This is a genomic window from Leisingera sp. M658, from assembly GCF_025144145.1.
Lineage (GTDB): Bacteria > Pseudomonadota > Alphaproteobacteria > Rhodobacterales > Rhodobacteraceae > Leisingera.
Window position 1 is genome coordinate 3,744,300 of sequence record NZ_CP083546.1, and the last position, 455,773, is coordinate 4,200,072.

Here is a 455,773-nt window from a genome sequence, read left to right on the forward strand (position 1 = left end):
GGCTGATCGACAAGAAGCAGCCCGACCTTCCCGAGGTCGATCCGCCAGACGCCCTGACCTTGGAAACGGCACCAAAGGCCAACGTCGACCGCTATGACAACCTGAGACAGGCTGGGGAGAAGCGCCATGCGTCATGACCCTGCAGGCGCCTCGATTGTGATCATGCTGCGCAACCTTAAGCTGCATGGTATGGCGCAGGCCGTTGATGATCTGATCGCCCAGAGCGCGCCAGCGTTCGAGGCCGCAACGCCGATGTTGTCCCAGTTGCTCAAGGCCGAGGTGGCAGAGCGAGAAGTGCGCTCCATTGCCTATCACACAAAGGTGGCGCGCTTCCCGTCCTACAAGGACCTCGCGGGCTTTGACTTCAAATCCTGTGAGATTAATGAAGCCACCGTCAGGCAGTTGCACCGTGGCGCGTTCATGGAAAACGCCGAGAATGTTGTCCTGATCGGCGGACCGGGCACCGGCAAAAGCCACATCGCAACGGCCATCGGCGTCCAGGCCATCGAGCATCACAGGTGCAAAGTGCGCTTCTACTCGACCGTGGAACTCGTCAACGCGCTGGAGCAGGAAAAGGCGCTCGGAAAGGCCGGCAGAATGGCCGAGATGCTCACCAAGATTGACTTGGTCATCCTCGACGAGCTCGGCTACCTGCCGTTCAGCTCATCCGGCGGCGCGTTGCTGTTCCACCTCCTGAGCAAACTCTACGAGCGCACCAGCGTGATCATCACCACAAACCTCAGCTTCTCGGAATGGGCCCAGGTCTTCGGCGACGCAAAGATGACAACCGCGCTCCTCGACCGGCTCACTCACCGCTGCCACATTCTGGAAACCGGCAACGACAGCTACCGCTTCAAGGCGAGCGCCGAGGCTGCCAAGAAGACAAGAAAGGAGTCCGCTACATTGACCAGGTCATGAGCAAAGTCGCATACTGAGGGTGGGTCAAATCTCGGTGAAAATACCGGGTCACTTCTCAGCGGAAATCAACACGGTGAGGTTTCGCTGCAACCCTGCTGCCGTATCGCCGCAAGTCGGCTCTGAGCCCTCAGCCGCCATTGCCCACGGCAGTTGACCTCGCTGACGCAGCGTGTCGGTCACAGCCCGAAGCGGTCATAGACTTGGTGTGACGCGGCAAGGATGCTGCCGGTGCAAAATTTTCGGGCCATCTCACCGAAAGCGGCCACTCACCGAACCCGGCGAGCTACTGCCAATGCTGCGGACCGCTTCAGGGGGCGCGATGCGCAGGAAGCCGCCGCTGCAAAGTTGCGAACCGTCTTCGCCCTTCGGAACCAGGTCGGCCCAGAACAGACCTTGACGCTAAGCCAAGACGCCGCATCGCAGCGACACCAAAGCGGCCACTCATGCAGACCGCAGCACTGAGTGTATCCACAGGTCCACAGGTCAATCATATCGGCGCGCGGGCAACTTTCCGTCATCCATTGGCTATGAAACCTGGCCCGAAGATCTGAGAGCCTCCATCTTCGTTCAAGTTCAAGTTTTGTCTTGACCAATCGAGCCAACGCCTCTTCAATTCCTTCGAAAGAGGGCCATCTGAAGTATGCATCCAATACTCAATTACCAGGCGAAAGCCCTTTTCCTATTTCTTTCCGCCTTCGCCGTGACACCGGCGATCGCGGAAGACGATGCGTGGGTTGTGAGCGCAGAACAAGCGTCCTGTATCTTGGAGCACTCAACCGCTTACACCGCTTCCGGTTCACCGGTCATAATTATTCATGTTCCATCTTGCCCAAACCCCGATCCCTTTGCAGGCGCAACCGGCAGTAAGAGCAACTATGGCGGCGTCGGCAAGATCCGAAGCACAGGGGAAAACACGCGTCTGGACGACGTGATCACGTTCACCGCTGAGCAATTCAAATGCCTTACGGTTGATGGTGTCCGAGTTGAGGACGGGATCGCATACATACCCAAGAGCGGCACATGTGGTCGATAAGGCGCGTAGCGGACGTAACCACCATCCTTGCCAACGTGACCGTCGCCGCCTCACTCTCGATCGCGGTGATGTCTTACCTCCAGCAGATCAAACAGACAAAGCGAGATACTTCTGTCAGTATGATCACGTCGTTCAACTCCGGCGACATGCTTGCCATTCAACGGCGCCTGTCGATTGAGTTTGCCAAGCTCAAACTTGGGCAACTCAAAGGGGTAGCGGTGAAGCGGGACACCATCGGAGCAATCGTTGAGAAAATGGTTGCGACCAGTGCGGAACCAGCAGAAACGCAGCAGGACATTATCACCTTGGTCGGCAACCTCGATGACATTGCGGTTTGTGTAGCAGCCGAGACTTGTGATAGAACTGTGGTCGAAGCGAGCTTGGGGGAGACCGCATCAAGGTATGCATGTCTTCTCTTGCCCTATACAGCAGGACTCGGGCAGGAACTACTCCTTGAAGGATTGGGAGACAGTCTCCGGCAGTTTATCGACTACGAGACCAACTGCTGAGGAATGGCATCATCCACTGATGCAATTCTTAAGGGCCAGGTCGATAATCCTCGGATCGAATTCCGAACCCCACTCCCACTCAAAGATCGTTGCCTTCGCATTCATTGCTCGGCTGTCAGCCGCTGGCGACATCGTCACCTTTGTTGCAGAAGGCAGGCTCTCCAGAGCTTGACGCGGGACGACTGCGCTGACGAATACCTTGGTCCCGTCAAACATATCACGTAAAGTCTGAGCATGGCCTATAGGGAATAACTTATCCCCTACTTTAAGCTTGGCACCTTCGAAAACCTCAGAAATGTCATCATCGGGGAAACAGAAATCGTCGGAGCAAGGCTCTCCTGCGTCGTTGGCCTTCGAAAACGTGCGCGCGAGGAGAAAGCTCTCCTTGTAGCAAAATGCCCAAAGACCATCGATCTCTCCACGTTCACCTGTCCTGGCCATCAAGCCGGAAGCCAACTGGTCGAGTCGCCAAGGATGGTCGGTGTCAGCTGTCGTAACGATACGAAGATCACGTGCTTCTTGATCCGACGGCTCGAATTTAGCACCAGGAGCGAGAGCGGCGATCTTAGCATATACTTCGGGGCTTACGCCCATTTCCAACAGAAAGTTAACGAATAACCCAATTTCAACCTGCTCTTGCAAACGGTCTTCGCCGGTTAAATTTGTTTCAGCAATGCTATCGAGGATCTCGGCACCATTCAGCCGATCAAATGAAAGCTGGCCAGCGAACTCATAGTTGAAGGTTTTCAAACCCGCCAATCTTTGCGTACCTCCAAGAAACGCGATTGCGCAGGCATCCGTGCAAATGCCCCCCTCCTTCGGTTCATACCAATTATCGTAGTAAGGAGCAGACGTGCCAACCATCGTCTCTATCCCAGCATCGCGGATTAGCCGAGCCAGTTCCATGGCCGCTGGGACGTTTCCACCGGTAGAGTTGAACATGATTGGCCATGCCTCACCCTTCTCCACGAACTCAGTAAATTTCACTGGTGTTTCCGCAGTGATCTCACCTTCTGCAACAGTCCACGCGCACCCGTGGTAGCAATTTCCGCCGTTGCTAACAGATTTGAAGGTCATTCCCTCAGCTTGGGCGATTACCCCCGGCGAGAACCAAAGAAATGCGGCAAGAAAAAACCGAACGCTCATACGCAGTTACCCAGGACAATTTGATTAAGATTAGAATCCATATCAGCAGGAAGCTTGGACGCGACGAATTGCCCCCAAAAATTGACACCCGGAACATACGCGTGCCCCGGCCAGAAATAGAGATGGTTCGATCCGGGAACCGCCCTGAACTCCGCCGCCGACATGGTGAAGTCAAAATTCACGTGGAATCCGCTTTCTGGCTCTGACAGGATGCGATTGAACGCAAGTTTCAATGGTTGTGCTTGCCCGCTTGGATATATCAACTCGCTTTCGAAGGTGCTCAGTCTGGGAAAGAAATAGTCGTCGGGTGTTCCCTGCGCATACTCGTTCGTCAATCGCTGAGACCCGCCGTCAGAAGCATTCATGATCTGAACGTGGACTCGACCTGTCTCGCGACCGAGGCAAAAGAAACGAACTGCTTTCCGCTCGTCTACGGATTGGGACTCGATCATCAGGCCAGAAGCAAGCGGAAGTATGTCCCAAGGCTTCATCGCCCTTGGGTCGTCCACAACCCGCAGTTCAGCCGCCTGTTCTTCCGTCATGTAGGCAAATTCGCCGGGAGAAGCATTGGCAGCGAATGAAAAGACCTCGGTGGATACGTCCATCTCAACAAGATACGAGATGAGCTCCCCAACGACATATTGGTCTCTCAATCTTTGGGCGCCACTGAACGCAGCTCGGTCTGCGTTCGCAAGTATGTCTTCGTCAAAAAATTGATGAAATCCGAGTTCCTGCGATCCGCCGAGTGCGCGGACCCGACCGCCTAAGAAGGCGTATGCACATGCGGAAAGACACTTCCCAGGCTCCGTCTTCGACACGTGGCTGCCGTATTGCGGGTCAGCGACCGTATCTCCAATTCTTACGCGGACTGAGTGGGCACGAAATAGCCGTCCTAAGTCCAGTGCTGCCGCAAGGTCATCTCCACCATCCGAGTTGATAACAATGGTTGGACCACCTTCACCACCAGACGGCTCGCCGAAGGCCTCTCGGAATGCCGCGGGCGTATCACTCGTGATATCGCCTTCTGCCGCAAACCAAGTGCAGCCGGCACACACGCCTCCAACGGTCGCTTCTCTAAAGGTCATCGGTTCAGCAGAGAGTTGGGTAACCGAGACTGCTAAAACAACGGCTATGGAGATAAAAAATCTTTGAGCGATCACAATCACCTCAAAAAAACGCTGCAGCACATACCGTGCATCTGAACTCACTCTGCCTTTCCAATGCAACAACCTTGCTTCGTTGAGGTCAATATCTGAATCACTCCTCTTAAAATTCAGGCTCCTCCAACCAATCAACGATGAATGTCCACTTCCGCGCCGAGAAACTTGCCGCTTAGCGAACGCAGCGAAGGTCGGCTCTCCGCCCGACCTGCATGTGCTGGCCCACCAGGCTGGTCGCCAGGCCTGGGGCCGCTTTGGGCTGCCTGCGGTCAGCTGTGACAGCGACGGTAACCGTCCAGGCCGGTGATGACTCCGCTGTGCCGCCGCAAGGCCGCTCCGAGCCCATTGCCGCCGTTGGTCACCTGGTTGCCCCTCGCGTGACCGACGTCGAGACCATTGAAACGTCCTTGTCCGGCAATAACGGTGCCGAATTCGTCTCTGATCTTGACCAGTTATCAAGCGGCCACCTGGTGGTGACCTGGGAGCACAACAAAGGAATTTACTCTCAAACCCTTTCGGCTCCGCCATCTGTTCAAGACACCATTCTCAGCAATGAGGATGATCTGTTCTCCGGTAGCGCGGCTGGGGAAACCATTTTGGGGCTTGAAGGGGCTGACACCATTGAAGGTGCCGGCGGAGATGACAGGATAGAAGGCGGTGTAGGAAATGACACGCTAACTGGCGGCAGCGGGGCAGACACATTCGTGTTCGGTGCCGCCACCGGTACAGACTTAATCACCGACTTTGAAGCCGGAACCGATCTGATCGAAATCAGCTCCGCCGGACTGCCAGAGGGAGTTGGCTTTACGGATCTTGTACTGACTGATCTGAGTGGCGACCTGCAGGTTAGCTTTGCGGATCCGGCTGCAGGGTCTATCATCCTGACTGGCTTGAGCAGCGCAAATTTTGCAGAGGAAGATGTCATCTTCGTTTGACTCAATTGACAAAAAACTAAACAGACCCTCCTGGCAATTGCCAGGAGGGTCTACCTTATCTACAAAGCTGGTTTGGTTCACCAAACCCAGTCCGCTCTGAGTAAGGTGCTGGCAAATTTCTCCAGCTTCCAGGCTATCGCGCTTAAGGTGAATTCCGGAGATCTTCCTGCTGCCACCATCGGCCACTCAATCCAGGTGAGGAAAAGGCATGAAGGTCTGCCATGCGGAATTAAGAAAAGCTTTGTGAAGACTGGTTCCGGCGCAAAGCTGCCGCTTCTGGTTGTCCATCTTGCACGCGCGGCGAACAGCGGCTTCGTCCCGCTGTGTGTGAATTCACTAGGTCCAACATCTCGCAATCGCAGCGAACGGCAAGAACGGCGGGTTGCAACGCAGCACAAGACCTCGGCTGATTGCGTCAATCCGCCGAGTTTGCAAAGGGCGCTTCCTGCGCTCCGCTGCCGCTCCTGACTGTCCGTGCTGCGGCTGCAGCGAACGGCAGCAACGTCCGCATCCCTTCCGTTCGATGATGATTGGTGGCTGCACCTGCGGCGAAGGTCTGCTCCTTTCATCGCTCGTGCAGCATGGGATCGCCGCCCGGCTGGCAGACCCCAAGACTTTACAAACGTCGCTGTCTGCGCTTCGCCGCCACTGGTGCTGACCGCAGCATTGCCGTCAATGTGTGTGAGCGGTTGATTGGCTGCTTTGGATGAGAGGCACAGTTAGTTTCGCACTTGCGGCCCCCTTGAGGCTGCTCCAAAGCAGCCGGGGCAGCCCCAGCTGATGTCTCACAGGCCACAACCTGGTTCCACTGCATCCCAATACTGGTTCACGGGCAAACTTCGGGCGCGCTGCTCAATCTCTGGCAGGTTCACCGGCTGGAAATCCCAAACGTCGACGCCAATATTGACGCTGTTGCGCGTACCCTGCCAGTTATTGTGGACGTGGCCGAACAATTGGAGCGCTTTGCGGCGGGCGCCCGGGAAGGTGATCATTGGGTAATGGCATAGGAACACTCTCCGGCCATCAACCAGAATCTCAGCCATGTCCCTGACGCTGTCCCATTGCAGCCTTCGAACCCAGGGACGGTCATGGTTCCCCGTGATCAGGTGCTTTTTGCCCGGGATCTGCTCGAATAATTGGCGCAGTCTTTCCCGTTCCTGGTTGGTGACCTTCCCAACGGCAAAGTCGCCCAGAATCCAAAAGTCATCATCGGGCTGCACGCGCGCCCGGTACCGCTCAAGGATGTGCGCATCCATTTCTTCAGCACTGGCATAAGGCCGGTTGCAGAAACGAATGGCGTTCTCATGGCCAAAGTGCGGGTCCGCGGTAAACCAGACAGCCATGTGATCCCCTCGTTCTCAGCGCAGTACTGCCTGCCTGTTCTGGAAAGGCTGCCGTTTTCCGCCGCGAGACTCAAGGAATAAGTTAGCCACTTCAAGTGCTTGTCAGAATTTCCCGTTTTCGCAAAGTCGGCGCACCATGGGGCTGTGGCTCCTTTCCAAGGCTGCTCGCTTGCCGCGATTTCAGCTTCGCCATTATCCTCAACGTGTGCCGCGGCAGGAGTTGCTGATACACTTGAACCCTGTTCCAGGATCGAATTTTGCTTCCACCCTTCTTAGCTGGAACCGGCTGAAGCGAAGATCTGGCACATAGTTTTTCCGTCGCTGGAATAGAAGTGAGCCCAGCCTATTTGAGGCCGTGTTGAAGCCCCGGCGTCCAGGCAAATGGCCCGGTAGTTATCAATCCCGTCCATCTCGGCCATGGCCTCTACCCGCGGGTTCAAATCCTCTCGCACGGCCGGTGTGTGTCCATGGACAACGATTGTTGCCCCCTTGAAATAACCCCCTTCGCCATAGTCCCAGCCATCTGCGAAACATAAGAACTTGTGACGGATTCCGGCCCAGTGGCTATCAGAGAGAGGCCGGTGCCGGTCTAGATGTCTTTCCGGAGAGGCATCCGGATCCAAACCGGCATGAACCATGAGAAGATCGCCGATCCTCACATGCGATGGTGCGGAATGGATCGCGCGAATGAATGCCTCCGGAATGGAAGAGGCAATGCGCTCCCTGACATCCGAAAATGGCTCTGGAGCCATGTCCGGGGCGATTTCCGCCAGCAGTGACCGGCCGCCATTGGCCAGCCAGAGATGATGATCACCGCCGTTCAGAACATTGAGGAGCGCCAGCTCATGGTTGCCTGGCAAAATGAGCTTTTCGTCTGCGCCTGCCAGGCTTCCCGCTTCTAGTGCCAAGCGGATGGCGCGCAAGCTCTCAGGGCCGCGGTCAATCAGGTCACCGAGAAAGACCAGCACCCGCTTCTCAGCAGTTCTGTCTATTACGCGAATTGCCTCAAGGATCGCTGCAAGCTGGTCCGCTCTCCCATGCACATCTCCGATGGCAAAAAGCTCGATACCTTGCGGAAGGGTGCCGGGCAGAGGGCGCTGCGGAAGGCTGAAATTTCGGGTCTGTGGCATGTTCCATCACGGTGGTTGATTGTTGTTTTTTGGGGGGCGGAGAGGAATGACCTGAGATGTTTTCCAGGCATGGTCCTAGCGGCGCTTAGGGGGAACTATTCCATCCTCCAATTTCACCCTGAAGCACCCGGCAACGGGACCAGGCACAGCTCCTCCAGCGGAAGCTCTTCTGGACCGTGCTTTTCAAGGGGAAAGCCGACGGAGACATTGCGCACGGGGGTGCTTCCGACCTGGGCCGCCAGCCGACGGTGAGAGTGCCCGAAGTACCATCCGTCAATCCAGTGCTGATCGAACAGAGGCGTGAGGTCAGAGTGAAACGCCGGGGTGAGGTCGTCGATCTGACCGGCGGCGTCGGGATGGGGGCCGTGGTGCGTGACTACGAAGCTGCGGCCGTTTGGGACCCAATGAGGTTCTGCAAGTCGATCCTCCAGCCATTGCCGCTGGGCCTTGTGTAAGGACAAGATATCCTCTGGTGTTATGGCAGCTTGCTGCGGGCGCCCAAGCAGTTCGAACGGTGAGAGCGGGCCAGTTTCCAGCCGTTTGGAAATCTGCACATAGTCGTTCATGTTTCGGAGCGCCACGCTCATGGCATTTTGGACATCGCCGAGCAGTGCAAAATCCGTCCATAGGGTCGTGCAGAGATACCGATCATCACCATGGCGCACCTCGCGCTGTTGCGCGAAGTGGACTCCGGCCGCTTCTGCCAGTTTTTCCAGCTCATCATCAGCGTTCAGAAAACCCATGTAGTAATCGTGATTGCCTGGGAAAATGATCGTTCTAGACGGATCCATGAAGCGGCTCAGGTATGCAAAAACCGCATGCCAATTTGAGAATGGGGTGTTTGCCAAGTCTCCGGCAATGATCAAGGCATCGAGTTCAGCCCATTGCAAGCTGCTATCCAGGCCGTGCGACTCAAAGGGCTCCTTGCCGATATTTCTATAGCTGTCCAAGTGGAGGTCTGCGAGCACCGCAACCTTGCCCGTTTGGTACGGAATTTCAATCGGTGTGCTGGACGTGTTCATGTGACGGTGTTTCCGCACTGCCTGGCTTTCCCGAATAGCCATGAAACGGGCCCAGAATCGTAAATCCAGAAGCTGACTAGCACAGGCATCGCAGGCGGTTCTCAACTATACGGCTTAAGTTGCAGATGCGCACGAAAGCTTCCGAGCGCCCACTATTCGTGCATGATTCCGTTAGTGGAGTCTAGTCGGTTGTTTTAAAATGATTTTTCGCAAATTTGGCGATGACACCTGAACCAGAGACCGCAGCGGAAAGCTGCAAAAGCAAACCCATGCGTTGAGCTTGAACTCAACCGTGATTGAAGAAGCAGTTAATGTCTGAACTGTCTCCAACTAACGGGATATGCACACACTTCGCTCAATGGATACTAAAGCTAATGGCGTTAGATCAGCTGATTAGATTGTCGCCTTGGCAGGGTGCGCCTGCCGCCCAAGGTTGTCCGGCATCGATCAGAGGATCAGTTTTTCGCAAATTGTGTTCGGGAGGAATTTGAGCGGTGTCAGGAAAGCAGCCGCCGCGACAGCTGCGGTGAGTGCTCTGCAGTTTTGATCAAGCCTCCGGCCAGCGGCAAGAGGCGGCGTTACAGATCGGGGGCCTTTTTCATGTTTGTCGAGCTGGACCGTTACACCCTGACTCAATATTTTCAACAACTTAGCCAAAGTGTAACGCTGTAACGCCCGTAACGGCGGGGGAGAGTGTATATCTCACACTCTCTCCGGCTGGGTATCTCTTGCTCTCTCTTTATATATATATAACTATTTATGTGTTACATACATAGATAGATAGATAAACCTTCGCCTTTTCAATGACTTGACCCCGTAACGGACCCGTAACGCCACCCGTAACGCTGTTACACGCTTGATTTATATAGGTTTTTCCAGGCCTCCCTCTGCCGACTTCCGGCGAAAGTGGCCCTAAATTTGGCTCTCCGATGCACGGCGGTCAGAGAAACAAGGAAATTAATGCAATAATTTCAGGGGTGTAACAGAATTTCAAGCTAATCGAACCAGGATGCCCCGTCGAGAGGAGGCGGAGGTGACATCTGGGGCGCAGGGGCGACTGAAGCACTGGCAGCAGATCAAGCTGCAGGAAGGTGCTTTTCGCTTTTCGCTTTTCGCTCTGATGGCGCAACGAACGGTTCGGAGGCCACCTTTGAGTTCGGGTCCGGGATGAGGAGCCTGAACGGCGACCGGACTTACAAGGGAGGTGAACTAAGAAGTTTTCGGCAGTCAGTACCCCAAAGTATCTTTGTCAGGAGTAAGGTATACCGCGCGAGGATACTTTAGAAAACTTCCTTCCCATCGGCTGGACGCCCTATTGGCTCCGGGTTTCCCAAAACAGGAAATCTCCAAATGATCGATTGGCAATGTTCTGCGCCAGGGGCGTGAAGCCCTTCGCGCGCGCCGAAGCTTTGCCGCGGGCCCGGTTCGGGCCAATCGTCTCCCGAGAATTCACTATGCAGCAGTTGAGGGGCGGGCTTTGAAAAGGCGCGATACAAATATGGCTTCGGGACGCAGGCCATATCGAGGTGTACGGGCGCGCGATCTACAGGATTTCGGCAGCCACCCAGACCGGGGCAGATGCTCTGCTGGCGAAATTCAGGCGGGACAAACAAGGCGCTGACTACAGCCTCCCGTGGCTCATCGAGGAGCATCGAGGAGCATCGAGGCTGCACAATCTACGTCGGAAGTTCCCTGAAGATTGCAGATCAGCTAAGATAACATCTGCAGCAAACGAGTAAAGCGACCTATGCCCTTCACCTTCGCCGCTGGTGTCCGGAAGAGGACCATGTGCTGAGGGTGGAGCTCCAGGCGCCAGCGTACGACGTGCCGAACACGGTGGTTCAGGATGCCGAAGACGCCCTCTGGGGGTTGCTCCCGGCCTCGCCTGGGGCGCCGCGGTGCCAAGTAGGGCTGAAAGCCACCCTTCGGCCGGAATTTCCCTGACATGCCGGGAGGGCAGCGCTGGTCAGGCAAATCATCCTTTCCCCTGACATTTTCTTCAACCGCCTCTATTTTGGGGGCAGGGAGATCCGGATGACACGTTTCGAAGCTTTGCTGGAACAGCGTCGGCAACTGCATCTGAAGGCGGCAATAGCCGCCTGGCAGACGATTCATGCGCAGTTGGCCGGTAAAGGGATCGAGCACGAACTGTTCGGATCCCTCGCGAAGGGGGATTTCCGCGAGCACTCGGACATCGACCTGATGATCCTGGGCAAACTGACTTGGGAGGAGCGCGCAATGGTCCGCAGGATCGCAGAAGACACCGCTTCAAACGCCCAGGTTGCGCTGGACCTGTTCTTTGCAGAGGACTTCAACGAAAAGAAGATATTGGCTCTTCTAGAGCATTGAGACCTGCTTTCCTGCACTGCTGCCGGTGACTAAGACGACCCAAGGCATCGCTCGTGAAACGCGGAGGGGAGGATATCTGGCGCTTGAACTGTTCAGTACTGGTATCCTGCCGGTGCAGCGGACTGCGGCCGCCGTCTCGGAGTAAACGCGGTTTCATAGCGGGTCATGAAAATTCGCAAATCTCCCTCTAGGTAATACTTTTTCCGTCAAAGAGGCTCCCGCATAACTCGCGTGCGCAGCTATGTCCTCGCCTCAATCAGCTGGTTCTCAGAGCGCACGAAGAGTTTTCCCCAAAATTGCCACCAAAGGGGCCGTCTTCTACCCCTTAAGGCATCCAGGCATCCTCGCTCCTGCTTTAGTATGATCTGCACAGGGACACCCCATCCCGTCTCGAAGATCGAAACTAGAAAAACGCCTCGGAGTTACATCGAGCAGGCGAGCAGGAGACTATTGCCGTGACCCGCGACTACAAAATTGCTTTTTCGCAAAAAGCACTCGCCAATGAAGAAAAGCGGTCCGCAGGCCGGGACCCAGGAAGCTGGCCGCGAGAGATCCTGCCAATCGCGTTGGCCTCTACATCAGTCATGTCAACCGCTGAACTCGCCGCTTGGGCCCAGATTGGCAAGAACAGCATCTCGCGGCTGACCGCGCATTTCGGCATTAAGGAGTTAACTGGCAATGCGAAGAGCCATCGTTTCTCCGTGCATGAGGTTATGCGGAAGATCATAGGTATAGCACCGCGCACAGCCGACGAAATGCAGGCGCTTCTGAAACCTCTGCAGAAAGCCTCCTGGGTGTCTGGCATTACCGGCATGAGCACTTCTGCGATCAATGCAGCAATCTGCGAAAACCGCTTGCTGCTCCCGGCACCGCTCGAGCTCACACGCGCCGGGTTTGGCCAAGCCGCGCCGCGGGGGCGCCGCTGGATCCCAGCTCAGCTGGATGCCTATCTTCTCGGCGCGCCGGTCCCGTTCCTGCCGCAGGAGGCGCTCCCGGACAGCTCCAAGAGCCCTCCGCCCACGGAGCCCGGTAACGTATTTGCCGCGATTTGCACCGGTAATGCCCGGGCCTCCCGGCATCGCCAGCTGTAACGGGCAGCCGTAAATTTCCGGCGTTTGGAAATTTACGACCAAACGTTACCGCTCTCCCGACAACGCCGAATCCCCCCTGTAACGCCAGTATCTTGCGGAAACCACCATGGCCGAAGACCCCCCCACCCCCCTGACCATGCAAGACGCCGTCTCCCATGCCGAAGAACATGGCACGCCGAGCCAGAAGCAGGACATCCGCAAAGCGAAGGCTGCATTTTCCATACATGGATTCGAGGGTCCCAGTTTTAGCAACTTCCCGGCCGATCTCTCCACCTACGAGAAAACCATCACCAAGCTCAGCGGCAGCATGCCATGCCTGCAGGCCCTGGTTCACGCAGCGGGGATTTCGGACGAAAGCTACAAGCAGTTTCAACGTGCGGGGCGCCGCCTCATCGAAGCTGTCACGGGAGTTAAAGCTGCCAAACTGGAACGGAAGGCCCGCAACGACGAGTGGGCAGATATTCAGAACCAGATCGCGCTGCTCGTGAAAGCGGGTTTCGTAATGCCTCAGCACAGCATTGCGTTGACAGCACTGATCGATATCTGCCGTGCGGCGGAAATCACGCCCAAAACCCTGACCGCCGAACAGGTGCAGGCCTGGTTATCCAATGCACCTGCTGCGAAGCGCAAGGCACTGAGAAAGGGACTGAAGGCTCTGGATACACTGCAGGGGATCGGCCGGTTGCGTCCCCTGTTGCCTCCCTGCCTTGTGACCCCGGAATCAAAACCATCTGGCCGCCTCCGCACGCTACCAGGTCCGCTGCAGCAAGCCATTAATGCGTGGCTCGATATTGCGGCACGTGAACAAGTTGAAGACCCGCGCTACGAACACCTGGCAGAGCCGCTGTCGGCCCCGTCGCGTGCCGCTTACAGCGCGGCCGTCTCGCTCTATGTGCAAACTCTCTTCAAGCTGGAGCCTGACCTCTTATCCGAGACGGCTCTGAACCGCCTTTTCTCAGAAAAAAACATAGATGCCGTCCTGTCCGCCTGGGGCCAAAATGAAGCACTTAAAGCAAGGACACTTGCAGGATATGCCGCAAACATCGCCGCGCTTCTCCAGCGGAATGGCCTGCCCGATGCAGGCACTTATGTTGCCGGACTAAGCAAGGTTTTGCCGCATCTGGTTGAGGGGCGGGCCGCGGGCAAGGTTATGAGCCCCCGGGTTAAACGGTGGTGTGAAGCGCTTCTGCGGGACCCGAAGAAAACAACCCTCTTTCAGATTCAGCATCTCGAGTATTATCGCCGCGCGCTTGAAGCACTTGCAGCCGCGAAGCAGAACAGTCTTGACCTGCTTCACCTCTCGAACCCCGAAGTACTGGCTGCTCTGCCTGATGCAAAAAGGTACGCTGTCAAAAAAACGCTGCGCACCGTACGGATGTTTGGCCTGATGGCAGCTTATTCCGCTGTCGCACTCGAGGGGGCGCCATTCCGCCGCCAAAACATGCTCACGATGCGGCACTCCGGCCCTCGGAAAACGATGCACCTGCATCTCATCGGCCGGGCACCTCATGTAGTGATCAAATTTCCGAACGAAGAACTTAAAAATGGCAAATATCTTTCGGAACGCGGAGAGGAACTCGAGGCAATCACGATCGAGAAGCGCGGACCGGGTGATCACGCCGTGGATATCATCACGTTTTATCTGCGCGAAATCCGCCCTCTTTTCCCTGAAGCGGACAAAACACATGCGTTTTTTCCACCGCTCAAGGCTGCCGCTTCACCCGACGCCGGGTTTATCTCGGCCACGTTCTACCTCTGGCTCAGCGAGGCGTCCGCAGAGATCGGCCTGCCGATGAACTCCCATAACTTCCGCCATGGCTACTGCTCGATCGACATCAACGATGGCCGCCGGTCCATCGAGGATCTCGCCAAGCTCCTTGGCGATACTGTCGCAGTCGTGCAGCGCAATTATGCCTGGATTAATGCAAAGAAATCGGTGCTGAACGTGCAGAAGGACACGGCGCGGCGGCGCACGGAAATCCTGAAAGCGCGCGGGGTGACCGAATGAACCGGCATCGGATCCTCGATAAGCCCGTTTGGCAGCACTTCCTGCACATCGAAGGCCTCCACGCTATACCACTGCTTTCGCTGATCGCAGCCGATCAGGTCTGGGAACAGGTTGCCGTATCCGGCACTGTACGGCCGGCTCCCTCAGATTATGCCATGTGGGCAAAAATGATGGCGGACAATGATCCGGCCGCATGGCTCGAACACCTCGCGAAGGCCTTTGCTGTAATCTTGCCTTCTGAAACCGCCAACGTCTCCCGAGCGATCTGTCTGTTGCCGGCGCCATCCTCCGCGCCCGCTCCGGCGGCAACGGCAATGAAGTCGACGGTCGTGCAACGGGATCCCTGCGAATACCGAGCCAATGCGCGGGCACGATACGTTTCGATTAATCCGTGGGAGCTGCCGGATGCCTGGCAGGAAATCCTGCGGCGTGCCTCACAAGGATTACCGGGGCATAGAGCGGCGGTCCCGTCTCAGGGCATTCTGCAGCGTATGTGTCAAAAATTATGCCAGCTTGCTTGGTCGGCACAAGAGGCTGGTTTGAACCCGGCTCTCTCCTCTGAGGTTGTTGACCATTATCTCGCCGGCCTTGAAACCCGGCTCCGCTTGCGAGCGCATGGTATCCGGTGGGCCACGATGCGGGCAACGGCGGAGGAGCTTCACCGCTTCGCCCGCTACAGCGGCATTGTTTCCGAAGAAGATACCGCGTACCTGCTTAAACGCCTGACGCGCTATTCACTCTACGAGAAAGGGCAGGATGCCCTGAAATTCCAGGCGCTTCTCGACGCCGGCAACACGACCCTACGCGTCTTGGACAAGGCTGACGCGCTCTTGTTGCGTGCTTCCCTGGAAACACGGGCAGACCGCCGCCATTTGCTCCGCAACGCAGGTGCGATCCTCGGCATTTTCAGCATCGTGCCGCTCCGGAATGCAGACGCGATACTAACCTTGAACGATACGCTGGTCTGGGAATCCGGCACCTGGGTCATTGATACCGGAATCTCGAAAACCCAGCGGCGCAACACAGACCGTCTCGTCGTCGCTCTTGAGCCGGAATTCGGACGGTACATCGACGTCGTGGTGCAGGGTGACCATGATGCACGGCACCTTCCCGAATTACGCAACCAAGCGATGAAGACCGGCGGCCCCCTTTTCGTGCGCGAGCGCGGGAAATGCACAAGCCCGACATACATCCCCCGGCTCTTCAAGACCTTCGCGGGAACATCCCTTACGACAGCGAGGACGATGCTCCACACCGACCAAGCTATCAGCCGTGGAGAAGCCGGAACGCGCGATACAATGGCCATGGCGCATCAGACATCCCCACAGACTGCACTGAGATACCAGGCGAAAAGGGTACGGCAAGCCGCTATCCAGCGCGTTCAATATGCAGCCGCCAACAGGCGGTCAGAACTGCTGACTGACGATCTTCTGAAGCAGATCCGCAGCCTTGAAACGGCACAAGAGGTTCAAAAATGAAGATTTCGGACATCTACACCGCAGTTTCCAGCGGGTGCTTCCTAGGCGGAGATGAAGCGTTTTTGGCTCAGGTCGCAATCGAACTGCTTGCGCAAGTAGAAGGCGTACCGGTCCCGGCCTTGGACATGTCAGCACCTGCCTTTGCGCTTGCCTACCCTTTTGAAACGCCTGCACAGCTTTGCTTCTGGCATGGTGCATCGCACTATCAGGCTTGGCGAAGGACGATTTTGGATGCCCAGATGCGGGCTGTCCCCGGGAATACTGACGGGGCGTCCTGGAGCTCGCTTGCACGGGCGGAACGCTTGTTTTGCAAATCATCCGGTGCCAGGTTTTATGATCTGCCCCTGTACTTGCCCGCCACAATGCAGCCAGAAGATGTGACCGATGCGGTGATCAGAGCAACATATGAGGGGCTGGATAACATTAAGCGCCCCCGGTTTAGAGCGGGAGTGAACGCATTCAGGCACCTCTTTGACAATGACGCGGTCTTGCAGACAGGGCTGCTTCCTCTGATCAAGCCGCAACCGCTGCCGGGCCTTCGCGATCACCGGGCTTTGGTTCCGATGGCTCCAGACATTGAAAGGGCACGTTCTGAGCTGTTCGAAAGAAGCACGCGCTGCACGCTCGACTACGTCCACCGCCTTGCCATAGCAGGCGGCAGTCTTAACGGGGAAACCGATACTCTGGAAGATCTGCGCAAAGCCCTCGCCAGCCTGCCCAATCCCAATGACGTCGGGGTGCCTGAAATCACTGACCATTGCCTTCATAACTATATCAACACAGTGATGTGCCGAATCGGCGGGCGGGACTACCGGCTGACCGAGGTTGAGCAAGCTTGGAAAAATCTCCGCAAGGCAGCACGAGAGGCGGGTTGCGAGACCAGTTTTTTGTGGGCTCTATCAAAACCGGCGAGCCAGCAGGGCATTGCCCCATGGCGGCTGACAACAGCGTGGGTCCGGCAGCTCATCGCCGGGTACAAGATAGACTCGATGCCTGCCCAATGCCGCCGCGGCTGCGAGCAGTTCGACGGCTTTCGCAGTGTAGTTCCTCCAGCTCTCTTGCCCCTAGAACCCCTGAGCATTCGCCGCAGCCCCCCGCAGAAACCGAAGGCCCCAAAGCCAATAGATCCGGTTCGTTCAGCTTGGACTGCTGTGTACCGGAACCTAAAAAATGACAGCAGGAGTTCTGAAGGACCAAGCCCTCTTTGGTATTTAAAGTCTGAAGCGATCAAAGCCGGTCTCCCTCCTTCTGGTATCACTCAACATTGGCTGGAAACGATCCGCGAAACTTGCCCTCTAGACCGGCTCCACCCCTTGAATGCAGGTGTTTCGACGCTTCGCTGCATACCAGGCTTCGAACATATCTCGCCACTGCGGAAACGGAGAGAACGGCACGGTGGGCTTCCTGCACGTATCGAAGACGAGTTACGGACTACACTTGCCGAAATGGGAGTTGCAGCGTCGACGGGCCGAAAAATGCTGCTGGCCGCTGGGGTCCTCACAGAGGCCCTGGGAGCAGATGACACGATGCCTCTACGTGGCCTGGTGTTCACGAAACTGGAAAGCGTGGACTGGAGCGCCCCTGAGAAACAGATCACAGAGTACATGGGCAAGATCATTTCGCTCCGGGAATTTCTTGCGCTTCCTTGGACACCGGCCTGGAAAGAGCTGCAAAGTCTCGTTGTCGGTGCCGGCGTGGGATTCAAGGAGAACCCGGTGCCTAAGGTGCTAGGGTGGAAACCGGGAGTGGATCCGCAAGATATCAGCCTTGAGTGGGCCCAGAAATTGGACAGGGAGCTCCGCTCAACGATCAGCCGTCCACCGCATGGGCGCGCTGACCTTGCAAGGACATTGGCCAGGCATTTGGCTGCATTCGATCGGCTACATGCAATTCCTTCCATTGCCGAGTCAGCGCTGATGCCAAAGTTGCTTGGAGCGATCAGATGACTCGCTAGTTTTGGAGATTGGCAAGCGTTGCATCAGCCCCCCTGATTTGAGGTCTGCCCGTAACACCGCCTCCGTTCTAGATTAGTACCAAACGCCAACATGGGGGTCAGTATCCACACTTTACACAGCCTCGGCCCAAAGCTGCCTTTATGTCGAAATAGCGATGTGCTGCGCCGCGGTCTGTTAAACCGGATTTTCGCTGCGCGGCCAAAACTTCCGCAGCCTGACTTCCACTACAATTGAAACTCGAGCTTTCTCTTTATCTTTGAGTTAAGGCGCGAGTTTTGAGGGATAATCCCTTCGTATTGAAGCCTCTCCAATAGGAGCCCTGCAGATACATCGTTCTGCTTTGCAAATGCTCGAAAACTGTCTTCGCTGATAGCATGATGACTTATTGAAAAGCTGTTGCGAAAGGCGTTGACCACCCGGCTTGTAACTAGAAACTCGGCAGCGAAGTTGTCGGCTTCCTGTTCAATATCAACGTCCAAGGTTTGGTCTGCATTATTCTGATCATGATCAATAAAAACAGCACGCTTGCTATGTTCCAGAATATGGCAGGCCTCATGGAAGAACGAAAACCACATTCTTTCTTCAGATTTCATTCTGTCGCTCACTGCAATGACGGCCTTGTCTTTGCTTGCCCAATATGCACATCCCCTTAACCCGGTCTTGGGTACAGAGGGAACGAATGCAATTGCTACGCCAACTTCCGCGCAGTCATCTACTAGAGACTTCGAGGACTTTCGGAACGGGCTCTTGGTCATATCCCTGGCTTTCGTGAGCGCGGTTCGAAATCCAGAAGCAGAATGCGGCGCGGTTTCGATTTCGTTGGCAATCAGTTCGCCGCATCGAAGCCAAACAGCGACGTTATATGGATCGATTTTCGCGTGTTCTTGTTGTTTAAAGCGCGAAAGACTGAGCCGTTCGTTCCAATGTGCCTCCCACGCTGGAACACTGCTGACACCAAAAGCGCGCAAGATGGCATCGACAAGCAAGCCGTTGCTCGGCTTGTTTTCTAACAGTCTCAGACGAAGCATCTCATTAATGTTGAATTTTTTGGCCCAAGCAACAGTGACCTCATCTTTGGCCGCAGCTTGGTCCTTTGCACGAGCTTGGGAAAGTTGGTACTTAGTCTGCAGATTAAGCCAAAAACTTGCACTATCTCCCAGAGCTTTCTCAAACTGCAAAGCAGTGTCTGGAGTGATAGAAGCAGTTCCTGAAATGATCTCGCTGATTGTTTTGGTCGGTCTACCGGTCCGCCGCGCGAAATCAACTATTTTTATTCCTCGTTCTTCGAGAAACATCTTCAAATATTCGCCCGGTGCCTTGGGGGCAAAATCTGGCTGAAATTGGTTTGAATGCGTCGCCATCAGACTCTTCCTCCCACAGAAATGATGTTGACTCGATCTACGTCGGCTAGGTCAGCAGAGGTTACCGCCGGAACAAGAAGTAATTGCCCATTGCCCACTCGTCCAACCGAGTAGTGTGCAGGTCGATATCCTTTCCTTTTTCTTCTTAGAATTGGCGGCGAAGTGCTCAAGTCGGCTAGTGTGGGAGCTGCATCCAGAAAATGCAGAAGATCCATCACGCGCCCCCCTGTGTCGACCCCGAAAGACTTTATCAGCCTACGGCTAGAATTGCAGAGCTGACAAAGCTCATCCGTAGCAAAACCAATCTGCATTCCCGCCTCGCGTAGTGTGGAGCGTCTTGGGCGGCTCCTTTTCATAACCTATCCCGTTATCGGAACCCCCACTAGTTGTCAACAAATTTTGCGTAACTAGAAGGGTTATGAAAAACATTGACGCGAATCTCAATTCCATGTTCTTCATAACCCTAAGGGTGGTGCAAACCATCTCTTTGATGATGGCAAAAGAAGGAATTCAGCCAATGAACAAGCATACAGGTAAGATGACGTTCCGGGTTCGGATCGCCGATGAAAACCTCAACTTCAAAGATCATGCCTTCGACGATCCCAAAGTGCTGGGGCGTCAGTTGATCGAAGCTGCCGGTGGTCACCCGGTCGACGAGCATGTGGCCATCGCGATCCTGCCCAATGGCGACTTCGAAGACATCCGGCTCGACGAAAGCTATGACCTGCGCGGTCGGGGTGTCGAGAAGGTGCTGGTGGCCCGTTCGGATCGGAGCTTCAAGTTCAAGATCGACGACGCCGATCTCGAATGGCCCCGGGCTTGCATCAGTGGCTTCGTGCTGCGCAAGCTGGCCAAATTGCCGCCCAACTACAACCTGTGGCAAGAGATCCCGGGACAGCATGACAAAAAGATCACCGATACGGATGTTATCAATCTGGCCGATGCCGGTGTTGAGCGGTTCGTGTCGCTGATCGATCAGACGACGGAAGGGGATGCCCTTCCGTCAAAAGATCAGACCTATCTTTCCGGTCATGGTTACGAGTTCGAAGTGGTGACAGAGGGTGTCAACACGGGGATCGTCCTGAAGGGCCTGCCGCTGCCGGACGGCAAGTACGAACACACGGCGGCAGATGTTCTGATCCTGCTTCCCAGGGGATATCCGGACTGCCCGCCCGACATGTTCTACGTCGCGCCGAAGTTGACTTTGGCAGGCACCGGGCAAGTGCCAAAGGCCTGTACCGTTGAGCACCGCTTCGGTGGTCGCGTATGGCAGCGGTGGTCACGCCACAACAACGCCTGGCGGCCAGGGATCGATGGTCTTCAGACTATGGTCGCACGCGTTCAAACTGCGTTGGCGGAGGCCCAAGCCTAATGCGTGCTTCGGACCTCATCCTTTTGGGCCCGCACAGGTCGCAAATCCGGTCCCTGCTGACGGCAGGAGCCGGGTCGGAGCGCTCCGCCTACATGCTCTTTGGTATCGCCGATATCGAAGCCGATCCTTGGACAAATCAACCGCGGCGGCGTCTGGTGTCACATCGTTTCCACGCAATCGGCGATGACGATCTAATATCAGCATCAGCGCGGCATGTTACTTGGCAGACCGATGGCTTCATGCGGCTCCTGAACGAGGCTAAGGCGAACGGCCTCATTCCTGCCCTCGTTCATACTCATCCCAAGGGTCATGCCAAATTCTCCGAGCAGGACAACCGCAACGAAGCCGAGCTTGCACGCACCGCTGCTCTGAAAGGGATGCCAGGGTTGATCAGTGTGGTCATCGCCGGAAACGGCGATATCGCTGCACGCATCTGGGCGCAGGCGGACAAGGCCGAGGGCCTCGGTCGGATCCTGCATGTCGGTCCGCGCCTGCAAATCTCGGGCCTGAAGGGAACGCCGGCAGATTTTCTGGATCGCCAAGTCCGGCTCTTCGGGAAGGAAGCCACACGTCAACTTTCTGGCTTCCGATGTGGGGTTGCCGGGGGCGGCGCGACCGGAAGCGCCCTTTTGCCCCTGCTGTTGCGGCTTGGAGTTCAGGAGGCCGTCCAATTCGACAAGGACATCATAGACGAGACAAATCTCAACCGCCTTCATGGTGGGCGGCGCTCAGATGTCGATGCGAAGTTGCCGAAGACCGCCATTCACACGCGAACCGTCGAGGATTCGGGCCTCGGCATGACGTTGGTGAGTGTGGATGCCTGGGCCGGACACCCAGCAACTTGGGATGCGCTCAAAGCCTGCGATGTGATTTTTTGTTGCACAGATGACCACGCCGGGCGGTTGTTTCTAAATCGCTTCGCGCGGTTCTATGGCATCCCCGTTATCGATGTTGGGCTTGCGATGCAGCGGCGGACGGGCGCAGCATATGATCTCTTCGCCCGCGTCTCGACACTGGTGCCGGGGCACCCTTGCCTTCTGTGCGGCGGTTACCTCGATCCGCGGCGCGCGCGCGAGGAATCCATGAGACGCAATGACCCTGACGCTTATGATCGGCTTAAAGAAGAAGCTTACGTGTTGGGCGAAGGCGATCCTTCCCCGGCTGTGGTCACCTTTACGACCGAGGCGGCGACGATGGCAGTGAACGAGTGGCTCGCTGGCGTGACTGGTCTTGCAGGAGAAGCCGGTATGCTTCCAACCCGCATTCGGCGCTTTCACGCCAGAGACGAACGAAGGCCCTTCGTAGAACCCAGACCGGACTGCCCGTGTTGCAATCAGGCAGCGACTCTCGGCCGAGGGGATGTGTACCCGTTTCTGGACATGGTAACCTGACATGAAAAGTATTATTTCACGCCTCCTGCGACAGCTATGCCTCTTGCGTTTTGATTTTCTTACGACACGCGTTTCAAGCTTGCCGGACCGGTCGAAAATGAAGGCAGATAGGCTCACCCTCGTTGAAAGTGGCGGTATCAAGAAATGGGCGTGCCTTACGTGTCCGGGTGGCTGCGGGGAAGTCATCAATCTTTCGCTTAACCCCAACCAGCGACCACGGTGGCGAATCTCAGAAGACTTCTGGTTGCGGCCTACAATTCATCCGTCGGTCCATCAAAAGAACGAATGCGGATGCCACTTCTGGATCAAGAACGGGCAGACCACATGGTGTCGGGGAGGACGGCCATCCAAACCATCGAAAGGCGAAATCGATACATGCTACCGTGGCAAGTGAAAAGCTGTCGAAGGTCCGCTTTGGGTTCGTGTGGAAAAATGTTCTGCAAGCGCAGCTAACTGCCGCAATTCCGCCCAAGCGAGCGAAGCCGTTGCCCCTACTTACAGGCCGAACTCGACCTTGGGCTGCAAGTAGCCTCGTGCGTATTCAGAAACCATGGCGGGAAGAAAGGGCGGCAATGGGTTCATTCCAGCCCTTGCCACCGCACTGTCCAACTAACGTCAATTGGCAGCGGCATATGGAGGAATCACCCTTGGATTGTTTCATGTGCGCTTCTACTTTTCGCTGAGAAACAGTGCGATTGAGGTGAAGTATGGATTGGATGTGGACTTGGAGCGGTGAATGCTTCGGCTACCGAGACGGTTATGAACTGTGGACGCACGACGGCAAACATGTCGGCAAGTTCTGCGGTGATGACGTCTACGGTCGAGATGGAAGGTATCTTGGAGAGGTGATGAACCAAAATCGACTCATAACAAACTATGCGAAGTCGGGCTGGGTGAAGGCTCCGTTCGCCCCGTATGCCCGCCGTGCAGGTTACGCCAAGTATGCGAACTGCGCCGGGTATGCGATGTATGCCGGTCATCAGGATTTCCCCAAGCCGGATACTTTCAGTTGAGGAGACTAACCACAACTTGATGTGTTGTGCGTAAGAGGCAAGGCTTCCTTGTTCTCATCGCCTGGCAACAGTGGCGCCTGAGTCTACCAAAGCCCAATGACGGCCTCACCGATGGCGTCTGTTCCTGCAACATCTTCTATACCGGGGAGAGTGCAGTTGGCCCAAAGTCGGCTGCCCCCTCACGCCGGTGACTACCGCCCGAATCATTCAACGCGGGTTTCTATCAGAAAGGATCGTTTCCCTTCTCTCGCTGACGCTTTGACGGTAATTGGAAGGTGGTAGCGACCCCGATGGCCACGCAAGAGAAAGTGCGTCCCCAGTACGTCCCCATGTACATGTCCGGTTTTCGCAACAGATCTTCACTTTGCGAAAACTTCAAACATTTCAATGATTTGAAGTGGTGCCCGGGGGCGGAATCGAACCACCGACACGAGGATTTTCAATCCACTGCTCTACCCCTGAGCTACCCGGGCACGGGAAGGCTGTTCGCCTTGGGTGGGGGCCTTCTATGCCGGGCGCGCGGCGGTGTCCAGAGGGTTTTGCAAAGAAAAACACTAATGGCGGGTTTGCTGCGGATTTTTTTCCGGCGCCTGCGCGCGGCCAGCTTCTTCCAGAGCGTTTTCAATGTCTTCCAGGTCCTGGCTGGGCACTGAATAGGCACCGGTCAGCCATTTCCCGAGGTCGATATCAGCACAGCGCTTGCAACAGAAAGGCCGGTGTGTCTTTTGCGTTTCCCCGCCGCAGATCGGGCAGCTCATTTCAGCACCTCATTCAGGGCAATGCGACCGCGCTTTCGCTGCAACTCAAAATGGCCGAGGTTGGTCCAGCCAGCCAGAACCGTTTCTTCGGAATCGGCCCGGAAGGCGGCCCGCAGCGCGGTTTCAAAGCCGCGCCGGTCCTTCTTGGGCATCGGGGCCAGGTCCAGGATGATCTGGCCGCCCAGACCGCGCACCCGCAAGGCCCGGGGCAGGACTTTGGCCGCCGCCATATTGGCCTTAACCCCCGACGCAAGCGAAGTATCCGAGCCGGTGTTCACATCCACCGCCACCAGGGCGCGGGTCGGCTCGATGAACAGGAAGGCGCCGCCCGGCAGCGGCTCGCGGATACCCTGTGCAATGTCCAGCGCATCCAGTACGCCCAGGCGTTCGAACCCGCCGGGTTCGCGCTCAACATCAGCAGGCTCCACCCAGTCCCGCCAGGCCAGCAGATGGGGGGTGTCACCTTCGGCCAATACCTCCGGCTCGGAACCTTCATCCTGCATTACCTGCGCCGCCAGCGCCGCCATGGCAGCAACGTCTTCGGCGATCTCTTCGCTGTCCGCGCCGGCGCAGGCAGAGCGCAGGATCAGGCCGTAACCCGACTCGCCCATTTCCTCATGTGCAATCTCCAGCAGCCGGTCGCGCTCGTCCTCGTCGCGGATGCTGCGCGAGATGTTCAGACCCGGTGCCTCCGGCGTGACAATGGCATAGCGGCTCTTGCACAGCAGCTTCTGTGTTACCGGAATGGCCTTGCCCGGTTCGGCATAGCCGGAGACCTGCACCAGGATCATCTGGCCAGGTGCCAGTCCTTTGACCTGGCGCAGGAAGGCCGGGCCGTCAGGCGTGGTCAGGAACATGCCGCCCTGCCCCTTGACCGGCCGGTCGGCGCGGGCGCGGTAGATGGTGCCGGGCGCGGGGGCGTCGCTTTCGGCCAGGAAGTCCTCCAGTTTGCCGTCCACCATCAGTGCTGCGGCTTCACGGTCCTGGATGTGGTCGAGAATGATGGTGCGGCCCTTCATGCGGCGGCCTCCTGGTACAGCGGCAGCCCGGCGGCGCGCAAAAGATTGGCAGTCTCGGACAACGGCAACCCGACAATCCCGGTGAAGGAGCCGCTGATCCATGGAATGAAGGCTCCCGCTGGTCCCTGGATGGCATAAGCGCCGGCCTTGCCTTTCCAGTCGCCTGTGGCGAGATACGCGTTCAACTCCTCGTCGGAGAGGTTTTTCATCTTCACTTGGCTGACCACGTCCTTCTCCCAGACATGGCCGCCGCGGCGCACAGCAACGGCGGTGATCACCCGGTGGCGGCGGCCTGACAGGGCCAGCAGAAATTCTGCCGCCTCGCCCGCATCGCGCGGTTTGCCCAGGATGCGGCGGCCAAGCGCCACGGTGGTGTCCGCACAGAGCACAACGTCCTCAGCCCCGGCGGGGACGGCTTGGGTTTTTTCCCGTGTCACCCGGGTGCAATAGGCGCGCGGCAGCTCGCCCTTCTGCGGTGTTTCGTCAATTTCCGGCGGGCGCACCTCGTCCGGATGCACGCCAAGCTGCGCCAGCAATTGCAGCCGCCTAGGGCTGCCCGATCCCAGGATAAATGCCATGCCGTGGCCCTCTTACCTCTTTGCGCCTGTCATAAGGCGAATTCCCTCAGCGGGAAAGCAGGCCGGGTCTTTTCCTCTTGCCCGAAATATCCCCGCCGGAGGCAGCGGCCCCCAGGGCCGCTTCAAAACAAAAGCCCGGCAGAATGCCGGGCCTTGATATTTCTTCCAAATCAACAGCTTACTTAAAGCGATAGTTGATCCGGCCCTTGGTCAGGTCATAGGGGGTCATTTCCACCTGGACCTTGTCGCCTGCCAGAACACGGATGCGGTTTTTGCGCATCTTGCCTGCCGTATGCGCGATGATCTCATGGCCGTTCTCAAGCTCGACCCGAAACGTCGCGTTAGGCAGGAGTTCCTTCACGACACCGGGAAATTCGAGCGTATCTTCCTTGGCCATGTTGTCTCCATCATTGGGTTAGCCCGCAAACTGCGGGACGTGCGCCTAAATGGGGTCATTTTTCCAATATTTCAAGGGCTCAATCAGCAAAGAGCGGCCTTTGTGACCGATTTCACCCGCGGCATTTGTTCTTCCCAATGCAGCCGGTTCAGCACCCCGCCAGCTGCCCGCACATGGGCGATGGCCTCCAGGTCGGCCTCGCCGTAGGTCCAGCCCGGCTGGTTCAGTGTGCCCTCGGCCAGAACGCCAGTGCCGGGGAAGCCCTTGTCCGGCGGGCCGAAAATGCCGCCGGTACCGGTGTTCAGGTCCACCGCTTCGGACCACTCGTTGGTGCCGACGATGGATGCCATGGCGGTCACGCATTGGTTTTCCAGCGCCCGCGACATGGCACCGATGCGCACCCGCCAGTATCCGGCCAGCGCCTCGGTGCAGGAAGGAACGAGAATCACATCTGATTCCGCCAGCGCACGCCCCAGCAGCGGGAATTCGCTGTCATAGCAGATCAGCACCCCGATTCTGCCCAGCGCGGTATCGAAAATCTTGAGCGGCCCGCCTCCCATGATGCCCCAGTCCTCGCGCTCGAACCGGGTCATGATCTGCTTGTCCTGATGATCCCGTTTGCCTGCGGGCGTGTAAAGCTCTGCCCGGTTCACCGGCCGGGTGAGCCCGCTGTTCACCGGCGCGGAGGCGCCCAGGATATGCACCCCGTGTTCGGCGGCGAGCCGCAGATGCAGCGCGGCAGCATCCTCCATCTTTTCCGACACCGAATGGATCGACTGCTCCAGATCGGCGGCAACCGCCGCGCCGTCCAGCGTTGACAGCTCCATCGCGCCGTATTCAGGGAATACCAGCAAATCGGCGCCGTTTCCGGCAGCCTCTGCCACCCAGGCGGCCAGCTTATCCTCATACTGTGCCCAGCTGTCGAGCCAGTCGAGCGGATAGGCGGCGGTGGCGATTTTCATGCGGTCTCTCCGGCGGGCGGCAGCCGCATCCCGGTGCGGCCTTGCGGCAGGATTGCCCTGCAAAGGCGCCCGGCGCAAGACGGGGCGGTATACAGATTGCAGTTGCCGCCGGACCGATCCGCAATAATAGTTCGAAAAGGATGCGCATTTTTGCAACGAAAACAGCTGCATCCAGCGTTCCGTCTTGGTGTTACGCGGCAATTTGGCCATTCTCGGGCGCAGACACTCATTTGTTGATTTGAAAAAGGACCACTCCCTTGGCGACCAAACTTGATGACAGGAATCTGAAAGGCGTCATTGCCGATCTTCCCAAAAAAGGCTTCCGCACCAAATTCTGGCGCGAATACCGGGCCGGCGCCTGCAAGGGCAGTGGCGTGGGCAAGTATATGGATCTGCTGGAGAAAATGGGGGTGCCGCCGTCGGGCGATCCGTCCAAGGCAGATCTGGACCAGATGCCTGACATCGTGCAGGCGTTCAGCATGCTTGCCAATGCGATGCTGAAGGCACGCGGCAAATGCGGCAAGCTGCAATCGCACAGCAGGGACCTGTGCCTGGCCTATGCCAAGCTGATCGAAAAGCGAGAGGATGCGGCAGCAGAGCTGGCCCGCAATGCGGACAAGATCAAGCAAAAGCAGATGGTGCAGCAGCTGAAGGTCGAGAAGGAAAATGAAGAAACCGACAAGCATCTGGAAAAGCTCAAGAAGGAGCATGAAGAGACCCGCAAGCTGATCCTTAAGGAGATCAAGGCAGCTGAGGTGCGCGGCAAGAAGATCGAAGCCGCTTGCCTGGATATTTCCAAGGATGTGAACGCCGCGCTGGACAAACTGGAAGCGATCAAGAAGGCTTGGAAGGGCGCCTATAACAAGGAAGGCGCCGACCGCCCCAAGATCGAAACTCAGGCCGGCAAGGGCATCCGCGATCTGACCAAAGCCTACAAGATCGATGCGCACGCCAAGAACGTGAAAGGCGCCCTGCCCAAACTGTTCAAGGAACTGGCGGAGAACTACAAGCAGTTCAAACAGGAAGACTACAACAAGAAGGAATATGTTGCGGCCGGCAAGGCAGTCACAGCAGCCAAGCGCACCTTCGACGATGCCCGCGATTCCGTGAAGCTGTACGCAACTCAGCAGAAGATCGCACAGGAAGAAGTGCAGGCAGCGCGGCCAGAAGGCGTCTGAAGCAGCGCAAAGCAGCGTAAACAGGCGCCCGCGCGGGCGCCTGCCCCCTTTACAGATCCCGGATCCAGAACTGCAGCGGCTTGCTGGTTTCCCCGGGCTGATCCACGTCCTTCCAGAAAAAATGCGCGATGGCACCCTCAAGCGGGGCATAGCCGCGCTTGCGCCAAAACGGGTCCAGCGGCGCGTAATCCGCAGGCCGCAACGGGTGGTCCGCCGGGCGCTGCACGCTGCAAAAGGCGGTCTTGCTGAACCCATGCTTGCGGGCATGGGATTCGCGCGCATCAAAGAAACCGTGGCCGACCCCAGACCCGCGGCATTCCGGCAGCAGCACGGATTCGGCGCAGTAGAAGACGCCGTTCAGATCAATGCCCGTGCCCTCAAACGCCGCCGCGAAATCATCCGCATGATCGCTCAGCGGTGCGCCGGTGGAGGCCCCGACCAGGGTTTCACCGTCAAAAGCTCCGACCACCACGGCGCGGGGGCTGTCACGGTAGTTTTGCAGGTATTCCCGCTCATATGCCAAGTCGCCATCATAGAGATACGGCCAGGCGCGGAAGACTTTGATGCGCAGGTGTGCCACATCGTCCAGCGCGGCCTCCAGCGCCACACCGGTTGTTGCTTCGACCCGGATGGTCATCCGGCAGAGACCTGGGCGGTCCAGTCCGCGAGGTTGTAATAGGTGGTGACGCGGGAAATCTTGCCGTCTTTCAGCTCAAAGAACGAGCCGCCCGGCAGCCGGTAGGTCTGGCCCTTGGCTTCCGGCAGGCCTTCGTCGGTCACCAGATAGGTGCCATTCACAATGAACTCCGCCGCCGCGCGGGTGCCGTCGCCGTTGGAAAAGATCACCATATCGGTCAGCTCTTCCTTATAGCAGCGGCTCATGTGAGCGCAGAATTCTGCGAATTTATCTTTGCCTATCCGGATTTTGCCCTCGTTCACATGGTGGGCGATCTGGCCGTCCAGGCAGTCCAGCATGGCGCCGGTGTCGCCGGCGTTGAAGGCTGCGAAATAGCGCGCGATGGTATCGGTCATGTTCTCTCCGTCGGTTCACCCCAGCGGCTCTTCAAGTGCTGGATGATTTGGTCCCGTGATTGCCGGTAGACATCTAGCTTGGCTGCGCGTGTCTCGCCGAGCCCGGTAGGGTCCATAATCGGCCAATATTCGACATCGAGGTGAAAAAAACGGGTAAGTTCCAGCGCCCGGCGCTGGCTGGCCGGCGACAGCGCCACCACCAGATCAAAGGACGACAGGTCATCGCCCCAGCGTTCCATCTCGTCAAACGAGCGCGACCGGTGGCGCGACAGCTCGACATCGATTTCCTGGCAGACCGCGATGGCGAAACCGTCGATCTCCATGTCGTTCTTGACACCAGCGGACTGCACATAGGTGCCGGTGCCATAGAATTTCTTCATGATGCCCTCGGCCATCGGAGAGCGGACCGAATTGTGGTCGCAACAGAACAGAATGGACTGCGGCAGCTCCTCCACCCGTCAGCCTCCGAAATGCAAGACGCAGATCAAGGTGAACAGGCGTCTGGCGGTGTCGGTGTCGACTTCGGCCTTGCCTTCCAGCCGCTCCTGCAGAACCCGGCTGCCTTCGTTGTGGATGCCGCGCCGCGCCATGTCGATGGTCTCGATCTGACTGGGCGGCATGGTTTTCACCGCGCTGAAGTAGCTTTCGCAGATTTGATAGTAGTCCTTGACCACCTGACGGAACGGCGACAGCGACAGGTGGAACTCTGCTGCTTTCTCGCCAGTTTCGGTGTTGATATCGAAGACCAGCCGCTTGTCACGGATCGCCAGGCCCAGATGATACGGTCCCTCCGGCAGATCGCGGTCCTCTCGGGACGGCAGAGCAAAGCTGTTCTGTTCGATCAGGTCGTAAATCGCCACCTTGCGCTCCTGCTCAATCTCAGGCGTCGGAGGCGGCAGGTTGCAGTCGTCAAGTTCGATATGGCTGATGCGGCTCATGGGTCTTTGTCTCTAATATGCGCTGAGGCGTCCGGCCATGACTATCGCACCGGCGTGCCTGGGGCAATGCAGCAGCAGGCGTCAATGATATGCCGGTTTGCGGCAGTGCTTGACAGGCCACGCCTGCACGAACAGCTTGCCAGCAACAGGAGACAGGATGATGACAGGGCTTGATCAGTTTTCCCTCAAAGGCCAGCGCGCGCTGGTGACCGGCTCCACAGACGGGTTGGGGTTTGCCGCTGCCCGCCTTCTGTCTGAAGCCGGGGCCGAGGTTTGGGTGAACGGACGCAATGAAAAGAGGGTGGCAGAGGCCTTGAGCCAGATGCCTGGAAAGGCCCGCGCATTGGTTCTGGATGTGGCTGATGAGGGATCTGCAACCGCGGCATTCGAAGGCATCGCTGGTGAAGGCGGTCTCGACATTCTGGTCAATAATGTGGGGCAGCGGGACCGGCGCAGCCTAGCGGAATTCACGCGATCCGATCTGCAAGCGCTATGGGATGTTGATCTGATCGCCCCGTTCCGCCTTGCGCAATTGGCCGCCGCCCAAATGGCACCAAAGGGGTATGGCCGCATCATCAACATATCCTCGATTGCCGGCCTCATCGCGCAATCCGGGGATGCGGCCTATACAACAGCCAAAGCCGGTATCAACGGCATGACCAAGGCACTGGCGGCGGAGCTTGGCCCCAAAGGCATCACAGTGAATGCCATTGCCCCGGGTTTCTTCAAAACCAGCCCCAACATGTCCGCGGCCGCTGATCCGGAAATTGCAGTGAAATTGAAAATCGCCACCTCGCTCGGCCGCTGGGGCGAGCCTGAGGAACTGGCGCCCGCCATCCTGTTCCTCGCCTCCCCTGCCGCGTCCTACATCACCGGGCAGGTGCTGGCTGTGGATGGCGGCTATACCGCGCACTATTGAGTGCTGCGTCATTTTTCCGGGAAAAATGACTTGCGGCCTCCGGCGGGGATATTTGTGGCCAGATGAAGCAACGGATCATTAACCAAACTTGGCGACCCTAGTCTCGCGGTACAGGCGGGGACGCCGATGACCGCGCCAGGTGAAGCGCCCCGGCGGGCCCGGGGCGCGGATCCCTTTCATCTGGCGGAAAATATCCCGGGGTGAATGCGCGGCTCGCGCAGAGGGGCAGCGCCCCTGCTCCGCTTACTTGTTCAGCGCATCCAGCCGGGCGGTGACGGAAAGACTGTGCGCCTGCAGGCTTTCACTGTGAGCCAGAATTTCTGCCGCCGGGCCAATTGCCCTCAGCGCGTCCGATGTCATCTGGCTAAGGGTCGTGCGCTTGAGGAAGTCCAGAACTGACAATCCGGAGGAAAACCGGGCCGAACGCGCCGTCGGCAGCACATGGTTCGGGCCGCCGACGTAGTCGCCAATGGCTTCGGGCGTGTATTGACCCAGGAAGATGGCGCCTGCGTGGATGGTTTTTTCACTCAAGGCCACCGGATCGGCGACACACAACTCCAGATGTTCCGGTGCAATGCGGTTGGACAGCGCCGCCGCCTCATCCAGGTCCCGCACTGTTATCACCGCACCGAAATCCCGCCAGGAGGGGCCGGCAATTGCGCGGCGTTCCAGCGTTTCCAGACGCTTGTCCACCGCCGCTGCCACAGCCAAGCCAAATCCTTCGTCATCGGTGATCAGAATTGACTGGGCGCTTTCGTCATGCTCGGATTGGCTCATCAGATCCAGCGCGATCCAGTCAGGGTTGTTGTTCTTATCCGCAATCACCAGGATTTCAGACGGCCCGGCGATCATGTCGATGCCGACCTTGCCGAACACCCGCCGCTTGGCAGCTGCAACAAAGGCATTGCCCGGGCCGGTGATCTTATCGACCGGAGCGATAGTTTCAGTGCCATAGGCCAGCGCCGCCACCGCCTGTGCGCCACCAACCCGGTAGATTTCATCCACCTCTGCAATCTTTGCGGCCAGCAGCACCAGCGGGTTGATCTGCCCGTCCGGGGTTGGAACCGTGACCGCCAGCCGCTGCACGCCTGCAACCTTGGCCGGGATCGCGTTCATCAGCACCGAAGACGGGTAGGAGGCCAGCCCGCCCGGAACATAAAGCCCAGCTGCCGAGACTGCCGACCAGCGCCAGCCCAGCGTTGCGCCGGCCTCGTCAGTCCACTGCGCATCTTCCGGCATCTGGCGCATGTGATAGGCGCGGATGCGGTCGGCCGCCAGTTCCAGCGCCTGACGCTCTTCAGCAGAAACCGTGGCGATGGCCGCCTCCACCTCTGCATCGGCAATCCGCAGTTGCGCAGGCTCCAGCTCCATCCGATCAAACTTCGCTGTCAGCTCCACCAGCGCCGTATCGCCGCGGTCGCGCACGTCAGCGATGATCCTGGCCACGACAGCGTCCACATCCGGGCTATCCTCGCGCTTGGCGCCCAAAAGCACGGCGAAGGATTGTTCGAAATCGGAATCGGCGGTGTTCAGAAACTGCGGCATCGGGATCTCCTTTGGTCCTCGCATAGCTTTATGCCGGAGCGGCCTCAAGAACTATGGCGCAGAGCGGTGCAATTGGACGCAAGGACGGGGCGCTGCCCCTCTTGGCCGTATGGCCAATTCACCCCTGGGTATTTGCAACCAGAAAGAAGCAGCTGCAGTCAGAGAAGGGATTTTCGCATCGGGATGCAGGCTGTGCCGCAGCCCCCCTGAGCGGCATCAATTCTTTGCCAGCCATTGCTGCTGTAAAAGCCCAGCGCTGTTCGGGTCGCGTTCAGCCGCCCTTCGCTATGCCCTGCCCTGCGCAGTTCCGTTTCAAGATGCCTCAGCATACCAGACCCGGAGCCTTGCCCAACAGCGTCAGGGGAAACATAAAGCAAGGAGACCGTCCCATCCGGGCCCAAGCCGCCGACCGCCGCGGCCCCGCCGCCCCGTTCTGCCAGCCAGTAGCGACCCGGCCCATCAATCCAGTTGCGGATCTGTGCAGGCGACTTGTTTGCAGTCCAATCGGCTATCTTTCCAGCGTCGCCGCCGTGATCGGCCTGGCACAGATCGCGGATCGACGCGATGAGCACCTGGCTCATGGCAAATACATCAAAGACCGTGGCAGGGCGGATCACCAGCTCCGCTGCGGGGCGGGCAAAAGCCTGGGAAATGCCGCGCTTGTTCTGCACGGGTCAATCGCCATGATCCGGCGCGTGACCCGACGGTGCGCGGTAAGGCCGGGTGACATCCCGCAGCGACACCTCCAGCGCCTCGACCGCCAAGCGCACCGCGCCGTCGCCGGCCAGGGTCAGCAATACATGGCCGGCAGCGTCCTCATCCGGCTTGAAATCAACCGAGAGCAGCGACAGGACTAGGTCCTTGTCCTTGCGGTCCACGCCCTGCGACGAAACCGCCAGCACATTGTCCACCACCAGCAGCGACTGCACCCGCTCAAATGCCCGGCCACGGCGTTCCGCTGCTTCGCGGTCTTCCCAGCGGAAACGGTTCACCAGCAGGGCAAAGCGGCGCTCGGAGGCGCGCCAGCTCATTTCGGTGACCGGAAACACCGCATCCTGCACCAGCGTGGACAGGATCTTGAGATCCTCCTCCTCCAGTGCGCCCAGATTCAGAGGCGCCTCGCGGCCGTCTTCAAAGCTTGCATCCGCCATCACTCTTCCCTGATCCGTTCGATTTTGGCGCCGACGCCAGACAGTTTGCGCACCACATGCTCATAGCCACGGTCCAAGTGGTAGACCCGGCTTACCTTGGTTTCGCCTTCCGCCGCCAGGCCGGCAAGAATCAGCGAGACCGAGGCGCGCAGGTCGGTTGCCATCACCGGAGCGCCTTTCAGCATTTCAACGCCAGTCACGGTTGCATGGCCGCCGTGCACTTCGATCTGAGCCCCCATACGGGTGAGTTCCGGGGCATGCATAAAGCGGTTCTCAAAGATCTTTTCTTCCAGAACAGACGTGCCTTCAGCAGTACACATCAGTGCCATCATCTGTGCTTGCAAGTCGGTCGGAAAGCCCGGGAAAGGCTCGGTCACCACATCCACGGCCCGCAGCCGGCCGTTCTTGCGGCTGACGGTCAGGCTGTTTTTACCCTCGGTGATCTCGATGCCGGCCGTCTCCAGTTTGCTGCAGAAGCTTTCCAGCAGGCTGCGGCGGCCGCCCAGAAGTTCCACCTCGCCGCCGCAAATCGCGGGCGCCAGCATATAGGTGCCCAGCTCGATCCGGTCGGTTACCACCTGATGAGTCGCCCCATGCAGGCGGTCGACGCCTTGAATGGTGATGTCGGGGGTACCGTCACCGTCGATCTGCGCGCCCATTTTCCGCAGGCAATCGGCCAGATCGACGATCTCCGGCTCGCGGGCGGCGTTCTTGATGACGGTGGTGCCCTTTGCCAGGGTGGCTGCCATCATGATGTTCTCGGTTGCCCCGACCGAGGCAAAGCTCAGCTCTATCACAGCGCCTTTCAGCCCCCCCGGGGCCTTGGCGTGCAGATAGCCGTCCTTTAGTTCAATCTCGGCGCCCAGCGCCTCAAGACCCTGGATGTGCAGATCCATCGGCCGGGCGCCGATTGCACAGCCGCCTGGCAGCGACACCACCGCCTGCCCCAGCCGCGCCAGCATCGGACCCAGCACCAGGTTGGAGGCGCGCATTTTCCGCACGATGTCATAGTCAGCCACATGGCTGGTCAGGTCATGGCTCGACAATGCCAGCACCTGGCCGTCCTGCAGGCTGGACACTTCGGCGCCCAGTGACTGCAAGAGCAGTGTCATTGTCTTGATATCGCTCAATCGCGGTGCATTGGTCAGCGTCAGCGGTTCCTCGCTCAGGAGCGTCGCAGGCATCAGGGTGAGGCAGGCGTTTTTGGCCCCTGCGATTGGAATCTGCCCGTTCAGCGGGCCGTTGCCAGTTACCAGAATCGAATCCATCTGCCCTTACTCTCCGTTTTTGTCCGTATCCTGGTCCGGCTTTTCCGCCCGCGCCTTGGCCTGAGCCTTGCGCCGGGCCATGTTTGCCTTGAGCGCTGCCTTCAGCCGGTCTTCGCGCGATGCCGCTGACCTGTCGTTTTTCGGTGTTTTCTTTTCCGCCATAAGACTTCTGTAACTGAGTGGGAAAAAACCGTCCAGAATGCTCTTGCGCCCCTCAGCGTTTATGCCTAAAAGCCCCCTCACCGGCGCTGCTGTAGCTCAGAGGTAGAGCACTCCCTTGGTAAGGGAGAGGTCGAGAGTTCAATTCTCTCCAGCAGCACCATCTTTCAAAAATTGAATGTTTTCAGAATACTGACCAGATAGCGCCGGTTATTCGGCAGCCTGCTGCAGTAAGACGAGCGCTGCAAACACGCAAATTCACCGTGAGCTTAGGGGTTTTCATATCCTCAGACTCGCAGCCTGCCTGTCCTGCCACCCTTGAATGCAATTTGCCCTGTGCAGCGGATACTGAAGCTGGCGTATGGGATTCGCTGCTATCCCAAGCCCCGGCCGGAGGGCGGCACGGCTCGGTGGTGCACCGGCGATTCGCAACAGGCTCGTAAGGCCACAGATAAAAATCGATCTGCTTTTTTGCTGCATCTGACCCGGCAAATGCAGCAAATCAGGGGTTTTGGCACATAATTTAACGCTGCCGAAATGAATCCCATCAAGTGTTTTCCATCAGGCGCCACCCAGCTGGCACCGTTCACGGCTGCTCCCAGGCTGCCGGCAGACTCAAATGTTGATGGGAACTACGCTGCAATGACTCGACTGTTCAAATTCTGGGCGAATATGCCATTGGGCCGCAAACTGCCGCTGTCTATCGCCGCCCCCACGATAATTCTGACCCTCGCCTCTGGCATTTTCTTTGCCTGGGAGGCCGGACAAGCACTGAAGGCCAACCGGGAAGCCGCATATGCGACGCTGCTGGAAGAGCGCAAAGAAGCATTGGAGAACTGGGTGGCCGACCTGCGCTCGCAGACCCGGACACTGGTTGCCAGTAAAGCAGTTGAAACTGCATTGCGGGATTTTTCCAACGGTTTCTATTCTCTGGGCGATGACCCCAGCGGACATCTGCGCGCCGCCTATGCAGACGGCAACCCCAACCCTGCAGGCGAACGCTACAAACTGCTTGATGCCAAAGACAAATCCGCCTGGTCCATCCGGCACAAGATGAATCACACTGGGTTTGTCACCTTTCTGGAGGAACAAGGCTTCCTGGACGCCTACCTTTTGGATGTGCAGGGCAACATGGTCTATGCGGTGCAAAAGAACGATGATTTTGCACTGAATTACCTGGATGGACCGTATCGGGACAGCGGGCTGGGCGTGGCATACCGCGCCGCGCTGGAGCTGGAGCGCGGCCAGGTGTTCCTGTCGGAAATGGCTGCCTACAAAGCCGATGGCGGCCGTCCGGCAATGTTCATCTCTGCTCCGATCCTGAAGAAAGGCGCAATGATGGGGGCGCTGGTGCTGCGCGTCCCGGTTGAAGACATTTCAGAGCTTCTGTCCCATTCCAGTCTGCTGGGGGAATCCGGCCAGGCCTATCTGGTGCGCGGCGATGGCGTGGCACTGACTGCTTCGGACCGCGGCAACGGGCATCAGGCATTGTCGGATCTGCCCGGTTTGCCTCAGATTACGGCGGCACTTGGCGGCGGGAAAAGCAGTTTTTCGGGCACTCCGGGTCTGGCGGGCCAACCCGTCGAAGCCATGGCTGCGGGCGTCGCCCTCGAAGACCGGACCTGGGGCATTGTCCTGGAAGTTGACAGCGCAGAGGCGCTGGCGGCCCAAAACAGTTTATCCAACGCCGCCATGCTGCAGGCCGTTGGCGTGGCACTGGCTGTGGCACTCCTGTCTTGGGTGGCAGCCCGCAGCATTGCCCGCAAGGTTTCGGCCCTGTCCGACAGTGTCGAACACATCGCAGCCAAGGATTACAATCACCCGGTCGCGGGTCATGGCACCGGCGATGAATTCGGCAATATTGCCGGCATCCTCGAAGGTTTCAAAACTGACTTGCAAAATGCCCGGACGGCAGAAGAGGAACGGGCTGAATTGCAACGCCAGCAGGATCTCGTGGTTGGCGAACTGCGCAATGGCCTGAAGCATCTGGCAAACGGGGACTTTTCGAACCCGATAACAGAACCCTTCCCCGAAGCGTACAAAGGCCTGCGCCTCGACTTCAACCAGACAGCTGACACTTTGAACAATACGGTGCGCGAAGTGGTGGAAGCCACCACCAGCATCCGCAATGGCACCTCGGAAATCAGCCAAGCCTCGGATGATCTGTCGCAGCGCACCGAAAGCCAGGCCGCCACGCTGGAGCAGACCGCTGCAGCGCTGGACCAAATGACCGCCAGCGTCAAGGCTGCTGCCGATGGCGCACGCCGGGTGGAAACCGCCATGAACGAGGCCCGGGACGAAGCCGAAGCCAGCGGTGAAGTAGTGCGGAACGCGGTTTCTGCGATGAACGGGATCGAAGCATCGGCCTCCCATATTTCGCAAATCATCGGGGTGATCGACGATATCGCCTTTCAGACCAATCTGCTGGCGCTGAATGCAGGCGTCGAGGCGGCGCGCGCAGGCGATGCCGGTCGCGGCTTTGCCGTTGTCGCCTCTGAAGTGCGGGCCCTGGCACAGCGGTCCTCGGATGCGGCCATGGAAATCAAGGCGCTGATTTCCAATTCCGGTGACCAAGTGGCTAAGGGCGTGGATCTGGTCGGCAAGGCCGGCGAGGCGCTGAACAGCATCGTCTCCCAGGTCACCCATATCTCGGGGCTTGTCTCGGGAATTGCCGAGGGCGCAGCGGAGCAATCCACCGGCATTGGTGAAATCAACACTGGCGTGATGCAACTGGACCAAGTGACCCAGCAGAACGCGGCGATGGTGGAGCAGATGACAGCAGCAGGCCAACTGCTGAACGGCGACGCCTCCAAGCTGGCCGGACTGGTGGGCAATTTCAATGTCGGAATGGACACGCCTTCGGCCCGCCAGGTGCCGGAACCAGTCCAGCCATCCGCTCATGGCTCTGGCTGGGATGATTTGCCAGAGACGCATTCCGCCATTCCGGCCACGGACGGCTCGGCCGCCTTGGCAAAATGGCAGGACTTCTGATCCTGTCTGGAACGGGGCACATTGAGGCAAGGACAACAGCCTGACTGCAAAACCCGTTGCGCAACGGCCCGCTGCGGCCGCTGCGATGGCCGCCGCAGCGCCGCTCAGCCTGCACCGGTGTTGTGAAAACCCTATTTTCAGACTTTAAGAGGACATTGGGGCTGAACCGAACACTTGGCATACATTCAGGACACGGATGCCAGCTGTGCGTCGTGCAAATGCAAAGGTGGCAAGATGGCCGTGTCTAAACTTCCTGCTCGCTGGCTGCGCGCCTTCAGCAACCGGACATACCTGCCCGCCCTGCTTGCCTTGGCGGTAGTCTGTGCAGCGGGGTTTTATGCTGAGCAGCAAAACGCCACAATCCACCACCAGTCTGAACGTGCCAGGGTCCAGCAAGAGGCAGGGATGCTCAAGTCCCGGCTGGAAGGCCAAGTCAATGGCGACTATCAGCGGCTGCGCGGGCTGGCCGCGATGCTGGCCACCGAACCGGACATGGAGCAGGCGCGGTTCAGCCGGATGGCCGCACAGGTGCTCGAGGGAAAGACCGCCATCCGGCACATCGCTGCAGCACCCGGCCTGGTGGTCTCGCTGGTTTACCCGGTGAAAGGGAACGAGCCCGTCATTGGGCTGGACTATAATCAGAATGCCGCGCAGCGGGCGGCGGCGCACCGGGTGCGTGATAGCGGTGACATGGTGCTGGCCGGGCCGGTAAACCTGGTACAGGGCGGCTCCGGGTTCATCTACCGGCTGCCGATTTTCACCGGGTCAGGGACTGACCGGCAGTTCTGGGGCATTCTCTCGGCTGTGGTCGCCACCGGCACTCTTTATACAGAGACCGGGATCAACGGAAACAAGGGCGGCCTGGAAATAGCGCTGACAGGCCAGGACGGGACGGGCCCCTCTGGCCGCCAGTTTTTCGGCGTGCCGGAGATGCTGACCGGAGATCCCGTTCTGCTGGACATAAACCTGCCAGTTGGCTCCTGGAAACTGGCCGCCCGCCCCGAGGGCGGCTGGCAAAGCGTTCCTGGCAACCTGTGGAAGCTGAGACTGGGTCTGCTGGCGGCGGCGGCACTGGTCGTTTTCCCAACGTTTCTGGCAGGCAGGCTGTCTGCTGCACGGCAAACCGTGATCGGCAAGCTGCGGCACAGGGAGGCGGAACTGGAGGCAGTCTCGCGGCGGTTGGAAATTGCAGTCAAAACATCCCGGGTTGGCATTTGGGAATGCGACTCGGAGAAGCAGGAAGTGAGCTGGGACAGCCGCATGCATGAACTCTACAGCGTACCCGTGCAGCACGGGCCGCCGGAGGGGGCCGAATGGATGGCCATGCTGCATCCCGGCGACCGGGACCGGGTGGCCAAGGCACTGCAGTCCGCAGAGCGGAACAAGACACATTTTGCCTCGGATTTCCGGATTGTTCTGGAAGATGGCACCTTCAAGCATATCCGGGCGCTGGCCAGCCCGTTTACAGATGCGCAAGGCCGCGACTGGATGATTGGCGTGAACTGGAATGTATCGGAGGATGTCCATCTGCGCGAAGAACTGATCCGCGCGAACCAGACACTGTCCGAGCGGAACAGCGAACTGAAACACGGCAAACGCGCATTGGAAGACGCCCACGCCGAATTGCAAAAACAACAGGCGGAACTGCACCGTCTGTCGCTGGTCGCAAAACACGCGTCCGACAGTATTATCCTGACCGATGCAGAGCGGCAGATCCTCTGGGTCAACGAGGCCTTCACCCGCGTCACAGGCTATGCCGCCAGCGAGGCGATTGGCCGGACACCTTCAGAATTGCTGGACGGCCCGGATACCGATCTTGGCGTGATCCGGGAAATGAACCGCCACAAGGACCTTGGCATCCGCTATCACAACGAAGTGCTCACCTACACCAAGTCAGGGGAAGAAGCCTGGTTCGACACCAATATCGTCCCGGTGACCGGCGAGGATGGCGCAGTCGACCTGATTATCGGCATTGAACGCGACATAACTCATAGCAAATTGCGTGAACGGGAACTGGCCGAGGCCAAGGTTGCGGCTGAACAGGCTGATCGGGCCAAATCCGAGTTCCTGGCCAACATGAGCCATGAAATCCGCACTCCGATGAACGGTATCATCGGCATGGCTGATTTGCTGGCAGAGGCGGAGCTTTCGCAGGATGAACAGCAAAATGTGGAAACCATCCGCAGTTCGGCCCAGGCACTGCTGAAGATCATCAATGACATCCTTGACCTGTCGCGGCTGGAAGCAGGGAAATTCTCTATAACCGAAGAGGACTTCGATCTGCGCGACTGTATTGGCAGTGCGGCGGGGCTGTTCCGCCCGAAAGCGCTGGAAAAAGGCCTGTCGCTGCAGGTCTCTTACGCGGATGGGCTGGCGGAACGGCTGCACGGAGATGACGGGCGGTTGCGGCAGATTCTGGTTAATCTGATCGGCAATGCTGTCAAGTTCACGCCGCAAGGCAGAATTGACGTCCGCGTCTCCCATGCCGACGGCGCACCTTGCCGCCTGATCGCCGAAGTTGAGGACAGCGGGATCGGAATTTCCGCTTCCCAAGCGCGCCATATCTTTGACCGTTTCACCCAAGCAGACGCGGCAACGACAAAGGAGTTTGGCGGAACCGGGCTGGGGCTTACCATTTCCAGCATGCTGGCCAAGCGGATGGGCGGCAGTATTTCCGTTAAATCAGATCCCGGCCAAGGCTCTTGCTTCCGCCTGGAGCTGCAGATGGCGCCAGCCAAGCAAGCGCGCCCCCCGGCCGCGGAGATTTCACTGGACACAGCACCTCAGATCAGACCTTGCAAAGTTCTGCTGGCTGAAGACAACCAGACCAACAGGCTGCTGATCCGCAAATTCCTGCGCGGTCAGCCGGTGGAGTTGGCTGAAGCCGGCAATGGCCGCGTGGCAGTTAACATGTTCAAGGAACAGCAGCCGGATATTATCCTGATGGATATGTCGATGCCCGAGTTGGACGGCATTGCGGCCACCCGGGAAATCCGCAACCTGCCCTTTCCCCAGCCAGTAATCATTGCCCTGACCGCAAACGCGTTTTCCAGCGACCGGCAAGCCTGCCTGGATGCGGGCATGGATCACTTTTTGGCCAAGCCGGTCAAAAAGGCAGTCCTGCTGCACACTTTGGCATCATTTCTGACAGATACTGGCGCCCTTGAGCAGCAGCCCAGAGCAAGAGCCTGAGGTCTCAACCCAATCCCATTGACTGCGCCAGCACATCAAGCCGAACAGGAACTAGACAGCCATTCCGATCAGGGCCACGCCGCAGGCCATCAACACCGCAGAACCAAGCCGCCGCATCCAGTATCCTTCTTTGAGGAAGAAAAATCCGATCAGCGCAGCAAAGATCACAGAAGTTTCCCGCAGCGCAGAAACAGCACCCAGCGGGGCAAAGTTCTTGGCATAAAGCACCAGCCCGTAGGCCGTCATAGATACCAGCCCTCCGGTAATCCCCAGGATCCATGTCCGCCTGGGCAAAGCCGCCAGCGTGCGGCGCTTGCGCACGGCGATGAACCCGGCAATGAAAATGTGCAGAAATGCACCCCAGGCCCAGTAGCTGAGTGTGTTACCGGACAAACGCACGCCGATACCGTCGACCAATGAATAAATCGAAATGCAAAAACCGGTCCCCGCGGCAAAACCAAGAGCCGCGCGCCCAACCCCCGAGCGCAGCGCCTTCCAGCTGCTGAGCTGGATGCCAAGGGCAATCACCCCAATGCCTCCCCAGGCCTGCAATGGCAAAACCTCGCCGACAAAGATCATCGCCCATATGCCGACAAGCGCCGGCACGATACCCCTGGCAATCGGGTATACGACGCTGAGGTCACCGTGCTGATAGGCGCGGCCAAGCATGTAGTAGTAGCCGAAATGAACCACCGTTGAGAGCAGGATATAGACAAAGCTTTCAGCAGAAGGCAGCGGCAGGACTGTGATCATCACGGCACTGGGGATCACTTGGCCAAAGGCAACCAGCCCAAGTGTGGTGGTGCGGTCCGCAGCCGTTTTCACAATGGCGTTCCACACAGCATGCAACAGCGCTGCCGACAAGATGATAGCGATGATAAAAAGGGTCATGTTCTGGACAGGTCTTTAGGCAGGCGGCTGGGTTTCAAGCGTCACTCGGCGTCTTCCGGCAGCATTTCATTGATCAGCCGGGTCTCCAGCAGCTGGCCATTCTGGTACAGAACCGGATAGGCTACCGCCGCAATGTGGCTGTTGAACTCACGCAAGGCACGCAGCGTTTCCAAATGGATGTCGGAGGTGTCAAAGCTTTCCCGGGCACCATTTTGCAACCGTTTCAGGTGGCGTTTCCGGCTGTCGTGCTCCATCCGCTTCAATTCGGTTTTTTCCAGACTCAGCAACCGCGCACTTTCCAAGTCATCAGAAATCAGCACATTGGAGGCCAGCTGCATATTGGCCAGAATTGCCTCATGCATCCGGGTGATCTCCATCCAGCCTTCCCTGGAAAAGCTCAGATTCCTTTTGTTCAAATCACCCGCCAGGACTGTCAGACGACGGGCCACCACATCGCCAGCGGTTTCCAGCCGGATCGCGTATTCCATCAGGCTGCGGGCCGTCTTCAATTGATCTTTGTCAAAGCCATCCTCGGGGATCGCAGCCACATATTTCCGGACACCGGAGAGACCAGCGTTGACCTCGGCGTCCATCGACTGAACGGTCTTGATTTTCTCCTTGCCACCCGATTGGTACAATTCCAGTACCGGGCGGAACATGGCATTGACCTGGTCAGACATCCGCAGCAGTTCGCGTTTAAGGTTCGAAACAGACACAGCAGCTGAGCCATAGCTGCCCTGCTCCAGCGCACTGACAGGCCGCCCTGGATGGTTCATCTCTGTCTGCGCGGGTTCGGGGAACAGCCGGGCAAAGATATCTCCCAACTGTGTGCAAACCGGCAGCGCGAGAACCAGCAGTGACGCATTGAAGGCCAGATGCGCGTTGACCAGCATCTGGCCGCCTTGCGGATCCCCCAACACCCCCTGACGCAGCGCCAGATTGGCACCGAACAGGCAGATCACCGCCCAGGTGCCGCGCAAAACAAGGTTGGCATAAGGAATGCGGCGGGCCCGCAGATCCATTCCGCGGCTCAGCCAGACGGGAATGAAGGCAGAACCGAAATTCGCCCCCAATACCAGTGAAAGGCCAGCGGCAAAGGGGATCGCTCCGATCTGCACCAGCGTCACGCACATCAGGATAGCGGCAACTGACGAATGCATCACAAAAGCCAGCGCGCCACCGACCAGAAACGCCGTTATGTAATCCCGAGCCAGATAGCCCGCAACCGCCGGCAGAAAGGCGCTGTCGCGGATCGGATCCATCGCTTCGCGCAGAAACCGCAACGAAATCAGGATGAAGGCGACCCCCATCAAGATCCTGCCCAGCTGCCGCGCCTTCTTTGCCTCGGTTTTGACGAACAGATACCCGCCGGCCGCCAGCAGCACCGGCACCAGCCAATCGAGATCAAAGGAGAGGATCTGAATGATCAGCGCCGAGCCCAGATCGCCGCCCAGCACGATGGCCAGCCCAGTGGGAAAGGCCAGATAGCCGCTGGCCGCAAACCCGGAGGTGAGCAGCGCCACGGCAGCCGAACTTTGCAGTACGATCGCCAGCATCAGCCCCATCAGGCCCGCCTGCAGATGGCTTTGCCGTCCGGTCAGCAGCCGCTGGAACGAGGCGCCATAGCTGCGCTCGATCCCGGTGCGCACCATCCGCACCGCATAAAGAAGCAGCATCGTGGCTCCCGCCAGACTGATCAAAAAAGTCAAAATCGCCATGTCAGTTCCTGTTTGCGGCCTGTAGCCGGGGTGTATCTGCCCCAGTCGCAATCAATGCAACCTTACCCCGTTCTTGAGGCCGCTGCTTCGGGCATTTCCAGCGGCCGCCCATCAGGCCGCCTGCTTTCCAGGCTGCCGCAGGGGCAGAGACAGCTGTTCGTCAGTCATCTTTGCCACCCGGAGCAACGTCCACTTTCACCCCCCAGCCTGCCAGCGCTGCAGAGAGTTTCTTGTCAGGTCTGCGGTCAGTAAACAGCAGGCTGATCTTGCGCGGAGAGGGTCCGCAATGCGGCGCAGTTTCCGTAAACTTGGGATGGGCCATGGCCAGGGCCACCTGCTCTGTGCAATCGGCAACCACCCCTGCCAGCTGCGCTTCGGCCGCACTGTGATAGAGCACGCCCTGTTTGGCAGAAAATGCATCTGCAGACAGTATTGCCAGATCCAGCGCAAACCGCCGGACTTGCTGCTCAGCCACAAAACCAAAGGTGCCGCGCTCATTGCTTTGCAATTCGCCCCCCAGCAAATGCACCCTGTTGCCATTGTGGTTTGCCAGTGCCTGCGCAGCTCCGATAGAATTGGTGACCACGATCAGCCCGGTCTTCTGCCGCAGTTCCTCGGCAACAAATGCGGTAGTAGAGCCGACATCCAGAAACAGCGCCATGCCATCACGGGCATGTGCAGCGATCCGGGCCGCGATCCGGGCTTTTTCCTTTTGGTTCTCAGAAATCCGCCGGGCGAAGCTGGTAGCGCTTTGCGGCCCTGCCAGAAAGGCTCCGCCATGCACCCGTTGCACGGCTCCAGCCTTGTTTAGCGCCTTGATGGTGCGGCGCACAGTTTCCTCGGAAACATCCAGCATTTTTGCAAGCTCCGCACTGCGGGCTGATCCGCCCAAACGCCGCAAAGCGTCCACCAGCTCCAATTCGCGGTGAGAAAGAGAAAGTGAGTCCGACAAGAGTGAGCCTGTTCGCGTTTAACTGCCTGGCGCCATAAGGCATGGCTTTTTTCCGGCTTACAAGGTCAACCCACATTTTCCCACAAATTTCTGGGTCTTTCCACTTTTTGCCGGGCATTCTCCGGCAAACGGGCACCTTCGCGTCCAGCCCCCAGCCGCTCCCGCCCCTTTCCAGCCAGCCAGAGGCAGGCCCGAAAGCGTTGGGCATGGCGCCGTGCTGGTGCACGGCGCGGGCAGCGCCCCGCAGGGGCGCTGCCGGGCCCAAGGCCCGTGCCGGGGCGTCTTTGATGCACCTGCGGGGCGCGGGAGCCTTGCCCTTGCCGCAATAGAGAACCGCCGCGGCTGATGGGCCGCGGCGGTTTGTGGTCTCACTCCTGCAAAGGCTTACAGGTTCGGATACAGCGGGAACCTGGCGCAGAGATCTGCGACCTTGGCGCGCACCGCGGCTTCCACATCGGCATTGCCGTCTTCACCGTTGGCGGCCAGGCCGTCGATCACCTCGATGATCAGGTCGGCGATCTGGCGGAACTCGCCCTCGCCGAAGCCGCGGGTGGTGCCTGCGGGGGTGCCCAGACGCAAACCGCTCGTCACGGTGGGCTTTTCCGGGTCGAACGGGATGCCGTTCTTGTTGGTGGTGATATGGGCGCGGCCCAGCGCCTTGTCGGCGATATTGCCGGTCACACCTTTGGGGCGCAGGTCGACCAGCATCACATGGGTGTCGGTGCCGCCGGTGACGATGTCCAGGCCGCCTTTGATCAGCTGGTCCGCCAGCGCCGCGGCGTTGGCGCGCACCTGCTTTTGGTAGGTCTTGAACTCCGGCTTCAGCGCCTCGCCAAAGGCCGCCGCCTTGCCTGCGATCACATGCATCAGCGGGCCGCCCTGGATGCCGGGGAAAATCGCCGAGTTCACTTTCTTGGCAATCGCCTCGTCATTGGTCACGATCATGCCGCCGCGGGGGCCGCGCAGGGTCTTGTGGGTGGTGGTGGTGGCCACATGCGCATGCGGGAACGGCGAGGGGTGCTCACCGGCGGCGATCAGGCCCGCGATATGGGCCATGTCGACCATGAAATAGGCGCCGACGCTGTCTGCGATTTCGCGGAACCGGGCAAAGTCGATCTGGCGCGGAATGGCGGAACCGCCGGCGATGATCAGCTTTGGCTGGTGCTCGGTGGCCAGCGCCTGGATCTGGTCGTAGTCGATCAGGTTGTCGCTTTCGCGCACGCCGTAATGCACCGCGTTGAACCACTTGCCGGACTGGTTCGGACGCGCGCCATGGGTCAGGTGGCCGCCGGAGGCCAGATCCATGCCCAGGATGGTGTCGCCGGGCTGGATCAGCGCCTGGAACACGCCCTGGTTCGCCTGGCTGCCGGAGTTCGGCTGCACATTGGCAAACTCACAGCCGAACAGCGCCTTGGCGCGGTCGATGGCCAGGTTTTCAGCGACGTCGACATACTGGCAGCCGCCGTAATAGCGGCGACCCGGATAGCCTTCGGCGTATTTATTGGTCAGCACAGAGCCTTGCGCTTCCATCACCGCCGCCGAGACGATGTTCTCAGACGCGATCAGCTCGATCTCGTCGCGCTGGCGGCCCAGCTCGGCGGTGATCGACGCATAAAGCTCAGGATCGCGCTCGGAGAGGGGTTGGGTGAAAAAGAGATCTTTGGACATTCGGGGCTCCTGTCTATCCTGTCCAGCCAAGCCCCGCGGCGACACAGTTCATTGACTGCATCAGCGGAACCGGCACTGTTGAAGGCTTCTCGGCGCGCTCTTCCCGCAGGAGACGCACCTGGGTTTTGTGAATTTCGCGCAGCATGGTCTCAACCCGGCCAAAGCGGGTGCGCAAGCGCGGGAAGCGGTCAGCGAGGCTGCTGTCACCCGTCAGGAATAGAATTGCCTCGCGGGCCAGTTGGTATTCCTTGCGGATGGTGCCAAAGATACGCTCGCGGATTTCCGCGTCCTGCACTAGTGTAGCATAATCCGAAGCAATCTCCATATCGCTTTGCAGAAGGGTCTTTTCGACCTCATCCACCACCAGGCGGAACAGTGGCGAGTTACGGAACATGTCCTGCAGAACCCCATCACCGCGCGCGCCGCGGAACTTGCGGAAGCTGGCCACCGCCGAGCCGAAGCCGTACCAGCCAGTGATCATGTGGCGGTTTTGCGACCAGGCAAAGACCCAAGGGATGGCGCGCAGATCATCCAGTGAGCCCGCGCCGAAGCGACGGGCGGGACGCGAGCCGATCTTGAGCATGGCAAGCTCTTCTACCGGGCTGGCCTGCTGGAAGTAGTCCAGGAAGCCGGGCGCATTCAGCAGATTGGAATAGGCTGCCTGCGACATGCCGGCGAGGGCCTCGAACGCGTCGTCATGCTCTGGACACACCGGAGGCGTATCTTCCTGCAGCGAGTGGCGCAGGACCGAGGACGCCATCAGCTCCAGCTGGTGCAGCGCGGTGCCGCGATTGGCGTATTTGGAGCTGACCACCTCGCCCTGTTCGGTGATCCGCATCTGGCCTGCGATGGTGCCCGCGGGCTGGGCGGCAATCGCACGTTCGGCAGGGGCGCCGCCGCGGGAGACCGACCCGCCGCGGCCGTGGAAAAAGACCGGCTTCATCCGGTGCGCCGCCAGGGTACGGGTGATCAGGCGCTGCGCCTTCTCCAGCTCCCAGGTGGAGCAAAGGAAACCGCCGTCCTTATTGCTATCCGAATAGCCCAGCATCACCTCGATCCGGTTGTCGCCGGATTTCAGCGAACGGCGGGCAAAAGGCACGTTCAGCAGCCCGTTCAGAATGCCGGGCGCGGCACGCAGGTCGCCGATGGTCTCAAACAGCGGCACAACTTTCAGCGCGGCCTTTTCGGCGCCAAAGCCTGCGTAACGCGCCAGCAGATAGACGCCGAGCAGGTCGTCTGTAGAGCGGGTCATCGACAGGATAAACGGCCCCATCGCATGCGGGTCTTCGCCGGCACCGGCATCGCGCATCAGCCGCAGCAGTTTCAGCAGCTCGCCGCTTTGCGGGCTCAATTCATCCGGCATCATATAGGGCAGCGAAGCACTGCCCAGCTCAGAGCGGAGGCGCGCCGACCATTCGGCGCTGCCGAATTCCGGCACCTGGCCGGAGCGCGACCAGATTTCAGTCAGCGTTTCAGTGGTCACGGTAGAGTTTTGGCGGATGTCCAGGGTCACTGTGCGAAAGCCAAAGACATCGGCCTGCCAGCGGATCGGACGCACGTAGCGGGCCGCCAGCCGGTTGGCGCCGATTTCCTCCAGCGCTTCCTCAACCCGGGTGAGATCGCTGACGAAATCACCCAGATGCGCATAGGCACCGGTCTCCTCGGCGGCGGTGGCCTTGATACGGGCATGAATAGCTGTCAGCGCCTGGCGAAAGACTTCGCCAGGATTGCGGGCCGCAAGGCCGGCAGCGCCCGGCGCCGCTTCGATGATAATTGCCAGCCGGCTGGAGGCGCTGTCAGGCAACGCAAACACGGCGGCCGAGATCGAGATCCGTTCAGCAGCGGTGGTCAGCGCCTTCTGGTAGCGCTTGAGAATGGCTGCACGGTTCGCCGTGAGCGCTGCCGCCGTGGCATCCACCGTCACATTCGGGTTGCCGTCGCGGTCGCCGCCGATCCAGGAATGGAATTTAAGACAGGGCGCATCGGCGCTGTCGCCCAGATGCGGCTCGGCAGCGGCCAGATAGCGTTCAAAGAGTTGCGGCACCGCCTCATACAGGCTGTCGCGGAAGAACTGCAGCCCCCATTGAATTTCATCCTGCAAGCTGGGCCGGTCGCGGCGCAGCTCGCCTGTCATCCACAGCAGGTCGATTTCCGAGCGCAGATCCTCCAGCAGGCCGGCGCGTTCACGCGGAGTCCAGCGCTTGGCCTCCAGCGACACCAGCCCCCGGTAGATGCGGCGGTGAATCTCCAGAATTGTGACCCGCTTGGCTTCGGTCGGATGCGCGGTCAGGGTCGGACCGATCGAGAACTGGCTCGCCACTTCCTGCAACCGTTCGGGCGTTGCCAGCTCGCCGGCCAGATCAAGGGCGCGGGCAAAGCTGCCTTCGACCACCTCCGGGCCATCCTGGGTTTCGGCCATACGGCGGTCGCGCATGGCGGCGTTTTCCTCGACGATCTTCAGCAGCTGGAACCAGATGTTGAACGCCTGCATATAGGCGGTCGCGTGCTGGCCATCGGACAGATCCCAGGCAGGCTCGCCGGTGGCCCGTTCTGCCACCTCAGGCGCGCGCTGGCGCAGCACGTCCAGCCAAAGGGCGTGCAATTCGGTGCGGAGCTCGGCGGCATAACCCGCGCCGGAGTACTCCGCGTGGGCGGTTTCAGCAGGATCTCCCATCACATCACCCGGTCCCGTGGTTCGCGCCCTGCAAAGAAATCAGTCAGGTTGTCGAGCACACGGAAGCCCATCGCCTCGCGCGCCTCGCGGGTGGCGCTGCCCAAGTGCGGCAGCATCACCAGGTTGTCGCAGCCCATCAGATCCGGGTTAATGCGCGGTTCGCCATCAAACACATCCAGCCCGGCACCGCCGATGGTTTCGAACCACAGGGCGCGGGACAGGGCCAGCTCGTCGATAATCTCGCCGCGGGCCGTATTGATAAGGAAGGCATCCGGCTTCATCAGGTTCAGCATCCGGGTGTTGATCAAATGCCGGTTTGCAGCGCCGCCGGGGCAGTGCAGCGAGACAAAGTCGCACTGCGGCATCAGCTCTTCCAGGCTGCTGGCCTGAGTAGCGTTATAGCGGGCCAGAACATCCGGCGACACGCGGGAGCGGTTCTGCACCACGATCTTCATGCCAAAGCCATGATGCGCGCGGCGGGCCATTTCCTGGCCGATACGGCCAAAGCCGACGATGCCCAGCGTCTTGCCGGAAACCTTGGTGCCGACCAGATGGGTCGGACGCCAGCCGGTCCATTCACCGGCACGCACTTCACGCTCACCTTCACTTGCGCGGCGGGCAACCATCAAAAGCAGCGTCATGGCGATGTCGGCGGTACATTCGCTAAGAACATCGGGGGTGTTGGTCACAGTCATCCCGTGGCTTGCCGCACTGAGCATATCAATATGAGAGTAGCCAACACCGTAGTTGGCGAGGATCCGTGCCTGGGGCTTAGTGATATCAAACGCACTGGCCGGAATCTTGTCGGTCACCGTCGGCAGTACAGCGTCATAGGATCTCATTGCGTCGCGCAGTTGCGCTTCGCTCAATGGCTTGTCGCCAGTGTTCAGCACAGCATCAAAGGCTTCAGAAAGCTGCGCCTCAACTGCGGCGGGCCAGCGGCGGGTCACCAGAACCTTGGGCTTTGCCATGACTTCATCTCCCTGTCGTGCTTATGCTTTATTAATGCGCCCCACCCCTGCCATTGCCCCAGGCCAGGGGTGGAGCGTCGCACCTGACCCAAAGCCGGATCAGGCGGCGTTCTTTTTCATCACGCTTGCGATGGTTTCGCCGATCACGGCGGGGTTTTCGGCAACGGTCACGCCGGCCGCCGACAGGATCTCCACCTTCTCGGAAGCGCTCTCGCCGAAGGCCGAGATGATCGCGCCCGCATGGCCCATGGTGCGGCCCTTGGGAGCGGTCAGACCCGCGACATAGGCCACAACCGGCTTGGTCACATGGTTCTTGATGTAATCCGCCGCTTCCGCTTCCTGCGGGCCGCCGATTTCACCGATCATCGCGATGACCTCGGTTTCCGGATCCTTCTCGAACCATTCCAGGATGTCCTTGAAGGAGGAGCCGTTGATCGGGTCGCCGCCGATGCCGACCGAGGTCGAGATGCCCAGGCCCAGCTCTTTCAGCTGCGCTGCGGCCTCATACCCCAAGGTGCCCGAGCGGCCGATGATGCCCACGGTGCCCGGCAGGTAGATGTGGCCCGGCATGATGCCCAGCAGCGCCTTGCCCGGCGAGATAGTGCCGGCGCAGTTCGGCCCCGTCAGGATCATCCGCTTGTCCTTGGGATAGCGGTACATGTAGCGCTTCACGCGGATCATGTCCTGGGCCGGGATGCCGTCAGTGATGCAGACGCAGTAGTTGATGCCCGCATCCGCCGCTTCCATGATGGAGTCGGCTGCAAACGGCGGCGGCACAAACACCAAGGAGGCATTGGCGCCAGTGGCCTCAACCGCTTCTTTCACAGTGTTGAAGACCGGCACACCCTCGACGGTCTCGCCGCCCTTGCCCGGCACCACGCCACCAACGACGTTGGTGCCGTATTCGATCATGTCCTTGGTGTGGAACCGCGCGATTTTGCCGGTGATGCCCTGAACGATGACTTTGCTTTCGCGATCGAGAAGGATGCTCATTTAACTGCCCTCACACGAGTGTTTTGATCAAGGTCGTTTTTCCACGCGCCGACGGCCCGCTCAGCGGCTTCCATCAGCGAGGTTGCGCGGATCAGCGGCAGGCCGGACTGTGCCAGGATTTTCTGGCCTTCCTCCACGTTGGTGCCCGCAAGGCGGACCACCACCGGCACGTCAACCTCAACTTCGCGCAGCGCCTGAACAACGCCTTCGGCCACCCAGTCACAGCGGTTGATGCCGGCGAAGATGTTGACCAGAACCGCCTGCACATTGCTGTCGGACATCACCAGACGGAACGCCTTGGCCACCCGTTCCGGTGTCGCACCGCCGCCGATGTCCAGGAAGTTGGCAGGCTCGCCGCCGGCCAGCTTGATGGTGTCCATGGTCGCCATCGCCAGGCCAGCGCCGTTGACGATGCAACCGATGTTGCCCTCAAGGCCGACATAAGACAGGCCGCGGTCGGCGGCGCGGCTTTCTCGCGGATCTTCCTGGCTCTTGTCGCGCAGCTCGGCGATCTGCGGGTGACGGAACAGGGCGTTGTCGTCAAAGGTCATCTTGGCGTCCAGCGCGATGACCCGGTTGTCCGAGGTGACCACCAGCGGGTTGATCTCAACCATGGTGGCGTCCAGTTCGGAGAACGCCTGGTAGCAGCCCTTGAGGGTGCGCACCATCTGCTGCGTCATTGCCGGCTCAATGCCCAGGGCAAACGCAATCTCACGCGCCTGGAAGTCCTGCAGGCCCACCGCCGGTTCAACGGTCGAGCGCACGATGGACTCGGGGCGCTCGGCGGAGATCTCCTCAATCTCCATACCGCCTTCGGACGAGGCAACGATCATCACCCGCTGGCTGGAACGGTCCAGCACAAAGCCCAGATAGATCTCGCGGGCAATCGGCACCGCACCTTCGACATAGACACGGTAGATGCCTTTGCCCTCGGGGCCGGTCTGGTGGGTCACCAGCTTCTTGCCGAACAGGTTCTCGGTTGCCTCATAAATCTCGGCTTCCGAGTTGCACAGCTTGACTCCGCCCGCCTTGCCGCGGCCGCCGGCGTGAACCTGAGCCTTGACGATCCATCTGTCGCCGCCCAGTTCCCGCGCGCGGTAGGCCGCTTGCTCGGGGCTGTAGGCCAGTGCGCCGGGCGGAACCGTCACGCCGAAGTTGCTCAGAACTTCCTTGGCCTGGTATTCGTGGATATCCATGGTCCTCTCCTCCTCATGGATGCGGAAATCTATTACTCAGCGGGCTCAAGAGCTGCTGTGTAATGCTGGTCGAGAAGGGCGTTGATCGCCTCTATGTCGACGCCTGCGCCCATGTCGTTCATCGCCTTACCGAAGCGGTTGACGATGTCAGTGATGGCCGCAGGGGTGATCTGGTTCAGGATGCCGATGCGGACCTGGACCGGCTCCGACAGGGTCGGCCAGATGCCAAATCCCACGGCGCGGCAGTTGCCCACCAGCTCTTTTTCGCGCCCTGCCAGATCGCCGGGCAGGTTCAGCACGATAAGGCTGGTCATGTTGCTGGTCACATCGCAGCCCATGGCGGTCACGGCATCGCGCAGCGCTTTCTCGTGGAAGGCATAGTCGCGGGCCTTCTGGGCACGGCCGTGCTGCAGGGTGATGCGCAGCGCCTCATGGAAGGCGGCAACGGCATAGCCCGAATGGGTGCGGTGGTAAGTGCCGGCACCAACGTCGCTACCGTCCACGATGCCCCAGTGGCGGGCTTCCAGGATCGGGTTGTGGACATAGGAATGGCAGCCGTTCTCGCGCACGGTCTGGATGTAGCGGTCAGTGAAAGACACCGGCGCATAGGTCAGCGGCAGGCAGAGCACGCCTTTCTGCGGGCAGGACGCCCAGCCGGCAACGCCCGGGTAATCGTCGATCGAGAAATCCTCGATGCCCAGCGAGGACACCGCGTCGATCAGGCCCATTACGCCGTGCTTCTCACAAGCGTCCGAGAAGCCTTTGAGGTCGTTGATACGGCCCGAGCCAGTTTCCCAATGCGCCATGAAGGCCCACTTAGGCTTCTTCTCAGCCAGCACCTGCTCCACCAGCTTGCCAGAGACCGACTCGCCGTGCGGCACGTCGACCACGGTGACGGAGGCCGGCTGCGGGTTCATCGCATCTGCGGCCAGTTCCTCGCGGGTGGCGGCTTTCATGCGGATGGTCATCGCGTCAATGCCGGAGAAGGTACCGTTCTGGAAAGCAACTACGGTATCGCCCGGCAGGATTGCGTTCAGCATGCAATCAAGGCCCGAGAAACCGGTGCCGCCAACGCCGTAGGTGTAGGTGTTGGCGGTGCCCCAAAGGTCGCGCAGCATTTGCTTGCACTCGATCATGCCGCGCAGCACATCCGCCTGCATGTGATCGGCCAAGCCGGTGTTGGCAAAGGCCTGCAGCACGCGGGGGTCGGTATTGCCCGGGCCAGGGCCTGCGGCCAGGGTTTCCGGGATTTCCAGGCTGGGGAAGATCGTGGGTTCTGTCATCGGGTCAAACCTCTGTTGGTGTCCGTTTGCCGATGTGCCGGAGGTCACGGGCCTTCATCACGGTGGTCTTCACTGCGGGAAGGTTTGTTTCCTGTCGTGCAACATCTGTTAATCCAAGGAAACCCTAGGTCGACAAAACCCGCAACATTCCTATATCCTGCTTTTGGGTATCTAATAGGATAGTATAAAACCTACCCAAACCGGTAAAAATACCGTTGCATACCGAAACTGACCCTACCCATTCAGGTAGTTTTTAACAAAAGGGCACCAAATGGCTCCTATAAGCGACAAAGTTTCCCCGATTTCGGTCATGCTTGCTGACGCAAATCCGCTGGTGCTGTCGGCGATGTCCGAGATCTTCGACAAGGACCCGCGATTCTCGTTGGTCGCGACCTCCGCCACCGCCGAAGGCTTCCTTGGAACAGTGATGCGGGTGCCGGTCCAGGTCGGGATTATCGACTGGAACCTGCCGGCACTTGGCGGTGCCAAGCTGATCGAGGTGCTGCGCGAGCAAGCCAACGCGCCGCGGCTGGTGGTCTACGCCGACGAAAGCGGCGACGTGCCCCGCAAGGCGATGAGTGCGGGCGCGGCCGGCTTTGCGCCGCGCTCCAGCGCCGTCGAAGACGTGCTGGACACCTGCCTCGCCGTCGCCGAGGGCAAGATGGTCTTCCCCTTCCTCGACGTGCGCGGTCTGCAGGCCGATCCGATCGAGCAGCTGTCCCGCCGCGAACGCACCATGCTGGAGGCACTGTCGAAAGGGCTGACCAACAAGGAGCTCAGCAAGGAGCTGGAAATCTCCACCAACACGGTGAAGTTCCACCTCTCGAACCTTTACGAAAAACTCTCGGTCAAGAACCGCGCCCAGGCGATTGCGTTCTACTACGCCAACCGCGCCGCCAAGGGTGATTTCCACTTCGAACAATGACCCCGGCGTGCCGCCTTCGCGCGAGTGTGCACGCGCACGTACGCGAGAGCGCGACGCGCGGGCGCACACTCGCGCGAATGTATTTAAATGAAATCTTTTTTCTTGACAGGAAACACCCTGATGGGGAATGCCTAGAGAGGAGAGGACGAAAACCCGTCACGAATGAGGAGCAAACCCATGTCATTCCACACCATTGAACAAGCCCCCGGCCGCCTGAACCGCAGCGAATTGGCGATCCCAGGATCTCAGCCGCAAATGTTTGAAAAAGCGGCGAAATCTGACGTAGACGTGATCTTCCTGGATCTCGAAGACGCGGTTGCGCCGGACGAAAAAGAGCAGGCCCGCAAGAATATCATCGAGGGGCTGAACGACATCGATTGGGGCAACAAATCCATGTCGGTGCGAATCAACGGCCTCGACACCCACTACATGTACCGCGATGTGGTCGATGTTGTTGAACAGGCAGGTGAACGTCTTGACCTGATCATGGTTCCGAAAGTCGGCACCGCAGCCGATGTTTACGCCGTCGACATGCTGGTCACTCAGATCGAAGACGCCAAGGGCCTGAAGAAGCGGATCGGCTTTGAGCACATCATCGAGACCGCGCTCGGCATGCAGAATGTGAGTGAAATTGCCGCAGCTTCCAAGCGTAATGAATCGCTGCATTTCGGCGTTGCCGACTATGCCGCCTCGACCCGCGCCCGCACCACCATCATCGGCGGTGTGAACCCCGATTACTCGGTGCTGACCGACCCCGCCGCAGACGGCTCCCGCGACGTGCACTGGGGCGATATGTGGCACTATGCGCTGGCCCGCATGGTGGTTGCTGCGCGCGCCAACGGTCTGCGCCCGATCGACGGCCCGTTCGGTGATTTCCAGGATCCGGAAGGCTACAAGGCCGCCGCCAAACGCGCAGCGGTTCTGGGTTGCGAAGGCAAATGGGCGATCCACCCCAGCCAGATCGAACTGGCCAACGAGGTGATGTCGCCGTCGGATGCGGAGATCACCAAAGCGCACCGCATTCTGGAAGCCATGGCCGAAGCCGAAGCCGCCGGAAAAGGCGCGGTGTCGCTTGATGGCCGCCTGATTGACTATGCTTCGATCCGTCAGGCAGAAGTGCTGGTGGAAAAAGCCAAGCAGATCGCCGGCAACTAAACCGCCGTTCTGTTTCAAGATCTTACGCCGCCCCGGTTTTGGCCGGGGCGGCTAAGCGCCGCTATGCCAGGGAGATGCAGATGACCGGATTGCTGACCACCGCCAAGGCCCTGTTTCAGGCCGCCGTAGACCGGGCCAACCCGGCACAAGCCCTGCGTGCCCAGCTGGCGTCTACGCCATTAGCTCCGCTGCCAGAAGGCGGCAGCAACGTGCTGCTGGCAGTGGGCAAAGCCGCCGTCCCGATGATGCGCGAAGCGCTGAAGCTGATCCCCGGCACCGCCCAAGCCCTGGCCATCACAAACCCCGAAAATTACACCGAAATTCCTGGCGCCACAGTGATCTGCGGCGCCCATCCGGTACCGGATGAAAACAGCGCCGCCGCAGGTCAGGCTGCCATAGAAATGGCTCACTCCCTGGGCTCCGATGACCGGCTGATTGCGCTGATCTCCGGCGGCGGCTCCGCGCTGATGGTGGCCCCCGCCCCCGGCCTCTCGCTGGCCGACAAGTCGGCAGTGAACAAACTGCTGCTCGCCTCCGGGCTGGAAATCAACGAGATGAACCTGATCCGTCAACAGTTGTCGGACACCAAGGGCGGCGGCCTGCTGCGTCATGCCGCACCAGCCCAAGTGCAGGCCTTCATCCTGTCGGACGTAATCGGCGACGACCTGCGTGCCATTGCCTCCGGCCCAACCGTGGCCCCCATCGGCACACGCGCTCAGGCGCGGGAAATCATGCAGCGGGCGGAACTCTGGGACAGCGCGCCTGAAGCGGTCAGAAACCACCTCAGTGCCGCTGAGGGGGCCAAGGACGCCCCGCCTCCGGCCACCAACACCCTGATCGGCTCCAACCGCCACAGCCTCAAGGCGATAATGGCGGCAGCCGCTGAAGACTGGAACCCCAAGCTGGTCTCGCACCGGCTGGTTGGCGATGTGTCAATGGCCGCTGAAACGGTCGTTGCGGCTGCGGAGGCCGCCCCCGAGGACAAACCTGCCGCATTGATCTTCGGCGGCGAAACCACTGTTCAGCTCCGCGGCAAAGGCCTTGGCGGGCGCAACCAGGAATTGGCCCTGCGCGTCGCCAAACTGGGTGCTGACCGGCTGAATGGCGATTGGCTGTTCCTCTCCGGCGGCACTGACGGGCGTGATGGCCCTACAGACGCAGCTGGCGGCATCGCCACCCCCGCCACCTGGGCCGCAATCAAGGCTGCCGGTCATGACCCGGACGCTCTGCTTGCCGACAATGACAGCTTTGCCGCTCTCAAGGCTGCGGACGCATTGCTGATCACCGGCGGCACCGGCACTAATGTGGCCGATGTGCAAATCTTCCTTAGACGGCCGGATTGATCAAGCAGCCAGCCATTCACCTTTGCAAAATACTCCCGCCGGAGGCTCCCGAAAGTGCAACACGCGCTGCGCTCAAGCTGACGCGCGCGCCTCGCCCCACTCGGCAAGGTCATTGACCAGCATCAGCGCCACGCGCCGGAACACCTGGCGCAGCCGCTCTACATGCGGCCCTTCCAAGGACAGGTCCGCCAGCGCCTGATCCATGCACTGGAGCCAGTTCTCGGCGTCCTTTTCAGTGATGGGCACATGGGCGTGCATCAGTTTCACGTCCATGTGGCCGTGTTTTTCTTCGTAATACCGGCGGCCGCCCATGAAACCAGACAGAAAATTAAACTGCTCCATCCGGGCATGGTCCATCCCATGCCCGCGCTTGTGCAGCTTGACGATCCGGGCGCCGGTTTCCGTTTCCTCGACAATATCGTAGAACCGCTCGACCAGCGCGCGGATCACCTCTTCGCCGCCGATCTGGTCAATCAACTTCTGAACCATGTAACCTCCGTGCACCGAACCGGCCGGCCTCAGGATTGAGGCCGGGTTTTCTTGGGGTCGTAATGGGCAAAGGGTACGATCTTGGCGGGCAGGCGTTTTTGATGTCCATCAAGTTTACCGATTTCCACCTCTGTTCCCACCTCTGAACAGGATACGTCCACCCGCGCCAGCGCGATGTTCTTGCCCAGCAGCGGCGACCGCATTGCAGAGGTCACCTCGCCAATTTGCGCGCGGCCAATGCGGACACAGTCGCCATGCGCCACGTCAATTGCCGAATCGATATCCAGCCCCACCAGCTTGCACGCTGGCGTGGTCTTGCGCCGGATCAGCGCGTCCCGGCCGATAAAATCATCCTCTTTCGATTTCAGCGGCACGGTAAAGCCGATGCCCGCCTCAAACGGGTCGGTCTGATCGCTGAAGTCATAACCCGCGAAAATCAGCCCGGCCTCGATCCGCACCATATCCAGCGCCTCCAGCCCCATCGGGCGGATGCCGTGGTCCTGTCCGGCATCCCAAACCGCGTCGAAGACATCGCTGGCGTGTTTCGGATGACAGAAGATTTCATAGCCCAGTTCGCCCGTGTAGCCAGTCCGCGAGACCACAACCGGGACACCATGCTCACCGCCGATGCGAGCGGGGGTGAAACGGAACCAGCCCAGTTCTTCCAGCGTCGGGTTATGCGGCATTGTCCAGATGATCTTCTTCAGCAAGTCCCGGCTCTCGGGGCCTTGCACGGCGATATTATGCTGCATGTCGGTGGATGAGCGGATCAGAACGTTCAGTCCCAGCTTCTCTGCCTGTTCGCGGATCCACTCTCCGCCATAGTCCGAGCCGCCGATCCAGCGGAAATTATCCTTGCCTAGACGGAACACGGTTCCGTCGTCGATCATGCCGCCATGCGGGTAGCACATCGCGGTATAGACCACCTGTCCTACTGCCAGTTTCTTGATGTTGCGGGTAAAGATATACTGGCACAGCGCCTCTGCATCCGGCCCGTGGATCTCAAACTTGCGTAAGGGCGTCAGATCCAGCAGCACACATTTCTCGCGGCAGGCCCAGTATTCCTCCAGCGGTCCGGATTCAGCATAGCAATTGGCCAGCCAATAGCCGTTATACTCAATGAAATTGCGGGTCTTTTTGCTGAGGCGGTCGTGGAAACCGGTTTCCTTGGTCATCTTGGGCTCCGATTCAGGGGTCGCGCGGAACGCAATCGCCCGCTTGAAGGTCTCTTGGCCGCTGTATGTGCGGACGTGAATATCGGTGGGGTTCCAGCCATTGGCGGCACTGGTGTCATCCGGGCAGGCCGAGGAGACACAGATCAGATCGGTCAGCGCCTTGAGCAGCACATAGTCGCCGGGCCGGGTCCAGGGCTCGTCAGCATGCATCACACCGTGCTCATCCAGGCCGGTGTTGAAGAAGAAGTTGATCGCCATCCAGCCCGCGCGCGGCGTCACCCCGTGCTGGGCCAGAACCCCGTTAAAATTGTCAGAACAGTTCGCATGGCCGGGATAGCCGATGTCGTCATAGTATTTCGCCGCACAAGCCAGGGCAAAGGCATCGTGACGGCCAACCGTATCCTGCACCACTTCGACGAGCGGCAGCATCTCCTGATCGTAATACTTCGCGTGCAGGCCTGGCATCGGATAGGCATGGCCCATCAGCGTCCGGGTTGTGGTCACATCCAGCGCATGCTCGATCCCCTTGTCCAGCTTGCGGGCCGCAAAACACTGAAAATCAGTACATTGGCGCCCATCAACATCAAGCACCTGGATGTAGTCGCCAGCCTTCACAAAATAGGCTTCGGCTGTCGCGCTTTTCACCCGCAGGTCCAGCACCGGATCAGCCAGCGGATCGGGCAGTTCAAACCGCGCCACTTGCTTGATCACCGCCCGCTTGACCATGGCTGTCAGCGGCGTTGCCGTATCCTGCTGTTCAAAGTCCATGATGCCGCCCGGTGCGGCGATGATCACTACACCGTCTCGCTGCGCGGTAAAGCTCTCCCCGGTCTTTGCAGGCGTCGCCGCATCAAACAGCCGCACCGCACCGCCCTGCGCCAAGTCGATACCGCGTGTTTCCATCCCCAGACGCAAGCCGCGCAAGGACTGGTCCGAGGAGGTCAGCAGCGCCTTCAAACCTCTGGCATCACTGTTGGCTGCCGCGCCGATGATGCCCGCATCAATGCGCCCTTTGTCGTCAGCCGCGACGATCTCGCAAGGCTGGCCGCCCTCGTCATTGGTCACCGTCACCGTATCGCCGGTTTCCACCCGGATCAGGATCGCACCGCAACCTTCGACGACGTAACGCTCGGTCCCCTTGGGCAGCGAAAACACCGACGGCTGATACAGTCCGGACGGCTTGGGCGGCCCTTTGACAACTTCAGGGAAGCTCATGTCATTCATCGCGCATCTCCTGTTGGACACCGGCCAAAAATTGCACAGCCGGAATATTTATTTATTGAAAAGAATATTCCGTTCCCCCACTCTAATCAACAAACATGTTGATTTTCTGCAGTAAAATGGCAGATGCCCGGGATGCGTCATTTTCCTGGGGGTGAATGCCGCAAACAAAAGGATAAGCCCGATGCACTCGTTGCTTCTTGGCCTGGCCGCGGCCCTTGCCTGGGGGCTTCATGATTTTTGCGTGCGCTTTGTATCGCAAAGAACCGGTATCCTGCCAGCCATGCTGACCGTGTTTTTGACCGGAGCGATTCTAATTGCGGCAGCGGCTTGGACCTTAGGGGACTGGCAGGAACTGACCCCGTCCGCAGCCCGGCTGGCCGGCCTTTCTGGCGCCATCTATGCTCTTGGGTCTTACGCGCTCTACCGTGCCTTTGCATTGGGGCCGGTTAAGCTGGTGGCCCCGTTGATCGGTGCTTACCCCGTATTGTCACTTGCCATGGCCATGCTGCAGGGCCAGCCGGTCGGCCCCGGCCACTGGGCTGCGATCGCCGCGGTGGTTGGCGGCGTCGGCTGCATTGCCGTCTTCTCAACCGAAGACGACGGCAGCCCGGTCAACCTGCGGGCCGCGGCCTGGGGCCTTGCGGGGGCCATCGGGTTTGCCCTGACCTTTGCGATCGGCCAAGCCGCCACCCAAGCCGGCGCCGAATTGCCGGTGCTCATCGTGACCCGCTTGGCTGCCATACTGATCGTTCTGGGGCTTGCACTTATTGCCCGGATGGTTCAGCTGCCCTGCCGCAAAATACTGCCTCTGCTCTGCCTGATGGGTGCGTTGGATGCCTTTGCACTTGGCTTGGTGATCTACTCCGGCTCCTTGCCCCGGCCGGAATTCGCCTCAGTCAGCGCCTCGCTTTTCGGGTTGGTCACCGTAGTGCTCGCCTGGCTTTTGCTTCGCGAAAGCATGAACCGCGCACAGTGGATCAGCGTCGCCGTCACATTTGGCGGGATCGCCGGCCTGGGTTTTTAACGCCCGGCGCTTTTTCATCTTTTCAAAAATACTCCCGCCGGAGGCGTCCGGCGGGAGCAGGTGATCTCAGTCCGTGCTGTTGTGCGGCGCGCCTCAGGCGGTCAGGCCTTCGGGCTCTTTCAGACCGTTGGCGCGGCAGCAGGCGGTGACGGTGTTCGCGAGCAGGCAGGCAATCGTCATCGGACCGACGCCGCCCGGAACCGGGGTGATGGCGCCGGCACGCTCGGACGCAGAAGCGAAGTCGACGTCGCCGACCAGCTTCATCTTGCCTTCCCCTTTTTCGGGCGCATCAATCCGGTTGATGCCCACGTCAATCACGGTGGCGCCTTCCTTGATCCAGTCGCCCGGCACCATTTCCGGGCGGCCCACGGCGGCCACAACGATGTCGGCGCGCCGCACCACCTCGGGCAGGTCCTTGGTGCGCGAATGCGCGATGGTCACGGTGCAGCTGTCGCCCAAGAGAAGCTGCGCCATCGGCTTGCCGACGATGTTGGAGCGGCCAATGACAACCGCATCCATGCCCGACAGCGAGCCGTGGTGCTCGCGCAGCATCATCAGGCAGCCCAAGGGCGTGCAGGGCACCATCGATTTCTGGCCGGTGCCCAGAAGGCCGACGTTGGAGATGTGGAACCCGTCGACGTCCTTTTCCGGCGCGATCGAGTTGATCACCAGGTCTTCGTTCATGTGCTTGGGCAGCGGCAGCTGCACCAGGATGCCATGCACCGAAGCGTCGTTGTTCAGCTGCTCGACCACGGCCAGCAGGTCCGCTTCCGAGGTGTCCGCATCCAGCTTGTGCTCATAGGAGTTCATGCCGGCCTCAACGGTCTGCTTGCCCTTGGAGCGCACATAGACCTGGCTTGCCGGGTCTTCGCCGACCAGTACCACGGCGAGACCGGGGGTGATGCCGTTTTCCTCTTTCAGCCGCGCCACATGCTCGGCCACCTGGCCGCGCACCTTGGCCGCAAAGGCCTTGCCGTCAATCAGAGTTGCTGCCATTTGATCTCTTCCTCTTTGCCGCAGGCGCGGGCCTCCGCCCGGATGCCTGCCCTATTCCTCTTTAGCGGTCGCGATGCCCGAGCCGCAGGTGCCCTGCTCAGCATCACTCCTCACGGATCACCCGCGCCTCGCGGGCAATCGACCACTCCACCAGCTGCCGCCACAGGCGCTCAGCCAGATCGGGGTCCAGCCCCTGGGCCTCAGCCGCGGCGCGGGCATTCAGCACCACTTCTTCAACCCGCTCCGGGATCCGCGCCGGCCAGCCGTTTGCCTGCTTCAGCGCGATCGCCCGGTCGATGTATCCAGCCCGCACGGCCAGCAGCGCCACCAGCTCCCGGTCCAGATGGTCGATCTGAAGCCGGAGGCTGGCCATATCGCTGCAGGCATCTGGCGGGGTGCGTGTGCTCATGTCTTAAAACTCTCACGGCCCGGGATGGGTCCCGGGCCGTGAGTGCCGCATATCGCCGTTTAGAACAAGCCTTCGATCTGGCCGTCGTCATTCAGGCGGATGGTTTCCGAGGCCGGTTTGCGCGGCAGGCCCGGCATCGTCATGATCTCGCCGCAGACCGCCACGATGAAGCCGGCACCGGCCGACAGGCGGACTTCACGCACCGGCACCGAATGGCCGGTGGGCGCACCGCGCAACGACGGGTCGGTCGAGAAGGAATACTGGGTCTTCGCCATGCAGACCGGCAGATTGCCGTAGCCTGCGTCTTCCCATTCCTTCAGCTGGTTGCGGATCTTGTTGTCGGCCAGCACCTCGTCGGCGCGGTAGATGCGCTTGGCGATGGTGTCGATCTTGTCGAACAGCGACATCTCGTCCGGGTAGATCGGCGCAAAGTTGGCCTGACCCGCATCGACGATCTCAACCACTTTCTCGGCCAGCGGCGCGGAGCCTTCCGAGCCCAGCTCCCAGTGGCGCGACAGCACCGCCTCGACGCCATGGGTGGCGGCGTAGGCTTTGACGGCGTCGACTTCGGCATCGGTGTCGGTGACAAAGTGGTTGATCGCGACGACAACCGGCACACCAAAGGATTTGATGTTCTCGATGTGGCGGCCGAGGTTGGCGCAGCCGTTGTTCACAGCCTCGACGTTCTCAGCACCCAGGTCAGCCTTGGCGACGCCGCCGTTCATCTTCATCGCGCGCACGGTGGCAACCAGCACAACCGCGGACGGTGCGATGCCTGCCTTGCGGCATTTGATGTTCATGAACTTCTCGGCACCCAGATCAGCACCAAAGCCTGCCTCGGTCACCACATAGTCGGCGACTTTCAGCGCGGTCTTGGTGGCAATAACCGAGTTGCAGCCGTGGGCGATATTGGCAAACGGGCCGCCGTGCACAAACGCCGGGTTGTTTTCCAGGGTCTGCACCAGATTCGGCTGCATCGCGTCCTTCAGCAGCACGGTCATCGCGCCTTCGGCCTTGATGTCGCGGCAGTAGACCGGGGTCTTGTCGCGGCGGTAGGCCACGATGATGTCGCCCAGGCGCTTTTCCAGGTCCTTCAGATCATTCGCGAGGCACAGGATCGCCATCACTTCGGAGGCCACGGTGATGTCAAAACCGGCTTCGCGCGGGAAGCCGTTGGAGACGCCGCCCAGGGACGCGGTGATGGTGCGCAGGGCGCGGTCGTTCATGTCCACAACCCGGCGCCAGGCGACGCGGCGGGTGTCGATGTCGCATTCATTGCCCCAGTAGATGTGGTTGTCGATCATCGCCGACAGCAGCGAGTGCGCCGAGGTGATGGCGTGGAAGTCGCCGGTGAAGTGGAGGTTCATTTCCTCCATCGGCACCACTTGCGCGTAACCGCCGCCTGCAGCGCCGCCCTTCATGCCGAAGTTCGGACCCAAGGACGCCTCGCGGATACAGATCATCGCGTTCTTGCCGATCCGGTTCAGCCCGTCGCCCAGACCCACGGTGGTGGTGGTCTTGCCTTCGCCCGCCGGTGTCGGGTTGATCGCGGTCACCAGGATCAGCTTGCCGTCTTCCTTGGACTGAACCGAGTTGATGAACGACTGGGACACCTTTGCCTTGTCGTGGCCGTAGGGCAGCAGATCGCCGCTGGAAATCCCGATCTTCGCACCAATCTCCTGGATCGGCTTCTTCTGCGCTTCACGCGCAATCTCGATGTCACTCTTGTAGCTCATGGCTCTCTCCCTTTTGCCGTCTCGTCTGGCTGAAACCCCGTGGCACGTGCCCTGGCGAGATGCTCTATATTCCTATTAATTAAATTATTTTCCTGAACGTCAACACATTCCTGACTACATTCGCCTGAAAAACAGGGCCTTTTCAGCGCATCGGGCGCCGATCGGAAACAGGCGGAATTTCACCCGGGGTGAAGACGGCGCATATGCGGCAAGTGCTGCCGCAAACAAAAAGGGCCCGGGCAATGCCCGGGCCGTGCAGGGTCCGGCCCGAAGGCCAGACGGGGGAATCACTGCCGGGTCAGATATCCAGCGTGTTGTCCTTTTCCCAGCGGGAGAAGTGGTTCACGAAGGAGTTCCACTCCTGCTGCTTCATCTTCAGATAGGCTGCCGAGAACTCCTCGCCCATCATCGCTTTCAGGCCGTCGTCCTTGTCGTAGAACCGCAGTGCATCCAGCATGTTGAGCGGCAGTTTCGGCGCGTCGGTGATGGTGTGGCCTTCGGCGTACATGTCGATGTCATGGCGCGGGCCGGGATCGGCCTTGGCCCGAATGCCTGAGAGGCCGGCGGCAATGATCACCGCCTGCAGCAGGTAGGGGTTCACCGCGCCATCGGGCAGGCGCAGCTCAAACCGGCCGGGACCGGGCACACGCACCATGTGGGTCCGGTTGTTGCCGGTCCAGGTGACAGTGTTCGGCGCCCAGGTGGCACCCGACATGGTACGCGGCGCGTTGATGCGCTTGTAGGAGTTCACCGTCGGATTGGTGATCGCCGCCAGCGCCGAGGCGTGCTTCATGATGCCGCCCAGGAACCAGCCGCCCTGTTCGGACAGACCCAGTTCCGCAATATCGCCAGCGCCCTTGTCAGCGGCAAAGACATTGGTGCGCGAATCCGCGCCCGGCGCGTCCCAGACCGAGATATGCGCATGACAGCCGTTGCCGGTAAGGCCTTCAACGGGCTTCGGCATGAACGTCGCGCGGAAGCCGTGCTTTTCCGCCACCGATTTTGCCATGAACTTGAAGAAGCTGTGCTTGTCAGCGGTCGCCAGGGCATCATCGAAATCCCAGTTCATTTCCCACTGGCCGTTGGCGTCCTCATGGTCGTTCTGATAGGCGCCCCAGCCCAGTTCCAGCATGTAATCGCTGATTTCGCGGATCACGTCCAATCGGCGCATCATCGCCTGCTGGTCATAGCAGGGTTTTTCGGCATTATCGAAGGGGTCCGAGATTTCCTCGCCGTCGGGGGTCAGCAGGAAAAACTCGGCCTCGATGCCGGTTTTCACATGCAGGCCTTCATCCGCGGCTTCCTTGATCAGGCGGCGCAGCACGTTGCGCGGCGCCTGGGCGACGTCTTCGCCCTCCATCACGCAATTGCCTGGAACCCAGGCGATTTCCTTGTTCCAAGGCAGCTGGATCACCGCGTCGGGATCCGGCACTGCCAGCATGTCGGGATGCGCCGGTGTCAGGTCAAGCCAAGTGGCAAAACCAGCAAATCCCGCGCCGTCTTCCTGCATATCCGCGATCGCCCGTGCCGGCACCAGTTTGGCGCGCTGGCCACCGAACAAGTCGGTGAAGGAGATCATGAAATACTTAACGCCTTTTTCTTTTGCGAAAGCAGCCAGATCTGTTGTCATGGTCCCACTCCCTTTCCCTGTTGAACGTATTTTGAAAAAGGCGCGGCCATTGCCCGGCCGCGCCTGCCAATCATCAGAACCCTGCTTTGCCAGGGTACCAGTCGGTACCGGCCAGCGGCACACGCGCCATGGCGGCGGCCTCCATTGTCAGGGCGCACAGATCCTCGGGCTCGAGGTTGTGCAAATGGTTGTGGCCGCAAGCCCGCGCAATGGTCTGCGCTTCCAGCGTCATTACCTTAAGATAGTTGCGCAGACGGCGGCCGGCTTCAACCGGGTCAACGCGCTTCATCAGTTCGGGATCCTGAGTGGTGATACCCGCCGGGTCCATACCTTCGTGCCAGTCATCATAGGCGCCGGTGGTGGTGCCCAGCTTCTGGTATTCGCTTTCCCATTTCGGATCATTGTCGCCCAATGCGATCAGCGCTGCAGTGCCGATGGCCACCGCGTCAGCGCCCAGCGCCATCGCCTTGGCCACATCTGCGCCGGAGCGGATGCCACCGGAGACGACCAGCTGCACTTCGCGGTGCACACCCAGATCCTGCAGCGCCTGTACGGCCGGGCGGATACAGGCCAGCGTCGGCAGGCCGACATGTTCGATAAAGACGTCCTGGGTCGCAGCGGTGCCGCCTTGCATCCCGTCCAAAACCACCACGTCTGCGCCGGCCTTAACCGCCAGCGCGGTGTCGTAATAGGGCCGGGTGCCGCCAACCTTGATATAAATCGGCACCTGCCAGTCGGTGATTTCACGCAGTTCCAGGATCTTGATTTCCAGATCGTCCGGGCCGGTCCAATCCGGGTGGCGGCAGGCAGAACGCTGGTCGATACCTTTCGGCAAGGTACGCATATGCGCGACCCGGTCCGAGATTTTCTGACCCAGCAGCATACCGCCGCCGCCGGGTTTGGCGCCCTGGCCGACCACAATCTCAATCGCATCAGCCTTGCGCAAATCATCCGGGTTCATGCCGTAGCGGGACGGCAGATACTGATAGACCAGCTTGCTGGAATGACCACGCTCTTCCGGGGTCATGCCGCCGTCGCCGGTGGTGGTCGAGGTGCCTGCAGCGGATGCACCGCGGCCCAGGGCCTCCTTGGCGGGGCCTGACAGCGCGCCAAAGCTCATGCCCGCGATGGTGACCGGGATATCCAGTTCAATCGGTTTCTTGGCAAAACGGGTGCCAAGCGTCACCTTGGTTTCGCATTTCTCACGGTAGCCCTCCAGCGGATAGCGCGAAACCGAGGCGCCGAGGAAAAGCAGGTCATCGAAATGCGGCACCTTGCGCTTGGCGCCGCCGCCGCGGATGTCATAGATCCCGGTCGCCGCAGCGCGGCGGATTTCAGCGTTGATCGGGTTGGTGAAGGTCGCCGACTGGATCGGCTCGGTGCGGGGGATTTTAGTATCCTGATCTGACATAGCCTTAAATCCTTAGTACGCTTGCGCGTTGTCGACATCGAAGTTGTAAAGCTGACGGGCAGACCCGTAACGCTTGAACTCCTCCGGCTTGGCATCGGCGCCAGCGCGCGCCAGCAGATCCTTGAGGATCGCGATATGCTCGGGGCGCATTTCCTTCTCGATACAGTCAGCGCCCAGGCTTTTGACCGAGCCGCGCACAAAGAACCGCGCCTCATAGCAGCTGTCGCCCAGCGCGTCGCCGGCATCGCCCAGCACCACCAGGTTACCCGCCTGCGCCATGAAGGCGCACATGTGGCCGATATTTCCATGCACGACGATGTCGATGCCCTTCATCGATATCCCGCAGCGCGAGGAGGCGTTGCCCTTGATCACCAGCAACCCGCCATGGCCGGTTGCACCGGCATACTGGCTGGCGTCGCCTTCGACGATCACGGTGCCGGACATCATGTTTTCAGCGACACCGGGACCAACCGAGCCTTCGACCTTGACAGTCGCCTGCTGGTTCATGCCGGCGCAATAGTAACCGGTGGACCCTTTGACAGTGACTTCAATCGGCGAATTCAGACCCACGGCAATTGCATGGCTGCCCTTGGCATTCACAATTTCCCAGGCGGTTTTGTTGGTGCCGCCATTCTGTTCCTGCAAGGTCGAGTTCAGACCACGCAGGCCATTTGCTTCAAGATCATATGTCTGCATCTTAATGGTTCCAGAAGTAAACGGTTGCGGGTTCGGGCTCCCAGACGCGGGCGTCTTCAATGCCCGGCAGATTCACCAGCGCGCGGTATTCGCTGCCGAACGCCACATACTGGTCGGTCTCCGCCATCACGGCCGGTTTGCAGGCGATCGGGTCGCGGACCACGCCAAAGCCGTCCTTGGTGCCCACCACGAAATTGAAGAAACCATCCAGATCTTCCAGGGTGCCTTCCAGCGCTTCCCCCAGAGTGGCGCCGTTCTGCATCTTCCAAGTCAGATAAGCGGCACCGACTTCGGTGTCGTTCTGGCTTTCGATCCGCACCCCGTCCCGGCGCAGCTTGCGGCGCAGGGAGTTGTGGTTGGACAGCGAGCCATTGTGCACCAGGCACTGGTCTGAGCCGGTCGAGAACGGGTGTGCGCCCTCGGTGGTCACTGCAGATTCCGTGGCCATACGGGTGTGGCCGATGCCGTGGCTGCCGCCCATGCCGCGCACGTCGAAACGCTCGGCGACTTTTTCCGGCAGACCCACTTCCTTGTAGATCTCGATGGTGTCGCCTGCGCTCATGACACGCAAGCCGGGGCGCAGTTCGGCCAGCGCGCTGCGGGCCTCTTCGGCCTTGCCCGCGGGCACATCCAGCACCGCGTGGGTATCGATCACCCGGATCGAAACATCGGTGCTCAGCGCCTCAGCCAGCGCACCGTCCAGCCCGTCAAAGGCGTCCTCCGGCGCATCGGACTGAACGGTGAGCTTGGTGCGCCCGTCCGCCTCGGATCCGTAGATTGCAATGCCCGCACTGTCCGGACCGCGGTCCGTCATGGTGATGAGCATATCGGTGAGCATATCGCCTAATTTCGGCTCAAGTGATTTGTCTTTTAGAAAAAGACCGACAATCCCGCACATGGGTAAGCCTCCTGCTTTTCATCTCGAATCAACGCTAGCAGTTTGCGATCTGCCATTCAACTCTTGTGAAACTTTTTTTCCTAAGAAGGTGAGGTAGGACGCGCCAATCTGGCGCGTCCCTGAAGGGGCAGAGTTAGTATTTTTCAAGCAAGGAGTTTATTTTATCCTTATCTCCCATTTGCTTGGCTTTCTCCAAATGGGCGCCCTCACGCACAAACTGTATCCGGTGCCAGGCAATCCAGAAGACTACCCCTAAGACCACCATCAACCCTTCTGATCCCTGGAAGGGGTAGACCGCCCCTACCTCAGCCAGGTCCACTGCCCAGCTGTCATAACCGATCGTAGACATTTCAATTCTCCTTATTCAGCTGGAACACTGCCACCGTTCAGCGCTGCTTTGTCAGCGGCGATGATTTCGGCCTTGGCTTCTTCGTAGGCATGATGTTCGGCGTAATCGAGACCTTGCAGTTCGACCTCAACCGGGATGCGCAGCACACCTGCGGCGGCCTGCATCTTGGCAATCAGGAAACCCGGCAGCCAGCCCAGAACACCAAACATGATCACCGCGCCAATGGTCTGACCAACCGGGTTCACGGTTGCATACCCCTCATACGGCGAGCTCGGCGCACCCCACAGTAAGAACCCTGCAAGGATCAGTCCGACAATGCCGGAATACCCGTGTACGGCAACCGCACCAACAGCGTCATCCAGCTTAAATCTGCGCTCGACCCAGTAGTGCAGCTTGTAGACGATCACGACACCAACGGCGCCAACAAGCATCGCCTGGATCGGGTGATACAAATCATTGCCCGCAGAGGCGGTAATGATCCCGGCCAGACCGCCGGAGAAGGTCCAGAACGCATCGCCTTTGGACACCACATAGGCCGCCATCAGACCGCCTGACAGCGACATCAGGAAGTTGAAGGTGATCGCAGACAACGAAGTCGGTGCCAGATAGATATTGGTTGCGGTCCAAGTGTCGCCAGTCAGCAAGCCACCAATGCCTTCAGGTGAGATTACCGGAATGTTGCAGGCCGCATAAAAGCCCCAGAACCCGGAATAGATCAGGAAGATACCAATGGTCAGCATCCAGGGATTATGCGGCGGGATATCGCGCGGCGTGCCGTCAGCGGCAAACTTGCCCAGGCGCGGGCCAAGAACCATGATCACACCCAGCGCGTAACCGCCGGCAATCGCGTGGATCACACCCGATGCATAGGCATCGTGATAGCCGAGGTACTTCACCATCCAGCCTTCGGCATGCCAGCCCCAGGCCGCGTCGATGATCCAGAACACCGAGCCGATCATCACCGCATGCACCCACAACGCGGATGACCGGATCCGTTCGATTACAGCGCCCGATACAATCGACGCAGCAGTCCAGGAAAACAGCAGAAACGCTGCCCAGAACACACCAGTGATCCGGTCGGACAGGTTGGTGGCCATATTCTGCGACCACGGCAAGTTTGCCGCGGCGGCCTCGTGGTTCAGGCCTCCGAAGAACGGGAAGTTCGGGAATGCCCAGTAAATCCACCAGCCGAAGAAGAAGAATGTCACCGTGACCAAGGGAATGATCATGATGTTCTTCATCAGCGTGTGCATATGGTTGCGGTGGCGGCTGGCGCCGACCTCATACATACAAAAGCCTACGTGTATGAGGAACATGAAGACAACGGTCACCCAGTAGTAGAACTCGGTGAACACCGTTGTTAACGCGTTCAGATTTCCATCCAATGTTTTGCCCTCCTGTTGGCAGTTCACCCGGGCACTTTTTGCCTCTTGGGAATATTATTTTCATTTATTATTGTGTCTCAGGAGGTCAGGCTGTCAATAATCATGTGAAAGTTTGTTCACCCTCAGAAAAGCTCAAGCTGCCATGCAAGCGCCTTTGCTGCGCTCCTGCCAGCTGCCTAAAGCCTACCCTCTCAAGGGCTTAAGGCGTTCTGCCTTCATCCCCCTCACAGCAGTCTCCCAGGCCCTGGGCATTAGGCAAATGCGTGGCGCAATCGTGGATTTGCGACAGAATCAAGCGAATCTCCGGCACCGGAAGGGGGCGATTCTCCCCTGGAACAGGGCACTCCGCAGCCGTCTCCACCACAAGCAGCCTGCCGAAAAGACCATTTCGGGCCAATCCTTGCCGCAAACCCGTTCGGAATCGGCCTTTTAAGCAAAATCTTTTTCCTGTTAGGAATAATCGTTGACACAGCGCCCCCTCTTTTGGCTAACTGGACCGGACCAATGGAACCAAATCGAGAAATTTGGTCCACCACTATCAGGGAGACATAGACGATGGCCATTATCTGGCGGACTTCAGCACTGGCTCAGCGGCACAAGGAAATCGGCGGCGAGCTGGAAGATTGGAACGGCATGGGAACCGCCTGGTTCTATGACCATACCCCTGAACGCGCTAAAGCCGACTATGAAGCGGTCCGCACCAAGGCCGGCCTTATGGACGTATCAGGCTTGAAAAAAGTCCACGTCGTGGGTGAGCACGCAGCACAGGTCATCGACCGGGTCACCACCCGCAACGTCGAAAAGATCATGCCCGGCCGCTCGACCTATGCCTCAATCTTGAACGATCAGGGCAAGTTTGTCGACGATTGCATCATCTACCGCCTGTCAGTGAACAGCTGGATGGTTGTGCATGGCACCGGAACCGGCATGGAACAGCTGAACGCGGTTGCCGCAGGCAAGAATTGCTCGGTGATCTTCGATGACAATCTGCACGATATGTCGCTGCAGGGCCCTGTCGCCGTTGATTTCCTGGCCGAATATGTCCCAGGCATCCGCGATCTGGCCTATTTCGGCATCATCCAGACCAAGCTGTTCGGCTGCCCGGTGATGATCTCCCGCACCGGCTATACCGGCGAACGCGGCTACGAGATATTTTGCCAGTCCAAAGACGCGGTTCACCTGTGGGACAGCATCCTTAAAGAGGGCAAAGGCCTGGGCATCGTCCCGGTCCAGTTCTCGACGCTCGACCTGCTGCGCACCGAAAGCTATCTGCTGTTTTACCCGGGCGACAATTCCGAGACCTATCCGTTCGATGATGAAACCTGCGGCGACACCCTGTGGGAGCTGGGTCTGGAATTCACCGTATCCCCCGGCAAGACCGGTTTCATCGGCGCCGAGAACCACTATGCCGCTGAAGGCAAGGAACGGTTCAAGATCTACGGCGTCGTGCTGACAGGCACCACCCCGGCGGATGAGGGCGCGGACCTTCTGCAAAATGGCGAAAAGGTCGGCGTGGTCACCTACGGCATGTATTCCGAGGTCAACAAGCATAACGTGGGCATCGCGCGGATGCCGGTGGCCTGCGCCAAGCCGGGCACCGAGCTGACAGTCCGCAATGGCGATGGCACCGAGATTGCCGCCACCGCCGAAGAAATGCCCTTCTACGACAAGGACAAATCGATCCGCACCGCAAAGGGCTGAGCCGGATCCGGGGCGCCCCTTCTCAGGGGGCGCCCGCTTTCGTTCACCCGGACTGCAGGAAAAGCGACCCACATGTCTAAAACCGAATTCCCCCCCTCCATCAACAGCCGCCCTGTCTATGGCGAGCTTGAAGCCCGCCCGGGCAGCGGCCACCTGATGATTGCCGACGCGGCAGGTGCCGAGGCAATCCTTGAATTGGCCAAATTCGTCGACCCTGGTTTCTGGGCCAAAGCCCATATCATCTATATCCCCAAGGGAACCGGCACCAAATTCACCAGCCAGCTGGAAGCGATTGGTGCGGGCCAGTATTATGCGGGTCCCTCCTATGAGGCCGCGCAAAGCCGCATCCGCCGCGCGCTGCAGGACTGCCACATGGGCACCCAAGTTTACCTGACCGGCACCGAAAGCCTGATGGGCCAGGCCATGGCCGAGGCCACCGCAGCCGGCATCCCGCATACCGCGATCCAGACCGAACACCGCGGCTCCACCGCACGGCGCATGCAGTGCGTCCATTGCAAAGGCATCACCGAGGACGTCACCACCGACCCGTTTGAATGCAGTCACTGCGGCCTCAGCCTGTTCGTGCGCGATCACTACTCGCGCCGCCTGGCGGCCTTTCAGGGGGTGCGGGTGGATGCCGAGGATCCAGGCAACATCCCCGAAAAAGTGGAGCTGTTCAAATGAGTGCTGGCACCGCAAAACTGAATGTCACCGTGGCCGAAGTCAAACCGGTCAATGATCTTGTCACCCGATTCAAATTTGTCCGCACCGGCGGCGGCGACCTGCCCACCTTCTCGGGCGGGGCGCATACCGTGGTGGAAATGCAGGACGGCGGTATCACCCGGCTCAACGCCTATTCCCTGATGTCCAACCCCGCCGACCGCGGCGCCTACACAATCTCGGTCCGCCGCGATGACGCAGGGCGGGGCGGCTCCAAATTCATGCACTCTCAGGTGAAAGAGGGCATGGAAATGGTGATCTCCAACCCGGTGAACCTGTTCTCGCTGGACCTGCGCGCCAAGAAGCATCTGATGCTGGCCGGCGGCATCGGCATCACACCCTTCATGGCCCAGATGCATCAGCTGGCAATGATGGGCGGCCAGTTTGAGCTGCACTACTCCGTGCGCAACGCTTCGCTTGGCACCTACGCCGAGGACTTGGCGGCAAAATATCCGGGCAAGGTGCACATCTATCACGACGACCAGGGCGAGGCGATCAACCTTACGACCCTGCTCGCCACCCAGCCGCTGGGCACCCATGTTTATGTCTGCGGCCCCAAGGGCATGATCAACTGGGTACACGGCACCGCATCGGAAATGGGCTGGCCGCGCGAGGCGGTGCACTCCGAGGAATTCCTGGCCCCCGCCTCCGGTAAACCGTTTGAGGTCAAGCTGGCGGTCTCTGGCAAGGTGATTCAGGTCGGCGAGCACCAATCGCTGCTGGAAGCGATTGAGGCCGCGGGCGTCGACGCCCCCTATCTCTGCCGCGGCGGCGCCTGCGGGCAGTGCGAAACCAATGTCGTCGGCTACGACGGCAAGTTCCTGCACTACGATCACTGGCTCGACGACGAACAAAAGGCGGGCGGCAAACACATCATGCCCTGCGTGTCGCGCTTTGAAGGCAAGACACTGGTTCTGGACCGCTGAGGGAGAAAAAGATGACCATTCAATTCAACGACGAAACCTTCTACGGCGATTTCACCTTCAAGAACTCGGACTGGGCGATCAAGCGCTTCCCCTTTCCGTTCCACGAAGACAGCTACATGTATTCCGTGAACATGGAGCCGCATAAGTCTTACCGGCCCGGCTCGGTTTTCGAACGCACCTTCGATGTGGACGAGCATTATGTCTCGGAAATGAAGGACCGCGCCCGGGTGCTGGCCAATGACCCGCTGCGCTGCCAGTCGCTGCCGCATATGACCCTGGCCGGCTGGGACCTGGTTGAGCTGATCATGGAGGCCAAGGCGGCTGAATACCCCGATCTGTTCGAACTGCACAAGGACGGCAACCGCTGGCGCTGGGTCAACAAACCGCTGGGCATCGACGACACGTTCACGTTCCTGGATGAAAGCACCCTGCCCTACGGGCCGATGGAATACATCACCCGCCAGACCCAGGGCGATTTTGCAGTGCTGGACCAGCGCGACGACAACCTGTGGATGGATGCTGGCATGGTCACCACCCAGGCGGACTGGAGCCTGGATTTCGACATCGGCATGAACTTCTTTGAGTGGCATGCCCCGGTGCCCAAGGCAAATGAAATGGGCATCTTCGTGCGCGCATTGAAGTTCCTCCTCAACATCCAGCAGGGCCAGCCGGCCCGCCGCCTGAACTGGACCATGACCGTCAATCCGCTCTTGGACACCAGCCCTGAGAATTATCACAAATGGGGCACCATGAAGCAGGAACTGACAAAAGAAAACATCGGCGAGAAGCAGCACCTTAGGGTCGAACTGCAGACCTTCTTCCGCCTGCCCCGCTCCAATGCGCTGGTGTTCCCGATCCGCTGCTATCTGATCCGGTTTGAAGATCTGGTAACGGTGCCGAAATGGGCACGCCGCCTGCACCGCGTCATCCGCGACCTGCCGGAGGAGCTGGCCACCTACAAAGGCTTTATCGACAACCGCCCGCTGATGGTGGAGTACCTGTCGCAGTTTGATGACGGCAGCCCGACCTCGGACGGTATCTGGGCAGACGACTGATTCTGAACCAACCCGGCGGGCCGTCCCTACCCCCTGTCATTCAGGCCCGCCCCACTGACTGCCGCCGCCTCTGGCCCGGCAGTTTCTTTTTGCCCGGAGATAAGCGGCGTTGCACTCCCGCCCCCGCACCAGACAGCAGGCTTCGCCTGCCCCCTGTGCAGCGTTGGGCCGGGCAGCGCGCTTCGCGCGCTGCGGGCTGTTTCGGCAACATCAGCCCCATAACGCAACCGCGCCGCGCAATGCGCGGCGCCACGCCCAACTGTGCAGGGGCATCTTCAGATGTTCCGCAGCAGGCGGGAGCGCTCCGGCTGCGGCTCAGCTCGATTGCGGATACGAAATGATCGACAGATAGCGCGCGGGCAGCTTGATCAGCTGTTCCGGCCCATGCGGCGCGTCGGCATCAAAAAACAGCGTGTCTCCAGGCTTCAACGGAAAAACCTTGTCGCCATGCCGGTAATCCACCTCACCTTCCAGCATATAAAGCAATTCAACGCCATCATGCTGGAAGGTCGGGAAGACATCCGACTCTTCGGTCAGGGAAATCATGTAAGGCTCCACCAAAACACCCGAGGCATTGGCGCCCAGATGCCCCAGCAGCTGATACTGATGGCCCGCCCGCGTTCCGGCACGCTCGGTCTCGACGCCTTCGCCCGACCTGGTATGCACCGCTTCGCGGGTTTCCTCGAAACGGCGGAAGAAAGATGTGATCGGAACGCTCAGCGCGTTGGCCAGCAATTGCAGCGTGGTCAGCGACGGGGATGTATTGCCGTTCTCGATCTTTGACAGCATTCCGATCGACAGCCCGGTCAGCGTGGCCAGATCGGCCACAGTGATCCCCTGCTGGCGCCGGAACGACCGGACCTCGCGGCCAATCGCCACTTCCAGAACTTTTTCCGCGCCGTCGCGGACCCGATGCGGATCTTGAGAAAGGTTATTTGCCACTGCGTCGCTATCGTCTTTGGGTTTAGCCACTGTGTTATCTTCCTTATGGACGGCCTCTGACAAGCGCGCAGCGGGCGATACGCAAAAACTTTTCCGGACGCAAGAAACCACGCGAAAATTATTTTACTGGCATTACCACTTTTTCCCAAGCCCTCACCGTCACAGGAAAGAAAATTGTTGCTGTGCAACCCAGCTGAACAATAACGCTGACAAGGAAACCCGGACCATCCGGCCCGGGCATTCAATCGCCAGCTTTCCGGATCTCCCAATCTTCAGTCATCCAGCAGCAGCAAACAGGCGCCAAGAACCTTGCGCGTGCCGTCAAACACCACTGATTTTTCGCCGCGCCAGCGGCTGGCATGGCGATGGCCGACCGGCCATCCGGAGGTCAGGCTGCGCAGGGTTTCACCGGTCTCCGCTGCGATCCGACCCACCCGGGTTTTCAGATTGGCATGAAAAGTATCCCGGTGCAGTGCTTCCATCCGCAGATGAAACAGAGATGACCGGCTGCGCGGCGCGATCTGCATGGCGTCCACCTGCTCTTCCGCTCCGGCCCAGATCGCCAATGCACGGGCTTGCAGCCGTTCGGCCTTATTCAATGCACCTGCCCGGAACTGCAGCACCGCCAGATTTGCGGCTGACGCAGCCCGGCGCAAATCATCTGCCGCAAAGGCAACCCGCGCCACAAAATCCGCCAAGCGGAACAGCTGCACCGCCTTGCGCGGGCGGTCACGTCCAGCCTCAGCCAGCGCCCTCTCCATCAGCCGCTCCCAGATCAGATCGGCGCGGGACCATCCCGCTTCGCGCGCGACCCGCATTTCCGCGTCAGGCTTAAAGCCCCAGATACGCGGCCCGGACGTGTTCATTGCCGTGAAGCTCATCTGCTGGCCCCTCCATTGCTGCATTTCCCGTTTCCAGAACATAGGCGTAGTCGGCCAATTCCAACGCCAGTTCGGCGTTCTGCTCAACCAGCACCACCGACAATCCGTTGGCGTTGATCTCCTCCACGATCCGGGCGATTTCCTCGACAATCACCGGTGCCAATCCCATCGAAGGCTCATCCATCAGCAAAAGCCGCGGCTTGGACATCAGTGCGCGGCCAATCGCCAGCATCTGCTGCTCACCCCCGGACATTGTCTTTGCCATTTGGGTGCGCCGCTCGCGCAGGCGCGGGAAGCGGCTGAAGACATCTTCCAGATCCTCCTCCACTCCATCCGTATCCTTGCGCAAAAACGCCCCGGTGCGCAGGTTTTCCTCCACTGTCATATCGGGGAAGATCCGCCGCCCCTCCGGCACATGGGCGATGCCGTGTGCCACCACCTTATGCGCAGGCAGATGGTCGATCCGCTTGCCCTCAAACGTGATCTCGCCCGAAGTGATCGGCATCATCCCCGACATCGCCCGCAGCGTGGTAGTCTTGCCCGCCCCGTTGCCGCCGATGATGGTGACGATCTTGCCCTCCGGCACCGCAACCGAGATGTTCCGGATCGCGTTGATCTTGCCGTAGTTGACAGCAATGTTCTTCATCTCAAGCAACATGGCGTGCGCCTCCCAAATAGGCCTCGATCACCGCCGGATGGTTGCGGATCTCCTGCGGGCCGCCTTCGGCCAGAAACTTGCCAAAACTCATGCAGGTGATGTTGTCGCACAGCCCCATGATCGCCTGCATGTCATGTTCAACGATCAGGATGGTGATCCCGTCCGCCTTCAGCCGTTCCATCAGATCCATCATCTGCCGGGTCTCTTCCGGGTTCATGCCGGTGAACGGCTCGTCCAGCAGGATCACATCCGGATGGCTGGCATAGGCCACCGCCATGCCCAGCGCCCGCTGGTGACCATGACTCAAGTCGCCCGCGCGCTCGTGCATCACATGATCCAGGCCGAAGAACTCCAGCGCTTCCTTGGCACGCGCCTCAGCACCGCTGCGGTCCTCGTGGTCCCAGCCGATGATCGCGGCAAAGATATTGGGGCGGAACGGCATATGGGTGCCGACCAGCGCATTCTCCAGCACCGTGAGTTCAGCAAACAGCGTCGAGTGCTGAAACGTCCGCACCACCCCGCGCCGCGCAACCTCGTGCATTTGCAGGCCGGAGATATCTTCACCACGCAGCAGCACCTGGCCTTCGGTGGGCTTATAAAACCCCGAGATCATGTTGAAGGTCGTGGTCTTCCCTGCCCCGTTCGGGCCGATCAGCCCGTGGATGGTACCGTGTTCCACCTTGAACGACAGGCTGTCCACCGCTGTCAGGCCGCCAAACCGCATGGTCAGGTCTTTGACCTCAAGAAAATCAGTCATTCTGCCGGCCTCCGTTCCGCCGCGCCGCCCGCGGCACGTCTTTGGGTGAATTTCTGCACGATGCTTTCCAGCCCGCTGGGCAGGAACAGGATCGACAGGATCATGATGGCGCCATAGATCAGCGGCCGCATCTGCTCGAGGCCCAGCTCACGCAGCACAACCTCGTTGATCACCGTCAGCACCACGCAGCCCAGGATCGGTCCGTAGAATGTCGCGGTACCGCCGACAATCGCCCAGGTCAGCACATAGACCATCAGATCAATATCAAAGGCGTTGGGATTGATGGTGCCAATGTAATGCGCCAGCAGCGCACCCGAGATGCCGGCAAAGCCCGAGGCGATGGCAAAGGCCAGCGTCCGGTAGGCCCGCACATTCACGCCCGAGGCCTGCGCCAGCTTGTCTTGCCAATGCACCGCATGGAAGGTCAGACCAACCGGCGATTTCTCAATCCGCCACAAGATCCACAGGCAGACCGCCACAATGACGCCTGCAAAGTAGTAATAGGACGTCGGTTCAAAGAAATCGAACTGGTAGAACCCGACCGAGAAATCCGGCATCGGGTCGATCCCCTTGATCCCTTTGGCGCCGCCAAACGGGTCCCGGAACCGTTTCCACAGCAGGCGGATGATTTCACCCGCTGCAAACGATCCGATCAGGAAGTAAAACCCCTTCATCCGGAACAGCGGGAAGGACAGCAGCACCGCAATCAGCGCCGCAATCACCCCGCCCAGCAGCATCGAAACCGGCACATAAACACCCAGCTTCTTGGTCAGCAGGGCTGAGGAGTAGGCCCCAACCCCCATGATCACCACATGCCCCAGCGACCATTCGCCGGTCAGCGTCAGCAGCCGGTAGCTGGCCACCAGCAGCACATTGATGGTCAGGAACACCAGGATTTCCTGCTGCGAAAAGCTAAGGCCATGCGGCAGGGCAATCAAAGCGGCCAGCGCCGCGATCCATATCAGGAACTTAGGCACGGTCCGCACTCCCAAACAATCCGGTGGGCTTCACGATCAGCACAACCAGCATCAGCGACAGACCAACGATGTCAGCCAGCACACCATCATAGAAAGTGGTCACAAACGTATGCACCAGCGCATAAGCGACCGAGGCGACGATGGCGCCTTCCAGCGAGCCGACCCCGCCGACGATGATGACGATAAAGGCGGTAACGATCACCGAATGGCCCATATGCGGGTTGACCGAAACCAGCGGCGCGGTCAGCGCGCCTGCGATCCCGGCCAGACCGGCGCCGATGAACATGGCAATCCGCGCGGTCATGGTGATTGATATCCCCTGCAGCGCCGCGGCTTCAGGATCCTGGGCTGATGCGCGCAGTGCCCAGCCGAACTTGGTCCGCTTCAAAAAGTACCATAGCGCCGACAGCAGCACGATTGCGGCAATGATCACATAGAGCCGCGCCACCGGCAGCCGCACCTTGTCACTGAACACGATGACCTCTTGGGTTACCGGTGGAATATGCACCATCCGCACGCCGAACCCCATCACCGCCAGCGCCTGCAGGATCATCAGAAACCCGATTGAGGCGACCAGCCCGCCCAAGGGATTGTCCTTCAACGGCCGGAACAGCGCCTTTTCCATCAACAGGCCCAGACAGCCCACAAACAACAGGCCAATGGCAACTGCGATAAAGAACGGCACGTGCAGCTCTGCATAGAGCGCCACAATCGCATAAGCGCCCGCCATGAACAGTTCGCCATGGGCAAAATTGATCACCCCCATGACGCCAAAAATCAGCACAAGCCCCACCGCAACAAGGGAAATATAGCTCGCAGCATACACGGCGTTCAGGCCGGTCTGCGCCAGAAGGTCCAGCATTGGATTGTCTCTTTAATCAGTCGGTCTGCGGCGCGAGGATCTGCCCCCCGCCGCGGGATTGCCTGCCTGAAAGATCAGCTGCGCTGATCCCACATCTGGTCATAGGCCTGCATATGCTTGATCAGCAGATCGCCATGTTTTGCGTACCAATCCGGGATCGAACGGAATTCCTTGATCCGGGCCTTGCCGCTCTCAATCGCCACCACAGGCCAGTCGCCAACCAGCGCGTTGTCGATGCCGAACAGCTCGGTGCCCCACCACTCCGCATCGCCAAAGGCATGCTTGCCCTTGCCCTCTTTCATCGCAGCCGCCACCGCATCCGGGCTGGCCGATCCTGCCTTCTCCGCTGCTGCCTTCCACAGATCCATGATCGAGGCATACTCCCAGCTCACAGCCCCCCATTGGCCCGGATGGCGGGTGTTGAACTCCTCATAGAACCCATTCGGATCGGTAAAGTTTATGTTGTCGCCATTCAGCGCCGGATCATCGAAATCCGGGAACTGGAAGACAAACCCTTCCATGAACTCTTCCGAGGTCTTGGCGATCATCTGGTCATAGAAATCCGCAGTGCAGGAAATGATCTGCCCCTTGAACCCTTGCTGGAACAGCTGCTCGGCAATCGGATGCACGTAATCACTGTAGCAGGTATCCAGGCAGACAATATCCGGGTTCTTGCTGATCAAACGGGTGACAACCGGCGCAAAATCGGTGGTGGCAGGGTCAAACAGCAGCGGATCATCCAGCATTTCAATGCCCGCGGCCTCAAACGCCGCCAGATAGGTCGCAACCGAGGGCAGGCCAAGCGCATCATCCTGCGCGCACATCACCGCGGTTTTCAGATCCGGCTTGTTCTCGGCCAGCCACTCCACCCCGGTCACATTGTAAATCGGGTGCACCTCAGCCGGTGCAATCAGCGTGTTGGAATCGGGTGACAAATCCGATGGCAGCAGGGTCGAGAACAGCATCCCGGTCTTGTCCGCCACCGGCTGCACACCGGGCCAGGTGTCGCCGCCCAGCATCATGATAAAGCTGACACCATCCTCGCGGATCAGCTTGGTGGCCCCGGTGCGCGCCTTGGCCGGGTCGTATTCGTTGTCATAAGACACAAACTCGACGTTATAGCTGCCATCGCCCAGCTTGATGCCGCCCGCGGCATTCACCCGCTCAGCCCAAATCTGGCAGCCGTCCAAGCCGGGTTTGCCCCAGGCTGCCACAGCTCCGGTCAGCGGTGCCAGGAAACCGATCTTGATGGTGCTGCCTGCGGCCAAGGACGCGGTCGGCAGGCCGGCACTCATCGCGGTAACCGCCGTCGACTTAAGGAACGTCCTCCGGGTCAGCCCCGATTTCACGATCTTGGAAATCATTTTCTTCTCCCATGTTGGACCCGCCTGTTTTTGCGGCGGTGTTTTCAGCAGGATGCGGCCGCTGTCTTCGGCGCCCGTTGATTTCAGCTCAACACGGCTGAACCAATTGGGGTAAATTGGCCCCATCCTGGACCAAGGCTAGCAGCGAGTTGGTTCACCGCAAAGAAATTTTCTTTCATACAGCGAACCAAAAAGGCACCAATACAAGACCATTCACTCGGATATACGGCAAAACATATCCTGAAAACGACATAAAAACATGACCTTGCAGCACATGTTATTCAAACACGTCTTCAACCAATTTAAGAACCAATTTTTTCAACTTTCTTGCCGCCGGGGCCAAGAATCGTTAGCCTTAAGACCAATCCCAGCTGTGTCAGACGGTTGCATTGAGGCCGCCAAAACGGGTAACTGCACATCTGTCACAGCGATCAGGCGCAGGGGATTCCCCCGCCCATCCGGCCCGGAAAAAACAGACCATGAGCTCAGCGGAAGACACCACCTCGCAAATCCTGACCACCCATTCGGTTGGCGCCACGGTGCAAGTCGTGATCGACACTCTGTTTGCACGTATCAAGGCGGGCACCTACCCGGTGGACACCCGGCTGCCGTCAGAACGCACCCTGGCCTCCGAGCTGGGCGTTGCCCGCAATACTGTGCGCGAAGCACTGGACGTTCTGGCCAGCCAGGACGTGATCCATCGCCGCCCCGGGTCCGGCAGCTTTGTCAAATTCCGCTCTGATCCCAAACCCGAAACCACTTATTCGTCACTGGCCAAAGAAGTTTCGCCGCTGGACCATTTGGTGGTGCGCGGCATTCTGGAACCGGAACTGGTGCGCCTTGCAGTGATCAACATGACCCCGCGGCAGATCGAGGAGCTGGACCAGATCCTCTCGCGCGTCGAAGCGGTCCGCACTGATCCGGGGGAATTCATCGAGGCTGAGGAAGATCTCTACCGCAAGATTGCCGAGGGTACCGGCAACCCGCTGCTGCACTCCTGCTACGAGCTGACAATCGAGGCCTGCCGCCTGTCCTACCGTACTGCGCTGCGCCGCCGCCATCTGACGCCGCAACGGATGCAAGAATACCAGAAACGCTACAACACGCTGTTCAACGCCATCGCCTCACGCGATGTGGAATCCGCGGTTGAATTCATCAAGCTGCACCTGATCGACGAGCAGAAGCTGCTGCTGCAGGAAGTCTAAACCCGGCCGGTCTTCCGCCCGCTCAGCCCTTCACTGCGCGTGAGCTGACCTCGCTGCCCGGCGCACCGCTTTCCAGCCGCTGGTGCCACAGCTGCCCCAATGCCGCCATTTCGGATTTCAGCAAGGCGGAATGCTGCGCCAGCCAGTCGGGGATCGACTTAAACCCGGCAATCCGCGCCTTGCCTTCCTGAATGGTCACGACAGGCCAATCGCCAACCAAGGCATTGGAAATACCGAAAATATCCTCGCCCCACCATTCCGCATGGCCAAACGCGTGGGTGACATGCCCCAGCTGTTTCATCGCGGCCAGCACCGATGGAGGTTCGACGGAACCGGCCTTCTCCACCGCGCTGTGCCAGATGTCAAGGATCGCCACATACTCCCAGCTGACCGCCGACCAGCTGCCTGGGAAACGGCGGTTGTATTCCTCAAAAAACACATGCGGGCGGTTAAAGAAAAACGCCTTTTCCCGCAGCAGCGGATCGTCAAAATCCGGAAACTGGAAAACCACGCCCTCCATGAATTCGGGCGACGTCCGTTCCACCAGCTGATCATAGCCATCCATGGTGCAGCTGATAATCTGCCCCTTGAACCCTTTGGCATAGGCATATTCGGTCATCGCATGCACCATGGGCGCATAAGACGAGCACCAGCACAGGATATCGGCGCCGCTCTCCAGCATCGGGTCGACCACCGGCCCCGGATCGCTGGAACCCGGATCATACTGCACCTCGCGCAGGATCGTTTTGCCTGCCGCCTTGAACGCCGCGCGGTAGACCGCCTGTGACGGCATCCCCAGCAGATCCGCCTGGCTGCATAAGGCCACGGTTTTCAAACCCGGTTTATTTTCCGCCAGCCAGGCTACGCCGGTCACATTCTGGATCGGGTGCGCTTCGCTGGGCGCGATCAGATAGGGCGTATCGGGCGACAAATCGGAGGGCAGCAGCGTCGAGGTCAGCACCTTGTTGCGCATCAGAAAATCGCGCACCGGCGCAAAGGTATCGCCGCCCAGCATCAGCATAAGCTTCACCTTATGCTTCTGTACCAGTTCCACCGCGCCCTCCAGCGAACGTTCCGGGTCATATCCGCAATCGTAGGAATGGATGCGGATCGGGTAGCGGCGGCCGCCAATCAGCACCCCGCCAGCCTTGTTCAGCCCGTCTTCCCAGATCCGGCAGCCGTTCAGCCCTGGCAGCCCCCAGCTCTCCACCCGACCCGAAAGCGGGCCGAGAAAGCCGATATTCACTGATTCTGTCATTCCCACCGACAGCCGCGGCAGCGCCGCGCGGGCCGTCAGCTGGTGTACAAAACTGGTCGTCTTCATGGCTTGAATCCTAACAACAATTCACTGCTTCGCCAGTCCCATCAGAGAAAAAACATATTCCCTCCGTGAAAATATGTTGACTCGGCAGTGCAATTTTGGACCTAATTGGATCAGACCAAAAGAACCAAACTACAATATTGGTCCGTACCAATGGGAGAGCCACATGACAAAGAAACGTATCGCCATCATCGGAGCCGGCCCCTCCGGCCTGGCCCAGCTGCGCGCATTCCAGTCCGCCGCCAACAAGGGCGAAGAAATCCCGGAGATCGTCTGCTTTGAAAAGCAGGACAACTGGGGCGGGCTGTGGAACTACACTTGGCGCACCGGCCTGGATGATAACGGCGAACCGGTGCATTGCTCGATGTACCGCTACCTGTGGTCCAACGGGCCAAAGGAAGGCCTGGAATTTGCCGACTATTCCTTTGAGGAGCATTTCGGCAAACAAATCGCATCCTACCCGCCGCGCGCTGTACTGTTCGACTACATCAAAGGCCGGGTGGAAAAAGCCGACGTGCGCAAGTGGATCCGCTTCAACTCGCCGATCCGCTGGGTCGAATACAATGAGGACGCGGGCAATTTCACCGTCACCGTACACGACCACGCCAAGGACAGCACCTACAAGGAAGACTTCGATCACGTTATCTGCGCATCGGGCCATTTTTCGACCCCGAATGTGCCGTTCTATCCGGGTTTTGACACCTTCAACGGCCGCGTACTGCACGCCCACGACTTCCGCGACGCGCGCGAGTTCAAGGGCAAGGACATCCTGATCCTCGGCGCCTCTTACTCGGCCGAGGACATCGGCTCGCAGTGCTGGAAATACGGCGCCAAATCGATCACAACTTCCTACCGCTCTGCCCCGATGGGCTTCAAATGGCCGGACAACTGGGACGAGGTTCCGGCCCTGGAGTCAGTCAACGGCAACACCGCAACCTTCGCGGACGGCACCCAAAAGGAAGTTGACGCGATCATCCTTTGCACCGGCTACAAGCATTTCTTCAGCTTCCTGCCGGACGATCTGCGCTTGAAAACTGCCAACCGCCTTGCCTCGGCTGGCCTCTATAAGGGCGTGGTTTTTGCCCATAACCCCAAGATGTTCTATCTGGGCATGCAGGATCAATGGTTCACTTTCAACATGTTCGACGCCCAGGCCTGGTGGGTCCGCGATGCGATCATGGGCAAGATCGAAATTCCCGCGGACAAGGCAACCCTGCTGGCCGACGTGAAGGAGCGTGAAGCGCGCGAAGAAGCCTCGGATGACGTTAAATACGCGATCAAATACCAGGGCGACTATGTGCTGGAGCTGATCGAAGAGACAGACTACCCGACCTTCGACGTGGCCGGCGCATGCCAGGCGTTCTATGAATGGAAGGGGCACAAGGCCGAAGACATCATGGCTTTCCGCAACCATTCCTACAAATCGGTCATCACCGGCACCATGGCGCCGGTCCACCACACCCCGTGGAAGGACGCCTTGGACGACTCGCTGGAAGCCTACCTGCAGAACTAGGATCTGCTTGCTTTGGCAGATCCGCCTGCGCCGTTTTCCTTCCTGGGCGGCGCAGGCACCTTTCGCCGCTGTGCGAATCCCTCTTCGCAAGCTAATATCCACCTTATGCAGCGCGATAATACCATGACACTTGGCTTCCTGATTTTCCCGGGCTTTCCAATGGCCTGCCTGACCTCGGCTATCGAGCCTTTGCGGGCGGCGAATGAAATTGCCGGCACTGAAACTTTTCACTGGAAACTGGTCTCGGAAACCGGCGCCAGCGTGAACGCCTCTGCCAATGTGGCCTTTCAGCCTGACTGCGCCCTGGATCAGGCCGATGACATCGACACGCTGTTTTTATTGTCCAGTCCGCAAGGCAAGTTCGAAGACCCCAAAGGCTCCAACGGCAAGCTCCGCCACCTGGCCCGCCACGGCACCACCATGGGTGCGGTCTCGGGCGGAGTGTTCCCGCTCGCGCGTTCCGGCCTGCTCGACGGGCACAGCTGCTCGGTCCACTGGTGCTACAAGGCCGCCTTCAGCGCCGAATTCCCATCGCTTGCCACCGTCGACGACGTAATCGTTCTGGACCGCCGCCGCTTTACCGCCAGCGGTGCTGCGGCAATGTTCGACCTCTCGCTCAAACTGATCGAGCAGACCATGGGCGACGCGGTGATGACCGAGGTTGCCTGCTGGTTCCAGCACCCGATGGTCCGGGCCGAGGGCGTGCGTCAGAAGATCCCCGCCTTTAAGACCGACAGCACCGCCGACAGCCTGCCGCCGCCAGTGGCCAAGGCAGTGGAGCTTTTTGCCGACAATCTGGAGCATCCGGTGTCGATCCGCGACGCCGCCAGCGAAATCGGCGTCTCCCCGCGGCAGTTAGAACGCAGCTTCAAATCCGCCACCGGGCAAAGCCCCGCAATCTATTACCGTACACTGCGGATGAACGCGGCCCGACAGCTGGTAATGTACTCCCGGGATTCCATTACCTCGATCGCCAATGCAGTTGGCTATGCTACATCCTCGACCCTATCGCAGCATTACCGCGACAGTTTTGGCGTCACTCCGCAAGAGGAGCGTCGCAAGGTGAACCTGTTCCGGGTCCAGGACAACCGCCCAATTCCTTCAGCCTAGCGGCCCCCTAAACAGCAGAGGCGTTGGCCATGGCGTTTCATTCGAGCAACACAGAAGCTTGTCGCACATTCAATGCTAGTTACATTGGCATCCCTCAGAATAACCCCTGCACACCACCTGGATCCAGTTGTACCGCGTGCGGCTGAGCGGCCATTTCCAAGGGCTCGTCCAATGCGGGTTCAGCAAGAACCTCTCCGGGTAAAACCGGTTGGGCTGCCAGTTCGACACCCAGCCCCAATGGCAAAGGAAGACCACCCAATCCCAGATCAAGATCCAGCACGATCCCATTTTCGGGAACCACATTTACATCAAAACTGCTGGAAGACGTCTCGACCTCTCCATCCGGTGCTTGCAGCGTAGTTTCGACATTGATCGTAGCGGCCCCCAAGTCACCGGAGGCCGGCGCGATTGTCAATTGTGACAAATCCCAGCCCGTGACGTCCAGCTCCCCTCCGGCAGGGATGCCCGCATTCCCATCCGAACTGATCACCCAATTGTCCGGAACATCGGTCAATTTGACCGAAAGCAATGCGGACGTTCCGGTGTCGATGTCCACGATGAACCCAGCATCATCATCATCTTCGATGGTACCGGCCGGGCTGGGCGTCACCAGGCTGAAATCTGTCTCTCCAGGCCCGCGCCACTCCAGTGTCATCTCTGCGTCGCCATTCAGGTCGAGGTGATGAATGACGATTTCATGCTCACCTGCGCCCATGTTGCAGGCCCCGATCTGCACGGTGGCAAGCCCCTCAACCGCATTGATAACCACAGGATCCCCATCGATCCACATAACAACGGTATCACCGCTGGTCAGCCGAAACTCATAGTTGCCCGGATCATCAACTTGGATACGACCGGTGACCCGGGTTGCAAACACATCGGCTGATGCTGCATCAAAAAACGAAAACGGGGTGCTCGGGAAATCAATGGTCTCTGTATAGAAATCCCCTAGCGGATCACTGCCAAAATCGACACCCAGGATACCTAGCACCCCATCCGCAACTGCGATCTGTTCCACATGGAAACTGGTGCTCACTGTCACAGCAGCCGGCGGGACAGCAACATCCCCGACCGTCAGGCTGAAGGTCTCGCTGCTGCTCAGCCCGCCGGGATCCGTCGCCGTCACCGTCACCGGGACCGTGGGCTCCGCCTCATGGTCCAGGCTGATGCCGTCCTTCAGCTTCAGCACCCCGCCGGTGACCTCAAACCGCGCATCATCCACCGTATAGGTCAGCGCATCGCCCTCCGGATCGCTGGCCGAGACCGCGCCGACCGCCGCCCCCGCCGCGTTTTCCGCAACCGTAGTATTGTCCAGCACTGGCGCGCCCGGGGCCTCGTTCACATCCCCGACCGTCAGGCTGAAGGTCTCGCTGCTGCTCAGCCCGCCGGGGTCCGTCGCCGTGACCGTCACCGTGACCGAAGGCTCCGCCTCATGATCCAGGCTGATGCCGTCCTTCAGCTTCAGCACCCCGCCGGTGACCTCAAACCGCGCATCATCCACCGTATAGGTCAGCGCATCGCCCTCCGGATCGCTGGCCGAGACCGCGCCGACCGCCGCCCCCGCCGCGTTTTCCGCAACCGTAGTATTGTCCAGCACTGGCGCGCCCGGGGCCTCGTTCACATCCCCGACCGTCAGGCTGAAGGTCTCGCTGCTGCTCAGCCCGCCGGGGTCCGTCGCCGTGACCGTCACCGTGACCGAAGGCTCCGCCTCATGATCCAGGCTGATGCCGTCCTTCAGCTTCAGCACCCCGCCGGTGACCTCAAACCGCGCATCATCCACCGTATAGGTCAGCGCATCGCCCTCCGGATCGCTGGCCGAGACCGCGCCGACCGCCGCCCCCGCCGCGTTTTCCGCAACCGTAGTATTGTCCAGCACTGGCGCGCCCGGGGCCTCGTTCACATCCCCGACCGTCAGGCTGAAGGTCTCGCTGCTGCTCAGCCCGCCGGGGTCCGTCGCCGTGACCGTCACCGTGACCGAAGGCTCCGCCTCATGATCCAGGCTGATGCCGTCCTTCAGCTTCAGCACCCCGCCGGTGACCTCAAACCGCGCATCATCCACCGTATAGGTCAGCGCATCGCCCTCCGGATCGCTGGCCGAGACCGCGCCGACCGCCGCCCCCGCCGCGTTTTCCGCAACCGTAGTATTGTCCAGCACTGGCGCGCCCGGGGCCTCGTTCACATCCCCGACCGTCAGGCTGAAGGTCTCGCTGCTGCTCAGCCCGCCGGGGTCCGTCGCCGTGACCGTCACCGTGACCGAAGGCTCCGCCTCATGATCCAGGCTGATGCCGTCCTTCAGCTTCAGCACCCCGCCGGTGACCTCAAACCGCGCATCATCCACCGTATAGGTCAGCGCATCGCCCTCCGGATCGCTGGCCGAGACCGCGCCGACCGCCGCCCCCGCCGCGTTTTCCGCAACCGTAGTATTGTCCAGCACTGGCGCGCCCGGGGCCTCGTTCACATCCCCGACCGTCAGGCTGAAGGTCTCGCTGCTGCTCAGCCCGCCGGGGTCCGTCGCCGTGACCGTCACCGTGACCGAAGGCTCCGCCTCATGATCCAGGCTGATGCCGTCCTTCAGCTTCAGCACCCCGCCGGTGACCTCAAACCGCGCATCATCCACCGTATAGGTCAGCGCATCGCCCTCCGGATCGCTGGCCGAGACCGCGCCGACCGCCGCCCCCGCCGCGTTTTCCGCAACCGTAGTATTGTCCAGCACTGGCGCGCCCGGGGCCTCGTTCACATCCCCGACCGTCAGGCTGAAGGTCTCGCTGCTGCTCAGCCCGCCGGGGTCCGTCGCCGTGACCGTCACCGTGACCGAAGGCTCCGCCTCATGATCCAGGCTGATGCCGTCCTTCAGCTTCAGCACCCCGCCGGTGACCTCAAACCGCGCATCATCCACCGTATAGGTCAGCGCATCGCCCTCCGGATCGCTGGCCGAGACCGCGCCGACCGCCGCCCCCGCCGCGTTTTCCGCAACCGTAGTATTGTCCAGCACTGGCGCGCCCGGGGCCTCGTTCACATCCCCGACCGTCAGGCTGAAGGTCTCGCTGCTGCTCAGCCCGCCGGGGTCCGTCGCCGTGACCGTCACCGTGACCGTGGGCTCCGCCTCATGGTCCAGGCTGATGCCGTCCTTCAGCTTCAGCACCCCGCCGGTGACCTCAAACCGCGCATCATCCACCGTATAGGTCAGCGCATCGCCCTCCGGATCGCTGGCCGAGACCGCGCCGACCGCCGCCCCCGCCGCGTTTTCCGCAACCGTAGTATTGTCCAGCACTGGCGCGCCCGGGGCCTCGTTCACATCCCCGACCGTCAGGCTGAAGGTCTCGCTGCTGCTCAGCCCGCCGGGGTCCGTCGCCGTGACCGTCACCGTGACCGAAGGCTCCGCCTCATGATCCAGGCTGATGCCGTCCTTCAGCTTCAGCACCCCGCCGGTGACCTCAAACCGCGCATCATCCACCGTATAGGTCAGCGCATCGCCCTCCGGATCGCTGGCCGAGACCGCGCCGACCGCCGCCCCCGCCGCGTTTTCCGCAACCGTAGTATTGTCCAGCACTGGCGCGCCCGGGGCCTCGTTCACATCCCCGACCGTCAGGCTGAAGGTCTCGCTGCTGCTCAGCCCGCCGGGGTCCGTCGCCGTGACCGTCACCGTGACCGAAGGCTCCGCCTCATGATCCAGGCTGATGCCGTCCTTCAGCTTCAGCACCCCGCCGGTGACCTCAAACCGCGCATCATCCACCGTATAGGTCAGCGCATCGCCCTCCGGATCGCTGGCCGAAACCGCGCCGACCGCCGCCCCCGCCGCGTTTTCCGCAACCGTAGTATTGTCCAGCACTGGCGCGCCCGGGGCCTCGTTCACATCCCCGACCGTCAGGCTGAAGGTCTCGCTGCTGCTCAGCCCGCCGGGGTCCGTCGCCGTGACCGTCACCGTGACCGAAGGCTCCGCCTCATGATCCAGGCTGATGCCGTCCTTCAGCTTCAGCACCCCGCCGGTGACCTCAAACCGCGCATCATCCACCGTATAGGTCAGCGCATCGCCCTCCGGATCGCTGGCCGAGACCGCGCCGACCGCCGCCCCCGCCGCGTTTTCCGCAACCGTAGTATTGTCCAGCACTGGCGCGCCCGGGGCCGTGTTGACAGAAGGATCGCTGGGATCCGGATCCGTTGGTGTCGGGTCAACTGGGTCAGGATCCGCTGGTGTCGGGTCAACTGGGTCAGGATCCGTGGGCGTCGGGTCCACTGGGTCCGGATCCGTTGGTGTCGGGTCCACAGGGTCAGGATCCGTAGGCGTCGGGTCCACTGGGTCAGGATCCGTTGGTGTCGGGTCCACAGGGTCAGGATCCGTAGGCGTCGGGTCCACTGGGTCAGGATCCGTTGGTGTCGGGTCCACTGGGTCAGGATCCGTAGGCGTCGGGTCCACTGGGTCAGGATCCGTTGGTGTCGGGTCAACTGGGTCAGGATCCGCTGGTGTCGGGTCAACTGGGTCAGGATCCGTTGGCGTCGGGTCCACAGGGTCCGGATCCGTAGGCGTCGGGTTCACTGGGTCAGGATCCGTTGGCGTCGGGTCAATTGGGTCAGGATCCGTTGGCGTCGGATCCACTGGGTCCGGATCCGTTGGTGTCGGGTCCACAGGGTCAGGATCCGTTGGTGTCGGGTCAACTGGGTCAGGATCCGTTGGTGTTGGGTCCACAGGGTCAGGATCCGTAGGCGTCGGGTCCACTGGGTCAGGATCCGTTGGTGTCGGGTCCACTGGGTCCGGATCCGTAGGCGTCGGGTCAACTGGGTCAGGATCCGTTGGTGACGGGTCAACTGGGTCCGGATCCTGCGGTGTGCCAGGCTTACCGGTTCGACCTCCGGCAGGAGGCACAGGAGAAAACAAGGCCTGTGGCCCGGCATCACTGCTTTGAAAGGCGCCAGCTTTGGCGGGCGGTTCGGCAATTGATGCTGGCAATGCGGCTTGCTGTAACTCCGGCGTTGCCGTCGTATCCCCTCCACGAATGGCAGAAGGCGCGGCGGGCAGCCGTCCTTGATCCGGCAAAGCTAAGGAAGGATCTTCTAAACCGTCGGCTTCAGCTGGCTTTTGCGCAGCACGGCCTGGCTGACTGCCGGTTTTTTGCGGCAGAACATCCCAGTCATCGCCCTGGGCTTTGTCCATTCCAGGGTAGTCCATAGTACCGCGATGCAAAAGAGACTGACGCTCTCCATTATCGGTGCCATCCCCTTCACCGAACTTTGGCGCCGTATTTGCCGCTTTCGTACGCAATTCACGCTCTGTTTCCTGAACCCGGACCCCAATCGGCTCAGCACTGAAATTTCCGGCACCTCCTGTGCCAAACGGATTATCCGCAGCCATCTAAAACTCCCCGGCAGAACATTACCATTTCACTCAACAAATATCCCGGGCAGCGGCCTGCAACGTCCGGCACCCTGACGCTTTCCAGTATGTTAATACCACTCAGCTCCACCATAAGGCGAATGATCCATCTTTAAATTTGCACCTAAATTGTAGCCGCCCTTGCTCAGCCGTTTACGCGGGATAAAGAGAAGATCCGCAATATTCAATCTATAGTAGTGTTTGTGTTTAAGGGGTAATTATGTCGGGGACAGGCCAGTCCAGCACTGCCGCCTTGCGGCCGGGTGTTTTGAAACTCGATCCCGATTCGATTCTTTCAGCGATCATCATCAATCTTCTGACGCTCGCCTTACCTGTTGCGATGCTTCTGGTTTTCGGCCGGGTCATTCCCAATCAATCTTATGACACTCTGTTCGGGATTTTTCTGGCCCTGATTGCCGTCTTGCTGATCGACTTTGTGCTGAAGGCTGCGCGCGCCCATTACGTGCTGGAAACCGCACGGCATGAAGGGGAACGGGCAGGCGAAACCTTGTCCGATGCCCTGTTTGAAGGCGCTCCCGGCGCGTTGGAGCAGATGGGGCAGGAAGCCGCTGTTGAACGTCTGATGGGGGTGCTGGGCCTGCGCCACGCTGTGAAAGAGCAGATCGTCAAAATGTCGGTAGATCTGGTGTTTTCCGTACTTTTCCTGCTGGTTATTGCCGCAATGGGCGGCTGGCTGGTGGCGGCTCCGCTCACCGTGATAGCCGGGCTGCTGCTGACGGTTGCCCTGCTGCGGCCGCCCTACCGGACAGCTTCGCAGCTGCAGCGGGAATACGACAAACGCAGGCTGTCATTCCTGCAGGAGATCCTGCAGCGGGCACAGCTGATCAAGCTGCTTGGCCTGGAGCATCAGATGCTGCGCCGGTATGAGCTGCTTCATGCCAGTGCCTCTGCGTCCGGGGAAAAAATCATCCGGGTGAGCAACGCCGGACAGGCTGCAGCCAGTGCCGGCTCCCAGATCGCTACAGTCCTGACCTGCGCCCTGGGAGGGCTGCTTGCCATACAAGGCAGCCTGTCAGTTGCAGAACTGGCTGCCAGCATGCTGCTGACCGGACGTGCCGTGCAGCCGGTCATCCAGCTGACATTTCTAAGTGCCGTCAAGGATGACGACAGGGCACGAACCTCCGGGCTGGCCAAGGTGGCTGCAGTGAAGAAAGCCGCCGCAGCGCCGGTGCGTGTCCCGGTGACCGGGGCGATCACCGTGAAAGGTTTATCTCTGGACCGGCCCGGGAAAAACGGCAGCTGGTTCCGCAATATCAGTTTTTCGGCGGCACCCGGGCAGCTGATTGCCATTGAAGGCGGTGTCCAGTGCTGCTCGGGGGCGTTCCTGCGGATCCTTGCCGGCGAAGTCCCGGCCAGCAGCGGAACGGTTTATCTGGACGGGCCCGGATATCTTGACCCGGATGCCGCCAACTCCCCGCCAGGCCTGGTGTTCGAGCCGCGGCAGCCTGCGCTGACAGATGGCGAAATTCTGGAGAACCTCACCCTCTTCGACCCCCAGCGGCACACCAAAGCCCTGCAGGCCGCAGCCTTGAAACTTGGTGTCAGCAGCCAGCTCGCCCAGCTTCCCAACGGGGTGCACAGCCAAGTTGCGCGCAATGGCCAAGGCGCCGGCAGCCCGGGGTTTTTCAGGCGCCTGGCCCTGGCAAGAACATTTGCGCAGCAACCCGCAATTCTGTTGCTTGAAGATCCCTTTGCCGACTTGGACTCGGACGGGGTGCGGGCACTCGAAGCGCTGCTGCTGTCCTTGCAAGGCAAGACAACCTGTGTGTTGACCCGGGCCGCCCCGGCAATTCTGGATGCTGCCAATACGACCATCCGGCTCAGCTCTGAAACCGCTGCATCCAGCGGCACGCGATGACCCGGCAAGGCGGAGATCTGATATGAACAGTATCAACACCGGCTTTGGGCAGCTGGACGGCACCCGGGTGCAGGGGCCGCACAGCAGTGTTCTTAAGTGGGCGGCAAGCAGGCAGCTGCAGGCAGAACCGGCGCGTGCCGCAGAACTGCTAGCGGCCTTGCTGCGGTTTGGCGGCTGGGACGCGATGGAGGCACAGGTGCGCGCGGCACTGCCGCACGGGCGCAGCAGTTTTGACGGCTGGGATTTATGCGACGCGCTGATTGCCTTGCGGGTGCCGTACCTGCGCCAGGATGGCCGTGCCGCGCAAGGTCCGGCAGAATCGGGGATCAGCCTTTACATCCGCCGGGAAGGCAGCTTTCGCCTGGCCAGCCCTGCGTCAGGGCGGGCAATGGCAGGCCCGGATGAAACCCGGCTGTCTTTGCTTCCGGCGTCGGATGCCAGCCGCCGGCCGGCAGCGCAAAGCACTGCGGCGCTCCTCAAGGGGCTGCAAGACCATGTCTGGTCGCTGCTGTTTGCCTCTTCTGCCATCAACCTGGCCGGACTGCTGACCCCGATTTTTGTCGTTCTGGTCTACAACCGCGCAATTCCGGCGGGCGCACCGGGGGTAATCACTGTGCTGGCCGCCGGGCTTTTTCTGGCCCTCGCTACAGAGCTTGCCATCCGCCGGATCCGCAGCCGCGCCCTGGTCAGCCTGGCAGCACAGCTGGAACACCGGCTGAGCCTTGCATTGCTGGAAAAACTGATGGTCTTCCCAAGCGCCTTGCAGCAGCAATCGGCCTCGCAACAGCAGCGGGCCCGGCTCAAGCAGTTCGAGACCGTCAGGGATGCACTGGTGGGTCCGCTGATGCAGGTCGCCCTCGACGCTCCATTTGTGGTGATTTTCGGCGCGCTCCTGTTCTATATTGCGCCGCCTGTCGGTTTCGCGGCCCTGGCTGCGGCGCTTGCACAAGTGGCGTTCCTTGCTGCTTTTGCACCGCATTTGCGCCGTCAGGAAGTGATTGCAAACGATGCCGCACGCGATTGGCGGAAGCTGTGCGAAACCGTCGTCAGCCAGCGCTGGCATTTGCGGCGTCTGCATAGCGCCAAACCCTGGAGGCAACGCTTCCACGCCTCCCTTGCCAATGCGCTGAACGCGTCCATGCGGCAGCAGTTCCTGATCGAGCTTTCAGCCCATGCCTCCCAGTTTCTCATCCTGCTGGCCGGGGTGGCCGGCGGGCTGCTGGCAACCAGAATGGCGATCCAGGGAGAGCTGACCATTGGCGGCTTCGTCGCAATTCTGGTGATGATTTGGCGGTTCCTGTCCCCGGTCCAGTCTCTGGCCCGGGCGACGGGCCAGGCGCTGGCCGTCCGGCAAAGCTTGCGGGACATCGACAAGGTTCTGGCCCAGCCAGAGGAAATGCGCCGCGAAGTGGCCCCCCGCACCGCACCGCCGGTGGCAGCACCGGTGGTGGTGGAACAGGCTGCTCTGCGGTTCGGCGGCAGCGGCGACCTGGCCCTGGCCGGCGCAAGCCTGAGCTTGCACAGCGGCACCATAACCGTTCTGTCCGGCGCCAATATGTCAGGCAAGACCCTGCTGGCGGAAATCTTGCCAGGATTGCACCAGCTTGCGGCCGGACGGGTTCTGTTCAACGGCACCGACCAGCGGCAGATTCCGGTGGACGACCTTCGCGGCGCAATCGCCTTTGCGCCTCAAGAACCAGCCTTCGTCTATGGCACGATCTGGCAGAATTTTGAACTTGCCCTGCCGGGCGCGTCGCAGCGGGAGGTTCTCGACGTCCTGGATGAAGCAGGGGTCCGCAGCGAAATCGAAGCCCTGCCGGACGGCATGAACACCCGCCTGACAGTCGAAGCCAGCGGCCGCCTGCCGCAAGAACTGCTTCAAGGCATGTCGCTTGCCCGTGCCCTGCTGCAAGCCGGACCGATCCGTATCTTCGATCAGCCCTGCGAAGGGCTGGACCCCGAACATGCCAAACGGATCCGCGCCGCCATTGCCCGGCGGCGGGCAAGCAGCACCACGCTGCTGATTTCAAACCGGCCCGGGGATCTTGCTCTGGGGGACAGTTTCACAGTGCTGCACCGCGGGCGAACGGTGCTGAACGGCAAGGGCCGCAAAGGGCGCGACAAGGCCAGCGCGTTTTTGAACGGCTCCCTGACCGGCGGATAGAGGCAAGGAGAGAGTGATGGAGCAGGAAACAACAGCCCTTTGGACCCCCAGCCTGGACGAGGCCAAGAAACGAGGGCTGAATGTGATCCACAAACCGGTCACCGGAACATCCCGCCGGGTGGCGCGCATTCTGTTTGCGGCGCTGGCGGCTGCAACGGCCTGGGGCTGGTACGCGGAACTGCCGGAACTGACCTATGCCAAAGGCCGGCTGGTGCCGTCGTCAAACCCGCGCCCGGTCGAGCATCCCGACGGCGGCGTCCTGGACGAAATCCTGGTGCGGGAGGGACGTTTTGTCGAGGCGGGCACCCCCGTGGCCCGGCTGTCCGCCAACCTGCTGACAGAAGAACAGGGCCGGCTCAATGTCCGTGAAGCTGCCCTGTCACGCGACACCGCCCGTTTGCAGTCTGTTATTTCGGTGATCAGCGGCACACTTTCCGGCAGTGCCGCCCGCGGCCAGCTGGAACCGGGCCACAGGCTGCTGGCCCAGCTGGATGCGTTTGAGGCCAGCCGTGCCCGCCACCGGGCCAGGATTTCAGAGCTGGAGCGGGCGCTCGAAATCCGCCAGCAGATCCTGGGAAACGCCCGCCGCCGCGAAGAAACCTTTGCGATCGAGCAATCCGCCGCCCTTGCGCTGCATGGCAAGGGGCTGCTCAGCACCACCGCGATGAGCCGGCTGAGCGCGCAGCAGCTTGAGATCGAAGGCGACCGGCTGCGGGCCTTTGCGGCACTGGCGGATGGTGAACGCAACCTGCACGAAGCCCGCCGCCAGGAACAGGAATTCGTGGCAGGTATCAAGGACACGCTGATGTCTGAACTGGAAACAGAAGAAGAAGAGCTTGCCTTGGTTTTACAGGCCTCGGCTGACAATGCCGCCCGGCAGCAGCGGCTGACCATCCTGTCCTCGGTGCCCGGGATTGTGCAAAAGCTGCATTTCAGCGGACCCGGCGAAGTTGTGGCCCCCGGGGAACCCATCGCCGAGATCCTGCCGACCCAGGACAGGCTGATTGCCGAGGTTGAGATCCAGCCTCAGGACATTGGCCACGTTGCAATTGGCGATCCGGTGGAGCTGAAATCCACCACGTTTGATGCCAGGCAATACGGCGTGCAGGCGGGTGAAGTCTTTGAAATATCGCCGAACTCCCGCCTGAACGAGCGTAATGAGGCGTATTTTGACGTCCGGATCGCGCTTATTGATGAAACCGCCGATGCAGAGAATCTAAGCAGCCGCCTGTCCGCCGGCATGGAAGTGAACGCCGCCATCCGGACCGGCGAGCGCACGGTTCTGGACTACATCCTGTCCCCAATCGCCGACCCGATCAGCCGCGCCTTTCACGAACGCTGAGCGGCGGCCGCCGTTGCCCCGGCCGGTGCGCCAAACAGCACAAAGGCAGCCGCCCGTTGCGGACGGCTGCCTTGTTCTGACTTGCCTCGTTCAGATCACCGATCTTGCGGCTGCCATCAGCGCATGATGCAGCGAGGCTGCAGAGGAGCGCGGGCCGATGATCGAATATTGCTGCCCCGGAACATGGCACAGCAGGAAGACGCCGAGATGCTCCATCGAGGTGCGCACCGCACTCCCCGCTTTTGCGCCGCGGATATCAGCATTGCACAGCCGCTCCAGCACATCAGAACAGCGCGCGCCTTCCAGGTCGAAGCGGCACCAGCCGTCGGTCTGCTCCACCACGGTACCGGCCTCGCCGACGGCCAGTTTCAGCTCACCCGCCAGCAGCTCGTGGCTGTCATGCGGGGCTGAGACCATCCACAGATCCGGCCCCATCCACCAGGCAGAGAACACACCGGTTTCAGCCCAGCCGGCCGGATCTGGCAACGCAGCACCCAAATATGCCGCAGCCGCAGATTTCACCGCCTCCTCCTGCCCCTGGCGCGCCGCCAGGGAGGCCAGCGCCCGGTCCGTGACCTCGTGGATCAACAGGCCGGTGAAGTTATCCGCCCGCGGCTCATACCCGCCCAGCGGAGAGATGGCTTTCAGGCCATGATTATCGAACTTACCCACGAAGACGCTCCCCTTCCGGATCCACAAAATGCGCGCTGACAACTTCGACCCGGGTTTCGCGGCCCTCCAGCGGGTTGACCGCGCGGATCACCTCGCCTTTGCGCGCGTCGCCGCGCTTCAGGAAACCGATCCCGATCGAACATCCCAGCACCGGCGAATAAGCGGCAGAGGTGATATAACCCTGATCGGTGGCAGCACTAACTTCGCCATCAGCGTTCATCAAATGCGACCCGGCCGGCACCGGATCGGCGGCATTCACCGGCTTGAAACCGACCAGCTTCAGCGCATCTTCCCGGTTCATGCCTTCGCGCTCGCTCAAGGTATTGCCGATACAGTCCTTCTTCTTGCTGACCATCCGTCCCATGCCAAGGTTCAGCGCCGAAGTCGTCCCGTTCAGCTCGTTACCGGCAGCATGACCCTTCTCGATCCGCATCACGCCCAGCGCCTCGGTGCCATAAGGAACCGCGCCGAACTCCTCGCCCGCTTCCATCAGCTTGCGGATCATCGCATCGCCGTACCGGGTCGGAACCGCGATCTCATAGGCCAGCTCGCCCGAAAACGAGATCCGGAACAGCCGCGCCCGGCAGCCGCCCGCCACGGTGACTTCCCCGCAGCCCATAAAGGGAAACGCCTCGTTCGAGAGGTCAAATTCGGGGTCCACGACCTTTTGCAGCAGCTTGCGGGCATTCGGACCGGCCACCGCGAACTGCGCCCAGGCCTCGGTGGTCGAGATCAGCTGCACATCCATGTCCGGGAACAGGCACTGGCGCGCAAATTCCATGTTGCGGTAGACCAGAACTGCGTTAGCGGTGGTGGTGGTGACCACGAAATGATCCTCGGCAAAGCGCGCGGCGGTGCCGTCATCGCAGGCAATGCCGTCCTCGCGCAGCATCAGCCCGTAGCGGACCTTGCCCACCGGCAGCTTGGCGAACGCATTGGCATACATCTTGTTCAGGAACGCCGCCGCATCCTTGCCCTGGACATCGATCTTGCCCAGCGTGGTCACATCGCAGATGCCGACCGAGTTGCGGGTCTGCAGCACCTCGCGGTCCACCGACTGGCGCCAATGGGTTTCACCCGCCTTGGGGAACCACTGGGCGCGCAGCCACTGGCCGACCTCGACAAATTCCGCGCCCTGCTCCTCCGCCCATTTGTGGCTGGGGGTCTTGCGGGTGGGGCGGAATTCCTCGCCGACCGAGCGGCCTGCCATCACGCCAAAGGACACCGGCGTATAGGGCGGGCGGAACATGGTGGTGCCGACCTCGGGGATCTGCTTGCCCGCAAGCTCCGCCATGATCGCCAGGCCGCCCATGTTGGAGGTCTTGCCCTGATCGGTCGCCATACCAAGGGTGGTGTAGCGCTTCAGATGCTCGACCGAGCGGAAGTTTTCCTGATGCGCCAGCTTCACGTCTTTGACGGTAACGTCGTTCTGCTGGTCCAGCCAGGCGCGGCCCTTGCCTTCCTTGACATACCAGAAGGGGGTCACGTTGATGGGCGCATCCTCGGCCTCGGGCAGATCTGCCGGTTTGGCCTCGATCCCCAGTTCCGACAGCGCAACCACGGCGCCCTCGGCACCGGCGCGCAGCGCGGCAGCGGTGGAGAAATCGCCGTTTGCAGCACCGGCCACAGACATGTTTTGCGGCAGTGTCCCCGCGGGGACAAAGGCGGCAATGTCTTCACGCCAGGCCGGGCGGCCGCGCTGGTGGCAGGTCAGATGCACGTTCGGGTTCCAGCCGCCGGAGACCGCCAGCGCGCCGCAAGGCACGTCGCGGGTGGTTCCATTGGCCAAACGCAGCTGCACCATTTCCAGGCCCAGCCGGCCTTTGGTATCGACCACCTGCGCACCGGCAAACAGCTCGGCGCCGTCAACCTTGGGCGCATCGGCGCGGGTGTCGATCACCGCGGCCACATTCACGCCTTTGGCGATCAGGTCCGCGGCAGTGCGGTGGCCGTCGTCATTGTTGGTGAAGACCGCAACACTTTGATCCGGCGTCACCGCCCAGCGGTTGGCATAAGCACGCACGGCCCCCGCCAGCATCACGCCCGGACGGTCGTTGTTTTCAAACGCGATGGGGCGTTCGGTGGCACCCGCCGCCAGCATCGCCCGCTTGGAGTAGATCCGCCACAGGATCTGCCGCGGCTTGCCCGCTTCCGGCGCCAGCACGTGGTCCGAAACCCGCTCAACCGCGCCATAGATACCGTGATCGAAGGCACCGATGATGGTGGTACGCGGCATCACCCGCACATTGTCCATCGCGGCCAGTTCAGCCTGCACCTGCGCCACCCAGGCAGCGCCGGTCAGATCACCAATGCCAAAGCTTTCGGCATTCAGCCGCCCGCCCAGCAGGAAATCCTCGTCGGCAATGATCACCTGCGCCCCGGCCCGGCCAGCGGTCAACGCCGCCATCAGGCCGGTAGGGCCGGAGCCGATCACCAGCAGGTCGCAATGCAGGAAACCCTTGTCATGAGCGTCCGGATCGTCCTCAAAGCTAATGCTTCCCAGACCCGCGGCCTTGCGGATGATGGGTTCGTACAGCTTCTCCCAGAACGCAGCCGGCCACATGAAGGTTTTGTAGTAAAACCCAGCCGTCAGGAAGTTCGAAAACCTGTCGTTGATCGCCATGAAGTCATGCTGCAAGGACGGCCAGCGGTTCTGCGAGTTTGCTTCCAGCCCCTCGTACAGCTCAGCTGTGGTGGCGCGGGTGTTCGGCTCCTGCCGCCCGCCGCTGCGCAGCTCAACCAGCGCGTTGGGCTCTTCGGATCCCGCTGTCAGCACGCCCCGCGGACGATGGTATTTGAACGAGCGGCCCATCAGCCGCACGCCGTTTGCCAGCAGGGCCGAGGCCAGCGTGTCGCCCTCAAACCCTTTGTAGCGTTTACCGTCAAAAGAGAAGGTCAGCGTCTTGCTGCCCTTGATCAGCCCGCCGTCCAGACGGTTCACTTGGCTACCCTTGCGGGCACCGGTGCTGCCGTCGGCCTGAAAGGCCACGCGGCCTGCGTTCATTACTGCATCAGTCATTTGCTGCGCCCCCTTGCCCGGGCCACATCGCGGGCCAGCTCAACGTTCAGGATTTCATGGGTCACGGTGTTGCGGGTCACCACCAGCCAGGAGCGGTCGCCCTGCTCGTGGAACCACAGCTCGCGGTGCTCGCCCGCCGGATTGTCGCGCAGATACAGGTAATCGTGAAACTGGTCCGCCGCGTCTTCGGCCTGCCAGTCAGGCCGGTCGATCAGGCTGGCGTCGCCCAGATAGGTGAATTCCTGCGAGTCGCGCGGCCCGAGGATCGGATGGGTAATAATCATCGTCTGGTCCTTTCCTCAGTGCAGGTTCGGCTGGGCGCCCTGGCCCTTTTCATCAATCATGCAGCCGCGGCGGAACCGGTCGAGCCGGTATTCCGCGGCCACCTTGTGCGGCGTGTCCGTTGCCAGCAGATGCGCGTAACACCAGCCCGAGGCCGGGGTCGCCTTGAACCCGCCGTAGCACCAGCCGCCGTTGAAATAGAGCCCGTCCACATGGGTCTTGTCGATGTAAGGAGAGCCGTCCATCGACATATCCATGATGCCGCCCCAGCTGCGCAGCATCCGCACCCGGCCTAAGCTGGGGATCAGCGCCATGCCGCCTTCCATCACGTCCTCGACAACCGGCAGGTTACCGCGCTGCGCATAGGAATTGTACATGTCCAGATCGCCACCAAAGACCAATCCGCCCTTGTCGGACTGGCTGCAGTAAAAATGACCCGCGCCAAAGGTGATGACCCCGTCCAGCACCGGCTTCAGCCCTTCAGAGACAAAGGCCTGCAGCACGTGGCTTTCGATCGGCAGGCGCATGCCCGCCTTCTCCATCACCCGGCTCGACGACCCGGCGACGCAGCTTGCCACCTTGTTGGCGCCGATGAAGCCCTTGGAGGTTTCCACACCCAGGCACTTACCGTTCTCGATCTTGAAGCCGGTGACTTCGCAGTTCTGGATGATGTCCACCCCGCGCAGATCCGCCCCGCGGGCATAGCCCCAGGCCACCGCATCGTGGCGCACAGTGCCGCCGCGGCGGTGCAACAGGCCGCCCTTGATCGGGAAACGTGCGTTGTTGAAGTTCAGGAACGGGTACATCGCCCGCACACCGTCTACATCCAGCAGCTCCGCGTCTGATCCGTTCAGGATCATCGCATTGCCCCGGCGCCGCGCCGCATCGCGCTGTGCGTCCGAGTGCACAAGGTTCAGAATGCCGCGCTGGCTGACCATGGCGTTGTAGTTGAAGTCCTGCTCTAGCCCTTCCCACAGCTTCAGCGACAGCTCATAAAACGGCTCATTGCCGTCCAGCAGGTAGTTGGAGCGGATGATGGTGGTGTTACGGCCCACATTGCCGCCGCCGATCCAGCCCTTCTCAATCACCGCAACATTGGTTAGCCCATGGTTCTTGGCGAGGTAATAGGCCGTCGCCAGCCCGTGGCCGCCGCCGCCGATGATCACCACATCGTAGCTTTTTTTGGGTTCCGGATCGCGCCAGGTCGGGCGCCATCCCTTGTGGCCCGTCAGGGCCTCCTTGATTACTTTCAGGCCGGAGTACCGCATGATGTCCTCATCAACTGTCCCCGACAGATTTGTTGAGAAATGCGGCAATTCACAGTGTGATTTCGGACATCAGCGGCGCCATATGCGTCAGAAACAGAATATCGCCAATGCGGCTGCAGCATTCCCTCCGCAATGAGAAATGTACCAGCATTTATTTAACTATCTGAAACTAAATAATATATTTGAAATTCAGCAGATCAGCGTCACGATTCCAGAATACGCGCGGTTTGCGTCACCCATCCCGGTATCCGCGCCAAATGCGTCAGAAGCGACTCACTCAGACAGGTCGATCTCATCCAGTTCGTTCAGCAGGTCCAACAGCGCCTCATAGCGGTCCTCACCCATCTTCTGACGGGTCCGGTTCATCAGCGCGAGGCTCGCCTCAATGTTGCCTGCGATGACCTTCTCCCCCTCCGGTGCGATCTGCACCACCTGGCGGCGGCGGTCTTCCTTGTCGCGCTCCCGGGTAATCAGCTGCTTTTCCTCAAGTTTCTGCAAGATCCGCGTCAGGCTGGGCAGCAGCAGGCAGGCCAGCTCGGCAATCTGGGTCGGATCAATCGGCCCGCTTTCCTGCACCACCCGCAGGACACGCCATTGCTGTTCGGTCAGACCGGCGCCGCTCAGCAGCGCACGGATCGGTCCCATCACACGCTCCCGCGCCCTGAGAAGGGCAATCGGCAGCGAACGGTCGGTAGAGGGCATCATCCTGGTCATGCCCGATTATCACCCCGCTTCCGGCTAAACGCAATTGCCGCTTGGGTTTCTTATGCTTGACTCACGGCAGCGCATTTGATACACATGTTAAGTAATTCAGAAAAGGTAGCTGACATGCCGCACATCACGCTGGACTACTCGGCCAACATGGAGGCGCGCACCGATATCGCCGCCCTGTGCACCCACCTGCGGCAGGCTGCAGCGGCCACCGGCGTGTTCCCTCTGGCGGGCCTCCGGGTGCGGGCCTTTGCGGCCAATCATGTCTCAATCGCCGATGGTGATCCGCAGCATGGATACATCGACATCTCCATCCGGCTGCGGGCCGGCCGCGATCTGGAAACCCGCAAACGCGCCGCCCAGACGGTGTTTGACGCGGCCCGCACCTTCCTCGAACCGGCGATGCAGCAGCATTCCATCGCGCTGTCGCTGGAGATGCGCAATATCGACCCTGAGCTTTCCCCAAAATGCGGCACCATCCGCGACCACATGCAAAAGGCGGACCAGTGATGAGCGATCTGACCTCCAACATCGAAACGCTGAACGGCCATCTGGCCCGCTACCGCGAGGCCGGAATTCAGAACCTGATCGGTGGTGAAAGCCGCCCCGCAATTTCTGGCGCCAGTTTTGAAACAACCTCACCGGTGGATGAAAGCCTGATCTGCTCCGTCGCCAAAGGCGGTGCCGAGGATATTGATGCAGCCGCAAAAGCCGCCAAGGAGGCTTTCCCGGCTTGGCGCGACATGCCGGCGCTTGAGCGCAAGAAGATCCTGCACCGCATCGCCGATCTGATTGTCGAACGCGCCGGGGAAATCGCGCTCTGCGAATGCTGGGACACCGGCCAAGCCTTGCGCTTCATGTCCAAGGCAGCGCTGCGCGGCGCCGAGAACTTCCGATTTTTCGCCGACAAGGCCACCGCCGCCCGCGACGGCCAGCAGCTGCAATCGCCGACGCTGATGAATGTCACCACCCGCGTGCCGATCGGCCCGGTGGGCGTGATCACCCCCTGGAACACGCCCTTCATGCTGTCGACCTGGAAGATCGCCCCGGCCTTGGCGGCCGGCTGTACAGTGGTCCATAAACCGGCCGAATTCTCCCCCCTCACCGCCCGCATCCTGGCCGAAATCGCCCATGAGGCCGGCCTGCCGCCGGGCGTCTGGAACTTGGTCAACGGCTTTGGCGAAGACGCCGGCAAGGCGCTCACCGAACACAAGGACATCAAAGCCATTGCCTTTGTCGGTGAATCCAAAACCGGCTCGATGATTATGAAACAGGGTGCCGACACCCTCAAACGGGTGCATTTCGAACTGGGCGGCAAGAACCCGGTGGTGGTCTTTGACGATGCCGACCTCGACCGCGCGCTGGATGCCGCGATCTTCATGATCTACTCGCTGAACGGCGAGCGCTGCACCTCTTCCTCGCGCCTTTTGGTGCAGGACAGCATCGCCGATGATTTTGAATCCAAGCTGATTGAGCGCGTCAACAACATCAAAGTCGGCCACCCGCTGGATCCCGCCACCGAAGTCGGCCCGCTGATCCACAAGGTGCATTTCGACAAGGTGACCTCCTATTTCGAGACCGCCAAACAGGACGGCGCCACTATCGCCGCAGGCGGCACCCGCGCCGGAGACAAGGGCTGGTTCGTCCGCCCCACCCTGTTCACGGGGGCCACCAACGACATGACCATCGCGCAGGAGGAGATCTTTGGTCCGGTCCTCACCGCGATCCGATTCAAAGACGAAGATGAGGCTCTGACACTGGCCAATGATACTCAATACGGGCTCACCGGCTATGTCTGGACCAACGACCTGACCCGCGCCCTGCGCTTCACCAATCAGCTGGAGGCGGGGATGATCTGGGTGAACTCGGAAAACGTGCGCCACCTGCCAACCCCCTTTGGCGGCGTCAAATCCAGCGGCATCGGCCGCGACGGCGGCGACTGGAGTTTCGAGTTCTACATGGAACAAAAACACATCGGCTTTGCCCTCGGCCACCACAAGATCCCGCGCCTCGGCGCCTGACCCGTACTTCTTTCTGGTCTCAAATACCCCGGGGAGCGCGAGGGGCCGGCCCCTCGCTCCCGCCCGCAACTGCAAGTGAAAGGTTCAAACCATGCCCGTCCCCGCCCCGAACCTCTATCCGCCCTTCAACATCGTGCGGCTGTCCCATGTGGAATATGCCGTGACCGACCTCGCCGCCTCCCGCGCCTTCTATGTGGACACGCTCGGCCTGCAGGTAACGCATGAGGACGACAGCCGCATCTACCTGCGTGCGATGGAAGAACGCGGCCACCACTGCATCGTGCTGGTCAAGGCAGACACGGCCTCCGTAGGCGTTTTGGGCTTCAAGCTCTATGACGAACCAGACCTGGAAAAAGCAGCCGAATTCTTCGCCTCCAAGGATCTGCCGGTTGAGTGGGTGGACCGCCCCCATATGGGCCGCACTTTACGTACCCGCGATCCTTGGGGCATCCCGCTGGAGTTCTATGTGAAAATGGACCGGCTGGACCCGATACATCAGAAATACAAGCTCTATAACGGGGTGAAACCGCTGCGCATCGACCATTTCAACATGTTCTCAGCGGATGTGGACGCCTCGGTCGCCTTCTATAACGAGATCGGCTTCCGCGTGACTGAGTTCACCGAGGATGACGACAGCGGCAAGATCTGGGCCGCCTGGATGCACCGCAAGGGCGGCGTGCATGACGTCGCCTTCACCAATGGCCTCGGCCCCCGCCTGCACCACACCGCCTTCTGGGTGCCGAACCCTTTGAACATCATCGACCTGCTCGATTTAATGTCGACCACCGGCTATGTGGACAACATTGAGCGCGGCCCGGGCCGCCACGGCATCTCCAACGCCTTCTTCCTCTATGTGCGCGACCCCGACGGCCACCGGATTGAAATTTACTGCTCCGACTACCAGACTGTCGACCCTGATCTGAAGCCGATCAAATGGTCGCTCACCGACCCGCAGCGCCAGACCCTCTGGGGCGCCCCGGCACCGCGCAGCTGGTTTGAGGAAGGCTCGGTGTTTGAAGGCACCACCCCCAAGCCAAGCGCCTTGAATGCCCAGCCGATTATTGCCCCCTGATGAAAAGGATCGCGCCCGGCCCCTAGCCGGGTACACTCCCATAAGAACAAGGTAAGAAAAATGAAATGGGATGACTTCTCCGAATGGGGCCGCAGGGTGGCCGACTGGACGCAGGACTACCACCTGACCGTCGGCGACCGTCCGGTGCGGGCCCAAACCGAACCCGGCCAAGTGCTGAACGCCCTGCCCCAAACCCCGCCCGAGGATGGCGAAGGGATGGAGGCGATCTTTCGCGATTTTGAAGATATCGTGATGCCCGGCATCACCCATTGGCAGCACCCGCGCTTCTTTGCCTATTTCACCTCCAACGCAGCAGCGCCTTCAGTGCTGGCGGAATTCCTCACCTCCGCCATCGCACCGCAATGCATGCTGTGGCAAACCTCGCCCGCGGCGACCGAGATGGAAACCCGGATGATGGGCTGGCTGCGCCAGGCACTGGACCTGCCGGACCAGTTTCAAGGCGTCATTCAGGACTCCGCCTCCTCCGCCACCCTTGCTGCGGTGCTGACCATGCGGGAAAAGGCGCTGAACTGGCAGGGCAACAGCCAAGGCCTGTTCGGACAGAAATCCCTGCGCATCTACTGCTCGTCCGAGGTCCACACCTCCATCGACCGCGCCATCTGGGTCGCAGGCATCGGCCAGCAGAACCTGATCCGGGTGCCGATCAAAGGCGACTGGCGTGGCGTGGACCCGGACGCACTGGAGGCCGCAATTCAGGCCGACCTCGCCGCAGGCCGCCAGCCCGCGGGCGTCATCCTCTGCGTGGGCGGCACCGGCGTTGGCGCCACCGACCCGGTGGACCAAGTGCTTGACGTCGCCGAAAAATACGGCCTCTACACCCATGTGGATGCGGCTTGGGCCGGCTCTGCGATGATCTGCCCGGAATACCGCCACTACTGGCCCGGCGTTGAACGCGCCGACAGTATCGTCTTCAACCCGCACAAATGGCTCGGCGTGCAGTTCGACTGCTCCGCGCATTTCCTGAAGAACCCCGACGACCTAGTGCAAACCCTCGCCATCAGTCCGGAATACCTCAAGACCCACGGCCACGACGGCATCATCAACTATTCCGAATGGTCGGTGCCGCTGGGCCGCCGCTTCCGCGCGCTGAAAATCTGGTTCCTGATCCGCACCTACGGACTTGAAGGATTGCGCCAGCGGCTGCGCAATCACATCAACTGGTCCAACCAACTGCACGAAAAGCTCAAGTCAGAGCCTGATTTTCAGATCACCACCCCGCCGATGTGGTCGCTTTGGTCGTTCCGCTATGCGCCCGAAGGAGCGACGGACCTCGACGATCTGAACCTGCGGCTGGTGAACGCGATCAACGACGATGGCCGCATCTACCTGACCCAGACCCGCCTCGACGGTAAGCTGGTGATCCGCTTCCAGGCGGGCCAGTTTGAGACCACCGAAGCAGACGTGATGATGGGTTTTGACGTCATCACCGAAATCGCAAGGAACCTGCCATGACGCGCTTTGCCACCTACACCGCCGATGGCGAGGTTTTCTATGGCGCGGTGACAGACGCCGGCATGATCGCCCTGTCGCCGCAGTTCCCGAGCTGGCCCGCCCTGCGGGACGTCATAGCCGCCGAAGGTTTGCCCGCGCTGGCAAAGGCCGCCGCAGGCAAACCCGTCACCCACACGGACTTCGCTTTTGAAATCCCGATCCCCAACCCGGAAAAGATCATCTGCGTCGGCGTCAACTTCCCGGACCGCAACGCGGAGTACAAGGACGGCTCATCCCAGCCCAAACACATGTCCCTGTTCCCCCGCTTCCCGCGCTCCTTTACCGGCGCGGATCGCCCCCTGATCCGCCCGCCGGAAAACCACACGCTGGATTACGAGGGCGAAGTTGCCGTGGTAATCGGCAAACCAGGCCGCCGGATCAAGCCTGAGGATGCCTACGATCACGTTGCGGCTCTAACACTGGCGAATGAGGGCACGATCCGCGACTGGGTACGCCATGCCAAGTTCAACGTCACACAAGGCAAGAACTGGGACAATTCCGGATCCATCGGGCCGTGGCTAGTGCCTTTCACCGACGCCGCCCAGCTGGACGGTGCCCGCATTGTCACCCGCGTAAACGGCGAGGTCCGCCAGGACGACACACTCAGCCGGATGATGTTCCCGATCCGCGAGGAGATCGCTTATATCTCCACCTTCACCACCCTGCAGCCGGGTGACGTGATCATCACCGGCACCCCCACTGGCGCCGGCGCCCGTTTTGATCCGCCGAAATACCTGTTCCCCGGCGATGTGGTCGAGGTTGAGGTCGAAGGCATCGGCATTCTGCGCAACACTATTGAGGATGAGACATGACGCCGGAGCAGCACCAGAAAGCCGCCAACCGTCTGTTCAAAGCCGAGCAAACCGGCCAGCAATGCGGCCTGCTCTCATTGGCCTATCCCGGCATGACGCTGGATGATGCCTATGCGGTGCAACAGGCTCTAATACAGCAGAAACTGGCGTCCGGGCGCAGGAAAATCGGTTGGAAAATCGGCCTTACCAGCCGCGCGATGCAGCAGGCGCTGAACATCACCACGCCGGACAGCGGTGTGCTCTTGGACGATATGCTCTTTGCAAATGGCGCCACAGTGCCAGCCGGCCGCTTCATCCAGCCGCGGATCGAGGCGGAGATCGCCTTTGTCATGGAATCTCCCCTCGCAGGCGCCGATTGTACCCGCGAGGACGTTCTGGCCGCAACGGACTATGTGGCACCCTCGCTGGAAATCCTCGACACCCGCATCCTGCGGGCTGACCCGGAGACCGGTCAGGCGCGCATCATCACCGACACTATCAGCGACAACGCCGCCAATGCCGGAGTGGTGCTGGGCGCGGAGCGCCACGCAGCAGACGCTCACGATCTTCGCTGGGCCGGCGCCATCATCGCCCGCAATGGCACCGTTGAGGAAACCGGCCTCGGCGCGGGCGTTCTGAATGATCCTGTCACCTCGGTCCTCTGGCTGGCGCGCCGGATGGCGGAATATGGACAACAGATCGAAGCCGGGGATATCGTGCTCTCGGGCTCATTCATCCGCCCCATCGAATGCCCGCCGGGCACGGAAATCACCGCAGATTTCGGCCCCTTCGGTTCCGTATCCATCAACTTCGCCTGACAGGAGGACCCCATGCCCGCGCCCAAGAACCCCTTCAAACAGGCTCTATCACAGGGCAAACGCCAGATCGGCTGCTGGATGAGCTTTGCCGACGGCCAGATCGCCGAGATCATGGGCACCTGCGGCTTTGACTGGCTGGTGATCGACGGCGAACATGCGCCCAACGACATCCGCTCGATCCGCGACCAACTGATGGCGCTGGTGGCCTCGCCCAGCCATCCCGTGGTGCGGGTGCCAATTGGCGAGACCTGGATGATTAAGCAAGTGCTGGATGCCGGCGCGCAAACGGTGCTGGTGCCGATTGTCGAAAGCGCCGATCAGGCCCGCGAGCTGGTCCGTGCCTGCCGCTACCCGCCCCGGGGACTGCGCGGTGTCGGTGCCACGGCAGCGCGGGCAACCATGTTTGGTTCGGTCAGCGAGTACATCCAGACTGCCGACCAGGAAATCTGCTTGCTGGTTCAGGTGGAAAACCGCGCTGGGATTGAGGCGCTGGACGAGATCCTGCTGATCGAGGGCATCGATGGCGTTTTCATTGGCCCGGCGGATTTGTCCACTGACATGGGCCATCAGGGCAATTCAGCCCATCCCGAAGTGCGCGCGGTGATTGCCAATGCCATCCAGCGGATCAAGGCCGCAGGCCTGGCGCCTGGCATCCTCGGCACCACGGATGAAGCCACTCAGTCCTACGCAGACATGGGGGCACAATTTCTGGCCGTCGGCATCGACGTGATGGTGCTTGCCCGCAATGCCCGCGATCTGGCCGCACGCTGGAAGGCAGAGTAACACAGCCCCTCAGACCTTCAAAAGCGAAGCTCTCCCGCGCCCGCCCGCCGCCCTGGCAAAGCCAGAGCACCGGCAGCGGCCTTGGGCGTGGCACCGCGCCATACGCGGTGCCACGCCCAACGGGAGGAAGGCATTTTCAATGTCTGACGACGGGCGGGAGCATCTCCTGTGCCGCCATCGCAGCACCCGGGTCAGCGCAGCACCATATCCTCGGGCCAGTTTAGCGTGGTGTCCAACCGGATAGTCCGGCTCTGCCCCGCCTCAAGCTCCATGTCCCAGGCCAGGATGCCGCGCTGCTTCTCGACGTTTTCTGCCGTAGGCTGCGGTTTCGCACTCCACTCGATCTCCAGATCATCCTGCTGCGAATAGGGCACCCGGTCCAGAACACGCAAAGGCCAGTCCTGCCCTGTCAGGTTCTCCACCATGATCTCGACCTTCTGCACCTGTGCGTTGCTGCGCGAGATCAGCCCCTGTTCCCCCTCGCTCTGCCGCAGCACATCGCGGCGCAGCTGCAAGCCTTCGATCGGGCCGAATCCCGCCTTCATCTCCGCTCCCGGTGCCAGCCCGGCAAAATTCTCGACAGTGATCAGCTTGCCGTCAACGAAACGCGGCACCTCATCCGAGGCCAGCAGCTGCTCGCCGAAACTGTTGGTGAACTTCACCACCCGGTAAGCGGTTTCATCCCGCGAAGGAACCGCCACCGCGGTCAATTCAGCCGCAGCAGACAGGCTATCCATTTCCAGCCGGAGCAAGTCCGCGCCGGAAGCAATCGAAAGCGGCAGCTCAAACCTGTAGGTCGCAGCCGCACCGCCCAGGTCAACTCCCCATCCGCCACGGGCATCCTGCGCAAAGGCTGGCGCCTCAAGCGCCGGCTCGGCAAATGCAGACATTTCCGCCACGTCCAGACCAAGTGATTTCCGAGCGCGGGGTGGCTCTGGTTCTTCAATCCGGCGCAGCCACGGGTTCAAAGCCGACGGGCTGCCCTGACCAAATGGCACCGCAGTTGACAGGGTCAATGCCACATCCTGCCAGTTCTCGCCGGTATCCTGCACCAGCGTAACCGCGCGTTTCAGGGTAACCTCAGCCGCATCCCCAGTGCTGAGATGCATTTCATAAGACGGCTGCCAGCCGATATTACCGCCTCCGGCGGTGAAATAGCTAAGCCTTACCGTGCCTTCGCCCGCCTGTTCTGCCTCAACGTCCACCGCAATGTACAGCCGGTCCCTGTCCTCCCGCGCGATGGCCGCCAGCGCCGCGCGGGCCGCTGCCAGGTCTTCGTCCAGTGCTTCCAGACGCAGCTCAATCCGGCGTGCCCCGGCTTCAGCTTCCACCGCTGTCTGGCTCGCCTTGCCGGCCTCCCGGGAGATCATCCGCGCAATTTCACTCAAAGCCGATGCATCCGCCTGAGCCAGGCCCTCATTGCCGCCAAGCTGCTGCAGGAACCCGATTGATGCCTCTGCTGCCCGTACTCCGGCGCGGGCGCCCGCAGCCTCATCCCGGACCGAAGCAACCTGAGCCTCCAGATCGCGGATCCGTGCTTCGGCGGCCTCGACCTCCGGGTCGTCCGCATCCCGCGGCGGCACGTAGTCCTCGCGCAACAAAGTGGCGATGCGGCGGGCGCCGGTGATTTCAACCTGCAGGGTCTCCAGCAGCGCCGACTTTGGCACATTCTGCAGGATCAGCCGGTGCCGCCCTTCAGGCAGCGCGACTGCAGCGTGCCGGGTCACCTCGGCCAGGCCGGGATAAAGGGTCACTTCGGACACCCGGCTGCTGACAGAAATGGTATCGGCCGCTACAGCGGATGCGGCAGCCTGAACAAAGGAACAAACGGCAAAAGCCATCAAGGAAAATCTCATTGGCATCTCTCAATCAATCAAGATGGCGGGCCGGAACTGCCCGCCTGATGCCAAGCCTATCCTTCAGTCTGCGGCGTGGCCAGCACGCTCAGGCACCATGCGCGGCGGCCTGCTGCGGCTGCGACGGGCCAAAGCGCAGCTCCAGTTCATCTGTGTCGATCCCCAGATCCTCGCAGGAGGAGATCGCCGCCAGGCTCAACGCGTCATAGACCCACAGATCCCCGCCACGCATCCGCAAACAGATACCCTTGCGGCGCAGGCCCCGGCACAGGGTGAACCAGTCGCCGGAGGCGGCGAAATCCGCCGCCAGCTGCTGCCGCAACTCTGCCGCGGATGCGCAATTCAGCTTGGGCTGCGGCGGAACAGCCGCCATGGCGCCAAAAGGCAGAGTTGCGGAAACGGGGGCGGAGCGGCTGAAATCCTGCAGTGCGATCATGGCTTTGGTCCTTAGGTCTGCTGTTGTTCCTGTCTCCCTCAACCTACCGGAGCGGCCTGCCGCCGGGCAGCCGTGCAAAAGAAAAGGGGCCGCCTCTTGCGAAGCAGCCCCCTCACCAAAAGGATATAAGGCTTAGCCTTTTTTCAGAACCTCACGGCCCAGGAGCTCGGCAATCTGCACCGCGTTCAGGGCCGCGCCCTTGCGCAGGTTGTCCGACACGCACCACAGGTTCAGGCCGTTCTCGATGGTCGAGTCCTGACGGATCCGGCTGATGAAAGTGGCGAAATCGCCCACACATTCGATCGGGGTCACGTAGCCGCCGGCTTCCCGCTTGTCGATCACCATGACGCCCGGCGCCTCGCGCAGGATGTCGCGGGCCTCGTCCTCGTCCAGGAACTCCTCGAACTCGATGTTCACAGCTTCCGAGTGGCCGACAAACACCGGCACGCGGACGCAGGTTGCGGTGACCTTAATCGCCGGATCGACGATTTTCTTGGTCTCCACCACCATCTTCCACTCTTCTTTGGTGGTGCCGTCTTCCATGAACACGTCGATCTGCGGGATGACGTTAAAGGCAATCTGCTTCTGGAACTTGTTCGGCGGCACATCAGAGGTCGGATTATAGATCGATTTGGTCTGGTCCCACAGCTCGTCGGCGCCCTCTTTGCCGGCACCGGATACCGACTGATAGGTCGAGACGACAACGCGCTTGATCTTGGCGCGGTCATGCAGCGGCTTCAGCGCCACAACCATCTGCGCGGTCGAGCAGTTGGGGTTGGCGATGATGTTTTTCTTGGCGTAACCGTGAATCGCTTCCGGATTCACCTCGGGCACGATCAGCGGAATCTCCGGATCGTAGCGGTAAAGCGACGAGTTATCGATCACAGTGCAGCCTGCGGCCGCTGCCTTGGGCGCGTAGTCCTTGGTCGCGGCGGACCCCACGGCGAACAGCGCCATGTCCCAGCCGGTGAAATCAAAGGTGTCCAGATCCTGGGTCTTCAGTGTCTTATCGCCAAAGCTGACTTCAGTGCCGAGAGATTTGCGGCTGGCCAGCACAGCGATCTCATCCACAGGGAACTGGCGCTCGGCCAGGATGTTCAGCATTTCGCGGCCCACGTTGCCAGTGGCGCCAACGACGACGATGCGGTAACCCATTTGTCTGTTTCTCCAGTAATACCCGGCCCCATGGCCGGCGCCGGAGTGATAATCCCTCTGGGGGCAAGTTTAAAGTCCCGGATCAGTCCATGCTGTCCCGGCTGAACAGATAAATTGCGCAACCCAACGCCAGACAGACCAAAAAGAAGGCGAAAATCCCCATATAGGGCAAAGATGGGTCCGCTCCGGCCATTTCCACATGGATACGGCCAGTGGCAAACTGCATGATTCCCGCGCCGCCGATGCCGAACAGGTTGAGCAGGGTAACGCCCCGCCCCGCCAGATGCGGCGGCACAAAGGCCCGGCCATGCGCCATGATTACCGGGAAAGAGGCGCCAAAGAACCCGACCACCGCCATCATCGCAACGGGCACCCAGACCGGCGCGCCCGCCGCCAGGATCAGCCCGCCCAGTGCAGCACAGCTTAAAACATTGCCGCCCAGGATTACCCATTTGCGGCTGCCCAGCACCCGGTCCAGCGGCCCATAGGCAAAGGTGCCGGCAATCATTGCCGCCCCCATCACCAGTGTCGCCAGCCCCACAGCTTGGGTGCTGAGCCCGTAAAGGTCATTCAGATACGGCCCGATCCACAGCCCCCGCAGCGCGCCGGAGGGCGCATAGGACACCAGCATCAGCGGAAAAATCGCCCACATCACCGGCATCTTCAGCAGATCCAGCACCGATCCCTTGTGCTCGCCATCCGGCTTTTCCGGGTCTGAAACGGTCAGGAAAATTCCCGCCGCCACCGCCACGGAAACCACTGCCAGTCCCGCCAGCGTCTCCCGCCAGCCGAACAGGTCCACCGCCAGCGCCGTCGGGTAAGAGGCCACCAGATTGCCGGCCGATCCCACCCCCAGCATCAGCGCCGCCAGGGTTGCAAAGCGTGCAGGCGGGTACTGGCGCGCAAAGATGTAATATGAGGCCATAAGCACCGGCGAACAGCCGATACCGATCAGAAACATCGCGATACTGACATGCAAGGGGCCGGTGGCCGCGGCAAACAGCGCCGCTCCGCCGCCACCGCCCAAAAGCAGCAGCAGCGCCGCGGTCCGGCGCGGCCCTGCCTGGTCCAGCGCCCAGCCCACCGGCAGCTGCATAACGGCAAAGGACAGGAACCACATGCCCGAGGCAAAGGCGAGATCATCCGGCGCCGCCCCGATATCCTGTGCCAGCACGCTGGACAGCACCGCCAGGAACGCACGGAAAAACTGGCTCAGTACATAAGCCAGGCACAATAAGACCAATCCTGCCTGCATTTCCCGTCCCCCGGTTTGCCGTTTCCGCGGCACAGCTTGCATGTTTGGCCCCGGCACACAATTCGTTTAGGTAGGAACAGCAGGTCACTGGCACGGGATACTGGGGCGGGAACGGAATGACGACAGACACTTTCTATTCCGGCCTGGCAAGCACCCGGTCTTTCGACAGCCTTGCCGCGCCAGAGGCCTTTGTGCCGCTGCCGCCGGACTGGCACCTGTGCTGCACCGATATCGTGAACTCCACCGGGCTGGCGGCTGCAGGCCGCTACAAAACGGTCAACATGATCGGCGCCGCGGTGATCGCCGCCATGCGCAACGCGCTTGAGGGCGAGGCCTTCCCCTATGTTTTCGGCGGTGACGGCGCCTCCTTTGCGGTGCCGCCGCGGCACAAGGACACCGCCAAACAGGTGCTGGCAGGTCTGCGCAGCTGGACCGAAGCGGAATTCGGTGTCAGCCTGCGGGCTGCGATGCTGCCGATGGGCTGGATCCGTGCCGAGGGGCTGGACGTCCGGATTGCCCGCTATGCCGTGTCGGAACACGCGGATTTCGCCATGTTCAACGGCGGCGGCCTGGCCTGGGCCGAGGCGCAGATGAAGGCCGGCGCCTTCGAAGTGCCCGCCGCCCCGCACGCCGCCCCCCCGGACCTCAACGGCCTGTCCTGCCGCTGGAGCAACACTCCGGCGCGCAATGGCATTATCCTGTCGGTGGTTGCCCAGCCCGCGCCGGGTACCAGCCCGCGGGCCTTTGCCCGGCTCTCGGCAGAATTATTGGATCTGGCCTCCGAACTTGCGGAAGACGGCCACCCGGTGCCCGATTCCGGTCCCAAACTGCGCTTTCCACCCTCCGGCCTGGCTTTGGAAGCCCAGGCGTCCCGCGGTAAATTGCCGGTGATTTTGCGGAAGTTTTATCTTTTCTCACACAGCCTCTTTGCCGGGCTGATCTTCGCCTTGAAACGCCCCGTGGGCGCCTTTGACCCGGTGCATTACCTGTCGGTTCTCAAAGCCCATTCCGATTTTCGCAAATTTGATGACGGGCTGAAGATGACACTGGATTGCACGCCGGCCATCAGCACCCGGATCCGCGACCGCCTGCAACAGGCCGCCGGGGCGGGGCTGGTGCATTTCGGCCTGCACGAACAGGACGCCGCCATGGTCACCTGCATCGTGCCCTCGCCGGTTGAGGACGACCACGTCCACTTTGTCGATGGGGCCGGCGGCGGCTATACGCAAGCAGCCGCCAATCTGGCGGCTGCTTTTGGTGGCGGCAAAAATCCGGGATGACGTCAGACAGGCGCAAACGCGCCCGTCTTGGGATCATAACATTCCAGCCCGCCCTCGCCGATATCGGTCCACAGGCCATGCAGGCTCAGCTGTCCGGCCTTCACCGACGATTCGATAAAGGGAAAGGTCATCAGGTTTTCCAATGAGGCAACAACAGCTTGGCGCTCGAACTGGCGCGCTTGCAGGTCTGGATCCTCAATACCTGCGACGCCTTCGAACTTGGGCTTCAGAATATCCATCCAGCGGCCGACAAAACTGGTCTTCTCTTCCAGCTGCGGCGCGTTGCCTTTGCACATGTCGATACAGCCCTGCACGCCGCCGCACTGTGAATGGCCCAGCACGATCAGATGCGACACCTTCAGCGCGGTCACTGCATATTCCACTGCAGCCGAGGTGCCGTGGTGATCGCCATCCGGTGCAAACGGCGGCACCAGATTGGCAATATTGCGGTGAATAAAGAACTCGCCCTGGTCGGCACCGAAGATCGACGTCACATGCACCCGGCTGTCACAGCAGGAAATCACCATGGCCCGCGGACGCTGGCCTTCGGTCGCCAGGCGGCGGTACCAGCCCTGGTTTTCCTCATATGATGTGGCCTTCCAGCCGTGATAGCGGGTCACCAGATAACTGGGGAGAGGTTTGGCAAAGTCCATTGTCGAATCCTCCGATCGTTGCACGTTGCCGGACGTGTTACCCTGCATTGTCCGCAAATTCGAGCGATTTGAGCCGCCCTTCAGAAACCTTTTGAAAACTTGTGGGCTTCAAATTGGCAGTTGTGCCGTGGGGGCACATAGAATTTGGGTGAATGTGGTGGCCAATATACTAACAGTAATACGTTCTGAAACAGTGCGCTTGGATCCGGACAAACTCTCCGCGCTGTATGAGCAGCTTGGAGAAACCGGCGCCGAAGATGTGGTGTGCCGGGCGGTCGAAGAAATGGCTGTCCGCCTGACGCATTGCGAGCGTCTGTGGCGGCAGAATGACATGATCAACCTGCGCAAAAGTGCGCGGTCGCTGATTGCGATTGCCGATCAGATCGGCATGACAGCGCTGGCAACCATTGCCAGGGATGCGACGGTGGCCATTGATTCCGGGGACGCTCCGGCGGTTGCCGCGATCCTGTTCCGGCTGATGCGGGTGGGCGAACGCTCACTGACCGCGGTCTGGGATCAGCAGGACATGACGATCTGATACTTCCGCGGCCGGCAGGGCTTGCAGGCGGCGCTGCGGCGGCTACTCTGGTGCATCCTTATTGATCCGCTACCGGAGTATGCCCATGCCGCCCGTCTTTGCCGCGTCCAGCCCGGACACCTGTCCAGTGCATGTTATCGCAAGCGACACTTTTGACAGCTGGCTTTCAGGCCAGCCGCAGCGCGTTCAGGCTTGGGTTTCGGCACAGGGTTTTACCGGCACATGCGGTCAGGCCGTCACGGTGCCAGGCGCAGATGGCAAGGTTGAGATGGCCCTGGCCGGCTTTGGCAGCGCCGCCCAGCGCGCGCGCCGCCGTTTCGTGCTGGCCGAGGCTGCCGCGAAACTGCCCGGCGGGACGTACCGGATCGCTTCCGGCCTGCCGGAAGAAGCTGCTGCCACCGAAACGCTGGGCTGGCTGCTGACCGCCTACCGCTTTGACCGGTATAAGAAAAGCGCGGCACAGACCGCTTCACTGGTTGCGCCGGAAGGCCTGAATGCAGGCGCCGTAGAATCACTGGCTGCCGCCGAATTCCTGACCCGCGACCTGATCAATACGCCTGCCTCTGACATGGGCCCGCAAGAGCTTCAGGCAGCCGCCGAAGCCCTGGCCGGGGAGTTCGGCGCCAGCTGTTCTGTGATCACCGGCGCGGATCTGCTGGACCAGAATTTCCCGCTGATCCACACCGTGGGCCGCGCCTCGGACCGCGCGCCGCGGCTGATCGATATCGGTTGGGGCACGTCCGGCCCCCGGCTCACCCTGGTGGGCAAGGGCGTCTGTTTCGACACCGGCGGGCTGAACCTCAAACCCGGCAGCAGCATGGCACTGATGAAAAAGGACATGGGCGGCGCAGCCAATGTGCTGGGGCTGGCGCGGATGATCATGGCCGCCGGACTGCCACTGCAGTTGCGGGTGCTTATTCCAGCAGTGGAAAATGCCGTGTCCGGCTCTGCCTTCCGCCCCGGCGATGTGCTGATGTCCCGCAAGGGGCTGACGATTGAGAACAACAACACCGACGCCGAGGGCCGCCTGGTGCTGGCCGACGCACTGGCGCTCGCAGCCGAGGACACGCCGGATCTGCTGATCTCCATGGCCACCCTCACAGGGGCTGCCCGCGTGGCCGTCGGCCCGGACCTTTCCCCCTTCTATACCGGCAATGATGCAGATGCCGCCGCGCTGGCAGCCAGTGCGGCACGCACTGCCGATCCGGTCTGGCGGATGCCATTCCATGACCCTTACGAGGCCATGATCGAACCCGGCATCGCCGATCTGGACAATGCGCCGTCTGGCGGTTTTGCAGGCTCGATCACCGCCGCGCTGTTCCTGCGCCGTTTCGCCGGAGACACCCGATATATGCATTTCGACATCTACGGCTGGACCCCCAGCGCCGCCCCCGGGCAGCCCAAGGGCGGTGCCCTGCAGGGCGCCCGGGCGCTGTTTGCCGCCCTGCCGGACATGCTGGAGCTTTAGCAGCATGACCGACCGCCGCCGTACTCCCATGAACTCCCGCATCGCCGCCGTGCATCTGGCGGATGTTCCCGCCGGCCTGGAACCCGTGGAGGGGACCGCCGCCCGCATCGGCGTTCCGGTTGCAGACCTGTTGCGCACACCGGACGGCACCCGCGACCGCCAGCTTGTCTATGGCGAGCCGGTGACCGTCTACGAGGACCGGCAGGGCTGGTCATTCCTGCAAGCGGCCAAGGATTCCTACGTCGGATATGTGCCCGGCACTGCCCTCACGGCGCCGTTTGAAGCCACCCATTGGGTCAGCGCCCCGGCGACCCACAGCTATTCGGCGGATGACTTCAAATCGCCGGAGACGCAGGCGCTTAGCCACGGCAGCCGGGTGCAGGTCCTGGGCGGCGCAGGGCGGTTTCTTGAAACCGACTTGGGATTCATCCCCGCCTGCCACCTGTTGCCGCTGGGCGCCCATGCTGCTGATCCGGTGGCGGTGGCAGAATTATTTCTCGGCACGCCCTACCTCTGGGGCGGCAACAGCCGGTTCGGCATCGACTGCTCCGGCCTGGTGCAGGCGGCTCTGCTGGCCTGCGGCACGGCCTGCCCCGGCGACAGCAATATGCAGGAAGCAGAGTTGGGCGAACCCGCCCCTGATACAGACTACCAGCGCGGCGATCTGCTGTTCTGGAAGGGCCATGTCGCCATGGTCCGGGACGCGGAAACCCTGATCCACGCCAATGCCCACGATATGGCGGTGGCGATCGAAGCGATCGGCACGGCGATCAAACGTATTCAAGCCCAGGGCGACGGCCCGGTCACCGGACACAAACGGCTGGCGTAATCCGCATCAGCCGCCCCAAGCGGCAATAATCTTGCAAGATTATTGACCGGAAGATTTGAATTTTCCGGTCCCCGCGCGTCTGCAGCCCTCCCGTTAGTCCACGGACCGGATCAGCTTGCGTTCCAGCACCCGCAGAACGGTTTTCAGATCCCCCCCGCGCTTCAGAATATGCCCGTCCATGCCGACCACCGAATACTGCCCTTGCCGCACCCGCAGCTTGGGGCGCTTTTCGATCCGGTAAAGCGGGTGCTCTGCCGTGCGCCGGAAAACGGAGAAAACTGCCAGGTCGCGCAGGGAGGCAATGCCGTAATCGCGCCACTCCCCCGCGGCAACCATCCGCCCGTAGAGGGATAGAATGACCGACAATTCCCGCCGGTCGAACGCGACTTGCTGAGGGTAGGGAGATCCGGGAAAAGGCTGCACCTGATCAAAGCTCATAGATTAAAGGTTGCGCCGTTTCCGGGGCAAATCAAGGTTTATCCCCTTCGAATTTTCGTGTGATGCAGAAGGCGCACAGGCTCTGCCTCCTGTTTTCAGCCCGCTCCGGCCTGCCTCAGGCCGCCACCAGACCGCCGCAGCTAAGGCCCAGAATCTGCTCCAGCGCGCGCGCTCCAGGCGCCGTCAGCACCAGCCCGCGCTTGTGCCGGTGGCGTTTGACCCAGCCGCTGTCCAGTGCGTGATCCAGGATCAGCCGCCCCATCGGCCCCGCCACATGCAGCTTGCGCTCGGTCCAGTCCAGACAGGGCCGGGCAAAGGGCTGGCGGCCCGGTTTCTCAGGCAGAACAACCCCAAGTTTCAGCCATTCCCCGGCCGGAACAGCGCGAAAGGCGCCGTGTTCCTCGCGCAGCATCCCGCGGTCCAGAAGCGCGCGGGTCATCGCCACAGCCAAAGGCCCGGCCAAATGGTCATAGCAGCTGCGCACTTGTGCCAGATCCCCCGCCTTGCGCCGCTGCGCGCGGTGCAGGCTGTCCGCAGGCGCAATCGCCGCCAGCTGCTCCAGCGCATGGGCCACCTCCGGCCCTGCCAGCCGGTGATAGACACAGCGGCCGCGTTTTTCGGCCACCACCAGCCCGGCATCCTGCAACAGCCGCAAATGCGCCGAAGCGGTTTGCGGCGTCACCCCCGCAGCGGCAGCCAGTTCCTTGTTGGTATAGGCGCGCCCCTCCATCAGCTCGCACAGCATCTGCGTGCGGCTGGCGTCGCTGATGGCCTGGCCCAGAATGTCGAAACGCGGTGTGATCATGCTCTTACCCTAAGCGGTTCCCGCAGGCAGGCCCAAGCAAAACCCTTCGCTGCGCATCGAACTATCCGGCCCGTCACGCAAACGACCCATGACAGAACCAGCCCGGCGACAGCGCGCCGCCATGGGCAAAGAACAGCCACAGCCGTTCACCGCTGCGGGTCGCAACCACCCAGTAATCGCGCACGCCGCTGCGCCAGTTCGGATCCTCCAGCCACCATTCCGGGGCTATCCGCTCGGGGCCTTCTGCCGCCGCCGGCTCCCAGTCGCGCCCCCGCCAGCGGAAACGCTCCGGCACCTCAGGCCGCTCTGGCGCATGAACGAGTTCGGGCCGCCAGATCAGCAGCGGGCGCGGACGGGGCGGGCGCGGCCAGTCCCCGGCGGCAGGCTCAGACCAGGCTGCGGCCTGCACGGTGAAGGTCTTTTCCGGAATATGGCTCTCTGCCGGGTGGCAGCGGGTGATGGCCTCCAGCCCCAGCCGCGCGCCCAGACGCCCGATCAGATCTTCCAGCGCCGCGCCATCCTCCTGCCGCGCCTGCACCGCAGCACCCGCCTGCATATGGCCCGCGGGGGTGCGGGCGTGGATCGCTTCGGCCTGCAGCACCTCCAGCCGCAGCATATCGATGCCATAGCCCGCATCAATCTGTTCCAGCTTCATCTCCAGCAGCGGGCGGATGCGGTCCGGCGCGCGGCTGGCACGGGCCAGGCCCAGGGTCACGGCCTCCATTTCCTGGTCGCAGCGGTGCGCCTCCAGACGCAGCACCCGCGCGCCCTTGCCGCGCGCCTCCAGCCGGGCGCAGAGCCTGGGCAGCATCCGGTCAATGCCTGCCAGCAGATCTTCCATCAGCCCGATCGGCTCCGGCAGGGTCAGCCGCACCGCAAAGTGATCCGGGCTGCGCGCGGGCGAGACCGGCTCCGGCGCGCTGCCCATCGCCTGATCCAGCCGCAAGACCAGCCCGCGCCCGAACCGGCGCGCCAGGCCGGCCCGCGGCTGCCCCAGCAGATCGCCAATCCGGCGAAGCCCCAGCCGGTTCAGCTGCGCCACCGTGGCAGTGTCCAGCCGCAGCGCCGCCACCGGCAGCGGCCCAAGCGCGCCGTAAGCCTGCCCAGGCCCGGCAATCCGCCCCATCTGCGGCGGCGGCGCCTGCAGCTGCGGCGCCGCGCCGCCGCGGGTCCAGTGACGGCGCTTGGCGCTGTGCCCCGGCGTGCGTTTCTGCGCCCGGGCCCGGGTCGCGCGGGCCTCCTGATCGATGGCATCGCCCGAGCGGTCCGGCACGGCGTCCTCCCCCGCATAACGCGCCAGCGCCCAAGCCGCGCCCAGGGTATCCGCCAGCCCCATCTGCACGCTGAGGCCCATCTCCGCGCAATCGCGCCCCGCCGTCTCCATCAGCACCGCCTCGCTGCCGAACAGATGCGCGCAGCCGGTAAGGTCAAGGATCAGCCCGTCCTCCCCGGCTTCTGCCACCCAGGGGCTGAACTTCCCGGCCCAGCGCCTGAGGGCGGCCAGGAACGCCGCCTCAGCCGACCGGTTGCGCGGCCGCACCACCAGCGCCGCACACATCGCATGGGCATCGCGCAACGGCTGGCCCGGCTGCAAACCTTGTGCCGAAGCCGCCGTGTTTAACGCGGAAATAACCTGGGTGTTGGACACTTCTTCGGCAACGGCCAGCGGCCCGACAATGCCGCCGCGCTCTGCCCGCATGATACGTTCGGCGCCAAGGCGCGGAAACCAAAGCGATAAGATGCGGCGATGGGGCATGGGCAGATCGGGCAACAGGGGCCGGCGGGCGGCAGATTACAGGAGTTCCACAGCATATGTTCTTATTTTGTTCATGTCATGCGATTCGGCCGATCCGCCCGGGGGCCGCGCAATGACCATCCGCCTGTTCAAAACCATGGCCTTCATGGTCATTCTTGCGGCTCTTGCCATTGGCACCACCGCCCCGGTCACAGCCAGGGACGGCACCAGCAAGCACGTGACACGCAGAATGGCCCTGATGACCTCGCAAAAGGCCGCGATGGATGTGCTGACCAGCATGATGGCCGGGCGCACATATTTTGACCGGGACAGGGCCCGCGCGGCCCGGCGGCAGCTGATCAGATCCACCGGCACCATCCGCAAGCATTTCAAGAAGCCGCAGCTGGATCCGCGCTCTCATGCGCGGCCCTTGATCTGGCACGCCTGGAAGGATTTCAAAACCCGTGCAGACACCGCCGAAACGGCAGCCAGGAACCTCAGCACCCGGTCCCTGCCCGCCCTGCGCCGCACCCTGCCCAGCCTGATGCAAAGCTGTCTCAGCTGCCACGAGACCTACCGCAACACGCCCAACAACTTCACCACGCACTGAGGATGATCCGCAGGCATTAACCGGCACGCTCTGACCGGCACGCCCGCAGCCGTCAGGTGCCGAACCGCGCCATAAAGGTCTCGATCGCGCCGGCGATTACCCGCTCGCGTTCGGCCTCGGTAAAATGCTCGTCGATATTGAACAGGAAACGCAGGAAAATATCCGCCTTGCACAGCTCAATGAATTGCGCGGCAGCCAGGTCCGCATCCGGAATTGCCAGCTCGCCCCGCTCTGCGGCGATCTTCAGGTAATCGCGAATCTGCCCGTGCAAAACCATCGGGCCGCTTTCATAGAACATCGGCCCCAGCTCAGGGAAACGGTCGGCCTCGGCCACAAAGATGCGGAACAGCTGCAGGCTCAGACCACCTATCAGAACCGCGTGAACATGCTCCGCCGCCACCCGCAGCACCTCGCGCGGGCCGCAACTGCCCGCCGCCAGATCAAGCGACGCTTCAGACTGCTGCACGCAGACCGAACGCACCACTTCCATAAACAGCACCCGCTTGTCTGGGAAATAACTGTACAGCGTTGCCTTGGACACGCCCGCCGCCTTGGCAATGTTGTCAACACTCGCGCCCTCAAATCCGTCAGCCAGGAACACCTCGCGGGCCCCTGCCAGGACCTGATCAAATTTCCGGCCTGTACGCAGGACGCTGGCTTGCTGATTCATGCGGGTTCCTTTGGCTGCCTGCGGGTCTGGACCTAGTGTAGCCTCTGCTGCCGCATAGCAACAGCATAAGCCGCACCGTCTTGCGCTCCCTCGCGGAACCGTTATATTTAGAATCATTCTAAACTAAGGGGCAGCAGATGCGTTTTTTCACTCAGCGCAAGCGGTTTGCGGAGCTGACCGGGCAGGAGATCCTCGCCCTTGCGATCTCTTCCGAGGAGGATGATGCGCGTATCTACCGCGGCTATGCAGAGCGCCTGCGCGCAGAATTTCCGGCAACCGCGGCGATGTTCGACGGCATGGCCGCCGAGGAAGACGAACACCGCGCCCAGCTGATTACCCTGCACCAGGCCCGGTTCGGGCCCGCAATTCCGCTGATCCGGCGCGAGCATGTGGCGGGCTACTATGCCCGCCGCCCTATCTGGCTGATGGAAAACCTCAGCCTGGACCGCATCCGCGGCGAGGCCCGCGCGATGGAGCGCGACGCCGAACGCTTCTACACCGCTGCCGCCGCCCGCACCCGGGATGCTGCCACCCGCAGGCTGCTGGGTGATCTGGCCGCAGCTGAGGCCAGCCATCAGGCACGCGCAGGCGAATTGCAAGACACGCATCTGGACACGGATACGCGCCAGGACGAGGACCGTGCCGCCCACCGCCAGTTCGTGCTGACCTGGGTGCAGCCGGGGCTGGCCGGGCTGATGGACGGTTCGGTCTCCACCCTGGCGCCGATTTTTGCCACCGCCTTTGCCACCCAGGACACCTGGACCACATTTCTGGTCGGCATGGCGGCCTCGGTCGGGGCCGGCATCTCGATGGGCTTCACCGAGGCGGCTTCCGACGACGGAGAACTCTCTGGCCGCGGCTCGCCGCTGAAACGCGGGCTGACCTCCGGCATCATGACCACCGTGGGCGGCCTCGGCCACGCCCTGCCTTATCTGATCCCGGACTTCTGGACCGCCACCACGCTGGCGCTGCTGATCGTGTTTGTGGAGCTTTGGGCCATCGCCTGGATCCAGAACCGTTTCATGCAAACCTCGTTCTGGCGCGCCACCATGCAGGTCGTGCTGGGCGGCGCCCTGGTGCTGGGCGCCGGTATGCTGATCGGCAGTGGCTGAGTTCCGCAGAGGAAGCACTCCCGCCCGCTCCGGAGCAGCCAAAGGCTGCCCCTCCCCGGTTGGGCCCGGCAGCGCTGACGCGCTGCGGGTGCGCCTTTGGTTACACCGGGCTTCTCAGGGTCAAGGTCGGCAAAGCCGCCGCCCGCTAGCGCGGTCTAACATTGAGGGTGTCATGGCCAGTCTCACAATTGACTTGGTGCTCTTTTGGCACACCTGCCCTTAAAGCGCGTCTCAGCAGAACCGCATGCCCCGTGCGCAGCACGGGGCCACGCCCAACTGCGAAAGGCATTCCGAAGGATGCCCATGAGCAGGCGGGAGCACACCCCTTTTGCCAAAAACAGCCTTTGCCAATTGGTCAGCTCTTGTTACCAATCCCCATGGCCGAGATCTTCTTCCGCACCCTGCCCTTCTTTGCAATCATCGGCCTCGGCTACTGGGCCGGGCGCAGCCGCTTCTTTACTGAGGAAGCCACCGCCTACCTCACCCGCTTTGTCTTCTACTTCCCGCTTTCGGCCATGATCTTCGGCTTTGCCGCCAATCTCTCCTTTGCCGAGGTCTTTGACCCCGCTTTGATCCTCGGCTATCTGGCGGGCACCCTGGCGGTCTACCTGCTGGTGACAGCCGTGGCCGTGTTCCGCGGGCTGGACATGCCCACCGCGGCGGTTGAGGCGCAATGCGCGGCGATCGGCAATGTCGGCTTTCTCGGCCTGCCGATGATGGCGATCCTGTTCGGGCCGGCCTCGGTGGCGCCGATGATGGTGGTGCTGAGCGTCGATCTGGTGGTGTTTTCCTCGCTGATCGTCATCCTGATCAACACGGGCCGCGGCCAGGGGTTTGGATTGGCAACGCTGAAACTGGTGGGGCTTGGCCTGCTGAAGAACCCGATGATCCTATCCATTGTTGCGGGCCTCGCCTGGTCAGCCTCCGAGCTGCCGATCCCGGCGCCGGCAAACGACTTCCTCACAATCCTCGGCGGCGCTGCCACCCCCGGAGCCCTCTTTGCCATCGGCGCCTCGCTCGCCTCGAAATCGGCGGAACGGGTGCAGATCTCCGGCTGGCTCAGCTTTGCCAAGCTGGTGCTGCACCCGGCCTGCGTCGCCATCGCTGTGCTGTGGCTGATCCCCGCCGCGCCGTTTTCTGCTGCCGTCGCCATCGCTGCCGCATCGCTGCCGGTCGCGGGTAATGTCTACATGCTGGCGCAGCATTACGGTGTGGCGCCGCACCGGGCCTCCGCCGCTATCCTGATCTCGACCGTGCTGTCGATCATCACCGTGCCTGCGGTGATCGCCTGGGTGTCCTGACGCCGCTCTATAGGCGAATCACGTAATCCTTGCGGGTGGTCTCGATCACTTCCCAGGTGCCGCTGAAACCGGGGCGCAGGATGAAACTGTCGCCTGCCGCCAGCGGATACTCAGCGCCGTCGTCGCTGGTGATCACCGACCGCCCCTGCAGGATCCGGCAGTATTCCCATTCGTCATAAGAAATCCGCCACTTGCCCGGAGTCGATTGCCAGATGCCGCAGTAAAGCCCGTCCCGCTCCTCTGCATTCCAGGTGGTGAACACCGGGTCGCCCGCAACCACCTTGGCCGGATCCGGGCGTTCGGTTTCCGGTTCGGCGGCGCTGGTGGTCAGTCTTTGAAAATCGCTCATATCTCTGTCGCTCCCTGTTTTCCGGCCGCAGACTGTTCCGGCATTCCGGCCCGGTGTCCAGCGCCCGCTCCGCCAATTCCCCGCGCAACCGCCGCTCTCACCCCGCTCTGTTTGCGAAATCGCAAGCCTTCTGCCGCAAAAACGGGCATTGCTGCCGCCCGCCCGCTGGACGCCGGCACAATCTGCGGATAGCGATAGGGCTAACAGATTTAAGGAGCCTCACCGATGGAAACCGTTTCCGAGAACCGTGCCTTTGGCGGCACCCAGGGCGTCTACAAACACGCCAGCAGCGCCACCGGCGGCGACATGACATTCGGCCTGTTCCTGCCGGAAGAGGCCAAAGACGGCCCGGTGCCGGTGCTGTGGTATCTGTCTGGTCTCACCTGCACCCACGAGAACGCGATGTCCAAGGCGGGCGCCCAGGCCTGGTGCGCCGAGCAGGGCATCGCCATCGTCTTCCCTGACACCAGCCCCCGCGGCGAAAGCGTGGCGGACGATGACGCCTATGACCTGGGCCAGGGCGCGGGTTTCTATGTGAACGCCACGCAACAGCCCTGGGCGCCGCATTTCCGCATGTGGGACTATGTGGCAGAGGAACTGCCCGCACTCTTGGGCGAAAAATTTGCCATCGACCTCAGCCGTCAGGCGATCACCGGTCACTCTATGGGCGGCCACGGCGCGCTGACGCTGGCGATGAACCTGCCGGGCCGCTACAAATCGGTCTCCGCCTTTGCGCCGATCTGCAACCCCACCGCATCGGATTGGGGCCGCAAGCAGCTGGCCGCTTATCTGGGCGAAGACGAATCCGTCTGGGCCAAACACGACGCCGCCCGTCTGATGCAGGAGAAAGGCTTTGACGGCCCGATCCTGATCGACACCGGCACCTCTGACCAGTTCATCGACCTCCTGAAGCCCGAGGCGCTGGCCCACGCGGTGGCCGAACGCCGCCAGCAGGCCACCCTGCGGATGCAGCCGGGCTATGACCACAGCTATTTCTTCGTGTCCACCTTCATGGAGGAGCATGTCTCCTTCCATGCCGACGCGCTGTACCAGAACTAAAAGACAAAGGACGCGGCCATGAGTGAAGACTTTGATTATGACCTGATCATCATCGGCTCCGGCCCCTCGGGCCGCTCCGCTGCCATTCAGGCAGGCAAGCTGCACCGCCGGGTGCTGGTGATCGACCGCAAGGACCGGCTGGGGGGCGTGTCGGTGCACACTGGCACCATCCCGTCGAAAACCCTGCGCGAAACCGTGCTGAACCTCTCGGGCTGGCGCGAACGCAGCTTCTATGGCCGTTCCTACCGGGTGAAGGATGACATCCTTGCCGAGGATCTGAAGGCGCGCCTGCACAAGACCCTGGATCACGAGGTTGACGTGCTGGAACACCAGTTCAACCGCAACCATGTGGACACGCTGATGGGGCTGGCGAAATTCATCGGCCCGAACGAGGTCGAGGTCGCCACCGAAGCCGGCGAAACCACCCGGCTCACGGCAGAGAAATTTCTGATCTCCACCGGCACCCGCACCTACCGCCCGGATTACGTGCCGTTCAATGGCCGCACCGTGGTGGACGGCGATGATTTCCTTGAGATGGCGGATATCCCGCGCTCGCTGGTGGTGATTGGCGCCGGCGTGATCGGGGTGGAATATGCCACCATGTTCTCGGCGCTTGATGTGCGCGTCACCCTGATTGAGCCGCGCGAGAGCTTCCTTGATTTCATCGACAAGACCCTGATCCAGGAATTCACCCATCAGATCCGTGAAAACGGCGTTGATCTGCGGCTCGGCTCCGCGGTGGAAACCATCGAAGACGCAGGCGAGCATGTCGAAGTGACCCTGGCCAACGGCCGCCATGTGCGGGCTGAAATGCTGCTGTTTGCGGCCGGGCGCCTGGGCGCCACGGCCTCGCTGAATCTCGAGGCGACCGGGCTGAAGACCGACCACCGCGGCCGCCTCAGTGTTGACCGCAAGACTTACCAGACCGAAGTGCCCCACATCTATGCCGCCGGCGATGTGATCGGCCATCCGTCGCTCGCCTCCACCTCGCTGCAGCAGGGCCGGGTTGCCGCCTGCCATGCGCTCGACACGCCTACCATGCCCGAAAGCCCCTGGTACCCCTATGGCATCTACTCGGTGCCGGAAATGTCCACCTGCGGCATGTCCGAGGAAGAGCTGCAGGAGCGCGGCATTCCTTACGAGGTCGGCGTCGCCCGCTTCCGCGAAACCTCGCGCGGGCATATCATGGGGCTGGAGCACGGCATGCTGAAAATGCTGCTGTCGCTGAAAACCCGCCGGGTGCTGGGCGTCCAGATCGTTGGCGAAGGCGCAACCGAACTGATCCACATCGGCCAGGCGGTGATGAACCTGCAAGGCACGGTGGACTACTTTGTGCAGAACACCTTCAACTACCCGACCCTTGCCGAGGCGTACAAAATCGCCGGCCTCGACGCCTTCAACCGGATGCCGATTCCGGAGGAGTTCAAGGTGAAGAAGCACGCCCGCAAGGCTAAGGCCAAACCCGCCCCCAAGACAGAGACAGCCCCTGAGCCCGAGAAGAAGGCAGCCGAGTGACCGCCCTCTACATCGACGCCGACGCCTGCCCGGTCAAACAAGAGGCCGAGCGGGTCGCCACCCGCCACGGGCTGCGCATGTTCGTAGTCTCCAACGGCGGGCTGCGCCCCTCGCAGAATCCGCTGGTGGAAAATGTGATCGTGTCTGAGGGCGCCGATGTCGCCGACATGTGGATCGCAGACCGCTGCGGCCCTGGCGATGTGGTGGTAACGGGCGACATCCCCCTTGCCGCCAAATGCATCGAAGCAGGCGCACGCGTGCTGCGCCACAACGGCGAGCGGTTTACCGAGGCCAATATCGGCCAGCAACTGGCAATGCGCGACCTGATGGCTGACCTGCGCGCTGCCAATCCGCTGGGGGCAGGCGGCAGCGGCAAGGGCTTTACCAAGGCCGACCGCTCGCGGTTCCTGGATGCGCTGGAACGCGAGCTAAGGGCAGCAAAACAGGCCTGATTCCGGGTCAAGGATCTGCGGGAGCAGGCCGCCGAAGACCCGGACAGGCGCGTTCAGGGGCAGGAAACAGGAGGGCAACGGCATGAGCGCAGACATAAAGATCAGCGTCCCCGGCCTGTTCGCCGCCGCCGGTGCCGGCGTTGCATTCTCGGTCATCGACATGATCTTCAAGTTCCTGTCGGGCGACTACCCGCTTTATGAAATGGTGCTGTTCCGCTCCGTCATCGCGGTGGCGGTAATGCTTGCCATCATCGTACCGCTGGAGGGCGGCTACCACCTCTTGCGCACCCACCAGCCGAAACTGCACCTTGCGCGCTGCCTGGTGGTGTTCTTTGCCAATATCTGCTTTTTCACCGGCCTCACCCTGCTGCCGCTGGCAGAGGCAGTAGCGATTGCCTTTGCCACGCCATTGATCGTCACCGCCCTGTCGGCGCTGTTTCTGGGCGAACGTCCCGGCCCCTGGCGCTGGGGCGCAGTGTTTGCCGGCTTCCTGGGCGTGCTGATCATCATGCGCCCCGGCGCCGGCAGCTTCCAGGCCGCTGCCATCCTTCCCTTTCTGGGCGCCTGCGGCTATGCCACGCTGCACGTGCTGACCCGCCGCGCCGGCAGCAGCGAAGCCGGCGCCACGCTCGCATTTTATCCGATGATGGGCTTTCTGATCCTCAGCGCCCTGGGTGGTCTTGCCTTTGGCGACGGCCGTTTCTCTACCGGCGACAGCCCGGCCTTCGACTTCATCCTGCGCGCCTGGATCTGGCCCGCGCCGCAGGACTGGCCTTATCTGATCGGCGTCGGCATTGCAGGCTCTGCGGGCGGCTATCTGGTCAGCCAGGCCTACCGCATGAACGAGGCCGCGCTGGCCGCACCGTTTGAGTACATCGCCATGCCGATGTCGGTCCTATGGGGCGTGCTGATCTTCAACGAATGGCCCGACCTGCCGGTCTGGCTCGGCAGCGCCCTGATCATCGCCTCCGGCCTGGTCTCCGTCTGGCGCGAGACCCGCCGCAACCGCCCCGCGCCGCGTCCCCGCCCGCGCGCAGAAGGATAAGCCACATGCCCATTGACGCCGTCGTCTTCGACATTGGCCGCGTGCTGATCGAGTGGGAGCCGGAACGCTTCTACGACAGCCGCATCGGCACGGACCGCCGCCGCCAGCTGTTTGCCCAGGTGCCGCTGCATGAAATGAACCTGAATGTCGACCGCGGCCACCCCTTCCGAGAGAGTGTTTACGCGCTAGCAGAGCAGCACCCGGAGTGGTCTGAGGAAATCCGCTGGTGGCACGGCTGCTGGCTACAGATGGTCCCGCGGGCCATCCCCCATTCTGTCCGCCTGATGCAGGGCCTGCAGGCCACAGGCACGCCTGTTTTCGCCCTCAGCAACTTCGGCGCCGAGACCTTTGAGCTGGCCTGCGGTTCCTATCCGTTCTTGCGTAGCTTTGACCGCACATTTGTCTCTGCCCATTTGAAATGCATCAAGCCAGAGGCGGAAATCTATGCCATTCTCGAACGTGATACAGGGGTAGCGCCGGACCGGCTGCTGTTCACCGACGACCGCCTAGAGAACATCGAGGCCGCCACAATACGCGGCTGGCAGACCCATCTGTTCACAACCCCCGCCCTCCTGGCGGCGCGGCTGGTGCAGGCAAAGCTGCTAACAGAACATGAGGCCGCCTGAGACGGCACACGATAAAGGAAGACAGGCACATGAGCATCCCATTCATCGGGTTTGACGAGGGCGAAGCGCTGCTCGATTGGATCAGTTTCACGGACGCGCTGGCTGCCAGCCACGATTTGCCCAAGGCCGGGATCGGCGATACATTCCTCTACCGCGATCCTGACACGCTGCTCAGCCGCTCCGCCTGGATTGACGGCATGGGCCTGGCAGTGAAGACAGCCAACGTCTTCCCGGGCAACCCCGGCGCAGGCAAGCCGATGATCAACGGTTCCGTCTGCCTCTACTCGGACGCGGACGGCACGCTTGAGGCGCTGGTCGACTTCCACCTGGTCACCAAGTGGAAGACCGCGGGCGACAGCCTGCTCGGTGCCCTGCGGCTGGCCAACCCCGCCGCCCGCGAAGTGCTGATCGTCGGCGCCGGCACCGTCGGCGGCTCCCTGATCGAAGCCTTCGGCGCCGGCTTCCCGCAGGCGCAGATCCGGGTCTGGAACCGCACCGGTTCCAAGGCCGGGAACCTCTGTGCCAAATACCCCGGCACCCTCCACGCGCCGGAGCTGGAAACCGCCGTCAGGGCGGCGGATATCATCGTCACCTGCACCATGTCCTCCGAGCCGGTGATCAAGGGCGAATGGCTCAGCCCCGGCCAGCACCTCAACCTGATCGGCGCCTACCGCCCCGACATGCGCGAAGCAGACGACGAGGCCCTGAGGCGCGCGCAGATCTTTTGCGACAGTTTCGATACCACCCTGGACCACATCGGCGAATTCAAGATCCCGCTGGCTGCCGGCACCATCCAGCGCAGCGACGTGCTGGCGGACTTCTATGCCCTCAGCCGGTTCCAGGCCTATGACCCGGATCGGATCACGCTGTTCAAGAACGGCGGCGGTGCCCATCTGGACCTGATGACCAGCCACCACATCCTGCAGAAATGGAAGGCCAAGGCATGATCTGGCTGCTGGTCCTTGTTGTTCTGCTGATCGCCGCCGCGCCTTTCCTGCGCGAACGCCTGCGCAAGCCGATGAACAGCCAGGCCCGGCAATCCGCCCCCGGCGCCTTCGCGCAGCTCTCCGGCGGGCTGACACACTACCGCTGGTCCGGTCCCTTGCGCGGGCCGGTTGCGGTCTGCGTGCACGGCCTCACCACACCGTCGTTTGTCTGGGACGGCGTCGCCCGGGGACTGGCCGCCATGGGCTACCGGGTGCTGAGCTATGACCTCTACGGGCGCGGCTACTCGGACCGCCCGGAAGGGCTGCAGGACAGCCGTTTCTTCACCACCCAGCTGGAACAGCTGCTGCAGGATCAGGAGGTCGGCGATGATTTCACCCTGATCGGCTATTCCATGGGCGGCGCCATCGCCACCGCATTTGCCGCCGCTCACCCCACCCGCCTGCGCGAGCTGATCCTGCTGGCGCCGGCCGGCTTCGGCAGCAGCCAGGGGCGCCTTACCCGGATGATCCGGCATGTGCCGCTGATGGGCAGCTGGCTGATGCACGCGCTCTACCCGGCCCTGCACATCCGCAGCACCGAGGCCGAGCGCAACCTGCCAACCTCGGTGCCCGGCATCACCGACCTGCAGCAACGCGAGCTGGGCTTTCAGGGCTTCATCCCCGCCGTGCTCACCGCCCTGCGCGGCATCCTGAACGAAGATTTCACCGATGAGCTGCGCGGCCTGCACAAGGCCGGTGTGCCGGCGCTGGTGATCTGGGGCCAGGACGACGCAGTGATCCCGCCAAACTCCGCCGGCCGCCTGGCCGAACGCGCCCGCTCGGTCCGCCAGGAGGAAATCCCGGGCGCGGGCCACGGCCTGCCTTACACCCACTCGGACGAGGTGCTGCAGATCATCGCCGAAAACCACCGCCGCGGCCTGATGTGACACCCGCGGATAGGCCCCTTTTGCTTCATCTTTGCAGAAATACTCCGGGGTCCGGGGCTGGCCCCGGTCCGGCAGCCGGCATCACAGCAAACCGCCGGCGTTACCCCGCCGCCACCGCAGTCCGCAGCGGACGTTCCTTCACCGGCAGATGCACAATCGCGCTGAACGCCCCGACACCGACACCGATCCACCACACAAAGGTGTAATCGCCATAAGCGTCATACATCCGCCCGCCCAGCCAGACGCCCAGGAAGCTGCCCAGCTGGTGGCTGAAAAACACGATCCCGTAAAGCGTGCCCATATAACGCAGCCCGTAGATATGCGCGACCAGGCCTGAGGTCAGCGGCACCGTCGCCAGCCACATGGACCCCATCGCAACCGAGAAGATGATCACGCTCATGGGGGTGATCGGGAACATGATGAATGCCGCCGCCGCAATCGTCCGCCCGGTGTAAATCGCCGCCAGCAGGTATTTCTTGGAATACCGCTTGCCCAGATAGCCCGCCAGCAGCGTGCCGCCCACATTGGCCGCCCCGATCAATGAGATCGCAGCCGCCCCCAGCGCAGAGGTGGTGGTAATGCCCAATGAGTGCAGCGCCCCGCCCGGCAGGATCGGTCCGCACATCTCGGTCACGAACGCCGGGAAATGCGCTGTGACAAAAGCCAGCTGATAGCCGCAGCTGAAAAAGCCGAGGAAGATCAGCGTGTAAGACGGGTCCTTGAAAGCCTTCACCAGGATCGCGCCCATGCTCTCTTCCAGCTCTGCCTTGCCGGCGGTCTCCGGCGCCCGCATCAGCGGCAGCAAGGCAATCAGCGCCAGCACCACACCCGCAAACACCAGAAAAATCGTCTGCCAGGGCAGAAAGCCCAGCATCCACTCCGCCGTGGGTGCACCGAAAATCTGCCCCGCGGACCCTGCTGCGGTGACAATCGCCAGCGACATCGAGCGGTTCTCGTCGGAACTCGCCCGCCCGACAACCGCCAGCACCACGCCAAAACCGGTGCCCGCAATGCCAAAGCCCACCAGCCATTCATAGCTTTGCATTTCAAACGGCGTCGTCGCCCAGGAGCTCAGCACCAGCCCGGCCGCATAGACAATTGCCCCCATGACGATCGCCTTGCGGTCGCCGACCTTCTCGGCGATGGCGCCGAATATCGGCTGGCCGATGCCCCAGGCCAGGTTCTGAATGGCAATCGCCAATGAGAACTCCGAGCGCAGCCAGCCGAACTCCTCAGCAATCGGGATCTGGAACACCCCGAACGAGGCCCGCACCGCAAAGCTCACCATGATGATAATGCAGCCGACGATCAGAACGGGGGTAAACAGCGGCGCGGGACGGTCCATGGGGTCTCTCCTGACAGGCCGCGCAACCCTCGGGGAAATTTGCCTCACGGTCAAATCAGGAATATTGCGCACATCATTAAGAATTATTGATGTGAAGCCGGCACTTCCCGGCCGCCATCCAATCCTGCACTCTTCCTGCACCTGGGTCACTGCGGCGCTTCCCATCCCCAGCGCCCCGCGCTATCCCTGTCCCATGACCCATCTGACCACGCTGTACCGGCAGAAGATCGACGCGGGCGAATTGAAGCCCGATCCGGCCCAGGAGGCCGTGCTTCCCCATTTCGACCGCATCGCCGAAGGGCTGATGGCGCCGCCGGTGAAACGCGGTTTCTTCCGCAAGGCGGAATATGAACCGGTCCAGGGGCTCTACCTCTGGGGCGGGGTGGGCCGCGGCAAGTCGATGCTGATGGATCTGTTTGTCGACAGCCTGGAGGACATCCCCGCCCGCCGGGTGCACTTCCACGCCTTCATGCAGGAAATCCACACCCAATTGCACGAAGCCCGCCAAAGCGGGGTGGAGGATGCGCTGGCCCCGGTGGCCAAGGCGGTTGCGGACTCGGTGCGCCTGCTGGCCTTTGACGAGATGCAGATCACCGACATCACCGACGCGATGATCGTGGGACGCCTGTTCGAGGCGCTGTTTGCCGCCGGCGTCACCGTGATCACAACTTCCAACCGGGTGCCGGACGACCTGTATAAAAACGGGCTGAACCGGCAGCTGTTCCTGCCCTTCATTGATCTCATCAAGGTTCAGATGCACGTGCATGAGATGGTCAGCCCGACCGATTACCGCCAGCACCGTCTGACCGGTGCCCAGGTCTATTTCGCCCCCGTCGATACCGAGGCCCGCGCGCAGATCCGCGCCATCTGGACCGATCTTTCCGGTGGCCCGGCGCAGCCGCTGACGCTGGAGGTGAAGGGCCGCGAAGTGACCTTGCCCGCCTTCCGCAACGGGGTCGCGCGCGCCGCCTTCTATGATCTGTGCGGCAAGATGCTGGGTCCCGGCGACTATCTCGCCATCGCCGAAGAGGTGAAGGTGCTGGTGCTGGAGGACATCCCCCGTCTCTCCCGTAACAACTTCAACGAGGCCCGGCGCTTTGTGACCCTGATTGATGCCCTGTACGAGGCCAAGGTGCGGCTGATCTGCTCGGCGGCGGCGCAGCCTGAAATGCTTTATGTCGAGGGCGAAGGCACCTTTGAGTTCGAACGCACAGCCTCGCGCCTGCGCGAAATGCAGGACAAGGATTGGGGAGCCGCCACCCTATGATTGTCCGCGATACGCCCAGCCGCTGGGAGATTTTTCTGATCCTGAACGGGTCGGTGGTGCCGCGCATCCTGCCCAATATCATCGGCGCCGCGCTTTGGGCGCTCTTGGTGCTGGTGCTGGACCGCTACATTGTTGCGATGCCGCAGATTTCCATCGGCGCCATGGGGGTGTTCGGCCTGTCGCTGTCGCTGTTCCTCAGCTTTCGCAACAACGCCGCCTATGACCGCTGGTGGGAGGCGCGCAAGATCTGGGGCCGCATGGTCTCGGACGTGCGCAGCCTGGCGCAGGAGCTGCGGATCTTTGCCGGCCAAGGCCCGGATGAGGATTACATCCTGACCCGCATTCTGGCCTTTCACCACCTGCACCGCGCCCAGCTGCGCGGCGATGAGGTGGCCGAAACGGTCCACCGCTGGGTCGGCGGTGAAGACGCCGATCAGCTCATGAAAACGGAAAACAGCCCGAACGCCGCCCTCAGGGACATCGCCACCCGCCTGCGCGGCATGGCCGAGGCGGGCCGTATCGACGGGTTCGGCCAGCGCGCCCTGGCTGAACGTCTGGCCGCCTTTCCAACTGCGCAGGCCGGCAACGAGCGGCTGCTGACCACGCCCTTGCCTTTCGTCTATTCGCTGCTGGTCTGGCGCACCACGTATCTGTACTGCCTGCTGCTGCCCTTTGCCCTTCTGGACAGTGCAGGCTGGTTCGAACCGCTGGTGGCGGCGGTGGTGGCTTATGTGTTCTTCGGCCTGGCCGAGGTCACCCATGAGCTGGAACACCCGTTCCGCAAACAGGCCAACTCAGTTCCGCTCAGCGCGATGTGCCGGGTGATGGAAATCTCGGTCTGCAATGCGCTGGGGCGCGACGTGCCGCCCAAGCTGGAACCCGTGGACTACGTTCTGGACTAGTGGCTGAACGGGTCTGGGGGCGCTGCCCCCTCGGCCTCACGGTCTCACCCCCGGGGTATTGAAACCAGAAAGAAGCAGGAGGCGCGCCGCGCCAGCGGCGCCCGGCCCAACGGAGTGAGATCGCCAGATCGAAGCCGGGCGGGAGAACCTCCCCCCGCCGAAGCCTCCAGCCTCAGCCGTTTTCGCGCAGGATGTGGCCCGCCAGATACAGCGAACCGCAGATCAGTACCCGCGCCTGCGGGTCCTTGGCGGTGATCGCCTGCAGCGCCGCCAGGGTGCTCTCCGCGGTGCCGGCCTCCATGCCAACCGATTGGGCTGCGGCTTCGGTCTCTTCGGCGCTCAGCGTGTTGATCTCATCCGGGATCGAAATCGCCGTCAGGCTGGCAACGTGCGGCGCCAGGGGAGCCATGTAGCCGCTCACGTCTTTGGTGTTCAGCATGCCGCAGATGAGGTGCGTGGGGCGTTCCGGCAGTTTCGCCAGGACATCCGCCAATGCAATACCCGCCGCAGCATTGTGGCCGCCGTCCAGCCACAGCTCTGCCTCCGGCGCCGCCTCGATCAGCGGACCGGTTTTCAGCCGCTGCATCCGCGCAGGCCATTCGGCGTTCACCATCGCCGCCTCGCAGGCGGCCTCATCCGCGCCCAGATGGCGCAGCGCCGCCAGCGCAGCACCGGCGTTCTGGACCTGGTGTGCCCCCAGCAATGCCGGCAGCGGCAGGTCCAGCAGGCCGGTTTCATCCTGGAACACCAGCCGCCCGTGTTCCTGATGCACATGCCACTGCTGGCCATAGGCAATCACCGGCGCGCCAAGACGGGCGGCGGTGGCCTCGATCACTTCCATCGCCTCGTCGGGCTGCGGGCCAACCACCACCGGCACGCCGCGCTTGATGATCCCGGCCTTCTCGGTAGCGATCTTGGTCAGCGTGTCGCCCAGGAACTGCTCATGGTCGATCGAGATCGGGGTGATCACGCTGATCACGGGCTTATCTATCACATTGGTTGCATCCAGGCGCCCGCCCAGGCCCACCTCCAGCAGCGTGCAGTCCGCCGGGGTGCGGGAAAACGCCAGCAGCCCCGCCACGGTGGTGATCTCGAAATAGGTGATGTTCTCGCCGCCGTTCGCGCCGTAGCATTCGTCCAGCACCTCAGTCAGATACTGTTCCGATATCAGCTCCCCCGCCAACCGGATCCGCTCATGGAACCGCGCCAGATGCGGCGAAGTATAGGCGTGCGCGCTCTTGCCCATGCCTTCCAGCCCGGCGCGGATCATCGCCTGGGTCGACCCCTTGCCATTGGTGCCGGCCAGATGGATCACCGGTGGCAGCTTGTCCTGCGGGTTGTCCAATGCGTCCAGCAGCCGCCAGACCCGGTCCAGCGTCAGGTCGATGATCTTGGGGTGCAGCGCCATCATGCGGGCGAGAATCGCGTCGGAGGTCTGGGTCATCAGCCTGGTCCTGTCAGATCGGATAGTCTTGCGTGGCAAAAAACAGCGCCCGCCCTGGTAAGGACGGGCGCGGCCCGGCCGGACAGCCGGGCAGGTCAATATAGACCGGTTTATTCGGCAGCTTCTTCGCTGACTGCGGCCTCGGCTGGCGCATTTGCGGCCTTGGCGGGGTCTTCCTCTTCCGGCGAGGGCAGATCACCCACCACCTGCGGCGGCAGGCCCATCAGCATCCGGACGATGGTGATCAGCTCACCGCGCATCTCGGTGCGCGAGGTCACCCGGTCCAGCATACCGTGGTCCAGCAGGTACTCGGCGCGCTGGAACCCCTCGGGCAGCTTTTCGCGGATCGTCTGCTCGATCACCCGCGGCCCGGCAAAGCAGATCAGCGCGTTCGGTTCGGAAATATGCACGTCGCCCAGCATCGCATAAGACGCCGTCACCCCGCCGGTGGTCGGATGGGTCAGAACCACGATATAGGGCAGGCCCGCCTCTTTCAGCATCTGCACCGCCACGGTGGTGCGCGGCATCTGCATCAGCGACAGGATGCCTTCCTGCATCCGCGCACCGCCAGCGGCGGAAAACAGCACCAGCGGGCGGCCCAGCTTCACCGCTTCTTCAGCCGCGGCAATGATCGCATTGCCCACATACATCCCCATCGAGCCGCCCATGTAGGAAAAGTCCTGCGCGGCGGCGATGATCGGAGTGCGGCCGATTTCACCGGCGGCCACCAGCATGGCGTCTTTCTCGCCGGTCTTTTTCTGCGCTGCCTTGATCCGGTCGGGGTATTTCTTCTGATCCTTGAACTTCAGGGGATCGGCCAGCGGTTCCGGCACCGCAACCTCGGTGAACACACCGCCGTCAAACAGCGCGGTGAACCGGTCGCGCGGCGTGATATGCATGTGATGGCCGCAGCTGGTGCAGACATTCTGATTGTCGCTCAGCTCGCGGTGAAACAGCATGGTGCCGCATTCATCGCATTTCTGCCAAAGGTTCTCGGGCACTTCACGGCGCGAAAAGATCGAGTTGATCTTGGGTCGTACGTAGTTGGTGATCCAGTTCATATTGCTTGCCTCTCCGGGGGCGCGGTTTGCCCCCCAGATAAGGCGCCTTGGCCGCAATTGCAATCAGCGGCGTATGGCAAGCCGTGCGCAAAGCCAGCTGACCAGCATCAGCGCAAAGTCCACCGCCATCCACGGGCGCAGCGCCTGAACATCGGCCATCTCGAAGGGGATCAGATACAGCGCCAGCCCGTTCAGGCTGGTCGGCGAGGCAAACAGCAGCAAAGCAGTAACGTTGTTGAAGAAATGCACCGCCATCGCCGGCCCCAGGGTACCGGCCCGCGCTGTCAGATCCGCCATCAGCACCCCGAACAATCCGGCCCAGACCGTGATCAGCAGCGCATTCTCCCCAGCCTCGGCAGGCAGATAATGCCCTAGCGCAAACAGCGCCGACGGCCCCAACAGCCACACCGCCGGGCTGCGGAACCGCGCCGCCAGCGCCTGCTGGATATAACCGCGGAACAGGATCTCCTCTGCGGAGGTCTGCACCAGCACCGCAGCAATGGACAACGGCAGAATGCCCAGCCAGGTCCAGACCGGCAGGTTCGGGGTCATCGCCGGCCCCATACTGTAGGGCGGCAGCAGCATGATCAGCACGCTTAAGCCCAGCAGATACAGGCTGACCTTTCCGAACTGCCAGACCAGCGGCACCAGATGCCCCGTGACGGTGGCAAAGCTGCGCTGGTGGAACAGCCGCGCCGCCATGGCTACGCCCAGCGAAAGAAAGGCAAAGCTGCCCAGAAGCACCAGCATAGCGCCGGGTGTGCTGCCGTCACCCAGCCCCTGCAGCCAGGCACCGGGGAACAGGCCCGCCACCATCACCTGCAGCGCCGCGGTCATCGCAAAGCTGACCGCCGCCACCAGCACCAGCCCCAAAAGCAGCCGCCACAGTGCGGGCTGCAGCCGGGCAAAGCGCACCAAGGCCTCATGCGCCCTGTAACTGTGCCCGTCGCTGTACCGGTTTCTGTGCCTGTGCTGCATGTGTCCTCCGGCTGGAATGGCGGCAAATTGCACCAACGTTATGCATTGCTGCAACGCCATGGCAAGGCAGACAGCCCGGCGCACGGTTCACACTTGCCGCACAGCAGCCCGGCCCGTAGTAAAATTGTCAAAAACAAGACTGGCAGGGATAGCAGTGACCAGAATAAGCAACGGGAAACCCGTGTCTTTTTCGCTCCCCGGCGGAAAGGCGCCAAGACTGCGCAGGGCTGCAGCCGCAGCCGCGCTGGCCGGCCTGGCCCTGGCAGGATGCAGCCCCGCCCCCACAGGCATGTCCTTTGCCGCCCGCGTATCCGGCCCGGCGCCGCGCCTCAGCGGCCAGGTGATGTCCTTTGCCGGCGGCGGCGTGCTGCTGGCTGCCCCGGAAACCTTTTGCTTTGACCGGCGCAGCAGCACGGCGGATGACAGCGGCGGTTTTGCCTTGATTGCCCATTGCAGCCGGCTGGACCGGAACCGCTGGTTCGGCTCCCGTAATGCGGCCGTGCTGACTGCCTCGATCGGTCCGGCACAACAAGACGCCGCAGCCCCGCAAGCGGCTGATATCGTGGCCATGTTCCCCGGCGCCACGCTGCTGGAAACCCGCGACGACCAGTTGCTGCCGCTGGTCCGGCTGGAATTCCCCGAAGCCGTCGCCGAAGGGGCCAGCCCGGTCCACTGGCGCGGCGCCTTTGTGCTCGACCGGCATCTGGTCGCCCTGGCGCTTTACGCGCCGGAGGGCAGCCGCGCCCTGGGCCGTCAGGGAGCTGCGCTGCTGAACGAAGTGACCCACCGCTCGCTGGAAGCCTCCACCCTGCCGGATCTTGAGGAAGCCGGCGCGGTGCTGCCCAAAGGCCCCCGGCAGTCCCTGCGCCCCCTGGCACGGCCCGCAGCGGCAGCCGCCGGCGCCCCGGAAACCGGCGCCACGCCTGCCCTGCGTAAAAAACGCGGGCTTGGCCAGCGGATTGCCGGTTTATTTCAATAGCCGCCAGCGGTTACACTGGCGCCAGCGCCCGCCGCGTTACCGCACGGGCCGGACTCCGCAATACGGCGCAACAGGCAAGAGAGAGCACGATGGGCAGGATCATGGACCGGCTGCTGCACCTGCGCAGCCTGCGCCGCTGGCGCGCAGCCGCAGAAGAGTCGGCCCGCGCGCCGCTGTCTGAACTGCGCCGCCAGCGCAATCAGGCCCGCCAGCTGCGCACCCATCTGGACCGGCTGATCCACACCGCCGACGGCCGCCTGGCGCTGCCGCAGATCGGCTCCTCCTTCTTTCCGCGTCCGCATGGCACCGATTGGTCCTGGCGTCCGGAGCTGTGGCGCGGGCCGCTGCCCGAATGCGGGCTGTCCTCCGTTCCCGCCAAGGCCCGGCTCGGCGATGAGGCGCAGCTGTTTCACGATTGCGCCTTCTCCGAACTGACCCTGCGCCAGCTGCGCAACACCCGCGAAGAAGACCTCGCCCCCTTCGGTCTGCGCATGGATGTGTTCCAATTCGATGGATCGTTCCTGTCGCTGGTGATCGACCTGCCGCCCGCTGCTGCCAACGGCATGACCCGGCAGCATCTGCTGCGGATCGACAGCATTATCGAATCCGAAAAACCGATCGAGATTTTTGCCCGGCTCAACATCCAGCACGGTCCCAATACCGAACAGATCGTGCGCGAGCTGCCGCAGGAGCAAAAGAACATCGTGGTGGAGTTCGATCTGGCCTATTCCAAGCTGAACGAGAAGCGGATCGAAAAGATCTGGCTTGATCTGATATTTGAAGCGCCGGATATGAACCAGGTGATCCTGCGCGACCTGACCTTCTCGCGCCACCGCCGCGCGGCGATCTGAGGAACCTGAGCCATGAGCGACCTGTCACTGACCAAAATCCGCTTCCGCAACGGCATCTGGGAGGGCCGGATCAGCAACGCCCCCGCCAGCGGCGCAAGGCCCGAGATTTCCGTGATGTTCCAGGATCAGCCGGTGGCCGATGCAAAACTGAACGAAGGCCAGGCAGGCGGCGAATGGCTGATCTCAGTACCGGTCCCCGCCGAGGCATTGGCCGACGGGGTGCAGACTTTCGTGATATTCGATGCCGCCGGCGGCACCCGTCTGGGCGATTTCACCCTGATCGCCGGGGAGGCGGTGGCGGACGATCTGCGCGCCGAGGTCGAACTGCTGCGCGCAGAACTCGACATGCTGAAACGCGCCTTCCGCCGCCACTGCCTGGAAACCACCTGAGCGGCGGTTACACCAATGTCTGGAAATGCTCTGCCAGCACCTGCATCAGCTTGGCGTGCGGGATCGGGCCATAGCTGCAGCGCGCAACGCCTGCCTGCCGCGCGGTTTCCAGCGTGATGCCGCGCATCATCGTGTTGACCGGCAGGCTGCAGCCCTCGCAGACTTGTGCAATCAGGTCCGGATCGGTCAGGCCCGGGATGAAATACCCATTGCCGCCGGCCTCGGCATAAGCCGCGCCGCGCTCCAGCGTCTCCGCCATCAGGCCCGCATGTTTTGACGTATCTTTTTCCTTCAAAAACAAATCTGTACGCGCATTGACGAAGATATCCGCATTGGCTGCCCGTACTGCGGCGACCCGCCGGGCTTGCTCCTCGATGCCGTAAAGATCCGCAGTGCCGACCACCTGATCCTCGAAGTTCAGCCCCACCGCACCGGTTTCGGCCAGCCGTTTCACATTGGCGGTCAGCTGTTCCGGCGCACGGGCATAGCCGCCCTCAAAATCAATCGTCACCGGCAAATCCGTGGCGGCGATGATGCGTTCAGCGTTGCCCAGAACAAACTCCAGCGGGATCTGCTCGCCATCGGCAAAGCCCTGCGCCACGGCCACCGGATAGCTGCCGGTCGCCAAGGCCGCGGCCCCCGCCCCGGCAATCGCCTTGGCGCTGCCAGCATCCCAGATGTTATACAGCACCACCGGGTTGCCCGGCTGGTGCAGCGCCGCAAAGGCGCGTGCGCGGTCGGAATATGTCATGCAGAAATCCTCTGTTTGTAGCTTGTCTCAATCTCGATCAGCCGCTGTTTGCGCCACAAGCCGCCGCCATAACCGGTCAGCGATCCATCCGCCGACAGCACCCGGTGGCAGGGTACGACCAGCGCCAGCTGGTTGGATCCATTGGCCCGCGCCACCGCGCGGGTGGCCGAAGCCCGGCCCAGCTCGCGCGCGATCTGCGAATAACTGCGGGTTTCACCCGCCGGAATGGTCAGCAGATAGCGCCAGACCTCGCGTTCAAATCCGGTGCCATGCAGGGCCAGCGGGGTTTGGAAATCCGCCCCCTCGCCCGCAAAGAACCGCTGCAGCTCATCGGCGATCTGCTGTGTCGGCGCCGGCCGCCCAAAGCCGATCCCGCCGGGCTGCGCCTTTTGCAGCTTGGCCACTTCCCGCGGCAGCGCCTTGCGGTCGGCAAATTCCAGCAGATGCAGCTGGTGCCGGCAGCTGATCGCAATCATCGCGCCCAGCGGCGTGTCGATCCAGTCGGCGAGCAACAGCGCGTCCTTGCGGAAGGCGCCCGGCGCTATCCCGACCAGCTTGGCAAAGGCCGCGCGAAAGGCGCTGGCGCTTTCAAACCCGGCATCAATCTGCGCCGCAATCACCGGCTCGCCGGCCTTTAGCGCGGTGAACCCCTCGCGCAGGCGGCGCTGGCGGGCCATTTCCAGAAAGGTCATGCCGAAATGCCGTTTGAACGCCCGCCGAACGGTGGACGCATCCAGACCCATCCGTGCCAGATCGCCCTCGCCCCAGCGATAGGCGGGCCGTTCTTCCAGCCGGGCCAGCAGGTCCTGCACCACCGGGTCATCGCCGGCAGCGGCGGCCAGCGGCTTGCAGCGCTTGCAGGCCCGGAACCCCGCCTCAATGCATTGGCCGGGGCTGGCGTAAAACCGGCAGTTCTCGAATTTGGGATTGCGCGCCGGACAGGTCAGGCGGCAGAAAATGCCGGTGGAGGTCACACCGACATAGGCGCGCCCCTCATAGGCGTCATCACGGGTGATCAGCGCTTGGTACAGCGTCGGGGAATCAGGCAGGTCAAACATCATGGGGCGAACATAGCCCAGCCCATGCAATCAATGCGCCGGAGATCGGGCGTTGATATTCACTTTGACGCGACAAATGCGTTGTGCCGGGTTGGGTGTTGCCCATTCAGCGTACGCCGGTTTCACCTGATCATCAGGTTTTCACAACATACTCTCCCCTGATCGATCACCCATTGCACAAGACGCGGGCAAGCTGTGCGGCTGCCCGCATCTCACCCGGAGACCGGCCCCGATAAAAAGGGGGTCGTTCAGGAATTCCTGTCCGAGCAGGCCCCGCAGGGTCTGTCCATTCTCTGCCCGGCGGCGCCGCCATCCCTTTTACCGGCAGCCCCAGACATCAGCAGATCAGCCACCGGCAGTTCCGGCGGCACAGCAGACATGAAAAAGGCCGCCCAACCGGACGGCCCCTTTGTGCTGCAATATGGCCAAGCCTTACTTCGGTCCCAGGGCAACCAGCCCCTTCAGAATGTCGATGGCATAGGCCAGCTGGTAATCCTCTTCGCGCAGCTCGGCGGCCTTCTCGGCCTTTTCGCGGTCGGCTTCGATCTGGCGGATCTCATCCTCGCTCAGGCTGTCATTGTTCAGACTGCCGCGCAGATCGGCCTCCGAGCGCGAGCGGCGGGCAGGCGAGTCGTTCTCCTCCTCAGCCGCAGCGGTTCGGCGGGGCTGCTGCACCACAATATCAGGGCTGACGCCCAGCGCCTGGATCGACCGGCCCGACGGCGTGTAATAGCGCGCAGTGGTCAGACGCATCGCACCCTCGCCTTTCAGCGGCATCACCGTCTGCACCGATCCCTTGCCGAAAGACTTGGTGCCGATGACGATAGCGCGGCGGTGATCCTGCAGCGCACCGGCCACAATTTCCGAGGCCGAGGCCGAACCGCCATTGATCAGCACCACAATCGGCTTGCCATCCGCCAGATCGCCCGGCGTTGCGTTGAACCGCTCGCCGTCCTCTGGGTCGCGGCCGCGGGTCGAGACGATCTCACCAGATTCCAGGAAACTGTCTGCCACCTTGATCGCCTGGGTCAGCAGCCCGCCGGGATTGTTGCGCAGGTCCAGAACGATGCCGTTCACATTGTCCTTGCCGCCCGCATCCTCGATCTGCTTTTTCAGCCCGGACACCAGGTTGGTTGTGGTTTGATCGTTGAAGGTGGTGATCCGCATCACCACGGTATCGCCCTCAACACGGCTGCGTACCGCCGTCAGCTTGATGGTGTCGCGGATGATCGAGACATCAAACGGTTCGGACTCGCCTTCGCGCACCACGGTGATCACAATCTCGGACCCCACCGGTCCGCGCATCAGGGTGACCGCATCGTCCAGCGACAGGCCCAGCACGCTTTCGCCATCCACATGGGTGATGAAATCGCCTGATTCCATGCCGGCCTCGTCCGCCGGGGTACCGTCGATCGGCGAGACAACTTTGACAAAGCCCTCTTCCTGGGTGACTTCGATCCCAAGGCCGCCGAATTCGCCGCGGGTCTGCACCCGCATGCTGGCCGCATCATCCGGCGACAGATAGCTGGAATGCGGATCCAGCGACGTCAGCATGCCGCCGATGGCCGCCTCAATCAGCTCTTTCTCGTCAACTTCCTCGACATATTGGGCGCGGATGCGCTCGAAGATGTCGCCGAACAGATCCAGCTGCTCATAGACATTTGCCTCGCGCGTGCCTTCCTGCGCCAGTAAAGGACCCGCCACATAGGTTGTTGCCACGATCCCTGCCAGCGTGCCGCCAATGGCCGCCATCGCAAATTTTCTCATCAAGCCTTCATCCACCTTTTCCAGTGCGGAACCATGTTTCCGGGTCCACCGGGCTGTTGTCCATTCTCACTTCTATATAGAGCGTTTCTGTCCGGTCAGTTCCACCCCCTTCACCGCTAAGTGACAGAATTGCGTCCGGCTTGGGGTTTTCTCCGCTCATCAATCCCACCGGCGTGCCCTCGGGGATCACTTGCCCCGCCTCGCCGAACACCTCGGCCAGGCCGGAGAGCACAAACAGCGTCTCCGGCTGCGGTTCCAGAATCACCACATTGCCCAGATCCAGCAGCGGCCCGCGATAGCGGATGGTGGCCGCCGTTGGCGCCGTGACCAGCGCCCGGGGACGCGCCGCGATCAACAGACCGGGCCGGGCAATGCCCGCCGCATCGCGTTCGCCGTAGCCGCGCAGCAGCAGCCCTTCGACCGGCAGCGGCAGGGTGCCGCGCAGCTCTGTGATGTCGGCGCTGGTCCCGGCGATGTCACCGCCGGCAATCTCGGCCAGCCCGTCGGCAAAGCCCGACAGGGTTTCAGTCGAAGAGATCAGGATCGCGGTGCGCACCGGGTCGGCAGTGAAACGGCGCGGCAGCGTGGTGCGGTCGGCAATGGCAGTGGACAGCTGCACCCGCGCGGATTGCACGCCTGCCAGCCCCTCCTCCAGCGTCCTGGCCGCATTCTGCTGCAGCAGCCGCAGGCTTTGCACCTCGTCCAGATCCATCTTCAGCGACTGCGCCCTGGCGTGCAGGGCCGGGGTCACTTCAGCCAGCATCATCGCTGAGCGCGCCGCGCCCAAAGGCCCCGAAGGATGCACCATCAGAACCGGAGGCGGCGAGGTTTCAATGGTCTGGATAATCCCCAGCAGCCCCGAGACCTCCTCTTGCCGCGCCGCCAGCTGCGCACTCAGCTGCGCCTCGCGCCGCGCCACCCGGCGCAAGCCGTCGCGCATCGCCGCCAGCCCGGCCTCAAACGCCTGCACGGTTGCGGTCAGCGCCTTCACCCGGTCACGGGAGCTGCCGGCCTCCTGCAATTGCACCGAAGCCCCCTCCAGCTGCGCCGCCGCCGTGCGTGCGGCCCCGGCGGGGTCCGCCGCAACCTGCAGCGGCGCGGCCAGCAGCGCCAGCAGCAAAAGACCCGCCCGCAAGGTCATGACAGCAGGCTCTCCCCGGTCATTTCTGCCGGTTTCTCCAGCCCCATCAGCTCCAGAATAGTCGGCGCCAGGTCCGCCAGCCGGCCATCCCGGAGTGTGGCGCCTTCCGGCCCGCCGACCAGCGCCACCGGCACCAGGTTCAGCGTATGCGCGGTATGGGCACCGCCGGTTTCCGGATCGACCATCACCTCGCAATTGCCGTGATCTGCGGTAACAATCATCGCGCCGCCCGCCTTTTCCAGCGCTTCCACCACCTGCGCCAACCCGCGGTCCACCGCTTCACAGGCCAGCATCGCCGCCTTCAGATCGCCGGTATGGCCGACCATGTCGGGGTTGGCATAGTTGGTCACAATCAGGTCATAGCCCGCAGCAATTGCCTCAACAAACTTCTCCGTCACCTCGGGGGCCGACATCTCCGGCTGCAAATCATAGGTCGCCACATTGGGCGACTTCGGCATGAACCGCTCCTCGCCCTCTTCCGGGTCTTCCTTGCCGCCATTCAGGAAGAAGGTCACATGCGGATATTTCTCGGTCTCCGCCAGCCGGAACTGCCGCTTGCCCTGTTTGGCCACCCAGGCGCCCAGCGTGTTCACAATCGCCGCCTTGGGATAACAGGTGGTCATGTAATCGCTGTGGCTGTCGGAATACTCCACCATGCCCAGCAGGCCCGCCAGTTTGGGGCGCTCGCCTGCATCAAATTCAGCAAACCCCGGTTCGCCAATCGCGCGCAGAATCTCGCGTGCGCGGTCAGCCCGGAAGTTCAGGCAAAAGACCCCGTCGCCGTCCTTCACCCCCTGATAGCCGTCCAGCACGGTGGCGGCGATGAACTCATCCGTTTCCGACTGATTATAGGCATGATCCACCGCGCCGTGGGCATTCATTCCCGGCCGCCCCTTGGCGTGGATCATCGCATCATAGGCCTCGCTGACGCGGCCCCAGCGGTTGTCGCGGTCCATCGCGAAATAGCGCCCGGTGACGGTGGCAATGCGCGCGCCTTCGGGCAGCCTCTCCTCCAGCCGGCGGAAATGGCGAAAGGCCGATTTCGGCGCCACATCGCGCCCGTCGGTGATTGCATGCAGCCAGACCGGCACGCCCGCGTCCGTCACCGCCTTCACCGCCGCCAGAATGTGGTTGATATGCCCATGCACGCCGCCGTCCGAGACCAGCCCCATCAGATGCGCCGCGCCGCCGCTGTCCTTCAGCTGCCGGATAAACGCCTGCAAAGCGCCGTTTTCAAAGAAGCTGCCATCTTCAATGGCCAGGTCGATCTGCCCCAGATCCATCGCCACCACCCGGCCCGCGCCGATATTGGTGTGGCCCACTTCTGAATTGCCCATCTGCCCGGTCGGCAGCCCCACATCCGGCCCATGGGTGATCAGCCGGGCGGCAGGTCCCTTGGCCAGGATCGCATCAAAGGTTGGCGTTTGCGCCAGATAAGGCGCGTTTGCCTTGCCGGGTTCGCCGCTGCCCCAGCCGTCAAGAATGCACAGGACAACGGGTTTGGGTGCGGTCATGGGGTAGCTCCGGGGCAAGGCTGTGTTCGCAAGCCTTCTAACGCCTCGCCGCGCCGGGGTGAACCGGCATTCCTGCCACAGTTGGCGTTATCAGCGCGCAGGCCGGTGCAAAGCCCGCCAATCCGCTTCATCTTTCCCCAAATACTCAATCCCCCGGCCCGCCACCCGCGCCGCCGCCCGCGTTCTGCGGTGTCAGCAGATGCCGGATCAGCGCCACCGGATGGGCCCGCAAGGACAGCCGCATGGCGACGTAATCCTCCACCACTTCCTCGCCCAGGCCCATCTGCGGCAGATCCGCCTCCGGCTCGTAAATCCCCTCGCCCTCCAGCTCGCGGGCAAACAGCGGCAGCGGCTTGCGGGCGGCGATCGCCTTGGCCGCCCACAAGGCCTCACGCCGGTTCAACCCGAGGGCAGCAAAGGCATCGGCTTCAGCCAGCCGCTCGATCACCGGCGGCGGGGTGCCTGCCTTGCGCCAGACGTCCTCCACCTCTGTATAGCCATTGCCGCGCGCCGCAGTCAGCCAGGCGGCGTCCTCATCGCGCAGACCTTTCACCTGCCGGAACCCCAGCCGCAGCGCCAGGCCGCCATGGCCGTCGGGCTCCATCACATTGTCCCAATAGGAATTATTGATGCAGACCGGGCGCACGTCTACGCCATGTTCGCGGGCGTCGCGAACAATCTGCGCGGGCGCATAAAACCCCATCGGCTGCGCATTCAGCAGCGCACAGGCAAAGATGCCGGGATGGTGGCATTTGATCCAGGCAGAGGCATAAACCAAGAGCGCAAAAGACGCCGCATGGCTTTCCGGAAACCCGTAGGAGCCGAAGCCCTCGATCTGGGAAAAGCAGCGCTCGGAGAACTCTGTATCATAGCCGTTCCTGGCCATGCCACGCAAAAACAGGCTGCGGAATTCGCTGACGTTGCCGTGTTTCTTGAAGGTCGCGAGCGACCGCCGCAGCCGGTCGGCCTGCTCGGGCGTGAAGCCCGCGCCGACAATGGCGATCTGCATCGCCTGCTCCTGAAATAAGGGCACGCCAAGGGTCTTACCCAGCACCTCGCCCAGCGCGTCCGAGGGGAAATGCACCGGCTCCTCGCCATTGCGGCGGCGGATATAGGGGTGCACCATATCGCCCTGGATCGGGCCGGGGCGGACGATGGCAACCTCGATCACCAGATCATAGAAATGGCGCGGCTTCATCCGCGGCAGAAAATTCATCTGCGCCCGGCTTTCGACCTGAAAGACGCCAATGCTGTCGGCCCGGCACAGCATGTTGTAGACCGCCGGATCCTCGGGCGGCAGGGTGGCCAGGCTGTAATCCAGCTGGTGGTGCTGCTGCAGCAGATCAAACGCCTTGCGGATACAGGTCAGCATGCCCAAGGACAGCACATCGACCTTGAGGATACCAAGCGTGTCGATGTCATCCTTGTCCCAGCAGATGACTGTGCGCCCCTCCATGGTGGCATTCTCGATCGGCACCAGCTCGTCCAGCCGGCCTTGGGTGATGATAAAGCCGCCCACATGTTGCGACAGGTGGCGCGGGAAGCCGATGATCTGCTCCACCATCTGCATCGTCAGCTGCAGGCGGCGGCTGCCGGGGTCCAGCCCGATCTCGCGCATCCGCTCGGCCTCCACCCCCTTGGCGCTGAAAAACCCCCACAGCTGCGAGGACAGGGCCGAAATGGTGTCCTCGGTCAGGCCCATGGCACGGCCCACCTCGCGGATGGCGCGCTTGCCGCGGTAGTGGATCACCGTGGCACACAGCCCTGCGCGGTGGCGGCCGTAGCGTTCATAAATCCACTGGATCACCTCCTCGCGCCGCTCGTGCTCGAAATCGACGTCGATGTCGGGCGGCTCGTCGCGGGCCTCGGAGACGAAACGCTCGAACACCATGGTGCCGAGTTCGGGGCTGACCGAGGTCACGCCGAGACAGTAGCAGACCACCGAATTCGCCGCCGAGCCGCGCCCCTGGCACAGGATCCCGCGGGAGCGGGCAAAGGCGACGATGTCGCGCACCGTCAGGAAGTAGGGATCATATTTCAGCTTGCCGATCAGGGCCAGTTCATGCTCCAGCAGGCTGCGCACCTTGTCCGGCGCGCCGCCCGGATAGCGCCATTGCAGGCCCTCCTCGGCCAGCCGCCGCAGGCGTTGCGGCGGGGGCTCACTGCCGCGCCCTTCATCCGGGTAGTCATAGCGCAGCTCATCCAGGGAGAAATTCAGCCGCTCCGCCAGCCGGGCGGCATTCTCCACAGCGTCTTCATACCCGCGGAACAGACGGCGCATTTCCGCCTCTGACCGCAGGCGCTGCTCACCATTGGCCATGGCGGCACGGCCCAGGGTCTCTACCTTGCAGCGCAGGCGGATGGCGCTGAGGACATCGCCCAGGCGGCGGCGGCTGCCGTGGTGCATCTTTGGCGCGGCACTGGCGAGCGGCGGCAGGTTCAGATGCCGGGCGAGATCCGCGAGCTGCGCAAACCGTGTTTGGTCGCCGCCGTCATAGGCAGGCGTCATCAGCAGATGCATGCGGCCGGCAAAGCGGCGCGTCAGCCCGTCCATATGCGGCCCCCATCCGCCCGCACCGCTGAGGCCATGTTCCTCCTGCGGCAACAGGAGAAGGTGGAGACCCTCCGCGAATTCCAGCAGGTCAGCGATATGCAGGAGACAGCTGCCTTTCTCCACTCTGAGCCGCCCGGTGGAGATCAGCTGTGTCAGACTGCCCCAGCCCGCGCGGTTCACCGGCAGCGCGATCACCTCTGGCGCATCACTGAAGATAAGCCGCGCCGCCGGGATCAGCCGTGGCGCATCGCAGATAGGGAAAGAAAGCGGCGGCGCGATGCCCTCGGGGGGCGGCGGGCCGATGGGCGTGTTCTGCCGGTTCCAGTCCTGCCGCTCGCGCACCTGGCGGGCAATGCCGCGGCATTCGGCATGGGCGCGCACGATGCCCGCCACCGAGTTTTCGTCGGCAATGGCAACCGCCGCGATCCCCAGCTCCAGCGCGCGGGTCACATATTCCTCAGGGTGGGAGGCCCCGGTGAGGAAGGTGAAGTTGGAAAGGCAGGCAAATTCGGCAAACATGACCTGCATGATATTCCTGTTTTGTTCTCATGTGGAGTCCTGCCGCAACGCCAGCCGCAGACGCCGCCCGCGCCGCGCGCTGCGCGGCGCTTGGCCCAACCGCCGCAGGGCATTTTCAATGCCCGCACGACGGGCGGGAGCGCTTTGTTTCAGGCCACTGCGGGATGCGCAAGATCCGGGTCGATTGCGGCGAGGCGGTCCGGGCATGGTGGTGTCAGCAAAAGGAGAAAACCCATGATCAGGATCACCGCCCTGCCCACAGAGATTGTCCGCGCGCTGCAGGAGGGCGGCGCCGATGCCCACGGCCAAGCGCCGGAGCGCGCGGTGTCCGGCGGCGGCAGCAACCCCTGCCGCCACTGCCTGCAATACATCCCCGATGGTAAAGACATGCTGATCCTGGCCCACCGCCCCTTTCCCGAAGCACAGCCCTATGCCGAAACAGGGCCGATTTTCCTGTGCGCCGATCATTGCGAACGGCACGAAGGCGAAGATATGCCGGAGATGTTGACGGGCTCCCCGGATTACCTGATCAAAGGCTACAGCGCCGATCACCGGATTGTTTACGGCACCGGCATTGTCATCCCGCAGGCCGAGATGAGGCGGCAGACGGAAGCGATCTTTGCGGACGAGCGGGTCAGCTACATCCACGTCCGGTCATCACGCAACAACTGCTACCAGGCGCGGATCGACCGGGGGGTAAAGGGGAAAGTGCCAACCCTCACGTTGACCTCGGAACACTAAGGGCGGCGTCTGCCTGGGCAGGCGCGAACGTGCCTGTCTGTTTTGCCGGAGGCAAACCTGCGGATTGACGGGCCGGCAAGCGCGGCCCGGCTTGCCGGCCGCGCGGAACAGATGTTCCAACCTGCCGGACAGACTATCCCGCTCTGGCTGACTTTGTCAGCGACAGGAAAACATCCTCCAAGTCTGCCTCTTCGGTCTTCACATCACGGATCGAAATACCGGCAGCATGGACCGCGGCCAGCACGTCCTCGGCGCTGGTCAGGCGGCTGCGGTAGCGCAGCACCACGGCGCCGTCTTCGCGCAAACAGGCCTCGATCCCCTCGCCCTGCGGCATGACCGTGGCGGGCACCGCCGGATGCACCACCATGGTCTTGGCATCAAGCCGCCCCAGCAGGCTGGATTTGCTGTCCCGCGCCACCACCTCGCCCTGGTTGATAATGGCGATCTCGTCGCACATCTCCTCGGCTTCCTCCAGGTAGTGGGTGGTGAGGATGATGGTCATGCCTTGCGCGTTCAGCTTGCGGATGTTCTGCCACAGCATCTGGCGCAGCTCGATATCGACACCCGCAGTGGGTTCATCCAGCACCAGCACCGACGGGCGGTGAACCAGCGCCTTGCCCAGCAGCAAGCGCCGCCGCATGCCGCCAGAGAGGGTCCGGGCATAAGCCCCGGCCTTGTCCGTGAGGCCGATCATCCGCAGGATTTCGTCGCTGTGGCGTTCGGATTTGGGCACACCGTAAAGACCCGCCTGCACCTCCAGCGCGCCGCGCGGGGTGAAGAAAGGATCAAGGTTCAGCTCCTGCGGCATGACACCGATGGCAGCCCGGCTCTGGCGCGGGTTTTCGTCCTGGTCAAAGCCCCAGATCGACACCTGCCCGCTGGTCTTGCGCACCAGCCCTGCCAGGATATTGATCAGAGTGGATTTACCGGCGCCATTCGGCCCCAATAGCCCAAAGACCGAACCGCGCGGCACCGTGAGATCGACACCCTTCAGCGCGTGTTTCCCGGGCTGGCCTTTGTGCCCTTTGTAAATTTTGCGCAAAGCTTTGATACGGATTGCATCGCTTGTCATCGCCGCTCTTGCCCCCGGTTTTTCCTTGGCTCATAAAAGCGCCTAGCCGAAAAGTGAAAGGACTGCCAGCCATGAGCACCGCCACGCCCCCTGAAGCGCCGGAAACCAGGATCGTGAACAGCCGCAAGGTGGCCTGCGACGGCAGCGAGGGCGCACTGGGGCATCCGCGGGTCTATTTGCAGATCCCCGAGGCCGAGGGTTTCGTAGAATGCCCCTATTGCGACTGCAAGTATATCTATGAGGATGCAGCCAAGGCGGCGGAGTGATCCAACGCGGCCCAGCCCAGGCCTGCAGCGGCTGGGAACCGGAAAATTCAAATTTTCCGGCCAAATTTCTTCGAAGAAATTTGCCAGCGCCCGGTATGGTCCCGCAGGGCTGAAGCAAACGGATGGTGCACATGGCACAGCTTCTGATCGTCTACCACTCACGCACCGGCGGCAGCCGCCGGATGGCGGAGGTGGCGGCGGAGGCGGCACGCGGTGAGGTTTCCACGGTTCTGAAGCGGGCCGAAGAGGCCGGGCCGGAGGATCTGCTGGCGGCGGATGGCTACATCTTCTGCGCGCCGGAAAACCTGGCGGCGCTGTCGGGCCAGATGAAAGAGTTTTTCGACCGCTGCTATTATCCGGTGCTGGGGCAGCTCAGCGGACGGCCCTATGCGCAGATGGTCTGTGCCGGCTCGGATGGGGAGAACGCCGCCCGCCAATGCGCCCGGATTGCCACCGGCTGGCGATTAAAACAGGTGCAGGAGCCGCTGATCATCTGCACCCATGCGCAGACGCCTGAGGCCATTCTGGCGCCAAAAGTGATCCCGGAGGAACAGCTGGACGCCTGCCGCGAGCTGGGATTGGCACTGGGTGCTGGGCTGGCGATGGGGGTGTTTTGAGCTAGAGGCACCGGCCTGTGGTTGCGGTCGCCAGCGTGACCGTAATCAGCCGTAGATCCGGGGATCCTGCAAATAGACCGCATCAAAGATTGCAAACGCGGTAGCGGCCACTTCGGTCCCAGCAACACTTTCGCGATCAAATGCACTGTCGGCCAGATCACTGTTTGCGGAGGCGCGGGCATCAGCGTCTATGACCATTACTCCTGGACCATCCTCGTTCTCAAAATGCAACAAGGAAACTGCAACGCGATCAGCGGGAGACGCGCCCTCCCCCCAAGGTCCAATGATCAAGTCATAATTGGCCGGGTGACGATCCAACCCAGCACCAGCGGTCCACTGCACATGAAAGCTGGCGATGGTGCTTTCCGGAGTATGAACAAATCCCCAGACCAAACGGGTTTCGCTACCGCAACAGCTGCAAACCCCGCTGTTTTGATCAAGCGGTTCCACTTCGTAATCGTTTTTTCCAGCGGTATCCTGCATAACACCCGTCTACCTTTGGCGGAGCTGCGCGTCCAGTTTCTCTATTACGCACGGCTCTGCCCGCGCCCCAAACTCCAATTGCCCTTCCTGCCCGGATCACCGATAACCGGGAAACTGAACACGAACGGATTTTCCAGGGAGCGCGGCGCACATGAGCGGCACACAATTCGGCAAGGGCTGCCATCTCCATCTGATCGACGGCTCGGCTTTCATCTTCCGCGCCTATCACGCGCTGCCGCCGCTGACGCGGAAATCCGACGGGCTGCCGATTGGGGCAGTGGCCGGCTTCTGCAACATGCTGCAGCGCTATGTGGAGGGCAACACAGGCCCCGATGCGCCGACCCATGTGGCGGTGATCTTTGACCATTCCGGCAAGTCGTTCCGCAACGAGATGTACGACCTTTACAAGGCCAACCGTCCGCCCGCGCCTGAGGACTTGCGCCCGCAGTTCCCGCTGACCCGCGAGGCGACCCGCGCCTTCAACATCGCCTGCAAGGAAGTTGAAGGGTTCGAGGCCGACGATATCATCGCCACCCTGGCGCATCAGGCGCGCGATGCCGGCGGGCGCTGTACCATCATTTCATCCGACAAGGACCTGATGCAGCTGGTCGGCGGCGGTGTTGAAATGCTGGACGCGATGAAGAACAAGCGGATCGACAGCGACGGCGTGCATGAGAAATTCGGTGTCGGCCCCGACCGGGTGGTGGATGTGCAGGCGCTGGCGGGTGACAGCGTTGATAACGTGCCGGGCGCGCCGGGGATCGGAATCAAGACCGCGGCCCTGCTGATCAATGAATTCGGCGATCTGACCAGCCTTCTGGACCGGGCTGAGGAGATCAAACAGCCCAAGCGCCGCCAGACCCTGATCGAACACCGCGCGCAGATTGAACTGTCCAAACGGCTGGTGCAGCTGGATTGCAATATGGCGCTGGATTTCTCGCTGGAGGATCTGGAAGTGATGGTGCCGGATGCCGAGACCCTGCTGACCTTCCTGTCGGAGATGGAGTTCCGCACCCTGACCAAGCGCCTTGCCGATCAGCTGGGCATGGATGCGCCTGCCATTCCCGAAGCGGCCGCCGCTGCGGCTGAGGTCACAGCACCCGAAGCAGTGCCGTTCGACAAAGACAAATACGAATGCGTCCGCGAGGCGGAAGCCTTGCAGGTCTGGGTGGACCGCATCCGCCGGCGCGGCTGGGTGGCGGTGGATACCGAGACCACCGGGCTGGATGAAATGGTCGTCGATCTGGTCGGCATTTCGCTGTGCGTGGAGCCGGGCGAGGCCTGCTATATTCCGCTGGCGCATAAGGCCGGGGGCGACGATCTGTTTGGCGGCGAGGGGTTGTCCGACGGGCAGATGCCGCTGAACGACGCTGTCGCAATGCTGAAGGACGTGCTGGAAGATCCGGCGATCCTGAAGATCGGCCAGAACATGAAATACGACGCTAAGATCCTGCACCGCTACGGGGTGGATGTGGCGCCGATTGATGACACTATGCTGATGTCTTATGCGCTGCATGCCGGGATGCACGGGCATGGCATGGATGCGCTGTCGGAACGCTACCTGGACCACACGCCGATCCCGATCAAGCCGCTGCTGGGCAGTGGCAAATCGGCAATCACCTTTGACCGGGTGCCGATTGATGATGCGGTGCCTTATGCCGCCGAAGACGCAGATATCACCCTGCGCCTGTGGCAGGCGTTCAAGCCGCAGCTGCATCAGGAGCGGGTGACCACGGTTTACGAGACGCTGGAACGGCCCTTGGTGCCGGTGCTGGCGGATATGGAACGCAACGGCATCAAGGTGGACCGCGATACGCTGAGCCGGATGTCCAATGCCTTTGCCCAGAAGATGGCTGGCTTGGAGGCCGAGATCCACGAGCTGGCGGGCCGCAGCTTCAACGTCGGCTCCCCCAAACAGCTGGGGGAGATCCTGTTTGACGAAATGTCGCTGCCCGGCGGCAAGAAGGGCAAGACAGGCGCCTATGCCACCGGTGCGGATATCCTGGAGGATCTGGCGACCGAGCATGATCTGCCCGCGCGGGTGCTGGACTGGCGGCAGCTCAGCAAACTGAAATCGACCTACACGGATGCGCTGCAGGACCATATCAACGCAGATACCGGCCGGGTGCATACATCTTATGCGCAGACCGGGGCCAGCACCGGGCGGATGGCCTCGACCGATCCGAACCTGCAGAATATCCCTGTACGCACCGAGGAAGGCCGCCGCATCCGCGAAGCCTTTGTGGCGGACGAGGGCAATGTGCTGCTGTCACTGGATTACAGCCAGATTGAGCTGCGTATTTTGGCGCATATGGCCGGGATCGACGCGCTGAAGGCGGCCTTTGCCGAAGGGCAGGATATTCACGCGATGACTGCGTCGGAGATGTTTGAGGTGCCGCTGGACCAGATGACACCGGAGATCCGCCGTCAGGCCAAGGCGATCAACTTTGGTGTGATCTACGGCATCTCCGGCTTTGGCCTTGCGCGTAATCTGCGCATTCCGCGCAAGGACGCGCAGGGGTTCATCGACCGGTATTTCGAGCGTTTCCCGGGCATCCGCAAATACATGGATCAGACGGTGGAGTTCGCCAAGGAGCATGGCTATGTGCAGACCTTGTTCGGGCGCAAGATCCACACCGCGGAGATCAACGCCAAGGGGCCCAAAGCAGGCTTTGCCAAACGCGCCGCGATCAACGCCCCGATCCAGGGGACTGCTGCCGACGTGATCCGCCGGGCGATGGTCCGGATGCCTGCGGCGATTGCCCATCTGCCCGCGCGGATGCTGCTGCAGGTGCACGATGAACTGCTGTTCGAAGTGCCGGAAGCGGCAGTGGAGGAGACCATCGCAGCCGCCCGCCAGGTGATGGAGACTGCCGCCGATCCGGCGGTGCATCTGGACGTAAAGCTGGTGGTAGACGCAGGCCGAGGCCAGAACTGGGCCGAGGCGCACTAAGCCAGTTATCTTGAGGCGGCCCTCGCGCGGCAGGCGGGGCACTCCCGCCCGGCTTCGATCTGGCGATCTCATCCCATTGGGCCAAGCGCCGCTGGCGCGGCGCGGCGATTGCCGCACTCTCTCCACTCCGGGTCAAGGGAGCCGCAAGGCTCCGCGCGTTCAGCGCGGCTTGCCCTTGACGCGGGCTTCACAGAAAACAATCGGAAACACCCCTCAAGGGCAGGCCTGCCCTTAGGGGCTTCCTAGCGGAACCTCTGCGCCGCGCCAGCGGCGCCACGCCCAACGGCTGCTGCAGCATCGCAGATGCAGCTTGCAGCGGGCGGGAGTTTTCCCTTGCCCGGCCTCAGCCGTCGGCCGGTTTTTTGACCAGTTTTGCCACCAGCCGCCGCACCAGCGGTGCGGCCGTGAAGGCGACGGCAAACGCAATCGGCCAGCTGACCGACCAGGCCTGCATCCAGGCCTGCATAAACCCCGCACCAATCCCCAGAGCTTTCCAGGTCGCCACACCGGTCACAATGAAGGACATCAGCCCCGACAGGATCAGGCTGAACAGCAGAGGGGCAAAACGGGCGGGCAGCATCGGCGGGGTCCTTCCTGTGATCCTGCCGCCCTTATGCAGGCCGCCGCATCATATTTCAATTCACGAATGTAACAGCCCGCCTGCGGCGGCTTAACGCATCCAGCCAAGGCTGTCTTCGGTGCGCCGGGTCGAGGGCGTGTATTCGGCACTGACCCAGCCGTCATAACCGCTGGCGTCGATGGCGGCAAACAGCGCCGGGAAATCGACCGGACCGGTGCCTGGCTCGCAGCGTCCGGGTGCTGCACCGATCTGCACATGCACGGCGCGGGAGCCGAACATCTCCCAGACCTTGGCCGCATCGCCGTGGATCAGCTGGGCATGGTAGGCATCATACTGCAAACCGACATTGGGGCGGTCCACCGCCTCCAGCACCTCCATCGCCAGGTTGTAGTCGTCCAGGAAGTAACCGGGCTGGTCGCCGCTGTTCAAAGGTTCGATTGTGAACTGCTGCTCCGGCGCGCGGCCGGCGGCCCATTGCAGGTTCTCAACAAAGGTCCGCTGCGCCTCTGCACCCTTGGTATAGCCCGCCATCACATGGATCTTGCCAGCCTTCAGTACCTCGGCGTAGCGCAGCACCCTGCGGATGTCGCGCTGGAACCGGTCGACGCCCTCTGGGATGGCCGCATATCCGGGCGTGCCGCCGGTGTAATTCGGCGGCGGCGCGTTGATCAGCAGCAGCTCCAGCCCGTTGGCCAGCAGGGCGCGCTGGGTTTCCTTGGCGGCAAGCTCATAGGGGTAAAGGATTTCCACCGCTTCGAACCCCGCCGCCGCTGCGGCCTGGAACCGGTCGGGATAGGGCAGCTCGGCAAACAGCATCGAGATGTTGGCTGCGAATCTGGGCATCGGGTTTCTCCTGGCTTCACGGTGGTTTATCCCGCGCAAATCCATGAGGCCAAGAGATAGAAAACGACGCATTGTCGCTTTCCCGCAATAGCTGAGGCCGCGATTCGGCTGCAGCTTCAGGAAACCGGCATGTTTCCGCCGGAAATCCGAAGGATAGCACCCATGACGATGCGCCGCGAGCGCCTTACCGCAGGTCTTTCTGCGCCGCTGCCGGCAACTGGGTTTGGCGGCAATGCCCTGGCAGCAGCCGCGATGATCACCTAGTCAGCAGGCCTTCCAGCGGCTGAAATACTGCTGCTGATTTTCGGCCTGGTGCCGGTGATGTTGAGCCAGCTGTTGCGGCTGTCCTCGGTTGACCGGCTGGGGGTAATTGCCGCCCAGATCAAGCGGCCCAAGCCGGCAGAGCCGGTGGGCGGCAGCCGGGTTTAGCTCTACCGCGATTATCTACGTTGGCCTATCGCGTCAGTGGCGGGTGCGTACTGCCTCCACCCGGACGAACGCTCACCGCATTAATCGGATACGCACCTTTTGGTTGCAGGTTTAGTCCGCTTCCAGCTCCACCGAAGGGATCAGCGGGAAAAACTCCCCGCCGGACCAGACCCCGAACCAGCCGTCGTGGTGCTCGCCCAGCTCCGCCAGCCGGTAGAAGCTTTTGCGGTCGATCAGCGCCTCCAGCCCGGCCCGCATCATAACGTACGGAGACGGCTCGCCGGTTTCGCCATCGCGTTCGGCCCGGACCGGATTCTCCGCCCCCGCCGCGGCAGTGTCGCCGATATTGGTGGTGAAGGTGATCAGCTGATCACGCCCCGCGCCTTCAACATCGAAATCCACCGCCACGAATGGTGCGTCCTCGACGGTGATTCCAACCTTTTCCACCGGGGTCACAAGGTAGTATTTGCCATCCTCCAGTTTGAGGATAGAGGCGAACAGCTTGACCAGTTCGAACCGGGTGAACGGCGTGCCGAGGTAATGCCAGCTGCCGTCACGGGCAATGCGGATGTCCAGATCCCCGCTGAACGGCGGGTTCCACAGGTGGACCGGCGGCAGCCCCCCGCGCTTCCTGGCTTCCTTGCCGGCCGCTTTGGCCGCCGCGGCAAGGCCTTCGGCATCGGGTGTCACAGCTTTTTGTCCGCTCATTGCTTTTGCCATTTCCAGTCAGCACGATAGAGTAACAGCATATATCCGGGAAACGAGGAATGTCATGCCTGAAACGGACGATCTGCTGGCCGGCATCGAGGCGCTGGAAGCCAAGCTGCAACAGGCGCGCGCGTCAATCACCAAGCGCTTTATCGGGCAGGAACGGGTGGTGGACCTGACGCTGTCGGTGCTCTTGTGCGGCGGCCACGGGCTGCTGATCGGCCTGCCCGGCCTTGGAAAAACCCGGCTGGTGGAGACGCTCAGCACGGTGATGGGGCTGGATGGCAGCCGGATCCAGTTCACCCCGGACCTGATGCCGGCGGATATTCTTGGCTCCGAGGTGCTGGACACGGCAGAGGACGGCCACCGCTCGTTCCGGTTTGTGCCGGGGCCGGTGTTCTGCCAGCTCTTGATGGCGGATGAGATCAACCGCGCCAGCCCGCGCACCCAGTCGGCGCTGCTGCAGGCGATGCAGGAGCGGATGGTGACGGTGGCGGGCGAGGACCGGCCCTTGGGCGCGCCGTTCCATGTGCTGGCGACCCAGAACCCGATTGAGCAGGAGGGCACCTATCCGCTGCCCGAGGCGCAGCTGGACCGGTTCCTGTTGCAGATCGACGTGAATTACCCGGACCGTGCGACCGAGCGGGATATTCTGCTGGCCACCACCGGCGCCGATGAGGCCGAGGCTTATCAGGTGTTTACGGCAGCGGAGCTGATCGGCGCGCAGACCCTGTTGCGGCGGATGCCGGTGGGGGAATCGGTGGTCGAGATGATCCTGGATCTGGTGCGCGCCTTCCGCCCCGAAGAACCCGGCGTGTCCGACCATGTGGCGCAGACCGTGGCCTGGGGGCCGGGTCCGCGGGCGGCGCAGGCGCTGATGCTGGCGGTCCGGGCACGGGCGCTGCTGCAGGGGCGGCTGGCGCCCAATACCGAGGACGTGCTGGACATGGCGCAGCCGGTGCTGAGCCACCGGATGCAGTTGAACTTTGCGGCGCGGGCGCGCGGTGACAGCCTGGCGGCCCTGATTGCCGAAACCGCCGCTGATCTGGCCCGCACCGGTGCCGCCGCGTGACCAGAGAAACCGCCTCCGTTCCGGCCTCTGGGGCAGCAGCAGGGCTGCGGCACCGGGCCGAGGCCGCGGCCAGCGCCCTGCCGCCCTTGCTGGTGCAGGCGCGGCATTTGGCCGGGTCTGTCCTGATGGGGGAGCATGGCCGCCGCCGCGCGGGCACGGGGGATGATTTCTGGCAGTACCGGCCTGCGCAAGCGGGCGACAGCCGCCGGATGATCGACCACCGGCGTTCGGCCCGCGGCGACATCCAGTTTGTGCGCGAGCGGGAGTGGCAGATTTCCCAGACGGTGCATCTGTGGGTGGATACCGGCGCCTCAATGCGCTTTGCCTCCACGCCAAAGCTGCCGCAGAAGGCAGACCGCGCCAGGTTGCTGGCGCTGGCGGCCTCGGTGCTGATGGTGCAGGGCGGCGAGCGGGTTGGCCTGACCGGCGGCACCCTGCCGCCCCGGCGCGGCAATGTGCAGATCTTGCGGCTGGCCGAGGCGCTCTCGGACGACGCGGAACAGGATTACGCGCCGCCGAACGACCGCGCCCTGATCCCGCATGCCCGCGCATTGTTCATTTCGGATTTCCTGGGGCCGTCCGAACCGATGGAGCAGGCGCTGTCCAAGGCTGCGGCACGCGGCGTGCGCGGGGTGCTGTTGCAGGTTCTGGACCCGGCAGAGGAGGCCTTTCCGTTCTCCGGGCGCACGGTGTTTGAAAGCATCAAAGGCGGTGTCACACATGAAACATTGAAGGCCTCGGCGCTGCAGGAGCGCTATCTGGACCGGCTGGCCGAGCGCCGCAGCGTGCTGGAGCGCCTGTGCCGCGAGGCCGGCTGGCGGTTCGGCCAGCATCACACCGGCGATACGGCGCAAAATGCGCTGATGTGGCTTTACCACGCATTGGAGCGGACCGCGCCATGACCATGATTGCAGGCATCGGTTTTACCGCGCCCTGGCTTTTGCTGGGGCTCTTGGCTTTGCCGGTGCTGTGGCTGCTGTTGCGTGCGATACCGCCCGCCCCCAAGCGCCAGCCGTTTCCGGCGGTGACGCTGCTGCTGGGCCTCAAGGACGACGAGAGCCTGTCGGACCGCACCCCTTGGTGGCTCTTGCTGCTGCGGACACTGGCGGTGGCGGCGGCGATCATCGGGCTGGCGGGACCGGTTCTCAATCCCGCAACCGAAGAGGCAGGCGGCCGCGGGCCGCTGCTGATCGTGATGGATGCCAGCTGGGGCGGAGCTGCGGGCTGGAAACAGACCAGCGCCCAGGCCGCGGCGCAGCTGGAGGAGGCGGGCCGCGCCGGACGCCCGGTGGCCGTCCTGCGGCTGAGCGCGCCGGAACCCTTGCAGTTCCGCGCTGCCAGCGACTGGCAGCGGCAATTGGCCGGGCTGGCGCCGCTGCCCTGGCAGCCGGGGCCGGATCAGCTGCAGCAGGCCGTGGCCGCGATTGCCGCGGCAGAGGGCGGATTTGACACCGTCTGGTTCAGCGACGGGCTGGCGTATCCGGACCGCGGCAGAGTGATCGAAGCCCTGAGCCGCCGTGGTGATATCGAAGTTTTTGAGCAGCCGCTGCCGGTGCTGGGGCTGCAGCCCGCCAGCTATTCCGGCGGGGCGATCGAACTGACGGTGCAGCGCAGCCGCGCCGGGCCTGCACAGGAGGTTTCGGTGGTCGCGCAGGGCAAAGACCCCGGCGGCACCGCGCGCAGCCTGGCGGTGCTGCCGCTGCGGTTTGCGGATGGCGCCCGCAGCGCCACGGCTGAGCTGTCGCTGCCGGCCGAGCTGCGCGCGCGGCTGTCGCGGTTCGAAATCCGCGATGTGAAATCCGCAGGCGCAGTGGCGCTGACCGATGACAGCCTGCGGCGGCGCGAGGTGGCGCTGGTCTCCTCTGAAAGCGCCGATGAGGCGTTGGCGCTGCTGTCGCCGCTGCATTACCTGCGCCAGGCGCTGGCGCCTTCTGCCGAACTGCTGGAAGGCGCGCTGGCGGATCTGCTGCCTGCCAACCCGGATGTGATCGTGCTGGCGGATGTGGCGCGGCTGGCGCCCGCACAGGAAGAGGCGGTGATCACATGGGTGGAAAACGGCGGCCTCCTGTTGCGCTTTGCCGGGCCAAGGCTGGCCGCCAGCGACACCGCGCGCAGCGGCGAGGAACCCCTGATGCCGGTGCGGTTGCGCATTGGCGGCCGCAGCATTGGCGGCGCGATGAGCTGGGGCGAGCCCAAGACACTGGCACCCTTTGCCGAGGCCTCGCCCTTCTACGGGCTGGAGGTGCCGGGCGAGGTCTCGATCAGCTCGCAGGTGGTGGCACAGCCCGATCCGCAGCTGGCGGACCGGGTGATTGCCGAACTGGGCGACGGCACGCCGCTGGTCACCCGCAAGACGCTGGGCCAGGGTCAGGTGGTGCTGTTTCACGTGACTGCCAATGCAGAGTGGAGCAGCCTGCCGCTGTCCGGCCTGTTTGTTTCGATGCTGGAGCGGCTGGCGGTGTCTTCCTCTGCCGCCGCACCTACGGCTGCGGACCTGGAGGGCACCACCTGGACCCCGGTTGAAGTGCTGGACGGCTTTGGCCGGCTGGCGGCGGCGGAAACGCTGCCCGGCGTCAAAGGCCCGGATCTGGTGGCCGCACCCGCCGGGCCGGAGCTGCGCCCCGGCGTCTATGATGGCGGGCGCCGGATGCTGGCCCGCAATGTGCTGCGCCCAGAGGATGAGCTGCAGGCCGCGCGCTGGCCTGCCTCGGTTGCGGTCAGCAGCTATGACGCGCCGCAGGAGCTGCCGCTGGGCGGCGCGCTGCTGACGCTGGCGCTGGGGCTCTTGGCACTGGATGTGCTGGGTACGCTGGCACTCTCCGGCCTGCTGGGCGGTGCCCGGACTGCAGCTCTGGCAGCTGCGCTGGGGCTGGCGGCATGGGCCGCGCCGCAGGAGCTGCAGGCGCAGAACGTAGCGGCGCCTGAAGATTTCAGAGCGGCGGAGCTGGCCTCGGAACTAGTGCTGGCGCATGTGCTGACCGGCGACCGGGAGGTGGACCGCATCGCAGCGGCCGGCCTGCGCGGATTGTCCGAGACGCTGTTCTTCCGCACCTCGGTTGAGCCTGCCGCCCCGGCGGGTGTCGATCTGGAGCGCGATGAGCTGGCGTTTTATCCGCTTCTGTACTGGCCGGTCACGCGGGATCAACCGCTGCCCTCGTCCCAGGCTTACGGCAAGCTGAACGCATACTTGCGGGCGGGCGGCATGATCCTGTTCGACACCCGGGATGCGGATCTGGCGGTCTCTGGCGCCACCAGCCCGGCGGCGCGGCGGCTCCAGCAGATTGCGCTGCCGCTGGACGTGCCGCCGCTGGAAGTGCTGCCGGAGGACCATGTGCTGACCCGTGCCTTTTACCTGCTGCAGGCCTTTCCCGGCCGCCACAGCCGCGGCCCGGTCTGGGTCGAGGCCGCACCGCCGGATGCCGAACAGGCCGAGGGCATTCCGTTCCGCAACCTCAACGACGGGGTGACGCCGGTGGTGATCGGCGGCAACGACTGGGCGGCGGCCTGGGCGGTGGACGGCAACGGGCGGCCCTTGCTGCCGGTCGGACGCGGCTATGCCGGCGAGCGGCAGCGCGAACTGGCGTTCCGGTTCGGCGTCAACCTGGTGATGCATGTGCTGACCGGCAATTACAAATCCGACCAGGTGCACGTGCCCGCACTGCTGGACCGGCTGGGGCAATAGGGGAACCCGATGACACAGACGATCCTGTTTGACCCGCTGGTGCCATGGCCGGTGATCTGGGCTGCGGGTGCCATAACCCTGGCGGCGCTGGTGCTGGGCCTGTGGAGGGGCCTGTCAGGCTGGGCGCTGCGGGCGCTGGCGGCGCTTGTACTGCTGGCCGCGCTGGCAGGCCCGGTGCATCAGAGCGAGGATCGCGCCCCTTTAAGCGACATCGTGATTGTGGCCGAGGATCAGACTGCCAGCCAGCAGCTGCGCAGCCGCCCGGAACAGATGGCGCGGGCACGGACCCAGCTGAAGGCAGCATTGGCGGCCCGGGCAGGCACTGAGGTGCGCTGGGTCACCGTTCCGGACAGTGAAGGCGACGCGGGCACACGGCTGATGGCGGCAGTGGCCGGGGCACTGGCGGATGAGCCACGGGCGCGGGTGGCCGGCATCATTGCCCTGTCCGACGGGCAGGTGCATGACGCGGATCAGGTGCTGAACCTGCCTGCGCCGATGCATTTGCTGCTGACGGGCCGAAAAGACGATTGGGACCGCCGCCTGATCGTGAAAAACGCCCCCGGCTTTGCGATCATCGGCGAGCCGGTGAAGCTGACGCTGCGGATCGAGGATCAGGGTGCGGTGCCGGTTCAGGGTGGCTTTGCGGATCTGAACATTTCAGTCGGCGGCGACGCGCCGCAGCGTTTCACCCTGCCAATCGGCGTCGATTTCGAGCTGCCGATGGTGCTGCAGCACGGCGGGCGCAATGTAATCAGGTTCAGCGTGCCGGAAGAGCCGGGCGAGCTGACGGCGCGCAACAACCAGGCCTTGGTGCAGATCAACGGGGTGCGCGACCGGCTGCGGGTGCTGCTGGTCTCGGGCGAACCGCACGCGGGCGGGCGCACCTGGCGCAACCTGTTGAAATCCGACAGCGCCGTGGATCTGGTGCATTTCACCATCCTGCGCCCGCCGGAAAAACAGGATGGCGTGCCGGTGGAGGAGCTGTCGCTAATCGCCTTCCCGACGCGCGAGCTGTTCCTGGAGAAAATCGACGATTTCGACCTGATCATCTTTGACCGCTATAAGCGGCGCGGCATTCTGCCAGCGGTCTATCTGGACAATGTGGCCAATTACGCGATGGGCGGCGGCGCGGTGCTGGTGGCCGCCGGCCCCGATTTTGCCAGCGCCGACAGCATCTACCGCTCGCCGCTGTCGCTGATCCTTCCCGCCGAACCCTCGGCGCGGGTGCTGGAAGAGGCCTACCGCCCGGAAGTGACGGATCTGGGCAAGCAGCATCCGGTGACCTCGGGACTGGAGGGGGCTGCGGACTGGGGCCGCTGGCTGCGCCAGGTTGAGCTGCGCCGCCCCGAGGGCCATGTACTGATGAACGGCGCGGGCGAACGCCCCCTTCTGGTGCTGAACCGGGTGGGCGAGGGGCGGGTGGCGCTGCTGGCCTCGGACCATGCCTGGCTGTGGAGCCGCGGCTATGAAGGCGGCGGGCCGCAGCTGGAACTGCTGCGCCGTCTCGCCCATTGGATGATGAAAGAACCGGAACTGGAGGAAGAAGCACTGTGGGCTGAGGCCTCGGGCCAGCGGATGCGTATCCTGCGCCGCACGCTTGCCGGTCAGGCAGGGCCGGTGACGGTGACCAACCCGGATGGCTCCACCGTGGAGCTGGCGCTGCGCCAGACTGCGCCGGGACAGTGGGAGGCCCGTTATGAAGGCCCGGAAGCGGGGCTGTACCGGCTGGAAGAAGGCGGCGAGACGGCAGTGGCCGGGCTGGGGCCCGCGGCACCGAAAGAATTCGAGGAAACCATTGCCACCGACGAAGTTCTGGCGCCGGTTCTGGAACCTTTGCGCGGCGGTGTGCTGCGGCTGGAGGAGGGTATGCCGTCCTTACGCAACGTGCGGGCCGGGCGCCCGGCGGCGGGACGCGGCTGGATCGGACTTACGCCGCGCGCGGCTTATGAGACTCTCTCGGTCAGCCAAGGACCGCTGCTGCCCGGCTGGCTGGCGCTGGTTATGGCGTCTTTCTTTATCGTCGCGGGCTGGCTGCGGGAAGGGCGGCGGTAGGCGGTTTCAACCGGTTTCACAACGGGCGGGGTCCTCCCGCCCACCGCAGGTTTCCTGCCGGACCCCCGCGAAAGTTGGGCCATGCGCCGCGCCAAAGGCGCGGCGCGGGTCGCTTCGGGCGCAGCCCGAAGCGAAACACCTCTGCCCGGCAGTGCCCCGCGTCGATTGACGCCACCCGCATTAGTCAATCCGCAGGTCAACCCGGTCAGACCGGCCTGCACCATCGACAATCACCAGCGAAGAAAAACCAGGGCCGGGGCTGGGCAGGGAGAACTCGCGCCGACGCTGTCCCGTCAGCACCGGCAGGCCGTTTGCCATCACCAGAAACGGCGCGGTGCCGCCGCGGAGTTTCAGTGTCAGGTCCGCACCTTCCAGCATCAGCCGGGCGCCTTCGGGCGGGAAGATCAGTTCCGGCGCATCTTCGGGTTCCGAGAAGGCGGCATCGCGGGGGCGGAAGCGCTGCAGGGGCGGCGGCAATTCGGCCGAGCTGACGATCAGCGTGGCGGGTGGCGGCGGCGGCAGCGGGTCGAGGGCGGGTTTCAGGCGGCCAAATGCTTCAAACAGCACCGGCGCTGCAAGGTCACCGCCAAAGATACCGGGGACAGGCGTGCCGTCGGCACGGCCCATCCAGACGCCGATCACGTGGTGCCCGTCCCAGCCGATCGCCCAGGCATCGCGGTGGCCATAAGAGGTGCCGGTCTTATAGGCGATGGTGCCGCGGCGCACACCTGCAGGCACCGGCAGCCCGCGCAGGATGTCTGCGACTTGCCAGGCAGCCTCGGGCGAGGTCAGGTGGCCTGCGGGTGTGCGCGTTTCGCCCTGCAGCATGCGCAAGGCCGGTCCCTGCCCGCCTGATGCCAGCCCGGCGTAAAGCTGTACCATGTCTTGCAGGCTGATGCCCAGCCCGCCCAGCGACAGCGCCAGGCCGGGGGCGCCGCCGGGCAGCTCCGGCTTGGCGCCGCCAGCGCGCAAGGATGCCAGCACGCGCGCCGGTCCCAGCTCCTGCGTCAGCTTCACCACTGGGATGTTGAGCGATAGCTGCAGCGCTTTACGCACCCTTATGTCGCCGCGGAACTCACCATCGAAATTCTGCGGCGCGTAGCCTGCGAAGTTGACGGGACCGTCGTGGATCAGGGTTTCCGGATGCGCCAGCCCCTGATCGAAGGCGAGGCCGTAAATCAGCGGCTTCAGGGTCGAACCGGGGGAGCGGATCGCCTGTGTCATGTCGACAAAGCCGCGCCTTTGCGCATCGGAATAGCCGGGAGAACCAACCAGCGCCAGCACTTCGCCGGTCTGGTGGTCCGCGGCGATCAGCGCAGCGGAGAGACTCGGGGTGGTGCTGCGGGCGGCCTCTGCCAGCAACTGCTGCATCCGGGATTGCACCGCGCTGTCGATGGTCAGCCTGATCTGCCGCTTACCAGGGTGCTGTGCCTTAACCCGGTCCGCCAAATGCGGTGCCAGCCGCGGGAAGGCCGCCATTTGGTGCGGCAGCGGAGTGCGGCGGGCGGCCTCGGCCTGTTCTTCGCTCAGGAGGCCCTGGCGCTGCATCCGGGCGAGCACCCGGTCGCGGGCCTCGCTGGCGGCCTCTGGGAAACGGTCCGGGCGGCGGCGTTCGGGGGATTGCGGCAGGGCGACCAGCAGCGCCGCTTCTGCCGGGGTGAGGCGCTTGGGTTCTTTACCGAACCAGCTGTAGGCTGCCGCGCGGATACCCTCTGCCGCGCCGCCATAGGGAGCGTGGGTCAGGTAGAGGGTGAGGATCCCGTCCTTGCTGAGGCGGCGTTCCAGCGCCAGCGCCACCCGCATCTGGCGCAGCTTGCCGGCCCAGCGGCCGGTGGTGCCGTCCTCCAGCAGGCGCGCCACCTGCATGGTCAGGGTAGAGCCGCCGGAGACCGCGCGGCCATTCCAAAGCGCCTGACCTGCTGCGCGCAGCAAGGCAATAGGGTCGACACCGGCGTGGGAGCGGAAGCGCTTGTCCTCGTAGCGCAGCAGCATGCCGAGGAAGCGCGGGTCGACGTCCGCGGGCTGGACAGCGAGACGCCAGAGGCCTGTGCCGACTGGGTAGGCGCGCAAAAGCTTGCCGTTTCGGCCGAGCACCTCGGTGGAGGTTTCGGCGAGAGTGAGGGGGAGGTTTGTGTTGTCAATCCAAGCGTCGAAGCTGCGCCACGCCGTGAAGGCAGCCACAAGCAGGACCGCTAAAGTAGCGGTGTACAATTTCCATCTTTTGCCTGGCCGAAGGCCGGGCAGCGCCCGTCCCGCCCCGTGGGGGGCGGGACGGGCGCTGCCCTCAGTTCTTTTCCACCAGCGCTTCACCTGACTTCCACACGGCCTGCCGCCGTGCGGGCGCGATAAGCGGGGCGGTACATGTCCTCGACCGAGGCTGCCGGGTGATGGAACACGCCGGGCGTCACCGCGCGGGCGATATAGGCCAGTGTCACCGGCGCGGCATCGCGCATATTCACAGCCGCCAGAAAGCGGTCGCTGCGGAATTCGGTGTGTTCGGCCCCGGCCGGGTTCAGCCAGTCCAGATCGCGCAGGTCGCCAGAGCGCAAGAGGTTCGGATTGTCGATCTCGAACCCGGCAGGCAATGGATCGTTGATCATCAGCCTCGCACCGGTCTTCTCATGCGGTTTCACCCGCAGGACGGTGAGAAAACGCGCGCCTGTAGTGACAGACTGCACGTCCAGCGGCTGGCCCTCTAGCGTGTAGTAGCTGCGTTCGATGGTGTAGCCGAAGCCGCCCGCGGCCGGCGGGACCTGTGGCACGCCAAGCGTGGTGAGGGTGATCTCCGCAGTCCGCCCGCTGGCGGCAGTCAGCGCCAGCTCCGGCGTGTTTTGCCCGTCTGCAGCCTGCACAAATGGCCCCTGAACGGGCTGACCGTTGACCAGCAGGCCGGAATCCTCGGGGGTCCGGGTCAGCGCGTGGGCGGCCATCAGGGTCCAGGCAGACTCTTGCGTGGAGCGATGGCCGCTGGCGTTGGCAAGCCGTGACGACAGGCTGACGCGGTCCACAGCCTCGGACCCGGCCTCGGCGGCAAGGGCCAGAACGCCAGCGGTATCGCGCAAGGCGGAGCCAAAGTCGGCGCGCCAGAGGCGGCTGTCCTTTTGCCCTTCAGACCCGATCATCTGCGCGGCGCGGGTGAACATCCGGTCCGCGCGGCGCTGGTCGCCATAGGCTGCAAGGGCCGCGCCCAATTGGGCGGCAGCAAGCGGGGTGGCAAAGGCCTCACCCTTCACATCGGCGTAATAGCGCAGGTCGCCCATCCGGGCCGCACCCTCGCGCGCCAGAACATGGAGGGCATAGGCAATCTCCTCGCCGCCGGTGTCGAAGTCGGGGGCGTAGTTGATGCGGTTGCGCAGGTTGTCCATCGCCTGAGCGAAGGCCTGTTGCGGCACGGCGTAGCCTTGCGATCGCGCGCGGCTGAGGAAGTCGCTGGCATAGGCGTCCAGCCAGAACTCACCGCTGTCGGCGCGCCAGAGGCCAAAGGCGCCGCTGGAGGCCTGGCGGGTCAGCACCTTGCGGATGGCGGCGTTGATGCGCGCGTCCACCGCCGGGCCATCACCCAGCCCTGCCGCCTGCGCCACGCTGCTGAGGTAGAGGAGCGGCAGTGCCTTGGAGGTCACCTGTTCGGTGCAGCCATAGGGGTACTGGTCCAGCTCTGCCAGCAGGCCCGGCACGTCGAATTTGGCCAACGGGCCAGAGGAGATGGCGGCACGGGCGGTGCCGGGGAGGAGGCCGGTGAAGACGTCCTTGCTGAACAGGAAAGTATCACCGCCTGCGAGCGTGAAGCGGCGGGTTTCAGAGACCACCGGATCATTGGCACGGACCGGCAGACGCAGGTTTTGACGCAGCTCCTGCCCATCCGGGGTGGTGAGGGTAAGGGTGAGTTCGTGGTCGCCAACGGTTTCTGCCGTCACCGGCAATTCCAGCACTGTCTTGCCCTGTTCCGCCAAGGTGACGGAGGCGGGCAGGCTGCCCAGCGTCAGACCGCCTGCGGTGCTGGCGGTCAGCGCCATGTCTCCGGCGGGGCCGTCGGCATGGACGATCTCGATCCTTGCGCGGCTTTCATCGCCGGGCGCCAGAAAGCGCGGCAGCGAGGCGGTGACCACCACCGGGTTGCGCACCAGCATGTCGGCCTCGGCCTGACCGACAGCGCGGCCGGACCAGGCGACGGCCATCAGCCGCACGGTGCCATTGAAGGCGGGCAGGGTCAGTGGAAACTCCGCTGCGCCATTGGCGTCCACTTTCAACGGGCCGGAGAACAGGGCCACCAGGTCCTGCGTGGGCGGCGGCGATTGCATCTTGAGGCCGCTGTCAGAATCACCGCCGGAGCGGATGCGGCCCATGGCGCCGTTGCCGGGGTCGATGAGGCGGCCATAGATGTCGCGCAGCTCCATCCCCAGCCTGCGCTGGCCATAATAATGCGCGCTGGGATCGGGACTGGTGAAGCCGGTGAGGTTGAGGATGCCAAGGTCCACGGCGGCGACGGTGAGCCAGACTTCATCGCCCTCTGCCGCGCCCTCCACGCGGAGTTTCGCCACTTGCGTGCCGCGCGGGCGGGCCACGCCGGGGACGTCAATCGTCACCTCCAGCTGCTGACCGGGCTGGGTGACGCCTGCGTGGGCCAGCCCTAGGGCGCGCAGCGGGGTGCGGCCCCGGTCGCCTGCAACAGGCTGGATTATGGTGGCGGTCACATAGGCGCCGCTGCCCCAGTCCTGTGTCACCTGCAGCGGGATCACGGTTTCGCCGGCGGGGACTTCGACAGCCATGCGGTGGATCAGGTGGTTCGATACCACCGAGACCAGCGCGGTGCCTGCCGCTTGCGGCACGATGCGCAGGCGGGCGGTGTCGCCGGGTGCATAGCTTTTGCGGTCCAGCGACAGCTCCAGCCTGGCGGGCGTCCCGGTGCTGCCTTCGGGGGCATACCAGCCGGCGTAGAAATCATAAGCAGCAGAGGCATAGGCGCCGTCGAGCCGTTCCACCACCAGTTCATAGCGGCCCCAGTCAACGGGCTGCGACAGCGGCAGGGGATCGCTGCCCAGCTGCGCCTCGCCCGTGGCGATGCGGGTGCGGCGCGTTATAGGCTCCCAGTTCCAGTTGCCGTAAAGCTGATACCACTGATAGCGGGTCTCGACCCGGTTCAGGGTCCATTTGACACGCATCGGCTTCGGCGTCAGGTCCGGCGACAGGGCGATGAGTTCAAAGCCTGCCTCGGAGCCTTCTGCCGCAACCTCGTCAAACTGCGGCTTTATGCCGAGGACCGGACCGGCGGGGCGGACAGGGATGTCCACTGAGCGTTCGACCGGGCGGGCGGCGCCATCGGCGACGCGGGTGGTGAGAGTGGCCAGAAGCGGCTTGCCTTCTGCCGGGGCGGCAGCGGGCAGGTTTACAGCGAAGGCCGCGCTGCCATCCGCGCCGGTTTCCTGGCCGCCGAAAAATCCGGTCTGGGCAGAGGAGGCCGTATCATAGCGGCCAAAGCGGAAACCCGGCCATTGATCCAGGGTATTAGCGGCAGTGAGGCGGATGTCTCCTTCCACCATCAACCCGGCACCCGGCGCGCCGAACAGGTAGTCTGCTTGCAGTGCAATCTGCGCTGCACTGCCGGGCTGGAGGGTGTCTGCATTGGTGACCTCTTGCGCAAAGTCGATGCGTTCTGGCAGGAAATCCTCGACCAGGATCTGGCGGCTGGCGAGCGCGGGGGAGTTGAGGTCGCTTTTGATTTCGATCCGCCAGGTGCCGCGCGGGGCGGCGGGGCCGGTGGGCAGGGCAAAGACATGGCCGCCCTGATGGCCTGCGGCGGAGGTCTGGCGGGTGTATTCCACCCCGTCAGGGCGCAGCAGGATTGCGGTGAGCGGCAGGCCCGCGATCGCCTGCGCCCTGTCGTCACGCGCCAATGCGGTCACATGCACGGTTTCGCCCGCACGGTAGGCGCCGCGGGTGGTGGCGAGGAAGACATCCACCGGCCCCGGCGCGGGCCGGCCGGCCACGCCGCGGTCTGACAGATCAAAAGCGGCATCGTTCAGGGGCAGAAAGGTGAAATCGCCCTCCCCCGCCCGGGCAGTGATCAGCGCCGGTGACGCGCCGCCGGTACCGCGCGTCAGGCCAGGCCTAAAACGGACATAGCCGCTGGCGTCGCTTGTTTCAGATGCCAGAACCTCATTGGCGCTGGAGATCAAACTGATCTCGGCACCGGCCTGCGGTTTGGCGTCCGCCAGGCCCTGCACCTGCACATGCAGGCCATCGCTGCCGGACATGGTGCTGAGACCCAGGGTGGTCAGCACAAACCATTGCGTGGCACCGGCGTCGTCATAAGGGTCGGCGCCCGGCACCCGTGCGGTGAGGGCGTACAGACCCGGTGTCTTTTGCCCAGTCAGGGCATCTTCCAGCGGCAGGCGGCTGGTCATCGCCTGATTGAGCGCAGTGTCCACCTCGGCGCTGCCCTGCCAGATCTCTTCGGCGATATCGGAGGCGAAATGCTTGTCCTCCCACTGGGAAAGCGGCTTGGCAAAATACCCCTCCTGCAGGGTGCGCAGCACGTTGCGGCTGCTGACCCGGCGCAGGCGCAGGTCCAGTTCCGTCAGGTTCACGGTTTCCACCGGCAGCGCCGCAGCAGCGCCCGCGGGCAGAACATAGGCGCGGCCCGGGAAGCGGACCTTGGGCGCGCGGTCGCGCACGTAATGGGTCAGCTCCACATCTTTATAGAGCTGCTCGCCGCTGGCCGCCGGCAACCCGCGGCGCAGGGTCAGCTGGTAGCGTTTGCCGTGCTCCACCCCGTCAAAACACAGCTGCCGGCCGGATGCGGTGACTGCCAGACTGCTGCCGGCCAAGCGCACATAGTTTTCGTAATCGGTTCCGGCCTGTTCCAGATCTTCGGAGAATTCAGCGCAGATACGGGGGGCTGCACTTTCGCTTTCGACCGTGGAGCCAGTCACGCGAAAACCGTATTTCCGGATCGCATAGTGGATCATCTCGGCATTCGCCTTAAGCGGGATGATGTTGTCAGCCAGGCGCAGCAGCGGCAGCATCTCGCGGCCGCGGCCAAGTGCCTCCACCGCTTCGGCGGCCTGACGCAGGGCCTGCGCCTGATCTGCCGGTGCCGCTGCCCGTAAGTAGCCATTGAGGGCCGCCAAGTAAGCCTCCTGCCGGAAACGGCGCTGCTGGGAACGGTTGCCGGAGTCTTTGGCAGCCCGCAGCAAATAGGCCGAGAAACGGGTCCAATCCTGAGCAGAGTCAGTCAGCACCACGGCCTGCCCCATCCAGCGCAACGCCGCAAGCGGCTCTGCGGCACGAAACAGCGAACGGGCCGCCGAAACCGCCTTGGCGGCGTCCTCTGTGGTCAGCGGATAGGCCAGGCCCAGCGACTGGGCAAACCCGGCCGCGCGCGGCAACTCCAGGTCCGGGATTGCGTCCAGCCGGCCTGCCCGCATGGCGGCCTCTGCCTGAAGCCCGCCGGTTGCCGGCTGTTTTAGAGCCGAAAAGGCGCCCTCATAGGTACTGGGCTGAGTCAGCGCGGATTTTGGAAAACAGGCATTTGCCTTTTGGTTGAACACAAAACCGGCGCAATCCGTCTGGGCAGAACACGCCCGCGCGCAGGACTCGACATCCGTGTCGAACAGCGGCTGCAGGTCCGAGCCGAAGAAATCGGTGTTGGCAAAAGCCTTGTACCGGAAACCGGGAACCTCCGGCCCGGCCCAGGCAGCGGGCAGAAACGCAATAAAAGCAATAATATACAGTAGAACCGAAGCAAACAGACGCGGCATGGCACCCTCCAATACTTGGCGCAGGCTGGCACGGGCTTAACGTCATAGCAAGATTCACCCGCGTAACACGTAAGGGCAGCCCTGCTGTCTCTGGCGTGCGGAATTGCCGCGCGCTGTTCGTGTTAATGTATTGCCGGAGTTCGCAGGGATGCCCCTTGCCGACAAATTAGCGGAAGAAAGACGGGCCCGGCTGGCCGCCGAGCGGCTGCTTGAGCTGAAGCAGGCGGAGCTATCTGCTGCCAACCGCAAGCTGGGCCGCCATGCGCTGGCATTGACCAAGCAGATCGGCCAGACCCAGGCCGAAGTGGCCACCGTGCGCGATGAAAACGCCAAGGTGAAATCCGACCTCGATACAGCGCATGAAAAGGTTGAGACTGCAGAGCGGCGGCTGTGGCATTCGATCCAGGCGTTTCAGGACGGATTTGCCTTTTTTGATTCTGATGGCAGTCTGATCGGGGCGAACACCGCCTACCTCAATATCTTCGACGGGCTGGAAGAGGTCTCGCCCGGTATCTCCTATGTGCGGATCCTGCAGCTTCTGACCGACGAAGGGCTGATCAATACCGGCGAGCTGGGCACCGATGCCTGGCGCGAAATGATGAGTGAGCGCTGGCTTTCCCCTTCGCCCGATCCGGTGGTGATTCAGCTGTGGGATGAGCGGTATTTGCGGCTGATCGATCAGCGCGGCCACGGCGGCGATGTGGTGACGCTGGCGCTCGATATCACTTCGACCGTGCAGTATGAAAAGGACCTGCGCGGCGCCCGCGCCCGCGCCGAAGCGGCAAACCGGGCAAAATCCGCCTTCCTTGCCAATATGAGCCATGAGATCCGCACCCCGATGAACGGGGTGGTGGGCATGGCAGAGCTGCTGAGCGATACCGAGCTGGACGAGGAACAGCGGCTTTATGCCAACACCATCAAAAACTCGGGCGAAGCGCTGCTGGTCATCATCAATGACGTGCTCGACTATTCCAAGATCGAAGCCGACAAGCTGGAGCTGCATCCAGAACCCTTTGACCTGGAACGCAGCCTGCACGAGGTGGTGATGCTGCTGCAGCCCACCGCGCGGGACAAGGGGCTGACGCTGCTGGTGGATTACGACCTGTTCCTGCCAACCCGCTTTACCGGCGATCCAGGCCGGATCCGGCAGGTGCTGACCAATCTGGCCGGCAATGCGGTGAAGTTCACCAAGGAGGGCCATGTGACCCTGCGGGTGACCGGTGTTTCGTCGCCTGATGACAAGCAATGCGCGGTGCATATTTCGATCGAGGACACCGGTATCGGCATCCCGGAAGAGAAGATTGAGCATATTTTCGGCGAATTCAACCAGGTCGAAGATGAGCGCAACCGCAAGTTTGAAGGCACCGGGCTGGGGCTGGCGATCTCCAAGCGGCTGATCGAATTGATGGGCGGCGAGATCTGGGTCGACAGCGAAGAAGGCAAAGGCTCCTGTTTCGGCTTCCGTTTGCCGCTGCCCCTTGAAGGATCCGCTGAGCGGGCCTTGCCGAAGCTGCCAAGCGCGCTGCGCCATGTGCTGCTGGCGGATGATGCGCCGCTTAACCGCGAGATCCTGCAAAAGCATCTGCTGATGCTGGGCATTCAGGTTACCACGGCCGAAACCGCGCCTGGCGCGCTTGCTGCGATGCACGGCAATATTGATCTGGTCATCAGCGGCCACAACCTGCCCGGGCTGGATGGCGTGCAGCTGGCAAGGGATCTGAAATCCGGATCCTGGCGCGGGGTGCCGGTGCTAATGCTGAATTCCGGCCCGCATGGTGCCAATGATCCGGAAATCCGCCAGCTGGCGGACGGGGTGCTGCAAACCCCGGCGCCGCGGGACGATCTTTTCAACCAGCTGGCCAAGCTGGGCGCCGGTGCTGCCGGGCCCGGCTGCGAGGCTCCGCTGCAGGACCCGCTGACGGCAGACAGGGCGATGGCACCGCAAGCAGGTCTTGAGGCACAGCAGACCGGACCATCCGCCGGCCCGCCGCCGGACCCGGAAATCCGCCGGATGCGGGTGCTGGCAGCAGAGGACAACAAGACCAATCAGCTGGTGTTCAGCAAAATGGTGAAAGAGTTGAACATAGAGCTCAAGTTTGCCGGCAACGGGCTGGAGGCGGTCGAAGCCTACCAGGCGTTCCGCCCGGATCTGATTTTCATGGATATATCGATGCCAATGATGGACGGCAAGGAAGCCACCGCCAGGATCCGCAGTATCGAGGCGGACACCGGCGGCCATATCCCGATTGTGGCCTTGACCGCACATGCGATGGCAGGCGATTCAGATGGTATCCTTGCGGCCGGCCTGGACCACTACCTGACCAAGCCGTTGCGCAAGGCGCTGATCCACGAAAAGATCCGCGCCTGTGCGCCTGACGGGACACAGGCCTTGGATCAGGACGGCCCGCCGGCCCCGGCTGCCGCCCAAGCACTCTGAGCTGACAGGTCTCCCCCGCCGCCGCCACGCCATGGCGGTCAATCTTTGAACCAAACTGTTCTCAGGGTGCGCCAGGGCTTCTGCTCTTGGCCCAGTGCTGAGCTGTGTCCCTGTTGCCGGGTGCCGCCAGGATCCGGCTTTTCCGGGTCTTCTCCCATCCGTTTGCAGCGTACGCCTTTTCCATCACCCTGCCGGTGTTTAACAACGGCGAAACTCTCCCGCGCCCGCAGGCGCACCGGCTGCGCCGGCACCGCCCTTGTGCGGCCTTGGGCGTGGCAGCGCGCAGAGCGCGCTGCCACGCCCAACCGTGAAGGTGCATTCTTTGAATGTGCCGGAGCGGGCGGGAGCCTTTCTCCTGCCTCAGGCGCTGCGCAAAAAAACAGGTTTGCCGGGGTCCGACATTGCCGGCTGAAACACGTAGCCGCCAGCATCAAATTCTTTGAGGCTCTCCGCATCTGTCAGCCGGTTCTGGATAATGAACCGCGCCATCGCGCCGCGGGCGCGCTTGGCGTAGAAACTCACCACCTTGGGGGTGCCGTTCTTGTCTTCCATGAACACCGGAGTGACGATACGCGGTTTCAGCGCTGCTAAATCCACTGCTCCGAAATACTCCTGGCTGGCACAATTGACCAGCACGCTGTCATTTACCGCATCCGCCTGCGCATTCAGTGCCGCGGAAATCCGGCTGCCCCAGAATTCATAGAGGTTTTTCCCGCGCGCATTTTTCAGACGCGATCCCATTTCCAGCCGGTAGGGCTGCATCGCGTCCAAGGGACGCAGCACACCATAAAGACCTGACAGGATGCGGAAATGCTCCTGCGCCCAGGCCATTTCATCAGCATCAAGCGAGGACGCCTCCAGGCCCTGGTAGGTATCGCCGGCGAAGGCCAGCGCCGCCGGGCGGGTGGCCGCGGTTGCCGGATCCGCAGTAAACTCTTGAAACCGTGCGTGATTCAGCTTGGCCAGATCTTCGCTGATATGCATCAGCTTCATCAGATCCGCCACGGATTGTCCGCGGGCCACCTCTGCCAGCTCTACCGCGTCGTCATGCAGCGCGGGCCAGGTCATGTCCTGATCCCGCTCCGCCCAGTCCAGCTTCTTGGCCGGAGAGGTCACTACCAGCATATCTGCCCCTTTGAATTCTTGGCCCGGCTGCCAGGCCCGGGTTCCTTGGCGCGACCCTAGCCCGCGCCGCGCAGGACGTCCAGAAACGCCGCTGCGAAACGTTCGGCGCGGCGCTCTCCTAACAGTCTTGTGATCCCCGCCTCATCACCGGCGCGCAACTGCGCCACTTTCGCAAGCAGCGACGCGGAACAGCTGAGCGGTTTCATGGTGCCGCAGTCCCCGCGGGCAAGCTGTGCCTGCACTTCCAGCAGCGAGTCGTAAACCGAACCGGACCCGCTCCCGGCCAGCCTGCGCCTTGCGGGATGCAGCTGCTCAGCGGCGCCGGTGATCACGCTCAGGAAATCATCGCCATAGCGCTCCAGCTTCTTGGCGCCGACGCCGTTCACACGCGCCATCTGGTCCAGCGTTTCCGGGCGGGTCTCGGCCATCTCGATCAGGGTGCGGTCGGGAAAGATCACATAGGCCGGCACTTTCTGCGCCTCGGCCAGGGCGCGGCGTTTGGCCTTCAGCGCCGACAGCAGCGGCGCGTCTTCTTCCGAAACCAGTGCCTTCACTGCGGGGCGGCGTTCAGCCGCTTTGATGGTGTCGCGGCGCAGTTCGATCGACTGCTCGCCGCGCAGGATCGGCAGGGCGGATTCCGTGAAGCGGAGCGCGCCGTGGCGTTCCGGATCGGGGCGCAGCAGGTCGTGGCCCATCATCTGCCGGAACACCGCCTGCCACTGGCGCTTGCCGAATTCCTTGCCGCAGCCATAGACCGACAGCTGATCATGGCGCTTGGCCCGGATCCGCTCGTTGGCAGCGCCCAATAGGATGTCGATCAGATGGCCCGAACCGAACCATTCCTCGGTCCTGAGCACCGCTGACAGCGCCTTCCTGACCACAGTGGTGCCGTCGAACACATCGGCGGGCGTGTCGCAGAGGTCGCAATTGCCGCAGGGGTTTGACTCCTCGCCGAAATAGGCCAGCAGCTTCTGGCGGCGGCAGCGCAGCGCCTCGGCCAGACCAAGCAACGCATTCAGCCGGGCATGGTCCGCGGCGCGGCGTTCCGGCGGGGCCAACCCCTCGTCCACCTGGGTACGGCGCAGGCGGATGTCGTCGGGGCCGAACAGGGTCAGGGTTTCGGCAGGCGCCCCGTCGCGGCCCGCGCGGCCGATTTCCTGATAATAGGCCTCGATGCTTTTGGGCAGGTCAGCGTGGGCAACCCAGCGGATGTCCGGCTTGTCGATCCCCATGCCAAAGGCCACGGTAGCAACCACGATCAAGCCGTCCTCGCGGGCAAAGCGGGTCTCAACAATGCGGCGGTCCTCGGCGTCCATGCCGCCATGGTAGAAACAGGCGGAGTGGCCACCTTCGCGCAGGGCTGCAGACAGTGCTTCGGTCTTGGCGCGGGTGCCGCAATAGACGATGCCGGACTGGCCCTTACGGGCGGCGGCAAATTCCAGAATCTGGCGGCGCGGGCTGTCCTTAGCACCAAAGGCCAGGTGAATATTGGGCCGGTCAAAGCCGCGCAGGAAGCTGCGGGGAGCCTCGCCGTCAAACAGTTTCTGGACAATCTCTTCCTGGGTTTCCTGATCCGCGGTGGCCGTAAAGGCGGCTAGCGGCACATCCAGGGCGCGGCGCAATTCGCCGATGCGCAAATAGTCGGGGCGGAAGTCATGGCCCCATTGGCTGACGCAGTGCGCCTCATCCACCGCAATCATGCTGACGCCGATCCGGCGCAGCATCCCCATCGCGGCCCCTGAGGCGAGCCGTTCCGGCGCCATATAGAGGAGTTTCAGGCGGCCGGCCTCGATCGCCTCCCACACCGCTTCGGTTTCTTCCTCGGTGTTGCCGGAGGTGAGCGCGCCGGCGGTCACACCCGCCTCTTGCAGCGCACGGACCTGATCCCGCATCAGCGCAATCAGCGGCGAGATCACCACAGTGACTCCGTCGCGCAGCAGCGCAGGCAGTTGGAAGCATAGGGATTTGCCGCCGCCGGTGGGCATGATTGCCAGCACGTTTTCACCCGCGGTCACGGCGTCGACGATTTCCTCCTGGCCGGGTCGGAAGGCGTCAAAGCCGAAGATCTCACGGAGGATCGGGGACGCGCCTGTCTGGGCTGGCGCGGCTAACTCTGCCGGGGATGCCGGGGCTGTCATGGGGGCGATGGGCCTCAATGTGGTGGTCTGCTCTTGTTGGCAGGCACAATCCCACAGGAGGTATCAGCCGGCAAGGGCTGCCGCGCAAAAGCCCGGCGAAAGCCGCCGGGCCGCAGATGTTCAGATCAGTAAAAGGCCGAGACGTTGTTCACCAGAATGATGCGCAGTGCATAGACGCCAATCAGTACAGCCAGCGGCGCCAGGTCGATGCCGCCCATGTTCGGCATAATCCGGCGCACCGGAGCATAGAGCGGCTCAAGAATCCGGTTCAGCATGTACCAGATCTGGGCCACCAGCTGCTGGTGCAGGTTCAGCACCTGGAAGTTGATCAGCCAGCTCATGATCACATGGGCAATGATGAAGAACCAGACAATGTCCAGGATCAGCATCAGGATTTGGAACAGCGAGACCATCTGTAATTCCCTTTTTCGAACAGCCACACAGGTAAGCAGACGCGGCGAAATGCGCAAGGCTTCCGCGAGGTTGCGGTTGACGCGCTGTAAACGGGTGGCATCACGGGCACAAGCGAAACAGGAGGCCTTGCATATGTACCCGATATTCCGCCTGATCAAGGATACCGTTCTGGCCAGCCGGATGCCGCGGCTGGCGATCACCGGGCTGCATGTCTCGCACCACATCTGCTGGCCCTGGGACCTGGATATGTGGATGGAGCTGAACAACGGCCGCACCATGACACTGTATGACCTGGGCCGCACCATGCTGGCGCAGCGGGCGGGGCTGATCGGTGCGCTGAAGAAAAACCGCTGGGGGCTGACGGTGGCAGGGTCTTCGGTGCGCTATCGCCGCCGCATCCGCGGCTTTGAGAAATTCGAGATGCGCAGCCGCGCGGCGGGCTGGGATGACAAGTTCATCTATGTCGAACAGTCCATGTGGAAGAAAAACGGCGACTGCGCCAGCCATGTGATGCTGCGCACCGCAGTCACGGACCGCAAGGGCATCGTACCGCCCGCCAAGGTGCTGGCGGCATTGGGGCAGGACGCTGAAAACTCACCCGAATTGCCCGGCTGGATCAAGGATTGGTGCCAAGCGGATGGCGGCCGGCCCTGGCCGCCGATGCAGGACGGGCTTGCCTAGGCCCCTGCCCGCCTGCCATACCTGAAGGCAACGATAAAAAGAGGCCGGGCATGCAGCAGGTATCCACGCGCAAGCGGATCTGGGGATGGTGGTTCTTTGACTGGGCCAGCCAGCCGTATCAGACGCTGCTGGTGACGTTTATTTTCAGCCCGTTCTTTGCCGCTGTGGCCGCGGATTACTTTATGACCCAGGGGTTGGCGGGCGAGGCTGCCAAGGCGCAGGCGCAGACTGTCTGGTCGCTGTGCCTGACCGTGACCGGTCTGATCATCGCCTTTGGCGCGCCGTTTCTGGGTGCGCTGGCCGATATCACCGGGCGCCGCCTGCCCTGGATCATGTTGTTTTCACTGATGTATCTGATCGGTGCCTGGGGGCTGTGGTACATGGACCCTGCGGGAAGCAACCTGTGGTGGATGCTGGTCAGCTTTGGTTTTGGCTTCATCGGCGCCGAATTTGCGCTGATCTTTGTCAATGCGCAGCTGCCGACGCTTGCCAGCCGCGAGGACGTTGGGGCGGTCTCTGGCTCCGGCTTTGCATTCGGCTATCTTGGCGGGGTGATTGCGCTGTTCATCATGCTTTTGCTGTTTGTCGAGCAAAGCTCGGGCAAGACGCTGATCGGCCTTAGCCCGGCGCTGGGATTGGATGCCGAGGCCAAGGAAGGCACCCGCGCCGTCGGCCCTTTTACCGCCGTCTGGTTTGCTGTTTTCATGATCCCCTATTTCCTGTGGGTGCAGGACCGCGGCGCCACCGGGCGCAAGGCCAGCCTTGGCAAAGCCTGGCAAATGGTGGTCAAGCTGGTTGTCAGCCTGCGCCACCGGCTGAGCCTGGCAACCTATCTTGGCTCGTCGATGTTTTACCGCGACGCGCTGAACGGGCTATACGGTTTTGGCGGTGTCTACGCCAAGCTGGTGCTGGGCTGGGAGATCACCCAGATCGGCATTTTCGGCATTGTCGCCGCCTTTGCCGCCACTGTCTTTAGCTGGCTGGGCGGCAAGGCGGACCGGCGGCTGGGCCCGAAGCCGGTGATCATCACCTCAATCCTGGTGCTGGCCTTTGTCTGCCTGATCATCGTCAATATGTCGCGAAGCCAGATTTTCGGCATAACGCTGGCAGAAGACTCTACCCTGCCTGACACGGTGTTTTTCGGCTGCGGCATGCTGATCGGTGGCTTTGGCGGTATCTTGCAAGCCGCCAGCCGCAGCCTGATGGTACGCCACACCAGCCCTGCGGACGCGACCGAAAGTTTTGGCCTTTATGGCCTGTCGGGACGCGCCACGGCCTTTCTGGCGCCGGCGCTGATCGGCCTGGCCACCACGGTAACCGGCAGCGCCCGGCTGGGGATCACCCCCGTGATTGGGCTGTTTCTGATCGGATTGGTACTGTTGTTCTGGGTTCAAGGAGAAGGAGATCAGGTTTGAAACTGTTTCTTGCCATATGTTTAGCGGTTGCGGGCTTATGCAGCCCGGCAAGTGCGCAAACCCCGGCCAAGGCCCTGTTCGGAGCCAAGCCAAGCGCCTCGCAGCAGCGCCCCGCGCCGTTCGGCTCCTACGCCAAGGGCTGCGTTGCCGGCGCCGCCCAACTGCCCGAAACCGGCCCGACCTGGCAGGCGATGCGCCTTAGCCGCAACCGCAACTGGGGGCACCCGGCGGCAATTGATTTTGTCCAGGACCTGAGCCGCGTGGCCGCCAAACAGCGCGGCTGGAAGGGGCTGTATATCGGCGACATCAGCCAGCCGCGCGGCGGGCCGATGCTGTCGGGCCACCGCAGCCATCAGATCGGTCTCGATATCGACATCTGGATGCGGCCGCCGGACCGGCTGAACCTCAGCCGCGGTGCGCGGGAAAACATCTCCTCAATCTCGATGCGCCGGGCCAAGGGCGCCTATGTAAACTCCAGCTGGACCCGTGCCCATCATGAAATCCTGAAAGCCGCAGCGCAGGATAAACGGGTGGCGCGGATCTTTGTCTTTCCCGGCGCCAAGGTGCAGATGTGCAAGGACGCAAAGGGCGACCGCCGCTGGCTGCGCAAGATCCGGCCCTGGTGGGGGCATCACTATCACTTCCACGTGCGGCTGGCCTGTCCGCGCGGCGCGCGCGGCTGCGTTGATCAGGCGGCCCCGCCCAAGGGCGACGGCTGCGCCGATGCCCAGCGCTGGGTCAATGACATCCTGAACCCGCCGCCGCCGAAACCGGTTGACCCCAACGCGCCAAAGCCTAAACCGAGACGCGATTACACCCTTTCGGACCTGCCCAAGCAATGCGCCGCCGTTCTGCAATCAAACTGATCCTGGCCTTCACTGCTGCTGCCGGCCTGGCAGCAGCGGCCTATGCGGCAAACCGCCCCGCTGCTGCGGCAGCAGGCAAGGCGCAGCACCTCAGCAGCTATACTTGGAAACTGAACCAACGCTGGTTCGGCGGGTTCTCGGCGCTCAAGCTCAGTGACGGCGGCAAGTCCATGACCGTGCTCAGCGACCGCGCGACATTGGTGACAACCCGGATCCAGCGCAGCCAGGGTCTGATTTCCGGCATCACGGCCCGGCGCGCGCATGAACTGCGGGCCTCTACCGGCAAAACGCTCCGGGGCTTTGCCGGCGACAGCGAAGGGCTGGCGGTGGCGGCGGACGGCAGCCGCTATATCTCCTTTGAAGGTGCCGCACGGGTGGCGCGGTACCATAGCCCCGAAGGCCGCGCCACGGTGCTGCCGCGCCCCAAGGCCTTTCGCGGCCTGCCGCCTAACAAATCGCTGGAAACCCTGGCCATTGATGCCCGCGGGCGGCTGTATACCTTGCCCGAACGCGCCTTGGACAAACACGGGCAGATCCCGGTCTGGCGCTGGAACGGCCGCCGCTGGTCGCGCCCCTTCAGCCTGCCGCCCGAGGGTGGTTTTCTGCCGGTGGATGCCGATTTCGGCCCTGATGGGCGGTTCTATCTCCTGGAGCGCGACTTTACCCTGTTTGGTTTCCGCAGCCGGTTGCGCCGCTGGGACATCACCGCCGCAGGGCCCGCGAACGAGGCGATCCTGCTGCAGACCCGCGCCCGCACCCATGACAATCTGGAAGGGCTGTCAGTTTGGGCGGATGGAACCGGGCGCCTGCGCGCCACGATGGTGTCGGACGACAATTTCCTGCCCTTTCAACGCACCGAAATAGTAGAATACGCGCTGCCCCGCTGACCACCAGTCCCCGCGCCGCGCCAGCGGCGCCGGGCCCAACCGGGCGGCGCATTTCCTGAAATGCGCCCGAACGGGCGGGAGCCGCTGCCCTGCAGGATGCTTGCAGCAGCAGGACGTCCGGTTTAAAGGGCCAGTCTTCTGCCGTGGCAGTCATGATGCCCGCGGCCTTGAAAAATGGATCCGGCCCATGACCCGCTCACATATTCCCGGCATCGCTGCCATGGCCGCCGTCGTTGTGGCGTCCAACATCCTGGTGCAATTCCTGTTCGGCCAATGGCTGACCTGGGGCGCCTTCACCTATCCCATCGCTTTCCTGGTCACTGATGTGATGAACCGGATCTATGGCACCGCAGCTGCCCGCAAGGTGGTGCTGGCCGGTTTCCTTGCCGGGGTCATCTGCTCGCTGATCGGCACTCAAATCATGCTGCAGGGCGACGGCTTCACCTATCCGGCCGTGACGCTGCGGATTGCACTTGGCTCCGGCCTTGCCTTCCTCACCGCCCAGCTGTTGGACGTTGCTGTCTTTTCCGCCCTGCGGACAGGCAAATGGTGGCGCGCACCGCTGGCGTCCACGCTGGCCGGCTCTTCGGTGGACACAGCAATCTTCTTCACCATCGCCTTCTCAGGCGCGCTTGCCTGGCTCGAGCCGGGCAACGATGTCGCCTGGGCCGCAGAGGTGCTGCCGCTGCTGGGCATCGGCCCTATGGCCCCCCTGTGGGTCTCGCTTGCCACGGCCGATTGGCTGGTGAAACTGACGCTTGCTTTGGCCGCCCTTGTGCCCTTCCGCATCATCGTGCGTAAACTGACCGCAAAGACCACATGATTTTGTTTTGACATTAACCGAATCTATGGCAGGCTGGAATCACACGAAACATTCAGAAAGGAGGTGCCCATTGTCTAGAGAAGCTATGGAGAGCAGTGCCGGAACAGTTCAGAAGGTGTGCGGCCGAGGCAGCCCTTGGCGCGTATAGACCCCTGAATTGGTGCTGACCTAACCGGTGCACCTCCTATCATCTCGAAGGGCTGTTCCCGCGTGTGGGAACAGCCCTTTTCGATTACTGACTGAGCCATGATCCACGTTAACGCGCAAATCACCCTGCAGGATTGGGAACTCACCGAGAGCTTTGTCCGCGCCTCGGGCCCCGGCGGGCAGAATGTGAACAAAGTGGCCACCGCGGTGGAACTGCGGTTCGAGGCCGAACGCTCGCCTGCGCTGACGCCCGCGGTCAAAAACCGGCTGAGACGGCTGGCCGGGCGCCGCTGGACCAAGGAAGGCGCGATCATCCTGCAATGCGACGAGACCCGGTCGCAGCAGCGCAACCGCGAAATCGTGCGCGAGCGGCTGGCCGAGCTGGTGCGCAAGGCGCTGGTGGCGCCCAAGCGGCGCATTGCCACCAAACCCACCCGCGGCTCGGTCAAGCGGCGGCTTGAGGCCAAGAAACAGCGCGGCGGATTGAAGGCGACGCGCGGTAAAATCGACCCGGATTGATCCGGCGGATTGCACCCGCCGCCCGCTCCGCCCATGCTGCTGGCAAAACAGCAGGGAGGATCAGAATATGCGGCTGGACGGGAAAACCGCCATCGTGACCGGCGGCGCCTCGGGCTTTGGCGCCGGGATTGCGCGCAAGTTCCTGGCTGAGGGCGCCCGGGTGATGATTGCAGACATCAATGGTGCTGCGGCAGCGGAAATGGCCGCAGAGCTGGGCAGCAACGCCACCGCGTGGACGGTGGATGTCTCCGACGGCGCCTCGGTCAATGCCATGGCAGAGGCCGCTTTGGAGGCCTTTGGTCAGTTGGACATCCTGGTCAACAATGCCGGCGTCACCCATCTGCCTGCGCCGCTGGAGGATGTCACCGAGAACGACTTCGACCGGGTGCTAGGCATCAACGTCAAATCCGTCTACCTGACAGCCCGCGCCCTGGTGCCGCATATGAAGGCGCGCCAGACCGGCGCGATCCTGAATGTCGCCTCCACCGCCGGTGTCTCGCCGCGCCCCAGCCTCAACTGGTACAATGCCTCCAAGGGCTGGATGATCACCGCCACCAAGACCATGGCGGTTGAGCTGGCGCCCCATGGCGTGCGGGTAAATGCGATCAACCCGGTGGCCGGAGAAACGCCGCTGCTGAAAACCTTCATGGGCGAAGACACACCGGAAATGCGCGCCAAGTTTCTGTCCACCATCCCGATTGGCCGGTTTTCCACTCCCGAGGACATGGGCAACGCAGCCTGTTACTTGTGTTCGGACGAGGCTAGCATGGTGACCGGAGTGGCGATGGAAGTGGACGGGGGACGCTGCATATGAAGACTGTGAACTTGGCCGGAAAACTCAGCCAATTCTCCACCCATTGGGACCCGCATGTGGTGGCGGATTACAATGGCAACGACGTGATGGTGGTGAAGTTTCAGGGGGAATTTCCGTTCCACCATCATCCGGATACCGATGATTTCTTCCTGGTTCTGGAAGGTGAAATGGTGATGGATATCGAAGGCCAGCAGCCGCAGACCGTCCGCGCAGGTGAGCTGTTCGTGGTGCCCAAAGGCATCAGTCACCGCCCCCGTGCCGAACGGGAATGCAAGGTGCTGCTGATCGAACCCAAGGGCGAACCGAATTCAGGCGATCCGGCGACGGCAGCGCCCAAGCCGCGGATCTGACGCCGCGCTTTCATCTTTTCCGGGCTCCGCCCGTTCGGCCTTGAAACCCTCCCCCGGAGGGTTTCAATGACAGGCCTCCCCCCCGCCGGAGGCAGCGCGCCCCAGCGCGCTTCATGCAAGAAGGACTTCTCACCATGCTCCCCGGCCCTCGAAATCTGATCACCGATGTCCCCGGCATCCTGGTTGGCAACGCGCAGGATGCGGCGCTGAAATCCGGTACCACAGTTCTAACGGCTGACAAGCCCTTCACCGCATCGTTGCATGTGATGGGCGGCGCACCGGGAACACGGGAAACCGACCTGCTGGCGCCGGACAAATCGGTGGCAAAGATCGACGCGCTGGTGCTGTCCGGCGGCTCTGCCTTTGGTCTTGATGCCTGTTCCGGCGTGATGGATGCGCTGCACAGTCAGGGCCGCGGTTTTCCGGTTGGCCCGGCGCGGGTGCCGTTGGTGCCGGGCGCGATCCTGTTTGATCTGCTGAACGGCGGCGGCAAGGCATGGGATGAAAATCCCTACCGCGCCCTGGGCCGGGCGGCGTTTGAAGCCGCGGCAGATACCTTTGACCTTGGTACTTTTGGTGCGGGCACCGGCGCGCTGACCGCGATGGTCAAGGGCGGGCTGGGGTCGGCCTCGCTGGTGCTGGACAGCGGCGTGACCGTCGGTGCGCTGGTGGCCGCCAACCCGCTGGGCGCCGTCACCACGCCGGGTGAGCGGCATTTCTGGGCGGCGCCATTTGAAATCGGGGATGAATTCGGCGGTTTGGGCCCGGATCCCTCCGCCGGCCTGGGCCGCAGTCCGGAAAGCCGCAAACTGGCCGCCATGCAGAAGCTGGGCGGCACCCCGATGCCGCAAGAGCGCGCCAATACCACCATCGCCATCGTCGCCACGGATGCCGCACTCAGCAAGGCGCAGTGCCAGCGCCTGGCTACTGCCGCCCATGACGGCATCGGACGCGCAATTATCCCTGCCCATGCCCCCGGCGACGGCGATCTGGTCTTTGCCGCAAGCACCGGCGCCCTGGAAAACCCGGATGCGAACCTTGGGCCGGTCTGCCATGCCGCAGCGCTGTGCCTTAGCCGTGCCATTGCCCGTGCTGTCTCACACGCCCGGCCAGAACCCGGCGATCTGCTGCCCTGCTGGGCGGCGCCATAAAGGTCCGCAACTTCCTGCCATGACTTTGATGCGCGTCAAACTGCCGGTTGACACCGCCGGCTATTGGATCATGAGTCACACCTGCCAACTCAAAACCGGAGCAAGCAATATGAAACCTCTCGTTACAGCCGCCATTTTCGGCCTCCTCGCCGCCCCTGCCTTTGCCGAAGGCGACCCGGCCAAGGGGGAGAAGGGGTTTAACAAATGCAAATCCTGCCACATGGTTGTCTCGGACGACGGCGATGTGATCGTGAAGGGCGGCAAGACCGGTCCGAACCTGTGGGGCCTGGCAGGCCGCACTGCCGGCAGCACCGAAGACTTCAAATACAGCAAGGACTTGATTGCGGCGGGCGAAGCCGGACTGGTCTGGGACGAAGCGAAATTCGTCGGCTACACCACCGATCCCAAGAAATTCCTGCAGGCCGAAACCGGCAACGCCAAAGCCAAGTCAAAAATGTCCTTCCGCCTGAAGAAGGGCGGCGAGGATATCTTTGCTTTCCTGGCCAGCCACGGCCCGGCGCCGGCTGAAGAACCCGCCGCGGAAGAAAACGCAGAAGCCGCTTCCGAGTAAGGCCGAATTTTCCGGCAGCACGGCCACAAAGCCGCGGCATTTTCGCCGCGGCTTTTCGCGTAATTGCTTTCGTAACCCGCAGAGGTTAGCGGTAGGAGCCAGGCCATCGCAGTTGCGGCAGGCCGCGCCAGAAAAAACCGTCACGGACACAGCATGAGCCACATGATCCCCGCCTGGGTGAACGGCGATTTGACACCTGTTGACAAGCTCGCCGCGCATGAGCGCGGGCTGAAACACAAGGCGGTCTCCGTTTTTGTGGTGAAAGGCGTGGAAATCCTGATGCAGCGCCGGGCGATGGGGAAATACCACACCCCCGGCCTCTGGGCGAACACCTGCTGCACCCATCCGATGTGGGACGAGCAGCCCTCGGCCTGTGCCGTGCGGCGGATGCAGGAGGAGCTGGGCCTGACCGGCCTCTACCCTGAGTTCCGCCATCACCTGGAATACCGCGCCGATGTCGGCAATGGCCTGGTCGAGCATGAAGCCGTGGATGTGTTCCTGGCCCATGCCCACCGCCCCTTGAACATCACCCCAAACCCGGACGAAGTGATGGAGACCCGCTGGGTCGATTACCATGACCTTCTGGCCGAAGTCAGCCGCCACCCGGAACGGTTCACGCCCTGGCTGAAAATCTATCTGCACAATTATGCCGATGTGATCTTTGGCCCCGACCTGATCATCGGTCGCCGGCGCTGACCTTTTACCCTTTCTGCCAGCTTGCTCCCCGTCGCGCGCCGTGGTTATCTGCCCGCGCAATTAGGGAGTATGCTTATCATGTCCATCCTCATCACGGGCGGCGGCATTGCAGGGCTGACGCTGGGGCTGACGCTGCATCAGATCGGGGTTCCGTTTCAGATTTATGAGGCAGTCAGCGGCCTGAAACCGCTGGGTGTTGGCATCAACCTGCAGCCCAACGCGGTGCGGGAGCTGTTCGATTTGGGGCTGGAGGCGGAACTGGACGCAATTGGTGTCCGGACCCGGCAGCTGGGATTTTACAGCAAGCTCGGCAAAACGATCTGGGAGGAGCCGCGTGGTACCCGCGCCGGCTATGCCTGGCCGCAGTATTCGGTGCACCGTGGCGCGCTGCAGATGATGCTCTACCGCACGCTGGTGGAGCGCGCGGGGACGGGCTGCTTTAAGACCGGCACACGGGCGGCAGGGATTGACAATGCGGCGGAGGGTGCTGCGCTGCTGCTGGCGGACGGGCGGCGGGTCGAGGGATCGCTGGTTGTCGCAGCAGACGGCATCCATTCCGCCCTGCGCGCACAGATGGCGCCGGATGAGGGCGCGCCAATCTGGAACGGCCGTATCCTGTGGCGGGCCACCGCCCGCGCGCCTGCCTTCAAGGGCGGCGCGGCGATGGCGATGATCGGCAATGATCATCTGCGGCTGGTGGCCTACCCGATCTCGGCGCCTGATGCCAAGGACCGCGTCACCATGAACTGGATCGCCGAGAAGAGATTTGATCCCTCCACCCACTGGCGCCGGGAAGACTGGAACCGGCCCGCGGATATCACTGAGTTCCTGCCAGATTTCGCAGGCTGGCGGTTTGATTGGATTGACGTGCCCGCCCTGATCCGCGGTGCCGGGACGGTCTATGAATACCCAATGGTGGACCGCAACCCGCTGGAGCGCTGGACGATCGGCAACGTGACTCTGATGGGTGACGCTGCCCATCCGACCTATCCGGTAGGATCGAATGGCGCCAGCCAGGCCATTGTGGACGCGCGGGTGATCGGCGCGCAACTGCTGGAGCACGGGGTCACATCCGCCGCGCTTGAGGCCTACGAGGCAGAAGTGCGCCCAGTAACGACGGCAGTGGGTCTCGCCAACCGCGCAGGCGGCGGGCCGGACGGGGTTCTGCAGCGGGTCGAGGACCTCTGCGGCGGCGACTTCGCAGACATTGGCAAAGTGATCCCGCAGGCGGAACTGGCCGCCCATGCCGCCAAATACAAGATGATTGCGGGCTTCTCCATCGAGGAGCTGAACGCCCGCCCGCCAACCATCCCGGCAGGCGCCCGCATCAGCTGAGGCACGCCGCGGCCAGCCGCGGGTCAAGGGCGGCACAGCCGCCGTGCCGCAGGCACGGTTTTGCCAGGGCTCCGCCCGTTCGCAAGCGAAACGCTCCCCCGGAGCGTTTCCGGGCAGCTTGCTCACCCTTGAGGGGCGTTGTTGCAAAACTCCCTCTTGAGGCCTGACTACCCCTTTCCCCTCTGAACTTAGGCGACGCGGACGATCTCGGCGGTGCCGAGTGCATTGAAGCGATTGATGAGGGCGATGCGGATGTGGATTTCAGCGGTTTGGCTACCAGGGTCTCTTGCGGCGATGCGTTCGCCGAATGCCTTCAAGCAGCGCATCTTTGCCTCGACCCGGCTCCGGGCGTGGTATCCTGTCCAGCGTTTCCAGAAGGCCCGGCCGTAGTGCCGGGTGGCGCGCAAGGTTTCGTTTCTGACCTGTGCCGCCGGGCAGTTTTCTTTCCACGGCTGGCCATTCTTGCGGATAGGGATAATCGGGACGGCCCACGCTTGATGATGGCGGAGTGGCAACGGCGCGTGTCATAGGCCCCGTCTGCAGTCACGCTGCCGATCTCTTCGTCCTTCGGACTCTGGTCGCGCAGTTCCGGCAGGACCGGGCTGTCCACTGCCCGGCAGTGGTTTGCGCAGCATAACCACGAGAGGGGCCGTCGCGGCTGGGGGTGAATTCCCTCTCGTCAGATTTGCTTTGCAAATCGCCTGCCGGACAAGGGACAGCACGGATGTCAGACGTGGCAGCATCCATCGCAAGATGCACCTTGCGCCCCTCTCATTGATTGCTCTGCAATCAACTGCCGGGCAGCGATTGGCGTCGCCCCTGAACGCCGTGCTTGCGGGCCTGCCACTCACCATCGCCAAGGAACTTGATCCCGGTGCTGTCCGTTGCCCGGCAGGGCATTGCATAGCAATGTCCCGAGAGGGGACGCAGGTTCAACGGACCATCGGCGCGGCGATACGGGATCTGGACGGCCAGCGTTCTATGGGCTTACGCGGCCCCACTGGGGCCACGGTCCCATCTCACTCTGCCGGCGGCACAGTGTAGAGAAATCGGGAACGGGCCAGTCCACAGGTGCAAAAGGCTGGCGACCATCCCGGCGGTCTGCCGGAGTGGCAACTTGAACAGAACCTTGATCGACAGGCAGAACTGGATCGCCGAGTTCGAGAAGACTGGTGGACGCCCCGGTCGCCCTTCATGCGGCGCGAGCCAGGTCATCTCTTTGTCCAACCGGATCAGAAGCGACCCGCGCTTCCTGAGCGCATCGTTGTAGCTGGACCAATTCGTCGTGCGGTAGCGGGCAGGTGCGGGCTTGCTCATCTAACCCGTCTAACCGCATGGATTCGTGATGTGAATCCTTAGCGGTCAGAGTTCTGCAACAATGCCCCCTTGAGGCGCGGATGGCCGCAATCACCCTGGAATGGGCGCGTTTAAGGGCAATTCTGACCTTAAACCGCTTCTCAGCAAAGGGAAGGCGCCGCGCAAAGCGCGGCGCTACGCCCAACTGTGAGGCACATTCGCAGAATGTGGCGGAACAGGCGGGAGCGCCCTGCCCTGCCTTGCCCGCCTAACGTCAAACCCCGATCACCGCCTGAACCGCGCGCTGCCAGCGCGCATAAGCCGCCTGCCGCACCGCGGGCTGCATCAGCGGTGAAAACTGGCGGTCGAGCTTCCAGGTATCGGCGAACCCCGTCTGATCCGGGTAGATCCCCGCCCGCATCCCCGCCAGCCAGGCGGCGCCAAGTGCTGTGGTTTCCTGCATCACCGGGCGGTCGACGGCGGCGCCCAGGATGTCCGACAGGCTCTGCATCGTCCAGTCGCTGGCGCTCATGCCGCCATCGACGCGCAGGGTCACGGTGTGGTGTCTGTCGTCCTCCCAGTCGGCGCGCATCGCCTCATAGAGATCGCGGGTCTGATAGGCGACGCTTTGCAGCGCGGCGCGGGCAAATTCCGCCGGGCCGGAGTTGCGGCTGAGGCCGAACATGCCGCCGCGGCACTCCGGCTCCCAATAAGGCGCGCCAAGGCCGGTGAAGGCGGGCACCAGGATCACGTCCTGTCCCGGATCGGCCCGCAGCGCCAGCTCGCCCGACTGCGACGCTTCCTCGATGATCCCCAGCCCGTCGCGCAGCCATTGCACCGCCGCGCCGGCGATGAAGATCGAGCCTTCCAGCGCATAGGTCGGCTTGCCGTCCAGCTGATAGGCGATGGTGGTCAGCATCCGGTTCTTTGACACCACCGGCTCATCCCCGGTGTTCAAGAGCGCAAAGCAGCCCGTCCCGTAGGTGGATTTCATCATTCCCGGCTGGAAGCAGGCCTGGCCGATGGTGGCCGCCTGCTGGTCGCCCGCCACCCCCAGGATCGGGACCGGGCCGCCCAGGATTTCCGGATCGGTGGTGCCGAAATCTGCCGCGCTGTCCTTGACCTCCGGCAGCATCTGCTGCGGCACATCCAGCAGATCGCTGATGGTGCGGCTCCAGCGGCCCTTGCGGATGTCATACATCAGCGTCCGCGCGGCGTTGGTGGCGTCGGTGACGTGGGAGGCACCGCCAGTCAGCCGCCAGATCAGGAAGGTATCCACCGTGCCGAACAGCAGATCGCCCGCCGCCGCCCGCTCGCGCGCGCCGGGCACCATGTCGAGAATCCACTTCACCTTGGTGCCGGAGAAATAGGGATCGAGCAGCAGCCCGGTGCGGTCAGAGACCATCTCAGCCTGGCCATCCTGGCGCAGCTGCTCGCAAATAGATGCGGTGCGGCGGTCCTGCCAGACAATGGCGTTGTGAATGGCATTGCCGCTGGATTTGTCCCAGACCACGGTGGTTTCGCGTTGGTTGGTGATGCCAATGCCCGCAATATCCGCGGCAGACACATCCAGCTCCGCCATCACCTTGCGGCAGACCGTGACGGTGGTCTCCCAGATCTCTTCCGGGTCATGCTCCACCCAGCCCGCCTGCGGGTAGTGCTGGGTGAACTCCTGCTGTGCGGTGCCCGCGACCTGCATTCCCGCATCAAACAGGATTGCCCGGGTCGACGTGGTGCCCTGATCAATTGCCAGAATATAGGTCATCGGCTGCCCTCCAGTCTCCTCTGACCGGGGAGCATAAACGCAAAAGTGTTACCGCTGCCAGCCCCTACTAAAGATTTAGTTGAGGAACTTCGATATTATCGATCAGCCGGACGCCATCCATCCAGGCGGCGGCCAGCAGACGGGCAGGAAGTGTGGGGCTATCCAGCGCCTCTAGCGTTTCGGCACATCGCAGGTCGAAGTATTCCACGTCGCCGAATCCCGCCTCCGCCAGTGTCTGGCGCGCAGCAGTCTCCAGCGGCGCCCAAGGTTCGCCCGCTGAAGCTTTGGCAGCCGCCTCCCGCATCGCGGCATTCAGCGCTGCCGCCTTGGCAAGCCTGTCCTTTGGCAGCAGCAGATTACGTGAGGACATGGCGAGGCCCGACGCCTCGCGCACGGTCTCGCAGCCGATGACCTCGATCGGGATATCCAGATCGCGGGCCATCCGGGTGACAACCATCAGCTGCTGGTAATCCTTCTGGCCGAAAAACGCCTTATCCGCGCTGGTTTGCAGAAACAGCTTGGCCACAACCGTTGCTACCCCGTCGAAATGGCCGGGACGGAAGGGGCCTTCCATCACGTCCGTAATGCTGCCGGCAACAGAAACATTGGTGGCGTAACCCTGCGGATAGATCTGGTCCGGATCCGGGACATAGATCAGATCCACCCCCAGATGTGCGAGCTTTTGCGCGTCGTCAGCTTCAGTCCGGGGGTAATTCTCCAGGTCTTCCGGCTTGTTGAACTGCTTGGGGTTCACGAAGATGGTCACGATCACCCGGTCGCAGGACTGTTTGGCCGCTGCGGCCAGTGACAGATGGCCCGCGTGCAGCGCGCCCATGGTCGGCACCAGGCCGATGGTTTCGTCGGCACGGCGCCATGCGGTTGTCTTGGCGCGCAGATCAGACAAGCGGCGCAGGATCGGTGCGGTCATGTCGGCAGTCATCCTTTGGAGGGCGCCTGATCGGCAAACACATGCTCAGCCGCCGGGAAGGAGCGGGCACGGACCTCGGCGGCGTATTCGGCAATACCAGCCTCGGCCAGCGGGCCAAGGTCGGCGTAGCGTTTCACGAATTTCGGTTTGAAGGCGGTGAAAAAGCCCAGCATGTCATCAACCACCAGGATCTGCCCGTCGCAGCCGGCACTGGCACCGATACCGATGGTGGGAATCGCCACCTCGGCGGTGATTGTGTCGGCCAGTTTCTGCGGTACCTTTTCCAGCACCACCGAAAACGCGCCGGCCTCGGCCACCGCGCGGGCATCGGCCAGCACGGCGTCGGCTTGCGTATCACGGCCCTGCACCTTGTAGCCGCCCAGAGTATTGATCGACTGCGGCGTAAGACCAATGTGCGCCATCACCGGAATGCCGCGCTTGACCAGAAAGCGGATGGTTTCGGCCATCCCGACGCCGCCCTCCAGCTTGACCGCGGCGCAGCCGGTCTCGGCCATCAGCCAGGCGGCATTGCGAAATGCCTGTTGCGGGCTTTCCTCATAAGACCCGAAGGGCATGTCGATCACCAGCATCGCCTGTTCCAGACCACGCGCCACCGCCTGGCCGTGCAGGATCATCATCTCCATCGTCACGCCCAGGGTGGAGGTCAGCCCGTGCAGCACCATGCCAACGCTGTCGCCGACCAGCACAAAATCGCAATGGGCGTCCATCAACCGCGCCATCGGCGTGGTATAGGCTGTCAGGCTGACCAAAGGGGTGCCGCCTTTGCGGGCCCGGATGTCTTCGGCGTTGGGCGCCTGTTTCTTGGCTGTTGCGCTCATGGCTTCCTGTCCGCAGTTCGAATAGCGCCCGGATTACCAATTAACGCCGCGTGCTTCCAGTGCGCGAAATGCCGCCCGGTCTTGATTACGCTTGGGAAACAAGGAAACTCGTTTCCAATAGGCGCCCAAACAGGCCCGAATTTTGCACACAGGGAGTTTTCCGATGGCCTTCAGATCCTACGTTTTCGCCGCCAGTTCCGCGCTGGCCTTGATGGCGGGCGCCGCCTGGGCCAAGGACAGCGTCACCATCGGCCTGCAGCTGGAACCACCGCATCTGGACCCGACAAGCGCCGCCGCACAGGCCATCGATTCGGTGGTTTACAGCAACATTTTCGAAGGGCTGACCCGGTTCATGGGCGATGGATCTGTGGTGCCGGGGTTGGCGGAAAGCTGGGAAATTTCCGGGGACGGCACCGTTTACACCTTCAAGCTGCGCGAAGGCGTCATCTTTCACGACGGCAGCACGATGGATGCGGAGGACGTGAAGTTCTCGCTCGACCGCGCCCGCGCCGAAGACAGCACCAACGCACAGAAAGCGCTGTTTGAGGGGATCGTGTCGGTAGATGCGGTGAACCCGCAAACCGTCAAAGTCACTCTGGACGCGCCGAACGGCAGTTTCCTGTTCAATCTGGCCTGGGGCGATGCGGTGATTGTGGCACCGGAGAGCATCGAGGATATCAAGACCAGCCCGGTCGGCACCGGCGCCTATACCTTTCAGGAATGGGTGCAGGGCGACCGGATCAGCCTGGCGCGCAATCCGGAGTATTGGGGCGAACAGCCCGCGCTGGCCTCGGCCACCTTTAAATTCATCTCCGATCCCACCGCCGCCTTTGCCGCGATGATGGCCGAGGATATCGACGCCTTTGACAACTTCCCGGCGCCGGAGAACCTGCCGCAATTCGAGGCTGATTCGCGGTTCCAGGTGCTGGTGGGATCGACCGAGGGCGAGACAATCCTGTCCACCAATAACAAACAGCCGCCGTTCGACGACGCGCGCGTGCGCCAGGCTGTGGCCTATGCCATCGACCGGCAGTCCATCATCGACGGCGCGATGTTCGGCTATGGCACCCCCATCGGCACCCATTTTGCACCGCATAACCCGGCCTACAAGGATCTGACCGGCGCGTCTTCCTTTGATCCTGAGAGGGCCAAGGCGCTGCTGGCAGAGGCTGGTCTGCCTGACGGGTTTGAGACCACATTGCACCTGCCGCCGCCCTCTTATGCCCGCCGCGGCGGTGAAATTGTTGCGGCGCAGCTGGCCCAGGTGGGGATCAAGGCGGAGATCATCAACGTGGAATGGGCGCAGTGGCTGGAATCTGTCTTTCGCGGCAAAAGCTTTGGCCTGTCGATCATCAGCCATACCGAGCCGATGGACATCGGCATCTATGCACGGCCCGAGTACTACTTCCAGTATGACAGCAAGCCATTCCAGGAGCTTATGGCGACGCTGAACGCCACCACCGATCCGGACGCCCGCACCGCGCTGCTGCAACAGGCGCAGGAGATTATCGCGGCGGATTACGTCAACGGTTACCTGTTCCAGCTGGCCAAGCTGGGGGTGGCCAAGGCCGGATTGCAGGGGCTGTGGGAGAACGCGCCCACCGCCGCCATCGACCTCAGCGCACTCAGCTGGGCTGACTAGTCCAGGCTTGCAACCGATCGCCCGGCCGGCAGGCCGGGCAGCGCCCGAACCGCCCCTACGGGGCGGGCGATGCCCTTACCGCATTACAGCCCCCGTCTAGCCCGCAAGTAAGCCACCCCCTCCCGGATCACCTGCCGGACCTCCCCGCCCCGCGGTTGGTCGCGCAGCGTGGTGAACCAATGCTCCGGCGGGTTTCGGCCCAGACGGTTGCCGTTGAACTCCAGCCCGCGCAGCACATCTTCGCCCCCCGCGGGCAGCCTCTCGGGCACCTCATACCCGTTCAGCGTGGCCCAGACCCCGGTCCAGAGCCGCCCGACCGACCATGGATTATAGCCGCCGCCGCCCAGCACCAGCAATCGCGGCGCCATCCCCATCAACGCCCGCACCACCGCCCAATGCGCATTGTTCGACAGATCCAGATGCGGCAGCGGATCCTCTGTCACAGCATCCGCCCCGCATTGCAGCACGATGGCATCCGGCGCAAAACCTTCCACCGCGGACAGAATCAGCACGTCTCGGATATGGGCCATCTCATCATCGTTGAAGCCGCGCGGCACTGGCAGGTTCAGGGCCGAGCCGCCCGCATCCTCCGTCAGCGCGCCGGTCTTGGGCCAGAGGTTCTCCTCATGCACCGAGATCATCAGCGCGTCCCTGTCGCCGGTAAAGCCATGCTCTACTCCGTCGGAATGATGCGCGTCGATGTCCACATAGGCGATCCGCCGGGCGCCGTGATGGCGCAGTGACAGCATCGCCAGCACTGGATCGTTCAGATAGCAAAAGCCGTTGGCGCGGTCCGGCATCCCGTGGTGGGTGCCGCCCGCCGGGTTGTAGACGATGCCGCCCCCTGCCAGCAGCTCCCCCGCCAGGATCGACCCGCCCGCGGCAGTGGCCGGGCGGCGGAACATCTCCGGAAACACCGGGTTGGAAATGCTGCCCAAATGGTGCCGCACCCGAACGTCTTCGCTTACAGACTGCGCCGCCTCTGCCGCTTGCAGCGCCGCGACGTATTCGGGCGTGTGCCAAGCGGTCAGCGCTGCCGGTTTCGCCCGGGGCGAATTCACATAGGCCTGATCCGGCAGCCAGCCCAGCACCCGAGACAGATCCATCACAGTTGAGACCCTTGGCACCCGCAGCGGATGCGTGCCGCCATAAGACGATCCGCGATAGATTTCCGATCCAATGAACAGGGGGCGCGTCAGCATAAGGCAGTGATAGCCGGTTTCCGCCCGCTGCCAAAGCACATCGCACCGGGGCGGGCAGCCGCTTGCCCGGCGCGGCGCGCTTGTTCCGGTCAGACCCTGTACAACTTCTTGACGTTGCGCGTTTTTATGCTCTGCCGCTCGTTTCTCTTCGCTGCCCACTGGACCGAACCGCCCGGCGCTCCTAACGTGGCGGGCATGTTGCGTTACGCCCTGAAACGCCTGTTGTCGCTGATTGCCAGCCTGGCCGTGGCCTCGCTGGTGATTTTTCTTGTGGTGGAGGTGGCGCCGGGTGATCCGGCCTCCTTCATGCTGGGGGTCAATGCGCAGGCCGACACCGTCGCCGCACTGCAGGCGGAGCTGGGGCTGGATCAGGGCAAGCTGGCCCGTTACCTTAGCTGGGCCGCCGGCATGCTGGGCGGCGATTTCGGCACCTCCTACACTTACCGCACGCCAGTTGCCGGGATGATTGCCGACCGGCTGTGGGTGTCGCTGCCGCTGGCGCTTTATGCGCTGACGCTCTCCACGCTCATCGCCTTTCCGGCCGGCATCTACGCCGCCGCCCGCCGCGGCAAGCCCGGGGACATGGCCGTGATCGGGGCTACCCAGCTGGGGGTCGCCGTGCCGAACTTCTGGTTTGCGATGATGCTCGTGCTGATCTTTGCCATCAACCTGCGCTGGTTCGGAGCCGGCGGCTTTCCGGGCTGGGATGCCGGGCTTTGGGCAGGTGTCCATGCGCTTACCCTGCCTGCGATTGCACTGGCGCTGCCGCAGGCTGCGATCCTGACGCGGGTGATGCGCTCGGCGCTGCTCGACATCCTGGGCGAGGATTTCATGCGCACTGCCCGCGCCAAGGGGCTCTCGCGCCGCCAGGCCCTGTGGCGGCATGGGGTCAGGAATGCCCTGATCCCGGTGCTGACCATCATCGGCTTGCAGTTTTCATTCCTGCTGGCGGGCGCCATCATCATTGAGCAGGTGTTCTACCTGCCCGGCCTCGGGCGGCTGGTGTTCCAGGCGATTTCCTCGCGCGATCTGATCGTGGTGGAGTCGGTGGTGATGCTACTGGTCTTTGCCGTCATTACGGTGAATTTCCTGGTCGATCTCGCCTATGCGCTGGTCGACCCGCGCCTCAGGAGCCGGACATGACCCGCAACCTGATCCTTGGCGGCGTACTCTCCTCGCTGGTGCTGCTGACGGCGCTGGTGTCGTTTCTGTGGACGCCGTTCGACCACGCGGCAATGAACATCCCTGCCAAGCTGCAAACGCCGAATGCGCAGCACTGGCTGGGCACCGATCATTTCGGGCGCGACCTGATGTCGATGATCATGGTCGGCGCCCGCACCTCCATCGCCGTGGCGCTGGTGGCTGTCGGCATTGGTATGGGCGCGGGTGTGCCGCTGGGGCTGGCCGCCGCCGCGTGCAACGGGTCGTGGCTGGATGAGGGGATCATGCGCGGCAACGATCTGGTCTTTGCCTTTCCCTCGCTGGTGATCGCCATCCTGATTACTGCCGTCCTGGGTGCCGGGGCCGTCAACGCAATTATCGCCATCGGCATCTTCAACATCCCTGTCTTTGCCCGCATCACCCGCGGCGCAGCTTTGTCCCTGTGGGAGCGCGAGTTCATCCTGGCCGCACGGGTGGCAGGCAAGGGCGCGGCACGGATCTCGGCTGAGCATATCCTGCCCAATGTGATGAACCTGCTGATCGTGCAGGGCACCATCCAGTTCTCGCTGGGTATCCTGGCGGAAGCGGGTCTCAGCTATGTCGGCCTCGGCGCCCAGCCGCCCACCCCTAGCTGGGGCCGGATGCTGGCCGACGCTCAGACAATGGTCAGCTTTGCCCCGCATCTGGCGCTGGTGCCGGGCATGGCCATCATCCTGACCGTGCTGGGGCTGAACCTGCTGGGCGACGGGTTGCGCGATTTCCTGGACCCGAAACTAAGGGTGGCACGCGCATGACGCTACTGGATGTCACCAGCCTGTCGGTCAGGATCGGCGCTTTTCAGGTGCTGAAGGATGTCTGTTTCCACATCGAGCCGGGCGAGATCGTGGCGGTCACCGGTGAAAGCGGGTCGGGCAAGTCTATGACCGCACTCGCCATCCTGCAGCTGCTGCCGGACCTTGCGGAGGCCAAGGGGTACATAACGCTGAGCGGTACCCAGTTGCTGGAGCAGTCCGAGACGCAAATGTGCGCCCTGCGAGGCCAGTCCATTGGCATGGTGTTCCAGGAGCCGATGACCGCGCTGAACCCAGTCAAGACCATCGGTGCGCAGGTGATGGAGACGATCCTGATCCATAAAGCGATGCCCCGCATGCAGGCCGAAGCCCGCGCCCGCGAGGTGCTGGAGCGGGTTGGCCTGCCGGCGGACCGTTTCCCCCTGTCGCGCTATCCGCATGAGCTGTCGGGTGGCCAGCGCCAGCGGGTGGTGATCGCAATGGCCATCGCTTTGCGCCCCAAGCTGCTGATCGCGGATGAGCCGACCACCGCGCTGGATGTCACTACCCAGGCGCAGATTCTGGAGCTGCTGAAGGATCTGGTTCAGGACTATGGCATGGGGTTGATGATCATCAGCCATGACCTGGCCGTCGTCGCTGACCTGGCCGACCGGATCGTCGTCATGCGGAACGGCGGAGTGGTGGAAACCGGTCACACCACCTGGCTTTTGCGCAACATGCGGCATCCCTATACGCGGATGCTGTTTGAAGCCTCCAGCCATCAGGTGGCGCTGCCGGACCCGCCCGCCCCCGCGCCGCTGCTGGAGGTCAGGAATGCGGTCCGCGACTACAGAACCCCGCGCGAATCGCTGTTTTCCAAACCCGGCACATTCCGCGCCGTGAACAATGTCTCCTTTACCCTGAACCGCGGTGAACGGCTGGGCCTGGTGGGTGAGTCGGGGTGCGGTAAATCGACCCTGACACGGGCTATTCTGGGGCTGGAACCGTTGCAGGACGGGGAGATCCGCCTCGATGGAAAGCGTGTTGCGACACACCTCAACCCGGCGATTCGACGCAAAGTCCAAGTTGTGTTCCAGGACCCCTATGGCAGCTTCAACCCGCGTCACCGGGTGGAGCGGCTGATCACCGAACCTTTCCATTTGCTGCCCGATCCACCAAGCGGGGCGGCGCGCGCCGGGCTTATTTCCGAAACCCTTTCTGCTGTCGGGCTAAACCCTGAAGATGCCGGCAAATACATCCACCAGTTCTCCGGCGGCCAGCGCCAGCGTATTGCGATTGCCCGCGCATTGATCACCCGTCCAGAGCTGATCATCTTTGACGAGGCGGTCTCCGCTCTCGACGTCTCGGTCCGGGCCCGGATCCTTGATCTGCTGGCGGAGCTGTGCGAGGCCTATGCCCTCACCTATCTGTTCATCAGCCATGACCTGAGCGTGGTGCGGACGATCACCGACCGCTGCCTGGTGATGCAAAAAGGCGAGATCGTCGAACAGGGTGCAACCGAGGCCATGTTCAGCAATCCGCAGCACCCCTATACCCGGCAGCTGATTGCCGCCGCGCCGGTTCTTCCCGATCTGAATTCGGGGGCTGCATGACCCTGTCTCTAGCGCTGATCATGCCGCGGGAGCAGGCCTTGCTGGCCGCAGCGATGGCGCCCTATTTCAAGGAGACAGCGCCGCACGCTGCGATCGATCCTACCGGGCGTGCAGGCCAGATGCTGCACCGCAAGGATGTGACCGCCTTCTGGCTGCGCAACGACAGCGCCCGCATCGGTTTTGCCATCGTGCTGAACCTGCCCGATGACCGGCGCGAATTGTCTGAGTTCTGCATTCTGCCGCAGCACCGCCGCCAGGGCTGGGGCCAGGAAGCCGCTTGCCTTATCCTGCAGGAGTTTCCGGGGCGCTGGCGCATGGGATTGTCGAAATCCTCACGCCAGGCTGTGGCGTTCTGGGGCACATGCCTCAGCCTCCTGCCCGGCATCCGGGACTTGCGCGAGGGCGCGCCCTTCACCGGACATCAGATCAAAAGCTACACATTCGACGTTGCAGGAGCCCATAATGACTGACGCCTCCCCTCTCTGGTTCGATCCCGCGCTGTGCCTCATTGGCAGCGCTTGGATTCCTGCCGCCAGCGGCGGAACCCTGCCGTTGATGAACCCCTCGGACGGCAGCGAAATCTGCCGGATCCCCCGCGGCGGTGCAGCGGATATAGAGGCTGCGGTGCAGGCCGCAGATGCTGCCTTGGAGGGGGAATGGGGCGCGATGACAGCGCTGGAGCGCGGCCGCATCCTGACCCGGATCGGACAGCTGGTGCTGAAGCGGGTGGAGCAACTGGCCGCACTGGAAGCGATGGACGTGGGCAAGCCGCTGACCCAGGCGCGGGCCGATGCGCTGGCGCTGGCGCGCTACTGCGAATTCTACGGCGGCGCAGCGGACAAGGTGATGGGAGAGACCATCCCTTATCTGGACGGTTTCACCGTCTATACGCTGCGCGAACCGCATGGGGTGACGGGGCATATCGTGCCCTGGAATTACCCGATGCAGATCATCGGGCGTTCGGTGGGTGCGGCGCTGGCAATGGGCAATGCCTGCGTGCTGAAACCGGCCGAAGAAGCCTGCCTGACGGCACTGGCTTTTGCCCGTATCGCGGTCGAGGCCGGGCTGCCCGCCGGGGCGCTGAATGTGGTGCCGGGTCTGGGAGGGGAAGCCGGCGCGGCACTGGCAGGGCATCCAAATGTGCAGCATATTTCCTTTACCGGCTCGGTGCGCACGGGCGCTCTGGTGCAGCAGGCCGCAGGCGCCAATGTGGTTCCGGTGACGCTGGAGCTGGGCGGCAAGTCTCCGCAGCTTGTGTTCGACGATGCGGATCTGGACGCCGCATTGCCGTTTCTTGTGAATGCAGGCATCCAGAATGCAGGCCAGACCTGTTCGGCCTCCTCGCGTATTCTGGTGCAGCGCGGGGTCTACGGCGAGGTGAAGGCGCGGATGGCAGATGCCTACCGTGACCTGAAGGCGGGGCCGGCAAAGGACGACCTGCAGCTGGGACCGCTGATCTCTGCCCGGCAAAAACAGATTGTCGAAAGCTATCTGGAGCAGGGCGCGAACCTGCCGGTTGCTGCCCATGGCGCCATTTCCCCGCAGGCGCCGGAAACGGGCGCCTATGTCCGGCCCACTCTGTTTGCCGACGTGCCGCCGGATCATGTGCTGGCGCGCGAGGAGGTGTTCGGCCCGGTGCAGGTGCTGATCCCGTTTGAGACCGAAGAAGACGCCGTGCGGATTGCCAACAGCACCGATTACGGTCTGGTGGCCAGCGTCTGGACCCGAGACGGCGCACGGCAGATGCGGCTGGCAAAGCGTCTTCGGGCCGGGCAGGTGTTCCTTAACAATTACGGCGCCGGCGGCGGGGTTGAGCTGCCCTTTGGCGGTGTCGGGAAATCCGGCCATGGGCGGGAAAAGGGGTTTGAAGCGCTCTATGGGTTCTCGCAGCTCAAGACCGTGGCCGCCCATCACGGTTAGGTCCCGCTGCCGCAAGAAGTTTTGCGCCGTGCGTTGCACAATGCCCGGCAGGCCGCGCCTCCAGCGCGGCGTGCCGGGCCCAAGGGGCGCCCTTGCTTTTCAAAGCAGGGGCAACGCGCGGGAGCCAGCCCGTTCTTTGCAGCGCAGGAAGAGAGTTAAACAACAACGTCCAGCCGTTCCTGAGAACCGACTCCGAATACTTGCTTGTAGCGCGCAATCTCCTTTGCAGGCCCCATTGCCTTTTCCGGATTGTCCGACAGTTTCACGGTCGGCCGGCCATTGGCGGCAACCGCCTTGCAGACCAGCGAAAACGGCGCCAGCGCGTTATCCTTCACCAGCCCGCGGAAGTCGTTGGTCAGCAGCGTGCCCCAGCCAAAGGACACTTTGGTGCGGTCCGAGAACTGCGCGTGCAGGTCCTGGATCTGCTGCACGTCGAGCCCGTCGGAAAAGATCACCCGCTTCTCCGCCGGGTCCTCGCCGCGGTCCTGCCACCAATTGATCGCAACTTCCGCGCCCTTGGCCGGATCGCCGCTGTCGATACGGATGCCGGTCCAGCCGGCCAGCCAATCGGGCGCACGGTCCAGGAAGCCTTGGGTGCCGTAGGTGTCGGGCAGGATGATGCGCAGGTTTCCCTCGTGCTCGTCATGCCAGTCGGACAGAACGTCATAGGGCGCTTGGGCCAGCTTCGCGTCATCTTCAGCCAGCGCGGAATAGACCATCGGCAGCTCATGGGCATTGGTGCCGATCGCCTCCACTTCGCGGCGCATCGCGATGAGACAGTTGGAGGTGCCGGTGAATTTGCCGCCCAGCCCCTCGTGCATCGCCTGCACGCACCAGTCCTGCCACAGGAACGAGTGCCGCCGCCGGGTGCCGAAATCGGCGATGGTCAGCCCGTCCACGTCCCGCAGGCGATCGATCTTTTCCCAAACCTTGGTCATGGCGCGGGCATAAAGCACCTGCAATTCAAACCGGCCCATGCTGTTGATTACCGCACGGCTGCGCAGCTCCATCAGCACCGCCAGCGCTGGGATTTCCCACAGCATCACTTCGTGCCATTTGCCCTCGAAGGTCAGCTCATACTGATCGCCCCTGCGTTCCAGATGATAGGGCGGCAGGCGCAGGCCCTCGAACCATTCCATGAAGTCAGGGCGGAACATCTGCCGCTTGCCGTAAAAGGTATTGCCGCGCAGCCAAGTGCTTTCACCGCGGCTGAGCGACAGCGAGCGGATATGGTCGAGCTGTTCGCGCAGCTCGCCCTCGTCGATCAGCCGGGCCAGCGGCACCTGCGCGGAACGGTTGATCAGCGAGAAGGCCACCGTCGTGTCCGGCTTGTTGCGGAACACCGACTGGCACATCAGAAGCTTGTAAAAATCCGTATCAATCAGCGACCGGACAATCGGATCGATTTTCCATTTGTGATTGTAGACGCGGGTTGCAATATCCACCGGCAGCCTCGTGCATAAGGGTCACTGATTGATAGAATAGCGCGCCTGCGGGAGCAAGGAAATCAACCCGCGCGGCGGGCTTGTGCTTGCGGTGCCAATTGGCCCAGCACCTCCAAAAGCACACCCCGGTTGATCGGCTTGCTCATAAAGTTATCCATGCCGGCATCCAGGCAGGCCTTGCGGTCAGACTCAAAGGCATTGGCGGTCAGGGCCACAATGGCCGGCTGCGGGCGGGCCCTGGCCCGGATCATCCGGGTGGCCTCCAGCCCATCCATTTCCGGCATCGACATATCCATCAGAATGATATCGGGCGCAAAATCTTCAAAACGCGCCACTGCCTCGCGGCCATCCTTGGCAAAGGCCAGCTCCACCGGGGCGGATTGCAGGAATTTTTCAATCAGCACCCGGTTCACCGCGTTGTCCTCGGCCACCAGAACCCGCAGGCCGTCCAGTGCCGGGGAGCTGTCCGGATAGGCCGGTGCCGCGGGCGCCTTTGCAGGTTCCGGCTGAGGCGTTTGCAACCGCAGCCGCACCGTAAAACAGGACCCCAAGCCCGGTTCCGACGTGACCGTGATACTGCCGTCCATCGCTTCCGCAATGCGGCGGGATATGGCCAGCCCAAGCCCGGTGCCGCCAAAACGGCGGCTGATTGCAGCATCCGCTTGGGAAAAACGCTCAAACACCTTGCCAAGCTTTTCCGCGGCGATGCCAATTCCGGTATCTGCAACCGAGAACACCAGGTCGCGGCCTGTCCCTGACGCCGCCGGTTCGGCATCCAGTGTCACCAGCACCCGGCCCTGATCCGTGAACTTGATCGCATTACCGGTGAGGTTCATCAGAACCTGCCGGATCCGCCGGTCATCCCCCCGCAGCAGGCTGGGCACACGACCGGTGATTTTCAGTACCAGCTCCAACTCTTTGGCGTCTGCCTGGGCCTGCAGCAGGCGGATGGTTTCCTCAAAACAGGCGTGCGGATCGAAATTGACCTGGCTGAGGTTAAGCTCCTCGGCATCCATTTGCGAAAAATCGAGCACATCATTGATCAGCGCCAGCAGGGTATCCGCCGAACTGAGGATGGTGTCTGTGTAAAGGGTTTGTTCTTCATCCATGCTGCTTTCGCGCAGCAACTGGGCCATGCCGATCACACCATTCATCGGTGTCCGGATTTCGTGGCTCATCGTGGCCAGAAAATCAGCCTTGGCCCGGGCGCCTTCCTCGGCGGCGATACGGGCCTGTTCCAGTTGCTGGGCATGTTCCTTGGAGGCGGTGATGTCCCGCTCCACCGCGATCAGGGTCTCCAGTTCGCCGGCTGCGTTCAGCATCGGCACCTGGCTGGTCTCGATCCAGACCCGCCGGCCGTCCTTGCAGCGATTGCGGATTTCCACCCGCAGAGGACGCGCATGGAGAACACTGTCTTGCAGCTGGCGGATAGTCTCGGCGTCCGTCTCGCCGCTGTTCAGCAGATCGCCGGGCAACTGACCCAGCGCCTCGTCAAAGCTGTAACCGGTGATGCGGGTGAAACTGTCGTTCACCCAGGTGATGCGCCCGTCGCGGTCCATCAGCATAACACTGTCATTGGCGCTTTCAGCAACCAGCGCCAGGCGCTTGGCCTCCATCTTCTGGTCGGAAAGCCGGACATAGGCGGCTTCCAGTTCCTCCTGCTGGAGCGCCTGTGCCAGCAAAGCGCCGCGGGTCCGGCTGAAATTGCGCCTGACATAGCTCAGAAACCAGAAAAAGGAGGCAAAAAGAACTGCCAGCCCTGCCAGATGAAGGAAATACGCAGGTGCCAGAACCGGGGTTTCAACGATCTCCACGGCCAGAAAGGCAACCGGCAGTGCCGCATAGGTGACAAGTCTGGTTATGACTGCAAGCGGATGATACGGCAGCACCAGCCCGGCATTGATCGCCATCCCGGTAAGCAGACCGATTGTAAAAAGCGGCTCATTATGGGCGTGCGGCACCAATCCCGGCATTTCGACCCAGAACGGGGCTGACGCGGCCGCGCCGAGCGCCAAGGCGTGCAAAAAGGCGGTCAGCGCCGTCAGCAGCCGCAGCCACCCTTCGCTCATCCCGCGGCGGACCAGATGATCCGCCTGGCGCAGCAGAAGGCAGTCCGCAACATCCCCGGCAAGCGCAAGCGCAAAAGCCAGCAGCGAATAGAGCGGCGGCACAACCAGCCCAAGAACGGCAAAAGCAAAAAGCATGAACAACAGGCGGGCCCGGAACGCGCGGACACGGCCGCGGCAATAGCGCAACAACAGCTCAAGCGAGCCGTATCGTTTACTAAAGTTGGCCAGCGGTCCGTTGCCGGTCCAGTCCGAAGTGTCCATCAATCAGCCTTGGCATCTGTCGGGGTGCCCGCACAGCATAGCAACGCCTTTGTTAATATTTCGCGCCATTCTCCTTAAGATTGCAGGTTTATATTTTTGCTCTCCATTCCCTCCAGCGCCGCCTGCAGCGATCCGTCCAGATCAATGGCGCGGCAGGCTGCCAGCTCAACCGTTACGGAAAAGCCAAGCCGCGCCGCATCCAGGGCAGTGAAGGCAACACAGAAATCAGTGGCCAGTCCAGCCAGGGTCAGCGCAGTGATGCCGCGGCTGCGCAAATAGCCTTCCAGCCCGGTGGGGGTGGAGTGATCGTTCTCAAAGAACCCCGAATAGCTGTCAATTCCTGGCCGGAAGCCCTTGCGGATGATCAGGTCGCCATCGGTGCGCAAACCCTTGTGAAATGCGGCCCCATCGCTGCCCTGCACGCAGTGATCCGGCCACAAAACCTGGGTGCCATAAGGCATTTCGGCCGTGTCAAACGAATCCTTTCCCGGATGCGAAGACGCAAAGGAGGTATGCCCCGCCGGGTGCCAGTCCTGGGTCAGGATCACCGCATCGAACCGGTCCATCATGGCGTTTATGGGGGCCACCACCTCATCCCCGCCGGGCACGGCCAGGGCGCCCCCAGGGCAGAAATCATTCTGTACATCCACGACAATCAGAGCCTGGGTCATCGGCAATTCCTTTGCTGGGCACACAATATGTAGCGGCGGCAATGGATCTTGGAAACTCCCGCTGACCAGTCGCATACCGGTGCAGCAATTAACATGCATCCAAAGCCCTTATTTTACTGGCTCAGCGGGGGTGGCTCTTTCTCTTGAATTACCCGCGCCATGGTTCTAAGGGCGGGGTATGTACACAATTGCTGCCCTCTATCACTTCACCCGTTTCCCCGATCCCGCCGCGATCCGTCCGGCGCTGCTGGAGCTTTGCCAGGCGCAAGGCGTCAAAGGCTCGCTGCTGCTGGCGCAGGAGGGGATCAATGGCACCATCGCCGGACCGCGCGCAGGTATCGATGCGGTGCTGTCCCATATCAAGGGCTTGCCCGGCTGCGCGGATCTGGACTGGAAAGAAGCCACCGCCGCTGAGCCGCCCTTTGGCAGGATGAAGGTGCGGCTGAAGAAAGAGATCGTGACGATGGGCCAGCCGGACGTGGATCCGCTGGCATCTGTTGGCCATTACGTTGAGCCGGAGGAATGGAACGATCTGATCCGGCAGGACGATGTTGTCCTGATCGACACCCGCAACGATTACGAAGTGGCGATCGGCACATTTGAAGGCGCGATTGATCCCATGACCGAGTCGTTCCGCGACTTTCCGGCCTGGTGGGAAAAGAACAAAGAGCGCTTTCACAACAAGCGGGTTGCGATGTTCTGCACCGGCGGCATCCGTTGCGAGAAGTCGACCAATTACCTGCTGGGTCAAGGGGTGGAGGATGTCTATCACCTGAAGGGCGGCATTCTGCGCTATCTGGAGGAAATGCCTGCGGATAACAGCACCTGGGAAGGTGAATGTTTTGTCTTCGACAACCGGGTATCTGTTGGCCACGGGCTGGTGGAAGGCCCGCACGAGCTGTGCCACGGCTGCCGCCGCCCGATCCTGCCCGAGGACAAGGCGCGCCCCGGGTTTGAGCAGGGCGTCACCTGCCATCAGTGCATCGATCAGACCTCGGAAGAAGACAAGGCGCGGTTCCGTGAGCGGCAGAAGCAGATGATGCTCGCCCGCAAACGCGGCGCGGATCATCTGGGCAGCATCCCCCTGTAAACCGCCAGCCAACTGACACCAAAAAGGCCGCTGCCCATCGAGGCAGCGGCCTTTATTGTTGTTTGCGGGGGCTGGCAGCGTCAGTCGCTGCTCAGGCCCAGATAGCTGCGGGTGCTGGCCAGCAGGCCTGCGCCATGGGCCGGGGCCAGCAGACCGGCATGATCTTCGCCTTCGGCAGCACTCATGTCGGGCAGCTGGTGGGCGATGCCCTTGTGACAGCTGATACAGGTCTTTTCGCCGGTGAACAGGAAGCGTTCATGGGCATCCGCCGCCCGTTTGGACTGGCGGGTGATATCCATCGATTCGTCCGAGTGGCAGTTGCGGCACTCCAGCGAGTCATTCGCTTCAAGCCTCGCCCATTCGTGCTGCGCCAGTTCCAGCCGGTGCTCCAGGAATTTCTCGCGCGTGTTGATGGTGCCGAAGATCTTGCCCCAGACCTCCTTGGAGGCCTGCATCTTGCGGGCAATCTTGTTGGACCATTGATGCGGCACGTGGCAGTCTGGGCAGGACGCCCGCACGCCGGAGCGGTTGGAGTAGTGGATCGTCGGCTTCAGCTCCTCAAACACGTTGTCGCGCATCTCGTGGCAGCTGGTGCAGAAGGCCTCGGTGTTGGTGACCTCAAGCGCGGTGTTGAAACCGCCCCAGAAGATGATCCCCATCACAAAACCGCCCATGGTCAGGAAGCCAAGCGAGAAGAAGGCGCTGGGGCGGGTGATGATCCACCACAGACGTTTTAAGAATCCCCACATCAGTCAGACCCGCCCTGTTTCGAGTGCACGTAGTCCAGCACCTGGTCGACATCGACAAACTCGTTTTCAACCAGCGGCCGGGCATTGGTCTGCACCACGTGGCACTGAGTGCAGAAATAGCGCCGCGGGCTGACCGCGGCGAGGGTCTGGCCCTCGCGGTTCATGAAGTGGGTGACCGAGATCATCGGCGCCTGGCTGACCTCCACCGCGGTGCGGCTGTGGCAGGTCAGGCATTTGTTGGAATTGAGATCCACCTGATAATTGTCAGTCTTATGCGGGATCAGCGGCGGCTGGTCCGGGTAGTTGCGCACCTGGCGGATGTCGGTGTTGACGATGCCGGGGATCTGGGTGGCTTCGCCCTCTTCCGCCAGCGGCGCATTGTTGCGCAGCGTCGCGACCTGGTTCTGGGCAAAAGCTGGTGAAGCCATAAAGACCGGGGCCAGCAGGATCGGAGCGGCCAGGATGGCGAGACGGAGATGTTTCATGACGGGCCTCACACTGCTTCGATACGGACTGCGCATTTCTTATAGTCCGTCTGTTTCGAGATCGGATCGGTGGCATCCAGCGTGACCTTGTTGATCAGCCGGCGCGCATCGAACCAGGGCACAAACACCAGACCTTTGGGCGGCTTGTTACGGCCGCGGGTCTCTACGCGGGTACGGATTTCACCGCGCCGCGAGATGATCCGCACCTCGGTGCCGCGCCGGAACCCTTGGGCCGAAGCATCGTCCGGGTGCATGTAGCACAGCGCGTCGGGGACTGCCTGATACAGCTCTGGCACCCGCTGGGTCATTGAGCCGGAGTGCCAGTGTTCCAGCACGCGGCCAGTGGCCAGCCATATCGGGTATTCTTCATCCGGGCTTTCTGCCGGCGGCTCGTAAGGCAGCGCAAAGATCACCGCTTTGCCGTCGGGCTTGCCATAGAACTCGTAGTCCGAGCCCGGGGTCACATAGGGGTCCGAGCCTTCCTTGAAGCGCCAGCGGGTTTCCTTGCCGTCGACCACTGGCCAGCGCAGCCCGCGTTCCTCGTGGTAGCGGTCAAAAGGCGCCAGATCGTGGCCGTGGCCGCGGCCAAACTCTGCATATTCCTCGAACAGGCCCTTTTGGAGATAGAACCCAAAGTCTTCGGATTCGTGGTTGCCGTACTCTTTGGCTTTCTCGGTCAGTTCAAACTGGTCAACCTTGCCGTTGGCAAACAGCACGTCGAACAGGGTCTTGCCTTTATACTCCGGGTTGGCGTCCAGCAGCTCGGCCGGCCAGACCTCGTCGGTGGTGAAGCGTTTGGAGAATTCCGCCAGCTGCCACAGGTCGGACTTGGATTCACCCGGTGCATTGACCAGCTGGTACCAGAACTGGGTGCGGCGCTCGGCGTTGCCGTATGCGCCTTCTTTCTCAACCCACATCGCGGCGGGCAGGATCAAATCGGCAGCTTCTGCGGTCACCGTCGGATAGGCGTCCGACACGACGATAAAGTTGTCGGGGTTGCGGTAGCCCGGCAGCCCTTCCTCCATCATGTTCGGCGCGGCCTGCATATTGTTGTTCACCTGCACCCAGTAGCAGTTGATCTTGCCGTCCTTCAGGTCGCGGTTCTGTTTGACCGCGTGGGAGCCGATCCAGCCGGGCACGGTGCCGTCGGGCAGTTTCCAGATCTTTTCCGCAAAGGCACGGTGTTCGGGGTTCTTCACCACCAGATCCGCAGGCAGACGGTGCGAGAAGGTGCCCACCTCGCGCGCGGTGCCGCAGGCCGACGGCTGGCCGGTCAGCGAGAACGGCGAGTTGCCGGGGGTGGAGATTTTGCCGGTCAGCAGGTGGATGTTGTAAAGCAGGTTGTTGGTCCAGACACCGCGGGTGTGCTGGTTGACGCCCATCGTCCACAGCGACATGACCTTGGTGTCGGGATCGGCATAAAGCTTGGCGATTTTCTCCAGGGTCTCGGCCGGAACGCCGGACATTTCCTCGGCTTTTTCCAGCGTGTATTCGGAAACGAATTCGGCGAACTCCTCAAACGACATCGGCTCAGAGCCGCCTGCCTTGTCGTTGTTCTCGGCGGCCTGCTCCAGCGGGTGTTCAGGGCGCAGGCCATAGCCGATGTCCTGATTGCCGCGGCGGAAGTTGACGTGTTTGCCGACAAAGTCCTTATGCACCGCATCATTCTGGATGATGTAGTTGGCGATGTAGTTCAGGATCACCATGTCGGTTTGCGGGGTGAACACTGCCGGGATATCGGCCAGATCAAAGCTGCGGTGAGTAAAGGTCGACAGAACCGCCACCTTCACATGCGGGTGGCTGAACCGGCGGTCGGTGATGCGGGTCCACAGGATCGGGTGCATCTCCGCCATGTTCGAGCCCCACAGCACGAATGCGTCGGCGTTCTCGAAGTCGTCATAGCAGCCCATCGGCTCGTCGATGCCGAAGGTGCGCATGAAGCCGCCCACAGCAGAGGCCATGCAGTGGCGCGCGTTGGGGTCGATGTTGTTGGACCGAAAGCCCGCCTTCATCAGCTTGGAGGCCGCATAGCCTTCCCACACTGTCCACTGGCCGGAGCCGAACATGCCGATGCCCTCGGGGCCTTTCTCAGCCAGGGTCTTCTTCCATTTCTCGGCCATGATATCAAAGGCCTCATCCCAGCTGACCGGGGTGAATTCGCCCTCTTTGTCATATTCGCCGTTGGTCTTGCGCAGCAGCGGCTGGGTCAGACGGTCGGCGCCGTACATGATCTTGGACAGGAAGTAGCCCTTGACGCAGTTCAGGCCGCGGTTGACCTCGGCCTGGGTATCGCCATGGGTGGCAACCACGCGGCCGGCCTTGGTGGCAACCATGATCGAGCAGCCGGTGCCGCAGAAACGGCAGGCCGCCTTGGACCATTTCAGCTCGGTTACATTGGCGTCGGTGACAAGGTTCTGCGCGGCGGCGGGGATCGGCAGCCCGGCAGCAAGCGCTGCGGCTGCGGCGGCCTGCGCCTTGATGGCGTCGCGGCGGGTCAGGCCAGTCTTGGGGCCGGTCATTGGGGGACTCCTTCTTCAATGGCGAGGTCCTGCGCATCGCAGGTTTGATGAAAGACAAGCGCCGCGCTGGCGACGCCGTCGAGAAGCTGAATTCTGGCCAAGGCATCGCCAATGGCCCGGTCGCTGTTCGCCTCAAACAGGACGACGATCTTGCCCGAGGGATCGGCTTGCGAAATCTCGGCGCCTGCCATGGATTTGATGTTGGCCAGAACATCCTCCATCTGCGCCGGATTGCTGCGCACCAGCAGGCTGGAAATATGGATCTCTTCTGTCACGCGGGCGTCCTTTGCTGGCGGGGGTCGCAGAGTGCGATGGCATTGTTGGGACAGGTGGACAGGCAGGCACCGCAGCCGGTGCAGGCGCCGGCGTCCACCTGGATTGCACCGACCGGACGGACCGACAGGTCCATCCGGAGGGCACGAGGATCGCAAATGTCGGTGCACAGCTGGCAGGCGATTCCGGCGGCATTCAGGCAGCTGCTGGTGATCTCCACCGTCACCGGCCAGGGCGCTGGCTGTGCCAGATCGAACACCGCCTGCGGGCAGGCTTCGGCACAGGCGCCGCAAAAGGTGCATTCGCCACCGTGGAAACTGATCCGCGGGCGGCTGCGGCTGTCGAATTCGATGATCCCTTGCGGGCAAGCCTCAACACAGGCATTGCAGCCGGTGCACTGCGCCTGCACCCGGGCCTCATCCGTCCAGGGCGGACGGAATTCCGGCTCCGGGCGGGCCACTTTCCCGGTCAGGAAGGCGCGCCGCGAGGGGGCTGTGCTGGCATGTGCTGGCATTGGCCTGGCCTCTTACCCGGCGGGCGGTCCCAGGAAGATCTGGGAGATCCAGATGATCAGGCCGTATCCGCCGACCAGTCCCACCGCCAGTACCGGCGCCAGAACCACGGCGAGGAACAGGAAGGTGTTCCGCTCTTCGGCTTTGCTTGGCTGTTCGGACATTTTTTTGTCCTCCTTGGCTCGTACAAATGTAGCGCAGCAAGCCGGCCGGAAAAGGCCGCATCTGATTCCGGTTTTCTGAACAGTGCCGCGTCGCTGGCAGGAGAATGCGCAGGACGGCTGTTCTGCACTTTGATCTGAATCATTTCCCGGGCGGTAGATTTGGCAAAACCAAACATTCAAACAATCGAAATTAACGATATCAATGCGCCCATAGCGCTTCCAACCGCGAATATCGCCAACCTATTTAGAACACGCCCATATCTCGGGAACTGCTTGGGAAGTACCGCCAGCCAGCCTCGTGCCGCTTGGCCAGTAAAAGCGCACTGAATTTGATCATCACCCTTGCGATGCCATTCGGCCGCAATTACCGGGGCTGGCAATACGCCTGCCGCGACGTGGCGGGGAAGCCCTCGCAGCAGCGCTTACGCGCAAACCATTGGGCCAATCGCGCAAACTTATGGGGATCGCGCACGAATATGCGCGATCCTACAGCCCGATCAGAAATCCAGGTTTTCGACGCTAAGCGCGTTCTTTTGGATAAACTCGCGACGGGGTTCGACAACATCGCCCATCAGCTTAGTGAACAGATCATCCGCCTCGATCATATCGTCGACCCGCACTTGCAGCAGTGTCCGGGCGTCCGGGTCCAGTGTCGTCTCCCACAGCTGGTCCGGGTTCATCTCGCCCAGGCCTTTGTAGCGCTGCAGCGAGAGACCCTTTTCGCCTTCATCAAGGATCGCCTTCAAAAGATCCAGCGGTCCGTGAATAATCTGGCTGCGATCGCGGCGGATCAGCTGGGAGGAGGTGCCGTAGACTTCCTGCAGGCTTTGGGTGAAGCTGCCGGTTTTGCGTGCCTCGCCGGAGCGCAGCATCGGACCGTCCAGGGTACGCACTTCCTCGACGCCGCGCAGGATGCGGGCCAGGCGGATGCCGTGATCCTGGGTGATCCGGCCCTGCCAGCCGCGCTCATATTCCAGGGCAATGGCGTCCAGCCGCGCCGCAACCTTGTCGGCCACGCCCTGCAGGTTGGAATCCACCGCACCGGGCACAAAGGCACCGGCCACGGCAGCTTGCTCCAGGATGTGGCGCGGGTAATGGGTCGGGAAGGCATCCAGCACACGCTTAAGCTGGCGCGCCTCGTCGACCACGCGGGTAAGGTCGGCACCGGCAATCTCGGAGCCGTTACCGAGTTTCAGCAACGCGCCGTCGACACCTTGGTTGATCAGATAATCATCCAGCGCTGCCTGATCCTTGAGGTAAACCTCGGATTTGCCGCGCGCGACCTTATACAATGGCGGCTGCGCAATGTAGAGATAGCCGCCCTCGATCAGCTCCGGCATCTGCCGGTAGAAGAAGGTCAGGAGCAACGTCCGGATATGGGCGCCGTCCACGTCCGCATCGGTCATGATGACAATCTTGTGGTAGCGCAGCTTATCAATCTTAAATTCGTCCCGGCCAATACCGGTGCCCAAAGCCATCACCAGGTTGCCGATCTCCTGGCTTCCCAGCATCCGGTCAAAGCGTGCGCGTTCAACGTTCAGGATCTTGCCGCGCAGGGGCAGGATTGCCTGGGTCCTCCGGTCCCGGCCCGTCTGGGCGGAACCGCCGGCCGAGTCCCCCTCGACCAGGAAGACTTCGGTTTTGGACGGGTCTTTTTCAGAGCAATCCTTCAGCTTGCCAGCCAGGTAATTCACGTCCATCGCAGTTTTGCGGCGGGTCAGTTCGCGCGCTTTGCGGGCAGCCTCGCGGGCCAAAGCGGCCTCGACAATTTTGCCAACGATTTGCTTGGCCTGGCCGGGATTTTCCTCAAACCATTCTGCCAGTTTTTCCCCGACCAGGCTTTCGACCACCGGGCGCACCTCGGATGACACCAGCTTGTCCTTGGTCTGGCTGGAGAATTTCGGATCCGGCACTTTCACCGACAAAACGCAGGTCAGCCCTTCGCGGGCGTCATCACCAGTAAAGGAGATCTTTTCCTTTTTCGCAATGCCCGAAATCTGCGCATAGTTGTTGATCGTCCGGGTCAGCGCGCCGCGGAAGCCTGCAACATGGGTGCCGCCATCGCGCTGCGGGATGTTGTTGGTAAAGGGCAGCACAGTTTCGTGATAGCTGTCATTCCACCACATGGCGATTTCGACAACGATTTCATCCTTTTCACCGATGATATAAACCGGAGTTTCCATCACGGGCGTCTTGTGGCGGTCCAGGTATTTGACGAATTCCTTGACGCCGCCGTCATAGTACAACTCCACTTCCAGCCGTTCCGCCGGGCGTTCGTCGATCAGGATGATGCGCACGCCGGAGTTCAGAAAAGCCAGTTCCCGCAAGCGCTTTTCCAGCGTTTCAAAGACATATTCGAGGTTGGAAAACGTATCCGTCGAGGCCATGAAGCGCACTTCGGTGCCGGTCCGGTCGCCGCAATCGCCGACCACCTCCAGATGCCTGGCGGTATCACCGCGCTCAAACCGGGCAATGTGTTCTTTGCCGTCGCGCCAAACGCGCAATTCCAGCCAGTCAGACAGCGCGTTCACCACCGAAACACCCACACCGTGCAGGCCGCCGGAGACCTTGTAGGAGTTGCTGTCGAACTTACCGCCGGCGTGCAGCTGGGTCATGATGACCTCGGCCGCGGATACGCCTTCTTCCTCGTGGATACCCACCGGAATGCCGCGGCCGTTGTCGCTGACGGATACGCTGGAATCGGCGTGGATTTTCACCGTCACGTGGTCCGCGTGGCCTGCCAGCGCCTCGTCGATGCCGTTGTCCACGACCTCATACACCATGTGGTGCAGGCCCGAGCCATCGTCGGTGTCCCCGATATACATGCCGGGGCGTTTTCGAACCGCCTCCAACCCTTTGAGAACCTTGATGGAATCCGCGCCATATTCTGCGGGGGCCTGCTCGTTTCCGGACATTCACATCTTCCTGTCTTTGCTTCAGGATTTTATACGGAGTCTGGCCGGGATTGTCACGCGCAAGCCCCCTTTTTTCAGGGCTGTACCAGACGATTATGCAGCCAAGGCGCCAAGCTCCGACGCGGTGTTCAGCCAGGCTGCGCGCTCATCCGCACTTGACCCTTGCAATGCGCCGAAATGGCAGGTCTCTACCGGATCAATCCCCACGAAATTCAAAATCTGCCGCTCCACCTGAACATGCGCTGCATTGCCATAGAACTGCTCCATCAAGTCAGGCGGCGTGTCCGATGCCACCAGCACCCGGCCAGACTTTCCGGCCAAAAGCGGTTTCGGCAGGCCATCGGTCACAATGCGCGGGTCAAACGTGCGGCCGGGAAGCAGGATACGGTCAAACAACCCCTTCAGTTTCCCCGGCATCCCGCCCCACCACAGCGGAAAGGCAACGACCACATGCTCTGCCCATTCAAAGTCCGCAAGCACTGCTTCGATCTGCGGCTCCAGCCTCTTTGCTCCGGAAAACCCGGCCTGGCCAAAGTCTGCGTCGAACTCCAGCTGCGACAGCTTGTGCAGGCGCACATCGTGCCCCGCAGCTTGCGCCGCAGTTGCGTAGGCTTCGCATAGCGCCTGTGTAAAAGTGTTCTCAGCCGGGTGGCCGTTCAAGATCAATATTTTTCGGGCAGACATGTCATTCTCCATGAGTTAAGTTGACCACGGTCACTTTATTGAGATAAAAATGACCGCGGTCAATTATAAAAGTGACCGCGGTCAATAACGAACCCGTGAGGATGAGGCATGACACGTGCTCCACAAAAGCGGCGGCTGGAAACCCGCGCAAAACTGCTCAGCACCGCAACCGTCATTGTCCAGAAACAGGGCTATAGCGGTTTGCGAGTTGAAGATGTGGTTGCCCGGGCCGGCGTTGCAAAGGGCACCCTGTTTTCCCATTTCAAGGACAAGGACGGGCTGCTGGCCGTCCTGATCGGAGAGGAAGTGACACGGCTGCTTGACGGGATGGAAACCGCAGGCGCCCCCTCGGATGTCGCGGAGCTGACCGCCCGTCTTGCACCGCATCTTGATTACGTTGCCCAGGACCGGGTGATCTTCGATCTGCTGCTGCGCTATTCAGGCACCACTGCGGATGAGCCGGACGAAGTTGTCACTGCAAGCTTCACCCGGCAGGTCGCCTTGCTGACAGGCTGGCTGCAGGACATGCAGGCCACGGGCGGGGTCCGCCGGAACCAGCCGCCGGAATTGCTGGCGGAAGGCATCCAGGCGTTTCTGAACCATGTGCTCGGCTTATGGTTCTGCATTGAGCATGAGACTGAAGCGCACCCGGCCCAGACGCTGGAACCTTACTTGCAGGCCTGGTTGCAACCATCCGCCTAAAGGAACGGGATCGCAATCCCCACACAGATCAGCAGCCCGCCGGACACCAGGTTGATGCGCCGCAGGATCCGGGGCGAGGCAACCGCCCGCCGGACCCGGTGCACCATCCCTGCCAACGCAAGGTTCCCTGCCAGCGGAACCGCAAAAGACAGCACCACAATGGCGGCAACGTCCTGCCAGGTTGTACCTGACAGATCAAAGAAACCAGGCAGAACGCCCATATAGAACAGGATTGCCTTGGGATTGCCCAGGATCACGGCAATTCCCGCCATGAACCCGGCCCAGACGCCGGGCCGGGTGAGGGCGCGGCTTTCCTGAACCGCTTCGCCCGCGTGGCGGATCAGCAGCCCCCCCATGCCGAGGAACATCAGGCAGGCCAGCCAGCGCAACAGGGTCATGATGCCGGTGAATTCGGAAACCACCCAGGACATGCCGCCCACCGCCACCAGCGGCCACAGAATATCGCCGCAGGCAACCCCCAGCGCCAGCGGCCAGGCCGCCGGAAACCCGCCGGAAACCGAACGCGCCATCAACGCCAGCCAGACCGGGCCGGGCGTCAGGAACAAGATCAGCAGCGCCCCTGCATAAAGCGACAGATCCCAAGCGGTGACAGTCATTTCTGCGTCACCTCTGACCCGCTGCCGCTGTCAGTGACTTCCAGTATCTGCGCCCGGCCTGCCAGCTCGCCAAACAGCTCCGGCCCGGTGCCCGTCATCCAGGCCTGGGTTCCCAGGGTGCAGATCTCGTCATAAAGGACCGCACGGCGGCCAGCGTCCAGATGCGCGGCAACCTCATCCAGAAGCAGGATCGGCGGCGCGCCCTCGCGCTGCGAAAGTGCCCGTGCGTTGGCCAGGATCAGCGACACCAGCAGCGCTTTCTGCTCACCGGTCGAACAGTCCTTGGCCGGGATGCCCTTAGCCTGGTAGGTGCCGATCAAATCGGTTCTGTGCGGCCCGACAAGGGTCCGGCCCGCCGCCAGATCCCGGAACCGGCTTTCCTCCAGCGCCTCTTTGAAATCCGCCTCAGTGGACGGCATGCTGCCTTCGGATTGCAGCAGCTCCAGCTCAGCCGCGGGGAATACGGTTCCGGCTTCGGCCTGGGCAATCTGCAGCAATTCCACCGCTTGCACGCGCGCCGCATGGATCCGGTGCCCGGAGGCGGCCATCCGCTCTTCCAGCACCCTGTACCATGCGGCATCGCGCACCTGCTCCTTCAACAACCGGTTGCGTTCGCGCATCGCCTTTTCATAGGCCAGCGAGGCCTCGGCATGGGCGGGTTCAAAGCTCAGCGCGATCCGGTCGAGAAAGCGGCGGCGGCCTTCTGCCGCTTCAATCCACAACCGGTCCATCGCCGGGATCAGCCAGACCACCCGCGCCACCTGGCCCAGCGCGATCTGGCTGGCGGGCTTATTGTCGATCTTCACCTGCCGGGCATTGCCGCCTTCGGACCAGGTTTCCACCTCATAGGCCTGCGAGGGTGCCCGCAGCTCACCCTTCAGTTTCCACCCCAGCGCTTCGGGCTGGCGTGCCATCTCTGCCGCACTGGCCCGGCGCAGGCCCCGGCCGGGCGAAAACAGCGACACGGCTTCCAGGATATTGGTCTTGCCCGCACCGTTATTGCCGTGGATGGCTACCGGACGCCCGTCCAAACGCAATTCCGCCCGCAAATGCGAGCGGAAATGGGACAAGGTCAGGGCAGTCAGGGCCAGCACGCGGCGCGCTCCCGTTTCATCTTTCCAAAAATACTCGCGTCCCGCCGCCCGGCAGGGGAGACAGCGCCGTCAGGCGCTTCAGACACGCATCGGCATCACGACGTAAACAGCGCTTTGATCGCTGCCTTCGCGCATCAGGGTCGGATCGCCGGAGGAGTTGAACATGAACACAGCGTTTTCGCGGTCCACCTGGTTGGCAATTTCCAGCAAGTACTTGGCGTTAAACCCGATTTCCAGGCGTTCGTCGTTATATGCCACCGCCAGCTCTTCTTCTGCAGCACCGCTGTCAGGCGCATTGACCGACAGGATCAAGCGATCCTCTTCCAGCTGCAGCTTCACCGCACGAGAGCGTTCGGAGGAAACAGTGGCAACCCGGTCAACGGCCTGGGCGAACTCGGAGGCATCCACTTCCAGACGGCGGGTGTTGCCGGCCGGGATCACCCGGGTGTAGTCCGGGAAGGTGCCGTCGATCACTTTGGAAGTCAGGGTGATGTTCGGGGTGGCAAAGCGCACCTTGGTTTCCGAGACCGACACCGCGATGTCCATATCATCGTCATCCAGCAGTTTGCGCAGCTCACCCACGGTCTTGCGCGGCACGATCACACCCGGCATGTCCTCGGCGCCCAGCGGCAGCTCGGCGTCGATGCGCGCCAGACGGTGGCCGTCGGTGGCCACAGCACGCAGAACCTTGCCGCCTTCGGCACTGTTGGAGACATGCAGATAGACACCGTTCAGATAGTACCGGGTCTCCTCGGTCGAGATTGCAAATTTCGACTTGTCGAACAGGCGGCGCAGCACCGCGGCCTTGGCCGCAAAATTCGAGTGGTATTCCGACGATGCCATCACCGGGAAATCCTCGCGCGGCAGGGTCGCCAGCGAGAAGTTGGAGCGGCCGGCCTCAACGGTCAGGCGCCCGGTTGCGGCGTCGGCGCTTAGTGTGACCAGCGCGCCGTCAGGCAGCTTGCGGACAATCTCGTGCAGAGTGGTGGCGGCAACGGTGGTGGCCCCGGCGCGTTCCACCTGGGCGGGGGCCTTGTCGACCACCTCGATATCCAGATCGGTGGCGCGGAACTGGACGCTGTCGCCTTCGGCTTCGATCAGCACATTCGCCAGAATCGGAATGGTGTTGCGGCGCTCGACCACCGACTGTGCCTGAGCCACAGCCTTGAGAAGCGTGCCGCGTTCGATGCTGATCTTCATGTCCCAAATCCTCTCCGTCTGGCCCCGTGTCACTGGCCGGGACAAGCAACCTACCTGTTTACCCCTGCCGTACAAGGCTTTTGTGGATTTCTCCAAGGGATTCCCGGCGGGGTCAAGAGGCGGTGGGCAGCTGGGCCGCGAAACCGGAGGAAACGTTGCAGCAGAACACGGAATTGTCCCCGCGGGGACAGAGCTGCAAAACCCAGGCTTGTCCCCGTGGGGACACCTACGGAAAACGCCCCGGCGCTTGGACCGGGGCGTAATACGGAACAGGTTAAACCTTTGGAGAGGCGGCTTAGGCCTTCACCCGTTCCGATTTCGGATCATACATCGGCTTCAGCGAAACCTCGGCCTTCACTTTCACGCCGCAGACGTCGATCTCGTAGGTGGAGGCCAGCACATCAGCAGCCTTTTCGCCTTCGCACGGCACATAGCCCATGCCGATGGCAGCACCCAGGGTATGACCGTAGTTGCCGGAACTGAGGTAGCCCACGTATTTGCCGTCACGGATGATCGGCTCGTTGTGGAACAGCAGCGGCTCGGCATCCGTCAGTTTGAACTGAACCATGCGGTTCCTGGGGCCGGTTTCCTTACGCTCCAGCACCGCGGCTTTGCCGATGAAGTCGTCCTTGTCGGTCTTCACCGCAAAGCCGAGGCCTGCGTCGATCACATTGTCCTCGCAAGTGATGTCGTGGCCGAAGTGGCGGAAGCCCTTCTCGATCCGGCAGCTGTCCATCATGTGCATGCCGCAGAGCTTAAGCCCCATGTCCTGACCCGCCTCGTGCAGCGTTTCGAACGCGTGGCCCGCCATGTCGGCGCCGACATAGATCTCCCAGCCGAGTTCACCCACATAGGTCACGCGGTGCACACGGGCGAGGCCCATTCCCAGTTCGATCTCCTGCGCGGTACCAAAGGGGTTCACCTCGTTCGAGAAATCGTTCGGCGAGACTTTCTGCAGCAGCTTGCGGGCGTTCGGGCCCATCACTGCCAGCACGCCCTCGCCTGCGGTCACATCGGTGATCACCACCCGGTGGTCGCCCACGTGGCGCATCATCCAGGTCTGGTCGGCCAGACGGGTCACCGCCGGGGTCACCACCAGATAGGCAGTTTCCGACAGGCGGGTGACGGTCACATCGGCCTCAATCCCGCCGCGGGTGTTCAGGAACTGGGTATAGACGATCTTGCCCGCGGGAACCGACAGGTTGGCGCCGCAGATGTAGTTCAGGAAGGTTTCGGCATCCGGGCCTTCGACGCGGATCTTGCCAAAGGAGGACATGTCGTACATGCCGACATTTTCGCGGACTGCACTGTGTTCAGCGGCCGAATTCTCAAACCAGTTCTGGCGTTTCCAGCTGTACTGGTATTCGCGTTCCTGGCCCTCATTGGCAAACCAGTTGGCGCGTTCCCAGCCGCCGATTTCACCCATCACCGCGCCCTGCTCCAGCAGGTGGTGGTGGAACGGGGTGCGGCGCACGCCGCGGGCGGTGGCCTTTTGACGGTAGGGGTAGTGGTCGGCGTAGAGGAGACCCAGCGTCTCCTTGGAGCGCTCATAAAGGTAGTGCTTGTTACCCTGGAACGGCTGCATGCGGGAGATGTCCACGTCGCCAAGGTCGAACGGTTTCTGGCCGTCTTCCATCCATTGCGCCAGCGCCATGCCAGCGCCGCCCGCCGACTGAATACCGATTGAGTTGAAACCTGCGGCGACCCAGAAATTGTCCATCTCGGGCGCCAGGCCCAGGTGATAGGCATCATCCGGAGTGAAGGATTCCGGACCGTTAAAGAAGGTGTGGATACCGGCCTCAGCCAGCATTGGCATCCGGTTGCAAGCGGCTTCCAGAATAGGTTCGAAGTGGTCGAAGTCCTCAGGCAGCTGGTCGAATTCGAACGTGTCGGGGATGCCGTTCATCGCCCAGGGTTTGGCGTTCGGCTCAAACGCGCCGAGCAGGATTTTACCCGCGTCTTCCTTGTAGTAGGCACATTCGTCCGGAACGCGCAGCACCGGCATCTGGGTCAGGCCGGTGATGCCTTCGGTCACGATGTAGAAATGCTCGCAAGCATGCAGCGGCACGTTGACGCCCGCCATGCGGCCAACCTCGTGGCCCCACATGCCGGCGCAGTTCACCACCATGTCCGCCTCGATGTGGCCCTGGGACTGGCCATCATCGCTGGCCCAATCGACGCCGGTTACACGGCGGCCGTCTTTGGAGATGCCAGTAACCTTGATCCGTTCCTTGACCAGCGCGCCGCGCTGGCGGGCGCCTTTGGCCAGGGCCAGCGCAATGTTTGCCGGGTCGCCCTGCCCGTCTTTCGGCAGCCAGACACCGGCAGTCACATCGCCGACATTCAGGTGCTCGTAGCGGGTTTTCACTTCCTCAGGCGAGATTTCCTCGACCTCAACGCCGAATGCCCGCGCCATGGCGGCCTGGCGGAAGATCTCTTCCTTGCGTTCTTCGGTCAGCGCAACCGTGATCGAGCCGCAGCGCTTAAAGCCGGTCGCGACACCGGTTTCTTCTTCCAGCGCGCCATAAAGCTCCTGACTGTATTTGGCGAGCTTGGTCATGTTGGCAGTGGCGCGCAGCTGGGCGATCAGCCCCGCGGCGTGCCAGGTGGTGCCGGAGGTCAGCTGTTTGCGCTCCAGCAGCACCACATCCTTCCAGCCCAGTTTGGTCAGGTGATAAGCCACCGAGCAGCCGATCACGCCGCCGCCGATAATGACCACGCGGGCCTTGTTGGGAAGATCGCTCATATCATCGCTCCACAGTCCAGTGTTTGCGTCTGATTACCACGGAAAGGCGGCGTAAAATGCATCAAAAACGCCAAGCTTCCCCGGCTATTCTCCGGCTTTGAGGATATCTCCGGAACCGTCTTCCCCCAGCCGGCGGCGCTTGCGCAGGGTAAAGGGGGTGATGCCGAAGAAGCTTTTGTAAAGCGAGGAAAAGCCATTCGGGAAACCGCAGGCAAGGCCGATCTCCCGCACGCTCATGGTTGTGTTCAGCAAAAGGTTATTGGCCTTGGACAGCCGCATTTCCCGGTAAAACCCGTTGGGCGTGGTGCCCAGGAAGGTCTTGAACTTGCGCTCCAGCGACCGGGTGGAGATGCCCAGCTCATCCACGATTTCGCTGATCGGCACCGGTTCTTCGATATTGCCCTGCATGATGCGGATGCAATGATCCAAGTCGCTGTCGCCGGTGATCGTCGGCTTGGCGCCGGCAAAGGGCTGCAGCGAGGAGAAATCGCGCACCTGTTCGTGCAGCATGATGTTGGCAACGGTCATCTGCGCCGCGGCCGAGGTCAGCCGCCCAACCAGCGCCAGCACGATATCGACCGTAGACCCCATGCCGGCACAGGTCACCACCAGCCCGTCTTCGCTGGCCAGGGCATGGCTGGAATCGTTCAGCCCCATACGTTCGCGCAACAGGGCGGAGTTTTCCCAATGCGTCGTCAGCCGGCCGGCCGCGCCGCCCTGATCGCGGATGTAGCGGGCTGCGGCTTCGGCCAGCAGATAGACCTTACTGCCGCGGCAGGTGTAGCTGGAGATCACCCGGCCCAGGCTGAGGCCGGGATGATCCGGGTCCGAATTGCCAAGGAAGAAGGCAAAATCCGCAGCAGGCTTAACCGCGAAGGGTTCGGTGTCCACGCTAAGGCCCGCCTTGCAGCCGACGCGCCCGCCCTGCAGGGACCGCACAGTCCAATTGAACGGCGGCTGCGCCAGCACCCGGTTGGCGATCCGCAGCACTTCGACCACAGCCGACATCTCAGTCAGCACAAATCCCTCGCTGACGATGATATCGATACTCCAGACCCGGGCCGGATCCGCGGTTTTGAGTTTTTCCTGCGTTGCCATGCTGATCCCCCTGTCAGACGATGTCAGACGATCCGATGCCCGGCCGCGCGTAAGCAGCGGGCCAGTTCGGCGATGTGGTCCGGGCCGACCTCGCAGCAGCCGCCGACGATGGTGGCACCTTGCGCAACCCAACCCATTGCAAATTCCGCATAGGCCACTGGCCCCAGATCCTGGCGCTGCTCCAGCGCATCCACGGTAGGGGCGTCCTTCAGGAAATCCTCGGATATCCGGGTGAAACCGTTGGCATAGGCCCCGTAAGGCTTGCCGAATGTTTTTACGGTCTCCAATCCCTCGCCGATGACCTCGGGCCGGGAACAGTTGAGCAGAACCGCATCGGGCTGGAATTCCTCAACCAGCGGGGCCAGCGCGGCAAGCGGCTCCCCCGAGCGCAGCAAGGTGCCGTCTTCGTCGGAAACAGAGGCCGCCAGCCAGACCGGTTTGTCCGTAGCCGCACAGCCCAGCAACGCGCCTTTGGCATGTTCCAGCGAGGCGACGGTTTCGATCAGGAACAGATCCGCCTGCGGGCCGAGTAATTCGACAAGTTCTGCGTAGACAGGTTTCGCCTCATCAGGCGGCGGGCAAATGTCAGGCCGGTAAGATGCGATCAACGGGCCAAGCGCTGCCGCGACACGGCCCGTTCCATGGGCGTCCCGCGCTGCAGCGGCTTGAGCGGCGGCTTTGTTCAGAAGCTCTTCGAAGTGGTCTTCCAGACCTGCGCGCTGCAACCGGTCACGCAGAACCGCATAGGTGTTTGTTGTGGCAACCGTGGCGCCTGCGGCAAAGTAATCGGCATGAATGCCGCCGACCACCCCGGGCCGGTCAACCATCACCGCGGTGGACCACAAAGGGGTTGCGCGGTCGCCGGACCGTTTGACAACCTCCTGCCCGATCGAGCCATCCAGAAGCGTGATCTCAGCCATAACAAACAGTCCTTTGTGCGGGTTGCCTTGCGCCGCCAGGATACAGGAAACGATCCGGCGGCGCAGGCTGTCTTTTATAGGGGCATCAGCCCGGACCTATGCGGCCCGGGCTGATGCGGGTTGATCAGGCGCGCAGGCGCTCGTTTGCCGGATCCCACAGCGGTTCATCTTTTTGAACCACGGCCCGGCATTTCTGCCCGTAGATCTCAACCTCCAGCTCGGTGCCCGGCACGGCCAGTTCACTGCGCACCATGCCCAGCGCGATGGAGGCGCCCACACGGTAGCCCCAGTCTCCGCTCGTGGTCTCGCCCACGATCTCGCCATCCTTGGAGATGCAGGACATGTAAGGCGCATCTGCATCGCCGGCCTCGACGATCATGGTGACAAAGGACTTTTTCACGCCCTGCTGCTTTTCGCTTTGGATTGCGGCCTTGCCCGGGAAATCCTGCGGCTTGTCGAGTTTGACAAAACGCTCCAGCCCGCCTTCAAGCAGCGAGTAATCGGTGCTGAGGTCACCCTTCCAGGTGCGATAGCCCTTCTCGATCCGCAAGGAGTTCAGCGCATACATGCCGAACGGCTTGGCGCCGCCTTCGATCAGCGCCGCATAGATCCCGGCCTGATGCGCGTTGGCGCAATGCACTTCCCAGCCGAGTTCGCCGGCATAAGACACCCGCGCCAGGAAGGCAGGTTTGCCCGCGACCGTGGCTTCCTGATGGGTCAGCCAGCCCAGCGACAGGTCGGCGTCAGAGATGCCCGCAAACAGCTCCCGCGACTTCGGACCGGTGACAATCATCGTCGCGAATTCGGTGGTGCGGTCGGTCAGGGTCAGGCCAGCGGGCAGCGCCTTGCGCAGGATCTCAAAGTCGTGCCACTGGGCCGAACCTGCGGTGATCATGGTAAAGTGGTCTTCGCCATGACGAATACAGGACATCTCGGTCAGGATCCGGCCGCGGTCGTCCGAGACATAGACCAGGTTCATCCGGCCCACTTTCGGCAGGCCGCCGGTGACCAGTCCGCGCAGGAATTCCGCGGCGCCTTCGCCATCCAGATTGAAGCGCGAGAAACCCGGCAGATCCAGAACACCGACGCCGTCGCGGACCGCTTCGCATTCTTCCTTGATGCGCTGCTGCCACGGGCCGGAGCGGCCCCAGGTGTGGGTGGCTTCCTCTGAGGTGTCGTCACCATCCTTGGCGAACCAGTTGGCACGTTCCCAGCCATTGTAGGCACCCATCTGGCCACCCAGTTCCTTGATCTTGGCGTGTACCTGGCTGACCTTCTTACCGCGCGCGGCCGGCCATTCGTGCTGCGGGAAGTGCATGGCGTATTCATTGCCGTAGACTTCCATGCCTTTCTGATCACAGTAGTCCTGATCCGTGTAGTCGGTGTAGCGGCGCGGATCGACCGCCCACATGTCCCACTCGGTCCCACCATCGACGATCCATTCCGCCAGCACCTTACCGGCGCCGCCGCCCTGGGCGATGCCGAAGGTAAAGACGCAAGCCTCGAACGCGTTGTCGACACCCGGCATCGGGCCGATCAGCGGCAGACCATCGGGGGCATAGGGGATCGGGCCGTTGATCACGCTGGAGACGCCGGAGGATGCCATCAGCGGCACGCGTTCCATGGCGTCGGTCACGATATCCTCGATCCGGTCCAGATCATCCGACCACAGCTGGAACGAGAAGTCGTCCGGCATCTGATCGTCTTCGGTCATCCAGTGGCCTTTGCAGTTCGGCTCATAGGGGCCAAGATTGTAGCCGTTCTTTTCCTGGCGCAGGTAATAGGACACGTCCACGTCGCGGATCAGCGGCAGCTTCTTGCCATGCTCCTTGCTCCAGGCTTCCACCTCAGGGATCTGCTCGGTCAGCAGATACTGGTGCGACATCACCATCATTGGCACGGTACGGCCGCCGTAAGGCTTGAACCACTCACCGATACGCTGTGCGTAATAGCCAGCGGCATTCACCACATAGTCACATGCGATGTCGCCCTTTTCGGTGTGCACGATCCAGGTCTTGTCTTCCTGTTGCGTGACACCGGTCGCCGGGCAGAAGCGAATGATCTTTTGCCCCATGTCGCGGGCACCCTTGGCCAGTGCCTGGGTCAGCTGCGCCGGATCAATGTCGCCATCAGACGGGTCCCACAGGACGCCTTCCAGGTCGTGGGTTTCCAGGAACGGGTAGTTCTCCTTGGCCTGTTCCGGGGTCCACATCTCCATCTCGATGCCCTGATAACGGCCCATCGAACAGGCGCGTTCAAATTCCTGCATCCGCTCTTTATTGTGCGCCAGACGGATCGAGCCGGTCTGGTGGTAGTTCATCGGATAATCGACCTCTGCCCCGAGGCGTGAATACAGCTCTGTCGAATAGCGCTGCATGTTCATGATCGACCAGGACGTCGAAAACGTCGGCACATTGCCAGCCGCGTGCCAGGTCGAACCGGCGGTCAGCTCGTTCTTCTCCAAAAGCACACAATCGGTCCAGCCTTTCTTGGCCAGATGATAAAGCGACGAGGCGCCAATGACGCCGCCGCCGATGATGACCACGCGGGCCTTGGTTGGAAAATCAGACATGTTCGCTCCCTAATCTCAGTCCTTCTGCGGCACGCCGTCCGCAATCTCGTAGTAGTCGCCCTTGGAGGCGGCAAAGATGTGCTTTTCGACGCTGAGACCGGTGTTCCCGTCGACAGCGCCCAAAGCGAAACTGGTGGTATCTTCGTCATGCGCCTTCCAGAACAGGAAGGAGCCGCAGCGCCGGCAGCTGCCGCGCTTGGCCGCTGCGCTGGCTACAAACCAGCTGACCCGACCGGTGATATTGAGGTCTTCGTCGCGCACATAGGCCGAAGACCAGATGCCGCCCGACTGCTTGCGGCACTGGCTGCAATGGCACATGGACGCGCCTTTGGGCTGCGCTGCGGTATCAAAGCGGATATCTCCGCAGAGGCAGGATCCTTTGATCATCGAGGCCTCCTAATACACCGGCGGTGCAATCACCCAGACGGCCACTGCGGGTTCGTCATAGGGATTCGACCACTGATAAGGTTCATGCTTGATCCGGAAACTGTCGCCCGGACCAACGGTGAAGCTGCGGCCCCCGATCAGCAAATCCAGCTTGCCCGAGATCACATAGCCAACCTCTTGTGTCGGCCGGTGGGCCGGCGTCTGCATTCGCGACTGCGGGCGGAAGGTGGAATGCACCATCTCGAAATCGTCAGTCAGATCGGGCGACAGCAGCTCTTCGATCAGCCCTTCCTCGCCCGAGCCCATCGGGCGGCGCGAGCCTGCGCGAACAATATAGCCATGCTCATCCGCCGGCGCGCCGGTATGGGCAAACAGCATAGACATCGGAACGCCCAGGGCCTCGGCAATCTGGCGCAGGTCGGAAATCGAAGGTTCGGACATGTCCCGCTCAACCTGGCTGAGCCAGCCAACTGAGCGGTTCAGCATCGCCGCGATATCCGACAGCGTCAGCCCGCGCGCCTTGCGCAGAGCCCGGATATCCGCCCCCAGTGTCGCCGCTGCCAGGGTTTGATCGTTCACCGGCTCTCTCCCCGTTCGTGAAAAAATGCTCTCGTTTTTCACGATGCCTTGAGATCGTGAAATTTCCAAGCTTTTTTTCACGAACTAGCCGCGAACCAAGAAAAAACCCAGCGCCTTCAGGCACCGGGCTGCTTCTTTCTGGGTGAAAATACCCTGGGGTGAGGCCGCAAGGCCGAGGGGCAAAGCCCCTGCAAGGGCGAATCAGCTGCGGCTGAAGACCTGCCGCAGGATTACTGCCAACTGCTCAGCATCTTCCTCAGTAAAGGCGTTGGGCTGGTCGCTGTCGATATCAAAAACCCCGATCAGCCCGCCTGCGGCATTCCAAACCGGCAAAACCAGTTCCGACCGGGTGGAAGAAGCGCAGGCGATATGGCCGGGAAAGGCATCCACATCCGCCACCAGCTGCACCACTCCGGTGCGTGCTGCCGCGCCGCAAACGCCGCGGGAGAACGGGATTTGCAAACAGCCGTGCCCGCCCTGGTATGGGCCGATTTTCAGCAATTCCGGTGCAACGGCGCGGTAAAAGCCGGTCCAGTCGAACCGGTCGTCGGCGTGATGCACTTCGCAGGCGACAGTGGCCATCAGCGCAACCTCATCCGTTTCGCCTGCGGTCAGCGACGCGATGGTTTTGGTAAGGGTTCCGAAATCAGCCTGCATGCCTGCCTCTCCTTCAACGCATTGAGGGGGCTGTCTGCCCCCTCTTGACCTGACGGTCAATTCACCCCCGAGAGTATTTTTCAAAGGTGAATGTCACACCCGCTCAATTGCAATCGCCGTGCCTTCGCCGCCGCCGATGCAGATTGCCGCCACGCCGCGCTTAAGGCCGCGTTTTTCCAGCGCGTTCAAAAGCGTGACCATGATCCGGGCACCGGACGCCCCGATCGGGTGGCCCAGCGCACAGGCGCCGCCGTTCACGTTCATCTTATCGCGGCTGATGCCCATTTCATGCATAAAGGCCATCGGCACCACAGCAAAGGCTTCGTTCACTTCCCACAGATCGACGTCTTCAACCTGCCATCCAATATTTTTCAGCAGCTTTTGCGCAGCGGGAACCGGCGCGGTCGTGAACAAGCCCGGTGCCTGCGCATGGCTGGTGTGGCCCAGGATTCGGGCGCGGACCTTCAAGCCATGTGCCTCGGCAGCTTCTGAAGACGCCAGCACCAACGCTGCAGCGCCATCGGAAATAGAGGATGCATTGGCTGCTGTCACAGTGCCATCCTTGCGGAAAGCAGGTTTCAGCGCCGGGATCTTCTCCGGGCGCGCAGACTTTGGCTGCTCATCCGTGTCCGTTACCACGCTTCCCTTGCGGGACGTCACCGTAACGGAAGCGATTTCCCCGTCAAACGCACCGCTTTCCTGGGCTTCCAGCGCGTTGGCCAGCGACTTCAGTGCGTATTCGTCCTGAGCTTCGCGGGTGAACTGGAATTTTTCAGCGCAATCCTCGGCAAAGGTGCCCATCAGGCGGCCCTTGTCATAGGCATCTTCCAGCCCGTCGAGGAACATATGGTCAATCACCTGGCCATGTCCGATACGGGCGCCGCCGCGCATTTTGGGCAGCACATACGGCGCGTTGGTCATGCTCTCCATGCCGCCGGCAATCATCGTATCCGCGTGGCCCAGCGCGATCTGGTCAAAGGCGATCATCGCCGCCTTCATGCCAGAGCCGCACATTTTGTTAAGGGTCGTGGCCGGCACCTCATCGCCCAGGCCCGCGGCGAATCCGGCCTGACGCGCCGGCGCCTGGCCCTGGCCCGCAGGCAGGACGCAGCCCATCAGCACCTCATCGACAGTGGCAGCACCGGCGCCTTCGAGGGCCGCCCGGATAGCCGCACCGCCCAGTTCCGAAGCCGTCACCCCGTCATACATGCCCTGGAACCCGCCCATCGGCGTCCGGGCCGCTCCGGCGATAACAACATCTTTCATGCAATTTTCCTCCAATCGTCAAAATAATACCTACAGAATAGTAAGCTTTGCGGTCTAGAGTGCTGACAAATGACGTTACATCCCGGGGGATCAAAATGAGCCTGACGACCACCATGACGGACGATGCACAGATCGTTAAAGTCAATGCCGAACGCATTGATGCCGCCATGGCCATCCAGTTCAAGGAGGACATGCGCACGGAAACAGAATCCGGTGCGGACCGTGTCATCCTGGACCTTTCCGAAGTGCAGTTTATTGATTCAAGCGGGCTTGGCGCGATCGTCGCCGCGATGAAGCAGCTTGGCGGCACCCGGAAACTGGATCTCGCCGGGCTGACCCCCATGGTCGAAAAAGTGTTCCGGCTGACCCGCATGGACACGATCTTTGACCTTTATGGTTCCCTTGGCGACGCAATCGCTCCGGCTGGCGCAAACTCCTGAAAACCAATGCGCTGTCAGTGCAAAGCGAGAAATCGATGGTAAAAACTTTTGCCTGCTCGTTCACGGCTACGAACCTGAATGCCCGTTCAGGCATCTCATCGGTTGTAGACCAGCTTCGGTCCCTAGGGATCCCGGGTGCCCGTGTGGATGAGGTGCAAATCGCTCTGACCGAGGCTGTGAACAACGTAGTCGAGCACGCCTATAAAAGTGCTTACCCAGGAGACGTGCGGATCCGGGCTGAGCTTTATCCTGAACGTTTGTGGATCAGCATCCAGGACGCCGGTGTTCCTTTTGCTAAGGGAGAATTGCCGGAGGGCAAACCTGCTGATATCAGCGTTCCGGTTGAAAGCATGCCCGAAGGCGGGTTCGGATGGTTTTTGATCCGCGAATTGGCAAGCCAAGTCCAATATGAGCGTTCGGAGGGAAACAACAATCTATCGCTCTGCTTCGAAATCAAAGTGACCAGCCCCTCGGCCGAAGTCTGAACAGCCCCAGGTTTGCAGAGGCACGGCTGCGGGTTTGCTGCATTTTAACGCTTTGCCATAATCGCGCCGCAATCCCGGCCCACCTCAGCCCGATAGGTATGCGACTTTTAAACTGTAGCTGAAATGAGCTTCCCCCGGTACCGCGTGTTCTAGCCCCCACCAGTGCGCGGCACCGGGGATACTTCCATTGGCCCGCTTTCCTGACCCAGGGTGACGTTCCGTTCCTTCAGTACCGCTGAAGATTTAAGTTGCCTTCCCGCCGTGTGCGCATAGCCTATGCAAGGTGACGGCAGGAGCAGGGAAATGCGCGACTTTCATCTTCCGGGGCGATCAGCCGTCTTTGCCCAAAACGGCCTGTGCGCGACCTCGCATCCTCTAGCTGCCAGCGTCGCCGTCGATATCTTGAAACGCGGCGGCAATGCAATGGATGCGGCTCTGGCAGGGGCGGTCTTACTGGGGATTTGCGAGCCGCAAATGACAGGCATCGGCGGGGATTGCTTTGTTCTATATTCCCGCCCGGGACAGGGCATCCAGGCGCTGAACGGATCAGGCCGCGCCCCTGCCGGGGCCAGCGCTGCTGCGCTTCGGGCACAAGGGCTGGAAACCGTTCCGCTGGGCAGCCCCGAGGCGGTGACGATCCCTTGTGCGATTGACGCGTTCTGCCGTCTGGCCGAAAGCGAAGGACGGCTTGGGATTGATGCGCTGCTGCAACCGGCAATCCACTATGCCGAAGAGGGCGTTCCCGTGGCGCCGCGCACGGCGTTCGACTGGATCAACAGCGCAGCGGCATTGCAAGGCGCGGCGCGGCACCACTACCTGAAAGACGGCCAGCCGTTCATCAGCGGCGATGTGTTCCGCACACCTGGGCAGGCCGAAGTGCTGCGCCGCATCGCTAAAAACGGGCGGGAGGCCTTTTATTCCGGGGACGTGGCCGAAGATATGGTGGCCGCGCTGACGGCGCTTGGAGGCGTTCACACTCTGGCGGATTTTGCCGCTGCCAGCAGTTTTGCAACACAGCCGGTTGACGGCCAGTACAATGGCCTGGGCCTGACCGAGCATCCACCCAATGGTCAGGGTGCAACTGCGATTTTGCTGCTGAACATACTCAAGCATTTTGAAATTTCTAACATGGATCCGTTTGGCGCTGAACGTGCGCATATCGAGGCGGAGGCCGCCAAGCTTGCCTATGATGCGCGCAACCGGTTCCTGGCCGATCCAGATCACACCACCCGGCTGGCGCATATGCTGGCACCCGAAACGGCTGCCCGGCTTGCCGCGCTGATCGACCCCAAGCACGCCCTGCCGGCAGCGCAGCCGCTAACCGAGGCGGTGCACAAAGACACGGTCTATACTACTGTGGTGGACAAGGACCGCATGGCGGTCTCACTGATCTATTCTATCTTCCACGGTTTCGGCTCGGGCATTGCGTCTGAACAATTCGGTATTCTGCTGCAGAACCGCGGCGCCGGCTTTACCCTGGAAGCGGGTCATCCGAATGAATTCGGACCGGGAAAACAGCCGATGCATACGATCATCCCCGCCATGCTGCAGCAAGACGGAGAAGTAATCATGCCCTTTGGCGTGATGGGCGGCGGTTATCAGCCGACCGGCCACGCCCGGCTGGTCTCCAACCTCGTTGATTTTGGCATGGACCTGCAATCAGCTGTCGATGCCCCCCGCTGCTTTGCCGATAACGGAGTGCTGAAAATCGAGCGCGGCTATGCGGCTGAGGTTCGCCGGAAGCTTGCGGATATGGGGCATCGCGTGGTGGTGCCGGACACGCCGCTGGGCGGCGCGCAGGCGATCCGGATCCATGCCTCGGGCGTGCTGGAAGGCGCCAGTGATCCGCGCAAAGACGGCTGCGCGCTGGGGTATTGATGAAGGGGAGTTCCGGCCGGCCGGAAACAGCGGAATTCAGTTCAGCTGATAGTGCAACGCATAGGCGCCGCCATCGAAATTCCCAAACATTTCAGGGACATCCGGGTGGCCAATAGGCTCCCCGGAATAGTCCGCCACCAGGTTTTGCTCAGAGACGTAGGCGACATAATAGCTTTGGTCGTTTTCCGCCAGCAGGTGGTAGAACGGCTGGTCCTTTACCGGGCGGCTGTCTTCCGGGATCGCCTCATACCATTCGTCGGTATTGGAGAACTCGGGATCAACATCAAAGACCACCCCGCGGAAGGGGTGCTTCCGGTGGCGGACGACCTGCCCGAGGTTGTATTTTGCGCGTGTTCTCATCATGGTCATGTTCGCCCCCGTACATTGTAAATAGCGCGCGCGCCAAGCAATTGTCCAACTCTTGACGCAAATTTTCAGGGAAACAGACTGTGAACCTCGCTTTGACAGTACTCGAAATCACCGCCCCGGTGTTCCTTCCGGCCATGGCCGGGTTCACATGGGTGAAACTCTGGTTCGAGTGCCGCACGCAGTTTGTCACCCGGTTGACGATGACCCTGGCGGTGCCTGCCTGATCTTCACCGAACTGATGAAAACGGAGCTGGACAAGGCGGCGCCCGGGGCCTTTTTCCTGGCCGCCTTGGCGGGCCATGCAGTGCTGGAGGGCATAGGCGGAATTGCCTGCCGCACAGCGCACCTGGGCCGCCGCACCTATCTGGCGCCTTTCATCCTCGGCAATACCGGTAAACTGGGGCTCCCGCTACCGATGTTTGCCTTCGGCGAGGCCGGATTGGGCTATGCCGTTGTCATGCTTGCTGTTTCAGCCACCCTGTCCTCCACCTATGGGATCTATCTGGCGGCGGGCCGCAATGCCGGCAGCAAAGCTATCCGGGAACTAATGGTTTGGACAACGCTTCCGGGCGGGCTGTTCCTGTGGCAGGAATTGGGAACACCGCGCTTCCTGACCAATGCGCTGGAATAGACCGGGCAGAAAAGTTTGAAGCCGATTCCAGCGCTGTGGCCGGGCTTGTGCTGGTCTCAACCCTGATGTCAACGGCATTGCTGCCACTGCTGCTGACCCAGTTTCTGTAATTGTGATTTCCTCACCTGCCGCAATCCGCTAAACTTGCCGCAAAATAACCCAAATCAAAAATGGGCAGAGGCAATGAGCAGAATAATCAGCGCCCTCGTTCTCCTCATGGCGGTAGCGTCTTGCGGAGGCGGGCACAAAGCGCCGCCGCGCAATCTGGATAATGCGTGCAGCATCATTCAGCAGCGGCCCGAATACCTGAAAGCCTTCCGCGCGTCCCAGCGCCGCTGGGGTGTCCCGGTGCATGTGCAGATGGCAACGATCTATCACGAAAGCCGGTTCCGCGGCGATGCCCGCACGCCGCACCAGTACCTGCTGGGAGTGATCCCGGTCGGGCGGCAATCCAGTGCTTACGGTTACAGCCAGGCACTGGACGGCACTTGGGACGATTACCGGCGCGATACCGGCCGGCGGCGGGCCAAGCGCGACCGGATCAGCGATGCGGCCGATTTCATGGGCTGGTACATGCGCAAGAGCCGCGAAAAGAACGGTATCCAGCTGTATGACGCGCGCAATCAATACCTCGCCTACCACGAGGGGCATTATGGCTACTCACGCGGCAGCTACCGGTCCAAACCGTGGCTGCAGCGTGTTGCAGGACAGGTCGAATCCCGCGCCCAGACTTATCAAGCCCAGCTCGCGACCTGCCGTAAGTTCCGCTGAGATCCAAAAGGGGCTTTCTTTGTGAAAGCCTCTCAACCGTTGGGCCTGATATTGCGATTGTTCCCTAACCGTTGAATTCACGCGGAGCCGCACCGGGCGCCAGCCCGGTGCCGGGCCCAAGGCCGCCAGGCTGTTCTGGCAAGGCCGGAGCAGCCGCGGGCGCGGGAGCCGCAACCCTACCGGGATCTGCCGCTGGTGGTGAACAAGCTGGAGGACAGTTTTTGACCGGTTTCCATTGCACCCAGAATCACAGTTGTCTGGCCGCCTGCACCGTCGTGAATGACCCATTTGCGCAGTTCTACCGGGGCGCCGGTGAACATCATTTCGATACTGCCATAGTCCGGGTGTTCCGGGTCCTGTGCCCGCACAATAGTAGAGGTGCCGTCAAAACTGTGCCCCACCACCATATTTGCACGCCCTAAATTCACGTTGCGGTCCAGGATGATTGACAGCGGAGTCCGCTTGAGCGGGTAGGTCTCAGGCGGCTGGTTTGATTTGGGATCGTGGATCACCACCGCCCCGCCGCCGGCAACCACGGTACCGCCGCCCTTGCCGTCATACTCAAACCGCATCCGGCCCGGGCGGTGCATGTAAAGCTTGCCCGTCGACAGGCTGCCGTCGTCATTGATCTGGGTGAAGGGGGAGGCTGCGGTGGAAATCCCGTTCAAATAACGGGAAATCTCATTGAGGCTAAGCTGCTCAGCCGCCCAAGCGGCCGGCGCAGCAAGGGTCAGCGCAAAGGCGAGTGCAATCCGTTTCATGGCCTCAACATAGGCACGCTGCTGCAAAAGTGAAGATGCCGGATCCCTACGGACCCGGCATCGGCAGATTTTCGTCAGCTCATTGTTCGGGAACCAGAATTTCCCGCTTGCCCACGTGGTTGGCAGCCGACACGACGCCCTCGTCCTCCATCTGTTCAACCAGCCGCGCTGCTTTGTTATAGCCGATCGCCAATTTTCGCTGGATGTAGGAGGTGGAGCATTTGCGATCCTTGACCACGATCGCAACTGCAGTGTCGTACAAAGCGTCCTCTGTATCAGTATTGCCGCCGGTGTTCAGTCCCAGAACTGCATCAATGTTATCAGCCTTGTCGTCAGCCGGACCATCCAAAACGCTGCCGACATAGTCCGGCGGGCCGAATTGCTTGAGGTGGTTGACCACTTCCTCGACCTCTTCGTCCGAACAGAACGGCCCGTGGCATCGGGTGATCTTGGCGCCGCCGGCCATGTACAGCATATCCCCCATACCCAAGAGCTGTTCAGCGCCCATTTCACCCAGAATGGTGCGGCTGTCGATCTTAGAGGTGACCTGGAAGGAAATCCGGGTCGGGAAGTTTGCCTTGATGGTGCCGGTGATCACGTCAACCGAGGGGCGCTGTGTTGCCATGATAAGATGGATGCCCGAAGCCCGCGCCATCTGCGCCAGACGCTGGATGCAGGCTTCGATCTCTTTGCCGGCGACCATCATCAGGTCTGCCATCTCGTCAACAATCACAACGATATAGGGCAGGACAACGGGTTGAAACTCTTCGGTCTCGAACACCGGCTCGCCGGTGTCGTCGTCGAAACCCGTCTGCACGGTTCGCGAGAACATCTCGCCCTTGGCCAGCGCTTCCTTCACGCGGCCATTGTAGCCGGCGATGTTGCGCACACCCATCTTGGACATCTTGCGGTAGCGGTCCTCCATCTCGCCCACCACCCACTTCAGCGCCACAACGGCCTTCTTCGGGTCGGTCACAACAGGCGAAAGCAGATGCGGGATGCCGTCATAAACGGAAAGCTCCAGCATTTTGGGATCAATCATGATCAGGCGGCATTCAGCCGGCGTCAGCTTATACAGCAGCGACAGGATCATGGTGTTGATCGCCACCGACTTACCGGAACCCGTGGTGCCGGCAATCAGCAGGTGGGGCATTTTGGCGAGGTTCGCGACCATGGAATCGCCGCCGATATCCTTGCCCAATGCCAGTGGCAGCGCGTGGTTGCCGTCGCCGAAATCCCGCGACGACAGGATCTCGCGCAGGACCACTTTTTCGCGTTTCTCATTCGGCAGTTCGATACCGATCACTGTACGCCCCGGCACGGTTGAGACCCGTGCCGAAAGCGCCGACATCGAGCGGGCGATGTCGTCAGAAAGGCCAATCACCCGAGATGCCTTGAGGCCCGGTGCCGGTTCCAGCTCATACATGGTGACAACGGGACCGGGACGGACCGAGGTGATCTCTCCCTTGACGCCATAGTCATCCAGAACGGCCTCCAGCATCCGCGCATTTTCTTCCAGCGCTTCGTCGCTCAGGTGGTGACGCTCGATGCCGGTCGGGTTGGTCAGCAGGCTTAGCGGCGGCAATTCAAAATCGCTGCTGCTGGCATCGAACGCCAGATTGGGCTGCGCTTCGGCCTTGGCACGCGCCGAGGGCTGTACGGTTTTGCGTGCCGGCTGTTCGACCACTGCCTTGCGCGGCTCGGCCACGGGCAGATCAACGGTCAGACGCGGTCCCGGCACCGGGCGCGGTTCGGGCGCGGAGGAAACTGGCGCAGGCGGTTCCGCAGCATCCGGCAGATCCTCGGACGGGACGTAGTCCGGAGCTATCATACTGTGATCCGAAGCGGCCTTTGCAATCTCATCTTCGTCCCGCAGGTCAGCATACGATGCTTCCGAACCAAAGGCGTCTTTTGCGGAAGCCTGCCAGGAAAGCGAGGGATCTTCCGGCAGCGGCGGCATCGTTGCAAGCGCAGCGGTCAGAGGTGGCTCAGGCGGCAGGCCGTCCTGGTCCATGGCAGGGTTGTAGATCAGCGGTGCGGGACGCTGGCCGCGGCCTTTGGTCAGCGGCAAGGCCGGATCCTGCTCCGGCGGCACATCTGCTGCCCGGCGAATGCGCACGGCATTGGCGATTTTCTGGGAAATCCGGTCTTCACCGCCTTCGCCATCAGCCGGAAATTCAGCCGCGTCCTCGTCCTGCATGTCAGCCGCATAGGCGCTGTCCGCCTCCGGCGCAGGTGCAACACGGCGGATCAGGCCGGGCACACGCGACAGCAAACCGCCTTTGGCAGGCGCTTCCGGCTCTTCCTGCTGGCTGTCCGCAATGTATGCGTCTTCTGCATAATCCTCGAACATCTCCGGCTCAGCGTCAGCAGCGTCATAGGCAGATTCTTCCGCTTGTTCCGCCCGCGCCTTACGGTAGGTCATTGCGGCCTGCAGCCCGCTGGACGCCCCGCGCCCCAGCAATGCGGCCACGGCGCCATAGCCCAGGATCAGGCCGATCATCACTTTGTGCAGGCCCTTCTTCACCTCGGGCCAGGTGAAGCCAAGCACCGCGCAGCCAAGCGCCAGCATTCCCGCGGCACTCAGCAGCGACATGATTTTCACCATGAAATGCAGGCCTACAGGCAGCAGCGCCAGCAATGCGCCCAGGAAGGTGTAACCAACCATGCCGCCAAGGCCGAAGTCATAATTCTGCTGCCAGGTGGAGCTGGCGTTCAGGGTTTCCATGTGCAGCGCCACCACCAGCAGCCACGGCACCGACAAAAGCAGCGGCCAGACCACCCGGTCCTCGCCCTTGTGCAGCACAAACCGCAGACCCCAGGCTGACAGGAACAACGGCACGGCCCAGCTGGCCTTGCCGAACAAGGTAATCAGGATGAAAGAGACAGAAGCGCCGGGACGGCCCAGCCAGTTCTGCACTGGCGCGTCCGTGGACACGGTCCAGTTCGGATCGTCCGGCGTATACGACCCCAGCATGGCGGCAACCATCAGCCCCACGAGGATCAATGCAATCCCAATCAGTTCCTTGCCGCGCTTTTCAATAGCCGCCTGCATATTGCTGTCGAGCAGCGGATCGCGGCTGCGGGTTTGAAATGCCATGCCTACCTCAGTTCCGTTTCTTTTGCCCGTGCCCGCTGTTACCCGCAAGGTCACGAACCTGTCCGTTTATTGGTCTTGGCTGCGCGGCCCCAAGCCAGGGGCCGCGCAGCAGAATTTCAGTACAGGCAGCCGCGCAGTGTGCTTAGCGCCCTGCGGGTGTCCTCGGCGGGGGCGACCAGCGCCACCCGGATATATGTCTCGCCCGGGTTCTGTCCCGGCGCGCCTTGCGCCAGATAGGCGCCTGGCAGCACCCGCACGCCGGTCTCCTGCCACAGCTTCAGTGCGGCCTGCTCGCCATTCTCTACCGGAAGCCAAAGGAAGAAGCCCGCTTCGGGCGCCATGTATCCATTGAGGCCGGCAAAGACCTCGTCAGCTATTGTGTATTTTTCCTGGTAGAGCGCGCGGTTCTCCGCCACATGCGCCTCATCCGCCCAGACCCTGGCCGCGGCCGCCTGCAACGGGGCCGGCAGCGGAGCCCCGGAATAGGCGCGCAGCTGTTTGACCCGTTTGATGGTCTCGGGACCGCCAGCAATCAGTCCGGAACGCAGCCCCGGAAGGTTTGAGCGTTTCGACAGGGAGTTAAACAAAACCACACGCTCGGGATCAGCGCCCAGCTCCTGGGCGACGGTCAATGCGCCGACGGGGGCTGCGTCGCGGTAGATCTCGGAATAGCATTCATCTGCGAAGATGCGGAAATCATATTTCTCGGCCAGCTGGATCAGCCGGGTCCAGTAGCCGCGCGACGCGACAGCACCCTGGGGATTGGCGGGCGAACAGATATAGGCCGCAACGGTACGGTTCAGCACGTCCTCGGGCAGGTTCCCGTAGTCCGGCAGATGGCCGGTGGCCGTTGTTGCGGGTACAAATACCGGCTCTGCCGCCACCGAAATCGTAGCCACCATATAGACCTGGTAGAAGGGGTTCGGGATCAGCACCACCGGCTTTTGCCCGTTCTTCTTCTCAGGACACAGCGCCATGGTGGCGTTGTAAAGTCCTTCGCGGGTGCCGTTCAGTGCCATGACTTGCGTTTCAGGGTCCGCGGTTACGCCGTAACGGCGGGCAATCCAATCCGCGATGGCACCGCGCAATTCTGGCGTGCCATCATTGTTAGGATACTGGTTAAACCCGGCGGCGTTTTCAGTGATGACATCGGTGACCCAGGCCGGAAACGCATGTTTCGGCTCGCCAATGCTCATATGCACCACATCCCCGCCAGGGGTGTGATGGTCCAAAAGCGCCCGCAGGCGCGGAAACGCATAGGCTGGCAGGTTTGAAAACCGCTCAGGAAAATCCATATCTAATGCCTCGGTCACAGGATCATTGGCGCCCCGTTTGCGCCTCAGGTTACAGGTGGCGGGCGGGTGCGTCCACCCGGTGAAGTGCCCGCTGGGCCGAATGTGGCTTTCAGGCCAAGGCCATTTCAATCGCGGCACCGGTGCGCAGCAAGGCTTCCTCGCAGTCCGGCAGGCCGAGCACCTGAAGGCCGCAGCTGGGTGTGCCGGTGGGCAGCGAAAGCGCGCACAGCCCCATCAGGTTTCCGATCCGCGTGTTGCGCAGTGCCAGCAGGTTGGACTGCACGTAATAGTCATGATCGCTTTGCAGCCGTTGCAGATTTGGCGGCAAAATTGGCGAAACGGGGCTGAGCACCGCATCAAACCCGGCCACTGTCTGGTCCCAAGCCATCCTGCACTGCTCCAGCTTGGCCCAGGCCGCGACATAGTCCGGACCGCTGAACTGCGCACCGGTTCGGAAGCGCTCAAGTATTTCCGCATACATCAGATCCGGCGTTGCCTCGATCACGTCTTTCCACAAGCCGTAGGCTTCGGTGGTGTAGAGAATCGGGCTCAGCGCCATGGCCTCTTCCAGCTCTGGAACCTCCAGCGGCACGATTTTTGCGCCGGCGTCTTTCAGGCGCTGCAGCGTATCACGATGGGCGGCAGAAACCTTTGGATCCAAATCGTTTTGCGCCACATTTTGCAAATCGGCAAACCGGCACCCTTTCAGCGATCCGGGATTGCGCAGATCCGGTCCCGCCGTTCCCTCCAGCAGCCCTAACAGCAGCCCGGCATCCTCCACCGAGCGGGCCAGCGGACCGATGGTATCGAATTTCAGGCACAGCGGCACCACGCCTTCCAAAGTAATCCGGCCTGAGGTGGTTTTGAGCCCTACCAGATCGTTCCAGGCAGACGGAATACGGACCGAACCGCCCGTATCAGAGCCGATCCCGGCTGCGGCCAGACCAAAGGCAACTGACGCAGCCGCACCGGAAGACGATCCGCCTGGCGCGGCCTCCTGATCATTGACGCAAGGCGGTGTTTCCTTGATCGGGTTGAAGCCAAGGCCAGAGAACGCCAGTTCGCTCATATGGGTTTTGCCCAGGCAGACCGCCCCCAAGAGTGTTGCGTTGCGCAGAACCGCTGCATCCTGTTCCGGCACCCGGCCCTTCAGCAGATCCGAACCGGATTCGGTTGCGGTGCCTGCGCTGTCAAACAGATCCTTCCAACTGACCGGCACCCCGTCCAGCGGCGACCGGCGCAGGCCCAGATCCGCACGTGCCTGCGCAGCCTCGGCTTCGGCCAGGGCGCGATCATGGGTCACTTGGGTATAGATCCGGTCCTTCAGCGGATGGGCATCTATGGCGTTCAGATAACAGCGGGTCAGCGCCGCCGGACCGATTTCACCCGCCTCAATCCCCCGTCCCAAAGCGGCGGCGGTCATTGTCAGCCAATCTTGCATCAGCCCGTCTCCCCAAATGCAGTTGATGCAAACGGTAGCGGCAGTAAGACACAGGCACAATCCCGCGCTTCCCGGATGGACAATCCCGCCAGCAGGCGCATATTGCGGGGCATGAAAAATGCCTCTGATATCCTGATCGTGGGCGGCGGGCTGAACGGCCCCGCGCTGGCCCTGGCCCTCGCGCAGACCGGCCACAGCGTCACTGTGGTTGATGCGCTGACCCCGGACAAGCTTGCTGATGAGAGCTTTGACGGGCGCGGTTACGCGCTGGCGCTGGCTTCGCAGCGGCTGCTGCAGCAGACCGGCGTCTGGCAGCATGTCGGGGACAACGCGCAAGCAATGCTGGAGATCAAGGTGACAGACGGTCATGCGGGCCACGGCCCGTCACCGTTTTTCATCCATTTCGACCATGCCGAGCTGGAAGAAGGCCCGATGGGCTATATGGTTGAGGACCGTTTCCTGCGCCGGGCCTTTCTGCTGGCAATGGAGGACGCGCCGGGCATCACCCTGGTGTCCGGGCGCACCGTGGTTGCACAAGCACCGGACCAAAGCGGTGTCACGGTCACCCTGGACGATGGCGGCGAGCTGCGCGGTCAGGTTCTGGTCGGCTCGGACGGGCGCCGCAGCGGCACCGCGCAACGGGCGGGCATCAAGCGCACCGGCTGGGACTATGGCCAGACAGCCCTGGTCTGCGCCATTGACCACGAAAAACCGCATCACGGCATCGCGCATCAGTTCTTTATGCCGCCCGGGCCGCTGGCGATCCTGCCGCTGCCGGGCAACCGCTCCTCCATCGTGTGGAGCGAGCGGACGGAGACCGCCAAGGCCATCCACGCGTTGAATGACGCCGAATACATTCAGGCGCTGCGGCCGCGCTTTGGTGATTTCCTCGGAGAGATTTCCCTGGCAGGCAAACGCTTCACTTACCCGCTGAACCTGACCATCGCCAACAGCTTTATCGGCGACCGCATGGCGCTGGTGGGGGATGCGGCGCATGGGATGCACCCGATTGCCGGTCAAGGACTGAATGCAGGCCTACGCGATGTCGGAGCAATGGCCGAAGTGATCACCGAGGCCACACGGCGCGGTGAAGACATCGGCTCCTCCCTGGTGATGGAGCGTTACCAGCAATGGCGCCGATTCGACACAGCCTCGCTGGCTGCAGCCACGGATGTGTTCAACCGGCTGTTTTCCAACGACAACCCGCTGCTGCGTCTGGGACGGGATATTGGCATGGGCTTGGCAGGAGCGATACCTGGCCTGCGCCGCAATTTCGTGCGCGAGGCTGCAGGCCTGACCGGCGACTTGCCCAAGTTGCTGAAAGGGCAGCCAATCTAAAGCATGGGCGCTGCCTTTGTGCAGTGTCAGTCCAGCGCGCGTGCCTCATCTGCCAGCATCACCGGGATGCCATTGCGGATTGGAAAAGCCAGGTTGGCAGCACGCGAAATCAGTTCTTGAGCCGCGGCATCATATTCCAGCACCGCCTGCGTCAGCGGGCAGACCAGCGCTTCCAGCATCCGGCGGTCAAAGGCAGGTGCCTGTGTCTCGGTCATTGCAGGGTTTCCTCCTGAGAGCCGCCGCGCAGGGCGAATTCAATCAAAGTGACAAGCGTTTCCCGCCTTGTGACAAGGCAGGGCGCTTCGAGCAAGGCCTGTTTCTCTTCGGTGTCGAATTCCAAGAGCATGGCCAGAGAATTGATCAGCAACTCGTCGTCCGCGTCTTTCAATGCCTCCCAATCGGTTGACAGGCTCCGGGAAGAAAAGAACCGCTCCAGCAGATCCAGGAAAGACGACCGGTCGAGGGTATCGTCCGCCTCGGAACGGCCAAGGTCCCGGTCAAATCCTGTCCAGCTGACATCACAGCGCTGATAGGGGGTAAAACCGTTGGCTTCACGGGTAATCCTGAACCTGGAGACGCCCGAAAGCGTGACCAGGTACCGTCCGTCTTCTGTCTCGGAAAACTGTGTGACGCGCCCGGCACATCCAATCGCGTGCAGCTCCTCCCCGGTTCCGTGCGGACCCGGACAGGGCTGCACCATGCCTATCAGACGCTGCCGCGTCTTGAGCGTATCTTCGAGCATCTGCAGGTAGCGCGGCTCAAAAATGTGCAACGGCAAACGTGACCGGGGCAGCAAAAGCGCCCCGGGCAATGGGAACACGGCAATCGTGTCCGGCAGATCAGCAGGCTGGATCATGGGACAGAGTGTAGTGCTGCCCTGGTCTTAGGCAAATATCATTGAGCTAAGTTTCCGGCGCCCGTTGAGAACCACCGGGTCGTTGGGTTTCAGCGCATCAAAGATGGTGAAGAGCTGCACCTTGGCGGCGCCCTCGTTCCACTCGCGGTCGCGGCGGAAAAGCTCCAGCAATTCGTCTACTGCGGCTTCTGCATCTCCAGCCGCATGCAGCGCCTGCGCCAGGTCGAAACGCGCCTGCAAGTCATCCGGGCTGGCGTCCACCGCAGCCCGCAATTCCCCCACCGGGCCAGCATTCTCGGCCTGCCGCGCCAGGGCGATCTGCGCATGAGCGGCTTCAATCTCGGCTGCATCCGCAATCTCGGCGGGTGCGCCATTCAAAACGGCCTCCGCCTGATCCAGATCGCCAAGCGCGATATGCGCGCGTGCCAGTCCGCCATAAGCCGCGGCGTTCTTGTCATCTTCGCCCAGAATGGCAGCAAAAGTCTGCGCTGCATCCGCCACGGCACCCTCAGTCAGCATCAGCTCGGCTGCTTCCAGCGCCTCGCCCAGACCGCCGTCGGCTGACCCGCCCCCCGCCTCGATGGCCTTGTTCACAAAAGCCTCGATCTCCGATGCCGGCAGTGCGCCCTGGAACATGTCCACCGGACGTCCCTCCACAAAGGCGACCACAGTGGGGATCGACTGCAGCGGCAGCCCCTGTTGCGCCAGTGCCTGTGCCAGGCGCTGGTTTTCGTCCACGTTGATCTTGGCCATGGTGGCGGCGCCTTTGGCCTTGGTGACAGCCGCCTCCAGCATCGGCCCCAAGGTTTTGCACGGACCGCACCAAGGCGCCCAGAAGTCCACGATCACCGGCGCCTGCATCGACGCTTCGACAACGTCCTGCATGAAAGTGGCTTCGGTCACGTCTTTGATCAGATCACCCGCCGGTGCGGTGCTGCCAAGAATTTCGGTCATCAGATTGTTCTCCGCTTGGAACTTGCCCCCTATATGGAATCCTAAGCGCCGGAAACCAAGAGAGGAGTTTGCCGATGGCCAGCCGCAGGTTCGATCTCTTTGCGTTATCTGAAAAGATGATGCGTATGGATGACGCCGCTTGGGCGCGGCACGCCAACCCCTGGAGCGTTGTGAGCCGAATGGCCGTTCTTCCTCTGATGACACTCGCCATCTGGTCCCGGGTATGGCTGGGCTGGACTGCGGTCCTGCCCGTTTCGCTGGTGCTGGCGTGGACCTGGTGGAACCCGCGCGCCTTTGGCCGGCCTGCCAGCACCGGCACCTGGGCGTCCCGCGGCACATTTGGCGAGTGGGTGCTCCTGAACCGGGCGCAGGTTCCCATACCGCACCATCATCTGAGTTGGGCAAAGGGCCTGGCGTGGGCGTCGGGCATTGGAGCGATCCCTTGGATCTATGGTCTTTGGATCTTGGATCCTGGTTACATCCTTGGCGGTCTGACGCTGATGATTGGCGGTAAGCTGTGGTTTGTGGACCGGATGGTCTGGCTGTACCAGGACATGCAGGACAGACACCCGAATACGCCCGCTGGCTGCGCTGAGCGGCAGTGTTCCCGTCCCCGTCAGCGCGCCCTGGCTGCGCCAGAGCCCTTACGGCGTTGGGCCGGGCGCCGCGCTGACGCGCGGCGGAACCGCACTGCGCGGCAGCGCCGTGCCATGCCCAACGGAGGAGAAACATCCTGCGGATGTTGCGGATCAGGCGGGAGCGCTCCGCCTGCTGTCACAGATCAAAGGTTGCAAATACCGGCGCATGATCGCTGGGCTTTTCCCAGCCGCGGGCACCCCGCAGGATCCGGCTGGAATGGGCCGCGTTTTTAATGTCCGGCGTCGCCCAAACGTGGTCGAGACGGCGCCCTTTGTCGGCGGCATCCCAGTCCTTGGCCCGGTAGCTCCACCAGCTGTACAGGCGGCCGTCGGGGATATCGTTCCGGGTCACATCGGACCATCCGCCCGCATCCATCACGTCTGCGAAATGCTCCACCTCAATGGGCGTATGGCTGACGACCTTCAACAGCTTCTTGTGGTCCCAGACATCATCCTCGCGCGGGGCGATATTGAGATCCCCGACCAAGATCGATTTTTCCGGTTTATCGGCTTGGAACCAGTCGCGCATCTCCGTGAGATAATCGAGCTTCTGGCCGAATTTCTCGTTCTTTTCCCGGTCCGGCACATCACCGCCCGCCGGTACATAGAAGTTGTGGATCACCACTCCGTTTTCCAGCCGTCCGGCCACATGGCGGGCATGGCCAAGGCTGGCGAAATCCTGGTCCCCTGCATCCTCAATCGGCAGGCGCGACAGGATTGCCACCCCGTTGTAGCCTTTCTGGCCGCGTGCAACCATGTGGCCGTAGCCCAGAGCCGCGAAGCCGTCCAACGGGATCTTGTCCACCGGACTTTTGCACTCTTGCAGGCAAAGCACATCCGGCCCCTCCTCCTGCAACAGCTTCTGCACAATCGGTTCGCGCAGACGGACCGAGTTGATATTCCAAGTGGCAAGAGTAAATGGCATCGCGCGCCTCATCGTGAAATCCGGGTTCCGGCGCGATACTGCCTGTCCGGGCCGGGAAGGACCAGAGATGAATTGGCCTGCGGGTTCAAACAATCCAGACAAAAAAAGGCCGGGCATCACGCCCGGCCAAGTCCAACAGGGAGGTGCATACCGTGACCCGGATATGCGCGGGATAGGGTCTGTTTTAAAGATGAACCTCAGGTTCTTCTTTGATCTGGCTCAACGCCGGTTACATCACGCGACCAGCCGGTAACCGCCGGATTCCGTCACCAACAGGCGTGCATTCGACGGATCGGGCTCAATTTTCTGCCGCAGACGGTAGATATGGGTTTCCAGCGTATGCGTGGTCACACCTGCATTGTATCCCCACACCTCATGCAGAAGAACATCCCGCGGCACCACACCATCGCTGGAGCGATAGAGAAACTTGAGGATGTTGGTTTCTTTCTCGGTCAGCCGGATTTTACGCTCATCCTCCGCGATCAAAAGCTTCATCGACGGTTTAAAGGTGTAAGGGCCAAGCGCAAAGACTGCGTCCTCGGATTGTTCATGCTGACGCAGCTGCGCCCGGATCCGGGCCAGCAGCACCGGGAACTTGAAGGGTTTAGAAACATAGTCATTGGCACCGGCATCCAGACCCAGAATAGTGTCTGCATCGCTGTCGTGGCCTGTCAGCATCAAGACTGGCGCCTTCACTCCCTGCTTGCGCAGCAGGCGGCACAGTTCGCGCCCGTCCGTATCCGGCAGGCCCACGTCCAGAATAATCAGATCATACAGGGCTTCCTTGGCGCGCTCCATCGCGCCTTGACCGTTCTCCGCCTCGAATACATCGAAGTCCTCGGTCATCACCAGCTGCTCGCTCAAGGCCTCTCGCAGGTCTTCATCATCATCAACCAGCAGAATTTTCTTCAGTTGCGCCATCGGCTCGCCCTCCTGTTCACATGACAACACATGCGCATCCCTTGCGCCCACGGCAAGATTTGCTGCAATACTCTCACGCCGACGTGTCCATGGCAGGGAAAATGTTTCACATCCGTTGCAATTGGGCGTAAAGACAGCGAGCCTTTGTTACAAAATAACACCGGAATCCCCGTATGAGCCTGATGCCCACTATAATCGAACTGCTGGCCCGTGCCCGGGTCGATCTGCGCATGGGCCTGCCGGTGGTATTGAGCGATGGAAAGAGTGCCGCGCTGGCAATTGCTGTGGAACCGCTGACAGAAACACGTCTGGCAGACATGCGTGCCTTGGGCGCTCTGACTTTGGCCTTGACGGCCCGGCGGGCGGAAACACTGAAGGCCCGGGTGTATGACGCGGACACCGCCCGCATTATTGTTCCCGGTACTGAGGGGTTGAAGTGGATCCAGTCGCTGGCCGACCCGGCCGATGATCTGAACACACCGATGAAGGGTCCGCTTTCCAGCCGGCGCGGCGGCAGCGCAGACCTGCACCGGCTGGCAATTGCACTGGTGAAATCCGCGCGCCTGCTGCCAGCTGCTGCTCTTGCGCCCATCAGCGATCCGTCCGGGTTTGCCGCGGCCCACGGCCTTACCGCCATTTCGCGTACAGCCGCAGAACCCTTGCTGAGTGAAAGCTCCCCCCTGCATCCGGTTGCGGCCGCCCGCCTGCCAATGAATGCCGCCGAAGCCGGCAGGCTTCATATCTTCCGCCCGGAGGATGGCGCCGAGGAGCATTATGCTGTGGAAGTCGGCCGCCCCAACAGATCCAAGCCTGTTCTGGCCCGGCTGCATTCGGCCTGCTTCACCGGCGACGTTCTGGGTTCGCTGAAATGCGATTGCGGCCCGCAGCTGCAGGGCGCACTGGCGCAGATGGGCGCGGAAGGTGCGGGTGTCCTTCTGTACCTGAATCAGGAGGGCCGCGGGATCGGCCTTGCCAATAAAATGCGGGCTTATTCGCTGCAAGACCAGGGCTTTGATACAGTGGAGGCCAATCACCGTCTGGGGTTTGAGGATGATGAGCGCGACTTCCGCCTGGGCGCCTCTATTCTGCAAGAATTGGGCTTCTCCCAAGTGCGGCTGCTGACCAACAACCCGAACAAGATTGCGATGATGGAAAAAACCGGCGTGCATGTGGCGGAACGGGTGGCGCTGAAAGTGGGTGAAAACGCCCACAACCAGCATTACCTGGCGACCAAGGCCCAGAAATCCGGGCACATGCTGTGACATCACCCGCCGATCTGGTCCTGACCCCCCGCGGCCTGCGTTTTCTGGGGCGGGTGCTGCCGTGCACAATCGGCAAAGGCGGGCTGTCCCGGAACAAACGCGAAGGGGATGGTGCGACTCCCGTCGGCGTGCATCGCATTGCAGGCATGTTTTACCGCCCCGACAGGCTGTGCCGCCCTGCCTCCTGGGCCAAGCCCATTGGTCCGCAGGATCTATGGTCGGACGACTCGGGAGATGCAAATTACAACCTCCATGTGCGGGCGCCGTACCCGTTCAGTCACGAACGACTGCGGCGCAGCGATCCGCTTTATGATCTCGTATTGATCACCGATTGGAACTGGCCAGCCGCAACTCCGGGAAGCGGTTCTGCGATCTTCCTTCATCAATGGAGGAGGCCTGGATACCCCACTGAAGGCTGCATCGCCTTCTCACGCGCGGATCTCCATTGGCTTGCTGACCGGGTTCAACCTGGATCCCGGGTTATCGTCCCGCCTCTGGCACGCCCTTGACGCAACCAAGACTTTTCAAAAAGTCTTGGCAAAAGTTTTGCCCAAAACTTTTGTGCCTCAATAGGTGCGGGCGCCGAAAATGGCAGAACCGACGCGAACATGGGTAGCGCCAAGGGCTATGGCTTTCTCGAAATCGCCGCTCATTCCCATCGACAGGCCCTTAAGCCCGTTGCGCTCAGCAATCTTTGCCAGCAGCGCGAAATGCAGGCTGGCCTCTTCTTCCACCGGCGGGATGCACATCACCCCCTTTAGAGGCAGATCAAGCTGGCGGCAATCTGCGATGAAAGCATCTGCATCGGACGGCATCACGCCTGCCTTTTGCTCCTCCTCGCCGGTATTCACTTGAATGAACAATTCCGGGCATTTGCCCAACTCCTGCGCCAGCCTGGCCAGCGTATTGGCCAGTTTGGGCCGGTCAACTGAATGGATGCTGTCAAACAGCTCCATCGCCTGGCGGGTTTTGTTGGTCTGCAGCGGGCCGATCAAATGCAAGTCGATACCGTCAAACTGCTCCGCAAATCCCGGCCATTTTCCAGCTGCTTCCTGCACCTTGTTTTCACCGAAACAGCGATGGCCTTCCTGCAGCACCGCCTCGACCCGCGCGTCCGGCTGCACTTTGGAAACCGCAATCAGCTGCACACTGCCCGGCGCTCGGCCAGCATGATCTTCAGCTTTGGCAATTCGGGATCTGATTTCTTCAAGCGGCATGGGTCCGGCCTCATAGCTGTTTGGCCGCAAAAAACACTGTTTGAACGCAAATGTTAAGAGGCAAAAGAAAAGGGCAGGTCCCCGAAGGAACCCGCCCCGAATTCACGCTAAGCGTGCTTCAGCTTAGAAGCTGAAGTACAGGCCTGCCTGAACGGTGGTGTTGTCGGAGGACGATTCAACCGCACCCGCTTCGAACGACACGCCGCCACCCAGATCGTAGGAGTAGTTGATGCCGAAGGCGGTGCCGTCGGTGCCGCCAACGCCGGTGCCTGCCGGGTTGTCTTCGCTGCTCACGAAGGCAACCAGAGTGGAGGCTGCGCCCAGCTCAACGTTACCAGCCAGGGTGATTTTGTCGACGTCTTGTGCAACGCCGCCAACAGTCACTGCGTCCATGTTGTTGCCGTATGCAAGACGAACACCGAACTGACCCAGATCGCCTGCAACGGTGAAGACCAGTTTGTCTTCGGTTGCGACGTTGGAGTCCTGGTAGCCCAGAGCGGCAGTCCAGTCACCGAAGGTGTAGGCAACGTGCACAGCGGTACGCTCGGTGCCCTCGGTCACAGCTGCCGGAGCTGCGCCAGTGGTGGTGTCGTTGGCTTTCGAGTAGGACAGGTGGCCCGAGAAGCCGCCGACAGAGTACAGAGCTTCGATACCGTTACGGCCGGCTGCTGCGGAGGTGTAAGTGTCCCAGTCAAAGCCGTTACCTGCAACGTTGGTCACCAGCGAGTTGAAGCCAGCGCCGTCGATGCCGATACCAACCGAACGGGTTTCCAGATAGAAGCCCGGCATGTTGTCGATCGCACCCCAGATGTTGCCGACGTTCACACGCAGGCCGCCGTAGGCAACGTGGAACTGAGCGCCGTTGAACACGCCGGTGCCGGGTGCGCCGTCACGGTTTTCGAACTGGGCACGGGCACGTGCGCCAACGGTCACGCCGCCGTCGGTTTCGGTCGACGCGTCGAAGGTGAAACGCAGACGGCTGGTGATGTTGGTTTCATCACGAACGGTGTCAAGAACGCCGTCGCCGTCGCTGTCAACGCGCAGACGATCATTGCCTTCGTTATAGTCCAGGCCAAAACGGCCATAGCCGGAGATTTTGACTTCGGCCGCGGCCATGCCTGCGGTGGCGATCAGCGCGGTGGTCGCGAAGAGAACCTTTTTCATGTTTTTCCCTCGGTTTTCTAATCTTAAGCCCAAACCGGGGAATCCGGCGTGGGTATGCCAAGGGGTTTCGCTCTTTCGCCCCCGTTTTGGCAAGTGTTGGGAAAGTCGGGCGAAACGATGCGGTCCGGGATGGTGCAGCTATGCCACAGTCTGCCTCGCTACAGCACCGGATGGACGGCAAGCGCGCAGGTTTACAGGCTTCTGCACCATCGACCTCTCACCCCGGAGGCGTATCGCACGATGGGAGGGCCCTCTATATAGGGCAAAGCACTTGCTCCGCCCGCGCCGCTTGCGCTAGGTGTTCGGCCAGAAATTGGCTCCGGGAGCGGTTATGACCAGAACAAAGACTCTGCAGGCAACTTTGGCCGGCGCAATATGCCTCAGTCTAGCTGCGTGCGGCGGCAACAAGGACCGCAGCCAGGATGGCACCCTGCTGGGCAAGGACCGGTTGGCGGTTGATGAAATTGGGGCACAAAGCAATCCGTCCTCGATCTGGGATGTGTTCCGCGGCGAGCCGGACCAGAACGTGCAGGTCAACCGCTACCTGTGGGCGGCCAGCCTGGACGTGCTGAACTTCCTGCCCGTGCAATCGGTTGATCCCTTCACCGGTGTTATCATCACGGGCTATGGCACCCCGCCTGGCGGCGGCCGCACCTACCGGGCCACCGTTCACATCAAGGACCCGGCCCTGGACGCGCGTTCCTTGAACGTGGCGCTGCAATCCAAGGGCGGCCCGGTCAGCGCCAGCACGTCCCGCGCTGTTGAGGACGCGATTCTTTCCCGCGCACGGCAGTTGCGGATCGCGGATAAAAAACTCTGACCCGCTGCGCTCTGGAAACACCAGCCAAACCCCATTATCAGAAGCGCCGGGCCACTTGCCCGGCGTTTTCATGCAAAGGACCGCTCTGATGTCGCGTTACTCCGCCACGGAAATCGAAGCTAAATGGCAGGAAGCCTGGGACAAGGCCGGGATTTTCCAAGCCAAGCGCACCGGCGGCAAGCCGAAGTACTATGTGCTGGAGATGTTCCCCTACCCGTCGGGCAAACTGCACATGGGCCATGTGCGCAACTATACGATGGGCGATGTGATCGCGCGCTACAAGCTGTCCACCGGCCATAACGTGCTGCATCCGATGGGGTTTGACGCCTTTGGCATGCCGGCCGAAAATGCCGCGATGGCCTCGGGCGGACACCCCAAGGACTGGACCTATTCCAACATCGACACCATGGTCGAGCAGATGAAACCGCTGGGCCTGTCGCTGGATTGGTCGCGCATGTTTGCGACCTGCGATCCGGAATATTACGGCCAGCAGCAAGCGCTGTTCCTGGATTTCCTGAAAAAGGGCCTGGTCTACCGCAAGAACGCCGTGGTGAACTGGGATCCCATCGACATGACCGTGCTGGCCAACGAGCAGGTCGAGAACGGCCGCGGCTGGCGCTCCGGCGCGCTGGTGAAGCGGCGCGAGCTGACCCAGTGGTTCTTTAAAATCTCCGATTTCTCCGAAGAGCTGCTGTCGGCACTGGACGGCTTGGAGAACTGGCCGGCCAAAGTCCGCCTGATGCAGGAAAACTGGATCGGCAAATCGCGGGGGTTGCAGTTCTCGTTCGACCGCACCGACGGCGGCGAACCGATTGAGGTCTACACCACCCGTCCCGACACGCTGATGGGCGCGTCTTTTGTCGGCATTTCGCCCGACCATCCGATTGCCAAGGCGCTGGAAGCCGAATCGGAAGAGGTCGCGGCGTTTGTCGCTGAATGCCGCAAGGGCGGCACCACCGAGGAAGCCATCGAGACGGCGGAAAAGCTGGGCTATGACACCGGCATCCGCGTAAAGCACCCGCTGAACCCGGAGTGGGAGCTGCCGGTCTGGATCGCCAACTTCATCCTGATGGATTACGGAACCGGCGCGATCTTTGCTTGCCCGGCGCATGACCAGCGCGACCTGGACTTTTGCCGCAAATATGATCTGCCGGTCAGCGACACCTTCTTTGCGCTGGACAATGATTCTCCGGTTGCGGGCGAAGCCTTTGTGCCGCCGAAGACCGAAAAGGTCCGCTGGGTTGATCACTTTGCCGGGCTTACGGAAGCCACCGGCGAAGAAGCCATCAACGCCACCGTCGATTTTGCCGAGAAAGCCGGCTGGGGCAAGGGCGTCACCAAATTCCGTCTGCGTGACTGGGGTCTGTCGCGCCAGCGCTACTGGGGCTGCCCGATTCCGGTGGTCCATTGCGAAGACTGCGGCGTGGTGCCGGAGAAGAAAGAAAACCTGCCGATCGCTCTGCCCTATGACGAAGACGGCAAACCCATCGACTTCTCGGTTCCCGGCAACCCGCTGGACCGCCACCCCAACTGGCGCAACTGTGCCTGCCCGTCTTGCGGAAAGCCGGCCCAGCGCGAAACCGACACCATGGACACGTTCGTCGATTCGTCCTGGTACTTCGCCCGTTTCACCGCACCGCGCGCCGAAACCCCGACCGATCTGGCCGAGGCTGAATACTGGATGAACGTCGACCAGTACATCGGCGGCATCGAGCACGCGATTTTGCACCTGCTCTATTCGCGCTTCTTTGCCCGCGCGATGCAGATTTGCGGCCACCTGCCTGAAAAATCCATTGAGCCGTTTGATGCTCTGTTCACGCAAGGCATGGTGACCCACGCGATCTACAAGACCACCGGCGGCAATCACCGCCCGGTTTACCACTACCCTGAAGAAGTGGAGCTGCGCGACGGCAAGGGCTTCCTGAAGGACGGCACCGAGGTAGAAATTATCCCCTCTGCCAAGATGTCCAAGTCCAAGAACAATGTTGTGGACCCGCTTCACATCATCTCGTCCTTTGGCGCCGATACCGCACGTTGGTTCGTGCTGTCCGATTCTCCGCCCGAACGCGACGTAGAATGGACCGCAGCCGGGGCCGAGGCTTCCTATAAACACCTGAACCGGGTCTGGAACATGTGCGACCGGATCGGAGAAATGGACCCGGAAGCGGCGGGCGAAGGCGACGAGGATCTGCTGCGCGAGATGCATAAGGCAATCCGCGACGTGACCCTGGGTGTGGATTCCTTTGGGTTCAACGCCGCAATTGCCAAGCTTTACGCCTTTACCAACACGCTTGCCAAATCCAAGGCCGGCGCATCAGTGCAGAAGCAGGCGATCATGACCCTGGCCCAGCTGATGTCCCCGATGACCCCGCACCTGGCCGAGGACATCTGGAACCATCAGGGCGGCGAAGGCCTGTGCGCCACCGCGCCCTGGCCGGTTGCAGACGACGCCATGCTGGTCGAGGACACCGTCACCCTGCCGATCCAGATCAACGGCAAGCGCCGCGGCGAGATTGAGGTCGCCAAGGATCTGGACAAGGCAGAGGTTGAAAAACTGGCGCTGGCACACGAAGCTGTGCAGAAGGCGCTGAATGGCAGCGCTCCGAAGAAGGTGATCGTGGTGCCGGGCCGGATTGTGAATGTCGTTGCTTAACCGCAGAACCCTGCTGCTGGCCCTGCCCGTGGTGGCAGCGGCCTGCGGCTTTACCCCGGTGTACGCCCCTGGCGGCACCGGAACCGCGCTGTTGGGGCAGATCGAGGTTCAATCCCCTGAAAAGATCAAGGATGCCAGCGGTACAGACGCCTATTTCCTGGTTCAGAATCTGGAGCAGCGTTTGGGCCGCGGCGGCAGCGCTGCCTATAAACTTGACCTGACGCTCAGCACCCAGGAAGAAGGCCAGGCGATCACTGCAGGCAATGAGATCACCCGCTATTCGGTGATCGGCAGTGCTGGCTTTTCTCTGACCCGCTTGTCGGATGGCAAGATCGCCTCCAGCGGCACCGTGCGGAATTTCACCGGCTACTCCGCAACCGGCTCCACCGTGGAGACGCTGGCAGGTGAACGTGACGCGCATGAACGGCTGATGGTCATTCTGGCCGATCAGATCACCGCACAGATTCTGGCAACTGCGGATCTATCCGCACCGGTGGAATGAAGCTCTCTCCGCGCGAAGCGGATGGCTATTTCGCCAAGCCTGATCCCGGCAAGACCGGCATTCTGATCTATGGCGCAGACGCAATGCGCGTGTCGCTGAAGCGGCAGCAGGTGCTGGCGGCCCTGCTTGGCCCCGGTGCCGAAGAGGAAATGCGTCTGACCCGCCTGCCCGGCAGCGACCTGCGCAAGGATCCAGCACAGCTGCTGGATGCCGTGAAGGCGGTGGGGTTCTTTCCCGGTGTCCGGGCGGTTTTTGTCGAAGGCGCCAATGACACCGCCACCCCTGCGATTGCGACAGCGTTGGAAGACTGGCAGCCAGGGGATGCGCAGATTGTGGTCACAGCCGGGCAGCTCAAGGCCACCTCGAAACTGCGGAAGGCGTTTGAAGGCCACCGAAATGCCTATTCGGTGGGAATATACGACGACCCGCCCTCGCGCGCCGAGATCGAGCGGATCCTGGGGGGGGCTGGTATCCGCGACGTTCCCGGCGACAGCATGTCAGCGCTAACGGATATCGCTAATGATATCGGCCCTGGCGACTTCTCCCGCATGATCGAGAAGCTGGCGCTTTATAAACACGCTGACAGCAGCCCGCTGTCACTGGAGGATATCGGCGCCGTTGCCCCGCAATCGACCGAGGCCGCGCTGGACGATGTTCTGAATGTGGTGGCCGAAGCCCGAAGCGCCGAAATCGGCCCGCTGATCCGCCGCCTTCAAGCACAAGGCACCAACGCAGTCACCCTCTGCATCGGGGCAACCCGGCATTTCCGTACGCTTTACACAATTGCAGCGGCTCCCGGCGGCCCTGCCCAGGGGATTGGCCAGCTACGCCCGCCGCTATACGGCAAACGCCGCGACCGGATGCTGCGCCAGGCACAGAACTGGGGCGCAAACCGGCTGGAGACCGCGCTGACGATCATTACCGATACCGACCTGGCGTTGCGTTCCGCCGGCCAGACCGCACCGGCGCTGGCGCTGATGGAGCGCGCCCTGATCCGGCTGGCCATGCTGGGCCGCGCCCGCTGATCCGGTAATGCCTCTCCTAGCTTGATCCCCCCTGCTGTGCCGCCCATCTTAGGGACACACAACAGGAGAGAGACGATGTACACCGTCACCGGCATTCCGCTCACCCGCACGTTCCGGGTGCTTTGGGCGCTTGAAGAGCTTGAGCAGCCCTATGAGCTTAAACAGCACGGCCCCCGCAGCCCGGAAGTTCAGGCGCTGAATGTCTCGGGCAAGGTGCCAGTGCTGCAGGCCGAAGGCGAGGCCATCAGCGATTCAACTGCCATTCTCACTTACCTCGCTGACAAGCACGGCGCCCTGACCGCACCCTCTGGCACGATAGCCCGTGCCAAGCAGGATGCGATGACGCATCTCCTGCTGGACGAAGTGGATGCTGTGCTGTGGGCAGCGGCCCGCCACAGCTTCATCTTGCCCGAAGAGCAGCGGGTGCCGGAAGTGAAGGGCAGCCTGAAGTGGGAATTCTCCCATAATCTGGCGCGGCTTGAAGGCAGGATGGGCGCGGAGTTCCTGATGGGTACGGAATTCACCATCGCTGACATCATCTGCACCCATTGCCTGAATTGGGCCCATAGCGCCAAATTCCCGATCGAAGGCGAAAAGCTGCTGGATTATGGAAAACGGATGCGGAAACGCGACGCCTATCAGCGGGTTGCCGCACTCGCCAAGTAGTCTGCGGCTGCCCGGCCCGCCCAGCGCCCGGTGGCCAGGCACGCTGTCAGCAGATAACCGCCCGTCGGCGCCTCCCAATCCAGCATTTCCCCGGCGCAGAACGTGCCGGGGATTTGTTTCAGCATCAGGCCGTCATCCATCGCGTCCCGCCGCACGCCGCCAGCGGTGGAAATCGCCTCATCCATCGGCCGCAGGCCTGCATGTTTGACTGGCAGCGCCTTGATTAACCCGGCCAGGGCCTGGGTACCCTGTGGCAAAGGCCGTCCGAATTCCTGCAATACTGCTGCCCGTGCATCGCCCAGCTTCAGCACCTTTCGCAGATGGTTTGAAACGCTCGCCTTGCCGCGCGGGCGGGACAGGCGGCGTGCTATTTCCGCCGTATCCAGGTCCGGAAGAAGATCCATCTGCAATGTCTCTCCCTCCCGTACCGCGGCACAGACGGAATAGACGCCACCGCCTTCCAGCCCGCGCTTCGATATCACGGCTTCCCCGCGTGAAGACGAAGGGCCGGCGTGCAATGCAATACCCTTAAGCGGTTGCCCGAACTGCGGCGCCATGTGATCGGACCAATCCACCAGAAGCCCTGCATTGGCAGGTTTGAATGGTGCAATCTCCACAGCTTTTCCATCCAGCAGAGGGACCCAGCCCCCGTCCGACCCAAGCCGCGCCCAGCTGGCGCCGCCCAGAGCCAAAACCACCGCCCTGGCTTCAATCCGCTTCGGCCCATCCGGCGTTTCAAATACAAGCCCGGTGCCCTCCCAGCCACCCCAGCGCCAGCGCGTGCGGATCTGTGCGCCGAAACCATCAAAGCGTGCCAGCCAGGCGCGCAGCAGCGGAGAGGCTTTCATGACCGTCGGGAACACCCGGCCAGTCGAGCCGGTGAACAGCTCGCTCCCCAGTCCTTGTGCCCAATCCTGAACCGCCTGTGCATCAAAGACGCGGATCATTGGCGCCAGCCAGTCTGCGGCCTCTCCATAGCGGGTGATCAACTGGTCAAACGGTTCGTCCTTGGTCAGATTCAATCCGGACTTGCCCGCCATCAGGAGCTTGCGCGCCACCGACGGCTTGGCCTCTGCCACCAGAACGCGATACCCGGCGCGGCCCAGTTCCTCGGCGGCCATCAGCCCTGCAGGCCCGGCGCCGATCACCACTGCATCCCAAGTTTCCATCATGCCATCCCCTTGCCAACGCCCGTTTCCAGCGCCCGGCGCCAGCGCTTTTTTTCGCTGCATCGAGCCAAGGCCCGTGTGTTTCCGTTCCAATCTGCCCGCTTTGCGGCCGGCCATTTCCGAGCGCTCAACATTGCATCAGCCCTGGGTGAACAGCTGATAACCCGGGTGGGCAACGGCGCGCAGACTGGTAATCGGGGCGTCGCCGATCCAGGTTGTGCGTTCCATGACAAACAGCGCGTCCCCGATCGCACTCTGGAGAATTTCACTGTCGTCCTTGGTTCCGGGGCGGGCATAAAGGCGCAAATCGCACCTGCTGTAGGGGCGGTTGCGGACAAGCCATTCGTTTGCGCTTTCGCGTGTCAGGTCCACCGTATTTATTTCCGGCACAGTCTCCAGGCAGATCCAGCGGTCCTCAAAGATATAGGGGCGGCTGTCGGCCAGATGCAAAGCTTCAACCCGCAGCATCGGCCGGGCTTCATGCAGGCCGAAATTTGCCATTATGGCCGGGCTGGAAGGCTGCACCGACTGCCGCACCAGCTGATAGCGGTACACGCAGCCTTTCTGTTCGACCTCAAGCCTGGTGATCGGGATGTTCAGGGTTGCCCGTGTCACAGGATCGCGCTGCACCATTGTGCCGCCCTTGCGGCGCCGTTCCACCAGCCCGCTTTGAGCCAGATCCCGCATGGCCCGGTGAACGGTGGACCGGGCGCAGCCGAACCGTACGGCGAATTCCTCATCCCGCGGCAGCTTATCCCCTGGCCCATAGGTGGAGTTCAGGATCATCTCCCGGATGCTGTCCCGGATGGTTACCCAGGAATGCCGTGGCTTGTCCGTCAATATTCATCCCCCAGTTCAAACGGGAAAATGTTTGCCGCCGCTCCATATTGCATTCTGCGCAGAAAGGCGAACTTGAACCGCGCAACTGTGATTGACAAGAATATGTAGCTACATATTAATGTAAAGCGCCTACAAAACACAATAAAGTCTGCGCTGCCGGCATCCGCCCATCGCAGATGCACCGACAGACGGAGGAATGGACACATGGAAAGACGCGCGTTTTTGAGAACCGGCGCTTTGGGTGCGGCGGCAACGGCGCTGGCCAGCCCCGCCATTGCCCAGGGCAAAATGCAATGGAAGATGGTAACCGCCTGGCCGAAGAACCTGCCTGGACCCGGTGTGGCGGCACAGATGCTGGCTGACCGGATCACCACCCTTTCAGGCGGCCGGATCGAGGTTAAGCTGTTTGCCGCGGGTGAGCTGGTGCCGGGCCGCGGCGTGTTTGACGCGGTTTCTGAAGGCACCGCCGAGCTGTATCACGCCGTGCCGGCCTATTGGGGATCGAAATCCAAGGGTATCCTGCTGTTCGGTTCGCAGCCGTTTGGCCTGCGCGCAGATGAGCAGTTCGGCTGGATGTACCACGGCGGCGGCCAGGCGCTGTATGACGAGATGTACGGCCGCTTTGGCATCAAGCCGTTCCTGTGCGGCAACTCCGGCCCGCAGTGGGGCGGCTGGTTCAAGACCGAGATCAACTCTGCCGAGGACCTGAAGGGTCTCAAGTTCCGCACCACCGGACTGGCCTCGGAAATGGCATCGAAACTTGGCATGGCGGCTGAGGCCACCAGCGGTCCGGCGATGTTCCAGGGCCTGCAGACCGGCGCGCTGGATGCCGGTGAATTCATTGGCCCCTGGACCGACAGCGCGCTCGGCTACTACCAAGTGGCCAAGAACTACTATTGGCCGGGTGTGGGCGAGCCTTCCTCTGCCGAGGAATGCGGAGTCAATGCCGCGGCTTTCGGGAACCTGCCGGAAGACCTGCAGCAGGTTGTTTCGCTGGCCTGCGAAAGCCTCTACAATCCGGTTTGGACGGAATACACCACCAAACACGCCCTGGCGCTGAAGAAGATGGTCGAAGAAGATGGCGTGCAGGTGAAGATGTTCCCCGAGGATGTGATCGCCGCAATGGGCGCCGCTGCCAAGGAGGTGATCACCGACTTGCAGGAGGACGACGATGAGCTGGTGCGCCGCATTACCGAAAGCTTCCTTGGCTACCGCGACAGCATCGGCAGCTATATGACCTATGCCGATAACGGCCAGATGAACGCCCGTGCCTCGGTAATGGGTTACTGACGGGCAGCAACGGCAGCCGGCGCCCGGAACGGCGGGCGCCGGCTTTTTGATGGGGAGAGAGCGGAATGCGGCGGGTTGCAAATGCGCTGGACGGGATCAACCGGGGGCTGGCGAATGTGGTGCGCTGGCTGGCGTTGATCATGGTGCTGACACAGTTTGCGATCGTGGTCGGCCGCTATGTGTTCGGAGTGAACTCCATCGCCGCACAGGAAAGCGTCCTCTATATGCACGCAACCCTGTTCATGCTCGCCGCGGGCTACACGCTGCTTGTCGACAAGCATGTGCGGGTTGATGTGTTTTACGCCGGCCTCAGCCCCCGGTCGCAGCACCGCATCGACATCTTCGGCCACCTGTTCCTGCTGCTGCCATCAATGGCCGCGCTTTTATACTGGTCCTGGCCGTCGGTACGCAATTCCTGGGCAATTTTCGAAGGCCCGATTGCGGTTGGCGGCATCGAAGCCGTGTTCCTGCTGAAGTCACTGATTCCAGCCTTTTGCGTGCTGGTTATGCTGCAATCTGCTGCCCTGCTGATCCGCCTGTTTTCCGAAAGTGACGCCCAATGACCGCATACCTTGACCTGATCATGTTCGCAGCCCTGATGGCGGCGATCCTCATTGGGTTTCCGGTGGCCTTTTCCATCGCCGGCGTTGCGATCATCTTTGCCTGTCTCGGGTGGATACTGGGGGTGATGGACATCTCGCTGCTGGGCGCGCTTGGCCAACGGGTTTTCGGCCTGCTGAGCAACCAGGTGCTGATCGCCATTCCGCTGTTCGTTCTGATGGGGGCGATCCTGGAGAAAAGCCGAATTGCCGAAGATCTGCTGGACACCATGGGACGGCTGTTCGGCCAGTTGAAAGGCGGGCTGGGCATCTCGGTTGTGCTGGTGGGAGCGCTGCTGGCGGCCTCGACAGGCATTGTCGGCGCCACGGTTGTGGCCATGGGCATGATCGCCCTGCCAGCGATGCTTCGCGCCGGGTACGATGCCCGGGTGGCGTCAGGTATTGTCTGCACAGCGGGCACGCTGGGCCAGATCATTCCGCCATCGACGCTGCTAATCATTCTCGCCGACGTGATGTCAAACGCCTATCAGCAGGCCCAGTACGAGCAGGGAAAATTCTCTGTCGAGGCGCTGTCCGTGGGCCAGTTTTTTGCGGCCGCGCTGGTGCCCGGGCTGGTGCTGGTGGTGCTGTATCTTCTTTATATCCTGGTCAGAGGCATGCTGCGGCCTCAGGACATGCCCTCCGCCCCAGCGGAGCTGGCCCGCCCTGGCGGACGCCAGATCATGCGTGCCGTAGTGCCGCCGATCCTGCTGATTTTCGCCGTGCTCGGTGCCATCCTGGGCGGTGTCGCCACCCCGACCGAGGCCGCATCGGTGGGCGGCATCGGTGCCTTGCTGATGGCGGGAGCGCGTGCAGGGGGACCCTCCCGGCTGATCCTGTCCGGTGCCGCTGCGCTGATCCTGCTGGGGATACTGTCAGGGATTCATCCGGTCCGTCTGCAACGCAGCGACCTCAGCGGGGCCGACCTCGCAGCGGGGCTGTTCTACGCGCTTCTGGCCGCGGTCGCAGCCATTGCCGTTTTGGCCGCCCTGCGCAGCGGTTTGAAGAAACGCATCCTGCACGATGCGGTAACTTCGACCACAACCATGACCGCAATGATCTTTGCCACCATCCTGGCCGCAGGCATGTTCTCGCTGGTGTTCATCGGCCTGGGCGGCGAGGAGCGGGTGGCGCATATCCTTGGCAACATGCCCGGCGGTCCGTCCGGTGCGCTGCTGTTCTGCATGCTGTTCATCTTCGTGCTCGGCTTCTTCCTCGATTTCGTCGAGATCTCTGTCATCGTGCTGCCGCTGGTGACGCCCGCCCTGATCATCATGGGGCACGATCCGGTCTGGCTGGGCATTTTGATCGCGATCAACCTGCAGACCAGCTTTTTGACGCCGCCATTCGGCTTTTCGCTGTTCTACCTGCGCGGCGCCGCGCCAAAGGAGGTCACCACCCGCCAAATCTACCAAGGCGTCGTGCCGTTCATTGGCCTGCAGGCGCTTGGGGTGCTGCTGGTCTGGCTGATACCCGGCCTCGCAACCTGGCTGCCATCTGCAATTTTCTGACGCTGGGCGCCTTGGTGGCGGGCGCCTGGAACACAGCGCAAGGCTAGGTCGTTTCCAGCCCCAGAAACGCCGGGCTCTCCCGCAACTGCGCACCGGCAATATGCTGAAATTCCAAAGTGGTGTATGGGCGCCGCCACAACCATTCGCGGTTTGCCACGGCCCGCAAATCCGGGTCCGGCGGTGTTTCGTCTGTGAAGGCAAGAAAATGCAGGTCGAACCCGAATTCCGCAACATTTTGCACCGACAACAGCTTCATATCCGCATGCGCCGAAACTTCGGCGGCGATATCCCCGGTCCGCAAAGTGATCTGCCCGATATGCGCCCCGCCGCCCAGCGGCAGTGCTGCATTTCCTGCTCCGTCGGGGCGGTTGCCGAGAAAATCATGCTGCAGCAGCTCAACCGCAAAACCTTCGGGATCATGCAGATGCGCCATATACCCGATATCACGGAACTGATGCGGGGCAGAGACCTCCACTCCTTTCTGCCGCAGGTATTCGCAGGCGATGTCCAGATCGGGCAGACAAATCCCGATCTTCCAGTACCGCTCGTCCCGCCTGTGCGGAACCTGGGCACCGCCGGGCAGAAGGATCAGGTCTGCATCCTGTCCTGCGTACCCCGCGCGCCAGACCTCGCCTTCGGCCTGGACGTCCATGCCGAACACATCCGCATAGAACCCGGCGAGGCGTTCAGGACTCCTTACCTGCAGCCGCAGGCCGGACAGCCGTTTCACCGGCACATCCTCAGGATCCCGGCTGCGATCTCTGGCTGAGCCTCGAGAGAATGCGCCAGCAGGTCCTGCGCAGTATCCATCAGCGCGTCCGGTTCCACGATCCGGTCGACCAGCCCATAGTTGCAAGCCTCCTGCGCGGTGATTTTCTGCCCGGCTGCCAGGATCATCTTGGTGCGCGCAGGTCCGATCAGCGCCGCCATCCGCCCAGCGTCCGAGGGCTGCGGCAAGTATCCAAGTTTCATCACCGGGTAAAAAAACCTGGCCGAAGGCACTGCAATCCGGATGTCGCAGGCCAGCACCATGCCATTGGCACCGCCAGCCAAGGTGCCATTCAGCGCCGCCACTTTCAGGCAGGGAATTGAAGCCACAGCATTGGACAACCGCTCCCACACCGGCGAGGTCGCCAGGCCTGTCCGCGCCTCGTCCAGGTCAGCACCCGCGCTGAACACCTTGCCGGTTCCGGTCAGGATCAACCCGCGGGCCTCCTGCGCGCGTTCGGCGATTTCAGCCAGCTCTGTCAGCATCGCTTCGGTCAGCGAATTGGCTTTGTCAGGGCGATTGACGGTGAGGGTCCACAGCCCGTTCTGCGCGATCTCCAGATCGATCATACCAGGCCAACCCGCTGACGGATGCTGTCCTCGCGCAGGGAAACTTCCTGGCCGATGCAATCGTCCGCCTCATCCGTGCACATCCACATCAGCGTCCGCGCGGGCCATTCGGCAGGGATATGGTCTTCCCATTCAAGCTCGCTCACCGGGTTAATGCCGCTGGTCTTGATTTCACGCTGCATCTGGGTTGCGACCGTGCCCGGCGACAGCCCCATGGCGCGGATACCATTGGCACGTTCTTCCAAATCCAGTGCGCTGGTGAGCATCGCGGCGCCCGCTTTAGACGAACAATACGCGCTCCACCCCTCCAGCGCATGATGCGCCGCGCCCGAACTGACGGTGATAATAGTGCCTCCGCCCGCGGGCTTCATCAGCGGCAGGGCGGCGCGTATCCCGTTGAACACTCCGGTCAGGTTGATATCAATCAGCTTGCTCCACTCGCCGGGCTGGGCATCCGCCAACCGGGCAATAGGCTCAATCACCCCGGCGTTGTTGATAAGAATGTCCAGGCTGCCGAAGTGCTGATGGGCCTTGGCCAGCGCGCCCTCCACCGATGCGTAGTCTGATACATCGCAAGTAAAGGTCAGCACATTTCCGCCGATCTCCTCCGCCAGCTCCCGCAGCGCCTCTCCGCTCCTTGCCAGCAAGGCCAAATTGGCCCCTGCGGCAGCAAAAACCCGGGCCGTATCCGCGCCGATCCCGCGGCTGGCCCCTGTAATTGCAACTGTTTTTCCATTGAAATCCATCGGCCGTCCCTCCAAGTGGCTGCTGACCCATGTGGTAAAGCGGTTAGGGGGAACGGTCCAGCCCAAGGCCCCCTTGACGGCACCGCCCGCCGGGCCGACGATGATTTCAATTATCTCACTGAGAAAGGTTCTCTTATGTCCGTTAATTTTGCACGCAGCGGCGTTGCAGCGGTAATTTTTGTTGTTTCCGCCCAGAGTGCCCTGGCCGATCTGAGTGCCCAGGACGTCTGGGCTGACTGGAAAGCGTATCTGACCAGCACCGGTTACACGGTTTCCGGCACTGAAGCTGTTTCGGGCAGCACCCTGACTGTCTCCGATGTCTCGATGGTCATGCCGATCCCGGATGAGGACGGCTCCGGCACGGTGAGCTTGCCGGAAATCCAGTTTGTGGAAAACGGCGATGGCACCGTCAACGTGCTGCTGCCTGCGGAATTCCCGATGGGTTTTGATTTCACCGCTGAAGGTGAGAGCTTTTCGGGCAAATTGATCTATGCCCATGACGGCACCCCGATGAAAGTGTCGGGCGACGCCGAAAGCATGAGCTATGATTACAGCTCGTCCAATGTCACCATGACGCTGGATAGTCTGACTGCGGACGGCGAGGCCGTGCCGGCGGACGTGGCGAAAATTCAGATCGTCATGAACGACGTCGCTACCAAGACCGATATGAAAATCGCTGGCGCGCGCAACTATGACCAGACGCTGACTGCTTCCAGCCTGAGCTATGACATGGGCTTTAACGATCCCGAAAGCAACGGCACAGGCTCTTTCAAAGGCGCCCTGCAGGGCCTGAACTTTACCGGCACCAGCACCGTTCCCGCTGATCTGGAAAGCCCCGATATGACAGCGCTGCTGGCAGCCGGATTTGCCTTTGACGGCATCTTCACTTTTGACAGCGGCAATGGTTCCGTCTCCGGTGTGGACGGCAGCGAAAACTTCGCCATGGAAAGCAACTCCCAGGGCGGCTCGATCGCGGTGGCGATGGACAAGCAGCATCTGATCTATGATGTGTCCCAGACCGGCACCAATGTGAATATCTCCGGTTCCGAGATCCCCTTCCCGCTGGCGCTCAGCATGGCGGAGACCGGTTTCAAACTGATGATGCCGCTCGCCAAATCCGACGAAGAGCAGGACTTTGCCCTGGGCATTACCCTGCGCGACTTTGCGGTTCCGGATATGCTGTGGGGCATGGTCGACCCGACCGGCCAGCTGCCGCATGATCCAGCCACCGTGGTGCTGGACCTTGCCGGCAAGGGCAAGGTGCTGTTCGATCTGTTTGACCCGGAAGCCATGGAATCGGTGGAATCCGGCGAAGAACAGCCGGGCGAACTGAACGCGCTGACCGTGAAACAGCTGCAAGTCACCGCAGCAGGCGCCGAGCTGACCGGCACTGGCGACTTTACCTTCAACAACGAAGACCTCGTCAGCTTTGACGGCATGCCTGCCCCCTCGGGTGAAGCTGACCTCAAACTGACCGGTGCCAACACCCTGATCGACAAGCTGATCGGGATGGGCCTTATGTCCGACAGCGACGCCATGGGCGCGCGGATGATGATGGGCATGCTGGCCGTGCCGGGCGAGGGCGAAGACACACTGACCTCGAAGATTGCGATCTCCGAGGACGGCCAGATCCACGCCAATGGCCAGCGCATCAAATAACCGTCAAATCCCTGACAGGTTTTACAAAGGGGCTGCTATGTGCGGCCCCTTTTTTGCTGCCCGCCCTTGCGGCAAGCCGCCTCACTGGATAGCTCTGGAAGGGAGCAGAACAGAAGGTGCCCATGACCCAGTCCCCCGAAGCGCTTTGCCACGCCCTGATTGATGCCGCCCGCAAGTCCGGCGCGGATGCCGCCGATGCCATGGCCGCGGAAGGCAGTTCCCTCAGCATTGAAGTGCGGGAAGGCAAGCTGGAGCATGCGGAACGCTCTGAGGGCACTGACCTGGGCTTGCGGGTATTCGTCGGCAAACGGCAGGCGCTGGTTTCATCATCGGATATGCGCCCGGAGACCATCGCAGCAATGGCCGAACGAGCGGTTGCCATGGCCAAGGAAGCACCTGAGGACCCATATGCAGGCCTAGCTGATCCGTCGCAGCTGGCCAAAAACTGGAACCTGGCAGAGCTGGAACTGGAAGACCCCCGCGGCGAGCCGGAGCCTGCTGCCCTGCAGTCTGACGCGCTGGCTGCCGAGACCGCCTGCCAGGAAATCGACGGCATTACTCAGGTGCAGTCCTCAGCTGCAGGTTATGGCCGCCACGTTGTGCATATGGCCGCAACAAATGGGTTTTCCGGCGGCTACCAGCGTACCGGGCGTTCCCTATCCTGCACCGGGATTGCAGGCAGCGGAACAGGTATGGAGCGTGACTACGACGGGGATTCCCGCACTTTTCAGGCCGATTTGCGCAGCGCTCAGGACATTGGCCGCACTGCCGGTGAACGCGCGGTAGCCCGGCTGGGAGCCCGAAAGCCCAAGACCGGCAGCTTTCCGGTGCTGTTTGACGAGCGCATCTCTTCCTCTCTGATCGGCCACTTGCTGTCTGCTGCCAATGGGGCGGCGATTGCCCGCGGCTCCTCTTGGCTGAAGGGGTCATTAGGTGAGCAGGTTTTGCCCGAAACCCTGTCCATTCTTGAGGACCCGCACCGCCCGCGTATTTCCGGCTCCCGCCCGTTTGATGGCGAGGGTCTGCCGACCCGCAAGCGCACTGTCGTTGCCAACGGCGTGCTGACCGGCTGGACGCTGGACCTCGCCTCGGCCCGAAAACTGGGCCTTGAAAGCACTGGCAACGCCGCCCGCGGCATCGGCGGCGTGCCCTCTCCCGCGACCTGGAATCTTGCGTTGACTGAAGGAGAAGCCAGTCGCGAGGATCTCGTCGCGCAGATGGGCACCGGTCTCTTGGTGACGTCGATGATCGGCTCCACTATCAACCCCAACAACGGCGACTATTCCCGCGGAGCCTCGGGATACTGGGTGGAAAACGGCGAGATCGCGTATCCGGTCAACGAATGCACCATCGCGGGCAATCTGCTTGATATGCTGCGGCGGATCGTTCCCGCCAATGACGCGCGCCGGCACCTGTCGACCGTGGTCCCGTCACTGCTGATCGAAGGAATGACCCTTGCCGGCAACTGACCTTTCCCTGCTTGTGAAAGCGGCGGAACAGGCCGGCGATATTGCGTGCCGTTTTTCCGGTCCCGAAGCCAAACGCTGGGACAAGCCGGGCGGCGCTGGTCCCGTGACCGAAGCCGACCTGGCCGTCAATGCTATGCTCGAAGACATGCTGCAGCAGGCGCGGCCCGGCTATGGCTGGCTGTCGGAAGAAACCGAAGACAATGACGTGCGGCTGTTGCGCGAAAAGGTCTTCATCATTGACCCCATCGACGGCACCCGCAGCTTTGCCGAAGGGTCCCGCACCTGGGCGCATTCCTTTGCCGTCGCTGACCACGGCAAGGTGACCGCCGCCGTGATCTACCTGCCGCAGCGGGAGCTGATGTACACTGCCGCCAAGGGCCAGGGGGCGGATTGCAATGGCAACCCGATCCAAGTGTCCCCCGCCACAGAACTTTCCAGTTCTGAAGTGCTGGCCGCCAAACCCAACCTGCAGGCCCATCACTGGCTGGGCGGCACCCCGCCTGAGTTCATCCGCAGCTACCGGCCCTCGCTTGCCTACCGGCTGGCCAAGGTCGCAGACGGCCGCTTCGGCGCCATGCTGACGCTGCGCCCCAGTTGGGAATGGGACATAGCGGCGGGCGATCTGCTGATACGCGAGGCTGGTGGCATTCTTACCGATCAAACCGGCCGCCCCTTGTGCTTCAACAATCCGCATCCGCGCCTGAACGGAGTGGTTGCCGGAAATCCGGCCCTTCAGAATTCGCTGCTGACGGCGCTGGACCCGAATGCGCCTGGCATCGCTGGACATTAAACCGGACTGGCTTTAAGCGGCAGCAGCAGCGCTATCGTCATACCCAAATTTTTCACAGACAAGCCCGCATGTTGCAGGTACCTTGGGCCGGAAATTTCAGATCGAGCCAGATGCAACGGCGAACCGCAGCACCCAACCGCACTTCCGTTCTGCAGCCCCGCCCCAAAGGAGAGCTGTTGTGGGTGCACGCAACCACCCCTGAACGCTATCAAGCGCTTTGCGATATCGGCCGCCGCCTCAAATCCCTGCGCCCAGACTTGTCGGTGCTGGCAAGCTGGGAACCCGGACTGCGGCTGACCGGTACAGTTGGCTGCGATATTCCGATTGGCCCGCTGCCTGAAGACACCTTGGCCGAGGCCCGCGGGTTTTTGAACCATTGGCGTCCCGACGCTTGCATCTGGACCGGTCCGCCAGCACGGCGGGTGCTGCTTCGGCAAATGCGCGAGCGCAGTACCGGGTTACTGCTGGCGGATCTTCTGGAGGATGAAATGCCCAACCGCACCAGCCGCTGGCTGCCGGACCAGCGGCGGCGGCTGCTGGACGGGCTGACCTGCATCCTGACCCCGTCCAAATCCGTGCAGGCCCGGCTGACCCGGATCGGACTGCCAGCGGAACGGGTGCAACTGGCCGGCAAGCTGCGGGTGTCTGCAATTCCGCCCGGTTGCAATGACGAAGAGCTTTCTGCCATGCAACAGACCCTTGGCAGCCGGCCGGTCTGGCTCGCCGCCCATACCAAGCTCAGCGAACTGCCCCTTATCCTGGACGCGCATCGCGCCGCATTGCGGCTGCTGCACCGGCTGCTGCTGGTGGTCGCGCTGGAAGACGGCGCGGATCTTGCAGCAGCCCGCCGCCAGCTGCAGAACAGCGGGCTGTATTTTGCCGATTGGGAAGACGGCGGTGAACCCGAGGACCTGACCCAGGTGCTGTTGGCGGGCAGCGAAGATTTGGGATTGTGGTACCGCCTGTCTCCAGCCGCGCTGATCGCCAGCAGCCTGGATCCTATGGCGCAGGGCCAGTCGCCTTTGGACGCCGCAGCCTTAGGCTCGGCACTGCTGCACGGACCGGGTATCCACGCGCATCGGGACCTTTATGAAAGACTGGCCGCGGCGGGCGCTGCCCAGCCGGTGCTGACCCAATCGGAACTGACCGATGCTGTCATTGCGCTATCTGCTCCGGACAAGGCCGCCGAAATGGCGCTGGCCGGCTGGCAGAGCGTCACCGAAAGCGCCGCCACCGCCGACATGTTACTGGAAAAGGTCCAGACCCTGCTGGACCAGCGCGAGGATACCGATGCGGGCACCTGAATTCTGGCACAAACCGCCGGGGGATTTTGATCTTCGGGCAGCATTGCTAGCGCCGCTTGGCTGGGTCTATGCGCGCGCTACCGCTTCCCGGGTCGCCAGAGGCAACCCGGTGCGTGCCGGTGTCCCGGTGATCTGCGTTGGCAATCTGAATGCTGGCGGCACCGGCAAGACGCCCACTGTAATCTGGTTGCTGGAAACGCTGCGCAATCAGGGGCATGAACCGCATGTTGTGACCCGCGGCTATGGCGGCACGATGGAGGGGCCAGTGCAAGTCTTGCCTGGCCGGCACAAGGCCGCGCAGACGGGGGATGAACCGCTTCTTCTGGCCGCCTTTGCCGAAGTTTGGGTTGCCAAGGACCGCGCCGCCGGCGTAGGCGCCGCAACAGACGCAGGGGCAACCGTCATCGTGCTGGATGACGGATTTCAGAACCCCGCGGTGGCCAAGGACCTGTCATTGATCGTGGTGGACGCGCAGCAGGGCTTCGGCAATGGTCGCTGCCTGCCGGCAGGCCCATTACGGGAGCCGGTTGCCATTGGCCTGAAACGGGCTGACGCGGTGCTCTCGCTTGGGCCTGGGGAGGCCCAGAAGAAATTTGCCACGGCCTGGGGAAGCCATCTGCAGGGCTTGCCGCATTTCACTGGTGCGCTGGAGCCATTGCAAACCGGGATGCCCTGGAACGGCACACGCGTTCTGGCTTTTGCCGGCATCGGCCACCCGCAGAAATTTTTCAACACCCTGCGCAGCCTTGGCGCCGATATCGTCCGCGCCGAAGCGCTTGACGATCACCAGCCGCTTTCACCGGCGCTGATGAACCGGCTGGAGAACGAATCCAAACTGCTGAACGCCCAGCTTGTCACGACAGAAAAAGACGCCGTCCGCCTGCCGGACAGCTTCCGCTCCAAGGTCATTACCCTGCCTGTGCGGCTGCAGGTTGCAGGAGATGATGGGTTAAAAGAACTGTTGAAGAAGGCAGCGCCTGCACCCTGACCCCCAGCGCAATCCGAAGCCGCCGGGAGCGCGCCTGCCCGGTTTGCTCTGCCCTGAAAAGCCCAGGCACACGGCCCGGGCTTAAAGTTTTTCTGCTGGGAGAGCTTAGCCTTCCAGCTCTGCGTCCAACAGCGTCTTGAACTCTGTATAAGACTGATTGGAAATCTTTTCACCATTCAGGATGAACGACGGCGTTGCCTCGATGCCGTGCTCAGTGGCGTTTTCCTGATACCAGGCCACCAGGGTTTGCGCTTTCTCGCCATCTTGCAGGCAGGTTTCCAGCTGCTCATTTTCGATCCCCGCCAGGCGGCCGATCTTGCGCAGCTCATCGACAATCTCGGTTGCGCCGCCGGCCCGCGTCCATTCGGACTGGCCCTTATAGATCAGATCGGAAATACCAAAGAACTTATCCGGTCCGCTGCAGCGCGCAATCATCGAGGCCCACAGCCCGTAGCGGTCGAAATAGACCTCGCGGTAGATAAACTTGACCTTACCGGTATCGATGTAGTCGGCCTTCAGCTTCTTGAAGGTTTCATTGTGAAAGCTGGCGCAATGCGGGCAAGTGTAAGAGGCGTATTCGATCAGCGTGACCGGCGCGTCCTCGGCCCCCAACGTCATCTCGGCGATTGTTGAGATGTCCACTTCGGCCTCCTGCGCAACAGCGGCGCCAACCAGCGGGTTCTGCGGCAGATTGTTCTGGGTGTTGAATCCCGACAGGGCATAACCGCCCGCAACAACCGCAACCGCGGCAAAGACACCAGACATCAGACGGGTCATTTGAACCCCTTTCCTTGCGTTTTCTGTTTTGTCAGCACGTTCTGCCCCAGGCGTTCCAGGGCGGCGCGCAGATCATCGTTTTCCACACCGGCAGCCGCCTGGCTGGCAGCCGCAGTATCCTGCGGGTCGGGCTGCCGGGGCGCTTGCACTTTGGGGGCATATTTGAATTCCACGCGGCCGTCGGAAAATCCCGTCGGTGCCGTTTGCGTGATCCGTACCTTGGAGATGGCATTGAAGCCATAAACCGCGTTCACCCGCTCACGCAGGCGTTCTTTTTGCATTTCAAGCATTGGTGCATTGGCTCCGGTCGTCAGCACCGTCAGCGTTGCCCCAAAGGAACCGCGCCCGTAGCCCACGTTCACCGGACGCGCCATGCCAGCGATATCCGGACCGGCGATCTCTTCCCAGTGGGTCAGCAGCCGCGACACCGCAAAACCACGGCTTTCCCCCGCCTTGCGGATCTGCTCGTTAAGGAGCTTGGAGGTTCGTGCGAACCCGCGTGTGGTACTGCGCCTGAATGCCATGATCTAGCTTTTGCGTGACTGCCTGCCCTATTGTAAAGAGCCGGAATGCAGGCGCCAGCCAAACCGCGAGCCAAGGAATAACGAATGCGTGACTTGATCAGTAATTCCGCCGCGATGAGCGGAGACCTGCTTGCGTGGTATGATGTCCATGCCCGCGGGATGCCCTGGCGGGTGGGTCCCGCAGAGCGTGCGGCAGGCAACCGCCCCGATCCATACACGGTTTGGCTCAGCGAAGTGATGCTGCAGCAGACCACGGTGGCCGCGGTGCGGGACTATTTCCTTCGCTTCACCAGCCTTTGGCCTACCGTATCCGATCTTGCCGCGGCGGAGGACGCCGAGGTCATGGCCGAATGGGCCGGCCTTGGCTACTATGCCCGCGCCCGCAACCTTCTGAAGTGCGCCCGTTCGGTCGCAGGCGGTTCCGGTGGAGAGTTCCCGGACAATTACGATGACCTGCTAAAGCTGCCTGGTATCGGCCCCTACACCGCCGCCGCCATCGCCTCGATTGCGTTTAACCGCCCAGAGACCGTTCTGGATGGTAATGTGGAGCGGGTGATGGCCAGGCTGCACGACATTCACGACCCGCTTCCCGGTGTGAAACCTGTACTGAAAGAACGTGCTGCGGAACTGACCCCGTCTCAGCGGCCCGGTGACTACGCCCAGGCGGTGATGGACTTGGGCGCCACCATCTGCACGCCCCGTAACCCTGCCTGCGGCATCTGTCCCTGGCGCAATCCCTGTGCTGCGCGGGCTGCGGGCACTGCGGCTGAGCTGCCGAAAAAGGTGCCGAAAAAACCAAAACCCACCCGGAGCGGTATCGTTTACCTGGCGAAATCCGCCGACGGCACATGGCTGCTGGAACGGCGGCCAGACAAGGGGCTGCTGGGCGGCATGCTTGGCTGGCCCGGTTCGGAGTGGAGTAACGCCCCGGGTCCGAACCCGCCTTTTGAAGCGGATTGGCAAGAGCAGGATGGGGAAGTGCGCCACACTTTCACTCATTTCCATCTGATCCTTCGGGTGATGACGGCCGAATTGCCAGCAGGTTATAACCAGAATACAGCGCAGGAACTGATACCACACCACGACTTCCGCCCCTCCAGCCTGCCCACAGTAATGCGCAAGGCTTTCGATCTTTATCAAGGCCTCTAAAGAAGCCGGCGCCGCTCTTGGGTTTTCAGATGTTAGGGCATAGTGTCAGCGCAAACGCGCGCTGATTGATTTGGGAGACACAGGCATGATCGCCCCCGAAACCCTTGCCCGCTGGCAAAGCGCCCTGCCGTTCTGGATGTCCTTTTTGCTGTTGCCGCTGGTTTGGGTCGCCGCTCTTTGCGGCGGTTGGACACTGATCCTGCCGCCGCTGGTAACCTGGCATCTGTTTGCGATGCTGGACGGGGCATTCGGGCTTAACCTGGAGAACGCCGACCCGGAAACGCCGGACAGAGACCTCACTTGCTACAAGGCGCTGACCGCTGCTTGGGTGCCCCTGCAATTCGTCACGCTGTTCGGATTGATCTGGTACGTCAGCGGTGCCGATCATCTGAGTGCATTCGGCAAGTTCGCTGTTTTCTTTGGGGTCGGCGTCGTGACCGGCGCCGTGGGTATCACCTACAGTCACGAGCTGATGCACCAGTCCAGCCGGGTTGAGCGCTGGCTGGGGGATATCCTGCTGGCTATGGTGATGTACTCGCATTTCCGGTCAGAGCACCTGCTGGTGCATCACCGCTATGTCGGCACTCCGCGCGACCCGGTGACAGCCCGCTATAACGAGGGGTTCCACCGGTTCTACCCGCGTGTGTTGCGGCAATGCTGGCATTCCGCATTCCGCGCTGAACGGGAGAAGCTGGCGAAGAAGAACCGCAACTGGACCGACCGTTCGAACCCGTTCTTCCGCTATTGGGCGCTGCAGGCCGCGATGCTGCTGCTGGCGATGCTGCTGGGCGGGCTGACCGGGGTGCTCTTGTTTCTGGTGCAGGCCGGGGTCGCCATCTGGCAGCTGGAGGTGGTCAACTATGTCGAGCATTACGGGCTGACCCGCAAACACTTGGGCGATGGCAAATACGAACCCGTGCAGCCACGCCACTCGTGGAATGCGGCGCATAAGGCGTCGAACTGGCTGCTGATCAACCTGCAACGCCATTCGGATCATCACTACAAACCAAACCGCCGCTTTCCGCTGTTGCAGAACTATACTGAAGCCGACGCGCCGCAGCTGCCTTATGGCTACCCGGTGATGACCGTCGCTGCGATGATCCCGCCCTTGTGGCGCCGGGTAATGAACCCGCGGGTGCGGCGCTGGCGGCAGACGTATTACCCCGAGATCACCGATTGGCACGCCTACAACAAAGCGCAGAATCCTGTGCCCCGATAGCCTTACGTCCAGGCTAGAACCGTCATCGGCTGATCCAGCCCGCGCACCTCTTGATCCGGATGCCGGGCGTTGCCGTCCAGCAGGTCCAGGCCGGCCTGCTCCGCCCTCACCTGCGCGGCCAGCGTTTCGCTGATCACAATCCCGGCCTGCAGCTTGCGGGTCAGGTTCTCCAGCCGGGCGGCGATGTTCACTGTCATGCCCAGCACCGCAAACTCCAGCCGGTTGGAGCCGATATCGCCCAGCAGTGCTTCGCCATAGTGAATTCCGATCCCGGCGCGGATTTCCGCCTTACCCTGACGGGCGCGCTCCCTGTTCCATGCGATCAGCGACCCGCGCATGGAATGGGCACAGGCCAGGGCATTGGTGGCATCCTGCCGGCCGGCAACCGGCGTTCCAAATGTCGCCATCAGGCCGTCGCCTAAGTATTTGTCCAGCGTCCCGTGATGGCGGAACACCTCCCCCTCCATCCGGCCGTGGAATTCCCGCAAGAGGTCAATCACCATTCGCGGGTCCATCCCCGAAGACAGTCTGGTAAAGCCAACGATATCGATGAACAGCACCGCCACATTTTCGCTGCGCACCTGTTTCAGCGGCTCGTCGTTCTGCGACAGCTGATCCACCACATTGGGCGAGAAATAGCGCGACAGATTGGCCCGCTCCCGCTCCAGGCTGGCGTTGCTCCTCAGCAGCGCGTTGAACCGGCGCACCGAAAAGCCCAGCGTCACCGCCACCAGCACAAAGACCACGGCCTCCTGCACCCGCAGCTGGATCACAAAACTGTTTGGGTCAAAAAACTCCGCCAGCTCCGGGGCAAAGCCAAGCGTCGCGGCCACAGCTTCCGAAAGTCCGGGAACCGGAGTGGCAAACCACCAGGCCAGCGCCAGCGCGCTGAGCCACATCGTCGCCGTCCATGTGCCGATCGCAATCACTGTGCGCCAGGAATAAGCCATGGTGCCTGCGGCCAAGATGACAAAGAAATACTGAAAGTTATCAAACCGGTACTGCATAGCCACCGGTATTTCGCGGGCGTCAAACGGGTTGGGCATGACCAGACCGATGGTCATGATGAGAAGATCAAGGAAGATCAGAAACAGCTCCAGCCGTGACCTGCCCACTTTTCCCACCCGGCTGATGAACCAGCCGTTGAGGCACAAAAGCGCAAGGATCCCATGATAGTAGAGGATCTCCCAGGCCGGGTTCAGGAAGATGATGAAGACTGCGATAATGGGCAGTGCGATCCAGCGGGCCCGTACTGCCAGCTGCAGCCCCCGCTGTTTATGCGCATCCAGGGCCGCTTCGGCAAATCTGTTTTCCGCAGTTGAGATTTTCCGGCCGCCGGTTCCAGGTTCCTGGACAGCTCCGGTTCCGGAGATAAGTGCGGTATCGGTCATGGGCTTTCCCCTCTTCCCGCTGGCTGCCGCAGCGTCAGTATTGCAGATAGTTGCGCTGTTCTGATCAGGGAATAGCGCATCACAGCGCAGAAACTAAAAAACCCCGCCTGATGCAGGCGGGGCAAGGTGTGCGCCTGCGCATTATGCACAGGCGCCTGCAATAGGTTTTCACGTTCACAAAAGCCCCGGGCCTCAGTTCTGCATCTCAGCCCGGATCTGCTGGCGCAGCACGTCGATCGGCACTGTCTTGCCCTCGCGCTTGAAACACCAGTAGGTCCAGCCGTTGCAGGACGGCGCGTTTTCCAGATGAGCGCCCACCTGATGAATCGAACCTTTGATGTTGTCGCCAATCAAAGTGCCATCGGCGCGCACTTTGGCCTTGTGGCGGCGGTTCATCGAATACAGCTCCTCGCCCGGGCGCAGCATGCCGCGCTCCACCAGCTGGCCAAAGGGCACCCGCGGTGCTGCGCGTTTGCTGGCGGACACTTCCAGGGCCTCGCGGTCGAACTTGCGCACAGCCTTGATGCGTTTCTCCGCCACCTTGCGATAGGCTTCCTCGCGTTCGATGCCGATGAACTCGCGCCCGAGCATCTTGGCCACAGCGCCGGTAGTGCCAGTGCCAAAGAACGGATCCAGCACCACATCGCCCGGGTTTGTCGAGCCGACCAGGATCCGGTGCAACAGCGATTCCGGCTTTTGCGTCGGATGCGCCTTGTCGCCGTTTTCGTCTTTCAGCCGCTCATGTCCGGTGCAAATCGGCAGCACCCAGTCGCTGCGCATCTGAATGCCCTCGTTCAGCGCCTTCAGCGCTTCGTAGTTGAAGGTGTATTTCGCGCCTTCCGACTTGGACGCCCAGATCATGGTCTCATGCGCGTTGGTGAACCGCTTGCCGCGGAAGTTCGGCATCGGGTTCGACTTGCGCCAGACCACATCGTTCAGCACCCAATAGCCTGCGTCCTGCAGCGCCGATCCGACACGGAAAATATTGTGGTAGGAACCGATCACCCAGATAGACCCGTTCGGCTTCAGCACCCGGCGCGCCGCCTTGAGCCACTCGCGGGTGAACTGGTCATAGACCGCAAAACTGGAAAACTGGTCCCAGTGATCATCCACGGCATCGACTTTGGAATTGTCGGGACGGTGCAGCTGGCCTTTCAGCTGCAGGTTATACGGCGGATCCGCAAAGATCAGATCGACCGAGTTGGCCGGAAGACTGTTCATCGCCTCGATGCAATCGCCGCCCATAATCGTGTTTAAAGGGAGCGCTGCCGCGCCCTTTGTCATAGTTTTGTTCATTGCTCTGCCTCATACCCGCGGCGCATTTTTGCGCTCATTAGGTTGTCCACAGGATGAGTCATCGCGGATTCGAGGTCAATTTGTTTATTAGAACAACACCCTACGGTTCACTCTTGATACAAGATGTTGTGTACGGGTTTGAATGACCGCCGATGATGTGGGGTCACACCTAATTCAACTAGCGCCTCGCGGTGCTGTTTCGAGGGGTAGCCTGCGTTTTTCTCCCAGCCATATCCAGGAAACTGTTGCGCCAAATCCACCATGACCCTGTCACGCACCAGTTTGGCAATAATCGACGCCGCCGCGATGGAGACTGATTTGGCATCTCCTTTGACCACAGCTTCCGACGTCAAAGCCAATCCTTTGGGTATCAGGTTGCCATCTATCAGCAGATAGTCCGGTGCCGGATCCAGGGCTGCTACCGCGCGCTCCATCGCCAGATGCGAGGCACGTAAAATATTCAGGGAATCAATCTCTTCGACTGAGGCGTGGGCAACGGACACCTGACCAGCGGCCAGAATTTTTCCTTCCAGCGCTTCGCGTTTTTTCAAGCTCAGTTTCTTGGAATCGTTGAGCCCCTCGGGAATAGCAGAGATGTCCAGCACCACCGCTGCGGCAGTGACCGGCCCGGCCAGCGGGCCGCGGCCCACCTCGTCCACTCCGGCTATTCTCAGGTACCCTTTGACAAGGGCGGCATCTTCCAGGCTGTAATCAGGTTTTGTCATGCCAGTGAGAAAGCCAATTCGAGCCGGAATTTCAACCCGCACAAAAAAGAGGGGGCCGAAGCCCCCCAAGTTGCTGCTGCCCGAAAGCGGAATATCGTTAGCGGTTGACCATCCGGAAGCCATGCTGCTTCAGACAGCGGGGTTTGTAGCCGGTGCGGTTGCGTTTGCCGTTCCAGAAGGTCACCTTGCAAGCCCGCGGCAATTTCTGCGTGTACCCGTAATTGCGGTCGAGACAGCCTTTGCCGGCCAGCGGATAGTTGCGGCTGTAGCGCGGAAAATAGCGGACACACTGTGCCGGCAAGTCATAACGGTGCACCCGCGGCGGCAGCGGTTTCACATGCCCGCCATGGCGGTTGTGCGAGTTATGCCTGTGGCCGCCATGCCCATGGCCACGCGGCGGGTTGTAAGTCCGGGTTACTGCGTGATCGTCGTCTTTCCTGGCATCATTAATGGCCGCACCAAGAATCCCAAGCAGGGCCATGCCGGCAATAAATTTGGCGACATCCTCGTCTGCGCGGGCAGGCGCTGCCGAGAAACCGGTAATGGCAATAGAAGCTGCCACGATCATGGCAATGAATTTGCGGTGCGGCTTGGAACCATATGTCTGGGCCATTTCGGGACCTTTCTTTTGATTGTCGGATGCGCAGCCTGTGCGCTTGGATGTCTCCAACCTGGCCCCACCCCCTTCAGACAGGCAATATCGGCCGCTTGTTATTGGATATCAGCAGTCTCAACCCCCTGCGGTTATTGAATTTCAAGGCCCGCCGCCGCAGGATGCCCATATGAAACAGAACCTCCTGATCCCCGCACTTGCGGCTGCCCTTCTGGCGCTATCGCTGCCAGCCCAGGCGGCAGATTGCTATGCCGACTACAAGGCCAAGCAAGACAATCCGCTGCGCCTGCACTACGGCGTGATCCAGCTCTCCGGCGCCTGCAAGAAAAAATCCGCCCGGCGCGAGGTCCAGGCCCGTATTGCACCCGGCGGCTGGAAGCTTTTGAATGTCCTGTCCGTCTTCGGCCCCGAAGGCCTGCAACAAAGGAAGGCCAATGCCGGATCCTACTATCTCCGTTTCTGAGGCCCGCGCGGCTGGCAGCAGGGTGATCGCGCTCGGCATTGCAGCGATTGTTGCGCTTCTGGTGATTGCCGGCACGGTTCTCTTGCTGACCCTGCCCGATGCCAATGCCTTTAACGCGCGGGTTGAGCAGCTGTTTGTCGAAAACGATCTGACAACCCAGGCCGAGATCAAGCTGCTGGAAATCCTGGCCCAGTCCGGCACTGCCTTTGCCGACACGCTGACCAGTTACCGGATGGTGATTTTTGTCCTGCTGCTGTTTGCCACTGCGATGATGGTGGCTGCATTGACGGTGCTTGGCATGCTGGTGATGCTCAACCGCCGCATGGCGCAGATCGAACGCTCCGGCATCCAGGTGAATGAACTTCTGATCAGCCGCGATGAAAACACTGTCTACCTGAACAACATGGGGTTCAAACTGACGCCCGCAGCGATGGAAACTCTGGCGGTTCTGGCGGAGGCCCGGCTCGACGATGACGTGCTGTCAGGCGCCGAAATCGAAGCAGTGATTTCCGGCCGCATCTCCGCCGACTGCGAGGAAGCCGCCGGCGCCACCCGGATAAAACGCCTGCGGGACACGCTGGGCAACCAGATGGTGAGTGAACTGCTTGTCAAAAACATCGCCAAGCGCGGTTATGTGCTGGCCATCAGCAGAGACGTGATCCGTATGGTCTGACCTGTCTGGCTCCGCTTTGCTCAACATCATGTGTTCAACTCTGGATTTTCCGCCCCCAGACCCCACATAGTCCAGAACCGGCCCACGCCGGCCGGTCCTGGTTTTCAGCACATTTCCGGCGCAACGGACAAGGACCTCAGGGATGGATGCACAGGTACACGCACCGCATCGGGGCTACGGCATTGTTATCGAGCCGCTTCAAGGCTTGGTCACGGCCCGGCGCAATGGCACCGTTCTGGCGCAAAGCTCCCGCGCCAAGGTGATGTATGAAACCCGGCTTCCCCCAGCGATCTATTTTCCCTCGGAAGACGTGACAGCACAGCTATCGCCTAACACCCCCTTGCAAACCTTCTGCCCCTTCAAAGGCACGGCCAGTTACCGCGACATGCTGTTAACTGGCGGCGGCATACAGAACGCTGTCTGGTCTTACGACGAGGCAATGCCGGAGGCAGCGGCCATATCCGGCCATATTGGCTTTATGCCTGGCGCAGAGGCCGAATTCGACCTGGGCAGCAACAGCGTGGAAATGCCGGACTACGGCAATATCTCCGGCCCGGTGATCGACTGGCTGCTGCGGGACGCCGCCCTGGTTCCGACCCCCGAAGACCTGACGGCCGCTCTGGCAGAAAAATTCGTCGAGCAAGGCATCTATTTGTCCCGCATGTCCGTCATGGCATGGTCGCTGCACCCGCTGATCGCGGGCAAGAACTACATCTGGCAAAAGAAAACCGGCGAGGTCACCACCTACGCGCCGTCTTACGAAATCCACGACCACCCAGCCTATCAGAACAGCCCGCTGCGCCACGTCTCCAACGGCATGGGCGGTGTGCGCCACCGGCTCGGCTGTTGCCGGTCCGCAGATGCGTTTCCGATCCTTGAAGACCTGCGCAAGGAGGGGGCCACCGACTATGTCGCCATGCCGTTGCGCTTTTCCGACGGGCGCATCAATGTGCTGACCCTCACCAGTGATCACCCGAACGGCTTTTCCACGGCTAACCTGGGGCTGATCTTCGAATGCTCCGATGTGATTGCCCGCTACTATGAAATCTTCATGCAGCGCGAAAACGCGCAGTCGCTGCTGGAAACCTATGTTGGCAAGCGCACCGGCGCCCGGGTACTGGGTGGCGAGATCCGCCGCGGCGACGGAGATGAAATCGACGCCGCCATCATGTTCTGCGACCTGCGCGGCTCCACCCGGCTGGAGGAACAGCTGGGCCGCCAGGACTATATCGCGCTTCTGAACCAGTTCTTCGAGACTGCCTCGACCATCGTGCATGAGCACGGCGGCGAAGTGCTGAAATTCATCGGCGATGCTGTGCTGGCGGTGTTCCCGGCCGGCAGCGATCCTGAAAGGGCCCGCAGGCAGGCCCTGAACAGCGCCCGCACCATCGTGGCCCGGTTGGAGGAAATCGCCCAGGAAGAAGACGGCCACCGCTGCGAAGCCGCCATCGGCATCGCCTACGGGCGCGTGACTTACGGCAACGTCGGCTCGCGTGAAAGGCTGGACTTCACGGTGATCGGCCAGGCCGCCAATATCGCCGCCCGGCTGGGCGACTACGGCAAGACGGTCAACCATCCGGTCATTGTCAGCCAGGACATTCTGAGCGATCCATCACAAGGCGTTTCGCTGGGTGCGGTCACCCTTCATAACGTGTCCCAGCCAGTCACCTGTTTTGCTGTCCCGGCCAAGATTGAACCGTAAGCGCCTCGGCGCTCCCCTACGCTGCGCGGCTTGACGCGGGCCAGAAATTCCAAGGCACGAGGTCATCGATACGGCTTCTGGGATGACCGTCGAGCAACGCGCGCAACGTGCCGGAAAGGCAGTAGACCGGATCGACGACGCACATTTTGCAGTTCGCGATCAAGCTGGTGAGCAATTGACCTGCCAGTGAACTTTCATCCAGAGCAAGGGTCGAGAGGCTGAGCGCTTCATCATCGCGCTTCCCGGGGAAGCCTTTCCTAGGCTCTGGCCTCATTGAGTTTCAAAGCCAGTAGATAACGAGGGCTGCAAGCGCGATTGCTGACAGGAAGACTTTTGGGCATCTGTCGTATCGTGTTGCAACCCGCCGCCAGTCCTTCAGCCTGCCGAACATAATCTCAATGCGGTTGCGCCGCTTGTACCGGCGCTTGTCGTATCTGATGGCTTTCTTGCGCTGCTTTCGACCGGGGATGCAGGCGCGTATCCCTTTGTCTTTCAACGCTTCTCTAAACCAATCGGCATCATACCCGCGATCTCCGAGAAGCCATTGGACGTCAGGCAGGCCACTTAGCAGCGCCTTTGCACCGGTGTAATCACTGACCTGTCCGGCGGTCACGAACAGGTTCAGTGGACGCCCCTGGCTGTCACAGATTGCGTGCAGCTTAGTGTTCATGCCGCCCTTAGTGCGCCCGATCAGGCGCCCACGCCCCCCTTTTTAACCCCAAGACTGGAGGCCGTACGGTGTGCTTTCAGGTAAGTTGCGTCCATTGCCCGGCAGGGCATCACGAGGTGATGTCCCGAGAGGGGATCATCACGGTCTTTTCCTCACCGTGATCAGCAGCCAGACCGGCCATCATCTGGGCAAAGATGCCTTTGTCGCTCCACCGCTTCCAACGGTTGTACAAAGTCTTGTGCGGGCCGTAATCTTTGGGAGCATCACGCCAGCGCAAGCCATTGCGATTGATGAAGATAATTCCGCTCAGAACACGCCGGTCATCAACACGCGGCTTACCGTGGGACTTCGGAAAATAAGGCTCAAGACGGGCCATCTGCGCGTCCGTCTGCCAGAAAAGATCAGACATATCACCGCTCATTTTTCGAACCGTGAATCACACCACCCACCGGAAATCAATGGGTCCTGACCCTAAGAAGTACAAGAGCAAGAATTGGTCGTCTTACAATGACAGCTTGAAGCAGCGCGGATCGTTGTCAATTTGGTTTGATCCGGAGATGGTTTGGACGCCGCCGCCAAACGGCAAGCGAGGTCGGCAACAGCAATTCAGTGATGCCGCCATTCAGACGTGTCTGACGTTGAAGATCCTGCTTGGCATGCCGCTTCGGCAGACAACTGGGTTCGTCCAGAGCCTGTTGCGATTGGTCGGCCTGGACTGGACCGCGCCGGGCTTCAGCACCTTATGCCGCCGCCAGAGAACACTGAATGTGGGCCTGTCATATCGAGGCTCCAAAGGTCCATTGCACCTCCTTATCGACAGCACAGGTATCAAGGCCGAAGGTGAAGGCGAGTGGAGTGCGGAGGATCAGAAAACAGTCCGGGGGACTGTTTTCCCGACAAACGCGCAAGCATGGCGGCCCCAAACGCCGCATCTGGCGAAAAATACATATTGGAATTGACGAAGAAACACTGGAGGTTCGGATGGTCGAGGTCACCAGCAGCAACGTCGGAGATGCTCCCATGCTGCCAGAACTTCTGAACCAAATCCCGCCCGACCAGGACATCGGCAGCGTCACAGCTGATGGGGCATATGACACGCGTAAATGCCACGAGGCGATTGCCGCCAGAGGTGCCAATGCCGTGATCCCTCCGCGCAAGAATGCCAAGCCCTGGAACCCGGCGAACGCCGGAGCGATTGCCCGAAACGAAGCGGTCAGTGCGCAGCCATATCTGGGCCGCACCTTGTGGCGACGTTGGAGCGGATACCACCGCCAAAGCCGCGTCGAAACGAAGATGCATTGCATGAAACTACTTGGCCAATCGCTGGTGGCGAGGGACTTTGATCGGCAGGTTGCAGAAATCCACGTCCGCATCGCCATCCTCAACCGCTACACGGCTCTTGGCATACCCGTCACTGAGCCTGTAGGCTGAGTCCGTATGGGGTATAAGGGGAAGAGCGTCCTTCGCCTGATTTGTGCAACAAAGCCATTGACAGCCGGTGTGCATAAAATCCGGCTTCCGTGCATTCTTATGCCTCATTGGCAATTGATTTTCTTGGCGACCCCGGCAGGATTCGAACCTGCAACCTGCCCCTTAGGAGGGGGCTGCTCTATCCAGTTGAGCCACGGGGCCGCGCTTGTTTATGCGATAACAAATCCCTCCTGCGATCACAATGGTAAGCGATGCATCTGCCCCCCTCGATGGCATCCAAACGCGCTCAACTACCCTGTGATATGTAAGCCTCCAATCCACAGCAGGAGGGGAACATGCCGAAACATAAGGTATGGAGGTTCACCATTGAAACATCTCCTTCAGGCAAGAATACCTGGCCCATCGACCTGAAACGGGAAGCAATTCGGCGCTTCGGCGCGCTGCAAAACGGCAAGGCTTGGTCCGAAGACCTAGGTTACGATTTCGAGCTGAAGCATGATCGGCGGACCTGGCTAATCGAGGTCATACCCAGCCAAGGCGATCGGTGCCAGTTCGAGATGGGAGTGTCCGAGGTTCGCGCCGCACGGGAGGCAGCCAGGCCTAAAGCCGGTCAGCGTTATGTCGTGATCTATGTCGCCAACCCTGCGACTTTGAGAGCAACACGGGTCGACATTTTGCCAAACCCTATGAGCGATGAACCCGAATTGGGCGGTGACAGAGATCGAGCGAAGTGTTGAAATTCTGCTCTTGCCGGTTTTTTGCGGTTGCGGTGCTGCAACATCAGAGGCGGTTTCCCGCCTTGCGTGCCTGCGCCGTGTTTGTGCCGTGAGCGCGACGTCAGACCGCAATGGGCCAAGAACGCTCGTGCAGTGCGCTTGAGCCGATGGATCGCTTTGGCCGAGGCTGTTTCGTATTAGTGCTGCGCGCCAATATAGAGACCATAGGGTGCGTCAGCTAGAAGCCTCTGCCGGGGTCAGTTGCAACACTTGCTCACAATGGGATGGGCGGGGCCGATTGCCTGTTTGCCGCGCGCAGTTTCCATTGTGCAGCAACCGATGTCTGCGCTAACGTTGCACACAGCAATAAAAAGAGGCTCAGGAACGTGACCACGGACAGCAAGCGCCCTCTCACCCTCCGCGATGTATCCGAAGCAACCGGTGTATCCGAAATGACCGTAAGCCGCGTACTGCGCAATCGCGGCGATGTGTCGGAAAAGACCCGCACCAAGGTGCTGAGTGCCGCCAAAGAACTGGGCTACGTGCCCAACAAGATCGCCGGCGCGCTGGCTTCGAACCGGGTGAACCTGGTGGCGGTGATCATCCCCTCGTTGTCGAACATGGTGTTCCCCGAGGTGCTGACCGGCGTCAACAAGGTGCTGGAGAATACCGAGCTGCAGCCGGTGGTCGGCGTCACCGACTATCAGCCCGAGAAAGAGGAAAAGGTGCTTTATGAAATGCTCTCTTGGCGCCCCTCCGGTGTGATAATTGCAGGATTGGAACATACCGAGGCCGCCCGCGCCATGCTGAACAGCGCCGGTATCCCGGTGGTGGAGATCATGGATACCGACGGCAAGCCGGTGGATGCGATGGTCGGCATTTCCCACCGTCGCGCGGGCCGCGAAATGGCCAAGGCGATCCTTAAGGCCGGATACCGGCATATTGGCTTCATGGGCACCAAGATGCCGCTTGATCACCGGGCGCGAAAGCGGTTCGAAGGTTTCACCGAGGCGCTGGCCAAGGAAGGCGTGGAGATCGAAGACCGCGAGTTTTACTCAGGCGGTTCGGCGCTGGCCAAGGGGCGCGAGATGACTGAAGCCATGCTGGAGCGCTCACCGGAATTGGATTTTCTCTATTTCTCCAATGATATGATCGGCGCGGGCGGGTTGCTGTATTTGCTCGATCAGGGCATTGATGTGCCGGGCCAGATTGGCCTGGCTGGTTTCAACGGGGTGGAGCTGCTGCAGGGGCTGCCCCGCAAGCTGGCCACTATGGACGCCTGCCGCCTGGACATCGGACGCAAAGCGGCTGAGATCATTGCGGCACAGCTGGACGATCCGGACACAGAGATCGATAAGCATGTCACGCTGACCCCGACCATTTCCTATGGCGACACGCTGAAACGGCGCTGATGGCGCTGCAACGGCTGGACAATCAAAGCGCGCGGCGGCTGTTCCTGGACCGCCATGCCTTGCTGGAGCAGCCTGCTGGCCCTGCCAAGGGTGCGGACTTGCTGGCGCTGATCCAGCGTTTGGGGTTTGTGCAGCTCGACAGCATCAACACGGTGGCGCGCGCCCATGACGTGATCCTCTATTCACGCCGCCCGGGTTATCGGGCCAAACATCTGAAGCAGCTCTACGAGCGGGACCGCGGGCTGTTTGAACATTGGACCCATGACGCCGCGATGATCCCGATGGGGTTCTACCCCCATTGGCATCTGAGGTTTCAGCGTGACACCGAGTTGCTGCGCAATCGCTGGCGCAACTGGCAGCGCGACGGGTTTGAGGCGCAGTTCGAAACCGTCCTGAACCATGTGCGGGATCACGGCCCAGTCAGTTCTTCTGACCTTGGCAAGGATGAAAAGAAGGGTTCCGGCGGCTGGTGGGACTGGCATCCGTCCAAAACCGCGTTGGAATATCTCTGGCGTTCCGGCGCGCTGACTGTGGTGGGGCGCGAAGGTTTTCAGAAACGCTATGACCTGACCGAGAGAGTGATTGAGGAGCATCTCTGCCCAGGCGCCCAGCCCTGCGATGAGGAGGCCACAGTCAGCTGGCTTTGCTCCGCTGCGATGGACCGGCTGGGCTTTGCCACTTCCGGCGAGCTCGCAGCGTTCTGGGACACGGCTTCTCCGGCGGAAGCCAAGCTATGGTGCGCCGAACAGCTGCGCCAAGGAGAGCTGGAAGAGATCGAGATCCAGCAGGCTGACGGCAAGCTGCGCAAAGTGTTCGCCCGTCCGGGCACCGTGGAGACCACTGCGGAATTGGGTCCGGCACCAGGCCGGATGCGGGTGCTCAGCCCCTTTGACCCAGCCCTGCGCGACCGCAAGCGGGCGGAACGGCTGTTCGGTTTCCATTACCGGATTGAGGTCTTCACCCCCGCACCCAAGCGCCAGTACGGCTATTACGTCTTTCCGCTGCTGGAGGGCACACGCCTGGTCGGCCGCATCGATATGAAGGCGGACCGGGACGCGGGCGTCTTGCGCGTCACCGCCGTATGGCCTGAACGGGATGTGAAATGGTCGCTGCCCCGCACAAAGCGGCTGGAGGCAGAACTGGACCGGGTTGCGCGCTTTGCCGGCCTCAGCAGAGTGAGTTTCGCTGACGGCTGGTTGCGCTGAGGAATTACTCGGGCCGTAGCTGGGCCTCGATTACTTGGCGGTAATCCTCCGGCGCGGGTATTGCAGTAAAGCTCTCCGGAGCAATGAAAACGCAAACAAACTTGCCTTCAAAGCACAGCACCCCATCCTGCCGCGCTTTCACCCGGAAAGTCACCGACTTTCCACCCAGTGCCGAAGGCCAGACCTCGCATTTCAACCGGTGCCGCGGGGTGACCGGCGACCGGAAATCGATGCTCATATGCACGAACGGCGTACCGGTGCCGCGGTCCAGCTCCATCTGATACCAGCCATCGCCGCCCAGGTGATGCTCCCACCAGGCGTCAATCGCCTCCAGCGCGAAAACTGGCAGCCGCCCGGTATAGGCAATCCGGGCCGGGTCGCAATCGCCCCAGCCCACGCGGATTTCATGCTCGAAACTCGACTGCTGCCCTGTACTGTTCTGCGCCATCACACTAGCCCCGTCATTGCATCAGCATCAGCGGCAGCAGCGTGATGATCGGGAAGGCAACCAGGATGACCACCCGGATAAGATCAGAGGCAACAAAGAACATCACCGCCTTGTAAGTGTCGATCATCTTGGTCTTACGGTCCATTGCGCTGATGATGAACAGGTTCATGCCCACTGGCGGGGTGATCAGGCCAACCTCGACCACGATCAGTACCAGGATCCCGAACCAGATGGCGACATATTCCGCCTCGATCCGGTTCACCCGGCCTTCGGTCACCCGGATGCCCAGCTCTTTCATCTGCTCGCGGGTCAGCTCCGCTCCGGCCGCAATGGCGTCCTTGATCGAGGCGAGCATCTCGGCCCCCATCCCCTCAGGCACTCCAGCCTTCAGCACCTCCATCGCTGCATCCGCCTGCATCGCTGGCAACGACAGCAGACCGAAATCCATCGCCGAGATTACTGGAAAGAAGATCGGGATTGTCAGCAGGATCATCGACAGCGAATCCATCAGGCAGCCGAAGACCAAGTAGAATCCCAGGATCAGTGCCAGCACCATCCAAGGGCTAAGACCCTGGCTCACAACATAATCCGCCAGTTCCTGCGGTACTTTTGTGAGTGCCAGGAAACCATTGTAAAAACCAGCACCCAGCACGATGAAGAAGATCATCGCGGTGGACCGTGCGGTCACCAGGAAACTGTCAGCCAGCGTTTCGCGGTTCAGCCCGCCATTGGTCCAGGCGATAAAGCCGGTGCCAAATGCGCCCACGGCTGCGCCCTCGGTCGGAGTGAACCAGCCCAGGTAGATACCGCCCACCACCAGGCCGAACACCAGAAGCACCGGCCAGACATGTATCAGCGCGGCAAAACGCTCGCGCATCGGCACTGGCGGGCGGGTGCCTGCACTTTCCGGGAACAGCCGCACATAGACCGAGATTGCAATTACATAACCCAAAGCCGCCAGCAGGCCCGGAATGAAGGCGGATAGGAACAGCTTGGCGATGTTCTGCTCGGTCAGGATCGCATAGATGACCAGCACAACAGAAGGCGGGATCAGGATACCCAGCGTGCCGCCCGCCGCCAGCGTCGCGGTCGAAAATCCGCCGGCATAGCCGTATTGCTTCAGCTCCGGCAGTGCCACACGGCCCATGGTGGCAGCGGTGGCCAAGGACGAACCGCAGATCGCACCAAAGCCTGCGCAGGCGCCGATGGCCGCCATCGCAACCCCGCCTTTGCGGTGGCCCAGGAACCCTTCAGCTGCCTTGAACAACGCGGTGGACATGCCGCCGAGCGTCGCGAAATGCCCCATCAGCAGGAACATCGGCACAATGGTCAGCGAATAAGAGGAAAAGGTCGAATAGGTCTCGCTTTTCAGCCGCCCGAACGCCACTTGCGTGCCGTCCGTGACCCAGATCAGCCCGCCAAGGCCGACTAGAAACATCGAGAGCCCGATCGGAACCCGCAGAAAGATCAGCAGCATCAGAACCGGGAAGGAGGCGATGCCAATTTCAAGAGCCGTCACTGTTCGCCCTCCACGCCGTCCCAAATCAGGATCCGGCCGGTAAAAAATTCGATGGTGCGGATTGCACCCATATAGAGGCCCACAATCGCGGCGACGACAGCCGCCACCATGCTGATGCCGTAGGCCCACCAGACCGGAAACTCGAGCAGGAAGGAGGTCTCGCCATTGGAGAATTTACTCGTAAGCCCAGCCCCCAGCCGCCAGGCGATAAGAATCAGCACCGCGGCAAAGACAATTTCGGTCACCATCCGCAAAAACCGGTTCACTCCGCGTGGAAACGTATTGGCCACCACATCAACCGAGGCATGTCCCGCGGTGATCTGGCACAGCGGCATAAAGGCGAAGATGGCAAAGGCCACACCGGCCTCGACCAGTTCAAAATCGCCGTTGACCGGCCCGACCCAGCCGGTCATCCACTTTGAGAACCCCGGCGCAATCCGCTCCATCAAATCGCCATGGAAGACGCCGTTGAGCAAACGCCCAGCGATCGAAACACATGTCAGAATGATCAGAAGAGTGAGGACCGCACCGCCCAGGTAGGCCATGGATTTGGCCAGCCGCATCATGAGCTTGTGCATCGTTCAGTTGCCTTATTCCGGTATGCAAAGGGCCGCAGTGCAAATGCCGTGCGGCCCTTCACTTTTATCAATCAAAACGCCTTACTGATACTGCGGCGTGTATTTCTCGATCAGCCCGCTGGCTTCTTCGATCAGCGCGGTACCGTCGAGGCCTTTTTCGGCCATGTCGGCGATCCACTTATCGTAGATCGGCTGCGAGCGTTCACGCCAAACAGCAGTTTGTTCTTCGTCCAGGGTGATCACAGTGTTGCCCAGATCCAGCGCCATCTCGCGCGAGGGACCATCCGAATCCGCCTGGGTGCCGCCAGCAAAAACCGAGAATTCCAGGCCAGAGTTATCGTCGATCGCCTTCTTCAGGTCATCCGGCAGGCTCTCATACTTGTCTTTGTTCATCGCCAGAACAAAGGTCAGCGTATACAGTGCCTTGCCAGTGAACTCAGTGTGGTTCTCCACCAGCTCCGGGACCTTCAGCGCCGCCGTCACTTCCCACGGAATGGTGGTGCCGTCGATCACGCCCTTGGACAGACCTTCCGGAATCGCCGGAACTGGCATTCCCACCGGGGTTGCACCCAGCTCAGTCAGCAATGCGTTGACTGACCTGCCACCGCCGCGGATCTTCATACCTTCCAGATCTTCAGGCGTTTCCACCGGATCGGCGGTGTGGATCAAGCCGGGTCCATGCACCCAGGTGCCCAGAATGTGGACATCCTTGAACTCGGTGTCCTTCATGTGCTTGTCGAACATTTCCCAATAGGCGTGCGACACGGCGCGCGCATTGGTCATCATGAACGGCAGCTCGAACACTTCGGTCGACGGGTAGCGGCCCGGGGTATAGCCTACCACGGTCCAGACAATATCCGCCACGCCATCAATGGCCTGGTCCATCAGCTCAGGCGGCTTACCCCCCAGCTGCATCGACGGGAAGCGATCAACCTTGATGCGCCCGCCCGAGGATTCCTCGACGTTGTCCGCCCAAACATCCAGGATCAGTTTCGGCACGTTTGCCTGTGCCGGCAGGAACTGGTGCAGTTTCAGGGTCACCTCCTGGGCAAATGCCGGCATTGCGCCGAACATTGCCAAGGCCGCTGCCCCCGCTGCCCCCAATAGCTTTCTCCGAGTAGTCATGTCTGTCCTCCCTTAGACCAAATCATTTGCGGGGTCCGCCGCTCTCGCAACATTACTGCGGCAGATGTCAGAATTCTTTCCGTTTCCGCCACCAAGACCCCGCGCAGGGTTCGTTTTACGAACCAGTTGCCCCCCTGCTATTAGGTGCATTTGTAACTATCAACAGCGGATCATGCATTTTCCACTCATGAAATCTGCCTGCGCTTCCTGATCTCAGACAAGTTTCACAGCCGATATGTTACAAAGCCCCCTGCACTCACATTAAAATTGATACATATTAAGATGGCCGCATGGCAACAAAAATCATGGCTTTGCGCGCCTTGCGTCATTCCGCAGCAGCCAGCGTCAAGTCGACCGGTGGCAGCCCATCAACCCCGCCGCGCATCCGGTCGCCTGCCTGAACGGCTCCAACACCGGCCGGCGTTCCAGTCAGAATCACATCTCCGGGCCGCAAGTGATAATAGCCGGACAGATGGCAGATAATCTCCTCAACGGACCAGATCATTTCCTCCAGCGCGGCGTCCTGCCGGATCTCCCCGTTTACCTCCAGCCAAATGCGCCGGCCAGACGGGTTGCCCCAATCTGCTGCCCGGGTCAGCGGTGCCAACACCGTCCCGTTCTCCAGATCCTTGCCCAGATCCCAGGGGCGTTGTTTCTGCCGCTCACGGATCTGCAGATCGCGCCGGGTCATATCCAGCGCACATCCATAGCCAAAGACAGCAGCCCTCGCCTCTTCGGCGGATGCTCGGAACACCGGCGCGCCAATCGCCACAGACAGCTCCATCTCATAGTGGAAGTTTTCAGTTCCAGGCGGATAGGGCACAGCCGCGCCCGTCAGCACCGCATTGACCGCCGTCTTGGTGAAATAGAATGGCGCCTCGCGGTCCACTTCGTTGCCCATTTCGGCAGCATGAGCCGCGTAATTGCGCCCAACGCAGAAAATCCGCCCGACCGGGTATCCAGACGGTTCTCCGGCAACCGGAATCACCGGTGCTTCCTGCAATTTGAACAGAATCTCACCCATCATAGAATCCTTCATACCTCGGCAGATTCAGGCTGCCTCGCCAAGTCAGAGCCGCAATCCAACAGCCTGTAAACCCCGCTTTCGGCTTGAATGGTTTGAATGCCCTGCACACGGCCGTCCAGCACAATCCTGATCTTCTTTTCCGATGAATACTGCTTGCGCGTCGCGCGTTTGATGCAGAGCCTCCCCCAATGAAGTGGTCCGCGCATATTTTTGGGAAAGCTGAGGACCATAGATGGCCAAAGGAGACCGAAGCCCGAAGAGATTGACGTGAAGTTGCGGCAGGTTGAAGTCCTGATGGGGCAAGGCATGCCCCGGATTGATGCAATCAGACAGATCGGCCTGACTGAACAAACTTATTACCGCTGGAAGAAGTACGGTGGAATGGGCGCAGAGAAGCTTAAGGAACTGAAGCGGCTTCAGAAGGAGGACGAGCGCTTTCGCAGGGCGGTATCGGACCTGAAAATGGACAAATTGATTCTGTCCGAGGCCGCAAAGGGAGCGAAGAGCGTGCCGGAAACGGTCTGGTGACGTTTCAGCCCTGAATGGGCGGAGCCCCTAAGCCCCTCACCCCGCCGTACTTGCATTGATCTTGTGCGCAGCCAAATGAAAGTTTCCGAGCGTCGCGTTTGCCGCGTCCTGGGCCAGCTCCGATCCACACAGGGACAAGAGCCGGTTGGTCGGGTTGACGAAAACCGTCTGGTTGCGGACATGATCAAGTTAACACGTCAGTATGAAGATACGGCTACGCCGCAGTTCCCGGTGGACGTATGCCCAATCTGGCTGAAAGCCGCAGTACGTCTCGTATCTTGCGCATCCGCTGCCCGGCAGGCGCATACGCGCTTGCTGCCGAGAGGGGGCAACCTCTTCATCGCGCTCCCTCTGGTCCCAAAAGAACCGCAAGGTAGCGGGCTGCTGATCGCCTCGCAGCAACACACCTGAGAGGTCGCCGGATGTCATTGGACATGGGTGGCCGGATCACACCGGATTACGCAGGCAAGGCATTCCAACTTGGAATGACAGCAGTAGGCAATCTCATTGGTTTTGGCGGCGCGTTCGCGGATAAATGCACCCAGAGCTTACTCCAAGGAGGCCGCATGGACCGCGCCCAGATCGTGCATAAGAATTTCCTGGACAGGGTTAAGGCCGCAGACTTCCCCGCAGGTGCGGCGCCCGCAGGACCGCTTGCCGTATCAGAGGCAGTTGGCACCTTCCGTGCACAGGTGTTGAGCCGGGCGCTGGACTTGACCAGCCGGGCGATGCAAAAAGCGGGAGAGGGGTTTTACACAATCGGATCCTCGGGGCATGAGGGGATGGCGGCGGTGGCGCGGGCGCTGCGCCCGACCGACATGGCCTTCTTGCATTACCGTGATGCAGCGTTTCAGATTGCCCGGGCGGATCAGGTTCCGGGGCAACGGATTGCCTGGGATATGCTTTTGTCCTTTGCCTGTTCCAGCGAAGACCCAACCTCAGGCGGCCGGCACAAGGTTCTGGGCTCCAAGACACTGATGATCCCGCCGCAAACGTCTACCATTGCCTCGCATCTGCCCAAGGCAGTGGGAGCGGCTTACTCCGTCGGTGCAGCCAAGCGGCACCAGCCAGAGCATCAGGTGCTGCCGGAAGACGCCATTGTCATGTGCTCTTTCGGGGATGCTTCGGCCAACCATTCGACCGCGCAAGGGGCAATCAACACCGCGGGCTGGAGTTCGGTGCAATCGACGCCGCTACCTTTGCTGTTTGTCTGCGAGGACAACGGTATCGGCATTTCCGTAAAAACGCCGAAGGGCTGGATCGAGGCCTCGATGGCGCAGCGGCCGGGCATCAAGTATTTCAAGGCAGACGGGCTGGATATCTATAACGCCTTTGCAGTGGCGCAAGAGGCAGCAGAGTATGTGCGGACCCGCAAGAAGCCGGCCTTCCTGCATCTGCGCACCGTGCGGCTGTACGGCCATGCCGGGGCGGATGTTCCGACCACTTACCTCAGCAAGACCGAGGTTGAGGCGGATGAAGCCAATGATCCGCTGCTTCATTCGGTGCGGCTGCTGAATGAAGCCGGGGCGCTGCAGCCCAAGGAAGCGCTGAAGATTTACACGGACACTTGCGCGCGGGTGGAGCGAATCCGGGCAGAGGCGGTGACACGGCCGCATCTGAAGACGGCAGAAGATGTGGCTGCCAGCCTGATTCCGCCAACGCGGAACTGTACGCCCACCAATGGCCCGCGTTTAGAGGAGCGGACGGCGGCGTTCGGCAGCGACATGCGGGCGATGGAGGAGCCGCAACCGATGTCGCGGCTGATCAACTGGGCGCTGACCGATTTGATGCTGGAGCATGGCGAGATCGTCATGATGGGCGAGGATGTAGGCCGCAAGGGCGGTGTCTACGGCGTGTCTCAGAAATTGCAGCAGCGGTTCGGACCGGACCGGGTCATCGACACCCTGCTGGATGAGCAGTCGATCCTGGGACTGGCGATTGGTATGGGGCACAATGGGTTTGTGCCCATCCCGGAAATCCAGTTCCTTGCCTATCTGCACAATGCCGAGGACCAGCTGCGCGGCGAAGCGGCGACTTTGCCTTTCTTCTCAAACGGGCAATTCACCAACCCGATGGTGCTGCGGATTGCAGGCCTTGGCTATCAGAAGGGTTTTGGCGGGCACTTCCACAATGACAACTCTCTGGCGGTGCTGCGGGATATTCCTGGAATTGTGATTGCCTGTCCCTCAGATGGGGCTGAGGCTGCAATGATGATGCGCGAGGCGGTGCGGCTGGCGCGCGAGGAGCAGCGGGTGGTGGTTTTTGTGGAACCGATTGCGCTGTATCCGATGCGGGACCTGCATGAGGCGAAGGATGGCGGCTGGATGCGGACTTACCCCTCGCCGGACCGGCGGATCGCTTTGGGCGAAGCGGGTGTGCATGGGGAAGGCACCGATCTGGCCATCGTGACCTATGGCAATGGAAGGTATCTTTCGGCCCAGGCGCAGGCGGAACTGGCGGCCCAGGGAGTGGACGCGCGGATTGTGGATCTGCGCTGGCTGGCACCGTTGCCGGAGGCGGCGCTGTTGGAAGCGGTAAAAGATTGCAGGCATGTGCTGGTCGTCGATGAATGCCGCATCACCGGCAGTCTGTCAGAGGCGTTGATGGCACTGTTTGCGGAACAAGGCGATGCCCCAACGGCGCGGGTGGCGGCCAGTGATTGTTTCATTGCCACAGGACCGGCCTATGGTGCCACGCTGCCGTCGAAGGAGAGTATTGTTGCAGCTGCTTTGAAGCTGGCAGGAGGCAAGTCATGACTCGCACGGCTGTTCTGATCTGCCCGGGACGGGGCACTTACAACAAGGCGGAACTGGGGTACCTGCACCGTCACCATGCGGACAAGGCGGCGCTGTTCGCCGGATTTGATGCGCAGCGAAAGGACGCCGGGCAGGAGGAAGTCACGGCGTTGGACGGGGCAACCCGGTTTTCGGTGTCAAAGTACTCCCGCGGGGATATTGCATCGCCATTGATCTATGCCTCAACCCTGGCGGATGCGCAGTCGCTGGCGGATGACATTGAAATTGTCGCGGTTACCGGCAATTCCATGGGCTGGTACACCGCGCTGGCGGCAGCCGGAGCGCTAAGCGCGGCAGATGGGTTCAAGGTGGTGAACACCATGGGCACGCTGATGCAGCAGCAACTGATCGGCGGCCAGCTGGTCTATCCCTTTGCAGGTCCGGATTGGCAGGATAACCCGCGCCGCAAGACCGAGCTGCTGGACTTGGCGGCAGAGATCAATGCGCGCGAGGAGCATGATCTGGGGCTGTCGATTGACTTGGGCGGAATGCTGGTGCTGGCCGGGAATGAGGCCGGGTTGACAGCGTTTGAGGCGGCGGTGCCAGTGCTGGACGACCGCTTCCCCATGCGGCTGGCCAACCATGCCGCGTTCCATACAGCGCTGCAAGCACCGGTGGCAGCAGAGGGGCGCAAGCGGCTGAGTGCCGAGATGTTCTCTCAGCCGGATGTACCGCTGATCGATGGCCGCGGGCAGATCTGGTGGCCGGGTGCCACGGATAAACAGGCGCTGTGGGATTACACGCTTGGGCGTCAGGTGGTGGAGACCTATGACTTCACCCGCGCGGTGCAGAATGCAGCTTATGAGTTTGCGCCGGACCTGTTCATCGTGACCGGCCCCGGCACCACACTGGGCGGCGCCGTGGCCCAATCCCTGGCACAAATCAGTTGGAAAGGGGTGATTGGAAAGGCGGGTTTTAAAGCGCGGCAGGCGGAGGATCCGCTGTTGATCTCCATGGGGGAAGACGCACAGCGGTCATCGGTAAGCGGCTGATCCAGAAGTATCCCGCGTCTTTTGCCTGTATCAAAGATGCAGGCAAAACAGCCTTGGCGTATCGTCTGCAAAGATCGCCTGACCCGCTTTAACATGACGGCCAAGGGCATCCGCTGCCCGGCAGTTGATTGCGCAGCAATCAATGAGTGTGGATCATCACCATCTTTACTCTGCTCCAATCCGGCCCAAGGATTTCCTGGCGGCCCAAACCTGTCGTTATTGCGATCAGAATAATTGTCTCTAAAAACGGGTTTTCACTCCCGGCACATGCCTCGAAAAATGCCCCCGCTCTGCTGTGTTCAGATATCTTACCCTGCCTTGCGGCTCCTTCAGTTTCTCGATCCGCTTCATGGGATTTTGTTCCAAACACCCATACTCCCGAACAGTAACTTTGAGGGCTTGATGGAGCCCCGACCAGTAGCGATTCACAGTCGCGTTCGAAACACCGCCTTCGCTCCTGCCAGTACCTCCCCAGCGTTGATTTCCGCTTCGATCTGCCTGACCCAAGCTTCAGCATCACTTTTGCGGTAAAGTAAGCCGGCTACTGCTCGTAACCCTTGCGGCGAATCTGAGCTTGCCAGCGAATACTTTTAGCACTTTGGCCCCTTTGAACAGACGCCAGCCCCACCGCTCCGTTGGCAATGTTGGTTGTCATCCGGTTCAGGGAGTTTTCGGGGAGATTTGCACTGTTTTTGCACCAAAAACCGCGCCACTTTCGTAGCTTTCGCTTACCAAGGTGGCAGGTGCTTGTCTTTTTGGTGAAAGAAGTGGTGAGCCGTGTTGGGTTCGAACCAACGACCTACTGATTAAAAGTCAGTTGCTCTACCAACTGAGCTAACGGCCCACTTCTTCGTTGCTGTCTAAGCGTTTTCTCCAAGAGGATCAAGCACTTATTTCGCTTCGGAACTGCCTGGCAGCCTGTGTCATGCTGTCCCGATAGGCGGCGTATCTAGGGCCAGTGCGGCGGGGGGTCAACCCCTTTTTTCAACTTTTCTCACCGAAGACTGGATTCATCTGCAGCGCAGGTCTATATGCCCGGAATGAACACCCAAGCAGATACCGCACTCCCCTTCATGAAGATGCACGGGCTGGGCAATGACTTCGTTGTTGTCGACGCGCGCGGGCAGGACATTGCCATTACTCCGGCTATGGCCAAAGGAATCGCCCACCGCCAGTTCGGCGTGGGATTTGATCAGCTGACGGTCATCTCGAATGGTCCCGGAGACGCGCATCTCACCTTCTACAATGCCGACGGCTCCACCTCAGGCGCCTGCGGCAATGCCACACGCTGCGTGGCGCGCCACCTGATTCTGGAAAGCGGCAAGCCCGGGCTGCATCTGACTACGGATCGCGGCGACCTTTATGCACGCGATGCCGGCGATGGCCTTACGTCGGTCAATATGGGGCATCCGCAGCTTGATTGGCAGGACATACCGCTGGCCGAAGACGCGGACACGCTGGAACTGCCTATCGAAGGCGGCCCAACCGCAACCGGCATGGGCAACCCGCATTGCACATTCTTTGTCGAGGATGCCGGGATCATTCCGCTGGAAGAATTCGGCCCCCGCTACGAACATCACCCGCTGTACCCCCAGCGCACCAATGTGCAAGTCGCCCAGGTGACTGGCCCCGACCGCATCCGCATGCGCGTGTGGGAGCGCGGTGTGGGGGTGACACTGGCCTCTGGCTCCTCTTCCTGCGCCACAGCCGTTGCTGCGGCCCGCCGCGGGCTGACAGGGCGCAAGGTGCAGGTTGATCTCGATGGCGGCACTCTATGGATCAACTGGGCCGAGGACGGTGTCTGGATGACTGGCCCGACCATGCATGTGTTCGACGGCAGCTTCACACGCGAGTTTCTGGAGACACTGAAATGAGCGCACCCAAGTTCACCACCCTTGGCTGCCGCCTCAACGCCTATGAGACCGAGGCGATGAAGGAATTGAGCCAGCAGGCGGGCCTTGAGAATGCTGTGGTCGTCAATACTTGCGCGGTGACTGCAGAGGCGGTGCGCAAGGCACGCCAGGAAATCCGCAAGCTGCGCCGGGAGCACCCGGAGGCGCCCATCATCGTGACCGGCTGCGCCGCCCAGACCGAGCCGGAAACCTTTGCCGCGATGGAAGAAGTCACCCGCGTCATCGGCAACACCGAGAAGATGCAGGCCGAGACATGGCAGCAGATCGCCAAGGGCCCGGACTTCATCGGCACCACAGAAAAGGTGCAGGTCGACGACATCATGTCGGTGACTGAAACCGCAGGCCATCTGATCGACGGCTTCGGCACCCGCTCCCGCGCCTATGTGCAGGTCCAGAACGGCTGCGACCACCGCTGCACCTTCTGCATCATCCCCTATGGCCGCGGCAACTCCCGCTCCGTCCCCGCAGGCGTGGTCATCGACCAGATTAAGCGGCTGGTGGACAAGGGCTATAACGAAGTGGTTCTGACCGGCGTGGACCTCACCTCCTGGGGCGCTGATCTGCCTGCGCAGCCGCGTTTGGGCGATCTGGTGATGCGCATCCTGAAACTGGTGCCGGACTTGCCGCGCCTGCGCATCTCCTCGATCGATTCGATTGAAGCGGATGATAACCTGATGCAGGCCATCGCCACCGAACCGCGGCTGATGCCGCATTTGCATCTGTCATTGCAGCATGGCGACGATCTGATCCTGAAACGCATGGCCCGCCGCCACCTGCGCGACGACGCCATCGCGTTTTGCGAGGAAGCCCGCCGCCTGCGCCCGGAGATGACGTTTGGCGCCGACATCATCGCCGGCTTCCCGACCGAGACCGACGCACATTTTGAGAACTCGCTGAAGCTGGTCACCGACTGCGACCTGACCTGGCTGCACGTCTTCCCCTATTCCAAGCGGGACGGCACCCCAGCCGCAAAGATCCCCAGCCAGGTGAATGGAAACGTCACCAAGGAACGCGCCGCCCGTCTGCGCGCGGCTGGCGACGCCCAGGTCGCCCGCCACCTGGCTGATCAGATCGGCCAGACCCACCGCATCCTGATGGAAAACCCGCATATGGGACGCACCGAGCAATTCACCGAGGTGGCTTTTGCCGCCCCGCAGCCAGAGGGCCGGATCGTCACCGCCGCCATAACAGGCGCCAGCGGCAGCCAGCTCACCGCCTGATCAAACCTCGCAAAACGTCAGCAGGTAGCCGCTGCCACCGAAGCGGAATCGTAGAACTCGTGCAGCTCACAGATGCGCCCGTCCCGGAACCGGCAGACAATGGCAACAGGCGTCTCCACCCGCTTTCCTGTGGCCTTGCAGGTCCAGGCCGTGGTGCCCAACCCAATCACCCGGTCGCCCTCCGAGACCGTCTCTTCCAGCGTCCAATGTTCCATTTCAAAGGCACTGGTCAGCTCACTCAGATAATTCTGCAGCTGCGCGCGCCCGTTCCGTGCCGCACTGAAATCCAGCCCATGCGCGCCCTCCCCCATCGAACGCATGCACATGTCCTCGGTGGTATAGTCATCCCACATGGCCAGATCGCCCGCTTTGCAGCCATCCCACCTGGTCATTGCTTCCCGCAGAATCTCCGCATTTGATAGCCCCGTCATTGCAACGCCTCCCAACTCGTATTGATACACCCTCTAAAGGGTGCGCTCCGGCTTACTCCTCCGTCAAGCGTGTCTGCACGCAGTTGCAGCACAGCCCGGACTGCGCTATGACGTCAACAGGTCCCGGATACCTGCCGCTCGCAGCCTTTGGCTTTGGTGAAATCCGGACAAGGATCCTTCCTGACGCCTGGGTGCACGCCCGGATAGCAACGCGAGCCCCTGTCTGCATCGGCAACTGCACCCTTCACGCGAAAGGTAATCCCATGCAGCCACCGCCTGCTCTCCCCCCCATTCCGCAGCTCAAGACTGAAGCGCGCCTGCTGCGTAAGCATTCACAGGCCCAGAGCCAGCCCATAAGCCACAGCACCGCGCTCGAACGGATCGCGCAATACTATGGCTTTCGCGACTGGAACACCCTTAGCGCCCGCGCCACAAACCTCCCGGATCTGCAGGTCGGGATGCGTGTTGAAGGCCAGTACCTGGGTCAGCCCTACACCGGCTATGTCCACGGCCTCTCGGCCTGCGGCATCAACGGCCACCGCCGGATTACCCTGCAGTTTGATACCCCGGTGGACGTGGTCCAGTTCGACAGCTTTTCGTCCTGGCGCCAACGGGTGTCCGCGGTGATCGGCGCGGACGACCGGTCTCCGCAAAAAACCTCCAACGGGCTCCCCCATCTGGTGGTCAGCCCGCTGTTGTGACCAGTCCGCCCGGCTTCTTTCTGGTCCAATACCCCGGGGTGAATGCCCGCAGGGCAGAGGGGCAGCGCCCCTGGCCCCTCACAACGAAAAACCCCCGCAAGCAGCACTTGCGGGGGTTTGATGTTTCAACCTGTCAGTCGGACAAGGATCAGTCTTTGCCCTTGTGCGGCGCCCACAGCTTCTTGTTGGTCAGATACAGCAGAACCGACAGAACGGTCAGGAACAGCACGCCGACAAAACCGGCCTGCTTGCGCGCCATCATCTTGGGTTCAGCAGTCCACATCAGGAAGGCAGCGACGTCCTGCGACATAGCTTCCACGTCATTGGCATGGCCGTCAGCAAACTCCACCTGCTCATCCGACAGCGGCGGCGCCATCGAAATCCAACCGCCCGGGAAGGCAGTGTTTTCATAGAAGATGGTGCCAGCCTCTTCCTTTTCTTCGCCGGTATAGCCAGCCAGCAGAGAAGCGATGTATTCAGCGCCGCCCATGCCCTTGAACAGCTGGTTCAGACCCGAACCGTAAGGGCCGTGGAAACCCGCACGCGCCTTGGCCATCATGCTGAGGTCCGGGGCGCCGGCGTTGTTGTTTTCCGGGAAGTGGTCGACCGGCTTAGCCGGGCGGTCCTCATCCAGTGCCGCATCATAGACGCTGAAGTTGTCGGCCGCGTAGGCACGCACCTGATCTTCCGGCAGCTGCGGGCCGCCCTCGTCGCCCAGGGTGCGCAACGGCACCAGCTTCAGCCCGTGGCAGGCTGCGCAAACCTCGGTGTAGATCTGCAACCCGCGCTGCAGCTGGTTGCGGTCATAAGTTCCGAACGGGCCTTCAAACGAGAAGGCGTAGTCGGTGATGTGCTGCTCGCCGCCGCCTGCTGCGTAAGACGCAGCAGGGATCATGGCCAGAGCGAAGGCGGCACCGGTTGCCAGTTTCTTGAACATTGCGAGGTGTTCCTTCTTCTTACTCGGCAGGAGTGGCTTCAGCAGAAGACTTCTTGCCGTAGTGGGCGTCGAAATCCTCTTCGATTGTGGCAGGCTGAGCCGTCGGCTTCTCGATCACACCAAGCAGCGGCAGGATCACCAGGAAGTAGCCGAACCAATAGGCCGATGCGATCAGCGAGAACGATGCATAGGGCTCTTCCGCCGGCATCGCACCCAGCCACATCAGGGCAAAGAAATCGACCACCAGCAGCGCAAACCACCATTTGAACATCGGACGGTAACGGCCCGAACGGACGCGCGAGGTATCCAGCCAGGGCACCAGCGCCATCACGGCAATCGCACCGAACATCGCCAGAACACCAAAGAACTTGGCGTCAACGATGCCGCCGGTCACGAAGGAGGCAAACTGAACCACCCACACTTCCGAGGTAAATGCCCGCAGGATCGCGTAGAACGGCAGGAAGTACCATTCCGGAACGATGTGCGCCGGGGTCACCAGCGGGTTGGCTTCGATGTAGTTGTCCGGGTGGCCCAGGTAGTTCGGCATGAAGCCGACGATTGCCCAGAAGATCACCAGCACAACGGCCAGGCCCAGGAAGTCCTTGATCACGAAGTACGGCCAGAACGGCAGGGTGTCTTTTTCGGCTTCAGCCTTGGAGCCCTTACGGACATCAACACCGGTGGGGTTGTTGTTGCCGGTGGTGTGGAAGGCCCAGATGTGGATGATCACCAAGGCTGCAATCACAAACGGCAGCAGGTAGTGCAGCGAGAAGAAGCGGTTCAGCGTCGCATTGTCCACCGCCGGTCCGCCCAAAAGCCAGGTCTGGATCGGCTCGCCGATGAACGGGATCGCGCCGAACAGGCCGGTGATCACGGTCGCACCCCAGAAGGACATCTGCCCCCAAGGCAGAACATAGCCCATGAAGGCGGTGCCCATCATCATCAGGTAGATCAGCATGCCGACAATCCAGATGATCTCGCGGGGCGCCTTGTAGGAGCCGTAGAACAGGCCGCGGAAGATATGGATGTAGACAGCAACAAAGAACAGCGAGGCGCCGTTCATATGCAGGTAACGCAGCATATGGCCGCCGTTCACGTCGCGCATGATGTGCTCGATCGAGGCAAAGGCCAGATCGGCATGCGGCGTGTAATGCATCACCAGGACAATGCCGGTGACGATTTGCAGCACTAGGCAGAACGCCAGGACGATGCCCCAGATCCACCACCAGTTCAGGTTCTTGGGGGTGGGGATCATGATTGTGTCGTAGACGAGACCGACGATGGGCAGGCGGCTGTGCAGCCACTTCTCTGCACCTGTCTTCGGCTCGTAATGGTCGTGCGGAATACCGGACATGAGCGCGTTTCCTTATCCCAGCTTGATGGTGTTGGCGTCGGTGAACTCAGCCACCGGCACATGCAGGTTCTCAGGCGCCGGGCCTTTGCGGATGCGGCCTGCGGTGTCGTAGTGCGAACCGTGGCAGGGGCAGAACCAGCCGTGGAAATCGCCGGAACCGTCGCCCAGCGGCACACAGCCCAGGTGGGTGCAAACACCCATCATCACCAGCCATTCGCCGGCCTCGTCCATGGTGCGGTTCGCGTCAGCCGCGTCAGTACCCGGCTTGTTCGGGTTTTCCGACCGCGGGTCGATCAGTTCGGACAGCTCCACGGCGCGGGCTTCATCAATCTCTTCCTGGGTGCGGCGGCGGATGAACACCGGCTTGCCAAGGAACATGACCGAGATCTGCGTGCCTACTTCTACACCGCTGACATCGACCAGGATCGAGGACAGCGCTTTCACGTCGGCGGAGGGGTTCATCTGGTTGACCAGGGGCCATACGGCGGCACCCGCGGTCACTGCCCCGGCGCCGGCAGTGGCGTAGTAGAGGAAATCTCTCCGGGTTCCTTCGTGGTCTTCTGCGTGGGACACGAGGTTTTCTCCAATTCCAGCGCCCGTTTAGGGCAAACATGCGCATGCACCGCGATTGCTCGCAGTGACTCTGGCGCGTGTCTAGCGGGGAGAAGGGCATTCGTCCAGCGGTCATAGGCGCGCAGAAAGCCGCAGACGGCAATTCTGTCACTGCTGTGTGACCGTGCCGCACCCATATCGGTGCGGCACCTGTCATGATCAAGAGGCGCGCTTAGCCCGCCGGCGGTTTTGTGGCCTGCATCGAGGGGCGCGATTCGAAGCCCGCAAACCACTCCGCCAGTGCCTCGTTGCCCTGGCGCCAGCCCGCATCCGGGTGGCGCAAGTCCACATATCCCAGCGCACAGGCCACCGCGATCTGGCCAATATCAAGCGGCCCCTGCAGATGGCTCATCCAGCGCGCATTCAGCGCGGCACAGCCGCCCAGCACCTTGCTGCGCTGCGCATCCAGCCAGCCATCCCATTGTTTTTCCTCAGGGCGCAGACGTTTTTCATAAGCCATTAAGATTGCCGCATCCATAATGCCGTCGGCGGTGGCTTCCAGAACCTTACTGTCCCAGCCGCCGCCATACAGCCTGCCGCCGGCCCGGTCGTCCAGATAGGCGCAGATCACCCGGCTGTCATAGAGCGCCGGCCCGTCATTGCGCTCAAGCGCCGGGATTTTGGCCAGCGGGTTGCTGGCTTTCACCTCTGCACTGGGGCTGAGAGGCGTTGTGGTCACATTCAGGACTTCAACATCCTCAATCTGCCCGGTCTCATGCAGCAGCACCAATACCTTGCGGGCAAAGGGCGACGCCGGTGAATATGTAAGCTTCATGGAAAATCCTCCGCTGTTTTGCAGCAGCCTACTGCATGCCCTGCCAAGGGAAAGGGGCAATCAGCACACTGTGCTATACTGGTCTGGCTCAGCCAATGTCAGGAGGACCCTCAAATGATCATGCGGATATTCCAGGTTGTCATCCGGCCGGGCAAGGAGGCGGATTTCAGCAAGTTCTTCCATGAGACCGCCATTCCGCTAATGAAAGGCACCGATGGCATCGTTACTGTCCTGCCAGGCGCGCCGCGCGCCGAAAGCCCGCGGGAGTTCAGCTTTGTGATGGTGTGGAAGGATCTGGCGTCGCTCAAGGCCTTCGCGGGCGAGGACTACACCAGTCCGCACATCGACCCGGCTGAGGCCGAACTGGTCGAGTCGCGCAGCATCAAACACTATGACTTGGTCGAGGTTTGATGCCGCGCGTTTAACGCTTGCAGAATGCCGCACGGATTGGCACGTTCGACCTGTTCTCAGGGCGGGGCGGAATTCCCCACCGGCGGTAAGCGGGCATTGCCCCGTAAGCCCGCGAGCGGCTTCCGGAACCGGAAGTGTCCAGCAGATCTGGTGCGATTCCAGAGCCGACGGTTACAGTCCGGATGAAAGAGAGCGTTCGCCAGGGCCGCTTAGAGCGGTGCCTGTTGTTCGTTATCGCCTTGGGTGACGTGTCAAAACGCAAGGAGTTAACAATGACACACACCCGCTATGCCTTTATCAAGGCGCAATGGCATGCCGATATCGTCGATCGTGCGCTTGATGGGTTTCTGGATCTCGTCTCCAGCTCTCAAGTCGACGTTTTTGATGTTCCCGGTGCTTTTGAAATGCCGCTGATGGCGCAGGAGCTGGCAAAAAGCGGCAAATACGCAGCTATTGCCTGTGCCGCCTTTGTCGTCGACGGCGGCATTTACCGGCACGATTTCGTTGCCCAGGCTGTTGTGGACGGGCTGATGCGTGTGAGCCTTGAGACAGGCGTGCCCGTGCTTTCGGTATCCTTGACACCGCACCAGTATCAGGAGACCGAACACCACAATACAATCTACCGCGACCATTTCGAAGAAAAAGGCCGCGAAGCAGCGCAAGCCGCCTTGATGATCACCAAGTCACGCGCGCAGGCCTTGGCAAACGCCTGAACCTAGCCCCTGCATTTGCCAGCGCGCAGGTGCAGGCCCTCTTGTATCTCAGGCATTATTTACCCCAGATAAGCCTTCAAAGCAGGCGGCGGATTGTCCAGCAAGTCCGCCGTCGCTTGCGGCGGATACGCCTTGCCATCCGCCACAAGCACCACTTGGTCCGCAATCCGGCGCGCGTCGTTCGGATCATGGCTGACCATCAGCACCGTGGCACCGCTTTCGCGCGCCAGCTCTGCCACAAGATCCAGCATCTCAGCCTTCAGCGCCGGGCCAAGTGCCGCAAAAGGTTCATCCAGCAGCAGGATGTCGCGGCCCTGTACCAGTACCCGCGCCAGGGCCACCCGGCTTTGCTGCCCGCCGGACAGAGCCGCAGGTTTCCGCCCCCCCATGCCGCCAAGACCAACCCGGATCAGCGCTGCGTCAATCTTTTGCCACTCCATCTGATTGAGCCGCAGGTTCGCATGCAGCCCCAAGCCGACGTTCTGCGCCACGGTCAGATGCGGAAACAGGTTGCCGTCCTGAAACAGCATGGCAACCGGCCGCTTGCCCGGCGGCCTGCCGGTCAGGTCTGAGCCGTTCCAAGAGACGCGCCCACGGGTAACTGGCAGGAAACCGGCCACTGCCTCCACCAGCGTGGACTTACCGGCACCCGATGGACCAATCACCGCGACGCAGGCACCCGGTGCAATCTCAAGATCCGCCTCCACCACATAGCCGCCGTTCATGATCCGGCAATTCTCAAGCCTCAGCATGCCAGCGCCCTCCGCGGTCCAAAATCCAAAACGCACCCATCGACAGCATCAGCAGGAGCAGTGCAGCACCCGCTGCGGCCTCCATCCGGTATGCCCCCATCAGCCGGTAAATCTGCAAGGGCAGCGTTGCGAAATCCGGATCGGCAAACAGCGTTACCACACCCAGATCCCCCATCGACAGTGCCGCAGTCAAGCCCGCGGCAAACCCTGTCTGCGCCCGCATCCGGGGCAGAAAGACCCGGCGCACAAAGGCCCAGCCCTGCATATCCAGCGACAGCGACAACCGGCCATAGCGACCCAGCACTTCCCGCGCCCGCGGCACCAGGATACGCATGGCAAATGGCAGCGCCATCACCGCATTGACCAGCGCCGTCACCGGCAGCGCCAGGGCAAATGGGTCTGCGACGGGGTAGATCAGTATGAACAGCCCGGTGCCAATCACCAATGGAGAGGCCGCAAGCCCAAGAATGCCCGACAGTTCGGTCAGGCTGTTCCGGCCAGCTGCAACCGCAGCCGCCATCGGCAAGGCCAGCGCAAGAAGGATCACAGTGCTGATTGCAGCCACCAGTATGGAGTTCCCCGCGGCCTGCCAGACACTACTTTTTAAATCTGCCAGCCCCGGCAATCCCGCCAGCACGATTGCGGCCAAAGGCAGCAGCAGGAACGCCGCAGACAGGAAAATCCAGAAAACATCCAAGCCGCGCGCCAGCGCCCCCTGCCCGTCCCAGCGCCGCACCGCGCGGTCAAGACCGGCGCCAAAGCCCTCACCCGCCGACACCCGCAGCGCTGCCAGTGCAGCGGTGCCAGTCAGCAGCAGCTGCAGCCCCGACAGGAGCGCAGCCCGGCCCAGATCGAAATCAAAGCGGAACGCCTGATAGATGGCCAGCTCGATCGTGGTCGCCCTGGGGCCGCCGCCCAGAGTCAGCGCAACCGCAAAACTGGAAAGGCAGATGGCAAAGACGACAGCCAAAGAACCCGGTGCCACCCGCCGGAGCATCGGCCCCTCAAGCAGCCGCCACATCGCCAGCGGACCGGCATCCAACTGCGCGGCCAAGCGGAAGCGTTCAGCCGGGATTTCCTGCCAGCCCTGCAGGATCAGCCGGGTCGCCAGCGGCAGGTTGAAGAAGACATGTGCCAGGACCACGCCGTGCAGGCCGTAAATTTGCACCGGCTCCAGCCCGAACAGGCCGAACAAGCTGCTCAGCCAGCCAGCCCGGCCAAACACCGCCAAAAGGCCCAGAATGGCAACGATCACCGGCAGAATGAAGGGGGCGCCAAGCAGGGCAATCAGCAATGCCCGCCCTAGAAACCGCCGCCGCGCCAATGCGCGGGCCACGGGTATCGCCAGACCAACGCTCAGCAGCGCCGACAGGCTGGCCTGTGTCAGCGTGAACCGCAACGCCGCCCAGTCGCTGGCACCAAATCCGGTTCCGGCCTCGGCCCTGAGTGCCACAGCACCCAAGGTTCCCAAGATCAGCGCGACGACAAGCAGTGCCGCGCTGATTCCGGGAACGGAGCCTACTGGCTGAGCGCGTCCAGCCATTCGCCAAGCGCTGCATCCCGCACCTCTGCCGCTTCAGTTTCGCTCAGCAGCAAGGACTTGCCTGGCGCGATCAGCGTCTCGAAACCCTCCGGCAGACCCGCAGCCGGTGTCACTGCGGGGTACATCCAGTTGGTGGTTGGAATGATCGACTGAAAGGCGTCGGATACCATGAATTCCAGAAACTGGTCGGCCAGCTCAGGCTGATCGGTGTTTGCCAGTTTGCCTGCAACTTCCACCTGCATGTAATGACCCTCGTCAAAGGCGGCAGCCGCCTTGGAGCCGTCTTCCTCAGCAATCAGGTGGTAGGCGGGTGAGGTGGTGTAGGAAAGCACCATGTCGGCCTCGCCTTCCAGGAACATGCCATAGGCCTCGGACCAGCCCTTGGTCACGGTGACAACATTGTCAGAGAGGCCCTTCCAGATTTCCGGAGCCTCATCGCCATAGGCGGCTTTCACCCACAGGAGCAGGCCCAGACCGGGGGTCGAGGAGCGCGGGTCCTGGATCACGATCTTCATGTCGCTGGTTGCCAGCGCCTTGAAATCCGACGGGAAATCCGCCGGCGCCGCTGCATCGGCGTTGTGAACAAAGGCAAAATAGCCCCAGTCATAAGGCACAAAGGTCGCGTCGTTCCATGCAACCGGCAGCGCATAGTCGGCGCTGACCGAATGCTCTGCAAACAGGCCGGTTTCCTTGGCCGCCGCGGTCAGGTTGGTGTCGAGGCCCAGAACCACATCGGCATCCGAGCGTGCGCCCTCCAGCTTGACCCGCGCCAGCAGTGCCGCGCCATCGCCTGCGCCAACCAGTTTCAGGTCGCAGCCGCAAACCTCCTCAAACGCCTTTTCCACCGCCGGGCCCGGGCCCCAATCGGAAACAAAGCTGTCATAGGTATAAACGGTGAGTTCGGGCGTTTCGGCAAAAGCTGCCGAGGCGCCAAGCAGTCCCGCTGCAAATGCAAGATGTTTCAAGCCATCCTCCTTTGCGGCGTTGGGCAAGGGTGGAGGCTGTCCAGTACCTTCCCTCCGCCGGTGTGATCCGGTTCAGGTTCAACGGGTGTCATCTCAGCGCTGTTGCGCACCCCGAGGTCGCGCGGACATTATGCCCGGGCCGCAGCAAAGACAAGCCAAAGCCCGCCAGGACCTGCGTCTTGGCCAAACAAAACCACTTCCATCTCTTCCTCTTGCTGAAAATATCCCGGGGGAGCCGCCCCAAGCGGCGGGGGCAGCGCCCCCTCGGTTCTATGCCGCAGAGGAATCCGCTTGAGGCACAGCCCCCTGCCCGCTAAGCACGTCCCGCAAAGGAGACCGCGCCTCATGTCGATGAACAGCTTTGGACACCTCTTCCGCGTCACCACCTGGGGCGAAAGCCACGGGCCCGCGCTTGGCGCCACCGTCGACGGCTGTCCGCCGAATGTGCCGCTGGAGCCGGAGATGCTGCAGCAGTGGCTCGACAAGCGCCGCCCCGGCCAGAACAAGAACACCACCCAGCGCAATGAGCCTGACGCCGTAAAGATCCTGTCCGGCGTGTTCGACGGCATGTCCACCGGCACCCCGATTCAGCTGATGATCGAAAACACCGACCAGCGGTCCAAGGATTACGGCGAGATTTCCCAGACCTTCCGTCCGGGCCATGCCGACATCACCTATTTCCAGAAATACGGCAACCGCGACTACCGCGGCGGCGGCCGTTCCTCGGCGCGGGAAACCGCGGCGCGTGTTGCTGCGGGCGGTGTTGCACGTGAAGCAATCAAGGCGCTGGTGCCGGGGCTGGAGATCAAGGGCTATATGACCCAAATGGGTGAGCTGGAGATCGACCGCAGCCGGTTCGACTGGGATGCGATCGAGCAGAATGATTTCTGGATCCCCGATGCCGGCGCGGTGCAGGAGTGGGAAGATTACCTGCAAGGTCTGCGCAAGGCGCATGACTCGGTGGGCGCCGTTGTCGAAGTTGTCGCGCGCAATGTCCCCGCAGGCATCGGCGCGCCGGTTTATGGCAAGCTGGACACCGATCTGGCGGCAGCAATGATGTCAATCAACGCTGTTAAAGGCGTAGAGATCGGCGAAGGCATGAACGCCGCCCGGCTGAAGGGCTCGGAAAACGCTGATGAGATTTTCATGGGCGAAAACGGGCCGGAGTATTCCTCAAACCACGCCGGCGGCATTCTGGGCGGGATTTCCACCGGTCAGAATGTGGTGGTGCGTTTTGCGGTGAAACCGACCTCCTCGATCCTTACTCCGCGCCAGTCGATCCGCAAGGACGGCTCTGCAGTGGAGGTCATCACCAAGGGCCGCCACGACCCTTGCGTCGGCATCCGCGCCGTACCCGTGGCCGAGGCGATGATGGCCTGCGTGATCCTGGACCACCTGCTGTTGCACCGTGGCCAGATTGGTGTGAACCAGGGCAGGATCGGCTGAGTATGCGGCTCTAACAAGGAGTTTCCCGGCAACACAGCTGGGAAAGCACTCTCAGCTGTGATCGCCCGAGCATTGGCTGTGGTCACCGAGAGCCGTCAGCACCTTGCAGCAGCCGCCATTGCCGCCGTCGCAAAGATGGCTGATCCGCTCCAGTTCCGCCGCCAGCTGCTCCAGCTTGCGGATCCGGTCTTGAACATTGGCCAGCTGACTGCGGGCAATGCGGTCGGCTTCGGCGCAGTCATCTCCAAGATTCCCGTCCAGTCCCATCAAAGACTTGATATCTTCCAGCGGGAAACCGAGGTCGCGAGCATGTTTGATAAAACCCAGCGCGTTCATTCCGTCCTCCCCGTAGCGGCGCTGATTGCCGGCATTGCGACCGGGCTGCGGCAGCAGGCCGATCTCCTCGTAATAGCGGATGGTGGGAACCTTTACGCCGGTGGTCTTGGACAGCTGACCGATGGAAAACATCTGCGGAACCTCTTGAAGCTCTAGTGACTAGAGGCCCTACATTGATCTCGAATCAGGAATGAGGACAAGAGCAATGGCAGGCTGCTGCAATCACAACGCCCGTTTTGACGGGGTCTCGGCAGACTATAAACGCAGGCTTTGGCTGGTAATCGTCATAAACGCCGGCATGTTTGCGGTGGAAATGAGCGCGGGCCAGCTGTCGGGCAGCCAAGCGCTGAAGGCGGACGCGCTGGACTTTCTGGGCGACGCGCTGACCTATGGCATTTCGCTGGCGGTGATCGGCGCTACCCTGCGCACCCGGGCGCTGGCGGCGCTTGGCAAAGGCATCAGCCTTCTACTGATGGGTGCCTGGGTGTTTGGCTCCACCGTTTATCAGGTGTTTTATGTCGGAGTGCCGCAGGCACAGATCATGGGTGTGATCGGCTTCATGGCGCTGGCCGCCAATCTGATCTCGGTCATGCTGCTGGCACGCTACAAGGATGGCGACGCCAATGTGCGCTCTGTCTGGCTGTGCTCGCGCAATGATGCGATCGGCAATGTGGCGGTGATGATCGCGGCGCTGGGTGTCTGGGGAACCGCCACCGGCTGGCCGGACCTGATTGTGGCCGGCATCATGGGCGGGCTGTTCCTAAGCTCCGCCTACCAGATCCTGGTGCAGGCGGTGCGGGAATGGCGCGAGGAAGAGGCGCGCACTGCGGCGTATCAGAACTGAACACCTGTGCCGCTTGCGGCACGGGCGGCGTCCTGCGTTGTTCAGACAAACAGCCCTGCGTATGCCTCGCGCAGGGCTTTCTTCTGCACCATGCCCATGGTGTTGCGCGGCAGGTCCTCCCGCAGAGTGAGGGAAGTGGATGCCAGGTTGCCGCTGCTCAGCATCGCGCCTTTGGAGCGCCCGATGGTGCCGGAGGTGTAAAGAAACGCGGCCAGATCGCCGGATTCGCGGGCAACAGGGTCAAAACCGGGCTGAACATCCGCCAGGTTGCGCAAAGATCCCTGCCCTCCGGCATCCAGAGTCAACACCCGCGCCTCATCTGCAATAGCGCTGATCTTCCCCATTCGCGCCGGATCGCAAACCACCACGCGCAGAGACGCTTCGCCCACGAAATAGGCCACTTCAGGCCCGGTAAAGGCGGTGTTCAATGGCAAGAAGATTCCGCCGGCCAACTCTGTGCCGGGATACAGCTTGATCGCTTGAATTGTGGAACGCCACGAAACTTTGACTCTTTTGGCATCAAAACCTCAGGAAACAAGAAAATCACGTCATTCAAGCCTGACCCGAACGTCATGTTTTTCTGACCCAATATGAAAAGCGGCCCTTCCTCGAAGCTGCGGCGAAGACGTCGAAGGAGCCCTTTGCGACCAATGCTGAGCGATGCATAAATGACTGCTCCGCTCAGCCGTCGCTGGCGGGGCCGGGATGCCATCGACCTCCACCGGCAGAGAACGAGCCTCGTGACCAGGCGACAGATATCCTTTTTCTCCAAAGCCCTTCTGCACCCAATAGTTTAGGACCGTGTCAGACACCTCCATGCCGTCATCCTTCGAGCGCCGTTTGTAGCACGTGCCATCGCCCCTCTCGGGACATTGCTGCGCAATGCCCTGCCGGGCAGTGGATGCCGTGCTTGCGGCACAATTCCTTGGCCCCAATGCCGACTTGGGGTTCCTTCGGGGTGCCAATGATCTGCTCTTCGCTGAATCGGCTTTTCCGCATTGTCTGTCTCCTCGGGTGGAGAACAGGCTAGCGTAGAAACGCGGACATTTCTGGGGAGAAGGTCAGGAGCAGCACCTTGTTATCATCACAACTAACCTCGCCTTCTGCGGCGCCAAGAAGACAAGGCCAGAACCCAGTATATAGTTCTTGCAACTTTCAAGTTGCGCGGGCTGCGAAATTCGAGCGGATGCGAGAACATCCCCGCCCAAGCGAAACCGTGCATGAGTATGCGGGATTGTTAAACATTCTACGTCCCGCCGGCATGTCGCGATACACAAAAAAGCCCTGGCTGTTGCAAGCAAAGCCAGGGCTCTTCGCTAGTCTGCTTTAACTAGCCTAACGGACGACAAATTCTGCATGCAATGCGCCGGCCGCTTTCAGGCTTTTGAGGATATCGATCATGTCCCGCGGCGACACGCCCAAGGCATTCAAACCTGCCACGACTTCGGACAGCGAAGTCGTCTCCGGCACTTCGGCAAGTTGGACGCCCTCTTCTTCCTCAATAGCTGCACCTGTGCGCGGAACAACAACCGTTTCGCCATTTGCGAAGGGATTGGGTTGCACCACCAGCGGTGTCTCTTCGATCCGCAAAGTGAGGTTTCCTTGAGCCACAGCAACACGGGAAATCCGCACATCGCTGCCCATCACGATCGTACCGGAACGCTGATCCACCACAACCCGCGCCTTGCGCTGAGGTTCAACCAGGATGTTCTCGATCCGGCCTACGGCGTGAGCCGTCGAGCGAGTATTTGTTCGCTTGATATCGATCTCGACAGTTCCGGAATCCCGCATCAGGGCAACGTTGCGGCCAAACTCATCGTTGATCGCCCGTTCAATCCGGCCGGCAGTGGTGAAATCCGGCTCCCGCAGGGCCAGACGCATGGAGCTAAGAGAGGACAGATCAAAGCCGATCTCACGTTCGACCCGGGCGCCCGAAGGGATCACACCGGCCGTTGGCACCCCTTGGGTTACCGTGGCCGCGTTGCCTTCGGCAACCGCTCCACCCGCCAGGATTGTACCTTGGGAGACGGCATAAATCTGCCCGTCCGCAGCATTGAGCGGCGTCATGATCAGGGTGCCGCCCAAGAGACTCTTGGAATCACCGATAGCTGACACTGTTACATCAATGGTGCTTCCAACCCGGGCAAAAGGCGGCAGTGTGGCCGTTACAAAGACCGCAGCAACGTTTTTTGGCCGGAACTGCTCACCGGTCACATTGACACCAAGCCGCTCCAGTATGTTGGACATGATTTCTTCGGTAAACGGCGAATTCCGCAGCCCGTCACCGGTGCCGTCCAAGCCGACGACCAGGCCGTAACCGACCAGATCGTTGCCCCGGACGCCATCAAATTCGACCAGGTCCTTGAGACGGATGGTATTTGCCTGCGCCACTGCGGGCAGCAGGAACAGGCAAGTGAAAAAGAGGCGAAGAAATACCAGCATCAGAGATAGTTCAACAATGAGAGCTGCGAACTGCGCGAAGTGATTGTATAAAGACCTTCAAGCTGCGTTTGTGCTTCTTCCAGCCGTGTATAGGTTTCATAGGGATCAGCTGACACCAGGTTGTTTTTGACAATGCTCAGGCTGGTTTTCGAAGCCTCGTTGCGGGTGTTCACCGCTTCAAGCTGTCCTTCGATAAAGCCGACATCCGCTTGCAACTGGATCAGTTTGTCCACGCTATCCGTAAGTTCGCTGCTGGCTTGGCGGACAATGTCGACTTTTACATCGTCCGTCAAACCAAGACTGGGTTCATCTGCCAAAGCTGTAATGACGTAACTTTGCAACGCATGTTTGAGGTTGTCGTCATCAGCGCGGATGCCCAGTGTAACCTGTTCACCCTCGCCCACGGTGACAGGCTGCAGCGAAGTGGTGGAACCGCTGTACATGACAGTGTCGAAGCCAGCTGGATCATCAAACCAGTCCTTCACGGCTTGAATGATGTCATTGCTTGTCGTCAGTCCGGAGACCTCAGTGAGGATGGAACTCATAAGGGTGCCGGTGTCATTGAGCGGCGTAGTATCCGTTGCAGTGCCCGCAAAGACTGCCCGCCCGCCAACGGAGGCATTCAAAAGATTAATTGCACTAGATATTCTTTGCTTGGCTTGACTTCCGAATTGCTCAGCATTGTCCACGTCAATAGCGGACGACAGCGTCAGGATGTCATTCCGCATCGCTTGCACCTGGCTCTGGAACTTGTCGAGGCTGCTTTGTGTTGTGGTGGCAAACAGCTGCACTTCTCTATTGGTGACAGTATAGCTGTCGAGCCGGTTCAAGGTGCTTTCGAGATCCGCCAGATAGGTATAGTCGCCGCCCAGCCGCTCGGTCAGGTTGGACGATTTTCCGGTAGCAAACTCTTCGGAGAGCGTGGTTATTTTCTGCTGCAATTCCGCATTGCGGCTGCGGAGAAAGAGGTGCTGCGCCATATCACCATAGGAATTCAAAATCATGCGTCAGATCCTCAATAGTGTATCCATAAGTTCGTCGACAACGCTGATCACCCGGGCATTGGCCTGGTAGTACTTTTCCACCAGCAACAGGTTCTGCAATTCAGCATCCGTATCAACGCCGAGCCCCAGTTCCGCTTGACTCAATTCGTTGAAACTGGCCGCCGCAAAGGTTGATGCGCGTGACGCTGTTTCATTGTCCTGGGCGAACCGCGACAACAGGTTTGCACTCAGCGTCGAGGCTGTCATGTTCGCCGTGCCCAGCCCGACAGAAGATACCGTCCGGGTGGTGTTCAACGTGTCAGAGTATGCCTGCAGCAAGCTGGAATCACCTGGATCGCCTTGACCCGCTGCATATAGGCCGTCGCGGAACCGCCATGTTTCTCCAGTGCCGTCCAAGGCCACCAGATCATTCAATTCAATGCGGTTAGAGATACCGACGAAGTTTGCCGGGTCATAGAAACCGCCATCATCCGTGAAGATGCCGGCGTCGGCGACGCCAATGGTGGCATCCAGTGCAGGATCCTGAAACCGCTCGATCAGATCGGCGGCCATTGTGTCAAGATCCTCTTGCGCTTCCACCGCTGTTACATCCCGGATTTCGAACTGGGCTGTAAGCATGCCACCCCGAAGTGGCCCGTCCGGGCTGGTGTCAATCACCTTGCCATTGACCTCAAGGCCGGAAATCAATGCATTGCCCAGTGTCATGTGCGGAAGGATATCCCGCGACGGAGTAAAGCTCAGCTCGGACGCCTTTCCATCCAACAGCATAACCCCGCCGGTTGAGTATAGCGTCAATTGGCCATTACCGCGCCGGACAACATTGACTGGAATGATCTCGTTAACCTGATCAACCAGTTGATCCCGCTGGTCATGCATCGCCACTGCATCCATGCCACCGGCTTCGACGACCATAATGCGGGCATTCAGTTTTTCGATTTCCTTCAGCGCCTGGTTCACGGTTTCAACCTGAGAGCCGATCGCATTGTCCGCATTGATCCTAAGATCCCGCAACCCTTCAGCAGTGCGGGAAATCGTGTCGGCCAGCGAATTTGCCTTCACGGCCAAATCATTCAGCCTGGGCTGTGAATCCGGGCGAGAGACCGCCTCAATCAATGAAGACTCGAAATCCGATAGGTGCGAAGCCAGTGACATCTCGTCGTCAACTGTGCCAACCAGGTCGGACATCCTGCCGTAGAAATCTGACTGGATCCTGGACGCGCCGTAGTCTGCCTCAGCAACTCTGCGGTTAGTGATCAGAACCGGGTCGTTGATGCGCTGAACATGCCCGACCCGGACACCGGGTACACCCGCTCCAGGGCTGTTCAGGTCCAACACCCGGCGCGAGTAACCAGGTGTCAGAGCGTTGGCCAGGTTTTCCGAAACCACTTGAGAGGACCGGCTGGCCGCGGTCAGCCCGCTCATCGCGCTGTTCAGGGCGGAATAAATAGACATGTTCAGCCTGCTTTCGTGAAGCCAATGTCAGGGGGCATCAAGCGCATTAGCGCTTGATGTTGGTGGTTTCCTGCAGCATTTCGTCAACCGTCTGAATGACCTTGGCATTTGACGAATAGGCGCGCTGGGTCTGGATCATATCCGTCAGTTCGGTCGCCACATCCACAGCGGATTCTTCCTGGGCATAACCGAGAATTTCACCCGTCGGCCCGTCGCCGGCATCCCAGAGGTAGAAATCCCCGGATTCGTCAGTCGGCATGTAAGTTTGCGAATCCAGAGCCCGCATGCCGTTGACGTTGGAAACATCTGCCAGCGGCACTTTGTATATGACTTTGGTATCGCCGGAGTCATACTCTGCTATGACTTCACCGCTCTCGTTGATCTCAACCGAGACAAAGGAACCAACGGGGTTACCGTCTTTTTCAGTTGTGCCTGGAACGAATTCATCACCGAGCTGGCTCATACCGGTGTTGCCGCCGATGGCGCCAATGTTAATCTCAACCGGTCCGCCTGCAAGGTTAACAGTCACCGATCCCGCGGCGCCATCGTATGCACCGCCTGTAACAGTTGCCACGCTCGCCAGAGAACCGCCCGTGGTGCTGCTGTCATCGAAGGTAAGCGTGTATTCCCCGATATTAGCCGCCCCTGTTGCGGAATCCACGATTTCCATCGTCCATTCATTGGTGCCAGACGTTGCCGGCAGAGTCGCAACATTCGGTGTGTAGGTAATTGTCAGCTCTTCAGCGTTGCCCATATTGTCGTAATACAGGACTACCTGCTCAAACGGGTCGCCTGATGCCCCGACGTCGGTTTCATCAGCAGGCAGGTTGGCTGTCAGACTGATCTCCGTAGTGGGTTCTGCCGACAGGCGGTTCAGGTCAACATGGATCGGTTCAAGGGCATCGTCTGTATCACGTGCTGCATCCGGAACGCTGCCATCTGCAAGCGCGGGCCAACCCATCAGCACCAAACCGGATTCGGTTGAAAGATACCCGTTCGAATCTGTGCGGAAAGAGCCTGTGGTCGTTAGCATCATAGACGGGCTTCCGCCCGCCTCCACTTCGGTAATTGAAGCCACAGGCAGCATTCCACGACCGCGCACTGCAAGATCAGTGGCATTGTTGGTCGATACCAGCGGGCCGCGCTCATCGATCAGGCGCACATTGGTGGTGCGGACACCACCAGCCGAATAGGTGCCTCCTGAATTCGACAAAACCATGGAATGGAAATCTGTTTCAACCCGTTTGTACCCGCGGGTCGAGGAATTGGCGATGTTATCGGAAATGGAAGCCAACCGGCTGGCGTTGGCGCTCAATCCTGAAACACCCGCGTTCAGCGACGAAGAAATGGTCATAGCGCGCCTTTCTGCTGCATCTAATCATTCTGGATGCAACAGCTAGCGCAGGAGCGATTAACGGGCGGCTAACAGATGAAATATGACTTATCTGCTAGCCGCCTGCCGCAATGTTTTCAGTGACTTAATCTCGTAAAAGGATGATTTCGATCCGGTCATTGCGGGCTGCCATCGGGTTTCCGACCGCCAGCTTGCGGTCGGCATGGCCGGTCACCCGGTGAATCCGGCCTGTTGCCAGTCCGCCTGATTCGAGCAGCGTCCGTGTTTTGTCGGCTCTGTCATGGGACAGCTCCCAAACCGGATTCTTTGCCAGCACAACAGGATGGGACCTGATGTGGCCACCGATGGCTACATTGCTGGTAACATTTTCCGACACCCGGGCAATCATCCTGACCAGATCCCGGAACAACGGCGTAGGCTCAGCCGCATCCTCTTTGAACAACGGCATGTCTTCTGTTGCAAAAAGCTCGATAATCAGGCCTTCGTCAGTGACCCGGGTCACAATGTGGCGGGCCATCGCAACCGTCACCATGCTCTCGCCGCCACGTCCAGACAATTGTTCTTCTATAGCGCGGAACTTGGAGTCTTCTTCCTCGCGCTTCTCGTCGGTCTCGACTCCGGTATCCCCTTGCGCCTGCTGGGCATCCATCGGGTTAATGTCCGTTGCCCCGGTGCCTGATTGCGGCTGAATTTCTTCGGTGAACATGCTGTCACCCTGAAACGCACCATTGCCGCCGCCGGAAACCCGGCTTAGCGGAATTGACGGCGAGAAGTAATCCGCCAGACCCTTGCGTTGTTTTTCCGTCGTCGCGTTCAGCAGCCACATCAGCATAAAGAAGGCCATCATCGCGGTCACGAAGTCGGCATAAGCCACTTTCCACGCGCCACCGTGATGGCCATCGCCACCACCTGATTTTTTCTTCTTGATGATAATGGGCGCCACATTGCTTTGTGCGCTCATATCCACCACCACTATTTTCACCCATCCCCGGGATAACAGGCGGCGCGTTAAACCGGGCTTAACAATTAAACTTGCCGGCAGTTCTGTGCCTCCGCACGGCAATTTCCGCCAAGGCCAGGCGGTTTATTTGCGGAAGTTGCCTGCAACACTATGGCAAAGCCCCGGCAGGAATTGCTGCATCTTAAAATCCACTTATCTTGGCATCGAATAATCTTATCAAAGGTTGATCAAGAGCAACCAGTCCAAACGCGCCCAGCGCTAGAGTCTCCTCAACACGGCACATGGGACACAAAAAGGAGAACACTATGCTGACCCGCAGAGCCGCATTGATGGGAGCAGCCGGTGTAGCAGCGCTGCCCGTACTTGCCAAAGCCGCCAAGGCTGAAGGCACCACTGTCCACGAGGCCGCTGCACCGGCGGACCTGTCCAGCCTGCAGCGTATCAAGCGCGAACTGGTTGCCCCGCCCTTCGTGCATGAGCACGAGCAGGTGGCACCAGGTGCGCCGCGCATTATCGAATTCGAGATGAAGATCGTCGAGAAGGAGATTGAGATTGATCAAGGGGCCTATCTGCAAGGCATGACTTTCAACGGCTCCATTCCAGGGCCGATGATGGTGGTGCACGAGGGCGATTATGTTGAGCTGACCCTGATCAACCCGCCGGAAAACATGCTGCAGCATAATATCGACTTCCATGCGGCCACCGGCGCCCTGGGCGGCGGCGCGCTGACCCTGATCAACCCAGGAGAGAAGACCGTGCTGCGGTTTAAGGCCACCCGCCCCGGCACCTTTGTCTATCACTGTGCGCCGGGCGGTCCGATGATCCCATGGCACGTCGTTGCAGGCATGGCCGGCTCAATCATGGTTCTGCCGCGAAACGGGCTTTCAGACCATAATGGCGATCCAGTCAGATACGACCGCGTCTACTATATTGGGGAAAACGAGTTTTACATTCCAAAGGACGATAACGGCGACTACCTGCGGTACGAGGATGTAGGCGAAAGCTACCCTGATACCCTTGAGGTCATGAACGGGCTTATCCCCAGCCACGTGGTGTTCAACGGCGCAGTTGGTGCGCTGACCGGTGAAACCGCGCTGAAGGCCAAACAGGGCGAGAAAGTGCTGTTCATCCACAGCCAAGCCAACCGCGACAGCCGCCCGCACCTGATCGGCGGCCACGGCGATCTGGTCTGGGAGGCCGGCAAGTTCAACAACGTGCCGGACCGCGACCTGGAAACCTGGTTCATCCGCGGCGGCTCCGCCGGGGCTGCGCTCTATGAATTCCTGCAACCGGGCGTCTACGCCTATGTGAACCACAACTTGATCGAGGCGGTGAACCTTGGCGCAACCGCGCACGTGGTGGTCGAAGGCGAATGGAATAACGACCTGATGGAACAGGTGGTCGCCCCGACCGAGTACTCCGGCTCCTAAGCTTGGGACTGGTGTGACCTCTCGAGGGCGGCTGCATTATGCGGCCGCCCATTTTTTGTTTTCTTGGGAGCATACCCATGAAATTCGAACTCATCACCGCTGCCCTGGCCGCCGCGATCGGCATTCCCGGTCTTTGGCTTTACGCCCCGGAACCGGCGACGCAGGTCGAAACCGCCGTCATTGCCGCAGCGACAATCCGTTACCGGCCGATCGGCAATTTCCACCAAGGTGGCAAAAGCGTGGTGCCGCCGGAACAGATGCGGCAAGTGGCAGCATTCGAGATCATGAAACATCAGGTCTCTCATGCCGAATATGCCGCCTGCGTGGCGGACGGCGGCTGCAAGCGGGCAGATGCAAACCCGGCGGATGGCAGCCGGCCGCAAACACACGTCAGCTGGCATGACGCCACCGCCTACGCGCAATGGCATTCAAAGAAGACCGGCCAGCCGTGGCGGCTGCCGGATGAGGCGGAATGGCAGCTGGCTGCAGCTGAAATCTTTGGCGACGCTTCGGTTGAGACGGATAGCACCGACCCGGCCCAGCGTTGGCTGCGCCAATACGCCCGCGGGGTGACACTGCGCGGCCTGCCAGGGCCTGCACAGGATCCCAAAAGCGAACCCGGAACCAACAGCCACGGCCTCAGCGGTCTAGGCGGCAACATCTGGGAATGGACTGCCGGCTGCATGCAGAACGGCGAGTTGCGCAAAGATGGCAGCCTCGCATATGGCGATCCATATTGCAGCGCACGCATTACCGGCGGCCGCCACCGGGCCGTAGTGATCGACTTCATACGCGACGCCAGTGTTGGCGGCTGCGCAGTCGGATTGCCGCCGGATTACCTGGGATTCCGGCTGGTCAAGGACGGCTGACTGCTGAGCATAAGGGGTCCTCCCGCGCCCGCAGGTGCCCCGGCTGCACCGGAGCCCCTTGGCAGCCTTGGGCCCGGCAGCTGCGCTGCGCCTTCTGTTGCGAAACCGTTCAAGGACCAATCTGCCTTAAACGGGTTTTCCTGTTTTGATGTTCAATTCCCGCTTAAATTGAATCCGCGCCTGGGCACGGCGCATAGCCCCGGTGCCGGCAATCGAATTGCATTGATAGGAAAGGCCGCGCTGTGCCACAGCACAGCGCCATGCCCAACTGTGAGGGGCCTCTGGAAAGAGGCACCGGAACAGGCGGGAGCGCCCGGCCTTTGGATCAAGAGGCCCGGCTGTAGCGCACCCCTTCAGGCACATGCGCATCAAAGCAGCTTGCGATGATCCGGGTCAGCGGCCGGCCTTGGGGCAGGATCGTCAGTGCCGCATCATCCAATTGCACCAGATCGCCGAACCGCGCCGCGATCTGTGCCAGATCCGCATCCAGCATCGCTGCAAGGCTTCCGAAACGCTGCTTCAGCTCTGCCCGGTTCAGCCGGAACTCGCACATCAGCATCTCGATAGCACGGCCGCGCAGCAAGTCTTCATCGCTCATCACATGGCCACGGGCGCCAGTCAAATGCCCTGCCTCGACCCTTTGCACATAGGCAGGCGTGGCAGCTGCGTTCTGAATAAAGCCGCCGGCAAAACGGGAAATCGACGATGCGCCGAATCCGATCAGCGTCGGGCAGGTGTCATCGGTGTAGCCCTGAAAATTGCGGCGCAGATGTCCGGTGCGGGCTGCTGCCTCCAGCCCGTCGCCGGGCTTGGCGAAATGGTCGATGCCAATGGCGGCAAAGCCCGCCGCGGCGAATTTTTCAGCTGCCAGGCCGGCCAGATGGTACCGCGCCAGATCGTCCGGCAGCGTCTCCTCCTTGATCAGCTTCTGCCGCTTTGCAACCCAAGGCACATGCGCATACCCAAATAACGCCAGCCGGTCGGGATTCAGGCTCAGCACTTTTTCCACCGTATCCGCCATCCGTGCCTGGGTCTGATGCGGCAGGCCGTAGACCAGATCAGCGTTCAACGAAGTGATCCCCGCCGCGCGCAGATCCTCGACACAGGCCTTGGTCACGTCAAACGGCTGTTCGCGGCCAATTGCCTGCTGCACCAGCGGATCAAAATCCTGAATGCCGATGCTGGCGCGGTTCATGCCCTCTGCCGCCAGCGCTGCTATCTTGTCGCGGTCGACCATTGTGGGGTCGATCTCCACTGAGAACTCCCAGTCTTCGGTTTGAGGAAACACTGCCTTCACCGCTTGCGCCAGCCGATGGATCAAAACGGGCGGCAGAATGGTCGGCGTTCCGCCGCCCCAATGCATCCGCCCCATCCGCAACCCATTTGGCAGCAAAGGCGCCACCTGTTTCAGCTCTTGCTCCAGCGTGCCAATGTAGCTTTCCACCGGACTCAGCGTCTGAGTGCCTTGTGTGCGGCAGGCGCAGAACCAGCACAGACGCTCGCAAAACGGTATATGCAGATAAACGGAAACCGGCACATCCGGATCCAGCGCCTGCAATTCGCGGGCCTGATCCGCGGCGCCGACGGCTGCAGTAAACACCGGCGCGGTTGGGTAGGATGTGTAGCGGGGCACCCGGCTGTCAAACAGCCCAAGGGCTTGGAGGCGGTCAATCTGTTTCATGACATTGCTATGCCCCTTTTCAAGCTCCCCTACTTTGCGCAGGATCAAATCAGACGTCGTTTTGACGTCTGTTGCGGCGTCAGAGTCGCTTCTTCAACACGCTGATTTAAAACGTAAAAAATTTATAGCCCCGATTCTTTCGGAAATCCGGCATCCACGTGCATTTTCTGTTTGACGGCCCCAACAAACCGCCTTATACGCCGGTCTCACGACACCTGCCCAGGTGGCGGAATTGGTAGACGCGCTAGCTTCAGGTGCTAGTGTTCGTAAGGACGTGGAGGTTCGAGTCCTCTCCTGGGCACCACTCCCCAAAATGATGCAACACCCAAAACTCTTGGAGTTTTGCAAAGTCAGGCCGCTTTGCCAGCCGCCGAGCTGACCATCAGCATCCAGGGTTACAACCCCGGAGCACAATTAATCCAAGCACTTTGATTACGGGTTCCCCTGCGAATTGCAGTTTGCGCACCTTGCGCGAAGTCGCTCAAATCGATACACGCCTAGGCTGTTCACACACTTTTACGGAGCGCATTATGGCGACACCTCAATTTGGCGGCCTCGGCGAAATGGCGGCCTATCTCACCGATGGATTCTGGCAAGACAATGGCCTTGGCCGCCGCAGTTTTGATACTTCCCAAAGCAATGTGATCACGGTCAATATCACCGGCCTTACCACTGCGGGCAAAAAACTCGCCCGCAACGCCATGGAAGCCTGGGAAACCGTTGCTGACATCAAATTTCAGGAAACAACAGGTTCGGCGCAAATTAATTTTGACGACGAGGGCAGCGGAGCCTTCACCAGTTTCAACATGTCCGGAAACGTCATTAGTTCCGCAGCAATCAACATCGACAACAACTGGCACGGCGGCCAGACTTGGTCCAACTCCTATACTCAGCAAACCTATATCCACGAACTGGGTCACGCCCTAGGCCTGGGCCATCAGGGAAACTACAACGGCTCAGCGGACTATACGACCGACGCCACCTTTACCAATGACAGTTGGCTGCGGTCGGTAATGTCCTATTTTGATCAGGACGAGAACCCGACAGTTGATGCCAGCAAGGCTTATGTCATCTCGGCGATGAGGGTGGACATTATCGCGATACAAGAATTGTATGGCGCCCCTGGCAGCAGCAGCGCCACTGCTGGCAATACCACTTGGGGGGTAAACTCCAACCTTGATGGTGCTCTTGGAGACCTGTTTGACAGCTGGACCGATGGATCTGACCCAAACATCGCCAACCTGCCAACTGCCTTCACAATTTATGACAAAGACGGCAAAGACACACTGGACGTCAGCAACTTTTCCAGCGGCAGCAACATCGACATGCGCGACAGCAAGTTATCCGATGTTGGCGGGCTGTCGGGCAATATCGCAATCGCCCGCGACACTGTCCTGGAGAACCTGACCACCGGGATTGGCGACGATACCGTGACCGGCAACAGCTCTGACAACTTCATCAAAACCGGCGATGGCAAGGATTCGGCCAAGGGCGCCGACGGCGAGGATACGATTTGGGGGCTATCCGGGGAGGACACACTCTTTGGCGAAGATGGAAACGACACGCTGAATGGCGGCAAGGGCAATGACAAATTGTACGGCGGGAAGCACAGCGATACATTGGTCGGCAGCCTCGGACACGACACAATGTTTGGCGGTACTGGCTCCGACAATCTGCATGGAGGGTATCACCAGGATCTGCTCTACGGCGGCGGCGGCAATGATACACTAACTGGCGCCAATGGGGATGATTTCCTGAAGGGGAACTCAGGGGCCGACATTTTTGTCTTTGGCGATGGTCACGGCGATGACACCATTCGAGACTTCGACGCCACCAGCAATAGCGAACGCATTGACTTCTCCGGCCTCTCCTCGCTGAACTCCATCTCCGAAGTCCGGGCAGCGGCAACCCAAACCGGCGACGACGTGCTCCTCCAGACCGGCGACGGCAATTCAATTCTGCTGAGGGATGTGCAGTACAGCGACTTGCACAATGGCGACTTCCTTTTCTGATCCTTGCGCGCCATTCGCGGGGGCTGGCTGCCCGGCCTCCGCACTTGCAGTCCAGTCACCACCGCTCCCGAATGACAGCGACCGTTGAGTTTGCACGGCAAACCACCTATTTCCCCAGTACGGCACCCTTCGGGGCAATTTGAACACAGGGGAACACCAGTGGCCAACCACCTTTACAAGAACGACCTGCCCGACGGGCTGGATCTCGGTTCCGTCGTCGCAATTGACTGCGAGACAATGGGGTTGAACCCGCATCGTGACCGGCTTTGCGTGATTCAGATGTCCGGCGGCGACGGCAATGCCCATATCGTGCAGGTCGAAAAGGGCCAGACCGAAGCGCCCAACCTGTGCCGGATGCTGGAAGATGCAAATGTGTTGAAACTGTTCCATTTCGGCCGCTTCGATATTGCCGCCATGCACCACGCATTCGGCGCCCTCGCGGCCCCTGTCTATTGCACCAAGATCGCCAGCCGCCTGGTCCGCACGTACACCGACCGGCACGGGTTGAAGAACCTGACCCAGGAACTCTTGGCCATCGACATATCCAAACAGCAGCAGATGAGCGACTGGGGCGCAGAGGAACTGACCGATGCACAGCTTGAGTATGCCGCCTCCGACGTGCTCCACCTGCACAAGCTGCGCAAGGCCCTGGACAAGCGCCTGGCCCGCGAAGGCCGCACCGGAATGGCGCAGGCCTGCTTTGACTTCCTCCCCATGCGTGCCAAGCTGGACCTGGCCGGCTGGCCCGAAATCGACATCTTTGCGCACTCATGACTGATACAGAAAAACTCCTCGTCACCGCACGGCAGGTGATCACCGATGAAGCCAGGGCGCTGGACACCCTGGCCGAAAGCCTGGACGGACGCTTTGCCGAAGCGGTGCAGCTGATCCTGCAGGCCAAGGGCCGCATCATTGTCAGCGGCATCGGTAAATCCGGCCATATCGGCCACAAGATCGCCGCCACCCTGGCCTCGACCGGCACGCCGGCCTATTTCGTGCACCCCGCAGAGGCCAGCCATGGTGATCTGGGAATGCTCTCTGAAGGCGATGTGGTGCTGGCGATCTCCAACTCGGGCGAGGCGCCGGAACTGGCCAATCTGCTGGTTTTCACCCGCCGTTTCGGCATTCCCCTCATAGGGCTGTCGAGCAAGATGGACAGCGCCCTGATGAAGCAAGCGGATGTGCACCTGCAAATCCCCTCGCTGGGCGAGGCCTGCGGATTTGGCATGGTGCCTTCCATTTCCACCACGCTGACACTGGCAATGGGCGATGCGCTGGCGATAGCACTGATGAAATACCGGGATTTCCGCCCGGAGAACTTCCGCGACTTCCACCCTGGCGGCAAACTGGGGGCGCAGCTCAGCAAGGTGCGCGACCTGATGCATGCTGGCGATGCCCTGCCGCTTGTCACTGAGAACACGCCGATGTCCGATGCGCTGATCGAAATCAGCCAGAAGGGATTTGGTGTGGCGGGTGTGGTTGCCGCAGACGGATCCTTGGCCGGCATCATAACAGACGGCGATTTGCGCCGCCACATGGACGGCCTGCTGGACAAGTCTTCCGCCGAAGTCATGACCGCAAGCCCCGCCTCTATCACCCCCGGCGCAATGGCCCAGGAGGCTGTCGCCGTGATGAACCAGCGCAAAATCACTTGCCTGTTCGTGGTTGATCCGGACAATGGCGGCAAGGCCGAGGGCTTGTTGCACATCCACGATTGCCTGCGCGCAGGCCTGGGCTGACGCAAGCCCGGAGGAGGAAAAGCATGGACAGCTACTCCAGAGCCGTTGCCTATCTTAAGGTACTGCTGCCGCTGGCCGCACTGGTTCTGATGTCCACCATGTTCCTGATCTCCCGCGGGGTGAACACCGACGCGGTGATCCCCTTTGCCCAAAAGGAAATCGAAGACCGGATGAAAGGCCAGCAAGTCACTGCCCCTTTCTTTTCCGGCACCACCGCACAGGGCGATGAAATTATGGTCACTGCTGCGCTCGCCCGTCCCGGCGGCGACGGCACACCCGCAGTTGCCAGCGATCTTTCCGCTGAATTCGATCTGGCTGAGGGCGGCAGGATCACGCTTAAATCGGAAAGCGGTGCGATCCACCCTGGCCGGGACATGGCGCGCTTTACCGGTAATGTGATTATCACCTCCGCAGACGGGCTGATTGTCGAGACCGAAGAGCTGAACACAGCGCTTAGCGGGCTTGAAGCCGACAGTCCCGGCTCAGTCCGTGCGACTGGCCCGATCGGCGAGCTGACCGCCGGTAATATGCGTATCGGAGTGAAAACCGAGGGCGGACCGGTCCATATGCTGTTCAAAAACGGGGTGAAGCTGCTATATGAACCCCAGAAACCGGAAAGATAACCTGTGTCCTATTTGCGCGCATTGATTTTTTGCCTGCCGCTCGCGGTATTTCCCAGCCTCGCGGCGGCGCAGACGGCATCCGTCGCTTTTGGCGCCGTCAAGGCCGACCCCAGCCAGCCGGTTGAAGTCACCGCCGACAATCTGGCGGTTAACCAAGCAAATGGCTCGGCAGAGTTTACCGGCAATGTGCTCATTATTCAGGGCATCATGCGGCTGTCCGCAGACAAGGTTCTGGTGATTTACAAAACCGCCGACGAAGCAGACGCCAAAGCGGGCATAGAACGGCTGGAAGCCACCGGCAATGTGGTTCTGGTAAGCGGCCCGGACGCCGCCGAGGCACAGCGCGCCGAATACACCATTGACCAAGGCACTATCGTGATGACTGGCAATGTGCTCCTGAACCAGAAAAGCGGTACCTTGGCTTCCAACCGGCTTGAGGTGAACCTGACTTCCGGCACTGCCAAAATGGCCGGCCGGGTGAAGACTATCCTGAACCCGAACGGCGGCAGCAACTGATGGCGAAACCTGGTCTGACCGTCACCGAAGGCTCCTCCGGGCTGCGTATTGAAAAACTGCGCAAATCCTACCGCAAACGGGTGGTGATCCGCGACGTGTCAATGTCGCTGAACCGCGGCGAGGTGGTGGCATTGCTGGGTCCCAACGGGTCTGGCAAGACCACCAGCTTCTACGCCATTGCAGGTCTGGTTTTCCCCGAAGCGGGCACCGTCAGCATCGACGGCCAGAACGTAACCGGCCTGCCGATGTACCGGCGCGCTCGCCTTGGCATCGGCTATCTGCCACAGGAAATGTCGATCTTCCGCGGCCTGTCGGTGGAGGACAACATCTCCGCAGTGCTCGACATCTCGCAAAAACACGAACACAAACGCCGCGAGCGGCTGGAAGAACTGCTGTCCGATTTCTCGATCGAGCACCTGCGCCGCGCACCCGCGTTGGCGCTGTCAGGCGGTGAACGGCGCCGGGTTGAGATTGCCCGCTGCCTGGCAGCGGACCCGAAATACCTGTTGCTCGACGAACCCTTTGCCGGCGTCGACCCGATCTCAGTCGGCGATATCCGCCATTTGGTTTCCGACCTCAAGAAACGCGGTATCGGCGTGCTGATCACAGACCACAACGTGCGCGAGACCCTGGAGATCGTGGACCGGGCCTATATCCTGCATGACGGCCAGGTGCTGATGTCCGGCAGCCCCGAGGAAGTGGTTGAAAACGAAAACGTCCGCCGGGTTTACCTCGGCGACAACTTCCGCATTTCCTGACTTCCGCAGTCAAAGCCGGACAACCGAAAATATGCCCGAAACCTGTGTTTCTTTTTCCGGGTTATCCATTGACTCTCCCGCTGTCTTGCCGTCGAATTGACCCATGGCATACGCGCAGACCGATGCAATCCGCTTAGCAGCCTTGGCGACAAGGCCCGGACGGATGCAACCGGATGCCTGGCCTGCCCCCCGGTTCCAGACCTGACGTGACAGCGCCAAGGATTGCCTTGGCGACGGGTTTGGGCCGCAATAATTCGTAAAGGAGATCACATGCGTTACAAAATAAGCGGTAAACAGATCGACATCGGCGAAGCTCTGCAAACCCATGTGCAGAACGAGCTGGGTTCGGCCGTTCAGAAATATGCAGAACGGCCGACCGACGCGACAGTGGTCTTTTCCCGTTCGGCGCATGAATATGTGTGTGAAGCCACCGTCCATCTGTCGACCGGGCTGAGCGCTCAGGCCAAGGCGCACGAAACCGAAATCTACGCCGCATTCGACTCTTGCTGCGAAAAGATGGAAAAACAGCTGCGCCGTTACAAACGCCGCTTAAAAGACCACCACAAGGATCGCAGCGAACCGGTTGAACATTTGGGCGCCAATTCGTATATCCTCGCCTCTGAGGAAGCGGAAACAACCGAGCCGGACTCGCTGCAGCCGATCATCGTCGCCGAAATGGAGACTCGCATACCGTCCCTGTCTGTCGGGGAAGCGGTGATGCAGATGGAAATTGCAGGTGCACCGGTTCTGGTCTTCCGCAAAGAAGGCAAAGACGGGTTGAATGTGGTCTACCGCCGCGAAGACGGCAACATCGGCTGGATCGATCCGTAATCACATCTAAGGCATCGGCGCCCCTCAACAACGGGGCGCCGGAACGGAGCAGACACATGCAGATTTCCAGCATCCTCAAGCCAGAGGCCGTCCGGGTGATCGGTGCGGCCTCAAGCAAGAAGCGCTTGTTTCAGGAAATTGCAGACATTGCTCAATTTGCATACGGGCTGGACGCCCAGGCAACGGTCGAGGCTTTGCTGGACCGCGAAAGCCTGGGCCCCACTGGGGTTGGCCATGGCGTCGCCCTGCCGCATGCCAGGCTGGACACTGTCAGCGAAGTCCGCGGCATCTTCCTGATCCTGGAGAAGCCGCTGGACTTCGGAGCGGTGGACCGCCAGCCAGTGGATATTGCCTTTGCCCTGTTTGCTCCGGAAGATGCCGGCGTCGAGCATTTGAAAGCGCTGGCGCTGGTGTCACGCACCCTGCGCGAACAAAGCTTCTGCACCAAACTGCGCGCCAACCACGACCCGGCAACGCTTTATACCATCCTGACCGAAGATCAGTCCGTCCAAGCGGCGTGATCTCGGGGCCGCGTCTGCCCGCACCTGATTTTCCCGGTTTTTCTGCGCGTTTGCTTGCGGCCAGGAATTACTATTCCGCCGCTTCTTTCCCGCAAGCTCTCTCGTCCGTCATCAGCCGCCATCCCGCGGAACTCTTCCCGTTGGACCAGGCCCACGACCGCCCCGGAGGTTTACCTCAGCCAAATCTCCGGCGGCACGGTAACACTGCGCCTGCATTCATGCTGCCGGATCAGCCTGCACGCCAGGGACCAAAGCCAAACGCCAGATAGTCGCGCTGGTAAACAGAGGCAATCAGCGCCTCCAGATCCGCGTCGTAAATATCATCCAATGCAAAGGGCACCTGCGGCGCAGCGGCCGGCACCGTTCCCGGCTCCATCCGACCCTGCCTGCGAGCCAGTGCAGGCAGATCCTCACTCATCTCCGCCTCGCGGATCAGCAAATCCGGAGGCCCAAGTTCAGCAAACCCGGCCAGTACCTGGCTTTGGCTGACCCATTCCGCATCCGCCCGGATCGACGTCTGCCCTGACAGATTGGCCCGGACAAAATTCAGAAAACCGGCAAAAGCGTCCCGGTGCTGCGCACGGGTATACCCGTCGTCCGGCCCTTCCTCTGGCAAAACCAGCCCGAACTGCCGCCGCAGGGTATTGCGAATGGCCCGGAAGCTGCCCTCGCCGGCATTCAGGATCCGGTGGCAGAACACCGCATGCGCCCGCGCCGCAGGGTGGCGAAGAATGGTAAAGCTGCGGAACCCCTTATTGCCGCGTTTCCACTGGCGCAGCTGTTTCTGGTTCATGCCCTGGATCAACCCGTCTGGCGCCACGTGATCCAGCCCAGCCATCCATTGCACGACTTCGCGCTCTGGTCCGCCCTTGAGCGGCAAGTATAACAGCGGCGTCACCACCCCTGCCACATACCCAGGCACCGCCGGGCCGCGGCGCGGCTCGAAATTCGGAGTGCGGGTCAAGTTGAAGCGGTCCATGCCTGACAGTGCCTCTTGCATTGCGTCAGGGTTTGCCACCTTAGCCAGAACCGGCGCCGGGTTCTGTCGCTTGAGGCTCTCATCCAGCGCCTCAAGCCGCTGGGACACTCCCAGCCAGCGTGCCAGCCCGTTCATCACCTCAACGCTTTGCAGATCCTCATAGGCTACGTAGAACGCCGTCTGGCCCAGCGACTGCAGCCGGTTCAGCAACGTGACCTGGAAATCTTGCAACGCCCCTACATGGGCGGAAAATTCCGCTGCATCAAACCGCGCTTTGGCTTCCTTGCGGCGCTTTACATCGGTCAGCTTCCACTGCCCGGTGGCCTTGGCAATCTTCCAGGACACATAACTGTCCAGCGGGTTGCGGGTTAGGATGATCTTGGCACAGCGCGGATCCTCCAGCATCAGGTCCAGCACCCGCGGATCATGGTCATGGAAGTAGCGGCAGCCGCCCAGCGCCTTTGGATCTGCCTTGATCTGCTGGATCAGCCGGGCTGGATCCGCTTCCCGCATAGCCTGAGTCACCCCCAGAATATCGCTCTTGTTCGGATAGCCGATGAAATGCGGATTGAAGGCTTCGCCGTGGCAGGCAAGCCCGTCAAAAGCATTCAGATTGGTCTCCAGAAAGTTGGAGCCCGTCCGCATTTCAGCAAAGACAACAAAATAGTCGAATGAGGAATCAGACATCAGAATTTATCGTACCAGATAGGGTTTGCGTTGCGGCTTGGAGAGGCTGACAGGGCTTTGCTCAACCGGGAAATCCCCCATCAAATAGGGATGCATGCCCTGGTTCTTCAGATTCTGCAAAAACTGCCCAAAGCCCTCAAGGTCCGTCATTTTGGGAGCCTCGCTCAGATGACGCGCCGCAAGAGGACCGATTTCGTCAATGATCGTCTGCAATGGCTCCATTGGCGCCTCTACGAACTCTGCCATACTCCAGATCCGGACCCTTGCCTTGGTCCATTGCGAGCGCAGGATCTGCAATTGCTCAGCCTCGGTCTGCTGCAGCTTTGCCGCTTCCTGCCGGAGTTCCGTGAAGTTGCGGTTGGATTTGAACAGCGGCACTGCCCAGGCACCGCTGATGACGGAAATCTGCACATTTGCATCCCGTGCCAGCAGCCAGTTCACTGCCTGGTTGTCCCCTGGCCCGAACTGAAAGCACTGCCGTTCGCCGCGGGTGTTCCAAATCAGGCTGGTGAGAAAGCTTTCGGGATTGTAGTCACGGATCCTGGCATGGCCGTTGAGGCAGCCATTGACCAGTCTCTGCCCTTCGGAGAACGCCGCCCCTTCCGGTGCAAATATGTGCCCATGAACACGCGCCCCGGTGGTTCGAGCCAGCCAGGTTTCAAAATCGTCGAACAGTTCGGTAAAGCCCTGAAACACTGAATAGGGGCTGGAAGTGATGCCATTCTCCGAGCCTTGGCCGGGAAACCGGCTTTGCATGTATAAACCGGGTCTGCCGCGGGTGCGCCGCTCTACCGCCTTGGCAAAGATCCGGTCGATTTTGCCCGGGTTCGGCTCGGTCCGCTTCATTGCGCCGGCAGAGTCGGTCAGGAACGCCTGATACAGACGTTCTGCATGTGGCCAGATCTTGCGGGCAACAAAACAGTCTGACCGGCGCAGAAGCTGCAAATGATCATCGTAGAAGATATGCGGCTTACCCTGGAAATCGAATTTCGACAGCGTCAGCGAGCGGCTTTCGATATTGCTGGAATACTGCCGCACCAAAGTCTGGAAATAGCTCTCATCCGGAATCCAGACCTTGCGGAAATAGGTATCATAAACCGGACGTTCAGGATCCTCCAGGATCGCCGACAGGGTTTGCCGGGTCAGGCACCACCACTGGCTCCCCATATGCGGCACCAGCCCGGGGGGAACCCGGCGCCTGATGCGCAACTTGCGCTGCAAATCCACGTAGCGGTCGAACAGATAGCGGTGTTTCTTCCAGGAAAACGGGAACCGCAAAGTGAACCGCTCGTGGCTGAGCCCGCCGACAATCCATGGCACATCCGCAGTGGTGGCGCTTTCGATGAAATCGGTGCGCGGGCGGGCTGCCAGGTAATCGATCAGCTCCTGCACCGGCCGGAGCGGCAGGCACGACCCGGAGGCCAGATAGACATGGCGCACTAACGGAAACTCCGCCAGCATCACCTCGGACGCCGATTGCGACGCCGCAACAATCCCCCAAGTGCCCCATTCGCACCGGTGGCGGGCGGAAAACCGGACCAGCGGATCATCCGCCAGCACGTCTTTGAAACGGGTGAACGCCTGATGCCCGACGTTGCGGTCCACATGCAGCACCACCGGGCAACCGCTGGCGGTCCAGTGCCGCACCACCTGCGCTGCCCGATCCAGCGCGGTATGCACAAGCATGACGACCCCAACCGCGCTCATGCCCAGTTTCCTTTGGACATCATCCCCAAAATTTCAAGCTGGCGCCAGTTGATGTATTTTTCACTCCATTTGCACCACAGCTCCGGCTGCTCCGCCAGTTTGCCTGCATAAGCCTTATACTCTGTGGAGCTGGCATAATGCTGCCCGCGGACCAGCTCCTCCTGCGCCTTTACGGTAAAGGTATCGAGGAACTTGGTATGCAGCAGCGCCCCGCTTGCCTTCTCACCGCCATCAGTCTCATAGACCTGGTTCAATCCGCGCGGCAGCAGCGCGTGGGTAGAGCTGGCATAGGCATAGCGGCGGTGCCATTTGACGAGCGGTATCTTGTTCAGCGCCGGCGCCCGTTGGGGCTGATCTGCAAAGAACACCCGCGACCGCGGCCCGCCCTGAATCCACAAATTGCCGTATTCCGGGTTGCGGCTGATTGTATAGTTGCCGCTGTCAAACCAATGGGCAATCTCCAAAGGATTCTGCCCCGTCTGATACGGTACCTCGCCAATCCTGCCCTTGGGATAGACATCAATCAGCATAGCCGAAAAACTGCGGATCGCGGAATTGTCCAGCCAGTCAGTCAATGCGCGGATCGGCCGGGTGTCGCAAAACGGGTAGATAAAAAACTCATCCGGATCGACCACCAGAACCCAATGCCCATGCGCATACTTGCGTTTCAGGCCGTTCATCCAGTCGATGCCGAAACCTGAACGCTTGTAGCTCGCCGTAGTGTGCCACAGCGAAACATCGTCCGTGCCGCGTAAATAGTCGGCGCTGCCGTCGGTGGAACCATTGTCGACAAACAGGAAATGGTTGATCCCCATGCCGCGGTAATACTGCAAGAAGTAGGGCAGCCGGATCTGCTCGTTGCGCATGGTGCAGACCAGCAGGATATCCCCTGGCCGGATAGCTTTGGTGTTGTCCTGCACAACGGTCAGCTCACTGGATTTGCGCACCGCACGGACCAGACGCCGCTTGCGCCGCAACCGCATCCGGTAAGAATCCCAAAGCCCCACGTTCACTCCAAACCAATATCCAGGGAGCGCACTCACCCGTTCAGGCCTAACAGGACCTGCCTCAAGTTTCCGCGCAATATGTCACGGGAACATTGTATTAACAACGAATTTAGAAACAGTTACGCATCCGCACGGCCTGGCTGCAACAGTTCAGTGGCCGTTCGGTAATTCACCAGTTGATCGGTGTCATCAACCCAAGCGCTGCCAGCTGCTCCGGATCTTGGTACCGAACCGATCCAGAATGCCACAAATCCGGAGTTCCCGAGATCCCATCGTAGTAGCCGTCAAACTGTTGCGGTGTGTGAAAGTGCTGCTGCCGCTGTTTTTCTGTTGCTGACTTGGAAACAATCTCGGGCAGGAACTTGGTGTGCAGCAGAATTCCTGAGGGTTCCGCCCCTCCTGGCCCGTCATAGAGCGCGTTCATCAGCGGCGGCAGCAGCGAATGGGTTGAGTTCATATAGGCATAGCGGCGGTTCCAGCGGATCAGAGGCAGCTTGTTCAGCGTCGGAGACCGTTCCGGCTGCTCTTGAAAAAACATTCTCTCGCGGGCGCCGCCCTGAACCCAAAGGTTGCCCATCGGCTGCTGCCGAACGGCCCGGTACGGCCCCGCATCAAACCATTGCATCACGTCACAAGGGTTCTGGCCGGGCACATAGCTTTGCCCGCCCAGCGGTCCCTTGGGGTAGAGATCAAGCATCAGTGCGCCAAAGCCCTGGCGCCCTTGCTGTTCCAGGTTTTGCGTCAGGTCGTCCAGCCCGTGTTCTTCCATACCGGAATAGACCAACAGCTCATCCGCATCGACTGTCAGGCACCAACGGCCATGGCCGTAGCGGATCAGAAGCCAGCCCAACCAGTCCAGGCCAAAGCGCGCTTCCCGGTAGCTGGCAGCTGTCTGCCACACAGAGACATCCGGCTGCGCCGCCAGCAGCTCGGCGCTGCCGTCATCGCTGCCATTGTCGACAACCAGGAAATGCGCGGCACCCAGGCGCCGGTAAAACTGCAGAAAAAAAGGCAGGCGGCTGATCTCGTTACGTAAAACGATAAAGACCAGAACCCCGTTTGCGGGGATCTGGTCTGTACGGTCAGCCATTTTGCGCATCTGGCGCCGGGCACGCAATGCCCGCCACAGCATCCGCCGCCGTTTCCACCGCATCCGGTAGGCCCCAGCGAGGCCCAGGGGCGGCATGTCAGCGGCAGCGGAGCGCGTCATGTTATGATCAGGCCTCGTAGTGGCCTGTCTTATGCCACTCCCAGGCATCGGCGATCATCACCTCCAGGGTTGAGCGGCGCGGCTCCCACCCCAGATCGGTGACCGCCCGGGTCGAGCCCGACACCAGCTTGGTGCAGTCTCCCGCCCGGCGCTCACCTGTGTTGCACGGTACCTTATGACCGGTCACCGCCTCGGCCTTGTCCATCACTTCGCGCACAGAAAAGCCAGAACCGGTGCCAAGGTTGAACACCTGGCTTCCCTTACCTGCTTCCAGCCACTTCAACCCCAGCACATGCGCGTCCACCAGATCGCAGACATGCACATAGTCGCGGATGCAGGTGCCATCCGGGGTATCGTAATCGGTGCCAAAGATGGTCAGCGCATCGCGCTTGCCTGCAACAGCATCCAGCACCAGCGGCACCAGATGGGTTTCGGGGCGGTGGAACTCGCCCACCTCTGCCTCTGGATCAGCACCCGCCACATTGAAATAGCGGAAAATAACCGACCGCAACCCGTTCGCAGCCCCAAAATCTTTGAGGATATCCTCCACCGCGCGCTTGGAGGCGCCATAGGCATTCAGTGGCAGCTGCGGCGTGTTCTCGTCCAGCACCACATTGTCATGCTCGCCATATGTGGCGCAGGTCGAGGAGAACACGAAATCCATACAACCTGCCGCCACTGCGGCCTCGATCAGGTTCAGCGACCCGCCTGTGTTGTTGGCCCAGTAGCGGCCCGGCTCGCTCATCGCTTCGCCAACCTGGCTGAGCGCTGCAAAATGCATCACAGCAGCAGGATTGTACTTGGCAAAGACCTCATCCAGCCGCGCCCGGTCATTCAAGTCGCCCCGCTCAAACGGGCCGAACTTCACCGCGCCCTGCCAGCCGGTCACCAGGTTGTCGTAGGTTACAGGGGTGTAGCCCGCCGCTTTCAGCGCCTTGCAGGCATGCGAACCAATATAGCCGGCACCGCCGGTCACCAGGATATGTGTCACTGTCTCTGCCCCATGCAGGGCCGCCCCGAAAGGCGGCCAGAGTGGTTATTGCGCGGCTTTGCCAACCTGCGCGATTTCGGAAATGTAGTTCATCAGATCATCCCGCAACTCTTCACGTGCCAGCGCAAAAGCGACAGTGGCCTGCAAAAAGCCGGCCTTGGAACCGCAATCAAACCGCTGGCCGCGGAACCGGTAGCCGTAAACCGGCACGTCCTGCGCTATGTCTTCGGCAATGGCGTCGGTCAGCTGGATCTCGCCGCCCGCACCCGACTTCATCTTGTTGAGGTTCTTCAATACAGAAGGCGACAGGATATAACGGCCGATCACAGCCAGGTTCGAAGGCGCCTCGCCTGCACTTGGCTTCTCTACCATCCCATTGGCCGCAACCACCTGACCCATGTCGTCCTTCACGTCAAGAACACCGTAAGACGAGGTTTTTTCAGGCGGAACCTCCATCGCAGCCACCATGTTGCCGCCGGTTTCCTCGTAGGCTTCGACCATCTGTTGCAGGCAGGGTTTTTCTGCCGCGATCACATCATCCGGCAGAATCACCGCAAAGGGTTCATTGGCGATCAGCCGGCGGGCACACCAGACCGCATGGCCCAGGCCCAGCGCCTTGTGCTGGCGGATATAGGCGATGGCACCGGATTCCATATTGGTGTCTTGCAGCAAATCCAGCAGATCCTGCTTACCCTTTTTACGCAGTTCCTGCTCCAGAACCGGTGAATGGTCAAAATAATCTTCGAGCGCACCTTTGCCGCGCGACGTGACAAAGATGAATTCCTTGATTCCAGCAGCGCGCGCCTCGTCGATGGCGTATTGCACCAGTGGCCGGTCGACCAATGTCATGATTTCTTTCGGAACGGATTTGGTTGCGGGAAGGAACCGCGTTCCCATGCCCGCAACGGGAAAAATAGCTTTAGTTACCTTTTTACGCATGGCGCTCTCTCAATACTAAAATTCCAGGCCGGATACCGCCCTCCCCGCAAGCGAGGAGAGGTAAAGCTCCGCTAGACCTGGCTGTCCCCAACAATTCGCGATGCGGCTGCCAGCGGTCCCGGGCTGCATCCCATCAGTGTGCTTCTGCCTGTGTCAGTACTTTTTACCATTCTTCGCCTACTCGTGACCCATCTTCTTCATCATCGTCTCCAGCCGCGGCACATCTTCCGGGTTATTCAGCTCCCAAAACTCGCGCCCTCGGGCTTCGACTTCGACACACAGAACTTTGCGGCCGTTCTCCAGGAAGCGCAGCTGTTCCAGCCCTTCCAGTTTCTCCAGCGGCCCCGCCGTCCAGCCAGAATACGCCGCCAAGGCGTCCGGGCGGTAGGCATAGACGCCGACATGGTGAAAGACCGGCGTATTTTCGCCATCACCAAAGGTCTGCGCGCAGTACGGGACCACTTCCTTAGTGAAATAGAGCGCACTGCGGTCTTCGGCAAATACTGCGGTGGTGCCGCCAACCCGGCCGGCCTTGCGATCGGCCAGAAGACTGTTCAGCGTCTCGCCATTGCAGCGCAGCACCGGTGTCGCCAGCCCCATGCCGGGCGCTGCACGCAGCCCCGCCACCAGATCTTCGACAAACCAGTGCGGCGTCAGCGGAGCGTCGCCCTGCAGGTTCACCACAATCTCATAACCGCCGCCCAGCGCTGCATGCGCCTCGGCGCAGCGTTCAGTGCCATTGCCGCAGGTCTCCGAAGTCATCACCACTTCGGCACCAAAGGCTTCGGCTGCCTGCCTGATGCGATCATCATCAGTCGCCACCACCACCCTGTCCACGCCTTGTACCGAGCAGGCCGCCCGCCAGGAGCGTTCCACCAGCGTGCGGGCCTCACCGGTGGCACCAGTCAGCGGCACCAGCGGCTTGCCGGGATAGCGGGTCGAGGCGTATCGGGCGGGGATGACGATCAGGACAGACATCAGGCTTTCTTCAGCTCCACAGCCGGCGCATAGGCAATGAAAAACGGGTTCGCATAACCTTCCTTGCCGTAAACAAGCGGGGAGTGATCGTCAAAACGCACCACTTTGCCGCCAGCACCGGCAAGCACCGCGTGACCGGCAGCTGTGTCCCACTCCATAGTGCGGCCGACACGCGGATACAGATCCGCCTCACCAGTGGCCACCAGGCAGAACTTCAGCGAAGAGCCGGCGCTTTTGCTGTCCTTCACATTGTACTTGCCGATATAATCGTCGGTTGCCTGGTCGCGGTGCGATTTCGACGCCACCACCATCAGCGCAGCGTTATCGCTGCCGGCGACCCGGATCGGCGTTGTTGCACCGATAGTTTCTGGATCGAACGCGCCGGTTTCCTCAACCGCGCTGCCATCCGCCAGGGTAAAGAACATCCGTTCTTTGGCCGGTGCATAGACCACGCCGCGGGTCGGCACGCCTTTTTCCACCAGTGCAATGTTCACAGTGAAATCGCCGCGGCGGTGAATAAATTCCTTGGTGCCGTCCAGCGGGTCGACAATCAGAAAGGTATCGCCGCGCTCTTTGTGCGAGTCAGACTGCTCTTCGGTGACCAGCATCATATCCGGGAAGGCCGCCCGCAGCCCGGCCGAGATCAACGCATCAGCAGCCTCATCCGCAGCTGTTACCGGGCTATCGTCGGATTTCACCTTCACGTCGAAATCGTCAGAATTATAGATCTCCATGATCTTTACGCCGGCTTCAATTGCCAGTCGGCGGATCACGGGCACCAGGTCTTCATACGTCACGCAGATCTCCCTAACATGGGTTTAATTGAAAATTTGCCTCTTGCCCCTTATGATGCGCAGATAGAGGAACGGCAAGCAGCCGCATCAAAATCGAGCAGAGAATACAGGACACATGTTTCAGCAGCGCACGCAGCAATCCTCATTGTCCGGGTTCCTCACGCTTGGCGAGGTGGTATTCCATTCGGTCGTGCGCAGCGTCCGATCCAAACACAACAATGCCTTTGCAGCCCTGGCGCTGAACATCTTGCAAGCCGTCCTCTTCGTCGGGGCGTTTTTTGCCATGTTCGCGTTGCTCGGCCTGCGCGGATCAGCCATTCGCGGCGATTTCCTGCTCTATGTTATGTCCGGTGTGTTTCTGTTCATGGTCCACACCAAAACCGTCGGTGCCGTTGCCGGTGCTGAGGGACCCAGCAGCCCGATGATGCAGCATGCGCCGATGAACACCATGGTGGCCATTCTATCTGCCGCAATCGGCGCGCTGTACATCCAAGTGCTGTCACTGTTCATCATCCTGTTTGTCTACCACGTCGCATTCACACCGGTGCATATCGAAGAGCCCATACCCGCCTTTGGCATGATTTTGCTGGCCTGGACCACCGGCGCATCTGTCGGGCTGGTGTTTCTGGTGCTGAAACCCTGGGCACCTGGGCTGGTGAGTATTCTGACGATGATCTACCAGCGCGCTAATATGATCGCGTCGGGCAAGATGTTCCTGGCCAACACGCTGCCCAGTTTCATGCTTGCCATGTTCGACTGGAACCCTCTGTTCCACTGCATCGACCAGGCCCGCGGCTTTGTCTTTATCAACTACAACCCGCATTTCAGTTCCTGGCAGTATGCTGCATGGGTCGCGCTGGTGCTGATCGTGATCGGCCTGATGGGCGAATTTTACACCCGCCGTCAGGTTTCCATCAGTTGGAGCGCACGGCGCTAGCCGCAGAACCCGGACCAAGACTTTTCAAAAAGTCTTGGCAAAAGTTTTCCTTAAAACTTTTGCGCCCTGCCGGCGTCACGCAACCATTCTGAGCGTCAGATTGATCCGGCCGCCCTTGGGCAGCAGCCGCGAAGACTTGAACCGGATCCGGTCCACCCCGTGATATGTCAGCCGCGCATCACCACCCATCACCACCGCATCGCCAGAGTTGAGCCAGACAGATTCCGTCTTGCCGCCACGGCTGCGGTTGCCGATCCGGAACAGCGCGTCATCGCCCAGGCTGATGGATACCACGGGGTAAGAGAAATCCGCCTCATCCTTGTCCTGATGCAGCCCCATCCGCGCTCCCTCTCCGTAGTAATTCAGCAAGCAGCATTCCGGTGCCCGCTCCAGCCCGGTCAATTGCCGCCAGATCTCCAATACTGCCTCCGGGATATCCGGCCAGTTCCGCCCTGAGGGGTGCTGCTCTGCATAGCGGTAGCCTGAGGCGTCAGAATACCAGCCGAATTGCCCCGCCGATGTCATCCGCACCGACATCTGCCCGCCCCCCGGCACCTTGGGTGAGAACAGCGGCGCCGCTTTCAGCACCGGCCGCAACGCGTCTATCAACGCTGCTTGCCGGGCCGGTTCAAGAAACCCCTTGTAGACATCAAATCCGCGCACACGCAGCAAGGTCATTGCCGTTCATCCATCCTTAACCATGACCCTTGCAAAAAAGCGCATTGATTCACGCATCAACGCGTGTCTGAGCGCTTGCAGGGGCGTTTTCTGCTCCCTATATACGCCGGGACGCGGCAAGGTGCAGACCAAACCGCAACTTCCATCGGGGCCAGGATGCCGCAACGGGTTCAGGCCTCGGGTAATCGCCTTGAGTAGTAAAAAGGGATCGCAAATGAGCAAAGTTATCGGCATTGACCTAGGCACCACCAACTCCTGCGTGGCCATCATGGATGGCTCTCAGCCCCGCGTGATTGAAAACGCCGAGGGTGCACGCACAACCCCGTCGATTGTTGCCTTTACCGACAATGAGCGCCTGGTCGGCCAGCCGGCTAAACGCCAGGCCGTCACCAACCCCGACAACACCGTGTTTGGCGTTAAGCGCCTGATCGGCCGCCGGTTCGACGACGCCGCAGTCGCCAAAGACAAAAAGATGGTGCCGTTTTCCATCGTCAACGGCGGCAACGGCGACGCATGGGTCGAAGCCAAGGGTGAGAAATACTCCCCGTCGCAAATCTCTGCCTTCACCCTGGGGAAGATGAAAGAGACCGCGGAATCCTACCTGGGCGAGGAAGTCACCCAGGCGGTGATCACCGTTCCGGCCTACTTCAACGACGCACAGCGCCAGGCCACCAAAGACGCCGGTAAGATTGCGGGCCTCGAAGTGCTGCGCATCATCAACGAGCCGACCGCGGCTGCGCTGGCTTATGGCCTCGACAAGGAAGAAACCCAAACCATCGCGGTTTATGACCTCGGCGGCGGCACCTTTGATGTGACCATCCTGGAAATCGACGACGGCCTGTTCGAAGTGAAGTCGACCAACGGCGACACATTCCTGGGCGGCGAAGACTTTGACATGCGTATCGTCAATTATCTGGCGGACCAGTTCAAAAAGGAAAACGGTGTCGATCTGTCCAAGGACAAGATGGCCCTGCAGCGCCTGAAAGAGGCCGCAGAGAAAGCCAAGATCGAGCTGTCCTCCACCTCGCAGACCGAGATCAACCAGCCGTTCATCTCGATGGACCCGTCTTCGGGCCAGCCGCTGCACATGGTGATGAAACTGACCCGCGCCAAGCTGGAAAGCCTGGTCAGCGACCTGATCAAACGCTCGATGGATCCTTGCAAGGCAGCCCTCAAAGACGCAGGCCTGTCGGCAAGCGACATTGACGAGGTTGTTCTGGTCGGCGGTATGACCCGCATGCCGCGCGTCATTGAAGAAGTCACCAAGTTCTTCGGCAAAGAACCGCACAAGGGCGTGAACCCGGACGAGGTGGTTGCCATGGGTGCGGCCATCCAGGCCGGCGTTCTGCAGGGCGACGTCAAAGACGTGGTGCTGCTCGACGTGACCCCCCTGTCCCTGGGTATCGAAACCCTGGGCGGTGTCTTCACCCGTCTGATCGACCGTAACACCACCATCCCGACCAAGAAGTCCCAGGTGTTCTCGACCGCGGAAGACAACCAGAACGCCGTGACCATCCGCTGCTTCCAGGGTGAGCGTGAAATGGCCGCCGACAACAAGATGCTCGGCCAGTTCAACCTCGAGGAAATCCCGCCGGCGCCCCGTGGCCTGCCGCAGATCGAAGTGACCTTTGACATCGACGCCAACGGCATCGTGTCTGTCGGCGCCAAGGACAAGGCGACCGGCAAGGAACAGCAGATCACCATCCAGGCATCGGGCGGCCTCTCGGACGACGACATCGAAAAGATGGTTAAGGACGCTGAGGAGAACGCCGAAGCCGATAAGGAACGCCGCGAGCTGATCGAAGCCCGGAACCAGGCCGAAAGCCTGATCCACTCGACCGAAAAAGCCGTGGAAGAGCACACTGATAAGGTCGATCCGTCGACCGTCGAGGTGATCGAACTGGCCATCGCCGCGCTGAAGGATGATCTGGAGAACGAGAAATCGACTGCCGAGAAAATCAAAGCGGGTATCCAGAACGTCACCGAGTCCGCCATGAAGCTGGGTGAAGCAATCTACAAGGCTCAGGCCGAAGCGGACAGCGAAGAAGAGCCGGCCGCCGCGGATGAGGCCGCAAGCCCTGCGAATGACGACATCGTTGACGCGGAATTCGAAGACCTGGACAACGACAAGCGCTAACGCCTGATACGCAGGCCATAGCGGGCCGGTCCGGACCCCGGACCGGCCCATTTTCGTTGAGGCAGATGGGGTTATCCGATGTCAAAACGCGACTATTACGACGTTCTGGGCGTGGCCAAGGGCGCCACCGCAGACGAAATCAAAAAGGGCTTTCGCAAGAAGGCCAAAGAACTGCACCCCGACCGGAATTCCGACAATCCGGACGCCGAATCGCAGTTCAAGGAAGCCAACGAGGCTTATGACGTCCTGAAGGACGCCGAAAAAAAGGCCGCCTATGACCGCTTTGGCCATGCGGCATTTGAAAACGGCATGGGTGGCGGCCAGCGTGGCGGCCAGGGCCAGGGCTTTGGCGGCGGTGATTTCTCCTCCGCCTTCTCCGACGTCTTTGACGATCTGTTCGGCGATTTCATGGGCGGCCAGCGCGGCGGCGGCGGCGGACGGCAGCGGGCTTCCCGCGGTGCCGATCTGCGGTACAATCTGCGGGTCTCGCTCGAGGACGCTTTTGGCGGTCTGCACAAGACCATCAAGGTTCCGACCTCGGTCTCCTGTACCTCTTGCGAAGGCACCGGGGCTGAGGGCGGCGTGGAACCCACCACCTGCCCGACCTGCTCCGGCATGGGTAAAGTCCGCGCGCAGCAGGGTTTCTTCACCGTTGAACGCACCTGTCCGACCTGTTCGGGCCTAGGTCAAATCATCAAGAACCCGTGCAAATCCTGCCATGGCCACGGCAGGGTGGAAAAAGACCGCTCATTGTCGGTGAACATCCCGGCAGGCGTTGAAACTGGCACCCGCATCCGTCTGGCAGGCGAAGGCGAAGCAGGCCTGCGCGGCGGCCCTCCCGGTGATCTCTACATCTTTGTCGAGGTTGCTCCGCACGCCCTGTTCGAACGCGACGGCAACAATCTTTACTGCCGGGTGCCAGTCAGCATGGCCAAGGCAGCCCTTGGCGGCTCCATCGAGGTGCCGACCATCGACGGCGGCCGCGGCCGGGTCCAGATCCCCGAAGGCAGCCAGTCCGGCCGCCAGATGCGTCTGCGCAGCAAGGGTATGCCAGCCCTGCGCGGCGGTGCCACCGGCGACATGTTCATCGAACTGGCGGTGGAAACCCCGGTCAACCTCACTGCCCGCCAGAAAGAGCTTCTGCGCGAGTTTGAGGAAATGTCCGAGGACAACACCAACCCCGAATCCCGCAGCTTCTTTTCTTCGGTGAAGAGCTTTTGGGATGGCATGAAGGGGTGAGCAAGCTCCCTGGAAACGCTCCGGGGGAGCGTTTCGCTTGCGAACGGGCGGAGCCCCGGCGCATTCCCGCAAACGTCACAGAAGAAAGCGCCCCTGCCCGGGGGCGCTTTTCTTTTATCCTCGCTCTGCAGCCCTCTCCCCATGCCGCACCGCGGCGGTGTACAGGGGGTGCACGCCTTTCCCACCCAGTTGCCGCTCCTCTGCGGCGCCCCTTAACACTTCCTCAACCATGATGACGGCACCATGGCGCCATGGCACAGGACCCCTCATTCCAGGACGTCTCCCTGCCGCTGTTCCCCGGCAGCGACGAAACCCCTGCGGCCCCCCTGCCCCAAGGCCGCCTGCCCTCCTACATCAAGGACCACCGCTCCCGCCTACGCGAGCGATTCCTGCAGGGCGGTGCTGCCGCAATGCCGGACTACGAGCTTCTGGAGCTGGTCCTGTTCCGCTCCATTCCGCGCCGCGACGTCAAACCTTTGGCCCGGCAACTGCTTGACACTTTTGGGGATTTCAACCGCGTTGTAACGGCCGCTCCGGAACGGCTGGCCCAGGTCAGGGGCATCGGCGATGCGGTGATCACCGACCTTAAGGTGCTGGAGGCCGCAGCCCACCGCATGGCCCGCGCCCGGGTGATGCAGCGCCAGGTGATCTCCAGCTGGGACGCGCTTCTGGACTACTGCCATACCACCATGGCGCACCGCGAAACCGAACAATTCCGTATCCTGTTCCTGGATCGCAAAAACGTGCTGATCGCCGACGAAGAACAGGCGCGAGGCACCGTCGACCATGTCCCGGTTTACCCCCGGGAAGTCGCCAAGCGGGCTCTCGAGATCAACGCTAGTGCTTTGATTTTAGTTCATAACCACCCATCCGGCGACCCAACGCCTTCGGACAGCGACCTCAGCATGACTGATCAGATCCAGGCCGCCCTGACCGCCCTTGGCATAACCCTGCACGACCACTTGATTATCGGAAAATCCACTGAACTCAGCTTCCGCGCCCGCGGACTTCTCTAGCACTGCCGCAGCGCGCGCCAGCGCGGTGCCCGGCCCAAGGATTTACAGGGCATCTCTGAGGCCGTGTCAAATGCACGGGAGCCCGCCCGCCGCCCCGGCACTTAGCGCACCCAGACCTCAACCCGGCGGTTGATCTGCCGCCCCCATTCGCTGTCGTCACAGGCCATCGGCAAGGCCTCGCCGAAGCCATGTGTGCTGATCTGCACCCGGGTTGCATCTGCCGTCTCTGCTGCTTTGATCACCGCATCCCGAACCGCACCTGCCCGCTTCAAAGCAATCCGCCGATTGCCTTCAGATGGCCCGACCCCATCGGAAAACCCAGCAAAAACAATTTCTTTTCCGTCGAACTCTCCTGCCTCCAGCGCGCGGGCCAGCTGCTCGACGTTGCTGCGGGACTGCGCATCAGGGCGCGCCGACCCAGGTTCGAACCGGAACGAGATGGTCAACCGCCGCATGTCGCCCAACAGGGTCACCAGCCGCTGAAGTTCCTCCAGTCCGGATTTTTCCTTTGAAGCCAGAATCGCATTTGCCAGGCGGCGGCCCTGGCGGCTGACCGGGATCCGTTCCGGCGCCTGATCGACAAATCCTGCCCGGCGAATAACTGCCTGCGCCGCAGGCCCCCGCACATAAACCAGGAAATCCCGCGCAATTTTGGGCAGGCGGCGGGCCGGCAGGTAAAGGAACATGGGAACCGTCAGCGGGTAGTCTTCAGTCTTTACTGCCCGGCGGCTGGCCTGCAAAGAGAACCCGCAAGGGCCCGTCAATGTCAGCACACGCGCCGCGCCTTTCTCGGCAAAGCTGGCGATACCTATGGCAAAGGGATCGACGAGAACCCGGCGGGCAACTGTACTGCTGCGGTCATGGCGCCGGATTCGTGTTGAGAACCCAGCCCCAAAAGGCACCATCAGTCGATCCTCCACCGCCTGGGCGAGGCCGGAACCGGAAACCGGCATATGCAGCGAAATCGGGGCATCAGGACCGCCAATCGTTTGCCAGTTAGTGATCTGACCGGAAAATATCCCAGCAAGCTGCGGCAAGGAAATCTCGCGCACCGGGTTGCTGGGCGCCACCACCGGCACAAAGGCGTCCAACGCGAGAACACGGCTACGGCCCGGCCCGGTCAGATCACCCAGTCCTGCGGCACGGGCGGCCTTTTGTTCAAGCGGACGGATCTCCCGCAGTGCCATCGTCACATCCGCCTCATCCGCAATAAGAGCCGCAAACCCGCCATCCGTATTGCTTGCCAGGAAAGTGAAGCGTGCGGCCGGCTTTTGCCCGCGCAGCAGGACATGGCTGAAATTCCCGTCGGGCAATGCCTCCAAGTGAGTCTGATAGCCATTACGCAGGGCAAAGCCTTCAATCAGCGCAGGCATCAGAACTTCAGACATGGCTGAAGAACCAGCCAAAGTGATCTCCGAAACAAATCCGGACAGACTGGGGCAGCCTGGCCCATCGCACGCAACGCCTGAACCATCGACGGTGAGTTCGCCGAACTGCGTCTGTACCCGATAAAACTCGCCGTCGAATCCCAGCAGCGTGCCAGTGATTTCAACTGCGCCATCCGGGGAAGACAGGGTGACGTCCTGAGCAGCAAGGCCGCGCGCAAAGACTGCCAGAAAAAGTGCGGCGCAAATGGCCGCACGAAAGAAGGTCATATGGATACCTGAAGTTACCGCAAATCAGTTGGATGCGATTTTCAAGTCTTCTACCAGATTATTCAACACCAGAAAGCTGCCTGTTGCATCGCAATCCGGCATTGCCATCACCAAATCCCGGCTTGTGAGCTGTCCACCGCGCAATTGCAGCGCCTGGGCGGAAACATCCCTGCCGCAATTGCCGGCCGTCACTTCGGCCTCAGCAGTCAGGGACACGGTACCGGACTCGCTTGTGTCACTTGGCAGGCTGTAAACCTCGGCAATGCGCGGTGCCAATTGGCTGTCATCACCCAATCGCACGACCTGCCCAGCCCCGGCCGCGCCGTGCCAGACATGGCCAGCGCTGCCATAAGCGGCGCCGAACTCGCGGGCATGGATTTCGAAGCCGCTGTTACCGGTCCATTGAAGAACAATCCGCTCAACAGTTTCAAGGCCGTCTACCTCCGCGACGGCGACAGCTCCGCTGCCGCCTGAAGTCTCTGCGATGAAGACCGCTGTTCGGGTCAATGCCGGCACCAATGTGCTGAACCGTCCTGAGTGGTCCAGCGCAGCCGTAAAGGTCATGCCGCTGTGATGCACAGTTAAGCGCTCGTTTGGCCTGCAGGTTGCCTCAACAAAGAGATTAACCATCGCCATCGGGGCAGCTTCAGCCTTGGCCGTCATCTGGCAGGACGCTCTGTAATCGGGTTCTGCTGGCTCGCTGCCCGCTTTCAACGCAATTGCAGCAGGCGGCGCTGACGTCAGGGTGATCTTTTCGATCTGCAGCTGAGCAGCTTCGGGTTCCCCTGGCAATTCGGGATCAGCCGCCGCAGTCCGGCCGGCCATGCCGATCACCAAGCCCGGGCCAGACGCCTGCATATAGAATCCGATGCCCAAGGCACAAGCCAGCGTCATCGCGCTTGTCAGCATCACCTGTTTGCTTAGCATTGGATCCTCCAGAACCAGTTTGGTTAAGGAAGCATGTCTGCAAATGCCGGCCAGTTTGTGGCCCCCAGCAGGAGAGATTCCGGCAAATACGGCAATCACGCCATCTTTGTTGCGTGTCCGGAAACAAATCCGATTATACGCCCCGTGCCCTGGAAGCTCCAAAGGCCCTTGGCGGCCTAGCGCGCTGCGCACTGCGCCACGCCCAACGGAAGCAGTCTTTGCCAAAAGACCGGCGACGGGCGGGAGATCATCCACGCACCGCCGGACGCAAGGTTGGAAAACTGGATCCTGCGTGCTTCTTCCGGATATCAGGTAAGGCTGCCGTGGCAGTGCTTGAACTTCTTACCCGACCCGCAAGGGCATTTGTCATTGCGTGAGGGGTTGCCCCAGGTCGCCGGATCCTCCTCCACGAAACCCGGTGCCGGGGCTTCTGCCGGAGCTTCGGCAGCGGTCGGCTGCGGGACTGCCATTTGCTGCATTGCAGCCTGGCGGGCAGCCATTTCCTTCAGCATCTGCTGCTGCTCATCCTCAGTCATTGGACGCACGCGGCCAAGCTGCTGGGACACTTCTTCACGCAAGGAATCGAGCATGCTTTCAAACAACTGAAAGCTTTCGTTCTTGTATTCATTGAGCGGATCACGCTGCGCATAGCCGCGGAAACCCACCACCGAGCGCAGATGCTCCAGCGTCAGCAGATGCTCGCGCCAATTCTTGTCTATGGTCTGCAGCAGAACCTGTTTTTCGATGTTGCGCATGTTTTCCGGGCCAAAGGCCGCGGCTTTTTCCGCCATCATCTCATCAGAAGCCTGGACCAGACGTTCCCGGATCTGCTCGTCATCGACGCCTTCCTCGGCGGCCCACTCCGCCACCGGCGCGTCAATGCTCAGCATCTCGCGGACCTGCTCCTGCAGGCCTGCTGTGTCCCACTGATCGGCGTAGGTCTTGGGCGGCATGTGGGTGTCGAGCAGATCGTCGATCACCTCGTGGCGCATATCATCGACAATCTCGGACAGATCCTCGGCGGCCATAATTTCGCGGCGCTGATTGAAGATCACCTTGCGCTGATCGTTCATCACATCGTCGAACTTCAGAACGTTTTTGCGCATGTCGAAGTTGCGGCCTTCGACCTTGGCCTGCGCGCGTTCCAGCGATTTATTCACCCAAGGGTGAATGATCGCTTCGCCTTCCTTCATGCCCAGCGATGACAGCAGTTTGTCCAGCCGCTCCGAGCCGAAAATGCGCATCAGGTCGTCTTCAAGGCTGAGATAGAACCGGGTCCGGCCCGGATCGCCCTGACGGCCAGAACGGCCGCGCAGCTGGTTGTCGATGCGGCGGCTTTCGTGGCGTTCGGAAGCCATCACAAACAACCCGCCTGCGTCCAGCACCTTCTGCTTTTCCTCGGCGTGTTTGGCTTCTTCGGCGGCACGCAATTCTGCGGGATCAGCCTCCGGATTTTGCTCCAGCACTTCCAGCACTTTCATCTCGACGTTGCCGCCGAGCTGAATATCGGTGCCGCGGCCGGCCATGTTGGTGGCAATGGTCACCGCGCCATAACGGCCGGCATCAGCAACGATCTGCGCTTCCTGCTCATGGTGGCGGGCGTTCAGAACGTTGTGCGGGATGCTGTCCTGCTGCAGCATCTGGCTCAGCAGTTCGGATTTCTCGATCGAGGTCGTTCCCAGCAGAACCGGCTGGCCCTTTGCGTGCGCGACCTTGGCTTCCTTGATCATCGCCTCATATTTTTCACGGGCAGTGCGGTAAACCTGATCGTCCTCATCCACCCGCGCAATCGGGCGGTTGGTCGGCACTTCAACCACACCCAGGCTGTAGATCTCGGCGAACTCATCAGCCTCGGTCATCGCGGTGCCGGTCATGCCCGAGAGCTTGTCATAAAGCCGGAAGTAATTTTGGAAAGTCACCGAGGCCAGGGTGGTATTCTCCGGCTCGATGTTGACCTCTTCCTTGGCCTCAATGGCCTGGTGCAATCCTTCGGACAGGCGGCGGCCCGGCATCATACGGCCAGTGAATTCATCGATCAGAACAACTTCGCCATTGCGGACGATATAATCCTTGTCCCGCTGGAACAGCTTGTGCGCACGCAGGGCCTGGTTCACGTGGTGGACAACAGTGGTGCTTTCCGGATCGTAGAGCGAGGCATCCTCTTCCAGCAGACCGTGCTCACGCAGCGTCTGCTCCAGGTATTCATTGCCGTCCTCAGTAAAAGTCACACCACGGGTTTTCTCGTCGATCTCATAGTGTTCTTCCGACAATAGCGGGATCACTTTGTCGATAGTCGAATAGAGTTCGGACCTGTCCTCGGCCGGGCCGGAGATGATCAGCGGGGTACGGGCCTCGTCGATCAGGATCGAGTCAACCTCATCGACGATGGCAAAATTGTGCTGCTTCTGGAACACTTGGTCCAGAGACGGTTTCATGTTGTCGCGCAGATAGTCGAAACCCAGTTCGTTGTTGGTGGTATAGGTGACGTCGCTGTCATAGGCGGCCATCTTCTCGGCGTCGGCTTGCCCCGACCAGATCACGCCGGTGGTCATGCCCAGCTGGGCAAACACCTTGCCCATCCATTCACTATCCCGCGTGGCCAGGTATTCGTTCACCGTTACCACATGCACGCCCTTGCCGGTCAGCGCATTCAGATAAGCCGGAAAGGTCGCCACCAGGGTTTTGCCCTCGCCGGTCTTCATCTCGGAAATGTTACCCTGATGCAGGAAAATACCGCCCATCAGCTGGGTATCAAAAGCCCGCAGACCCAGCGCCCGTTTGGCCGCTTCACGCACGTTGGCAAAAGCTTCGGGCAGCAGCGCATCCAGGCTTTCACCGCCCAATGCGCGCTTGCGCAGCTCCTCAGTCTTGTCCTTCAGCCCGTCATCGCTAAGCTTCGCGAACATATCCTCCAGCGCGTTGATCTGTGCAATCAGCGGCCGTGTCGCCTTGATTTTACGGTCATTCGGCGTGCCGAAAACCTTTTTGGCGAGTGTTCCGAAACCCAGCATGTCTTCTCCAGCGATCCTATGTCCGGCCTTTGCATCGGGCAGGCTTGCCCGCCGTGTCCGCAACCCATAAACAATGGTGGAAAGACGGTCCTGCCAATGGCCTCAAGGCGATGTAAGCGGCAGGGTATAGAGTGTCAACGGCAGGCCCCTATGCGGCCTAGGAATAGGAAGGTTTCAATGCGTAAAGGTCTCACTTTTCTGCGTGGCGTGGCGGTGGCAGCCTGTGCTGCGCTGCCGCTGACCGCAGCTGCTGCGCCTCATGCCAACACGGTTGTTGCCTCGGTCAATGGTGAAGAAATCACCATCGGCCATATGGTCATGGCCCGCGAAAACTTGCCCGACCAGTACAAACAGCTGCCTGATGACGTGCTCTACAATGCCATCCTGGATCAGCTGGTTCAGCAAACTGCACTGAAACAGCAGTTGCACGGCGAAGTGCCTCGCTACGTGCAGCTGTCCGTTGAAAACGAAGAGCGCGCCATGCTGGCCGCAAACGTGATCGATATGATCATGGAAAAGGCCAGCGGCGAGGATGCGCTGCGCGCCGCCTATGACGGAAAGTATTCTTCCGGTGACGGCGGAGACGAGTTTCATGCCGCCCATATCCTCGTCGAAAGTGAAGAGGACGCACAGGACGTCAAAAAGGAGCTGGACGCCGGCGCCGATTTCGCCACGCTTGCCAAGGAAAAGTCCACCGGCCCCTCCGGTCCCAGCGGCGGCGATCTGGGCTGGTTCACCACAGGCCGCATGGTGCCGGAGTTCGAAGATGCTGTTCTGAAGCTTCATTCGGGCGAAATTTCAGGACCCGTGAAAACCCAGTTCGGCTGGCATGTGATCCTGCTGCGCGAGCGCCGCAAGACCGAAGCCCCCGAGTTTGAAGAAGTGCGGGCACAGCTGGCCGAGGAATTGCGCCAAAAGGCAGTGGAAGAGAGCGTGAATGAACTGACCGCGTCCGCCGAAATCGAACGGTCCGAGATTGAGGATCTGAATCCGGCAATTCTCAAAGACCTTAGCCTGGTAAGGAACTGATCATGGCTGCCCCCATGCCTGTCTCGCCGCTGGCACCTGCCAGCTTCCCCGATCTTCCGGTGATCAAGGGCGTGCGTTTTGCATCAGCCGCGGCCGGGGTCAAGTATCAGGGCCGGACCGATGTGATGCTGGCAGTGATGGACCCGGGCACTGCGGTTGCTGGGGTTTTCACCCGCTCCAAGACCCGTTCTGCCCCGGTTCTGGACTGCCAAGCCAAGCTGGGAAGCAATGCTGATGCCGGTGCGGCAATACTGGTGAACTCCGGCAATTCCAATGCCTTCACCGGTCATTTCGGGCAAAGCTCGGTTGCGGAAATCACCACTGCAGTTGCGAAGGCAACCGGCCTGCCTTCCACGCGTGTTTTTACTGCCTCCACCGGCGTCATTGGCGAGCCGCTGCCGCATGACCGGATTGTCGCGAAAGTCAGCGAACTGAACGATGCCTTGGATGAAGGCTCGCTGGAAGGTGCCGCCCAGGCGATCATGACCACCGACACCTTTGCCAAAGGCGCCAGCGCCACGGTGGGGATCGGAGGCAAGACAGTCAAGATCGCCGGCATCGCCAAGGGTTCAGGCATGATTGCGCCGGATATGGCAACCATGCTGGTCTACATCTTCACCGATGCGAAAGTCGGGCAAGCTGACTTGCAGGAACAGCTGGCCGGTATTTGCGACCGGACTTTCAACTGCATCACCGTGGACAGCGACACCTCGACTTCCGACAGCCTGATGCTGTGCGCCACCGGCGCTTCGGGCGTCGACGCGACTGGAAACGCGGAGTTTGCGGCAGGCCTGGAGCGGGTAATGCTTGACCTGTCACACCAGGTGGTGCGCGATGGCGAGGGCGCGACCAAATTTGTGGAAATCCAGGTGACGGGCGCGGCTTCGGATGCGGATGCAAAGGTGCATGGTCTAGCTATCGCCAACTCGCCGCTGGTGAAAACCGCAATTGCGGGCGAGGACCCGAACTGGGGCCGCGTGGTAATGGCGATCGGTAAATCCGGCGCGGCTGCCGACCGGGACTTGCTGTCGATCTCATTTGGCAATGTGCTAGTGGCCGAAAAGGGCTGGGTCGCACCGGACTACAAAGAAGATCTGGGCGCTGCAGAGATGAAGAAACAAGAGATCACCATCAAAGTAGGCTTGGGACTGGGCGCGGGCAAAGCCACGGTTTGGACCTGTGATCTGACCCATCAGTATATCTCGATCAACGCGGATTACCGGTCATGAAGGTGATCCTTGTTTCCGCAGTTGCGCTGATCGACGTGGATGGGCGCGTGCTGCTGGCGCAGCGCCCCGAAGGTAAATCCATGGCCGGCCTGTGGGAGTTCCCTGGCGGCAAGATCGAACCAGGCGAAACACCCGAGGCAGCATTGATCCGTGAGTTACAGGAGGAGCTAGGCATTGACACCTGGGCGTCCTGCCTGGCACCGCTGACCTTCGCCAGCCACTCCTACGAGGATTTCCACCTGCTGATGCCGCTTTTTGCCTGCCGTAAGTGGGAGGGCGTCCCGCAGGCCAATGAGGGGCAAACCCTGAAATGGGTGCGGCCGCAGGATTTGCGGGACTATCCAATGCCGCCCGCCGATATCCCGCTAATCCCGATTCTGCGGGACTGGCTGTAATGTACATGGAGCCGCAATGCAGCGGTTTCATGCTTTCCCAATGGTGAATTTTGCCGTTTTACCGGGGCTTTAGCTCCCCGGACCGGTGCCTGTGAACCCTTTGTTAATCATTCTCTATAAGCATCAGGTACGAAGAATTTGACTACCCGAAGTTCCAATTGGGCAGGAGAAGACCATGCTAAGGACAATCACAGTTGGCAGTTTTTCGCTGGTTCAGGGCATTTTCATAAGGACACTCCCTGACGGGAAAATCGCGGTGCGGGTTGGTAAAAGAACCTATGAAGGCCGCCCGGTGCCGCCTGTTGCCTGAACCATCACTCATTACGCATGTCAGGCAAGAAATGGGGTTGCAGACAACACTGCCCCATTTTTGGACCCGTAAGGCCGAGGCAAATTGACAAAATTTTGCTTTGCGGGCTGGTCTGTCCCATTTCCACTCTGTCGTTCCGCCAATTCGCCATCTGTTTTGCGCCCTCAGCACATTCAGAATGAACCTCGTGGACGGCGCATTCAGCATCAACGACAGGGTCGCTTTCAATTGCGCTTTGGCCCTTGCGGCACGTGACAATGGAACCGCCCAAAGAAACAGGCCCCGGCAATGGTGCCAGGGCCCGCTTTTCAATTTAGATTTAGCAACGATCAATCAAGGGTCCGGGTGACTTCTTCGCGTTCGAAGATCTCAATCACGTCGTTCGGACGGACATCATCGTAGTTTTCAAACGCCATACCGCATTCCTGACCAGACTGAACTTCGGACACTTCGTCCTTGAAACGCTTCAGTGTCTTCAGCGTGCCTTCGTGGATTACCACGTTGTCGCGCAGCAGGCGGACACCTGCCGAACGGCGGGCAATGCCTTCGGTGACCAGACAGCCGGCAACCTTGCCAACACCGGTAACCTTGAAGACTTCCTTGATCTGCGCATAGCCGATGAAGTTTTCGCGGATCTCGGCAGACAGCAGGCCGGAGGCCGCCGCTTTCACGTCATCCACCAAGTCGTAGATCACTGAATAATACCGGATCTCGACGCTCTTCTGATTGGCGGTGTTGCGGGCGGAAGCATTGGCACGGACGTTGAAGCCCATGATCGGCGCACCGGAGGCTTCGGCGAGGCCGACATCAGTTTCGGTGATCGCACCGACGCCCGAGTGCAGCACGCGCACGCGCACCTCGTCGTTGCCGATCTTTTCCATCGCCTGAACGATGGCTTCGGCGGAACCTTGCACGTCAGCTTTGACCAGGATCGGCAGCTCGGAGACATTTTCGTCGTCCTTGGCCTTCTGCATCAGCTGTTCCAGCGTGGTCGCAGCACCGGCAGCGGCGCGCTTATCCTTGGCGGCCTGCTCACGGTATTCTGCGATCTCGCGCGCCTGTGCTTCGGTGTCTGTCACGTTCAGCACGTCGCCTGCTTCCGGGGTGCCGTTGAGGCCAAGAACCTCGACAGGAACCGAAGGACCGGCTTCCTGAACGCGCTCGCCCTTGTCGTTGATCAACGCACGGACCTTGCCGTATTGCTCACCCACAACAAAGATGTCGCCCTGGCGCAGGGTCCCGGTCTGAACCAGAACAGTTGCCACGGGCCCGCGGCCCACATCCAGCTGTGCCTCGATCACGGCACCCTGGGCGGCGCGGTCGGGGTTGGCCTTAAGTTCCAGAATTTCCGATTGCAGTGCAATGGCTTCCAGCAGCTCGTCCAAGCCCTGGCCGGTTACCGCGGAAACTTCAACGTCTTGCACGTCGCCGGACATCGCTTCCACAACCACTTCGTGCTGCAGCAAGTCGGTACGGACCTTTGTCGGGTCAGCGGCCGGTTTGTCGATCTTGTTGATCGCCACGATCATCGGAACCTGCGCCGCCTTGGCGTGGTTGATGGCTTCGATGGTCTGCGGCATCACCGCGTCATCTGCAGCAACAACCAGAACCACGATATCCGTCACCTGAGCGCCGCGCGAACGCATCGAGGTAAAGGCCGCATGGCCAGGCGTATCCAGGAAGCTCAGCACGGTGCCGCTTTCGGTTTTCACCTGATACGCGCCGATGTGCTGGGTAATGCCGCCGGCTTCGCCAGCCACAACACGGGCATCCCGGATGGCATCAAGCAGCGAAGTTTTCCCGTGGTCAACGTGGCCCATGATTGTGATGACCGGCGGACGCGGTTTCAGATCGTCGTCCTTGTCCTCGATCTCTTTGATCACGTCTTCGACGTCAGAGGCGGACACCCGGACCACTTTATGGCCGAATTCTTCGATGATCAGTTCAGCGGTATCGCCGTCGATGGTCTGGTTCTGCGTGACCATCATGCCCATGTTCATCAGCGATTTGACAACTTCGCCAACGCGCTCCGCCATCCGGTTGGCCAGTTCCGAAACCACAATCGCTTCAGGCAGCTGAACGTCGCGGATGACCTTTTCACGCTCGACCTGGCCGCCCATGGCTTTTTGCCGGGCACGCTCTTGCTTACGCTTCATCGACGCCATCGACCGGTGGCGATTGCCGCCGCCGCCAGTGGCCTGGCCCAATGTCAGCTTGCCCGAGCGGCGGCCATCATCCTGGCCCTTGCCGCGGTTCTGACGCTGTTCGCGTTCACGGTCTGCTTTACGCGGGGCGGCAGCAGGTGCGGGTTTGTTCGGCGCCGGGCGGGCCGCTCTGGGCGTATCCGCAGCAGGAGCGGGAGCAGCGGCTGCAGCAGCGGCGCGTTCTTTTGCCACTTCAGCTTCACGCTTCTTGCGCTCTTCTTCTTCTTGCTTGGCCTTGGCACGTTCTTCGGCTTCCCGCTGCTCGCGCTCCTTGGCTTCCGCTTCGGCGCGGCGGCGGTTGCGATCTTCTTCGCGCGCTTTTTCGTCCGCGGCCCGGGCGGCCGCTTCTTCGACCTCGCGCGCTTTGGCAGCCTGCAGCGCCTTCAGGCGGCGCTCCATCTCAGCGTCACTGATGCCGGCAGGCCGGCGCGATCCGGATGTGGAAGGCGCAGCGCCGCCGCCGCCCTTGGCCGCACCCGGCTTGGGAACCACAACGCGCTTGCGCTTGGTTTCCACTACGACATTCTTGGTCCGTCCATGGCTGAAACTCTGTTTCACGTTCCCCGGACGGGAACCCCCACGCAGACCCAGTGTCTTTTTGCCGTCACTATCGCTCATAAAGCTTCTTATCCTTCCGTGCGGCCGTCGCCGCCCACCATTTCGCGCAAACCTTGCAGTCGTTGCGCCTCATCTACAACACGTTTGCTGAGTCCGCCAGAGGCGAGGGCGGCATGTATTGCAGTTTGGCGCCCAAATGCCATTCCCAGCTCGTCCGCCGTGAGGCAGCCGATGAATTTGCCCTTGTAGGGGGTGCTCAGCTTCGACTTTCCGCGGCCAGACCCGTCGGACGCCTGGATCAGCACCCGGGCATCCTCTTTGTAAAGCCAGTCTTTCACCCGCTCAAAACCGGACACCGCATCACCCGATTTACGCGCCAGGCTGATCAGTTCAATAAGCCGGCGGACAACCTGCCGCTCAACTTCCTGAACCAATTCGTCCGGCACCTGGACCTGGGCCTTGAAGCCGCGGGCAAACAGCTTCTTCTTGACCGCGGTTTCCAATGCGGCCCGGCTGGAGGCCACATAGACACCACGGCCGGGCAGTTTGCCCATCACATCAGGCACAACTTGCCCGTCAGGACCCATCACAAAACGGATGAGGCCCTGTTTGGGCTGGATCTCGCCGGTTGCGATGCATTTACGCTCGCTATCGTCGGTCCGGTCTTTTGTGGCGCCGCCGCGTGTCATGCAGTTCTCCTCTGCAAAGCCTGAATTCAGGCTTCGCCTTCCTCTTCGCCAGTGTCTTCGTCTTCTGCCGCGTCTTCTTCCAGTTCAGCCGGATCAACCCAGCCCAGCATGATGCGGGCAGTCATCACCATGTCCTGCGCCTGTTCGAGCGTCATACCGAAAGGTTCCAGGATACCATCATCCTTGACCCGTTCGCCGCCATCGTTGGTCCAGCCGCCGGCCAGTTCCCAGTCCGCACAAGTGGCGAAATCTTCCAGCGACTTTACGTCGTCCTTGGCCAGTGCCTCTACCATCTGCGGGGTCAGGCCCTCGAACTGAATCAGGCTGTCTTCGGCGCCCAGTTCGCGAGCCGCATCCAAGGCCGCCTTGGCCTTGGCCTCCAGGTAGTCGCGGGCACGGGCCTGCAATTCCCCGGCGGTGCTTTCGTCAACACCGTCGATGACCAGCAGCTCGTCGAGCTCGACATAGGCGACTTCTTCGAGATTGGTAAAGCCCTCGGAAACCAGCAGCTGGGCAAAGAACTCATCCAGATCCAAGGTTTCCATGAACAGCTTGGTGCGCGCCTCGAATTCCTTCTGGCGGCGGGCCGATTCTTCTTCCTCGGTCATGATATCGATGTCGAGGTTGGTCAGCTGCGACGCAAGGCGCACGTTCTGGCCGCGGCGGCCAATGGCCAGGCTCAGCTGTTCTTCAGGCACGACAACTTCGATCTTGCCGGCTTCTTCATCCAGCACAACCTTGGTCACTTCGGCCGGCTGCAGCGCGTTCACCAGGAAGGTCGGCTGGTCTTCGTTCCACGGGATGATGTCGATTTTCTCGCCCTGCAGCTCGTTCACCACGGCCTGCACGCGGGAGCCGCGCATACCAACACAGGCACCGACCGGGTCGATCGAATTGTCATAAGAGATAACCGCGATCTTGGCGCGCGAACCGGGATCACGGGCAACCGCCTTGATATCGATGATGCCGTCATAGATTTCCGGCACTTCCATCTTGAACAGCTCGGCCATGAATTCCGGCGCGGTGCGTGACAGGAAAATCTGCGGGCCGCGCGGCTCGCGGCGCACGTCCTTGATGTAGCAGCGCACACGGTCGTTCGGGCGATAGCTTTCGCGGCCGATTTTTTCATTGCGGCGCAGGATTGCTTCGCCAGCGCCCACATCGACGATGACGTTGCCGTATTCCTCGCGCTTGACCAGACCGTTGATGATGGTGCCGGCGCGGTCTTTGAATTCTTCGAACTGGCGGTCACGCTCTGCTTCGCGGACCTTCTGCAGAATCACCTGCTTGGCGGACTGGGCGGCGATCCGGCCCATTTCAACCGGCGGCACTTCCTCGACATAGGTCTGGCCCACTTCAGGATTCGCCATGTACTGGCGGGCCTGGTCGACGGTCAGCTCAGCCTGATAGTTTTCCAGCTCTTCATCCGCCACGACAGTGCGCACGCGGGTGAATTTCGCCCGGCCGGTCTTGCGGTCAATCGATACGCGAATGTCCATTTCGGCGCCGTAGCGGCTTTTGGCCGCACGGGCGAGGCTCTCTTCCATCGCCTCGATGACCAGACCGGGGTCGATCATCTTTTCGCGCGCCACGGCCTCGGCGGTTTGCAACAGCTCCAGCTGGTTTGCAGAGGTGATAGCCATTACTTGTTCTCCTCTTCGGACTCTTCGGTCTCGATTTCGTCGAATGCGTCTTCGTTGAGCGTGCCGGCCTCTTTGCGCTGGCGCAGCATTTCCTTGATCAGATCATCGGTCAGAACCAGCTTGGCATCGCTCAGCCAGTCAAATTTCAAACCAATGGTCATGGTTTCGCCCTGATCTTCAATGTTGATCAGGACTTCGTCTTCCTCGGTGCCCGCCAGCTCGCCCTTAAAGCGGCGGCGGCCGCCGACCAGCTCGTCGGTTTCGAGCTTGGCCTCATAGCCCTCGAACATATCAAAATCTTTCAGCCGGGTCAGCGGCCGGTCGATGCCGGGGCTCGACACTTCCAGCGCATAGGCGTCGAGGATCGGATCCTCAACGTCCAGTGCCGCGCTGACCGCATTCGAGATCACGGCGCAATCATCCACCTCGATGCCGCCATCCGGCTTGTCAGCCATGATTTGCAATGTGGTCGCCTTACCAGACATCAGCCGGATCCGCACCAGCTCATAACCCAGATCCTCAATCACCGGGATGATGATCTCGGCCAGACGCCGGTCGATGGCAGCTTTGGCAATCAGGTCGTTGGTCATCAGACCTCCACTTGGGGCTTGCAGGCGATGGCCTGCGGGCACAAAAAAACGGGCGCGCGGCCCGTTGAAATTCCCGGTGGAGCCTTAAACCAGAGGTTCAACGCGCCGCTGTTGTCAAAGGCATATAGGACGGTTCTGGCGAAACTGCAAGAGGGTCGTGCAGCGCGCAGAGTTTCTGACCGCCGGACCGCTACCCCAGCTTGCCTTGAAGATCCGCGGCAACCCCATCCACAAAGCTCTGATCCTGACCGCCAATCACCAGATAACCGATGCCATCACTGACCCATGAGGCAGCGGCCATGCCAGCCAAAACCTCGCTTTGCATCGCCTTATCGGCGCCAGAGGACCGAATGATACAGAAGGCCACCGGCACGCCGTCCGGACCAAGATAAGCCATTTGCAATAGGGGCTTGCCTTTGAAGCCAAGCAACTGGGCGCGTTTGAATTCCAGCCCTTCGACAGTTTGAGCAGGAGACAAGTCCACGCCCTGGCGGCTGCTGAATCCATCCAGAACTTCGGCTGTCACTTCGGCCGGCTGACTGCCATTCGCCACTGTGTCGGTGATATAGAGCGACTGATAAGATGCCACGACCGCCTTCCATCCCGGCGCCGTTTGCGGCTGGGGCCCCGGCTGCAGCATATAGGTGGAAAGAACACCTAGGCCAAAAGCCATCGCCATTCCGGCAACCAGCCGCAGCGGCGCACGGGCGGGGCGGGATGCGGGAATCAGCCCTTCCGGCATCTGCGGGGCACCCAGCGCCGCGGCAGAAAAGACATCCCGCAACGCAGCCACCGGCAGATCCAACGTCTGCAGACGCTGCGCCAAAGCCGCATCCGTAGTCAGCACAAGCTCGACCCGGCTGCGCAGTTCCGCGTCTGCCTCGCCATCCAGGTAGGCAGTCAGCTCTTCATCGGTGAATGCCGCTTGCGCTTCATTCATGTTCCCGTCTCCGTTTCCGCCAACTCTCCCGCAATCTTCTTGCGGGCTGCCGCCAGTCTGCTCATCACCGTGCCGATGGGGATATTCAGGATTTCCGCTGCCTCCTTGTAGGCAAAGCCTTCGACATAGACGAGCAGAACCGTGACCCTTTGGCTTTCAGGCAGCTCCCCTACCTTTGAAAACACCTGACGGGCAAAAATATTCGTTTCCGTGTTTACCCGCTGATCCGGAATCTCGGTTTCTTCCAGCGCCACCAGCCCGCCGCCTGTGCGCACGGCCGTTGCCCGCAACTCATTCAGCCACAGCCGGTGCGCGATCCGGAACAGCCAACGGTCCAGATGCGTGCCGGGCTGATACCCTGCGTGTTTTTCCAACGCCCGCAGGCAAGTCATTTGCGCCAGATCGTCCGCCCGGTCACGCCGCCCGGTCTGCATCAAGCAAAAGCGCCACAACCGGGGGTAGAGGGGACTTATCCCCTCCCTGACCTCTTCCTCAGCCGCCTTTTTGCCAAACCAGCGAATAATCCGCGCTCCTGCCGTGTTTTAATCTCAAGGCCGGTCAAGACGCCGTGCCGCAAGAACATTGATAATAGGAAGGACATAGGATGCTCAACTCACTGTTTCGTGGCGTTTCTGTTGCAGCGCTGATTTTTGCGGGTCAAGCCGCGCTGTCGGCAGACTGGGTGCTGGACGGCGCAAGCTCCAAGCTCGCCTTTGGCTCAGTTAAAAAAGACACGGTGGGCGAGGTGCACAGCTTTGAAGAGCTGACCGGCAGCGTAAGCAAGGACGGCACTGTCACTGTGGCAATTTCGCTGCCATCGGTGGAGACCTTCATTGATATCCGCAATGAACGGATGATTGATCTTGTGTTCAATGGCGAGGCTCAGGCAACGCTAACGGCCAAGGTCGACATCGCTGCGCTGGAGGCGCTGCCAGCGGGTGGTACAATGGTTTCGGATGTGGAAGGCAAGCTGAGCCTGCTGGGGCGCGATATTCCTGTGGAAACGGAAATGTTTGTGGCCCGCCTGTCTGACCGGAAGGTCATGGTCACCACCAATGATCTGCTGTTTCTGGGTGTCGAGGACGCGGGCCTGACCAAAGGCGTTGATATCCTGCAAGAGCTTGCGAAACTCTCCGGCATTACCCGCACCGTCCCGGTTACCGCCCGGTTTGTGTTTGAAGCTGGTAGCGACACCGCCCAGGCGTCCCCTGCAGCACAGGAGACAGAGGTGGCGCTGTCAGGCGATCCGGCCAAAGGCAAGAAAGTCTTCCGCAAGTGCCAGGCCTGCCACAGCTTTGAAGAAGGTAAAAACGGCACCGGCCCCAGCCTGCACGGTATCATCGGTGCTGGTTCCGCCGCGGCCGATGGCTTTAAATACTCAGGCGCCTTTCAGGACGCCAACCTGACCTGGAGCGAAGACCAGCTCGCGGCTTTTCTTTCAGATCCCAAGAGTGTGGTGCCCGGCAACCGCATGGGGTTCAAAGGTTTGAAGAAAGATGACGATGTCCAGAACGTTATAGCCTACATCCGTCAGGAAAGCTGAAGCGTCAAAACCGGGGATGGCCGCTCAGGCCATCCACCAGCGCTCGGCGATGCGGCCATCGTCAAGCGGTGAGCGCTGACCCACTTTCCGCGGAATGCCGACATTGTGGCGGGCGGCCAAAGCCATATTGCTGGAAGACGGATGATACAGGAATTCCCCGCGCTTCAGCAGGCCGCGCGGTTCCGGCAATGCCGCGACATCAACGTACCCGTCCCGCAAAGCTTCGGCACGGACTGCGGCGTCAGGGATCACAATAATCTCTACTGTCTCAGCCCAGCCCGCGATGCCGGATTTGTAATGTTTTGAAACTCGGGACGCGCGGAAATGGCGGCCTTCCCGGGCTCGTTCCACCTTGTAGCACCCCGTGCCAATCGCAGCCGACAGCGGTGCTGGCAGTTCACCAGCGGGTGCAATCATCAGATCGGCACCAGCCAAAAGGTAGGGCAAATGCGGATTGGGCTGCGCCAATTCCACCAGCAATTGCAGGTTGCCCAGCGCAGTGACCGCGCGTACTTCAGCCCCGGTAATGCCCTGCGCCGAAAGCGACGCGGCTGCATCCTCTGCTGTCAGCAGTGAGCCGTCATGAAAATCCACGCCTGCACGCAAATCAAAGGTCCAGGTTTTGGCGTCCGGCGTCGAATGCCAGCCTGTAGCCAATTCTCCGCGCAGCAAACCCTCAGGCGCAATTTCTGTCAGCGTGTCATAGACCGCGTAACGTGCGGCCTGTTCCAAAAGCCCGCCGTCGCGGGGAACCGCAAGACGCAGCGCGCCACCGGCCTTGGGCGATGCATTTACGGCTCCGCCAGCCGCCGCCAGCAGGGCTGCAGCAGCACCCGAGGTGAACAGCGCGCGGCGGTCAATGCGCGTCATGGCACAAGCTCTCCTGCAATCCGGTCCATCGCCCGCACCAGCTCTGCGCTGATTCCCGGCTCCGACAAAGCATGGCCGGCATTGCGCACCATCTTCAACTCCGCATTTGGCCACAGCTCATTCAAGCGCCAAGCCGAAGACGGCGGGCAAATCATATCGTAACGCCCCTGCACAATAACGCCGGGGATATGAGAGATCCGGTCCATATTGGCGAGGATCTGGCCGTCGTAATCGAGGAAACCGCTATTGATGAAATAGTGGTTCTCCAACCGGGCAAAGGCACGTGCATAATCGCCCGGGCTTTCGCCGCTCTGGCCGTTGGAATGCACCGACGCCAGCGCATTTTCCCAGGCGGACCAGGCCCGGCCATAGCGTACTTCTTCATCCAGATCGCCGGAAAACAGCCGCTTGTGATAGGCGGCGATCATGTCGCTGCGCTCCGCATCGGGGATCAGCGAGACAAATTTGACCCAGGTTTCGGGCCAGAACTTGCCGGCACCGCCGCCATAGAACCAATCCAGCTCAGCCTTGGTCATCAGGAACACGCCGCGCAGGATAATCTGCTGGACCCGGCTGGGGTGGGTCTGGGCGTAAATCAACGCCAGTGTCGCTCCCCAGCTGCCGCCGAACAGAATCCAGGACTCGATGCCCAGCTGGCGACGAATCAGTTCCATATCGGCAACCAGATGCCAGGTGGTGTTGTCCTCGCAGGACGCATAGGGGCGCGAGCGGCCGCAGCCGCGCTGATCGAACAGGATGATTCGATACACATGCGGATCGAAATACCGCCGCATCGCCGGACTGCTGCCGCCGCCGGGGCCGCCATGGCACACAATCACGGGAATGCCATTGGGATTGCCGCTTTGTTCAGCATATATATTGTGGCCCTGGCCTGCGTCGATCATGCGCTGGTCAAAAGGCTCGACCGGCGGATAAAGATAATGCACAGCGCGCTTTTGGTCCGGGTATCTATCCATTACTGACCTTAGTGAAACGTCAGACTACAAAAGAGCACACGGAGACAGGAATGCAAGCGCCTCAATCCACGGTCGACCCTGCGGAAATTGCCAAATTCGAAGCAATGGCGGCGGAGTGGTGGGATCCGAACGGCAAGTTCAAGCCTTTACACATGCTGAACCCGTGCCGGCTGGACTATATTACCCGTCAGATCGCCGGGGAATTTGGCCGCGACCTGACGTCACAGTACCCTTTCAAAGGGCTGCGGCTGCTGGATATCGGCTGCGGCGGCGGACTGCTGAGCGAGCCGATGGCGCGGTTGGGTGCAACAGTTGTGGGCGCCGATGCGGCAGAAGGCAACCTGCCGGTTGCCCGCATTCATGCCGAACAATCGGGCTTGGAAATCGACTACCGCCACACCACCGCCGAGGCACTGGCTGCTGCCGGTGAACAATTCGACGTTGTGCTGAACATGGAAGTGGTCGAGCATGTGGCCGATCCGCAAAGCTACCTCACCGCTACCCGTACACTGCTGAAGCCCGGCGGGCTGGAAATATGCTCCACCATCAACCGCAACCCAAAAAGCTTTGCAATGGCGATTGTCGGAGCCGAGGTGATCATGCGCTGGCTGCCGCGCGGCACTCATGAGTGGTCCAAGTTCATAACCCCGGATGAACTCTACGAACTGCTGCGTAATGCCGGTCTGAAGCCTGTTGACCGTAAGGGGTTCGTATTCAATCCGATCACCTGGAACTGGTCCGTATCCGAACGGGATCTGTCGGTAAACTATGTGACCGCCAGCATAAAACCTGGCTAAGAGTGCCTCGCCGGCCAGTTTTTTCTGCCGCCTATCCTAAAGGATAGGTAGTAATCCTTATGCACTCTTTGGCCACCGCGTCCCGCTTGCTATCTTTAACAAGCGGGGTTGGAGTATTTTTTCAAGCCGCGATTGGGCGCAAGCTAAGTACCAAGTAACTGCTTGCCATTGTGACTGGGGGGTCTGCCCAATGGTTAAACGATCGCCGTTCACGGCATGATGGGGACTGATGGGGAAGAGGGGCGCCTGCTTGCAGGCGTCCCTTTATTAACCCGAGCAGATGACTGTTTGAGTCCAGCCGCTCAGCCGCTCTCTTCCAGTTTACCGCGCAGCTCGCGCAGAATAGGCAAGGTCGCCCGGACCCGATCGCTGCCCAATTCACCCACAACCTCTGAAATCACCGGAATGATTCCGGCCAGTGCCGCATCCCGGGCCTGTTTGCCGGCCGGGCTGATCGCCACCATCTTGCGCCGCGCATCGTCCCAATCCGGGCGGACATGGATGTATCCGGCAACTTCCAGCTTGCCCAGGGTGTTGGTCATAGCCCCGCGGGTTACGTGAAACGCCTTGGCCAGCTGCGCGGGCGAGCGTTCCAGCCCGGCTCGGGCCAGGTGGTTCAGCACCGAGAAATGCGACAGCTCCATCCCTTTGGGCAGCACTTTGCTGAGACGTGACCGGGCCAGCTGGTCAGCCATCAGAATCTCGCTGAACAGCGATACCGCCAGGGAATGTGTCTCATCCATCAGGGTCCGTCAAACTCCCGGTCGTGGGTCAGGGAAGGCACGCGTTTGCGCGCTTCTGCCACTGTTTCGAGGTCGAGATCAACGTAAGTCACGCCTGGTTCCTGACCGGCATCGGCCAGCACCTCGCCCCAGGGGGCTACGGCCAGAGAATGGCCAAAGGTTTTGCGGCTGGGCCCGCGGGAGGCCGGGTGTTTGCCAGTCTGCGCAGGCGCCAGCACAAAGCAGCCGGTTTCAATTGCACGGGCGCGCAGCAGCGAATGCCAATGTGCGGCGCCGGTGACATAAGAAAACGCCGCCGGCGCAGTGATGATCTGCGCCCCGCCTTTGGCCAGTGCCCGGTGCAAATGCGGAAAACGCACATCATAACAGATGGTCATGCCGATACTGGCAAAAGGCGTCTCTGCCACAACCGCCTGGGTGCCCGGGCGGTAGCCATCGGACTCGCGGTAGGTTTCCTCGGGTGTGACCTCGACATCGAACATGTGGATCTTGTCGTAGCGCGCCTTGATTTCACCCTGCGGGCTGATCAGGAACTGCCGGTTGGCAAAGCGCCCGTCACCGTCGTGGGTCTTGATGCCCAGCGACCCCAGCAGCACCCAAATGCCGTGTTTTGCCGCCTCGTCACGCAGGGCGGCCAGCGTCGGGTCATCCTCTTCGTGACACAAGACACCGTTCTGATGGGTCCGGCTGCCGGAGAGGCAATTGGTAACTTCGGGCGTCAGCACAAAGCCCGCCCCGCCGCGCACAGCCTCCGCCATCATCGCCTTCACGGTCTCCAGGTTTTCAGCCGGGATGTCGGTGGATGTCATCTGAAGCAGAGCTGTGCGCATTTTATCTCTCCGGATTCAGGCCGCCAGCAGCGGGTCCAGTTTGCCCGCCTGTTCCAGCGCAAAAAGATCGTCACAGCCGCCGACATGGGTTTCGCCGATAAAGATCTGCGGCACCGTGCGGCCGCCATTGGCGCGCTGGATCATCTCTGCCTTGCGATCCGGCTGCGCCAGCACGTTGATTTCCGAAAAGGTAACACCCTTCTGATTCAGCAGACGCTTGGCGGCGTGGCAGTATCCGCACAGAGGCGAGGTGTAGATTTCAACGGTTTTCATTCAGGACCCCATAGTCTGGTTTCGAAGGTTGTGGATGAATTGGGGGTTCAATGCAACAATTGCCAGAGGCCCGCGAGCAGCCTCACGCTTGCGTGACCCGGGCCAGCACCGCCACCCGCACCTCCGCCGCACCGGCCTGCAGGCAGGCATCAGTGCAAGCGCTGAGAGTGGCACCGGAGGTCATCACGTCATCCACGATCAGAACCGTGCGCCCTTTGATCCGCCCCTCCCGGCCCGGGTGGGTTGCAATTGCTGCACCCAAATGCTGAAAACGCTGGTCCCGTGTCTTGCCTTCCAGTGCGGGGGTCCGCCGGAATCTGCGCAGCAGATCCGGGCAATGCTCCAGGCCAATCCGGGCCGCCACTGCTTCAGCTAGCAAGGCGGATTGATTATACTTACGCTTCAGCAGCCGGGTCCAATGCAGCGGCACCGGGCATATCAGAGGATTCTCTGCCAGCATCGGCTGCACGGCCCGCTCCAGCCATCCAGAGGCCATATGTGCAATTTCCGTCCGGTCCCCGTGTTTCAAAGCCAGAACCAGCTTGCGGCCCCGCCCCTCATAGAGCAGCGCAGATCGCCCTTGGCTCCAAGGACGCGGATGGCGCAGGCAGCTGTCGCATTCCAGCCGAAAGCCATCCGCCTCCCCCGGCAGCGGAGCGCCGCAGCCCTCGCAGACCGTGCCGCTGATGAAATGCATTTCGGCCCAGCAAGAACCGCACAGGCCAAAGTCGCTGCCAACCAGCCCCCCGCAGCCCATGCATTGCGACGGATAGATCAGCGAAACAGCAGTTTGAATCCTGGTCAGCAGCATCTAAACAGCCCTCATGACACAAGCACCCGCACAGCTTTTTGACCGCCGCACCCTGGCAGCCCGCCGCGCACGCCGGCGCGCGGATGCGTTGTTCCTGCACCAAATGGCGCGGGATGAGGCCGAGGATCGCCTGAATCTGGTTAACAGATCCTTTACCACGCCCGCTATTGTCTGCCCTTTCCCGGAAGTCTGGGAGGGGTTTCTGCCTGGCGCAGCTGTGGTGCCGGATGACGATGTCCTGGCTTTGGAAGAAGGTGCGCATGATGTGGTGATCCACGCCATGTGCCTGCATTGGGCCAATGACCCGGTTGGCCAGCTGATCCAATGCCGCCGTGCCCTGAAGGAAGACGGGCTTCTGCTGGTCATCCTGCTGGGCGGCCAAACCCTGCACGAACTGCGCGCCGCCATGGCTGAAGCCGAAACCATGGTGTTGGGCGGGCTGTCGCCCCGCGTCGCGCCCATGGGGGAAATCCGCGACCTGGGCGGTTTGCTGCAGCGGGCAGGTTTTGCCCTGCCGGTAGCGGACTTGGTACCGCTGACTGCCGAATACCGTGATCTGACCCACCTGATCCACGATCTGCGCGGCATGGGAGAGACCAACGCCCTCGCCCAGCGCCTGAAGCACCCGGCTCCGCGAACCCTGTTCCAGCTGGCCGATCACATCTACCGCGAGCATTTCGCAACTGCTGACGGCCGGCTGCCAGCGACATTTGAGCTGGTCTGCCTTACCGGCTGGTCGCCGTCGGACAGCCAGCAGAAACCCTTGCGCCCCGGCTCCGCTCGGATGCGCCTGGCCGATGCGCTGAAGGTGCCGGAATCCAAGTTCAAACCCTGATAAATTTCCGTTATGGCTGCGCCAATGTGATCCAATTGGCCTTCTGCGCGCAAAGACAGTAACGTCCCGCCAACAACTGAATTCCAAGCCCCACAGGACCTGCCCATGCTGGACGCCGCCCGGACCGCCAAATGCCCTGCCCACGCCCCTGCCGATCACCCAAAGATCCCGGCAGAGAAAGCCGGCATCCTGCTGGCCAACCTCGGCACGCCGGATGATTATTCGTACTGGCCGATGCGCCGTTACTTGAACGAATTCCTGTCTGACAAGCGGGTGATCGACTACCCATCGTGGAAGTGGCAGCCGCTTTTGCAGTTGATCATCCTGGCCAAACGCCCGTTCTCTTCGGGCGCCGCTTACAAATCGATCTGGAACCACGACAAGGGTGAAAGCCCTTTGATGACCATCACCAAGGACCAGACAACCAAGATGGCGGCGGCGATGAAGGCACGCTATGGCGATCAGGTGATGGTCGATTTCTGCATGCGTTATGGCAATCCCTCGACCAAATCCAAGGTGCGGGAAATGGTTGCGGCCGGCTGCCGGAAAATCCTGTTTGTGCCGCTGTATCCGCAATACGCCGGCGCCACCTCAGGCACCGCCAACGACCAGTTCTTCCGTGCGCTGATGGACGAACCCTGGCAGCCCGCCGCCCGCACGATCGAACCCTATTTCGACCAGCCCGCCTATATCGACGCTTTGGCGCGATCGGTGGAAGAGGCCTATGCCAAAGCTGAAAAGCGCCCGGATATCCTGGTGGTCTCCTATCATGGCATGCCGAAGCGCTACCTGATGCAAGGCGACCCGTACCACTGCCAGTGCCAAAAAACGACACGCCTGCTGAAAGAGCGGCTGGGCTGGGACGACACCCGGATCACAACCACTTTCCAATCTGTGTTTGGACCCGAGGAATGGCTGAAACCTTACACGGTGGATCACGTCGCAACGCTTGCCAAAGAAGGCAAAAAGAACATCGCGGTGATCGCACCGGCCTTCTCGGCGGACTGCATCGAGACGCTGGAAGAGATCAACGAAGAGATCCGTGAGAGCTTTGAGCACGCGGGCGGCGAGGACTTCCTTTATATCCCTTGCCTCAACGATGATGACGATCACGTTGCGGCACTGGCCGGTGTGATTGAGCAGAATCTGCAAGGCTGGCTGGACTAAAGCACTCTCCCGGTTCAAATAGGATCCAAAATTGGATCGCCGTGCAGACCGGCAAACCGGGGAGAGTTTTGGATGACGCTTGCGCATTGGGCAGCAGCCCTGAAACAGCATTGGGGCATCGAGGCGGAATTGAGCCGCCTGGATGGAGAATATGACCTGAACTTTCTGGCCAAAGGTGCCGATGACCAGGGCTATATTCTTAAGGCGATGCGCCCCGGCTGCGAATCCTGGCTGGTCGACATGCAGGTAAAGGCGTTTGAGCATATCGCCGCGCGCCAACCGGATCTGCCCTGCCCGCGGGTGATCGCCGCTGCGGATGGCCGATCGCTGCTGACACTCCCGGATGAAAAAGGGCAAAACCGGCTGGTCTGGCTGCTGAACCAACTGCCCGGGCGGTGCTATGCCAAGGCAGAACCCAAAAGCGATGCGCTGATCCATGAGATTGGTCAGGTTCTTGGCGGCTCGGCCAAGGCGCTGGCCGATTTCCGGCACGATGGGCTGGAACGTGATTTCAAATGGGACCTGATGCGCGCGGGCTGGATCAAGGATCAGCTGTTGTGCATCACCGATCCAGCACGCCGTGCGATCCTTGAAGGAATTTTTGCAGATTTCGCGAAGTTAGAGCCTGTTTTAGCGAAACTTCCCAAGCAGGCCGTCCACAATGACGCCAATGACTACAACATCATGGTGGCGGGAGAACTGGGTGAAACCCGCAGGGTGTCAGGCCTCATCGACCTAGGCGACATGTGCGCCGCACCGCGGATCTGCGACCTGGCAATTGCTGCGGCTTACATCATGTTGGACCACCCGGCGCCGGAGGCAGCAATGGCCGCACTGATTGCGGGGTATCACGAGGCTTATCCGCTGACGCCTGCCGAGGTAGACATGGCCTGGCCGCTGCTGCGCGCACGGCTGGCGGTGAGTGTTGTCAATTCCACCATGATGGCAGCGGACAATCCGGATGATCCCTATGTGACGATCTCGCAGGCTCCGGCCTGGCGATTCCTGGAGGGAAACACACTGCACGGCGGGCTGCTGACTGCCCGGCTGCGCGCGGCCTGCGGGTTGCCGGTTGTTGATGGTGCAGAGCGGGTGATGGATTGGCTAGCACAGAATCGCGGCAAATTCGCCCCGCTGATGGGCCAGGACCTGGCAGATGCGCCGATGGGATCACTGTCGGTGGAACACTCCACCTGGCCGCAGAACCCATTTCACATGCCGCTGGAAGAAGCCGCCCGCGTGGGCGAGGAATACGAGAACCAGGGCCGCATCTGGCTCGGTTACTATCACGAACCGCGGCTGATCTATGCGGAACCGGCTTTCCGCAAAGGCCCTTGGAAAGCCAGCGACCGCCGCACTGTGCATTTGGCGGTGGATGCCTTTGCTGGCGCTGGCACGCCGGTATTTGCCCCCATGCATGGTGAAGTCTTTGCGGCAGAGTACCGGGACGGGCATCTGGACTACGGAGGGGTGATCATCCTGCGTCATGAAACGCCTATGGGCGATCCGTTCTTTACCCTTTACGGCCACTTGGACCCGGAATTCCTGAGCCGTCTGAAACCGGGTGATATGGTGGAAAAGGGCGAGGAATTCTGCCGCCTGGGTGACCCCCGCCAGAACGGCGGCTGGGCACCGCATGTGCATTTCCAGCTGGCCCTGACCACCGAAGGGATTGAGGCCGTCTGGCCCGGCGCAGGCGACCCGGATGAGATGTACCTGTGGCGCGCAATCTGCCCCAACCCCGCGGCCCTGCTCAACCTGCCGGATGAAAAGGTCCGTTATCACCCAACCGACAAAGGTGAGGTTCTGGCCGGTCGCCGCACCCATTTTGGCGGCAACCTCAGCCTCACCTACAATGACCCGGTGATGCTGGTGCGCGGCTGGAAGCACCACTTGTTTGACGAATGGGGGCGGCCCTATCTGGACGCTTACAACAACGTGCCGCATGTGGGCCACGCCCATCCGCGCATCCAGGCCGTGGCAGCGGATCAGTTGAAGCGGATGAATTCGAACACCCGCTATCTGCATCCGGCACAAACCGCCTTTGCAGACAAGGTGCTGTCCAAGCTGCCAGGTCCTTTTGAAGTCTGCTTTTTCGTAAACTCGGGCACCGAGGCCAATGAGCTGGCCCTGCGCCTCGCCCGCGCTCATACCGGCGCCAAAGGCATGGTGACGCCCGATCACGGCTATCATGGCAATACCACAGGCGCGATCGACATCTCCGCTTACAAGTTCAACAAGCCCGGCGGAGCAGGCCAGGCAGACTGGGTGGAGTTGGTGGAAGTTGCAGACGACTACCGCGGTTCATTCCGCCGCGGTGATCCAAAGCGCGCGCAAAAGTTCGCGGATCTGGTCGATCCGGCAATCAAGAACCTGCAAGGCAAGGGCCACGGCATCGCTGGCTTCATCGCTGAAACATTCCCCTCGGTCGGTGGCCAGATTATCCCGCCGAAGGGATATCTGCCTGCAGTTTACGAAAAGATCCGCGCGGCAGGAGGTGTCTGTATCGCCGACGAAGTGCAAACCGGGCTGGGCCGTCTAGGCGAATACTACTTCGGCTTCGAACACCAGGGCGCAGTTCCCGACATCGTGGTGATGGGCAAGCCGGTTGGCAACGGCCACCCGCTGGGCGTGCTTGTCACGACCAAGGCGATTGCCAAAAGCTTTGACAACGGGATCGAGTTTTTCTCGACCTTTGGCGGGTCTACCCTGTCTTGCCGGACCGGCAAAGAGGTGCTGGATATCATTGACGATGAGGGCCTGCAGGACAATGCCCGGGTGATAGGCGCCCGGCTGATCGAAGGGCTGCAGGGATTGGAGCAAAAATACGCCTGCGTCGGAGATGTCCGCGGTATGGGGTTGTTTCTGGGGTTGGAACTGATCAATCCGGATGGCTCTGAGGCCACCGGAATCTGTTCCTACGTCAAAAACAGGATGCGTGATCACCGGATCCTGATCGGCAGCGAAGGCCCCAAGGACAACATTCTGAAGATCCGCCCGCCGCTGACAATAGATGCAGAAGACGCAGACATGATCCTCTATGTCTTGGATAGTATCCTGCGCGAAGTGGAGGCGGCCTGACAGCCCCTCCTGACCCGCAGATCAGGCAACAAAAAAGGCGGTGGAAAACCACCGCCCTTTCCGTAACCGTGTACCGAACTTAGTTCGATGCAACAGCTGCGCCGACCAAAACCAGCAGCAGCAGCGGCAGCAGAATGCCGCTGGAAGAACCCTGAGCTTCTTCCACGATGACCGGCGGTTCTACAACCGGCTCGGACAGGTTGCCAGCAGTGGCAGTCGAAGCAGCAGCAGTCAGCGCAGCAGCGATAACGAGTTTTTTCATGTTAACCTCCAGAATTCGCACGGATCATACAACTGAACCACGCACCCAAGACTTATCTCGTATTTTTTTCTAACCAGCAAAACCGCGGGAATGCAATTGCTTGTTATAGTTAACAGCTTAGCGCCCCGCCAGGTGTCGTCAAATAAGCAACACCTGGGTGCCGACTTTGGTCAGACTGAACAAATCGGCGATATGTTCATTGTAAAGCCCGATGCAGCCGTTGGACGATTTGCGGCCGATTTTCCGCGTATCGTGGGTTCCATGGATGCGGTAATACTTCCAGCTAAGATACAGCGCATGGGTGCCAAGCGGGTTATCCGGCCCCGGCGGAATGAACGCAGGCCATTCCGGGTTGCGCTTGCGCATATTCGGGGTTGGAGCCCAGCCTGGGCCGTCAACTTTGCGAACAATCTTGGTCCGGCCGCGGCGGGTCAGATCGTCGGACAGCGGCACAGAAGACGGGAAAAGTTTGTAAACGCTTTCATCCTGGGACCAATAGTGCAGAGCCCGGCTGTCGATATCGACCAGAATCGCCCCGTTCCGCAGGTTATCAAAATATGGTCTCCAGGATTTGGCCCGGAATGCAGAGATGTTGCGCTGGACAGCCGGTTCCGGCTCTGGCGGCGGGCGCAACGGATCAAAGGCCTGCTGCGCCTCGTCGCCGGTTTCTTGCGCAAAAGATGGCGACGAGATCAAAGCAGCGCTGCCGGCAAGAAAATGCCGCCTGCTGAAGGTATCAAAGGGGTTTTGGGGCATCACTCTTTCCAACTTGCGCAATCAGGATCAATGGCTGCGCCATTTTATGACCGGAAAGCCGCAGTCGCAAATCAATCCGACCGGCAAGTCTGCATATTTCTGCCGGTCCATTTGCACCTCTGCAACAGGAAGGATAAGTGCATCAGCAACCGACGGAGCGAGAGAGCAATATGAAACGTGTTTTTCTGCTGATGGCTGCTGCCTTTGTAACTGTTGCGGCAGCATGTACGCCCGCAACAGAATCCGGCAGCACCTACCGTATTAGAAATGCAGACAAAGTGCAGATCCGGATGCTTGATTCAGTCAATGCGCTGCGTCAGGCGGCTGGTGCGCAAGCTGTCCAGCTGAATGCCGAGCTGACTGCGGCCGCTGCGACCCATTCCCGGGATATGTCAGTGCAAAACCGGCCCTGGCATTTCGGATCCGACGGCTCCTCGCCGCTGGACCGGGTGTCGCGTGCAGGTTACACCGGCTCGCTTCTGGGGGAGAACATCTCCGAAACCTACGAGAATGAGCAGCAAACCCTGTCTGCGTGGCTGGAACGCCCGGCCACACGCGCAGTGATTCTCGATCCAAAAGCCGTGAATATGGGGTTCTCCTGGTTCCAGGAGCCGAACGGCAAAATCTGGTGGACGATGGTTATGGGCAGCTGAGCCGCCACGCTGTACTGATGCACGGTGCCGCCGCATCTGCAGACGCGGCGGTCCTGGCAGATATTCAGGGCCGCAAAGCGATGGCCGTGCCGTCCTGCACCATGGCATAGATTTCTTCGATTTCTTCATTTGACACCGCGATACAACCGGCGGTCCAGTCGTTAACCCGGGCTGCGCGTTTGCGCTCCTTGCCGTTGTTCGGCTCTCCGTGGATAAAAATCTCACCGCCCGGACGCTTGCCTTGAGCATGCGCATTTGCCCGGTCCTGCCCGTTTGGATAAGAGATTCCGACCGACAGATGATAGCGGCTGTTGGGATTGCGCCGGTCAATCACATATGTGCCCTCAGGTGTCTTTCCGTCACCCTCAAACGCCTTGTGCCCCAATGGTGCGAACCCCAGGTCGACTTCATACTCGCGCAGGATATCTTCGTTGTGCATCAGGTAAAGCTTACGCGCACCCTTGTTGATCACGATCGAAGTCACTTGCGGTCCGTCATATGAGTGAAACCGGCTCACTGCGCTGCCGGAGGTGCTGCAACCAGCCAGCGCAAGGCTCGCGGCCGCACCGAAACCAAATGCCCGTCTGTCCATTCTCAATGCCTGTATTTCTTTTTTTGCCTCTATTCAGCCTTTACCGCGAATTGCCTGTTAAGGAAATTCACAATTTCCTGTCCGGGGCCGATTGACTGCTTAGTCTCTGTTCTATTGCCTCCAGGCGGCTCAGCACTTCGTCCCTATAGGCATCGGTGCGTTCCACCTCTTCTTCGCCATGGGCATCCTGCATGGAGTTCACGATCAGACCGACAAGAAGGTTCACCACGGCAAAGGTCGTCACCATGATGAACGGCACAAAGAACGCCCAGGCGTGCGGATGCACTTCCATCACCGGCCGCACGATCCCCATCGACCAGCTTTCCAGCGTCATGATCTGGAACAGCGAATAGGCGCTGCGGCCCAGATCGCCGAACCATTCCGGGAAGTCCTGGCCGAACAGCTTGGTCGCGATCACGGACCCGATGTAGAAAATAATCGCCATCAGCAGGAAAACCGATCCCATCCCCGGCAGCGCGGTGATGAACCCCTCGACCACCCGGCGCAAGCGCGGTGCAACGGAAATAACCCGCAGCACCCGCAAAATACGCAGCGCTCGCAGCACTGACAGCCCCTGTGTCCCCGGCGCCAGCGCAATGCCGACGATCACGAAATCGAACACATTCCAGCCGCTCAGGAAAAACCGCAACCTGCGCACAAAGATTTTGGCCAGTATCTCCACCACGAAAATGGACAAGCAAATGTTGTCGATCAGGTGAATCAGACCGCCAATCTTAGCCATGACAGATGGGGCGGTCTCCAGCCCCAGGGTGACTGCATTGACCAGGATGACAGCGGTAATAAACCGGCCGAACCGGTCACTGTCCAGAATAGCTGCCAGGCGGCGGATCGGGGTGGACGCTTGGGTATCAGTCATCTCAGTCTTTCACAGTAAATCGCGCAACCAGCTCGGTATGGGCGGACCAGCGGAACTGATCAACAACCTGCACCCAGTCAAGGCTGTAACCCGCCGTAACCAGCACTTTGGCATCGCGGGCAAAGCTCACCGGATTGCAGGAGACATAGGCAATCACAGGTGTTCGGGCTTTGGCCAGCTGGGCAGTCTGCGTCTCAGCGCCTGCGCGCGGCGGATCAATCACAGCAGCTTCAAAAGCTGCACCAAACGGGTTCAAATCCTCGGGCAGCAACGGATTGCGGAACAGGTCGCGGACCTCGGTGGTGACTTTCTTCAGCCCTGCCGCCCTGCGCCAGCCTGCATCCAACGCTTCCAGCATTGAATGTTCACCCTCCACCGCATGCACTTCGGCGGTCTGGGCCAAAGGCAGGGTGAAGGTACCGCAGCCTGCAAACAAATCGACGATCCGCTTGGCTCCGCTTGTTATTTCCTGAACCGCCGCCAGCAACGCCGCCTCACCATCCCGGGTGGCTTGCAGGAAAGCCCCCGGCGGCGGGCAAACGCGCGCCGCGCCAAAGGGTTGCACCGGCGGCTGCTCCATCGCAACCGGTTCATCGTCCCACGTCAACCGGGCAATCCGGTTCTGGTCTGCCAGCTGCGCCAGTTTGATCCGCAATGGCCCGTCCAGCGGCTTGCCGTTCCTGACCAGTATGTCCAACCCAGCGTCTGAGGTGGTAACCGTCACCGCCAACGGTGTCTTCCGGCTTGCCCCGGCCATCGCCAGCGCCTCTGCAACGGGAATCGCGGCCTTTAACGCAGGTTCCACCAGCTGGCAGTCGGGAATTTCAGTGATCACATCCGACGCCTGACCATGAAATCCGGCCAACGCACCCTTTTTGGTACGCCGTACTGCCAGCGTCGCACGGCGGCGGGAGCCGGGCGGCGAAGTGTGGATCGGGCGAAACTCAGTCTCCAGCTCTTGTGCCGTCAACGCGGTACGCACGACGTCCGTTTTCCACTCAGCCACAAATCCGTCACTTGCGTGCTGCAGCTGGCAACCGCCGCAGGATTTGTAGTGGCGGCAGGGTGGCTGCACCCGGTGCTCGGACGGGGTCTCGATCCGGATACTGGTCAGACGGCTGTTCTCTGCGAAACCTGAAACGGTTTCTCCCGGCAGTGTGCGCGGGGCAAACAAGGGTCCATCGGCCACGCCATCGCCTTGATGGCCTAGCCGGCTGATCGTTGCTGTAGTTCTGGCTGCGTCAGTCATGGCCGCTCATTACAGCGGCAAGCCGGTCAGCAAAAGCAAAATGCGCCGGAATTTTTATTCAGCCGCCGCCTTGTTCTCATCCGTGCAGATAAACCCACCGGACTGGCGCGCCCAGAAAGCAGCATAGAGCCCCGCCTTGGCCAGCAGCTCTTCATGGCTGCCGCTTTCAGCGATCCGTCCTTTATCCATCACGATAATCCGGTCCATCTCGCTAAGTGTCGACAACCGGTGGGCGATCGCCAATACCGTCTTGCCCTCCATTACCCGGTGCAAGGCGGCCTGAATGGCGGCCTCAACCTCGGAATCCAGCGCCGAGGTTGCCTCGTCCAAAACCAAAATGGGCGCGTCCTTCAGGATAGCCCGGGCCAGAGCAATCCGCTGCCGCTGACCGCCTGAAAGCTTCACACCGCGCTCACCCAGAAAAGCGTCATAGCCATTGTTGCCCTGCCCATCTTCCAGCTCGGTGATGAATTCATGCGCCTCAGCTTTCTTCGCAGCGGCGATCAATTCTTCCTCCGGCGCATCCGGCCGTCCATACAAGATATTGTCCCTGGCCGAGCGGTTGAACATGGCGGTTTCCTGGGTAACCATGCCGATCTGGCTGCGCAGCGAATTCTGGGTTACACCGGAAATATCCTGTCCGTCGATCAGAATACGCCCGTTTTCTCCATCATAGAGCCGGAGAAGAAGTGAAACGAGCGTTGACTTGCCTGCCCCGGAAGCACCGACAATCCCCAGCTTCTCACCTGGTTTGATGTTCAGGCTGATGCCCTGCACCCCGCCCACGTCGCGGCCATAGGCGAATTCCACCTGATCAAACTCGATGCCGCCTTTGCTGACAACCAGCGGTTCAGCACCGGATGTATCCTCAACTCTTTCGCGTGCCGAGAGGGTCTTCATTCCGTTTTCGATCTCACCAATGTTGGAATAGATCGCCATCAGCGTGAAGCTGACCCAGCCTGTCATCTGCGCAATCCGGATCGAGACTGCGCCAGCGGCCACGATATCGCCTTCGGTTGCGCTGCCCGCCTGCCATAAAAACAGCGTCGCGCCGATCAGCAGCACCGGCAGGATGCCGGCCAGGCACATCAAGCAGAACCGGAAGCTGGCCGAGAGATAGCCGAATTGCAGCGACTTTTCACGGTAGCTGACCATAGCATCCTGGGCAGTGCGTTCTTCGTGATCAGCATGTGCAAACAATTTGACCGTCTTGATGTTAGTAATGGAATCCACCACTTGCCCGGTTACCATCGCCCGCGCCCCTGCCCGTGTGCCAGAGCGCTTGCGGATACGCGGCAGGAACCAATGGATCAGCCCGAAGTAGCCAACCAGCCAGACCAGAAACACGCCAGTAATGCGCCAATCAATAGAGCCTAACAAGGCCAATGACCCCGCAAGAGATGCCAGAGCAAACGCAACAACACTGATCATCTCGGTAGTGACCGAGGTGACAGCCGCCGCCGTTTGCATCTGTTTCTGAGCGATCCGGCCGGCAAAATCATCGTCGAAGAACCGCACCGACTGTCCCAGCGTCCAGCGGTTCAGCCGCGACAGCACCAGCGGGTTCACGTTGGGCTGGACAATTATTGCATTAGAGGCTGCAGACAATCCGAACAGCACCGGCCGCACAAACAGGAAAAATCCCAATGCCAGTGCGATCACCGCCACATTGCCGGCCGAGAAGAACTGCTCAGGTCCGCTGGTTATTGCGGTGTCGATCACAATTCCCAGAATATAGGCCGTGCCAGCCTCCATCGCGCCGGCCAGCGCCGAGAATGCCGCCGCCAGCAGCAACATTGGCCAGGCCCCGGTCAAGCACCAGTGCAGAAAAGCCCCCAGCCGCTGCGGCGGCGGGCCATCGGCCGGGCGAAAGGCGTCGATCAGATTGCCAATCTTCATTCTGCTGCCTCGATGTTCAAGAAGCCTCCGGACTGGCGCGCCCAGAGCTGTGCATAAAGTCCCTGTGCCTGCAAAAGCGTCTCATGCGAGCCTTCTTCAACAATACGGCCCTGATCCATCACAAGGATACGGTCCATCTGCGCGATGGTGGACAGCCTATGTGCGATGGCGATCACCGTCTTGCCTTGCATCATGCCGTAAAGCGTTTCCTGAATCGCCGCCTCGACTTCGGAATCCAGCGCCGAGGTGGCCTCGTCCAGAATCAGGATCGGCGCGTCCTTCAGGATCACCCGGGCCAGTGTCACGCGCTGGCGCTGGCCGCCCGACAATTTCACCCCGCGCTCACCCACATGGGCGTTATACCCCTTGCGGCCCTGAGGGTCTTCCAAATCCAGGATGAACTCATGCGCCTGCGCCTGTTTGGCGGCGGCTATCATCTGTTCTTCGGTGGCGTCCGGACGGCCGTAAAGCAGATTGTCCCGCACCGAACGGTGCATCAGCGCGCTGTCCTGCTGGACCATACCGATGCGGCTTCGCAACGAGGCCTGCGTCACCGCGCGGATGTCCTGACTGTCGATCAGGATCTGGCCGCTTTCGGCATCATAAAACCGCAAAAGCAGCTTCACCAGTGTCGACTTGCCGGCACCAGAGCGACCAATCAGGCCGATCTTCTCGCCCGGCTGGATTGTCAGGCTGATCTTGTCGAGCCCGCCGGCCTCGCGCCCGTAATGGTGCGACAGGCTTCGCAGTTCGATCTCACCCTTGGTCAGCTGCAACGGATCCGCATTGGCCGCATCCACCAGATCGATTGGGTGGGCTATGGTCTCCATCCCCTCAGCCACAACACCCAGCTGACGGAAGAACGAGGTCAGTGCCCACATGATCCAGCCGGTCATCGCGTTGAGCCGCAGGGTCAGCGCCGTGGCCGCCGCCACCAGACCCACCGAGGCAGTCCCTTGCGACCACAGCATAATTGCCCAACCGACCACGCCAACAATCAGCAGCCCGTTCAGCGTAACCAGTGCGGCATCCATAACGGTGAAGATACGCATCTCTGCCTGGAAGGTTTTGCGGGTGTTCTCGATCGCCTCACGGGCATAGGTCAGTTCGTTGTCGTGATGCGCGAACATCTTGACCGAGTGAATATTGGAGTAACTGTCAACTACCCGCCCCGTCACGGTAGAGCGCGCATCAGATGACGCCTGGCTGGCCGGGCCGACCCGCTTGACCGTCCACATCACCAACAAAGCGTAAAGCGCAAACCAGATCCCCAACGGCAGCATCAGCCTAACGTCTGCTACCCAAAGCAGCACCGCAGCGCCTGCCAGATAGGCCAGCGAAAAAGTGATTGCGTCAAAGACTTGAAATATCACCTCCCCCGCGGCCGGCGGGGTTTGCATGATCCGGTTGGCAATCCGGCCTGCAAAGTCGTTCTCGAACCAGCCCACCGATTGGCGCAGCACATGTTTATGCGCCCGCCAGCGGATCAACGTGCCAAAGTTCGGCAGGATCGCATTGTTCAGCAACACCACATCCAGCAGCTGGATCAATGGCCGCAGCAACAGGATGAACAATGCAACCAGGATCAGCTCGGTTCCATGCGCCTCCCAGACCTGCTCGGGCCTGCCGGACATCAGGTCGACAATCCTGCCCATGTAGTAGATCAGCCCGACCTCGATCGCGGCAACAATGACCGACATCAGCGCGGTCAGGATAAAGACTGTTTTAAACGGCGTTGAATAGTCGCGCAGGAACGGCCACAGCCGCGTTGGCGGCGTGTTGGTCTCAGGGTGGGCGCAATATGGGTCAATGAGGTTTTCAAAGAAGCGAAACATGCGGGTGCTCCAAGTGTTCGAGCATTGATTTGGAATACAGATGAAGACAGCGGGCCGCCTATGGCTCCCATGTCAAACGGGGCAAGGTCTCAGGCGTTAAGGAAACCAGATCCCAGAATACATCAGCATTCCTCCGTCATGTGGTGGCTGCCCTATGCGTACGCAAGATATTTTTTCTTGTCACCCCTAAAGGTTCTGACGCTGCTGACACCCTATGTCAGTGGAAGGAGTCCAGCAGCTGTTCCCGGCTGAGCAAGAAGCCTGAAGCAATCCAGTCCGCCTCCAGCTTCCGCAGCTTCGCTCCCAGTTCCGGGCCTTTGCAGTCCGGCAGCAGATCCCGGGCTTTCACCGGAAAAACAGCCTTTGCGCCCAGCGCGATATCGCTTTCCAAATCGGGCAAAACCGGCTGTTCCAGCAATGCAGACCGCAACAGCAGCGCATCCAACGCCTGTTCCGCACCCAATCGGTAGCCCAACTCCCCTGCCCCGGCCATGCCGGCCGCAGCTTCGCGGACCGCCTGCAGATGAGATGTCTGCGCTTTGCTGAGCCGCAAGGCCTCCTGAAGGCCCTCCCCCCCGAGCGCGGCAAGCCGCCGGATGCTGGATGCAGCTCGCCCGGCCTCAAGGTGAATCAGCGGCGCTAGGGCGCGGTCATCGGCGCCAGGCAAAATCTGTGCCAGAACACCAGCCTGCCGCATAGCCGCAGCCGAGGGCGCAGGATCAGGTGCCGCCAGCAGTTTCAGCATCTCAGACCCGACACGTTCCTTGGAGAGCGTGGCCAGCCCCTCCAGACAAGCTGCAATCGCTGCCAGCGCATCCGGGTCAAAGCCCAGCGCGTGATCGCCGTACCAAGCGTGAAAGCGAAAATAGCGCAAGGACCGCAAGTAGTCTTCGCGTATGCGATTCTCTGCTGTGCCGATGAACCGGATACGGCGCCTCTGCAAATCTGCCATGCCGTCCAAAGGGTCGACAATCTCGCCATCCGGACGTGCATAAATCGCGTTCATTGTGAAATCGCGGCGGCGGGCGTCCTCAGTGATATCTGTTGAAAATGCGACAATTGCCCGGCGGCCATCAGTCGCAACATCCCTGCGGAATGTTGTTATTTCATGCGGGATGCCGTTCTTGATCAGCGTCACGGTACCATGATCAATACCGGTGGGAACCACCTTGATCCCGGCTCGACCCGCCAGCGCCACCACCTGGTCCGGCAGTGCATCGGTGGCGATATCCATGTCGGAGACCGCCTCCCCCAGCAGCGCATTGCGTACGCAGCCGCCGACAAACAATACCTGCGCACCATCTGCATTGACCGCCTTGCAAACAGCCTGGGTTGCAGGATCCTTCAACCAGGGTTGGTCAATCCGCATTACATCTCCATCCGTGCCGCAAAACCGCGCAGCATCCGCGCTGTGGCCCCCCATATGTAATAGGAGCCGTAGGGAACGGTATAGTAGCGGCGGCGGGTGCCGCGCCAGCGGCGGGATTCAATGATGTATTTTTTTGGATCCAGCACATGGGCCAGCGGGACGGAAAATACCTCGGCCACCTCCCCCGCTTCTGGACGCACGGTGAATTCCTCCTGGATCAGTGCCACAACCGGCGTCACCGAAAATCCGGTCACCGTCTCATGCTCCGGCAGGCAGCCGATAATCTTCGGCAGCTCCTGCGGCAGCCCGATTTCCTCCCAGGCTTCGCGCAGTGCCGCGGCGCAGGCATCCGTGTCGCCGGCATCCACCTTGCCGCCGGGAAAAGCGATCTGGCCCGGATGATGCTTCAGCGCCGATGAGCGTTTGGTCAAAATAAGCCGCGGCGTATTTCCGGCGACAGAAATGGGCACCAGCACCCCGGCCGGCCGCAGCTTGCGCCCTTCTGGCAGCTCGGTCCCGGGGTTGAGATCAAAGTCGGAAGAGCCGCCGCCCTGGTGTTTCAGGGCGGCGGAAATTCTGTTGGCGAGGTTCTGCGCGGCCTCACTCACCGGACGGGGTTTCCGCTTCAAACCCCACGCTTGCCGGGTCCAAATCGTAATGCGCGCTGCAGAACTGGCAATCCGCCGTAACCCGGCCATCTTCGTTTGTCATGGTGCCAATGTCCTTGGCCGAATAGATCGACAGGCTTTGGCGTACTCGGTCTTCGGAGCAGGTGCAGCCGAAACGGACCGCCTGGACATCAAAGACCCGCGGTTGTTCCTCGTGAAACAATCGGATCAACAGATCAGCCGGGGACACAGACGGTCCGATCAGCTCCAATGCCTCCACGGTATTCAACAGGATAGTGGCCCGATTCCAGTTTTCCTCCTGATCACCGGACACCAGATCGCTGGCCTGTAAAACTTCACCTGACCCTTCGCTTTGCGCAGCAAAGGGGGACGCTTTGGGCATGCTCTGCAGCATGATGCCCCCCGCGCGCCAATGCTCGTCAACTCCAGGCTCGGATGATTTTCCAAAGCTCATCTTGAACATGGTCGGCAGCTGTTCGGATTGCGCAAAATAAGCCTCGGCACAGGCGCGCAGCGATCCGCCGGACAATGGTGTGATGCCCTGGTACGGCTTGGTACCCTGGCCTTGGTCGATCATGATAGCAAAGTACCCTTCGCCAACCTGATCAAAGGGGTTGCTATCGGTAATCCGGTCCCGGTCGAAGCTTGCATAGGCACGGATCCGGCCGATTTCGCCTTCTTTTTGCGGTGCGTAATAGTCGGTCGCGATCATCCGCACAGCGCCCTTTGACTGCACCTGCAACGACAGCTTCCAGCGCAGGGAAATCGTCTGCCCGATCAGTGCCGTCAACAGCGCCATTTCAGCGACCAGCGCCTCAACCACCGGCGGGTAATCATGCTGTTTCAGGATGCCATCCAGCACGCCGTCCAGCCGCGCAACGCGGCCGCGCATGTCCGATGCATCAAGCTGGAAGGGCAGGACGGTGTCGTCCCACGCGATTTTCGAACCAAGTGTCATGGGGTTTCCTTACGCGCCGGGGATTGGCATACCGGGGCTATATAGGAGAATTGATACTGGAGTGAAGGGGCCGGCCCGTGATCAGGCGATTTGGTAAGACACCGGAAAACGGCCAGCGTTACCGGATGCGCCCGGGCGCCTATGCTCTGCTGCCGCGGGGCGGCAAGCTGCTGATTACCTGCCAGTATGCTCCTCATCCAGACCTGCAGCTGCCAGGAGGCGGTATCGATCCAGGCGAGTCACCCATTCCCGCACTGCACAGAGAGGTCTATGAGGAAACCGGCTGGAAGATTGCCGCGCCGCACAAGATGGGTGTGTTCCGGCGCTTTGCCTATATGCCGGAGTATGATCTTTGGGCCGAAAAAATTTGCCATATCTACATCGCCCGCCCGTTGCGCCGGATCGGCCCGCCTGCAGAAGAAGGGCATAAAGCGCTGTGGGTCACCCCGCAGGAAGCCGCCCTCCGGCTGGGCAATGCTGGCGACCGGCATTTTGCAGCCCGGCTGGCAGCCCGGTTGTAAGGGTCTGAGACGCCAACCACCGAAAATACAACATCCCAGCCGAAGCCAGGACAACATCAGCCACCTAATCTGATTGGTTTACGGACCCTGATACTCGAACAATGTGGCCGAGACGTCATCCTCAAGCCCGTGTTCCTTGCTCATAACTTGCGTCAGATGCCAGTAAAGATCGTCCAGAAATTCCTTACTGCTTTGCTCTGACCCGCATTTTTCAACCAGCTCCAGCAGACCCTCCGGCTCCAGCATGGAGCCATCTTCCAGCCGCGCCTCTGTAAAGCCGTCAGAGAACAGCAGCAGGCGGTCGCCACGTTCCATGACAAATTCTTCCTGGCTGTAGCCGATATCGGGAACCAGCCCCACCGGCACACCACCCTTGCCAATGAACTCCAGTTCACCGTTCTTGCGCAGCAACAGCGGATGCGGGTGGCCTGCTTGCACCATCTTAACAACACCGCTGCGCAAATCGGCGATGCAATAGGCCATGGTGAAGTATTCTTCGATCCCGGTATCAGCGATCAGCCGTGCATTCAGCAGGCTGGCGACTTCCTCCGGCTGGCGCAGAGCGTAGAACCGGTTGAAGCGTTTTTCCATCCCGACATTCTGATCGAAGTAATTCGAGGACAGATAACCGCCGAGACGCGCTGTCATCATCGCCGAAGTGATGCCGTGACCGGACACGTCAATAGAGTAAAAGCCGATTCGGTTCACGCCAGGAGAGAACATTCCCACCAGATCGCCGCCGATATGGCCGCAGGGTTTCAGCAGCAGACTGACAGTGGAGGATCCGAAATCCTTGGAAAGTTCCGGCACCAGAGATTCTTGAATCTTGCGGGCTTGGATCAGGTCCTTGTCGATCGCATCATAAACCCGCTGCAACTCCCCCAGAGTTTCGGACACGATACGGTTCTTCTCGGACAGTTCCCGCTGCATTCTCAGGATACGCTCACCCGCAGAAATCCGCGCCCGCAGTTCATCCGAGCTGACCGGCTTGGTCAGGAAATCGTCGGCGCCTGCGTCAAGCCCTTCTGCAACCTCGTTCTTTTCGCTCTTTGAGGTCAGCAGGATGAAATAAGCATATTCCTCGCTGGAGCGGGTACGGAACGCGCGGCAAAACTCCAGCCCGTTCATGCCCGGCATCATCCAGTCGCTGAGGATCAGGTCAGGAGTTTCTGTCTGGCAAATTTCCATCGCGGCCTCGCCGCTCTCAGCCTCGACGACCTCAAATCCCCATTTTTTGAGAGAAGCAACTAGAATGCGTCTTTGCAGGCGGCTGTCGTCAACAACCAGCACACGGCGTATTGATCCGGCCACTGTGTGGTCCTCGTTGTCCATCGAACTTTCTGGCAGCACCGAAGGCACCTCACAAATGGCAAAATCAGACGATCTTGTGATACTATCGGTCCAGAAATTTAACAGGCGGTGAAACCTAAAATTTGAGCTTCCCTCTTTATTTCACTATATTTTTACTGCAATCAACTTAAGAAATTGCGCATGGCGACTGATCTTAGGGACATATGACATGATTGACTGGCCGCGAGTGACCGAGCTGCGCGAAGAAGTTGGCGCCGAGGATTTCGAGGAAGTTGTTGAAATTTTTCTCGAAGAAGTCGAGGAAGTTATCGGCAGGCTGCAAGGCGGTGATTGCAGTCAGCTGGAGCAGGACCTGCATTTCCTGAAAGGCAGCGCGCTCAACCTCGGGTTTGATGAATTTTCGGGGCTGTGCCTGGACGGCGAGCGGAAGTCGGCACAAGGTGAATCAAAAGATGTCGATGTCGCTGCCATTATCACCAATTTCCAAGCGTCCAGATCTGCTTTCCTGACCGGGATGTCCGAAAAATTCTGACTCCGCTTCCGGTGTCAGATCACAAATTGCACCAAAGTCTCGTCCTGGGTGATGTCCGTAAAGGTCATCCCTGCCGCATCAAGCCGTGCAAACAGTTGCTCGAAATTCTCCGGCCGCTTGGTTTCGATCCCGATCAGCACCGAGCCGAAATTGCGGGCGGACTTTTTCATGTATTCAAAGCGGGCGATGTCGTCCTCCGGGCCTAAGATGCCAAGAAACTCCTTCAGCGCTCCAGGCCGCTGTGGCAGGCGCAAGATGAAGTACTTCTTAACTCCGGAATAGCGCTGCGCCCGTTCTTTGACCTCTGGCAGACGTTCAAAATCAAAGTTGCCGCCGGATGTGACGCAAACCACCGTCTTGCCGCGGATCCAGGAGCGCACATCCTGCAGCGCCTCAACCGACAGCGCGCCGGCCGGCTCCAGCACGATGCCTTCCACGTTCAGCATCTCGATAATGGTGGCGCAGATCCGGTCCTCGGAGATGGCCAGGACATCCGGCAGCGGCACATCTTTTAGAATATCAAAGGGCAGCGCGCCGATCCGCCCCACCGCAGCGCCATCGACAAAAGTGTCGACATGATCCAACGCAACCGGCTTGCCTGCAGCAAGCGCCGCCCGCAAACAAGCACCGCCTTCAGGCTCAACAAACAGGCTATGCACCCCGTCACCAAACCAGGAGGAAACACCCGCCGACATGCCGCCGCCGCCAACCGGCAGCAGCACGTGATCCGGTGTCTTACCCAGCTGCGCCTCGATCTCCACGGCGATGGAGGCCTGGCCTTCAATCACATCGGCATCATCAAAGGGCGACAGGAAATGCCCGCCCTCCTTGGCGCACCACTCCTGCGCAGCAGCCAGGCAAATGTCGAAATAGTCGCCAACCAGATGGATTTCGATATTGTCGCCGCCGAACATCCGGGTTTTTTGGATTTTCTGCTGCGGCGTTGTGACCGGCATGAAGATTACGCCGCGCTTGCCTAGATGACGGCACATAAAAGCAACGCCCTGAGCATGGTTGCCGGCCGAGGCACAAACATACAGCTCCTGATCCGGCTGCTTGCGCATCGCGTTCAGCGCCCCGCGGATCTTGTAGGAGCGGACCGGGCTCAGATCCTCGCGCTTGAGATAAATATCCGCGCCGAAACGCTCGGACAGATGCACATTGCGCTGCAAAGGAGTTGCGGGAAACACATCGCGCATCGCCTGTTCAGCGGCGCGGGCCTGGGACTTGAAATCGCTCATGGAACATTCAGTGGCGCAAGCCCGCCCCCAAGGCAAGGGGCGGGTGCAAAGCATACATAAGAATACCGGAAGTTAGATCGGGCGGCCTTCGACGTAGTGGCCGTAAAGGGTGGTCAGCAGGCTGATATTCAACAGGGCCAAGGCAGCTGATACAAGGATTGAGACACCAATAGCTAGCGATGGGGATGCCGCCAGCGCTTCGGCAACGAATTGGGCTGCATATTGTGCTGCAACCAATATGGCAGCCAATCCCAGCAGATCACCCAAAGCGTTTCCAGTGGAGTTCCAAGCTTCGCGCAGCCCCATGTCCGCTCCCAACGCTGCCGCCGGCAGGATCACTGAAAGCCTGAGAACCAGATAAGTGATGAAAATTGCAATCGGCAGGTTGATCAATTGCAGAACTGCCGACCCTGCCCCGCTAAGCAGTGTTGTTACGAGAAGAACCATCAGCAGCACAGGAATCATCATGCACAAAAGAACCAGCGCAATCTGCACAGACCGTCCAAAGTAGGCCATCACGCGACCGCCCTCCAAACCCGGCAGCCAGCCCTGCGGCATTTCCTCAAGCAGAACAAAGCGGTGCCAGGAAACCACACTCCACATCCCGATCAAGATCGAAAACATTGCGACCAGGAACAGCGGGCCGCTTAAACCTGAGTTTTCCGGCAGCGGTGTCACTACCCCCCATTGCAGGATGCCCCACAAACCCGTCATTTTGAAAAAAGTCGCAAATAGTGCCGCAATCAGCAGCATGGGAACCAAAAACACCCGCAGCATATCACCAAAATTCCGTGCCAGCATTCCCACTGAATGGCTGAACAGCGCCCAAGGTTTCATCAAAATCTGCTCCAATTTGAAAACCGCATCTGGCGCGGACCATAGTTGCAGCAGACGCGGCACGAAACCCCGGATAACCTTGCTCTTCCCGGTAAAACCAGCTACGCCGCAGGCGTTCTGACCTGAGAGGGAATTCCATGTCCGCGCCTAAGAAAGTTGTGCTCGCCTATTCCGGCGGCCTCGACACCTCGATCATCCTGAAATGGCTGCAGACCGAATACGGCTGCGAAGTTGTCACCTTCACCGCCGACCTCGGTCAGGGTGAGGAGCTGGAGCCCGCCCGCAAAAAAGCGGAAATGCTGGGCATCAAGCCGGAAAACATCTTCATCGAGGATGTACGTGAGGAATTTGTCCGCGACTTCGTCTTCCCGATGTTCCGCGCCAATGCGGTTTACGAGGGGCTCTATTTGCTGGGCACCTCCATCGCCCGCCCGCTGATCTCCAAACGTCTGGTCGAGATCGCCGAATCCACCGGCGCCGACGCGGTCGCCCATGGCGCCACCGGCAAGGGCAACGATCAGGTCCGCTTTGAGCTGGCAGCCTATGCATTGAACCCGGACATCAAGGTGATCGCGCCCTGGCGTGAATGGGATCTGACCTCGCGTACCCGACTGCTGGAATTTGCCGAAGCAAACCAGATCCCGGTGGCCAAGGACAAACGCGGCGAAGCTCCCTTCTCAGTTGACGCAAACCTGCTGCACACGTCCTCCGAGGGCAAAGTTCTGGAAGACCCGGCGGTCATGGCGCCTGATTATGTCTACCAGCGCACCGTTCACCCCGAGGACGCACCGAATGAACCTGAGTTCATCGAGGTCGGTTTTGAAAAGGGCGATGCTGTCAGCATTAATGGTGAAACGCTGAGCCCGGCGGACCTGCTGACCAAACTGAACGAATTGGGCGGCAAGCATGGCTGCGGCCGTCTTGATCTGGTCGAAGGCCGTTTTGTCGGCATGAAATCCCGCGGCATTTATGAAACCCCGGGCGGCACCCTGCTGCTGGAAGCCCACCGCGGCATTGAATCGATCACCATGGACCGCGGGGCAATGCATCTCAAAGATGAATTGATGCCGAAGTATGCAGAGCTGATCTACAATGGTTTCTGGTATTCGCCAGAGCGCGAAATGCTGCAGGCTGCTATCGACAAGAGCCAGGAACATGTCACCGGAACCGTGCGCCTGAAGCTTTACAAAGGCTCCGCAGCCTGCGTGGGCCGCTGGTCGGATCACTCACTCTACTCCGAAGCGCATGTGACTTTTGAGGAAGACGCCGGCGCCTATGACCAGACCGATGCTGCAGGTTTCATTCAACTGAATGCCCTGCGCCTCAAACTGCTGGCCGCACGCGAGCGCCGGCTCAAAAAGTGAGTGATTACGGCGGCATAGACGGAGGTTTCGAGGACGATTTCGCGGAAGAACTGGAAATGTTCGTCGAAGCTCAGGACACCGTTTGGGCGGCTGTCCTGACTGAACTCTCTGCAGGAAAAAAGACGAGCCACTGGATGTGGTTCGTCTTTCCCCAATTGGCCGAACTGGGCCAATCCCACATGGCACAGCTTTATGGGATCGAAGACCTGACCGAGGCGATTGCCTATCTGAACCACGAAAAACTGCGCAGCCGCCTGGTGGACACCAGCCAACTGATGCTGCAGCATAAGGGTACCGATCCCGCGCAAATCCTCGGCAGTACCGACGCTAAGAAACTACGCTCCTCGATGACGTTGTTTGCTGCTGTACCCGGTGCGCCGGCGGAATTCCGGCAGGTGCTTGATACCTTCTATGGCGGCCAGCCCTGTCCGCTGACCAAGGCAGCCCTTGCCGAAACGTAACCCGGCGCCCTCCCCTTTGGTCACTATTGCCCGGCATCCCTTGCGTGCCTAACCCTCACCGCAAGCAAGGGAGGAACATATGTCACTTCAGGACATCGCCGAGGACATCCGCACAGGTCTGGCTGGAAAGAGTTTTGAAGGCACGCTGAAATTCGACTGCGGGAAGGACGGCGTAATCGTGCTCGCCAATGGCGCTGCCTGCACCGATGACTGTGACACCGACTGCACGCTGCAGCTTTCCAGAGAGAACCTGAAAAAGCTGCTCACCGGCAAGCTCAACCCGATGACGGCCGTAATGATGGGCAAAATCAAGATCTCCGGCGACATGGGTGTTGCCATGAAGCTGGGCAAGCTGATCGGCTGAGCCTCTTCTTCTTGCTGAAAACATCCTAGGGGTGAGCGCCGCAGGCGCGAGGGGGCAACGCCCCTTCTCCCCTCAGATTTTCGCTGCCTTCATTTGCTCATATAAAGGCAGCGCCGCCTGCAGCACGGGCTGGAGGTCTTCCGGCACCTCCGGCAGCGGGCCTTCCGGGCCAGCAAATCCGGTTGAATTCCAGACCGCACCGTACCAATGCGCCGCCCACACGCCGTCGTCCTTATGTCCGCCCCTTGGCCAGGTCAGCATCTTCGGGGAATACGGCATGCCAACCGTCTCGCACAACTGTTCCAGTTTGCCTGCCGGATCATTCCGAATGTCATGGCTGTCCACGACAACCGGTGCATGTCCCCAGCTGCGCACCAGTTCGAGCAACTCCGCCTGCTGGCGGAATCCAATGTCTTCCAGTGTGGGATTTTCCCGTTTCACCGCATATGAGGCGATCACACGGGCAGGATGACGGATCAGAAAGACATTAGTGACCTCTTGCATCCACTGCCGCGGAACGCCGGGGATCATATGCTGAGTCATATGTTTTTGATAGTAGTACGGCTTGGCGCCTGGAACATCTCCCAGAAGCGCCTTTGCTACCTCGTCCGGATCCCGCGGCTGGCTGTCCAGAATTTCCGCTCGCATCGGGTGGCTCAGGCCGGTCATCGCCAGGTAGGCAGCGTAAAACGGTTCATCCACCACTGCGCAGTCACCCCGGTTGCCAAAGGCGTACATCAACGCCGTCGACAGGTTCCGCGGCCCGGACCACATGGCAATCCGCATCATGCGCACTCCTTTTCGATCAGATCCTTATAGAGGGCACGAAGATTTTCGGTCATGGGTCCCATCTGACCGCTGCCGATCTGCCGCCCGTCGATGCTGCCCACCGGTGTCTGCGCCCCGAAAGTGCCAGTCAGAAAGGCTTCGTCGGCACCGTATGCATCCACCAGCGAATAGTTCCGCTCGTGAACTGGAATACTGTTGGCGCGGCACAAATCGATCACTTTCTGCCGGGTAATGCCGTTCATGCAATAATCCCCGGTCGAAGTCCAAACCTCCCCCTTGCGCACGATGAAAAAGTTGCAGGCATTTGTGGTGTTCACAAAGCCATTCACGTCCAGCATCAGCGCCTCATCTGCGCCGGCCTTTTCGGCAGCGATACAGGCGATGATACAGTTCAACTTGGAGTGGGAATTCAGTTTGGGGTCCTGCGTCATCGGCAGCCCGCGGATATGCGGCACTGTGGCCAATTTTATCGGACGCGGCAGATTGGGGCGGGAATGCTCCATGATAATGGTAATCGTCGGACCCTGCTGCGACAGCGAAGGGTGCTGGAAAGGGCGTGTTTTTACCCCGCGCGTGACCATCAGCCGGGCATGGGCATCAGTGGTCATTCCATTGGCTTTCTGTGTCTCTAACACAGCGGTTTTCACGCCCTCCCGGTCCAACCCGATGTCCAGGTCAATCGCCTTGGCAGCCTCAAACAGCCGGTCCAAATGTTCGTCAAAGAAGGCCCAGGTTCCATTGTACAACCGCAACCCTTCCCACACGCCGTCGCCCAGCATGAAGCCGCTGTCATAAACACTCACCTTGGCCTCAGCCTTGGGGACAGTTTTTCCATTCAGATAGATCAGGATTTCTTCGTTGCGCTGATCTTCTTCAGCTTGGTGAGTGCTCATCTTTTCAGTCATGGGATCCTCCTTTGCCGGCACGTTAGTAATATTGGATCCAATTTCCAAGCGGTAACTTGCTGTCACCAGTCCGTGAAATCCGCCGCTGCCGGGTTGAGAGACGCAGCAACAGCCGGCAGGGTGGCAGCAAAGCAGAATGGAGTCCCAAGATGCGTATACTGGAAAGACTGAGATTTTTGACTTTGATGGGCCTTATTGCCATCGGTACGGTTGCTCATGCCAATCCGGTGCAGGCGCAAGCAACTGAAGTTTTGACCGTGGCCGGGGGGTGCTTCTGGTGTGTGGAAAGCGATTTTGAAGGCGTGCCCGGGGTGATCGAAGCCGTGTCGGGCTATACCGGTGGCAAGACCAAAAGCCCGACTTACAAAGACGTCAGCCGCGGCGGCAGCGGCCATTACGAAGCGGTGCAAATTACTTTTGATCCGGCAAAAGTCTCGCGCGGGCATTTGCTGGAATTGTTTATCCGTTCAGTTGATCCGACCGACGCAGGCGGCCAGTTCTGCGATCGCGGAGAGAGCTACCGCACCGCGGTATTCGTCTCTAACAAGGTCGAGAAGGCCCTAGCCAGGCGGGTTATATCCGAAGCTCAGGATGCCTTGGGGAAAACAATCGTGACGCCTGTCCTTTCAGCAAAGACCTTCTATGAAGCAGAAGACTATCATCAGGACTACTACAAGGGGGACAATTTGGTGTTCACCCGCTTTGGCCCCAAACGCCAGGCAGAGGCCTATAAGCGATACCGCCAGGCCTGCGGCCGCGATGAGCGGGTGGCGCAGCTGTGGGGCGATGCCGCGCCATTTGCAAACGGGCATTGAAACGGGGCGCTGCCCCCTTGGCCTGACGGCCAATTCCCCCGGAGTATTTTGACCAGAAAGAAGCTGGCTGCCGCAGACTAAAAACCGGCTTCCTGCACTTCTTTCAGCTCAGGAATCACATCTGCCGTGCCATGCCGCGTGACCATCAGTGCCGCAGCCTTTGCGGCCAGTGGCATTGCTTGTGCCAGCGGCAAACCCTGATCCAGACCTGCGAGGACATATCCGGTGAAAGTGTCCCCTGCCCCCGTGGTATCCACGGGCGTTACCGGAAGAGCGGGAACATCCAGAACTGCACCGGTTTCGCCGTCGATATGCCGGGCTCCTTTAGCACCAAGAGTGATAATCACGTCTTTGATGCCAAGCTCATCCGGCAACTTGCCAGAGGCCTCCTTCAGCTGTCCGGCTTCCACCTCGTTCAGGATCAAGAGGTCGAGAAACGGAAGAACCGCTTGGACGGCGTCCGCGTCAAAGGGGGCGGCGGCGTAGCAGACCTGCATCCCGTGATCCCGGCCCGCATGGGCAGCTTCAGCCTGCATATTGGTTTCATTCTGCATCACCAGAATGTCACCTGCATTTGCCCGTGAAAGCGCTTGCTCCAGCTGGTCTTGGGTCAGCGCACGGTTGGCGCCTGGAAACAGGATGATCTGGTTTTCACCCTCCGGCTCCACCGCAATGATGGCGTGGCCGGTTGGGATGTCCGCCTGGGCAATGTCGCGAATTCCGGCGCCATAACCCTTCAACCGCTCAATTGCCCAAGCCCCGTCAGGTCCAACAGCGCCAATGTGATTAACCTCGCTGCCAGCGCGGACGGCGGCAACGGACATGTTGGCGCCTTTCCCGCCCAAAAAGCGGTCAAGGCGCCTAGCGGCAAGGGTTTCCCCCGCCGCCGGCAGATGCGGCAAGGCATAGACCATGTCCGCATTGATTGATCCCAGGTTCCAGATTGCCATCTCAGATCACCCGATGTTGCAGGCTGCCAGTACCGCCATATTCAAAATGTCATTGGTGGTGGAGGTGGTCGAGCAGATCTGGATCGGCTTGTCGATGCCAGACAGGATCGGGCCGATTACCGTGGCGCCGCCCATCTCCTGCATCAGCTTGACCGAGATCGAGGCCGAGTGGCGGGCCGGCACGATCAGGATGTTGGCCGGGCCGGTCAGACGCTGAAACGGGTAGTACCGCTGCGCCCGCTCGTTCAGTGCCACATCAACGGTCATTTCGCCTTCGTATTCGAAATCAACACCACGCTTGTCCAGAACGGCGGGTGCGACATGCATTTTTTCCGCGCGCTCCGACACTGGATAGCCAAAGGTGGAGAAGCTGACAAAGGCCACCCTCGGTTCAAGCCCCATATGACGGGCAACGCCCACAGCACGTTCAGCGATGTTTGCCAGGTGGTTCTCATCCGGCCATTCATGCACCAGCGTGTCCCCGATCAGCACGATCCGGCCTTTATGCAACAGTGCAGTCACACCAGCGGCACCATGATCGGCATCGGCATCAAACACATGGTTGATCCGTTCCAGAACATGGGCCGATTTCCGGGTTGCACCGGTGACCAGACCATCGCCATGCCCATGCGCCAGCATCAGGCTGGCGAACACGTGCCGGTCACGTCCTACCAGCCGGTGAATATCTTTGTGATCAAAGCCTTTACGCTGCAAGCGGCTGTACAGGAAGTCCTTGTACAAATCGAAATTCGGCGTGTTGGCAGCGTTGACAATTTCCAGCTCACGCACAGCATCGCCAAGGCCGGCTTTTTCCAGTTTGGTGCGCACATCCTCCTGCCGGCCCACAACCAGTGATTTCCCAAAGCCCGAACGCTGGTACATCACTGCAGCGCGCAGCGCACGCGGATCATCCCCTTCGGCAAAGATCATCCGGGACTGGGCGGACCGGGCACGGGCATTCAATCCACGCAGGATAGAGGCGGTCGGATCCATGCGGGATTTCAATCCCACCTCATAGGCGTCCATGTCCACGATCGGACGGCGGGCGGCACCGGTGTCCATGCCTGCCCTGGCCACCGCCAGCGGGATCCGATGGATAAGCCGGGGATCAAAGGGCGTCGGAATGATATAGTCGCGGCCAAATGACAGCGACTTGCCATAGGCCAGCGCCACTTCATCCGGCACATCCTCACGCGCGAGTGCTGCCAGAGCGTGGGCACAGGCGATCTTCATCTCGTCGTTGATAGCGCGGGCGTGGATGTCCAGCGCGCCGCGGAACAGGTAGGGAAATCCCAGCACGTTGTTGACCTGGTTCGGGTAATCGGACCGGCCGGTGGCGACGATGGCATCAACACGCACCTCATGCGCTTCTTCGGGAGTGATTTCCGGATCCGGGTTTGCCATCGCAAAAATCACCGGATTGTCGGCCATCGCGGCGACCATCTCCTGGGTTACCGCGCCCTTGACCGATACGCCCAGAAAGACGTCGGCACCGTGCATGGCTTCTTCCAGAGTGCGCAGATCCGTGCTGATCGCATGGGCGGATTTCCACTGGTTCATGCCCTCGGTACGGCCCTGATAGATCACGCCTTTGGTGTCGCAGACAATGCAGTTTTCGTGCCGCGCGCCCATGGCTTTCAACAGCTCGATACAGGCAATGCCGGCTGCCCCTGCCCCATTCAGGACGATCTTCACATCCTCAATCTTCTTGCCCGACAGATGCAGCGCGTTGATCAGGCCGGCCGCACAGATCACCGCAGTGCCGTGCTGATCATCGTGGAAGACGGGAATATCCATCTCTTCCTTGAGCTTCTGCTCAATGATGAAACACTCCGGCGCCTTGATGTCTTCCAGGTTGATGCCGCCAAAGGTCGGCCCCATCAGCTTAACCGCTTCGATGAACTTGTCCGGATCCTCGGTATCCAGTTCGATGTCGATCGAGTTCACGTCAGCGAAGCGTTTGAACAGGACAGATTTGCCCTCCATCACCGGCTTAGAGCCCAAAGCCCCCAGATTGCCCAGACCCAGCACCGCCGTGCCGTTGGAGATCACCGCAACCAGATTGCCCTTGTTGGTGTAATCATAGGCGGTCTCAGGATTTGCCGCGATTGCCTCGCAAGGCACCGCAACCCCCGGAGAGTAGGCCAAAGACAGATCCCGCTGCGTTGTCATCGGGACAGTGGCATTGATCTCCCATTTGCCCGGAGACGGCTCCAGGTGAAACGCCAGGGCTTCCTCATCGGTGATCTTTGTTTTGGGCATTTTATCTCGTGTCCTCTCCTCGTCGCGGTCCGTCTTAGCCCAGCCAACCGCGCCCCTCAATCCGGGCTTTCAAGAATCTGTATAGCCAGAATTGGGATAAATGCGACCAAAGGACGATAGATAACGCCAAGTTTTCACCTTAAAGTAGACGCCCGGCTGCTGTAATTTATTAATAGGTATTAACACGCACCTGCAAGCCAGGTGGCGCTGCGCGCTCGAACTCATGAGCCTGATAAGCACGTGTCAGAATGACATCTGTCCGCCCGGAACACGGGCCTAGGATCAAAGGAATAATGAGGAATGATAAGTTTCCAAAACAATTCCGGCGCGATGGTTGCCTTGCAGACATTGGGTGGCGTCAATAGCCAACTCGACACCGTGCAAGACAGCATATCCACCGGCAAAGAAGTCAACATGGCGCAGGATAACGCCGCGCTTTGGGCGATCTCCGAACTGATGGATTCAGATATTTCGGGGCTGCGTTCTGTCTCAGACACGTTGTCGCTGGGTGAAGCCACCGTGGCGGTTGCTTCTGCCGGAGCGGAACAGATCACTGACACTTTAACAGAAATGCGGTCACTGGCAGTTATGGCGGCAAGCGGGATGGGGGATTTCAGCAAATTCGAAGCCGCCCTGTCGCAAAAGACCGAGCAGATCAATTCCATAATCTCATCCTCCAGTTTCAATGGTGTGAACCTGCTGAAAACTGATGTGGACGGCAATGGCGGCACAGCGCTGACTGTCCCGTCAGCACTATCCGCGACCGGAGGCGTGACCACGCTCAGCGTTGATGGCGCGGACTTCGAAGGCAGCCCGCAGTTTGACATTGGCAACCGGACAGCCATCACCGACAGCGCCAGCGCACTGACCGCCCTGGGAGAAATCGAGGGGTTCCTGGCTTACGCAATCGACAGTTCCGCCGCTCTTGGCGCCAGCGCCGGCGGCATTGCCGAACAGAACCAGTATGTCGGCAAGCTGTCGGATTCGATCACCCAGGGAGTCAGTTCGATGATCGACACCAGCATGGAGGAAGCGGCGACAAAACTTCTGGCGCTGCAGGCGCAGCAACAGCTGAGCACCCTGTCACTCTCCATCGTCAACACAATGCCCGACACACTGCGCAACCTTTACTGACAGCAGACTGCCGCCAGTGTTCCTGGCGGCAGTCACATCCGGGTTTTCCTCGGACCGCCCCCAATGTACACGTTTTACAACGACGACCCGGGGGAATTTTCATGACCGTAACGCCCATGATGGCGCAGTATCTCGAGATCAAGGCAGCGCACGCGGATGCGTTGCTTTTTTATCGGATGGGCGACTTTTACGAGATGTTCTTTGAGGACGCAGTCAACGCCGCAGAAGCCTTAGACATCGCGCTGACCAAACGCGGCAAGCACAACGGCGAAGACATTCCGATGTGCGGCGTGCCCGTCCATGCCGCCGAAGGCTATCTGCTGACGCTGATCCGCAAGGGCTTTCGCGTTGCCGTAGGCGAGCAGCTGGAAAGCCCGGCCGAAGCTAAAAAGCGCGGTTCCAAATCGGTGGTGAAGCGGGATGTGGTGCGGCTTGTGACCCCGGGCACTCTCACCGAAGAGTCTCTGCTAGAAGCGCGCCGCCACAATTTTCTGGTTTCTTACTCTGAACTGCGGGATGAGGCGGCGCTGGCTTGGGCGGACATCTCTACCGGAGCGTTCCACGTGATGCCGGTCGCGCGGGTCCGCTTGTCGCCCGAGCTCGCCCGCCTGGCGCCATCAGAGCTGATCGTTGCTGATGGTCCGGCCTATGACGCTGCCCTCCCTCTGGCTGAAGAATACAAGATCCCGCTCACTCCGCTGGGCAAGGCGAGCTTTGACAGCACCGCTGCGGAAAAGCGCATCTGCTCTTTGTTCAACGTCAGCGCATTGGATGGGTTCGGCACTTTCACCCGGGCCGAGGTCTCAGCCATGGGCGCGCTGATCGACTATTTGGAGATCACCCAAAAGGGCAAGCTGCCGCTGCTGCAGCCGCCACAGCAGGAGGCGCAGGACCGGGTGGTCCAGATCGACGCCGCCACCCGCCGTAATCTGGAGCTGACCCGTTCGCTGTCCGGTGGCCGCGCCGGCTCGCTGCTGGCAGTTGTTGACCGCACTGTCACTCCCGGCGGCGCGCGTCTGCTGGAACAACGGCTGTCCAGCCCCTCTCGTAATCTCGATGTGATCCACCAGCGCCTAGCTGCATTGGATTTCACTGTTGAACGATCTCAGACCGCCGAAGACCTGCGCGCGGCTTTGCGCAAAACACCGGACCTGGACCGGGCACTCTCCCGTCTGGCGCTGGAGCGCGGCGGCCCGCGCGATCTGGCTGCTATCCGCAACGGGCTGTCGCAGGCCGAAGCAATTGCCGGGTTCTGCGCCGGCCTGGAGCTGCCTGCGCTGATGGCCGGGGCCATGTCGGATCTGCAAGGTTTTGACGATTTACTGTCTCTCCTCGATGCGGCCCTGGTAGCCGAACCGCCGCTTATGGCACGGGACGGCGGTTACATCGCAACCGGTTACGATCCGGAACTGGACGAAGCCCGCACTCTGCGCGACGAAGGCCGCTCGGTGATTGCTTCGATGCAGCAGCAATACGCCCAACACACCGGCGTCACCTCACTGAAGATCAAGCATAACAATGTGCTGGGCTACTTCATCGAAACCACCGCAACCCACGCGGACAAGATGATGTCGCCACCTCTCAATGAGATCTACATTCACCGCCAGACAACAGCGAATCAGGTCCGTTTCACCACGGTGGAGCTGAGCGAGATCGAAACCCGCATCCTGAATGCCGGAAACCTGGCGCTGGAGATTGAAAAAAGGCTCTATGCAGGGCTTTCCGGGGCAATTCTGGAAACTGCCGCCCGTCTTAACACGGCCGCCCGCGGGCTGGCCGAGCTGGATGTTCTGGCCGGGTTGGCCGATTTGGCACGCGGCGAAAACTGGACCCGTCCGAAGGTTGATGGAAGCCGTGCATTCCACGTGGAGGGCGGCCGCCATCCGGTGGTGGAACAAGCGCTGCGCCAGCAGGGCGGCGAGACTTTTGTGGCCAATGACTGCGATCTGTCAGCCCAGGAAGGTGCAGCGGTTTGGCTGCTTACCGGTCCGAACATGGCCGGTAAGTCGACCTTCCTGCGCCAGAACGCTCTGATCGCTTTGCTTGCCCAAATGGGCAGTTACGTTCCCGCGGAAGGTGCCCATATCGGCGTCGTTAGCCAGCTTTTCAGCCGGGTCGGTGCTTCGGACGACCTCGCGCGCGGCCGCTCCACCTTCATGGTGGAAATGGTGGAAACTGCAGCCATTCTAAATCAGGCCGACGACCGCGCTCTGGTGATCCTGGATGAGATCGGCCGTGGCACAGCCACCTATGATGGCCTCTCCATCGCCTGGGCCACGCTGGAACACCTGCATGAGGTTAACCGCTCGCGCGCGCTTTTTGCGACCCATTACCACGAGCTGACGCAGCTTGCCGCCAAATTGGAAGGCGTCGACAACGCCACAGTAGCGGTCAAAGAATGGGAAGGCGAAGTGATCTTCCTGCATGAAGTGCACAAAGGCGCTGCTGACCGGTCCTATGGTGTACAGGTGGCGCAGCTGGCTGGCCTGCCGGCATCGGTAGTTGCGCGTGCGCGAGATGTACTCGGCATGCTAGAACAAAGCAGCCGCGAAGGCGGAACGAAGGTCCAAATCGACGACCTTCCCCTCTTCGCAGCAGCCCCGCCACCACAACCCACGGCGCCGGCGGGGCCCTCTCCGGCCGAAGAACTCCTCGCCGGTATTCAGCCGGACGACCTCTCCCCAAGAGAAGCACTGGAAATGATCTACAAACTAAAAGAAGCTGCAATCTAAAAAAAAGGCGGATCCAAACGGACCCGCCCTTTCATCTTTCCGAAAATACTCTCGCCGAAGGCACAGGCCCGTCAGGGTCTGTTCACATCAGCTGGCCGGCGTGGAAGACACACCAACCTGCGCGGCCCGCAGCAGGCGGTCGTGCAGCATGAAGCCTTCGGCGGACACCTGGATGATGTCACCAGCCTTGGTGCCCGGCACCGGTGCTTCGAACATCGCCTCATGCACCTGCGGATCAAACTTGTCGCCAACCTCTGGCGACACAACCCGGATGCCGTGCTTTTCAAACACACCCAGCAGCGAGCGCATGGTCAGTTCCACACCTTCGATCAGCGCCGCCGCAACTTCGCGCTGCTCATCGGTCGCCGCTTCGATCGCGCGCTTCATGTTGTCGTAAACCGGCAGCATGTCACGGGCCAGTTTCGAGCCACCGTAATTCTCCGCTTCCCGGCGTGCTTTGTCACCGCGCTTGCGGGCGTTCTCAGCATCCGCAAGCGCCCGCATGAACCGGTCCTTCAGCTCATCCCGTTCCGCCCGGAGTGCATCGATTTCCAACGAGGCATCATCAAATTCCTCGGTCTGCCCCGCCAGCTCTTCTGCCTCGGCGGCAGCGATATCATCCAGAAAGTCTTCGTCCTTGAGCTCTGCCATGTTTCACCTCTAACTCCGGTCCGACAACAGTTTGCCGACCAGTTGTGCCGTATAGTCTACAATCGGCACAATCCGTCCGTAATTCAGGCGCGTCGGGCCAATCACCCCCACCGCACCGATGATCTTTCGATCCGCGTTCATATAGGGAGACACCACCAAAGAGGAACCCGAAAGTGAGAAAAGTTTGTTCTCCGAACCGATAAAAATGCGCACTCCATCGCCGTCTTCGGTCAGTTCCAGAAATTCGGCGATATCACGCTTGCGCTCTAAATCGTCAAACAAGGTCCGTATCCGCTCCAGCTCCTCCGCCGCACCAGTTTCGGCCAGAAGATTCGCCCGCCCGCGTACAATCAGCCGGGCCTGATCACTGTCGTCATCCTCCCAGACGGCCAACCCGCTTTCGATCATCGCATGTGCCAAGCTATCGATTTCCTGCCGCCGTGCCGAGATCTCTTTTTGGATCTCCCGCTGCACCTCGCTCAGCGTGCGCCCTTCAATCAGCGCATTAAGGAAATTCGCAGCCTCCCGCATCGAACTGGGTGTCTGTCCCGGCGGCGGCTTAAACAGGCGGTTTTCAACATGGCCATCTGAGAACACCAGCACCACCAGCGCCCGGTCGTGCGCCAAAGACACAAACTCGATATGCCGGATCTCCGCCTCATGTTTGGGCGTCAGCACCAACGAAGCACCTTGCGTCACACCGGACAGCGCCGCTCCGACCCGGTCCAGCATGCCCCCCACATCGCCGGCATTTTTGCCCAGCGTCGCGTCGATCTTCTTCCGGTCGTTTGCGTTCAGGTCGCCAACCTCCAGCAACCCATCGACAAACATCCGCAAGCCCATCTGGGTGGGCACCCTGCCAGCGCTTACATGCGGGCTATCCAGAAGGCCAAGGAATTCCAGGTCCTGCATTACGTTGCGAACCGTGGCTGCACTTACCTTTTCGCTCAGTGAACGTGTCAGCGTGCGGCTGCCAACCGGATCGCCGCTCTCCAAATAGCTTTCGACCACCGTCCGGAAAACTTCCCGCGAACGGTCATTCAGGTCTTGCAGGATATTGTTCGCGTCGCTCATCGATTTTCCAGCGTTTCTTGCGGATTCAACATAAGAACCCGAAGCTAGGTTGTCATTAAAGAGCAGCGTGGGAAAAGGTCAATCGGGCTTGCATAGCTTGGCGTCCGGGGGATATCCCCAAGCCAGCAAATAAAGGATGTGCCATGCGACCCTCAGGACGAGAACTGAATGAAATGCGCGCCGTGTCGATTGAGACCGGCTTCACCAAACACGCCGAGGGCTCCTGCCTGATCAAGATTGGCGATACCCACGTCCTGTGCACCGCCACCATCGAAGACCGGGTGCCGCCCTTTATCAAGGGAACCGGCCTTGGCTGGGTCACCGCTGAATACGGCATGCTTCCCCGCGCCACCAATACCCGTATGCGCCGCGAGGCTGCATCGGGCAAGCAAGGCGGCCGCACGGTTGAAATCCAGCGTCTGATCGGCCGCGCACTGCGGGCCGGCGTCGACCGCGTCGCTTTGGGCGAGCGTCAGATCACCGTCGACTGTGACGTTCTGCAGGCCGATGGCGGCACCCGTTGCGCCTCGATCACCGGCGGCTGGGTCGCCCTGCGCCTGGCGGTTAACAAGCTGATGAAAGCCGGCGACGTCCACATCGACCCGCTGATGGATCCGGTTTCTGCAGTTTCCTGCGGTATCTATGCAGGCCAGCCGGTGCTGGATCTGGACTACCCGGAGGATTCCGAGGCCGGCGTTGACGGCAACTTTATCATGACTGGCTCGGGCAAGCTGATCGAAGTGCAGATGTCCGCCGAAGGCTCCCTGTTCTCCCGCGATCAGATGAACCAGCTGATGGATTTGGCCGCCAAGGGCACCACAGAGCTGGCAGAGATGCAAAAGGCCGCCTGCAAATGATCCGCAAACTGGAAGGCGGCAAGCTGCTTGTCGCCACCCACAACAAGGGCAAGCTGAACGAGATCACCGAGATACTTGCCCCCTTCGGTGTCAGCGTTGCCGGCGCCGGCGAAATGAACCTGCCGGAGCCGGAAGAAACCGAAGACACCTTTGTCGGCAATGCCCGCATCAAGGCCCATGCCGCGGCCAAGGCAACCGGCCTGCCAGCCTTGTCCGACGATTCCGGGATCACTATCGACGCTCTGAATGGTGCCCCCGGCGTCTACACCGCCGATTGGGCAGAAACCCCTAATGGCCGTGACTTCCAAATGGCGATGACCCGCGCCAATGACGAGCTGAACGCGACCGGCCCCGAAGCCCCCCGCACAGCCCAGTTCTGCTGCACCCTTGTCATCGCCTGGCCCGACGGCCACGACGAGGTGTTCGAAGGCGTGATGCCGGGCCAGCTGGTCTGGCCAATCCGCGGCGCGCATGGGTTTGGTTACGATCCGATGTTCCAGCCGGACGGTTACAGCATCACTTGCGCCGAAATGGATCCAGCGGAAAAGAACAAGATCAGCCATCGCGGCAAGGCAGTTGCCCAGTTCATCCGGGGCTGTTTCGGTGGATGACTGGCGCAATGGGGGCTTTGGCCTCTATGTGCATTGGCCCTTTTGTCAGGCCAAATGCCCCTATTGCGACTTCAACAGTCATGTCTCCGCAAAAATAGACCAAAAGCTTTGGGTTAGAGCCTATCTGAGCGAACTCGACAGACTCTCGGAACAGCTCTCAGGCCGTGTCCTCAACTCAATATTCTTCGGCGGCGGCACTCCCTCTCTGATGCAGCCCGAAACTGTCGCCGCTGTTATCGATCGGGCACGTGAAATTTGGCCCTTTGCCAATGACATAGAGATCTCTCTTGAAGCAAATCCCGGCTCGGTTGAGGCAGGTCGCTTTGCCGGTTACCGCGACGCCGGAGTCAACAGGATCTCTATGGGTATTCAAGCCCTGAATGACGAAGACCTGCGCCGGCTGGGACGTATTCACAGTGTCTCCGAAGCCAAAGCAGCCTTTGATATCGCCCGAAAATGCTTTGACCGGGTCAGCTTTGATTTGATTTATGCCCGTCAGGGCCAAACACTGAAAACCTGGGAAGCGGAACTTCGCGAAGCACTTTCCATGGCTATTGACCACCTGTCGCTCTACCAGCTGACAATTGAGGACGGCACCGCTTTTGGTGATCGCTACGCCCGGGGGAAACTGCGCGGTCTGCCGGCCGACGACACCTCTGCGGATATGTATCAGGCGACCCAGGACATCTGCGCGTCTTTTGGCATGGCCGGTTATGAAATATCCAACCACGCCAAGCCGGGTTCGGAATCCCGTCATAACCTAATCTACTGGCGATACGGTGACTACGCCGGGATCGGCCCCGGCGCCCATGGCCGTTTGAGTATTGATGGTACCCGGTACGCCACGGAAACCCATCTGGCCCCAGGTGCCTGGCTGGAAGCGGTCAGTAAGGGAAATGGGGAATCCCTGCGCGATTCTCTTTCGCAAGAAGATGCTGTGGCTGAATACATGATGATGGGGATGCGCCTTTCCGAAGGTCTGGATTTAGCACGGTACACTCAACTTTCAGGCGTTAATCTCCCCGAGAGTCGACTTGAGGATCTTGTACAGATGGGCATGATCACTATCTCAGAGAAGAGGCTCCGCGCGACTGATCAAGGACGCGCACTATTGAATGCAGTGCTCCGCGAACTGTTGATGGATTGAAACAATGCGTTTTATCTATGCCGGCCTAGGACTGTTCTGTGTCGGCTTGGCCGTCATAGGTATTGTTCTGCCCTTGCTTCCAACTGTCCCCTTCCTTCTCCTTGCCGCGTTCTTTTTTGCCAACTCATCTGAACGCCTGCACAGTTGGATCGTTGATCACAACATTTTTGGCCCTATGATCCTGGATTGGCGTGACCACGGCGCCATCCGGCCAGGCGCAAAAAAGGCGGCAACCGTTTCGATTGCCGCCGTCTTCGGACTATCTCTGCTTCTTGGTGCCCCTGGCTACATAGTAGGGATCCAGGCGGTTGTTCTCTCTTCTGTACTTCTCTTCATCTGGACCCGGCCTAACGGCTGAGCAGGTTGCACAGCTCATCCAGTTGATCCAGGCTTTCGTAGCTGATCGTTACGGCGCCGGCTTCACCGCCAGGCTTATGATCGATAGCCACTTTCATTTTCAGAACCGCCGACAGATCTCCTTCAAGAGCACGGGTATCCGCATCCTTTTCCTGCGGTTTTCTCGGTCTCTTTTCGGCAGATGTCTGAACTCCAGCGGCATCTTTCTTAACCAATGCTTCGGTCGCGCGGACAGACAGCCCCCCCTTGACGATCTTCACAGCAAGATCTGAAGCATTGTCCGAAGTGATCAGTGCCCGGGCATGGCCAGCCGACAGCTTGCGCTCCTGCACCAGGTTTTGAACATCATCCGGCAGGTGCAACAAGCGCACTAGATTAGCAATATGGCTCCGGCTTTTACCAAGTGCTTCGGCCATCCGTTCTTGCGTATGGCCGAACTTTTCCATCAGTTGCTTGTAGCTTTGCGCCTCTTCCAGCGCATTAAGATCCGAGCGCTGGATGTTTTCGATGATGGCCACTTCCATCATCTCAAGATCCGAGTAGTCCCGGATCAGTACTGGAACTTCATGCAACTGCGCGGCCTGTGAGGCGCGCCAGCGGCGTTCCCCCGCCACAATCTCGAATTTTCCGCCCGGCCGCGGCCGAACGATCAGCGGCTGCAGAACGCCCTTTTCCTTAATCGAGGCTGTCAGATCATCCAAGTCTTCTTGCAAGAACTGCCGGCGAGGCTGATTTGGGTTGGCAATGACATTTTCAATCGGCACCAGAATTTCTGCATTCCGTGGTGCCTCTGCCTGCGTGCTCACCGGTGCAGGGTTCACATCTGCCATCAACGCTGACAATCCCCGGCCCAGTCCGCGTGGTTTTGTTTTTTTGTCTGCCATGATTGCCTCCGGTAGGTATTCTGCATTTACGCCGCTATCTTGTGATGTTTAGTGAGGATTTCCTCTGCCAACGCCCGGTATGCCTGTGCGCCAAGAGAGTTTGTGTCATAGTTTAGAACCGGTTGCGCATAAGAAGGTGCCTCGCTGACCCGGACATTGCGGGGGATTTTTGTTTGAAACACCAAATCACCCAGATTATCCCGGGCGTCCTGTTCCACCTGCTGCGACAAGTTATTGCGACGATCAAACATTGTCAGGACAATTCCTTCGATTCGAAGGTTCGGATTCGCTGACTGCCGAACTTCTCTAATTGTCAGCATGAGCTGGGTCACCCCTTCCAAGGCAAAAAACTCACTTTGCAACGGAACCAGAACCGAATGTGCTGCGACCATTGCGTTGACCGTCAATAGGTTCAAAGAAGGCGGACAATCAATCAGAACGTAGTCCCAGTCATATTCGTCCATCGCGGTTTGGCGCAGAGCATCATGCAGAAGGAAACTGCGTTTTTCATTGGTAAACAGTTCGATATCAGCCGAGCTGAGATCAACAGTCGCTGGGATGATACACAGATCCTCAATCTCCGTCGTTTGAATGACGTCACTCAGAGATGAGTCTTCAACCAAAAGATCATATGTAGTCAGATCCCGATCCGACGGCTCAATCCCAAGGCCAGTTGAAGCATTCCCCTGCGGATCAAGGTCGACAACCAACACACGAAGTCCGGTTTCCACCAAAGCGGCCGCCAGATTTATGGCTGTCGTTGTCTTCCCAACCCCGCCTTTCTGATTTGCGACCGCGATAATACGAGGCCCCTCAGGGCGGGAATAATCAGACACGTGCCACTTCCCTTATTTTCAGGATTACTGCTTCTTGTTCTGTCAGGCTTTTAACCTGTTCCGCAACGAACTGCCATTGCTGCCTGGCGTTATCCACTTCTTTTTTCCAACTCTCTCCCTTAGGGAACAACGCCACCCCTTCGGATGACAGATGGCGCTCTGAAAATTCAAGCAATGTGGACAAATCCGCCAAGGCACGCGCAGACAGGATATCCGCTCCTTGAGGTTCAACCTTTTCAATTCTCTCGGTCAAAACAGTCATCTTGACAGCACATTCTCGTGCAGCTGTTCTAAGGAACGCAGATTTCCTCTGATCACTTTCGATCAATGTTACCTTCATATCAGGTGCTTCATCTGCAGCCAAAATAGCAACAATCAGCCCTGGGAAACCGCCACCGCTACCTATATCGACCCAATGTCCAACAGGATCCGCACAACGGAATACTTGAATGGAATCGGCGATATGACGCATCCAAAGATGCTCCAAGCTCGATTTCGAAACGAGATTTATCTTCGGGTTCCACTTTTGTATGACCTGCTCAAAGGTTTCAAGCCTCTGCAATGTTTCACGTGAAACATCAAGTCCTTGAGGAAGCATCCCATTTCTCACGCGGATTTCCCCTTTTTCGGAAGGCCACGGCGCAAACGCGCAAGCAGAAGCGCAAGCGCAGCCGGTGTTATTCCGTCAATACGGGCCGCTTGCGCCAGTGTTTCTGGTCTGGACTGGGACAACTTAATTTGCAATTCCTTGGAAAGACCGTCAATTCCTTCAAATGAAAATTCGGCGGGGAAGCGATATCCCTCATCCTTCTTCATCGCAGAAACTTCCCGTTCTTGGCGTGCAATATAGTTAGCGTAGAGAGCATCACGCTCCAACTGCCGGCGATTTTCCTTTTTCACCCGTGCTAAGTCCGGCATCAGCGGAATGACGTCCTCGAAGGAGACTTCAGGAAACGCAAGAACATCCATTCCGCTGCGACGGTTTCCATCTTGGTTAACCCGTATTCCGGCCGAGGTAACTTCTTTGGGTGTAAATGCATGGGACTCCAGGATGTTCCGCCCTGAAATTAGACCCTCATTCTTCTCCTGAAACGCTATCCGCCGGCCATCGCCAACACAACCCAGTTCTATAGCCATGGGTGTTAGCCTTTGGTCAGCGTTATCTGCCCGTAAGGACAGACGAAACTCAGCCCGGGAAGTGAACATTCGGTAGGGCTCAGCGACACCGTTTGTAGTGAGATCATCGATCATTACGCCGATGTAGCTGGTTGACCGGCCAAACGTAACCGGCTCTTCTTCCTGTGCCATACGAGCAGCGTTCAAGCCGGCAACCAATCCCTGTGCTGCAGCTTCCTCGTACCCGGTTGTCCCATTTATCTGCCCGGCCAAGTACAAGCCTGGAATGTCCTTCAGGGACAGGTCCAGCTTCAATACGCGTGGGTCTACATAATCATACTCAATTGCATACCCGGGCTGAAGGATAGTTGCTCTCTCAAGCCCCTTGATAGACCGGACATACGCCTCCTGAACGTCTTGCGGCAAGCTTGTAGAGATGCCATTTGGGTAGACCTTGTGATCCGAAACACCCTCTGGTTCCAGAAAGATCTGATGCGATTCCTTGTCAGAGAAACGTACAATCTTATCTTCTATCGACGGACAGTATCGTGGGCCAACACCTTCAATGTGCCCGCCGTACATCGCTGACCGCTCCAGGTTTTTCCGGATGATGTCATGCGTCTGAGTATTGGTGTGAGTAATACCGCAGGAAACTTGCTTGGCGCTTATTGCGCTTGTCATAAATGAGAAGAAGACCGGGTCATCGTCCCCTGGCTGAGCCTCCAGACCATCCCAGTCGATTGTACGCCCGTCCAGCCGGGGTGGCGTTCCTGTCTTCAGCCGGCCAAGCGGCAGTTCAAAACTGTCCAGGCGTTCAGCTAGCCGAACGGAAGGTTTGTCACCAATCCGGCCTCCAGGTCTGGAGATGTCTCCGATGTGAATAACGCCACGTAGGAATGTTCCGGAGGTGAGAATAACTGCCTTTGCTGGAATTTCACTTCCGTCAGACAGCACAGCCCCAGTAACTTCTGTTCCCGACATGAGGAAATCAGTTACTTCACCTTCGAGAATATCCAGGTTCGGTTGCGCTTCGGTTAGCCTCAGGATCTCTTGACGGTAAATCGTTCGATCGGATTGCGCTCTTGGCCCCTGAACCGCTGGGCCTTTCCGACGATTCAGGAGACGGAATTGTATCCCGGCCAGATCAGCAACACGGCCCATTACGCCATCAAAGGCGTCGATTTCCCGAACAAGATGCCCCTTACCCAATCCGCCAATAGCGGGATTGCAGGACATCACACCGATCCCACTGCGGCTCAGTGTAATCAGTACCGTTTTCGCACCCATTCGTGCGGCGGCGTGAGCGGCTTCCGTGCCGGCGTGGCCACCACCTACGACAATCACATCGTACTTCGAATGTTTCACGTGAAACACTCCTTCACTTTCCCAGGCAGAAGCTCGAGAAAATCTCATCAAGGAGATTCTCCACACCGATCCGGCCCACTAGCGTCTCCAGCGCTCGGATCGCCGAGCGCATTTCTTCGGCGGCAATATCATAGAATTCCGAACCACGCGACAGGATAACCTGTGCTTCGGCCAGACTAACCAACGCAGACAGCATAGCATCCCGGTGGCGAGCGCGAGTCGCAATTCCGGCTTGAGTCGAGCGCTTTTGAAGAACCGATGAAATGTGTTCGACAAGCTTGTCGATTCCCTGACCCGACCTGCCTGAGATCGCATCTGCCGCGTTTTCGCGGAGGTCGGCCTTAGGGCGAAGACGGATATCACCATTCTCCATCTCGACGTCCAGAATATCACCATCTTCCGCCAAAAACACACGCATGTCCGCATCTTCGGCGCGCTTCCGCGCTAGAGCGATGCCAATACCCTCGACGTGATCGTCGGTATCCCGCAAACCTGCAGTGTCCAATAAAGTGACTGGCAAGCCGGCCAGATCCATACGCACTTCGATAATATCGCGGGTAGTCCCGGCAAACTCAGACGTGATCGCCGCCTCGCGGCCGGCCAGCGCATTCAGCAATGTGGATTTTCCGACATTGGGTGCACCAATGATGGCCACTTCGAACCCGCTGCGGATTCGCTCCGCAATTTTCACCCCGTCTGTCTCTCTTTCGAGGCCGGCTTGAACTTCAGACAGCAGCGCGGAGACTTCCGGGGTTACATCAACCGGCACTTCTTCGTCAGCGAAATCAATTGTTACTTCGATCAAGGAAGCCGCGCGGATCAGATTGGTGCGCCAGGTCTCAGCCAACTTCCCAAGCCCGCCGGCAAGAACAACCTGTGCCTGCTTGCGCTGCGCTTCTGTTTCCGCGTCAATCAAATCCGCGAGCCCCTCGACCTGAGCCAAGTCCAGGTTACCGTTTTCTAAAGCGCGACGAGTGAATTCGCCCGGATCAGCCATCCGTAAACCCGTAAGGCGGCCTAGATTTTCAAGCACCGCTGTTACAACAGCCGTACTTCCATGTACTTGAAATTCAACGGTATCTTCTCCAGTGAAGCTCTTGGGAGCCGTAAAGCTCAGCACCAAAGCTTCATCCAGGCGCTCACCTGAATCATCTTGTAAGATACGCAGGCTTTTGCCCCGCGCCGGCAAAACGCCTCCGCAAAGCTGCGCGCCGGCTTCATGCGCCATTGGACCTGAGATGCGGATCACCGCAACTCCGGCCTTCCCCTGTGCGGAGGCCAGCGCAAAGATCGTGTCCATGGGATGGCCCTTTTTTACTCGCCCGCCCCGATCAGGTGTTCATCGAGTCGAAGAACTCGGTGTTCGACTTTGTCTGCTTCAGCTTGGACAACAGGAACTCAATCGCATCTGTAGTTCCCATCGGATTCAGAATACGGCGCAGCACAAAGGTCTTGGCCAAATCGATTTTGTCGACCAGCAGCTCCTCTTTCCGGGTACCGGACTTGAGGATGTCGATGGCAGGGAACACCCGCTTATCCGCAATCTTCCGGTCCAGCACGATTTCCGAGTTGCCGGTGCCTTTGAATTCTTCGAAGATCACTTCGTCCATACGCGAGCCGGTATCGATCAGCGCGGTGGCGATGATGGTCAGAGAACCACCTTCTTCGATGTTCCGGGCAGCACCAAAGAACCGCTTGGGCCGCTGCAAGGCATTTGCATCAACACCGCCGGTCAAAACCTTGCCTGACGAAGGCACAACAGTGTTAAAGGCTCTACCAAGCCTTGTGATTGAATCCAGAAGGATAACAACATCTCGTTTGTGTTCTACAAGACGTTTGGCTTTTTCGATGACCATTTCGGACACCGCCACGTGGCGAGTGGCAGGTTCATCAAAGGTGGAAGACACAACTTCGCCTTTCACCGAACGCTGCATGTCCGTCACTTCTTCCGGGCGCTCGTCGATGAGCAAAACGATCAGGTAACACTCAGGATGGTTCTTCTCGATCGAATGCGCGATGTTCTGCAGGATCACCGTTTTACCGGTCCGCGGCGGCGCCACGATCAGCGACCGCTGGCCTTTGCCGATCGGTGCCACCAGGTCGATCACCCGCGCTGAGCGATCCTTGATGGTGGGATCCTCGACTTCCATCTTCAGCCGTTCATCCGGATACAGCGGCGTGAGGTTGTCAAAAGCAATTTTGTGGCGTGCCTTCTCAGGCTCCTCAAAATTGATCGAGGTAACATTGGTCAGCGCAAAGTAGCGCTCTGTCTCCAGCGGCGCCTTGATTTGGCCGTCAACAGTGTCGCCGGTACGAAGAGAGTATTGGCGGATCATGTCGGGTGACACATAAATGTCGTCTGGTCCCGGCAAATAGTTGGCCTCAGGCGAACGCAGAAAACCAAAACCGTCCTGCAACACTTCTAGCACGCCGTCACCGCTGATATCCCAGCCCTCATCCGCGCGTTCACGCAGGATCTGGAACATCATCTCGCCCTTACGCATAGTCGAGGCGTTTTCGATCTCCAGTTCCTCGGCCATAGCCAACAGAGCTTTTGGGCTTTTCGCCTTGAGGTCAGCGAGATTCAGGGATTGCACGGTCATATAGATACGGCCTCTACTCCCCCGTTTACCCAGGGGTTGGTCACACGACAGGATTGGAAAACACGGTGGCCCGGACGGGCCCGCTGAGTGCCATACATAGGGACTCGTTTCAGATGAGTCAAACGCCGGCTGCAGGCGTTCCGGGGTTGCCAGGCCCCTTTCCGTGCCTCTGCGCTAGAATTTGAAGATCACCGAGACAACAATCACCACCATCAGGACGGTTGGCACTTCGTTCATCATCCGGAACTGCCGGCCCGATAGTCCGTTCTTTCCTGCAGAAAAGTCGCGATAGCGGAACAGCAGCCAATGGTGGAACCAGGTCATGGCGATCACGGATACGCCCTTGCTCCACGGCCAAACATAGGTCCAGTCAACGATCCCAGGAGTCAGCACGATAAACAGCCCTGCGGCCCAAGACACATACATTGCGGGGCGCATGATGATCCGGAGGAGCTTATCTTCCATTTGCAGAAAGATCGGCACTGTGTCCTGGACCTTCTCTGCCTGCTCCACGTGATACACGAACAAACGGGGGAGATAGAATAGCCCTGCCATCCAGCTGAGCACAGCCATGATGTGCAGTGATTTGGCATACGGGTAGAGCGTGAACATCAGGTCGCTCAGGTCCATGGGCAGTTCTCCCCGGTCAGATCTGATCACCCTAATAATTAAAGATATATTAGAAGGATGATGTTTTTGTAGTGTGCATGGATTCCGGTGGATAAGTGAATCCTCCTCCGCTTATCCCCAGCAGGGATAAGATTCCAGATGGGACGGGACAGGAGGCATGAAGTTTTTTTAACGCCTTAGAAATAAGGTGCATTCATGCTGTGTTCACTCCTCGATGCTTGGGGATAACGCCGGGATGATCCGGGGAGAGCCGGCATATCCACGAAAATAAAGTTATCCTGCCCCACAAAGGACGACTCAGCGAATTGAATCCCGGAATTTGCGTCAAGCCCGGGAGTCTTTACTTAACCGCGGAAAACCATACAAAACGTTCTGAAACCGTCTGCTTCTTTCCCACGGGGTTTTCCACATGACTGCCCACATAGTGCTGGCTTCAGGTTCCGAAATCCGGGCGCAACTGCTGCGTCAGGCCGGGATAAAATTTGAAACTGATGTACCGCGTCTGGACGAGCAGGCGATCAAGTCCGCGCTCTTGGCTGAAGAGGCTCTGCCGCGCGATGTCGCCGATGCATTGGCGGAAGCCAAGGCACGCAAGATCAGCGGGAAGCGTCCTGGAAAGCTTGTGTTGGGATGTGATCAGGTACTTGAATTCGAGGGAAGGCTTCTTTCGAAACCTGTCAGTGCCGATGAAGCGGTGGCTCAGTTGAAGGAGATGCGGGGCAAACGGCACACACTGTTGTCTGCCGCCGTGATTTACCGCGACGGTGAGCCCATCTGGCGCCATGTCGGACAAGTCCGTCTGGTCATGCGGAAATGCACTGATACATATATCGAGGATTATGCCGCCCGGAACTGGCAAAGCATCCGCCATGCGGTGGGTGCATACAAGCTGGAGGAAGAAGGTGTGCGGCTGTTTGCCAGCATTGATGGCAGCTACTTTAATGTCTTGGGCTTGCCGCTGATGGAGCTTATCAGTTACTTGGGTTTGCAAGGGGTAATCGAGCAATGACAACAGCAAAAGTCCCGCTCGCCGGCGTGATCGGCTGTCCGGTTGGACACTCCAAATCACCGCAGCTGCACCGTCACTGGCTGAACACCTATGGCATTTCCGGCCACTATGTGCCGATGCATGTGGAACCTGATGATCTGGCCGAGACCGTCCGGATGATGCCTAAAATGGGGTTTGTTGGTGCGAATGTCACCATTCCGCACAAAGAAACGGTGATGGAGATTGCGGACCAGGTCACAGACCGGGCTAAACTGATCGGCGCCGCAAACACGCTGATTTTTCGCAGAGATGGAACAATCCTGGCTGACAATACTGACGGCTACGGCTTCATCACCAATCTGCATCAGGGAGCACCGGATTGGGATCCGCAATCCGGCCCAGCAGTTTTATTGGGCGCTGGCGGCGCCTGCCGCGCGGTTGTTGCCTCACTGCTGGAAGCAGGAGTGCCGGAGATCCTGCTGACCAACCGCACCCGCGGCCGGGCTGACCAGTTGCGTTCGGACTTCGGCAACCGTATCCGGGTGGTCGAATGGGTACAGGCCGGCAATGTCATCGAGGAGGGTGCGCTGATCGTGAACACCACCTCTTTGGGAATGATCGGCAAACCGCGTTTGCGTGTTCCAATGGATGGGTTGCAGTCGAATGCGGTTGTGACTGATCTGATCTATGCGCCGCTGAAAACCGACTTGCTGCAGACGGCTGAGGAGGCTGGCTGCACTGTGGTTGATGGGCTGGGCATGCTGTTGCATCAGGCGGTGCCAGGGTTCGAACGCTGGTTCGGACACCGCCCGGATGTGGATGCCGCAACGCGGGCGGCGGCTCTAAGATGAGCTTCAGCCTCGGCCTTACCGGCTCTATCGGAATGGGCAAAAGCACCACTGCCAAGCTGTTCGCCGCCAGGGAGTGTGCGGTTTGGGATGCAGATGCAGCCGTGCATCGGCTTTACAGCGCGGGAGGCGCAGCGGTTCAGGCAATGAAAACAGCTTTTCCTGATGCGATCGAGGATGACGCGGTAAACCGTGCTGTGTTGAAACGTATCATCGGGGAAAACCCTGATGCACTGAAGCATATCGAAGCCATCGTGCATCCGCTTGTCGCACAGGACCGGGCAGAGTTCCGCAAAGAAGCGCAAAGCGATATCCTGGTCTTTGACATTCCGCTGCTGTTTGAAACGGGTGGTGATGCAGAAATGGATGCGGTCGCTTGCGTGTTCGTGGATGCAGAGACACAAAAGGAACGTGTTCTTGCCCGCGGAACGATGACGGTTGAGCAATTCGAGCATATCCTGCAGAAGCAGATGCCGATTGAGGAAAAACGCGCCCGCGCCGATTACGTGATCGAAACAGACACCTTGGAGCACGCCAAGGCGCAGGTGACAGCAATCCTTGCAGACATCAGGAGCAAACAGGCCAATGCGTGAAATCGTTCTTGATACCGAAACCACCGGGTTTGATCCGTTTTCCGGTGACCGGATTGTTGAAATCGGTGCGGTAGAGCTGTTTAACCACATGCCCACTGGCAAGACGTACCACGAATATATCAATCCGGAACGGATGATGCCGGCCGAGGCGTTTTCGGTCCACGGCATCGGTCCTGACCTGCTGGAGCCGCCGCAAAAGCCTCAACCCGGCGCCGTGACGCTGCGGGACAAGCCGGTTTTTGCCAAGGTTGGGCAGAGTTTCCTGGATTTCGTGCAGGACTCAAAACTGGTCATTCACAACGCCAGCTTTGACATGAAGTTTCTGAACGCCGAGTTGGGCTGGATGGGCCTGCCAAAACTGCCGATGGAACAGGCGCTCGACACGCTAGCGATAGCGCGTAAGCGGTTTCCCGGCTCGCCGGCGACGCTGGACGCGCTGTGCCGGCGCTTCAATATCGACAATGCCAACCGCACCTTGCACGGGGCTTTGCTCGACTCTGAAATTCTCGCCGATGTCTATCTGGAGCTTATCGGCGGCCGCCAGCCGGACTTTGGCCTGTCCGCACAGTCGGCTTCCGGCACTGCAAAGGTGGAAGATGACTGGCGCCCCGCCCCTCGCCCCTCGGCTTTGCCCCAGCGGATCACCGCAGAGGAGCTGGCAGCGCATGAAGAATTCGTGGCCAAGCTGGGCGAAGAGGCTTTGTGGAACGTCTCCTGACCCAAGGTCAGATCCGCAAAAGAAAAACGCCGCTGAAACCCAGCGGCGTTTTCTATTCCGAATATCTGAAACGTTACTGGGTAGGGGCTGCTGCTGCCGCTTCGGTCTGACGGCGGGCCAGTTCGTTGCGATAGATCGCCACAAAATCAATGTTGTCCAGGTTCAGCGGCGGGAAGCCGCCGTCGCGGGTCACATCCGACACGATGCGGCGCAGGAACGGGAAGGTCATGCGCGGGCATTCGATCAGCAGGAACGGGTGCAGCTGGTCTTCCGGCACGCCGGCGATGTTGAACACGCCGACATATTCCAGTTCCAGAACAAACAGGACCTCGCCGCCTTCCTTGTTCTTGGATTCAACAGTCAGCTTGGTGACAACTTCATACTGATTCTCGGCCGAGCGTTTTTTCGCATCCAGGTTCACTTGAACGCTGACGTCGGGCTGCACTTCGCCGCCGGTGCCTTTTTGCGCCATCACGTTTTCAAACGACATGTCGCGGATGAACTGTCCCAGAACGTTCATCTGGACTTGCGGCTGCTGCTGGGCTTCGCCGTTTTCGGCCATCGGGATACTCCTGAAAATATGCTTTTGACCGTGCTTAGCAGCTTGGTCCGGGTAGCTCAACGGGGGCCGTCAACCCAGCCTGACGGGGTGTTTGGACGTTCACCTTGGGTCACATCTTCGAAATCTCCGTCAATGATATCATCCGGCTTGCCGGCGGTTCCAGGGTAGTTGCGGCCCTGCATGCTGCCGGGCCCCATCTGGAACTGCGCCACTGTTACGCGGGACCGAATGTAGCGGTAAACTGCCAGCCGCACCGGCGGTATCAGCAGGGCAAAGCCAAAGGCGTCGGTAAAGAATCCAGGGGTCAGCAGCAGCGCGCCGGCGAACAGGATCATAGCCCCATGGGCCAAAGGTTCGGCCGGATCGGACATTTGCTGGAACGATGTGCGCAGCTGCCCCATTGCCATGCGGCCCTGGGTTTTCACCAGCCAAGTCCCCAGCACCGCAGTCAGAACCACGATGGCCAGCGTCGGCCACAGCCCGATTGCGCTGCCAACTTGAATAAACAAAGCAATTTCAATGATGGGAACCATCAGAAAGGCCAGGAAGAGATACATGGAGTTTCCTTACGATCATACGCCCGGGCGGTAGACTTGCCCCCGCACGTCACCTACATAAGGTCTGACCGCTTTGGTTTCAAACAAAGCACGAACGCCTAGCATGAGGTATCCATGGAGTCGCCTGTGATTCAGCTTTTGGTTCTGGCCGGTATCGCCGTGTTTCTGATCTTGCGCTTGAAAAGCGTACTTGGGACACGCGAAGGTTTCGAAAAGCCACCGCTGCCGCAATCCGAAGCGCGGGGCCGCCGCCCCGATCTGGAAGTGATCGAAGGCGGCCCGGACCGCGACATCACCGATTATGTGGCCGAAGACAGCCCGCAAGCCCAGGCCCTGGCTGCGATGAAGCGGGTTGAGCCATCCTTCCAGGTCCAGGAATTCGTTCAGGGTGCACGCGGTGCATACGAAATGATCCTGATGGGCTTTGAGCATGGCAATCTGGACGACATCCAGCCGTTCCTGGCCGAGGATGTCTTCGAAAGCTTTGTAGATGCCGTTGCGCAGCGTGAGGATCAGGGGTTCAAGATCGAGGCTGAGTTTATCGGCGTGCGTGAAACCACTGTGGCGGATGCCACGCTTGACACACAAACGGGCCGCGCTGAGATCACCATGCGTTTTGTTGGTGAGATGACCTCCGTTGTCCGCGACCGCGGCGGCGACATTGTCGAAGGCGACCCCAAGGCAGTGAAGCGTCAGAAGGACACCTGGGTCTTTGCCCGCAACATGGGCGTCGATGACCCCAACTGGCAGCTGGTAGCGACGGACGCATGATTGCGGCGCTTCGGGGGGTACTTGGGGCAGCTGCAATCGCAGGTGCCGCGATGACCGCCTCCGGGGCGCATTCAGAAGCTGTGTCCAGCATCCTGGACTTTGCCCAGCTGGATGGCTGGGCAAAAGACGATCATGCTCAGGCACTTCAGGTTTTTCTGGGAACCTGCAAGGACTTGAAGGATCCCGACTGGGCTGCCTTGTGCAAAGCAGCGCAATCGCAGACCCCCGCAGGGGCAAGGGCGTTTTTCGAACTGTTTTTCCGCCCGGTTCTGATTGAGGATGGCAATCAGGCTCTGTTCACCGGCTATTTCGAGCCGGAGCTGAACGGGTCCCGCTACCCGACAGGCCGGTTTCGCTATCCCGTCTACAAGATGCCGCCCGAGGCCCGCGGCACCGGATTGTGGCTGCCCCGGCGGGACATTCTGACCAGCGGTGTCATGGAAGCCCGCGGATTGGAGATTGCCTGGGTGGATGACCCAGTGGAGCTGTTTTTTCTGCAGATCCAGGGTTCTGGCCGGATCCGCTTGCCGGATGGCGCTATGATCCGGGTGGGATATGGCGGTGCCAATGGCCACACTTATAAATCCATCGGCAAGGAATTGGTGCGCCGCGGTGTCTACAACGCCCATCAGGTCAGCGCCCAAGTGATCAAATCCTGGGTCCGGCGCAATCCGTCGGACGGCAAGGAGCTGCTGTTCCACAACCCGTCTTATGTGTTTTTTCGCGAAGTGCGCAAAGTGGCTGCCTCCAAAGGGCCGCTTGGCGCGATGAACCGCTCGGTCACGCCTATGCGCACCATTGCCGCCGATCCTGCATACACTCCGCTGGGTGCGCCGGTCTGGGTGGAGAAGGACGGGCATATGCCGCTGCGCCGTCTGATGGTGGCGCAGGATACCGGATCCGCAATAAAGGGCGCGCAGCGGGCTGATATTTTTGTCGGTACGGGTGACGCCGCCGGCGAGACTGCTGGAACCATGAAAGACCCTGGGCGGATGGTGGTTCTGCTGCCGATCCAGCGGGCCTATGCGATGCTGCCGGAAGACCTTTGAATGACACGGCGGAAACTGACAGGAGATGAGATCGACCTCTGGCACAAGGTCGTGAAACACGCAGAACGTATACATCCGGGCGCGCATTCCACGCCCCCTGCTCCGCCGATGCCGAAACCCAAACCGGTCAAACACCCTGAGCCGAGATTGGATCCGTTTGAGATTGGAAGCCGCGCCAAGCCCAAACCGCTGAAACACGATCTGAAGCCTTCGATTGCCCGCAGCCTGGCCGGCAATCCGGTGCAGATGGATGAGAAATCCTTCCGCCGCATGAAGCGCGGCAAACTTAGGCCGGAAGGAAAGCTGGACCTGCACGGCATGAGGATCGACTCGGCGCACCCTGCCCTCACCCGGTTTATCCTGTCTGCCCAGGCCTCCGGAAAACGGCTGGTGCTGGTGATCACCGGCAAGGGCAAGGACCGTGATGAGCCAGGCCCGATGCCGGTCCCGCGCGGGGTGCTGCGCCACAAGGTGCCGCAATGGCTGTCACTGCCGCCGCTGGCGCAAGCGGTGATGCAGGTCACCCCTGCCCATATCAGCCATGGCGGTGAAGGCGCCTATTACGTTTATCTCAGACGCAGCCGTTGACGGCGCTTATCTGTTGTCCGCGGGCGTGCTTTCCAGTGCAACCTTGATGGTGCTGTCCTGAATAACAATCTGACCCGGCAGAATCTTTTGCAACAGGTCCTGGCTGTGCGTGAAGGTGTCTGCGGTTTCCCGCGCACCGTTCAACAGGGCAATCAGCGCCGGCGACGAGGCTGCCACAAAATGCTGCGATTCCGCTTCATCTGCAAAGGCTGTGGTGTCGATCACTTCCACCGGCAGACCGCTGACCGCGTCAATACTATCCAGATTTCCCAGTCTTTCACGGCCATTCAGACCGCGCAGGCGCTGGGACAGGGTCAGGACGTTATCTTTTCGTGAAACGAAAATCAGGAACGGCTGCGGCACCTGCTTGAATCTCTGCATCTGGGATTTGAACACGTCGACATCCAGATCAGGTGACATCAGGATGACACCGCCCAGGTTCTGCGCTGTCCAGCCAGGCGTTTTGATCTCAATCTGGCGCAGGGTTTCCATCGTGAGCAGCCCGCCCATGGAATGGGCGACAACCACAATCCGTTCGACCGCGGAGGCGCGCAGTTTGCGCAGGAGTGTCTCCAGCCCGTCGCGGGCAAACAGCACGCTGTCGCCATCGTAGGCATAACCCAGCGGGCGGCCCTTGCTTGGCCAGGAATAGATGACCGTTGCCCCGGGAACATTAATGTCGTGAGTCAGCTGGGCAGCCCGGAAAGCGGTCTCGGCCTGGGTGGAGTTGAAGCCGTGAACAAAAACCGTGACTTCGCGCTCCTTTTTGGGAAACTTTGCCAGCTCTTGCTGCAGCCGGGCGGAAAAGGCCGCCTCTGTCGCGAATGTCTTTCGTCCAGCCATGGTGAATTCAGTGGAGGGGTCTGGCTTTGCGTAACCGAACTTCAGCGAGCCGGGCTTATGATCCGGCGGGATTGAAACTGTGAGTTCAAGCAGGCTGACTCCATCGGTGCGCTCTGACCCAAAGGTGCCGTCCGGCAGCGGTTCGCGGTTTGTGGCTGCGAAAATGGTCTTGGAAGTGCCTAGTTCCAGCGCTTCTGGAACTGTTGGCGTAAAAGATCTGTCAGTACAGGCCGCCAGAAGGACCATGATCACACCGGAAATCAGGCGCAGCCCGTGCATATTGTTCACCTCAATCAATAGGCGGCAGGCTACTGCACCTGCCGCCAAAGTCCAGTGGCTGCGATAGGTAAGGTGTTTTAGAGCACGTAACGGCTGACATCCGCGGAACGGCCAAGCTCGCCGAGGTTTTTCTTCACAAAACTTGCGTCCACAGTGACCGCTTCGCCTGACCGGTCCGGCGCAGTAAATGACAGCTCCTCAAAAACCCGCTCCATTACTGTGTATAACCGCCGTGCGCCGATGTTTTCCACGGCCTGGTTTACCTCGGCGGCAATCTTGGCCAACGCGGCGATACCGTCTTCGGTAAAGGTCACTTCAACCTCTTCCGTGCCCATCAAAGCAGTGTACTGCAGGGTCAATGCGTTGTCGGTCTCGGTCAGGATACGCACGAAATCCGCTTCGGTCAGCGCCCGCAGGCTTACCCGGATCGGCAGACGTCCCTGCAGCTCCGGCAGTAGGTCCGAGGGTTTGGCGATATGGAACGCGCCGGAGGCAATGAACAGGATGTGGTCGGTCTTGACCGGCCCGTGTTTGGTGCTGACAGTGGTGCCTTCGATCAGCGGCAGCAGATCGCGCTGCACGCCTTCCCGGCTGACGTCGCCGCCGCGGGTTTCCTGGCGCGCGCAGACTTTGTCGATTTCGTCCAGAAAAACGATGCCGTTCTGCTCCACCGACTCCAGCGCGATGCGGGTCACGGTTTCATCGTCCAGCAGCTTGTCTGCCTCTTCGCTGATCAGCACCTCATAGCTTTCGGAAACGGTCAGCTTCTTGCGGGTGGTGCGGCTGCCCATCGCCTTGCCGAACAGATCGCCCAGGTTCAGCGCACCCATGTTGCCGCCGGGCTGGCCGGGTATTTCGAACATATTGCCCATCGGGTTGGATGTGTCTGCAACATCCAGTTCGATCACGGTGTCGTCGAGTTCACCCGATTTCAGCTTCTTGCGGAACATTTCGCGGGTGGCTTCACGCGCGTCTGAGCCGGCAATCGCTTCGAGCACCCGGTTCTCGGCAGCTTTCTGCGCGTTGGCTTTTACATCCTCGCGCATGAATTCACGGGTCTGGGCGATGGCGCTGTCTGCAAGATCCCGGATGATTTGCTCTACATCGCGGCCCACATATCCGACCTCAGTGAACTTGGTCGCCTCAATCTTGATGAAGGGCGCGCGTGCCAGTTTGGCGAGACGACGGGAAATTTCGGTTTTGCCAACACCGGTTGGGCCGATCATCAGGATGTTCTTCGGGTACACCTCATCCCGCAGGTCATCAGCCAGCTGCTTGCGCCGCCAGCGGCTGCGCAGGGCCACGGCAACGGCACGTTTGGCTTCTTTCTGGCCGATGATGAAACGGTCCAGTTCAGAAACGATTTCGCGTGGGGTCAAATCAGTCATTGGTACTTCCGTTTCAGTGGGATGGCGGCAGCCGGTCAAGCGGCAGCACGCCAGACAAGAGGGAGAGCAGCGCAGCACGGATATGGCTCCAGAAAGCCCCCAAAGCGACCAGGAACACGCCGAGCGCCAGGATGGTAATTGCGGTGCCTTCACCGTTGAAAACAGTTCCTGCAAGGGTAACGCTATAGCCGATTGCGGCAATCAGGAACGAACGCCGGTCAATGATGATTGCGATCATGGCAAACAGCAGCAGCACACCGAGCAGCAGCATGTTGGACCCTGAGGTGCCGGCCTCCAGCAAGCTGAGCGCAATAGTATTCACCAGAGCCGGCGCTGCAACGACGTGCAGCCAGAAACCTTGGGCCGAGCGTCTGGTTACCCGGTGCGGATCGCTGAGATCAAAGGCCATGGCTGCTGCAAACACGGTCAATCCGACGGCCAGCGTGATCCAGGCAAACGGTCCGCTGGCCGACAGCAGGAAAAGGTCGCTTATGCCGGCAGGAGTGCCTGCCTGTATCGATCCTGACAACAGGGCGAGAACAAAGACACCCAAGGCGATCAGTGCCATCGCAAAAGGAACGCGAAAGCGCAGCCAGAAAACAGCAATGGCAACGGTGGCCAGCGCAAATGGTAGCGGCAGGCTCGAAAAATCGTTTTGCGCAATCATGAAGGGCTGGGAGTAGCCTGCAGAAAAACCGGTACCGGCGTTGCCGGCCCACAGAAGCGAGAGTGCGATCGCGGGTGCCACCATCCGGCGGCGGCGGATGAAGTATTCAGACAGCATCCACAGCACGGCTGCACCGGCGATGGCAGAATAGACGGCCTTGTCCTGGTAGCCGCCGATTGACCCGGCCAGATCAACCGCTGTGAAGGCCATCCAGCCAGAGGCCAGGATTAACAGCCCGATCACAATGAAGATTTCATTGAATCCCTTGAACAGTTCAAAGGGTTCATCTCCAGGCGCCAGGTTTTCCCGTGCGCCTCTGCGGCTGTGCGCCAATGCCAGAAGCGAGGCAGCTTGGGCTTCGGACAGCAAGCCGGACCCTACAGCAGCCCGCAGATCAATTTGATCAATCTGGGTCATGTCAGCCTTCCTGGCCTATGCTCTCAACTGTGAGGTTGCCATTGGTGTAGACGCAGATTTCGGCAGCGATGGCCATGGCATCGCGGGCCACTTGTTCGGCGGATTTGCCGCTGTCCATCATGCCGCGGGCGGCCGCCAGGGCAAAGTTCCCGCCGGAGCCGATGGCAGCCACGTTGTGCTCAGGCTCCAGCACGTCGCCGGCACCGGTGATCACGAACATGTCGGCACCATCGGTGACGATCAGCATGGCCTCCAGTTTCTGCAGGTATTTATCGGTGCGCCAGTCCTTGGCCAGTTCCACGCTTGCCCGCGCCAGCTGGCCTGGGGTTGCCTCAAGCTTGGCCTCCAGCCGTTCCAGCAGGGTGAATGCATCGGCTGTTGATCCGGCAAATCCCGCCACCACGTCAAACCCGCCCGGCGACAGGCGGCGCACCTTGCGGGCTGTGCCCTTGATCACCGTCTGGCCTAGCGATACCTGGCCGTCGCCGGCGATGACAACCTGGCCATCCTTCTTCACGCCGATGATGGTGGTGCCGTGCCAGCCGGGGAATTGATCGTCTGCCATTTGTGCCTCCGCTTTATTGCCCTCTATATGGAACCATCCCACCGCCGGCACAAGAGAACGCGCAAAGTCCACTGCCGGGCAGCAGCTGCATGGCTGTTCACTGCTATGCAAAAAATGCAATTCGGGGCTGATGAACCGGCAATTGTGAGACTCAGGTGGGTATCCTACATGGGGCTCACAACCGGCACAGGGTCGGCTGTTTCTCAGAAGGACTAGCGCTATGACTACCGCAAACATCTATGCGCCGCTCGGAGCAGTCACCGTTCTCCGTGTGGTCGACACACTGATCAACGTGAAAACTGCTCTCGTGGAATGGAACGAGACCCGTGAAACCCGCAAGGCTTTGGCCCGGTTGTCGGACGCTCAGCTGGAAGACATCGGCATGAACCGCGCTGATATCGCCAATATCTGATATCAGATGATCAACAGTTTTGAATGAGCCGCCCGCAACCGGGCGGCTTTGTTCATTTTTGGACGCTGGTTTTATACTTGCCAGCCTGATCGGGCAGCCAGGCCTCGATCGCAGCCGTGGCGACCACATGACGCGTTCCGGCTTCTGCATCCTCTACATTCAGCCCGCCCATCACGGCGCGCACACTGGCGCGGCCCCGCGGCAAATCCTGGGCCACCAGATCGCAATCCACTGCCTCCGGCTGCTGCACACCGATTGTCACGTCCACCCGCATTTCGCTGTGATCAATCCCGAGCTTGGCAAACAGCGTGATCGAGGAATGATGCAACGCGTCCTGCACCGCACGGCGGGCCGCCTTGGTGTAATCCTGACCATACAGGTCATTGCCGGTGCCCATTTCCAGGATGATGCGTTTTTCGGTCATTCCGCTGCCTCCATGTCAAAGGACACAACCACGGCCGCATTGGCGATCACCGTGCAGCCGCCGTGGGGCTTTTCGATATTGAGGCCACCCTCCACAACCCGGATGCTGGGCCGGCCATAGGGGAAAATCTCCAGCAGCGCATGCTTGTCCACGGCTTCGGGTTTCTGAACACCGATCTCTGCGTCGATGATCATGTCTTCTTTTGAGAAATCAAACAGTTCCGCCATGCTGACGGAGTTGTGCCACAGCGCGTCCTTGATCGCGCGGCGGGCAGCTTCGGTGTAATCTTCGCGCCTGAGCGATGTGCCCATGCCGAATTCCACCAATACCCGAGTCTTAGCCATTGTGCCTCCTGTATCTGTTCCGGGCCGGACCGTTGCAGGCAATGGAGGTAATGGAAAGAGCCAGTTTGCCGTCCGCAGATACACCAGCGTACACGGGCAAAAGAAAAGGGCTGTCCCCGCGGGGACAACCCTCTGAAATCCAAAAAATGGGGATCAGGCTCAGATCGAGTCTTCGATCCAGCTTTGCAGCGCGGCTTTGGGAGCGGCGCCGGCGCGGTTCGAAACAACTTGGCCGTCCTTGAAGATAAACAACGCCGGAATACCGCGCACGCCCATGGCGGCGGCGGAGTTCGGGTTGTTGTCGACATCGACCTTGGCAATTTTCACCTTGCCGCCGAATTCTGCGGCAAGCTCTTCCAAAGCGGGGCCGATCTGCTTACAGGGACCGCACCACTCAGCCCAGAAATCCACCACAACGGGGATGTCGGAGTTCTTGACTTCGGCGTCAAAAGTGGCGTCGGTGACGGCTACGGTGGACATATGCATGTCTCCATGAGTGTGTGGCAACTGGAGTTGGAACCTAGGTACGGCTTAACCGATCGTCAAGGTTCCATCCGCCGCAGAAGCGCGCTTGTCACAAGCTCGTGCGGCAGCTGCATCAGGGTTGTATTGCAGGTCCAAAGCAACGCGGTTTCAATGGCGCGATCCGGATAAATCTGTGCAAGCGCATGGGCATAGGCGCCCATCTGCCGCAGCAGGCCTTCGGGGCATTTTTCAGGCGTTTCAGGTACAGTTGCGTTGGATTTGAAATCCACTGCCAGGACTTTTTCCGGGGTTACGATCAGCCTGTCGATCACCCCATGCAGGCGCGAACCATGCAAATCTGCGGTAATAGGCACCTCGGCCAGAGTGTCCGGCTTGAAAATATGAAGCAAATCAGCGTTTTTGAGAACGGCTGAAGCTTCGGCCAGAAGTTCGGCGCTGTCTTGTGCATCTTGCAGAAGGTTTTGCGCAAGCTTGGGCCAATCCCCCTCGGATCGGCCGGGCAGATGCTCCAGCAGCAGGTGCAGCCTGCTGCCGCGGGATTTGGCGGCCTCCTCGTCCAAGCCCTGATCGCCCGGCAATGCCTTGGCCCCGCCCAAATCCGAAGGGCTGAGCGCCGGATCCGGTGCCGCATAAGGTTTGGCCAGCCGGTTAAAGACGTCAGGCAAGATGTGTTTCTCAACGTCCTGGGCAGCCGTTTCAATCAGCGGCAGCCCTTCCCAATCACCGTGTTGCAAACGTAACCCGGTACCGCCTTCGGTTTCAAATTCCACCGCTCCGCCGTCCCGCAATGCACGTTCCGACATACGGTACCAGCTGTCGTTCTGCTCACCGACGTCGCCGGCTGCGGCGACGATAAGCCACTTTTCTGCCCGGGTTAGAGCCACATACAACAGGCGCAACCGTTCATTTTGAAGTTTTTCCTGGGCGGCTTCACGGGCCGCCAGCATGGTGGCCGGCATCTGGTCTTTGGGCAGCTTCCACACCGGGTTGCCATTTGCCAGCATGATTTCGGCATCGCGCGGCGCTTGGCGTTTGGCAGTATCCGGCAGGATCACAATAGGCGCTTCCAGGCCTTTGGAGCCATGCACCGACATCACCCGGATCATATTGCCGGCGGCACCCATCTGGCGTTTGATTTCCAGGTCGTCTGTCTGCATCCAGACCAGGAACCCGGTAAGACTGGGCACATCGGTGCGTTCATATGCCAGTGCCTGCGACAACAGCGCGTTGATGCCGTCCTCGGCTTCCGGCCCCAGCCGGCCCAGCAGTTTCTGGCGGCCGCTGTGGCGTGTCAGGATGCGTTCGATCAGATCATAAGGGCGCAGGAAATCAGCATTGGCGCGCAGGTCGTTCAGCACCGCCATGGTTTCGGGGAACGCCCCTGCCCGCTCGCGGAGCGCCGGCCACAGGTACAGCGCCTCACGCCGGTGGGCGAGGTCGAACAGTGCTTGCTCAGTCCAACCGAACAGCGGCGACTTCAGTGCTTCCGCTAGTGATAAGGAATCCTCCGGCAGGGCCAGGAACCGCAGCAGTGCTGCGATGTCCTTCACCGCCAGTTCCGCACCAACTTTCAACCGGTCAGCGCCGGCAATGGGCAGCTCGGCTTTCTTGCAGGCACGGATGATCTCAGAGAACAGATCAGACCGGCGCTGCACCAGAATCAGGAAATCACCTGCCTGAACCGGCCTGCGCTGGAAGGTGCCGCGTTCAGCGCCGTCCTCAGGGATTGTGACGCCGGTGCCGATCATCTGTTTGATCGACTGGGCGATGCGTTCGGCCAGGATCACTGTGTGATGGCGGCTGCTGGGACGGTCAACGGGGCTGGTCCAGTCCGGATCCTCGTCGTCCTCGACCTTTCCGACCACTGGCCAAAGGTCCACCCGGCCCGGCAGGTCGGACTTGAAGGCCCGGTGCAGCGCTTCCTTGCGAAAACCTGCGCGCGGGCTGTCCTGGAAGACGAGATCCACCAGTTTCAGGATCGCAGCAGAAGAGCGGAAAGAGAAATCGAGCGAGGCATCCTGCAGCCCCGCTCCGGTTTCCGCCAGCCGGTGCCCGAACTCTTGCTGCATCCGGTCAAAGGCATCCGGATCGGCACCTTGGAAAGAATAGATCGACTGTTTCTTGTCACCGACCACAAAGATCGTGCGTTCGACATCCGAGCGCGCACCAACGCCGGATGTGAATTCCTGTGCCAGTTTCTCAATCACGTCCCATTGCACCGGGCTGGTATCCTGTGCCTCGTCCACCAGAATGTGGTCGATGCCGCCATCCAGCCGGTACAGCACCCAGGCGGCAACGCCCGGATCGTTCAGCAATTGCCGGGCCTTCAGGATCAGGTCGTCAAAGTCGAGCCAGCCGCGCAGCTGTTTGCGGTGCTCATACTCCGGCAGGAAGGCGGCGGCAAAGCGATGCAGATCATGGCTCTTGCGAGCGGCAGCCAAGGCCAGGCGTTTGGTGCGGGCATCCTCGATGCGCAGCATCAGCGGTTCCAGCTGGTCCATAAGCGAGAGATGCGATTCGCGTAGCTTTTTGGTTGGAAATTTGTCGATTTTGGCAGTGAACGGCTCTTTGGCGCTGGCGCCGGTGAGGAAGATGCTTTCCAGCGTACTCAAGTCGGCAAGAGCCGGCTTGGCTATGCCAGTCAGCTTTGCAGCTGCCTTTTGATCGGTCGCACCGCCCTGCCCCAGCATCTGGCGAGTGCGCTGCAGCAGTTCTTCCTCGCCGCCTAAATACACCAAGGCTTCGAGTGCGGCTTCGTCAAAACCCTCAGGCAGCTCAAACAGCTCTAGCAGCCCTTCCCAACCCAACGGCTGGCCGAAATCGGCGCGGCGCTGGCAGATGGAGGATGTCAGGGTCTCAAAATCGCTGTCGCTGACATGGCGCGCCAGGGAGTCGACCAGATGGGCCTCGGATCCTTGGGCGAAATCCTCCATGATTTCCGCACGCAGCAGCTGGCCCGCGCGGTCGTCCATCTCTGAAAATTGCGGGCTGACGCCGGCCTCCAGCGGGAAACGGCGCAGAAGCGAGGCGCAGAAGGAATGGATGGTCTGGATTTTCAACCCGCCTGGCGTCTCAATCGCGCGGGCAAACAGGGTGCGGGCCTGTGCCAGGTCGCCGGCGCCGGTGTTGACCTCTCCCAGTTCGGTCAAGGCAGAGACCAGCGCCGGATCCCTCAGCATCGCCCATTCGCCCAGCCGTTTGAACAGCCGGTTCTGCATCTCGCTGGCGGCGGCCTTGGTGTAGGTCAGACACAGGATGTGCTGCGGCTGCACGCCCTTCAGCAAGAGCCGCGCCACCCGGTCGGTCAGAACTTTGGTCTTGCCGGATCCAGCATTGGCCGCCAGCCAGGTAGAGGCATCGGGGCGTGCGGCGCGGAACTGCGCCTCGGAGGCGGCGTCGCGGATGGTCATGACAAGTTCTCCGGCTGCGGCGTGGCGCTGCGATCCCATTCGCCGTAACGCGCAAGGTGGTCATAGTCGCCGGCGATGTCGTCGCGATACACCATGCGGCGGCTCGAATAGCCTTGTTCAGGCTCAAAATAGGCCCCGATCAGAGTGTGCAGCTCGTCCCACACCTTGGCGGGCGGTTCTTCTTCCAGCGGCGCACGCACTTCTTTCATGCTGGATCCAAGCCCGATGAACAGGGCGCGGGCCACTTCTGCGGGGCCAAGGCCGTCAAAGGCGCCTTGCTCGGCCATGGCGGCTTCGATCAGCAGTTGCTTTTCGAACTTCTTCTGCTGCGATTCCGAGGGCGGCGCGCCGGTTTTATAGTCATAGAGATGCAGGAACCCGCGGTCGTCCATGTCGATCCGGTCGGCCCGGCAGGCGATGGTAAAATCCAGAGGGTCCAGCCGGGTGCTGCCTTTGGCCTCAAAGGCGACCGGTTTGGCACGTGCCTGGCGTTCCCGCTCAGCCAGCACAAAGTCTCCGGCGATCTTGCGGATGCGGCTGTGCCACAGGATGCGTGCAACCGGCCAGGGGACGTGGCTTTCCAGCAGCTGGCGGGTTTTGCCGATCAGGTGACCGGCAGTCAGCAGGGAAGGATCCGTTTGGGCTTCCTTGATGAACTGCTCAAACACCTCATGCACCACAATGCCGCGCAGCAAGGCGTCCGGCTCTTGCACCAGCGGGTTCAGAGGTTTCAGCCGCAGTACGTGCTTGGCGTAAATCGCATAAGGGTCGCGGATCAAGCGGGGGATTTCCGTGATGGTGAGCCGGCGCGGGCGGGCGGCAACCGGTGGCCGCGGCGAGGGGCGTGGCACTTGCGGGATCGGTGTTGGCTGTTCCAGTACCTCTGCCCGGCCGAGCCACTGGCGGCCTTTCGTCCGCATAGCTTCCAGCGCATCCCGGCCGCCCTGATCCGGCAGTCCGGACAAGAGGTTGGTCAGCCGGTTCAGCCAGCGCGAGGGCACGGTGTCTGCTTCTTCCGAGCGTTCGGCGCGCGTCAGCCAGACTTCGGGTGCAGCGATGGCCTGTTGAAAGTCATGCGCTGACAGGCCAATGCGGCGTTCGGGCAGCAAGAGGCCGGCCTGGTTGCGCAGCTGGCGGTTCAGCCAAGGATCGGGGCTGGCGGCCTCTGGCCAGCTGCCTTCGTTGAGGCCGCCGAGTATCACCAGATCGGCACCTTGCACCCGCGCCTCCAAGGTGCCCCAGATCATGATTGAACCATAGGGCGCATCGCGGTCGCGCACCTCGCCCTGGCTCAGCAACGCACCCAGCAGATCGGCAAAATCGCGGGCGGACATGTCGCCGCCATAGGGGGCTTCGGCTTCCAGGTTTTCAATGCAAGAGCGCGCGGCCTGACCAGCCTTCTTGTCCCACAGTGTACTGTTGCCGTCTGATTGGCTGCCGGCAGCGATGTATTCAGCGCGGTCGCGCAGACGCCGGACCCAATCGGTCAAGGGAAGGGTGCCTGCGATCTCCTGATCTGCGAAACAGGCGTTGAGCCAGGACGTCCAGCCTGGGGTCAGATTGCGTCCCTTTTCAAATCCGGCAAATGCTGCGGCATCGGGGAAGGGCGGACCGTTTCGGCGCAGGGACAGCTCAAGCTCGCGGGTTTGGCGCAGGTGATTGCCACGGTCCGCGCCATCGTGGGTCAGCGGGTGTTTCAGCAGTGTCAGCAGGCTGTCGCATGCCAGCGGTTTGCAGAACAGACCTGCTACATGGCGCAGAAAACGGCCCGGCGGCGACAGCTGCAGGGGCTGGCCGGCAGAATCGTCAGGAAGGATATCCCAGCGGTCCAGCGCTGCCGAGACCTGGCGGGTCAGCATCCGGTCCGGCGTAATGAGCGCGGCTGTTTGCCCGTCTTCCGCTGCTTGGCGCAGTCGAAGAGCAATGGCGAGCGCTTCGGCGCGGGGGTTGGGGGCCTCGATCAGGGTAACGTTATCTGTGGCCGGTTTCAGACCAGACAGATTTGGGCCTTCGCTCATCCAGGCATCAGTCACTGGGGCTGGACGCAAGGCTAGAGAGACCAGCTGATTGCGTTCAGAAGAGACTGGCGGTGCATCAGTCCAGAACTGCACGTCACCTGGTGAAAGTTCCAATTCTTTCAATAGTTTGTGGAACCGGTACTGTGGATGGTCCTCCGAGATCATCGGATCATCCAGCCTGTCCCAAACATGTTCCGGCTGGTCAAAGTCGAAGCCGGGAAGCACCACCGCGCCTTGCGGCAGCCGCGCGATGGCCTGCATCAGCATCAGTGTCGTCCCGCGCGAACCGGTGGAGCCGGCCAGGATCACTGGATGCGGCGGCGGATTCTCCTGCCATTGCCCGATCAGGTTCAGCACCGCCTGCCGCTGCCGCGCCTGGGCATCTATCGCACCTTCATGCAGGCCGGTGAACTCATCGGCGATCCCGATAAAGGCCTGCGCCCGCGCCCAGTGACCGGACATGTCTGCAACATCCAGATCGCGGATCGCATCGGTACTGACGCCTTCACCCTGCATCTCGTCGATCAGCGCGGCAAGACTGTCGGACAAGTCATAAAGCGACGCCCTGGAGGCCAGGTCGGGCTGCGCATCCAACAGTTTTGCGATCAACTGTGACAGTTCCAGCCGCCGCCGCAGCGGCGGCAAAGCAGGCGGCAGCCCGTCCAGCGTGGCACGCTGTGCCAGATCAGTCAGCAGCAGCATGCGCGGCAGCAGCAGGGCGGGGCCGTTGTCAAACAAGGTGCGGACACGCCGCGCCATACGGGAGGTGTTGATGATCAGTTCAACCTTTGCCAACGCCTCGGGCGGCTGGCCCTGGCTGCGGATGCGCAGCCCATCAGCCAGGGCATGCGGGAAGTCGACACCGCAGGGCAGGGCAAAGACGCGCGGTTTTGCGGAAGGTTCAAACATCATCTGCGGCTATCAGATCCTCGGCCAGTGTGATCCCCTCTGGATGGCCCACATCGCACCAGCGGCCAGGATATTCCAGAGCAAACAGCCGGTTTGCTTCGGCCATCCGGTTCCACAGGACATTCAGTGAGAACACCTGCTCCTCAATCTGATACAGATCCTGTGTTTTCAGGATCTGAACCCCGCCATAGACTAACTTTCCGCCACGGCTGATGCGGCCTTCGGCATCAGCCGCAAAATCCCCGCCACCGGTGCGGCCCGCTGCACGTTCCAGTGGCACACAGACCAGCAGTGCGTCCATGCGGCCGGGGTCCCAAGCCTGCAGGGCCAATTCCAATGGGTTCGGACCCTTCCATATGGCGTCGGTGTTCATGGTGAAAACCGGCCCGTCTCCCAACAGCGGCAAAGCCTGGCGCAGACCGCCGCCGGTGTCGAGAATCTCGGGGGATTCGAGACTGATGCGCACATTTTGAGGCTCTAAAAAGGCCTTTAGCGGCTCTGGCTTGTAATGCAGGTTTGTCACTATCCGGGCTGGCCGGACGGCTTGGGCGAGCTCCAGCGCATGGGCGATCAACGGCCGTCCTGAGACTTCTATCATCGGTTTCGGCTTGTCGCGGGTCAGCTCCCGCATCCGGGTTCCAAATCCAGCGGCAAACAGCATGACGGCATCAGGAGAGCGCTGCATCAGGGCCTCAGCCTATCCAGATTGTCCGGGGTTGGGGGTGGCAGGCTTTCACGCAGCAGATCCGCAACCGGAGCCAGTGCAGGATGCTCCAGCCCGCGAATAAAATGGTCCCACACCCGCGGGATCAGGTCCACGTAATGAGGTTTGCCGTATTCCAGGCTGAGCCTGGCAAAGACGCCAAGGATACGAAGATTCCGCTGCACGCCCAGAACGGTATAGGCGGTTCGGAAACCAGACTCATCCACTCCGGTGGCAGACAAATACCTGTCAATCATCCGCATTTCGACGGTGGCCGGCACGTCTCGGCGGGCATCCTGCAGCAGCGACACCAGATCATATGCGCAGTGGCCGGAGCGGGCGTCCTGAAAGTCCAGCAAACCGACGCGCGCCACCCCGACGCGGTCCGGCAGCCACAGCAGGTTTTCGGCGTGGTAGTCACGCTGAACCAGAACTGGATCGCCTTTGACAGTTTCACGCAGGATGTCTTCGAAGTGATCCTCGAACCTGGATTGCAAGTCAGGATCATGACCGCCGAGGATGCCGTCGCGGTATTTCACCAGCGCAAGACCGGCCATTTCAGCCATCATTCGCGGGCCATATGGTTCCAGATCCGGCGTCGTTGCTTGGTGCAAGGAAACCAGCGCATCGGTGGCCGCTTCATAGAGTTCCTTTTCCAGCGCCGGTTTCCGCAGGATGGCACGGGCAAAAAGATCATCACCCAGGTCTTCCAGCAGCAAAAAGCCATTCTCAACATCCTGAACCAGGATCTCCGGGGCGCTGAGACCCTGGGCACGCAGGTATTCGGCAATGCGGATGAAAGGGCAGACATCTTCGCCCTTTTCCGGCGGCGCGTCCATCAGCACAACGGTTTTGCCATTGTCAGCCGTCAGCCGTTCATAGCGCCGGTTGGAGGCATCGCCGGCCAGCGGGCCGCGTTGCCAGTTGCCATAAGGCGTGGCCGAGAGAAATGTTTCGCACAGGGTGTTGCGGTCAGTCATGCGCAGATGCGCTCCATCAGGGGCCGCCATTTCATGTCGCTCCAGCTAAGCGTCAGATGGCGGCGGTCTTCATGTTCCGGATCCAGCGCCAGTTTCAGGCGGATGGCGTGGGCGGGGGTTAGTTCGGCCAGCCGGTCGGGCCATTCGACCAGGCAGATGGCGCTGTCAAATGCTTCGATCAGACCCAGTTCTTCCAGCTCATCCAGAGACGACAGCCGGTAAAGGTCGGTGTGCCACAGCTCACCGGCGGGCACGTCATAGGTTTGCACCAGAGTAAAAGTGGGCGAAGGGACGTCCTCCGGCACATCCATAAGCGATTGGATCAAATGGCGGGCGAAATGGGTTTTACCGGCGCCGATCACCCCTTCCAGCAACAGGCAATCGCCGGGGCGCAGGGCCCCGGCGATCTGTGCGGCCAATCGGGCCGTTTCGTCCGGTGAGTTCAGCGTGCAGGACGCGGTATCCGTGGTCATGGCGCTAGAATGGCGCCGCCGCCGGTCTGCTGCAAGCCGGTTTCCGGGCCTAGCCCTTGCTGATAGCGGGGAAGCGCTGCTGGCCTGCCGGCAAGGCCACGGTTTCCGGTGCCCGGAAGCTGACCATCGTAGCACCGTTCTGAATTGCGGAGACCTTGCAGATCATGCGCGTGCCGTCGCGCAATTGGACGTGCGACCACCAGGCTTCGCGCCCGTCTCCGCCAGCGACAAAATCGCGGATCTCACCCCAGACAGGGGTCGGCGCGCAGGTGTCCTGCCAGATCCGGCTGGCATCCATGATCGAGACTTTGGCAAAGCTGGCTTCCGGATCCATTGACCAGAGGCTGCCATAGGCACTGTTAGAGAAGGTCATGCTGCCATCGCTGGCAAAGACTGTAATCGCCTCGTCCATCTGGTCCATGATTGACTGGCCCATCTCAAGTTCTGAGCGGAACTGGCGGGTGAGTGTGACCTCGGCGGTGATGTCTTCGAACAGGAAGGCAATGGCGCCGTCCGGGTGCGGCCGGCCCGAAACCTTGTAGACGGATCCCGATGGCAGCGACCAGGTTTCCTGATAGCGGCCTTCAGCCGCGGCCTCCAAGAGGTCGGCCATCTGGTGGCGCCAGCTGGAGTAGCTTTTGGGTTCCGGCATCATCCGCTGGTCGCGCAGACGGTCGAAGAAGGTCAAAAGATTGGGCCGCGAGCTGAGGAAATTGGCGGGCAGGGCTGTGAGGTCGATCAGCACCGGATTGAACAGCACCAGCTGGCGGTTGCGGTCAAAAATCGCAAGACCGATCGACAGCTGGGCAAACGTCTTGGCCAGGGTCTGCACGAAATTGCGCTGGGCAACCTCGGCGTCGACCACGGCATTCACATCCACCGCGTGACACAGCCAGCCGGCTTCGGTTTCTGTGGTGGAAACGTTATACCACAGTTTTTTGTTGCTTTCCGGCAGCGGGATGTAGATCCGCTCCGGCTTGCCGCTGTTCATCGGGTCGTGCAGGTCGGTGAACAGGGGCTCGGCAAAGTCGGCATTGCGGCCGCGGATCTTCTGGCTGAGGTCGTCATAGGCGAGGTTGGACCAGGTAACGTTGCCCTCCTCCGACTGCAGCCAGACCGGGTAGGGCGCCTGATGCACGGCAGCGCGCAGTGTGGTCAGTTCCTGATCAAGGGATTTGTTCTGTTCCTCCAAGGTGCTGCGGCGCAGCTGCACGCGGGTGACCCCGTCGATCCATTCGCAATGCGCCTCGCGGCTTTCGGCAGAAGCGGTGCCGGAAAGAACGAGCGGGCCGACATCTTTGAGAAAGCCCGGTGACTGCGGCAGGCCCGGGTAGCTGCGGGCCAGCTGGTCGCGCAGCATGCCCCAGTCAAAGTTCTCCGCCTGGTCACCAATGAATTTCCGCGCGCCCGAAGACCAGCCGATCAGGCTGTTTTCGTCAAACAGGAACACCGCATCTGTGCGGCCGTCGCCGGCCAGAAGATCATGTTCCATGCCATTGCGGCGCGGATTAGGTGACAGCCACCAGACCGCCGCCGCCGCGGTTGCAGCACAAAGCGCTGCCAGTACAAACCATTCGATCGAAGCGAAGTCCTGCATGTCGTCCTGCCCAGTTCAGCTCTCGTTTACCCGCATGGTTCCCTAATAATGGTTAAATCAAGTTTAATTGGTTGCCCAAAAGTGAATAGTTAAATTTCTAAAGGTATATTTTTCCCAATGACAGGGCCGCCGTCTGCCATGGCGTCGATTTTTTTGCGTGGCCAGGCAACCTCGACAATGGCGCCGCGCCGTTCGCGGTAGGGGCTGAGGGTTTGGAAAGGGTCTGCGCCATTGGCGAATCTCAGCTGTGCACCGGTGCGCTGCAGCAGCGTTTTGGCAATGAAAAGACCCAGACCCATGCCCTCGTACTCGGGCCGCTGCTTCAGCTCGTTTTCGCCCCGGCGGCGGCGCACAAACGGATCGCCAATGCGGCCCAGCAGATGCGGCGGAAATCCCTGGCCATCGTCGCAGATCCGCAAAATGATCCGGTCGTTGTTCCAGGCAGCATCTATCCAGACGGTGGAGTGGGAGAAATCCACTGCATTCTGCACCAGGTTGCGCAACCCGTGGATGATCTCGGGCTTACGCATAACTGTTGGCTGCTGAAAGTCACCTCCCTCCAGCGGTTCCTCATGGTAGATAACGGATTTGCCGCGGTTCATGTGCGGCTCTGCCGCTTCGGTCACCAGGGTTGAAAACGGCGCCTGACGCAAATGCAGATCGTCATTGCCGACCCGGCCCATGCCGCGCAGGATGTCGCGGCAGCGGTCGGCCTGTTCACGGATCAGCGCGGCATCTTCGCGCAGGTCAGGGCGGTCGTCCAGCTCTTCGATCAGCTCGGCACTGGCGAGTTTTATGGTGGCCAGCGGTGTGCCCAGCTCATGCGCCGCTGCCGCCACCACGCCGCCCAGGTCGGTCAGCTTTTGCTCGCGCGACAGCGCCAGCTGGGTAGCGCTGAGCGCATCCGACATTGAGCGCATTTCGTTGCTGACCCGGAAGGAATAGGCGCCGATGAACAGAATGGCGATGACAATGGCGATCCAATTGCCGAAGATGAACACATCGGGAATGCGCAGGATGAATCCTTGTTCGGTGCGCAGCGGCAGGTGGAACTCTGCCATCAGGGTGACAAGAATAACAGCTGTGGCACCGATGATCAGGGTGGAGCGCAGCCCCATGACGGCGGCGGAAATCGTCACCGGCCCCAGCACCAGCAAGGCAAAGGGGTTGTTCAACCCACCGGTCAGATACACCAGGAAGGCCAGCTGCAGCAGATCGAACAGCACCATCAGGAAATTCTCAAACTCGGTCAGGCGCTTGTTTTCCGGGAACGCGAAGATGGCGATCAGGTTGCCGGCGGCTGAAATGCCAATGGCCAGATAGCACAGGCCCAGCTCCAACTGCAGGTTAAAGCGGTGCTGCGCCACGGCAATGGCGGTGATCTGTCCGGCAATGGCCACCCAGCGCAGCAGGATCAGGGTCCGCAGGCGGATCCAGTGGCTGTGTTCCTGGCCGCTTGTCAGCCTGAAGATGCGATCGCTCATGAGGTTCGTTGCTCCCGCAGATGTGACGCCGTGCGCCAGTTGCATCGGCTGTGTTTCTTGATAGGTCTGGCGCTGCAAACGATCAACAACCCTTCCCTTACGAAAAGTGTGATCTCATGACCCGCGTCTATGCTCTCTTTGCTGTTGCTTTTGTTGCTGCCCTTGTGGGTGGTGCCTGGTTTATGACCCGCGGAGGGGCTGGAGGCGACAAATTCGCACAGTGCCGCAGCAGCCAGATCGCTGGCGGCACCGATACCATCGGCGGGGCGTTCGAGCTGGTCAATGCAAAGGGTGAGACTGTCACCGACAAGGATGTGATCACCGAGCCGTCGATTGTCTACTTCGGCTACACTTTCTGTCCTGACGTTTGCCCGATGGATTCGGCCCGCAACGCGGATGCGGTCGATGTGCTGGCAGAGCGCGGCATCAGCGTGACACCGGTGTTCATTTCCATCGACCCGGACCGCGACACCCCTGAAGCTGTTGGCGATTTCGCCGAAAACCTGCATGAAAAGATGATTGGGCTGACCGGGTCTCTGGACCAGGTGAAGGCCGCCAGCAAGGCGTATAAGACCTACTTTAAGAAGAATGAAGGGGATGAGGATTACTACCTCGTCGACCATTCGACCTTTTCCTATCTGGTGCTGCCCGAGGACGGCTTTGTGGAATTCTTCCGCCGCGATGAAACGGCGGAGCAGATGGCCGACAAGACCGCCTGCTTCATCGAAAAAATCTGAGGCAGGATAGCTGTTTGACCTTTCCCCCTGCCCGGACATATTCTTGCGTGAACAGACAAAAACTTCGCGGAGGACCGGGCATGGCCGAAACTGCTCTGCAGGATATTGGACCAGACAAGACACTGCTGCTGGTTGATGATGACGAGCCGTTTCTGCGGCGTCTGGCCAAGGCAATGGAAAAGCGCGGTTTCTCAGTGGAGACTGCGGGGTCGGTTGCCGCAGGCAGTGCCATTGCAACGGCCCGCCCGCCGGCCTTTGCGGTGGTGGATCTGCGGCTGGAAGACGGCAATGGTCTGGATGTGGTCGAAGTGCTGCGGGAAAAACGTCCGGATAGCCGGGTTGTGGTTCTGACCGGCTATGGTGCCATCGCCACGGCTGTTGCAGCGGTCAAGATCGGTGCGACGGATTACCTGTCCAAGCCGGCCGATGCCACAGACATCATGAACGCTTTGCTGGCCAACGAAGATGTGCTGCCGCCGCCGCCGGAAAACCCGATGAGCGCCGACCGTGTGCGCTGGGAGCATATCCAGCGGATCTATGAGCTATGCGACCGCAATGTCTCGGAAACCGCACGGCGGCTTAACATGCACCGCCGCACCCTGCAGCGGATCCTGGCCAAACGCAGCCCGCGCTGAGGATCAGAGCTGCGCCATCAGCGCTGTATGGCGGCCCAGAAACGCCATACGGGTTTCCAGCGGCGGGCGCAGCACGATATTCAGCCCCGCGGTAACCTCCGGTTTCGGGCGGCCGAAGAACCGGCTGGCTTCTTTTTCCGAAAAGCCGGCGATCTGCACCGCTTCCATCCAGGCGCTGATCTTGTCGGCCCGCTTGATTTGCGCTTTCACAGTCTTGGGCAAGGCAGCGGGCAGCCCGAATCTCAGGTGAATGGCCGCCGTCAGCCGCAAGTCCAGTTCGCCATATCCCGGCCCCACCGCAGCTTTGACTGGCGAGATCATATCCCCGATCACATATTCCGGCGCATCATGCAGCAGTGCTGCCAGCCGCCATTTGACCGGTGCCTTTGGGTTCATCCGGCTGAAAAGGTCCTCAACCAGCAGCGAATGCTCAGCCACGGAATAGGCAAAATCCCCCATTGTCTGACCATTCCAGCGGGCAACAAACGCCAGTCCGTGGGCGATATCCTCGATCTCAATATCCACCGGTGTCGGGTCCAGCAGATCCAGACGGCGGCCGGACAGCATGCGCTGCCATGCGCGGGCGGGTTTTGCGGGCATGAGGGTTTCCTGTCGCTGCACTTACCCCTTTGACTAACCGTTGCGCGGCAACCGGGCAATGCTTGCCGGGTTTGGCTGCCGGATACCTGAACACAGGCAAAAAACGGAGTGTTTATGCCTTGTGAGTTTGAAACAGGCACTGCGCGGCCCAATATTATAGGTATACAAGGGGCACCGCCCCCTCTCTGCGGCAACCCCTTTTCGTGACGTGACACGCAATGGAAAGGAGTTTGTCATGTTTAAGCGTCTTCTTGGTATTTCTCTGTTATTCGGCATGGCAGCGACGGCGCCGCCAGCCTTGGCAGCCAGCTGCGGCGACCGCGAGGTCATGACCCAAAAGCTGGAAAGCGGATACTCCGAACGGCTGACCGCCGGCGGATTGCAGAAAAGCCGTCCTGAGGCCACTGTGATCGAGGTCTGGTCGTCGGATGAAACCGGAACTTTTACGGTTCTGGTCACACATGCGAATGGGGTCAGCTGCGTTGTCGCGACCGGTTCCTCATTCTTCCACATTTCGGAAAATACGTCGGACCCAGGCACGCCAAGCTGACATTGGCCGCCTGACAGGCTCCCCCCAACAGCCTGCTCCACCATAAAAAGCCAGAGCCATAAGCTCCGGCTGCGGGTATCTTCGTTGAATATCAACAATTGCAGTGCTAGGCCCTCCTGCAACTGTACTTGCAACTGGATTGGAGCTGGCAATGGCCGGGGATTATATCGTCAAGGACATCGCGCTGGCCGGGTTCGGCCGCAAAGAGCTGGACATCGCCGAAACCGAAATGCCGGGACTGATGTCCCTGCGCGCGGAATACGGCGAAAGCAAACCGCTGAAAGGCGCGCGCATTGTCGGCTCATTGCATATGACCATCCAGACCGCTGTGCTTATTGAGACGCTGGTGGCGTTGGGCGCCGATGTGCGCTGGGCGTCGTGCAACATCTTCTCGACCCAGGACCACGCTGCCGCGGCGATTGCCGAAGCAGGCATTCCGGTCTTTGCGATCAAGGGCCAGTCGCTGGAAGAGCATTGGGATTATTTGGATAAATCCTTCATGTTCGAGGAAGGCCCCAACCTGATCCTCGACGATGGCGGCGATGCCACCCTTTATGTTCTGCTGGGCGCGCGTGCCGAGGCGGGCGAGGATATCATTCCCGTGCCGCAGTCCGAAGAAGAAGCGGTCATCAAGGTGCAGATCCAGAAGCGCATGGAAGCATCCCCGGGCTGGTTCACCAAGACCCGCGATGCGATCCTGGGCGTGTCCGAGGAAACCACTACCGGCGTGCACCGCCTCTATGATCTGCAGAAGAACGGGCAGCTGCCGTTCCCGGCGATCAACGTGAATGACTCGGTCACCAAGTCGAAGTTCGACAACAAATACGGCTGTAAGGAATCGCTGGTCGACGGCATCCGCCGGGCCACCGATACCATGATGGCCGGGAAGGTCGCTGTGGTCTGCGGTTACGGTGACGTGGGCAAGGGCTCTGCCGCCTCCCTGCGCGGTGCAGGCGCCCGGGTGAAAGTCACCGAGGCCGACCCGATCTGCGCCCTGCAGGCTGCGATGGACGGTTTTGAAGTGGTGCTGCTGGAAGAGGAAGTCGGTTCCGCGGATATCTTCATCACCACCACCGGCAATAAGGACGTGATCCGCATCGAGCACATGCGCGAGATGAAGGACATGGCGATTGTCGGCAACATCGGCCATTTCGACAACGAGATCCAGGTCGCCGCGCTGAAAAACCACAAGTGGACCAACATCAAAGAACAGGTGGACATGATCGAGATGCCTTCGGGCAACCGCATGATCCTGCTGTCCGAAGGCCGCCTGCTGAACCTTGGCAACGCCACTGGCCATCCGAGTTTCGTGATGTCGGCGTCCTTCACCAACCAGGTGCTGGCCCAGATGGAGCTGTGGACCCGCGGCGACCACTATGAAAACGACGTCTATATCCTGCCCAAGCATCTGGACGAGAAAGTCGCCCGCCTGCACCTGGGCCGTATCGGCGTTAAGCTGACCCAGCTGAGCGCTGAGCAGGCCGCCTATATCGGGGTCAAGCCGGAAGGACCGTTCAAGCCCGAGCATTATCGCTACTAAGCGGTTTCTCTTTTCAAAAAATCAGCGCCGCTGGAGCAATCCTGCGGCGTTTTTTATTGCCGGGCCGCAGATCAGCGCTGGCTGGGCATATGGTCGCCGCGCCCCTCAGGGGTGAGGTCGAACAGGTTCCACATCGGCCACAGTGTATCGACATGGCGCGGCTGCCAGGGGCTTGGCTCAAAGAGCATCTCCGATCCCCAGAAATGCCGGATACCGTCCTCTGACCTGGTGAAAACATGCAGCATCGGCAGCTGCGCGCCCTCGCTGCTTTCACCCAAATAGTCCTGCTGATAGCTAGTGCCCGCAGCAGAATAGAGCGGCAGATCCTGCCAGCCCTTTGCGGTCTGCAGTGCTGCAAGCCGTTCCGGCGATGATTGCGCGACAACCGCGAACCCCATGCGCGCGTGCACATGGGACACTTGCCCGCGCCAGCCATCCAGAATCGCTGCACACATCGGGCAGGCTGCCTCGCTGTCCGGCCCGTACATCAGAGAATAAACCGCAAGGGCACTGTGCTTGCCGAACAGGTCCAGCAAGGATGCCGAAGCGCCGCTTGTGCTGCGGAATTCATAAGTCTCTGCAACCCGCCCGCCGGCAGGCAAAGCCCGTCGCAAGGCGGCAACTTTTTCAGTTTGCGCGCGCAAACCGATCTCAGCTTGCAACAGTTCATTGCGGGCCGTGCGGTAGGCGGCGCTCTCGTTAGGGATGCTTACAGGCATTGCGTGCCTTTCCTGACTGGTGACTCCATAATTAACAATTATGTTAATTAATATGGCGATCTGTCAAGAAGCTTCTCGTGTTCTGCGGTGTGACGCAGATTATGTGGCTAGCTTCCAGCGTCGCTGATTTAGCTCGCATTGTCAGGGTTATTGATTTGCGGAATCGTGTTTCAAAGAGCTACACATAAGACACCGGCCAGGACGGCCAGGTACCAGATTTTCAAACGCGTGTGGTGGATAGTGGAGCACGCGGGGTGGAAGGGAAGGTCCTGATTGTCCTCAGGTCCTTCCCTTTTTCAATTCAGAACAGGCTCAGCACCAGGCCAGCAATTGCGCAGGCCAGCGTCGCATAGCCGCCATCAATCAGCGTCAGCTTAACCGGCCGCATCCCATACATGTTGTTCAGGGCAATCCAGGGGCTGATGAAGAACAATCCGACACCTGCACCGCCAATCAGACCCGCGCCCAGGGTCTCGATGCCGGACAGAGTGAACACATGGCGCATCATGCCAGCAACGATCAGCTGCAGCACAAAAGCCATCGCAAAAATCATCGGGCTCTGGCCGCCCTTCGGTTTTCCGTCTTCATCACATTCAACACCAGCGGCCTCGACCCACGGTTTGGCGAGGGCGCCGTAATATCCTGCTCCCAGCGCAAATGCCGCCGCAGCCGCCACGATCACACTTAAGAATTCCATGCTGTTCTCCTCAATGGTTTCAGCCACTTAGGAACAGATTGGCAGATCAGCTGGAATCTGTCTCCCCCAGCGCGCAGATGGTGGCCCATTCCGCGTCGCTCACCGGCTGCACAGACAGGCGGGAGTTCCTGACCAATACCATCTCTTCCAGCTGCGGGTCGGACTTGATCTGGTCCAATGAAACCGGCTTAGCAAAAGGCCGCACCGCTTTGATGTCAACACACTCCCAGCGGTCGTCTTCGGTGGTGCTGTCAGGATGGGCCTCGGCGCAGACCTCAACAATACCGACCACGGATTTTTCTTTCTGCGAATGATAGAAAAACCCGCGGTCGCCGATCTTCATTTCGCGCATGAAATTGCGCGCCTGGTAGTTGCGCACGCCGTCCCATTCTTCACCCGCATCACCTTTGGAGACCTGGTCGTCCCAACCCCAGGTAGAGGGTTCGGATTTGAACAGCCAGTAGCGCATCAGCCGATGACCTTTTTCCAGGTGATCAATTCGACAGCTTCAAACAGGCCGGCCTTGTTGTAGGGGTCGTTCTCTGCCCAGGCTTCACCTGCTGCCATGTCTTCGACATCCAGAATAACCAGAGATCCGGCCATATTGCCATCCTGATCCAGCAGCGGACCTGCCTGCGCAACGGCACCGGTGTCGTTGATATAGGCCAGATGGGCGTCGCGGTTGTCCAGCCGGGTCTGCAAATGGCCGGGCTTGTCACGGGCAATCAATGCGATCAGCATTTTATTCCTCTTTTAATGGTCTTTTAAGCAAATGTGCCGCTGCTTCGCTGATCGTCAAGCGCTGATCGAGCAAATTGGTTACCGTAAGAGTGACCGGCATGTCCAAATTCATCCTTTGGGCTTGCTCCGCGACTGCCCGCGCGGTGGCTGCCCCTTCGACCGTGATAGTGGAATCGAAATCTTCCTCCCGGCCAATGGAAAGCCCCAAGCGATAGTTGCGGGACAGGTCGGAACTGCAGGTCAATGTCAGATCACCAAAGCCCGAAAGCCCGGCCAGCGTCTCAGATTTCGCTCCACAGGCCAGCGCTAAGCGTTGCATTTCAGCATATCCGCGCGTCATCAGTGCGGCGCGGGCACTGTCACCCAGCCCGGCCCCAATGACCGCTCCGCAGGCAATTGCCATCACGTTTTTCAAAGCGCCGCCGATTTCGGCTCCAATGGTGTCCGTGGTGCGGTAGAGGCGCAGGTTGGCCGTGGTCAGTTGTGCCTGCAGTGCCTTGCCCTGCTCTGCCTCTTTGCAGGCAAGGGTTAGTGCGGTTGGCAGCCCGCGCGCAATATCGGCGGCAAAGCTCGGCCCCGTCAGCAGCGCTGCACTGGCATTCGGGAGAACTTCCTGGATGACCGCCACCGGGCCTAGGCCAGAGTCCAGCTCGATACCCTTGCAACAGGCGACAAGCGTCTTTCCAGTCAAGTGATCCTTGTGCTGTTCCAAGGCGCCACGCAGCGTTTGCATCGGTACCGCCAGCAGCAGGACATCGGACTCGCAGGCTTTCCCGATATTGGATGTGATCGGCAGGTTCTTGGGCAGTTCAACGCCTGGCAACCGGGTTCCGTTGCGGCGGCTGTCCTGCATCGCCTGGGCTTTCATCGCGTTGCGCGCCCACAGGGTCACCGGGCCCTTGCCAGCCAACGAAATTGCCAAAGCTGTGCCAAAGGCGCCGGATCCCAGAACTGAAACACTCATGCCTTGGCTCCCTTTCGGCCCGATCCGATCAGTGCCGGGCTGCTTTGGTCCAGTGGCCAGCGGGGGCGGGCGGTCAGGTCCAGCCCGTCGCGGGCGCCCGCCTTGAACAGTTCCAGCCCGGCATAGGCGATCATCGCGGCGTTATCAGTGCACAGCTGCAGCGGCGGTGCGGTAAAGGTGGCACCTGTCTCAGCGCAAACAGTCTCTAACGCAGCGCGAATGGCGGTGTTTGCTGCAACGCCGCCGGCAACGGCCACGGTTGGCTGCTCGGGCTGTTCCTCCAGATACAGGCGTATAGCGCGGCGGGTTTTTTCAGCCAATGTATCCACCACAGCGGCCTGGAAACCGGCGCACAGATCGGCCCGGTTCTGTCGGGTAAGGCCGCCTTTTTCCGCCGCGATTTGGTCACGCATCCGCATCAATGCAGTTTTCAGGCCTGAAAAGGACAGGTTGCAATCCGGCCGGTCCAGCAAGGGGCGGGGAAAGCGGTAGCGCTTGGGATCGCCGTTTTCAGCCTCTGCCTGCACGGCCGGTCCGCCCGGTTGCGGCAGGCCCAGCAGGCGGGCGGTTTTGTCAAATGCTTCGCCCGGGGCGTCGTCTATGGTGCCGCCGAGGCGGGTGAAATTCTCAGGCCCGCGCACCAGCAAGTATTGGCAGTGCCCGCCAGAGACCAGCAGCATCAGGTAAGGGTAGGCAATCCCGTCTGTCAGCCGCGGCGTCAATGCATGGCCTGCCAGATGGTTTACGCCCACCAGCGGCAGGCCGGTGGCGGCTGCAATCCCCTTGGCGCACATAACGCCTGACATCACTCCGCCGATCAGCCCGGGGCCGGCTGTCACAGCGACCGCATCGATGTCTTTCAGGCTCAACCCGGCATCAGCCAGCGCATCCAGCACGCAAATGTCCAGCTTCTCGGCGTGGGCACGGGCAGCAATCTCCGGCACCACGCCGCCAAAGGCACTGTGCAGCTCGGCCTGGCCGAACACGACCGAAGACAGAACCTCGGGCTGGGCGCCCTCCGGTTGCCGCACCACCGCGGCGGCGGTATCGTCACAGCTGCTCTCCAGCCCCAGAATTGTCAGGGTCTTTGTCATGGCCTTACCGTTGCATCGCTTTGCCGCCGGGGCTACCACCTAAGCGGATTGCAAACAATCCCGGGAGCCCGCGATGGTGCCTTTGCTGATGACACGCCCGCTGGCAGCGGCAGAGCGGTTTGTGGCCGGGCTGCCCCAAGGGGCCCGTGCCGGGTTGCAGGTGGTCTATGCGCCGCTGATGCAGATCCGGCCGATACAGGCGCAAGTCAGCCTGGATGGCATGAAAGGCGTGATCTTCACATCGGCCAACGGGGTGGAAGCCGCTTCACGTGAAACTGCGGCGCGCCTGCCGGCTTTTTGTGTCGGTGAGCGCACGGCCAAGGCTGCGGCAGAGGCCGGCTGGCAGGCGGTGAGCCTGGGGCAATGCGCGGATGAATTGGTCGAAAGAATGCTGCAACAGCCGCCGGAAGCACCGCTGTTGCATCTCCGGGGCGCCCATGCGCGGGGCGGGATTGCGCAACGGCTTACTGATGGCGGTATCCCCTGCCGTGCGCAAACCGTGTATGATCAGGTTCTTCTAGCGTTGTCAGAGGAGGCGCAAGCGGTGCTTTCTGCACAGAAAGATGTGATCGTGCCGCTTTTCTCTCCCAGAACGGCGAGTCATTTTGCCAGCCAATGCGGGGATGCTGCGCATTTGCACCTGATTGCGCTGAGCCAGGCTGTTGCAGAACCATTGAAAAGCTTGAATTGCAAGGTGTTGCGCGTAAGTAAGGAACCTGATGCCCAAGCCATGGCAGAGGCTGTCTTTGATGCCGCAGCCCAGCTGTCCCGGCTTGAGGGCAAGGGGCGCGCAGAGTAGTGTCCGGCGTGTTCGCACGAAATGTATATTTGGAATCGAGGGGGAGGCCGGCGTGGCTGACAAGAAAAATCCGGAAGACGTGATTGAGCCTGGTCCCGGTGAATCCCAACCGGTTGAAGGCACCGCTGAAGCGCTTCAACAGGATGTGATTGACGAAAGCGCCGCCGAAACGGTTGACGATTCTAAGGACACAGAGTTCGCAGTTTCCGAGACCGAGACCGAGACCGAGACCGAGACCGAGACCGAGACCGAGACCGAGACCGAGACCGAGACCGAGACCGAGACCGAGACCGAGACCGAGACCGAAATTGCGGCTTCTGATTTGGAGGTGGCTCCGGATGAACAAGCCGCCTTTGAAACAATGGAGCCAGTTGCTCACGCAGAGCCGCCCCGCGAAATCGAACGTGTGGTAGAGAAGCGCGGTGGATTCGGCTCAGCCGTGCTGGGCGGCGTCGTGGCTGCGGTCATTGGGTTTGTCGTCGGCCAAGGCGGCTGGCTTGATAGCGTTCTGCCGGCTTCGCTGCAAAATCAGGGCACAGAGCTGACGGCTCTGGAAACCGGCCAGTCGGACCTGCAGGCGGCTTTGGCCGCATTGAAGCAGCAGGTAGAGGCCAGCCAGCCCCCGGACATAACGCCCCTTACTGCGCAGATCCAAACTCTTGCCGCCGACATCGAACCGCTGAAAACCGCGCAGGCCCCGGATGCGGTGCTGCGTGCGGATCTGGAGACTTTGACCGCCCGTGTTGCGGCACTGGAAACCCGGCCGCTGGAAGGCGCCTCGCCCGAAGCTGTCGCCGCGTTTGAAGCTGAGCTGGGCAAGCTGCAAGACAGCTTGGCTGCGCAGCGTTCCGAAGTCGAACAGATGCTGGCAGACGCTCAGGCTATGGACGCGGCAAGTGCTGAGGCCGCACGGATTGCCAGCGCCCAGACGCAGCTGGCGCAGCTGCGTTCTGCCTTGGACACCGGTAACAGCTATGCGCCCAGTGTGCAGGAGCTTGCGGCCCTCGGCGTTGATGTTCCGGCAGCCTTGTCCGGCCCTGCGAAGAGCGGAGTAGCCTCGCTGTCTGCCTTGCGGGACGGGTTCGCACCGGCTGCCCGCGAGGCGCTGGCCTCTGCCCGCGAGGAGACAAAGGACGGCAGCGGCCTGCTGGATTACGTGAATCGCCATCTGGGTGCCCGCTCTGTCACTCCGAGGGACGGGGACGATACGGATGCGGTCCTGTCCCGCGCCGAAGCGGCTGTGTCCGGGGGCAAGCTGCAGGAAGCATTGGCAGAACTTTCTGCCCTGTCCGCCTCTGCCCGCGCTGCCCTGTCCAGCTGGGAAGCCGCTGCAAATGCGCGGGTGGCAGCCGTGACTGCCGCCACTGATCTGGCCCAAAGCCTGCAAGCCAAATAAGGAAGCCGCCATGCTCTGGTCGTTGTTGAAGATCCTCGTTTTCGTCGCGATTATCGCGCTTCTGGCATTTGGCGCGGGTCTGCTGATGGAAACTGCCGGCGGTGTGCAGATCACCGTAGCCGGCACTGAATACACTTTGGGTGCGCTGCAATCGGTGATTGCGCTGGGCGTACTGGTCTTTGGAGTCTGGCTGTTCCTCAAGCTGCTGTCGCTTCTGGTTGCCACGCTGCATTTTTTGAATGGTGATGAGACCGCCTTGTCACGGTATTGGGACAAAGGGCGCGAGCGCAAAGGCTATCAGGCGCTTGCCGATGGTTTGATGGCGCTGGCCTCCGGCGAGGGGCGTCTGGCGCTGGCCAAGGCGGCGCGGGCCGAGAAATACCTGCAAAAGCCGGATCTGACCGATCTGCTGGTGGCACAGGCCGCAGAGATGAGCGGCGACACTCGCAAAGCTGCCGAAGCCTATAAGCGGCTGCTGTCGAACCAGCCGACCCGCTTTGTCGGTGTGCGCGGGATCATGAAGCAGAAGCTGTCCGAAGGCGATACGGAAACAGCCCTCCAGCTGGCCGAGAAAGCACTGGCGCTGCGTCCGAAACATGAGGAAGTTCAGGATACGCTTTTGCGTCTGCAAGCCCAGGCCGAGGATTGGGCCGGTGCCCGCAAGACACTGTCCACCAAGCTCAAGACCGGCACCCTGCCGCGCGACGTGTTCAAGCGCCGCGACGCGGTGCTGGCGCTGTCGGCCTCCAAGGGGATTCTGGACGAAGGCGCGACGGTCGAGCAGCAGGAGCAGGCAATCGAGGCCAACCGCTTGTCACCGGATCTGGTGCCGGCTGCGGCAATGGCCGCCCGTGCCTATATCGCCAAGGGCAAGAAACGCCCGGCAGCCCGGCTGCTGAAAAAGACCTGGGAAAGCCAGCCGCATCCCGATCTGGCCCATGCTTTTGCAGAGATCGAACCGGAGGAAAGCGCTGCAGAGCGCGTAAAACGCTTTGACCAGCTGGCCCGGCTCAAACCGCAGGATGACGAGACCCGGCTGATGATGGCCGAATTGAACATTGTCGCCGAAGACTTCCCCGAAGCCCGCCGCTGGCTGAATGATCTGGTCGAGCGTGCACCCGACGCCCGCGGGTTGACGCTGATGGCTGCGATCGAGCGCGGCGAAGGGGCCGGTGACAAGGTTGTGCAGGGCTGGCTGGCCAAGGCGCTGACCTCTCCGCGCGGGCCGCAATGGGTCTGTGATAGCTGCAACCATATTCACGCGGAATGGGCGCCGGTTTGCGAGCATTGCGCCAGCTTTGACACCCTGTCCTGGAAGCGGCCGGAAACGCCGGAAGTTGCCAGTCTTGCAGCAGCACATATGCTGCCGCTGATTATTGGTGCTCCGGAAGAAAAGGCCTCGGAGACGGTGGAAGAGGCTGAGGTTCTGGAATCCGGTCAGGAACCAGTGTCAGAGGCTCAGGAGCAGATCAAAGAGCCTAATTGAGACAGCAAATATAGCAAGGAATGGCGGGATTTCCTGCCGTTCCTTTAGCTCTCAGAGATGGGCGGCCATCAGCCTGCAGAAACAAGCAAACCCGAGGATAGGGCGGGTGCCGGCTGGAGGCGAAGTGCATTTTTCGGGGAATGGTGCCCAGGAGAGGACTCGAACCTCCACGTCCTTACGAACACTAGCACCTGAAGCTAGCGCGTCTACCAATTCCGCCACCTGGGCAGGTGTCGTGGGACCGGCGTATAAGCGGAGTCGCAGGCAGCGTCAAACGAAAATGGACCGGCCTGCCTGGCAAAATCCGGATTTCAATAATCACGACTGTATACTGCACAAGTTAAGATGAGTTGGCCGTGGAATTTCGGACCAGTGCCTAAGGCGGATCGGCTTGTGAGCAAGGCCATCATGATGGCAAGAAACAAACACAGTATGAGGCCTGGCCCTGGTTGTTGAAGGGGCTTGTCACCAGTTGGCCAAGGTAGGTGTGTGACGTCTGTATTGGTTAGATTACAATGCGGCACGTGTATCCTTCCCACGTCGCGAACATGGATTGCTAGTTCCTATACCAAGGGGCTGGAGAAGTGTTGCCCATGTACGTTGCGAAGGAGTTCCTATGTTCCGGGGCAGGCATCGTTGCCCTAGGTCAACGGGGGTATGGAATATGGAGGGGGTGGTGCCGGTGATAGGACTCGAACCTACGACCCCATCATTACGAATGACGTGCTCTACCAGCTGAGCTACACCGGCGCTGTTTTCTGCCTGTAGCGGAAAACAGTGCTGCCCGTTTAAACGCTGCTTGAATACCGCGCAAGTGGGGATCCTGCGGGTTTTTCTGGTTTTCTCCGTGCAGCACAGGTAGTGCTGGGCAACTCGCCAAACCGGTCGCGGTAGAGCTGGGAAAACCGGCCTAAGTGAGAAAAGCCGCAGTCATAAGCAATGCTGCTGACCGGCGTTTCAGGAGGCCGGGACAACAGCAGATAGTGAGCCAGATCCAGCCGCAAATCGCGCAGATACGCCACCGGCGTCAAACCAAAGGTCCGACGGAAGCCGGTTTGCAGGCTGCGGATACTGCATCCTGCCGCGGCGGCTATTTCTAAAACGGTTACAGGATCTCCTGCATGCGTGTGAATGAAGTCCCGTGCACGGCGGATCTGATGGCTGCTGCCGGCCGCTGTCCGCGGTGACAGAAGATGGCAGATGTTGCTTTGCTGATTGGTCAGGAAGCCCAGGATCAGCTGCTCTTCGATCAAGCTTTGCTGCAGGCGGCTCCAGGTGCCGAACCCTGCCTGCGCGTCGGTGGCGTGGACACAGGCGGCAAATTGGCGTGCCCAACGGTGCAAAGGCCCTTTTGATACGGGAACGGCAGTGTTGAAAATCACGGCTTCGGCCAGAGTAAGCCCGGCAGCGCGTTCCGCGATTTCATGCAAAGCTTTCCGGTCGATCTGCATAAGCAGCATCCGGCAATCGGCATGCCAGGTCATCCGGGTGGCCCGTGTCGGGTTCAGCACTGTGGCAACGCGGCAATCCGACTCCTCGGTTTCTGCTCCGTTGGCCACATGCGCATGGCCGCTGACCGGTACCTGCACCAGATAGAAATCCTGCAGCTCACCGGGGTCGATCTGCACCGTGGATCCATAGCTGAGGTAATTTAGAGAGAGGTGCTGTCCGCAGACGTGGTTGTGGCGGGTACCAAAGCCGCGGGCCTGCCCCGCTGGTTCCAGCCGGTGATCGCAGAATTTTTGCGCGACAAGCGAGCGGGCCTCATCAATGTCGCGGCTGTGGAATTGCCGCCACGCGCGCAAGGGCTCGCGCCTGGTTGATGCCTGTTGTGTGGTCATTGACGCAGCCTAACACGGTTGCCGGGTCAGGCAATCATGGCAGTCTGCGCTATTTTGCGCATTTTGGATAATCCATTTGTGGAGCCGCCCCTAGGCTGCTGGGAGGAAAAAAATGGGAGGAAAGCATGGCATTGGATCGGGGAATTACCAAGGCGGCCGAGGGGCTGGAAGGCCTGTCCTGGAACGTAGTTGGCCACACCTACACGCCCAAGCTGCATAGCGAAAACGCGTTTATCTGGCACGCACTGATCCCGGATGGCACATTTGTGCCGCCGCATATTCATCCCGTGCAGGATGAGTGGATCACCCTGTTAGAGGGCGCGCTGGAGGTGGAATTCGGCGGTGATGTTTTCCGGGCCGGGCCGGGCGACACTGTGCGGATGCCAATGGGTGTGGCGCATGGCATCTTTAACCGTTCGGGCACTGCGGCCTCTTGTGTCTTTGGGGTGGCTCCGTCGCGCAGGCTGTTCGATTTGTTTTGTGCGCTGGACGGCGTGACCGACCCGGAAGAACTGGTGCGGATCTCGGCGCTGCATGAGGTCGACTTCCTGCCGCCCCCGGCGGAATGAGGGAGCGGAACATGGTAAAGCGCAAAACGGTTGCCGTGATCGGCGGCGGAATAAGCGGTCTGGCGGCAGCCAAGGCATTTGCGGAAAAGGGGCATCAGGTTCTGGGGTTTGATCGCAGCCATGACCTTGGTGGAGTATGGGAGCCATCGCGCTCCTATCCTGGGGTGCAGACGCAATCGCCCAAGGAACTTTATTGTTATACCGACCACCCTATGCCGCAGGAGTACCCTGAATGGCCCAAGGGACCGCAGGTGCATGCCTATCTGCATTCTTACGCTCAAAAGCACGACCTGCACCGGCATTTTCAATTGAACGCCGCTGTACAGGAGATGGACCGGCGCCCGGACGGGCAGCCGGGCTGGCGGCTGGTGGTCAAGACGGACGGCGAAACCCGCGTGCAGGACGTGGATTTCGCTGTCGTCTGCACAGGCCAGTTTTCAGAGAAGAACATCCTCAGCCATCCCGGGCAGGAAGATTTTACGGCGCAAGGCGGGGAAGTTATGCATTCCTCAGAGTACCTCGACCCAGGCCATGCACGCGGTAAGCGGGTGGTGGTGCTGGGCGGCTCAAAATCCGCCACCGATGTGGCGGTGAATGCAGTGCAGAATGGTGCGCGGCAGGTGCATCTGGTTTACCGGCAGAATGTCTGGCGGATTCCGTATTTCGTCGGCGGCATCAATTTCAAAAAGCTGCTCTATATGCGGGCCCAAGAGGCACAGTTCAACGGTTGGGGCCGCAGCTGGCTGCACAAGGCAATCTATAGCCTGGCGAAACCGTTGATCTGGGTCAATTTCCGCGGGTTAGAGACGCTTTTGAAGCTGCAGCTGGGGTTGAAGAAGTGGGATATGGTGCCCGATATGCCGATCGAACAGGATGTATCCTGTTCGGTTCCGATTGTGACGCCGGGTCTGTTTGAAGGATTGAAAAGCGGCTCGATCATTCCGCGGCGCACAACGATTTCGCGGTATGAGGGCGATGAGGCAGTACTGGAAAACGGCGATAGAATCGGCGCTGACCTGGTGATCTCGGCAGTGGGCTGGAAGCTGGGCATCCCCTATCTGGCCCAGCGGCATCTGGACAAGCTGATCGAGGCTGATGGCCAGTACCGGACCTACCGGCTGTCGGTGAACCCGGACCTGCCGGAGATGGGCTTTGTCGGTTTCAACTCCAGCTTTTGCACGATCCTATCAGCGGAGTTGGTGGCGAATTGGCTGGTCCGCTTTGCCGACGGCAAGCTGGAGAAGCAGCCCTCGCGGGCAGAGATGGAGGACAACATCCAAATGATGCTTGATTGGCGCCGCAAGGAACGGCCTGCCGCGCAGATCTATGGCGGACTGTGCTCGGCACCGTTCCATTTCAAGCATTTTGACGAGCTGCTGATGGATATGGGGGCGGCGCAGTGGAAGCGTTCCAACCCGTTGGTTGAGCAATTTGCACCGCCGGATGCCAGCGCTTATGGCCGGTTTCTGGCGACGGCTCCGCAATACACGGCGGCCTGAAATCTGCCCTTGTGCCTGCCGGAAACGGCAGGCGCATTCGCGCTTCAGCATATGCCTGTCTGAAGCTGCGAAGTGCAGAATTTTTCTTCGGGGAATGGTGCCCAGGAGAGGACTCGAACCTCCACGTCCTTACGAACACTAGCACCTGAAGCTAGCGCGTCTACCAATTCCGCCACCTGGGCAGGTGTCGTGAGACCGGCGTATAAGGTGGTTCGTTGGGGGCGTCAAACGGAAAACCGCCGAAGACCCAACCTAAGCTGGAATGCCGGTCCAGACCGCCCTATCGACGAGTGAGAAAGTCCATCTTAAATGCCACATGAGTCAGGAATCTTACCCAGGCCTGCTGTGTTTCGCTGTTCCAGTCCGGGCCCAGCGTGTCAGCAAGGGCACTGGTGAAACTGCTTATGAAACCATGGAAATGGGCATCTGATACTTCAAGTTTGCGATGCTTTTCACCTTGCTGTTGCAAGATCGAATCCAACCGGCCGGAGTCATCCAGCGCTTCGGCGATATGGGTCAGCGAGGCCAGCAGCTTTCCCTCTTGCTGGGTCAGATCTTCATGAAACAGGCTCCGGATATCCGGGCAGACGGCAAAGAAATTTCCGTAGAATGCCGGCACAAAGGCTTCGATGTTCATCCGCTCGCTTTCAAAGCTTTGCCGGATCAACTTTTTGTCCTGTTCACTAACCATCAAGACTGACCTCCTGAACACGTGCAGATACTGATGTTACCGCTGCATCACACCATTCTAGTGTTGGAGGGTTGAAAGCGGGGTTAACCAACCCGCCCAATTCATCGCAAGCTGTTAACGGCTCTTGCAGTTTCTGCCGTCATTGCAGCCGCAGCCCCGGTTTTGCGCCTTGTTTGGCGCCCCTTGCGGCGCTAGAGCTTAGGGGCAGCTAAGTTCAGGAGCCAAATGATGTCCAAACTGGTCACGATCTATGGCGGATCCGGTTTCGTGGGCCGCTACATTGCGCGGCGCATGGCCAAGGAAGGCTGGCGGGTGCGGGTGGCCGTGCGCCGTCCCAACGAAGCCATGCATGTGAAGCCCTACGGCGTTCCGGGCCAGGTTGAACCGGTGTTCTGCAATATCCGCGATGATATGTCTGTTGCTGCGGTGATGCAGGGCGCAGATGCAGTTGTGAATTGCGTAGGTGTCTTGAACGAACTCGGTAAAAACTCGTTTGGCGCCATCCATGCGGAAGGCGCAGGCCGTATTGCACGCATCGCGTCGCAGCAGGGGGTGGCCAGCCTGGTGCATATCTCGGCGATTGGCGCCGATGCGGACGGTCCCAGCGAATATGCCAAAACCAAAGCCGCTGGAGAAGCCGCGGTGCTGCAAAGCTTTCCCGGTGCAGTGATTTTGCGCCCGTCGGTAATCTTCGGGACCGAGGACGGCTTCTTTAACCGTTTTGCCGGCATGACCCGGTTGTCGCCGATGCTTCCGATCGCTGCGGGCAGCATCGAGTTCCAGCCGGTATTTGCCGATGATGTGGCCAGGGCCGCGGTCAAGGGGGCATTGGGCCAGGCCGAGCGCGGCATTTACGAACTTGGCGGTCCTGAAGTGAAAAGCTTCCGGGCGCTTATGGTGCAGATGCTTGAGGTGATCCACCGGCGCCGCATGATCCTGTCGCTGCCGCGCCCTGCCGCTTGGCTGGTGGCCTTCGGGTTCGACATGCTGCAGGCGGCCAGTTTTCAGTTGATTGAGAACAAAGTGCTGACACGCGACCAGCTGCGGAACTTGAAGGCGGACAATGTGGTGTCCGAGGGCGCCAAGGGTTTCGGTGATTTGGGTATCAGCCCGGTGACTGTGGGTTCGGTGTTGCCGGATTACCTGTGGAAATTCCGCCCCTCCGGCCAGTATGACGAAATGACGAACTCGGCCCGGAATCTGCGCAACGGCGCCTGATATTGTTACCGGTTTAAGGATTAGTAAGCGCGGGGATCTCCCCGCGCTTTTGATTTCAAGTTCAGCTGCCGTAGGCGATGGCCAGCAGGACAACACCCAGAATCACCCGGTAGATCACATAAGGCGTAAAGCTGACCGAGCGCAGCAGCCGCATCATCAGACTAAGTGCGGCCAGCGCCGCCACCATCGCCAGCACCGCGGCAATGCCCGCATCGCGTATCAGAGCGGTGTTGGCCTCCAGTGCCACCTCGGTTCCCAGCAGCACACCTGAGGCGATGATGGTCGGGATCGACATCAGCATGGCAATGCGGGCGCCGTCCTCGCGGGTATAGCCCAGCTGCCGCGCACCAGTGATGGTGATGCCCGAGCGCGAGGTGCCTGGGATCAGCGCCAGCATCTGCCACAGCCCCATGACCAGCGCATCGCGGACGCCCCAGTCGCCAGCCTGTTTCACTTCGGCGCCTTTCTGGTCGGCCCAGTACAGCACCAACCCGAAGCCCAGCATGGTCCAGCCGATTACTGTCATTGATCGCAGCGCATCGCTGAGGCCGGTGAAATGCAGCACAGCCCCGAACAGGACTGTGGGAATGGTGGCGATGATCAGCCCCAAGGCGAGTTTGGATCCCGGCGTATCCGTACAGCCGGTCAGGGCACGAGGCAGGCCGGCAAGCCCCTCACGCACGTCGCTCCAGAAGTAGATCATCACTGCCGCCAGCGTGCCTATATGCACAGCGACGTCGATCACCTGGCCTTGATCCTCCAGACCGGTCAATCCGGGAAGTAGAATCAGGTGGCCGGAGGAGGAAACTGGCAGGAATTCGGTGATGCCTTGGATCAACGCAATCAGGATCAGCTGAAAAAGCGGCATGCTGAAATCATCCTTCGCTGGCCGCGGATGGGCCGTAAACTGTCGCGACTCTGTATAAATCCCGGCTCTGGATTGGAAAGCGGATATTCAGGTCCGGTTCGGGCCTAATAATCCTGTACATTTCCGTGAAACACGGTATCAGAATTCAAGAGCTGGCTAAATAGGTCAGCAATATTGACATAAAGCGTACCCGTACCCGAAAAGGTGCCAGCGCAGCCAGACAAGCGATGGAGTCCAGCCCGTGGCCAAGCAACCGATGCTGAAATTCGTGCAGATCGAACGCGACATGCCTCAAAAGCGTGACGCAAGTGTGCGCAAAGAAGACTTCAATGAGATTTACGCGGAGTATGCCGCAGTAAAGGCGGAAGAGCAGGCCAGCCGCTGCAGCCAATGCGGTGTGCCCTATTGCCAGAGCCACTGCCCGCTGCACAACAACATCCCCGACTGGCTGCACCTGACCGCAACCGGCCGTCTGGAAGAAGCCTACGAGACCTCGCAGGCCACCAACACCTTCCCGGAAATCTGCGGCCGTATCTGCCCGCAGGACCGCCTGTGCGAAGGCAACTGCGTGATCGAGCAGTCGGGACATGGCACCGTGACCATCGGGTCGGTCGAGAAATACATCACCGACACCGCCTGGGAAAACGGCTGGGTGAAGCCCGCAGCACCGCTGGCTGAACGCTGCGAAAGTGTGGGCATCATCGGTGGCGGCCCCGGCGGTTTGGCGGCGGCGGACATGCTGCGCAAGGCCGGTGTGCAGGTCACCGTCTACGACCGCTATGACCGCGCCGGCGGGTTGCTGATGTACGGCATTCCCAGCTTCAAGCTTGAAAAGGACGTGGTAGAGCGCCGCAATAAATTGCTGGCCGATGGCGGTGTGACCTTCGTGCTGAACTGCAACGTTGGCGAAGACATCTCGTTTGAAGATATCCGCGCCAAACATAATGCGGTGATCATCGCCACCGGCGTTTATAAATCGCGTGACCTGGCGATGCCGGGCAGCGGTGCAGAAGGCATCGTCAAGGCAATCGACTTCCTGTGCGCGTCGAACAAGAAGAGCTTTGGCGACGAAGTTGCTGAG

Annotated in this window: 411 protein-coding genes, 8 tRNA genes, 6 pseudogenes and 2 riboswitches (2 of these 427 only partly in view); of the genes and pseudogenes, 185 read left to right on the forward strand and 240 right to left on the reverse strand. The window is 61.0% G+C overall.

Annotation, left to right across the window (positions count from 1 at the left end):
* From istA to K3724_RS18390, 3 genes and pseudogenes are all read left to right on the forward strand, one after another.
* Positions 1-137: pseudogene (gene istA / locus K3724_RS18380) on the forward strand (IS21 family transposase) (it extends 1,364 nt beyond the left edge of the window).
* Complete coding sequence (istB, locus tag K3724_RS18385) at positions 127-918, forward strand: IS21-like element helper ATPase IstB (RefSeq protein WP_259987997.1); 792 nt, start codon at positions 127-129, stop codon at positions 916-918. The pseudogene istA and the gene istB overlap by 11 nt, the downstream one beginning before the upstream one ends.
* A 1,020-nt stretch (positions 919-1,938) precedes the next feature.
* Positions 1,939-2,460, forward strand: coding sequence for a hypothetical protein (locus K3724_RS18390; protein ID WP_259988000.1), 522 nt, complete (start codon positions 1,939-1,941; stop codon positions 2,458-2,460).
* A gap of 9 nt (positions 2,461-2,469) precedes the next feature.
* On the opposite strand, the gene K3724_RS18395 is transcribed toward K3724_RS18390, so the two are convergent.
* Positions 2,470-3,606 carry a hypothetical protein gene (locus K3724_RS18395; protein WP_259988002.1) on the reverse strand — a complete coding sequence of 379 codons (1,137 nt, stop codon included), beginning with the start codon at positions 3,604-3,606 and terminating at the stop codon, positions 2,470-2,472.
* The gene (locus K3724_RS18400) at positions 3,603-4,814 is read right to left on the reverse strand and encodes a hypothetical protein (RefSeq protein ID WP_259988005.1); all 1,212 of its coding nucleotides are present in this window, start codon (positions 4,812-4,814) and stop codon (positions 3,603-3,605) included. Before K3724_RS18400 ends, K3724_RS18395 begins: the two co-directional genes overlap by 4 nt.
* Positions 4,815-5,143: 329 nt before the next feature.
* Between K3724_RS18400 and K3724_RS23865 the strand changes: the two genes are divergently transcribed.
* Positions 5,144-5,701 carry a M10 family metallopeptidase C-terminal domain-containing protein gene (locus K3724_RS23865; protein WP_311200189.1) on the forward strand — a complete coding sequence of 186 codons (558 nt, stop codon included), beginning with the start codon at positions 5,144-5,146 and terminating at the stop codon, positions 5,699-5,701.
* Positions 5,702-6,486: 785 nt separating this feature from the next.
* Here the strand turns inward: K3724_RS23865 and K3724_RS18410 are convergent.
* The 3 genes from K3724_RS18410 to K3724_RS18420 form a co-directional block, all read right to left on the reverse strand.
* Positions 6,487-7,044 (reverse strand): metallophosphoesterase, encoded by a 558-nt coding sequence (locus K3724_RS18410; protein WP_259988007.1) that lies wholly within the window; start codon positions 7,042-7,044, stop codon positions 6,487-6,489.
* 272 nt (positions 7,045-7,316) lie between these two features.
* The gene (locus K3724_RS18415; RefSeq protein ID WP_259988009.1) at positions 7,317-8,174 is read right to left on the reverse strand and encodes a metallophosphoesterase family protein; all 858 of its coding nucleotides are present in this window, start codon (positions 8,172-8,174) and stop codon (positions 7,317-7,319) included.
* A gap of 113 nt (positions 8,175-8,287) precedes the next feature.
* Positions 8,288-9,196 carry a metallophosphoesterase gene (locus K3724_RS18420; RefSeq protein WP_259988011.1) on the reverse strand — a complete coding sequence of 303 codons (909 nt, stop codon included), beginning with the start codon at positions 9,194-9,196 and terminating at the stop codon, positions 8,288-8,290.
* A 2,034-nt stretch (positions 9,197-11,230) separates the two neighbouring features.
* Here K3724_RS18420 and K3724_RS18425 point away from each other — a divergent pair.
* From K3724_RS18425 to K3724_RS18445, 5 genes are all read left to right on the forward strand, one after another.
* On the forward strand, positions 11,231-11,545 hold the full coding sequence (locus K3724_RS18425) for a nucleotidyltransferase domain-containing protein (RefSeq protein WP_259988013.1): 315 nt from the start codon (positions 11,231-11,233) through the stop codon (positions 11,543-11,545).
* 455 nt (positions 11,546-12,000) lie between these two features.
* A complete protein-coding gene (locus tag K3724_RS18430; protein WP_259988015.1) occupies positions 12,001-12,636 on the forward strand; it encodes a hypothetical protein in 636 nt (211 codons plus the stop codon).
* Between the two features lie 106 nt (positions 12,637-12,742).
* Positions 12,743-14,644 carry a hypothetical protein gene (locus K3724_RS18435; RefSeq protein ID WP_259988017.1) on the forward strand — a complete coding sequence of 634 codons (1,902 nt, stop codon included), beginning with the start codon at positions 12,743-12,745 and terminating at the stop codon, positions 14,642-14,644.
* A complete protein-coding gene (locus K3724_RS18440; RefSeq protein WP_259988018.1) occupies positions 14,641-16,122 on the forward strand; it encodes a hypothetical protein in 1,482 nt (493 codons plus the stop codon). Before K3724_RS18435 ends, K3724_RS18440 begins: the two co-directional genes overlap by 4 nt.
* Positions 16,119-18,068 (forward strand): hypothetical protein, encoded by a 1,950-nt coding sequence (locus K3724_RS18445; protein WP_259988020.1) that lies wholly within the window; start codon positions 16,119-16,121, stop codon positions 18,066-18,068. The genes K3724_RS18440 and K3724_RS18445 overlap by 4 nt, the downstream gene beginning before the upstream one ends.
* A gap of 233 nt (positions 18,069-18,301) precedes the next feature.
* Here the strand turns inward: K3724_RS18445 and K3724_RS18450 are convergent, their stop codons facing one another.
* The gene (locus K3724_RS18450; protein ID WP_259988022.1) at positions 18,302-19,438 is read right to left on the reverse strand and encodes a HigA family addiction module antitoxin; all 1,137 of its coding nucleotides are present in this window, start codon (positions 19,436-19,438) and stop codon (positions 18,302-18,304) included.
* Positions 19,439-19,856: 418 nt separating this feature from the next.
* Here K3724_RS18450 and K3724_RS18455 point away from each other — a divergent pair, with 418 nt between their 5' ends.
* The 4 genes from K3724_RS18455 (at position 19,857) to K3724_RS18470 (ending at position 23,214) form a co-directional block, all read left to right on the forward strand.
* A complete protein-coding gene (locus tag K3724_RS18455) occupies positions 19,857-20,810 on the forward strand; it encodes a multiubiquitin domain-containing protein (RefSeq protein WP_259988024.1) in 954 nt (317 codons plus the stop codon).
* Complete coding sequence (locus K3724_RS18460; RefSeq protein WP_259988026.1) at positions 20,810-22,201, forward strand: ThiF family adenylyltransferase; 1,392 nt, start codon at positions 20,810-20,812, stop codon at positions 22,199-22,201. Before K3724_RS18455 ends, K3724_RS18460 begins: the two co-directional genes overlap by 1 nt.
* A gap of 97 nt (positions 22,202-22,298) precedes the next feature.
* On the forward strand, positions 22,299-22,595 hold the full coding sequence (locus K3724_RS18465) for a DUF6527 family protein (RefSeq protein ID WP_259992683.1): 297 nt from the start codon (positions 22,299-22,301) through the stop codon (positions 22,593-22,595).
* Positions 22,596-22,908: 313 nt separating this feature from the next.
* The gene (locus tag K3724_RS18470) at positions 22,909-23,214 is read left to right on the forward strand and encodes a hypothetical protein (protein WP_259988028.1); all 306 of its coding nucleotides are present in this window, start codon (positions 22,909-22,911) and stop codon (positions 23,212-23,214) included.
* 398 nt (positions 23,215-23,612) lie between these two features.
* On the opposite strand, the gene K3724_RS18475 is transcribed toward K3724_RS18470, so the two are convergent.
* From K3724_RS18475 to K3724_RS18500, 6 genes are all read right to left on the reverse strand, one after another.
* Positions 23,613-23,687: transfer RNA gene (locus K3724_RS18475), tRNA-Phe, on the reverse strand.
* A gap of 81 nt (positions 23,688-23,768) precedes the next feature.
* Positions 23,769-23,972 carry a DNA gyrase inhibitor YacG gene (locus tag K3724_RS18480; RefSeq protein ID WP_259988030.1) on the reverse strand — a complete coding sequence of 68 codons (204 nt, stop codon included), beginning with the start codon at positions 23,970-23,972 and terminating at the stop codon, positions 23,769-23,771.
* Positions 23,969-24,991 (reverse strand): ribonuclease E/G, encoded by a 1,023-nt coding sequence (locus K3724_RS18485; RefSeq protein ID WP_259988032.1) that lies wholly within the window; start codon positions 24,989-24,991, stop codon positions 23,969-23,971. Before K3724_RS18485 ends, K3724_RS18480 begins: the two co-directional genes overlap by 4 nt.
* Positions 24,988-25,569 carry a nucleoside triphosphate pyrophosphatase gene (locus tag K3724_RS18490; protein ID WP_259988034.1) on the reverse strand — a complete coding sequence of 194 codons (582 nt, stop codon included), beginning with the start codon at positions 25,567-25,569 and terminating at the stop codon, positions 24,988-24,990. The genes K3724_RS18485 and K3724_RS18490 overlap by 4 nt, the downstream gene beginning before the upstream one ends.
* 178 nt (positions 25,570-25,747) lie before the next feature.
* Positions 25,748-25,966, reverse strand: coding sequence for a translation initiation factor IF-1 (infA, locus tag K3724_RS18495; RefSeq protein ID WP_005978431.1), 219 nt, complete (start codon positions 25,964-25,966; stop codon positions 25,748-25,750).
* Positions 25,967-26,049: 83 nt separating this feature from the next.
* Positions 26,050-26,928 carry a carbon-nitrogen hydrolase family protein gene (locus K3724_RS18500; protein ID WP_259988036.1) on the reverse strand — a complete coding sequence of 293 codons (879 nt, stop codon included), beginning with the start codon at positions 26,926-26,928 and terminating at the stop codon, positions 26,050-26,052.
* A 257-nt stretch (positions 26,929-27,185) separates the two neighbouring features.
* Between K3724_RS18500 and K3724_RS18505 the strand changes: the two genes are divergently transcribed.
* A complete protein-coding gene (locus K3724_RS18505; RefSeq protein WP_259988038.1) occupies positions 27,186-28,106 on the forward strand; it encodes a hypothetical protein in 921 nt (306 codons plus the stop codon).
* A gap of 49 nt (positions 28,107-28,155) precedes the next feature.
* Here the strand turns inward: K3724_RS18505 and K3724_RS18510 are convergent, their stop codons facing one another.
* The 4 genes from K3724_RS18510 to K3724_RS18525 are packed head-to-tail and all read right to left on the reverse strand — an operon-like array spanning position 28,156 to position 30,076.
* The gene (locus K3724_RS18510) at positions 28,156-28,743 is read right to left on the reverse strand and encodes a GNAT family N-acetyltransferase (protein ID WP_259988040.1); all 588 of its coding nucleotides are present in this window, start codon (positions 28,741-28,743) and stop codon (positions 28,156-28,158) included.
* Positions 28,740-29,138, reverse strand: a complete 399-nt coding sequence (locus tag K3724_RS18515; protein ID WP_259988042.1) for a ketosteroid isomerase-related protein — start codon at positions 29,136-29,138, stop codon at positions 28,740-28,742. Before K3724_RS18515 ends, K3724_RS18510 begins: the two co-directional genes overlap by 4 nt.
* Positions 29,135-29,593: a low molecular weight phosphatase family protein gene (locus K3724_RS18520; RefSeq protein WP_259988044.1), complete on the reverse strand. Its 459-nt coding sequence runs from the start codon at positions 29,591-29,593 to the stop codon at positions 29,135-29,137. Before K3724_RS18520 ends, K3724_RS18515 begins: the two co-directional genes overlap by 4 nt.
* Before the next feature lie 3 nt (positions 29,594-29,596).
* Positions 29,597-30,076, reverse strand: coding sequence for a UPF0262 family protein (locus K3724_RS18525; RefSeq protein ID WP_259988046.1), 480 nt, complete (start codon positions 30,074-30,076; stop codon positions 29,597-29,599).
* Positions 30,077-30,233: 157 nt separating this feature from the next.
* On the opposite strand from K3724_RS18525, the gene K3724_RS18530 reads away from it, so the two are divergent.
* A complete protein-coding gene (locus K3724_RS18530; protein WP_259988048.1) occupies positions 30,234-30,995 on the forward strand; it encodes an SDR family oxidoreductase in 762 nt (253 codons plus the stop codon).
* Between the two features lie 243 nt (positions 30,996-31,238).
* Here K3724_RS18530 and hisD read toward each other — a convergent pair whose 3' ends face one another.
* The 5 genes from hisD to K3724_RS18555 all read right to left on the reverse strand — a co-directional run bounded on the left by hisD (position 31,239) and on the right by K3724_RS18555 (position 35,121).
* Positions 31,239-32,540, reverse strand: a complete 1,302-nt coding sequence (hisD, locus tag K3724_RS18535) for a histidinol dehydrogenase (protein ID WP_259988050.1) — start codon at positions 32,538-32,540, stop codon at positions 31,239-31,241.
* A 158-nt stretch (positions 32,541-32,698) separates the two neighbouring features.
* Positions 32,699-33,211, reverse strand: a complete 513-nt coding sequence (locus tag K3724_RS18540; RefSeq protein ID WP_259988052.1) for a GNAT family N-acetyltransferase — start codon at positions 33,209-33,211, stop codon at positions 32,699-32,701.
* 3 nt (positions 33,212-33,214) lie between these two features.
* On the reverse strand, positions 33,215-33,691 hold the full coding sequence (locus K3724_RS18545; RefSeq protein ID WP_259988054.1) for a DUF2948 family protein: 477 nt from the start codon (positions 33,689-33,691) through the stop codon (positions 33,215-33,217).
* Complete coding sequence (gene murA / locus K3724_RS18550; RefSeq protein ID WP_259988056.1) at positions 33,691-34,959, reverse strand: UDP-N-acetylglucosamine 1-carboxyvinyltransferase; 1,269 nt, start codon at positions 34,957-34,959, stop codon at positions 33,691-33,693. The genes K3724_RS18545 and murA overlap by 1 nt, the downstream gene beginning before the upstream one ends.
* A gap of 6 nt (positions 34,960-34,965) precedes the next feature.
* Positions 34,966-35,121 carry a hypothetical protein gene (locus K3724_RS18555; protein WP_259988058.1) on the reverse strand — a complete coding sequence of 52 codons (156 nt, stop codon included), beginning with the start codon at positions 35,119-35,121 and terminating at the stop codon, positions 34,966-34,968.
* Positions 35,122-35,206: 85 nt separating this feature from the next.
* Here K3724_RS18555 and K3724_RS18560 point away from each other — a divergent pair.
* From K3724_RS18560 to K3724_RS18570, 3 genes are all read left to right on the forward strand, one after another.
* Positions 35,207-35,281, forward strand: a tRNA-Thr gene (locus K3724_RS18560).
* Between the two features lie 479 nt (positions 35,282-35,760).
* Positions 35,761-38,109: a methyl-accepting chemotaxis protein gene (locus K3724_RS18565; protein ID WP_311200190.1), complete on the forward strand. Its 2,349-nt coding sequence runs from the start codon at positions 35,761-35,763 to the stop codon at positions 38,107-38,109.
* A gap of 405 nt (positions 38,110-38,514) precedes the next feature.
* A complete protein-coding gene (locus K3724_RS18570; RefSeq protein ID WP_409201388.1) occupies positions 38,515-41,301 on the forward strand; it encodes an ATP-binding protein in 2,787 nt (928 codons plus the stop codon).
* Between the two features lie 51 nt (positions 41,302-41,352).
* On the opposite strand, the gene K3724_RS18575 is transcribed toward K3724_RS18570, so the two are convergent.
* From K3724_RS18575 to K3724_RS18615, 9 genes are all read right to left on the reverse strand, one after another.
* Positions 41,353-42,192 carry a DMT family transporter gene (locus K3724_RS18575; protein ID WP_259988062.1) on the reverse strand — a complete coding sequence of 280 codons (840 nt, stop codon included), beginning with the start codon at positions 42,190-42,192 and terminating at the stop codon, positions 41,353-41,355.
* Positions 42,193-42,233: 41 nt separating this feature from the next.
* The gene (locus tag K3724_RS18580; protein ID WP_259988064.1) at positions 42,234-43,910 is read right to left on the reverse strand and encodes a Na/Pi cotransporter family protein; all 1,677 of its coding nucleotides are present in this window, start codon (positions 43,908-43,910) and stop codon (positions 42,234-42,236) included.
* Positions 43,911-44,070: 160 nt separating this feature from the next.
* Entirely contained in the window at positions 44,071-44,862 is a 792-nt protein-coding gene (locus K3724_RS18585) for a DeoR/GlpR family DNA-binding transcription regulator (protein WP_259988065.1), read from the reverse strand.
* A gap of 384 nt (positions 44,863-45,246) precedes the next feature.
* On the reverse strand, positions 45,247-46,530 hold the full coding sequence (glyA, locus tag K3724_RS18590) for a serine hydroxymethyltransferase (RefSeq protein WP_259988067.1): 1,284 nt from the start codon (positions 46,528-46,530) through the stop codon (positions 45,247-45,249).
* A gap of 13 nt (positions 46,531-46,543) precedes the next feature.
* Positions 46,544-49,204, reverse strand: coding sequence for a phosphoenolpyruvate carboxylase (locus K3724_RS18595; protein ID WP_259988069.1), 2,661 nt, complete (start codon positions 49,202-49,204; stop codon positions 46,544-46,546).
* Positions 49,204-50,175, reverse strand: a complete 972-nt coding sequence (locus K3724_RS18600) for a D-glycerate dehydrogenase (RefSeq protein ID WP_259988071.1) — start codon at positions 50,173-50,175, stop codon at positions 49,204-49,206. The genes K3724_RS18595 and K3724_RS18600 overlap by 1 nt, the downstream gene beginning before the upstream one ends.
* 99 nt (positions 50,176-50,274) lie before the next feature.
* Positions 50,275-51,168 carry a succinate--CoA ligase subunit alpha gene (sucD, locus tag K3724_RS18605; protein ID WP_027256624.1) on the reverse strand — a complete coding sequence of 298 codons (894 nt, stop codon included), beginning with the start codon at positions 51,166-51,168 and terminating at the stop codon, positions 50,275-50,277.
* A complete protein-coding gene (locus K3724_RS18610; protein ID WP_129372294.1) occupies positions 51,165-52,364 on the reverse strand; it encodes a malate--CoA ligase subunit beta in 1,200 nt (399 codons plus the stop codon). The genes sucD and K3724_RS18610 overlap by 4 nt, the downstream gene beginning before the upstream one ends.
* Before the next feature lie 32 nt (positions 52,365-52,396).
* Positions 52,397-53,647, reverse strand: a complete 1,251-nt coding sequence (locus tag K3724_RS18615; RefSeq protein WP_259988075.1) for an aminotransferase — start codon at positions 53,645-53,647, stop codon at positions 52,397-52,399.
* 310 nt (positions 53,648-53,957) lie between these two features.
* Between K3724_RS18615 and K3724_RS18620 the strand changes: the two genes are divergently transcribed.
* From K3724_RS18620 to K3724_RS18630, 3 genes are all read left to right on the forward strand, one after another.
* Positions 53,958-54,572, forward strand: a complete 615-nt coding sequence (locus tag K3724_RS18620) for a response regulator transcription factor (RefSeq protein ID WP_259992685.1) — start codon at positions 53,958-53,960, stop codon at positions 54,570-54,572.
* Between the two features lie 177 nt (positions 54,573-54,749).
* Positions 54,750-55,727, forward strand: coding sequence for a CoA ester lyase (locus tag K3724_RS18625; protein WP_259988077.1), 978 nt, complete (start codon positions 54,750-54,752; stop codon positions 55,725-55,727).
* An 80-nt stretch (positions 55,728-55,807) separates the two neighbouring features.
* Positions 55,808-57,070 (forward strand): glycerate kinase, encoded by a 1,263-nt coding sequence (locus K3724_RS18630; protein ID WP_259988079.1) that lies wholly within the window; start codon positions 55,808-55,810, stop codon positions 57,068-57,070.
* Positions 57,071-57,142: 72 nt separating this feature from the next.
* Here the strand turns inward: K3724_RS18630 and K3724_RS18635 are convergent, their stop codons facing one another.
* Positions 57,143-57,559, reverse strand: a complete 417-nt coding sequence (locus tag K3724_RS18635; protein ID WP_259988081.1) for a group II truncated hemoglobin — start codon at positions 57,557-57,559, stop codon at positions 57,143-57,145.
* Between the two features lie 29 nt (positions 57,560-57,588).
* Positions 57,589-59,958, reverse strand: a complete 2,370-nt coding sequence (gene tdm, locus K3724_RS18640; RefSeq protein ID WP_259988083.1) for a trimethylamine-oxide aldolase Tdm — start codon at positions 59,956-59,958, stop codon at positions 57,589-57,591.
* A 181-nt stretch (positions 59,959-60,139) separates the two neighbouring features.
* Here tdm and K3724_RS18645 point away from each other — a divergent pair, with 181 nt between their 5' ends.
* Complete coding sequence (locus K3724_RS18645; protein ID WP_259988085.1) at positions 60,140-60,982, forward strand: DMT family transporter; 843 nt, start codon at positions 60,140-60,142, stop codon at positions 60,980-60,982.
* A 93-nt stretch (positions 60,983-61,075) separates the two neighbouring features.
* Here the strand turns inward: K3724_RS18645 and folD are convergent, their stop codons facing one another.
* From folD to K3724_RS18690, 9 genes are all read right to left on the reverse strand, one after another.
* Positions 61,076-61,978, reverse strand: coding sequence for a bifunctional methylenetetrahydrofolate dehydrogenase/methenyltetrahydrofolate cyclohydrolase FolD (gene folD / locus K3724_RS18650; RefSeq protein WP_259988087.1), 903 nt, complete (start codon positions 61,976-61,978; stop codon positions 61,076-61,078).
* A 103-nt stretch (positions 61,979-62,081) separates the two neighbouring features.
* The gene (locus K3724_RS18655; RefSeq protein WP_259986690.1) at positions 62,082-62,387 is read right to left on the reverse strand and encodes a chorismate mutase; all 306 of its coding nucleotides are present in this window, start codon (positions 62,385-62,387) and stop codon (positions 62,082-62,084) included.
* Positions 62,388-62,446: 59 nt separating this feature from the next.
* Positions 62,447-64,123, reverse strand: coding sequence for a formate--tetrahydrofolate ligase (locus K3724_RS18660; protein WP_259986691.1), 1,677 nt, complete (start codon positions 64,121-64,123; stop codon positions 62,447-62,449).
* 298 nt (positions 64,124-64,421) lie between these two features.
* Positions 64,422-65,753, reverse strand: a complete 1,332-nt coding sequence (glnT, locus tag K3724_RS18665) for a type III glutamate--ammonia ligase (RefSeq protein ID WP_259988089.1) — start codon at positions 65,751-65,753, stop codon at positions 64,422-64,424.
* A gap of 73 nt (positions 65,754-65,826) precedes the next feature.
* Complete coding sequence (locus K3724_RS18670) at positions 65,827-67,164, reverse strand: FMN-binding glutamate synthase family protein (RefSeq protein WP_259988090.1); 1,338 nt, start codon at positions 67,162-67,164, stop codon at positions 65,827-65,829.
* 12 nt (positions 67,165-67,176) lie between these two features.
* Positions 67,177-67,860: a protein GlxC gene (locus K3724_RS18675; protein WP_259988092.1), complete on the reverse strand. Its 684-nt coding sequence runs from the start codon at positions 67,858-67,860 to the stop codon at positions 67,177-67,179.
* Between the two features lies 1 nt (position 67,861).
* Complete coding sequence (locus K3724_RS18680) at positions 67,862-68,758, reverse strand: glutamine amidotransferase family protein (protein WP_259988094.1); 897 nt, start codon at positions 68,756-68,758, stop codon at positions 67,862-67,864.
* 133 nt (positions 68,759-68,891) lie between these two features.
* Positions 68,892-69,107 carry a hypothetical protein gene (locus K3724_RS18685; RefSeq protein ID WP_129372305.1) on the reverse strand — a complete coding sequence of 72 codons (216 nt, stop codon included), beginning with the start codon at positions 69,105-69,107 and terminating at the stop codon, positions 68,892-68,894.
* Between the two features lie 11 nt (positions 69,108-69,118).
* A complete protein-coding gene (locus K3724_RS18690) occupies positions 69,119-70,492 on the reverse strand; it encodes an ammonium transporter (protein ID WP_259988097.1) in 1,374 nt (457 codons plus the stop codon).
* A gap of 555 nt (positions 70,493-71,047) precedes the next feature.
* Between K3724_RS18690 and K3724_RS18695 the strand changes: the two genes are divergently transcribed.
* The 4 genes from K3724_RS18695 (at position 71,048) to K3724_RS18710 (ending at position 74,894) form a co-directional block, all read left to right on the forward strand.
* Positions 71,048-72,193 (forward strand): aminomethyltransferase family protein, encoded by a 1,146-nt coding sequence (locus K3724_RS18695; protein WP_259988099.1) that lies wholly within the window; start codon positions 71,048-71,050, stop codon positions 72,191-72,193.
* A 72-nt stretch (positions 72,194-72,265) separates the two neighbouring features.
* Complete coding sequence (locus tag K3724_RS18700) at positions 72,266-72,877, forward strand: dimethylamine monooxygenase subunit DmmA family protein (protein ID WP_259988101.1); 612 nt, start codon at positions 72,266-72,268, stop codon at positions 72,875-72,877.
* Positions 72,874-73,839, forward strand: a complete 966-nt coding sequence (locus tag K3724_RS18705; RefSeq protein ID WP_259988103.1) for a PDR/VanB family oxidoreductase — start codon at positions 72,874-72,876, stop codon at positions 73,837-73,839. The genes K3724_RS18700 and K3724_RS18705 overlap by 4 nt, the downstream gene beginning before the upstream one ends.
* A gap of 11 nt (positions 73,840-73,850) precedes the next feature.
* Positions 73,851-74,894: a DUF3445 domain-containing protein gene (locus tag K3724_RS18710; protein WP_259988105.1), complete on the forward strand. Its 1,044-nt coding sequence runs from the start codon at positions 73,851-73,853 to the stop codon at positions 74,892-74,894.
* Between the two features lie 315 nt (positions 74,895-75,209).
* Here K3724_RS18710 and K3724_RS18715 read toward each other — a convergent pair whose 3' ends face one another.
* The 7 genes from K3724_RS18715 to K3724_RS18745 form a co-directional block, all read right to left on the reverse strand.
* Positions 75,210-75,866, reverse strand: a complete 657-nt coding sequence (locus tag K3724_RS18715) for an XRE family transcriptional regulator (protein WP_129372311.1) — start codon at positions 75,864-75,866, stop codon at positions 75,210-75,212.
* A gap of 242 nt (positions 75,867-76,108) precedes the next feature.
* Positions 76,109-76,717, reverse strand: a complete 609-nt coding sequence (locus tag K3724_RS18720; protein WP_259988108.1) for a tetratricopeptide repeat-containing protein — start codon at positions 76,715-76,717, stop codon at positions 76,109-76,111.
* Positions 76,668-77,375 (reverse strand): ABC transporter ATP-binding protein, encoded by a 708-nt coding sequence (locus tag K3724_RS18725; RefSeq protein ID WP_259988110.1) that lies wholly within the window; start codon positions 77,373-77,375, stop codon positions 76,668-76,670. The genes K3724_RS18720 and K3724_RS18725 overlap by 50 nt, the downstream gene beginning before the upstream one ends.
* On the reverse strand, positions 77,365-78,132 hold the full coding sequence (locus tag K3724_RS18730; protein ID WP_259988112.1) for an ABC transporter ATP-binding protein: 768 nt from the start codon (positions 78,130-78,132) through the stop codon (positions 77,365-77,367). The genes K3724_RS18725 and K3724_RS18730 overlap by 11 nt, the downstream gene beginning before the upstream one ends.
* The gene (locus K3724_RS18735) at positions 78,129-79,109 is read right to left on the reverse strand and encodes a branched-chain amino acid ABC transporter permease (protein WP_259988114.1); all 981 of its coding nucleotides are present in this window, start codon (positions 79,107-79,109) and stop codon (positions 78,129-78,131) included. Before K3724_RS18735 ends, K3724_RS18730 begins: the two co-directional genes overlap by 4 nt.
* Complete coding sequence (locus K3724_RS18740) at positions 79,102-79,971, reverse strand: branched-chain amino acid ABC transporter permease (protein ID WP_259988116.1); 870 nt, start codon at positions 79,969-79,971, stop codon at positions 79,102-79,104. Before K3724_RS18740 ends, K3724_RS18735 begins: the two co-directional genes overlap by 8 nt.
* A gap of 74 nt (positions 79,972-80,045) precedes the next feature.
* Entirely contained in the window at positions 80,046-81,335 is a 1,290-nt protein-coding gene (locus K3724_RS18745; protein WP_259988118.1) for an ABC transporter substrate-binding protein, read from the reverse strand.
* A gap of 479 nt (positions 81,336-81,814) precedes the next feature.
* Here K3724_RS18745 and K3724_RS18750 point away from each other — a divergent pair, with 479 nt between their 5' ends.
* Positions 81,815-82,540 carry a FadR/GntR family transcriptional regulator gene (locus tag K3724_RS18750; RefSeq protein WP_259988120.1) on the forward strand — a complete coding sequence of 242 codons (726 nt, stop codon included), beginning with the start codon at positions 81,815-81,817 and terminating at the stop codon, positions 82,538-82,540.
* A 22-nt stretch (positions 82,541-82,562) separates the two neighbouring features.
* Here the strand turns inward: K3724_RS18750 and K3724_RS18755 are convergent, their stop codons facing one another.
* The gene (locus K3724_RS18755) at positions 82,563-83,864 is read right to left on the reverse strand and encodes an ABC transporter substrate-binding protein (RefSeq protein WP_259988122.1); all 1,302 of its coding nucleotides are present in this window, start codon (positions 83,862-83,864) and stop codon (positions 82,563-82,565) included.
* Between the two features lie 163 nt (positions 83,865-84,027).
* Between K3724_RS18755 and K3724_RS18760 the strand changes: the two genes are divergently transcribed.
* Together K3724_RS18760 and K3724_RS18765 are read left to right on the forward strand one after the other, a co-directional pair.
* The gene (locus K3724_RS18760) at positions 84,028-85,374 is read left to right on the forward strand and encodes an NAD(P)-binding domain-containing protein (RefSeq protein WP_259988124.1); all 1,347 of its coding nucleotides are present in this window, start codon (positions 84,028-84,030) and stop codon (positions 85,372-85,374) included.
* Between the two features lie 105 nt (positions 85,375-85,479).
* The gene (locus tag K3724_RS18765) at positions 85,480-86,484 is read left to right on the forward strand and encodes a GlxA family transcriptional regulator (RefSeq protein WP_259988126.1); all 1,005 of its coding nucleotides are present in this window, start codon (positions 85,480-85,482) and stop codon (positions 86,482-86,484) included.
* Positions 86,485-86,578: 94 nt separating this feature from the next.
* Here K3724_RS18765 and K3724_RS18770 read toward each other — a convergent pair whose 3' ends face one another.
* A complete protein-coding gene (locus K3724_RS18770; protein ID WP_259988128.1) occupies positions 86,579-90,592 on the reverse strand; it encodes a PA14 domain-containing protein in 4,014 nt (1,337 codons plus the stop codon).
* Positions 90,593-91,591: 999 nt separating this feature from the next.
* On the opposite strand from K3724_RS18770, the gene K3724_RS18775 reads away from it, so the two are divergent.
* From K3724_RS18775 to K3724_RS18790, 4 genes are all read left to right on the forward strand, one after another.
* Entirely contained in the window at positions 91,592-91,909 is a 318-nt protein-coding gene (locus K3724_RS18775; protein ID WP_259988130.1) for a hypothetical protein, read from the forward strand.
* Positions 91,910-92,072: 163 nt separating this feature from the next.
* Positions 92,073-93,731, forward strand: a complete 1,659-nt coding sequence (locus K3724_RS18780) for an ABC transporter transmembrane domain-containing protein (RefSeq protein ID WP_259988132.1) — start codon at positions 92,073-92,075, stop codon at positions 93,729-93,731.
* Positions 93,732-93,753: 22 nt separating this feature from the next.
* Positions 93,754-95,895, forward strand: coding sequence for an ABC transporter transmembrane domain-containing protein (locus tag K3724_RS18785; protein ID WP_259988134.1), 2,142 nt, complete (start codon positions 93,754-93,756; stop codon positions 95,893-95,895).
* Positions 95,896-95,911: 16 nt separating this feature from the next.
* Entirely contained in the window at positions 95,912-97,237 is a 1,326-nt protein-coding gene (locus tag K3724_RS18790; RefSeq protein WP_259988136.1) for an HlyD family secretion protein, read from the forward strand.
* Between the two features lie 90 nt (positions 97,238-97,327).
* Here the strand turns inward: K3724_RS18790 and K3724_RS18795 are convergent, their stop codons facing one another.
* From K3724_RS18795 to hpaR, 5 genes are all read right to left on the reverse strand, one after another.
* Positions 97,328-97,909 (reverse strand): sarcosine oxidase subunit gamma, encoded by a 582-nt coding sequence (locus tag K3724_RS18795; RefSeq protein ID WP_259988138.1) that lies wholly within the window; start codon positions 97,907-97,909, stop codon positions 97,328-97,330.
* Positions 97,902-100,913 (reverse strand): sarcosine oxidase subunit alpha family protein, encoded by a 3,012-nt coding sequence (locus tag K3724_RS18800; RefSeq protein WP_259992686.1) that lies wholly within the window; start codon positions 100,911-100,913, stop codon positions 97,902-97,904. Before K3724_RS18800 ends, K3724_RS18795 begins: the two co-directional genes overlap by 8 nt.
* A gap of 11 nt (positions 100,914-100,924) precedes the next feature.
* Positions 100,925-101,212 carry a sarcosine oxidase subunit delta gene (locus tag K3724_RS18805; RefSeq protein ID WP_129372326.1) on the reverse strand — a complete coding sequence of 96 codons (288 nt, stop codon included), beginning with the start codon at positions 101,210-101,212 and terminating at the stop codon, positions 100,925-100,927.
* A 15-nt stretch (positions 101,213-101,227) separates the two neighbouring features.
* Positions 101,228-102,478, reverse strand: a complete 1,251-nt coding sequence (locus K3724_RS18810) for a sarcosine oxidase subunit beta family protein (protein ID WP_259988140.1) — start codon at positions 102,476-102,478, stop codon at positions 101,228-101,230.
* Positions 102,479-102,751: 273 nt separating this feature from the next.
* A complete protein-coding gene (gene hpaR / locus K3724_RS18815) occupies positions 102,752-103,192 on the reverse strand; it encodes a homoprotocatechuate degradation operon regulator HpaR (RefSeq protein WP_129372328.1) in 441 nt (146 codons plus the stop codon).
* Positions 103,193-103,306: 114 nt separating this feature from the next.
* On the opposite strand from hpaR, the gene K3724_RS18820 reads away from it, so the two are divergent.
* The 7 genes from K3724_RS18820 (at position 103,307) to K3724_RS18850 (ending at position 110,186) form a co-directional block, all read left to right on the forward strand.
* Complete coding sequence (locus tag K3724_RS18820) at positions 103,307-103,699, forward strand: 5-carboxymethyl-2-hydroxymuconate Delta-isomerase (protein ID WP_259988143.1); 393 nt, start codon at positions 103,307-103,309, stop codon at positions 103,697-103,699.
* On the forward strand, positions 103,699-105,210 hold the full coding sequence (hpaE, locus tag K3724_RS18825) for a 5-carboxymethyl-2-hydroxymuconate semialdehyde dehydrogenase (protein ID WP_259988145.1): 1,512 nt from the start codon (positions 103,699-103,701) through the stop codon (positions 105,208-105,210). The genes K3724_RS18820 and hpaE overlap by 1 nt, the downstream gene beginning before the upstream one ends.
* A gap of 91 nt (positions 105,211-105,301) precedes the next feature.
* Positions 105,302-106,282 (forward strand): 3,4-dihydroxyphenylacetate 2,3-dioxygenase, encoded by a 981-nt coding sequence (hpaD, locus tag K3724_RS18830; protein ID WP_259988147.1) that lies wholly within the window; start codon positions 105,302-105,304, stop codon positions 106,280-106,282.
* 60 nt (positions 106,283-106,342) lie between these two features.
* On the forward strand, positions 106,343-107,755 hold the full coding sequence (locus K3724_RS18835; protein ID WP_259988149.1) for a pyridoxal-dependent decarboxylase: 1,413 nt from the start codon (positions 106,343-106,345) through the stop codon (positions 107,753-107,755).
* Entirely contained in the window at positions 107,752-108,606 is an 855-nt protein-coding gene (locus K3724_RS18840; RefSeq protein ID WP_259988151.1) for a fumarylacetoacetate hydrolase family protein, read from the forward strand. The genes K3724_RS18835 and K3724_RS18840 overlap by 4 nt, the downstream gene beginning before the upstream one ends.
* Complete coding sequence (gene hpaH, locus K3724_RS18845; protein WP_259988153.1) at positions 108,603-109,403, forward strand: 2-oxo-hept-4-ene-1,7-dioate hydratase; 801 nt, start codon at positions 108,603-108,605, stop codon at positions 109,401-109,403. Before K3724_RS18840 ends, hpaH begins: the two co-directional genes overlap by 4 nt.
* 12 nt (positions 109,404-109,415) lie before the next feature.
* Complete coding sequence (locus tag K3724_RS18850) at positions 109,416-110,186, forward strand: HpcH/HpaI aldolase/citrate lyase family protein (RefSeq protein WP_259988155.1); 771 nt, start codon at positions 109,416-109,418, stop codon at positions 110,184-110,186.
* 191 nt (positions 110,187-110,377) lie between these two features.
* Here K3724_RS18850 and K3724_RS18855 read toward each other — a convergent pair whose 3' ends face one another.
* From K3724_RS18855 to K3724_RS18870, 4 genes are all read right to left on the reverse strand, one after another.
* Positions 110,378-112,042: a DUF4139 domain-containing protein gene (locus K3724_RS18855; RefSeq protein WP_259988157.1), complete on the reverse strand. Its 1,665-nt coding sequence runs from the start codon at positions 112,040-112,042 to the stop codon at positions 110,378-110,380.
* Between the two features lie 88 nt (positions 112,043-112,130).
* The gene (locus K3724_RS18860; RefSeq protein ID WP_259988159.1) at positions 112,131-112,478 is read right to left on the reverse strand and encodes a hypothetical protein; all 348 of its coding nucleotides are present in this window, start codon (positions 112,476-112,478) and stop codon (positions 112,131-112,133) included.
* Between the two features lie 132 nt (positions 112,479-112,610).
* Positions 112,611-113,633, reverse strand: a complete 1,023-nt coding sequence (locus K3724_RS18865) for an aspartate-semialdehyde dehydrogenase (RefSeq protein WP_259988161.1) — start codon at positions 113,631-113,633, stop codon at positions 112,611-112,613.
* Positions 113,634-113,715: 82 nt separating this feature from the next.
* Positions 113,716-114,888 (reverse strand): MFS transporter, encoded by a 1,173-nt coding sequence (locus K3724_RS18870; RefSeq protein ID WP_259988163.1) that lies wholly within the window; start codon positions 114,886-114,888, stop codon positions 113,716-113,718.
* 116 nt (positions 114,889-115,004) lie between these two features.
* On the opposite strand from K3724_RS18870, the gene K3724_RS18875 reads away from it, so the two are divergent.
* The gene (locus K3724_RS18875) at positions 115,005-116,168 is read left to right on the forward strand and encodes a DUF3095 domain-containing protein (RefSeq protein ID WP_259988165.1); all 1,164 of its coding nucleotides are present in this window, start codon (positions 115,005-115,007) and stop codon (positions 116,166-116,168) included.
* A gap of 2 nt (positions 116,169-116,170) precedes the next feature.
* Here K3724_RS18875 and K3724_RS18880 read toward each other — a convergent pair whose 3' ends face one another.
* Positions 116,171-116,821, reverse strand: coding sequence for a carbonic anhydrase (locus K3724_RS18880; protein WP_129372341.1), 651 nt, complete (start codon positions 116,819-116,821; stop codon positions 116,171-116,173).
* A 193-nt stretch (positions 116,822-117,014) separates the two neighbouring features.
* Here K3724_RS18880 and K3724_RS18885 point away from each other — a divergent pair, with 193 nt between their 5' ends.
* From K3724_RS18885 to K3724_RS18895, 3 genes are all read left to right on the forward strand, one after another.
* A complete protein-coding gene (locus K3724_RS18885; RefSeq protein WP_259988167.1) occupies positions 117,015-117,359 on the forward strand; it encodes a hypothetical protein in 345 nt (114 codons plus the stop codon).
* An 85-nt stretch (positions 117,360-117,444) separates the two neighbouring features.
* A complete protein-coding gene (locus tag K3724_RS18890) occupies positions 117,445-118,827 on the forward strand; it encodes a M17 family metallopeptidase (RefSeq protein WP_259992687.1) in 1,383 nt (460 codons plus the stop codon).
* Positions 118,828-118,831: 4 nt separating this feature from the next.
* Entirely contained in the window at positions 118,832-119,656 is an 825-nt protein-coding gene (locus K3724_RS18895; protein ID WP_259988169.1) for a C40 family peptidase, read from the forward strand.
* A gap of 93 nt (positions 119,657-119,749) precedes the next feature.
* On the opposite strand, the gene K3724_RS18900 is transcribed toward K3724_RS18895, so the two are convergent.
* The 3 genes from K3724_RS18900 to K3724_RS18910 form a co-directional block, all read right to left on the reverse strand.
* On the reverse strand, positions 119,750-120,094 hold the full coding sequence (locus K3724_RS18900) for a DUF2794 domain-containing protein (RefSeq protein WP_259988171.1): 345 nt from the start codon (positions 120,092-120,094) through the stop codon (positions 119,750-119,752).
* Between the two features lie 115 nt (positions 120,095-120,209).
* Positions 120,210-120,899 carry a helix-turn-helix transcriptional regulator gene (locus tag K3724_RS18905; RefSeq protein WP_259988173.1) on the reverse strand — a complete coding sequence of 230 codons (690 nt, stop codon included), beginning with the start codon at positions 120,897-120,899 and terminating at the stop codon, positions 120,210-120,212.
* Between the two features lie 73 nt (positions 120,900-120,972).
* Complete coding sequence (locus tag K3724_RS18910) at positions 120,973-122,655, reverse strand: DNA polymerase Y family protein (RefSeq protein WP_259988175.1); 1,683 nt, start codon at positions 122,653-122,655, stop codon at positions 120,973-120,975.
* 112 nt (positions 122,656-122,767) lie between these two features.
* Here K3724_RS18910 and K3724_RS18915 point away from each other — a divergent pair, with 112 nt between their 5' ends.
* Positions 122,768-123,244, forward strand: a complete 477-nt coding sequence (locus K3724_RS18915; protein WP_259988177.1) for a cytochrome c — start codon at positions 122,768-122,770, stop codon at positions 123,242-123,244.
* Between the two features lie 52 nt (positions 123,245-123,296).
* On the opposite strand, the gene K3724_RS18920 is transcribed toward K3724_RS18915, so the two are convergent.
* Positions 123,297-123,914: a TetR/AcrR family transcriptional regulator gene (locus tag K3724_RS18920; protein ID WP_259988178.1), complete on the reverse strand. Its 618-nt coding sequence runs from the start codon at positions 123,912-123,914 to the stop codon at positions 123,297-123,299.
* A gap of 137 nt (positions 123,915-124,051) precedes the next feature.
* On the opposite strand from K3724_RS18920, the gene mbfA reads away from it, so the two are divergent.
* Positions 124,052-125,026, forward strand: a complete 975-nt coding sequence (gene mbfA, locus K3724_RS18925; protein ID WP_259988180.1) for an iron exporter MbfA — start codon at positions 124,052-124,054, stop codon at positions 125,024-125,026.
* A gap of 377 nt (positions 125,027-125,403) precedes the next feature.
* Positions 125,404-126,327: an AEC family transporter gene (locus tag K3724_RS18930; protein WP_259988182.1), complete on the forward strand. Its 924-nt coding sequence runs from the start codon at positions 125,404-125,406 to the stop codon at positions 126,325-126,327.
* Positions 126,328-126,334: 7 nt separating this feature from the next.
* Here the strand turns inward: K3724_RS18930 and K3724_RS18935 are convergent, their stop codons facing one another.
* Positions 126,335-126,676 carry a cupin domain-containing protein gene (locus K3724_RS18935; RefSeq protein ID WP_259988184.1) on the reverse strand — a complete coding sequence of 114 codons (342 nt, stop codon included), beginning with the start codon at positions 126,674-126,676 and terminating at the stop codon, positions 126,335-126,337.
* A 225-nt stretch (positions 126,677-126,901) separates the two neighbouring features.
* Between K3724_RS18935 and fghA the strand changes: the two genes are divergently transcribed.
* The 7 genes from fghA (at position 126,902) to K3724_RS18970 (ending at position 133,246) form a co-directional block, all read left to right on the forward strand.
* Positions 126,902-127,735, forward strand: coding sequence for an S-formylglutathione hydrolase (gene fghA, locus K3724_RS18940; RefSeq protein ID WP_259988186.1), 834 nt, complete (start codon positions 126,902-126,904; stop codon positions 127,733-127,735).
* An 18-nt stretch (positions 127,736-127,753) separates the two neighbouring features.
* Positions 127,754-129,250 carry a Si-specific NAD(P)(+) transhydrogenase gene (sthA, locus tag K3724_RS18945; RefSeq protein ID WP_259988188.1) on the forward strand — a complete coding sequence of 499 codons (1,497 nt, stop codon included), beginning with the start codon at positions 127,754-127,756 and terminating at the stop codon, positions 129,248-129,250.
* On the forward strand, positions 129,247-129,702 hold the full coding sequence (locus tag K3724_RS18950; protein ID WP_237456484.1) for a YaiI/YqxD family protein: 456 nt from the start codon (positions 129,247-129,249) through the stop codon (positions 129,700-129,702). The genes sthA and K3724_RS18950 overlap by 4 nt, the downstream gene beginning before the upstream one ends.
* A gap of 82 nt (positions 129,703-129,784) precedes the next feature.
* Positions 129,785-130,747 (forward strand): DMT family transporter, encoded by a 963-nt coding sequence (locus tag K3724_RS18955; RefSeq protein WP_259988194.1) that lies wholly within the window; start codon positions 129,785-129,787, stop codon positions 130,745-130,747.
* 5 nt (positions 130,748-130,752) lie between these two features.
* On the forward strand, positions 130,753-131,373 hold the full coding sequence (locus K3724_RS18960; RefSeq protein WP_259988196.1) for an HAD-IA family hydrolase: 621 nt from the start codon (positions 130,753-130,755) through the stop codon (positions 131,371-131,373).
* Positions 131,374-131,402: 29 nt separating this feature from the next.
* The gene (locus K3724_RS18965; protein ID WP_259988198.1) at positions 131,403-132,320 is read left to right on the forward strand and encodes an ornithine cyclodeaminase family protein; all 918 of its coding nucleotides are present in this window, start codon (positions 131,403-131,405) and stop codon (positions 132,318-132,320) included.
* Positions 132,317-133,246 carry an alpha/beta fold hydrolase gene (locus K3724_RS18970; RefSeq protein WP_259988199.1) on the forward strand — a complete coding sequence of 310 codons (930 nt, stop codon included), beginning with the start codon at positions 132,317-132,319 and terminating at the stop codon, positions 133,244-133,246. Before K3724_RS18965 ends, K3724_RS18970 begins: the two co-directional genes overlap by 4 nt.
* 100 nt (positions 133,247-133,346) lie before the next feature.
* Here the strand turns inward: K3724_RS18970 and K3724_RS18975 are convergent, their stop codons facing one another.
* Entirely contained in the window at positions 133,347-134,591 is a 1,245-nt protein-coding gene (locus K3724_RS18975; RefSeq protein ID WP_259988201.1) for an MFS transporter, read from the reverse strand.
* 193 nt (positions 134,592-134,784) lie between these two features.
* On the opposite strand from K3724_RS18975, the gene zapE reads away from it, so the two are divergent.
* Complete coding sequence (gene zapE, locus K3724_RS18980) at positions 134,785-135,858, forward strand: cell division protein ZapE (protein ID WP_259988203.1); 1,074 nt, start codon at positions 134,785-134,787, stop codon at positions 135,856-135,858.
* Positions 135,855-136,760, forward strand: a complete 906-nt coding sequence (locus K3724_RS18985) for a bestrophin family protein (RefSeq protein ID WP_259988205.1) — start codon at positions 135,855-135,857, stop codon at positions 136,758-136,760. The genes zapE and K3724_RS18985 overlap by 4 nt, the downstream gene beginning before the upstream one ends.
* Positions 136,761-136,932: 172 nt before the next feature.
* Here K3724_RS18985 and K3724_RS18990 read toward each other — a convergent pair whose 3' ends face one another.
* The 3 genes from K3724_RS18990 to K3724_RS19000 all read right to left on the reverse strand — a co-directional run bounded on the left by K3724_RS18990 (position 136,933) and on the right by K3724_RS19000 (position 140,243).
* On the reverse strand, positions 136,933-138,204 hold the full coding sequence (locus K3724_RS18990) for a folylpolyglutamate synthase/dihydrofolate synthase family protein (protein WP_259988207.1): 1,272 nt from the start codon (positions 138,202-138,204) through the stop codon (positions 136,933-136,935).
* A gap of 110 nt (positions 138,205-138,314) precedes the next feature.
* Complete coding sequence (gene accD, locus K3724_RS18995) at positions 138,315-139,265, reverse strand: acetyl-CoA carboxylase, carboxyltransferase subunit beta (RefSeq protein WP_259988209.1); 951 nt, start codon at positions 139,263-139,265, stop codon at positions 138,315-138,317.
* A 63-nt stretch (positions 139,266-139,328) separates the two neighbouring features.
* Complete coding sequence (locus K3724_RS19000; RefSeq protein ID WP_259988211.1) at positions 139,329-140,243, reverse strand: CPBP family intramembrane glutamic endopeptidase; 915 nt, start codon at positions 140,241-140,243, stop codon at positions 139,329-139,331.
* A 289-nt stretch (positions 140,244-140,532) separates the two neighbouring features.
* On the opposite strand from K3724_RS19000, the gene K3724_RS19005 reads away from it, so the two are divergent.
* The 3 genes from K3724_RS19005 to K3724_RS19015 all read left to right on the forward strand — a co-directional run bounded on the left by K3724_RS19005 (position 140,533) and on the right by K3724_RS19015 (position 142,463).
* Positions 140,533-141,222 (forward strand): hypothetical protein, encoded by a 690-nt coding sequence (locus tag K3724_RS19005; protein ID WP_259988212.1) that lies wholly within the window; start codon positions 140,533-140,535, stop codon positions 141,220-141,222.
* A gap of 89 nt (positions 141,223-141,311) precedes the next feature.
* A complete protein-coding gene (locus K3724_RS19010; protein WP_129372366.1) occupies positions 141,312-142,073 on the forward strand; it encodes a DUF6478 family protein in 762 nt (253 codons plus the stop codon).
* Between the two features lie 12 nt (positions 142,074-142,085).
* Positions 142,086-142,463, forward strand: a complete 378-nt coding sequence (locus tag K3724_RS19015) for a hypothetical protein (protein WP_259988215.1) — start codon at positions 142,086-142,088, stop codon at positions 142,461-142,463.
* Positions 142,464-142,470: 7 nt separating this feature from the next.
* Here the strand turns inward: K3724_RS19015 and K3724_RS19020 are convergent, their stop codons facing one another.
* The 6 genes from K3724_RS19020 to K3724_RS19045 form a co-directional block, all read right to left on the reverse strand.
* Positions 142,471-143,214, reverse strand: coding sequence for an isocitrate lyase/phosphoenolpyruvate mutase family protein (locus tag K3724_RS19020; protein ID WP_259988217.1), 744 nt, complete (start codon positions 143,212-143,214; stop codon positions 142,471-142,473).
* Positions 143,211-144,275 carry a bifunctional transcriptional activator/DNA repair enzyme AdaA gene (locus K3724_RS19025; RefSeq protein ID WP_259988219.1) on the reverse strand — a complete coding sequence of 355 codons (1,065 nt, stop codon included), beginning with the start codon at positions 144,273-144,275 and terminating at the stop codon, positions 143,211-143,213. The genes K3724_RS19020 and K3724_RS19025 overlap by 4 nt, the downstream gene beginning before the upstream one ends.
* Before the next feature lie 429 nt (positions 144,276-144,704).
* Complete coding sequence (locus K3724_RS19030) at positions 144,705-146,039, reverse strand: S41 family peptidase (RefSeq protein WP_259988221.1); 1,335 nt, start codon at positions 146,037-146,039, stop codon at positions 144,705-144,707.
* A gap of 7 nt (positions 146,040-146,046) precedes the next feature.
* Entirely contained in the window at positions 146,047-147,180 is a 1,134-nt protein-coding gene (locus tag K3724_RS19035; RefSeq protein ID WP_259988223.1) for a murein hydrolase activator EnvC, read from the reverse strand.
* Positions 147,177-148,694, reverse strand: coding sequence for a 2,3-bisphosphoglycerate-independent phosphoglycerate mutase (gene gpmI, locus K3724_RS19040; RefSeq protein ID WP_259988225.1), 1,518 nt, complete (start codon positions 148,692-148,694; stop codon positions 147,177-147,179). Before gpmI ends, K3724_RS19035 begins: the two co-directional genes overlap by 4 nt.
* A 145-nt stretch (positions 148,695-148,839) precedes the next feature.
* Complete coding sequence (locus tag K3724_RS19045) at positions 148,840-151,767, reverse strand: error-prone DNA polymerase (RefSeq protein WP_259992689.1); 2,928 nt, start codon at positions 151,765-151,767, stop codon at positions 148,840-148,842.
* Between the two features lie 234 nt (positions 151,768-152,001).
* Here K3724_RS19045 and K3724_RS19050 point away from each other — a divergent pair, with 234 nt between their 5' ends.
* The gene (locus K3724_RS19050; protein WP_259988227.1) at positions 152,002-152,508 is read left to right on the forward strand and encodes a DUF1203 domain-containing protein; all 507 of its coding nucleotides are present in this window, start codon (positions 152,002-152,004) and stop codon (positions 152,506-152,508) included.
* A 133-nt stretch (positions 152,509-152,641) separates the two neighbouring features.
* Here the strand turns inward: K3724_RS19050 and K3724_RS19055 are convergent, their stop codons facing one another.
* Complete coding sequence (locus tag K3724_RS19055; RefSeq protein ID WP_259988230.1) at positions 152,642-153,580, reverse strand: ABC transporter ATP-binding protein; 939 nt, start codon at positions 153,578-153,580, stop codon at positions 152,642-152,644.
* A 71-nt stretch (positions 153,581-153,651) separates the two neighbouring features.
* Here K3724_RS19055 and K3724_RS19060 point away from each other — a divergent pair, with 71 nt between their 5' ends.
* Complete coding sequence (locus K3724_RS19060; protein WP_129372375.1) at positions 153,652-153,846, forward strand: zinc-finger domain-containing protein; 195 nt, start codon at positions 153,652-153,654, stop codon at positions 153,844-153,846.
* A gap of 131 nt (positions 153,847-153,977) precedes the next feature.
* Positions 153,978-154,463, forward strand: coding sequence for a flavodoxin family protein (locus tag K3724_RS19065; protein WP_259988233.1), 486 nt, complete (start codon positions 153,978-153,980; stop codon positions 154,461-154,463).
* A 45-nt stretch (positions 154,464-154,508) separates the two neighbouring features.
* Here K3724_RS19065 and K3724_RS19070 read toward each other — a convergent pair whose 3' ends face one another.
* Complete coding sequence (locus tag K3724_RS19070; protein WP_259988235.1) at positions 154,509-154,946, reverse strand: hypothetical protein; 438 nt, start codon at positions 154,944-154,946, stop codon at positions 154,509-154,511.
* A 151-nt stretch (positions 154,947-155,097) separates the two neighbouring features.
* On the opposite strand from K3724_RS19070, the gene polA reads away from it, so the two are divergent.
* Positions 155,098-157,899, forward strand: a complete 2,802-nt coding sequence (gene polA / locus K3724_RS19075) for a DNA polymerase I (RefSeq protein ID WP_259988237.1) — start codon at positions 155,098-155,100, stop codon at positions 157,897-157,899.
* A gap of 343 nt (positions 157,900-158,242) precedes the next feature.
* Here the strand turns inward: polA and K3724_RS19080 are convergent, their stop codons facing one another.
* The 3 genes from K3724_RS19080 to K3724_RS19090 form a co-directional block, all read right to left on the reverse strand.
* Complete coding sequence (locus K3724_RS19080; RefSeq protein ID WP_259988238.1) at positions 158,243-158,479, reverse strand: DUF2798 domain-containing protein; 237 nt, start codon at positions 158,477-158,479, stop codon at positions 158,243-158,245.
* A gap of 90 nt (positions 158,480-158,569) precedes the next feature.
* A complete protein-coding gene (locus K3724_RS19085; RefSeq protein WP_259988241.1) occupies positions 158,570-159,322 on the reverse strand; it encodes a hydroxypyruvate isomerase family protein in 753 nt (250 codons plus the stop codon).
* Positions 159,323-159,862: 540 nt separating this feature from the next.
* Positions 159,863-160,459: a DUF1285 domain-containing protein gene (locus K3724_RS19090; protein ID WP_259988243.1), complete on the reverse strand. Its 597-nt coding sequence runs from the start codon at positions 160,457-160,459 to the stop codon at positions 159,863-159,865.
* Positions 160,460-160,523: 64 nt separating this feature from the next.
* Here K3724_RS19090 and K3724_RS19095 point away from each other — a divergent pair, with 64 nt between their 5' ends.
* From K3724_RS19095 to K3724_RS19110, 4 genes are read left to right on the forward strand one after another with little or no spacing between them, the layout of a single operon-like run.
* On the forward strand, positions 160,524-161,531 hold the full coding sequence (locus K3724_RS19095; protein WP_259988245.1) for a MoxR family ATPase: 1,008 nt from the start codon (positions 160,524-160,526) through the stop codon (positions 161,529-161,531).
* On the forward strand, positions 161,528-162,433 hold the full coding sequence (locus tag K3724_RS19100) for a DUF58 domain-containing protein (protein ID WP_259988247.1): 906 nt from the start codon (positions 161,528-161,530) through the stop codon (positions 162,431-162,433). Before K3724_RS19095 ends, K3724_RS19100 begins: the two co-directional genes overlap by 4 nt.
* Positions 162,430-165,213 (forward strand): DUF4159 domain-containing protein, encoded by a 2,784-nt coding sequence (locus tag K3724_RS19105; protein WP_259988249.1) that lies wholly within the window; start codon positions 162,430-162,432, stop codon positions 165,211-165,213. Before K3724_RS19100 ends, K3724_RS19105 begins: the two co-directional genes overlap by 4 nt.
* A gap of 9 nt (positions 165,214-165,222) precedes the next feature.
* The gene (locus K3724_RS19110; protein ID WP_259988251.1) at positions 165,223-167,265 is read left to right on the forward strand and encodes a hypothetical protein; all 2,043 of its coding nucleotides are present in this window, start codon (positions 165,223-165,225) and stop codon (positions 167,263-167,265) included.
* A gap of 180 nt (positions 167,266-167,445) precedes the next feature.
* Here K3724_RS19110 and pbpC read toward each other — a convergent pair whose 3' ends face one another.
* Together pbpC and K3724_RS19120 are read right to left on the reverse strand one after the other, a co-directional pair.
* A complete protein-coding gene (pbpC, locus tag K3724_RS19115) occupies positions 167,446-169,446 on the reverse strand; it encodes a penicillin-binding protein 1C (protein WP_409201389.1) in 2,001 nt (666 codons plus the stop codon).
* Between the two features lie 125 nt (positions 169,447-169,571).
* Positions 169,572-175,022 carry an alpha-2-macroglobulin family protein gene (locus K3724_RS19120; RefSeq protein WP_259988255.1) on the reverse strand — a complete coding sequence of 1,817 codons (5,451 nt, stop codon included), beginning with the start codon at positions 175,020-175,022 and terminating at the stop codon, positions 169,572-169,574.
* Between the two features lie 148 nt (positions 175,023-175,170).
* Here K3724_RS19120 and K3724_RS19125 point away from each other — a divergent pair, with 148 nt between their 5' ends.
* Complete coding sequence (locus K3724_RS19125) at positions 175,171-177,459, forward strand: ATP-binding protein (RefSeq protein ID WP_259988257.1); 2,289 nt, start codon at positions 175,171-175,173, stop codon at positions 177,457-177,459.
* 360 nt (positions 177,460-177,819) lie between these two features.
* Here the strand turns inward: K3724_RS19125 and yaaA are convergent, their stop codons facing one another.
* The 3 genes from yaaA to K3724_RS19140 all read right to left on the reverse strand — a co-directional run bounded on the left by yaaA (position 177,820) and on the right by K3724_RS19140 (position 181,135).
* Positions 177,820-178,584, reverse strand: a complete 765-nt coding sequence (gene yaaA, locus K3724_RS19130; protein ID WP_259988259.1) for a peroxide stress protein YaaA — start codon at positions 178,582-178,584, stop codon at positions 177,820-177,822.
* Between the two features lie 56 nt (positions 178,585-178,640).
* The gene (gene recQ / locus K3724_RS19135) at positions 178,641-180,722 is read right to left on the reverse strand and encodes a DNA helicase RecQ (protein ID WP_259988260.1); all 2,082 of its coding nucleotides are present in this window, start codon (positions 180,720-180,722) and stop codon (positions 178,641-178,643) included.
* A gap of 125 nt (positions 180,723-180,847) precedes the next feature.
* Complete coding sequence (locus K3724_RS19140) at positions 180,848-181,135, reverse strand: YggT family protein (RefSeq protein ID WP_259988262.1); 288 nt, start codon at positions 181,133-181,135, stop codon at positions 180,848-180,850.
* Positions 181,136-181,268: 133 nt separating this feature from the next.
* Here K3724_RS19140 and K3724_RS19145 point away from each other — a divergent pair, with 133 nt between their 5' ends.
* From K3724_RS19145 to K3724_RS19200, 12 genes are all read left to right on the forward strand, one after another.
* On the forward strand, positions 181,269-181,817 hold the full coding sequence (locus tag K3724_RS19145; protein ID WP_259988264.1) for an acyl-CoA thioesterase: 549 nt from the start codon (positions 181,269-181,271) through the stop codon (positions 181,815-181,817).
* Positions 181,818-181,867: 50 nt separating this feature from the next.
* Positions 181,868-183,232 carry an MFS transporter gene (locus tag K3724_RS19150; protein ID WP_259988266.1) on the forward strand — a complete coding sequence of 455 codons (1,365 nt, stop codon included), beginning with the start codon at positions 181,868-181,870 and terminating at the stop codon, positions 183,230-183,232.
* Positions 183,229-184,098: a penicillin-insensitive murein endopeptidase gene (gene mepA / locus K3724_RS19155; protein ID WP_259988268.1), complete on the forward strand. Its 870-nt coding sequence runs from the start codon at positions 183,229-183,231 to the stop codon at positions 184,096-184,098. The genes K3724_RS19150 and mepA overlap by 4 nt, the downstream gene beginning before the upstream one ends.
* Positions 184,071-184,985, forward strand: a complete 915-nt coding sequence (locus K3724_RS19160; RefSeq protein WP_259988270.1) for an esterase-like activity of phytase family protein — start codon at positions 184,071-184,073, stop codon at positions 184,983-184,985. Before mepA ends, K3724_RS19160 begins: the two co-directional genes overlap by 28 nt.
* Before the next feature lie 187 nt (positions 184,986-185,172).
* Positions 185,173-185,808, forward strand: a complete 636-nt coding sequence (locus K3724_RS19165; protein WP_259988272.1) for a queuosine precursor transporter — start codon at positions 185,173-185,175, stop codon at positions 185,806-185,808.
* 246 nt (positions 185,809-186,054) lie between these two features.
* Positions 186,055-186,474, forward strand: coding sequence for an alternative ribosome rescue aminoacyl-tRNA hydrolase ArfB (gene arfB, locus K3724_RS19170; RefSeq protein ID WP_259988274.1), 420 nt, complete (start codon positions 186,055-186,057; stop codon positions 186,472-186,474).
* Positions 186,475-186,541: 67 nt separating this feature from the next.
* Entirely contained in the window at positions 186,542-187,288 is a 747-nt protein-coding gene (locus K3724_RS19175) for an SDR family oxidoreductase (protein ID WP_259988276.1), read from the forward strand.
* On the forward strand, positions 187,285-187,638 hold the full coding sequence (locus tag K3724_RS19180; RefSeq protein WP_259988278.1) for a cupin domain-containing protein: 354 nt from the start codon (positions 187,285-187,287) through the stop codon (positions 187,636-187,638). The genes K3724_RS19175 and K3724_RS19180 overlap by 4 nt, the downstream gene beginning before the upstream one ends.
* Before the next feature lie 134 nt (positions 187,639-187,772).
* Positions 187,773-188,789 (forward strand): P1 family peptidase, encoded by a 1,017-nt coding sequence (locus K3724_RS19185; RefSeq protein WP_259992690.1) that lies wholly within the window; start codon positions 187,773-187,775, stop codon positions 188,787-188,789.
* 109 nt (positions 188,790-188,898) lie between these two features.
* Positions 188,899-189,360 carry a cytochrome c family protein gene (locus K3724_RS19190; protein ID WP_259988280.1) on the forward strand — a complete coding sequence of 154 codons (462 nt, stop codon included), beginning with the start codon at positions 188,899-188,901 and terminating at the stop codon, positions 189,358-189,360.
* 153 nt (positions 189,361-189,513) lie between these two features.
* Complete coding sequence (idi, locus tag K3724_RS19195; protein WP_259988282.1) at positions 189,514-190,056, forward strand: isopentenyl-diphosphate Delta-isomerase; 543 nt, start codon at positions 189,514-189,516, stop codon at positions 190,054-190,056.
* 78 nt (positions 190,057-190,134) lie between these two features.
* Positions 190,135-191,391, forward strand: a complete 1,257-nt coding sequence (locus K3724_RS19200) for a flavin-dependent oxidoreductase (protein WP_259988284.1) — start codon at positions 190,135-190,137, stop codon at positions 191,389-191,391.
* A gap of 188 nt (positions 191,392-191,579) precedes the next feature.
* Here K3724_RS19200 and K3724_RS19205 read toward each other — a convergent pair.
* The 4 genes and pseudogenes from K3724_RS19205 to panB form a co-directional block, all read right to left on the reverse strand.
* Positions 191,580-192,708 (reverse strand): annotated as a pseudogene (locus tag K3724_RS19205) (IS5 family transposase).
* A 253-nt stretch (positions 192,709-192,961) separates the two neighbouring features.
* Positions 192,962-194,452 carry a glycerol kinase GlpK gene (gene glpK / locus K3724_RS19210; protein ID WP_259988285.1) on the reverse strand — a complete coding sequence of 497 codons (1,491 nt, stop codon included), beginning with the start codon at positions 194,450-194,452 and terminating at the stop codon, positions 192,962-192,964.
* Positions 194,453-194,519: 67 nt separating this feature from the next.
* Positions 194,520-195,380: a pantoate--beta-alanine ligase gene (panC, locus tag K3724_RS19215; protein ID WP_259988287.1), complete on the reverse strand. Its 861-nt coding sequence runs from the start codon at positions 195,378-195,380 to the stop codon at positions 194,520-194,522.
* Between the two features lie 8 nt (positions 195,381-195,388).
* The gene (gene panB / locus K3724_RS19220) at positions 195,389-196,219 is read right to left on the reverse strand and encodes a 3-methyl-2-oxobutanoate hydroxymethyltransferase (protein WP_259988289.1); all 831 of its coding nucleotides are present in this window, start codon (positions 196,217-196,219) and stop codon (positions 195,389-195,391) included.
* A 163-nt stretch (positions 196,220-196,382) separates the two neighbouring features.
* On the opposite strand from panB, the gene K3724_RS19225 reads away from it, so the two are divergent.
* A complete protein-coding gene (locus K3724_RS19225; protein WP_259988291.1) occupies positions 196,383-197,861 on the forward strand; it encodes an ABC transporter substrate-binding protein in 1,479 nt (492 codons plus the stop codon).
* A gap of 83 nt (positions 197,862-197,944) precedes the next feature.
* Here the strand turns inward: K3724_RS19225 and K3724_RS19230 are convergent, their stop codons facing one another.
* Complete coding sequence (locus K3724_RS19230; protein WP_259988293.1) at positions 197,945-199,063, reverse strand: acetoin utilization protein AcuC; 1,119 nt, start codon at positions 199,061-199,063, stop codon at positions 197,945-197,947.
* A 195-nt stretch (positions 199,064-199,258) separates the two neighbouring features.
* On the opposite strand from K3724_RS19230, the gene K3724_RS19235 reads away from it, so the two are divergent.
* The 5 genes from K3724_RS19235 to K3724_RS19255 are packed head-to-tail and all read left to right on the forward strand — an operon-like array spanning position 199,259 to position 204,527.
* Entirely contained in the window at positions 199,259-200,206 is a 948-nt protein-coding gene (locus K3724_RS19235) for an ABC transporter permease (protein WP_259988295.1), read from the forward strand.
* Positions 200,203-201,018 carry an ABC transporter permease gene (locus tag K3724_RS19240; protein ID WP_259988297.1) on the forward strand — a complete coding sequence of 272 codons (816 nt, stop codon included), beginning with the start codon at positions 200,203-200,205 and terminating at the stop codon, positions 201,016-201,018. Before K3724_RS19235 ends, K3724_RS19240 begins: the two co-directional genes overlap by 4 nt.
* Positions 201,015-202,607, forward strand: coding sequence for an ABC transporter ATP-binding protein (locus tag K3724_RS19245; protein ID WP_259988299.1), 1,593 nt, complete (start codon positions 201,015-201,017; stop codon positions 202,605-202,607). Before K3724_RS19240 ends, K3724_RS19245 begins: the two co-directional genes overlap by 4 nt.
* Positions 202,604-203,077, forward strand: a complete 474-nt coding sequence (locus K3724_RS19250; RefSeq protein ID WP_259988301.1) for a GNAT family N-acetyltransferase — start codon at positions 202,604-202,606, stop codon at positions 203,075-203,077. Before K3724_RS19245 ends, K3724_RS19250 begins: the two co-directional genes overlap by 4 nt.
* A complete protein-coding gene (locus K3724_RS19255; protein ID WP_259988302.1) occupies positions 203,070-204,527 on the forward strand; it encodes an aldehyde dehydrogenase family protein in 1,458 nt (485 codons plus the stop codon). Before K3724_RS19250 ends, K3724_RS19255 begins: the two co-directional genes overlap by 8 nt.
* Positions 204,528-204,682: 155 nt before the next feature.
* On the opposite strand, the gene pncB is transcribed toward K3724_RS19255, so the two are convergent.
* From pncB to pncA, 3 genes are all read right to left on the reverse strand, one after another.
* A complete protein-coding gene (gene pncB / locus K3724_RS19260; protein ID WP_259988304.1) occupies positions 204,683-205,972 on the reverse strand; it encodes a nicotinate phosphoribosyltransferase in 1,290 nt (429 codons plus the stop codon).
* A 62-nt stretch (positions 205,973-206,034) separates the two neighbouring features.
* Positions 206,035-208,302, reverse strand: coding sequence for a PAS domain-containing hybrid sensor histidine kinase/response regulator (locus tag K3724_RS19265; RefSeq protein ID WP_259988306.1), 2,268 nt, complete (start codon positions 208,300-208,302; stop codon positions 206,035-206,037).
* A gap of 74 nt (positions 208,303-208,376) precedes the next feature.
* Entirely contained in the window at positions 208,377-208,973 is a 597-nt protein-coding gene (pncA, locus tag K3724_RS19270; RefSeq protein ID WP_259988308.1) for a bifunctional nicotinamidase/pyrazinamidase, read from the reverse strand.
* Positions 208,974-209,151: 178 nt separating this feature from the next.
* Between pncA and K3724_RS19275 the strand changes: the two genes are divergently transcribed.
* Positions 209,152-210,063 carry a rhodanese-related sulfurtransferase gene (locus tag K3724_RS19275; RefSeq protein ID WP_259988310.1) on the forward strand — a complete coding sequence of 304 codons (912 nt, stop codon included), beginning with the start codon at positions 209,152-209,154 and terminating at the stop codon, positions 210,061-210,063.
* Positions 210,064-210,143: 80 nt separating this feature from the next.
* Here K3724_RS19275 and K3724_RS19280 read toward each other — a convergent pair whose 3' ends face one another.
* From K3724_RS19280 to K3724_RS19315, 8 genes are all read right to left on the reverse strand, one after another.
* Entirely contained in the window at positions 210,144-210,812 is a 669-nt protein-coding gene (locus K3724_RS19280) for a NapC/NirT family cytochrome c (protein WP_259988312.1), read from the reverse strand.
* Positions 210,812-211,297 (reverse strand): nitrate reductase cytochrome c-type subunit, encoded by a 486-nt coding sequence (locus K3724_RS19285; protein WP_259988314.1) that lies wholly within the window; start codon positions 211,295-211,297, stop codon positions 210,812-210,814. The genes K3724_RS19280 and K3724_RS19285 overlap by 1 nt, the downstream gene beginning before the upstream one ends.
* A gap of 8 nt (positions 211,298-211,305) precedes the next feature.
* A complete protein-coding gene (gene napA, locus K3724_RS19290) occupies positions 211,306-213,816 on the reverse strand; it encodes a nitrate reductase catalytic subunit NapA (RefSeq protein ID WP_259988316.1) in 2,511 nt (836 codons plus the stop codon).
* Positions 213,813-214,091 (reverse strand): chaperone NapD, encoded by a 279-nt coding sequence (locus K3724_RS19295; protein ID WP_259988318.1) that lies wholly within the window; start codon positions 214,089-214,091, stop codon positions 213,813-213,815. The genes napA and K3724_RS19295 overlap by 4 nt, the downstream gene beginning before the upstream one ends.
* Entirely contained in the window at positions 214,088-214,603 is a 516-nt protein-coding gene (locus K3724_RS19300) for a ferredoxin-type protein NapF (protein WP_259988320.1), read from the reverse strand. Before K3724_RS19300 ends, K3724_RS19295 begins: the two co-directional genes overlap by 4 nt.
* Positions 214,604-214,615: 12 nt before the next feature.
* Positions 214,616-214,765 (reverse strand): periplasmic nitrate reductase, NapE protein, encoded by a 150-nt coding sequence (napE, locus tag K3724_RS19305; RefSeq protein ID WP_129372422.1) that lies wholly within the window; start codon positions 214,763-214,765, stop codon positions 214,616-214,618.
* Positions 214,766-215,262: 497 nt separating this feature from the next.
* A complete protein-coding gene (gene gyrB / locus K3724_RS19310) occupies positions 215,263-217,680 on the reverse strand; it encodes a DNA topoisomerase (ATP-hydrolyzing) subunit B (protein ID WP_259988322.1) in 2,418 nt (805 codons plus the stop codon).
* 93 nt (positions 217,681-217,773) lie between these two features.
* Complete coding sequence (locus tag K3724_RS19315; RefSeq protein ID WP_259988324.1) at positions 217,774-218,364, reverse strand: NAD(P)H-dependent oxidoreductase; 591 nt, start codon at positions 218,362-218,364, stop codon at positions 217,774-217,776.
* A 108-nt stretch (positions 218,365-218,472) separates the two neighbouring features.
* Here K3724_RS19315 and K3724_RS19320 point away from each other — a divergent pair, with 108 nt between their 5' ends.
* The gene (locus K3724_RS19320) at positions 218,473-219,066 is read left to right on the forward strand and encodes a TetR/AcrR family transcriptional regulator (RefSeq protein ID WP_259988326.1); all 594 of its coding nucleotides are present in this window, start codon (positions 218,473-218,475) and stop codon (positions 219,064-219,066) included.
* On the opposite strand, the gene K3724_RS19325 is transcribed toward K3724_RS19320, so the two are convergent.
* The 11 genes from K3724_RS19325 to K3724_RS19375 all read right to left on the reverse strand — a co-directional run bounded on the left by K3724_RS19325 (position 219,063) and on the right by K3724_RS19375 (position 232,202).
* Positions 219,063-219,683 (reverse strand): LysE family translocator, encoded by a 621-nt coding sequence (locus K3724_RS19325; protein WP_259988327.1) that lies wholly within the window; start codon positions 219,681-219,683, stop codon positions 219,063-219,065. The two genes, K3724_RS19320 and K3724_RS19325, sit on opposite strands and share 4 nt — an antisense overlap.
* Positions 219,680-220,777 (reverse strand): DNA replication/repair protein RecF, encoded by a 1,098-nt coding sequence (recF, locus tag K3724_RS19330; protein WP_259988329.1) that lies wholly within the window; start codon positions 220,775-220,777, stop codon positions 219,680-219,682. The genes K3724_RS19325 and recF overlap by 4 nt, the downstream gene beginning before the upstream one ends.
* Positions 220,778-220,855: 78 nt before the next feature.
* A complete protein-coding gene (gene dnaN / locus K3724_RS19335; protein WP_259988331.1) occupies positions 220,856-221,977 on the reverse strand; it encodes a DNA polymerase III subunit beta in 1,122 nt (373 codons plus the stop codon).
* Positions 221,978-222,272: 295 nt separating this feature from the next.
* A complete protein-coding gene (locus K3724_RS19340; RefSeq protein ID WP_259988333.1) occupies positions 222,273-224,723 on the reverse strand; it encodes an FAD-dependent oxidoreductase in 2,451 nt (816 codons plus the stop codon).
* An 84-nt stretch (positions 224,724-224,807) separates the two neighbouring features.
* Positions 224,808-225,821, reverse strand: coding sequence for a GlxA family transcriptional regulator (locus tag K3724_RS19345; RefSeq protein WP_259988335.1), 1,014 nt, complete (start codon positions 225,819-225,821; stop codon positions 224,808-224,810).
* A gap of 23 nt (positions 225,822-225,844) precedes the next feature.
* Positions 225,845-226,741, reverse strand: a complete 897-nt coding sequence (locus K3724_RS19350) for a homocysteine S-methyltransferase family protein (RefSeq protein ID WP_259988337.1) — start codon at positions 226,739-226,741, stop codon at positions 225,845-225,847.
* 124 nt (positions 226,742-226,865) lie between these two features.
* On the reverse strand, positions 226,866-229,313 hold the full coding sequence (locus K3724_RS19355) for an FAD-dependent oxidoreductase (RefSeq protein WP_259988339.1): 2,448 nt from the start codon (positions 229,311-229,313) through the stop codon (positions 226,866-226,868).
* Positions 229,314-229,328: 15 nt separating this feature from the next.
* Positions 229,329-229,700, reverse strand: a complete 372-nt coding sequence (locus tag K3724_RS19360; RefSeq protein WP_259988341.1) for a GFA family protein — start codon at positions 229,698-229,700, stop codon at positions 229,329-229,331.
* A gap of 9 nt (positions 229,701-229,709) precedes the next feature.
* Positions 229,710-230,279 (reverse strand): helix-turn-helix domain-containing protein, encoded by a 570-nt coding sequence (locus K3724_RS19365; RefSeq protein ID WP_259988343.1) that lies wholly within the window; start codon positions 230,277-230,279, stop codon positions 229,710-229,712.
* A 201-nt stretch (positions 230,280-230,480) separates the two neighbouring features.
* Positions 230,481-230,936, reverse strand: a complete 456-nt coding sequence (locus K3724_RS19370) for a GAF domain-containing protein (protein ID WP_259988345.1) — start codon at positions 230,934-230,936, stop codon at positions 230,481-230,483.
* Between the two features lie 93 nt (positions 230,937-231,029).
* Positions 231,030-232,202, reverse strand: coding sequence for an acetyl-CoA C-acyltransferase (locus tag K3724_RS19375; protein ID WP_259988347.1), 1,173 nt, complete (start codon positions 232,200-232,202; stop codon positions 231,030-231,032).
* 95 nt (positions 232,203-232,297) lie between these two features.
* Here K3724_RS19375 and K3724_RS19380 point away from each other — a divergent pair, with 95 nt between their 5' ends.
* The 3 genes from K3724_RS19380 to K3724_RS19390 all read left to right on the forward strand — a co-directional run bounded on the left by K3724_RS19380 (position 232,298) and on the right by K3724_RS19390 (position 235,005).
* Positions 232,298-232,642 (forward strand): STAS domain-containing protein, encoded by a 345-nt coding sequence (locus K3724_RS19380; RefSeq protein ID WP_129372437.1) that lies wholly within the window; start codon positions 232,298-232,300, stop codon positions 232,640-232,642.
* A gap of 35 nt (positions 232,643-232,677) precedes the next feature.
* A complete protein-coding gene (locus K3724_RS19385) occupies positions 232,678-233,127 on the forward strand; it encodes an ATP-binding protein (protein ID WP_259988349.1) in 450 nt (149 codons plus the stop codon).
* 303 nt (positions 233,128-233,430) lie between these two features.
* Complete coding sequence (locus tag K3724_RS19390) at positions 233,431-235,005, forward strand: gamma-glutamyltransferase family protein (protein ID WP_259988351.1); 1,575 nt, start codon at positions 233,431-233,433, stop codon at positions 235,003-235,005.
* A gap of 36 nt (positions 235,006-235,041) precedes the next feature.
* On the opposite strand, the gene hspQ is transcribed toward K3724_RS19390, so the two are convergent.
* Positions 235,042-235,368: a heat shock protein HspQ gene (hspQ, locus tag K3724_RS19395; RefSeq protein ID WP_035920248.1), complete on the reverse strand. Its 327-nt coding sequence runs from the start codon at positions 235,366-235,368 to the stop codon at positions 235,042-235,044.
* 98 nt (positions 235,369-235,466) lie between these two features.
* On the opposite strand from hspQ, the gene K3724_RS24040 reads away from it, so the two are divergent.
* The 3 genes from K3724_RS24040 (at position 235,467) to K3724_RS19405 (ending at position 236,776) form a co-directional block, all read left to right on the forward strand.
* On the forward strand, positions 235,467-235,598 hold the full coding sequence (locus K3724_RS24040; protein ID WP_409201390.1) for a hypothetical protein: 132 nt from the start codon (positions 235,467-235,469) through the stop codon (positions 235,596-235,598).
* 14 nt (positions 235,599-235,612) lie between these two features.
* Positions 235,613-236,005 (forward strand): hypothetical protein, encoded by a 393-nt coding sequence (locus tag K3724_RS24045; protein ID WP_409201391.1) that lies wholly within the window; start codon positions 235,613-235,615, stop codon positions 236,003-236,005.
* Between the two features lie 183 nt (positions 236,006-236,188).
* Positions 236,189-236,776: a lytic transglycosylase gene (locus K3724_RS19405; protein ID WP_027256819.1), complete on the forward strand. Its 588-nt coding sequence runs from the start codon at positions 236,189-236,191 to the stop codon at positions 236,774-236,776.
* A 176-nt stretch (positions 236,777-236,952) separates the two neighbouring features.
* On the opposite strand, the gene K3724_RS19410 is transcribed toward K3724_RS19405, so the two are convergent.
* The 4 genes from K3724_RS19410 to K3724_RS19425 form a co-directional block, all read right to left on the reverse strand.
* The gene (locus K3724_RS19410; RefSeq protein WP_129372440.1) at positions 236,953-237,537 is read right to left on the reverse strand and encodes an outer membrane lipoprotein carrier protein LolA; all 585 of its coding nucleotides are present in this window, start codon (positions 237,535-237,537) and stop codon (positions 236,953-236,955) included.
* Positions 237,538-237,616: 79 nt separating this feature from the next.
* On the reverse strand, positions 237,617-240,637 hold the full coding sequence (locus K3724_RS19415; protein WP_259988355.1) for a DNA translocase FtsK: 3,021 nt from the start codon (positions 240,635-240,637) through the stop codon (positions 237,617-237,619).
* A 116-nt stretch (positions 240,638-240,753) separates the two neighbouring features.
* Positions 240,754-241,932 carry an aminotransferase class I/II-fold pyridoxal phosphate-dependent enzyme gene (locus tag K3724_RS19420; protein ID WP_259988357.1) on the reverse strand — a complete coding sequence of 393 codons (1,179 nt, stop codon included), beginning with the start codon at positions 241,930-241,932 and terminating at the stop codon, positions 240,754-240,756.
* A 109-nt stretch (positions 241,933-242,041) separates the two neighbouring features.
* Complete coding sequence (locus K3724_RS19425) at positions 242,042-243,373, reverse strand: amidase (RefSeq protein ID WP_259988359.1); 1,332 nt, start codon at positions 243,371-243,373, stop codon at positions 242,042-242,044.
* 111 nt (positions 243,374-243,484) lie between these two features.
* Between K3724_RS19425 and K3724_RS19430 the strand changes: the two genes are divergently transcribed.
* Positions 243,485-244,711, forward strand: coding sequence for an FAD-dependent monooxygenase (locus K3724_RS19430; RefSeq protein ID WP_259988361.1), 1,227 nt, complete (start codon positions 243,485-243,487; stop codon positions 244,709-244,711).
* Positions 244,712-244,737: 26 nt separating this feature from the next.
* Here K3724_RS19430 and K3724_RS19435 read toward each other — a convergent pair whose 3' ends face one another.
* The 3 genes from K3724_RS19435 to K3724_RS19445 are packed head-to-tail and all read right to left on the reverse strand — an operon-like array spanning position 244,738 to position 246,521.
* A complete protein-coding gene (locus tag K3724_RS19435) occupies positions 244,738-244,926 on the reverse strand; it encodes a Trm112 family protein (protein WP_259988363.1) in 189 nt (62 codons plus the stop codon).
* On the reverse strand, positions 244,923-245,567 hold the full coding sequence (locus tag K3724_RS19440; RefSeq protein ID WP_259988365.1) for an LON peptidase substrate-binding domain-containing protein: 645 nt from the start codon (positions 245,565-245,567) through the stop codon (positions 244,923-244,925). Before K3724_RS19440 ends, K3724_RS19435 begins: the two co-directional genes overlap by 4 nt.
* Before the next feature lie 27 nt (positions 245,568-245,594).
* Positions 245,595-246,521, reverse strand: coding sequence for a tetratricopeptide repeat protein (locus K3724_RS19445; protein WP_259988367.1), 927 nt, complete (start codon positions 246,519-246,521; stop codon positions 245,595-245,597).
* 125 nt (positions 246,522-246,646) lie between these two features.
* Here K3724_RS19445 and K3724_RS23870 point away from each other — a divergent pair, with 125 nt between their 5' ends.
* On the forward strand, positions 246,647-247,393 hold the full coding sequence (locus K3724_RS23870; RefSeq protein ID WP_311200227.1) for a DUF6653 family protein: 747 nt from the start codon (positions 246,647-246,649) through the stop codon (positions 247,391-247,393).
* On the opposite strand, the gene K3724_RS19450 is transcribed toward K3724_RS23870, so the two are convergent.
* Positions 247,296-248,084, reverse strand: a complete 789-nt coding sequence (locus K3724_RS19450) for an exodeoxyribonuclease III (protein WP_259988369.1) — start codon at positions 248,082-248,084, stop codon at positions 247,296-247,298. The two genes, K3724_RS23870 and K3724_RS19450, sit on opposite strands and share 98 nt — an antisense overlap.
* Positions 248,085-248,318: 234 nt before the next feature.
* The gene (locus K3724_RS19455) at positions 248,319-249,005 is read right to left on the reverse strand and encodes a response regulator transcription factor (protein WP_129372450.1); all 687 of its coding nucleotides are present in this window, start codon (positions 249,003-249,005) and stop codon (positions 248,319-248,321) included.
* A gap of 173 nt (positions 249,006-249,178) precedes the next feature.
* On the opposite strand from K3724_RS19455, the gene ribA reads away from it, so the two are divergent.
* Together ribA and K3724_RS19465 are read left to right on the forward strand one after the other, a co-directional pair.
* Complete coding sequence (gene ribA, locus K3724_RS19460) at positions 249,179-250,267, forward strand: GTP cyclohydrolase II (protein ID WP_259988372.1); 1,089 nt, start codon at positions 249,179-249,181, stop codon at positions 250,265-250,267.
* 14 nt (positions 250,268-250,281) lie between these two features.
* Positions 250,282-250,776, forward strand: coding sequence for a L,D-transpeptidase (locus K3724_RS19465; RefSeq protein ID WP_259992691.1), 495 nt, complete (start codon positions 250,282-250,284; stop codon positions 250,774-250,776).
* A gap of 57 nt (positions 250,777-250,833) precedes the next feature.
* On the opposite strand, the gene K3724_RS19470 is transcribed toward K3724_RS19465, so the two are convergent.
* Together K3724_RS19470 and K3724_RS19475 are read right to left on the reverse strand one after the other, a co-directional pair.
* Positions 250,834-251,484, reverse strand: a complete 651-nt coding sequence (locus tag K3724_RS19470) for a YggS family pyridoxal phosphate-dependent enzyme (protein ID WP_259988375.1) — start codon at positions 251,482-251,484, stop codon at positions 250,834-250,836.
* 123 nt (positions 251,485-251,607) lie between these two features.
* Entirely contained in the window at positions 251,608-252,648 is a 1,041-nt protein-coding gene (locus K3724_RS19475; protein ID WP_259988376.1) for a porin, read from the reverse strand.
* Between the two features lie 331 nt (positions 252,649-252,979).
* Between K3724_RS19475 and K3724_RS19480 the strand changes: the two genes are divergently transcribed.
* The 5 genes from K3724_RS19480 to K3724_RS19500 all read left to right on the forward strand — a co-directional run bounded on the left by K3724_RS19480 (position 252,980) and on the right by K3724_RS19500 (position 258,314).
* Positions 252,980-253,468, forward strand: coding sequence for a DUF3576 domain-containing protein (locus K3724_RS19480; RefSeq protein ID WP_259988378.1), 489 nt, complete (start codon positions 252,980-252,982; stop codon positions 253,466-253,468).
* Between the two features lie 88 nt (positions 253,469-253,556).
* Positions 253,557-256,121, forward strand: a complete 2,565-nt coding sequence (gene leuS, locus K3724_RS19485) for a leucine--tRNA ligase (RefSeq protein ID WP_259988380.1) — start codon at positions 253,557-253,559, stop codon at positions 256,119-256,121.
* Complete coding sequence (gene lptE / locus K3724_RS19490; RefSeq protein WP_259988382.1) at positions 256,108-256,623, forward strand: LPS assembly lipoprotein LptE; 516 nt, start codon at positions 256,108-256,110, stop codon at positions 256,621-256,623. The genes leuS and lptE overlap by 14 nt, the downstream gene beginning before the upstream one ends.
* Positions 256,620-257,648 (forward strand): DNA polymerase III subunit delta, encoded by a 1,029-nt coding sequence (gene holA / locus K3724_RS19495; protein WP_259988384.1) that lies wholly within the window; start codon positions 256,620-256,622, stop codon positions 257,646-257,648. The genes lptE and holA overlap by 4 nt, the downstream gene beginning before the upstream one ends.
* 75 nt (positions 257,649-257,723) lie before the next feature.
* Positions 257,724-258,314 carry a glutathione S-transferase family protein gene (locus K3724_RS19500; RefSeq protein ID WP_259988386.1) on the forward strand — a complete coding sequence of 197 codons (591 nt, stop codon included), beginning with the start codon at positions 257,724-257,726 and terminating at the stop codon, positions 258,312-258,314.
* On the opposite strand, the gene K3724_RS19505 is transcribed toward K3724_RS19500, so the two are convergent.
* Together K3724_RS19505 and K3724_RS19510 are read right to left on the reverse strand one after the other, a co-directional pair.
* Positions 258,287-259,486 (reverse strand): TIGR03862 family flavoprotein, encoded by a 1,200-nt coding sequence (locus K3724_RS19505; RefSeq protein WP_259988388.1) that lies wholly within the window; start codon positions 259,484-259,486, stop codon positions 258,287-258,289. The two genes, K3724_RS19500 and K3724_RS19505, sit on opposite strands and share 28 nt — an antisense overlap.
* A 135-nt stretch (positions 259,487-259,621) precedes the next feature.
* Positions 259,622-260,323, reverse strand: a complete 702-nt coding sequence (locus tag K3724_RS19510) for a GntR family transcriptional regulator (protein WP_259988389.1) — start codon at positions 260,321-260,323, stop codon at positions 259,622-259,624.
* A 204-nt stretch (positions 260,324-260,527) separates the two neighbouring features.
* Between K3724_RS19510 and K3724_RS19515 the strand changes: the two genes are divergently transcribed.
* The 3 genes from K3724_RS19515 (at position 260,528) to K3724_RS19525 (ending at position 263,723) form a co-directional block, all read left to right on the forward strand.
* Positions 260,528-261,613: a TRAP transporter substrate-binding protein gene (locus K3724_RS19515; RefSeq protein WP_259988391.1), complete on the forward strand. Its 1,086-nt coding sequence runs from the start codon at positions 260,528-260,530 to the stop codon at positions 261,611-261,613.
* A gap of 65 nt (positions 261,614-261,678) precedes the next feature.
* Entirely contained in the window at positions 261,679-262,176 is a 498-nt protein-coding gene (locus tag K3724_RS19520) for a TRAP transporter small permease subunit (protein ID WP_259988393.1), read from the forward strand.
* Positions 262,173-263,723 (forward strand): TRAP transporter large permease subunit, encoded by a 1,551-nt coding sequence (locus K3724_RS19525; RefSeq protein ID WP_259988395.1) that lies wholly within the window; start codon positions 262,173-262,175, stop codon positions 263,721-263,723. Before K3724_RS19520 ends, K3724_RS19525 begins: the two co-directional genes overlap by 4 nt.
* Positions 263,724-263,766: 43 nt before the next feature.
* Here the strand turns inward: K3724_RS19525 and K3724_RS19530 are convergent, their stop codons facing one another.
* The 3 genes from K3724_RS19530 to K3724_RS19540 are packed head-to-tail and all read right to left on the reverse strand — an operon-like array spanning position 263,767 to position 265,807.
* Positions 263,767-264,453, reverse strand: a complete 687-nt coding sequence (locus tag K3724_RS19530) for a VOC family protein (protein WP_259988397.1) — start codon at positions 264,451-264,453, stop codon at positions 263,767-263,769.
* A complete protein-coding gene (locus K3724_RS19535; protein WP_259988399.1) occupies positions 264,450-265,061 on the reverse strand; it encodes an enoyl-CoA hydratase/isomerase family protein in 612 nt (203 codons plus the stop codon). The genes K3724_RS19530 and K3724_RS19535 overlap by 4 nt, the downstream gene beginning before the upstream one ends.
* Complete coding sequence (locus K3724_RS19540) at positions 265,058-265,807, reverse strand: SDR family oxidoreductase (RefSeq protein ID WP_259988401.1); 750 nt, start codon at positions 265,805-265,807, stop codon at positions 265,058-265,060. The genes K3724_RS19535 and K3724_RS19540 overlap by 4 nt, the downstream gene beginning before the upstream one ends.
* A gap of 135 nt (positions 265,808-265,942) precedes the next feature.
* Between K3724_RS19540 and K3724_RS19545 the strand changes: the two genes are divergently transcribed.
* The 5 genes from K3724_RS19545 to lpxK all read left to right on the forward strand — a co-directional run bounded on the left by K3724_RS19545 (position 265,943) and on the right by lpxK (position 272,017).
* Positions 265,943-267,466 carry a DUF2125 domain-containing protein gene (locus K3724_RS19545; RefSeq protein WP_259988403.1) on the forward strand — a complete coding sequence of 508 codons (1,524 nt, stop codon included), beginning with the start codon at positions 265,943-265,945 and terminating at the stop codon, positions 267,464-267,466.
* Positions 267,467-267,588: 122 nt separating this feature from the next.
* Positions 267,589-268,935 (forward strand): TldD/PmbA family protein, encoded by a 1,347-nt coding sequence (locus K3724_RS19550; protein WP_259988406.1) that lies wholly within the window; start codon positions 267,589-267,591, stop codon positions 268,933-268,935.
* Positions 268,922-269,725 (forward strand): 3'(2'),5'-bisphosphate nucleotidase CysQ, encoded by an 804-nt coding sequence (locus tag K3724_RS19555; protein ID WP_259988408.1) that lies wholly within the window; start codon positions 268,922-268,924, stop codon positions 269,723-269,725. The genes K3724_RS19550 and K3724_RS19555 overlap by 14 nt, the downstream gene beginning before the upstream one ends.
* A 182-nt stretch (positions 269,726-269,907) precedes the next feature.
* Positions 269,908-271,029 carry a 3-deoxy-D-manno-octulosonic acid transferase gene (locus K3724_RS19560; protein WP_259992692.1) on the forward strand — a complete coding sequence of 374 codons (1,122 nt, stop codon included), beginning with the start codon at positions 269,908-269,910 and terminating at the stop codon, positions 271,027-271,029.
* A complete protein-coding gene (lpxK, locus tag K3724_RS19565; RefSeq protein WP_259988410.1) occupies positions 271,016-272,017 on the forward strand; it encodes a tetraacyldisaccharide 4'-kinase in 1,002 nt (333 codons plus the stop codon). Before K3724_RS19560 ends, lpxK begins: the two co-directional genes overlap by 14 nt.
* A gap of 105 nt (positions 272,018-272,122) precedes the next feature.
* Here lpxK and K3724_RS19570 read toward each other — a convergent pair whose 3' ends face one another.
* Positions 272,123-272,794 carry a DsbA family protein gene (locus K3724_RS19570; protein ID WP_259988412.1) on the reverse strand — a complete coding sequence of 224 codons (672 nt, stop codon included), beginning with the start codon at positions 272,792-272,794 and terminating at the stop codon, positions 272,123-272,125.
* On the reverse strand, positions 272,791-273,318 hold the full coding sequence (locus K3724_RS19575) for a DUF721 domain-containing protein (RefSeq protein ID WP_259988414.1): 528 nt from the start codon (positions 273,316-273,318) through the stop codon (positions 272,791-272,793). The genes K3724_RS19570 and K3724_RS19575 overlap by 4 nt, the downstream gene beginning before the upstream one ends.
* A gap of 84 nt (positions 273,319-273,402) precedes the next feature.
* Here K3724_RS19575 and mutY point away from each other — a divergent pair, with 84 nt between their 5' ends.
* Together mutY and K3724_RS19585 are read left to right on the forward strand one after the other, a co-directional pair.
* Entirely contained in the window at positions 273,403-274,467 is a 1,065-nt protein-coding gene (mutY, locus tag K3724_RS19580) for an A/G-specific adenine glycosylase (protein WP_259988416.1), read from the forward strand.
* 85 nt (positions 274,468-274,552) lie between these two features.
* On the forward strand, positions 274,553-275,686 hold the full coding sequence (locus K3724_RS19585) for an alkane 1-monooxygenase (RefSeq protein ID WP_259988418.1): 1,134 nt from the start codon (positions 274,553-274,555) through the stop codon (positions 275,684-275,686).
* 2 nt (positions 275,687-275,688) lie between these two features.
* On the opposite strand, the gene K3724_RS19590 is transcribed toward K3724_RS19585, so the two are convergent.
* From K3724_RS19590 to K3724_RS19605, 4 genes are all read right to left on the reverse strand, one after another.
* On the reverse strand, positions 275,689-277,077 hold the full coding sequence (locus K3724_RS19590; RefSeq protein ID WP_259988420.1) for an adenylate/guanylate cyclase domain-containing protein: 1,389 nt from the start codon (positions 277,075-277,077) through the stop codon (positions 275,689-275,691).
* A gap of 192 nt (positions 277,078-277,269) precedes the next feature.
* Entirely contained in the window at positions 277,270-278,373 is a 1,104-nt protein-coding gene (locus K3724_RS19595; RefSeq protein ID WP_024092002.1) for a site-specific DNA-methyltransferase, read from the reverse strand.
* Between the two features lie 107 nt (positions 278,374-278,480).
* Entirely contained in the window at positions 278,481-279,098 is a 618-nt protein-coding gene (locus K3724_RS19600; RefSeq protein ID WP_259992693.1) for a ribonuclease HII, read from the reverse strand.
* A 97-nt stretch (positions 279,099-279,195) separates the two neighbouring features.
* Positions 279,196-279,711, reverse strand: a complete 516-nt coding sequence (locus tag K3724_RS19605; protein WP_129372478.1) for a hypothetical protein — start codon at positions 279,709-279,711, stop codon at positions 279,196-279,198.
* A gap of 169 nt (positions 279,712-279,880) precedes the next feature.
* Here K3724_RS19605 and K3724_RS19610 point away from each other — a divergent pair, with 169 nt between their 5' ends.
* The 3 genes from K3724_RS19610 (at position 279,881) to K3724_RS19620 (ending at position 282,549) form a co-directional block, all read left to right on the forward strand.
* Complete coding sequence (locus tag K3724_RS19610) at positions 279,881-280,174, forward strand: hypothetical protein (RefSeq protein ID WP_259988424.1); 294 nt, start codon at positions 279,881-279,883, stop codon at positions 280,172-280,174.
* Entirely contained in the window at positions 280,146-280,847 is a 702-nt protein-coding gene (locus tag K3724_RS19615) for a hypothetical protein (RefSeq protein ID WP_259988426.1), read from the forward strand. The genes K3724_RS19610 and K3724_RS19615 overlap by 29 nt, the downstream gene beginning before the upstream one ends.
* Before the next feature lie 142 nt (positions 280,848-280,989).
* Positions 280,990-282,549, forward strand: a complete 1,560-nt coding sequence (locus K3724_RS19620; RefSeq protein WP_259988428.1) for a DUF427 domain-containing protein — start codon at positions 280,990-280,992, stop codon at positions 282,547-282,549.
* Between the two features lie 16 nt (positions 282,550-282,565).
* Here K3724_RS19620 and K3724_RS24050 read toward each other — a convergent pair whose 3' ends face one another.
* Complete coding sequence (locus tag K3724_RS24050; protein WP_409201392.1) at positions 282,566-282,823, reverse strand: transposase domain-containing protein; 258 nt, start codon at positions 282,821-282,823, stop codon at positions 282,566-282,568.
* A gap of 6 nt (positions 282,824-282,829) precedes the next feature.
* A pseudogene (locus K3724_RS19625) lies at positions 282,830-283,628 on the reverse strand (IS5 family transposase).
* Positions 283,629-283,677: 49 nt separating this feature from the next.
* Between K3724_RS19625 and K3724_RS19630 the strand changes: the two are divergent.
* Positions 283,678-284,650: pseudogene (locus K3724_RS19630) on the forward strand (IS5 family transposase).
* 124 nt (positions 284,651-284,774) lie between these two features.
* On the opposite strand, the gene K3724_RS19635 reads toward K3724_RS19630, so the two are convergent.
* Positions 284,775-284,851 (reverse strand) — tRNA-Arg (locus K3724_RS19635).
* A gap of 134 nt (positions 284,852-284,985) precedes the next feature.
* Between K3724_RS19635 and K3724_RS19640 the strand changes: the two genes are divergently transcribed.
* From K3724_RS19640 to K3724_RS19650, 3 genes are all read left to right on the forward strand, one after another.
* Positions 284,986-285,387, forward strand: coding sequence for a hypothetical protein (locus K3724_RS19640; RefSeq protein ID WP_259988430.1), 402 nt, complete (start codon positions 284,986-284,988; stop codon positions 285,385-285,387).
* Between the two features lie 365 nt (positions 285,388-285,752).
* Positions 285,753-286,778 carry a LacI family DNA-binding transcriptional regulator gene (locus K3724_RS19645; RefSeq protein ID WP_134831119.1) on the forward strand — a complete coding sequence of 342 codons (1,026 nt, stop codon included), beginning with the start codon at positions 285,753-285,755 and terminating at the stop codon, positions 286,776-286,778.
* Positions 286,778-287,983 (forward strand): winged helix-turn-helix domain-containing protein, encoded by a 1,206-nt coding sequence (locus K3724_RS19650; protein WP_259988432.1) that lies wholly within the window; start codon positions 286,778-286,780, stop codon positions 287,981-287,983. The genes K3724_RS19645 and K3724_RS19650 overlap by 1 nt, the downstream gene beginning before the upstream one ends.
* Before the next feature lie 4 nt (positions 287,984-287,987).
* On the opposite strand, the gene K3724_RS19655 is transcribed toward K3724_RS19650, so the two are convergent.
* The 5 genes from K3724_RS19655 to K3724_RS19675 form a co-directional block, all read right to left on the reverse strand.
* Positions 287,988-288,431, reverse strand: a complete 444-nt coding sequence (locus tag K3724_RS19655; protein WP_259988434.1) for a thioesterase family protein — start codon at positions 288,429-288,431, stop codon at positions 287,988-287,990.
* 13 nt (positions 288,432-288,444) lie between these two features.
* Positions 288,445-289,950 carry a TRAP transporter large permease gene (locus tag K3724_RS19660; RefSeq protein WP_259988436.1) on the reverse strand — a complete coding sequence of 502 codons (1,506 nt, stop codon included), beginning with the start codon at positions 289,948-289,950 and terminating at the stop codon, positions 288,445-288,447.
* Positions 289,947-290,528, reverse strand: coding sequence for a TRAP transporter small permease (locus K3724_RS19665; protein ID WP_259988438.1), 582 nt, complete (start codon positions 290,526-290,528; stop codon positions 289,947-289,949). The genes K3724_RS19660 and K3724_RS19665 overlap by 4 nt, the downstream gene beginning before the upstream one ends.
* A gap of 81 nt (positions 290,529-290,609) precedes the next feature.
* Entirely contained in the window at positions 290,610-291,653 is a 1,044-nt protein-coding gene (locus tag K3724_RS19670; RefSeq protein WP_259988440.1) for a TRAP transporter substrate-binding protein, read from the reverse strand.
* 325 nt (positions 291,654-291,978) lie between these two features.
* Positions 291,979-292,677: a fumarylacetoacetate hydrolase family protein gene (locus K3724_RS19675; RefSeq protein ID WP_259992696.1), complete on the reverse strand. Its 699-nt coding sequence runs from the start codon at positions 292,675-292,677 to the stop codon at positions 291,979-291,981.
* Between the two features lie 231 nt (positions 292,678-292,908).
* Here K3724_RS19675 and K3724_RS19680 point away from each other — a divergent pair.
* From K3724_RS19680 to K3724_RS19690, 3 genes and pseudogenes are all read left to right on the forward strand, one after another.
* Positions 292,909-293,435, forward strand: a pseudogene (locus K3724_RS19680) (transposase); the annotation flags it as partial.
* A 339-nt stretch (positions 293,436-293,774) separates the two neighbouring features.
* Positions 293,775-295,964 carry an alpha-ketoacid dehydrogenase subunit alpha/beta gene (locus tag K3724_RS19685; RefSeq protein WP_259988442.1) on the forward strand — a complete coding sequence of 730 codons (2,190 nt, stop codon included), beginning with the start codon at positions 293,775-293,777 and terminating at the stop codon, positions 295,962-295,964.
* Complete coding sequence (locus K3724_RS19690; protein WP_259988444.1) at positions 295,961-296,995, forward strand: ACP S-malonyltransferase; 1,035 nt, start codon at positions 295,961-295,963, stop codon at positions 296,993-296,995. The genes K3724_RS19685 and K3724_RS19690 overlap by 4 nt, the downstream gene beginning before the upstream one ends.
* A 768-nt stretch (positions 296,996-297,763) precedes the next feature.
* On the opposite strand, the gene K3724_RS19695 is transcribed toward K3724_RS19690, so the two are convergent.
* Positions 297,764-297,839: transfer RNA gene (locus K3724_RS19695), tRNA-Lys, on the reverse strand.
* A 187-nt stretch (positions 297,840-298,026) separates the two neighbouring features.
* Here K3724_RS19695 and dapF point away from each other — a divergent pair.
* Entirely contained in the window at positions 298,027-298,869 is an 843-nt protein-coding gene (dapF, locus tag K3724_RS19700; RefSeq protein ID WP_259988446.1) for a diaminopimelate epimerase, read from the forward strand.
* Complete coding sequence (mtaB, locus tag K3724_RS19705) at positions 298,866-300,128, forward strand: tRNA (N(6)-L-threonylcarbamoyladenosine(37)-C(2))-methylthiotransferase MtaB (RefSeq protein ID WP_259988448.1); 1,263 nt, start codon at positions 298,866-298,868, stop codon at positions 300,126-300,128. The genes dapF and mtaB overlap by 4 nt, the downstream gene beginning before the upstream one ends.
* 17 nt (positions 300,129-300,145) lie before the next feature.
* On the opposite strand, the gene K3724_RS19710 is transcribed toward mtaB, so the two are convergent.
* Positions 300,146-300,559: a nuclear transport factor 2 family protein gene (locus K3724_RS19710; RefSeq protein WP_259988450.1), complete on the reverse strand. Its 414-nt coding sequence runs from the start codon at positions 300,557-300,559 to the stop codon at positions 300,146-300,148.
* Positions 300,560-300,666: 107 nt separating this feature from the next.
* On the opposite strand from K3724_RS19710, the gene K3724_RS19715 reads away from it, so the two are divergent.
* A complete protein-coding gene (locus tag K3724_RS19715) occupies positions 300,667-301,260 on the forward strand; it encodes a glyoxalase superfamily protein (protein ID WP_311200192.1) in 594 nt (197 codons plus the stop codon).
* A gap of 148 nt (positions 301,261-301,408) precedes the next feature.
* Here the strand turns inward: K3724_RS19715 and K3724_RS19720 are convergent, their stop codons facing one another.
* The 4 genes from K3724_RS19720 to K3724_RS19735 all read right to left on the reverse strand — a co-directional run bounded on the left by K3724_RS19720 (position 301,409) and on the right by K3724_RS19735 (position 304,938).
* Entirely contained in the window at positions 301,409-302,197 is a 789-nt protein-coding gene (locus K3724_RS19720) for a cytochrome c1 (protein ID WP_259988452.1), read from the reverse strand.
* 19 nt (positions 302,198-302,216) lie between these two features.
* Positions 302,217-303,551: a cytochrome b gene (petB, locus tag K3724_RS19725; RefSeq protein WP_259988454.1), complete on the reverse strand. Its 1,335-nt coding sequence runs from the start codon at positions 303,549-303,551 to the stop codon at positions 302,217-302,219.
* A gap of 12 nt (positions 303,552-303,563) precedes the next feature.
* Positions 303,564-304,124, reverse strand: coding sequence for a ubiquinol-cytochrome c reductase iron-sulfur subunit (petA, locus tag K3724_RS19730; RefSeq protein WP_129372721.1), 561 nt, complete (start codon positions 304,122-304,124; stop codon positions 303,564-303,566).
* A gap of 211 nt (positions 304,125-304,335) precedes the next feature.
* Positions 304,336-304,938 (reverse strand): glutathione S-transferase, encoded by a 603-nt coding sequence (locus K3724_RS19735; protein WP_259988458.1) that lies wholly within the window; start codon positions 304,936-304,938, stop codon positions 304,336-304,338.
* A gap of 114 nt (positions 304,939-305,052) precedes the next feature.
* Here K3724_RS19735 and K3724_RS19740 point away from each other — a divergent pair, with 114 nt between their 5' ends.
* Together K3724_RS19740 and K3724_RS19745 are read left to right on the forward strand one after the other, a co-directional pair.
* The gene (locus K3724_RS19740) at positions 305,053-305,349 is read left to right on the forward strand and encodes an antibiotic biosynthesis monooxygenase (protein WP_259988460.1); all 297 of its coding nucleotides are present in this window, start codon (positions 305,053-305,055) and stop codon (positions 305,347-305,349) included.
* Between the two features lie 48 nt (positions 305,350-305,397).
* Positions 305,398-305,547: riboswitch (FMN riboswitch) on the forward strand.
* A gap of 74 nt (positions 305,548-305,621) precedes the next feature.
* On the forward strand, positions 305,622-306,062 hold the full coding sequence (locus tag K3724_RS19745) for a 6,7-dimethyl-8-ribityllumazine synthase (protein ID WP_259992700.1): 441 nt from the start codon (positions 305,622-305,624) through the stop codon (positions 306,060-306,062).
* A gap of 59 nt (positions 306,063-306,121) precedes the next feature.
* On the opposite strand, the gene K3724_RS19750 is transcribed toward K3724_RS19745, so the two are convergent.
* From K3724_RS19750 to thiB, 3 genes are read right to left on the reverse strand one after another with little or no spacing between them, the layout of a single operon-like run.
* On the reverse strand, positions 306,122-306,814 hold the full coding sequence (locus K3724_RS19750; RefSeq protein ID WP_259988462.1) for an ATP-binding cassette domain-containing protein: 693 nt from the start codon (positions 306,812-306,814) through the stop codon (positions 306,122-306,124).
* Complete coding sequence (locus tag K3724_RS19755) at positions 306,801-308,357, reverse strand: thiamine/thiamine pyrophosphate ABC transporter permease ThiP (RefSeq protein ID WP_259988464.1); 1,557 nt, start codon at positions 308,355-308,357, stop codon at positions 306,801-306,803. The genes K3724_RS19750 and K3724_RS19755 overlap by 14 nt, the downstream gene beginning before the upstream one ends.
* Positions 308,333-309,322, reverse strand: coding sequence for a thiamine ABC transporter substrate binding subunit (gene thiB, locus K3724_RS19760; RefSeq protein ID WP_259988466.1), 990 nt, complete (start codon positions 309,320-309,322; stop codon positions 308,333-308,335). Before thiB ends, K3724_RS19755 begins: the two co-directional genes overlap by 25 nt.
* Positions 309,323-309,354: 32 nt before the next feature.
* Positions 309,355-309,446, reverse strand: a riboswitch (TPP riboswitch).
* A 221-nt stretch (positions 309,447-309,667) separates the two neighbouring features.
* Here thiB and aroC point away from each other — a divergent pair.
* Positions 309,668-310,768 (forward strand): chorismate synthase, encoded by a 1,101-nt coding sequence (gene aroC / locus K3724_RS19765; RefSeq protein WP_259988468.1) that lies wholly within the window; start codon positions 309,668-309,670, stop codon positions 310,766-310,768.
* Positions 310,769-310,819: 51 nt separating this feature from the next.
* On the opposite strand, the gene K3724_RS19770 is transcribed toward aroC, so the two are convergent.
* Complete coding sequence (locus tag K3724_RS19770) at positions 310,820-311,236, reverse strand: helix-turn-helix domain-containing protein (protein WP_259988470.1); 417 nt, start codon at positions 311,234-311,236, stop codon at positions 310,820-310,822.
* A gap of 73 nt (positions 311,237-311,309) precedes the next feature.
* On the opposite strand from K3724_RS19770, the gene K3724_RS19775 reads away from it, so the two are divergent.
* On the forward strand, positions 311,310-311,948 hold the full coding sequence (locus K3724_RS19775; RefSeq protein ID WP_259988472.1) for a cation transporter: 639 nt from the start codon (positions 311,310-311,312) through the stop codon (positions 311,946-311,948).
* A 41-nt stretch (positions 311,949-311,989) separates the two neighbouring features.
* Here the strand turns inward: K3724_RS19775 and K3724_RS19780 are convergent, their stop codons facing one another.
* The 7 genes and pseudogenes from K3724_RS19780 to K3724_RS19810 form a co-directional block, all read right to left on the reverse strand.
* Positions 311,990-312,400, reverse strand: a complete 411-nt coding sequence (locus K3724_RS19780) for an AMP-binding protein (RefSeq protein WP_259988474.1) — start codon at positions 312,398-312,400, stop codon at positions 311,990-311,992.
* Positions 312,401-312,751: 351 nt separating this feature from the next.
* A pseudogene (locus K3724_RS19785) lies at positions 312,752-312,947 on the reverse strand (hypothetical protein); the annotation flags it as partial.
* Positions 312,948-313,283: 336 nt separating this feature from the next.
* Positions 313,284-314,390 carry a flagellar basal body P-ring protein FlgI gene (locus tag K3724_RS19790; protein WP_259988476.1) on the reverse strand — a complete coding sequence of 369 codons (1,107 nt, stop codon included), beginning with the start codon at positions 314,388-314,390 and terminating at the stop codon, positions 313,284-313,286.
* Positions 314,390-315,394, reverse strand: a complete 1,005-nt coding sequence (locus tag K3724_RS19795) for a flagellin (RefSeq protein ID WP_259988478.1) — start codon at positions 315,392-315,394, stop codon at positions 314,390-314,392. The genes K3724_RS19790 and K3724_RS19795 overlap by 1 nt, the downstream gene beginning before the upstream one ends.
* A gap of 3 nt (positions 315,395-315,397) precedes the next feature.
* Complete coding sequence (gene flgK / locus K3724_RS19800; RefSeq protein WP_259988480.1) at positions 315,398-316,846, reverse strand: flagellar hook-associated protein FlgK; 1,449 nt, start codon at positions 316,844-316,846, stop codon at positions 315,398-315,400.
* A gap of 46 nt (positions 316,847-316,892) precedes the next feature.
* Positions 316,893-318,200 carry a flagellar hook protein FlgE gene (locus K3724_RS19805; protein WP_259988482.1) on the reverse strand — a complete coding sequence of 436 codons (1,308 nt, stop codon included), beginning with the start codon at positions 318,198-318,200 and terminating at the stop codon, positions 316,893-316,895.
* Between the two features lie 124 nt (positions 318,201-318,324).
* Positions 318,325-319,161 (reverse strand): flagellar motor protein MotB, encoded by an 837-nt coding sequence (locus K3724_RS19810; protein ID WP_259992702.1) that lies wholly within the window; start codon positions 319,159-319,161, stop codon positions 318,325-318,327.
* Positions 319,162-319,466: 305 nt separating this feature from the next.
* Between K3724_RS19810 and nirK the strand changes: the two genes are divergently transcribed.
* Both nirK and K3724_RS19820 read left to right on the forward strand, forming a co-directional pair.
* Positions 319,467-320,591, forward strand: a complete 1,125-nt coding sequence (gene nirK / locus K3724_RS19815) for a copper-containing nitrite reductase (protein WP_259988484.1) — start codon at positions 319,467-319,469, stop codon at positions 320,589-320,591.
* Between the two features lie 77 nt (positions 320,592-320,668).
* Positions 320,669-321,460: a formylglycine-generating enzyme family protein gene (locus K3724_RS19820; RefSeq protein WP_259988486.1), complete on the forward strand. Its 792-nt coding sequence runs from the start codon at positions 320,669-320,671 to the stop codon at positions 321,458-321,460.
* Between the two features lie 325 nt (positions 321,461-321,785).
* On the opposite strand, the gene hemN is transcribed toward K3724_RS19820, so the two are convergent.
* A complete protein-coding gene (hemN, locus tag K3724_RS19825; protein WP_259988488.1) occupies positions 321,786-323,141 on the reverse strand; it encodes an oxygen-independent coproporphyrinogen III oxidase in 1,356 nt (451 codons plus the stop codon).
* Positions 323,142-323,358: 217 nt separating this feature from the next.
* Here hemN and K3724_RS19830 point away from each other — a divergent pair.
* The 9 genes from K3724_RS19830 (at position 323,359) to K3724_RS19870 (ending at position 330,141) form a co-directional block, all read left to right on the forward strand.
* Positions 323,359-323,445, forward strand: a tRNA-Leu gene (locus tag K3724_RS19830).
* A 226-nt stretch (positions 323,446-323,671) separates the two neighbouring features.
* Positions 323,672-325,153 carry a M10 family metallopeptidase gene (locus K3724_RS19835; protein ID WP_259988490.1) on the forward strand — a complete coding sequence of 494 codons (1,482 nt, stop codon included), beginning with the start codon at positions 323,672-323,674 and terminating at the stop codon, positions 325,151-325,153.
* 159 nt (positions 325,154-325,312) lie between these two features.
* Positions 325,313-325,927: a ribonuclease D gene (locus tag K3724_RS19840; protein WP_259988492.1), complete on the forward strand. Its 615-nt coding sequence runs from the start codon at positions 325,313-325,315 to the stop codon at positions 325,925-325,927.
* On the forward strand, positions 325,924-326,892 hold the full coding sequence (locus tag K3724_RS19845) for an SIS domain-containing protein (RefSeq protein WP_259988495.1): 969 nt from the start codon (positions 325,924-325,926) through the stop codon (positions 326,890-326,892). The genes K3724_RS19840 and K3724_RS19845 overlap by 4 nt, the downstream gene beginning before the upstream one ends.
* A gap of 23 nt (positions 326,893-326,915) precedes the next feature.
* Positions 326,916-327,515: an LPS export ABC transporter periplasmic protein LptC gene (gene lptC, locus K3724_RS19850; RefSeq protein WP_259988497.1), complete on the forward strand. Its 600-nt coding sequence runs from the start codon at positions 326,916-326,918 to the stop codon at positions 327,513-327,515.
* Positions 327,516-327,518: 3 nt separating this feature from the next.
* Positions 327,519-328,031, forward strand: a complete 513-nt coding sequence (gene lptA / locus K3724_RS19855) for a lipopolysaccharide transport periplasmic protein LptA (protein WP_259988500.1) — start codon at positions 327,519-327,521, stop codon at positions 328,029-328,031.
* The gene (gene lptB / locus K3724_RS19860) at positions 328,031-328,789 is read left to right on the forward strand and encodes an LPS export ABC transporter ATP-binding protein (RefSeq protein ID WP_129372594.1); all 759 of its coding nucleotides are present in this window, start codon (positions 328,031-328,033) and stop codon (positions 328,787-328,789) included. Before lptA ends, lptB begins: the two co-directional genes overlap by 1 nt.
* A 270-nt stretch (positions 328,790-329,059) precedes the next feature.
* Positions 329,060-329,620 carry a ribosome hibernation-promoting factor, HPF/YfiA family gene (gene hpf / locus K3724_RS19865; protein WP_129372595.1) on the forward strand — a complete coding sequence of 187 codons (561 nt, stop codon included), beginning with the start codon at positions 329,060-329,062 and terminating at the stop codon, positions 329,618-329,620.
* Between the two features lie 56 nt (positions 329,621-329,676).
* Positions 329,677-330,141, forward strand: a complete 465-nt coding sequence (locus K3724_RS19870) for a PTS sugar transporter subunit IIA (RefSeq protein WP_129372596.1) — start codon at positions 329,677-329,679, stop codon at positions 330,139-330,141.
* Positions 330,142-330,370: 229 nt separating this feature from the next.
* Here K3724_RS19870 and K3724_RS19875 read toward each other — a convergent pair whose 3' ends face one another.
* The 8 genes from K3724_RS19875 to cysQ form a co-directional block, all read right to left on the reverse strand.
* Positions 330,371-331,807: a sulfotransferase domain-containing protein gene (locus K3724_RS19875; protein ID WP_259988504.1), complete on the reverse strand. Its 1,437-nt coding sequence runs from the start codon at positions 331,805-331,807 to the stop codon at positions 330,371-330,373.
* 6 nt (positions 331,808-331,813) lie between these two features.
* On the reverse strand, positions 331,814-333,514 hold the full coding sequence (locus tag K3724_RS19880; RefSeq protein ID WP_259988506.1) for a beta-1,6-N-acetylglucosaminyltransferase: 1,701 nt from the start codon (positions 333,512-333,514) through the stop codon (positions 331,814-331,816).
* Positions 333,511-334,497: a glycosyltransferase family 2 protein gene (locus tag K3724_RS19885; RefSeq protein ID WP_259992703.1), complete on the reverse strand. Its 987-nt coding sequence runs from the start codon at positions 334,495-334,497 to the stop codon at positions 333,511-333,513. The genes K3724_RS19880 and K3724_RS19885 overlap by 4 nt, the downstream gene beginning before the upstream one ends.
* Positions 334,498-334,690: 193 nt before the next feature.
* A complete protein-coding gene (locus tag K3724_RS19890; protein ID WP_259988508.1) occupies positions 334,691-335,731 on the reverse strand; it encodes a glycosyltransferase family 2 protein in 1,041 nt (346 codons plus the stop codon).
* Positions 335,732-335,738: 7 nt separating this feature from the next.
* Complete coding sequence (gene galE / locus K3724_RS19895) at positions 335,739-336,722, reverse strand: UDP-glucose 4-epimerase GalE (protein ID WP_259988510.1); 984 nt, start codon at positions 336,720-336,722, stop codon at positions 335,739-335,741.
* A 45-nt stretch (positions 336,723-336,767) separates the two neighbouring features.
* Positions 336,768-337,661 carry a UTP--glucose-1-phosphate uridylyltransferase GalU gene (galU, locus tag K3724_RS19900; protein ID WP_259988512.1) on the reverse strand — a complete coding sequence of 298 codons (894 nt, stop codon included), beginning with the start codon at positions 337,659-337,661 and terminating at the stop codon, positions 336,768-336,770.
* A gap of 177 nt (positions 337,662-337,838) precedes the next feature.
* Positions 337,839-338,639, reverse strand: coding sequence for a 3-deoxy-manno-octulosonate cytidylyltransferase (locus K3724_RS19905; RefSeq protein WP_259988514.1), 801 nt, complete (start codon positions 338,637-338,639; stop codon positions 337,839-337,841).
* Positions 338,639-339,436, reverse strand: coding sequence for a 3'(2'),5'-bisphosphate nucleotidase CysQ (gene cysQ / locus K3724_RS19910; protein ID WP_259988516.1), 798 nt, complete (start codon positions 339,434-339,436; stop codon positions 338,639-338,641). Before cysQ ends, K3724_RS19905 begins: the two co-directional genes overlap by 1 nt.
* A 112-nt stretch (positions 339,437-339,548) precedes the next feature.
* Between cysQ and K3724_RS19915 the strand changes: the two genes are divergently transcribed.
* Positions 339,549-340,370 carry an ABC transporter permease gene (locus tag K3724_RS19915; protein WP_259988518.1) on the forward strand — a complete coding sequence of 274 codons (822 nt, stop codon included), beginning with the start codon at positions 339,549-339,551 and terminating at the stop codon, positions 340,368-340,370.
* A gap of 75 nt (positions 340,371-340,445) precedes the next feature.
* Here the strand turns inward: K3724_RS19915 and K3724_RS19920 are convergent, their stop codons facing one another.
* Positions 340,446-341,048, reverse strand: coding sequence for an alpha-ketoglutarate-dependent dioxygenase AlkB (locus tag K3724_RS19920; RefSeq protein WP_259988520.1), 603 nt, complete (start codon positions 341,046-341,048; stop codon positions 340,446-340,448).
* A 214-nt stretch (positions 341,049-341,262) separates the two neighbouring features.
* Here K3724_RS19920 and dnaK point away from each other — a divergent pair, with 214 nt between their 5' ends.
* The 3 genes from dnaK to radC all read left to right on the forward strand — a co-directional run bounded on the left by dnaK (position 341,263) and on the right by radC (position 345,440).
* Positions 341,263-343,185, forward strand: coding sequence for a molecular chaperone DnaK (gene dnaK, locus K3724_RS19925; protein WP_259988522.1), 1,923 nt, complete (start codon positions 341,263-341,265; stop codon positions 343,183-343,185).
* A gap of 78 nt (positions 343,186-343,263) precedes the next feature.
* A complete protein-coding gene (gene dnaJ, locus K3724_RS19930) occupies positions 343,264-344,424 on the forward strand; it encodes a molecular chaperone DnaJ (protein WP_027257040.1) in 1,161 nt (386 codons plus the stop codon).
* A gap of 251 nt (positions 344,425-344,675) precedes the next feature.
* Positions 344,676-345,440, forward strand: a complete 765-nt coding sequence (gene radC, locus K3724_RS19935) for a RadC family protein (protein WP_259988526.1) — start codon at positions 344,676-344,678, stop codon at positions 345,438-345,440.
* Between the two features lie 101 nt (positions 345,441-345,541).
* On the opposite strand, the gene K3724_RS19940 is transcribed toward radC, so the two are convergent.
* The 3 genes from K3724_RS19940 to secA all read right to left on the reverse strand — a co-directional run bounded on the left by K3724_RS19940 (position 345,542) and on the right by secA (position 351,033).
* Positions 345,542-347,095, reverse strand: coding sequence for a phosphate ABC transporter substrate-binding/OmpA family protein (locus K3724_RS19940; RefSeq protein WP_259988528.1), 1,554 nt, complete (start codon positions 347,093-347,095; stop codon positions 345,542-345,544).
* Between the two features lie 24 nt (positions 347,096-347,119).
* Positions 347,120-348,022: a hypothetical protein gene (locus K3724_RS19945; protein WP_259988530.1), complete on the reverse strand. Its 903-nt coding sequence runs from the start codon at positions 348,020-348,022 to the stop codon at positions 347,120-347,122.
* Between the two features lie 308 nt (positions 348,023-348,330).
* Positions 348,331-351,033 carry a preprotein translocase subunit SecA gene (secA, locus tag K3724_RS19950; RefSeq protein WP_259988532.1) on the reverse strand — a complete coding sequence of 901 codons (2,703 nt, stop codon included), beginning with the start codon at positions 351,031-351,033 and terminating at the stop codon, positions 348,331-348,333.
* Positions 351,034-351,210: 177 nt separating this feature from the next.
* Here secA and K3724_RS19955 point away from each other — a divergent pair, with 177 nt between their 5' ends.
* From K3724_RS19955 to mutT, 3 genes are read left to right on the forward strand one after another with little or no spacing between them, the layout of a single operon-like run.
* Positions 351,211-352,062, forward strand: coding sequence for a peptidylprolyl isomerase (locus K3724_RS19955; protein ID WP_259988534.1), 852 nt, complete (start codon positions 351,211-351,213; stop codon positions 352,060-352,062).
* A gap of 2 nt (positions 352,063-352,064) precedes the next feature.
* Positions 352,065-353,291, forward strand: a complete 1,227-nt coding sequence (gene argJ / locus K3724_RS19960; protein WP_259988536.1) for a bifunctional glutamate N-acetyltransferase/amino-acid acetyltransferase ArgJ — start codon at positions 352,065-352,067, stop codon at positions 353,289-353,291.
* Positions 353,288-353,686 carry an 8-oxo-dGTP diphosphatase MutT gene (gene mutT / locus K3724_RS19965; RefSeq protein ID WP_259988538.1) on the forward strand — a complete coding sequence of 133 codons (399 nt, stop codon included), beginning with the start codon at positions 353,288-353,290 and terminating at the stop codon, positions 353,684-353,686. The genes argJ and mutT overlap by 4 nt, the downstream gene beginning before the upstream one ends.
* Before the next feature lie 639 nt (positions 353,687-354,325).
* On the opposite strand, the gene infB is transcribed toward mutT, so the two are convergent.
* From infB to K3724_RS19995, 6 genes are all read right to left on the reverse strand, one after another.
* Positions 354,326-356,818 (reverse strand): translation initiation factor IF-2, encoded by a 2,493-nt coding sequence (gene infB / locus K3724_RS19970; RefSeq protein ID WP_259988540.1) that lies wholly within the window; start codon positions 356,816-356,818, stop codon positions 354,326-354,328.
* Positions 356,819-356,826: 8 nt separating this feature from the next.
* On the reverse strand, positions 356,827-357,447 hold the full coding sequence (locus tag K3724_RS19975) for an RNA-binding protein (protein ID WP_259988542.1): 621 nt from the start codon (positions 357,445-357,447) through the stop codon (positions 356,827-356,829).
* Between the two features lie 26 nt (positions 357,448-357,473).
* A complete protein-coding gene (gene nusA, locus K3724_RS19980) occupies positions 357,474-359,090 on the reverse strand; it encodes a transcription termination factor NusA (RefSeq protein ID WP_259988544.1) in 1,617 nt (538 codons plus the stop codon).
* Positions 359,090-359,680: a ribosome maturation factor RimP gene (gene rimP, locus K3724_RS19985; RefSeq protein ID WP_134831092.1), complete on the reverse strand. Its 591-nt coding sequence runs from the start codon at positions 359,678-359,680 to the stop codon at positions 359,090-359,092. Before rimP ends, nusA begins: the two co-directional genes overlap by 1 nt.
* Positions 359,681-359,870: 190 nt before the next feature.
* Complete coding sequence (locus tag K3724_RS19990) at positions 359,871-360,620, reverse strand: anti-sigma factor (RefSeq protein WP_259988548.1); 750 nt, start codon at positions 360,618-360,620, stop codon at positions 359,871-359,873.
* The gene (locus K3724_RS19995; RefSeq protein ID WP_259988550.1) at positions 360,617-361,054 is read right to left on the reverse strand and encodes an RNA polymerase sigma factor; all 438 of its coding nucleotides are present in this window, start codon (positions 361,052-361,054) and stop codon (positions 360,617-360,619) included. The genes K3724_RS19990 and K3724_RS19995 overlap by 4 nt, the downstream gene beginning before the upstream one ends.
* 170 nt (positions 361,055-361,224) lie before the next feature.
* Here K3724_RS19995 and K3724_RS20000 point away from each other — a divergent pair, with 170 nt between their 5' ends.
* Positions 361,225-362,163, forward strand: coding sequence for a c-type cytochrome (locus tag K3724_RS20000; RefSeq protein WP_259988552.1), 939 nt, complete (start codon positions 361,225-361,227; stop codon positions 362,161-362,163).
* A 24-nt stretch (positions 362,164-362,187) separates the two neighbouring features.
* Here K3724_RS20000 and K3724_RS20005 read toward each other — a convergent pair whose 3' ends face one another.
* Positions 362,188-363,033, reverse strand: coding sequence for an ABC transporter substrate-binding protein (locus K3724_RS20005; RefSeq protein ID WP_259988554.1), 846 nt, complete (start codon positions 363,031-363,033; stop codon positions 362,188-362,190).
* Positions 363,030-364,010, reverse strand: coding sequence for a prolyl aminopeptidase (gene pip, locus K3724_RS20010; protein ID WP_259988556.1), 981 nt, complete (start codon positions 364,008-364,010; stop codon positions 363,030-363,032). Before pip ends, K3724_RS20005 begins: the two co-directional genes overlap by 4 nt.
* Positions 364,011-364,060: 50 nt before the next feature.
* On the opposite strand from pip, the gene ubiG reads away from it, so the two are divergent.
* On the forward strand, positions 364,061-364,807 hold the full coding sequence (gene ubiG / locus K3724_RS20015; protein WP_259988558.1) for a bifunctional 2-polyprenyl-6-hydroxyphenol methylase/3-demethylubiquinol 3-O-methyltransferase UbiG: 747 nt from the start codon (positions 364,061-364,063) through the stop codon (positions 364,805-364,807).
* A 302-nt stretch (positions 364,808-365,109) separates the two neighbouring features.
* Here ubiG and K3724_RS20020 read toward each other — a convergent pair whose 3' ends face one another.
* From K3724_RS20020 to K3724_RS20035, 4 genes are all read right to left on the reverse strand, one after another.
* Positions 365,110-365,550 (reverse strand): MarR family winged helix-turn-helix transcriptional regulator, encoded by a 441-nt coding sequence (locus tag K3724_RS20020; RefSeq protein ID WP_129372623.1) that lies wholly within the window; start codon positions 365,548-365,550, stop codon positions 365,110-365,112.
* Entirely contained in the window at positions 365,550-366,380 is an 831-nt protein-coding gene (locus K3724_RS20025) for a carbon-nitrogen hydrolase family protein (RefSeq protein WP_259988561.1), read from the reverse strand. Before K3724_RS20025 ends, K3724_RS20020 begins: the two co-directional genes overlap by 1 nt.
* Before the next feature lie 15 nt (positions 366,381-366,395).
* Positions 366,396-366,653 (reverse strand): glutaredoxin 3, encoded by a 258-nt coding sequence (grxC, locus tag K3724_RS20030; protein WP_129372625.1) that lies wholly within the window; start codon positions 366,651-366,653, stop codon positions 366,396-366,398.
* 82 nt (positions 366,654-366,735) lie between these two features.
* Positions 366,736-367,464 carry a ComF family protein gene (locus K3724_RS20035; protein WP_259988564.1) on the reverse strand — a complete coding sequence of 243 codons (729 nt, stop codon included), beginning with the start codon at positions 367,462-367,464 and terminating at the stop codon, positions 366,736-366,738.
* A gap of 13 nt (positions 367,465-367,477) precedes the next feature.
* Between K3724_RS20035 and K3724_RS20040 the strand changes: the two genes are divergently transcribed.
* The 3 genes from K3724_RS20040 to K3724_RS20050 all read left to right on the forward strand — a co-directional run bounded on the left by K3724_RS20040 (position 367,478) and on the right by K3724_RS20050 (position 372,547).
* Positions 367,478-368,299: a methyltransferase domain-containing protein gene (locus tag K3724_RS20040; RefSeq protein WP_259988566.1), complete on the forward strand. Its 822-nt coding sequence runs from the start codon at positions 367,478-367,480 to the stop codon at positions 368,297-368,299.
* Between the two features lie 105 nt (positions 368,300-368,404).
* Positions 368,405-369,466 carry a ferrochelatase gene (gene hemH, locus K3724_RS20045; protein WP_259988568.1) on the forward strand — a complete coding sequence of 354 codons (1,062 nt, stop codon included), beginning with the start codon at positions 368,405-368,407 and terminating at the stop codon, positions 369,464-369,466.
* Between the two features lie 72 nt (positions 369,467-369,538).
* Positions 369,539-372,547, forward strand: coding sequence for an aminotransferase class III-fold pyridoxal phosphate-dependent enzyme (locus K3724_RS20050; RefSeq protein ID WP_259988570.1), 3,009 nt, complete (start codon positions 369,539-369,541; stop codon positions 372,545-372,547).
* Positions 372,548-372,626: 79 nt separating this feature from the next.
* Here K3724_RS20050 and K3724_RS20055 read toward each other — a convergent pair whose 3' ends face one another.
* Together K3724_RS20055 and K3724_RS20060 are read right to left on the reverse strand one after the other, a co-directional pair.
* The gene (locus K3724_RS20055; RefSeq protein ID WP_024092111.1) at positions 372,627-372,809 is read right to left on the reverse strand and encodes a hypothetical protein; all 183 of its coding nucleotides are present in this window, start codon (positions 372,807-372,809) and stop codon (positions 372,627-372,629) included.
* 138 nt (positions 372,810-372,947) lie between these two features.
* Positions 372,948-373,565, reverse strand: coding sequence for a L,D-transpeptidase (locus K3724_RS20060; protein WP_259988572.1), 618 nt, complete (start codon positions 373,563-373,565; stop codon positions 372,948-372,950).
* A 170-nt stretch (positions 373,566-373,735) separates the two neighbouring features.
* Here K3724_RS20060 and K3724_RS20065 point away from each other — a divergent pair, with 170 nt between their 5' ends.
* Positions 373,736-374,218 (forward strand): CAP domain-containing protein, encoded by a 483-nt coding sequence (locus K3724_RS20065; RefSeq protein ID WP_259988573.1) that lies wholly within the window; start codon positions 373,736-373,738, stop codon positions 374,216-374,218.
* Positions 374,219-374,282: 64 nt separating this feature from the next.
* On the opposite strand, the gene K3724_RS20070 is transcribed toward K3724_RS20065, so the two are convergent.
* The 8 genes from K3724_RS20070 to K3724_RS20105 form a co-directional block, all read right to left on the reverse strand.
* Positions 374,283-374,810, reverse strand: a complete 528-nt coding sequence (locus K3724_RS20070) for a murein L,D-transpeptidase family protein (RefSeq protein WP_259988575.1) — start codon at positions 374,808-374,810, stop codon at positions 374,283-374,285.
* 67 nt (positions 374,811-374,877) lie between these two features.
* Complete coding sequence (locus K3724_RS20075; RefSeq protein WP_259988577.1) at positions 374,878-375,687, reverse strand: ion transporter; 810 nt, start codon at positions 375,685-375,687, stop codon at positions 374,878-374,880.
* Position 375,688: 1 nt separating this feature from the next.
* Positions 375,689-376,936: a class I SAM-dependent RNA methyltransferase gene (locus K3724_RS20080; RefSeq protein WP_259988578.1), complete on the reverse strand. Its 1,248-nt coding sequence runs from the start codon at positions 376,934-376,936 to the stop codon at positions 375,689-375,691.
* Positions 376,937-376,990: 54 nt separating this feature from the next.
* Complete coding sequence (locus tag K3724_RS20085; protein WP_259988580.1) at positions 376,991-378,835, reverse strand: ABC transporter ATP-binding protein; 1,845 nt, start codon at positions 378,833-378,835, stop codon at positions 376,991-376,993.
* Positions 378,832-380,670 carry an ABC transporter ATP-binding protein gene (locus tag K3724_RS20090; protein WP_259988582.1) on the reverse strand — a complete coding sequence of 613 codons (1,839 nt, stop codon included), beginning with the start codon at positions 380,668-380,670 and terminating at the stop codon, positions 378,832-378,834. Before K3724_RS20090 ends, K3724_RS20085 begins: the two co-directional genes overlap by 4 nt.
* A 217-nt stretch (positions 380,671-380,887) precedes the next feature.
* The gene (locus K3724_RS20095) at positions 380,888-382,039 is read right to left on the reverse strand and encodes a CCA tRNA nucleotidyltransferase (protein WP_259988584.1); all 1,152 of its coding nucleotides are present in this window, start codon (positions 382,037-382,039) and stop codon (positions 380,888-380,890) included.
* A complete protein-coding gene (locus tag K3724_RS20100; RefSeq protein ID WP_259988586.1) occupies positions 382,039-382,647 on the reverse strand; it encodes a CoA pyrophosphatase in 609 nt (202 codons plus the stop codon). Before K3724_RS20100 ends, K3724_RS20095 begins: the two co-directional genes overlap by 1 nt.
* Positions 382,640-383,626, reverse strand: a complete 987-nt coding sequence (locus K3724_RS20105) for an Hsp33 family molecular chaperone HslO (protein ID WP_259988588.1) — start codon at positions 383,624-383,626, stop codon at positions 382,640-382,642. Before K3724_RS20105 ends, K3724_RS20100 begins: the two co-directional genes overlap by 8 nt.
* A 77-nt stretch (positions 383,627-383,703) precedes the next feature.
* Here K3724_RS20105 and K3724_RS20110 point away from each other — a divergent pair, with 77 nt between their 5' ends.
* Positions 383,704-384,147 carry an NUDIX hydrolase gene (locus K3724_RS20110; RefSeq protein ID WP_259988590.1) on the forward strand — a complete coding sequence of 148 codons (444 nt, stop codon included), beginning with the start codon at positions 383,704-383,706 and terminating at the stop codon, positions 384,145-384,147.
* A gap of 78 nt (positions 384,148-384,225) precedes the next feature.
* Here K3724_RS20110 and K3724_RS20115 read toward each other — a convergent pair whose 3' ends face one another.
* Positions 384,226-385,479, reverse strand: coding sequence for a PP2C family protein-serine/threonine phosphatase (locus K3724_RS20115; protein ID WP_259988592.1), 1,254 nt, complete (start codon positions 385,477-385,479; stop codon positions 384,226-384,228).
* 187 nt (positions 385,480-385,666) lie between these two features.
* Here K3724_RS20115 and K3724_RS20120 point away from each other — a divergent pair, with 187 nt between their 5' ends.
* Positions 385,667-385,990 (forward strand): Hpt domain-containing protein, encoded by a 324-nt coding sequence (locus K3724_RS20120; protein ID WP_259988594.1) that lies wholly within the window; start codon positions 385,667-385,669, stop codon positions 385,988-385,990.
* A gap of 14 nt (positions 385,991-386,004) precedes the next feature.
* Here the strand turns inward: K3724_RS20120 and ilvA are convergent, their stop codons facing one another.
* Together ilvA and K3724_RS20130 are read right to left on the reverse strand one after the other, a co-directional pair.
* The gene (ilvA, locus tag K3724_RS20125) at positions 386,005-387,231 is read right to left on the reverse strand and encodes a threonine ammonia-lyase IlvA (RefSeq protein ID WP_259988596.1); all 1,227 of its coding nucleotides are present in this window, start codon (positions 387,229-387,231) and stop codon (positions 386,005-386,007) included.
* 72 nt (positions 387,232-387,303) lie between these two features.
* Positions 387,304-388,131: a hypothetical protein gene (locus tag K3724_RS20130; RefSeq protein WP_259988598.1), complete on the reverse strand. Its 828-nt coding sequence runs from the start codon at positions 388,129-388,131 to the stop codon at positions 387,304-387,306.
* A 74-nt stretch (positions 388,132-388,205) separates the two neighbouring features.
* Here K3724_RS20130 and K3724_RS20135 point away from each other — a divergent pair, with 74 nt between their 5' ends.
* The 3 genes from K3724_RS20135 to K3724_RS20145 all read left to right on the forward strand — a co-directional run bounded on the left by K3724_RS20135 (position 388,206) and on the right by K3724_RS20145 (position 390,257).
* Positions 388,206-389,432, forward strand: a complete 1,227-nt coding sequence (locus K3724_RS20135; protein WP_259988600.1) for an argininosuccinate synthase — start codon at positions 388,206-388,208, stop codon at positions 389,430-389,432.
* Positions 389,429-389,893 (forward strand): DUF1810 domain-containing protein, encoded by a 465-nt coding sequence (locus K3724_RS20140; protein WP_259988602.1) that lies wholly within the window; start codon positions 389,429-389,431, stop codon positions 389,891-389,893. The genes K3724_RS20135 and K3724_RS20140 overlap by 4 nt, the downstream gene beginning before the upstream one ends.
* A 79-nt stretch (positions 389,894-389,972) precedes the next feature.
* Positions 389,973-390,257 (forward strand): SCP2 sterol-binding domain-containing protein, encoded by a 285-nt coding sequence (locus tag K3724_RS20145; protein WP_259988604.1) that lies wholly within the window; start codon positions 389,973-389,975, stop codon positions 390,255-390,257.
* Between the two features lie 72 nt (positions 390,258-390,329).
* Here K3724_RS20145 and K3724_RS20150 read toward each other — a convergent pair whose 3' ends face one another.
* Together K3724_RS20150 and K3724_RS20155 are read right to left on the reverse strand one after the other, a co-directional pair.
* Positions 390,330-391,043, reverse strand: a complete 714-nt coding sequence (locus K3724_RS20150; RefSeq protein ID WP_259992704.1) for an HAD family hydrolase — start codon at positions 391,041-391,043, stop codon at positions 390,330-390,332.
* Positions 391,043-391,951, reverse strand: a complete 909-nt coding sequence (locus tag K3724_RS20155) for a D-amino acid aminotransferase (RefSeq protein ID WP_259988605.1) — start codon at positions 391,949-391,951, stop codon at positions 391,043-391,045. The genes K3724_RS20150 and K3724_RS20155 overlap by 1 nt, the downstream gene beginning before the upstream one ends.
* 185 nt (positions 391,952-392,136) lie before the next feature.
* On the opposite strand from K3724_RS20155, the gene msrA reads away from it, so the two are divergent.
* Positions 392,137-392,766, forward strand: coding sequence for a peptide-methionine (S)-S-oxide reductase MsrA (msrA, locus tag K3724_RS20160; RefSeq protein ID WP_259988607.1), 630 nt, complete (start codon positions 392,137-392,139; stop codon positions 392,764-392,766).
* A 77-nt stretch (positions 392,767-392,843) separates the two neighbouring features.
* Here the strand turns inward: msrA and K3724_RS20165 are convergent, their stop codons facing one another.
* Together K3724_RS20165 and K3724_RS20170 are read right to left on the reverse strand one after the other, a co-directional pair.
* Positions 392,844-393,716, reverse strand: coding sequence for a ribokinase (locus tag K3724_RS20165; protein ID WP_259988609.1), 873 nt, complete (start codon positions 393,714-393,716; stop codon positions 392,844-392,846).
* Between the two features lie 6 nt (positions 393,717-393,722).
* The gene (locus K3724_RS20170; RefSeq protein WP_259988611.1) at positions 393,723-395,978 is read right to left on the reverse strand and encodes an NADP-dependent malic enzyme; all 2,256 of its coding nucleotides are present in this window, start codon (positions 395,976-395,978) and stop codon (positions 393,723-393,725) included.
* A 300-nt stretch (positions 395,979-396,278) separates the two neighbouring features.
* Here K3724_RS20170 and K3724_RS20175 point away from each other — a divergent pair, with 300 nt between their 5' ends.
* On the forward strand, positions 396,279-397,112 hold the full coding sequence (locus tag K3724_RS20175) for a flagellin (RefSeq protein ID WP_259988613.1): 834 nt from the start codon (positions 396,279-396,281) through the stop codon (positions 397,110-397,112).
* Between the two features lie 101 nt (positions 397,113-397,213).
* Positions 397,214-399,844 carry a DNA mismatch repair protein MutS gene (gene mutS / locus K3724_RS20180; protein WP_259988615.1) on the forward strand — a complete coding sequence of 877 codons (2,631 nt, stop codon included), beginning with the start codon at positions 397,214-397,216 and terminating at the stop codon, positions 399,842-399,844.
* A gap of 87 nt (positions 399,845-399,931) precedes the next feature.
* Here mutS and K3724_RS20185 read toward each other — a convergent pair whose 3' ends face one another.
* The gene (locus K3724_RS20185; RefSeq protein ID WP_259988617.1) at positions 399,932-400,495 is read right to left on the reverse strand and encodes a nucleotide exchange factor GrpE; all 564 of its coding nucleotides are present in this window, start codon (positions 400,493-400,495) and stop codon (positions 399,932-399,934) included.
* A 9-nt stretch (positions 400,496-400,504) separates the two neighbouring features.
* Entirely contained in the window at positions 400,505-401,569 is a 1,065-nt protein-coding gene (gene hrcA / locus K3724_RS20190; protein WP_259988619.1) for a heat-inducible transcriptional repressor HrcA, read from the reverse strand.
* A 143-nt stretch (positions 401,570-401,712) separates the two neighbouring features.
* On the opposite strand from hrcA, the gene rph reads away from it, so the two are divergent.
* Genes rph through K3724_RS20210 form a run of 4 tightly spaced genes read left to right on the forward strand, consistent with a single transcriptional unit; the run spans position 401,713 to position 404,542 of the window.
* Positions 401,713-402,426 (forward strand): ribonuclease PH, encoded by a 714-nt coding sequence (gene rph, locus K3724_RS20195; RefSeq protein ID WP_259988621.1) that lies wholly within the window; start codon positions 401,713-401,715, stop codon positions 402,424-402,426.
* Complete coding sequence (gene rdgB / locus K3724_RS20200; protein ID WP_259988623.1) at positions 402,423-403,037, forward strand: RdgB/HAM1 family non-canonical purine NTP pyrophosphatase; 615 nt, start codon at positions 402,423-402,425, stop codon at positions 403,035-403,037. Before rph ends, rdgB begins: the two co-directional genes overlap by 4 nt.
* Positions 403,030-404,184: a radical SAM family heme chaperone HemW gene (gene hemW / locus K3724_RS20205; protein WP_259988625.1), complete on the forward strand. Its 1,155-nt coding sequence runs from the start codon at positions 403,030-403,032 to the stop codon at positions 404,182-404,184. The genes rdgB and hemW overlap by 8 nt, the downstream gene beginning before the upstream one ends.
* Before the next feature lie 4 nt (positions 404,185-404,188).
* Positions 404,189-404,542 carry a YbaN family protein gene (locus K3724_RS20210; protein ID WP_259988627.1) on the forward strand — a complete coding sequence of 118 codons (354 nt, stop codon included), beginning with the start codon at positions 404,189-404,191 and terminating at the stop codon, positions 404,540-404,542.
* Here the strand turns inward: K3724_RS20210 and K3724_RS20215 are convergent.
* The 7 genes from K3724_RS20215 to K3724_RS20245 form a co-directional block, all read right to left on the reverse strand.
* Entirely contained in the window at positions 404,532-405,425 is an 894-nt protein-coding gene (locus tag K3724_RS20215; protein WP_259988629.1) for a ParB/RepB/Spo0J family partition protein, read from the reverse strand. The two genes, K3724_RS20210 and K3724_RS20215, sit on opposite strands and share 11 nt — an antisense overlap.
* A gap of 26 nt (positions 405,426-405,451) precedes the next feature.
* Positions 405,452-406,261: a ParA family protein gene (locus K3724_RS20220; protein WP_259988631.1), complete on the reverse strand. Its 810-nt coding sequence runs from the start codon at positions 406,259-406,261 to the stop codon at positions 405,452-405,454.
* The gene (gene rsmG / locus K3724_RS20225; RefSeq protein WP_259992705.1) at positions 406,254-406,859 is read right to left on the reverse strand and encodes a 16S rRNA (guanine(527)-N(7))-methyltransferase RsmG; all 606 of its coding nucleotides are present in this window, start codon (positions 406,857-406,859) and stop codon (positions 406,254-406,256) included. The genes K3724_RS20220 and rsmG overlap by 8 nt, the downstream gene beginning before the upstream one ends.
* Positions 406,860-406,867: 8 nt before the next feature.
* The gene (mnmG, locus tag K3724_RS20230; protein WP_259988633.1) at positions 406,868-408,742 is read right to left on the reverse strand and encodes a tRNA uridine-5-carboxymethylaminomethyl(34) synthesis enzyme MnmG; all 1,875 of its coding nucleotides are present in this window, start codon (positions 408,740-408,742) and stop codon (positions 406,868-406,870) included.
* A gap of 13 nt (positions 408,743-408,755) precedes the next feature.
* Positions 408,756-410,042, reverse strand: a complete 1,287-nt coding sequence (mnmE, locus tag K3724_RS20235) for a tRNA uridine-5-carboxymethylaminomethyl(34) synthesis GTPase MnmE (RefSeq protein WP_259988635.1) — start codon at positions 410,040-410,042, stop codon at positions 408,756-408,758.
* A gap of 31 nt (positions 410,043-410,073) precedes the next feature.
* Complete coding sequence (rho, locus tag K3724_RS20240; RefSeq protein WP_259988637.1) at positions 410,074-411,345, reverse strand: transcription termination factor Rho; 1,272 nt, start codon at positions 411,343-411,345, stop codon at positions 410,074-410,076.
* Positions 411,346-411,519: 174 nt separating this feature from the next.
* The gene (locus K3724_RS20245) at positions 411,520-411,975 is read right to left on the reverse strand and encodes a CopD family protein (protein ID WP_259988639.1); all 456 of its coding nucleotides are present in this window, start codon (positions 411,973-411,975) and stop codon (positions 411,520-411,522) included.
* 409 nt (positions 411,976-412,384) lie between these two features.
* Between K3724_RS20245 and K3724_RS20250 the strand changes: the two genes are divergently transcribed.
* Genes K3724_RS20250 through dnaQ form a run of 4 tightly spaced genes read left to right on the forward strand, consistent with a single transcriptional unit; the run spans position 412,385 to position 415,122 of the window.
* Entirely contained in the window at positions 412,385-412,984 is a 600-nt protein-coding gene (locus tag K3724_RS20250) for a nucleoside triphosphate pyrophosphatase (RefSeq protein WP_259988641.1), read from the forward strand.
* Positions 412,981-413,814, forward strand: a complete 834-nt coding sequence (locus tag K3724_RS20255) for a shikimate dehydrogenase (protein ID WP_259988643.1) — start codon at positions 412,981-412,983, stop codon at positions 413,812-413,814. Before K3724_RS20250 ends, K3724_RS20255 begins: the two co-directional genes overlap by 4 nt.
* Positions 413,811-414,404: a dephospho-CoA kinase gene (gene coaE, locus K3724_RS20260; RefSeq protein WP_259988645.1), complete on the forward strand. Its 594-nt coding sequence runs from the start codon at positions 413,811-413,813 to the stop codon at positions 414,402-414,404. Before K3724_RS20255 ends, coaE begins: the two co-directional genes overlap by 4 nt.
* Entirely contained in the window at positions 414,397-415,122 is a 726-nt protein-coding gene (gene dnaQ / locus K3724_RS20265; RefSeq protein WP_259988647.1) for a DNA polymerase III subunit epsilon, read from the forward strand. Before coaE ends, dnaQ begins: the two co-directional genes overlap by 8 nt.
* A gap of 73 nt (positions 415,123-415,195) precedes the next feature.
* Here dnaQ and secB read toward each other — a convergent pair whose 3' ends face one another.
* Both secB and K3724_RS20275 read right to left on the reverse strand, forming a co-directional pair.
* Complete coding sequence (secB, locus tag K3724_RS20270) at positions 415,196-415,684, reverse strand: protein-export chaperone SecB (RefSeq protein ID WP_259988649.1); 489 nt, start codon at positions 415,682-415,684, stop codon at positions 415,196-415,198.
* A gap of 56 nt (positions 415,685-415,740) precedes the next feature.
* Entirely contained in the window at positions 415,741-416,241 is a 501-nt protein-coding gene (locus tag K3724_RS20275) for an FxsA family protein (protein ID WP_259988651.1), read from the reverse strand.
* A 114-nt stretch (positions 416,242-416,355) separates the two neighbouring features.
* Between K3724_RS20275 and K3724_RS20280 the strand changes: the two genes are divergently transcribed.
* The 3 genes from K3724_RS20280 to K3724_RS20290 are packed head-to-tail and all read left to right on the forward strand — an operon-like array spanning position 416,356 to position 418,649.
* Positions 416,356-417,012, forward strand: coding sequence for a Tim44/TimA family putative adaptor protein (locus tag K3724_RS20280; protein WP_259988653.1), 657 nt, complete (start codon positions 416,356-416,358; stop codon positions 417,010-417,012).
* The gene (locus K3724_RS20285) at positions 417,009-418,061 is read left to right on the forward strand and encodes a murein transglycosylase A (protein WP_259988655.1); all 1,053 of its coding nucleotides are present in this window, start codon (positions 417,009-417,011) and stop codon (positions 418,059-418,061) included. Before K3724_RS20280 ends, K3724_RS20285 begins: the two co-directional genes overlap by 4 nt.
* Positions 418,062-418,649, forward strand: a complete 588-nt coding sequence (locus K3724_RS20290; RefSeq protein WP_129372673.1) for a Smr/MutS family protein — start codon at positions 418,062-418,064, stop codon at positions 418,647-418,649. It begins immediately after the preceding gene.
* A gap of 6 nt (positions 418,650-418,655) precedes the next feature.
* Here the strand turns inward: K3724_RS20290 and K3724_RS20295 are convergent, their stop codons facing one another.
* From K3724_RS20295 to hslV, 4 genes are all read right to left on the reverse strand, one after another.
* On the reverse strand, positions 418,656-419,771 hold the full coding sequence (locus tag K3724_RS20295; RefSeq protein WP_259992706.1) for an alpha/beta hydrolase: 1,116 nt from the start codon (positions 419,769-419,771) through the stop codon (positions 418,656-418,658).
* Between the two features lie 77 nt (positions 419,772-419,848).
* Positions 419,849-421,159, reverse strand: a complete 1,311-nt coding sequence (gene hslU, locus K3724_RS20300) for an ATP-dependent protease ATPase subunit HslU (RefSeq protein ID WP_259988657.1) — start codon at positions 421,157-421,159, stop codon at positions 419,849-419,851.
* Positions 421,160-421,172: 13 nt separating this feature from the next.
* Complete coding sequence (locus tag K3724_RS20305; protein ID WP_259988659.1) at positions 421,173-422,243, reverse strand: hypothetical protein; 1,071 nt, start codon at positions 422,241-422,243, stop codon at positions 421,173-421,175.
* A 1-nt stretch (position 422,244) separates the two neighbouring features.
* The gene (hslV, locus tag K3724_RS20310; protein WP_259988675.1) at positions 422,245-422,808 is read right to left on the reverse strand and encodes an ATP-dependent protease subunit HslV; all 564 of its coding nucleotides are present in this window, start codon (positions 422,806-422,808) and stop codon (positions 422,245-422,247) included.
* Between the two features lie 220 nt (positions 422,809-423,028).
* Here hslV and K3724_RS20315 point away from each other — a divergent pair, with 220 nt between their 5' ends.
* On the forward strand, positions 423,029-423,220 hold the full coding sequence (locus K3724_RS20315) for a DUF1127 domain-containing protein (protein WP_259988677.1): 192 nt from the start codon (positions 423,029-423,031) through the stop codon (positions 423,218-423,220).
* Positions 423,221-423,272: 52 nt separating this feature from the next.
* On the opposite strand, the gene K3724_RS20320 is transcribed toward K3724_RS20315, so the two are convergent.
* The 10 genes from K3724_RS20320 to regB all read right to left on the reverse strand — a co-directional run bounded on the left by K3724_RS20320 (position 423,273) and on the right by regB (position 436,048).
* On the reverse strand, positions 423,273-423,644 hold the full coding sequence (locus K3724_RS20320; RefSeq protein WP_259988679.1) for a Lin0512 family protein: 372 nt from the start codon (positions 423,642-423,644) through the stop codon (positions 423,273-423,275).
* Positions 423,641-423,988, reverse strand: a complete 348-nt coding sequence (locus K3724_RS20325; protein ID WP_259988681.1) for a Lin0512 family protein — start codon at positions 423,986-423,988, stop codon at positions 423,641-423,643. The genes K3724_RS20320 and K3724_RS20325 overlap by 4 nt, the downstream gene beginning before the upstream one ends.
* Before the next feature lie 159 nt (positions 423,989-424,147).
* A complete protein-coding gene (trxA, locus tag K3724_RS20330) occupies positions 424,148-424,468 on the reverse strand; it encodes a thioredoxin (RefSeq protein ID WP_027256960.1) in 321 nt (106 codons plus the stop codon).
* A gap of 62 nt (positions 424,469-424,530) precedes the next feature.
* Positions 424,531-427,884 (reverse strand): double-strand break repair helicase AddA, encoded by a 3,354-nt coding sequence (gene addA, locus K3724_RS20335; RefSeq protein ID WP_259988683.1) that lies wholly within the window; start codon positions 427,882-427,884, stop codon positions 424,531-424,533.
* Positions 427,881-430,814 carry a double-strand break repair protein AddB gene (gene addB / locus K3724_RS20340; RefSeq protein WP_259988685.1) on the reverse strand — a complete coding sequence of 978 codons (2,934 nt, stop codon included), beginning with the start codon at positions 430,812-430,814 and terminating at the stop codon, positions 427,881-427,883. The genes addA and addB overlap by 4 nt, the downstream gene beginning before the upstream one ends.
* Positions 430,804-431,496, reverse strand: a complete 693-nt coding sequence (locus K3724_RS20345) for a nucleotidyltransferase family protein (RefSeq protein ID WP_259988687.1) — start codon at positions 431,494-431,496, stop codon at positions 430,804-430,806. The genes addB and K3724_RS20345 overlap by 11 nt, the downstream gene beginning before the upstream one ends.
* A complete protein-coding gene (locus K3724_RS20350; RefSeq protein ID WP_259988689.1) occupies positions 431,496-432,494 on the reverse strand; it encodes an aminoglycoside phosphotransferase family protein in 999 nt (332 codons plus the stop codon). Before K3724_RS20350 ends, K3724_RS20345 begins: the two co-directional genes overlap by 1 nt.
* On the reverse strand, positions 432,491-432,967 hold the full coding sequence (gene tsaE / locus K3724_RS20355; RefSeq protein ID WP_259988691.1) for a tRNA (adenosine(37)-N6)-threonylcarbamoyltransferase complex ATPase subunit type 1 TsaE: 477 nt from the start codon (positions 432,965-432,967) through the stop codon (positions 432,491-432,493). Before tsaE ends, K3724_RS20350 begins: the two co-directional genes overlap by 4 nt.
* Before the next feature lie 49 nt (positions 432,968-433,016).
* Positions 433,017-434,564: a PAS-domain containing protein gene (locus tag K3724_RS20360; protein WP_259988693.1), complete on the reverse strand. Its 1,548-nt coding sequence runs from the start codon at positions 434,562-434,564 to the stop codon at positions 433,017-433,019.
* Between the two features lie 89 nt (positions 434,565-434,653).
* Positions 434,654-436,048, reverse strand: a complete 1,395-nt coding sequence (gene regB / locus K3724_RS20365; RefSeq protein WP_259988696.1) for a sensor histidine kinase RegB — start codon at positions 436,046-436,048, stop codon at positions 434,654-434,656.
* A 116-nt stretch (positions 436,049-436,164) separates the two neighbouring features.
* Between regB and K3724_RS20370 the strand changes: the two genes are divergently transcribed.
* Entirely contained in the window at positions 436,165-436,785 is a 621-nt protein-coding gene (locus K3724_RS20370) for an SCO family protein (protein WP_259988698.1), read from the forward strand.
* A gap of 80 nt (positions 436,786-436,865) precedes the next feature.
* A complete protein-coding gene (locus K3724_RS20375) occupies positions 436,866-437,420 on the forward strand; it encodes an ActR/PrrA/RegA family redox response regulator transcription factor (protein WP_129372688.1) in 555 nt (184 codons plus the stop codon).
* 3 nt (positions 437,421-437,423) lie between these two features.
* On the opposite strand, the gene K3724_RS20380 is transcribed toward K3724_RS20375, so the two are convergent.
* Positions 437,424-438,020: an HD family hydrolase gene (locus tag K3724_RS20380; protein ID WP_259988700.1), complete on the reverse strand. Its 597-nt coding sequence runs from the start codon at positions 438,018-438,020 to the stop codon at positions 437,424-437,426.
* Positions 438,021-438,255: 235 nt separating this feature from the next.
* Between K3724_RS20380 and K3724_RS20385 the strand changes: the two genes are divergently transcribed.
* Entirely contained in the window at positions 438,256-438,570 is a 315-nt protein-coding gene (locus K3724_RS20385) for a hypothetical protein (protein ID WP_259988702.1), read from the forward strand.
* A 151-nt stretch (positions 438,571-438,721) separates the two neighbouring features.
* Positions 438,722-440,110 carry an adenosylhomocysteinase gene (ahcY, locus tag K3724_RS20390; RefSeq protein ID WP_259988704.1) on the forward strand — a complete coding sequence of 463 codons (1,389 nt, stop codon included), beginning with the start codon at positions 438,722-438,724 and terminating at the stop codon, positions 440,108-440,110.
* Positions 440,111-440,181: 71 nt separating this feature from the next.
* On the opposite strand, the gene K3724_RS20395 is transcribed toward ahcY, so the two are convergent.
* From K3724_RS20395 to tsaD, 6 genes are all read right to left on the reverse strand, one after another.
* The gene (locus K3724_RS20395) at positions 440,182-440,829 is read right to left on the reverse strand and encodes a DUF899 family protein (RefSeq protein WP_259988706.1); all 648 of its coding nucleotides are present in this window, start codon (positions 440,827-440,829) and stop codon (positions 440,182-440,184) included.
* A gap of 301 nt (positions 440,830-441,130) precedes the next feature.
* The gene (locus K3724_RS20400) at positions 441,131-441,526 is read right to left on the reverse strand and encodes a DUF1761 domain-containing protein (RefSeq protein WP_259988708.1); all 396 of its coding nucleotides are present in this window, start codon (positions 441,524-441,526) and stop codon (positions 441,131-441,133) included.
* A 46-nt stretch (positions 441,527-441,572) separates the two neighbouring features.
* Positions 441,573-441,995, reverse strand: a complete 423-nt coding sequence (locus K3724_RS20405) for an EVE domain-containing protein (protein ID WP_259988710.1) — start codon at positions 441,993-441,995, stop codon at positions 441,573-441,575.
* Entirely contained in the window at positions 441,995-442,267 is a 273-nt protein-coding gene (locus tag K3724_RS20410; protein WP_065268630.1) for a YciI family protein, read from the reverse strand. Before K3724_RS20410 ends, K3724_RS20405 begins: the two co-directional genes overlap by 1 nt.
* A 1-nt stretch (position 442,268) precedes the next feature.
* Positions 442,269-443,231 carry an NAD(P)H-dependent glycerol-3-phosphate dehydrogenase gene (locus tag K3724_RS20415; RefSeq protein WP_259988716.1) on the reverse strand — a complete coding sequence of 321 codons (963 nt, stop codon included), beginning with the start codon at positions 443,229-443,231 and terminating at the stop codon, positions 442,269-442,271.
* On the reverse strand, positions 443,228-444,325 hold the full coding sequence (gene tsaD, locus K3724_RS20420) for a tRNA (adenosine(37)-N6)-threonylcarbamoyltransferase complex transferase subunit TsaD (protein WP_259988717.1): 1,098 nt from the start codon (positions 444,323-444,325) through the stop codon (positions 443,228-443,230). Before tsaD ends, K3724_RS20415 begins: the two co-directional genes overlap by 4 nt.
* Positions 444,326-444,413: 88 nt before the next feature.
* Between tsaD and K3724_RS20425 the strand changes: the two genes are divergently transcribed.
* From K3724_RS20425 to K3724_RS20435, 3 genes are read left to right on the forward strand one after another with little or no spacing between them, the layout of a single operon-like run.
* Complete coding sequence (locus K3724_RS20425) at positions 444,414-445,124, forward strand: uroporphyrinogen-III synthase (protein ID WP_259988719.1); 711 nt, start codon at positions 444,414-444,416, stop codon at positions 445,122-445,124.
* Positions 445,125-445,176: 52 nt separating this feature from the next.
* The gene (locus K3724_RS20430) at positions 445,177-446,520 is read left to right on the forward strand and encodes a hypothetical protein (protein ID WP_259988721.1); all 1,344 of its coding nucleotides are present in this window, start codon (positions 445,177-445,179) and stop codon (positions 446,518-446,520) included.
* A 10-nt stretch (positions 446,521-446,530) separates the two neighbouring features.
* Positions 446,531-448,006 carry a heme biosynthesis protein HemY gene (locus K3724_RS20435; protein WP_259988723.1) on the forward strand — a complete coding sequence of 492 codons (1,476 nt, stop codon included), beginning with the start codon at positions 446,531-446,533 and terminating at the stop codon, positions 448,004-448,006.
* Between the two features lie 141 nt (positions 448,007-448,147).
* Here the strand turns inward: K3724_RS20435 and K3724_RS20440 are convergent.
* The 3 genes from K3724_RS20440 to K3724_RS20450 form a co-directional block, all read right to left on the reverse strand.
* Positions 448,148-448,234, reverse strand: a tRNA-Leu gene (locus K3724_RS20440).
* Between the two features lie 446 nt (positions 448,235-448,680).
* A tRNA-Thr gene (locus K3724_RS20445) sits at positions 448,681-448,756 on the reverse strand.
* Between the two features lie 38 nt (positions 448,757-448,794).
* Positions 448,795-449,847, reverse strand: coding sequence for an AraC family transcriptional regulator (locus K3724_RS20450; RefSeq protein ID WP_259988725.1), 1,053 nt, complete (start codon positions 449,845-449,847; stop codon positions 448,795-448,797).
* A gap of 125 nt (positions 449,848-449,972) precedes the next feature.
* Here K3724_RS20450 and K3724_RS20455 point away from each other — a divergent pair, with 125 nt between their 5' ends.
* Together K3724_RS20455 and K3724_RS20460 are read left to right on the forward strand one after the other, a co-directional pair.
* Positions 449,973-450,416: a cupin domain-containing protein gene (locus K3724_RS20455; RefSeq protein WP_259988727.1), complete on the forward strand. Its 444-nt coding sequence runs from the start codon at positions 449,973-449,975 to the stop codon at positions 450,414-450,416.
* A gap of 11 nt (positions 450,417-450,427) precedes the next feature.
* On the forward strand, positions 450,428-451,915 hold the full coding sequence (locus K3724_RS20460) for an NAD(P)/FAD-dependent oxidoreductase (protein WP_259988729.1): 1,488 nt from the start codon (positions 450,428-450,430) through the stop codon (positions 451,913-451,915).
* 95 nt (positions 451,916-452,010) lie between these two features.
* Here K3724_RS20460 and K3724_RS20465 read toward each other — a convergent pair.
* Both K3724_RS20465 and K3724_RS20470 read right to left on the reverse strand, forming a co-directional pair.
* Positions 452,011-452,097: transfer RNA gene (locus tag K3724_RS20465), tRNA-Leu, on the reverse strand.
* 98 nt (positions 452,098-452,195) lie between these two features.
* The gene (locus tag K3724_RS20470; RefSeq protein WP_259992707.1) at positions 452,196-452,606 is read right to left on the reverse strand and encodes a globin domain-containing protein; all 411 of its coding nucleotides are present in this window, start codon (positions 452,604-452,606) and stop codon (positions 452,196-452,198) included.
* Between the two features lie 228 nt (positions 452,607-452,834).
* Between K3724_RS20470 and K3724_RS20475 the strand changes: the two genes are divergently transcribed.
* Positions 452,835-453,824, forward strand: coding sequence for a complex I NDUFA9 subunit family protein (locus tag K3724_RS20475; RefSeq protein ID WP_259992708.1), 990 nt, complete (start codon positions 452,835-452,837; stop codon positions 453,822-453,824).
* A gap of 61 nt (positions 453,825-453,885) precedes the next feature.
* On the opposite strand, the gene K3724_RS20480 is transcribed toward K3724_RS20475, so the two are convergent.
* Positions 453,886-454,692 carry an undecaprenyl-diphosphate phosphatase gene (locus tag K3724_RS20480; protein WP_259988731.1) on the reverse strand — a complete coding sequence of 269 codons (807 nt, stop codon included), beginning with the start codon at positions 454,690-454,692 and terminating at the stop codon, positions 453,886-453,888.
* A 241-nt stretch (positions 454,693-454,933) separates the two neighbouring features.
* Between K3724_RS20480 and K3724_RS20485 the strand changes: the two genes are divergently transcribed.
* Positions 454,934-455,773 carry the 5' portion of an NAD(P)-dependent oxidoreductase gene (locus K3724_RS20485; RefSeq protein WP_259988733.1) on the forward strand. It continues 600 nt past the right edge of the window, so the window shows 840 of its 1,440 coding nt (coding positions 1-840); its start codon is at positions 454,934-454,936; its stop codon lies beyond the right edge, outside the window.

Bases quoted from the DNA above. Each gene is read 5' to 3' on its own strand.
- istB (WP_259987997.1), top strand. From the start codon at position 127: ATGCGTCATGACCCTGCAGGCGCCTCGATTGTGATCATGCTGCGCAAC.
- K3724_RS18390 (WP_259988000.1), top strand. From the start codon at position 1,939: ATGTGGTCGATAAGGCGCGTAGCGGACGTAACCACCATCCTTGCCAAC.
- K3724_RS18395 (WP_259988002.1), bottom strand. From the start codon at position 3,606: ATGAGCGTTCGGTTTTTTCTTGCCGCATTTCTTTGGTTCTCGCCGGGG.
- K3724_RS18410 (WP_259988007.1), bottom strand. From the start codon at position 7,044: ATGGCTGTCTGGTTTACCGCGGACCCGCACTTTGGCCATGAGAACGCC.
- K3724_RS18415 (WP_259988009.1), bottom strand. From the start codon at position 8,174: ATGCCACAGACCCGAAATTTCAGCCTTCCGCAGCGCCCTCTGCCCGGC.
- K3724_RS18420 (WP_259988011.1), bottom strand. From the start codon at position 9,196: ATGAACACGTCCAGCACACCGATTGAAATTCCGTACCAAACGGGCAAG.
- K3724_RS18425 (WP_259988013.1), top strand. From the start codon at position 11,231: ATGACACGTTTCGAAGCTTTGCTGGAACAGCGTCGGCAACTGCATCTG.
- K3724_RS18435 (WP_259988017.1), top strand. From the start codon at position 12,743: ATGGCCGAAGACCCCCCCACCCCCCTGACCATGCAAGACGCCGTCTCC.
- K3724_RS18440 (WP_259988018.1), top strand. From the start codon at position 14,641: ATGAACCGGCATCGGATCCTCGATAAGCCCGTTTGGCAGCACTTCCTG.
- K3724_RS18445 (WP_259988020.1), top strand. From the start codon at position 16,119: ATGAAGATTTCGGACATCTACACCGCAGTTTCCAGCGGGTGCTTCCTA.
- K3724_RS18450 (WP_259988022.1), bottom strand. From the start codon at position 19,438: ATGGCGACGCATTCAAACCAATTTCAGCCAGATTTTGCCCCCAAGGCA.
- K3724_RS18455 (WP_259988024.1), top strand. From the start codon at position 19,857: ATGAAAAACATTGACGCGAATCTCAATTCCATGTTCTTCATAACCCTA.
- K3724_RS18460 (WP_259988026.1), top strand. From the start codon at position 20,810: ATGCGTGCTTCGGACCTCATCCTTTTGGGCCCGCACAGGTCGCAAATC.
- K3724_RS18465 (WP_259992683.1), top strand. From the start codon at position 22,299: ATGAAGGCAGATAGGCTCACCCTCGTTGAAAGTGGCGGTATCAAGAAA.
- K3724_RS18470 (WP_259988028.1), top strand. From the start codon at position 22,909: ATGGATTGGATGTGGACTTGGAGCGGTGAATGCTTCGGCTACCGAGAC.
- K3724_RS18480 (WP_259988030.1), bottom strand. From the start codon at position 23,972: ATGAGCTGCCCGATCTGCGGCGGGGAAACGCAAAAGACACACCGGCCT.
- K3724_RS18485 (WP_259988032.1), bottom strand. From the start codon at position 24,991: ATGAAGGGCCGCACCATCATTCTCGACCACATCCAGGACCGTGAAGCC.
- K3724_RS18490 (WP_259988034.1), bottom strand. From the start codon at position 25,569: ATGGCATTTATCCTGGGATCGGGCAGCCCTAGGCGGCTGCAATTGCTG.
- infA (WP_005978431.1), bottom strand. From the start codon at position 25,966: ATGGCCAAGGAAGATACGCTCGAATTTCCCGGTGTCGTGAAGGAACTC.
- K3724_RS18500 (WP_259988036.1), bottom strand. From the start codon at position 26,928: ATGAAAATCGCCACCGCCGCCTATCCGCTCGACTGGCTCGACAGCTGG.
- K3724_RS18510 (WP_259988040.1), bottom strand. From the start codon at position 28,743: ATGACCATCCGGGTCGAAGCAACAACCGGTGTGGCGCTGGAGGCCGCG.
- K3724_RS18515 (WP_259988042.1), bottom strand. From the start codon at position 29,138: ATGACCGATACCATCGCGCGCTATTTCGCAGCCTTCAACGCCGGCGAC.
- K3724_RS18525 (WP_259988046.1), bottom strand. From the start codon at position 30,076: ATGAGCCGCATCAGCCATATCGAACTTGACGACTGCAACCTGCCGCCT.
- K3724_RS18530 (WP_259988048.1), top strand. From the start codon at position 30,234: ATGATGACAGGGCTTGATCAGTTTTCCCTCAAAGGCCAGCGCGCGCTG.
- hisD (WP_259988050.1), bottom strand. From the start codon at position 32,540: ATGCCGCAGTTTCTGAACACCGCCGATTCCGATTTCGAACAATCCTTC.
- K3724_RS18545 (WP_259988054.1), bottom strand. From the start codon at position 33,691: ATGGCGGATGCAAGCTTTGAAGACGGCCGCGAGGCGCCTCTGAATCTG.
- murA (WP_259988056.1), bottom strand. From the start codon at position 34,959: ATGGATTCGATTCTGGTAACTGGCAACGGCCCGCTGAACGGGCAGATT.
- K3724_RS18555 (WP_259988058.1), bottom strand. From the start codon at position 35,121: ATGGCGGAAAAGAAAACACCGAAAAACGACAGGTCAGCGGCATCGCGC.
- K3724_RS18565 (WP_311200190.1), top strand. From the start codon at position 35,761: ATGACTCGACTGTTCAAATTCTGGGCGAATATGCCATTGGGCCGCAAA.
- K3724_RS18570 (WP_409201388.1), top strand. From the start codon at position 38,515: ATGCTCAAGTCCCGGCTGGAAGGCCAAGTCAATGGCGACTATCAGCGG.
- K3724_RS18575 (WP_259988062.1), bottom strand. From the start codon at position 42,192: ATGACCCTTTTTATCATCGCTATCATCTTGTCGGCAGCGCTGTTGCAT.
- K3724_RS18580 (WP_259988064.1), bottom strand. From the start codon at position 43,910: ATGGCGATTTTGACTTTTTTGATCAGTCTGGCGGGAGCCACGATGCTG.
- glyA (WP_259988067.1), bottom strand. From the start codon at position 46,530: ATGTCCAAAGATCTCTTTTTCACCCAACCCCTCTCCGAGCGCGATCCT.
- K3724_RS18595 (WP_259988069.1), bottom strand. From the start codon at position 49,204: ATGGGAGATCCTGCTGAAACCGCCCACGCGGAGTACTCCGGCGCGGGT.
- K3724_RS18600 (WP_259988071.1), bottom strand. From the start codon at position 50,175: ATGGCAAAGCCCAAGGTTCTGGTGACCCGCCGCTGGCCCGCCGCAGTT.
- sucD (WP_027256624.1), bottom strand. From the start codon at position 51,168: ATGAGCATCCTTCTCGATCGCGAAAGCAAAGTCATCGTTCAGGGCATC.
- K3724_RS18610 (WP_129372294.1), bottom strand. From the start codon at position 52,364: ATGGATATCCACGAATACCAGGCCAAGGAAGTTCTGAGCAACTTCGGC.
- K3724_RS18615 (WP_259988075.1), bottom strand. From the start codon at position 53,647: ATGACAGAACCCACGATCTTCCCCAGCCTGGAAATCCCGGAAACCCTG.
- K3724_RS18620 (WP_259992685.1), top strand. From the start codon at position 53,958: ATGCTTGCTGACGCAAATCCGCTGGTGCTGTCGGCGATGTCCGAGATC.
- K3724_RS18625 (WP_259988077.1), top strand. From the start codon at position 54,750: ATGTCATTCCACACCATTGAACAAGCCCCCGGCCGCCTGAACCGCAGC.
- K3724_RS18630 (WP_259988079.1), top strand. From the start codon at position 55,808: ATGACCGGATTGCTGACCACCGCCAAGGCCCTGTTTCAGGCCGCCGTA.
- K3724_RS18635 (WP_259988081.1), bottom strand. From the start codon at position 57,559: ATGGTTCAGAAGTTGATTGACCAGATCGGCGGCGAAGAGGTGATCCGC.
- tdm (WP_259988083.1), bottom strand. From the start codon at position 59,958: ATGAATGACATGAGCTTCCCTGAAGTTGTCAAAGGGCCGCCCAAGCCG.
- K3724_RS18645 (WP_259988085.1), top strand. From the start codon at position 60,140: ATGCACTCGTTGCTTCTTGGCCTGGCCGCGGCCCTTGCCTGGGGGCTT.
- folD (WP_259988087.1), bottom strand. From the start codon at position 61,978: ATGGCAGCAACTCTGATTGACGGCAAGGCCTTTGCGGCCAAGGTGCGC.
- K3724_RS18655 (WP_259986690.1), bottom strand. From the start codon at position 62,387: ATGAGCACACGCACCCCGCCAGATGCCTGCAGCGATATGGCCAGCCTC.
- K3724_RS18660 (WP_259986691.1), bottom strand. From the start codon at position 64,123: ATGAGCTACAAGAGTGACATCGAGATTGCGCGTGAAGCGCAGAAGAAG.
- glnT (WP_259988089.1), bottom strand. From the start codon at position 65,753: ATGACAACAGATCTGGCTGCTTTCGCAAAAGAAAAAGGCGTTAAGTAT.
- K3724_RS18670 (WP_259988090.1), bottom strand. From the start codon at position 67,164: ATGTCAGATCAGGATACTAAAATCCCCCGCACCGAGCCGATCCAGTCG.
- K3724_RS18675 (WP_259988092.1), bottom strand. From the start codon at position 67,860: ATGCAGACATATGATCTTGAAGCAAATGGCCTGCGTGGTCTGAACTCG.
- K3724_RS18680 (WP_259988094.1), bottom strand. From the start codon at position 68,758: ATGTGCGGGATTGTCGGTCTTTTTCTAAAAGACAAATCACTTGAGCCG.
- K3724_RS18685 (WP_129372305.1), bottom strand. From the start codon at position 69,107: ATGTCTACGATCGGTTATGACAGCTGGGCAGTGGACCTGGCTGAGGTA.
- K3724_RS18695 (WP_259988099.1), top strand. From the start codon at position 71,048: ATGGCCATTATCTGGCGGACTTCAGCACTGGCTCAGCGGCACAAGGAA.
- K3724_RS18700 (WP_259988101.1), top strand. From the start codon at position 72,266: ATGTCTAAAACCGAATTCCCCCCCTCCATCAACAGCCGCCCTGTCTAT.
- K3724_RS18705 (WP_259988103.1), top strand. From the start codon at position 72,874: ATGAGTGCTGGCACCGCAAAACTGAATGTCACCGTGGCCGAAGTCAAA.
- K3724_RS18710 (WP_259988105.1), top strand. From the start codon at position 73,851: ATGACCATTCAATTCAACGACGAAACCTTCTACGGCGATTTCACCTTC.
- K3724_RS18720 (WP_259988108.1), bottom strand. From the start codon at position 76,717: ATGAGCTTCACGGCAATGAACACGTCCGGGCCGCGTATCTGGGGCTTT.
- K3724_RS18725 (WP_259988110.1), bottom strand. From the start codon at position 77,375: ATGTTGCTTGAGATGAAGAACATTGCTGTCAACTACGGCAAGATCAAC.
- K3724_RS18730 (WP_259988112.1), bottom strand. From the start codon at position 78,132: ATGACTGATTTTCTTGAGGTCAAAGACCTGACCATGCGGTTTGGCGGC.
- K3724_RS18740 (WP_259988116.1), bottom strand. From the start codon at position 79,971: ATGCTGGACCTTCTGGCGCAGACCGGCCTGAACGCCGTGTATGCTGCG.
- K3724_RS18745 (WP_259988118.1), bottom strand. From the start codon at position 81,335: ATGATTTCCAAGATCGTGAAATCGGGGCTGACCCGGAGGACGTTCCTT.
- K3724_RS18750 (WP_259988120.1), top strand. From the start codon at position 81,815: ATGAGCTCAGCGGAAGACACCACCTCGCAAATCCTGACCACCCATTCG.
- K3724_RS18755 (WP_259988122.1), bottom strand. From the start codon at position 83,864: ATGAAGACGACCAGTTTTGTACACCAGCTGACGGCCCGCGCGGCGCTG.
- K3724_RS18760 (WP_259988124.1), top strand. From the start codon at position 84,028: ATGACAAAGAAACGTATCGCCATCATCGGAGCCGGCCCCTCCGGCCTG.
- K3724_RS18765 (WP_259988126.1), top strand. From the start codon at position 85,480: ATGCAGCGCGATAATACCATGACACTTGGCTTCCTGATTTTCCCGGGC.
- K3724_RS18780 (WP_259988132.1), top strand. From the start codon at position 92,073: ATGTCGGGGACAGGCCAGTCCAGCACTGCCGCCTTGCGGCCGGGTGTT.
- K3724_RS18785 (WP_259988134.1), top strand. From the start codon at position 93,754: ATGAACAGTATCAACACCGGCTTTGGGCAGCTGGACGGCACCCGGGTG.
- K3724_RS18790 (WP_259988136.1), top strand. From the start codon at position 95,912: ATGGAGCAGGAAACAACAGCCCTTTGGACCCCCAGCCTGGACGAGGCC.
- K3724_RS18800 (WP_259992686.1), bottom strand. From the start codon at position 100,913: ATGAACGCAGGCCGCGTGGCCTTTCAGGCCGACGGCAGCACCGGTGCC.
- K3724_RS18805 (WP_129372326.1), bottom strand. From the start codon at position 101,212: ATGATTATTACCCATCCGATCCTCGGGCCGCGCGACTCGCAGGAATTC.
- K3724_RS18810 (WP_259988140.1), bottom strand. From the start codon at position 102,478: ATGCGGTACTCCGGCCTGAAAGTAATCAAGGAGGCCCTGACGGGCCAC.
- hpaR (WP_129372328.1), bottom strand. From the start codon at position 103,192: ATGACCAGGATGATGCCCTCTACCGACCGTTCGCTGCCGATTGCCCTT.
- K3724_RS18820 (WP_259988143.1), top strand. From the start codon at position 103,307: ATGCCGCACATCACGCTGGACTACTCGGCCAACATGGAGGCGCGCACC.
- hpaE (WP_259988145.1), top strand. From the start codon at position 103,699: ATGAGCGATCTGACCTCCAACATCGAAACGCTGAACGGCCATCTGGCC.
- hpaD (WP_259988147.1), top strand. From the start codon at position 105,302: ATGCCCGTCCCCGCCCCGAACCTCTATCCGCCCTTCAACATCGTGCGG.
- K3724_RS18835 (WP_259988149.1), top strand. From the start codon at position 106,343: ATGAAATGGGATGACTTCTCCGAATGGGGCCGCAGGGTGGCCGACTGG.
- K3724_RS18840 (WP_259988151.1), top strand. From the start codon at position 107,752: ATGACGCGCTTTGCCACCTACACCGCCGATGGCGAGGTTTTCTATGGC.
- hpaH (WP_259988153.1), top strand. From the start codon at position 108,603: ATGACGCCGGAGCAGCACCAGAAAGCCGCCAACCGTCTGTTCAAAGCC.
- K3724_RS18850 (WP_259988155.1), top strand. From the start codon at position 109,416: ATGCCCGCGCCCAAGAACCCCTTCAAACAGGCTCTATCACAGGGCAAA.
- K3724_RS18855 (WP_259988157.1), bottom strand. From the start codon at position 112,042: ATGAGATTTTCCTTGATGGCTTTTGCCGTTTGTTCCTTTGTTCAGGCT.
- K3724_RS18860 (WP_259988159.1), bottom strand. From the start codon at position 112,478: ATGATCGCACTGCAGGATTTCAGCCGCTCCGCCCCCGTTTCCGCAACT.
- K3724_RS18865 (WP_259988161.1), bottom strand. From the start codon at position 113,633: ATGGGTTACCGCATCGTCGTCGTTGGCGCCACTGGCAACGTGGGCCGC.
- K3724_RS18870 (WP_259988163.1), bottom strand. From the start codon at position 114,888: ATGCAGGCAGGATTGGTCTTATTGTGCCTGGCTTATGTACTGAGCCAG.
- K3724_RS18875 (WP_259988165.1), top strand. From the start codon at position 115,005: ATGACGACAGACACTTTCTATTCCGGCCTGGCAAGCACCCGGTCTTTC.
- K3724_RS18880 (WP_129372341.1), bottom strand. From the start codon at position 116,821: ATGGACTTTGCCAAACCTCTCCCCAGTTATCTGGTGACCCGCTATCAC.
- K3724_RS18890 (WP_259992687.1), top strand. From the start codon at position 117,445: ATGCCGCCCGTCTTTGCCGCGTCCAGCCCGGACACCTGTCCAGTGCAT.
- K3724_RS18895 (WP_259988169.1), top strand. From the start codon at position 118,832: ATGACCGACCGCCGCCGTACTCCCATGAACTCCCGCATCGCCGCCGTG.
- K3724_RS18900 (WP_259988171.1), bottom strand. From the start codon at position 120,094: ATGAGCTTTGATCAGGTGCAGCCTTTTCCCGGATCTCCCTACCCTCAG.
- K3724_RS18905 (WP_259988173.1), bottom strand. From the start codon at position 120,899: ATGATCACACCGCGTTTCGACATTCTGGGCCAGGCCATCAGCGACGCC.
- K3724_RS18910 (WP_259988175.1), bottom strand. From the start codon at position 122,655: ATGCCCCATCGCCGCATCTTATCGCTTTGGTTTCCGCGCCTTGGCGCC.
- K3724_RS18915 (WP_259988177.1), top strand. From the start codon at position 122,768: ATGACCATCCGCCTGTTCAAAACCATGGCCTTCATGGTCATTCTTGCG.
- K3724_RS18920 (WP_259988178.1), bottom strand. From the start codon at position 123,914: ATGAATCAGCAAGCCAGCGTCCTGCGTACAGGCCGGAAATTTGATCAG.
- mbfA (WP_259988180.1), top strand. From the start codon at position 124,052: ATGCGTTTTTTCACTCAGCGCAAGCGGTTTGCGGAGCTGACCGGGCAG.
- K3724_RS18930 (WP_259988182.1), top strand. From the start codon at position 125,404: ATGGCCGAGATCTTCTTCCGCACCCTGCCCTTCTTTGCAATCATCGGC.
- K3724_RS18935 (WP_259988184.1), bottom strand. From the start codon at position 126,676: ATGAGCGATTTTCAAAGACTGACCACCAGCGCCGCCGAACCGGAAACC.
- fghA (WP_259988186.1), top strand. From the start codon at position 126,902: ATGGAAACCGTTTCCGAGAACCGTGCCTTTGGCGGCACCCAGGGCGTC.
- sthA (WP_259988188.1), top strand. From the start codon at position 127,754: ATGAGTGAAGACTTTGATTATGACCTGATCATCATCGGCTCCGGCCCC.
- K3724_RS18955 (WP_259988194.1), top strand. From the start codon at position 129,785: ATGAGCGCAGACATAAAGATCAGCGTCCCCGGCCTGTTCGCCGCCGCC.
- K3724_RS18960 (WP_259988196.1), top strand. From the start codon at position 130,753: ATGCCCATTGACGCCGTCGTCTTCGACATTGGCCGCGTGCTGATCGAG.
- K3724_RS18965 (WP_259988198.1), top strand. From the start codon at position 131,403: ATGAGCATCCCATTCATCGGGTTTGACGAGGGCGAAGCGCTGCTCGAT.
- K3724_RS18970 (WP_259988199.1), top strand. From the start codon at position 132,317: ATGATCTGGCTGCTGGTCCTTGTTGTTCTGCTGATCGCCGCCGCGCCT.
- K3724_RS18975 (WP_259988201.1), bottom strand. From the start codon at position 134,591: ATGGACCGTCCCGCGCCGCTGTTTACCCCCGTTCTGATCGTCGGCTGC.
- zapE (WP_259988203.1), top strand. From the start codon at position 134,785: ATGACCCATCTGACCACGCTGTACCGGCAGAAGATCGACGCGGGCGAA.
- K3724_RS18985 (WP_259988205.1), top strand. From the start codon at position 135,855: ATGATTGTCCGCGATACGCCCAGCCGCTGGGAGATTTTTCTGATCCTG.
- K3724_RS18990 (WP_259988207.1), bottom strand. From the start codon at position 138,204: ATGACCCAGACCTCCGACGCGATTCTCGCCCGCATGATGGCGCTGCAC.
- accD (WP_259988209.1), bottom strand. From the start codon at position 139,265: ATGAACTGGATCACCAACTACGTACGACCCAAGATCAACTCGATCTTT.
- K3724_RS19000 (WP_259988211.1), bottom strand. From the start codon at position 140,243: ATGCAGCACAGGCACAGAAACCGGTACAGCGACGGGCACAGTTACAGG.
- K3724_RS19005 (WP_259988212.1), top strand. From the start codon at position 140,533: ATGTCCTTTGCCGCCCGCGTATCCGGCCCGGCGCCGCGCCTCAGCGGC.
- K3724_RS19010 (WP_129372366.1), top strand. From the start codon at position 141,312: ATGGGCAGGATCATGGACCGGCTGCTGCACCTGCGCAGCCTGCGCCGC.
- K3724_RS19015 (WP_259988215.1), top strand. From the start codon at position 142,086: ATGAGCGACCTGTCACTGACCAAAATCCGCTTCCGCAACGGCATCTGG.
- K3724_RS19020 (WP_259988217.1), bottom strand. From the start codon at position 143,214: ATGACATATTCCGACCGCGCACGCGCCTTTGCGGCGCTGCACCAGCCG.
- K3724_RS19025 (WP_259988219.1), bottom strand. From the start codon at position 144,275: ATGATGTTTGACCTGCCTGATTCCCCGACGCTGTACCAAGCGCTGATC.
- K3724_RS19030 (WP_259988221.1), bottom strand. From the start codon at position 146,039: ATGAGAAAATTTGCGATGGCGGCCATTGGCGGCACGCTGGCAGGGATC.
- K3724_RS19035 (WP_259988223.1), bottom strand. From the start codon at position 147,180: ATGACCTTGCGGGCGGGTCTTTTGCTGCTGGCGCTGCTGGCCGCGCCG.
- gpmI (WP_259988225.1), bottom strand. From the start codon at position 148,694: ATGACCGCACCCAAACCCGTTGTCCTGTGCATTCTTGACGGCTGGGGC.
- K3724_RS19045 (WP_259992689.1), bottom strand. From the start codon at position 151,767: ATGTTTGCCGAATTTGCCTGCCTTTCCAACTTCACCTTCCTCACCGGG.
- K3724_RS19050 (WP_259988227.1), top strand. From the start codon at position 152,002: ATGATCAGGATCACCGCCCTGCCCACAGAGATTGTCCGCGCGCTGCAG.
- K3724_RS19055 (WP_259988230.1), bottom strand. From the start codon at position 153,580: ATGACAAGCGATGCAATCCGTATCAAAGCTTTGCGCAAAATTTACAAA.
- K3724_RS19060 (WP_129372375.1), top strand. From the start codon at position 153,652: ATGAGCACCGCCACGCCCCCTGAAGCGCCGGAAACCAGGATCGTGAAC.
- K3724_RS19065 (WP_259988233.1), top strand. From the start codon at position 153,978: ATGGCACAGCTTCTGATCGTCTACCACTCACGCACCGGCGGCAGCCGC.
- K3724_RS19070 (WP_259988235.1), bottom strand. From the start codon at position 154,946: ATGCAGGATACCGCTGGAAAAAACGATTACGAAGTGGAACCGCTTGAT.
- polA (WP_259988237.1), top strand. From the start codon at position 155,098: ATGAGCGGCACACAATTCGGCAAGGGCTGCCATCTCCATCTGATCGAC.
- K3724_RS19080 (WP_259988238.1), bottom strand. From the start codon at position 158,479: ATGCTGCCCGCCCGTTTTGCCCCTCTGCTGTTCAGCCTGATCCTGTCG.
- K3724_RS19085 (WP_259988241.1), bottom strand. From the start codon at position 159,322: ATGCCCAGATTCGCAGCCAACATCTCGATGCTGTTTGCCGAGCTGCCC.
- K3724_RS19090 (WP_259988243.1), bottom strand. From the start codon at position 160,459: ATGAGCGGACAAAAAGCTGTGACACCCGATGCCGAAGGCCTTGCCGCG.
- K3724_RS19095 (WP_259988245.1), top strand. From the start codon at position 160,524: ATGCCTGAAACGGACGATCTGCTGGCCGGCATCGAGGCGCTGGAAGCC.
- K3724_RS19105 (WP_259988249.1), top strand. From the start codon at position 162,430: ATGACCATGATTGCAGGCATCGGTTTTACCGCGCCCTGGCTTTTGCTG.
- K3724_RS19110 (WP_259988251.1), top strand. From the start codon at position 165,223: ATGACACAGACGATCCTGTTTGACCCGCTGGTGCCATGGCCGGTGATC.
- K3724_RS19120 (WP_259988255.1), bottom strand. From the start codon at position 175,022: ATGCCGCGTCTGTTTGCTTCGGTTCTACTGTATATTATTGCTTTTATT.
- K3724_RS19125 (WP_259988257.1), top strand. From the start codon at position 175,171: ATGCCCCTTGCCGACAAATTAGCGGAAGAAAGACGGGCCCGGCTGGCC.
- yaaA (WP_259988259.1), bottom strand. From the start codon at position 178,584: ATGCTGGTAGTGACCTCTCCGGCCAAGAAGCTGGACTGGGCGGAGCGG.
- recQ (WP_259988260.1), bottom strand. From the start codon at position 180,722: ATGACAGCCCCGGCATCCCCGGCAGAGTTAGCCGCGCCAGCCCAGACA.
- K3724_RS19140 (WP_259988262.1), bottom strand. From the start codon at position 181,135: ATGGTCTCGCTGTTCCAAATCCTGATGCTGATCCTGGACATTGTCTGG.
- K3724_RS19145 (WP_259988264.1), top strand. From the start codon at position 181,269: ATGTACCCGATATTCCGCCTGATCAAGGATACCGTTCTGGCCAGCCGG.
- K3724_RS19150 (WP_259988266.1), top strand. From the start codon at position 181,868: ATGCAGCAGGTATCCACGCGCAAGCGGATCTGGGGATGGTGGTTCTTT.
- K3724_RS19160 (WP_259988270.1), top strand. From the start codon at position 184,071: ATGCGCCGCCGTTCTGCAATCAAACTGATCCTGGCCTTCACTGCTGCT.
- K3724_RS19165 (WP_259988272.1), top strand. From the start codon at position 185,173: ATGACCCGCTCACATATTCCCGGCATCGCTGCCATGGCCGCCGTCGTT.
- arfB (WP_259988274.1), top strand. From the start codon at position 186,055: ATGATCCACGTTAACGCGCAAATCACCCTGCAGGATTGGGAACTCACC.
- K3724_RS19175 (WP_259988276.1), top strand. From the start codon at position 186,542: ATGCGGCTGGACGGGAAAACCGCCATCGTGACCGGCGGCGCCTCGGGC.
- K3724_RS19180 (WP_259988278.1), top strand. From the start codon at position 187,285: ATGAAGACTGTGAACTTGGCCGGAAAACTCAGCCAATTCTCCACCCAT.
- K3724_RS19185 (WP_259992690.1), top strand. From the start codon at position 187,773: ATGCTCCCCGGCCCTCGAAATCTGATCACCGATGTCCCCGGCATCCTG.
- K3724_RS19190 (WP_259988280.1), top strand. From the start codon at position 188,899: ATGAAACCTCTCGTTACAGCCGCCATTTTCGGCCTCCTCGCCGCCCCT.
- idi (WP_259988282.1), top strand. From the start codon at position 189,514: ATGAGCCACATGATCCCCGCCTGGGTGAACGGCGATTTGACACCTGTT.
- K3724_RS19200 (WP_259988284.1), top strand. From the start codon at position 190,135: ATGTCCATCCTCATCACGGGCGGCGGCATTGCAGGGCTGACGCTGGGG.
- glpK (WP_259988285.1), bottom strand. From the start codon at position 194,452: ATGACCTATATTCTGGCAATTGATCAGGGCACCACGTCGACCCGGGCA.
- panC (WP_259988287.1), bottom strand. From the start codon at position 195,380: ATGACCGCACCGATCCTGCGCCGCTTGTCTGATCTGCGCGCCAAGACA.
- panB (WP_259988289.1), bottom strand. From the start codon at position 196,219: ATGAGCGCAACAGCCAAGAAACAGGCGCCCAACGCCGAAGACATCCGG.
- K3724_RS19225 (WP_259988291.1), top strand. From the start codon at position 196,383: ATGGCCTTCAGATCCTACGTTTTCGCCGCCAGTTCCGCGCTGGCCTTG.
- K3724_RS19230 (WP_259988293.1), bottom strand. From the start codon at position 199,063: ATGCTGACGCGCCCCCTGTTCATTGGATCGGAAATCTATCGCGGATCG.
- K3724_RS19235 (WP_259988295.1), top strand. From the start codon at position 199,259: ATGTTGCGTTACGCCCTGAAACGCCTGTTGTCGCTGATTGCCAGCCTG.
- K3724_RS19240 (WP_259988297.1), top strand. From the start codon at position 200,203: ATGACCCGCAACCTGATCCTTGGCGGCGTACTCTCCTCGCTGGTGCTG.
- K3724_RS19245 (WP_259988299.1), top strand. From the start codon at position 201,015: ATGACGCTACTGGATGTCACCAGCCTGTCGGTCAGGATCGGCGCTTTT.
- K3724_RS19250 (WP_259988301.1), top strand. From the start codon at position 202,604: ATGACCCTGTCTCTAGCGCTGATCATGCCGCGGGAGCAGGCCTTGCTG.
- K3724_RS19255 (WP_259988302.1), top strand. From the start codon at position 203,070: ATGACTGACGCCTCCCCTCTCTGGTTCGATCCCGCGCTGTGCCTCATT.
- K3724_RS19265 (WP_259988306.1), bottom strand. From the start codon at position 208,302: ATGGACACTTCGGACTGGACCGGCAACGGACCGCTGGCCAACTTTAGT.
- pncA (WP_259988308.1), bottom strand. From the start codon at position 208,973: ATGACCCAGGCTCTGATTGTCGTGGATGTACAGAATGATTTCTGCCCT.
- K3724_RS19275 (WP_259988310.1), top strand. From the start codon at position 209,152: ATGTACACAATTGCTGCCCTCTATCACTTCACCCGTTTCCCCGATCCC.
- K3724_RS19280 (WP_259988312.1), bottom strand. From the start codon at position 210,812: ATGTGGGGATTCTTAAAACGTCTGTGGTGGATCATCACCCGCCCCAGC.
- K3724_RS19285 (WP_259988314.1), bottom strand. From the start codon at position 211,297: ATGAAACATCTCCGTCTCGCCATCCTGGCCGCTCCGATCCTGCTGGCC.
- napA (WP_259988316.1), bottom strand. From the start codon at position 213,816: ATGACCGGCCCCAAGACTGGCCTGACCCGCCGCGACGCCATCAAGGCG.
- K3724_RS19300 (WP_259988320.1), bottom strand. From the start codon at position 214,603: ATGCCAGCACATGCCAGCACAGCCCCCTCGCGGCGCGCCTTCCTGACC.
- napE (WP_129372422.1), bottom strand. From the start codon at position 214,765: ATGTCCGAACAGCCAAGCAAAGCCGAAGAGCGGAACACCTTCCTGTTC.
- gyrB (WP_259988322.1), bottom strand. From the start codon at position 217,680: ATGTCCGGAAACGAGCAGGCCCCCGCAGAATATGGCGCGGATTCCATC.
- K3724_RS19315 (WP_259988324.1), bottom strand. From the start codon at position 218,364: ATGTCTGCCCGAAAAATATTGATCTTGAACGGCCACCCGGCTGAGAAC.
- K3724_RS19320 (WP_259988326.1), top strand. From the start codon at position 218,473: ATGACACGTGCTCCACAAAAGCGGCGGCTGGAAACCCGCGCAAAACTG.
- K3724_RS19325 (WP_259988327.1), bottom strand. From the start codon at position 219,683: ATGACTGTCACCGCTTGGGATCTGTCGCTTTATGCAGGGGCGCTGCTG.
- dnaN (WP_259988331.1), bottom strand. From the start codon at position 221,977: ATGAAGATCAGCATCGAACGCGGCACGCTTCTCAAGGCTGTGGCTCAG.
- K3724_RS19340 (WP_259988333.1), bottom strand. From the start codon at position 224,723: ATGAGCGATCTTCCCAACAAGGCCCGCGTGGTCATTATCGGCGGCGGC.
- K3724_RS19345 (WP_259988335.1), bottom strand. From the start codon at position 225,821: ATGGCAACGCAGGAAAAACTCAAAACCGCGGATCCGGCCCGGGTCTGG.
- K3724_RS19350 (WP_259988337.1), bottom strand. From the start codon at position 226,741: ATGGCTGAGATCACGCTTCTGGATGGCTCGATCGGGCAGGAGGTTGTC.
- K3724_RS19355 (WP_259988339.1), bottom strand. From the start codon at position 229,313: ATGTCTGATTTTCCAACCAAGGCCCGCGTGGTCATCATCGGCGGCGGC.
- K3724_RS19360 (WP_259988341.1), bottom strand. From the start codon at position 229,700: ATGATCAAAGGATCCTGCCTCTGCGGAGATATCCGCTTTGATACCGCA.
- K3724_RS19370 (WP_259988345.1), bottom strand. From the start codon at position 230,936: ATGCAGGCTGATTTCGGAACCCTTACCAAAACCATCGCGTCGCTGACC.
- K3724_RS19375 (WP_259988347.1), bottom strand. From the start codon at position 232,202: ATGAAAGATGTTGTTATCGCCGGAGCGGCCCGGACGCCGATGGGCGGG.
- K3724_RS19380 (WP_129372437.1), top strand. From the start codon at position 232,298: ATGAGCCTGACGACCACCATGACGGACGATGCACAGATCGTTAAAGTC.
- K3724_RS19385 (WP_259988349.1), top strand. From the start codon at position 232,678: ATGGTAAAAACTTTTGCCTGCTCGTTCACGGCTACGAACCTGAATGCC.
- K3724_RS19390 (WP_259988351.1), top strand. From the start codon at position 233,431: ATGCGCGACTTTCATCTTCCGGGGCGATCAGCCGTCTTTGCCCAAAAC.
- hspQ (WP_035920248.1), bottom strand. From the start codon at position 235,368: ATGATGAGAACACGCGCAAAATACAACCTCGGGCAGGTCGTCCGCCAC.
- K3724_RS24045 (WP_409201391.1), top strand. From the start codon at position 235,613: ATGAAAACGGAGCTGGACAAGGCGGCGCCCGGGGCCTTTTTCCTGGCC.
- K3724_RS19405 (WP_027256819.1), top strand. From the start codon at position 236,189: ATGAGCAGAATAATCAGCGCCCTCGTTCTCCTCATGGCGGTAGCGTCT.
- K3724_RS19410 (WP_129372440.1), bottom strand. From the start codon at position 237,537: ATGAAACGGATTGCACTCGCCTTTGCGCTGACCCTTGCTGCGCCGGCC.
- K3724_RS19415 (WP_259988355.1), bottom strand. From the start codon at position 240,637: ATGGCATTTCAAACCCGCAGCCGCGATCCGCTGCTCGACAGCAATATG.
- K3724_RS19420 (WP_259988357.1), bottom strand. From the start codon at position 241,932: ATGGATTTTCCTGAGCGGTTTTCAAACCTGCCAGCCTATGCGTTTCCG.
- K3724_RS19425 (WP_259988359.1), bottom strand. From the start codon at position 243,373: ATGCAAGATTGGCTGACAATGACCGCCGCCGCTTTGGGACGGGGGATT.
- K3724_RS19430 (WP_259988361.1), top strand. From the start codon at position 243,485: ATGAAAAATGCCTCTGATATCCTGATCGTGGGCGGCGGGCTGAACGGC.
- K3724_RS19435 (WP_259988363.1), bottom strand. From the start codon at position 244,926: ATGACCGAGACACAGGCACCTGCCTTTGACCGCCGGATGCTGGAAGCG.
- K3724_RS19440 (WP_259988365.1), bottom strand. From the start codon at position 245,567: ATGATCCAGCCTGCTGATCTGCCGGACACGATTGCCGTGTTCCCATTG.
- K3724_RS19445 (WP_259988367.1), bottom strand. From the start codon at position 246,521: ATGACCGAAATTCTTGGCAGCACCGCACCGGCGGGTGATCTGATCAAA.
- K3724_RS23870 (WP_311200227.1), top strand. From the start codon at position 246,647: ATGGATGACGCCGCTTGGGCGCGGCACGCCAACCCCTGGAGCGTTGTG.
- K3724_RS19450 (WP_259988369.1), bottom strand. From the start codon at position 248,084: ATGCCATTTACTCTTGCCACTTGGAATATCAACTCGGTCCGTCTGCGC.
- K3724_RS19455 (WP_129372450.1), bottom strand. From the start codon at position 249,005: ATGGCGCAACTGAAGAAAATTCTGCTGGTTGATGATGATGAAGACCTG.
- ribA (WP_259988372.1), top strand. From the start codon at position 249,179: ATGAGCCTGATGCCCACTATAATCGAACTGCTGGCCCGTGCCCGGGTC.
- K3724_RS19470 (WP_259988375.1), bottom strand. From the start codon at position 251,484: ATGCCGCTTGAAGAAATCAGATCCCGAATTGCCAAAGCTGAAGATCAT.
- K3724_RS19475 (WP_259988376.1), bottom strand. From the start codon at position 252,648: ATGAAAAAGGTTCTCTTCGCGACCACCGCGCTGATCGCCACCGCAGGC.
- K3724_RS19480 (WP_259988378.1), top strand. From the start codon at position 252,980: ATGACCAGAACAAAGACTCTGCAGGCAACTTTGGCCGGCGCAATATGC.
- leuS (WP_259988380.1), top strand. From the start codon at position 253,557: ATGTCGCGTTACTCCGCCACGGAAATCGAAGCTAAATGGCAGGAAGCC.
- lptE (WP_259988382.1), top strand. From the start codon at position 256,108: ATGTCGTTGCTTAACCGCAGAACCCTGCTGCTGGCCCTGCCCGTGGTG.
- holA (WP_259988384.1), top strand. From the start codon at position 256,620: ATGAAGCTCTCTCCGCGCGAAGCGGATGGCTATTTCGCCAAGCCTGAT.
- K3724_RS19500 (WP_259988386.1), top strand. From the start codon at position 257,724: ATGTACACCGTCACCGGCATTCCGCTCACCCGCACGTTCCGGGTGCTT.
- K3724_RS19505 (WP_259988388.1), bottom strand. From the start codon at position 259,486: ATGATGGAAACTTGGGATGCAGTGGTGATCGGCGCCGGGCCTGCAGGG.
- K3724_RS19515 (WP_259988391.1), top strand. From the start codon at position 260,528: ATGGAAAGACGCGCGTTTTTGAGAACCGGCGCTTTGGGTGCGGCGGCA.
- K3724_RS19520 (WP_259988393.1), top strand. From the start codon at position 261,679: ATGCGGCGGGTTGCAAATGCGCTGGACGGGATCAACCGGGGGCTGGCG.
- K3724_RS19525 (WP_259988395.1), top strand. From the start codon at position 262,173: ATGACCGCATACCTTGACCTGATCATGTTCGCAGCCCTGATGGCGGCG.
- K3724_RS19535 (WP_259988399.1), bottom strand. From the start codon at position 265,061: ATGATCGATCTGGAGATCGCGCAGAACGGGCTGTGGACCCTCACCGTC.
- K3724_RS19540 (WP_259988401.1), bottom strand. From the start codon at position 265,807: ATGGATTTCAATGGAAAAACAGTTGCAATTACAGGGGCCAGCCGCGGG.
- K3724_RS19545 (WP_259988403.1), top strand. From the start codon at position 265,943: ATGTCCGTTAATTTTGCACGCAGCGGCGTTGCAGCGGTAATTTTTGTT.
- K3724_RS19550 (WP_259988406.1), top strand. From the start codon at position 267,589: ATGACCCAGTCCCCCGAAGCGCTTTGCCACGCCCTGATTGATGCCGCC.
- lpxK (WP_259988410.1), top strand. From the start codon at position 271,016: ATGCGGGCACCTGAATTCTGGCACAAACCGCCGGGGGATTTTGATCTT.
- K3724_RS19570 (WP_259988412.1), bottom strand. From the start codon at position 272,794: ATGACCCGTCTGATGTCTGGTGTCTTTGCCGCGGTTGCGGTTGTTGCG.
- K3724_RS19575 (WP_259988414.1), bottom strand. From the start codon at position 273,318: ATGGCATTCAGGCGCAGTACCACACGCGGGTTCGCACGAACCTCCAAG.
- mutY (WP_259988416.1), top strand. From the start codon at position 273,403: ATGCGTGACTTGATCAGTAATTCCGCCGCGATGAGCGGAGACCTGCTT.
- K3724_RS19585 (WP_259988418.1), top strand. From the start codon at position 274,553: ATGATCGCCCCCGAAACCCTTGCCCGCTGGCAAAGCGCCCTGCCGTTC.
- K3724_RS19590 (WP_259988420.1), bottom strand. From the start codon at position 277,077: ATGACCGATACCGCACTTATCTCCGGAACCGGAGCTGTCCAGGAACCT.
- K3724_RS19595 (WP_024092002.1), bottom strand. From the start codon at position 278,373: ATGAACAAAACTATGACAAAGGGCGCGGCAGCGCTCCCTTTAAACACG.
- K3724_RS19600 (WP_259992693.1), bottom strand. From the start codon at position 279,098: ATGACAAAACCTGATTACAGCCTGGAAGATGCCGCCCTTGTCAAAGGG.
- K3724_RS19605 (WP_129372478.1), bottom strand. From the start codon at position 279,711: ATGGCCCAGACATATGGTTCCAAGCCGCACCGCAAATTCATTGCCATG.
- K3724_RS19610 (WP_259988424.1), top strand. From the start codon at position 279,881: ATGAAACAGAACCTCCTGATCCCCGCACTTGCGGCTGCCCTTCTGGCG.
- K3724_RS19615 (WP_259988426.1), top strand. From the start codon at position 280,146: ATGCCGGATCCTACTATCTCCGTTTCTGAGGCCCGCGCGGCTGGCAGC.
- K3724_RS19620 (WP_259988428.1), top strand. From the start codon at position 280,990: ATGGATGCACAGGTACACGCACCGCATCGGGGCTACGGCATTGTTATC.
- K3724_RS24050 (WP_409201392.1), bottom strand. From the start codon at position 282,823: ATGAGGCCAGAGCCTAGGAAAGGCTTCCCCGGGAAGCGCGATGATGAA.
- K3724_RS19640 (WP_259988430.1), top strand. From the start codon at position 284,986: ATGCCGAAACATAAGGTATGGAGGTTCACCATTGAAACATCTCCTTCA.
- K3724_RS19650 (WP_259988432.1), top strand. From the start codon at position 286,778: ATGGCGCTGCAACGGCTGGACAATCAAAGCGCGCGGCGGCTGTTCCTG.
- K3724_RS19655 (WP_259988434.1), bottom strand. From the start codon at position 288,431: ATGGCGCAGAACAGTACAGGGCAGCAGTCGAGTTTCGAGCATGAAATC.
- K3724_RS19665 (WP_259988438.1), bottom strand. From the start codon at position 290,528: ATGCACAAGCTCATGATGCGGCTGGCCAAATCCATGGCCTACCTGGGC.
- K3724_RS19670 (WP_259988440.1), bottom strand. From the start codon at position 291,653: ATGACTACTCGGAGAAAGCTATTGGGGGCAGCGGGGGCAGCGGCCTTG.
- K3724_RS19675 (WP_259992696.1), bottom strand. From the start codon at position 292,677: ATGGGTGAGATTCTGTTCAAATTGCAGGAAGCACCGGTGATTCCGGTT.
- K3724_RS19685 (WP_259988442.1), top strand. From the start codon at position 293,775: ATGGACCGCGCCCAGATCGTGCATAAGAATTTCCTGGACAGGGTTAAG.
- K3724_RS19690 (WP_259988444.1), top strand. From the start codon at position 295,961: ATGACTCGCACGGCTGTTCTGATCTGCCCGGGACGGGGCACTTACAAC.
- dapF (WP_259988446.1), top strand. From the start codon at position 298,027: ATGCCCGGAATGAACACCCAAGCAGATACCGCACTCCCCTTCATGAAG.
- mtaB (WP_259988448.1), top strand. From the start codon at position 298,866: ATGAGCGCACCCAAGTTCACCACCCTTGGCTGCCGCCTCAACGCCTAT.
- K3724_RS19710 (WP_259988450.1), bottom strand. From the start codon at position 300,559: ATGACGGGGCTATCAAATGCGGAGATTCTGCGGGAAGCAATGACCAGG.
- K3724_RS19715 (WP_311200192.1), top strand. From the start codon at position 300,667: ATGACGTCAACAGGTCCCGGATACCTGCCGCTCGCAGCCTTTGGCTTT.
- K3724_RS19720 (WP_259988452.1), bottom strand. From the start codon at position 302,197: ATGTTCAAGAAACTGGCAACCGGTGCCGCCTTCGCTCTGGCCATGATC.
- petB (WP_259988454.1), bottom strand. From the start codon at position 303,551: ATGTCCGGTATTCCGCACGACCATTACGAGCCGAAGACAGGTGCAGAG.
- K3724_RS19735 (WP_259988458.1), bottom strand. From the start codon at position 304,938: ATGAAGCTTACATATTCACCGGCGTCGCCCTTTGCCCGCAAGGTATTG.
- K3724_RS19740 (WP_259988460.1), top strand. From the start codon at position 305,053: ATGATCATGCGGATATTCCAGGTTGTCATCCGGCCGGGCAAGGAGGCG.
- K3724_RS19745 (WP_259992700.1), top strand. From the start codon at position 305,622: ATGACACACACCCGCTATGCCTTTATCAAGGCGCAATGGCATGCCGAT.
- K3724_RS19750 (WP_259988462.1), bottom strand. From the start codon at position 306,814: ATGCTGAGGCTTGAGAATTGCCGGATCATGAACGGCGGCTATGTGGTG.
- K3724_RS19755 (WP_259988464.1), bottom strand. From the start codon at position 308,357: ATGGCTGGACGCGCTCAGCCAGTAGGCTCCGTTCCCGGAATCAGCGCG.
- aroC (WP_259988468.1), top strand. From the start codon at position 309,668: ATGTCGATGAACAGCTTTGGACACCTCTTCCGCGTCACCACCTGGGGC.
- K3724_RS19770 (WP_259988470.1), bottom strand. From the start codon at position 311,236: ATGTTTTCCATCGGTCAGCTGTCCAAGACCACCGGCGTAAAGGTTCCC.
- K3724_RS19775 (WP_259988472.1), top strand. From the start codon at position 311,310: ATGGCAGGCTGCTGCAATCACAACGCCCGTTTTGACGGGGTCTCGGCA.
- K3724_RS19790 (WP_259988476.1), bottom strand. From the start codon at position 314,390: ATGCTGGTATTTCTTCGCCTCTTTTTCACTTGCCTGTTCCTGCTGCCC.
- K3724_RS19795 (WP_259988478.1), bottom strand. From the start codon at position 315,394: ATGATTTTGAATTCCTATGGTGATATGGCGCAGCACCTCTTTCTCCGC.
- flgK (WP_259988480.1), bottom strand. From the start codon at position 316,846: ATGTCTATTTATTCCGCCCTGAACAGCGCGATGAGCGGGCTGACCGCG.
- K3724_RS19805 (WP_259988482.1), bottom strand. From the start codon at position 318,200: ATGACCATTTCTTCGTCGCTGAACGCGGGTGTTTCAGGATTGAGCGCC.
- K3724_RS19810 (WP_259992702.1), bottom strand. From the start codon at position 319,161: ATGAGCGCACAAAGCAATGTGGCGCCCATTATCATCAAGAAGAAAAAA.
- nirK (WP_259988484.1), top strand. From the start codon at position 319,467: ATGCTGACCCGCAGAGCCGCATTGATGGGAGCAGCCGGTGTAGCAGCG.
- K3724_RS19820 (WP_259988486.1), top strand. From the start codon at position 320,669: ATGAAATTCGAACTCATCACCGCTGCCCTGGCCGCCGCGATCGGCATT.
- hemN (WP_259988488.1), bottom strand. From the start codon at position 323,141: ATGAAACAGATTGACCGCCTCCAAGCCCTTGGGCTGTTTGACAGCCGG.
- K3724_RS19835 (WP_259988490.1), top strand. From the start codon at position 323,672: ATGGCGACACCTCAATTTGGCGGCCTCGGCGAAATGGCGGCCTATCTC.
- K3724_RS19845 (WP_259988495.1), top strand. From the start codon at position 325,924: ATGACTGATACAGAAAAACTCCTCGTCACCGCACGGCAGGTGATCACC.
- lptC (WP_259988497.1), top strand. From the start codon at position 326,916: ATGGACAGCTACTCCAGAGCCGTTGCCTATCTTAAGGTACTGCTGCCG.
- lptB (WP_129372594.1), top strand. From the start codon at position 328,031: ATGGCGAAACCTGGTCTGACCGTCACCGAAGGCTCCTCCGGGCTGCGT.
- hpf (WP_129372595.1), top strand. From the start codon at position 329,060: ATGCGTTACAAAATAAGCGGTAAACAGATCGACATCGGCGAAGCTCTG.
- K3724_RS19870 (WP_129372596.1), top strand. From the start codon at position 329,677: ATGCAGATTTCCAGCATCCTCAAGCCAGAGGCCGTCCGGGTGATCGGT.
- K3724_RS19875 (WP_259988504.1), bottom strand. From the start codon at position 331,807: ATGTCTGATTCCTCATTCGACTATTTTGTTGTCTTTGCTGAAATGCGG.
- K3724_RS19880 (WP_259988506.1), bottom strand. From the start codon at position 333,514: ATGAGCGCGGTTGGGGTCGTCATGCTTGTGCATACCGCGCTGGATCGG.
- K3724_RS19885 (WP_259992703.1), bottom strand. From the start codon at position 334,497: ATGCGGTTGCGGCGCAAGCGGCGTCTGGTCCGTGCGGTGCGCAAATCC.
- K3724_RS19890 (WP_259988508.1), bottom strand. From the start codon at position 335,731: ATGACGCGCTCCGCTGCCGCTGACATGCCGCCCCTGGGCCTCGCTGGG.
- galU (WP_259988512.1), bottom strand. From the start codon at position 337,661: ATGCGTAAAAAGGTAACTAAAGCTATTTTTCCCGTTGCGGGCATGGGA.
- K3724_RS19905 (WP_259988514.1), bottom strand. From the start codon at position 338,639: ATGTCTGTCCTGATCGTCATCCCCGCCCGATACGCCTCGACCCGCTAT.
- K3724_RS19915 (WP_259988518.1), top strand. From the start codon at position 339,549: ATGTTTCAGCAGCGCACGCAGCAATCCTCATTGTCCGGGTTCCTCACG.
- K3724_RS19920 (WP_259988520.1), bottom strand. From the start codon at position 341,048: ATGACCTTGCTGCGTGTGCGCGGATTTGATGTCTACAAGGGGTTTCTT.
- dnaK (WP_259988522.1), top strand. From the start codon at position 341,263: ATGAGCAAAGTTATCGGCATTGACCTAGGCACCACCAACTCCTGCGTG.
- dnaJ (WP_027257040.1), top strand. From the start codon at position 343,264: ATGTCAAAACGCGACTATTACGACGTTCTGGGCGTGGCCAAGGGCGCC.
- radC (WP_259988526.1), top strand. From the start codon at position 344,676: ATGGCACAGGACCCCTCATTCCAGGACGTCTCCCTGCCGCTGTTCCCC.
- K3724_RS19940 (WP_259988528.1), bottom strand. From the start codon at position 347,095: ATGACCTTCTTTCGTGCGGCCATTTGCGCCGCACTTTTTCTGGCAGTC.
- K3724_RS19945 (WP_259988530.1), bottom strand. From the start codon at position 348,022: ATGCTAAGCAAACAGGTGATGCTGACAAGCGCGATGACGCTGGCTTGT.
- secA (WP_259988532.1), bottom strand. From the start codon at position 351,033: ATGCTGGGTTTCGGAACACTCGCCAAAAAGGTTTTCGGCACGCCGAAT.
- K3724_RS19955 (WP_259988534.1), top strand. From the start codon at position 351,211: ATGCGTAAAGGTCTCACTTTTCTGCGTGGCGTGGCGGTGGCAGCCTGT.
- argJ (WP_259988536.1), top strand. From the start codon at position 352,065: ATGGCTGCCCCCATGCCTGTCTCGCCGCTGGCACCTGCCAGCTTCCCC.
- mutT (WP_259988538.1), top strand. From the start codon at position 353,288: ATGAAGGTGATCCTTGTTTCCGCAGTTGCGCTGATCGACGTGGATGGG.
- infB (WP_259988540.1), bottom strand. From the start codon at position 356,818: ATGAGCGATAGTGACGGCAAAAAGACACTGGGTCTGCGTGGGGGTTCC.
- K3724_RS19975 (WP_259988542.1), bottom strand. From the start codon at position 357,447: ATGACACGCGGCGGCGCCACAAAAGACCGGACCGACGATAGCGAGCGT.
- nusA (WP_259988544.1), bottom strand. From the start codon at position 359,090: ATGGCTATCACCTCTGCAAACCAGCTGGAGCTGTTGCAAACCGCCGAG.
- rimP (WP_134831092.1), bottom strand. From the start codon at position 359,680: ATGACCAACGACCTGATTGCCAAAGCTGCCATCGACCGGCGTCTGGCC.
- K3724_RS19990 (WP_259988548.1), bottom strand. From the start codon at position 360,620: ATGAATGAAGCGCAAGCGGCATTCACCGATGAAGAGCTGACTGCCTAC.
- K3724_RS19995 (WP_259988550.1), bottom strand. From the start codon at position 361,054: ATGCAGACCGGGCGGCGTGACCGGGCGGACGATCTGGCGCAAATGACT.
- K3724_RS20000 (WP_259988552.1), top strand. From the start codon at position 361,225: ATGCTCAACTCACTGTTTCGTGGCGTTTCTGTTGCAGCGCTGATTTTT.
- K3724_RS20005 (WP_259988554.1), bottom strand. From the start codon at position 363,033: ATGACGCGCATTGACCGCCGCGCGCTGTTCACCTCGGGTGCTGCTGCA.
- pip (WP_259988556.1), bottom strand. From the start codon at position 364,010: ATGGATAGATACCCGGACCAAAAGCGCGCTGTGCATTATCTTTATCCG.
- ubiG (WP_259988558.1), top strand. From the start codon at position 364,061: ATGCAAGCGCCTCAATCCACGGTCGACCCTGCGGAAATTGCCAAATTC.
- K3724_RS20020 (WP_129372623.1), bottom strand. From the start codon at position 365,550: ATGGATGAGACACATTCCCTGGCGGTATCGCTGTTCAGCGAGATTCTG.
- K3724_RS20025 (WP_259988561.1), bottom strand. From the start codon at position 366,380: ATGCGCACAGCTCTGCTTCAGATGACATCCACCGACATCCCGGCTGAA.
- grxC (WP_129372625.1), bottom strand. From the start codon at position 366,653: ATGAAAACCGTTGAAATCTACACCTCGCCTCTGTGCGGATACTGCCAC.
- K3724_RS20035 (WP_259988564.1), bottom strand. From the start codon at position 367,464: ATGCTGCTGACCAGGATTCAAACTGCTGTTTCGCTGATCTATCCGTCG.
- K3724_RS20040 (WP_259988566.1), top strand. From the start codon at position 367,478: ATGACACAAGCACCCGCACAGCTTTTTGACCGCCGCACCCTGGCAGCC.
- hemH (WP_259988568.1), top strand. From the start codon at position 368,405: ATGCTGGACGCCGCCCGGACCGCCAAATGCCCTGCCCACGCCCCTGCC.
- K3724_RS20050 (WP_259988570.1), top strand. From the start codon at position 369,539: ATGACGCTTGCGCATTGGGCAGCAGCCCTGAAACAGCATTGGGGCATC.
- K3724_RS20055 (WP_024092111.1), bottom strand. From the start codon at position 372,809: ATGAAAAAACTCGTTATCGCTGCTGCGCTGACTGCTGCTGCTTCGACT.
- K3724_RS20060 (WP_259988572.1), bottom strand. From the start codon at position 373,565: ATGCCCCAAAACCCCTTTGATACCTTCAGCAGGCGGCATTTTCTTGCC.
- K3724_RS20065 (WP_259988573.1), top strand. From the start codon at position 373,736: ATGAAACGTGTTTTTCTGCTGATGGCTGCTGCCTTTGTAACTGTTGCG.
- K3724_RS20070 (WP_259988575.1), bottom strand. From the start codon at position 374,810: ATGGACAGACGGGCATTTGGTTTCGGTGCGGCCGCGAGCCTTGCGCTG.
- K3724_RS20075 (WP_259988577.1), bottom strand. From the start codon at position 375,687: ATGACTGATACCCAAGCGTCCACCCCGATCCGCCGCCTGGCAGCTATT.
- K3724_RS20080 (WP_259988578.1), bottom strand. From the start codon at position 376,936: ATGACTGACGCAGCCAGAACTACAGCAACGATCAGCCGGCTAGGCCAT.
- K3724_RS20085 (WP_259988580.1), bottom strand. From the start codon at position 378,835: ATGAAGATTGGCAATCTGATCGACGCCTTTCGCCCGGCCGATGGCCCG.
- K3724_RS20090 (WP_259988582.1), bottom strand. From the start codon at position 380,670: ATGTTTCGCTTCTTTGAAAACCTCATTGACCCATATTGCGCCCACCCT.
- K3724_RS20095 (WP_259988584.1), bottom strand. From the start codon at position 382,039: ATGCGGATTGACCAACCCTGGTTGAAGGATCCTGCAACCCAGGCTGTT.
- K3724_RS20105 (WP_259988588.1), bottom strand. From the start codon at position 383,626: ATGACACTTGGTTCGAAAATCGCGTGGGACGACACCGTCCTGCCCTTC.
- K3724_RS20115 (WP_259988592.1), bottom strand. From the start codon at position 385,479: ATGGACAACGAGGACCACACAGTGGCCGGATCAATACGCCGTGTGCTG.
- K3724_RS20120 (WP_259988594.1), top strand. From the start codon at position 385,667: ATGATTGACTGGCCGCGAGTGACCGAGCTGCGCGAAGAAGTTGGCGCC.
- ilvA (WP_259988596.1), bottom strand. From the start codon at position 387,231: ATGAGCGATTTCAAGTCCCAGGCCCGCGCCGCTGAACAGGCGATGCGC.
- K3724_RS20135 (WP_259988600.1), top strand. From the start codon at position 388,206: ATGTCCGCGCCTAAGAAAGTTGTGCTCGCCTATTCCGGCGGCCTCGAC.
- K3724_RS20145 (WP_259988604.1), top strand. From the start codon at position 389,973: ATGTCACTTCAGGACATCGCCGAGGACATCCGCACAGGTCTGGCTGGA.
- K3724_RS20150 (WP_259992704.1), bottom strand. From the start codon at position 391,043: ATGCGGATTGCCATGTGGTCCGGGCCGCGGAACCTGTCGACGGCGTTG.
- K3724_RS20155 (WP_259988605.1), bottom strand. From the start codon at position 391,951: ATGACTGAAAAGATGAGCACTCACCAAGCTGAAGAAGATCAGCGCAAC.
- msrA (WP_259988607.1), top strand. From the start codon at position 392,137: ATGGGCCTTATTGCCATCGGTACGGTTGCTCATGCCAATCCGGTGCAG.
- K3724_RS20165 (WP_259988609.1), bottom strand. From the start codon at position 393,716: ATGGCAATCTGGAACCTGGGATCAATCAATGCGGACATGGTCTATGCC.
- K3724_RS20170 (WP_259988611.1), bottom strand. From the start codon at position 395,978: ATGCCCAAAACAAAGATCACCGATGAGGAAGCCCTGGCGTTTCACCTG.
- K3724_RS20175 (WP_259988613.1), top strand. From the start codon at position 396,279: ATGATAAGTTTCCAAAACAATTCCGGCGCGATGGTTGCCTTGCAGACA.
- mutS (WP_259988615.1), top strand. From the start codon at position 397,214: ATGACCGTAACGCCCATGATGGCGCAGTATCTCGAGATCAAGGCAGCG.
- K3724_RS20185 (WP_259988617.1), bottom strand. From the start codon at position 400,495: ATGGCAGAGCTCAAGGACGAAGACTTTCTGGATGATATCGCTGCCGCC.
- hrcA (WP_259988619.1), bottom strand. From the start codon at position 401,569: ATGAGCGACGCGAACAATATCCTGCAAGACCTGAATGACCGTTCGCGG.
- rph (WP_259988621.1), top strand. From the start codon at position 401,713: ATGCGACCCTCAGGACGAGAACTGAATGAAATGCGCGCCGTGTCGATT.
- rdgB (WP_259988623.1), top strand. From the start codon at position 402,423: ATGATCCGCAAACTGGAAGGCGGCAAGCTGCTTGTCGCCACCCACAAC.
- K3724_RS20210 (WP_259988627.1), top strand. From the start codon at position 404,189: ATGCGTTTTATCTATGCCGGCCTAGGACTGTTCTGTGTCGGCTTGGCC.
- K3724_RS20215 (WP_259988629.1), bottom strand. From the start codon at position 405,425: ATGGCAGACAAAAAAACAAAACCACGCGGACTGGGCCGGGGATTGTCA.
- rsmG (WP_259992705.1), bottom strand. From the start codon at position 406,859: ATGCTTCCTCAAGGACTTGATGTTTCACGTGAAACATTGCAGAGGCTT.
- mnmE (WP_259988635.1), bottom strand. From the start codon at position 410,042: ATGGACACGATCTTTGCGCTGGCCTCCGCACAGGGGAAGGCCGGAGTT.
- rho (WP_259988637.1), bottom strand. From the start codon at position 411,345: ATGACCGTGCAATCCCTGAATCTCGCTGACCTCAAGGCGAAAAGCCCA.
- K3724_RS20245 (WP_259988639.1), bottom strand. From the start codon at position 411,975: ATGGACCTGAGCGACCTGATGTTCACGCTCTACCCGTATGCCAAATCA.
- K3724_RS20250 (WP_259988641.1), top strand. From the start codon at position 412,385: ATGACTGCCCACATAGTGCTGGCTTCAGGTTCCGAAATCCGGGCGCAA.
- K3724_RS20255 (WP_259988643.1), top strand. From the start codon at position 412,981: ATGACAACAGCAAAAGTCCCGCTCGCCGGCGTGATCGGCTGTCCGGTT.
- coaE (WP_259988645.1), top strand. From the start codon at position 413,811: ATGAGCTTCAGCCTCGGCCTTACCGGCTCTATCGGAATGGGCAAAAGC.
- dnaQ (WP_259988647.1), top strand. From the start codon at position 414,397: ATGCGTGAAATCGTTCTTGATACCGAAACCACCGGGTTTGATCCGTTT.
- secB (WP_259988649.1), bottom strand. From the start codon at position 415,684: ATGGCCGAAAACGGCGAAGCCCAGCAGCAGCCGCAAGTCCAGATGAAC.
- K3724_RS20275 (WP_259988651.1), bottom strand. From the start codon at position 416,241: ATGTATCTCTTCCTGGCCTTTCTGATGGTTCCCATCATTGAAATTGCT.
- K3724_RS20280 (WP_259988653.1), top strand. From the start codon at position 416,356: ATGGAGTCGCCTGTGATTCAGCTTTTGGTTCTGGCCGGTATCGCCGTG.
- K3724_RS20285 (WP_259988655.1), top strand. From the start codon at position 417,009: ATGATTGCGGCGCTTCGGGGGGTACTTGGGGCAGCTGCAATCGCAGGT.
- K3724_RS20290 (WP_129372673.1), top strand. From the start codon at position 418,062: ATGACACGGCGGAAACTGACAGGAGATGAGATCGACCTCTGGCACAAG.
- K3724_RS20295 (WP_259992706.1), bottom strand. From the start codon at position 419,771: ATGCACGGGCTGCGCCTGATTTCCGGTGTGATCATGGTCCTTCTGGCG.
- hslU (WP_259988657.1), bottom strand. From the start codon at position 421,159: ATGACTGATTTGACCCCACGCGAAATCGTTTCTGAACTGGACCGTTTC.
- K3724_RS20305 (WP_259988659.1), bottom strand. From the start codon at position 422,243: ATGACCCAGATTGATCAAATTGATCTGCGGGCTGCTGTAGGGTCCGGC.
- hslV (WP_259988675.1), bottom strand. From the start codon at position 422,808: ATGGCAGACGATCAATTCCCCGGCTGGCACGGCACCACCATCATCGGC.
- K3724_RS20315 (WP_259988677.1), top strand. From the start codon at position 423,029: ATGACTACCGCAAACATCTATGCGCCGCTCGGAGCAGTCACCGTTCTC.
- K3724_RS20320 (WP_259988679.1), bottom strand. From the start codon at position 423,644: ATGACCGAAAAACGCATCATCCTGGAAATGGGCACCGGCAATGACCTG.
- K3724_RS20325 (WP_259988681.1), bottom strand. From the start codon at position 423,988: ATGGCTAAGACTCGGGTATTGGTGGAATTCGGCATGGGCACATCGCTC.
- trxA (WP_027256960.1), bottom strand. From the start codon at position 424,468: ATGTCCACCGTAGCCGTCACCGACGCCACTTTTGACGCCGAAGTCAAG.
- addA (WP_259988683.1), bottom strand. From the start codon at position 427,884: ATGACCATCCGCGACGCCGCCTCCGAGGCGCAGTTCCGCGCCGCACGC.
- addB (WP_259988685.1), bottom strand. From the start codon at position 430,814: ATGATGTTTGAACCTTCCGCAAAACCGCGCGTCTTTGCCCTGCCCTGC.
- K3724_RS20345 (WP_259988687.1), bottom strand. From the start codon at position 431,496: ATGCAGCGCTCTCCTGATGCCGTCATGCTGTTTGCCGCTGGATTTGGA.
- K3724_RS20350 (WP_259988689.1), bottom strand. From the start codon at position 432,494: ATGACTGACCGCAACACCCTGTGCGAAACATTTCTCTCGGCCACGCCT.
- tsaE (WP_259988691.1), bottom strand. From the start codon at position 432,967: ATGACCACGGATACCGCGTCCTGCACGCTGAACTCACCGGACGAAACG.
- K3724_RS20360 (WP_259988693.1), bottom strand. From the start codon at position 434,564: ATGCAGGACTTCGCTTCGATCGAATGGTTTGTACTGGCAGCGCTTTGT.
- regB (WP_259988696.1), bottom strand. From the start codon at position 436,048: ATGAGCGATCGCATCTTCAGGCTGACAAGCGGCCAGGAACACAGCCAC.
- K3724_RS20370 (WP_259988698.1), top strand. From the start codon at position 436,165: ATGACCCGCGTCTATGCTCTCTTTGCTGTTGCTTTTGTTGCTGCCCTT.
- K3724_RS20375 (WP_129372688.1), top strand. From the start codon at position 436,866: ATGGCCGAAACTGCTCTGCAGGATATTGGACCAGACAAGACACTGCTG.
- K3724_RS20380 (WP_259988700.1), bottom strand. From the start codon at position 438,020: ATGCCCGCAAAACCCGCCCGCGCATGGCAGCGCATGCTGTCCGGCCGC.
- K3724_RS20385 (WP_259988702.1), top strand. From the start codon at position 438,256: ATGTTTAAGCGTCTTCTTGGTATTTCTCTGTTATTCGGCATGGCAGCG.
- ahcY (WP_259988704.1), top strand. From the start codon at position 438,722: ATGGCCGGGGATTATATCGTCAAGGACATCGCGCTGGCCGGGTTCGGC.
- K3724_RS20395 (WP_259988706.1), bottom strand. From the start codon at position 440,829: ATGCCTGTAAGCATCCCTAACGAGAGCGCCGCCTACCGCACGGCCCGC.
- K3724_RS20400 (WP_259988708.1), bottom strand. From the start codon at position 441,526: ATGGAATTCTTAAGTGTGATCGTGGCGGCTGCGGCGGCATTTGCGCTG.
- K3724_RS20405 (WP_259988710.1), bottom strand. From the start codon at position 441,995: ATGCGCTACTGGCTGTTCAAATCCGAACCCTCTACCTGGGGTTGGGAC.
- K3724_RS20410 (WP_065268630.1), bottom strand. From the start codon at position 442,267: ATGCTGATCGCATTGATTGCCCGTGACAAGCCCGGCCATTTGCAGACC.
- K3724_RS20415 (WP_259988716.1), bottom strand. From the start codon at position 443,231: ATGAGTGTTTCAGTTCTGGGATCCGGCGCCTTTGGCACAGCTTTGGCA.
- tsaD (WP_259988717.1), bottom strand. From the start codon at position 444,325: ATGACAAAGACCCTGACAATTCTGGGGCTGGAGAGCAGCTGTGACGAT.
- K3724_RS20425 (WP_259988719.1), top strand. From the start codon at position 444,414: ATGACACGCCCGCTGGCAGCGGCAGAGCGGTTTGTGGCCGGGCTGCCC.
- K3724_RS20435 (WP_259988723.1), top strand. From the start codon at position 446,531: ATGCTCTGGTCGTTGTTGAAGATCCTCGTTTTCGTCGCGATTATCGCG.
- K3724_RS20450 (WP_259988725.1), bottom strand. From the start codon at position 449,847: ATGACCACACAACAGGCATCAACCAGGCGCGAGCCCTTGCGCGCGTGG.
- K3724_RS20455 (WP_259988727.1), top strand. From the start codon at position 449,973: ATGGCATTGGATCGGGGAATTACCAAGGCGGCCGAGGGGCTGGAAGGC.
- K3724_RS20460 (WP_259988729.1), top strand. From the start codon at position 450,428: ATGGTAAAGCGCAAAACGGTTGCCGTGATCGGCGGCGGAATAAGCGGT.
- K3724_RS20470 (WP_259992707.1), bottom strand. From the start codon at position 452,606: ATGGTTAGTGAACAGGACAAAAAGTTGATCCGGCAAAGCTTTGAAAGC.
- K3724_RS20475 (WP_259992708.1), top strand. From the start codon at position 452,835: ATGTCCAAACTGGTCACGATCTATGGCGGATCCGGTTTCGTGGGCCGC.
- K3724_RS20480 (WP_259988731.1), bottom strand. From the start codon at position 454,692: ATGCCGCTTTTTCAGCTGATCCTGATTGCGTTGATCCAAGGCATCACC.